This window comes from Porticoccus hydrocarbonoclasticus MCTG13d (assembly GCF_000744735.1).
In the GTDB taxonomy this organism is placed as follows: Bacteria; Pseudomonadota; Gammaproteobacteria; order Pseudomonadales; family Porticoccaceae; genus Porticoccus; species Porticoccus hydrocarbonoclasticus.
In genome coordinates, this window is the sequence record NZ_JQMM01000001.1 from 1,038,088 (window position 1) to 1,499,460 (window position 461,373).

Genomic DNA, 461,373 nt, shown 5'->3' on the forward strand with positions numbered 1-461,373 from the left:
GCGACGCTGCATCAGGACAACATCTACACCAGATAGCCAGCATTCAATCATTGCAGGAATCAGTTCAGGCGGATCTTGCAGATCAGCATCTAGCACAATTGCCGCATCGCCCTTAGCATAGTCTAGGCCCGCTGTCATTGCGGCTTCCTTTCCAAAATTTCTGCTTAGTTTGATAAGTCGGATGCTGGGCGTTCGGTTCATAACACTCCGGATATACTGAGCACTGCCATCGTCACTGCCGTCATCTATCAAGACGATTTCCCAATAGATGCTTAACTTGGCAAGCACCGGCAAGAGCCGCTCAAAAAAGAGCGGTAGCATCGGACGCTCATTGAACAGCGGTACCACCACTGATAACAGTGGTTTATCAAACAGCAGAATGGGAGATTCAATGTGTTTATTCATGAAAAACGAACCTCTGATAGATGATGTAATTCATTGCAGCGACAAGACCTGTGGTGGCGACTTGTGAAAGAGTAACGTGAATTGTCAGGACACTATGGAACAGAAAGAAAAAAACGAGATTGCATAGCCAAGCGACAAAACAAGAGCTGACATAGCGCCATATTGTGCGCCTGTGAGAGCCGCTAATACGGAACGTTAGACGTCGTTGGAGGACGTAGTTGAATGCCGCTCCAGTCACGCTCCCACCTGCAGTTGCTCTCATTGGCTCAAGCCCGAGGGTGATTAGCGCCGTCATAACAAACCAGTGAAACAGCGTGGCAAGGCCACCTGCAGCTATAAATCTCTGCAATTGGAGCGGTAAGAAGAACTTGTTCATAAGGGAAACAACCACTTTGGTGACTGACAGAGACTGCAAGATATTGTGTCGGTACCTTAGCCTACCCAGTGTCACGGCTTTGTGAGGGTTTCATCAGGAAAATATCAAAATGTGAAATGATTGAAGTCCGAAAGTTTCTTTAGGTAGTTGATTGCCAAATGCTGCGGCGGAGCTGTTTGGGGATTTGAATATCCCCAAGAGTCTAGATACTCCGCATGGTAAAAATGAACCATCGGAAGAAGCATGAACAAACTTCGTCAATTTAGGGAAGGATTCAAAAAAGTATCAACAAGAGGCTGTTACGGAAAATTTACCGGCTTGCACTCCTGAATTTTCGCAGAGCGTCGCAGTTAGGCATCATCCCAGTTCAGCCAGTGCAGTATGGGCATTGCGTCAACTAGTTGAATTTTTGTTCGCTTGTATCCTTGGGGGACTGAGTGGCATGATCGTACGCTAATATTTCAGAACGTCCGGGATGATACCGTCTTGGCAGGGATTCACAAACAGGGATGGCGCAAGTCAGGCAGAGATTGAGGCCGGGTTTCTGGATGATATATGTTCTTTCCTGTGAAGGCGGTGTGGTGCTGGTGTCAACGATTCCAACGACCCCGCTGCCGAAACGATGAATAAACCCAACTACCCGTTGGAGTAGTTATGGGAGAGATTGCCGTTAGCTTGGAAACGAACAAGACTGTGGTAGATTCGCCCACTTTCTAAATATAACAGGAAGTTAACTTCTATGAATTCTGGTTATGACTCTAAAAGTTGTAATGCGTTAGAGAAGCCGTTTTATAAACCTATTGAAGCGGCGTTGCGTTGGTGCAATCTCATTGCTCAAGAGGAAGTGATTCTTCGTGCTGTGGGAGAGGCAGTTATACCTACACCTAGTATGTTCCCCCAATGGCCCTGCTTGCGTGCTAATGCGGAACGCATTTTAGATGCGGTATTGAATGGCGGATTAACTTATGGTCGCGACGGTCGATCTGTTGTGGCGGGTGAACAGGTGGCTAAAGCACGTTTGACCATTCGCCATGCAGACTTAAAAGAGTGGATGCAAAAGTACTATCCTGACCAAAAGCCCGCATTTTTGTTTGATGAAATTGAGAAAGCTACCCACACCGCCATAAATGCAGATACGTTTCGGGCTCTACAGGCAGATCGTGATGCACTAAAAGCTCGTCTTGAAAAAGCTACTGAAGTGTACCGCGAGTTAAAACAAGATAATGATATTATCACTGCCGAACGTGATTCGCTCCGCGCGATAGTTGAAAAAATGTCGGCTCCGAGTGAGCGAGCAGAGACAACATATCTCAATGTTATTGGTGGGTTAGTAGAGTTAATGCTCAGCCAATCACCAGGTGGAAAAGCTCATTCGATATTTAATTCTCAGGGGGCCATTATCGCCGCGTTGCTTGGATACTATGAAGGAAAACCGGGCATTGCAGCTCGAACCTTGGAAGAGAAGTTTGCGGCAGGGAAAAGGAGTCTCAAATCTAGCTGATTTATTACCGCAACTGCGGCTGAGATTGCCGCACCTGCGATGACCGGCGCAAGTTAAAATCATCACTATGAAGTCATGTTCAGCAACACCCAAGAGGGTACTAACATGCTTCAAACCATCCTGCGGCTCCCTGCCGTCAAACAACAAAGCGGCCTTTCTCGCTCTACTCTTTACCTGCGAATTAGCAAAGGGCTATGGACTAAACCCATCTCATTAGGTGGTCGATCTGTTGGTTGGCCTGCCTCGGAAATTGAAACCCTTAATGCCGCTCGGATCGCCGGTAAAACGGATGATGAGATACGTAAGTTGGTTCTTGCCTTGCAGAAAGAAAGGGAAGAATCCTATCGGCTGTTGCTTTCAGGGGTATCTTCCAGTGGGGTTCTCTGATGGCCAACTACAACCCCAATCTGGCAAAAATTCATCGCAATTACACGGTGGAAGAAGTGGCTTCTCTGTTTGGTATCCACAAAAACACGGTGCGGGGGTGGATCAAGACGGGGATGCCTGTTTGTGATGACAGGCGGCCAACGCTGATTCTTGGGTATGAAATACGTCGTTACCTGCAGCGTACACGTACAGCAGGAAAACAACGTTGCAAACCCTTTGAACTCTATTGCATGCGGTGCCGATCACCCAGGAAGCCTGCTGAGAATATGGTTGATTTCACCCCTATAAATGAGACTACAGGTCGGTTAGTGGGGATTTGTCCCGACTGTGAAACGCTGATGAACCGCTACGCGAACAAGTCCAGTTTGGCCCAGATTCGGCAGCATCTGGAGGTGTGCTTCCCGATAGGTCAAAAACACATAAGCAAGACCAGTTAGTTCCCCGTAAACAGTGACTATGTGTGGAGGTATCAGATGACTAGAAAATATCACCCGGATAATGAGCGGATGAAGCGTAAGTATTTCATCTTTTTGAAAGAGGCGAAGCGTCAGGATGACTCATCGGTTGATGCCGTTGCCAAGGCGATAAGTCGTTTTGAAGCCTATACCAAGTGGCGTGATTTTAAGGCGTTTCACTTTGAGCAGGCGGTTGGATTCAAGGCGCACTTAAACAAGTATCGGAATGAACAGACGGGTTCCAGCTTGAGCAAGGCAACCATGAATTCCGCGTTACGCAGCTTGAAGACCTTTTTTCAATGGCTGGCAATGCAGGCGGGGTATAAGTCCCGTATCAATTACACCGACACGGAGTATTTCAATCTGTCAGATAAGGATACAAGGGTTGCCACGGCAAAACGGAATCGGCCTGTACCAACGCTTGAACAGATTCAGCGGGTAATTGCAGTCATGCCTTCTAATACCGTGCTGGAAAAGCGCAGCAGGGCTTTGGTGGCCTTTACGCTGTTGACGGGTGCCAGGGATAGCGCCATTGCTTCATTTAAGCTGAAGCATGTGGATTTGGCTGCCGGGAGCGTTTTTCAGGATGCTCGGGAGGTTAACACCAAGGCCAGCAAGACCTTCACTACGTACTTTTTCCCGGTTGGTGACGATATTCGGCAGATTGTGGAAGATTGGGTTCACTACCTGAAAAATGAGCTGTTATTCGGTAACGATGACCCGTTATTTCCTAAAACCGAGGTAAAGCCAGGTGCACGGCGTGTCTTTGAGTCGGTTGGTGTTCTGAAAGAGCACTGGAGCAATGCCACCCCCATTCGAAAGGTGTTTAAGGAAGCATTCGAGCAAGCGGGACTGCCTTATTTCAATCCCCACAGCTTTCGCAAGACCTTGGTGCAGTTAGGTGAAAAAACCTGCCGTGGCCCTGAAGAGTTCAAGGCGTGGAGTCAGAATCTTGGCCATGATGGTGTGCTGACGACGTTCTATAGTTATGGCGAAGTGCAGCAATCCCGGCAGTATGAAATATTAAAGGCGCTACGGGAGCCGCGTGCTGATGTTCAGTCTAGTCAGGTTGATGAAATTGCCAGGGCTGTGGCACGCGAAATGAGAGCGCATTCTCTCGCCGAGCTATAGTGCTGGGAGGCTGTAAAAAAGAGGAGGGATTCATTGAAAAAGCCAGCAAGGAAAAATAAGGATAAATTGCCTCCAGCGCCGGAGTTGGCTCCGGAACTGGCTGAGTCACCACCGATTAGTGATGTGTATTTTGCGGAAGAGCATATGCATGAGGTGCTGACCGAGTATTACGGCAAGGAAGAGACTGATAGGGTGAGAAAGCGTATTTATGGGGATAGCAAAAAGCCATGTTCGCAAACTCACATTATTTCCCCTCTCATTTGCTCAATAACTATCTGATGAATGAAGTCGCTCTACCATACGGACTCAAAAACAATGAGCTGGTGCACATCTCTGAGGTAGAAGCAGGGTTGGGATGTGATTGTTTTTGTCCATGTTGCCAGTCCAGGCTTGTTGCAAGGAAAGGCAACGAGAAGAGACATCACTTTGCGCATTATTCGAATGAAGCATGCTCTGGAGGGCTTGAAACGGCTGCTCATCTATTGGCCAAGGATATCTTGAGTAAGGCAGCATACATAGCGCTACCTCCGGTAGAACTATACTTTGAGACTGGTCGGAGGTTGTTGCGTTTATCTGACGCTAGAAAATATAAGATCGACCGCGTGAGGGTGGAGAGTAGCATCGAAAATATAAGGCCTGACCTTATTCTTACGATTGGTGGGCGTGATCTGATTGTTGAAGTGTTTGTAACTCATAAGGTGGATGATGAGAAAGTCAGTCGCATTAAACGACTGGGGGTGTCTGCTATCGAAATAGATTTGAGCCACTCTATTTGGGATGGAACCAGAGAAGATATGTCCTCCTTAGTCGTAGATGAATGGTTTTTTAAGAACTGGATTTTTAATGCTCGAGCTGTTCAGGAGTTCGATCGGTTGATGGGTCTAGCTCTCAAGAAACCCACTATAGTTCGAGGGTTTTCAACGCATGTGGACTTGTGTCCTCTAAAAAAAAGAACATACAAAGGGAGGCCTTATGCGAGCTTTAATGATGACTGTGTAGGCTGCGAGTATCTTTTAGAGGGTATGACTGAAAGAGGCTATATATGCTGTATCGGCCATTTGCCGGATGAGATTTAAGTATTTCTTGATAGGAATAATCACGTCTGAGTGTCTTGTATACGCGAGCTTGGCGCATCTCAGTCCAGAGGTGCTAGATCAAGGTCGGTGCTGAAATTACCCATTGACGACGGAGAGGGCTGCTGTACCGGTGAGGCTCATATTTCCGGTGGCGGCCTTTTCGATATGTTCGCTCCACCAAGTCATGACGGGAATACGACGTTCAATGTATTGGGCGCGGTTATAGGCGTTTCGCACTTCATTTTTTCCGGTATGGGCCAGTGCTGCTTCAATGACTTCTGGGTCAAAGCCCTGTTCATTGAGCGTGGTGCTGGCTAAAGCTCTCATGCCATGTGCTACCAGTTGCTTGTCGAAGCCCATGCGCTTTAGCGCCATATTAGCGGTTTGCGGGTGTGTGTGGGTTCGGAGATTTCTGTCAGAGGGGAATACAAACTCACTGCAGCCACTGATGGGTTTCATCAATTCCAGTAAGCCGACGGTTTGCCGCGTCAACGGGACAGTGTGAGCTTTCTTCTTTTTCATTCGTTCAGCAGGGATATGCCAAAGCTGGTTCTCCAGGTCAATTTCATCCCAGCGAGTACCGGCAGCTTCGCCAGGGCGCATCATCGTATGTAGTTGCCATTCGATCAAACAGCGAGTGGTTAGTTTGATGCTGGCCAAGGATAGGGCCTTCATCAATTCTGGGAGCTGGCTGGGGGCGAGTGTGGGCTGGTGTTGTTTGTCAGGTGTTTGAAAGGCTTTGCTAATACCGGAAAGGGGATTGTTTGGGATCACACCCGTGTTGACTGCAAAGGTCATTATTTCATTCAGGCGTTGGCAGAGCCGTTTAACTGTTTCAAGGCTGCCTTTGGCTGCAATGGGCTTGATGGTGGCAATGGCTTTGACGGCAGTTACCTTGTGAATCGGCATTTTTCCCAATGTAGGGAAGATATGCAGCTCCAGTGAACGCCAGGAGTCATTGGCGTGCTCGGGGGTGACGGTGGTTTTTTTGATCTCCAGCCAGTCACTCGCAATTTTCATCAACGTATTGTTGTGGGCCTCTTCATTGGCTTTGGCCAGTTCATCCCGGTGTTCTTTGGGGTCAATGTCCTTTGCCAGTAGCTTTCTGGCCTCTTCTCGTTTGGCGCGTGCGCCCGCTAATGACAGTGTAGGGTATGCCCCAAGGCTGAGACTGGTACGAACCTTGGTGAAGGGTCGGTGGTAATCCAGCAGCCAAATTTTGGAGCCGTTGGGCTTTACGCGAAGCTGTAAGCCACCCCCATCGGAAAGAGAGTAAACCTTGGCCTTAGGCTTTGCCTGACTGACTTCGGTATTGGTGAGGGGCTTGGTTGTACGGGCCATTTTAGTAGTACCGCTTTGGTTGATAAATTGATGGTACTACAATGGGTACTACTAAAAAAGCTGGATTAGATAGGGTTTGTTAGGATGCTATAGGCGTAAAAAAACCCGTAATTCGTTAAAATTACAGGCTTTTTCGGTCTTCTTGGTAAGGTATAAAACCTTGAATTGGTGGAGGCGGCGGGAATTGAACCCGCGTCCGTCAGTCCTCTGCCGAGAGATCTACATGCTTAGTGCAGTCTATTAAATTTAGCGGGTTGCAACCCGACAGACAGGGCGCGCAAACCGCGATTCCGGTGAGTTTTTAACGAATCCACCCCGGACGAGCTTCATCGCGATCATGTGAGATATGACACCTGATAGCCCCGAAAGGCTCCGGACGCACAAGCACGGCTCCGGTCAGATGGCACCCTACCGGGTATTAAGCGGCGAGTGCGTAGTTGTCGTCGTTGGCAACTATAATTTGCGACTTTGGATTTACGAGATTGGTCGCCATCTCGGCATGCACCCAGGGTTTTGTAACCGGCGTCGAATCCAAATCGCCCCCTGAAACTGCTTTGAGTGTTTCTGTTAAAAAACATTGTCTCAATGGAGATCTTACCACAGAGACCATTGGTTCATTAGACTTATTCTGTGGATGAAGTTCACTGACAGGGCGTTAATGATCACCGGGCGCGGCGGACCAGGCGTTGTTTCTGTCGTGCCCAATCACGATTTTTTTCAGTTTCGCGTTTATCGTGTTCTTTTTTGCCCTTGGCGAGAGCGATTTCACACTTCACCAGGTGGTTTTTCCAATACAGTGCGGTGGCTACACAGGTGTAGCCTTTCTGATTGACACCGTTGAACAATTTACCGAGTTCACGCTGATTGAGCAGCAACTTGCGGGTGCGGCCGGGGTCGGTGACGTAGTGGGTGGACACGGTGCCCAATGGGGTGATGTGTGAACCAATCAGATAAGCCTCACCGTCTTTCAGTAATACATAGCTGTCAGTGAGCTGGGCTTTGCCGGCGCGCAGGCTTTTTACTTCCCAGCCCTGCAGAACGAGACCCGCTTCGAATTTTTCCTCGAGCTGGTATTCGTGACGGGCCCGCTTGTTGAGTGCAATGGTGGGGTTTTTTTGAGGGTGTTGGGATTTGTTAGCCATGGGTCGGCATTATAAGGATTGCGCTGGGGTGCGCCTATGGTTTTGTGGCGTTATGCGTGATTGCCTTGGTTTTGTATATCTTGGATTGCCGGTACAATCCGGTCAGTTTTGACAAGGAAATCGCCGATGGCGGAACAACAGCAGCAATCCCCTGCAGAGGTTGATGGGTCTGGATCAGTTCCCGGGGGACACCCTGTCTGGTCCAGCCGCTGGACCTTTGTGCTGGCGGCAACCGGTTCGGCGGTGGGTCTGGGGAATATCTGGAAGTTTCCCTATATTGCCGGTGAAAATGGCGGCGGCGCTTTTGTGCTGGTGTATCTGCTGTGTATTTTACTGGTAGGAATTCCCGTCATGGTGGCGGAGGTCATGCTGGGTCGGCGTGGTCGGCAGAGTCCGATCAATACGATGCGCCGCCTGACCACAGAGGCGGGCCTGGAGCGACACTGGCATGCGATAGGCTGGTTGGGTGTCATAGCCGGATTGATGATTCTTTCCTATTACGCGGTAATTGCCGGGTGGGCGCTCAATTACATTGGGAAGATGGCCAGCGGTGCATTCCAGGGCGCCAGTGCCGACCAGGTTGCCATTATTTTTGCAGACCTGTTGTCCGACCCGAAAGCACTGATTCTGTGGCAGACAGTCTTCATGATTCTGACCCTGTTAGTGGTTATTGGCGGGGTAACCCGCGGGCTTGGTGTTGCGGTAAGGATATTGATGCCGGTGCTGTTTGTACTGCTGCTGATCCTGCTGGTGTTTGGCATTCAGCGAGGGGATTTTGCCCAGGCTGTGAATTTTCTGTTCAGTTTCAACTATGAGGCATTGACCTGGGCGGGGGTTCTGGAGGCCATGGGGCATGCGTTTTTTACCCTCAGTCTGGGGATGGGTGCCATTATGGCCTATGGTGCCTACATGCCTGAGCATGCCCGGATTGGCCGCACCGTGCTTGCCGTCGGTTTTCTGGATACGGTGGTGGCGCTGGTTGCCGGGCTGGCCATATTCCCCATTGTGTTTGCAAATCCGTCGATTGCACCCGGGGCGGGTCCGGGGTTGCTGTTTGTCAGCCTGCCAATCGCATTTGGCAATATGACGGGAGGATTATTATTTGGCAGCCTGTTCTTTGTGCTGGTGACTTTGGCCGCCTGGAGCTCGGCGATCTCGCTGATCGAACCCGCCGTTGCCTATCTCATCGAATCGAAAAAATTTACCCGTATTACCGCGAATCTGCTGCTCGGTGGTATTGCCTGGATTGTTGGGCTGGGGAGTGTTTTATCCTTTAATATCTGGGCAGAAAAGCAGGTTGCGGGGTTTAATTTCTTTGAGTTTATGGATTTTCTGACCTCCAGTGTCATGTTGCCGCTCACCGGTCTATTTATCGCTTTGTTTGCGGGCTGGTTGATGAGACCGGAAACCGTGCGGAGTGAGCTCGCGGATGAGTCGGGTCGGGTCTTCGCGAGCTGGTACTGGATATTGCGATATGTTTCGCCAATAGCCGTGGGGATCATTTTTGTGATGGGCCTCTACAAGACATTTTCCTGATGCTGACAACCATAAAACGCAGTGCGCTGGTGATGTTCTCCGCTGAGCAAATGTATGATCTGGTCAATGATGTGAACAGTTACCCACGCTATATGGAGGGCTGTGTCGGAGCCGATATATTAGAGCTGTCGGAGGACGGTATGGTGGCCAGACTAGACTTGAAAAAAGGGGGCATCGGTTACAGTTTTACCACTCGAAATACTCTGAAAAAACCCGAGCAGATTACCATGAGCCTTGAGCAGGGGCCTTTTAAAAAGTTGTCCGGTGAGTGGCACTTCAAACCATTGACGGCAAATGCCTGCAAAGTGATGCTCGACCTGGAATTTGAATTTAATAGTCTGTCGGTAGGACTTGCCTCCACCAGCCTGTTTACCTCTGTGGCGAACAATCTGGTAGATTCGTTGGCAAGGCGTGCTCAGGAGGTCTACGGTCCGTGAAAGATATTGAGTTGATTACCGTGGAGGTGGCCTATGCGTTGCCTCATCGTCAGCAACTGCTGGCGCTTAAGGTTGCACCCGGAACCACTGCGTATGAGGCGGTTCGACAGTCCGGAATTGTGCAGCAGTTCCCCGAGATTGATCTGGAAAATGTAAAAATGGGCATCTTTGGGCAGGCCCTGGGCACCAAAGGCCTCAATCCGCCAAAGACCTATGTGTTGGAAGCGGGTGATCGGGTGGAAATTTATCGGCCTCTGACCGTGGATCCCAAAGAGATTCGCAAACGGCGTGCGGCGAAGGCCGGGCAGAGTAATTGATCACTCGGTGCTTTCTATATTCACCGTAGTGGGAATAAAGTCACCTCTGAATCCCACCAGTTGGTCGTTTTCAAAGAAAATCGCCATCCGCTCCCTGACTTCTTCACCGTTACTGGGCGACAGGCTGTAATAATAGTCCCAGCGGTCTTCATTGAAGGTATCTGAAACCAGGGGTGTCCCCATCACAAAACGCACCTGGGACTTGGTCATGCCCGGACGAAGCTGGTCAATCATGTCCTGGGTGATAACATTTCCCTGTTGGATATCGAATTTATGCACATTGGGTAGTTTGGGCATACTGAAATCCGGCATTGAGACACCTGAGCACCCGGCGAGTAACGCGGTCACTGCCAGATAGCAGGTAATTCTTGCAGTAAAATGCATTGGGGGTTCCAGAGTTTTCAGTGAACGGCGATAATACAGAATCAATTGAGTGTATTAAAGAGGCGGTAGCAGAATGAAGGATGAAAACCGGGACTTACGGAAGGCGGGGCTCAAGGTCACCGTACCCCGTCTGAAGATCCTGCAGATTCTTGAGGAAATCAATGAAAGTCATATGAGTGCCGAGGATGTGTACCGCAAATTACTCGAAGCCGGTGACGATGTCAGTATTGCCACGGTATATCGGGTGTTGACTCAGTTCGAGAGTGCCGGCCTGATTACACGCCATAATTTTGACAGCGGTCCGGCAGTTTATGAAATTGATCGGGGTATTCATCACGATCATATGGTGAATGTAGATAGTGGCGATGTGATTGAATTTCAAAGCAGTGAAATTGAAGCGTTGCAGAAAGCGATCGCTACCAAGCATGGGTTCGATCTGGTGGGCCACAATCTGGTGCTCTACGTCAAAGAGGCTAAAAGATAATTGAGGGTTGATTACGCGATTTTGGTCTGATTTCTGCCAGCTTCTTTGGCACGATACATGGCGCTGTCGGCAGCTTTCATGACGCCATCAAAATGCAGGGCGTCCTGTGCATCGGCAACGCCTATACTGACGGTCACCCGGATATTGCCGCGGCGTCGTGAAGCGCCACGTTTCTTTTCGCCGCTGGACTGATAGCGTGGTCGATTTTTGTTGTCCCGGGTGGCCATGTCGTAATTTGCAATATTCTTGCGCAGTTGTTCCAGGTAATCGACGACCTGCTCCCGTGTTTTGCCGCGAAACAGCAGGCAAAACTCCTCTCCCCCAAAGCGGTAGGCTCGTCCGCCCCCACTGACCCGGCGCAGTTGCGCGGCAATGGCACGAAGTACTTGGTCACCCAGGTCGTGACCATATTGATCATTGATGGATTTGAAATGGTCCACATCCACCATCGCCAACGCATAGTGGTTTCCCATGGTGCGTACATCGCGGAGCAGTGCCCGCCGGTTGGGGATCTGGGTCAGTTCGTCCCGGTACACCATGTTGAGCAGGGCCTGGGTCTGGTTGATAATCAACAGTAATCCGGCGGCAGAAAACATGATTGAGGAAATATGCGGTAACTGAAACCATCCCACGGTGATAAAGCTGAAGAACACGCAGCCTGGCAGGCTGCTGTCCAGATACTCCCGGCGAAGCAATGGCAGGATGATGCTGAAGGTATAGACCAGTAGAAACAGTAATCCCGCTGTGGCGGATATCTTCAGGCCGAAAAAAGTACTTTCGTTGATGCCGGGCAGGAGGTGGGAAAACCAGAGGGGTTGCCACTGAAACAGGCTGATGATGATCAGTGCAAAGATTGAGATGAAGGCCGTCAATACCAGAAAAGCCGGGTGTCGCCAGCCGGTGTCGGGGAGAATAATGAACACGCCCAGTATCAGTGGCAGACAAAGTGAGATGAGGCTGAAGATCTGGTTGGCCGGCTCAGCATTCAATGGCGCCTGCAGGAAATGCCGAATCAGCCAGTAGCTGATCAGCATTGTCATGGCCGTACCCAGATTTTTGGATTGGTTTGCCAGTAAAGCCATGAAAGCGGCGAGCCCGCAGACGATGAAGGGCAACTGCTCCAGCAGAGCCCGTTGATCGTTGTTCAATGCGGGGTATTGCCAATAGGTGAAGACTGCCAGCATCAGGCAGAACATCGGGGCGAGCAGGCGAATAATAATTTGTGACATAACTGGCGAGTTGCGTTCGCCTTCCCTGTTCAAAAGATAATCAGTCTAAAAGGTTACGGCTGTTGCGTAAATATCCGGGCGCGAAGGCTATCTAATCATTTGTGGGCCATATGGCTGTGTTCCAGACCCTATAAGAGCAGTGTGTACATGTGGAAATGGTTGAGATTAACAACAGTGTATTTGCTGCTCTTGTCCCCGGTTCCTGCAGTAGCAGACCGTTTTTGTTGGTTGCTGGCTGAAACCTATTACGAGCAACTCTACTGTGAAGTGCAGGCTGCGGGTCAGGGGGCTGACTTACCTTCATTGCTGGACTTCCGGCGTAACAACGACAAAATTCAGGCTCTGTTGCTCAGGCGGCCTGCAGCCAGAGCCGGTATTGACGTTGCCGTGCCAGCCGATACCCGACTGCCTGTGCCGGAGATCGTTGAGGCAGCAGAGCCCCTCAAGATCGACAACGGACTGGATGGCTGTCAACTCGATCATCAGTGGTTGACTTGCGAGGGAGTTCGCTACGTGCTGGTGAGCAATCTGGCCAATAGCAGGCTGGCGGGAGGTGTGCTCAAACCATCGAATAAAATGCGCATACCGGCATTTCGCGGGGCAATGGATGATGGGATCGCCCGAGCTGACTACTTGGCGGCGGCCTATCGACAATATTTGGAGAAAATGATGGAAATCGGCCTTGGCGGGTCGACGTTTTCCTATGCGAAATTTGTCTATCTGTTTGATGATGTAATAGCAAAGGGTGTGGATTTTGCGCAGCGCTTTGAAACGATGTTTGGTTTTCTGAAGGAGGATAAGCAGCGTCTGGCTGTTAACGAGTCGCAGCCAGACTCACTGGCGCTGCAGCCAGGACAGTGTGATCGGTTTGGGCGTCAGCTGGTGGTGTGCAATAACGGCAGAAAGAATTATCTGTTTCGCCGACAGGATTAGTCGATCCGCTCTGCGCGTCCGTGTTCGATCACCCGCGAAGGTTTGGCAGACAATACCCGGTATGCCTTAAGCATATTAAATACGGCGTGGCCAAGGTGCTGTTCTGCCATGGCCAGTTCGCGGGCGGTGATCATCTCGCGCTCGTGATTGCTCAGGTTGGCGGGGTCGCCGCCGAGTTCTGTATCAATGCGTTGCATTAGCTGATCGATAAACAGTTGGCTGTCTCCGCAGGACTGGTGTAAGCCGTCGGCATATTGTTTCACTGTTCCGGGGAGGTCGCGCATTGCCTGAAAAGAGGCTTTTGTATTTCGTATAGCCAGTCTGGCCGGCAACATGCTCAGGTTAAAGCTCGCTGATAAAAACTGGTGGATCATAACTGGCTCCTTCCGGGTTTCTTTGCGGAAATGTCAGTATAGCAGAGGTCTGCGGTCGACAATCCGCGGGTCTACCTCAAAAGGAATTACACGTGATTGGTTCATGCGGCGATACGTTGGAGCGGCCAGCTTGTCACTTGAATGTTTTGCGAGGTCATTAATCGGGTTAGCCGATCATCGAAGCGGCGGCAATGAGCAATAGCATGACGCCAACGCCTATCAGTACCAATTTTCCGACTCTGGCCAGTGTTTCTGTATCTTCTCTCTGCACGGTAACGCCCTCTTATTATGGAGAAAGGGCCCAGCATAGCGGTTTGAATGCTTGAATTTATTGATCTGTATCAAGCAGTTTGTTCACCCAATTGTAGCATTTCCCTGGCATGACTGAGGCTGGTATCAGTCGTTCTTGCACCTCCGAGCATGCGTGCGATTTCATTGGTGCGGTCAGCACCTGAAAGCGACCGGATACCGCTGTTGGCAGAATGTTCGCCGGTGGTTTTTGTTACCAGCAGGTGGTGGTGAGCGCAGGCGGCAACCTGTGGCAGATGCGTTACGCAAATAACCTGTCCCTGCCCTCCGAGCTGGCGTAACAGTTTGCCTACCACATCTGCGGTGGCGCCACCAATGCCCACATCCACCTCGTCGAAAACCAGGGTGGGGACCGCCGAATGGTTTGCAGCGATAACCTGGATAGCCAAACTGATTCGTGAAAGCTCGCCACCAGATGCGACTTTGGCAAGGGGTCTTGGCGGTTCACCGGGATTGGTGGTGATCAGAAATTCGATGGTCTCCATGCCGTTGGCTGTTAATTGCCCCGATTTGACCGGGGTAAGTTGAGGTATGAATTTTGTGCCATCCATCGAAAGTGCCGAAAACTGCTGTTCAACCAGTGCAGAAAATACAGTTGCCGCGGCTGTTCGGCGGGCCGTGAGATTTTCTGCCAGCGAGAGGTACTGGTCGGAGAGGGTGGCGGCCTGTTGTCGAAGTTTTTCAATACTACCCTCGCCACCGGCAAGATTGTCCAGTTCTTCCTGTAGCGCCAGACGTTTGGCCGTTAGCTCTGGTGGGTCGATGCGGTGTTTGCGCGCCAACTGATAGATGGCGCTCAAGCGTGTTTCCAGTTGCAGTAGCCGCTCCGGGTCCAGTTCGAATTTGTCCAGATGTTGCTGGATTTCACGGCTGGCTTCCGCCACTTCAATGGCCGCACTGTTCAGCAGATTTTCTGCCTCAATCAGCTCAGCAGGTTTGCCGGGCATGTTGGCCAGCAACTGTAAGGCCTTGCCTAGGCTGTCTTGCAAGTTGAAGTCTTCTGCTTCACAGCAGAGCTGTAACAACGACCCGCTGTCCCTGAGTATGGCCTCTGCATTTCCCAATTGCTGTTGCTGGTGTTCCAGCTGTTCCAGCTCACCTTCTGCCAGGGACAGTTCATCCAGTTCCGATAACTGAAATGTGAGCAGTTCCCGTCTGGCATTCAGTTCGTCTGAGGCGTTCTCCAGCTTATCCAGCAGCTGTGTTGTGGTCGCCCACTGTTGATAAATCTGTCGCAACTCGCCAGCCAGCTCCGAACATCCGGCAAAGCTGTCCAGTATTTTGTGATGGGTCTCCCTGCGCAACAGGGACTGGTGTTCATGCTGGCTGTGAATGTCGATCAGCATCTCGCCAAGCTCACGCAGCTGCTGCATGGTGGCGGCCTGGCCATTGATGTAGCCCCGGGATCGGCCTTCGCGGGTCAACAGCCTCCGCAATAATACTTCGTCACCGTTTTCGGCAAAATCGTTATCGATCAACCACTGTCGGGCCGCTACAATCTCTGTCAGATCAAATAATGCTGAGACCTCGGCGCGTTCCTGGCCCTGGCGAATCCGATCTGTATCGGCGCGATCTCCCAGCGCCATTGCCAGGGCGTCGAGCACCAGGGACTTGCCTGCGCCGGTTTCGCCGGTCAATGCTGTCATGCCGACACCGAAATCCACTTCGAGGGATTCCACCAGCGTGAAATGTTTGACTGTCAGGGTAGTAAGCACCAGTAATGCCTGTTTGTGTGAAGTGACATCAGAAGAACAATGTTATACACAATTTTTAAGCGCGTCTGCCCTTGAAACATGGGGCAATGGCCCAATATAGCGGGTTGAAGCAAAGTCCTGAAGCAGCGTATTCAATAGAAGAAGGGAGATGTTGCGTGTCAACAGAACAAAATCATCAGGAGCCGGATCCACAGGATCCCGGTTCAGAGGGCGCCGCTGAGTCGCGGCCTGAAGTAGAGCAGTCAGAGGCGCAATCAGCAACCGGCGAGGTTGAACAGTTGACGACCGATCTGGCCAACGCCAAGGACCAGGTGCTGAGAACCCATGCGGAAATGCAGAACCTGCGACGGCGTATGGAGCGCGATGTGGAAAACGCACACAAGTATGCTCTCGAAAAGTTTGTCGGTGAGCTGTTGCCAGTGGTCGATAATCTTGAGCGTTCCATTCAGGCAATGACCGATGTCGGCGATGAGTTCAAAGCGGTCAGTGACGGCATTGAGCTCACCCTAAAGAGCTTCCAGGATGTGCTGGCTCGCTTCAAGGTGGAAGCCATTGATCCCGGTGGTGAGGCGTTTAATCCCGACCTTCATCAGGCGATGAGTATGCTTGAAGTGCCTGATGTAACCCCCAACACCGTCATTGATGTGTTCCAGAAGGGTTACACACTCAATGGTCGGCTGATTCGTCCTGCGATGGTGGTAGTCGCCAAGTTGGCAGCGAATAACACCGGCGAGCCTTGAAATTCCGCAATGCGGGCCAATATACAGACTCAGAAACCAATTTTTACCAGTTTAAGCAAACCCGGAGAAACAGATAATGGGCAAAATAATCGGAATTGACCTCGGCACCACTAATTCCTGTGTGGCTGTACTTGAGGGCGACAAGCCGAAAGTGATCGAAAATGCCGAGGGCACGCGCACCACGCCGTCTATCGTCGCATTTGCCGAAGACAATGAAATTCTGGTGGGCCAGTCAGCCAAACGCCAGGCTGTGACCAATCCCAGCAATACCCTGTTTGCCGTCAAGCGGCTGATTGGTCGTCGTTTTGATGACGATGTAGTGCAGAAAGACATCAAGATGGTGCCCTACAAAATCGTCAAGGCGGACAATGGCGATGCCTGGGTGGAAGTCAAAGGTGACAAAAAAGCGCCGCCGCAGATTTCGGCCGAAGTGCTGAAGAAAATGAAGAAGACGGCAGAAGACTATCTGGGTGAGAAAGTCACCGAGGCCGTCATTACGGTGCCAGCCTATTTTAATGACTCCCAGCGGCAGGCTACCAAGGATGCCGGTCGGATTGCGGGCCTCGATGTCAAGCGCATTATCAATGAGCCAACGGCTGCTGCGCTGGCCTATGGTATGGATCGTGATCCCGGCGACCGCGTTGTGGCTGTCTTCGATCTGGGTGGCGGTACTTTTGATATCTCAATCATTGAGATTGCCGATGTGGATGGTGAACACCAGTTTGAAGTGCTGTCCACAAATGGTGACACATTCCTCGGGGGTGAAGATTTCGACCTGCGATTGATCGAGTACCTGGCCGCCGAGTTCAAAAAGGACAGCGGCATAGACCTGCACAGCGATCCGCTTGCGCTACAACGTCTCAAAGAGGCTGCGGAGAAAGCCAAGATTGAGCTGTCATCCAGTCAGCAAACTGAAGTGAATTTACCCTACATTACTGCCGATGCCACCGGTCCGAAACACCTGGTGGTCAAGCTGACTCGCTCCAAACTCGAGTCTCTGGTGGAAGAGCTGGTTGCCCGTTCCATGGAGCCGGTGAAAATGGCTCTGAAAGACGCCGGAAAATCTGCTTCAGAAATTGATGATGTCATTCTGGTAGGTGGTCAGACCCGGATGCCCATGGTGCAAAAATACGTCACCGATTTCTTCGGCAAAGAACCGCGCAAGGATGTCAACCCCGATGAGGCTGTTGCCGTTGGTGCCGCGATTCAGGCAGCGGTGATGTCCGGTGAAGTAAAAGACGTGCTTCTGCTGGATGTGACACCCCTGACCCTGGGTATTGAAACCATGGGTGGTGTGGCGACACCTCTGATTGAGAAAAACACCACGATCCCGACGAAAAAATCGCAAATTTTCTCAACGGCAGATGATAATCAGCAAGCAGTAACGGTTCACGTAGTTCAGGGTGAGCGCAAGCAGGCAGCCGGCAATAAGTCATTGGGCCGTTTTGATCTGGCTGATATTCCCCCGGCACCTCGCGGCATGCCTCAGATTGAGGTGACTTTTGACATTGATGCAAATGGCATTCTCAATGTTAGTGCCAAAGACAAGGCTACTGGAAAAGAGCAGTCCATTATCATCAAGGCTTGCTCTGGCCTCTCAGATGACGAAATCGACAAAATGGTCAAGGATGCCGAGGCAAATGCCGCCGAGGACAAGAGATTTGAAGAGCTGGTGAGTTCCCGCAATGCTGCGGACGGCCTCGCCCATGCCGCCAGGAAAACGCTGGAAGAAGCGGGCGACAAGGCCAGTGCTGAAGAGAAAGAGGCGATTGAGTCTGCTATCAAGGGCGTGGAAGATGCCGTCAAAAGTGATGACAAGGAGGGAATCGATGCCGCCGCGAACACGCTTTCCGAGGCCTCTGCTGCGCTGGCACAGAAACTTTACGCCGAACAGGCTGAGGCTCAACCTGAGGGGGCAGAGTCGTCCGAGGGCAGCACGTCTGATGACGCAGTGGATGCTGAATTCGAAGAAGTGAAAGACGACAAAAACAAGTAGGGCTTGTCCTACTTGGAATGCCCGGCATGCCAGTGCCGAAAGCAGGCGCGGTTTCCAGTCCGCGCCTTGCCGTGTCCGGTGTGCTGCCAAGGCGGTGCGCAGGACAACATGATAATTACTGCCTCTGGCAGTGAACCCAACCAGAGAAGTTGAAACGCAATGGCCAAACGCGATTATTACGAAATTCTCGGTGTTGCCAAAAACGCCTCCGCTGACGAAGTTAAAAAAGCCTACCGCCGGATTGCGATGAAAAATCACCCGGACCGGAATCCGGACAACAAGGCGGCGGAAGATGTATTCAAGGAGGCCACCGAGGCCTATGAGGTGCTTTCCGATAAAGAGAAGAAAGCGGCCTATGATCAATACGGTCATGCCGGGGTGGATCCCAATGCCGGATTTGGCGGTGGTCAGGGCGGCCCCGGGTTCGGAGGTTTCAGTGATATTTTCGGGGATGTTTTCGGCGATATTTTTGGCGGCGCTGGTCGCGGCAGGGGTGGCCCTATGCGGGGTTCAGACCTGCGCTATGATATGCAGCTCGACCTTGAGGATGCAGTAAAAGGTAAAACGGTTCAGATCAGGGTGCCGACCCTGGTCAATTGCAAAACCTGCGACGGCTCCGGTGCCAAAAAAGGTAGTACGCCAACTACTTGTGGTACTTGTGGCGGTCATGGTCAGGTGCGTATGTCGCAGGGTTTCATTGCTGTTCAGCAGACCTGCCCGACCTGTCGCGGTCGGGGCCAGGTTATTTCGGATCCCTGTGGGGTTTGCCATGGCCAGGGTCGCGTACAGGAAAGCAAGACATTGTCTGTCAAGGTTCCTGCCGGTGTTGATACCGGTGACCGCATTCGTCTGGCGGGGGAAGGCGAGGCCGGGCCGGAAGGTGGTCCTCCGGGCGACCTCTATGTTCAGATCCACGTTCGCGAGCACTCGCTATTCAAGCGCGAGGGTAGAAACCTGTATTGCGAAGTGCCGATCAGTATTGTGGATGCCATTCTGGGTGGAGAAATTGAGGTGCCGACGCTGGATGGTCGGGTGAAATTGAAGATTCCCCCCGAAACCCAGACCGATCGGGTCTTTCGCCTGCGGGGCAAGGGTGTGGCCAGTGTGCGCGGCGGTGGGCCCGGCGACCTCCTGTGCCGGGTTGTTCTTGAGACGCCTGTGAACCTGAATTCCGAACAGAAGGATTTGTTGCGTCAGCTCCAGGAAAGCCTCGAAAAAGGCAAACACTCCCCCAAAAGAGCGTCCTGGTTTGAGGGTGTGAAAAAATTCTTTGATGGCTTTACGATATAGTGAGCATCTGTGCATGTGACCTCCTTCTGGTTTCCTGTGCCATCACCACGAGATATATCAATGACGCGAATAGCAGTTACCGGCGCTGCCGGGCGTATGGGTAAGGCGCTGATTGAAGCGATTGACCTGAATCCCTCCGTGCACCTCACGGTCGCTCTGGAGCGACCTGGCAGTTCCCTGATAGGCGTTGATGCCGGAGAGCTGGCGGGTATTGGTTCCAATGGCGTTAAGGTGATCGGCGATATCCGTCAGGCACTGGAACAATTTGATGTGCTTATTGATTTCACCTCCCCCGATGCCACACTTGCGAATGCTGACGCCTGTGCCTTCAGTGGTCGTAAAATGGTTATAGGTACCACCGGTTTTACTCCGGAGCAGCGTACTCAGCTGGTTTCTATGGCGGATCGCACTGCCCTGTGTATGGCATCCAACTTCAGTACCGGGGTAAATTTGTGTTTCAAATTGCTGGATATGGCGGCCAGTGTGCTGGGTGATGAAGTCGATATTGAGATTTACGAAGCCCATCATCGCCATAAGGTTGATGCCCCCTCAGGCACTGCATTGAGCATGGGGCAGGTGGTCGCCAGCGCGCTGGGTCGTGATCTGAGCGAAGTCGCTGTTTACGGTCGCGAGGGGCAGACGGGCGCGCGTGATCGACAAACCATCGGTTTTGCCACTGTCCGGGCCGGTGATATTGTCGGCGACCATACGGTGATGTTTGCGGCTGAAGGGGAGCGAGTGGAAATTACCCACAAAGCCTCGAGTCGCATGTCGTTTGCCCGTGGTGCCGTTCGCGCAGCTGGCTGGTTACAGAAAAAAGAGACCGGCCTGTTTGATATGCAGGATGTACTGGGGCTGAAATAGTAGTACGACAACTCAATCGGGGGGCTTTACAGCACAGTCTGTGCCCCGCTTATAGCAACTGTGCAGTTGCGGCGCTGGAAAAAATCTCCTGTCGCGTAAACACTGTCTAATAACCGTCAGCTGTCGAGGTGCAGACAGCACCATTGAGCAGAGGGTGGCGACCACAACGCCGTTGAGGCGGTTTTGATACACAAGGCAACAGAAATCGCCGTTTTTTTGCCCCCGGCCACAAGCCTGGAAACGGATTAGCACTGGACATAAGCATGCCTCTTGCCTAGAATATCCAGTTAGTTTCTGCTGACGTGAAACGCCCTGCAAAGACACAGGTGAAAAGCGCGATTGAATGATTTGAAAGCGAGGTGAGACGCACGGTTTCATCTCGCTTTTTTGCAGCCTGATATCATGAAATCAATGAGTTAGTTTTTGATACGGGCGATTCTCGCAGTTCTGGATTCCCGGTTATTTGAGGAGGTTGCTTTGAATACCGATAGCCATCGGTCCGCCATTCTTGCACTTGAAGATGGTACTGTTTTCGAAGGCATCGCCATTGGTGCGGAGGGTGTTTCCAGTGGTGAGGTGGTATTCAATACAGCATTGACGGGATACCAGGAAATTCTCACTGATCCCTCCTATGCCCGCCAGATCGTGACATTGACCTACCCCCACATTGGTAATACCGGTGTCAATGATGAAGACAACGAGTCTGACCGGATCTGGGCCGCGGGTCTGGTGATCCGGGATTTGCCGTTGATGGCAAGCAATTTCCGGTCTTGCCAATCGCTCGACGCCTATCTGAAGGCAAATAACATTCTTGGTATTGCCAACATAGATACCCGTAAGCTCACGCGTATTCTGCGGGAGAAGGGTGCCCAGAATGGCTGTCTGATGGCGGGTTCTGTCGATCAGGCAAAGGCCTTGTCTTCAGCAAGAAGCTTTGCCGGCCTAAAGGGCATGGATCTGGCCCGGGAAGTGACGACCGCAAAATCCTACCCCTGGCGGGAGGGGACCTGGCGACTCGGGCAGGGTTATTCAGTCCCTTCGGAAAATCCTTACAATATTGTTGCCTATGATTTTGGTACGAAGCGGAATATTCTGCGTATGCTGGTGGATCGGGGAGCCAATTTGACGGTGGTCCCTGCAGAAACCCCCGCCAGCGAGGTGCTGGCCCTGAACCCGGACGGCGTGTTTCTCTCCAACGGCCCCGGCGACCCGGAACCCTGCGATTATGCCATCCGGGCCATTCGCGACATTCTCGACCACGACATCCCGGTGTTTGGTATTTGTCTGGGCCATCAGCTGTTGGCTCTGGCCAGCGGAGCCAGAACAGAAAAAATGAAATTTGGGCACCACGGTGCCAATCATCCGGTAAGAAGCCTTGATGACGGGTTGGTGTTGATTACCAGTCAGAACCACGGCTTCGCTGTGGATGAACAGACATTACCCGACAATCTGCGCGCAACCCACCGATCATTGTTCGACGGATCATTGCAGGGCTTGCACCGCACTGACAGGTCGGCCTTCAGTTTTCAGGGGCACCCGGAAGCCAGTCCCGGCCCCCACGATGCCGCGCCACTGTTCGATCATTTTTTTGAGCTGATTCGGGCCAGTCAGGCCGGGGACTAGTGGGTGAATCCAGGTAAGTGGAGAGCGACAGTCGCCCCGGTTGCTGCTAAGTGGTTGTGACCTGCATTGCGTCCACAGGTAGTCCAAGCTAACGACAATTGCCATACTGACGATAATTTATGCCAAAAAGAACCGATCTTAAAAGTATCCTGATCCTCGGCGCCGGCCCCATTGTTATCGGGCAGGCCTGCGAGTTTGATTACTCGGGGGCACAGGCCTGTAAAGCCCTGCGGGAAGAGGGTTACCGGGTGATTCTGGTGAACTCGAATCCGGCGACGATCATGACGGATCCGTCCATGGCGGATGCGACCTATATCGAGCCTGTAGAATGGCGGACTGTGGCCAAAATTATTGAGCGGGAGCGTCCCGATGCCCTGCTGCCAACAATGGGCGGACAGACTGCACTCAATTGTGCCCTGGATCTGGCTCGTGAAGGTGTGCTCGAGGAATTCGGTGTCGATATGATCGGGGCTGATCGGGATGCCATCGATAAAGCCGAGGATCGCAACCGTTTTGACAAAGCCATGAAGGCAATCGGACTGGAAACACCCAAGGCCGTTATCGTGCACAGCCTTGAGGAGGCGTTGCAGGTGCCGGACCAGTTCGGTTATCCCTGTATTATTCGCCCGTCCTTCACTATGGGTGGTTCGGGTGGTGGTATTGCCTATAACCGCGAAGAATTTGAAGAGATCTGTCGCCGGGGGCTGGACCTCTCACCCACCAAAGAGCTCCTGATTGATGAGTCCCTGATTGGCTGGAAAGAATACGAAATGGAAGTGGTGCGGGACAGGAATGACAACTGCATTATCATCTGTTCCATCGAAAACCTGGACCCCATGGGTGTACATACCGGTGATTCGATTACCGTGGCCCCGGCCCAGACCCTCACCGATAAGGAATACCAGATCATGCGCAACGCCTCCATAGCGGTGTTGCGGGAAATTGGCGTGGAGACCGGTGGCTCCAACGTACAGTTTGCCGTGAACCCGGTGGACGGTCGGTTGGTGGTGATTGAAATGAACCCCAGGGTGTCGCGTTCCTCTGCCCTGGCCTCCAAGGCGACGGGCTTCCCGATTGCCAAGGTGGCGGCGAAACTGGCGGTGGGATATACCCTGGATGAGTTGCAGAACGATATTACGGGGGGTGCCACCCCGGCTTCCTTTGAGCCCAGTATCGACTATGTGGTCACCAAGATTCCCCGTTTTGCCTTTGAGAAATTCAGTGCAGCCAATGCCAAACTGACCACGCAGATGAAGTCGGTGGGCGAGGTCATGGCGATTGGTCGTACTTTTCAGGAATCTCTCCAAAAAGCACTCCGTGGTCTGGAGGTGGGGTCTGCCGGATTTGAACCCCAGGTGGATGTAAATACTGACGAAGGTCTGAATGAGTTGCGGGAGCAGCTCAGTGATCCGGGCGCAGAGCGTATCTGGTTTGTGGGCGACGCATTTCGCGCCGGCATGTCCGTGGATGAGGTGTTTGATCTCTGCGCTATTGACCCCTGGTTTCTGGCGCAGATTGAAGATCTGATCCGGGAAGAGCAAAAGTTGCGGGGCCGGACACTGGAAAGTCTGGATGCCGGTCAGTTGTACGCCCTTAAACGCAAAGGCTTTTCCGATATTCGGTTGGCGAGCCTGCTCAACAGTTCAGAGACCGCCGTGCGCGAGAGTCGTAGGGCCCTGAATATTCACCCGGTTTATAAGCGGGTAGATACCTGTGCTGCAGAGTTTGCTACGGCTACGGCATATATGTACTCCAGCTATGAAGAGGAGTGTGAATCACAGCCTTCAGACCGCAATAAAATTCTGGTTCTGGGTGGCGGTCCCAACCGCATCGGCCAAGGTATTGAGTTTGATTACTGTTGTGTGCACGCGGCGTTGGCCATGCGTGAGGACGGTTACGAAACTATCATGGTCAACTGTAATCCCGAGACGGTATCAACGGACTACGACACCTCGGACCGTCTCTATTTCGAGCCGGTCACCCTCGAGGATGTGCTCGAAATAGTGCGGATTGAAAAGCCGGTCGGCGTGATCGTGCAGTTTGGAGGGCAGACGCCGCTGAAACTGGCCCGTGCACTGGAGGCGCAGGGCGTGCCCATTATTGGCACCACCCCGGATGCCATTGACCGGGCCGAAGATCGTGAGCGATTCCAGCAGATGATCCACAAGTTGGGATTATTGCAGCCAGCCAACGCCATTGTCCGCTCTGCTGAAGAAGCGATTGCCGCAGCAGCCGGGATCGGTTATCCGCTGGTCGTCAGGCCGTCCTATGTGCTCGGCGGGCGCGCTATGGAAATTGTCTATCGGGAGGAAGAGCTGCAACGCTATATGAGTCAGGCGGTGCGGGTCTCTGAAGACGCCCCGGTACTGCTTGATTACTTCCTTTCTTCGGCGGTAGAAGTGGACATCGATGCTGTCTCGGATGGTGAGCACGTGGTGATTGGTGCCATCATGCAGCATATTGAGCAGGCGGGTATTCACTCGGGTGACTCCGCCTGTGCGCTGCCGCCCTACAGTTTGCCCGAAGATGTGCAAGATGAAATGCGCGAAACGGTCAAGGCGATGGCCGTTGAGCTCAATGTCAAAGGGCTTATGAACGTCCAGCTGGCGTGGCAGGATGGCAAGGTCTACGTGATTGAAGTCAATCCGCGGGCCTCCCGCACCGTACCGTTTGTCTCAAAATGTATCGGCACATCGCTGGCAAAAGTGGCAGCACGTTGTATGGTGGGTGTATCACTGGCGGAGCAAAATTTTACTACTGAGATTATTCCCGATTATTTCAGTGTCAAAGAGGCGGTGTTACCGTTCAATAAATTTCCCGGTATTGATCCCATTCTTGGGCCGGAGATGAAGTCCACCGGAGAGGTGATGGGCGTAGGCGATACGTTTGCCGAAGCCTATGCCAAGGCGGAGCTGGGTGCCAGCGATCCGATTCCCACTTCGGGAACTGCCTTCCTCAGTGTTCGGGAGCCAGACAAGGCCGGGATTGCGGCGGTGGCTCGCAGTCTGATCAATAGTGGGTTCAATCTGGTGGCCACCAGTGGAACTGCCCAGGTGATTGAAGATGCAGGGTTGTCGGTTGAACGGGTCAATAAAGTGAAACAGGGGCGTCCTCATATCGTGGACATGATCAAAAATGATCAAATCAGTCTGATCGTCAATACCACAGAGGGTCGCCAGGCGATTGCCGACTCTTCTACCATACGGTCCAGCGCGGAACAGCGGGGGGTGTATTACACAACAACACTCGCTGGTGGTCAGGCGGTCTGTATGGCCCTTGAGCAGAGTGGAGAAATTAAAGTCCGTCGGTTGCAGGAATTGCACGAGAGGAATCAGTAATGCAAAAGATACCCATGACAGTTGAAGGCGCGGCAAAACTTCGCCAGGAACTGGATAACCTGAAAAAAGTAGAGCGTCCCCGGATTGTTGCGGCCATCGCGGAGGCCCGTGCACACGGTGATTTGAAGGAAAATGCAGAATATCATGCCGCCCGTGAACAGCAGAGTTTTGCCGAGGGGCGTATACAGGAAATAGAGAGCAAGCTGAGCAACGCCCAGATTATTGATATCAAGAAGATTCCGCAGGGCGATAAAGTGATTTTTGGCTGCACTGTGGATCTGATCAACCTGGATACCGAGGAGCGCGTGACCTACAAGATTGTTGGTGATGACGAATCGGACGTAAAATTGAACATGATTTCCTACCAGTCACCGATCGTCCGCGCCATGATAGGCAAGGAAGTTGGTGACATTGTCGTCGTTAAAACACCGGCCGGTGATGTGGAATATGAGCTTGACGATGTTCGGCATACCTGATGCCGAACGCCGCAATGCTCACTACCGGGCCGAAGGCGATCGCAACAGATTGGATAAATGCCGATTGGGTTGTTCTGCTCTTCTCAGCAGGAGCACAATATGTCCAATGGTTTGAACCACCTCTGCCCCCAGCGTATCCGTTAGGGTTTCAATGATCGTCTGCTTTACCTCGCGGTCGTCTACAGAAAGTTTCACTTTGATGAGCTCATGGTCATTGAGTGCGCGGTCAATTTCTGCGATAACTGATTCGGTGAGGCCTTTTGCGGCAACGGTGACCACCGGGTTGAGTTTGTGGCCCAGGCGTCGCAGATGCTTTTTATCCTCATTGGAAATTGTCATAGAATGGTTGTCCTCTAAAACGGCGCGTATTCTAGCCGAACTGATAACAGGTTGATATGGGCCGGTCAAAAAGCAGCCAGCGCTGGTTACAGGAACACAATAGCGATCACTATGTAAAACGTGCTCAGCAAGATGGCTATCGTTCCCGTGCCAGCTATAAGCTGTTGGAGTTACACAAAAAAGATCGTTTGTTTAAACCCGGGATGACCGTGGTTGATCTGGGTGCTGCTCCCGGTGGTTGGTCTCAGGTGGCTGTGACGCTGGTCGGCGACAAGGGTCGTGTTGTTGCCTCGGATATTCTGCCTATGGACAGTATAGCTGGCGTCGACTTCGTCGAGGGGGATTTTACCGAAGAGTCCGTACTCGATGAAATTCTGGAGTTGCTTGAGGGTCAACAGGCCGACCTTGTAATTTCAGATATGGCCCCCAATATGAGTGGTATGAAGGCTGTTGATCAACCCAAGGCCATGTATCTGATAGAGTTGGCGCTTGAATTGGCCTGCCAAATATTGAAACCTGAAGGGGTTTTTGTTGCCAAAGTATTTCATGGCGAAGGTTTCGATGACTTTTTGCGCGATACAAAACGGCGTTTCCAGCAGGTCGTTACACGAAAACCCGATGCGTCCCGCTCCCGATCCCGTGAAGTTTATCTGGTTGCCCGCGGGCTTAAGGTCTCGGACTAAATAATATCAGCCGGTATGGGCTCCTCCCATCCCGGTTACCACTGCGCTCAAATGGCCGTTAGAATAGAACGCGGTGGCGCTAAAATGAGGAAGTTCAGTTGAACGACATGGCAAAGAATCTTGTATTGTGGTTAATCATTGCGGCAGTGTTATTGTCGGTGTTCCAGAATTTCAACCCACCCCCTAAAGAGGACAGCATTAGTTACTCTGCATTTATCGAGGAGGTGCAATCCGGTCGTGTCAGCAGTGTCGTCATTGAGGGTCTGACGGTCGAGGGCAAACGTGCTGATGGCAGCGCCTTCAAAACGATACGTCCCAACGTTCCCGACTCGGGTTTGATGAGTGACCTGCTCAATAACAATGTCAGTGTCGAGGGTCGCGAGCCCGAAAAACAGAGCCTCTGGGTGCAGTTGCTGGTAGCGTCCTTTCCGATTCTTTTGATTCTCGCTATTTTCATGTTTTTCATGCGCCAGATGCAGGGCGGTGCTGCTGGTCGCGGTGGCCCGATGGCTTTCGGCAAGAGTAAAGCACGTCTGCTGGGTGAGGATCAGATTAAAACCACATTTGCCGATGTGGCCGGTGTGGATGAAGCCAAAGAAGATGTGCACGAACTGGTGGACTTTCTCCGTGATCCGTCCCGTTTCCAGCGTCTTGGTGGCCGTATTCCTCAGGGTGTTTTGATGGTGGGCCCGCCGGGGACGGGTAAGACATTGCTGGCCAAGGCGATTGCCGGTGAAGCGAAGGTGCCGTTCTTTTCCATCTCGGGCTCTGATTTTGTCGAAATGTTTGTCGGGGTGGGTGCTTCGCGGGTGCGTGATATGTTCGAGCAGGCCAAGAAGCAGTCGCCCTGTATTATTTTTATTGATGAGATTGATGCCGTTGGTCGTCACCGCGGTGGTGGTTATGGCGGTGGTAACGATGAGCGTGAACAGACTCTCAACCAACTGCTGGTTGAAATGGATGGCTTTGAAGGCAATGAGGGCGTTATCGTCATAGCCGCCACTAACCGGCCCGATGTGCTGGATAAGGCGCTGTTGCGTCCCGGTCGTTTTGACCGCCAAGTCTACGTAAGCCTACCCGATATCCGTGGCCGCGAGCAGATTCTCAAGGTGCATGGCCGCAAAGTTCCCCTGGACGAGCGCGCTGATCTGGGCATTGTGGCCAGAGGCACTCCCGGTTTCTCGGGGGCCGATCTCGCTAATCTTGTCAACGAGGCATCATTGTTTGCAGCACGCGCCAACAAGCGCACAGTGACCATGGAAGAGTTCGAGAAAGCCCGTGACAAGATCATGATGGGTGCCGAGCGGCGTTCCATGGTGATGTCTGAGAAAGAGAAAGAAAATACGGCTTATCATGAGGCGGGTCATGCCATTGTCGGGCGTATGATGCCCGAACACGATCCGATCCATAAGGTCAGTATTATCCCCCGCGGTCGCGCGCTCGGTGTCACCCAGTTTCTTCCGGAAGAAGATAAATACAGCATGAGTCGCCGTCAGTTGGAAAGTCAGCTTTGCAGTCTCTTTGGTGGCCGTATCGCTGAACAGCTTGTCCACGGGGCTGACGGTGTGACTACCGGTGCATCGAACGATATCGAACGGGCTACCCAGATGGCCCGTAATATGGTGGTACGCTGGGGTTTGTCCGACAAGATGGGGCCGGTTTTGTATGGCACGGAGGAGTCACAGATTCCGGGTGCCGGCAATACAACCTACTCGGAAGAGACTGCCCGTGAGATCGATGTTGAAGTGCGTCACGTACTCGATAATTGCTATGAACGTGCGAAAAAAATTCTCGAAGACAACATCGATGTGCTGCATGCCATGAAAGATGCCTTGATGGAATATGAAACGATTGACGTGGAGCAGGTCGATGACCTCATGGCTCGCAAACCGGTTCGCCCACCTCATGACTGGCGTGACGACGACTTTGGTGGCAAACCTGCTCCCGGTGATACGCCGCCCGCGGATGATTCCGGTAAACCCGGAGTCGTCGGAGGTCCCGCCGAAGAACATTGATGGTCCGACAGCCCCGTCCTTAATGGGCCGGGGGCTGTACAGTCACATTTTTTGAGTCGGTGGCAAGGTATCCTGATTCTTTCCTTTCCTCTGTTGATGAGTAAGGTTGAATGACAGATCTCACTCATTCGTTCATGGATTTTTCTCTACCGAAAATCATGGCGGTATTGAATATCACACCGGATTCGTTTTCCGATGGCGGTGCGTTTTATGCTGGCAATAGCCAGCCCGATCTCTCCCGGGTTCTCAACCGTGTTGATTTAATGCTTTCAGAAGGGGCTCACCTGATTGACGTAGGGGGGGAATCCACTCGACCCGGCGCCGAACCGGTTTCACCTGAAGAAGAGTTGGCGCGTGTTCTGCCAGTGGTTGAAGCGATAGTCAGTCGGTTCGATGTGCCTGTTTCAGTCGACACCAGTACGCCCACTGTCATTAGTGAAGCGGCTCGTGCTGGCGCCTCAATGATCAATGATGTTCGCGCACTTCGGCGCCCCGGAGCGTTGACTGCTGCCGCCGCCAGTGGGCTGCCAGTCTGTCTGATGCATATGCTGGGGGAGCCACAACATATGCAGCTGAATCCCGGATATGTGGACATAGCCGCCGACGTAAAGACGTTTTTGCTGGAGAGGATTGCTGCCTGTGAGGCGGCAGGTATTCCTCGAAGCAGGATTCTGATTGACCCGGGTTTTGGTTTCGGTAAAACCCTGCAACACAATTTAATATTGTTCAGATCTTTGCCGGAGTTGGTGGATCTGGGATTTCCGGTGATCGTGGGGGTGTCGCGAAAATCTTTGGTCGGGGCTATTCTGGACAAGCCGGTAGAAGAGCGCATGGTGGGTAGTATTGCGCTCGGCATGTTGGCAATCCAGCGAGGTGTAAAAGTACTGCGGGTACATGATATATCGGCGACCGCCGACGCACTTAAAATATTGCAAGCTGTTGAGGGATAAAACATGGCAAGAATGTATTTTGGTACAGATGGTATTCGCGGGCGCGTTGGTGTGCATCCGATCACTGCAGATTTTGTGCTCAAACTGGGTTGGGCTGCAGGCAAAGTTTTCAGTTCACAGGCTGGTGGACGAAAACTGATTGTTATGGGCAAGGATACTAGGGTGTCGGGCTATATGTTTGAGTCCGCACTGCAGGCAGGGCTGATTGCTGCCGGCGTCGATGTGGCCCTGTTAGGTCCGATGCCGACCCCCGCTATTGCCTATTTGACCCGGACTTTTCGGGCCCAGGCGGGCATTGTCATCAGCGCCTCCCACAATCCTTACTACGATAACGGAATAAAATTTTTTGGCGGTGATGGTTTCAAGTTGCCCGATGAGGTGGAGCTGGCTATTGAAAGCTATATGGACAAGCCACTGGTGACCGAGGACTCTCTTAAATTAGGCAAGGCGCACCGGGTTCCCGATGCGGTGGGTCGCTATATTGAGTTCTGCAAAGGTACCCTGCCATCAGGCAGCGACTTCCAGGGTTTGAAAATTGTTGTGGACTGCGCGAATGGAGCCACCTACCACACCGGGCCCAGTGTGTTCAGGGAGCTGGGCGCAGAAGTTGTAGAAATGGCGGTGGATCCGGATGGTTTTAATATCAATGAGGATTGTGGCTCCACTCGTCCCGCCTTGCTACAGGATGCTGTTATCAGCGAGAAGGCCGATATGGGCATCGCGTTTGATGGCGATGGCGATCGGGTGATGTTTGTAGATCACAAGGGGCATATGGTGGATGGTGATGAATTGCTTTTTGTGATTGCAAAACACCGTCACCAGCGCGGTGAATGCAGTGGTGTTGCCGGAACCTTGATGAGTAACCTGGGCATGGAGCTTTCTCTCAAGGAACTCGGTATTCCATTTTATCGCGCCAACGTGGGTGATCGTTATGTCATCGAAGCAATGCGTGAGCGCAAATGGCAGTTGGGGGGTGAGAGTTCGGGTCACATTATCTGCAGTGATCTCACCACTACCGGCGATGGGGTAGTGGCGGCCCTGCAGGTATTGCATGCAATGCGCGATACAGATACGCCCCTCAATGCACTCAAAAAAGGCATGCAAAAGTACCCCCAGAAAATGATCAATGTGCGAATCAAGAAGAAATTTAATCTGGAGGATTTTCCAGCAATTCAGCAAGCTGTTGTGGCTGCGGAGTCAGAGTTGGCAGAACGAGGCCGTGTATTGCTTCGGCCCTCGGGCACCGAGCCTTTGGTGAGGGTGATGGTCGAGGGAGAGGACGATCAGCAGGTAAATACACTGGTAAAACAAATTGCCGCCGTGGTTGAAAAAGAGATTGGCTAGTTTGCTGCGCAAAAGAGTGATCGATCCACTGCGACCCCTGATGAGATACCCGGTGCGGCCCATGCGTATCCAGGGCCAGTATTTAGCCGTGCTGACTGGTTGTATGTTTTCTGCAACTCCGCTAAGATTGCGCCCCTTTTCAGGGTCGGGAAAACCCTAACATGCGACGTCCATTGGTGGCAGGCAACTGGAAAATGAATGGCAGTCGTGAAGCGATTGACCTTCTTTTGGACGGGTTGTCGGGGATTAGCACAACAGCTGAAGTAGCCGTTTTCCCACCTTATGTTTATCTCCCGCAAGTGGTATCTACACTCTGTGGTTCCGGTATTGACGTGGGCGCCCAGAATGTTTCCGAGTATCAGGCTGGCGCCTATACCGGTGAAGTCGCGGCAGACATGTTGTTGGATATCGGGTGTCGCTATGTGCTCGTGGGTCACTCTGAACGTCGCAGTCTGTTCGGAGAGAAGGACAGGCAGGTAGCGGAAAAATTTGTTGCCAGCCAGCGCAGCGGTCTGATTCCCGTGCTCTGTGTCGGCGAAACCCTTGAGCAGAGGGCGTCCGGAAAAACCCTGGCCGTGATTGGAGCACAATTAGACGCAGTATTGGAGCGAGCGGGTCTGGAATCCGTGTGCAATGGAGTGATAGCCTACGAGCCAGTCTGGGCGATAGGTACAGGCAAAACTGCTACCGCGGAACAGGCACAAGAAATACATCGGGAAATCCGTCAGCAATTGGGCGAACCCGGGATGAAAACAAGAATACTTTACGGTGGCAGTGTCAAAGCTGCCAATGCTGCAGAGCTGTTTGCACAACAAGATGTTGATGGCGCTCTGGTCGGCGGGGCCTCTCTGGATTCAGGCGAATTCAGGGAGATTTGTAAAAAAGCATACGTTGCGAATTGACTGAATTGAGTAAATGGAAAAAATTATACTGATCGTTCATTTGTTAACGGCGCTTGCCATTATTGGCATGATTCTGCTGCAACAGGGAAAAGGCGCAGAGGCAGGTGCATCATTTGGTGCCGGTGCCTCACAAACCATCCTGGGCAGTGCCGGGGGCTGGAATTTCTTCAGCAAAGTAACCGCAATACTGGCAACCCTGTTTTTTGTTACCAGTGTATCTCTGGCGGTGATCGCCAAAGATAAGGTGGCGGTGGGTGATAAGATTCTGCCAGAGCTGGAAGCTATTCAGCAGATGATGGAGTCAGATGTTCCCAGCGTGGAAGATGGTGAAGAGATTCCTGTTGCTCCGGGCGGTGATACCGGTTCCGCATCGGATATTCCCGTGCCTGATACGGCGCAATAGGAAGCATGAAGCAATGTTTTGCCCAAGTGGTGGAATTGGTAGACACGCTATCTTGAGGGGGTAGTGGCGAAAGCCGTGCCGGTTCAAGTCCGGCCTTGGGCACCATTTCAACATCCATAGAAGTCCAAGGATGTACATAAAACCCCGGTTTTCCGGGGTTTTTTGTGTCTGGCGTGTCCGTTGAGGTTCATTGCGATGCATTGCCATCCAGTGTTTTTGACGGTATCTTTGACGGTATCGTGGTTCAATTTTGGTTTGATACCGTCAAATGGCTACTCAACAGCTTACCGATGCCGCAGTAAAGCAAGCCGCTATCAAGGAGAAGCAATACAAGCTCTCTGACGGGGGTGGCCTGTATCTCCTGATAAAGCCTAACGGCTCCAAGTGCTGGCGATTTGACTACCGATTTGCCGGAAAAAGAAAAACCCTATCATTGGGGACATACCCCCTGATAAGCCTCAAATCAGTCAGGCTAAAACTGCTTGAGGCGAAGACCCTGTTATCTGATAACAAAGATCCTGCCAGTGAGAAACAGCGTGAGAAGCGTCAGGCGGATCTTGATCAAGGAAGTTTGTTCTCACCATTGGCTGAGGAATGGTGGAGTCATCAGAAGGGTACATGGAAGGATTTCCATGCTGACCGTGTTTGGGGGCGCATTAGGGATGATGTCTTGCCTTATATTGGTCATATGAGCATCACTGACATACAACCTCCGGACATCATTTCAGTCATTCGAAAGATTGAAAGCAGAGATGCGCTGGATGTGGCTTCCAGGGTGCTACAGGATATTGGGCGAATCTGTCGCTATGCCGTTCAGACTGGGCGTCTAATGCACAACCCGGCAGCAGACTTGAAAGGAATCCTGAAAGGGCGAAAAACCAAGCATAGAGATTCTCTTCCAAGAGAAGAGTTACCGGGATTTCTTGACGCGCTGAGTGGGTATGAGAACCAAGGGAGGCTTCTCACCAAATTAGCAATACAGTTGTTGTTGCTTACATTTGTTCGCTCAGGAGAGTTAAGGGGGGCAAAATGGGAAGAGTTCGACCTTGATCAACAGCTTTGGCGCATACCTGGTGATCGGATGAAAATGAAGACAGATCACTTGGTTCCGCTATCTGACCAAGCATTGGCTGTTATAAAACAGATCAAGGAAATTAGTGGCCAGTACGAGCTCGTTTTCCCATCTGAGCGCAACCGCTTTGAGGTAATGAGCGATAACACGATGCGTCGAGCTATCTTCAAACTAGGGTATGACGGGACTACACCAGGTAAGAGTAAAGCGGTTCCGCATGGCTTTCGAGCAACCGCGTCATCTATCCTGAATGAAGAGGGGTTCAACCCTGATGCCATAGAGAGGCAGTTGGCTCACCAAGAAAGAAATGGCGTAAGGGCGGCCTACACCCACCATGCGCGGTATTTAGATGATCGAAAAGAGATGATGCAGTGGTGGGCGGATTATTTGGAATCATTGAAGGTGCGCGACGGGATTTAATCGTGGTCAGTCTCCGAAATCCAAGGCACGCTTTGGTCGCTCGACTACCCTGCGGATTCTGATTTTCACCTAGTGTATCCCTTGGGCCGTCGCCGGATCCTATGGATACCTATCATTGGGTGGTTTTTGAGGGGTTATCTAGCGCACTACATCGATGACAGTTCTGGCCTGCCTTTAGGCTTGAAGGTAGTTTCTCTATTAAGACGTTCATAGGCGGCGAGGATTACCGAGGCATCAATCGAACGAAGCGAGTTCGCTGGGGAGCTTGCAGGCATCATGCTCTCCAACAAAATCCATTAAAACCAGCTCAAATCGACTGAAAGCGGTTGACGATAGTGCCTCTACTTTATACTGTCGTGTCACTTCGTCCCGAGGTTTGGCTAGCAATCTCAGGATCTAATAACCTATTTGAGTTGCCAGGAATGACCGAAACCGATGATCGCTGGTTATCCATCAGTGAAATCTGCCTTCACCTGGGAGTCAGCAAGGACACCGTCTACAAGTGGATAGACAGGCAAGATATGCCCGCTCACCGCATGGGCAGACTGTGGAAGTTCAAGAAAGACGAAGTCGATCAGTGGATTAAGGATGGTGGCGCTGCCGATACTTCCGCCTCCGGGGCAGATGATTGATGGTTGCTGTCCGCTATCAAATGTCCTTCACCTCGGGGGGACTGCTTCACCGCGAGTCGATCCGACTTGCTGAGCTGTATTTGGAGCTTGGCGACTGGGAAGCGGTAAAGGAAACTGCGCTAGCTGGCAACCTCCTTCAAGTGCGGGCGCAGAGCACGGCCCGACGCCAAATCCGGGAAATTCTGTCGCGGCTCAAGCTCTTGAGTAGCGAGGAGCTGAGGTGTTTGGTACAGGGCACTTATCAGGAGCAGGCCAGCCTTCTCTGGGTGGTTATCTGCCGACGTTACCAGTTTATCCAGGATTTTACTCTAGAGGTATTGCGCGAGCACTTTGCGAACTTGAAGACCCACTTGAATCCAGATGATTACGAAGCTTTCTATAACAAGAAGGCTGAGTGGCATCCGGAGCTGGACGCCATCAGCAATTCGACTCGCCTGAAGCTCAAGCAGGTTATCTTTCGCATGCTGCGCGAAGCCAACCTATTGACTGCTGATTACAGCATTCACCCGGTGCTTCTCTCTCCGAGCCTGGTGGCAATCATTCAACGCAGCAATGCAGAATCTCTTCGTTATCTTCCCGGCGTCGCTGCAACCAAGACAGGAGTCAGAGCGTGAACAGGGATATTGAAAAGCAGCCATTACCGGTTCGTTACCAGCACCTATACGACGTCATCTCTGGCGAGCGCTTCCTCAAGAAACAGGGACTGAACAGTGAAGTGCCTTTCTTTATCTGTCCGTTCAAGCCAGAAGAAGCGGTGGAAATGTCCCGCCTGAGCCGACAGCTGGTCAACCGGCTCGAACAGACTGGCGTCCGAGTGTTGGAAATCAATCTCTACGATTTGTCTGTTGAGATCCTCAAGGGGGAAAATATCTGGGACCGCGCCCTCGAAATTGAGCCGACGGTTTCCAAGCACGAGTTCCTGGAGTTTATGCAGAGCGTGCTGGATCCGGAGAACAACTTGATTCCGGCCATTGCAGCCCGACTGTCCCTTCAAGAGTTTGATGTGCTGTTCCTTGCCGGCGTGGGGGAGGTTTTCCCCTACATCCGCTCACACAACGTGTTGAACAACCTGCAGAGCACCGCCAAGGATCGGCCGACTGTCATGTTCTTCCCCGGCGAGTACACACACTCGGTAGAAAAGGGGGCATCCCTGGACCTCTTTGGCCGCCTCCACGACGACAAGTACTACCGAGCCTTCAATATATTTCACTGCGAGCCTTGATGGCCGATGATCCTGCGAGGAAAAAGTGATGCAGCTCAAGCGCATATTTGAGAAACCGGTAGATCGCACTATAGAGGGCGTGATCAAGGCTGACGATGACGCCAGTCTGCGCCTCGAAATTGAGGAGTACGTGCTGACCAAGGAGGTCGAGGCTCGACTGGAGAGCTTCCTGGATGCCTACAATAACTTCGAGGGCGCCAACGGCGTATGGGTATCAGGCTTCTTTGGCTCAGGTAAATCCCACCTGCTCAAGATGTTGGCCCTTTTGCTGGAAAATCGGCTCATCGACGGTGCGGCAACCCTCGACCTGTTCCTGCCCAAGTGCAACGACAACGAGATCCTGCGCGGCGATCTCAAGCGCTCGGCTGCCATTCCCTCCCGGAGCATTCTGTTCAATATCGATCAGAAAGCCGATGTCATCAGCAAAACCCAGATCGATGCATTGCTGGCAGTGTTCGTGAAAGTCTTCGACGAAATGTGTGGCTACTATGGCAAGCATGGTCACATCGCTCAGTTTGAGCGAGACCTGGACAGCCGAAATCTGTATCAGCAGTTCCAGGACACCTATGAAAGCATCGCCGGCCGATCCTGGCAAAAAGGCCGGGAACAGGCGCTGCTTGAGGGCGCCAACATCGCTCGCGCCTATGCCCAGGTGACTGGAACCGATGAGGAGAACACCAAAGGCATTCTCGACAAGTATCGCGCCCAGTATCGGGTGTCCATTGAAGACTTTGCCGATCAGGTCAAAGCCTACATAGACCAGCAGGAGAGCGGATTCCGGCTCAACTTCTTCATCGATGAGGTGGGTCAGTACGTTGCCGACAACGTCAAACTGATGACCAACCTGCAAACCATTGCCGAGAGCCTGGCCACAAAGTGCCGAGGACAGGCGTGGATCATCGTCACCGCTCAGGAGGATATGAGCAACGTCGTCGGGGAGATGAATCGTCAGCAGAGTAATGATTTCACCAAGATCCAGGCTCGTTTTGCCAATCGGATGAAGCTGACCAGCACCAACGTGGCGGAGGTAATCCAGAAGCGCCTGCTGCTCAAGAACGAAGAAGGCGTGGCCGTGCTGTCGGACATCTACCACCGCGAGATGAACAACTTCAAAACCCTGTTCGATTTCGCCGACGGGTCGGTGACCTTCAAAAACTACCGTGACCGGGAGCACTTCATCCACAGCTACCCGTTTATCCCCTATCAGTTCGATCTGTTTCAGTCAGCGATCCAGAATCTGTCCCAGCACAATGCATTTGAGGGCCAACACAGCTCCGTAGGCGAGCGATCCATGCTGGGCGTCTTCCAACAGGTGGCCGTACATATTGGGGGCCACTCTATCGGCCAACTGGCTACCTTTGACCTCATGTTCGAGGGAATTCGCACCGCACTCAAATCCCATATTCAGAGTGCGATCCAGCAGGCTGAGCGTAACCTCGAAGATCCACTGGCTCTGCGCCTGCTCAAGGCTTTGTTCCTCGTCAAATATATCCGGGAGTTCAAGGCCAGCCACCACAACTTGTCCATCCTGGTGATGAACTGTTTCCAGTGCGATTTACCCAAATTGCGCAAGGAAGTAGAACAGGCTCTGAGCCTGCTCGAGCAGCAAACCTACATTCAGCGCAACGGCGGGCTTTACGAATACCTCACCGATCAGGAAAAGGACGTCGAGCAGGAGATCAAGAACACCTCGGTCGAGAACAGTGATGTCACCGCTGAACTTGAGAAAATCGTGTTCGACCAGATTATTCGGACACGCAAGATTCGCTACGAAGACAACGGCCAAGACTACATCTTCACCCGCAAACTCGACGACAAACATTTGGGGCGGGAATATGAGCTGGCCATCAACGTCATCACCCCTTTTCATGAGCACGCCGACAACGACGATATGCTCAGAACCCGCTCAACCTACGAGCGCAACGAACTGATGGTGGTCATGCCCAGTGATGACCGCATCATGCGCGACCTGCTGATGTACAAGCGCACAGAGAAGTACGTCGCCCAAAACACCTCCATGAATCAGCAGGAATCGATGCAGCGCATCCTGTCCGACAAGAGTGCCCAAAACCGTCAGCGTTATGCAGAACTGCAACAGCGTCTTCAAGTCCTTCTAGGCAAGGCCCGCCTGCTGGTCGGTGGCACCGAGCTGGATACCGGACGAGAAGACGCTCAGAATCGTATCACCAAGGGATTTTATGAACTGATAGCCCTCGCTTATCCCAATCTGCGCATGCTGCGCAATGTGGTGTACATCGAAGCGGACGTGGTGAAGTGCCTGAAGGAGTCTGCCAAGGGACTGATAGGCGCCGATACCACAACCCTGTCCGAAGCTGAGCAGGAAATGTTGGCCTTCATCCAGAGCAATCAGCGGGGCGGCGTCAGAACCACCATCAAGAGCCTGCTGGAGAAGTTCGAACGCGGCCCCTACGGCTGGTACTACGCCGCCATTCTCTACACCCTGGCGAGTCTGTGTGCCCGGGGCAAACTCGAAGCCCGCGCCGATGGCAACCTGTTGGAGGAGGATACCCTCGAAAGAGCCCTCCTCAACACCCATGGTCAGGGCAACGTGGTGCTGGAGCCCCAGGTGGAATTCAGTGCTTCACAGATTCGTGCCCTTAAGGAGTTTTACGAGGACTTCTTTGCCAGCCCAGTCAAGGCCAACGAGGCCAAGGCACTGGGGAGGGAAGTAAGCGAGGCTTTCAAGGCACTGATCAGCGACCAGCTCACACCACTGCAGGCCCAGGTTGACCAATATCCGTTACTTCAGGCGCTGCAACCGGTGGTTGAGCGACTGCGAGAGTTGGCTAGCAAACCCTACACCTGGTATCTCACTGAGCTGGTTCGGCAAGAGGGTGAGTTACTGGATTTGAAGGAAAGTGTCCTCGACCCGATCCAAAAATTTATGAGCGGCCCGCAAAAGCAAATCTACGAAAACACTCAGCGGCTGCTGCAGGAGCACGAGAGCAATCTGATGTATCTCGGCGGTGACACCGGCGCCACTTTACGCGCAGCTCTGGCCGATCCTGAGTGCTTCAAGGGCAACCGCATGCAGCAGGTAAAGGCGGATCTTGACAGCCTACAGGTTGAACTGGATCGCACCATTGATGCCGAGCTGATTCAGGCGAAAGATGCCTTTGCCTCCTTGCGCGGGCGCCTGAGTGGTATGTCCGAATTCTCTGCCCTGTCCCCAGATCAACAGTCCCTGCTCACCCGCACATTTGACGAGGCGGAGCAACGTATCGCCAGCCGCCGGCTAATTGCAGAGATTCGCGACGGCCTGCGCAATTTTGAAGACAACGACTATCCCCGGCTGTTGTCGCAGCTCGCTAATTGGGGCCAGCCACCCATGTCGGATCAATCGGAGCCGCCATTTGATGAACCCCGGCAGCAGAATATCGGTGAGCCAACCGCTACGCCGCCCATCCCGACCAAAGCGCCGCAAACTGTGGAGTACGTCAATCGCAAGCGCATCGATGTCCCCTTCGATAAGGCCTGGCTAGCCGATGAGGGCGATGTAGAGCGCTATTTAGAGGCGGTCAGAGAAGCACTGCTGACAGAAATCCGTTTGGGTAAAAGGATCCAGATATGAGCCGAATGGAGGCTGAGGCGCTTTTGCGCACCGCGCTCGGCAACCCCCATGCGGAATTCCGCGATGGCCAGTGGGAGGCCATCGATGCTCTAGTTACCCAACGCAAGAAGCTGCTGGTGGTCCAGCGCACCGGCTGGGGTAAAAGCTCGGTGTACTTTGTCGCCACTCGGCTGCAGCGAGACCGGGGATTCGGCCCCACCATTATCGTGTCGCCGCTGCTGGCCCTGATGCGCAACCAGATCGAAGCAGCGGATCGGCTAGGGATTCGCGCCATCACCATGAACTCGACCAACCGGGAGCAGAATGGGGAGCTTACCCGACGGGTGCTCAACAACGAGGTGGATTGCCTGCTGATCTCACCCGAGCGGCTTGCTAACGATGAGTTCGCCGAAACGGTACTGCAGCCTATTGCCGACAATATAGGCCTGTTGGTGGTGGACGAAGCCCACTGTATCTCCGACTGGGGCCACGATTTCAGGCCCGATTACCGACGTCTGCTCAATGTTCTGCGCCAGTTACCGCTCAATATGCCGGTTCTGGCCACCACTGCCACTGCTAATGATCGCGTCATCAACGACGTGGTGCAGCAGCTGGGCAATATCGAGGTCATGCGCGGATCGCTGGTGCGCGAAAGTCTTGCACTGCAAAACATCACCTTGCCGGATCAGGCCAGTCGTCTTGCTTGGCTGACAGACGCAATTCCCACTATTGAAGGCGCCGGCATCGTTTATGTGCTCACCAAGCGGGATGCGGAACAGGTCAGGAATTGGCTGGTCAGCCAAGGCATTGACGCCCAAGCCTACTACAGTGGCATAGAGCACCCTGACTTCCCCACATCCAATACCTATCGCGAGCATCTTGAAGACCTGCTGCTCAGCAACCGCCTAAAGGTACTGGTGGCCACCACCGCGCTGGGCATGGGTTACGACAAGCCGGACCTCAGCTTTGTTATCCACTATCAAGCGCCAGGCTCTATAGTAGGCTACTACCAGCAAGTGGGCCGTGCCGGACGCGGCATCGATGACTCTTTTGGTATCTTGCTGTCCGGAGAAGAGGACGAGCGCATCCACGACTACTTCCGCCGCTCCGCCTTTCCCGACGAGACGGAGGTGAATCAAATTTTGGCTCTACTGGAAGACCACGATGGTCTCTCGGTCCCAAATATTCAGCAATATCTCAATCTCCGCCAAGGCCAAATCGAGAAGGTACTGAAGTACCTCAGTGTAGAAAGTCCCTCCCCTGTCATTAAGGATCGTTCTCGGTGGCTGCGGACACCTGTGTCCTTCCAGCTGGATCGCGAGCGCATCGCCCGCCTAACCGCCCAGCGAGAAGTGGAATGGCAGGAGGTGCAGGGCTACATCAATGCCGATGGCTGCCTGATGGAATACCTCCGCCAGTCGCTCGACGACCCTGAAGCCGAACCCTGCGGTCAGTGCGCCAATTGTCTGGAAAAACCCATTTTTTCCACCGCGGTCGATCGCCAGAAGGTCGTCGAGGCAGCTCGTTTTCTCAGGCACTCTGAACTGGTCATCAGCCCCAAAAAACAGGTGGCGGCCAATGCCTTCCCGGTGTATGGCTTTCGCGGCAATCTTCTTCCCGAGTTGCTCGCTGCCGAAGGGCGTATCCTCAGTCGCTGGGGCGATGGCGGCTGGGGAGGTCTGGTAGAAGACGACAAGCACGGGGGCCATTTCCGCGATGAGCTGGTGGATGCTGTCATCGAGATGATCCGACAGCGGTGGCAGCCTGCACCAGCCCCGGAGTGGGTCACCTGCGTACCTTCCTTGAACCACACGAACCTGGTTCCTGACTTTGCCCAGCGCCTTGCCGCCAGGTTGGGTCTGCCCTTTGTACCAGCAGCCATTGCCAAAGTCCGCGCCAATCAGCCACAGAAATTGCAAAATAATCGGTATCACCAATGCAGCAATCTGGACGGTGTGTTTGCAGTGGACCACTCGATTCCCTCCGGCCCCGTTTTACTGGTGGACGACGTGGTGGACTCCGGCTGGACCATGACCGTCCTCGCGGCGTTACTGCGTCGCAACGGATGTGGCAATGTCTATCCCGTGGCTCTAGCTTCATCCAGTACGAGCGATTGACCAATGCTTTCACCCAATACTCAGGCGATACTCCTGCTCACTGGCCACTTTTCCAAAGCTGGCAACGAGGATGTACGACCACTGACAAATAGGGAGTGGGGCCAATTCGCCCTCTGGCTCAAGGAGCAAGGGCTAACCCCGGAAAAGTTACTGGACAGCAATCCGGAAGCACTGCTGGCGCACTGGCCGGATAGTAAAATCACCACCGGCCGGTTGCTGCAGCTGCTCAATCGCGGTTCCGCCCTCGCCCTCGCAGTAGAGAAATGGCTGCGTTCAGGCCTCTGGATTATCACCCGCTCCGATGGGGACTACCCTCAGCGGCTCAAGATGCACCTGAAAACCGATTCGCCGCCCGTCCTCTTTGGCTGCGGCAACCGTAGCCTGCTCAACCGGGGAGGTATCGCCGTGGTGGGCTCCCGCAAGGCCAATGATGACGACCTCGCCTACAGCCGTCAGCTGGGCCAGTTAGTGGCGGCCCAAGGCTATTCCATCGTGTCGGGGGGCGCCCGCGGTATCGATGAATTCGCTATGCTTGGATCGCTAGAGGCCGAGGGCACAGTGATCGGCGTCATGGCCGACAGCCTCTTGCGGGCAGCGTCTTCCTCCAAATATCGCCGCCACCTCGTCAACAACAATCTGGTATTGATTTCGCCCTTTTACCCGGAAGCAGGGTTCAACCCCGGCAACGCCATGCAGCGCAACAAGTACATTTATTGCCTGGCCGATGTTGCCGTAGCCGTCCATTCAGGCACCTCCGGTGGTACCTGGAACGGCGTAGTGGAAAACCTCAAAAAGGGCTGGGTGCCCATGTGGGTAAAGCCCAGCGATGACGCCACTGCCGGTAACAGCCTGCTGGTCAAACAGGGGGCTCGCTACCTTTCGGAACCACTTGACCAGCTCGATTTAAATGTCTTTATCACTTCCACATCAACCCCAGTAGCTGAGCCTAAGGGCGACCTGTTTGGCCAGTCGGCTACCAACATCAGCGAGCCTCAGGTATCACCATTCACCCCCGAGCCTGGACGCGAGCAAAAAGATACCGAGCAAGAACAGCCGCCTGCCTGGACTGAGACATCAGAACTTGAACCAAAGCCAACATCTGACGAACCGCAATCGGTACCTGAGCCTGAACTGGGCTCAACAGCTGAGTCAGAGCCTCAATTGACGCCGGTTGTAAGGCCCGAGGAGAAAACCAACCCCAATCTATCCGACTTGGGATTCTACGACCTATTTCTGGCAAAACTGGCAAGCTGGTGTACCAGTAAAGCGTTGAGTGTGGAACAACTCCAGGAATTGTCTGGCCTGCACAAAAGCCAGCTCACTGGCTGGTTGAAACAGGCAGTGGACGAAGGCCATATCACCAAACTCAGCCGTCCGGTGCGCTATCGTTGCCAGACCGCACAACAAAATGACATGTTCAAGGACAAGTAACACCCCATGGAAACCGCCAAGCTCAAGAAATTTGCCCAGTACGCCCGCCGCAACCTGATCGAGCAGGTATCGATCCGACTCAAACAGGTGACTGCACACGAAAGCAGCGCCAGCCGGGAGCACCCCGCTGCTCTCAAGAAACTGCACGAGGCTATCAAAGAGATTGGTGAGGACGAGGTCATCGAACAGGTGGCCTACATCTGGTTCAACCGCTTCTGCGCCCTGCGCTTCATGGATGTGAACCGCTACACCCGCATCGGCGTGGTGTCGCCCGCCGAAGGACAGTTCCAGCCCGAGATTTTGGCCGAGGCCAAGATGGGGCACATTGACGACAAGATGGTGCCCGACAGCTCTTCATCTCAAAGTAAGCGGCAGCAGATCTTCGCTCTGCTCGACGGCAAAGCACCCAGCCGCGACCCGCAGGGCGAGGCGTACCGCCTGCTGGTGGTGGCCGCCTGCAACTTCTGGAACAAGGCGATGCCGTTCCTGTTTCAGCGCATCGATGACTACACCGAGCTGCTGATGCCCGATGACCTGCTCTCGGGCAACTCCATCCTCGCCTATACCCGCGAAGCAATGACGCCGGATGCCTGCGAGGATGTCGAGGTAATTGGCTGGCTCTACCAGTTCTACATCTCCGAGAAGAAGGACGAGGTGTTCGACGGCCTGAAGAAGAACAAGAAAATCACGCCCGAGAACATCCCAGCCGCCACCCAGCTTTTTACCCCGCATTGGATCGTGCGCTACCTGGTGGAAAACTCCCTCGGCCGCCTGTGGCTGCTCAACCGTCCCGGCTCGAAGCTGGCCCTACAGATGGATTACTATATCAAGCCAGCGCCTGCGGCGGATGGTAAAGAGCAGGCCGAAACGGACTTCCTGCGCATCGCCAAGCCGGAAGAGATCAAGATCTGCGACCCGGCATGTGGCTCCGGCCACATGCTCACCTATGCCTTTGACCTGCTCTACGCCATCTACGAGGAGGAAGGCTACGAGCCCGCCGAGATTCCGGAGAAAATCCTCACGAATAACCTCTACGGCATCGAGATCGACGAACGTGCCGGGGAGCTGGCCGCCTTTGCCCTGACCATGAAGGCCCGCGCCAAACAGCGCCGGTTCTTCAACAAGGGCGTCAAGCCGAACATCTGCGTGCTGGAGAATGTCCACTTCGACGAGGGCGAGATGAAGAACTACATGGACTTTGTCGGGCGCGACCTGTTCACCGTGCCGCTGCAAACCACCCTGCGACAGTTCGAAGAGGCCGACAACTTCGGTTCACTGATCCGCCCGGATGTCACCGACGTGGACGGCATGCTCAGGATTCTGGAGTCAAAGAACGTCTCCGGGCAGTTGTTTATCAGCATGACTCACCAGAAGGTGCTGCAAGCCCTGCGGCAGGCCGATTACCTGAGTCCCCAATACCATGTGGTGATTGCCAATCCGCCGTATATGGGTGGCAAAGGGATGAATGGGCGGTTGGCGGCGTGGCTTAAGGACAACTACGAGGATGTAAAGTCAGATTTATTCTCTGCCTTTATCGTTCGCAACACTGAGATGACGCTGCCAAGTGGCCAGCTCGGGTTCATGTCACCCTTTGTGTGGATGTTTATCTCCTCCTACGAAAAGCTTCGCAGCTTTTTGATTAACCAGAAGACCATTACGTCACTGGTTCAGTTAGAGTATTCAGGTTTCGATGGTGCTACCGTGCCGATTTGCACATTCACTGTTGAGAATGCTCATCGCCCGGATTTCAAAGGTGGCTATGTCAGACTTTCCGATTTTCGTGGCTCAGAAAACCAAGGCCCGAAAACGCTGGAGGCTATTAAGAATTCTGATTGCGGCTGGTTCTATCGTGCATCGGCGTCGGATTTTAGAAAAATCCCCGGAAGTCCTATTGCGTACAATTTGGGGCGAGCAACTTACGAGGCATATTCGTTACATCCCAAAATAGATGAGTTTGGAGAAACAGGATCAGGACTTCAAACAAGCGATAACAATCGATTTCTGCGGCAATGGTTTGAAGTGGATTACCCAAACATTGAATTTAGAGCGCATGATCCTTCCACTGCAAAAAACAGCTTATGCAAATGGTTTCCACACAAAAAAGGCGGCCCCTATCGTAAATGGTACGGAAATAATGATTTTGTGTTGAATTGGGGTAATGGCGGCTCAGAATTGTATGAATTCGCTAGCAACTTGTATGGCTCACCTACGAGGATCATAAAAAATACTCACAGGTACTATCAAAGAGCAATTACGTGGTCACATACGACCAGCTCTCATTTCAGTGCTAGGGTACTTGAAGAAGGATTTATTTTTAACGTCGAAGCGCCATCCTTGTTTGGTGTCGAAGAAGAGCTATTTTTACCATACCTATGTTCTGTTGTCGGAATTCGCTTTATAGAACTCGCGAATCCTACATTGCACTTTGTATCGAATAGTGTTGGCGAACTTCCTTTCGCTTACGACACCGTAAAGACTCAGCGGGAAGCGTTAAAAACAATCTGCGATGATTCTGTAAAGCATTCTAAGTCCGATTGGAGTGCCTACGAAACATCCTGGGACTTCACCGGCACGCCATTGCTTAACCCTGACCATCGCCAGCCAACCCTAAAAGCCACCTATCAGAAGCTCCGCGCCAACTGGCGTGAGATGACGATAGAGATGCAGCGGCTGGAGCAAGAAAACAACCGCATCTTTATTGACGCCTACGGTCTGGAGGATGAGCTGGATGAAAAGGTTGACCTCAACGAAATCACCCTGACCTGCAACCCGCACTACCGCTACGGCAACGACAAGAGCGAGGACGAGCTGGAGGCGCTGCTGCTGGCCGACACCATGCGCGAGCTGATTTCCTATGCGGTGGGCTGCATGTTCGGCCGCTATGCGTTGGACAAGCCAGGGCTGATTCTGGCCAACCAGGGCGAGACCATAGAGGACTACCTGAAGCGGGTTCCGGAGCCGAGCTTCTCGGCCGATGACGACAACGTTATCCCCATGCTCGATGGGGACTGGTTCACGGACGACATCGCCGAGCGCTTCCGCAAGTTCCTGCGCGTGGCTTTTGGCGATGAGCACTACGAGGCCAACCTCAAGTTCGTCGAAAAGGCGCTGGGCAAGAATGGCAAGGCCCGCGACATCCGCGATTACTTCCTCAAGGATTTCTATAGCGACCATGTGAAGCGCTACAAGAAGCGCCCCATCTATTGGTTGTTCAGCAGCCCCAAGGGCAGCTTCAACGCTTTGATCTACATGCACCGCTACCGGCCCGATACGGTCAGCGTGGTGCTCAATGACTACCTGCGCGAGTTCCGCACCAAGCTCACCTCCCACAAGAACCATCTTGAGGCGGTCAGCATCAGCGCCAGCAGCAACCAGGGCGAGAAGACCAAGGCACTAAAGGAGATTGAGCAGATCAGAAAAATGCTTGTTGAAATGGAGGAGTATGAGCGCGAAGTACTCTACCCATTGGCAACTAAACAGGTGGAGATCGACCTCGATGACGGCGTGAAGGTCAACTACCCCAAACTCGGCGCGGCCTTGAAGAAGATCCCCGGCCTGGATGCGAAAGGGGATTAGGCATGGCAGGAGAATACGAGAAGGCGATTACTATTCAGGAGGCTATCGCCGCGATTAATGCTGGCGATTATCTACTGCCCGCGATCCAGCGCAAATTCGTCTGGAGCAGTCACCAGATCTGCGTTTTGTTCGATTCCATCATGAGGGATTACCCAATTAACTCTTTCATGATGTGGGAAGTTAAGAGTGACAAAATCAAAAACGACTACAAATTTTATGAGTTCCTGAAATCCTATTGCCAGCGTTTCAGCGAGGAAAACCCGCACAAGCCGACCCATGCCAGCTATAAAAACTTCAAGGCAATCATCGACGGGCAGCAGCGCCTGACCTCCTTGTATATTGGCTTGTGTGGGACTTATGCGTATAAGCAGCCTCGCGTGTGGTGGCCGGAAACCCGGGATGACAAGGTGCTGCCGCCACGCAAATTGTACCTTGATCTTGCGCAGCCTGTGGACTCGCAAGACAACGAGTCCCTGATGCTTTACAACTTCAGATTCCTGACTGACGCCCAGTACCAGAGCGCCTCGGCTGCTGATGATGCAAAGCATCATTGGTTTTGTCCGCATGATGTCCTTAAGATGCCACAGGTTGAGGGTTGTAATCATGTTTGGAGCAAGGTCGTAAAACCTTATCTAGAAACCAATGATCTGCTGGATAACGAGTATGCCGGAGATACACTCGGGCAGTTGTATGACGTAATCCGCTCCCAGCGCATCATTCATTATTTCAATGAAACCAGCCAGGAGATTGATCATGTGCTGGATGTATTTATTCGTACGAACAGTGGCGGCACCAAGCTCGACTTTTCAGACTTGTTGATGTCGATTGCCGTAGCAAACTGGGATGGAGACTTCCGCCAGGATTTGGATGGGCTGATTCGCCAGATTCACCAGAGTGCTGATATGGGCTTTTACATGGAGCGTGATTGGGTGCTGAAAACCTGTCTGGTGCTCACTGGTGCAGACGTTCGCTTTAAGGTAAAAAACTTCAGTGCCGAGCAGGTGCGTCAGATACAGTCCTCCTGGGCTTTAATCAAAGACTGCATTTTGGAGACCCTGCGGCTGATCCGTCGGTTCGGTATTAACGCTCAGTCGCTGACATCCAAAAATGCTGCGATCCCGATTTGTTATTACCTGTACAACAAGCAAGTAGGTGATGAGCCGCTATTTAAGAGCATAAACAACCTTGCTCGGCATAATGAGCAGCGGGATTTGCTCAGCCGCTGGTTTTATATGGCGTTGCTAAAAGGGGTATTTGGCGGACAGGCGGATACCATACTGAAATCCATGCGAGATGTTCTTGATCAGCATCTTGAACAAACGTATTTCCCGTTGCAGGAGGTGGTAGATCGATACACCGCAACCAACAAGGATCTTCGATTTGATGACGAGTACATGGAGAACTTGTTGAATATTGAGCATGGGGAAGGACGCTGCCGTGCCCTGTTGCATTTGCTGTTCCCGGAAATGAATGTAACGGAAGTTTTCCATATCGATCATCTGCACCCACGCAACCACTTTGACAAGAAATGCCTGAGTAAGGTGGATTATCTTGTCAACGACCCGGACAAGATGGCGTTTTATGCCGAATCCCGTCATTGGAACAGCATTGCCAACCTTCATCTGCTCAATGATTCCCAGAATATAAGCAAATCGGATCGGCCTCTGAAGGACTGGCTGATGGATTCATCTGTCCACATAACTGCGGGAAGCTTGTTGGTCGAGGGCGTCGATCTTGGCTTTGAGGCTTTTCCGGAATTTTTTGCCGCCCGCAGAGCAGCACTCAAAGAGCGCTTGAAAAGCCGCGTGTTTATTTCCCATTCCATTCCGGCAGATCCCGAGCCTGACGATATGGATGAAGAGGTGGTCGAGGATGTTTTGGAATGAGTAATCAGATTGAGCGTGCACTGCTAAAACTCTTCGACCGGCACCGTATCGTCTTCTGGTACGACACAAAGGAGGAGTTGCGCTGCGATTTCGATTCTCTTTCGCTGGATGGAGTGGTAAAGCTGGAAATTGCCAATAACGAGTATGGAGTCAAGCACCGCATAGTGCGGGAGCAGCCTGAGCAGCTCTTTTTGCTTTACCACGAGGGGCCCCAGCCGGCGGATCTCGATAACTGGCTGCTGGATGTTCAGCTGGCTCATGGCGAGTTTCGCACCGACCAGTCCGCGTTGTGGCTGGCGGAGCTGGATCTCGGCTTTGAGTTTTCTGTCCTGGCAGAGGGCCACGCCGAGTTCTTCCAAGCCGTTAAAAGGCGTGAGGCCCTCAAGAAATTGTTAACCGCTGACGACAGCGCCCAGACAATCCGCCTCAAGATGCTCGCTGTGTGCGCCAGCGCTGAGGCACGGCTGGATGTGATCGCCGAGAATCTGTTGCAGGAACTGGCAGAAGGCCGGGATGAGCGCATACTCCTGATTGGCCGCTGCCAGCTTGAGGGTTTTCTCTGGGAGCAAATTACACGCATCTATGGCTACCGCTCAAGCGAGCCGGGTATTCGCGACTTTGTGATTGAGCTGTTCAAAAGCTGCTATGCGATGGGTACGGATGGCGAAGTTCAGCTCCATGGTGATGCGCTGGTGTTTCTCAAGCGCTGGAAGGACAGTCGCACTCTGGAGGTCAGTTTTGAGACCCTGTCCGCCGACTGTGCTGATGTACTCAGTATTGAGCAGGATCTGGCTCAGCGCGATTTTCGGAACTTGATGGAGATGGATTACTTCCGCCTCATAGACCAACAGATTATCGCCGGGTTGGTACATGCGGTAGCTACCCGTACCGCGACCAGTGCTGATGTTGCCCTGTGGGTGCGCCAGCGCCGCCAAAGCCATTGGTATCGTGAATTTAGCCATCTCTATGAGGCGATTGATCAGGCTGCACAGTTCATTCAGGTGCTGGGCGAAGTGCAGCTGACCATGGACAGTCTTGCCGAAGGGGTGGAACGCTACAGCCGCACCTGGTTCCGACTCGATCAGCTTTATCGGCGCTTTATCTATAATGTCCGCCGCTCCGGCGAGGCCACCCTGATGGGCGAGTTGGCCGATCAGGTGGAGAATCTTTACACCAACAACTTCCTGCTCAAGGTCAACGACCGCTGGCAAGCCTGTGTGGATCGCGCCGACCGCTGGGATGCCGCACCGGTGCCTTCCCAGCACCAGTTCTACAACCGCTGGGTGAAGCCATTCCTGGACCGCGATACACGAGTGTGCGTGATCATCTCCGACGCCATGCGCTACGAGATCGGTGAGGAACTGCTAAGCCGTATCCGCCAGGAAGATCGCTATGGCGCCGAGCTGGAGCCAGCCCTGTCGGTACTGCCCAGCTACACCCAATTAGGCATGGCGGCACTGTTGCCCCACCGGGAGATGAGCATTGCCGAGGGTGACAGTGGCAGCGTACTGGTGGATGGCCTGAGCTCTCAGGGTACAGCCAACCGCGACAGGATTCTCAAGGCAGCCAATGAGGGTCGTGCCGAGGCCATCACCTTTGAGACGCTGATAGGTTTGAATCGGGACATCAGTCGCGACCTTCTCAAGGGCAATGATGTCCTGTACATCTACCACAACCGTATTGATCATACCGGTGACAAGATGCACTCCGAGGGCCAGGCCTTCGAAGCCACGGAAGTGGCACTCGACGAGTTGGTGCGGGCGGTAAAGAAGCTCACCGCGGCCAATGCCAACAACATCCTGATCACCGCCGATCACGGTTTTATCTATCAACACCGCGCCATTGATGAGAGCGATTTCGCGGTAGTAGAGCCGTCGGGAGAGTCGGTGCTGTATCGCGACCGCCGCTTTGTGTTGGGCAAGGGGCTGAAAGCGCAGGACAGCCTGCGTACCTTCTCGGCCGCCCAGTTGGGACTGGTGGGCGACATGGAGGTACAGATTCCCAAGTCCATTAACCGCCTGCGCCTGAAAGGCTCGGGTAGTCGTTTTGTACACGGCGGCGCCTCCTTGCAGGAAGTGGTGGTCCCGGTGCTGCGCATCAACAAGCGGCGGCAGAGTGATACTGCGCTGGTGGATGTTGAGATCCTGCGTGGCGCCAGCTCAGTCATCACGTCCGGCCAGCTGGCCGTGGTCTTCTATCAGGCTCAGGCGGTGACCGACAAGATTCAGCTACGAAACCTCCGCGCTGGCATCTACACTCAGGCCGGCGAGCTGATCTCGGATCGCCACGAAATGGTCTTTGATTTGACCGCTGAAAACCCTCGCGACCGAGAGCAGTCGTTACGTTTTGTGTTAACCCGTGAGGCGGATCAGGCCAATGGGCAGGAAGTGGTACTGCGGTTGGAAGAGAAGCTCGCCGGCACTTCACATTACAAGGAGTACAAGTCGCTGCGCTATACCATGCGCCGGTCCTTTACCAGCGACTTTGATTTTTAGGAGAACTGAGCCATGAGCGCGCTTGATAACAAGATCAACCATCTATTCCCGGGACTGGTGGTACGCAAGGACCTGGTCAAGATGGTGAAGGGCAATGCCATCGTCCCCTCCTACGTACTTGAGTACCTGTTGGGTCAATACTGCGCTACCAGCGATGAGGCGACTATCCAGACCGGTATCGAGACAGTCAAGGAAATCCTGCGCAAGCACTATGTCCACCGCAACGAAGCTGGGCTGGTGCGCTCCAACATCAAGGAACGAGGTCGCTACAAAGTCATCGACAAAATTAGCGTGGCGCTGAACGATAAGAGCGATGCCTACGAGGCTGAGTTCTCCAGCTTGGGGATCAAGAAGGTACTGGTGGATTCCGGCACGGTGAAGTCGCACCCCAAGCTGCTGGTGAGCGGGGTATGGTGTATTGCCGACCTGGAGTACGAGTTCACTGAAGACAAGAATGCTTCCCCCTGGATTCTGTCGACCTTGAAACCCATCCAGCTGTCTCACTTCGATTACGAGAGCTATTTGGACGCGCGCAAGCAATTCACCACGGATGAGTGGATTGACATGCTGATCCAGAGCATCGGTTTCAATCCCGAAATGTTTGGCAAGCGCAGCAAGCTGCTTCAGCTGGTACGGCTGATTCCCTTCTGTGAGCGCAACTACAACCTGATTGAACTTGGCCCCAAGGGGACTGGCAAATCCCACGTGTACTCAGAGTTTTCACCCCACGGTATTTTGATCTCCGGCGGCGAAGTGACAGTACCGAAGCTCTTCGTGAACAACTCCAACGGCAAGATTGGCCTGGTGGGATATTGGGACTGCGTGGCCTTCGATGAATTCGCCGGCAAGCAGAAGCGGGTCGACAAGGCATTGGTCGACATCATGAAAAACTTCATGGCCAACAAGTCCTTCTCCAGGGGGGTAGAAACTCTGGGCGCCGAGGCCTCGATGGTCTTTGTGGGCAACACGAGACATACCGTGCCCTATATGCTCAAGCACTCCGATCTGTTCGATGAGTTACCGGGCAAGTTCTACGATTCAGCGTTTTTGGATCGGCTGCACTTCTATATCCCTGGCTGGGAGGTCGACATCATTCGCGGCGAAATGTTCTCCAGCGGCTACGGCTTTGTGGTGGACTACCTGGCTGAGATCCTGCGCTCACTACGCAACCACGATTACTCGGACCGCTACCAGGATCGATTCACATTGTCATCAGAGATTTCCACCCGCGACCGCGACGGAATCAACAAGACTTTCTCGGGCCTGATGAAGATCCTGTTCCCCCACGATGGTGCTACCGACGAGGAGATTGAGGAGATACTGACCTTCGCTATCGAGGGCCGCAAGCGAGTTAAGGATCAGCTGCAACGTATTGATGACACCTATGGCACGGTGAACTTTACCTTCCAGACCCCAGCGGGCGACTGGAAACCGGTCACGACTCTGGAGGAGCGAGAGTACCCCACCTATTACCACCGCACCGTGGGCGATGGAGAGGAAGACGACGAAATGACTGCGGAGCAGACCTTGTCGCCGGCCGATGGTGTCGCAATAACGACTGGCGCCTTACCTGTCATGAAAGAGCAGCATCTGACATTCAACGAAAACCAGAAGGGTGTTTCCTACGACAAGTTGTTTGGCCCCTGGCTGGAGGGTGCTCGTAGCATTACTGTCACTGACCCCTATATTCGGTTGTTCTACCAGACGCGCAACCTGATGGAATTCGTAGAGACCGTTGCCCGCTTCAAACCAGAAGGTGAAGAGGTGAAGGTTCACTTGGTAACCGTCGAGGACGAGTTCAAGAGCGATCAGCAGCGGGAAAACTTCCAGAAGATTGAAGAAGCCTGCGCTGCCGTGGGAATCGAGTTTACCTGGGCGCTTGATCAGGGAGGGTCAATTCATGCACGGCATATTGTCACTGATCATGGCTGGAAGATCTCGCTGGATCGCGGCCTCGATGTGTTCCAGCACTATGAGATGAACGAGGCTTTCAGCTTTGCCAATCGGATGCAGCCCTTTCGGGCCTGCAAGGCGTTTGAGATTACTTATATCAAAATTTGAAAACAACCACAGGACGAGGAGGTTGGTGATGCCGGGTGTAAATCTGCTCAAAGACTGGATGCGTCTGACCGAGGCTGCCGAGTACCTCTCTGGCGTACTGAAAGACAAGCTTGAACCCAAGGATCTACTCCAATTTGCCATTGACGGACAGCTACGGTTATCGGTCAACTTCCTTCTGACACAGGCATATGGCAATCAAGCAGTCATATGTCGACGACCGCCAAAGAAAAACCAGGGACAGGTGTACGAGCTAAGGAGTCGGCGCTATGTGCATGTTACCCCTCACACTGTGTCGCTGGATGGTATTTTTGAGCTCCCAATGATTGGAGGAGAGGCCACCAACATTAAACAGGGCTATCTGAAGCAAACTGGCGTTAGCAGCCCACTTATCTCACAGCCTGAAGGGGTGTATGTTCAAAGCCTTGATGGCATCTTTTACCAGCTGCAAGACTGTCTTGAGGATGCTAAAGAAGATAAGAGCTCTGAGCAGACAGGCGAAACTGATCTGCCATCCCCGAGTGATCAAGGCGAAAACGTCATTTTAACCGCTGAAGCTGAAAGCGACGAAGATAAAGTTTGGAATAACGTTGCCATGTTTAGACGTGGAGACGTGGAAAAATATCGTCCTTCTGCAACACTTCCGCGAGGCTCAATGGTGGTGGTCAGAAAAGACAACCTTGTGGAGTTCGCCCGCAACTGCAAAGCCCAGTCGTCTAACCCAACGGCGATACCAGACCTGGAGCGCACGAGTCTGTTGAAGATGGTGTACGGGATGGCGGTAACAGCCTACAACTATCGCGCAAAGGCCACCAGAAACCGCGCAACGGGAGAGAATTTAGGCTCCATTCACGCGGACCTCGATCGGCTGGGGCTAAATCTTGATGTTGATACGATCCGGAAGTACGTCAAGGAAGCTGAAGTGCGGTTCACCGAGCAGGAGTAGCTTCGGTTAGTGCCCAATCACATCGACAAACCAGTTAACCGAATTCGGCCTAAGCCATTCTAGGTCTTGTCAGAATTGCTCTGTCTTTTACCGAACGGAGTAAACCCCTGATGAACAACCTTCCTGCTACCGGCTTTCTTCGCCTCCACCAAATCATCGGTGACAAGCGAGTCGAGCCGCCAACTACTGCCATTATTCCCGTCTCGAAATCCACCTGGTGGGCCGGTGTTGCCAGTGGAAGATACCCTCAGCCAGTTAAGATTGGTTCTCGCTGCACGGCTTGGCGGGTTGAGGATATACGCTCTTTCATTGAGAAGGGAGGGGTGGCATGAAAGCAGAACACAATCCCATTAAGCGTTTACAACAAAGGCCTACCCGATCAAATGCCATCAAGGCTATGTGCGCCTACTGTATGGGCTGTAACGCAGATTATATTGAACCTGGTTTTCGTGCATCTATTCAAGGGTGCACAGCTCCACAATGCCCTCTTTACACCTTCAGGCCGTATCAGGACAAAAAACAGGGGGCGAGCATTCTAAAAACCAATTTAGACCCTCAACCATCCCAAGGCATAGGTGCCCCAGCTAAACCCTCTGAAAAAATACTCGCGGTGGGGAAAAGGGGGGCGCAAATATGAAAGCGCGCTATCTGGTCGAAGTAGAAACGGTAATTGTCACACCATCGATTATTGAAGCCACCTGTGATGACGAAGCTATCAAACATGTAATGCAAGACGATGGTCAACCTTGGTATGGGCAGGCTGGAAACCCCAGAGTAAAAGCATTGGGGGAGATCAGCCATGAGTGATTTGAAACTCAGAATGCCGAAATCCCACCCCTGTTTCTGCAAGCTCCATTTCTCTGCACCCCGCAAGGGGTGCTGGTATCTGGATGTTTATGCCGAGCGGATCAAGTCGGTATTTCATAATATCTATATGTGCCTTGTAAGCACCCTTCCCTATGAAACGGGAAACATTCGCTGATGTGGTCGAGTTGGACGGGATGCCCTTCAGGGTCAACAACGGCGGCGGCAAACATTCGTGCTACGTTGAGATACTGAGTGTTATCCACGACCAGCTTGAGGCCATGCTCAGTTATCACAGCAAGGTATTAATGTTGCGACTTGATCTGCACCTTGATGGTTTCAGCCCTGATAACCATGAACTATCTAGGTTCATCGAAAAGATTAAGCGACGCTACCAGGAGCACTATCGTGGTAAGCGAATGGGGTATGTCTGGGTGCGTGAACTGGAACGAGCCAAACAGCAACACTATCACTTAGCCTTATACCTGGATGCCAATAAGATACAGCACCCAGCTAGGTTGATTAACTGGATTGAACAACGCTGGCAGAGTCGTGGACACCCGAAGCCCTTTACCCCTAAAAACTGCTTTTCTGTGATTAACCGAAAGAATGATTCCTGCAAGCAAGCGGTATTTGAACGACTTTCATACCTGGCAAAAACACGGGGCAAGGGTTATAGGTGCAAGGACACGAATGATTATTCCGGCAGCCGTATCAAACTCAAAAAAGACTCTGCAGGCGACGTGACGTCTCAGGCTTCATCACACCCAAGAGCAGAGAGTAACGATGGAAAATCTGATCAACCAATACACAAACATCTCACGGTCAGCAGGCGGCTTCTACGAGAAAGTCCACAGCCTTAACACTACTAACACGTTAGCAACCCGGACTTCAGCGACCACGCAATTGACACAGTCATTTCTGGTGACTAGTCTTCGACCTGTAGCCTCGCAATTCTCGAACACCCCTGGGCAATTGGAGCCCAGACCGTTCGCTGAATGCGGGGCTTTTTTTGTTAATGTGTTGGTATAAGCTAACAGCAAAAAAAAGGCGCAGCGGTTTGCTTATGAAGCCAAAAAATGAAGTCTGAAACGATATTCTCTAATGCATCAAGACGACTGAAAAATGACAAGGCAGAGGCAAGGGTCGAAGAGCTTGAAAAGCAGGCCAAGAAAATGAAGTCTGAGACGGTATTCTCTACCGCATCAAGATTGCTAAAGGACCGCAAGGTTGCCGCAAGGGTCAAGAGGCCCAAGATAAAGCTTCGGAATTACTAAAAAACACAAGGTCGCACTAAGGGTTGAAAAGATTCAGATTCAGGTCACACAGGCTTCGGAATTAATAAAAAACGGTAAGGTTATGGTAAGGGTTCAAGAGGCCCAGGGTAAGGCTTCGGAATTGCTAGAAATAGTAACACTACTCTAAGAAATCCCCTCAGATCTTGATTGGGGGTGAGGGTAAAATCTGGTGACTTCAGATCAGAAGATGAGAGAAGATGATTATGGTGGCTTCCGTGGGTCTCGCTCTGATTTTGATTGCTGTCGTCGCTCTTGCGGGCTTCCGGCTCAAAGTCCGTCTACGGCGCAGGTGCGTCAAGGCTTGTGCAACACACCTCAACCCAGGGGAGCCGGAAGACTTGGCCAGCCTTCCTCGAAGTCTGATTCACCCGCATTAAATGGAGTTTGTTAATGGAATATGCCATTTACTTTCTCGTCGCCACCGCCGTCGCGGGCTGTCTTTTGTACGTCCGTAGGAAGCTTCGCAAACGTCGCAACAACATGCGTACTGCGGTCAGCGAATACCGTCCATTCAGAGGTTATGCTTCTGACCTTCCGAATTGCGTCCTGCAACCTAACTCCACCACGGGTGTCCGGCCCGACTCGAAGGGACGTGCCTGACTTTGCCATCCCGGTCAGTCGCTAGGGCGCACAAAAAAGTAGACATATAGTAGACGGCTAGAGGTCTTTCTTCCTCCTGACACTAACGGATGTCTTAAAGCATCAAATTTGGCTTAACGTCCTTAGAACAACAACCTCCGTGCCGGTTCGACCCCGGCTTCGGCACCATCTAAATTAAATAGGTATACACGCTCGATATGCTGTTTTTATATTCAGCCTATCGAGGTGTTGTTAAATCCTTTGCTCGCTTTATACTCAGTCAATGCGCGTTATCATGAAAACCGTAAAAAATAATCTAAATAAAACCAGGTGTTGCAGGTTATCGGGAAAAGATAAAGAGATCCTATTATTTTAGATAATAGGAAAAACTCGCTTTATTCAGAAGGGAATCGGATATGTCTCAATTTTCTATTCTGTATCAATCCCTTATCAAAAGGTGCCAAATATCAGCTTTGTCAAAGTGCTAGTGCGCCATATACAAATCTTATAAATACTGGGCATTGTACCGAGCATGTGAAATGAAAAAGTACTGTTTATATATTCTATTGGTGGCGTTCGTATCTGCGTGCGCATCACCTGGACGGGAAGCTTACATAAAAGATGACCAGTCAAAGCATAAAAGCCAAGGCGAAATTATTCAATCCGATAAAATTTGGCAGTGCAAAGATTATGTATATGACGACCACATTGCGCTTGAGCTTACCAAAACCAGCGTCACAGTAGATGATGTGATGGAAAAAGCGCTGGATGAAACCTTAAGAGAAAATGATGCCTCAATTGAGGATCTGAACAAAGATGAAGGTGCTATAGATGCTTTAAATAAACTTAAAGAGTTTTATGCAGGGTCAATTCGGCTAAGTGGCGAAGAGCCTGAAGGCGCCATCTACAACCGGCAAGGTCTGAATCATCGCTGGGAGTGGGGAGATGGGTATGTATTTATTCTGGAGCCTAGTGGTAGAGGCTATTACTATGATTTCACGCAAGCTGAAAAAGGTGAATCTGTTAGGCCAAGCGACAGTTTTAAGTGCAAGAGAAAATAAATTTATAACAAGCTGCTCAAAGGCCGCTTGCGCGGCAAGGACCTCCGTTCCGGCGCTTCTCGCCTCCACTGCGGCCCTTTAGCACAGCGTTAAGTTTCAAAGGATAGATCATTGAAAGCAGCAACGATAAAATTATTTCTTGTTCACGGAAGTCCAAATGGCTTGCGAACTGCTGAGCTCTCCAATTGGTCTGGAAAGGCTATCGCAGCTCCACGAACAGAAGTGTCTGAGTTGTTGAAACGAGAAGAGCTTACAAGCCCAGGTTTTTATTTGCTAACTGGCGTTGACCCAGAATCAGGCGATAGAACTATCTATATAGGCGAAGCTGAAAATGTAGCTAATCGACTAAAAGGACATGCAGCAAAAGATTTTTGGAATGCTGTCACAGTCTTTGTTTCAAAAGACGAAAATATGACCAAAGCACATATACGTTACTTGGAGGGGATATTAATTGAAAATGCCAATAACAATGGCAACTCCATAGTAATGAACTCAGCCAGTAGTGGCGCGAGGCTACCTGAATCTGACGCAGCGGAGATGGATGTATTTTTAGAAAAGTGCCTCCAGTTACTCCCTGTCCTTGGTATATCTGACTTTAATAAAAAAGTAGACCAAGCAAGTGAATCTAAGGATCTTCTCTATTGCAAAATCAAAGGATTAATTGCATCGGGCAAAAGAACTGCGAATGGGTTTGTTGTTTTTGCAGGTTCTCAAGCGGTTATTGATCATAGACCTTCCGCCAAACGTATGAAGGCGAAGCGAGAGCAACTTATTGAGAAAGGTATGCTAAAGGAAAATGGGGACCATCTTGTATTCACAAAAGATATTGAGTTTGGCTCACCTAGTACAGCTGGTAGCGTTATAAGGGGCGGTGCGACTAATGGTCTCACTGCTTGGAAAAGCTCAAGTGGAAAACAATTAAAAGAAATCGAAGAAAATGAAACTTAATGAAGCCAAGCACAATCGTGCAATGCAAAAAACCGCATTGCACTGGCCATCGCTACGCTCGGCCAGTGTTGGAGGCGTTATGTGCACGCGAATTTAACCTGAGTCACTAAAGATGAAGAATAGAAAAGTGAGGCGAGACGATCTCAAAACAGATCCAAATAATAAGAATAAGACTATTCCTCCCTCTTGGGGGGTCTGGGAAACTCCAGGGCAGTATCATGAAGGCAACTACCCGGTAAGAGAGAGGGAGCTTGTTCGAGATTACGGATCGGCTACGCTAATTGAGTTGCACTTGGATAAAGCTAGTGCGCAAGAACAGAAGAAGTTACTTAATGGGTGATAAGACGCATAACGAAGCCGGGCACAATCGCGCAATAAGTTACGCTGGACTCGCTACACAATGTTCCGCTCGCCCGTGTTGGCGGCGTTATGCACCTAAAAAGTAAGACATGAACACACTACTTCTTGCTGTTATCGTTATCGTTGGGATCGCGCTCTTTGTGGCGCTAGCAAAGAGTAAGGGTGGTCCCAGCGAATTTCCGTATCAGTTGTCAAAAGACTTATTGTCAAAGGCAGAACGTTCATTCTATGGAGTGCTTGTTCAAGCCATTGGTAACACTGGCCTAGTCTTTTCCAAGGTTCGGGTAGCTGACGTAATCACTCCCCAAAAGGGGTTGAATCGGTCTGATTGGCAACGTGCATTTAATGCCGTTTCATCAAAGCATTTCGATTTTCTTGTATGCGATCCCACTGATTGCTCAATCAAGCTTGCAATAGAACTTGATGATGCGAGCCACAGTACAGCTAAGTCTCAGAAAAGGGACAGCCTTCTGAATGGAGCGTGTGAATCAGCTGGCTTGCCTTTGCTTCGTATCAAGGCGGCAAAGGGGTATGTGGTCGCTGAGATTCAGCGTCAAGTTGAGGAAGCAATTTCACCTTGGCAAGATGTTCCGGCACCAAGTACGGTTGTCCAGGCTTTGGAGTCTGAGACCATGATGTCAGAGGCAATATCGGCAGACGAACCAACCCCAAAGTTAAGTTTGAAACAAGGTTCTGGCCCGGTTGAAAAGCCAATACCTGCAGTCGCTCGGGAAGATGAACCAATATCGCCCACTTGCCCAAAGTGCGGAGAACCAATGCTTCGTAGGAAGGCAAAGTCCGGCAGCAATGCTGGTCAAGAGTTCTGGGGTTGTAGTGCTTTTCCAAAGTGTCGTGCCGTGGTGAAAGTCGATGCATGACAAATCGTTGCAAGGAGGGCAGCCCTCATGTGTTTCTTAGCGTTGAACTCCGCCCCATCTGAATTTCCACATCCACGTTTCAACATTTATGGGTTGGCAATACAATCGAACAATGGCGTGGCTTATAGGTGAAATTGAGCAAAGTTGATATGGTGCCAATGTCTTCATAATTAGCCGTTAGGTTGAAATAGAAAAGTAGTTTGTATGCGCTTAAAGGGAAAAATTACTCGCTGGGATGATGAGAAAGGCTTTGGCTTCATCTCAGGGTATGGAGATGGGAATTCAGTTTTTGTTCACATTAAGGCCTTCTCTCGAAGGTCACCTCGGCCGGAAGTAGGAGATATTGTTTCTTACGAAATGGCCAAAGGGAAAAACGGCAAATCAAGAGCCGAAAAAGTCCGCTTTTCAGCCAAAACTACACTAAAAAAGCAGTCTATTGGTAACCGCCGAAGCAGCTCATTCCCTGTTCTCTTTACAGCAGTTTTTGTTTGTTTCCTGTTTGTCGTGGTGTACTTCAACCGAGTATCCTGGATGGTCCTAGCCGCTTACTTTGCGGCGAGCCTCGTTACATTTTTCGCCTACGGTTGGGATAAATCAGCGGCACGGTTGGGACGCTGGCGTACAGCAGAGTCCAGCTTGCATTTTATGGCGCTGGCTGGAGGTTGGCCTGGTGCGCTGGCGGCGCAACGTCTTTTGCGCCATAAATCTAGCAAGCAGGAATTCCTAGTTGTGTTTTGGATTACGGTATTTCTGAACGTGGCGGCAGTTGGTTACCTGGTCTGGAATGGTGATGCAACTTTCATCCAGAGACTGATAGATGGGGTTTGGCAGATGTAGTGGGTAGGGAAGGGTAATCCTCCAGACGAAAAGCAACGATGACCGCCGCCTCCTGCTTCCTTTGCCAAACTATAACAATTTTTATTAAGGCCAGATTGCTTATAGTTTCAGATAATACAAGGAAGTGTTTCTATGTAATCCATATTAATGCAGAGTATAGAAAGTACCCCTCCGTCATCAATCCCTTAAAAGGTCGGCCAATGGTTCGCCAAAGTTACGTGCACTTTTGCGATCTGGCTCAGGGTTTAATTCAACAATGACAGGACCATTAGGTCCAATAGCCATATCAAGACCAACAAATTTAATGCCTGGAAAAGCCATTAAAACTCGCTTAGACAAATCGAGACACGCCTCCCAATGAGGCAAACGAACCCCCTTTATAAGGCAATTCGTATTCGGGTGAACTTGATAACAAGTACGATTAACACCTGTATCCATCAAATCCTCAAGCTCTGCTGTGCTAAGGCAAACATTAGCTGTAAGCCCGCCCTGTATTGAGTTATCGATCACCTGATTATCACGTCCTATCTTAAGAACAGCTCCAAGCACCTCGGCACCAGCTCCTCTTTGTATAACCCAAATCCGAAGGGTATTTAAGCTACTCGGATGAAAGTTGGCCAACACTTCATGCTGGTAAATATATTCCTCAATCAGTAATCCATCGCATGTATTTTCCTGAAGATACTTATAGAAAAAATCGACAAAAGGTAACGAAGGTCCGTTACCTGCCAAATTTTTTAACTCTAGCTGAGATGGTTTTTGTATAAGCTTTGCCGCAACAAATCCCATACCTCCCCACCCCTCAGCCATTTTGAAACAAACCACCGATGACCGACAACTTATAAGGAGGTTTTCTAAACAGGTCAAATTATTTAGTGCCTCTCCATTAGAGTCACTACCACCCCCTTCGTGATAAAAACCAATAAATGTCGCCGTAGGAAACCCCATAAGAGTGAGAAGTGATTTTTCTGCCAACTTATGCTGTGCAAACTTTCGATATTCTTTTGGATTCAACTGATCAATGCGTGCATTGTATTGTGAAGCATTCATAAAACGTTTTTTAGCTGACAAAGGAATATCCCTACGCCAAAGAGATGCTTCAAAATACAACAACGGGCCCAGGCCTCTACAAACATAAAGATAAATAATTTCAGAAAATTGAGTGAAGAATCCTATTCCTTGTTCAGACTTTATTTTCCTAGCCAAGCATATAGTCTCAATCAACTTACTCATTGAATTGAACCTGCTTTTCAGGTTGCAAACAAAGATACCTCAACCCCCAGTTAATACTCACTAGACTTGCCCCATCACCAAACCCTAAATATTCCTCTATCCCTGAAAAAATTTCCTTATCAGTGGCGAGGTCTAAGCCAAATAAATCACGAAAAAAATGTATGGCCTTTTGTATAGAATCAAACTCCCAAAAAAAAGGCTTATACTCATTTGACACCACTTCAAGACTTATATCTTTTAGGCTAGCTTCTATATTTTTGGTGAAAAAAAGACCCTCATGCCCCATGGAATTATATTTATTTACAAAAATATTAAGAAACTCTGCCATTTTAGATTCTTCATCTACATCGCCAACGACTAAAAAACCATCAGTCTTTAACAAGTCCAAACATTGCCGAAAAAACTTCTGTTTATTTTCTACATGATGAAGTGCCGCCAAGGAAAGAATCCTATCAGCAGAGTGAGATGCAAAAGGCAGCTCAGTTAGGCCAGATAATAATGTACAGCTATGGTCATTAACCGGGCAATGACTAGCAAAATCATCAGAGGACTCAACAAAGATATAATTTACTTTTTCAACAGGTACAAACTTCTTTAGATACCCTCCCCCAGAAGGAATATCAAATAGAGTCATATTAGATTTAATATTTAAATACTGTACAGCCAAGGAAAATTCAGTAGCCCGAGCCAGAGGGCATAATTCCATTGCCTGATGGTAGCGTCTGGCCCTCTTTTTAAATATATCCTCGTAGGAATCAAACATTTATGTTTTTTAATCCCCTTACCTAGATAATTCAGTGAATGTTGACTCTCATAATACATAGTCTTAGCTCAACATTTAATAGTAGAGGTAATGGGACATAACAGTAGGCGTTGATAGCCTTCTAGGGCTGCTGATTTGCGATAACCGTTAGCCGCGGTGGGTGTGTTAGTTTACGCTTTTTACTTTCTTTCTGACTTTGTCACCCAGCACCAGCATGGCGGGGGTCAGTAGAAGTGTCAGTACGGTGGCAAAGGCCAGGCCTCCGGCAATGGCACTGGAAAGCTGTGTCCACCACTGTGTTGATGGCGCGCCTAGCCCGAGTGATGGTGTTAGCAGGTCGACGTTGATACCCAGCACCATGGGCATCAGTCCCAGCACAGTGGTAATAGCTGTCAGCAGAACAGGGCGTAAGCGCAAACAACTGGTCTCCAGTGCTGCTTCGTAGGCCGCCATGCCATCTCTTTTCATCTGGTTGTAGGTATCAATCAGAATAATGTTGTTGTTCACCACAATCCCCGCCAGTGCAATAATGCCCATACCCACCATGACAATGCCAAACGGTTGGCTGTTCAGCAGTAATCCCAGTAGAACACCCGCCGTGGAGAGAACAATCGCTGAAAGAACTAGAAAGCTCTGGTACAACGAGTTGAACTGGGTTAACAGAATAAGCAACATCATGGCAATTGCCACCAGAAACGCAATTGACAGAAAATTGGAAGCCTGCTGTTGATCTTCGTTTTCACCGGCAAACTTCACTGACACACCATCGGGCGTTTCAGGCAGCTCTACCTGCAGAGCTTTTAGTAAGCTGTCCGCCTGTTCGCCAGGCAGAGTATCGGATTTGATGGTTACCGTTCTTTGTCCATCTACCCGGGCAATGCTGCCGGTCTTGTTTCCCGGTTGCAGGTCAAGAAACTGAGAAAGCGGGACCTGCCCCCGCATTGTATTAATAGTCTGGCGTTGTAGATGATCCAGTTCGCGCCAGTTGTTCGGAACCCGCACCGCAATATCCACCTCGTCACGCACGTCTTCAGGCCGGTAGGTTGCCAGGACAAGGCCATTGGTCACTAGGCGAACTGCACTGCCAATGCTGAGCACATCAGTTCCGAAACGTGCAGCTGCTTCACGATCAACTTCCAGACGCCATTCAATGCCTGGTAGGCTGCGATCATCTTCAATATCCAGAAAGCCGCCTTGTGCGCGCATCTGGTTCTCGATCTGATCCACATAACCGTTAAGTTTGTTGCTGTCGCGGCTGCTGATCTGCAGCTCGATCGGCTTGCCGCCTGCAGGACCGTTTTCTTGCTTGCGGAACTCCAGCTCTATGCCCGGAATGTCCTCAGTACGGGTCTGAAAGTCACCAAGAATGGAGCTGGCCGAGCGTCGGGTAAACCAGTCGGTAAATTGGAACTGAAGTACTCCGATCACATCCGGTGCCAGCTGTGAGTTGACGTTCAACATTGACCGTGCATAAAGGGCTTTAACTTCCGGCATTCCCTGCAAGCGATCCTCTACCTGCCGCACAATGGCATCCCGTTCCAGCACCGAAAGATCCCCGCGTGCACGAATCTGCACCTGAGCAGAGTCCGGCTCCACACTGGGGAAGAACTCAATCCCATAGTTGAACTTGCCATAGGCGGTATAGACCAAGACAATCACCACCAGCACGCCCAACAGGGTGAAGCCAGGATAGGATAGAAGTGTGGAGAGCAGCCTGCGATAGCCTCGCATCATTCGCCCACTTTGGTTGACCCTACGGGCACGATGACCGCCGCTGTTTCCACCCAAAACCGGCAAAAATATCAAGGCCATCGCAAGAGCTGCAATCAGGCAGATAATGACAGTGATGGGCAGGAATTTCATGAATTGGCCTGCCACGCCTGGCCAAAACAGAAGGGGCACGAACACCGATAGGGTGGTAGCTGTAGAGGCAATGATCGGCCAGGCCATGCGGCAGGCCGCCTCCGCCCAAGCCTCTTGCACCTTATACCCATCAGACAGGTTACGGTCTGCCAATTCTGATACCACAATGGCCCCGTCTACCAGCATCCCCGCAACTAAAATGAGACTGAACAACACAACGATATTCAGGGTGAGGCCCATCATCCAGATCACCAGAATGGCGGTGAGGAAAGCTCCGGGAATAGTAAGTCCCACCAGCACCGCCGATCGCGGCCCCATGGTGGCAATAATGACTATGATGACCAGAACAATGGCGGTCAGTACATTGTTAAGCAGATCGCTCAGCAGGTTTTGGACTTCGTCGGACTGATCCATGATGTAGCGTATATCCAGAGAGTCCGGTAGTTGCGGCTGTGCCCGGGCAATCAATTCTCGCACCTGCCCTACGGTTTCGATAATGTTGGCGCCGCTGCGCTTGGACACTTCTAGGACAATAGCCGGCTCGCCGTTGATACGGGCGAACCCCGTCGGGTCTTTGAAGGCGCGCTGTAGCATGGCGACGTCTCCGAAGGTGACCACGGTGTCGCCATCAACCTTGATCGGCATGGACATGACATCTTCTATATTCTCGATAACGCCGGGTACTTTGAGCGTCATACGGCCATTGCCAGTATCCAGCGACCCGGCTGCTACCAGCTGGTTATTGCGAGTTACCAGAGAGCTGAGCTGGTTGAAGTCTATACCGTAGCTTTCCAACACCTGTGGATCGACAATAATCTCCAGCATATCTTCCCGGTCGCCGCCGATCTCGACTTCCAGGACCTCGGGAATCGCTTCAATGGCATCCTGAAACCCACGAGCAATGGTTATAAGCTCGCGTTCAGACAGAGGCCCGGAAAGACCAATGGAAAGCACCGGGAACAGTGAAACGTTGATCTCATTAACTCGCGGCTCGTCGGCTTGCTGGGGGAGTTCGCTGCGGGCAGTATCTACTTTTTCCCGAACGTCCTGCAGGGCTGTATCCGGATCAAAACCCGCATCAAACTCCAGCATAACTGAGGCATGTCCCTCTGAGGCTGTGCTGCGCATTTCCTTGATCCCCTCGAGTGATCGCAGTTCCTGCTCCATAGGTCGCACCAGCAGCCGTTCCCCATCTTCCGGGCTTATACCTTCCAATGTCATGGAGATATAAATCATGGGAATGGTAACGTCGGGGTTTGCCTCCCGGGGGATGGCTTGAAATGCGGCAATACCGCCCACAATCAAAAACAACAGGGTTAGTAGTGTGGTGCGGCTACGATCTATTGCGGCGAAAATGAGTGCGCGCATATTACTCAGCCGCGATCTTCGGAGACATCAACAGGCTCGACGTCCTCGCCCTCACTGACAAATCCAGCACCGCGGGTAATCAGGCGAACCTCATCGGGCAAGCCAGTGACCCAAGCGCCTTCGGTGGAAACACTGAGTAACTTCACCGTGCGAAAAATAACCTGATTCTGTTCATCTACATACTTCACACCGGGGCGACCATCGTCTCCCAGAGATAGATAAGCCGGGGAAATGAATATCGCCTGGACATCAGCCAGAGCAACACGAAGGTTGGCACTGCCTCCAGCTATGCGTTTCTCCTGTGGGTTTTCAACGGCAATTTCCACCGCAAAACTCCGTGTCTCCGGGTTTGCGGCACTCGCTACAAAGGTAACCACTCCATCAAGCGCATCTCCGTCCAGAGGGCGTATCCGCACTTTCTGGCCCGGCGCAACCAGCGCAACGGATTGTTGAGGTATCTGCCCTTTAGCTTTCAGGCGATCTATTCGAACAAGTTCATATAAAGGCGAGCCAACCTGAACCAGGCTGCCGGCCTCGACATTTTTGCTGTTAATCACACCATCAAACGGAGCCGTTGGCCTGAGATGAGAAACTTCAAGCTGAGCATTCTTCAACTCCGCGCGTGCTGTGGCCAGTTCGCTTTCGATGCCGAGTATCTCTGACTGCGATGCAAGATTCCTGGAGCGCAATTTGCGCGCGGCAGCCAGATCTGCGTCAAGTTTTCTGGTCCGTGCCTGCCAACGCTCAATTTCTGCTTTGCGGCCGTCTTCTGAAAGCGTTAAAAGCACCTCCCCTGCTTTTACCGAATCGCCGAGATCTACCTCAATGGTCTCTACCGTGCCTGCAACCCGGGCACTCACGTTTACAGCGCTCCAGGGTTCAATCTGGCCCTGGAGCAGAAGGTCCGGCTCATACCGCTGCGCATTGAGAGTTGTAACCTGAACCAGAGTCCGTTCCTGCGCCGCAACCTCCTGCTTTGCGGGCGGCTTGGTACTTGCAACCTTAATGTCGCCCGTTGCCATCCAGATCACTAGAGCAATCACAACCACCACGGACAGCCCTAGCGAACTCCATTTTACTTTGCTCATGAAATACCTACACAGTGTGAAATCAGTGAGTGACGATCAATATAAGGATGTTATCTGAAAAAACAGGATTAAACGGTTGCAACTGTAATCCCCCCTCATTTATAACCGCTGTTTTGGGTAGAGGGTAAAGCCGCCTTCATTAGTTGCCTTGGTGGTGCGCCGCCAATGGTGGTGTTCGGCCTTTCGTTATTGAGTACTGACAAGTTAACTTATTTTTCTTGGAGAAGTAGTGTATGAGTAAGCTTTATACTAATAGTTCGCCACAGAAGCGATGCATGAACCGTTAGAGTAAATCGTTGCAGAATAACATTTGACGGTATAATTGACGGTATAAAAATATTTGAACTAGTAAAATGCTTTAAAAAACATCTTATTAGATGACATATTCAAGTCCGGCCTTGGCACCATTTCAACATCCATAGAAGTCCAAGGATGTACATAACACCCCGGTTTTCCGGGGTTTTTTGTGTCTGATGCCAAGTGCAGGTCCGGTAGCGATTTGCTATGACCCCGGATTGTCATGGGGACTCATCAATCCCGGTATAGCCTGGTCAGTTGGTCGTAGTGATCAATGCGGCGATCCCTCAGGTAGGGCCATATTCTGCGTACAGTCTCACTGCGGCTCAGGTCGATCTGTGCCACAGAGAACGCTTCTCTGTCACTCTCTGCCTGCCAGATAATCTCTCCCTGTGGCCCCGCGACGAAGCTGGATCCCCAAAACAGTGCCCCGGGCCCGCCTTTTGGATCAGCTTCATGGCCAATGCGATTGACGCTAATCACTGGCAGGCCATTGGCGACGGCGTGAGAGCGCTGAATGGTTATCCAGGCATCGCGCTGACGTTGCTGTTCCGCATGATCATCCTCCGGACTCCAGCCGATTGCCGTGGGGTAGATCAGCAGATCTGCGCCAGCCATTGCCATCAGCCGGGCGGCTTCCGGAAACCATTGGTCCCAGCAAACCAGTACGCCCAGTTTGCCAAGTGACGTCTGAATCGGATTGAAGCCCAGATCGCCGGGGGTGAAATAGAATTTTTCATAGTAACCGGGGTCATCGGGAATGTGCATTTTGCGATACATTCCGGCGATGCTGCCGTCATTGTCCAGCACGACTGCTGTGTTGTGGTAGAGGCCCGGCGCGCGTCGCTCAAACAACGATGCGACAATGACAACACCCAGCTCCCTGGCCAGCGCGCCCAGCCGGTCGGTAGTGGGGCCGGGGATGGTTTCCGCCAGGTCGAATATGGTCGTATCTTCCTGCTGACAAAAATACAGGCTGCGATGCAACTCCTGCAATACCACCAGTTGGGCCCCATTGGCAGCTGTCTCGCGAATGCCGGTCATGGTCTTTTCCAGATTTTCGGTCACGTCTTCACTGCAAGCGTGCTGGACAATGCCAATCGTTAGTTCAGCCATTCAAGCGTTACCTCGGGTCATGGATTAATGAGCATTCAGTATGCCCTTGGGCAATTGCATGGTAATACAGTGAAGGCTGCCATGCTGTTGGATAACCGGCAGGCAATCAACCCCCTCGACCTGATATCCCGGGAACGCCTTTGCCAGTTGCGCCAATGCTTCGCCGTCTTGTGTGTCCCGGTAAGTGGGTACAACGACCAGGTGATTGAAAACCAGAAAGTTGGCATAGGTAGCAGGTAGTCGCTGGCCCGTTTGATCGTATTTTGCAGAGGGCCAGGGCAGTGGAATCAGGCGGTAGCTGCTGCCGTCGGCACTGGTCATGCCCTGTAATTCGTTCGCCATAAGCTGTAATTCCGAAAAATGACTGTCGGTTTTGTCATCGCAGGCCTGATAGGCAATCACGTCATTGGGGCAGAGTCTTGCCAGGGTGTCGACATGACTGTCAGTGTCGTCCCCTTGCAGAGCGCCGTGCTGTAGCCAGTTGATTTTTTTCACACCCAAATCTTTGCATAGCTGTTGTTCTATTTCTGTCTGATCAAGTGAGGGATTGCGGTTTGGGTTCAGCAGACACTGGGCTGTTGTCAGCAGGGTGCCATTGCCATCGGTTTCAATTGATCCGCCTTCCAGAACTAACGTGCGCTTCTGAATACTCGCTCCCGGATAGGCCCCCAGCTCGACAAGCGTTGAAGTGAGAGCGTTATCCAGCTGACAGGGGTGTTTGTTCCCCCAGGCATTGAACTGATAATCCAGCAGGCAGAGTCCGTGGTCTGTCTCGACCGTGACAGGACCGTAGTCGCGCACCCAGGTGTCATTGGTCTCAACCGGGAATATCTGCAATTTGTCCGCGGAGATACCGAGTTGCGACATCCGTTTTGAAAGCGAGTTAAGTTCTGTTGGCGAAACTGTGATGATTACTTCGCCAGCACCTGTGAGGAGCCTGACCAGTGTCTCATACACCGGAATAATTTCATTCAGGATCGGCTTCCAGTCTGTTCCGGCATGGGGCCAGGTTAGCTGAATGGCATCCTGAGGTTCCCATTCAGCGGGAAGCCGCACTCGGTAGTTGGTCATTGTGGATGGCCCTGTACTTTAAATCTTGGGTGTTGTTTAACATCATTTTCCGGGCTTTTAGAAACCTATCAAAGCTTTCAGGGGCAACCATAGGCGATGTAGGTGCCTTTGCCATTGACAATTGATTGGCGAACAATGGTGTTGGCTCCCATCTGGAGGGCCTGCTGGCGGGCGAGGTTGTCCAGTTCGTTGCGCACCTTGTCGGTGTTGCGGGCAATGGAGCCTATTAAATTTGCTCTCACGCTGCTGTTGATCTGGCCAACACGGTGGCACTGGTTGACCCGATCCGCTGGCAATAGCACCACCTGAGCTGCCTCAGGGGGTATTTTTACCCAGGTACAGGCGTTCGTTAGTGTGAAGGAAGCCGAAATGATCAGGGCAATGGCCAGGGGTTTTGTGGCGGGTATCAAGCGGTTCTCCGTCTGTAATTAGGCTGGGGTATAAATATTAAGCCTTTCATCACTTTTTTGGCAGCGGTATGTTGATGCAACAGCGGAATGAAAAACGAGTATTGTTCTGACTGGGTTAGTCTCGATGATGGAGGTCAGAAAATGAACTGGGCAGTCAGACTCTCAGCGCTGCTATAACGCTCTTTTTATATCTTTTGAAACCCTGCCGGCCGTTTGTGTGGGTGATTTTTCATCCATTATGACATCGTTGTAATGCTTGAGTGACTGGGCATTTAGTGGGTCACCTATCCAGCGGGGCAGCTGCTGAAAGTTCTGGGAAATCAAACTTTCCCTGTCATCCATTTCCGCAAAGTTCAGCCCGACCATGTCGGCAAAGGTGTGGATGAAATGGGCAGTAGAGTAGGGCCGATCTGTGGCGCTGCGCCATTGGCCGATGTCTCGAGTTTGCCTGAATTTCGGGGATGTCCAGACCACGAATGGTACCGTGTACATGGCTGATGTGGGGTCGGCTTCACTGCGTCCCGCAAACAGATTATCCGGGTAGTCGTATACTTCCTCGCCGTGATCAGCGAAGTACACCAATAGACTATTGTCGTGCTTGCCGTCTATCGACTTAATCAGGGATGACACGATTTCGTCATTGTAGAGTATGGCGTTGTCGTAGTTGTTGTAATCTTCAATAAGATTTGGTGTTACCCACTCCGGGACACCGCTGCTGTCAGTAAAGTGATTGTAAGTCTCGGGAAAGCGGTGTTCGTAGGCACGGTGTGTGCCCAGCAAATGAACAATAATCAATTTCTTTACCGCATTTGACTCCAGGGCCTCTGCAAAGGGTGAGAGTACAACTTCGTCGTACTGATTGGCGTTCTGTTCCCGATTATTGTTCAGGTAGACCTGATGGTCAGCCAGCTGTGAGAACGTGGTTAGCATGGTATTGCGGCGAGTCTGGGTTTGCTGGTTGGTGATCCAGGTAATCTCATAACCTGCCTGCTGCATCATGTTTAGCAGGTTTGGCCTGGTAAAAAACAGACCCGGATTTTTAGCGTCGGCAAATGACAGTATCTGTTGGAGTGCTTCTATGGTATAGGGCCGGGGTGTTATTACATCAGTGAAAACCATAAGCTCATTGTTTGCCTGCAAAGTATCCAACTGGGGCGTGGTTGGCCTGTGATAACCATACAGGCTCATGCGCTGACGATTGGTCGATTCACCGAGCACCAGGATTACTGTATCGGGCAAGGTGGCAACTTTCGGCTTCAGGTTTTTGAGGGGTTGTACCTGACGATTTTTTTCCAGCAGGGCCGTCATGCTTGCCATCTGCTGCTGATATTTTGCGTACCCGACAATCAGGTTCCAGGGTGCTGCGGGTTCCATCCGCTTCATTTGGTGGTGAACCGCGTCGCTGAGGGTGGTATTTTCCTCTGTCAGCGCTGTGCTGATAAATGGAAAGAAGGGAATGAGTATAAAAAGAGCGGCATAAGCTAAACGTTTGCGATGTCCCAAGGCCACGGGTCGAGCTTGTCGCCATATCCATATTGGTACAGCCGCGAACAGTATCAGCACGGGTATAAACCACCATTGCCAATAAGAGGCAACAAACTCACTACCCTCGGCAGCATTCGATTCAAAAACGATAAAAATCGCGCTTTGGGAAAATTCCTGCCCATAGATAATGAAATAGAATACCGAGATGACAGCTGCCGGCAACATGATCAGACCGCTGAGCGCCAATAATAGCCGAGTATATCTGGGTGCCAATAGTATTGGGATCAGCCACATCAGACTCATCAAAATGGTTTCGCGCAATCCAATGAAACCAGCCATACCCGTCACATAAATGGGAATGTGGTAACTGAGGGAAAAGTAAGCCGCAAAAAGATAGGCCCAGAGAAGCGGATGTTTTTTCGGAAAGTCAGTCATTTGGCGGCAATTTTTTGGACGTGGAAGTGTAACTGTACGACCCTATTATTAAGTGGGGCTTAATTGATGTGGTCTGCTACGGAGCCCCTCCAGCTGTTGAGCGTTTTTTCCTGGGCAAGAGCTTCTGTGGTTGCTGACCGATGTCGCTGCCAAGGAATTCAGCCATACCTGGAGTGTGTTGCCTTGACGTGAAAGCTCCTTGCGGGGAAATCAGTAGGGAGCACAACAAAGCCGTGTTTCCCCCTTGACCCTATGGTGTGCCACCCCTATAATCCACGGCCCTTGAAGCAGTCACTTGACAGCTTGGGGGCTTGCCAGAGGTTATGAGCTGGCAAGGTGAAAGAGACATGCTCAGTCTCTTGGCCGTTAAGGCCAGCGTTTTTTGATGCGGGGTGGAGCAGCCTGGTAGCTCGTCGGGCTCATAACCCGAAGGTCGTAGGTTCAAATCCTGCCCCCGCTACCAAATTCTGGTATCGGTACTGCTGGTACCATGCGTCAGGACAAGGCGCAGCCGAAGGGCCCCTTTTTAGGGGCTTTTTGCTAAGTGGTTTTGATGAAGTGGGCTTTGTGCCCATTTTTTGATTGGGAAACCGAGAGATTACAGTGGCGACAAAAGAGGAAACCCTCCGCGCGATGATTACGCCCATAGTGGATGCAATGGGTTGTGAGCTTTGGGGGTTGGAGTATTTGTCATCAGGTCGCAATGCGATGCTTCGTATTTACATTGAGCGTGAGAGTGACGGTGTGACAGTGGAGGACTGTGAAAAAGTCAGCCGCCAGGTCAGCAGTCAGTTGGATGTAGAGGATCCGATTACCGGGGAGTACACTTTGGAGGTTTCCTCCCCGGGCATGGATCGGCCTTTATATACGCTGGATCAGTTTGAAAAGTATATTGGGGAAGATGTGGCTTTGCGGCTGAGATTTCCCCATGAAGGGAGGCGGAATTTCAAGGGCCGTCTGAATGGCGTGGAGGGTGAGGATGTTCTGTTGATTGTTGATGATCATGAATATCTCTTTCCCCTGGATAGCATTGAAAAGGCGAATGTCGTTCCCCGGTTTTGAGGGCGATTGCGAGGCTGAATGAATGAATAAAGAAATCTTGATGGTGGTGGAAGCCGTTTCTAATGAAAAAGGTGTGTCCAAAGAGGTTATTTTTGAGGCCATTGAGCAGGCCCTGGCCACGGCGACCAAGAAACGCTATGACGAGGATTCCAACATTCGGGTAACCATTGATCGCGCCACCGGTGACTATGAAACGTTCCGCTGGTGGGAGGTGGTCGCTGATGATGTGCTGGCGGAGCTCGGCACTCAGTTCACGCTCGAAGAAGCCCATGAGAAAGACACGGGTCTTAAAGCTGGCGATACCTTTGAAGAGCAGGTGGAAAATATCGGTTTTGGCCGTATTGCTGCCCAAACGGCCAAGCAGGTTATTGTCCAGAAAGTACGCGATGCTGAACGCGCGTTGGTGGTGGAGCAATACCGTGATCAGCTCGGTGAGCTGGTAAGTGGCAGCGTAAAAAAAGTGACCCGTGAAAGTATTATCGTTGATTTGGGTAATAATGCTGAAGCCGTTATGCCGAGAGAAGAACTGGTAGGGCGGGAAGTTTTTCGAATCAATGATCGGGTGCGTGCCATTCTTCAGGAAATTAATTCTGAGAGCCGTGGTCCCCAGCTTTTTCTAAGCCGTAAATGCAATGAGATGCTGGTTGAGCTGTTCCGTATTGAAGTACCGGAGATTGCCGAGGAAGTCATTGAAATCCGCGGCGCAGCCAGAGACCCCGGGTCGCGTGCGAAAATTGCTGTAAAGACCAACGACGGTCGAATCGATCCGATTGGTGCTTGTGTCGGTATGCGTGGTGCGCGCGTTCAGGCAGTATCCAATGAGCTGGATGGCGAGCGTATCGATATCGTATTGTGGGACGACAATCCCGCCCAGCTGGCGATAAATGCCATGGCGCCTGCAGAAGTGGAGTCGATCATCGTTGATGAGGAGACGCACTCAATGGATGTGGCGGTGGCCGGAGAGACTCTGGCGATGGCCATTGGTCGTAACGGGCAGAATGTCCGTCTTGCCTCTGAACTGACTGGCTGGAAAATCAATGTAATGTCTGTCGAAGAGGCGGAGGTTAAGCAGCAGGAAGAGTCCAGCTCACTGGTGGAAACCTTTATGAACCGCCTGGATATTGATGAAGATGTCGCCATGGTGTTGGTCGCTGAAGGGTTCACCTCCATCGAAGAAGTTGCCTATGTTCCTCTGGATGAGATGGCTGGCATCGATGGGTTTGATGAAGAGGTGGCTGAAGAACTGCGTGCCCGTGCCAAGGACGCGTTGCTGACGATGGCACTGGCCTCGGAGGAAGGGATGTCAGGTCCCGCAGCTGATTTGCTGGAAATGGAAGGTATGGACGATCAGTTGGCGCATACATTGGCCAAGCATGGCATTGCCAGCATGGAGGATCTCGCTGAGCAGGCCGTGGAAGACTTGCTGGATATTGAGAACATGGACGCAGAACGGGCAGCCAAGCTGATTATGACTGCACGTGCCCCCTGGTTCGCCGATGAGAGCGACAGTTAAACGAACAGGCGATGAATTGAGGAATACTGATGGCTGAAGTCACTGTTAGCGAACTTGCCAAGGTTGTCGGAGCATCCGTCGACCGCCTGCTGAGCCAAATGCAGGAGGCCGGTTTGCCTCACAACTCTGCTGACGCAAGTGTCAGTGATGAGGAAAAGCAGACGCTGCTGGCCTATTTAAAAGGCTTGCACGGTGAGCAGTCCCGCGACCCCAAAAAAATCACATTGAAACGCAAGACGGTCAGTACACTCAAAACGGGTGCCGGCCGTAAAACAGTTAATGTGGAGGTTCGCAAAACCCGAACCTATGTCAAGCGGGCAAATGAAGAAGAGGCTGCCGCTTCATCTGAGCAGGAAGAGTCGGTTGTTGCAGAGTCCGTCGTTGAGCCGGTTTCTCCCGTTGTTGATGATCCGGAAGTGAAGCGGCAGGCTGCCATTGAGACACGCCGCAAGGCGGAAGAGGAAGCTCGCCTTGAGCAGGAAAATCAGCGCAAGGCTGAAGAAGAACGCAAGTCTGCGCCCTCAACAGTCGAGCCGTTACCTCCTGAGCTGGTCGATCAGCCTGTAGACGCCCCCAAGCATGTGAAAAAACATGTCAGGGATGATGACGAAGCCGATGATTCTGAAGAGGCACCGAAAAAAGCGAAAAAACGGGGTGCCATCAAAGATCCGAAGCGCAAGAAAGAAGATTTGCTGAAAGCTGTCGTTGAGGAAGTTGAGGAAGTCGCCGGAGAGAAAAAACCCCGGTTGCGTTCGGGTATATCGGTTCCCATCAAGGTTGAGAACAAGCACAAATTTAAAAAGCCTACCAATAAGATTATCCATGATGTGGAGATTCCTGAACAAATCACAGTCAGTGATCTGGCCCAGGCAATGTCAGTAAAGGCTGCAGTCGTGATCAAGGAGTTGATGAAAATGGGGACCATGGCCTCCATCAATCAACCCATCGATCAGGATACTGCCACATTGGTGGTGGAGGAACTTGGGCACAACCCGGTGCCGGTTTCAGACGATGAGATAGAACAAAAGTTGATCCAGGCGCTGCAGGCCGATGTGTCAGAGGAGCTGGAACCCCGTGCGCCGGTTGTCACGGTGATGGGCCATGTCGACCACGGCAAAACCTCGCTGCTGGACCATATCCGAAAAACCCGTGTCGCTTCCGGCGAAGCTGGGGGAATTACCCAGCATATCGGCGCCTATCATGTCGATACACCCAAGGGCATGATCACCTTTCTGGATACACCTGGTCACGCAGCCTTCACGGCAATGCGCGCCCGTGGTGCACACAGTACCGATGTGGTGATTCTGGTGGTAGCTGCGGACGATGGCGTGATGCCGCAGACCGTGGAAGCCATTCAGCATGCCCGTGCTGCGGGCGTACCTATAGTGGTTGCCATTAACAAGATGGACAAGGAAGGCGCGGACCCTGACAGAGTCACGAATGAACTGTCTGCCAAGGATGTCATTCCGGAAGAGTGGGGTGGTGATACGCAATTTGTGAAAGTCTCGGCTCACACCGGCGATGGCATCGATGATTTGCTGGACGCCGTGTTACTGCAGGCTGAACTGTTGGAGTTACAGGCATCCCGGAATGCCCCGGCCAAAGGTGTCATCGTTGAATCGCGACTGGAAAAAGGTCGAGGTGTGGTGGCGACGGCATTGGTGCAGTCGGGTACCTTGCGCAAGGGCGATTTGCTGCTGGCCGGTGAAAGTGTCGGCAAAATCCGTGCGATGGTCGATGAGGCAGGTAAGCCGATTGTCGAAGCAGGGCCATCGATACCGGTAGAAATTCTCGGTCTTGATATGCCACCGGCGGCCGGTGAAGAGTTTCTGGTGGTAGAAGATGAACGCAAGGCCCGCGAATTGGCGGAAATGCGTCAAGATAAAACCCGTCAGGATCGTGTGAACCGCCAACAGGCCGCCAAACTGGAAAATATGTTTGCGACATTTGAGTCACAGGACAAAAAGGGTGTTCTCCCTGTGATGGTGAAGGCCGACGTCCGTGGTTCGCTGGAAGCAATTCTTTCCGCCATGGCGGATATTGGCACTGACGAGGTCGAAGTGAATGTTGTGGCTTCCGGTGTCGGTGGCATCAACGAATCCGATATTAACCTGGCCATTACCACCGGTGCCGTGGTGTTTGGTTTTAACGTTCGTGCCGATACGGCCGCCCGTCAACTGGTGGAGCAGGAACAGGTCGATCTGCGTTACTACAGCATCATTTACAACCTGCTGGATGATGTGAAACAGGCCTTGAGTGGTTTGTTGACACCGGAGCGCAGTGAAGTCATCACCGGTATTGCTGAAGTGCGCGATGTTTTCCGTTCTCCCAAGTTTGGCGCGGTAGCGGGTTGTATGGTGATTGAAGGTACAGTCCATCGCAACAAGCGTATTCGGGTGTTGCGTGACAATATCGTCATTTATGAGGGTGAGCTGGAATCGCTGAGACGTTTCAAGGATGACGTCAACGAAGTACGCAACGGTGTTGAGTGTGGTATCGGGGTGAAAGACTATAACGATATCAAACCCGGCGATCAGATTGAGGTGTACGAGATCAGGGAAGTCGCGCGCCAGCTCTGATTGTGCTGATGCCAAACCGATATGCCTAGAGAATTTACCCGCAATGACCGAGTCGCAGATGCGTTGCAACGCGAGCTGGCACAACTGATTCGCGACGAGGTCAGGGACCCGCGTTTGGGGCTGGTCAATATTACTGCCGTAGAGGTTTCCCGCGATCTCTCCAGTGCCAAGGTGTTCGTTAACCTGGTTGGGGCCGAGTCTGCTGAGGAGAGTCGTGAAGCTGCCGAGGTTCTGAATGGTGCGGCCGGATTTTTGCGGACGCTACTGGCCAAACGCATGTTGCTGCGTATTGTGCCAAAATTGCGTTTTATTTTTGATCTCACTGGCAGGCGTGCCCAGGAGCTGTCTTCGCTCATTGATTACGCGGTCAACCGGGACAAGGCGCGGCATACGGATACAGACTCCTCCGGGGAGGACTGAGCTTGGCGCGTCGTCGCAAGGGCAGGTCGGTCAACGGCATACTGCTGCTCGATAAACCGCTGGGGATATCCTCAAACGGCGCTTTACAGAAGGTGAAACACCTTTTTGAGGCCGCCAAGGCCGGGCACACGGGCAGTCTGGACCCCCTTGCGGCGGGCGTATTGCCGGTATGCCTTGGCGAGGCAACCAAGTTTACCCAGTTTTTGTTGGATGCGGATAAATGCTACTGCGCCACTTTCCGCTTTGGTATGGCGACTGTCAGTGGTGATGCCGATGGAGAGGTTACCCATGACGGCGGTGCCCCTGAGCTAACTGAAGCTCAGGTGCTTGAAGTTCTGGACGGGTTCAGGGGTGATATCGATCAGGTGCCCCCGATGTTTTCGGCATTGAAGCACCAGGGTCAACCGCTCTACAAGCTGGCTCGTGAAGGGTTGGAAATTGAACGAAAAGCCCGGCCGGTCACAATTCACTCGCTGGCATTGGTTGAGTTTCGCTGTGGTGAGTTCCCGGAGGTTGATCTGATCGTCCACTGTAGTAAGGGAACCTACATTCGCACGCTGGCGGAAGACATTGGTGAGCGGCTTGGTTGTGGCGCTTATCTATCAGCTTTGCGCCGCACCGCTGCTGGGCCTTTTAAAGAAGATCAGTCGGTGACGTTGGGTGAGTTGCAATCACTCAGGGAAAAAGGTGGTCTGGATCAGCTCGACCAACTTTTGTTACCGATGGATGCCGGGATGACACATCTGGCGGCACTGCAGTTAGAGGAAGACTTGGCCTTCTATTTTTGCCGGGGACAGGCGGTGATGGTGCCGCAGGTCTATCGTCAAAGTGAAGAAGGCGATATAGTGCGTGTCTTTGAAATGAGCCAGCCCCTGCCGCAGTTGCTTGGGGTTGGCGAAGTCACAGAAGATGGACGGGTAGCCCCGAAACGTCTTGTTGTGAGATAGGGAGTCCTGTCCTGTGTGACAGAATCCCGGATTGGACCCGCCAAGTGGTGCCGGTCGAATTCACTGTTAGGGTTCCTGTAAATATGCGCGGGCGCCCCGAATCTAACCCGCATATTGGAGAAATAACCATGTTAAATGTAACTGAAAAAGAAGCTATTGTTAAAGAGTACGCGCAGTCCGTGGGTGATACCGGTTCGCCGGAAGTGCAGGTAGCCCTGCTCACCGCCAACATCAATAAACTGCAGGGTCATTTCAGTGACCACAACAAGGATCACCATTCAAGACGTGGTTTGATCCGCATGGTAAACCAGCGACGCAAATTGCTGGACTACCTAAAAGCTAAAGACGCGAAGCGCTATATGACGCTGATTGGACAGCTTGGCCTGCGTCGCTAATAGAATTGCTGACGGCTCCCCTGGGAGCCGTTCACGCTTATGGAGAGGTAATATAATTGTGAATCCTGTAATAAAATCATTTAAATATGGCAATCATACCGTCACGTTGGAGACCGGTCGCATTGCTCGTCAGGCGACCGGTGCCGTGATGTGTACCATGGATAAAACGGCAGTACTGTGTACGGTCGTCGCGGCAAAAAACGTGAAAGAAGGTATGGATTTTTTCCCCCTCGGTGTCCACTACCAGGAAAAGGCATACGCTGCTGGCAAGATCCCCGGTGGATTTTTCAAGCGTGAAGGCCGTCCCAGTGAAAAAGAAACACTGACATCCCGCCTGATTGACCGGCCCATCCGTCCGCTGTTTCCCAATGGCTTCAAAAATGAAGTGCAAGTGGTCTGTACGGTAATGTCCTCTGAAAAAAATGTGGATCCCGATATCGCTGCACTGATTGGGACTTCTGCCGCACTGGCGATTTCCGGTGTCCCTTTTAATGGCCCAATTGGTGGCGCCCGAGTGGGTTATCACCGCGAAAAAGGCTATCTATTAAACCCAACCTATTCGGAACTGGCGGAGTCGGAACTGGATATGGTTGTTGCTGGGACGCGTGATGCTGTCCTGATGGTTGAGTCAGAGGCGAAAGAATTACCGGAAGACATCATGCTCGGCGCGGTACTGTTTGGTCACCAGGAAATGCAGGGGGCTATTCAGGTGATCGAGGAGCTGGCCAAGGAAACCGGTAAGCCGCGCTGGGACTGGCAAGCGCCTCCCGTCAACGAAACCCTGACTGACAGCCTCAAAGCCTTGGTGGGTGAGGGTCTGGATGCGGCATACCGTACCACTGACAAGCAGCAGCGTGTTGTCGAAATTGACGGCCTGCGCAATCAGGCGGTCGCAGCTCTGTCGAATGCTGAGGCGGGTATTGCGGAAGAGGATATTCGTGATGCCTTTAAAAAGCTGGAGAAGAAAATTGTCCGTGGTCGTATCATTCGCGGCGAGCCCCGCATTGATGGCCGCGACAGCAAGACAGTTCGCGCTATCGATGTGGAAGTGGGTGTGCTGGCCAAGGCCCATGGTACGGCGCTGTTTACCCGTGGCGAAACTCAGGCATTGGTGGTAGCCACGCTGGGTTCCATGCGCGATGTTCAGTATATCGATGCGCTGGAAGGCCGCCGCGAAGATCCCTTCATGTTGCATTACAACTTCCCCCCTTATTCCGTGGGTGAGTGTGGCCGTATTGGTTTTACCGGTCGTCGTGAAATTGGTCATGGCCGGTTGGCTCGGCGCGGTATTGCTGCGGTATTGCCGTCTGCTGAAGAGTTTCCCTACACCATGCGGGTTGTCTCTGAAATCACTGAATCCAATGGTTCAAGTTCCATGGCCTCGGTTTGTGGTTCAAGCCTCGCGTTAATGGATGCGGGTGTGCCGCTTAAAGCACCTGTGGCTGGTATCGCGATGGGTCTTGTCAAAGAGGATGATGGTTTTGCTGTGCTGACTGATATTCTGGGCGATGAAGATCACCTGGGCGATATGGACTTTAAAGTGGCCGGCACGGCTCAGGGTGTTACTGCCCTGCAAATGGATATCAAGATCGAAGGGATTACCGAAGAGATTATGGATATCGCACTGGGTCAGGCATTACAGGCGCGACTCCACATTCTTGGTGAAATGAACAAAGTGATCGACAAGAGCCGCAGTGAAGTGGCTGAGTCAGCACCCCGCTACCATATTCTGAAAATCGATCCCGACAAGATTCGCGATGTGATCGGTAAAGGTGGTGCCACAATTCGTGCACTGACGGAAGAGACCGGTGCCAGCATTGACATTGATGATAGCGGAACCATCAGAATCTACAGTGATGATGCCGATGGCTTGAAAAATGCTATTTACCGTATCGAGGAAATCACCGCTGAAGCTGAGATAGGTCGCATTTATGAGGGTACAGTCGCCCGTATTGTAGACTTTGGTGCCTTTGTTACGATCATGCCGGGCACGGATGGCCTGTTACACATCTCGCAAATTGCCAAGGAACGTGTGGAAAAAGTGTCTGATTACCTCAAGGAGGGTCAGCAGGTACGGGTCAAGGTGCTTGATGTGGATGCCCGTGGCCGTATCAAGCTGTCTATGAAAGAGACATCAGAGGACGAAGGCCAGGCAACTGAGGAAACAGCCCCGGCGGAAGAAACCCAGGTTGCCCAGGAGTCTACGGAGCAATAATATACTGGCTGTCACTTCAGAGAAGCGGGGCTGAGACCCCGCTTTTTTTATGGCAGGTTTTCGTTCACGTCCAATCGTGTGAACTATTCAGTAAATCCGGTGATCAGCCAGCGACATGCAGTTACAATGATTTTCCATGAATCAAGATGACCGCGCACTAAAAAACCCATTGATGGATTACCGGCTCTATGTCGGCCGTCTGCTGTTTACCATGGTTGTGGTGCTATTGTTGTCTGGTGGGCTGCTCTGGCGCTATTACCATCTCCAGGTCGAGCGACATGACGCATTCGTAACGCTTTCTGACCGCAACCGGGTATTGGTTGAACCGGTGCCGCCGCCCCGTGGGCTTATTTTCGACCGCAATGGGGTGTTGCTCGCTGATAACCGCCCCAGCTTTAATCTCTCCATAGTTGTGGAACGCGTTGAAAACCTTGCCGTCCTGCTTGATGAGCTGGAAGAACTGGTGGGAATTACCAGTGCTGACAGAGAGCGCTTTCACAAATTGCTCGAGCGTCGCCAGCGACCCTATGAGCCTGTTCCTTTGAGATTGAACTTGAGTGAGCGGGAGCAGGGAGTCCTCGCTGTCAATGAATACCGGTTGGAGGGCGTTGAAGTCACTGTCCAGTTGTTGCGCCATTATCCTTTTGGTGCCGAGCTTTCTCATGTGCTGGGTTATGTGGGGCGTATCAATGACCGCGAAATACAGCAGCTCGATCCGGTTCGTTATAGTGGCACCTTGGTGGTGGGTAAAACCGGACTGGAAAATTTCTACGAAGATGAACTGCTTGGTGAGGTAGGCTACCAGACGGTTGAAACCAATGCCCGGGGACGGGTGATGCGCCAATTGGAGCGAGTCGAGCCCAAGCCGGGTAAGGATTTGTACCTGCATTTGGACAGTCGTTTGCAGCGGGTCGCCTACGAGAGCATGGGAGATCAAAGAGGTGCTGTGGTGGCTATTGATGTGGCCACGGGAGGTGTGCTTGCCATGGCCAGTACTCCCGGGTTTGATCCCAATGAATTTGTGACCGGGATCAGCTTTGAAAATTACAATGCACTGCTCAGCTCCATTGATCGGCCTTTGTTTGATCGGGTTCTTCAGGGGCAGTACCCCCCAGGATCCATTGTCAAGCCAATCTACGGTCTTGCGGCACTGGAAAGTGGCACAATTACACCCGCCTACCGCATCTATGATCCGGGTTTTTACCAATTGAAAAATTATGAGCGGAAGTACCGGGACTGGAAGAAGGGGGGACACGGCAACAACATTGATTTGAGTGATGCCATCATTCAGTCCTGCGATACCTTTTTTTACGATGTGGGCGTCAAAATGACCGTTGATGTGATGTCGCTCTATGGTAACCGGTTTGGTTTCGGCCATAAAACCGGACTGGATATGCCCTCTGAGAGGTCGGGGATCATGCCTTCACGGGCCTGGAAACGGGACGCAAAAGGGCTGGCATGGTATCCCGGGGATACGGTCAATACCTCCATCGGTCAGGGTTTTACACTGGTCACACCAATGCAGATGGCTGTGGCCGCCGCCAGGTTGGCCAGCCGGGGTGAGATAAGGCCCCCGCAATTGGTGCGCAAGAACGGGGAGAATCCACTGCCGGCCGGTATGATCAGAGCGTCAGATAGCAACTGGGATTATATACATGGGGCAATGCAGGAGGTTGTGCACGGTCAGCGTGGTACGGCCAAGGTGATCAACAAGGATCTCGATTATCATATTGCTGGCAAAACCGGTACTGCTCAGGTGGTCGGTATCAAACAGGACGAGGAGTATGATCGGGAGCTGGTCGCTGAGAGAAACCGGGATCATGCGCTGTTCATCGCTTTTGCGCCTGTGGAACATCCGCAGATCGCCGTATCGGTGCTTGTCGAAAATGGTGAACACGGCAGCTCGACGGCTGCACCACTCGCACGCCAGATAATCGACGCTTACATGGCACTGTATCCGCAAAATCCGTCAGAGGGGTTCGATGAGTCAAAGTGATTTTGTTCGACGGATGGGGTCTGGCGGGTCCGCAATATATTGTGGACCCAGTCAATGGCGGCGCCTCCATGTAGATATCCCCCTCTTGTCCCTGCTATTGGTGTTGGCCGCGGCTGGCCTGTTTGTTCTCTACAGTGCCAGCGGACAAAATATTGCTTATGTGCATCGCCAGTTAGTCCATTATGGTATCGGATTGTTGGTAATGCTGACTGTGGCCCAGATTCCACTTCGGTTGCTGGATCGGTGGGCGATATTTCCTTATTTTTTGGGTGTTTTGTTGTTGATAGCCGTATTGTTTTTTGGCGTTGGGGCGAAGGGTGCCCAGCGTTGGCTGGAGATTGGAGGATTTCGATTTCAGCCATCGGAAATTCTCAAAATTGCGGTTCCGTTGATGTTGGCGAGTTATCTGGGCAAGCGTGCAGTGCCGCCGCAATTCAAGCATGTATTTTTCGCCCTGGTATTTATTCTGGTTCCGCTGGTGCTGGTCGGGATGCAACCTGATCTCGGTACAGCCATTCTGATTGGTGCCGCTGGTTTTTTCGCCCTTTTTCTGGCCGGCTTGCCGAGACGTTATCTAATGGTTGCCTTGTTGCTGGCGGCTTGCCTCTTGCCATTAATGTGGTTTCACCTTTTATACGATTATCAGCGGCAACGGATTTTGACGCTGTTTAACCCCGAGGCGGATCGGCTCGGTGCGGGGTGGAATATCATCCAGTCCACAATTGCTATTGGATCGGGTGGCGTTGACGGTAAAGGCTGGACGCTGGGCACCCAGTCCCAGCTTGATTTTCTTCCGGAGGGGCACACCGACTTTATTATTGCGGTGTTGGCAGAAGAGTTTGGACTGTTCGGAGTGATGTTGCTGTTGGCGCTCTATCTGCTGATTATAAGCCGCTGCGCTTTTATCGGCCTGAGGGCACAAAGTATGTTCGGCCGTTTGCTGGCGGGGAGTATTGCATTAACTTTCTTTGTCTATATTTTTGTCAACATGGGTATGGTCTCGGGTATTCTGCCGGTGGTGGGCGTACCATTGCCACTGGTGAGTTACGGCGGCACCTCTATTGTGACCCTGATGCTGGGATTTGGTATGCTGATGGCGGTCAGTACGGAAAGAAAAAGGTCGGTCTAACAGGGTTTATGGGCAACCTGCCCGGAGTGAAAATGTTATGAACATATTGTTCTCGGTTGCACTAGGCATGCTGTTGTCCCTATCGGTTCAGGCCAGCTATTTACATCACCCTGACGCCAGAGCTTTTGCCGAGAGGATGGTGTCTGAACACGGCTTTGAAAGATCCGTTGTGGACTCTTTGCTGAGTGCCGCGGAAAAAAAACAGACCATTATTGATGCCATGGAACGACCGGCCGAAAAAGTCAAACCCTGGAAGGATTACCGCAAAATTTTTATCACTGAAAAGCGTATCACAGAGGGTGTTGATTTTTGGCGAAAGAACAGGGCTGTGCTGAGTGAGGCGTCAAGGCAATACCAGGTTGCACCGGAAGTGATTGTTGCCATTATCGGCGTGGAAACCTTCTACGGCCGGATCAAGGGAAGTTTTCGGGTCATTGATGCGTTGGCAACACTGTCTTTTGACTACCCTCCCCGCAGTTCTTTCTTTACCAAACAGCTGGAGCAATTCCTATTGTTGGCACGAGAGCAGGACCAGGACCCCCTGACGCTCACGGGCTCCTATGCCGGTGCGATGGGTTATGGCCAGTTTATCCCGAGCAGTTACCGCAGTTTTGCTGTGGATTTTGACGGTGATGGTTTTGCCGATATCTGGGAAAACAAGGCGGATGCTATCGGCAGTGTTGCTAATTACTTTGCCGAGCATGGCTGGAAGATGGGTGAAACGGTGGTCGTTCCCGCCTCGATCAAGGGAAGTTTTGATGAGACGCTGTTGAACCAGCCCGGTCTCGACAAAACGGTCGATGAGCTGGCTGAAATGGGTTTTTCCAGTGAGTTGCCGCTGAATAGTGGTGCCAAGGCCATCCCGGTTCGGCTCGATGGTGATAACGGGCTGGAGTACTGGCTCGGCCTGAATAATTTCTATGTAATTACCCGCTATAATCGCAGTCTACTCTATGCCATGGCCGTGCATGAACTGAGCCAACAAATACTGGAGCGGGTCGGTGAAGATACGCTTTAAGAGTCTTTTATTTGTAAACTTGTTGGGCACTATATTGCTGCTTCAGGGCTGTGGTGGTTCTGGTGCCAGCTCCGGTGGCGGTTATGGTTATGGTGATGGGCCGCCACCAAAAGATATTGATGTCGACAATCTACCGGATGCTATACCCCGGCATGAACCAATTACTCTGGCCGGCAACAAAAGTCCCTACACCGTACTGGGTAAAACCTACCAGGTGATGCCTTCCAGCAGGGGGTTTCGCCAGCGCGGTCTGGCCTCATGGTACGGCAACAAGTTTCATGGTCGTCATACATCGAATGGTGAGGTTTACAGCATGTATGAAATGACGGCTGCCCATAAAACCCTGCCGATTCCCTGCTACGTCAAAGTGACCAACCTGGAGAATGGACGCAGTGTGGTTGTGCGGGTCAATGATCGGGGACCTTTCCATGGGGATAGAATCATTGACCTGTCCTATGCGGCAGCCAAAAAACTGGGCTATTCAGATCAGGGTACGGCTAAGGTGGAGGTCTCCGTGATTGATCCTGCGGACTATCAAAACAACACAGTAGCCTCTCCACAACTGGCTCCTGGACCAGCCATGTTGCCGGTAGCCAAAGCTGTAGCTGTTGAACAGGACAGCAATACCTACCTTCAGGTGGGAGCCTTCAGTAATCAGCTCGCGGCCACTCACTTGTCGCAACGGTTGGCGGGTGTTGTCACCGAGTATCCGGTTGTCGTGCGCCAGGAGTCATCACCGCAACCGTTGTTCAAAGTGTTGGTGGGTCCGGTAACAGATCAGTTGAAATTAGTTGATCTGAAGGCTGCATTGGGACAGATAGATAATATCCGTCCTTTTATTGTTTATGACTGATTCTGTCACAGCGACACAAACCACTGCATGATAGACTTTCGTCTTGTTCTTCGTGAAATCCACCCATCAAAAATGTTGAAAACCGGTTCCACTATGCTGAAAAAAAGTTTTTTTGTCGGATTGTTGTTTCTTGTTATGGGCAGTATTGCCCAGGCCAAAGTACTGATTCCTGCTCCCCCCGATCTCGCGGCATCTGCCTGGATTTTGCTGGATGCCAATACCGGGAAGGTACTTGTTGAGCATAATGCCGATGAGCAGGTGCCGCCTGCGAGCCTGACCAAGATGATGACCAGTTATATCGTCTCCGCAGATATTCACAATGGCAAGGTTAAAGAAACGGACATGGTGCCCATCAGCGTCGCTGCCTGGCAGATGGGCGGTTCGAAAATGTTTGTCAAGGAGGGCACTCAGGTGCCACTGATCGATTTGCTGCGGGGTGTCATTATTCAGTCAGGAAACGATGCCTCGGTGGCACTGGCGGAGTATCTGGCGGGCAGTGAAAGCGCTTTTGCTGATGTAATGAACCAGCAGGCAGAGTTACTTGGCATGAAAAATTCCCATTTTCGCAATGCCACTGGTTGGCCCGCCGAAGGCCACCTCACCACCGCCCGGGACATGTCGCTATTGGCGAGGGCATTGGTCCAGGATTATCCGGAACATTACAGTATCTACAGTGAAAAATATTTCGAGTACAACGGTATCAAACAGCCCAACCGCAACCGGTTGCTTTGGCGGGATACGACAGTAGACGGCCTGAAAACAGGCCATACTGAAGCGGCAGGTTACTGCCTGGTGGCTTCTGCGGTCCGGAATGGCATGCGGCTGGTCTCTGTGGTTATGGGCACCAGTAGTGAAGAAATTCGTGCCCGGGAATCACAAAAGCTGTTGGCTTACGGGTTTCGTTATTATGAGACGGGTCAGCTTTATTCCAAGGGCGATGTCGTCCGGGAAAATGTGCCCGTCTGGTACGGTGAGGAAAACAGCATCAACCTGGTTGTGCCGGAAGATGTTTATCTGACGATTCCGCGCGGCTCTAGGGATGACCTGGAAGCCGAGATTCTTGTGGATCAAACTATCAAGGCACCTTTCAGTGAGACTCAGGAGCTGGGACGGCTGAGTGTCAGCTATGAAGGTGAGACGTTACTGGATATGCCTGTTGTGGCTGAACACCCCGTTGACAGGGCAGGTCTGTTTTCGCGGCTATGGGATGCCATTACGCTGTTTTTTGTGGGGCTGTTCTCCTGATGCCCGAGCAGTCAGCCCCGAAAATTGAATTTCCCTGTGATTACCCTATAAAGGTTATGGGCAAGGCTGCTCCCGGTTTGCATAGCCTCGTCATGGAGGTTATGGAGCGTCACGCCCCGGGTTTTGATGAAACGGCTGTTTCCATTCGAGACAGCCGACATGGCAACTTTCAGGCGATTACGGTCATCATCACTGCAACCGGAGAAGCGCAATTGACGGCCATTTTTGAGGACCTCAAGCACAACCCTCTGGTGCAAATGGTGCTGTGAATACGGATCTGCCCGAAGTGATCGACACACCAACGAACCTGCCGCCAGTCCTGCCACTTATCGTCCGCTATCTCGGGCGGCGTGATTATGCCCAGACATTTGATGCCATGAAGCTAATCACTACGGAGCGCAATGATCAGACTCCTGATGAAATCTGGCTGCTGGAACACGAACCGGTATTCACCCAGGGCCAGGCGGGCAAGCAGGAATATATTTTGATGCCCGGGGATATTCCGGTTGTGCAGAGTGACCGTGGGGGACATGTAACCTACCATGGCCCGGGCCAGATCACCGGTTATTTGCTAATAGACCTCCGTCGGCTCGGTATTGGGGTTCGCGATTTGGTCACATTGATTGAGGCCGCCCTGGTGGAAACCCTTGCCCACTGGGGAATTGCCGCTGCGCCCCGGCCGGATGCGCCGGGTGTTTATCTGGCTGACGGCGCTAAAATCGGCTCCCTGGGTTTGCGGGTGCGCCGCGGTTGCAGTTACCACGGTCTCAATTTTAATGTGGATATGGATCTGGCACCCTGGGGGCGCATTAATCCCTGCGGACTCGGCGTTGTTATGACCCAGATGAATGATTTGCTGGCAGAGCCCGTCACCGTTCAGGAGGTGGCTGAGCGACTGGCAGATATTTTGACGGTCAAGCTGGGTTACAATGGTCATCTTGTAGAAGGGCAGCACCCATTATTGATTGGTCGTTAATTGTTTTCCGGTACTGCCCGCCAGGTACATCAAATGTTTGTGAGTAATTCCATATGACTGACGTCAAGGTGATTCCGCCACAGCGCACTCGCCGTATTGCCCAGGGGGAAAAGCTGCGCAGTGCCGATAAGGTGGAGCGGATACCCGTAAAGGTAATCCCGACAGAAACCTACCAGCGCAAACCGGACTGGATGCGAATCAGGGTGTCATCATCGCCGCGTGTCCAGGAAATCAAGGATATTCTGCGCAAGCACACACTGGCGACGGTCTGTGAAGAGGCCGCCTGTCCGAATCTCAGTGAGTGCTTCAGCCACGGCACGGCCACCTTTATGATCATGGGTGAAATCTGTACCCGTCGCTGTCCGTTCTGTGATGTCGGCCACGGCAAGCCCAACCCCCTGGATGCCGCCGAGCCGGTTAATCTGGCCCGCGCCATTCAGGAAATGCAGTTGCGCTATGTAGTGATTACATCGGTGGATCGGGACGATCTCCGCGATGGCGGTGCGCAACATTTTGCGGACTGTATCCGTGAATCCCGGTTGCTCAGCCCCGATCTCAAAGTGGAAGTGCTGGTGCCGGATTTTCGCGGTCGCATGGAGCCGGCCCTGGAGATTCTCTCCGACACCCCCCCCGATGTATTCAATCACAACATGGAAACGATTCCCCGCCTCTATCGTGAAGCGAGACCCGGTGCTAATTATCAGTGGTCGCTCAAACTGCTACAGGAATATAAGCGGCTCAACCCCAGTATCCCCACCAAATCCGGTCTGATGGTGGGGCTCGGTGAAACACGGGAGGAACTGCTGAGTACCTTGGACGATCTCCGTGCCCACGATGTGGATATGCTGACGGTGGGACAGTACTTGCAGCCCTCCAAAAACCATCTGCCGGTAGACCGTTTTGTGCACCCGGATGAGTTTGCCGAGTATGCCGAGTACGCTCGCCTGATTGGTTTCAGCCAGGTAGCCTCCGGTCCGTTGGTGCGCTCTTCCTATCATGCGGATAAACAGGCCAGAGGCGAAGCCGTCAAATAACCTCCGGCCTTAAAAGTGGATATAACCCATGCAACACCCCCAGCTGCTTGATATCCGCAATGCCACGGTATTTCGGGATAATAAAAAAGTTTTCGATCGTTTTTCACTGGCGGTTGAGCAGGGTCAGAGTACGGCGATTATCGGTCCCAACGGTGCCGGCAAAAGTACACTGTTAAAGCTGCTGACCCGGGAACTCTATCCGGTAGTGAAAGAGGATTCCTGGGTCCGGATACTCGGTCAGGATCGGCCGGTGCTTTGGGAATTGAGGGAAAAAATCGGCCTTGTTTCTGCCGATCTGCAACAGGGATTTGTCCCGGAAGTCAGCGGTCTGGGCGTTGTGGTATCCGGACTGCACAACTCCATTGGTCTATTCCACTATCAACAAGTCACGGAGGCGCAACTGGAACAGGGCCGGACTGTGCTACAGGAGCTGGGGGTAGCCGAACTGGTCAATCGCCCCTACCGACAGATGTCGACCGGGCAGCAGCGTCGTTGCCTGTTGGGCCGGGCCCTGATTCATCGTCCGGATCATCTGATTCTCGACGAACCCACCAGCGGCCTCGACCTGAATGCAACCTATCATTATCTGGACGTCATCAGGCAGTTGGCCCAACAGGGCAAAACCATTCTGTTGGCCACCCATCACATTCATGAAATTCCGCCGGAAATCAAGAGGGTGGTTTTCATGACCAACGGTGAAATCGTGGCAGACGGAGCCAAAGAACAACTGCTCACTGATGCGCGCCTCTCTGAATTATTTGCCATGCCTTTAAAGGTGAGTTTTTCCCAGGGGTATTATCAGGTCTTGCCAGCCCGTGCGTAGCCCACCATAATTCCGCCTTTTCGAAAATCAGGGGTAATCCAACCATGAAAATAAATGATAATTGCGTGGTGACGTTCCACTATTCCATGACCGATGAAGCCGGCGATTTAGTAGAGACGTCGAGAGAGGGTGAGCCAACAGCTTACCTGCACGGCCACCGCAACATGATCGAGACCCTTGAGGCTGCGATGCTCGGCAAAGAGGCCGGTGAAACATTCACTGTGACGCTACCTCCGGAACTGGCTTATGGTCGGCTGCGCTCTGAGAGTGTTATGCGAGTATCCGCCAAGAATCTGAAGTTTGAGGGAAAGCTTGAACCCGGTATGACTGTACCGTTGATGACCAACGAGGGGCTGCGCCCGATTACCGTGGTTAAAGTCGGCAAATTTAATGTGGACATTGACACCAATCACCCGTTGGCGGGTAAAACCCTGACCTTTGATGTCGAGATTGTTGAGGTCCGCGAAGCAACCCAGGATGAACTTGGTCACGGACATGCCCACGGTGCCGGTGGCCACCATCACTGAGCGGGTATCCCCCTGACACCGGATATAACCAATACTTCCGACGGTCCCGGGCATTACCTCCAGTAATGCCCGGTTTCTGCGGATCAGAGGTTGCTTCGAGCTGCAACAGCCTGTGGCAGCTATTTTGAATTATTCGTCTCGTGATCAAACTCTGATATCAGTAGTATTGCAAGATCAATCCCAGTGAAACAATATCGGCATCCATGCCGGCGTAACCGCTGGCATTGGCGTCACCTGTAACATAGTGAAGGTTGACGGTTGCCTTGTAGCCGTTGATGACGTAATTCAGACCCCATTCGGTAGTGTCGCTGGTGTCGGCATCATCCGGGTCATTTTTCATGTAGCGAACATAGGGCTGAAACTGCCCAAAGCCGATTTTTTGCGGGAATAAATAACCCGTCGTGGCAAAGTAGGAGTCACCTTTGAAAAGGCAGAAACATTCATCCAGTCCATCAGTGGGTGGTGATGCGAGTGTGAAATCCCCGTCCATATTCTTGTAGCCTGCCTCAAAAGTCACTACCCCCCGGTTGTCCAGCACGGTTTCAGAAAAGATATCAAAGGCAAAGCCTGTAAAGTCGCCTGGATCCTGCCTGCTGCCCGTGCTGTCTTTCTGGCTTTGAAAAGTCAGCGCTGCCGTCAGCAGGTCCCCCGCTTTGCCATAGTGTGTGGCTGCGGTGTAGTAGCCCACCAATGGCTCCACATTGAGAAAATTGTAGGCAATTCGGCCTGCATAAAGCAGATGATCGTCGGTATTGCCGTGGTCGTCGGTGCCCTCAAAAATACCCGCCAGGTACTGTACTTTGTCAATGGCACCAAAGACGACGGCACCTTCGCTACGGCCGAGCCGTCCGGCCGGACCATCGTAATCTGACGGGAACAGCGGTTGACGATACTGGTTCCAGCTCATGCCGGTGTAGGGGCCGTTCAGCCCCGGCCGGTCGGTGGGAACCAGTGTGCGGCCAACCCAGAGGTTAAACTTCGGGTCGAGATCAAATTGCAGGATCGCATCAATGATCATGACGGAGTCGCCTTCATACTTCTCTGTGTTGATGCTGAATTTCAAGTGTTCGCTGAGCTGTCCGGCGATGTACAGCCGCATACTGTCCATCGTGAATTCATTGCTGCCGTCAGTGGCACTGTTCCTAGTGGTGTGCTGCATGCGTATACCACCCCCGAGACTGACCCAGAGCGTATCGCTGTGTGCCGCTTTTAGCCCGGCATAGGCGGGCAGCGTGGTAAAGCTGGCCAGCAGAGAGAGCACTGCAAAGGATGCGTAACTTTTGTGTCTTACACGATTTTGGCGTGCGCAACGCCACCAGGCATTTTTGATTGCCATGTCTTCTCCCCATTTTTATTGCTGTTATTCTGATCTTGGGATTATATAGGCCGGGTTGCAGCAAAGGCTAATTTACACCCCAGGCTTTTTTGGCTTGCCGACTGAGCGGCAACTTTGTCGCCGGCACTATGAAGCCGTGCTCTCATCTGACTGTGTTTATACGGTTATTCGAGGAACACCCTGTCATCACCCAGAAATTCTGGTGCCTGCACCGAAAGTGCCTTGAGCGGCACTGATGACGTCGTTTTTACCCCGTGGGCTGTCCCTTCCGGTACCTTGATAAAATCCCCGGGGCCCACTGTAAACTCTTCTTCCCCCAGTCGCATCAAGCCTGTTCCCTCAAGGATATAAATCGTTTCTGTGTGGGCGAGGTGTTTGTGTAAAGGTACAAACTGTTTCACAAACACGATGAAATCCGAAGCATGTCGGTCACTGCTCAGGTTTTCCACGTGGATATTGACCAGATTTTCTGGTGGCTGGATATCGGCAATCGACAGTTTGCCAGCATTTGCCTGCATGAAACCCAGCAGTGTTAGTGTCAGTACAAAGGGAAATTTCATGACGAATACCCTGTTTCCAATGGGCCATTTTTTGCGGTAACTGAATCCGAGCAGGTCGATGATTGCCCGGTCCGCTGTCTGTTACTTGTCCTGCCAGATCCGTCTGATGGGTTCACCGAAGTCATCATAAATAATGGTTTCTTTTGGTCGGTCCCTGGTGGTTCTGTTAGGTGACGGCTTCTTGGGACGACGGGAGTCCAACGCGGCCAGCACTTCAGGCACGGGCGTGCGTTCGGCCTTTGGCTGATTGAAGAAAACGGTCGGCAAACTCTCACACGCGTTCTCCCGACCGCTAATACCGCGGGGGATCTGTTGTATTTCGCCGCCCTGTTTGAGGTAGCTGTCTACCTGTTGCTGCAGTTGGCGACGAAGTTGCGATTTGGTGGGTAATTTATTCACGGATCTCGCTTTGTTACAAATAGATGCGCTCATGTTACCAGTGTTGCCAGACCGGTTGACACTGTTCGGGCAGGGCTGGAAAGCGACCCAGCTCCGCCCAGGGTTGTCCCGGTTGATGGAAGTCCGAGCCGCAGGACGCGAGAAGTTGTTTTTGCTGGCAGATAATGGCCAAGTCTCTGGTAGTGTTTGGCATCTGTTTGCCGGACACCACTTCCATACCCTGGCCACCTGCAGCGATAAAATCGTCTACCAATGCGACCAGTTTGGTGCGGGTGAGGTCATACTTAACCGGATGTGCGAGCACTGCTGTTCCGCCTGCATCCCGGATCCATGCCACTATTTGCGGTATATCGGCCCAGCATTGCTTTATATCGCCCGGCTTGCCGGCTCCGAGATATTTTTTGAAGGCTTGCTTGAAGTTGTTAACCGCACCGATATTTACCAGATACTGGGCAAAATGGGGGCGGCCCAAGTTATCGTTGTCGGCGACGGCCGTGGCTCCCGCTAATGCATCGTGAAATCCTGCCTGTTGCAGTTTCTCGGCAATACGTTCGGCCCTGAGTCGGCGGGCATGTTGCTGAAATCGGACACCGGCTTGCAGGGCTTCACTATGGATGTCGACATTGAGGCCCAGAATATGTACACCGGTCTTGCGCCATTGGGTGGAAAATTCCAAAGCTGGAATTACCTGGAGAGGCTGAGCTTTGCATAGCTCCAGTTGTTGCCAGGCGGTGATACTGTCGTGATCGGTAATCGCCAGAACATCGACGCCGGCCTCCGCTGCCAGGTTCACCAGTTCGGTGGGCGAGAGGGTGCCATCGGAGCAGGTGGTGTGGCTGTGCAGGTCAAAAATCATTGTGCGATTATAGCCCGAGACGGTTTGCGGCTATACTGTGCGGATGAAATATATTATCCCGATCAGTGAGCGACAGCGTCTTCAGGTTGTGGCGAGGACGGCTGGTTTCATCCAGCACGGCAGCAAACTGTTTGGCCGGAAATTTGCTGAGATACCGGTAGTTTTCGATCTGAGTGGCGGTACGGCGGGGATGTATCGGGTCAGGGATACCCAGCGGGTTATTCGGTACAACCCGTGGATTTTTGCCAAGTATTTTGATGACAGTATGGCGGTGACTGTGCCCCACGAGGTGGCCCACTATCTGGTGGACTGCCTGCACGGTCTCGGCAAGGTGCGGCCCCATGGCGTTCAGTGGCGCGGGATCATGAACGCGTTCGGCGTCGAACCCCGTGCCACCGGGAGCTTTGATCTGGCCGGTATCCCGATGCGCCGCCAGCGGCGCTTTACCTATCACTGTGAGTGTTCCACCCACCATCTGGCCACCCGTCGACACAACAGCGTCCAGCGAGGTGAGGCGCGCTATCGCTGCCGTGACTGCGGTGAGACACTGACTGCCGCTTCATGACCCGGGACTGGGTTGTCTACATGATAGAAGCTAGCGATGGCTCGCTCTATACCGGTATTACCACCGATATCACTCGACGTTTTCGTGCGCACCTGGCGGGCAAGAGTGGGGCACGTTATTTTCATCGGGGGCGGCAGCCGGTCAGGGTGGTCTATACGGAGGGCGCCGGTAATCGCAGTGCTGCATCGAAGCGGGAAGCGGCCATCAAAAAACTGTCCCGTTCACAGAAATTACGACTGATCTCTGATCTGCAGATGAGCTCGCGCTGAGATTACTATCCACTGCTGCCCGGTCGTCTTACTCGTAGGTGCACAGGTAAGCAGTATCCACGGCTACCTGCAACTGGAAAGCCTTGTTTGGTGATACCTCGAAGCTCTCTCCGGGTTTAAAGGTCTGCCAGTCATCCTGACCCGGCAGTTTTACTGTCAGTGCGCCGCTGACTACCGTCAGGGTTTCCTTTTTATTAGGACAGAATTCGTGCTCACCGGGGGCCATGACACCCACCGTGGCAGGCAGGGTTTCGGTCTGGAAGCCAATGGAGACTACCTTACCACCAAAATATTCATTAACTTTAAACATGGGCTTGCACTCAACAGGTTGGCTGGATAACTGCGTTGTTCGCAACGGGCGGCTTTAGTGGCCGCTATAGTACCTGCAGTCGACGACCGATAGAATGCGTGCTTTATGGATTTTTACAGGCACAACTTTGAACCAGTGGGATGTGATTATTATTGGTGCCGGTGCTGCTGGGCTGATGGCAGCTGTGGTTGCGGGTCAGCGTGGGCGCAGTGTCCTATTGCTGGAGCGGGCCAACAAGGCGGGCAAGAAAATCCTGATGTCGGGTGGCGGCCGTTGTAATTTCACGAATCTGTATGTGGAGCCGGAGCACTTTCTCTCTGCTAACCCACATTTCTGCAAATCGGCGTTGAGTTGTTATAGCCAGTGGGATTTTATCGAGCTGGTGAACAGGCACGGGATTCCCTATCACGAGAAATCCCTCGGCCAGTTGTTTTGTGATAACAGCTCCCGGGATATTCTCGACATGTTGCTGGCGGAAGCCGAACAGGTCGGGGTGGTGTTGAAAACCGGCAGCGATATTCGCGAGGTGACGTCTGACGAGAAGTTTCGAATTGCAACAACTCAGGGGGAATTGCAGGCTGACTCACTGATAGTGGCCTGTGGCGGCCTGTCGGTGCTTACCCTGGGGGGGTCCGACTTCGGCTACCGGCTGGCGAGGCAATTCGGCCATAGTGTCGTCCCGTTGCGGCCAGCACTGGTGCCCTTCACCTTTACCGACGGCTTTAAACTGCTGTCGGAGAAACTCTCCGGTTTGTCAGTGCCCGTCCGTGTGTCGACGGGTGGAAAGTCGTTTCTGGAAAATATGCTCTTTACCCATCGAGGCCTCAGCGGTCCGGCGGTGCTGCAGATTTCCAGTTACTGGCGGGAGGAACAAATGGTGAAGGTCGACTTATTGCCAAATATCGATGCCCGGCAGTGGCTGCTCGAATTGAAAACAGAACAGCCGAAAGCGCTGTTGCGCACGCTGTTGTCCCAGCTGCTGCCACGCAAGCTGGTGCGGGAGCTGGAAGGACTTTGGTGGCGGGAACATGCTGACAGGCCATTGGCAGAGTGGCCAGATCACTTGTTGGTATTGGTTGCTGGAAACCTGCAAGGCTGGTCTTTGAAACCTGCGGGTACGGAGGGCTACCGGACTGCGGAAGTGACCCTGGGGGGCGTGGATACGCGCGAGATTTCTTCTAAAACCATGGAAAGTCAGCGTCAGCCGGGTCTGTTTTTTGTTGGAGAGGTACTTGATGTGACCGGTCATCTGGGTGGGTTCAATTTCCAATGGGCCTGGGCATCGGGTGCCGCTGCTGGTCGAGTTGTTTGATGTGTTAAAGGTATTTGAGTGATGATAGAGCGTGAAGAGCTGATGCAGGAGACGGCAAAAATCCCTTGGCAGGAGTTGCAGCGTTTTTTTGCCAACGGTTCCACCATCTATGTGTCACCGGAGCTGGATCTGATTGAGGTTGCTTGGGCGATTTGCCAGGATAATAAAACCTGTGTTCAGGACTGGCTGGCGGTCGGCCAGGTGGGGCAGGTGACCGATCAGCAGGCAATGAAGTGGCTCGAAAGTGATGCCCGGGTCTGGTCGGTGGTGGTAAAGCCCTGGGTGCTGGTGCAGCCGGTTTCGGCGGATTGACCTGTCTGACTAGCTGCTCAATCGGGCGCGTTGCCAGTATTCAGGGGTAATAGTCAGAGTCTGTTCGCTGTCGCCAATCCAGATGAGTCCATCCTGGATAGTTGCCTGGAGGGTCATGTTGCGGTTCGCCAGCCCGGCCAATGCCGCGGTATTGGCCGGTGAAAGGTAACTGATTGTCAGATTGTCAAAGCGCGCCAGGTCACGCTGGATACCTTCCCACCACACGGGAGCTGTCCTGGCACCATAGGCATAAATGATGACCTGTTCTGCCCGGTTTGAACCTTTGCGAATTCGTTTTGCGTCGGGTACCCCGACTTCGATCCACAGACCGATTTCACCATGCAGATTTTTCTGCCAGAGATCGGGTTCTGCCTCCGTGGACAATCCTTTGGTGAACTGCAGGTGGTCGCTGGCATTCAATGCAAATGCCAGCAGCCGGATCATCATTCGTTCGTCCGTTTCTGACGGATGTCTGGCGAGGGTGAGCGAGTGTGTTTGATAATAGTTGCGGTCCAGATCCGATACCTGTAACTCAACTTTGAAAACGGTTGCTTTCAGTGCCATTGGACGGTGCCCAATAAGAGGTCAGACGGTGGGCTGTCGTCCAGCCCGACACCCTTCAGTTCAGAATCTTGCAGTTCAGCACTTTGTAGTTTGGCGCCCCGTGGGCTCAAGTAATAATACCCGAGCTGCCCAGCCCCCCTCCCATACCTCCACCGAGGTTGCCGGTGGGGCCGCCGCCTCCCTGACCGGGCACAACAATTTTGGAGGCCTGGTCGCGACGCATTTCCTCAAGCTCGCGAGCGGTGCGCTCAACGGCTACCTCGGCTTCCGCACCGAATTTTTCGGCGGCTTCGCCGATACTGTTGGCATGCAACTCGAAATTGATTGGCAGGGCACCCATGGGTGTCATTACCTGGGTAGAACCCATATAGAGTACTTCGCGGCTTGCATCGGCGTCACCGTTTCGGGTGACCGGACTGAGCCGACGTATGCTGCCGATTTTCTGGTCAGTGAAAATTTCCTCAAGATAGAGTTCATCGGGGTTCATGTCTGCGTCGAATTCTTTTTGCTTGTTCATAGTGATTAATTTGGGTAGTGAAAAGAAGATAGACACCCTAACAGATATTGTCCGGAGCGTCAGGTATCAGGCCCCTGTATGAGGAGTCTCAGGGTGCCGTAATTTGTGATTTCAGGGTCTCCACCAGAGCCATGGCGGCAGAGGACAGCGGGTAACGACGCCTTGTCAGAATGCCGATTTGGCGGGTGACGACGGGGCTGGTGAGTGGACGACACTCCGCGCCGAGTGCACGCATCTGTTGTATGGCCAGAGATGGCACGACACTGATGCCCAGATTATTGGCGACCATGGAGCCAATGGAGGCGAGCTGGTGTGCTTCAAATTCCACCGTCAGGGTTATGCCGCAGCTGGCGGTAATCTCATCAATCATCTGACGCATGGCCGAGGGGCGTTGCAGTGCCACAAAAGGAAACTCCTGGAGTTGTGTCCAGGTGATTTCGTCATTCGCCAGCAGGGCATGTTGTTCCGGCATCACCACGTAAAAACTGTCTTCAAAGAGCGGCTCAAAGTGGAGATCTTCGGATTCTTCCATATCAAAAGTAACACCGACCTCCACGCGGCCTGTGCGCACCATATCCACCACCTCTTCTGCCACTACATCCTGTACCGTGATATTGATATCCGGGAACTTGCTGCGGTAGTAGTGAAGAGCTTTTGGCAGCTTGCTAATCGAAAAAGAGGCCATGCTGGCGATGCTCAGTTTGCCCCGTCGCATGGCGAACAGGTTGTGCAGGTCGGTCAGCGCATTGTCCCAGTCGGCCAGCAGGCGCTGTGCCACCGGCAGAAAGGCCTCGCCCTCCGGAGTCAGCGAAAGGGTACGAGTGGTGCGAGCCAGCAGTTTTCCGCCCACCACTTCTTCCAGATTTTTCAGGGAGATACTGAGTGCAGGCTGAGAGAGATGCAATCGTTCGCCGGCTTCAGCGAAGTTGCGAGTCTGGGCAACGGTGACAAACGCCTTGAGCTGTTTTATGGTGATATCCATGGCACTCTTATATAAATTCCTTTAATCAGTTGATTAAAATTTTACGCTTGATAAATATATTTCGCTATAGGATGCTAGGAGCCGTTTTGCGCACCTCAAATTGAGGTCGCCACGGTAAATAATAATCATTGAGGAGTTTTGTTCATGGCGGGTTTCGATAAGGTGGTAAACACCTACGAAGAAGCGATGGCGGGTCTGGAGGATGGCATGACCGTGATTGCAGGCGGTTTTGGCATTTGTGGTATCCCCGAAAACCTGATCAATCAAATCAAGAAAATGGGTACCAAAGAGCTCACCATTATTTCCAACAACTGTGGCATCGACGGTTTTGGTCTGGGTGTTCTGCTGGAAGATCGTCAGATCAAGAAAATGGTGTCGTCCTATGTAGGGGAAAACAAGCTGTTCGAAGAGCAGTTGCTCTCCGGTCAGCTGGAAGTGGAGCTGACCCCCCAGGGAACCCTGGCGGAAAAAATGCGTGCTGCCGGTGCGGGTATCCCGGCCTTTTACACTGCTACCGGCTACGGCACGGATATTGGCGAAGGTAAGGATGTACGCGAGTTCAATGGTCGCAAGTACATTCTTGAAGAGTCCATCCAGGGTGACTTCTCGATTGTCAAAGCGTGGAAAGCGGACCGTTATGGCAACGCGATCTATCGCAACACCGCCATGAACTTCAATCCCATGGCGGCCACCGCGGGCAAGATCTGCGTGATGGAAGTGGAAGAGATTGTCGAACCGGGCGAACTGGATCCGATGTACATACATACCCCGGGTATCTATGTGGATCGTTTGATTCAGGGCACGTTCGAGAAACGTATCGAAAAGCGCACCGTTCGCGAAGGCTAAAAAGGAGAGACAATCATGGCACTTTCTCGTGATCAAATGGCTATCCGTGTTGCCCGCGAGCTGCAGGACGGATACTACGTAAACCTCGGCATAGGTATTCCCACCCTAGTGGCCAACCACGTGCCGGAAGGTATGGACGTAATGTTGCAGTCCGAAAACGGCCTACTCGGCATGGGTCCATTCCCCACCGAAGACCAGGTCGACCCGGATCTGATCAACGCTGGTAAACAACTGGTGACCACAGCCAAGGGCGCCTCTATTTTCTCATCGGCAGAGTCCTTCGCCATGATCCGTGGCGGCCATGTGGATCTGACCGTGCTGGGTGCCTTTGAGGTGGATGTCAATGGCAGCATTGCCTCCTGGATGATCCCCGGCAAGTTGATCAAAGGCATGGGTGGCGCGATGGATCTGGTGGCCGGCGCCGACAACATCGTGGTGATGATGACCCACGCCGATAAATACGGTAATTCGAAGTTGCTGCCCCAGTGTACCTTGCCCCTAACCGGTGCCGGTTGTATAACCCAGGTATTGACCGACCTGGCCTACGTGGAAATTCGCGATGGCAAGTTCCACCTGGTGGAGCGCGCCCCGGGTGTTTCCGTGGAGGAAATCGTGGAGAAGACTGCCGGCGAAATGGTGGTTCCCGACCACGTGCCGGAAATACAGTTCTGATTATCCCGGTATGATCGAAAAAGGCTCCCGTCCGGGAGCCTTTTTTATGCCCGGATACTTGTCAGGTCTGTCATTTCCTTTTAAGGCTAGGGACAACTCTTCAGGAGTATACTGTCTAATCAATCGAGTACATCAATAAGGAGTGCAAGGTAATGAAAAATCTCTTGTGTACAACGGTACTGATACTGGTTGCCAGTGGCCTCAATGCATTGGAAATGGATGGCAGCCGTTCGACACTGAATATCACCAGTGTAAAAAATGACCGTCTTGCCGAGTTGTTTACATTTAAAAAAGTGAGTGGAACTATCGATGATGCCAGCGGAAAGGCGAGTATTGAGGTCGCATTGGACAGTATTGACAGCGGCATAGAGGTGCGCGATGAGCGCATGCGAAAATATCTGTTCAATACGGAAGAGTTCAGTACGGCCAGCTTTACAGCAGATGTCGATCTCAAGGCGTTGAACTCCCTGAAATCTGGTGAGCAGCGTGAGGTTGAACTGAAGGGTGAGCTGGTGCTGAATGGATACACGGTGCCCCTAAGCTTCCAGACACAGGTAATGCGACTGAATAGCGGAGCGCTGAGTGTTGCCACGGTGTCCCCGGGATTTATAGATGTGACTCGCCACAAAATGGCGCCGGGGATTGAAAAGCTACGTAGTCTGGCGGGTCTGGATAATATCTCTCTGGCCGTACCGGTGACTTTTTCAGTGGTGTTTAAATAGTGGCTGAATGGCCAGGCAATAAAAAAGCCCGCAACTGCGGGTTTTTTTATGTGCACACTTTCCAGACGACATTTTTGTATTGGTCGGGAATAACTTAGACTGCGTGTTCCCATAGTTGGCAGAAATGCCCAATCCCGTTGCCAGTCCGCTTTCTACCCCGTCGGCCTGGCATCCATCCATCGTTTGCGAGGTGACTGTATGTTGAAAGGAAAAACCGCGCTGGTGACCGGTTCCACCACTGGCATCGGCTATGCCATGGCCGACCGACTGGCCAACGCCGGCGCCAATATCGTGCTGCACGGTCTGATGGACCCCGCCCAGGGCCAATCCTTGGCGGAAGAATTCGAATCCCGCTACGGCATCCAGTGCCTGTTCAGCGATGCGGACATTTCCAGCGCGGAGGGTAACGAGGCGCTGGTGGCAGCCACCCTGGAGAAGTTTGGTCAGGTGGATATTCTCGTCAACAACGCCGGGATTCAGCACACCGCCTCGGTGGAAGAGTTCCCGGTGGCCAAATGGGACGCTATTATCGCCATTAACCTGAGTTCCGCGTTTCACACCACCCGACTGCTGGTGCCTGGCATGCAGGAGCGCGGTTGGGGGCGCATTATCAATATCGCCTCGGTCCACGGTCTGGTGGCTTCCCTGCAAAAGGCCGCCTATGTGGCCGCCAAGCACGGTATTGTCGGCCTCACCAAGGTGGTGGCGCTGGAGAATGCAGACAAGGGTGTCACCGCGAATGCCATTTGCCCGGGTTGGGTGGATACCGAACTGGTGGCGGCGCAGTTCCAGGCCACGGCAGATCGCGACGGTGTGAGCTTTGAGGAGGGCAAGCGCCGCACCATTGTCGCCAAGCAACCGGTGCCCAAGGCGACTCAGCCTTCAGCCTTGGGGGACTTGGCGGTTTTCCTCTGCTCAGATGCCGCGGCCACCATTACCGGTGCCAGCCTGCCGGTGGACGGGGGCTGGACTGCTCAATAAGGGGCGGTTGCTGTTTTCGGAGGCGGGTTGTTTGTTGGGCAGCGGCCCCGGATATGCTGTAAAATCCGCGCCTTTCTTCTGCCCGGCCATCTCTTCTTGAGTTGGTTGGGCCAATCAGCGGGTCAGGTATTGTGTCAGGCAAAGTTGGATTTATTTCGTTAGGTTGTCCCAAGGCGCTGGTGGATTCCGAGCGTATCCTCACCCAGCTGCGACTGGAGGGCTACCAGGTCTCTGCCAGTTACCAGAATGCCGATGTGGTGGTAGTCAATACCTGTGGGTTTCTCGATAGCGCCAAGCAGGAGTCGCTGGATGCTATCGGCGAGGCTATGGCGGAAAATGGCAGGGTTATCGTCACCGGTTGCATGGGCGGCGACGAGCAGGCCATCCGCAAAGTGCATCCGGACGTGCTGGCCGTATCGGGTCCCCATCAATACGAAGCGGTGGTGGGGGCTGTCCACCAGCATGTGCCACCCCCTGCGGATCACAATCCCTATGTGGATCTGGTGCCGAAGCAGGGTATTAAACTGACGCCGCGCCACTATTCCTACCTGAAAATCTCCGAAGGCTGTAATCATCGTTGCAGTTTCTGCATTATTCCCTCGCTGCGGGGGGACCTGGTGAGCCGTCCGGTTGGCGAGGTGATGGATGAAGCAGAACGGTTGGTGAATGCTGGCACCAAAGAGTTACTGGTGATTTCGCAGGATACCAGTGCCTACGGGGTGGACATAAAATTTCGCACCGGGTTCTGGCAGGGCAAGCCGATCAAAACCCATATGCAACAGCTCTGTGAGGCATTGGGTGAACTGGGCGTCTGGGTTCGTCTGCATTATGTGTACCCCTACCCCCATGTGGATAACCTGATTCCGCTGATGTCCGAGGGACGGATTCTGCCCTATCTGGACATTCCTTTTCAGCACGCCCACCCCGATGTACTGAAGGCGATGAAGCGGCCGGCCAACGAGGAGAAGGTGCTGGAGCGTATCCACCGCTGGCGGGATCAGTGTCCGGATCTGTCTCTGCGAAGTACCTTTATCGTGGGTTTTCCCGGTGAAACCGAGCAGCAGTTTGCCTACCTGCTGGATTGGTTGAAAGAAGCCCAACTGGATCGGGTCGGCTGCTTCAAATACGAAGCGGTGGACGGGGCGCCCGCCAATGCCTTGCCCGGTGCTGTACCGGAAGCGATCAAACAGCATCGCTGGGAGCGTTTTATGGAGGCGCAGCAGGCAATCAGTACGGCGCGGCTGCAGAACAAGGTTGGCAGGACGCTGCCCGTTTTGATTGATGAGGTCGATGAGGAAGGTGCTATTGGCCGCTCCACCGCGGATGCTCCGGAAATTGACGGCAACGTGTTTCTCAATGGCGAGCAGACCTTGCAGCCCGGCGATCTGGTCAATGCCACCATTGAACAGTCGGATGAGTACGATCTCTGGGGTGAACTGGCCGATTGAGCGGTCCGGCCGCCGTCAGGCTCGATCAGGAGAATGGTAGTAAAAGAATAAAAAAGGCCAGCCTGTTCCGGCTGGCCTTTTTTGATGTAACACATGGCTAGTGCACGACGGTCATACTCAGTGTTGGTGGCCCTCAGGCCCATGCACATGGCCGTGGGCTAGTTCTTCTTCGGTGGCTTCCCGGACGGTCTGGATATTCACATCAAAGGTCAGATCCTTGCCTGCCAAGGGGTGGTTACCGTCAACCGTCACGGTTTCATCGGTGAAATCCCTGACCACGACCGAGACCTTGCCCGATTCAGTTTGTGCCTCGAAACGCATCCCGGTCTGCATGTCTTCGACTCCCTGGAATGCCTTGCGGGGAACTTCCTGTACCAGGTGATCCTGGTATTCGCCATAAGCGTCGGCAGCGGGAACGGTGACTTTCATGGTATCGCCTTCGGTTTTACCTTCCATCGCCTTCTCGAGACCGGGAATGATATTTTTATGGCCGTGCACGTAAGCCAGGGGTGCTGTATCGGTGGACGAATCAAGCTGAACGCCGTTCTCGTCAGTGAGGATGTAGTGAAAAAGCACGACGGCGTTCTCTGAAATATTCATGAGGATTCCTTTTGATGGGAATGAATTTTTGGATGAGGGACACATTATGGGTGAACAGGTTTGCTTTGCCAAGAAACGGCAGTGTGATGACAGTTTCGACTTTTTTCGACCGGATGACAGGTATCTGGTCATGAGACTAGCTGTCGACCTGTCCGGCAACCCTGTTTTTTGATAAGAGCCGTTTTGCGGCAGCCTTTGTCTGTTGGGGCGCAGGGGGGAAGTAACCGCTCTCAGGGCCGACTCATTGAGGCGGCTTTTGTGACGAAATACTATCTGTAGTGTTAGATCTGGAAACAGCCACTAGATATTGTATACTCACCGACAGACAAGGATTATCGCTGGTCACCTGGATGGTATGCCCCAACTGCCATTCTGCCAGCAAAATCAGGGGAATTTCTTCGTAGTGCCCCGCACGAAAAGACGGTTAAAAAGCCGCTCACAGCCACATTTGTAACAAGGAAACAGCATTCTCATGTCAATAGAAGCGCTTAAAACTGCAGATGAGCCCCACGCCATCGAAATCAGACTCCAGACTGCCTCCCAGGATATTTGGGATAAGAAATATCGCCTCAAGGACAAGAGTGGCAATCCGGTAGATGCGACGATTGATGCCACCTACAGTCGAGTCGCCAAAGCGCTGTCCGAGGTGGAGGAGCCGGGTAAGCAGGAGCACTGGTACGAACGCTTTCTGTGGGCGTTGCGCAATGGTGCGATACCCGCTGGCCGGATTATTTCCAATGCGGGCGCGCTGGCCCATAAACCTGCAACTTCCACAATTAACTGTACGGTCTCCGGTACCGTGCAGGATTCCATGCAGGGCATTCTGGAGAAAAATCTGGAGGCGGGTCTGACACTGAAAGCCGGTTGTGGTATCGGTTATGAATTCTCCACATTGCGTCCCAGGGGAGCCTATGTGTCAGGTGCGGGTGCCTACACCTCCGGGCCACTGTCCTTTATGGATATCTTTGACAAAATGTGTTTCACCGTGTCCTCTGCCGGTGGTCGTCGCGGTGCACAAATGGCCACCTTCGATGTAAGCCACCCGGATGTGGTGGATTTCATTCGTGCCAAGCGGGAGGATGGCCGTTTGCGGCAGTTCAACCTGTCATTGCTGATCACCGAAGAATTTATGGAGGCGGTCAAAAGTGATGGCGACTGGTCCCTGAGCTTCCCGGTGTCCCATAAAGAGGTTGAGCAGGGCACGGTCGATCTCGCCGATGATACTTTGCTGTGGAAGGAGTTTCCCACCACAGAAGGTTACATCGTCAATGAGGAAGGGTTGGTGGCCTGTCGCATTTATCGCACGGTCAAGGCCCGGCATATGTGGAACGTGATTATGAGTTCCACATACGATTATGCGGAGCCCGGCTTTATCCTTATCGACAAGGTGAATCGACAGAACAATAACTGGTACTGTGAAAATATCCGGGCGACCAATCCCTGTGGCGAGCAGCCTCTGCCCCCCTATGGCAGCTGCCTGCTGGGGTCGATCAACCTGACCCGGTTTGTCCTGGATCCGTTCACTGACAAAGCCCGCTTCGACTGGGAGAATTACCGTGAAGTGGTCTCCGTATTTACCCGGATGCTCGATAATGTGGTGGAAATCAATGGGCTGCCATTGGAAGGGCAGCGCAATGAAATTGTTCGCAAGCGTCGCCACGGCATGGGCTTCCTCGGTCTCGGTTCCACCATGACCATGCTGCGGGTGCCCTATGGCAGTGAAGCTTCTCTGGCGCTGACTGAGCAGGTCTCCCGCGAGATGGCAATGGCGGGCTGGCGTACCGGTCTCGAGCTGGCCAAGGAAAAAGGTCCGGCTCCGATTATGGATGAAGAGTTTGAGGTGACCGCTGAGATGCTGCGCCTGCGCCCCGATATGGTGCAGGATGGCATTGTCATCGGCGACAAGCTCAAGGGTAAGGTATTGCAGGCCCGTTACAGTCGCTATATGCAGAAAGTGGCGGAGGTTGACCCCGGCCTGGTGGAAGAAATTGCCACAGTCGGTTGCCGTTTTACTCACCACTCATCCATTGCGCCCACCGGGACTATTTCACTGTCATTGGCCAATAATGCCAGCAACGGTATCGAGCCCAGCTTTGCTCACCACTACTCCCGCAATGTGATTCGCGAGGGTAAAAAATCCAAGGAAAAAGTGGATGTCTTTTCCTACGAGTTACTGGCCTACCGGGAATTGATCAACGCCAACGCCCTGCCTTTCAGCGACAAGGAGGGAGAGAAACTGCCCGATTATTTTATCTCCAGCGAAGATGTCAAACCCCGTCAGCATGTGGATGTGCAGGCGGCCGCCCAGAAGTGGGTGGACTCCTCCATTTCCAAAACCATCAACGTGCCCACGGATTGTGACTTTGAGGATTTCAAGGATATCTATCTGTACGCCTACGAAAACGGCCTCAAAGGCTGTACCACGTTCCGCTTTAATCCCGAAGCTTTCCAGGGCGTGCTGGTAAAAGAGAAAGATCTGGAAAACACCACTTACCGCTTTACGCTGGAGGATGGTTCCACGGTGGAGTTGAAGGGCAATGAGGAAGTGGAGTACGACGGTGAAACCCACAGTGCCGCCAACCTCTTCGATGCCTTGAAAGAAGGCTATTACGGCAAATTCTGATCGGAAGCATAGACATGAGTGTAAAAATTGATAAAAAAATCGTTGACTACAAGGTGGTGACACCTTCCAACGATGAGGTCATTCCCGAAGCAAAGACTGCGGCTGCAGAACTGGAGCGGGCTATTGTGCAGATGCACGAAAACCTCAGTCGACCCGAAGAGCTGCACGGGAGTACCTACAAGGTAAAGACACCGCTGTCTGACCATGCGCTCTATATCACCATCAATGACATCATCTTGAATCAGGGCACTGATCATGAGCAGCGCCGTCCCTTCGAGATTTTCATCAACTCAAAAAATATGGATCAGTTCCAGTGGGTGGTGGCACTGACCCGGGTAATTTCTGCAGTATTTCGCAAGGGGGGGGACTGCACTTTTCTGGCCGAGGAGTTGAAAGCGGTATTTGATCCACAGGGCGGCTACTTCAAGCGCGGTGGAAAATTCATGCCATCACTGGTGGCTGAGATAGGCGAAGCGATTGAGTCCCATCTGACCAAAATCGGCATGATGCAGGCGCCCAATCTGGGAGAGCATCAGATGGCGATTCTGGCAGAGAAGCGTGCCGAATACGACGCGGCCAGTAGTTACACTGCCCCCGAAGGGAAGCAGAGCAATCCCTTTCCCGAAAGTGCCCAGCTCTGTCATAAGTGTATGACCAAAGCGGTCATCCTGATGGATGGTTGTATGACCTGTCTGAATTGCGGTGATTCAAAATGTGGTTAGCCAGTATTATTGATGATTGAAAGTGCCGAAACGGGAACGGCCATTGCCGGGGTTATCCCCGGCTTTTTTTGCCCAGCGCTTTACCGGGGGGCTCTGGACAGGCCGGTGACAGCGGAACAAACCATGCTGACAACCTGTTCAGCGCTCGCGTCCGCACAGTGAATGGTGGCATCTGCGTATTCGCGATAGAGTGTGTCCCGCTCCGTGTAAAGTGCAGCAAAGCTTTGCTCAGGGCGGCGTGCAATGCCCCGCATTTCATAGTCGTGGATGCGCTGGCGCAGTGTCTGCAGGGGTGTTTCAAGATAGACAATGATACCGTTCTGTTGCAGGTGTGACATGCCTGCCTTGCTATAGACGGCGCTGCCCCCGGTGGCGACCACCAGATTGTGCCCATCAATTGTCTGTAACGCTGAGGCCTCGCAGTCTCTCAGGTACAGATAGCCTTTCTCGTCCATCAGTTGTTGCAGTGTTTTGCCCTCACGAATCTGCAGTAAAATATCGGTATCGACAAAGTTTTTGCCCAGTTTCTTGGCCAGAAGCAGACCGACAGTGCTTTTTCCGGCCCCGGGCATCCCGATCAAAACGATATTGTTTTTCATGGTGGTATTCCTTATCTAGGCAGCCTGGTGCGGCCTGGTTTAAAGCGAGGCTTTGACGAAATCCATCAGCCGGGTGATCGCCTCACCGGATTCACTGCTTTGTTCAATCAGACTGATGCCCACTTTGCCCAGTCTGGGCAGTTTTTCTGTGGGCTTCAGAACCCGGAGGTTCTCCGGCACCGTGCTCCTCGCCAATACTGTAACCCCCAGCCCCTCGTTGATAGCAGACTGGATGCCAGTTAAATCGGGAATCGTGTAAACCACACGCCAGTCGCGATGATTTTCCCGAAGTCGCTCAATGCCACGTTTGCGATAAATACAACCTTCTGGTGCCACAATTAACGGCAGTGGTATTTGTAGGTGGGCATCGTGGTCGGTGCCGGTGACCCAGACCAGTTCGTCCTCCTTGACCAAGTTGTGGCCGGCCATCACCGGATCGTCGTGCAGGGCCAGAATCAGGTCGTAGCGGCGACGCTCCGGTTCGGAGAGCAACTGTTTGCTGAGTGCGCAGGTGACCTCCAGCGTGACATTCGGGTAGGCCTGGGTAAAGCGTCCGACAATTTTTGGTAACAGTGTGGTGGCGAACTCACTGGGGATGCCGAAGTGAATCTTGCCACTCACGGAATGCTTGGTGAACTGGGCGACCGCCTCGTCATTCAGTGTCAGTATCTGTCGTGCGTAGCGAAACATCAGCTGGCCGGCCCGGCTTAATTCCAGCTGGTGTCCGCTGCGGACCAGCAGGGTCTGCCCCAGTAACTGCTCCAGCCGCTTAATCTGAAGGCTGACAGCGGGCTGGGAGCGCCCGAGCCAGTCTGCCGCAGCAGTAAAGCCACCCAGTTCTGTAACGGTGACAAAGGTGCGGAGCAGGTCTGTTGGCAGGTTTTTCATCGCGCCTACATTAACAAATGAAATGAAACAATTTTAACTATTAATTTTACCAATTTTTTGCAGGCCGATAACATGGCTTTTTTGAAACGCTCCATTTACCGGTGGAATCTATGACGACTGAACAAAGCCCAGACTTGAAAGCGACACCGCTTAAAACCCTGCACCAGGAATTGGGTGCGCGGATGGTACCCTTTGCCGGTTATGACATGCCGGTTCAGTACCCGGCGGGCATTATGGCTGAACATCTCCATACCCGCGCCCAGGCCGGCCTTTTTGATGTCTCCCATATGGGGCAGGTGGTGATCAGCGGCGCCGGCGTGGCCGCTGCACTGGAAAAGCTGGTGCCTGTAGACCTGGAGCAACTGGCTATCAACCGGCAAACCTATGCGCTATTTACCAATGCGCAGGGCGGTATCCTCGATGACCTGATGATCGCCCGCTGGGCGGAGGATTGTTTCTTTCTGGTGGTGAATGCCGCCTGTAAGGAACAGGATCTCGCCTATCTGGAAGGCGCCCTGTCCGGTTTTGAGATTGAATATCTGGAAGACCGTGCACTATTGGCCCTGCAGGGACCGGCTGCCGTCGATGTGATGGCAAAGCTGGCTCCGGAAGTGTGTGGCCTGGTGTTTATGAGTGGTTGCCGGGCCACCCTCGCCGGGGCCGATTGCTTTGTTACCCGTTCCGGTTATACCGGCGAGGACGGTTTTGAAATTTCTGTCCCTGCGGACGCTGCGGACGCACTGGCCAGAATGCTGCTGTCGTTTGAAGAGGTCGAGCCAGTCGGGTTGGGTGCCCGCGATTCGCTGCGGCTGGAGGCCGGACTGTGCCTCTATGGTCATGACCTGGATACCACGACCACGCCGGTACAGGCTGGACTGCTATGGAGTATCAGCAAGTCCCGTCGTCCGGATGGTCAAAAGGCGGGCGGGTTCCCCGGTGCCGAGGTGATTTTTAACGAAATACAGCAGGGGGCCTCCCGGCGCCGAGTAGGTTTACAGATCGATGGCCGCGCCCCGGTGCGGGAAGGGGCTGTGCTAGTTGACGAGGCGGGGGAACAGGTCGGCGTGGTCACCAGTGGTGGCTTCGGGCCGACCCTGGAGGCGCCGCTGGCGATGGGGTATGTTTCATCGGATTTTGCAGCTGCAGGTACCCCGTTGCGCGCACTGGTCCGAGATAAACCCCGCCCGGTCAGCGTGACAAAAATGCCGTTTGTTCCCCAGCGGTACTATCGTGGCCAGTAAGCGTGGCCAGTAAGCGTGGCCAGTAAGCGTGGCCAGTAGCGCAGTCAGTCACGTGGAACGAGCCGCAGGCTGGCGGCGCAAGCAGTAGCACCGAATATCGGGATGCTCGTCAATACGCTGAAGACATCCCATTCAACTTGCCTATCAACGTCCGAACAGAGAAAGAATCCCATGAAGTCATTGGCAGAGCTTGCTAGCAATAATGAATTTATCCGTCGACACATTGGCCCTTCCGGCGAAGATCAGCAGGCCATGCTGAAAGCCCTCGGTTATACCGATATGGCCTCCTTCATCGCGGCGGTGATACCGGAAAAAATTCGCTCTACAGAGTCGCTGGCACTCGCTGACGCCTGCACGGAACAACAGGCCCTGACTGAGCTGCGCGCCATTGCTGACGAAAACCGGGTTTTCCGGTCATTTATTGGCCAGGGTTACTACGGTTGTCTCACCCCCAATGTGATTTTGCGCAATGTGCTGGAAAATCCCGCCTGGTATACCGCCTATACCCCCTACCAGCCGGAAATTTCCCAGGGACGTCTGGAAGCCATGCTGAACTTCCAGACGCTGATTACGGATCTGACGGGTATGGATCTGGCGAGCGCTTCGCTGCTGGACGAAGGAACGGCCGCCGCCGAGGCGATGACCCTGTGTCAGCGCATGGCCAAATCGAAAAGTCGGGTGTTTTTCGTGGATCGCCAGTGTCTGCCGCAGACGATTGAAGTGGTGCGCACGCGCGCTGAACCCCTGGATATCGATGTGGTGATTGGCAATCCTCAGGAGATTGCCAACCAGGAATGTTTTGGTGTGCTACTGCAATATCCCGGTGCTGATGGCAGTGTTGAGGATTTTTCCGGTGTGATTGAAACCGCCCACCAAAACAGGGCGCTGGTGGTGATGGCGGCAGATATCCTCAGCTTGATGCTGTTGCAAAGCCCGGCCCAGTTGGGTGCTGATGTGGCGATTGGTTCCACCCAGCGTTTCGGTGTGCCGCTCGGCTTTGGTGGTCCCCATGCCGCGTACATGGCCACCCGTGACACCTTCAAACGCTCTCTGCCGGGCCGTTTGGTTGGTGTGTCAGTGGACAGTCGCGGCAAGCCCGCTTTCCGGCTGGCACTGCAAACCCGCGAGCAGCATATTCGACGCGAGAAAGCCACCAGCAACATTTGTACGGCCCAGGTACTGTTGGCCGTGATGGCCAGTATGTATGCGGTTTACCATGGCCCGGAGGGGTTGCGGCGCATCGCGGAACGGGTTCATTGCCTGACATCGATTCTGGCAGCCGGCCTGACCCGATTGAATTTCACCATCACCAATCACAGCTTTTTCGACACGCTCACGATTGCCAGTGGGTCACAGACCGCCGACATTCATCGCAAAGCGCTGGCGCAGGGAATCAACCTGCGGGTAATCGATCAGCAACAGCTGGGTATCTCCCTGGACGAGACCACCACGGCGGCTGATGTGGAAACCCTCTGGCAGTTGTTTGATGCCCACAGTGAGCTCACAGTGGTTGAGCTGGAAGCTACCGCAGACAGCGGCTTGCCGCAGGGGTTGCTGCGAACGGGGCCGGTTCTCACCCAGCTGGTTTTCAACCGCTACCACTCGGAAACGGAAATGCTCCGTTATCTACGCAAGCTGGCCGACAGGGATATTGCGCTCGACCGGGCGATGATTCCATTGGGCTCCTGTACCATGAAATTGAATGCCACCGCCGAGATGATTCCGGTCAGCTGGCCGGAATTTGCCGGGATTCACCCTTTTGCGCCGGCGGATCAGACCGTTGGTTATCGTAAAATGATTGGCGAAGTGGAGGCCATGCTCTGTGCCGCCACCGGCTATGATGCCGTGTCACTTCAGCCCAATGCCGGTTCACAGGGCGAGTACGCCGGCTTGCTGGCGATTCGCGCCTATCACCATAGCCGGGGCGACAGTCATCGCAATATCTGTCTGATTCCCAGCTCCGCCCACGGTACCAATCCGGCCTCTGCACAGATGTGTGGTATGCGCGTGGTAGTGGTGGGTTGTGACGAACGGGGCAATGTGGATCTCGACGAGTTGCGTGATAAAGCCGCCCAATACAGCAATCAGCTGGCGGCTATTATGGTGACGTACCCCTCGACCCACGGGGTGTTCGAGGAGGGAATCACCGATATCTGCGGGATTGTTCACCAGCATGGCGGGCAGGTATATATCGACGGCGCCAACCTCAACGCCATGGTCGGGCTGTGTCAGCCCGGTCAGTTCGGGGGGGATGTCTCACACCTAAATCTGCATAAAACTTTCTGCATTCCCCACGGCGGTGGTGGACCCGGTGTGGGCCCGGTGGCGGTCAAGCAACACCTCGCGGCATTTCTACCGGGCCATGATGCTTTTGAGCATCGTCCGGAAGTGGGTGCTGTGTCCTCTGCGCCATGGGGGAGTGCCAGTATCCTGCCGATTACCTGGATGTATATCAAAATGATGGGAGCTGCGGGTTTGAAGCAGGCCACGGAGGTGGCGATCCTCAATGCCAACTATGTGGCCGGGCGCCTGCAAGACGGTTACCCGATCCTCTATACCGGCAGCAATGGTAGGGTAGCTCACGAATGTATTATCGACTTAAGGGGTATCAAGGAGACCTCCGGGATTACGGTTGATGATGTCGCCAAGCGGTTGATTGACTACGGCTTTCATGCGCCGACCATGTCCTTCCCGGTGCCGGGCACCCTGATGATTGAGCCAACAGAGAGTGAATCCAGGGAAGAGCTGGACCGGCTTTGTGATGCACTGTTGCAGATTCGCGAGGAGATCGCCGCAGTGGAGCGGGGCGAATACCCGGTAGATGACAACCCGCTGTGCGGTGCGCCTCATACGGCGGATGAACTGGTTGTAGACCGGTGGGTCAAAAGTTACTCTCGTGAACAGGCGGCCTATCCGCTGGCCGTTCTCAGGGAAAGTAAATACTGGTCGCCGGTAGGCAGAATTGATAATGTCTACGGGGACCGGAATCTGGTTTGTGCCTGCCTGCCCGTATCGGAGTACATTTAATTGCAAAAAACCAGCTCGCAGAAAAAGAAAAAAGCGATGTCAAAGAGCGCCGGGTGGATACTGCTCACTCTGGTGATGATGCCCTGCTTTGCCAGTGCCATCGATTTGAAGTTGTCGATAGTTGCACCGGATGCGTTGGCGGTGGAAGATGCTGTTGTGGAATTGTTGCCTCTGAATGCTGATGCGGCAGTATCCAGTAGCGGTCAGAAGGAAATGAGTCAACAGGATCGCACGTTTATTCCTTTTGTGCTGACGGTGCCCAAGGGGACGCGCGTGAATTTCCCCAATCTTGATCGCACCCGCCACCACGTCTATTCGTTTTCTGAACCGAAACCCTTTGAATTGAAGCTGTATGTGGGAACACCTCAGGAGCCGGTATTGTTCGACAAGCCCGGAATAGTCGCGCTGGGTTGTAATATTCACGATTATATGCAGGCTTTTATTTACGTTTCCGACAGCTCCCATGCCAGGGTAACGGACTCGGAAGGTCAGGCCTCGTTCACTGGTCTGCCTGCAGGCAACTACCGCCTCAGAGTCTGGCATCCCTGGCAAAACGGTGAATTGCTCGAAACGGCGTTGACATTGCCTGCAGAAAACCGTCTCCTCAAGTATCAGATAGATATTGATCGCCAGCAAAAACCCTCGGCACCTCCGGCCGGTTTTGGCGGGCTCTAGACAAAGGTTGGCAAGCAAATGCTCAACAGTTACCGAATCCGGTTGGTAGTTGCATTTGTGCTGGTGCTGATGCTGGTGCAGCTGGCCACCGCAGTGTTTGTATTGGATGCCGCTCACCGGCAGCAAATGTTGCAGCAGCAGAGAACGCTGGATGTCGGTATCAATGTCTTTCGTGAGGTGCTCGCCAATCGTTCTCTGCAACTGAACAACTCCCTGTCAGTGCTCAGCGCCGATTTTGGTTTCAAACGTGCGATTGCCACGGGAGAAAGCGACACCATTTTGTCCGTACTGGAGAATCATGGCAGCCGTATTGGTGCAGATGCGGCGATACTGCTGTCTCCCGACGGCAAGCTGATCAGTTCCAGTATTGCCGGTTTGGACAAAGCCGATATCGACGCTCTATCGGAATTGACTGACAGCATGAATGATGGCGGTGCGGCCAGAATTCTCAGCTTTGACAATGCCAGTTATCAATTTGTGATGCAGCCCGTTAAAGCGCCAACCCTGATCGCATGGGTAGGCATGGGCTTTGTGATGGATAGACAGGTGGCGCAGCAGGCCAAGGCCATTACCGGTGTCGAAGTCAGCTTTATCAACAAGGACAGCGATGGCCGATTTGCGCTCCAGTCCACCCTTGATGCAACCTCTCAATCCGCTCTTCTCTCGCAGTTAAATAGACTACCTGAGTTATCGCGGGAAGCGGCCGAAGGTTTTCCGGCCCATTATCTGTCTTATGCCCTAGAGCTGGATGGCAAGTCTGCCGACCAGTGGGTGGTATTGCATCTTTCAAACCTGAAGTGGGAACAAAATTACGAACACTTGCGTAACAGCATGCTGTCGATTTTCGCCGGCACACTGGCACTGTCATTGCTGGTCGCGGCCTGGTTGTCCGGCAGTCTAACCCGCCCGGTCCATACCCTGGTGGAATTTGCCCGCTTGATTGGCCAGGGTCAAAATCCCCCGCCAATTAAAGGTGCTCCTGCGGAACTCGCCGTGTTGGCAGATACCCTGACAGTGATGCGCGATAACATCGAGGCTCGTGAGCGGGACCTGATCTATCAATCCACCCATGACAGCCTGACCGGGCTTGCCAACCGCTTTGCCGCCAAGCGCACTCTCCAGGATGCCGGTGACAGCCTGTCCGGTACGCTGGTGTTACTGGATCTCAAACACTTCCGACATATCAATGACATGATCGGTTTTGCCAACGCAGACTCCCTGCTGGTGATGTTTGCGCGGCGACTGGAGACAATAACACCGGTCCCGGATTTCCTAGCGAGACTGGATGGCGATGCCTTCCTGTTACTGTATAACAATGGCATAACTGAAACAGTTCTCTCCGACGCCATTGATCAACTGGAGGCACCCTTCAGTATTCAGGATTCCAATATTTCGATAAAAATCCGCGCCGGTATGTTATCCCTGACGGAACATGGGGGTAAGGTCGGTGTTTTGTTGCGGCGCATTGAAATTGCCCTGATGCAGGCCTGTTTGAGCGATACCCGAATTGTCGCTTATCGCACCGGAGAGGATGAAAAATACCAGCGTGAACTGACTATTATCAATCAGTTGGAGCGCGGGCTGGAGCAGGGGCAGTTTCATCTGGTTTTCCAGCCGAAAGTCGACATTCAGAACAACCTCTGTAGTGGCGCGGAAGCACTCATTCGCTGGGATCACCCCGAGCTTGGCCCGATTCGCCCCGATGAGTTTATTATGCTGGCAGAGCATACGGGCAATATTGATCTGATCAGCCAATGGGTTTTGCGCCAGGCTATGGACCAGCTGGTGCTCTGGGAGGACGAGGGATTGGTAGGATTAAAGCTGGCGGTGAACCTGTCTGCTCATGATCTGGTCAATGAGTCCTTGCCGGGCCAGATTGCTGAGATGTTAGAGGCGAGAGAGTTGGCACCCGACCTGCTGGCTATTGAGGTCACCGAGGGTGCGGTGATGAAAGATCCGATGACCGCGGTGAGTGTGCTGCAGAAATTCCGGGATCTCGGTTTATCCATTGCCATCGATGATTTTGGTACCGGACATTCCTCGCTGGCCTATCTGAAAATGTTGCCGGTGAATGAAGTCAAGATAGACCGCAGTTTTATCAAGGACATGCTGACCAACACCCATGATGCGATGATTGTTGAAACCAGTATCGCCCTGACCCACAGCCTGGGCTTCAGTGTGACGGCGGAAGGGGTGGAAGAGCGACAGACCATTGACGTTCTCCGGCAACAGGGGTGTGATTTGGTGCAGGGTTATGTGTACTCTAGGCCACTGGCAGCCAGAGATTTTTACCACTGGTATGTAGAATTCAATCAACAGGGTGGCGTGTCCTCGCTAACTTAAAATAATGATAAATAGCATCGTTGGTCCCTTCATCCGAGCCATTTTCTTTCCCTTGTTCCTGACCGTGGCCTGTGGTTTAGCTCACGCGGACAGTCGCATAGTGGCAACCGGAGGCGCATCGAACATAGAGGGCAGCGCCGGCGGTGGCGTCGTGCCATGGGCGGTTATCAACGGTTATGGCAGCAGTGACGAATGGGCGGTTACCGGGATGGCCACCGGTGTATTTGTGGATGACTTTACGCTCAAGGTGATCGGCGCATCCGTAAGTTATGACAATCGGGTAGAGCTATCTTTTGCCCGCCAGCGCCTCAAACTGGACAGCCTCGGTGGGGATCTTCAACAGGATATTATCGGCCTTAAATACAAGGTTGCCGGAGAGTTGCTTTACACCACCATGCCTCAGATCAGCGTGGGGGTTCAGTACAAGGATGTCGATGACTTCTCATTGCCCTCCGCGGTAGGCGCCAGAGACGACAGCGGTGTTGATTACTACGTCGCCGCTACCAAGGTCTTTTTTGATGCACTTTGGGGGCGCAACGTGCTGGTCAACGGCACAGTGCGTGCTACCAAGGCCAACCAGAGTGGGTTGCTGGGATTCGGTAGCGAGCGCAACAATCGGTATCGCTATATGAAGGAAGCCTCCGTCGCGGTGCTGTTAACCGATAATCTGGCCGTGGGCATGGATTATCGCGAGAAACCCGATGAGCTCGATTTTGCCGGTGAAGACGACTGGCAGGATTTTTTTGTCGGCTGGTTTGTTAATAAAAATCTCTCTGTCGTGCTGGCCTATGCCGATCTTGGCAGCATTGCGGGATTTGACGATCAAAAGGGCTGGTACCTGTCCATTGAGGGAGCTCTATGACCTGCGTTTTGAGAAGACGGGTGTGGTCACTTGTTTCGGTCATCCTTTTATTATCACTGCTCAGTGCCTGTAGCAGTCAGCCCGCTACCGTTTATGAGGGACTGGGGGGTGAGCCCGGCCTGGCAGCCGTCGTGGATAACCTGCTGGAGCGGATGGCAAAGGACGAACAAATTGTCAGGTACTTCCAGGATACCGATATCGCATTGTTCCGTGAGGGTTTGACCGAGCATCTCTGTGATGTGGCTGATGGCCCCTGCGAGTACGGTGGTGACGACATGAAGGCTACCCACAGAGGGCTGAATATCACACAGGCCGATTTTGATCGTTTGGTGCAATTGTTGATCTACGCGATGCAGGAGGAGGGTATACCCATTGCGGTCCGCAATGATTTGCTCAAGCGTTTGGCGCCGATGTACGGGGACGTGGTTTACCAGTGACGCCTGAAGGTTCCGGATATACCGGGGTTTTTCGACCTCTGCCGTATTTTCGGGCATTAAAAGGAGGTTGCTCTCGTCAATCAGATGGCACATGCTGTGAAAAGAGTCCTAGGCGGGGTCTAGAGTCGTACTCCAGGCTTTGTTGGACAGATTGCAAAGGCTGGTGAGGGTGGCCCCAAATTAAACAAACAGGTTGCCCGGGAGGACAGCTGTCTATGCAAAAGGTTTACTCCAGGAAATAACGACCCATGCGTCGATTCAGAATTACCCACAACACCTACTATAACTTTTCCGGATCGGTGATCCTCGGTACACACTACTTGCGATTGCGGCCCAGAGAAGGGCACACACTGCATATCGAATCCTCCACCCTGACGATTACCCCTCAGCCCACCCTGCGCTGGCGACACGATGTCGAGGGAAATTCGGTGGCGATAGCCAGTTTCAGCCAACCGACCAGTCAACTGTCGATTCTCAGTGACATCATTATTCAACAATACAATGAGGATCCGCTGGATTTTGTGGTGGAGCAACAGGCGGTGGATTACCCGTTTTTGTACGAAGAGGATGACCGGGTATTGTTGCAGCCGTATATGACTGACCCGCCCATCGAGTCAGACAAGTGGCTGACTGACTGGATTGGCGCTATCTGGCAACCGGGAGAAGCCATTCAAACCTATACCCTGATGCAGCGAATTTGCTCTCATATTTATCAGACCTTCGCATACCGGATACGGGAGGAGCCGGGGGTGCAATCCGCCGAGCAAACCATCGCCCTTAAAGCCGGTTCCTGCCGTGATTTTGCACAATTGTTCATGTCAGCAGCCCGTCATCTTGGGCTCGCAGCCCGTTTTGTCAGTGGTTACCTGCATGCCCCGCCGACCATCGATAATTTCGGCGCCACTCACGCCTGGGCGGAAATCTACGTACCGGGCGCTGGCTGGGTAGGATTTGATCCGACCATTGGTCAGCTGGTCGGCGCCGATCACATCGCAGTTGCTGTGGCCCGGCTGCCAGAATCTGTACCACCTGTTTCCGGTACATTCTCCGGGGCGGCATCTTCTGTGCTGGATGTGGGTGTCTGGATCAACGAGTGCCATGACTGAGTCGGTGGCTATATACCAGGTGGTTAGGAAGTGATGAAAATACTCCGCACATTCACTTGTTTTATGTTTCTTCCCTTTATGCTGGCGGGGTGCCTCGGCACGCCTGATGGCGTGAAGCCGGTCAGCAATTTTGACGCCGATGCGTATCTCGGCACCTGGTACGAAATTGCACGGTTGGATCACTCGTTTGAGCGAGGCTTAAGCCGGGTGACCGCAGAATACAGCCGGCGTGAGGATGGTGGTATACGCGTGATCAACCAGGGTTTTTCCGAGCAGAAGGCAGAGTGGAAATCTGCCGAAGGGCGTGCCTATTTCATCGAAAATGACAATATCGGTCACCTCAAGGTTTCCTTTTTTGGCCCCTTTTTTAGCTCCTATGTGGTATTCGGGCTGGATCATGAAAACTATCAATACGCTTTTGTGTCGGGTTTCAACCATTCCTATTTATGGTTGCTGGCCCGTACGCCTACGGTGGATGAAAAGCTAATTCAGCGGTTTGAAGAACGAGCTGGAGAACTGGGTTTTGATACTGACCAGTTGATATATGTGTCCCAGCAACCCATGCCGGCATCGCGGTGAGTGGGCGGTTGATTGTGTAAGGCGGTTTTTCTGCCGGGGTGGGCGAAAAGCGACACGATTTCTAAATTTGCAGGGGCTGTTTCTCTGTCCCGATTGATGGGGTTGCAGGTCAAAAAGACTGTTATGAAGAACCAACTCGAATCTTATATCAGCCGGTTTTTCAGGCTCGAGTCGGCGGGCGGCATTGTGATGATGCTGGCTGCCATCGCTGCGCTGATCTGTGCCAACTCACCAGTGCGGGCCTACTATGGACTGCTGCTGGATACCCCGGTAGCGGTGATGATCGGCGAATTCGTGGTGGCCAAGCCACTGCTGATGTGGATCAACGACGGGTTAATGGCCGTGTTCTTTTTCCTTGTAGGGCTCGAACTAAAACGCGAGCTGATTGAGGGAGAGTTGTCTGAGAAGCGAAAAATCATTTTGCCCGGAGTGGGTGCTCTGGGCGGCATGCTGGTTCCGGCGATGATTTATCTGAGCTTCAATAGTGGTGACGGTCTTGCCAGTCAGGGGTGGGCCATTCCGGCCGCCACCGATATTGCCTTTGCGCTGGGTGTTCTATCGTTGTTGGGTTCCAGGGTGCCGGTCTCTCTTAAGATTTTCCTTACCTCTCTGGCAGTTTTTGATGATATCGGGGCAATTATCATTATCGCCATCTTTTACACATCGAATATTTCCCCTGCGGCTTTGCTGCTGGTCTGCAGCTGTTTGCCGGTACTGGCGCTATTGAATCGCTACAACGTCGAGTCCAAAAGTCTCTATATCGCAGTGGGTACGATTATGTGGCTTGCCATGCTGAAGTCCGGTGTCCACGCCACCCTGGCTGGGGTGATCATGGCCATGTTCATTCCCCTCCGCACCGACAATCCGGGTGTTTCTCCGCTTAAAATAATGGAGCATGACCTGCAGGCACTGGTGGCTTTCTTTGTGTTGCCGGTATTTGCGTTTGCCAACGCCGGCATCAGTTTTTCCGGTCTCGGTGCGGCGCAGTTTTTCCACCCGGTTCCGATGGGCATTGCTCTGGGGTTATTCATCGGCAAACAGGTCGGCGTGTTCGGCAGTTGCTGGATTGCTGTCAGGCTGGGTGCGGCCAAGCTGCCAAAGGACATGTCCTGGGGCGGTCTTTACGGCGTGGCGGCACTCTGTGGCATTGGTTTTACCATGAGTCTGTTTATCAGTTCTCTCGCTTTCGAGGGCACCGATATCAAACTGATTTTTGATGAGCGTCTGGGCATACTTGCCGGATCGATCATGTCCGGTGTCATTGGCTATCTGGTGTTGCGACGCTGTCTCGGTCGTGGCGGTGCAGCATCCTCCCCAGCCAATACTTCAAGTCGATAAACGCCGGTTTCTGGCGCCAGCTTTTCCGCCAGTTTTGGCAGCAATGGTTGCATCTTGTTGAACAGTGTCCAGGGGGGGTTGATAACAATCATGCCCGCCGATGTCATGCCCCGCTCTGTGGTATCGGATTGCAGGCCCAGCTCAAAAAGCTGCATTCGCCTGATTCCGGCGCCGATCAGCTGGCGCTCCAGGCGGTTGATTCGCTCCCGGTCTACCACCGGGTACCAGAGCGCATAAATGCCAGTGGCGAATTTATGGTAGGCCCTGATCAGTTGTTCCGTAACCCGTTGATAATCCGATTTGATTTCGTAGGAGGGATCAATCAGCACCAGTCCGCGTTTCGAGGGGGGCGGTAGCCGCCCCATCATTCCCTGTAGTCCGTCCTCTCCAAAAGTCCGCATTTGCGTGTCCCCGGCCATCAGTTTATGCAGTGCCGCATAATCTGTCGGATGAATTTCGAACAACCAGCCCCGGTCCCGATGGCGCAGGTAGTGTTTTGCAATAGCGGGTGAACCGGGGTAGCGGGAGAGCTTCTGTACTTTGCCGGTCGTCTTTCTGTCCGGATAGAGCAGGGAGAAATATTGCTCAAGTTCAGGAAAGTCATCTGCGTCCAGACGACCTATGCCGGTGGCATATTCCGATGTTTTATTGGCCTGTTCAGAATTGAGTTTATGCCAGCCAGCCCCGGCGTGACTGTCGATATAGTCAAAAGGTTTTTCCTTGAGGGTCAGATAGTCGAGCAGCTCAACCAGGATGATGTGTTTCAGCACATCGGCAAAATTTCCGGCATGATAGCCGTGTCGGTAGCTCAACATGGTTTTTCCGGGAGCGAATTACAAGTGTTGGTTGGCCAATAGGCTGCTGGCTGGCAGTACAGCTGGCCTGTTGGGTCAGTTCCCGGTTTCTTCAGCCAGAAAGTCCATCACGATTTTATTAAAGGTGGCGGGTTTTTCGGCGTGCAACCAGTGACCGCTATTATCCACCACCTTGAGCTGGGCGTGGGGAAATAATCGCAGGATTTCAGCCCTGTGTTTTTCCTGAATGTACGCGGAATTGGCTCCCTTGATGAACAGTGCTGGCCCCGCAAAGGGTGCTCCGGTGGGAGCCAGGGTCAGGGTTTCGTGATAGTTGGCGAGAATGCCATCCAGGTACAGCAGCAGATCAAAGCGTCCATCGCCAGCCCGGTGCAAATTTTTTAGCAGAAAAGCGCGAACTCCCGGATCACTGACGTGCCGGGCCAGTAGCTGATCGGCCTGCTGGCGACTGCCTGGTCTCGCTTCGGCCAGCGCGCTGAGCCCGGACAGCACCCCGCCGTGGCGGTCGGGTTGGTAAGTTACCGGTGCGATATCTGCAGCTATCAGACTGGCAACGCGGTCCGGCTGGTTCAGTGCCACTTGCATGGCCACTTTACCGCCCATTGAGTGGCCCAGCAAATGCGCTTCGGAGAGCGCCAGATCATCCAGCAGCTCCACAATATCTGCTGCCATGACGGGATAATTCATGGTCATGCTGTGGGGTGACTCGCCGTGGTTGCGCATATCGACGGCAATCACCTGATACCGATCCGCCAAAGCCCTGCCGACCCCCCCGAGGTTGCTCAGCGAACCGAACATTCCATGCATCAGTACTACCGGTTGCCCGCTGCCCTGACTGACATAGTTCAGTTTCATGATGCGGGGCTCCCGGTCATGCGCATCGGTCTGCAGGTGACTGCCGAGCCATATGGCGAGCCCGTATTAAGCATCGATACCACCCAGACAGAGGTACTTCAGCTCAAGGTAGTCATCGAGGCCGTAGCGGGATCCCTCCCGTCCCTGGCCGGAGTATTTGATGCCACCAAAAGGTGCCATTTCGTTTGAGACAAGACCTTCGTTAACTCCCACAATGCCGTATTCCAGCTGTTCTGCCACTCGCCAGATACGGCTAAGATCCCGGGAGTAGAAATAGGCGGCAAGACCAAATTCTGTATCATTGGCCAACTGAATCGCCTCGGCTTCGGTCTCGAACCTGAACAGTGGTGCGACCGGTCCGAAAATTTCTTCCGCGAACACTCGCATATCAGTCGTGGCGTTGCTCAATACCGTGGGTTGAATGAAACTTCCGGTTCCCCGGCTACCGCCGGTCAGTACTTTGGCACCTTTATGCGTGGCATCCTCGATCAGGTCATATACGTCATCAGCGGCTTGGCTGCTGATCAGCGGACCGATATCGACACCGTCTTTCGTGCCGCAGCCCATATTCAGCTGAGTCACAGCACGGGTAAATTTTTCTGCAAAACGATCGTAAATGCCTGCCTGAACCAGCAACCGGTTGGCACAGATACAGGTTTGTCCGGCATTGCGATACTTGGCGGCCAGGGCACCGGCCACGGCTGCATCCAGATCGGCATCTTCAAACACAATGAACGGGGCGTTGCCGCCCAGTTCCATGGAAGTGCGTTTGACAGTATCGGTACAGGCAGCCATTAACTGTTTGCCCACCGCCGTAGACCCGGTGAAGGTGAGTTTTCGAACCAGTGGGTTGCGGGTGAGTTCTGCGCCGATGGTTTTACTATTGCCTGCAGCGATATTTATCAGTCCTGCCGGAGCCCCGGCCCGTTCGGCCAGTGCCACCAGTGCCAGTGCCGATAACGGGGTTGCACTGGCGGGTTTGCATACCACGGCGCAGCCAGCCGCTATGGCCGGCGCAATTTTGCGAGCCAGCATGGCACAGGGGAAGTTCCATGGGGTAATACAGGCCACCACGCCGACAGGCTGCTTTAATACCATTAGCCGCTTGTCGCTGGCGGGTGCCGGAATCAGATCGCCGTAGAGGCGTTTCGCCTCTTCAGCAAACCACTCGAGATAGCTGGCGCCATAGAGAATTTCGCCGCGGGCCTCGCTGAGGGGTTTGCCCTGCTCGGCGGTAAGAATTCTGGCCAGATCTTCCTGGTGCTCAATGATCAGGTTGTACCAGTCGCGCAAAAGGGTCGCACGCTGTTTGGCTGTCGTCGCCGCCCAACCTGGCTGGACGCGGTTGGCGGCCTCGATCATCCGGCGGGTTTCCTCGGTGCCGCAGCTGGCCACCTCGGCCAGTGGGGAATCGTCGACGGGATTGGTCACAGTCAGGGTCTTGCCGTTGTCAGCAGACACCCAGTGCCCGTCGATATAGGCCTGGTATTTCAGCAGCGAAGCATCATTGAGTTGTAGTGTCATAGACGAAACCTGTTTGGATCAGCGGTGCCGGTGTGGTCTGAGTTGTAGTGCGCAGGGTGAATCGCTATGCTTTTTCCGGCAAATCATTGGACAGTGTAGACGTCTGCTCAGAGTACTGTGTAACGCCAGTGCTCGTAAAGAGAGAGGGCGGTACACTGTCACGGGTCAGCTGGTTTATTTGATCAGCGTTGAAGTGGAAGTAAGGCGATGAAAAAGTTGGCGGGAAAAGTGGCGCTGGTGACCGGTGCCGGTCGCGGCATAGGTCGTGAAATAGCAATGAAATTGGCCAGTGAGGGCGCCCGGCTGGTGATCAATGATCTGGATGCCGAACCGCTTGAAAAGTTGGTCAGTGACATTCAGGGGTTGGGCTCCGAAGTGGTGGTTTGTCCCGGCAGTGTCACTGCAGAAGATTTTGGTGTGCGGTTTGTGAAAGCAGCGGTGGATGCGTTTGATGACCTGGACATCATCATCAACAATGCCGGGTACACTTGGGATAATGTGATTCAGAAAATTGACGACGAGCAGTGGTATGCCATGCTGGATGTGCATATGACGGCCCCCTACCGTATCCTCAAGGCAGCCCAGCCCTTCATCAAAGCCTTTCATACGCTGGAGGTGGAGGGGGGCGAGCAGGTTCATCGCAAGATTGTCAATGTGTCTTCGATCTCCGGGCTGGGCGGCAATGCCGGGCAGCTGGCCTACTCGGCGGCCAAGGCGGGCGTGGTCGGTATGACCAAAACCCTGTGCAAGGAGTGGGGGCGCTACAATGTGAATGTCAATGCGGTGGCTTTCGGATTTATCGAGACCCGGCTCACCAGTCCCGCCAGCGAGAATCCGACCATTAACATAGCGGGTAAAGACATTCGGGTCGGTGTCAGTGAACAGATGACTTCGCTGCTCAAGTCGCTGGTTCCATTGGGTCGCACCGGTACTGCAAAAGAGGCCGCCGATGCGGTATACCTGCTCTGCATACCGGAATCCAATTACATCAGTGGTCAAACACTGGTGGTGGGTGGCGGGCTGGAAATTTAATCCGGTGGACTACCCCGGTGGTATTTACAGTAATTTCTCGGACTCAGGCCGGTCCACTGCTTGAAGGCGCGTGTGAAAGAGCGCGGTTCCTCAAAGCCGACCAGCTCCGATACCTCGTCCACAGACAATTGCTTATTCACCAGTTTGTCGATCGCCATTTCCCGGCGAATATTGTCCTTGATTTTCTGATAACTGGTGCCCTCCTGCAGCAGCCTTCGATAGAGGGTGAGCGGGCTTATGCGCAGCTGTTTGGCCAGGGCTTCTGCTTTCGGAAAAGAGGGGCGCCCGTGACTGTTTTTGAGGAAAATCCGTTCTATCTGTGCCTCAAGGCTGTTGTCTTCGCCCGGAATCGTCATGATATCGGCGGGGTGAACGGCAAGAAACGCATCCAGTTCTCGGCTGGTTCGAACCAGGGGCTTGTCCAGATATTGCGCATCGAAATAAAGGCTGTTGCTGGACTGCTCAAACAATAGCGTACCCGGAAACATCACACGCAGCTCGTTTTTGTGATCAGGTGCGGGGTGAATGAAATGCGTTGCCCTGAGACGGATGGCCTCGCCGATAAACCAACTCGGAAAACGGTGCCAGATCACCATCTGGAACTCGGTGATGAAATGCCCGACATCCAACTCTGGCTGTTGCAGGGCGACACTGAAACGCGCCGAGCTGTCCTGAATGTCCAGTGTCATGACCATCGCGTCGGTGATCAGATTATAAAATGCGACCACTTTTTCCAGCAGCTCCCCCAGAGTGCGGCAGTGCCTGACCAGATCGCAGGCGGTGGCAAAGATGCCATATTTGCAAGCTTGTGAGGTGAAGCCCATGAACTCGTCGTCAAGTGCCTGCTGCACCAGTCGAAACAGGCGGGCCACCTGGTCGGTGTGTACCCGGTCTCTTGAATTTTGCACACTGGCAGGGTTAATCCCGGCCCTTGCCAGCAATACCTGCTCATTTTGCTGGCGTTCAAGAATGCCGTGCAGGCAGGTCACAACATGGTGGTGCGAGATGGTGGCGATAAGGGCGGCCTGCTATGAAATGTGAGTTTATGTACTATTGTAGCTATGAAATGGTTTCAAAGCACAATTATCTGAAATAATCAGTGAGTTTTGGCGAATAAATTTGCCCTTGTTTCAACTGGGCTGCTCCGCCATAGTGCGCCCACATTGGAAATCCCGTTATTGCCTGCAGCTGATGGTGACCACAAGGGTAACGCCAACGCTATATACCCGCTATATTGAAAGTACAGATAACAGCAGAGCGCAATTTGCGCGGGATTGAGTTGATTAGAGGTAGTGTTCGATGACCGATAGCGCCAAACCTTCATACCGTGAATGGGCTGCCCTTGCGGCCAAGGAGACCAAGGGTAAAACACCCGAGGATCTTGTCTGGAATACCCCGGAAGGTATTGCGGTAAAACCGCTCTACACTGCCGAGGACTTGGCGGGCCTGGCGCATTTGGACAACCTGCCCGGATTCTCACCGTTCAAACGGGGTCCCAAGGCCACCATGTATGCAGGACGTCCATGGACCGTCCGGCAGTACGCCGGGTTCTCCACCGCCGAGGCGTCCAATGCCTTTTATCGCCGTAATCTGGCGGCCGGACAACAGGGCCTCTCAGTAGCGTTCGACCTGCCCACTCACCGTGGTTACGACTCGGACCATGAGCGAGTCGTGGGGGATGTGGGCAAGGCCGGGGTCGCCATCGATTCGGTTGAGGATATGAAGGTGCTGTTCGACAGCATTCCCCTCGATCAGGTTTCGGTGTCCATGACCATGAACGGTGCCGTGCTGCCAGTCATGGCCAATTACATTGTTGCTGCCGAAGAGCAGGGTGTGACCCCGGACAAGCTGGCGGGAACCCTGCAAAATGACATTCTCAAGGAATTTATGGTGCGCAATACCTATATCTATCCCCCAGCGCCCTCGATGCGAATCGTTTCCGACATTATTGGCTATACAGCCCAGCACATGCCCAAATTCAACTCCATTTCCATTTCCGGTTATCATATGCAGGAAGCCGGTGCCACCAATGTGCAGGAGCTGGCCTATACCATTGCCGATGGTATCGAGTACGTGCGCACTGCGATTGCCAGCGGTCTGGACGTGGATAAATTTGCGCCACGCCTGTCATTTTTCTTCGCCATCGGCATGAATTTCTTTATGGAAATTGCCAAGCTGCGGGCCGCGCGGATTCTCTGGGCGACGCTGATGAAGGAGAAATTCGACCCCCGGGACAACAAATCGCTGATGCTGCGCACCCACTGCCAGACATCCGGTGTCAGCCTGACCAGCAAGGACCCATATAACAACGTTATTCGAACCACGATCGAAGCCATGTCCGCTGTACTGGGTGGCACCCAATCCCTCCACACCAACGCACTGGATGAGGCGTTGGCCCTGCCAACCGAGTTCTCCGCTCGAATTGCCCGTAATACGCAATTGGTCATTCAGGAAGAAACCGGCATCACTAACGTGGTGGACCCGCTGGCCGGTTCCTACTATGTGGAAAGCCTCACTGACCAGCTCGTCAAGGAAGCCCGCATCCTGATTGAGGAAGTCGAGGAAATGGGTGGGATGACCAAGGCGGTGGAGTCCGGTATGCCGAAACTCCGCATTGAGCAGGCGGCGGCAGAACGACAGGCCAGAATTGACCGAGGGGAAGAAGTCATTGTCGGTGTCAATAAGTACCAGCAGGCTGAGGAATCCCCGGTGGATATCCTCAATATTGATAACAGTGCCGTACGCGAATCACAGGTAGAGAGATTGCAGGCTCTGCGTGACAACCGCGACAACAATGCCTGCCAGCAGGCGCTGGATGCACTCACCGCGGCGGCGGAATCGGGGGAGGGCAACCTGCTGGAATTGGCGGTAGATGCCGCTCGGGCCCGCGCCACAGTGGGGGAAATCTCATTTGCACTGGAAAAAATCTGGGGTCGTCACAAGGCGATAACCCGTACCATCAGTGGAGTTTACGGTTCAGCTTATGAAGGTGATGAGGCCTTTGCTGCCATTCAGGCGAGCGTCTCGGCCTTTGCCGAACGGGCCGGTCGCCGTCCCAGGATGCTGGTGGCAAAAATGGGGCAAGATGGTCACGATCGTGGTGCCAAGGTCATTGCCACGGCTTTTGCCGACATCGGTTTTGATGTGGATATCAGCCCGATGTTTCAAACCCCGGAAGAGGCGGCCCGCATGGCGATCGAAAATGACGTCCATGTGGTGGGAGTGTCTTCCCAGGCCGCTGGTCATAAAACGCTGGTGCCCCAGTTGATTGCCGCACTGCGCAAAGAGGGTGGCAGTGATATCAAGGTGGTTTGTGGCGGTGTTATTCCGCCTCAGGATTACCAGGAGCTCTTTGATGCGGGAGTGGCCGCTATCTATGGGCCGGGTACCAATATTCCTCAGGCGGCTGCCGAGGTGATTGCGCTGCTGAGTGAACAATAAGCTCCGCTTTTTGAAAGGGGCACCGGCAAGCCAGTCTCTGGCGGGCGTGTGTACATTATTAGAACAACAGAATGAGGTGTTGCCGGGTTTTGATTCGGTAGCCAGGATTGGGAGAACCCTATGTACGAAATTATGGAACAGTTGGAAGCCATGCGTGAAAAAGCCCGTATGGGCGGTGGGCAGAAGCGTATCGATGCCCAGCATAGCAAAGGCAAACTGACCGCTCGTGAGCGTATTGATTTGCTGTTGGATCCCGGCTCATTTGAGGAGTGGGATATGTTTGTCGAGCATCGCTGTACCGATTTTGGCATGGAACAGGAGCATATTCCCGGCGATGGTGTGGTCATTGGCTACGGTACCGTCAATGGTCGGCTGGTGTTTGTATTTAGCCAGGACTTCACGGTTTTTGGTGGTTCCCTGTCGGAAACCCATGCAGAAAAAATCTGTAAGCTGATGGATCACGCCATGAAAGTGGGTGCCCCGGTAATCGGGCTGAATGATTCCGGTGGTGCACGGATTCAGGAGGGTGTGGCCTCCCTGGGTGGCTATGCCGACGTGTTTCAACGCAATGTCATGGCGTCCGGTGTCATTCCACAAATTTCCATGATCATGGGTCCCTGTGCGGGTGGGGCGGTGTATTCTCCCGCCATCACAGACTTTATTTTTATGGTCAAAGACAGCTCCTATATGTTTGTGACCGGTCCCGAGGTAGTGAAAACCGTGACCCACGAGACGGTCACCGCGGAGCAGCTCGGAGGGGCCGTTACCCATTCGTCCAAATCCGGCGTGGCGGACCTGGCGTTTGAAAATGATGTGGAGGCCCTTGTCAAGTTGCGCCGTTTTATCACATTCCTGCCAGCCAACAATCAGGAGAAACCACCTGTCTGGCCAACGGAAGACCCGGCAGATCGAGCCGAAGCATCTCTGGATACGCTGATTCCCGATGACCCGAATCAGCCCTACGACATGAAAGAGCTGATTGTAAAAGTGGCGGACGAGGGTGACTTTTTTGAGTTGCAGCCCGACTATGCAGCCAACCTGGTGATTGGTTTTATCCGCATCGAAGGGTCTACCGTGGGTGTGGTTGCCAACCAGCCGATGGTGCTGGCCGGTTGTCTGGATATTGATGCATCGAAAAAGGGAGCCCGCTTTATCCGTTTCTGTGATGCCTTCAATATCCCGGTGCTGACGTTTGTCGATGTGCCCGGCTTCATGCCCGGCACGACACAGGAGTATGGTGGCATCATCAAGCACGGTGCCAAGTTGTTGTACGCCTATGCGGAATGTACCGTCCCCAAAGTGACCGTGATCACTCGCAAGGCCTACGGTGGTGCCTACGATGTGATGTCGTCGAAACACCTGCGTGGTGATGTCAATCTCGCCTGGCCAACGGCGGAAATCGCAGTGATGGGGCCGAAAGGCGCCGTGGAGATTATTTTCCGCAAGGATATCGGCAATCAGGAAAAAATTGCTGCCCGCGAGCAGGAATACCGGGAGAAATTTGCCAACCCTTTTATTGCCGGTAAACGCGGGTTTATCGATGATGTGATTTTGCCCAGCCTGACCCGCAAGCGGGTGGCGAGATCGCTTTCCATGTTGCGCGACAAGCAACTGGAGAATCCCTGGCGGAAGCACGGCAATATTCCGTTGTAAGTGGGGGATTGCGCCAGGGCCTGTATTTACAAAACCAGGAAAACGCCTGCAACCTGTAGGCAGACAATAAAGAAGAGACAGTAATGTTTAAAAAAATTCTTGTTGCTAATAGAGGTGAAATCGCCTGTCGAGTGTTCCGTACGGCCAAGGCAATGGGCATCGGAACGGTTGCAGTCTACTCCGATGCAGACCGGGATGCCCTGCATGTGGCTCTGGCGGATGAAGCCGTTCACATCGGCCCCTCAGCCTCCGCTGAAAGCTATCTGGTAATCGACAAAATTATAGCTGCCTGTCAGCAGACCGGTGCTGATGCGGTGCACCCCGGTTACGGTTTTCTCTCGGAAAACAAGCTGTTTTGTCAGGCGCTGGATGCCGCGGGTATTGCCTTTATCGGGCCCGGGGTCAGGGCGATTGAGTCCATGGGTGACAAGATCACTTCCAAGCGGATTGCCGCTGAAGCGGGTGTCAGCACCATTCCCGGTTATACCGATGTGGTGAAGGATGCCGAGCAGGCTGTGGAGATTTCCAATGACATTGGATACCCGGTGATGCTCAAGGCCTCTGCCGGTGGTGGCGGCAAAGGCATGCGTGTGGCCTGGAACGATGAAGAATGTCGCGACGGTTTTGAGCGCGCCACCAACGAAGCCCGATCCAGCTTTGGCGACGACCGTGTTTTTATTGAAAAGTTTATTCAGGAGCCACGGCACATCGAAATCCAGGTGATGGCCGACAGCTACGGCAACACCATCTACCTGGGCGAGCGTGAATGCTCCATCCAGCGCCGCCACCAGAAAGTAATTGAAGAGGCCCCATCGCCCTTCCTGACCCCGGAAGTGCGGCGAAAAATGGGTGAACAGGCCATAGCGTTGGCCAAAGCGGTGGATTACAAGTCGGCCGGTACGGTGGAGTTTATCGCCGATGCCGAGATGAATTTTTACTTCCTGGAAATGAATACCCGCCTGCAGGTGGAACACCCGGTGACAGAGCTGGTCACCGGTCAGGATCTGGTGGAGCTGATGATCCGCGTTGCCGCCGGTGAAAAACTGCCGCTGGCTCAGGAGGATGTAACACTGACGGGCTGGGCGATTGAAACCCGTGTGTATGCCGAGGACCCATTCCGTAATTTTATGCCCTCTGTGGGTAGGCTGATTCGCTACCGTCCGCCAACGGGAGAGGGTGTCCGGGTGGATACCGGTGTTTTCGAAGGCGGCGAAGTCTCGATGTTTTACGATCCGATGATCGCCAAACTAATTACTTATGGTAAAGATCGTAAGGAGGCCACTCAGCGGATGGTGGGAGCGCTGGACGCCTACTATATCCGGGGCGTCAATCACAATATCAGTTTCCTCAATGCACTGATGGTTCACCCACGCTTTGTGGCCGGTAAGTTGACTACCAATTTTATTGCCGAGGAATATCCTGAGGGCTTCAGCCCCGATCTGGTACCCCAGGAGGATCCCGCGCTCTGCGTGGTGGCCGCCGCCGTGATCAATAAGAAATTCCGCGATCGCAGTGCCCTGATTACCGGCCAGTTACCCAGCCTGGAATACTGTCCCTCCAACGATTGGGTAGTGATGATGGAGGGCGATGATACTCGCTATCCCATTTCGGTGGATACTTCTGTGGAACCGGTCGTGGCGACCATGGGTGGCGATGAATATCGGGTGGAGACAGACTGGAAACTCGGTGAGCCGCTGTTCAAGGCGGTTATCAACGGGCAGGCCGTTTGCATTCAGGTGGATCGCGATGGCTGGCTGTTCAGGATGTTTCATCGCGGTGCAGAAAAACACGCCTATGTGGTGACTCCTCGCACTGCAGAGTTAAGTCAGCATATGCTGGTCAAGGAGCCCGCTGACCTGTCCAAATTCCTGTTGTCCCCCATGCCTGGTTTGCTGGTGAAACTGAATGTGAAGGAAGGTGATCAGGTGAAGGCCGGTGAGGAAGTGGCTGTTGTTGAGGCCATGAAGATGGAAAACAGCCTGAGAGCGATATCCGACGGCGTGGTGAAAACTGTTTCTGCAGCGGCCGGTGACAGCCTCAAGGTAGACCAGCCGATCATTGAATTTGAGTAATCGCCGGCCTCTCTGCCCGCAATCGGGTTGGCAGCCTGCATTGGCCGGGTAAAATGGACGCTGGTACGAGCTTGGAGATGGTCATTGCAGATTAATCCACAGGAGCTTGCCGAGGGTATCCGCAGCGGCGACCGTCGTGCCCTTGCCAAGGGAATTACACTGGTCGAATCGACCCGTGCAGATCACCGGGAGGCGGCTGCCCGTTTGCTCGAACTGATTATGCCCTACACAGGCAACTCGATTCGGCTTGGTATTTCCGGTGTGCCCGGCGTGGGCAAATCGACGTTTATCGAGTCCTTTGGCAACCATGTGATCAGCCAGGGGCATCGGTTGGCCGTGCTGGCTGTAGATCCCACCTCGGCACTCAGTGGTGGCTCGATTCTGGGCGACAAAACCCGTATGGAAACACTCGCCCGCCACCCCGATGCTTATATACGACCCTCCCCGGCCGGACAAACTCTGGGCGGGGTAACCCGCCGCACCCGTGAAACCCTGCTGCTCTGTGAAGCGGCGGGATTTGATGTGATCATTGTGGAAACTGTGGGTGTCGGTCAGTCGGAAACCGCCGTGGCACAGATGACCGATATGTTTTTGTTGTTGCTGTTGCCCGGTGGCGGTGATGAGCTGCAGGGTATCAAGCGCGGTATTATGGAGCTGGCAGATTTGATTCTGGTGAACAAGGCGGATGGCGACCAGCAGGCGGCCGCCAACCGGACTGTAGCGGACTATCGCATGGCAGTTCACTTCCTGCACCCCCGCAGTCGACATTGGCAGGTTCAGGTTGAACCGCTTTCGGCGCTGCAGGGAGAAGGTGTGCAGAAAATATGGCAGACCGTTGAAGAATATCGGCAGGTGCTTGGCGATGCGGGCGAAATCGAGTCCCGCCGCGCTGCGCAGGCTCGGGCCTGGATGTGGAGCGAAACAGCTGACAGTCTGCTGGGCGAACTGAAAGAAAATGAGGCGGTAAAAGCCCTAGTGGATCAGCTGGAAGCTGATGTGACAGCTGGCCGAATCCCGGCTACCGTGGCGGCAAAACAACTGGTGGAAGCCTTTCTTGGCTAGCTTTTTGGGTGTTGCTCAAACGCCTTTGGCTGTATTGAATTTAACCGGATATCAAAAGGTAATCCTATGATAGGCAAACTGAATCATGTCGCTATTGTGGTCCCTGATCTCGACAGGGCGATGACCACCTATCGGGATGCGTTGGGCGCAACCGTCTCCGAACCCATTGATCTGCCCGAACACGGTGTCCGGGTCGCCTTTGTTGAATTACCGAATACCAAGATCGAATTATTGTTACCCCTCGGGGAGAATTCGCCCGTGGCGAAATTCCTTGAGCGCAATGTGGATGGTGGTATGCACCACCTGTGTTACGAGGTGGATGATATTATTACTGCCCGCGACAAACTGGTCGCTGCGGGTGCCCGGGTGCTGGGCAATGGCGAGCCGAAAATCGGTGCCCATGGCAAGCCGGTGCTGTTTCTCCATCCCAAGGATTTCTGCGGTACGCTGGTGGAAATTGAACAGGTCTGCCTGTAAAAAATACTCTCCGGGGCTAGATGACCTTGCCGCAGTTAAGCAGGCAATGGGGATCGAATAACTGTTTCAACTGACGCATTACCTGAATTTCCGTTTCATTCCGACTGATCTGCAGATAGCCTTTTTTCTCCAGGCCGATACCATGTTCTCCGGAAATCGAAGCCCCCCGCTCCTGCAATGGTCGATAGATCGCCTTTTCCACTGCTGTACGCCGGGCTTTAGTGTCGTTGCCGAGCTGGACTGCCAGATGTAGGTTCCCATCCCCCAGGTGACCGAGGGTGGCTATAAAAAGTGAGCGGTCGATGGCCTTCAGATTTTTTTCCACGGCCAGTAGATAGTTTTCCATGGTGCTGACAGGCAGACTGACATCAAACAGAATCATCGGTTGATAGGGTAGTAATGACGGGATGTTGTCGCGAATGGCCCACATGGCCTGCTGTTGCTGGCTACTTTCAGCCAGTACGGCATCGGCCAGCAATCCCGATGCAAGCGCTTCATTGAGTGCCTGCAGGAATTCTTCCCGGTCAGCGTCTCGATTAGCACCACTGGCCTCGATTAATACATAAAACGGATAATCGGGCGGCAGTGGAGGGGCGCCCATGCCATCGCCCCGGCAGGCAATCTGATAATAGCTTTGCCAGAGTGCCTCAAAAGCACTGAGTTTACCGCCGAGCGCGCCAGCCATATGCCGCAGCAGTCGGGACATCTGGTCGAACCGGGTCGTTGCCACCATGGCGGTATGACACACCGGCAACAGGGGGCGCAGCCTTAGCACGGCTCGAGTGATGATACCCAGCGTTCCCTCACTGCCGATAAACAGGTGCTTCAGGTCGTAACCGGCGTTGTTTTTCAGCATCTGATTCATGCTGCTGAGAATGCGCCCGTCGGCCAGCACCACCTCCAGTCCCAGCACCTGCTCGCGCGCCATACCATAGCGGATAACCTGGTTGCCACCGGCGTTGGTGGCGATATTGCCACCGATAGTGGCGCTGCCCCGTGCACCGAGATCAAGCGCGAACATCAGGCCTGCCGTTTCGGCCCGTTGTTGTACCAGCTGCAGAGGGGCCCCAGCCTGAACAGTCATGGTGCCATTTATGAGGTCGACAGACTCAAGGGCGGTCATGCGCTCCAGTGAAATGACCAGCTCATCACTGCTGCTCACGCAACCTCGGGTCATGTTGGTACAACCGCCGTGAGTGACCACTTTTTGCCCTGCGGCGAAACAGTGTTTCATCACTTCACTGAGTTGACTGGTATTGGTGGGTCGAATAATCGCGGGTGCGCGGCATTCGGATGCTCCCCAGCCATCGGTAACCCGTTCAGAAATACCGTTTTCGATAATACCCTGAGGATCCAAAATTTTCCGTAATCTTGCGAGCAGCTCATTCATTGCCCAGTGGTCCTGTTTGTGCGTGGCAGGTATGCGGGGTTTTGCCGCTTATGGCCCGGTTAAAATTGCCATAGCCACCATCAACCATTTTGCAGCATACATACAGTCATAATATCTAGGACGGTAACTTCATACCAACTACCGTGATCTCGCGATTATCGAGTTGTCGCACCACAAAGATAGCTGTGCCAATGTTCACCTTGTCGCCGATAATGGGTGGTCGGCGCAATTGTCCGGCAATCCAGCTGCCAAGATTCTGGTCGGCATCCGGGGGTTCCGGCAAGTCATAGAACTGGCAGATTTCCCCCAGGGGAATTCTGCCATCCAGCACAAAATCCCCGAACACCCTGCGGAAGTTTTTCCTGTCATCCTTTTCCGGTAGTACCAGTCCCAGTCGTCGTGCCACCCAGGCGAGGCTGCCCCCCTGCAACAGCAATGAGGTTGCTACGACCACAAAAGCAACATTGAAAAGGGTTTTTGCTCCCTCCAGATCCACCATCATGGGAAAAATAGCAAGCACGACCGGCACTGCACCGCGAAGGCCTACCCAGGCGATAAAAAATGTTTCCCTGCGTGTGAAGTGAAATGGCAGCAGGCACAGCGACACAGCTAGTGGGCGCGCAACCAGAATCAGTAACAGCGCGATACCCAGTGCCGGAAGCAGACCGTCTGCCACCTCGCTGGGGGTGACCAGCAAGCCCAGCAGCAGGAACATCAGGGCCTGGGACAGCCAGGCAAAGCCATCCATTGCTGACAGGGCCTGGCGAACGCTCCGGCGAGCCCGGTTGCCCACCATCAGGCCGAACAGGTAGATCGCGAGAAATCCCGAACCGCCCACCCAGGTGGCAAAGGCAAATACGCCAATACCGGCTGACATCAATAGCAGGGCGAGTATTCCGGCACCGCTGTCCAGCATACCCCGAATACGGTTGACGGCGCTGGCCATGGCGATGCCGGCCAGGTAGCCGATCAGCCCGCCTATACCAAACTGCGTGGTCAGGCTGAGCAGGGTGGTCCAGCCATTGAAAGCCAGCGTCTCGCCAGCGTTATAAATCAGGGCGATACTGATAAACGTCAGGGTGAGGTAGACCGCCATTGGGTCGTTCATGCCGGACTCGATTTCCAGCGTGGCGGCGACCCGCTCGTTGAGTCGCACGCCGCAGGATTTGAGCAGGGAAAACACGGCGGCGGCATCGGTGGAGCCGACGATCGCGCCCAGCAACATGGCCATTGGCCAGCTGAGCCCCAGCAGCCACATGGCGGCGAGGCCCGTGAGGCCCGCGGACAGTAATACGCCGAGTGTCGCCAGTATCAGTGACGGTTTGAGTCCGGTGCGAAAAGTGGCAAAGTCGGTGCGCAGTCCACCATCCACCAGAATGACGGCAAGGGCGATGTTACCCACCCAGAAGCTCAGTGCAAAATTGTCAAAACTGATACCACCTATGCCGTCCTCGCCACTTAGCATACCGACAATGAGAAAAACCAGCAGAAAAGGAAAACCGACCCGCGATGAAATGATGCCGGCAAATACTGCCACAAAAATCAGTGCTGCTGCGGCCATTAAGGGTAGGGCAAGGAAGTCGAGTGATAGCATGTTCTTCCTCAGGGGTTAGTCGGTATTTTCATGGTCGCCGCGTGACAATCAATAACAGTTTAATCTGTGAGGACAATTGGATGCTAGCGGGACAGCACGCGGCTCCAATCGAATAGGAGTGGGGTCAGGTATAACTGGCTTCGAACGCATCGATAAAATCAGCCAGCATTCTGGCGGGCAGGTTGTTGATGCCTGCCGCCGCCGCACGGCCGCCGCCGGTGGGGAAACGGCGGCATAAATCCGCGGCGCCCTGGCGGTTATTCAGTGGCGCTCGTACGCTTACCAGATACTCGCCCTGGGATGTTTCCGTGAGAACGGCATGGGCCCGGTCGGGATGACCATTGGTCAGTTGATTGCTGAAGACACCGCTGACCCGTCTGGCCCAGGCTTCGTTCGGCAGAATGAATACCGCTGTGGTGTCCGACGTTTTCTCGGCTGCAATGTCTGCGGCCGCCGCCATATCGCTGTGGTAGCCATTTTCCAGTTTATCGAAGTATTCATTGTCGAGGTGGATGAACTCCAGAGGGTCTGTATAAAGACTGGTCCGCCGAAAGAGCTCGGCAGGAGGGATGTATAAATCATCTACGGAAGCACCGTAACCGTTATAGTTGATATAAATGCCAAGCTTTTGCAGCTGTCTGAGGTCGGTATCGCTGTACTGTAATACCACGTCGGCCAGCGTCTCTGCCTGTTGATTGAGGTTGTCGCCAAATGCACCGACCACCGCCCAGGCGGCGAAAGCATTCCTTAGGTGCTGGTTAACCAGCAAGCTGGTACAGGTATCCGGTGCCTCGTTAATCAGGGCAGTGAGCTTTCCTGTCTCCGGAATAGCGCCGGAAAAGTGATGATCCACGTAAAATACCTTTGCGCCATCCCTCAGTAACCGCTCCAGATCGGGACGGTTCTTGTCCATGGAGATATCCAGTACGGTGATTCGGTCACCGGGCTGGGCCGCGACAGTTTTCAGAAGGCTGATATTGCGTTTTACCCCAGTAATCAGGCTGCTCTGGCGGGGTTCTGCCAACCGCAGTTGTGTCAGCGCACAGATACCATCGGCATCACCGTTGAATACATCAAAATCGGCCATGAAAAATCCTTGTCTGGAGGATGGCGTATAGCGGGGTAGACATGTCCCGCTATTCACTAACAGGTATTATTTATTGGTGCTCGGACTGGTAGTAATCCATCAGTATTTTGGCGACTTCAGGGCGGGAAAACTCGGGTGGTGGCGCGATGCCGTCTCCCAGCATTTGGCGCACTTTGGTGCCGGACAGCAGGATAAAGTCCTCTTTCTGGTGATCTTCCGCCTCATTCATCATCACCACCCGGCCGAGCTTGGTGGAGAAGGCGGTGTGATCGGCCCGGAAGATCTCGATGTCCAGCGCATCGTCCGGTACTTTTTCGTCGAAGATGGTTTGTGCATCGAAGGCTCCGTAGTAATCGCCGACACCTGCATGGTCGCGTCCCACAATCAGGTGAGTGGCCCCCATGTTCTGGCGGAACAGGGCATGCAGCACGGCCTCGCGGGGCCCGGCATAGAGCATGTCGAAGCCATAGCCGGTGACCATGACGGTATTTTTCGGAAAGTAGTGCTCTACCATGGTACGGATACAGGCATCGCGAACCGGTGCAGGAATATCCCCTTTTTTCAGTCGTCCCAACAGCATATGGATAACCACGCCGTCGGCATCAAGGCGTTCCATCGCCATGCGACAGAGTTCTTCGTGAGCACGGTGCATCGGATTGCGGGTCTGGAAAGCGATTACTTTTTCCCAGCCACGCTCGGTGATCTCATTGCGTATTTCCACGGCGGTGCGGAAGGTGTCGGGAAAATCACTCTGAAAGTAACTGAAGCTCAATACCTGCAGTTTTCCTGAGATCAAATAGTTTCCCAAATGGGTGAAAGTGGCTACCCCGGGGTGCTCCGGATCCAGATTGCCAAAAATCTGTTCGGCCATGGTTTCAATGTCTTCGTCCGAGACAGTTTCGATATGGTCGACCTCCATAATCGCCATTACCGGATTGCCCTCGGTGTTCGGGTCCCGCAGGGCGATACGTTTGGCGCCTCTGATCGCGCTGACATCCTTTGCTAGGTTAATGACCGGTACTGGCCAGAACAACCCGTCAGTGGTGTGCATTTTTTCCGCCACGCTCATGGCATCAGCCAGGCCCATGTAACCCTCCAGCGGATTGAAATATCCCGCCCCGAGCATGACGGCGTTGGCTGCTGCCGCGGAGTTCAACAGCAGTGAAGGCAGCTCTTCAGCTTCTTTCAGCAGTTGATGGTGTTGCTCTGTATCGTAAACAAAGAGGGGGTTCAATGTGTCTGAGCCGTGGGGCCTGATCAAAATACTATCTCCTGTTGATGAGCGAATGGGCAAGTGGTTTGTTGTGGGTTTTGCCGCAGCCTATATGCCTGCAAGGAACCGGTGTGATTTCAGGTAGTTGATAATCGTATCAACTTCCTCTGCCAGGGTCGTCTGGTCGGTCTGCAAATGGATTTCGGGATTTTCCGGGGCTTCATAGGGGTCGTCAATACCCGTGAAGTTTTTAATCTCACCGGCACGAGCCTTTTTGTAAAGACCTTTAGGGTCGCGTTTTTCCGCTTCCTGCAGCGGGCAGTCGACAAAAACCTCGATAAAGTCTAATCCGGCTGCTTTGTGTAGCTGTCGCACGGCATCCCGATCGGCCCGGTAGGGACTGATAAAACTGGATAGGGAGATAATACCGGCATCGGCAAATAGTTTGGCAATTTCACCGATGCGGCGGATATTTTCGGTGCGGTCCGCCGCACTGAAGCCGAGATTCTTGTTGATGCCCAATCGGACATTGTCGCCATCCAGTCGGTAGGCCAGTTTGCCGAACTCGTAGAGTCGGCTCTCGAGGGCGACGGCCACGGTGCTTTTGCCACTGCCGGACAACCCGGTAAACCAGAGTGTGGTGCCGCGCTGTCCCATCAGTTGAAAACGATCATCGCGAGTAACCTCGCCATGGTGCCATTGCACATTGGTTGCTTTTTGCTGAGTCATGGTGGGTGTCCTAATTGATCTGGGTATCAGTTTGCGTATCAGTGTCAGGAATTCCGGTTTTCATGGCGAGGCAGCCATGCAGCATAATATCGACACATTTTACTGTAACGTCCTCAGTCTTTAGCGGGGCATTTCTCAGTAATTGTATGCCCCAATAATTGCACAGACCGATCAGTGAAAGCGCTGTGAAATGGCAGTCAATATCCTCCCGCAACTGACCACTCGAGACCCCTTCGCAGAAAATGCCCTCGAGTTGTTGACGATAGCGTGAACCCAGCGCATTCAGCTGTTTTCGGCGCTCTCTGGGCAAGTACAGACGCTGTTCATTGTGTACTTTCATGGCTTCATTGTTGTGTTTGTAGGTCGCCAGGTGAGCGGCGATGGCGGCTTGTAGCTTGACTTCGAGCTTGTGGGGTTGGCTCGCAATCGACTCGATATGTGAAACGTAGTCCCTCAGGGCCGTCAGGCAGACTTCTTCCAGCGCCGCTTCCTTCGACTTGAAGTAGTAGTAGAGGCTACCCTGCTGAATGCCGAGTTTTTCGGCTATATCCCGGGTGCTGGCACCATGAAAACCCTTGTCGGCAAATACTGCCGCCGCTGCCGCCACCGCACGTTGATGTCGGTGAGCATAGCGGGTTGAATTTTTGTCCTGTGTTGGCATTGAGTATCCGAAGATATTTCTATAACGCTATAGAATCTATAGGTTTATAGAAAAAAGCAAGCGGAGTTTCATTTTTAGGGTATGAATAGGACTTCGTGTGGTGAGGGAAAGAGTAAATGCCCATCGGCGCCATCATATATAGGTGTCACAGACATTCGATGTGTGAGGGTTGCCTTGCGGTCAGGGGGGGTAAAGGTTAAAGGGGTGTGGTTGGTCTTATTGAACCGTCTGAATACCTTAAAACCCCCGAGATTAAGTTAAAAGCTTGGGGGAGATGGCGCACCCGAGAGGATTGACTCAAAACGGCTGGTGGCCGTTTTGCTCCCTGCGGGACTGCGCCGCACTGCGGCTTGGTCCAACTTCCTGACGGAAGTTGTCGAACCTCTTATCGGTTCGAACACTTACCGGTGTGCCAAACAAAAATCCCGGCACAGGGCCGGGATGTTCGTATGGATGGCGCACCCGAGAGGATTCGAACCTCTGACCTCTGCCTCCGGAGGGCAGCGCTCTATCCAGCTGAGCTACGGGTGCGTTACTGACTATCTGAATTGTAGACCCATTACGCTTCTGGGTTAGTCGATACGATACCGCTATACTGTACGACCATTTTGATATGGATAAGGTTATCTGAGCGGGCGCAATCATATAGCGTCACTGTCCGTTAGTCTATTTTTCTGGCAGTCATCGCTCATCTGTAAAAAAGAATGATATCTGGGAAATGATTTCTGAAGGGTATCGTTTATCGGTTTGTCTGTTCAAGGAGTGTTGTATCCGTGAGAGTTGGGTTACTTGTCAGTATTGTTGGATTGCTTGTGCTTGCAGGCTGCGCCCAGGTACAACCGCAGAGTGAGTCATCGACGAGTGTGGTGGACGAACAGTCCAAAGTGGATGCGACCCCTGTGGAGCCGTTGTGCCCCGCCCCACCCCCCTGTCCGGTTTGCAAGATGCCAGCGGTGATGTGTCCAGAACCCAAAGTCGTTGAAAAAGTTGTGGTCAAAACGGTGCCTGCCACAGCCGGAGAGTTGAACCTGCCAATTATTGGGGAAATCGAATATGTCTTTGTTGACCCACCCGGCATCAAGATGGAGGCCAGGGTTGATAGTGGGGCTGAAACATCTTCCATCCACGCGGAAAATATCCAGATGATAGAGCGGGATGGTATTCGATTTGTCCGATTTGTCATCCCCGATCCCAACACAGGTAAAGCTATTAGTCTCGAGCAAAAACTGGCCCGTACGGTATTGATCAAACGAAAAGTCGGTGAACCCGAACGTCGCTATGTGGTGAAGCTCTGGATAACCATGGGTGAGATTAAAGAAAATATCGAAGTGACCCTTTCTGATCGTGAAGACTTTGAGTTTTCTTTTCTGATTGGCCGTAACCTGCTGACAGATACTGCTATTATCGACGTCAGTCGCAAACATACACTGAAGTAATTAGCCATGATGTCTTCCAAGCTGCAAATTTTACTGGTGGCCGGTTTATTGATCGCTGTCGGTCTGGGATTAACGTTGTATAAAACGATTGAGCTGGACTTCCCACTGTTGCCGGGTGAAAAGCAGGATGTCTGGACACTGGAGTCCAAGATCACTTTCAATCCGGGTGATGGTCCGGTGGAAATTGCACTGGCACTGCCGGAAACCCAGGCGGGCTGGGTGATGCTCGACGAATATTTTGCATCCTCCGGATTCGGTTTTTCGGTAGAAGATGATGCGGGAAAGCGGCAGGCAAAGTGGACGCGTCAGTCCCAGGAACACCCCACGACGCTCTACTACAAGTTGCAGGTTTATCGTGCGGACATCTCAGGGCTGGGAGCCAGCAGGGTGCCCTCAGTGGTATCTCCCGAGCTCAGCAATGATCGGCGGACTGCCATGGAGCGTGTGGTATCCAGCTTGCGGGAACGCTCCTCCGGTCCGGTCAGTTTTACGGCACTACTGCTACAGCAGCTGGCCCAGGGCGGGATGGATCAGGATGCAGCGTTTTTGTTTGGAACCCGTGAGGCAACAGATCTGACCGTGGCCATGGACGTGCTCTCTTTTGCCGGGATCCCCTCCCAGCGAGTGCGAGGGGTGTATCTGGAAGACGGTCGCCGTCGCCAGCAAATGTCGACGTTGTTGGAGGTGTTTGATAACGGTAGTTGGTATCTGTTCGATCCCACTACAGCAAAGCCCGGTTTGCCAGAAAACTTTTTTGTCTGGCAGCGGGGTGAGCGGTTCGTGCTCGATGTAATCGGCGGCACCAGCTCGCAGCTGGAATTTGCCATCGTTAAAAATACCCTGCCTGTTAAAACCGTGTTGTCCATGGAGCAGCAGGCAGGGGACAAGCTGATGCTGGATTTCTCGATTTATGCCTTACCGGTGGAGCAGCAGGGCATGTTCAAAGGCTTGTTACTGCTGCCCGTGGGCGCACTGGTGGTGGTGTTACTCAGGGTGATGGTGGGAATTCGCACATCGGGTACCTTCATGCCGATTCTTATTGCACTGGCATTTATTCAGACTTCGCTAATTACCGGATTGGTGATCTTTCTGACTGTTGTGAGTGCCGGGTTGTGGATTCGATCCTACCTCTCCCATCTCAACCTACTGTTGGTGGCCAGGATCACGGCTGTGGTCATACTGGTAATCCTGATCATGGCAACCCTGAGTATCGTTACCTACAAAATGGGTTTCGAACAGGCGCTCACTGTGACGTTCCTACCGACAATAATCCTGTCCTGGACTATTGAGCGGATGTCGATTCTATGGGAAGAGGAGGGTGCACACGAAGTGTTGATTCAGGGGGGTGGCAGTCTGCTGGCGGCGATTCTCGCCTATCTGTTGATGACCATGGAGTTGGTGGCACACCTGACGTTTAATTTCCCCGAGTTGATGATCAGTCTGCTGGGTGTGGTGTTGTTGTTGGGTAAATACACGGGTTACCGACTGTCAGAGTTGTATCGTTTCCGTTATCTGAGAAAGGACTGGCAGTGAAATTCATTTCTCCGGGTGAATTGCGTCGGTTGGGTGTGCTGGGCATGAACAGCCGTAACGTGAATTACATTGCTGCCACCAATGAACGCCACCGGTTTCCATTGGTGGATGACAAGCTGAAAACCAAACGCCTGGCACAGGACCATGGTATGCGTGTCCCGAAACTGTTCGGGGTCCTCAGTATTCAGCACGAAATACAGAGTTTGGAAAAGACCCTTGAAGGGTTGGAACGTTTCGTAATCAAACCTGCCCATGGCAGTGGTGGCAAGGGGATATTGGTGGTTTGTGAACGCCGAGCTCAGGAGTTCGTCAAGTCCTCCGGTACGGTGATTAATCTGCGCGATGTAAAGCGCCATACCTCCAATATTCTCAGTGGTCTCTACAGTCTTGGTGGGCGAACGGATGTGGCAATGATTGAAGATATGATTATCTTTGATCCCTTGCTCAGTGATTTCAGCTACGAGGGGGTCCCGGATATCCGGGTGATCGTGTATCGGGGGTTCCCAGTGATGGCGATGATGCGCTGTGCAACCCATGCTTCGGATGGTAAAGCCAACCTCCACCAGGGTGCCGTGGGCGTTGGGCTGGACATCGAAACCGGTTTTAGTGTCTGTGCGGTTCAGAACAACGTCAGAGTCGACAAGCACCCTGATACAGGCATTGGCTTTAAAGCCCTTCAATTGCCCCATTGGCAGGAGATCCTCGATTTGGCCTGCGGTTGTTACGAAATGACTGGCCTGGGTTATTTCGGTGCGGATATTGTGCTCGACAAGTACCGGGGGCCGATGATTCTTGAGCTCAACGCCAGGCCGGGTCTGGCCATACAGATTGCCAATCAGGCCGGGTTGGAAAAACGATTGCAAGCCATAGATCGGCTTGAGGCTGTTGATCGGTCCATCGCCGAGCGGACGGAACTGGCGAGAACAATGTTCGCTCAGAAACCGGATCATGTATAACCCTTTCCGGCTTTGAACTTTAACCCCAAACAACATTCACCCCGGGAGTTTATGCGTTATAATGAGGCGCTGAATCTGGTCGTTAATACGCAAAAATGGAGACGAAAATGAACCAATTGAAAAAGCTGAGTGTGTTTGGCGCTGCTTTGCTACTGGTCGCAGGTATGGCCGGTTGCGGTTCTGAAGAGCAGGAAGTGAAGCTGACTGCCCAGCAAGAGAAGGACATGTCCGAGCGTCTCGCACCTGCCGGTGAAGTGGTTTTGGCGGGTAACGTACCTGAACCGACCAAAGTCGCTTCAGCTGGGCCTCGCTCCGGCGAAGACATTTACAACAGCAAGTGTGTTGCCTGTCACTCCAGTGGAGCAGGTGGTGCGCCAAAAACCGGTGTGGCCAGTGACTGGTCCCCCCGTATTGATCAGGGCATGGATGTACTCTATGCCAATGCCATCAACGGGATTCGCGGTATGCCGGCGAAAGGCCTGTGTATGGATTGCTCCGAGGACGAGGTTAAAGCAGCTGTGGACTATATCCTAGAGAAGAGTAAATAAAATCGGCTCTTTTATGAAAAAAACCGCGCTATTGGCGCGGTTTTTTTATGGCTGCGGGCTTTGTGGTCGAATGCTAGTATCTAAAAGAACCTGTTTTGGTTCATTTTCATAACCTGAATATTGAGCGCCATGTCTAATTGTAGGGGTTTGATTCTGGCCGGGGGGTTGTCAACGCGAATGGGTTCAGACAAGGCCGCCTTGCGACGCAACCACCAGACGATGAAAGATTTTAGCCGGGCGTTACTCTCTGCGCTTGGTCTTGATGTGGTCGTGGCGGGTGGAGCTTCAGGCATTCCCGACCTGATTCCCGGGGTCGGCCCACTGGCAGCTATCTATTCTGTCCTGCACACTATAAAACCCTCTGCGCTTCTGGTCCTTCCTGTGGATATGCCCCTGTTGACCACAACAGTGTTGGGAGTATTGTTGGAGGAGGGTGAGAAAGCTGGTGTGCCTGTCTGTTATGAGGGCTGTTATCTGCCACTATACCTGCCAGTTACACAATCCCTGCGAGACTATCTCGATATGGCTTTTACGGAAGGCAGCGATCAACCGCGTTCCTTGAAGCGTATGCTTGCCGCACTGAACGGTCGACAATTGCCCATCACAGATACCGATGCGCTGCTTAATGCCAATACGCCCGAAGAGTGGCAACGAGTGGTAAGGATGCTGGATGACGTTGATTGAGGACTAAGAAGCTAGGTCGATGTGACTGGGCAGGCCGGTCGGTAACTGAGTGTCTTCCGAAGAGCCGTGCGTTTTAGTGACAGAAAAATAATCGATCATCCGATAAGCTAGCCAGGCCAACGGCCTGGTAAAGGTATTCCGGGCTTGACCTGATGCCTTGATCGGGTACGCTCGAGACTACACCCTTTTTGGCTGTGTTTATGCCACCTATGCCTGACAGCAAATCGACTGTATTGACCGACCGCTTTGGCCGGGTCGTCAACTATCTGCGCCTGTCGGTGACAGATCGCTGTGATTTTCGCTGCGTCTACTGCATGGCGGAGGACATGGTCTTCGTGCCGCGTCAGCAGTTGCTGACCCTGGAAGAGCTGGCATTTGTTGGTCAGGCGTTTGTCGAGCTGGGTGTGAGTCGTATCCGTCTCACCGGGGGAGAACCGCTGGTGCGGCGCAATCTGATGTCGCTGGTACATAGTCTGGGTAAATTGGCGGGGCTGGATGAATTGCTGCTGACCACTAACGGCGCAAGGCTTGAGTCGGTTGCCGGGGAGTTAGTTAATGCCGGCATCAAACGCATCAATATCAGCCTCGATTCCCTGCAACCGCTGCGCTTTGCGACGATTACCCGCACAGGTGAGTTGCATCGGGTCCTGAGTGGCATCGCGGCTGCCAAGCGGGCCGGTATCGAGCGGGTTAAGATCAATGCGGTAATCATGCGTGGTCAGAACGATGACGAAATCATAGCACTGCTGGATTTTGCTCTGGAGCACGGCCTCGATATCAGCTTTATCGAGGAAATGCCTCTCGGGGTGACAAGTCGGTCTGATCGTCAGAGGGAGCTCGTCAGCAGTCAGGAAATTCGGGCCAGGATCAGCAGCTTCTACCCCTTAATGGCCAGTGCGGAAACATCCCCCGGGCCGTCACGGTATTACCGGATACCTGGCAGCAGCAGCCGGATCGGTTTTATTTCCGCTAACACCCATAATTTCTGTGAGAGTTGCAACCGTGTACGGGTGACTTGTGAGGGGCAATTGTTGCTGTGCCTGGGCAATGAGCACTCGGTAGACCTGCGGGCCGTGATTCGTGCTCACCCCGGTGATATGGACGTGCTCAAAACCGCCATTGTCGCGGCCATGGCCATCAAGCCAGAGCGACACCATTTTTATGATCCGGATCGGCCACAGGTAGTACGTTTCATGAATGCCACCGGTGGCTGAGAATTTTGGTGTACCTCAATAATCACTGACTGTTGACAACAGAACCGATTGGTCCATAATTCATTTATGAATCTGGGCAGACCAAGAGAATTCGATATCGACCGCGCGCTGGAATCCGCTACCCGGCAGTTCTGGGTGGCTGGTTATGAGGCAACCTCCATGGCGGAGCTGTTGGCGGTGATGAACCTGTCCAAGAGCAGCCTCTATCAGACCTTTGGCAGCAAGGAGGCGCTGTTTATTCGCTGCCTGGATTACTTCCAGACCTCCATGGCCGCCAACCTGTCGAGTCAATTGCAGAGCTCCGACTCTCCAATGCAGTTTCTCGCCGATTACCTGGAGAGCGTGATTGATGAAGCCTCCGCAAAGTCCGCGCGCAAGGGCTGTCTGCTGGTCAATACTGCCAATGAGCTCGCCCAGCGTAACCCCGCGGTCAGGGAGGCTGTGGCAAGGGGTGGAGAGAAGATGATCAGAGTCTTTGTCGAAGCGCTGGAACAGGCCCTGGCTCGGGGAGAAATTCATTCCCCCCAGTCCTTGGAAGAACTGGCTCGCTACTATTTTTCCTCGGTGAGCGGTTTGCGCACCATGGTCAAGGCAGGCGCCAGCAGAGAAGAGCTCGAACCCATTGCCAGACTCGTCATGAAGACCCTGCAATAATTTTTTTGGCCACTTATGGACCGAATGGTCCCTAATGGTTTTTGTTTAAACCAGCAAATGTAAAACAGGAGACCTACCCATGAAATCCGAATACAAGATCAGCCTACCGCCCTTGGAACTTTCGACCGCCCCTGAAACGGTCAAGCCGGTGCTGCAGGAACAGAAAAACAACTTTGGCTTTCTGCCCAATATGTATACCCATATGGCCAACGCGCCAGCGGTACTGAAGATGTACTTGCAGGGATACCAGTTATTTCGTGAGGAGTCATCGTTTTCCCCGGTGGAGCAGGAAGTGCTGTTTCTCACTATCAGCCGCTACCACGGCTGCGATTATTGCGTCGGCGCCCACAGCATGATCGCCGACAAGATGTCCGGGGTGCCAGGCCATGTGACTGATGCCATTCGTGACGGCGAGACCATTGATGACCCGAAGCTGCAGGCCCTGCAGGACTTTGCCGTGGCCATGCTGGAAAGTCGCGGCGCGCCCAGCCGCACGGAAGTCGAGGACTTTCTAGGCGCCGGCTTCAGCGAACAGCAGTTGCTGGAGGTGATTGTCGCCATTGCGGTGAAAACCCTCAGCAACTACAGCAATCACCTGACACATACCGAGCTGGATACTGTGTTTGAGGACTACCGCTGGGAGAAGTGATGCCCCGATGGGTCGCGTTGATGGCGGAGCGGGACAAGTGCCTGCGCCGCCATCAATGGCTCAGTCGCCCTGGTTTTTTCGATGGTCTTCCAGGGTGTCCACTCCATCCCTGAGCCAGGCCAGCAAACCGCCGCCGAGGCTGCGCGCCTGGAACCCTTGCTGTCGCAGCAATTCCACGGCCTTGCCGCTGCGGACACCACTTTGACAGTAACAGAGCACAGTGCCCCCATTCTCCAGCTCCTCTAGGCGCTGGGGTAATTCATCGACGGGAATATGCCGGCCACCGATATGGAATGCCCGCCGTTCTTCGGAACCACGCACATCCAGCAGCACACAGTCGCCCTGATGGAAGCGCTGGCGAAAGGCTTCGGGGTGCAACACATCAGCAGATTGAGCGTCGGCGGCACACTGGGGTTCAGACCGCTTTGGCAGCTCGGGCGCGGTGGCGGGATCGCGGCAGGCGGGGCAGTCGTCGCTGTGGGACAGTTGAATGGAGCGAAATTCCAGATTGAGGGCGTCTACCAGCAACAGGTGATTTTTCAAGGGTGTCGGCAGCCCCAGTAGGTATTTGATGGCCTCGTTGGCCTGTAATACACCGAGCAGCCCTGGTAGTACGCCGATCACCCCGGCACTGTTGCAGTCCTCCACATTGACGGGAGGCTTCGGAAACAGACAGCGGAAACAGGCATTGCCAGGGGTAAACAGAGCGCATTGGCCAAAGAATTTCTGGATGCTGGCAAATACCCAGGGTTTGTTCAGGGCACAGCAGTGGTCGTTGATCAGATAGCGGGCGCTGAAATTGTCGGTACAGTCCACCACCAGGTCGGCGGTGGCCACCAGCTCGGGGGCATTATCGGTGCTGAGAAACGCCTCGATGGCGTCGACGCGGATATCCGGGTTGAGACGCCGCAGTCGCTCCCCGGCGGCGGCGGCCTTGGGCTGTCCCACCTGTCTGTGCTCGAAGATGATCTGCCGCTGCAGGTTGCTGGTGTCCACGACATCACCGTCTACCAGCGTAAGGTGACCGATTCCGGCGGCGGCCAGATAAAGCGCCACCGGCGAACCCAGTCCACCGGCACCAATCACCAGAATATGGGACTGTTTTAATTTCAGTTGTCCAGCGGCGCCCACTTCCGGAAGCTGGATGTGCCGGGTATAGCGCAGCCATTCGCTGGCACTGAAGCTGGTTGTATTTTCATTCATGGGTCACTCTACTCCGGTTTAATGGTGGCTGCCAATCGGCACCGGCAAGTTGCACAGGATGTAAGTTAGGGGTGGCATGGATGTACTTTCCAGTGGGCAATTCTATTACCGTGTCGCACTCCGGCGAGTCGACCACGCCAATTTCTCCATCTCCTTCTCGATATTTAAGGTGAGGGCGGAGTTGCTGATATTGGCGTAGATCTTTATAAGAAAGTTACGGCTGGTAATCATCGGCTTCAAGCACGTCCATACCCAGTCTGGCGGTCAGCAGTTTGGTGGTCTCCAGGTTGTAGTAATCAGCGTCATAGCTGGCCGGGTTGTCCTTGTAGTCGGATTGCCATGCGTATTCTGCTGTGTAGAGCCATTTGGTGTCATTGCCCTGTGTACCGGACAACCGGACACCTTAGGTTTTACTGGATGCGGAGGGTGCATCTTCCAGATCCAGCAGGTAGGCGTAGGCAGTCAGAATACCTACACTAAGGCCCTGGTAATTGATATTGATGATATCGGCGCTGCTGTTCCAAGCGACATCTGCGTGCGGTGACGCGCCCTTATGCTCAAGACATGCCCGGTTTACAGAATGCTGTTGTCAATGCAATGGCACTGAAGCCGGAACCATACTATTTTTACCACGATGACAAACCGCAAGTATTGCGCTTTATGAATGCCACCGGTGGTTAACGGGAATCAGGATGATCGAAATACAAGAGCCTCAATCAAGTAATTCGCCGGCATGGCTTAATCTGGGCTTCCGGCCTTTCTTTATAGGTGCGGCCCTGTTTGCTGTGCTGTCCATGTCGATCTGGGCGGCGATTTTTCCGCTGCAAATACTATCGCCCTTGAATCAATTGGCCCCGACCGTCTGGCACGCTCACGAAATGATCTACGGCTACGCAGTGGCGGTGATTGCCGGGTTCCTGCTGGCTGCGGTGAAAAACTGGACAGGTCTGCAGACACCCAGGGGCGCATTATTGTTTCTGTTATTCTTTTTGTGGCTGGCCGCGCGGTTGTCGCCCCTTTCCGGATTGTTTTCAGAAGAAGGGCTGCCATTGCAGTGGACCGCTTTCGCCGATCTGTTGTTCATGGTCATGCTGATCCCGGCGGTGGCAATGCCGATCATTCGCGCCAAATCCCAGCGCAATCTGGTGGTGATTGCCATACTGGCGCTGCTGCTGACTGGCAACGGTCTCTTCTATCTCGGGGTTTTCGGCATACTGGCTGACGGTATCCGGCTGGGGCTGTACCTGGGTTTTTACAGCATCATCGCTCTGGTATTGATGATCGGAAGGCGGGTGATCCCCTTTTTCACCGAGCGTGGTGTCGGCTATTCGGTCACCCTGACCAACTATCTCTGGCTGGACAAGGCCGTGCCGTTCCTGATGGTCGCCTTTATTGCCGCTGAGCTGCTCGCACCGGGAAACCTGCCGACAATAGTAGTGGCCGCCGTTCTGACCGTGCTACTGGGACTTCGCCTGTTCGGTTGGCACACCAAAGGTATCTGGCGCAAGCCATTACTGTGGGTGCTGCATGTGGCCTACGGCCTGGTGGTGGTGGGCTTTGCCCTGAACGTGGCGGCAGCTCTGACTGGCATTTCCCCATTCCTGGCGGTGCACGCCTTTGCCCTAGGGGGGATCGGCCTGATGACCCTCGGCATGATGGCCCGGGTGTCCCTGGGGCACACCGGGCGCAATATCCTTGCACCGCCCTCGGCAGTAATCTGGATGTTTCTGCTGTTGTGTGGCGCTGCACTGTTGCGGGTGTTTGTGCCGTTGCTGGCCCCCGCTTATTACGCTCTTTGGGTCGGTCTGTCCCAGCTGAGCTGGATCTTGGCGTTTGTGCTGTTCTCGCTGATCTATATCCCGATGCTGGTGACGCCTCGGGTGGATGGTCAGCTGGGGTAGTTGTATAGGTATAAGTGGGGTCATATAAGTGTATAAGTGACGTCTGATCTGTCGCCATGCCCCAACTTATTCTTATTTAACTTATTTGAGGTTTTTACCTGGCTCAATGCAGTAGTCTGGCAGTGGTAAATGTTCTTGAAAGGTGGAGGTCCCCGCCCTGGGAGTAGGGTTGGTGGGATTGCCAGATAGGTGCTAGTGTGAATAGAACGGTGTGTAACATCATTTGAAAAACTAAAATAATAACTGTGCATGGGAAGGTGTTTATGACAGAAAAACTGACTCGTTCCGGAGCCCGAAATATCTTCTTTGGCGGTTCGCTATTCTTTTTTATTGTCTTCGCTGCTCTGACTGTCCACAGCCATTTTTACATGGTGAACACTTCTACCGATAAGGAGGGGTTGACGGAGTCTGTCAAGCTGGGCAAACACGTATGGGAGAAGAACAGTTGTATCAACTGCCATACCATCTTGGGGGAGGGCGCATACTTCGGTCCCGAACTGGGTAATGTCTGGCATCGTTATGGAGGCAGGGAAAATCCGGAGGCGGCCCGGGCCGGCATTAAGGGCTGGATCAAAGCACAGCCTCTGAATATCGAGGGACGACGAAAAATGCCCGCCTTCGACCTTAGCGAGCCAGAACTTGATGCTCTGGTGGATTTTTTCCGCTGGACAGACGATATCGACACCCAGGGTTGGCCACCTCATCCCTCCGGTTGATGTGTTCATCGGGGTCACAAATGGGGTCGCCCCAATATCCAGAAGTCTGTCGAAAACCCCGAGATAATAATTAAAAGGAGATAATTGACGATGAAATACGAAACTCAGAAGGTGGCCCTCCCGTTTTTCATGGTCGCGATGGCGCTGTTTGTGCTGCAGGTGGTGTTTGGCCTGCTAGCGGCTACTGTCTATGTTTTGCCTGAGTTCATGACTGAGGCCATGCCGTTCCACATCATGCGCATGAGTCACACCAATCTGTTGATCGTATGGCTGTTGATGGGTTTTATGGGGTGCACCTATTACCTGATGCCGGAGGAGGCGGAAACGGATATTCACAGCCCCAAGCTGGCCTACCTGCAGCTTGCCCTGTTTGCTGTGGCCGGTGCCGGTTCTCTCGTTAGTTATCAGTTCGGTATCCATGAGGGGCGGGAGTTTCTGGAGCAACCCCTCTGGGCAAAAATCCTGATTACCGTCTCCTTTTTGATCTTTCTCTACAACACCAGCATCACTCTCTACAAGGGCCGCCGAACGGCAATCAACATGGTGTTGATGCTGGGACTGTGGCTGGCAGCGATATTTTGGCTGTTCGCCTTTTACAATCCGGCCAACTTGGCCGTGGACAAGCTCTACTGGTGGTGGGTCGTCCATGTCTGGGTCGAGGGTGTCTGGGAGTTGATCATGGGATCACTGCTGGCTTATCTGTTGATCAAAATGACCGGTGTCGACCGCGAAATCATTGAGAAGTGGCTGTACGTCATTATCGGACTGGCCCTCTTTTCCGGTCTCCTGGGGACGGGTCACCATTACTACTGGATCGGCGCCCCCTGGTACTGGCAGCCCATCGGCAGTATTTTCTCCACCCTTGAAGTGCTGCCTTTCTTTGCCATGGTGCTGTTTGCCTTCTACATGTTCTGGAAGGGACGTCGCAATCATCCCAATAAGGCCGCCATGCTCTGGACCCTGGGCAGTGCCGCCGTAGCGTTCTTCGGGGCAGGTGTCTGGGGTTTCATGCACACCCTGTCCTTCGTCAATTACTACACCCACGGCACCCAGGTTACGGCTGCCCACGGTCACCTGGCTTTCTATGGTGCCTATGTGATGATGGTGCTGGCGGTCATCACCTACGCCATGCCTCAGTTGCGCCGGATGCAGCCCTATAACCAGATCCTCAATATGTGGAGCTTCTGGATAATGACCTCAGCCATGTGCTTTATGACATTTACTCTGACGTTTGCCGGCGTGGTACAGACCCACCTGCAAAGGGTCATGGGAATGAACTACATGGAGGTGCAGTCCCAGCTGGGGCTGTTCTACGCCATGCGTCTGGGGGCGGGCGTGGTAGTGGCCGTGGCCGCACTGTTGTTCCTTTATGCCACCTTCGGCCCGGCCCGGGAGCAGGTTGCCGACACGCCGACAGAACCCGTCTGAATAGAATAGCAGCGCCTGAAAGGCGCTATTGCCTGTCGGTGGTGGCGCCGGTATCAACTGGGAAAAAATCATGTCCGACTCTGCTGAATCTATTTCCCATTCCGATGGGAATCTACCCTTCTATCGTCCCGTTGGAGACGAGTGTGAGTTGTTTCGTCACGCCTGGGAACACCGGTTGCCGCTGTTACTGAAGGGGCCCACGGGTTGCGGCAAGACCCGGTTCGTCCACCATATGGCGGCCAAACTAAGCAGGCCCTTGTTTACAGTGTCCTGTCACGACGATCTGACTGCGGCAGATCTCACCGGTCGCTATCTGCTGCGTGGTGGCGAGACCCAGTGGGTGGATGGCCCCCTGACCCGGGCCGTCCGTGAAGGTGGTATCTGCTATCTGGATGAAGTAGTGGAGGCGCGCAAGGATGTTACCGTGGTTCTGCATCCGCTTACTGACGACCGGCGTGTGCTGCCTCTGGAACGCACCGGTGAACTGTTGCAGGCGCCTCCGGATTTTATGCTGGTGGTGTCCTATAATCCCGGCTATCAGCATATTCTCAAATCCCTCAAGCCCAGTACCCGTCAGCGCTTTGTCGCACTCAGTTTTGATTTTCCACCACCGGCCCTGGAGCGGGATATCGTCGCCCGTGAGAGTGGTTTGGCGGCCGATCAGTGCACGGCACTGGTGAATCTGGCGGTCCGCCTGCGGACGCTGAAGGGGCAGGATCTGGACGAGACTGTTTCCACCCGCCTGCTGATCTACTGTGCCACCCTGATGGCCGCCGGAGTGTCGACACTGCAGGCGGCCCGTGCCACGCTGGTGGAACCGCTGAGCGATGACATCGATATTCAGGAAGGGTTGCTGGAGGCCATCCGCGCCACCTTCGGCGATGAATGATGAGCCGTCGGGGTCTGCTGGAGTTTCTGGAGCTGGAAGAGTGGGTAGGGCAGCGTTGGCATCGCTGGGCTTCCCGGGCTGCCAGTTATCCCCATTATCCCGAGGCAATGGTCAGGTTCCGGGCGCTGGAGAAAAGTCTGGCGGTCTTTTTTCGCCTTAGCGGTGGAGACCCGGGTCTTGAGCTCGGTGCCATATCCGCCCGGGCGTCCGGACATCGGCTCCGCTGGCGGCAGCGCCTGGGGTTCGACGAAGAGCTCCTGGATCTGGCCCGGGTGGACGAGCAACATCTGCTGTTGCCGCCGCACATTGACCTGCTTCCCGACCGGAACCTCAATCGTGATTTGTATTTCTGGCTGGCTGCTTACCTGGCCTGTGCCCAGTCACTGCCGTCTGAGCCGGACTCACTGCGCCGGGATATCCTCACCCTCCGGGAAGTGCGGCGCACCAGTGGTATGGTGCTGGCTGCTTACCCGGGCCTCGGTGCACGCCATGACCGATTGTGCTCAGCTCTACTGGCGCGCCGCCCCAAGCGGCAACTACCGCGTCTGGAGGCAGCACTAGAGGCAGTGATCCGTCGATTGCTTGGCGACTCGATGCCCCTGGTCGGGGTTGCCAGAGATCTTTATTCTGCTGTTCTCGACGATAGAACACTGTATGAGTGGCTTGCACCGAAAGGCTATCGACCACCGCTGCCGGTACCCCTTTGGGGAGAAGCAGTAATGTTGGGAACGGTGCCCCGTACACCGGATGAACAGGAAGATGTTACCGACGACAGTGAGGCGCAGATGGGGCCAGAGGGGCGACGCAAGGCCAGCCGTCGCCGCCAAACTGAGAGTGAACGGGACGATCCTCTGGTGTTCAACCGCTTCGAGAAAATGCTTTCCATTGCCGAGATGGTAAATCTGAACCGTCTGGTGGACGATGAGGAGGACGAAGATGCTCACAAGTCCGCCGAACAGCTGGATGAGATCACCGTCAGTCCCCACCATAAAAAAGCCGCCGCAAAAATCAGGCTGGATCTGGACTTGCCTCCAGATGTTGCCGCCGGTGCTCCGCTGTCGGGAAAATACCGATACCCGGAGTGGGATTACCGCAAAGGTCGTTATCTACCGGAGCACTGTCAGGTTCTTGTTGAGCCCTACAGCGAGGCAGAGCAGACCATGCCACAGGACGAAGCGGCCCGGCGCAGGATTCTGAGTGTGCGGCGCCAGTTTGAGGCGCTGCGCCCGGGCCGCGAGGTGCTGCGAGGCCAACTGGAGGGGACGGAGCTGGATATGGATGCCGTCGTCCGTGCCCACTGCGACTTGGCCGCCACTGGCACAGCCAGTGACGGTCTTTACCTCGCCTCACTGCCACGTACCCGGGATCTGGCGGTGGATATTCTGGTGGATGTCTCCCTGTCGACGGATGCCTGGCTGGAGGATCGGCGGGTGATCGATGTGGCCCGGGAGGCGCTGTTGGCTCTAGCCCACGGCCTGTCCCTGTCCGGCGACGACTACGCCATCCACTGTTTTACCTCCCGACGGAGAGAACAGGTTTGGGTGAGTACCCTGAAGTCCTTTGATGAGGTTATGGGGGAACGGGTAGAGCGACGAATTCAGGCTCTGCAGCCGGGCCACTATACCCGTATGGGGCCGGCCATTCGTCATTGCACAGAACTTCTGGCACAGCGCCACCAGCGCCACCGTCTGCTGCTGATGCTCAGCGACGGCAAACCCAACGACACTGACTATTACGAAGGCCGTTACGCTATCGAGGATACCCGCAGGGCAATTCTCGATGCCCGGCAGCAGGAGGTACAGGTATTCGCTGTCACTGTGGACAGAGAGGCGGAAGCCTATCTGCCCCGCCTGTTTGGCCGAGGAGGTTGGGCTATGGTGAGTAGGCCGGAGCATCTGCCCCAGGCTTTGCCTGCTATCTATCGGCGGGTTACGTCGCGCTGATCACTTCTTGGATGAGTGCCGACCAAAGAGCAGGCTTTTGGGGTTATCTATTGGGAGATTGGCGGTTAGCCGGTGAATACCGATGGCGCAGCGCCCCACCAGCCAGATCAACAGGGCAGTGAAGAATAGATACCCGAAAATCCAGGCAGTAACCGGGGATGCACCCAAGTAGCCAAGCCCCTGCCAGGAAGCGAAGGCCAGCGCACAGGCCATCAGGCCGATCCAAAACGTACGCGCCTGAAAACGGAGATGGCTAGCCACCCAGGGGGCACTGCCGGGGCATCGCCAATGGGCCAGAATTGCGGCTAGCGGAGCCGTCACCACTGTCATGATACTGCCCAGCAGCAGCCCATATATAACTATTGCCCAGCCCCGGCCGGTGGCGTCCTTGGTCTGTGATACGTTAATTGTCATGGGTTGGTTTTAACATACTGGAAGCTTACACCGCTACTACCTCAATCTTACGGATACTTTAAAGAAGTCTCATAAATGGATAAAAGGGGTGTTTATGTAGAAGAGAAAAAAATACAACCCCGAGTTCAAGCGGGATGTAACCTCGACACTAGTTGGGGTAATTTATATTACTGGATGGGGTCGCGCAGGTTTCTCTACTACCTGATGGAGCTGGTGCCGGGTTTGCCCCTGGATCAATGGCTGGAACAGCACCAGGAGCGCCGACCGAGGGACCTGATCGCACTGATGGAGCAAATCGCTGCCGGTCTTGAGACGCTGCACGAGAAGGAAACGGTGCACCAGGATTTGAAGCCCGGCAATATCATGGTGACCCCGGGCATGGAGGTACGCATTGTTGATTTTGGCTCGGTATATGTTCCCGGCATACATGAAATTTTTACGCCGATGACCCGCGAGGTGGCACTGGGCACCCTGGGCTACGCTGACCCCGCCTACCGCTTCCGTATCAACACCGGTATCCGTGGCGATATCTATTCCCTGGGTGTGATTGTCTACGAAATGTTTACCGGCTTTTTGCCCTATGGCCACCGTATGGAAAAATGCCGTTCCCGCGAAGACTTCCTGCGGTTGCGCTACATTCCGAGTTACCATCACCGGGATCTGATTCCGTTTTGGTTTGACCGGGCGCTGAAAAAGGCTGTTTCCATTGAACCGGAACTGCGTTACGAAACCCTGCAGGGTTTCCTTCGGGATCTGAAACGACCCAACCCGGAATTTCTCAAGGAAGACCCGCAGCGTCCGGTGGAGAAGGATATGCTGCTATTCTGGAAAATGCTTTCCTTTGTATTATTCGGGTTGCTGATAATTTCGCTGCTGGTGTCCGCATCTCGCTGATGGTCTCGACAGCCCACGCGGATCTGACCCGAATCAACCGAACTGAAGACAAGAGAGAATTTATGTCCCACGCCGCCAAAGAATTTGTCCCCCTGCACATCGCCGTCCTCACGGTTTCCGACACCCGCACGCTGGAGCAGGACAGCTCCGGTCAGTTGCTGGTGGACCGTCTTTCCGAAGCTGGCCACGTGCTGGCGGATCGGGCGTTGATCCCCGACGATATCTACCGTTTGCGTGCTGAGGTGTCCCGTTGGATTGCCGACCCGCAACTCCAGGTAGTGCTCGTGACCGGCGGCACTGGCTTCACTGATCGGGATTCCACCCCGGAGGCGCTGTTGCCACTGTTCGACAAACAGGTGGAAGGCTTTGGCGAGCTTTTCCGGCAAATTTCCTTTACCGAGATCGGCACTTCTACCGTGCAGTCCCGTGCGGTGGCGGGCCTGGCCAACCGCACGCTGGTGTTTTGCATGCCCGGTTCCACCAATGCCTGCCGGACCGCCTGGGACAGGATCCTCGGCGAGCAACTGGATGCCCGCACCCGCCCCTGCAATTTCATTCCTCATGTGGCGCGGGTTGCTGAATGCGAGGGCCGCTCATGAACGGTTGTGACCGATCTGGATTGATGACCGTCGAAGAGGCGCTGGAGAAACTTTTGGCGGCGGCACAACCACTGTCGGATACCGAAACCGTATCCTTGATGCAGGCCCTTGGTCGAGTGTTGGCTGCTGACCAGCAATCGCCGGTAGATGTGCCGCCGGCGGACAACAGTGCCATGGACGGTTTCGCCCTGCGCTTTGCCGACTGTCATGCTGGTGAAGAAACCACCTTGCCGATCAGTCAGCGCATTCCGGCCGGTGCCGTGCCAGAGCCGCTACAGCCGGGAAGTGCCGCTCGTATCTTCACGGGTGCGGAAGTGCCTCCTGGTGCCGATACGGTGGTGATGCAGGAGCAGTGTCGTTGGGACGATGCCCAGGTGACCCTGGCTGCCAATATCAAGCCCGGCACCAACATACGCCCCATCGGACAGGATATTCACCGCGGCGCCACGGTGTTGGTCCGGGGGCACCGCCTCAAACCTCAGGACCTCGGTCTGCTGGCCTCGGTCGGTATTGCTGAGGTACCAGTATACCGGCGCCTCAAGGTCGCTTTGTTGTGTACCGGCGATGAACTGGTGGAACCCGGCGAGCCGTTGCCGCCGGGACATATTTACAACTCCAACCGCTTTACCCTGATGGGGCAGTTGCAGGCATTGGGTTTCGATTATGTCGATCTGGGCAGGGTGGCGGATACGCCAGAGGCTACCGAGCAGGTGCTGCGCAGGGCCGCTGCCGAGGCCGACTGTATCATCAGCAGCGGCGGAGTCTCTGTGGGTGATGAGGACCACGTCAAGGGCTGTGTCGAGAAGCTGGGCAGCCTGGACCTTTGGCGCATGGCGATCAAACCCGGCAAGCCGCTGGCGTTTGGCCAAGTGCAAGGCACACCCTTTATCGGCCTGCCCGGTAATCCCGCCTCGGTATTTGTCACCTTCGCCATTGCTGCACGTCCCTATTTGTTGAAAAGCCAGGGGGCCAGTGATTACCTGCCCACGCCAATTCCCGTGATTGCCGGGTTCAGTCGACCGCATGCGGCGAAACGTCAGGAATACCTGCGCGCACGGCTGGTTCAGGATACGCAGGGGAATGTGCGTGCCCAACTGGCGGGCAGCCAGAGCAGCGGCGTGCTTTCCAGTGTTTCACAGGGCAATGGCTTTGTGGTGCACCGTCTCGGGGAAAGCATTGATGAGGGCAACGCCGTACCATACCTATCGTTTTCCGATCTGCTTTTCTAGTCACCCCTCTCCAGCCATTCCCGGCTGACTTGATCTGAATTCTATGAAGCCGGGGAGGCGGCTTCTATAATCAAAAGTAAAGCAGTCCCGGCGAAGTGCCGGGGCATAACTATAAGGACATGGCACTATGGGCAATCGGGTGACTCTGGCGTTTCTGGGCGCTGCCAATACCGTAACGGGTTCCCGTTATCTGATCGAGGTAGATGATCGGCGGGTGCTGGTGGACTGTGGATTGTTTCAGGGCTACAAGCATCTGCGGGAGCGCAACTGGAAACCCTTTCCGGTTGACCCCGGCACAATTGAGGCGGTGTTCCTTACCCATGCCCATCTGGATCACAGCGGCTACCTGCCGAGATTGGTTAAAGACGGTTTTAATGGGCCAATCTATTGTACCCAGGCAACCCGTGATCTCTGTAAGATCCTGTTGGCCGATTCTGCACATCTGCAGGAGGAGGAGGCGGAATACCGCAATCGCCATCAATACAGCAAGCACCAGCCAGCCCTGCCGCTCTATACCCGGCAGGATGCGGAAAAGGCGATGAAACAATTTGAAGTGGTGGGATTCAGTTCCGTGGCAGATGCGCGTGCAGGCGAGTCGACTGCGACGGTGACCATGGGTGATATCGAGGCCAGTTTTTATGCCAATGGCCATATTCTCGGCTCCGCCTTTCTGGATGTGCATGCGGGCGGCCGGCATATTCTTTTCAGCGGCGATATGGGTCGCAGCAATGACCTGGTAATGCGGGCTCCGGAACTGCCGGTATCCTGTGATTACCTGGTGATTGAATCCACCTATGGCAATCGTCTCCATGACAATCGCGATGTCTGGGACGTGGTATCTGAAATCATTAATGACACGGTGTCTGCGGGTGGCTCCGTACTGATCCCGACCTTTGCGGTAGGGCGTGCCCAGGCCATGCTTTATCTGATTACCGAGCTGCGGCAACAGGGGAGAATTCCCTATTTACCGGTTTTTCTGGACAGCCCCATGGCGATCAGTGCCACGGAGGTCATGCTTCGGCACCATCGTTATCACCGCCTGAACAAGGCTTCCTGCCAGCAGCTGTCACGGGATGTCACCTTTGCCCGAACGGTGGAGGATTCGATTGCCATCAACCGGGTACATGTGCCGGCCATTATTCTCTCGGCCAGCGGTATGGCAACGGGTGGACGGGTGTTGCATCACCTGCAGCGAATGCTCGGTGACCATCGCAATACCGTAATGTTTGCCGGTTATCAGGCACCGGGTACCCGGGGGGCCCGCCTGGTGGGTGGCGAGAAAAAAATCAAGATATTCAATCGCTACCATGAGGTGAAAGCGCGGGTGGAATGTCTGGATTTTCTCTCTGCCCATGCCGACCGGCTGGAGTTGTTGCATTGGTTGCAGCAAATGCCCGCCGCGCCAAAACGTTGTTTTGTCACCCACGGTGATGAAGAGGCAGCCGACCAGTTTCGTATCAGTCTCGGCGAAGAGCTGGGTTGGGATGCCTGTGTCCCGGACATGGGCGACAAGGTGAAATTGTAATCAGGCCTGACTGACCTGCACGTCCGCAGTGAATTGCTTCTCGCTTGACAGGGAGTTGCTGACAAAGCAGTTTTCCTCTGCCTTGCGCAACAATTTTTCGGCTTTTTCCCGATCTTCCCCGGCAGCAACCGTCAATTGGGCGAGGGTGCTGATCCGGGTAAACAGGACCCTCTTATCCACCTTGTCCAGAACACCTTCACTGGTGCATTGAATTTCCAGCCAGTCCAGACCGGCTGCACGGGCGATGGATCTGAAGGTCAGTGCCAGGCAGTTGGCCACGGCACCCAGCAGCATTTCTTCCGGGGTCCAGGTGTTGCCGGGACCATCAAAATTCAATGGCGCAGCGACCTCCAGTGTGCAGTCATTTCTCAGCGTGGTAGCAAAGTTGCCCCGGGCTGTGCCGTAGGTCGTTGCCTGGTATTGATGGGGTAGTGGTTGCATAAACGGTCTCTGATTCAGTTGTGCTGGTGCCAGCGCGCATAGCGCTGTTGGTCAGTCTGTTTTGCATCAACCCACTTCGTGCTGCCATCCCGGTAGTATTCTTTCTTCCAGAACGGCGCGTGGGTTTTCAGGTGATCCATAATAAATTCACAGGCATTGAAAGCCGCTTCGCGATGGATGCTACTGACACCCACGAAAACAATCTGATCACCGGGCAACAGGTCGCCGATACGGTGCACAATGCGGATATCGATCAATGCCCAGCGTTGTTCGGCCTGTTCGGCCGTCTGTTGCAGGGAGGCCTCAGTCATACCGGGATAATGCTCCAGGTGCATGAAGCCCAGCGGCTTATCGCCGGTGTCGCGCACCTGACCGGTAAATATTGCGATACCGCCCACGTCAGTTCTGTCGGCCTGTAACTGACGAATTTCCTGGCCGGTATCAAAGTCTGCGGCCTGTACCGCAACGGTTATCATCCGCCGGTTACCGGGGGGAACAGCGCCACTTCGTCGCTGTCCTGCAGCAATGTGTCTTGAGAGGCCATGGTCTGGTTGACGGCGTATAGCAATGTCCCTGTGCCGAGTGCCTGCTGCCATTCTGATCCGCGTTGTTTGAGGGCTGCCAGTAAGTCAGCAATATTATTTGTCCCGGGGGCCAACGGCACCACAATTTCGCCAGTACCTAATTGCTCCCGCAGGTTGCCAAAAAAAAGAATTTTCATGGGTTTACTTTCCAGTGGCCGGATTTGCCGCCGGCCTTTTCCAGCAGACGGGTGGACTCAATCACCATACCGCGATCCACCGCCTTACACATATCGTAGACGGTCAGTGCCGCCACCGAGGCAGCGGTGAGCGCCTCCATTTCCACCCCGGTTTTGCCGTCGAGGCCGCAACTGGCGGTGATGCGCAGTTGGTTGCTGTCCTGCAGCAGCTCGAATTCCACCTTGATGGAGGTGAGCATCAGGGGGTGGCAGAGGGGAATTAGATCGGCACATTTCTTGGCGGCCTGAATGCCGGCGATACGCGCTACCGCCAGAACATCGCCTTTTTTGTGGCCGCCACTGCTGATCAGTACTAGAGTTTCCGGCTGCATCCGTACCAGTGCTTCAGCAGTGGCCTCCCGGTGGCTAACGGCCTTGCCGGCGACGTCGACAATGTGGGCATTGCCCTGATCGTCCAGGTGGGTCAGTTTCCGCATGTCGCTCAAGGGTGCACTCCGCGATAATGGTTCAGTTGATCAATGAGTTAACGTGATCATAGTCTAGCTCAACTCGAGCGAGAAACGCATTGCACCAGATCAATTCGTCGTCTGGGGGAGTATCAGTATGGCCCGGAAGTCATTGACATTGGTGCGGGTGGGCCCTGTGATCAGCAGGTCTTTCAGATCCCTGAACAGGGGGTAACAGTTGTTGTTTTCCAGTTCTTTGAGGATGTCCCAGCCCCTTTCCCGGGCGCGCTGCCAGGTTTCCGGGCTGAGGACGGCTCCGGCATTGTCGCCGGCACCGTCGATGCCATCGGTATCCGCCGCCAGAGCGTAAATGCCGGGGGCGCCCCGCAGTGAATTTGCCAGTGCCAGCAGGTATTCGCCATTGCGGCCGCCCTTCCCGTCACCCCGAACAGTGACGACCGTCTCGCCGCCGGAAAGTATCACGCAAGGCGGTGAAATCGGGCCGTTTCCTTTTGCTATAGTCAGCGCCAGCAGCGCATGCTCACGGGCGACATCGCGGGATTCACCGGTGACGTCATCTCCCAGCAGCAGGGTGTTGAACCCGGCCTGTTGTGCCTGTCTGGCGGCAGCTTCTAGTGATTGCCTGGCACTGGCTATCACTCGGTAGTCGTGGTTACACAACCTTGAATCACCGGGCTTTGGGGTTTCCGAGTCACGATTTTTCAGCCAAGTGGCAATTGCTGCGGGTATCTGAATCCGATATTTGTGCAGTATCGACAGCGCCTCTGAAGAAGTGGATGGATCCGCTGCGGTGGGGCCGGAAGCGATGGTGGCCGGATCGTCTCCGGGCACATCGGACACGGCCAGAGTCAGCAATCGGGCTGGTGTGCAGGCCAGGGCAAGGCGACCGCCCTTGATGGCGGAAAGGTGCTTGCGGACGCAGTTGATTTCATCGATGGTTGCACCGCATTTCAACAATGCCCGATTGATGTCCTGCTTATTGGCCAAGCTGATTCCCGGGGCGGGTAGGGCCAGCAGGGATGAACCGCCACCGGAGATCAGGCAGATGACCAGATCATCTGCGTGGAGATTCCCAACCAGTGCCAGTATCCGTTTGGCCGCCCGCTCACTCAGGGTATCCGGTACCGGGTGGCTGGCTTCGATCACCTCAATCCGTTGGAGTGGTTGGCTGTGACCGTAGGCCGTCACCACGAGTCCGCGCAACGGGCCGGACCAGTGTTGTTCAAGACAACTGGCCATCGAGCAGGCGGCCTTGCCCGCGCCTATCACCAGTGCAGACCGGGCTTTGTTCTCCGGTAAAAAATCAGCCAATACCCGAGCCGGCTGGGCGGTTGCTACCGCAACATAAAACAGTTCGGTCAGCAGGGTGCGGGGATCCGGATCAACAATATTCATGCTCGGGCCAGAGAGGGATGGATTGGACATACACTCATCATCCCACTGGTGTCAGGTCCGTGAAAGTGGATAATCAGGCGTAGTTTCATGGCCTGGGGAAATAATGTGTCAGCCAAACAGTACATCGCCGCCCAGCAATTGCTCGACGATTCTTTCAGGTTGGGTTTGCAGGTGCTGGAAAGTGGTTTTCGCCCACACTTTATCATTGGCGTCTGGCGGGGAGGGGCCCCGGTGGGTATCGCAGTTCAGGAGCTGCTGGCCTATTTCGGTGTGGAGACGGATCACATCGCCATACGCACGTCTTTTTACACAGCGCCCGGCGAACGGTCCAAGGCGGTGCGGGTGCATGGCCTGGGCTATGTGATCGACCATATCCGCAAGGCCGATTCACTGCTGATTGTGGATGATGTTTACGATACCGGACTGAGCCTGCAACAGATTGTGGCGGATATTCGGCAGGACTGCGACGAGAGCCCGCCAGAAATTCGTCTGGCGACCCCCTATTTCAAACCGGCAAATAACCGCACTGATCGGGTGCCGGACTATTACCTGCACGAGACGGATCGATGGCTGGTGTTCCCCCACGAACTGGCGGGGCTGTCAGCGCAGGAGTTGCTGAAACACAAACCCGGTATAGACGCGTTGCGGGAAAAACTCTCGGCGCCTGGCACATAGCCGGGTCAGCTTCTGGGCAATCTGGCCCTTGCCACGTTGGAATCGGTTTCCCGGCCCAGTTGTTCTGTGATATAGGTTCCTGCGGCGATGATTTTATCCAGGTCGATACCGTGTTCAATGCCGAGGCCGTTGAGCATATAGACCAGATCTTCCGTGGCCACATTTCCAGATGCCCCTCTGGCGTAAGGACAGCCTCCCAGTCCGGCCACGGAGCTGTCTACCACCGCCACACCCAGCTGTAATGCCGAGTAGATATTGACCAGAGCCTGACCGTAGGTGTCATGGCAATGCACGGCCAACTGCGGGATCGGCACAACCCTGCTGACCGCTTCAATCACCCGGCTGATACTGCCGGGGGTGCCGACACCGGTAGTATCCCCGAGGGAGATCTCGTAACAACCCATCTGTAACAGCCTCCCCGCAACCTGCATCACCCTCTCTGCGGACACATTTCCTTCGTATGGACAGCCTGCGACACAGGAGATATAGCCGCGCACTCGCAGATTGGCCGCTCTGGCAGCCTCCATCACCGGGGCGAATCGCTCCAGGCTCTCGTCAATCGAGCAGTTGATGTTCTTTTGGCTGAAGGTTTCCGAAGCGGCGGCAAAGATGGCCACTTCGCAAACCCCTGCCGCCAGAGCGCGCTCGAAGCCGGTCAGATTGGGGGTCAAGGCTGCGTAGATGGTGTCAGGTTGACGTTCGATTCCCTGAAATACCTGCGCACTGTCAGCCATCTGTGGTACCCGGCTCGGATTGACGAAGCTGCCGGCTTCAATGTAGCGGAGTCCTGCTTCGTTGAGCCGCCGGATCAGTTCAATCTTGACGGCCGGGCTTACCGGTTGGGATTCATTCTGCAGGCCATCTCGCGGGCCGACCTCGACAATACTGACCTGTTTCGGCAGGGTCATGGGTTGTCTGTGTCCTCTGTCTCATTGGTTGTCGTATCTGCCAGTGTCTGCACTTGTCAACGGGGGAGGGAGACATTTTGGCGGCATAGGGGGTCATTGTACGGCAAGCGCTGAATTCTTTGGTATGACGAATTGGCGCTCTGTATCGTCGGCACAAATGATTTGACGTCAGCGTTTATGACCAAGGTCATACTGGGGAAGAGCGGTCGGCACGGAAAACCTGACTTGATTTATTTGAGATTGCGAATCGTTATCATTACCAGTACTATTCCCATTTTGATATTTCTGCTTATCAAGGTAGAACAATTTGGGGGGAATTATGCGTACCACACTGAACAGAGGCTGGCAGCCATGTGTGCTTGCCGCCGCCATCGCTTTTGTCAATGGCGCTTATGGAGAAGGCGTCACGGAGAATCAAGAGGACGAAGGGGAATCCCCCACCATTGAGTTGGTAGAGGTGAGAGCGGTGCAGTCCAGTAGTGACTACAGCGTACCCACCATGAATACCGCCACCAAGTTCGGTCTGTCCGCCTTCGAAACCCCACAATCGGTGTCAGTGATCACCCGTGCCCAGATTGATGATTTCGAGCTGGATAACATGAATAACGTGTTGTCGCTCACGACCGGTGTCAATGTGGAGTCAGTGGAAACTGACCGCACGTACTTCACTGCACGGGGTTTTGATATTACCAATTTCCAATACGATGGTATGGGGCTGCAGGTGCCCGATGGCAATATCAGTGGGGATATCGATACTTATGCTTTTGAGCGGGTGGAAGTGGTGCGCGGTCCCAATGGTCTGATGACCGGTGCCGGCAATCCCTCGGCCACGGTTAACATGGTACGAAAACGCCCCACAGACGATTTCCAGATCCAGACATCCGCGAGCGCTGGTTCCTATGACCACACCCGTGTTGAGAGCGATATTTCCGGACGCCTGGGCGAGCGAGTGAGGGGTCGGTTCGTCACTGCCTGGCAGGATAATGAGTATCATCTGGATCGTTACGCTCACGAGAAATCCCTGGTCTATGGTGTGGTGGATGTGGAAATTACCGATGCCACCCTGCTGACTCTTGGCTACACCTGGCAGAGAAACAAGTCGGACAGCCCCTTGTGGGGTGCGCTGCCACTATTGTACAGCGATGGCTCGGAGGTCAGTGTCGACCGCAGCACCAGTACTGCCTCGGACTGGGCGGGCTGGATTTCCAAAGAGGCGCAGGCCTTTGCTGAAGTAGTCCACGACCTGGGCAATGGTTGGCAGGTTAAAGGCACTTATACCTACATCAAGCACAACGAAGATGCCGACCTCTTCTATGCCTTTGGCACACCGGACCGGGAGACCGGGCTCGGCTTGTATGGCTACGGCAGCGATTACACCGAACATAACACCATGGACCTGTTCGATGTCTATGTCAGTGGTCAGTACCAGTTGGCCGGACGCGAACACGACCTGGTGCTTGGATATAGTTGGTCCGAAAGTGTGGTGGACAACTTTTCCTATATGGACGATGACTTTCCCGCCATGCCGGATTTCCGCACCTGGAACGGCTCCGGTATCGAGATGAACCTGCGCGATATAGTGCGCGGTGGCGGCGATTACAAGGACCGGCAGCGATCCATCTACGGCGCTACCCGCTTGTCGATTACCGACAAGCTGAAAGTCTTACTGGGTGCGCGGGTCAGCGATTGGGACACCTCCGGAGAGTCGTATGGACTCTCTCAGGACTCGAAATATTCCGGCGTTACCACACCTTATGCCGGCGTGGTCTACCAGCTTCTGGACAATGTGGCTCTCTATGCCAGTTACACCGACATTTTTACTCAGCAGACCGAGGAGGATATCAACGGCAGTCGACTTGATCCGCTGGAGGGCCGCAGTTACGAAGTGGGTGTGAAGAGCGAGTTACTTGCCGGCCGCCTGCTTCTATCGGTGGCGGCATTCGATATCGAACAGGAAAATCTGGCTGTATCCGCCGGATTCAACCCGATGACCGGCGATGAATACTATGAAAGCTCAGATGGTATTTCCAGCCAGGGTTTCGAAGTTGAACTGGTCGGCGAAATAAGCAGGGGTTGGGATGTCATGGCCGGCTATACCAACTTCGATATGGATGCCAATCAGCAAACTGACGAGAACGTCATTCGCTTTACTCCGGACAAGACTTTCAAACTGGCCAGCAGTTATCGCCTGCCCTGGTTGCCCGCGCTAAAAATGGGGGTGAGTGTCAAATGGCAGGATGAGACATCGCGGATAGACAGTGGCGCCGAAGTGGTTCAGGACAGTTACAAGCTGGTGGACCTGTTTGCCAATTACGACCTGAGCGACAATCTGAGGCTGAGCCTCAACGTCAAAAATGTTACCGATGAAAAATATTTCACCAGCTTGTATTGGGCACAAAGTTATTACGGTGCACCGACCACGGCCACAGCCTCCATTAACTGGCGTTACTGAGTCCGGGGGTAGTTTGTGGATTCCTGGTTTGTAGCCTCTATATCGCCGGTGGCACTGCTACTGGCGGGACTGCTATCCACAGCGGGGATGGTTCTGTTGTATCTCTGTTGGCGTCGCAAAAATGGTCCGGTGTGGCTCTGGTTTGCCTGGGGAATCATTGCGGTTTCCATTTGGCCCTGGCAGCGGGCGCTCGGTTTTGATCGTGGTATTGCGGTGGCCCCTCTATGGTTGGCACTGGTGGCGTTCCTTCTCATTGCCGGCGGTGCGAATTGGCGCGCGGCGCTGCGACCGTTCGTTATTCACACGGGGAGATCCCGTCCGGCCGAACAGATACCCTGGGGCCGTCGGTCACTGCGCTGGTTGCTGGCGGGTCCCTTGTACCTACTGGCGACAACCGGGCTGGTGATGGGCTGGTTTGCCCAGTCGCAATGGAGTGACGCCAACCGGCTGGTGGGCGCAGCGTTATTTCTGGTGATACTGTGGCCGTTGGCTATTGTGTGGAGCAGTGCCGACCCGCGACTGTGGCGTCCCTTGTTGGCCTGTGTCACGTTGATATTGGGTGGCTGTGCCTTAATCTACAGGGTGGGTGGCTGATTATGGCAAGGGGGAATGGTGCCCGATCGGCATTTGTGAGGCTCGCTCTAAACGGTCATTCGGGGTTGGGCCTGGCACTGTCGGCACTGCTGTATATTGTGGTGTTCAGTGGTTCTGTCGCGGTGTTTTATCCGGAGTTTGAGCGTTGGGAACAGCCCGCTGTGCCCGAATTTACCGAGTGGCAGCCGGGTGCCATCAGCCGTGCAGCCAGCGCCATAATGGCGCTGGAGGCGAAACGAACGGACGAGCCACCGGACCACCTGTTTATTGCCTTGCCCTACACCGATATGCCCCGCTTTGTGGTGCATGCCGGTGAAAGTGGGGCTTTTGCCGATCCCGTCGGGCGACTGGGTGCGCCGGTTAATCATGAATGGACGCATTTTCTCACCGACCTGCATTTGCGTCTGTCCCTGCCCTCTGTGTGGGGTTTAACCCTGGTTGGCATACTCGGCGTGGGACTGGTGGCTCTGGTGATCGGCGGCATCCTGGCTCACCCCAATCTACTGAAAGATGCCTTTTCCCTGCGCTGGTCGGGATCAGCCCGATTGCGGTTGGCAGATGTCCACAATCGCCTGGGGGTGTGGAGCAGCCCATTTGCATTAGCTCTCGCCATTACCGGTGCTGTGATCGGCTTGTCACAGGTGCTAGGTTTTGTCGTGGCGACCCTGTTTTTTGAGGGCAATACCGAAGCAGCCACAGAATCACTGTTTCTCTCCGATCCAAAACCTACGGGGGAAGCCGCGCCACTGGCCAACGTGTCGGCTGCTCTGGAGACAGTCCGCTCCCTCAGTCCCGAAATGCAGCCCAATATGATCATTGTCCACGAGCCGGGCACAACCGCCCAACGGGTAGAAGTCGGTGCTCTGGTGCCGGGCCGCCTCGTCTGGAGTGAGTTTTACGCACTGGATGCCGAGGGTGGGCTACTGGAAAGCGCCGGGTGGTCCGACGGGGAGCCAGGTGTTCAGGTATATGCATCGATGTTTCGACTGCATTTTGGACATTTTGGTGGGTTGTCAGTGCAATTGCTCTACCTGTTGCTGGGCGCAGGACTCTGTACCTGTGTTGCTGCTGGCGGCAGTATCTGGCTGGTGCGACGGCGGCAGAGAGGTATGCCATACCCCCGTCTGGAACGAGCCTGGGTGGGTATTGTGTGGGGAGCACCACTGGTGTTGATTCTGTCGGCTATCGGCTGGTTCGGCTGGGCCTGGCAGCCACTTTATACTTTCTGGATTGGGCTGCTTCTGAGCGTGGTTATTGCCGTAGCGATTGGAGACAGAGTCTATCTTGCTGTCGGTTTGAAGCTATTACTGGTGATGGCCATATTGGTGCTGTTGTGCCTGCACCTTGCGCTGTTTGGCCTTGATGCCGTTGGTCCGGCCGCACGGTTGATCAATGGGTTATTGGTGGTTTCAGTGTTGTTGGTATCCCTGCGAGTGTGGCTGGAACTGCGATGGATTATCCGCGATGCGTCAAAAACATTGTCGCTGAGAAGCAGTGGGCAGGCAGCCGATTCATAAGCTGATTACTCCCTTCTGACGGCGGGATTTTTGACAGTTTACCCACTGCCAATGAAAACACACAGTGAATCCAATCATTTTGTGCGGGTCGCTGCAGGTAATAGTAGAAGTAGCCAACTATTGGAGAAGAGAACAGAACAGGGACACGCGACAGCCTCTCACCGTCAGACCAACCTCGACAATACGGACTTTTTTGGGCAGGATCATGGTGTTTCAGCCCAGCTGTGTGGATAACCAGCCCCAACGTTACTGACTTCGCTGGTGCCGGGGAAGCTGCTCAAGCGGGTGATGGGTAACGGTGCGGGAGAAAATCATGTCATCGGACAAGCTTGACAAGGCCGTGGCCGACGCCCGGATGGCACGTGACCAGCGGGAGAAGGGTTACCGTGAACAGACACTGAAAATGTATCCCTGGGTGTGCGGGCGCTGTGCCCGGGAATTCAACCGGCAGAATCTGCAACAACTGACAGTTCATCACCGGGATCACAACCACGACAACAACCCGTCCGACGGCAGCAACTGGGAATTGCTATGCATCTACTGTCACGACAACGAGCATTCCCGTTATGAGGATGCCGGTTATGGCGATGTACTGCCACAAACGCAAAAGACGGCTGCGACGCACAACCCCTTCGGTAATCTGGGGGAGTTGATGAAACAGAAAAATAACCCGGATGGATAGCCATCGGTAGCTTGCAAAGCTTTATCGGCAACGTACGTTAACAATCGTTTTTATGGCAAAGGTCTTGTCTTCGGCTATTCATCGGATTCCCGGGGTGATGTCAGAGGTCTTTGTAAAGGAGCTGATTGGAACGGCGTGGCGCTGTACCAGCCGGGTGAATCCGGTCTCAAAAAACAGGGGATCCCTTGAAAAAAATCGTACTGCTGGTGGATGTACAGAACATTTATTACACCACCAGAGATGCCTACGGGCAACATTTCGATTACAACCGTTTCTGGGAAAGGGCCACCGCAAACCGGCAGGTTGTCAAAGCCATTGCCTACGCCGTTGACCGCGGTGATGAGAAGCAGCGGCAGTTTCAGACTATCCTCAGAGCCATTGGTTTTGAGGTGAAGTTAAAACCCTTTATCAAACGGGCCGACGGTTCTGCCAAGGGGGACTGGGATGTCGGTATTACCCTTGATGCCATGGAATACGCGAAACATGCGGACCTGCTGGTGCTGGTTTCCGGCGATGGTGATTTTGCCCTGCTGGTCGACAGGGTGCGCCATGACTTTGGTATTCCGGTGGAGGTTTACGGTGTGCCCGGGTTTACTGCCTTCGCTTTGATCAATGCGGCTACCGAATACGTACCGGTGGAGAGCGATTTACTGCTGGGCTCACCGGGCAGAACATGAGTCATATCAGAGGTTCTCGCCCGCTGGTGTGCATTGGCTCCCGATCCGGTTTTGGGAGGCTACCGGTGTTGCTGATTCTGTTTCCGTGTAGGCTGATCCATAGGTCCGGCATCGACGTAATGTTGAATAGTCACGTTACAATTTTCTCACCGGGCTTTCAGCCCGCTCATCCTAGCTTCTGGTAACTGCCGATGGTCTTTCGGAAATTCCCGTTCGTTATGCTGATGGCTGTTTTGTTGTTCTTTGGCAGCCCCATCCAGGTCCTTGCCGATGAGGATAGTGTGCCTGTTTCCGTCACTCGTCCCTACCTGGCGAAACTGGGTGAAACATTGAAGTTGTCCGGGTCTGTCAATGCCCTGCAGCGGGCCAGCCTCTCCACCCGGGTCGACGGTCTGATAGCTGATCTCCAGGTGGATGTGGGCAGTCAAGTCAAACAAGGTGATCCGTTATTGCAGCTGGACGCTGCGCTGATCACCCTTGAGTATCAGCGGGCCAGGGCGGCTACTGCAGAGCAGCGGGCTGCGCTCGATGAGGCCCAAAGACTGCTGGATGATGCGCTGCGTCTACGCGAGAACAACCACGTATCCGCAAATGAAGTAAATACCCGTCGTGCAAGTCTCAACCTGGCGCAGGCATCACTTGAAGCGGCGATAGCCGATCAGCGCTCAGTGGCAGAAATGGTCGAGAGGCATGTTTTGCCGGCACCCTTTGATGGGGTTATCGCAGCCCGTCATGTTGACCGGGGAGAGTGGATAAGTCGGGGTGACCCGGTGTTTGAGCTGGTCTCCCTGGATCGGGTACGCCTGGATGTCAGGATGCCCCAGGAACGCTTTTCGGAAATCAGTGGCAAGACGCCGGTCAATATCTGTCCCGACAGCAATCCGGTGAAATGTTTCTCTGGCACGGTAGCCGCGCTGGTGCCCGTCAGCGACTCTTCAACCCGGACATTTCTGGTTCGAATCCGCCCCGAGGGGAATTCGGGGCAGCTGTTGCCCGGAACGTCTGCCAGTGCCGTTTTTGAACTGGGAGACGGGCGTTCACGGGATATGCTGCTGCCCCGTGATGCACTGCTGCGCCATCCGGATGGAAGCTACAGTGTGTTTGTGGCCAGAGAGGGTATTGCTCGGCGTCAGCTGGTAGAGGTAGGCCACGAAGCGCGGGACAACGTGGTCATTACCGGTGGATTGGCAATTACCGATGACGTGGTGGTCAGGGGCAACGAGGTATTGAGAGATGGGCAGGTGCTTCGTCTTGTCGAGTCCCCCAACCCTTAAGGAGCGTTTCTGAATGCTTGATGCGGGCGTGAAGAATGGCAAATTGCTCGCCGTTATCGTGCTGATCATTTGCGTGCTGGGAATTGCCGCGGCATTTCGTATTCCGGTGCAGATGATTCCTGACCTCAGTGTGCGTACGATCAGCGTTGTTACCGGTTGGGCCGGTGCGACACCGCAGGATATTGAAAAAGAGATTCTGATTGAGCAGGAGCGCTATCTGCGCTCCCTGCCCAATCTGCAGCGCATGGAATCTGTCGCGGAAACCGGTCGGGCCACTATTGAGCTGGAGTTTCCCTTCGGGGTCGATGTCAACGAGGCCCTGATCCGGGTGGCCAATGCCCTCAGTCAAGTGCCCAGTTACCCGGAAAATGTCGATCAGCCACAACTGATCAGTACGTCATTTTCAGAAAATGCTTTCATGTATTTCGCCCTTCGCCCGAAATCTGGCAATCCGCTGGGTCTCGATATCGATATGATCGGCGATTTTGTCGAGGACGAGGTGCGACCGCGCCTGGAACGGGTTAGCGGCGTCTCGCAGGTAGAGGTTCGGGGTGCCGCAGAGCGGCAGGTGCAGGTCCATGTGGACCCCGCCCGCCTGGCCCAGCGGGGACTCAGTCTGGTGGATGTGCGGGATGCGATCCGCAGCCGCAACCGGGATATTTCAGCCGGGGATATCGACGATGGCAAGCGCCGCTATCTGATGCGGGTGGTGGGCCGGTTCAGGGATCTGGAGACCCTGGATAATTTGATTCTGGCTCACCGCAACGGCAGCGATATTCTGCTGAAAGACGTGGCCGATGTCAGAATGGATCACTTTGAGGTGCGCGATCTGAGCTATGTGGACGGTGAGCGTAGCATCAGTATGGCGGTGCGGCGGGAGTCGGGTTCCAATGTTATTCAGATCAAGCACGATATGCTGCAAGCCGTTGCCGAGGTAAGGCGCGAACTGCTGGAACCCAATGGCCTGGAAATAACCCTGATTGGCGACGATGTGCGCTACGTCCAGTCTTCAGTGCGGGGTGTCGTTCAGAATCTGGCGATTGGCGCGCTGCTGGCCACCCTTATCATGTACCTGTTCTTGCGTTCTCCCCGGGCGACCTTCATTGGATTGATGGGCATTCCTGTCTGCACCATAGCCGCTTTTCTGGGGCTACTGGTATTCGGTCGGACCATCAATGTGATCTCTCTGGCGGGGATTGCCTTCGCCATCGGCATGACCCTGGACAATACCATCGTTGTGCTGGAAAGCATTGAGCAGGCCCGACGCCGCGGACTGGACCGAATCGAGGCCGCCATTGCCGGGGTTCGGGAAGTCTGGCCGGCGGTGTTGGCATCCAGCATGACGACAGTGTTGGTGTTCGCACCGGTCCTGTTGGTGCAGGAGGAGGCGGGGCAGATTTATTCGGACATTGCCATTGCCATCTCCAGTGCGATTATCGCTTCGATGCTGTTGGCAGTATTTGTGGTTCCCGCCGCCTGTGCCCGGTTGGGTTTTGGCAACGGTTACGGACTTACCGGTGAGACGGCTGAACGGGGTTCGATTCTCCGGGCGGTGTACTGGGTAACCGGTAGCCCTCTGCGTCGCAGAACCTGTCTGATGGTGACAATGCTCTCGACAGTCGGCGCCGCCTGGTGGCTGATGCCCCCGGCAGAATACCTGCCCGAAGGTGAGGAGCCCAAGGCGTTCAGTTCGATGTTTGCGCCACCTGGCTACAACCTCCAGGAAATCATGGTCATCGGTAAAGAGGTACAGGCCATTCTCGACGCGTCAGTAAACGCCGATCCGCACCTGTTCGACCGGGGTGAAGCACGGATTCCCTCGCTCAAGTACTATTCCCTGAGGGTGTCAGCGGGTGGCCTTAGAGTTATCAGTGAACCGACCCGCGATGTTGATATTCAGCCAATGATGGATGCCCTGACGGATCTTTTTACCAGTTATCCCGGGATGCGTGGATTTTCCGGTCGAGGTTCAATTATCTCCAGTAACCAGGGTGGTACCCGGGCAGTGAACCTGGATATCTCCGGTCCAGAACTGGACAACCTCTATCAAACGGCCGCCAATGCGTTTCGGCGGGCGGGTGATCTGTTTGAGCGGCCGCAACTGGATTCGGAGCCATCGTCCCTGACGCTCGATCAGCCGCTGGTGGAAATCCGTCCCCGCTGGAATCGCATGGCAGAAGTGGGTTTTACGGCTGACAACTTTGGTTTTACCATCGCGGCGCTGAGTGATGGGGCTTTCACCGATGAGTTTTTTGTGGAGGATGATAAAGTCGATATTTTCCTGTTCAGTGATGCCGTGCGTGACCAGAAACTGGATCAGTTGGCTGCCCAGCCCATTCTGACCCCCAGCGGCGAGGTACTGCCGCTGGGGGCGCTGGCAGAACTGGTTCAGACAGTGGATAGCGATAGTCTGCGGCGGGTAGATGGTCGCCGCACCGTCACGTTGCTGATTATCCCGCCTCGGGATGTGGCTCTGGAAACCGCTGTGGCACGCGTCAGGGATGTGATGGTGCCGGCGATGCAGGCGTCCGGCGAGGTTCATAAGGGGGTCAGTATGTCGATCTCCGGCGCCGCAGACCAACTGGATGCCACTCGGGAGTCCCTGAGCAGCAATTTACTGGTGTCGGTGGTGCTGATCTACCTGCTGCTGGTGGCCATTTTTTCTCACTGGGGGTTTCCCCTGCTGATTCTGGCCACTGTGCCGCTGGGTATCGCCGGTGGCATCGTCGGACTGGTGGCCATCAATGGTGTCGGCTCGTTGATGGGAATCCTGGGTTTTACTTCTTTTCACCAACCATTCGATATGATTACCATGCTGGGTTTTGTGATACTGCTGGGTACGGTGGTCAACAACCCGATACTGATTGTCGATCATGCCCGGCACAATCTGCGACAGGGTGCGGAGAGTATCCTGGCGGCGGTGAGAGGAGCCGTGGAAGCGCGCCTTCGGCCAATTCTGATGTCGACTGCCACGACAATTTTTGGACTCGCACCGCTGGTATTTATTCCGGGTGCCGGCACGGAACTCTATCGCGGAGTGGGGATTGTGGTGCTGGCGGGGATACTGATTTCCACCCTGATTACCCTCAGTTTTCTGCCGTGCTTACTGATCACTGCATTGCAATGGCGCGATCGCCACAAGCCATTGCAGCATCCCTCCGCTGGTCAATGAGGCCGACTGCTCTACAAAAACAGGTAGTGCCGGCCTGCCGGTAACCCGCTTCGGTTGGAATCTCGGAGATGCTGTTTCGGGTCCTCCTACTCTTCGTCGGGTATCTCCGTTTCTGCACCGATGTGATACGCAGCAAACCCGGCCATGACCACCTGATCCACGGCCATACCGATAATCCGTCCCGTATCACGTGCATGAATGGCGTGGCTGGCATTAGTGATCGGGTCGGTGACGACGCCCAACACCTGCCCTTTGATGACGCGGTCACCCAATTTTTTCTTGCTGAACAAAATGCCGGCGTGTTCGGCCCGGATCCAGTAGGAGTCATAGTGGATCGGTTCCGGTTTACCCCAGACAAACAGCCTCGAAATCATGTTCTGTTTTTCCATCAGGCTGTTGAGGCTGTTCACCCCGGCCTTGATCTGTTTTTCCTGGATGCGCAGGGATTCCCCAGACTCCATGGACACGGCAACGATACCCGCATCCAGTGCTGCAGTGCGTAGCATGCCTGTTGTCCCGCTGCTGTGAACCACTGCCATACGGTCGAACCCTTTGACGAATGTACGCACTTCAGCAATGTTCATATCGGCACGCAACTGTGGCAGGTTGGTGCGTTTTAGTGAGCCGGTATGGATATCCACCAGCATTGTGCAGTGGCTGATGATTTCGTTGAACAGTGAGTAAGCGATCCGGTCTGCCAGATTGCCGGTGGGATTGCCGGGAAAATGGCGATTGAGATCGCGCCTGTCGGATAAGTAGCGACTACCCTGCTGGAAACCCTGTAGATTGACAATGGGCACACCGATCACCCGTCCGGCCAGCATTTCCGGATCCAGGTCGTAGAGAGTGCGGCGAACAATTTCGATGCCGTTCAGTTCATCGCCATGGACAGCCCCGGTCAGGCACAGGGTTGGCCCGGGTTTTGAACCATTCACTACCAGTACGGGTGTGGATTGAGACAGCCCGGCAATCTGCATGCCCGAAGACCAAGACAGCCGGGTCGAGGTGCCTGGCATGATTTCCGTGCCGAGCAAGGTAATAGCTCTCGCCACCTCTTTTGTGGGATCGGTATCAGACGCATTGGTGGATTCTGGGTTGGACGCCTGATCATTGGATACAGTTGGCGTAACCTCGTGGGGGTCTTTGGGTGTTGTTTCCGTTGCGGTTTTTGGCTCTGGCTCTGGTTCTGGCTCTACAGTCTCGCTGGCTCCCGTCTCCGGGAAAAAGGATTGAACCCCAGGTGGTGGGGCCAGCTCTTTCAGGTTAATGTGCGGGGCAATTTTCTTTTTTTTGGGGGAGGATTCGGGGTCTTCTGAGGCTCCAGCTTGATCCGGGTGCGATATTTTTCTGGCGTGGTCGATATTTTTTCGAAGGGGTTTGGACGATTCAATATCCTCGACATTTTCATCATCGGCGGCTTCAGTTTCGGCCTCCTCAAATTCCAGTTGGCTCTCCGCCAGAGCGGGTATGCAGGGCAGGCAATACAGCAGGCTGGCCAGCAGGATGCGGGGTGCCAGTGTGGACAACGGGTGGTTCATTGACATGACGTCTCCGGTTTGGTCGGTGCCCGGCCGGATCGTGTCTGCAGGAAAGATTCATTCAATCTCGGTACAGCATCCAGCAGGGTTTTTGTATGAAGATTTTGCGGATCTGCCATAACGGCTGCGGTGCGCCCTGTCTCGACAAGACGCGCTTTATGCATCACCGCCATCCGGTCTGCCAGATAATCCACTACGCCCATATTGTGGGTGATAAATAACATACCGATGCCCTCTTCGTCGACCAGCTCCCGGAGCAGACGGAGTATGCCGGCCTGAACGGAGACATCCAGAGCCGAGGTGATTTCATCACACAGAATAAAACGGGGCTCCAGCACCAGTGCTCTGGCAATGGCCAGCCGCTGCCGCTGCCCGCCGGAAAATTCATGAGGGTAGCGCCACAGGCTGTCGGCGGGCATCTCCACGCGTTCTAGAAACCGCACGGCCCGTCGGGTTCGTGCGTTGTCATCTTCGCCAATGCCGTGCACCCGCATCGGTTCTATCAGCGACGTATGAATGGGTAGTCTGGGGTTGAGGCTGGAGCCGGGGTCCTGGAAGACCACTTGCATGCGACGTCGTAAGGGGCGCATTTCAGCGCGGCTCAGGTGGGTAATATCCCGTCCTTCCAGGTGAATGCTACCCGTGGTTGCTGTCTGCAAACGGAGTAATGCCCGCCCCAGTGTGGTTTTCCCGCATCCGGATTCGCCCACCAGTGCCACGACCTCTCCGGCATTGACCTGCAGTGAGACCCCGTCAACCGCATGAAATTGATCGACGATACGCCGCATCAGGCCCTGGCGTATTGGAAAGTAAACCGAGAGATTATCCACCGCCAGTAAAGTCTGTGTTGAGGCTGGCGGTCGGGGCGAGCGGGCCAGCCGCTCCGGCAGTGCCGCAATCAGGCTGCGGGTATAGGCATGTTGCGGATTGCTCAGCACGTCAAAGGTTTTGCCGCTCTCGACCAGTTCGCCATGTCGCATGACACCTACCGTATCAGCTATCTGGGCCACCACACCGAAGTCATGGGTGATAAATAACATGCCCATGCCATAGCGGGCCTGTAACTCGCGCATCAGTTTGAGGATTTCTGCCTGCACCGTGACATCCAGGGCTGTGGTGGGCTCATCGGCGATTAACAGCGCGGGTTCACAGATCAGTGCCATGGCAATCATCACCCTCTGCCGCTGGCCACCGGACAGGCGATGGGGATACTCGAGGATGCGGTTGGCAGGGTCAGAGATCAACACTTCTTCCAGTGCTGTCAGAATACGCCCACGTCTGGCCTCGGCATTCAGGCCAGGCCGGTGTATCCGGAGGACTTCATCCAGTTGCTCGCCGATGGTCAGCACCGGGTTCAGTGAGGTCATGGGTTCCTGGAAAATCATGCCGATGCGCCGGCCGCGGACACTGCGTAGTTGTTCATCAGTGGCGCTGAGTAATTCGAGGACTTCGCCATCCGGCTCATGCAGCCATACCCGGCCGTCGGGGTGACGGAACCGGTCGGCGGGTAATAACCCCATGATCGAGAGTGCTGTCACGGATTTTCCACTGCCGGATTCGCCTACCAAACAATAGGTCTCACCGGCATTCACCGTCAGGCTGATGCCATTCACTGCTCGCAGCCAGTTGTCGGTTTCGCCCAGTTCCGTGACCAGTGATTCCACCTCAAGCAACTTCACGCGCGTTTGCTCCGATTGGTGTGGGGATCCACCGCATCCCGCAGCGACTCACCGAGCAGGTTGTAGGAAAACACCGTCAGAAAAATCGCTCCGCCGGGAAAAACCGCCAGCCACCAGTTGAAGGTGGAGGATTGCACCGCCTGATTAAGCAGCTGTCCCCAGGAGGGGTCATCAATCAGTCCCAGCCCGAGAAAGCTCAATGTCGCCTCTGCCAGAATGGCGGAAGCAACCCCGAAACTGGTGGCGACCAGCAGCGGCGCCAGCCCGTTTGGCAGCATGTGACGAAACAGTATGGAGCGCAGTGGTAGCCCACAGGCGACGGCGGCCTGCACAAAATCCTGCTGCCGCAGTTTCAGGAATTCTGCACGAACGTAGCGGGCATAACCCGACCAGGCCGTGATGCCGATGATGACCATCATCATGTAGATGGAGCGACCAAAAAAAGCCACAAAAGACAGCAACAGAAAGAGGGTCGGGATGGCTTCAAAAATTTCCACCAGCCGCATGCCGATAATATCCACGATGCCGGAAAAATAGCCCATCAGACCACCGATGATGGTGCCGATCACCAGGGCAATACCGGTGGCGATAAAACCGATGCCCAGGGCGATACGGGAAGCGTGAATCATTCGTGAGGCGACATCGGCACCGTTTTCATCTGTCCCCATCCAGTGAGTGCGCTGTTCCGAGGTGAGCAGTGGCGATTCGATACCGGTGTCCGCATAGTCGCGCAGGTAATCCTTCGCCGAGTAGGGGATGGGCGCGAGGATAATTGTTTCAACCTTGCCGGTAGACTCCAGCTCGCGATATTGCTCATAGATCACCAGGGCCGGTGGCGATACCACGGTATAGGCAATCATTGCGGTGAGTCCCAGCCCAACCATTGCCGAGAGAAACTTTTTCCACAAAGGAAGGGGCAACAGCGCAATCACCAGAATCATGGGGAGGCCGGTCAACCAGACCCAGTCGAGTGCGGTCATATGTTGCAGCAGCGGGCTGCTGGCCTGTCCGTCCACCACTAGGTAAAGGGGGTGACTGCTGGCCAGAAAAGGGGAAAATGTGGCAATAATCACCAGCAGGCCAATCCAGCTGAGGCCAATGCGAGCACTGGTGCGTCCCAGCAATGAAACAGCTACTTGCGTTGTCCAGGGCTGGGAGGGCTGTTTCATATCAGTGTCAGCGGATAACTCAGTCATAACTGACCCTCGGATCGACAATGGCATAGGCAATATCTGCCAGCAGGTAGCCAAACAGTGTCAGCAGACCGGATATCAGTGTGACGGATAGCACCAGCTCCCGATCCCTGGTCTGCACAGCTTCCACCGCCAGTTTTCCCATCCCGTCGATACTGAAGATACTTTCCACAATCACCGAACCTGCCAACAGACTGGGCAGCAGGGTGGCCGATACCGTAATCAGTGGCAGAAGGGAGTTGCGAAATACATGCCGCCACAGAACAGTTTCTTCGTCCACCCCTTTGGCCCGGGCAGTGCGCGCATAGTCAGCGGCCAGATTTTCCAGCAGTGACGAGCGTGTCAGCTTGGCAAGAAAGGCCAATCCGCCGTAGGACAGTGCAATGATCGGCAGCACCAGATGCCAGAGCCGATCGAGCAGGTAGCCGCCCTGCATCACCTCGACGCCCAGATATCGGGACAATGTCAATCCCCCGCCCAGACCGATTGCGCCCGCCAAAGCAATACGGAAACCGGGGTGTTGCATCCCGGCCAACAGGCTGGTCAGCAGCCCCAGTGAAGCCGCCAGCAATACATGCAAACCGCCCAGCCAATGGCCCCCGAGATCCCATGCCATGGTATAACCGAGCAGTGCCCCAATGGTGAACCCACCGCACTGGCGGGCAATTTTGGGTGCGGAGGTCGCCGCGCCAATCAGCAGCACTGTGACGGTCACAACGCAAGCCACTGCAATCAGCAAATCGCTGCCATTGGCAAACAGGGGCAGAAAGGTCTGATCGACGGTTTCTCGCTGCATCAGACCGCCGGTGGGAAACCAGCGCCAGTATTGTTCGGAGGCAAAGAAACCGATAAACAGCACTCCGGCCAGCATGCTGGGCACTGACCACAGCCCCAGCAGAAAGATATTCGAGGCCACATCGAAGCGCCCGCCCCGCTGCCGCGCTGCCTGTACACCGATGCTGATGGCAATTGCATAAATGAGGGGGATGGAAATCAGGTTAAGCAGCAGGGTGATGGGCAGGCGTTCCGCCAGCAAATCCATCACCGGACGGCCGTAGCGAAAGCTGGTGCCCAGGTCCGCACCTTTCCACAGGGAGAATGTACCGAGCGTGCCATCCGGCTCCCGTTCGAAACCGATCGGCGAAATATTGTTCAGCCAACGCAGGTATTGCACCGGTGCCGGTTGATCCAGCCCATAGAGCTTGTTGTAGTAGTCCTCCAAAGCCCGGCGACTCTCCGGCTCCAGTTCCATGCCGTCTACCAGCGACTGGGCTGTAATGCCGCCCGGGGCCGCGGCCATGACAATAAAGACCACCAGTGTGATACCGAGCAGGGTCGGTATCATCAGCAAGGTGCGACGTATTAAATAATTCAGCATCGGCAGTTCAGCGATTGCGCTGGCGATCGGCCGGAACGTAGATCTCCACCGGCACACTCATGAGGTTTAGGCCCAGCCCGGTTTTTTCCAGGTTGCTGATTCGATCATCCACAAAAGCCAGGGTGTTGCGGCGGAACAGGAACGTGTAAGGCTGGTCTTCCACCAGAATGCGTTCTGCCTTGTGCCAAAGCTTCATGCGCTTTTCTTCATCGACTTCGCCGCGCGCCGCATCAATGGTGGCATCCAGTTCCGGGTTGCTGTAGTTAATGAAATTGTCACCGTTTTCCATGGACTGGCTGGAGTGGAACATCTGGTAAATATCGATTTCGATACCGGAAGTCCAGCCGAGGGTGATGGCATCAAAATTCTTTTGCCGCAGGTCCTCTACCATCACCGACCACTCGGTGGGTTTCGGTTTCATCAGAATGCCTGCGCGGGCATAGAGATCCCTGAGGAACAGCACCATCCGCCGGGTATCATCGTTATCCTGGAAGAAGGTCAGCTCAAACTCAAAGTTTGTGCCATCCTCTGCCTGCAGAATGCCGTCACCGTTGCGATCGACAAAGCCCGCCTCGGCAAGTAACCGTTTGGCTTTTTCCATATCACGGGGGAAGGGCTGGTTTTCGGGGTTGTGCTGCGACGATCCCGGCATAAACGGGCTCACTGCCGGTTGACCGTAGCCGAGAAAAATTTCCTCGAGCATGCGCTCCACGTCAGTCAGCAGCGACATGGCCATGCGTACCCGGGTATCGCTGAAAAGGCTGTTTTTGCCGCCGCGTTGCTGGTTCCAGGCAATGAAGCTGTAGCCGGCTGTAGGGCTCATGTACTCAAAATGCTTGCTGCGTTCGCTGATACCCGGGTCGTCAAGCAGGCGCTGATATTCCCGTGGGCGAGCTCCGTAAACATCGATATCCCCGTTGCGGAAGGTGGTGAGGCGGGCGCTGTCATTTTCAATAATACGCCACACAATCCGGTCGAAAGATCCATCCACCGGCCCCCAGTAGCGGGGGTTGCGCTCCAGCTCAACCCGGCCCTGGTCGGGGGTCCAGTTTTCCGGATCCTTGAGTCGATACGGGCCTGAACCCAGCAACAGTCCACGGCTCTCATTAAAGGTGCGAGGTTCATCCAGGAAGCGCTTATAGAAATGTTCCGGGAGGATCGTCAAGCCACCCGCCAGTTGCAGGCTGTTAAAGTAGGGTTCCTTGAAAACAAATTCCACGTGGTAATTGTCCAGCGCGGTGACCCGCTCAATCCGTGACAGATAGGCACGGCTTCGCGGTGCGGCTATGGCCTCGTTCATGATGAATTCAAACGTGAACTGCACATCCTTGGCGGTCATGGCTATCCCGTCGGAGAAGCTGATATCGCGGCGCAGGGTAAAGTTGATAGTGAGTCCGTCATCGGATATCTGCCAGTCTTCTGCCAGCAGCCCGCTCCACTCCAGTGTGTCCGGATCCCGAACCAGCAGGGATTCGAGAACATATTGCTGTACTTCCGAGGAGTAGGCGTCGCCCGAGACCAGCGGTGTCAGGGTGGTTAGGCCGCTGCCGAATGCCAGTATCAGCCAGTCCCCCTGGGCATAATTGGCCTGTTGTGTGGCCAGTCTTGCCCGCTCAAAGGCATCTGTCCGGTCAGCGGTGTCAGTCGAGCGGCCATCCACCTCGGACGTATCGATACGTGCAGTGCGGACGGTCTGTTCCAGGTTGCGTAAAACGCCCCGGGTAGAGCGAATATCCTGAGCCTGCTCCTGCATCAGCCGGGTGATATCGTTCATGCGGGTCCACTGCCGGTCTATCTGGATCATCAGTAGCAGCATCAGCAGACCAAGTGCGCCGATGCCGAGCCAGAATGCAATCCGGCTGATACCCATGTTGCCATTTTTCATGCTGATCCGCCCATGTCTGCTGTGCTATCCGATAACCGTTCTGTTGTATGAGTACTTCCAGTGCAGTGCGTTCAACCGCAGCGGGGTATATTACCGAACTTGTTGAATGAAGGGTGGCTCGTCACAGCCGTTAACCACCGTTATCCTGACAGGTTTTCCAGCGCATCACGAAGATGGGCGACCGTGCGCTCGATGTTGTGCAGCTTATCGAGACCGAATAGCCCAATTCTGAAGGTTCTGAAGCCGGCTGGCTCGTCACATTGCAAGGGTACGCCCGCGGCAATTTGCAGCCCCTGTTCCATAAATTTCCTGCCATTGTGGATATCCGGGTCATCCGTATAGCAGACCACGACGCCGGGTGCCTGAAAGCCCTCGGCGGCAACACTCTTGAAACCCCGGTCAGTGAGAAGCTGGCGAACCTTCTGTCCCAATTCGAGCTGTTCCTGTTTCACTTTGTCAAAACCATAGCTTTCGGTTTCCTGCATGGTGTCGCGGAATTTCAGCAGGGCGTCGGTGGGCATGGTGGCGTGGTAGGCGTGGCCACCATTCTCATAGGCTTCCATGATCTGTAGCCATTTGCGCAGGTCGCAGGCAAAGCTGCTGCTGGTCGTGTGATCAATACGCTGTCGCGCTTCTTTGCCCAGCATGACCAGCGCACTGCAGGGAGATGCGCTCCAGCCTTTTTGCGGTGCACTGATCAGGATATCGACGCCACAGGCCTGCATATCCACCCAGAGCGTGCCCGACGCAATGCAGTCGAGCACAAACAGGCCTCCCACCGCGTGAACGGCATCCGCCACCGCTCGAATATAGTGGTCGGGCAGGAGCATGCCAGCGGCGGTTTCCACGTGGGGTGCAAAAACCATTGCCGGTTTTTCTGCGTGAATCCAGGCGGTGACTTCATCAATGGGAGCGGGCGCCAGTGACGGTTGTTCGGGATCATCGTCCACTGGCCGTGCTTTCATCACGGTAATATCGTCGCTGATTTTTCCCATTTCCAGGATCTGGCTCCAGCGATAGCTGAACCAGCCGTTGCGAATCACCAGACATTTCTTGTCCGTGGCGAACTGACGCGCTACCGCTTCCATACCGTAGGTGCCGCCACCGGGGACCACCACAACGGCCTCGGCGTGGTAAACCTGCTTTAATGTGCTGGATATGTCATTCATCACCGTCTGAAAACGTTTGGACATGTGATTCAGTGAGCGGTCGGTGAAGACCACGGAATATTCCAGTAAACCGCTGGGATCGGTATCGGACAGTAGGCCTGGCATGGGGGCTCCTTCTTCTCAGTGCGCCATTCTTGTGTAAGGCCGGTCAGTATATTTTAAGCCGGTGAAGATTCCCAAAGCTTGTCGCCGAGTCGGCGTAAAATATTTGCTGTACAAACGGTTCATTATGAATGTGCCTTGCAGAGAAAAATCCAGTTCGGGTTATCCAAAATCCGGCGGACAAGTCAAATTTTTGTCGTCCAAAAAACTGATTTCTGGCCAGAAAAATGTCATTGAGCGGCGCGATTAATTTATTGATAACTTATTAAAAAATCGATAGTTTTAATAGTTCCGCAGTTGATTTCAGCTTCTGTTTCATATGCGGCTAATGCTGTATTAACCACATGTTAATGCAGTGGGTATTGGCTAACAATAAAATGATGAAGGGTTCTATGGCTAGATATATTGTGACGAAAAAACCACAGGAAAATGGCAATCATATTGTCCACAATCTGGGCACCTGGTGTCCGGATTTGCCGGACTCTGTGGATCAGAAATCCCTGGGTAATTTCCCCACCTGCCAGGCGGCAATGAGGGAGGCGAAAAAACATTTTCAGGAGGTCAATGGCTGCTTTAAATGTTCACGAGCCTGCTTTGTAGGATAAACTCCTCAAAGCAGTACAGCAGGGCCATTGAAAAGTGGCCCTTTTTTTCTGGCCTGCCATTGGTGTTAATGGCAGGAAAACGGGGCGCTGGTCAATCGCGGGCCGACCCCAGCCGAGCATCCTGTCAGTGGATGGACCGCCTTGCTAGTCGTTTTTACATAGAGAGTTGGAATGGAAAAGATATTTGAGAACACCATGTATGCCGCCCGCTGGTTGCTGGCGCCTATTTATTTTGGGTTGAGTTTTGCGTTGTTGGCCCTCGGCATAAAGTTTTTTGTCGAAGTGGCGCACACCTTGCCCATGATTCTGACCATGTCTGAAATGGACCTGATTCTGGTGGTGCTTTCGCTGGTGGATATTGCCCTGGTGGGTGGTCTGATTGTCATGGTGATGTTTGCCGGCTACGAGAATTTTGTCTCGCAACTGGATCTGAATGAATCCACCGACAAACTGGTCTGGCTGGGTAAGCTTGATACCAGCTCACTGAAAAACAAGGTGGCTGCATCCATTGTAGCCATTTCGTCGATTCACCTGCTGAAAGTTTTTATGAATGCGCCGGAAATAGCGAATGACAAGATACTCTGGTATGTCGTGTTACATATGACCTTTGTGGTTTCTGCCTTTGCCATGGGCTTGCTGGACAGAATTATGACCCGTCACTAGCCCGATTCTGGGTGACAGAACTCTCGATGATAGCCGTGGTGGGCAGGAGATGTCCTCCGTGATTTCCTGCATTGTGAATATTGCGTGATCCACTAACATAAACGCGGCATAGCAGCGTTTGGTTTGGTTGAAACGGTGTAGAGCCGCCAGTACCGGAAATGCCCACGTGGCCTTTCCGGTACTGTGTGAATCATCGCAATCTAGCTAGCGCAATGGTTCATTGACGAATTCCAGCGCTGGTGGATAGCCCTTATCGGCTGATTTTTTGAACCATACCATACCCTTGTCTTCACTTTTTGTCGTGCCAAGACCGTTATAGTACAAGCCGCCCAATGCGTACATTGCGACAGGATGACCCTCGTTGGCTGCCTTCTCGTACCATTTTATGGCCTCGGCATAGTCCTGAGTCACGTTTTCACCAGCCTGATAAAACCAGCCCATTTCGAACAGTGCTCCCGGGTGGTTTTGGAGGGCGGCTTTTTGATAGTAGTCAAAGGCTGTTTTGATGTCTTTGTCCGTCCCCCAGCCCTCTTTGTAGAGAATCGCAACACCATATTGTGCGTCGGCATTACCTGTGGCAGCCAGTTCGGAGAGAATGGCATAGCCTTCATCCAGCTTGCCACTGCGGACAGCTTCATAACCCTCTTCGAGGGTTTCTGCCCATGCCGAGATCGAAAAGATAATACCTATTAATAAGCTGATATATTTCACGGACACTCCAGAGTTAGTCATTCTGTTATTTTGTCGTCGGCATAGGAATTACCTGAACGACATCCTGTGGAAGAGAGCGATATTATCGTATGCAAATCTTCCGGTTGAGACGTTTGATTGTCTCAAGGGTTACGAGTTCACTTTGCCTGACGGATCATATTCAGAAATACCCATTGGGGGATGGCTGAAACAGGCGAGATAATTGTCATTGCAATAACCGGTGCCCGGCAGGTAATTGCCGCGCCATCCACAGTGCCAGTTTATGCTTCATGTGGACGATATCATGCTGTTCATTGGCCAGTGGCTGAATCAGTTTGTCGTGCACCAGAAGTTTATAAATGTATTCAATTTTTTCGTTGGCTGAGTCGCTGGCTTCAAATTTTGCCGCACCACGTTTTTCCGCATAGATCATTCCTATCCGCAGTGCTTCCTTGAGGAGTTCGGTCTCGTGTTTCAATTTGGACATGAATAGTTTCCTGGGGTCAGTCGCAGCAGCCGGTAAGCCCCTGATCCATCAGTTCGGCAGGGGAGTCAGTATCAATCGTGCCCACAACGGTTGCCGGAACACCTGCAACCACAGAGTGGGGGGGGACATCGTTCAATACCACGCTGGCGGCGGTTATTTTGGAACCGGCACCAATTTCGATGTTGCCGAGAATTTTTGCACCGGGCCCAATCATCACGCCGCGCCGCACTTTGGGATGACGGTCACCGGACTCTTTCCCGGTGCCGCCGAGGGTCACTGACTGCAGGATAGACACGCAGTCCTCTATGATGGCCGTTTCACCAATGACGATACCGGTGGCATGGTCAAACATGATGCCGCGACCGATACTGGCGGCGGGGTGAATGTCCACGCCAAAGGTCACTGATATCCGGTTTTGCAGGATTAGCGCCAAGGATTTTCTGTCCCGTTGCCAGAGCCAGTGAGCGGCACGCCACGCCTGCAAGGCGTGAAATCCTTTGTAGTAGAGAAACGTGGAGAAGAGGTTCTGGCAAGCCGAATCACGCTGATAGATGGCGAGAATATCGCAATTGACGCAATCTTCGATATCCGGGTCTGCGGCAAAAGCCTCCTCGAACACCTCGTGCAGCGTAAGTGCTGACATGGCGCTACAGCCCAGTTTCTCCGCCAGCAGGAAACCCAGGGCTGCCAGCATTGAATCGTGTTTCAGAAGGGTGACTTGCAGAAAACTGGCCAGTACCGGTTCTTCTCCGGCAACCACGGTGGCTTCCTGCTGAATTTTTTGCCAAAGACTTGTGCTCATAAGCGGAAATCTTGATGTTTAACAGTGGGTGCCATTATCAAGGTCAGCCGGTTAATTTTCCAGCGGCGTTCGTGCCAGACACCAAACATCGACCCTGACCGCCCCCGCGCTCATCAGCAAATCACTCAGTTCCCCGACGGTGGTGCCTGTGGTCATCACATCATCCACCAGGCCAATGTGTTTCCCGTCCACTGGTGCATTGAGCTGAAAAGCACCCCTGATATTGGTCAGCCGCTCTTTGCGGGATTTCCCCTGCTGGTGTGGCGTGTGTCGGTGGCGACTCAGTAGCTGTTGATCAACCGGGATGGCAAGTTGCCTGCTCAAAAAGCGGGACAGCCAGTCCGCCTGGTTGAAGCCCCGTGTAAATTGCCGTCGCCAGTGCAGTGGCACCGGTGCAAGTAAGTCCGGGAAAGCGGACTTCGGGTTGTTTTGGGACGTCAATATCGTGGACACCAGTAACTCGGCCAGCAGTGTGCCGCGATTGAATTGACCCCGGTGTTTGAAACTGTTGACCAGTCGATCCACCGGATACGCATAACGCAGGGGGGCAATGCAGTGATGAAAAGCGGGTGGGCTGACCAGGCATCGGCCACAAGTCCCCGATGTGGATAGGGGCAGGGCACACCGGGAGCAGGCTGGCCGATTAAACGGCAGTGCTGCTTGGCAATCGGTGCACAGATCCCGGCTCCGCCCGGAGGCAATACCACACAGCAGACATTGTCCCGGTAGCAGTCTATAGCTGGCCCGGTGCAGTAGTCGGGTCCATCGAACACGGTCAAATAATGCTTTTGCCGATGGGAACATCGCTTGTTAACCTAAAATCCATTTATGGTTGACAGTGGTGTTGGCTCACCTATCATAGCGAGCTGTTACTGCACTATATGAGAGATAGCCGATGTCCGCCAGCCACACCACAGATATCCGCCATGACTGGAGCCGTAAGGAGGTCTTGGCGCTGTTCAATCAGCCCTTTAATGACCTGATGTTTCAGGCGCAGGTGGTGCACCGTCAGCATTTCAATCCCAACGAAGTGCAACTCAGCACATTGCTCTCAATCAAAACGGGTGCCTGCCCGGAAGACTGTAAATATTGTCCGCAAAGTGCCCGCTACGATACAGGCCTCGAGAAAGAGAAGCTGCTGGCTGTGGAGCAGGTGATCGAGGAGGCAAAAGCCGCCCGGGCGAGCGGTGCCACCCGTTTCTGTATGGGCGCTGCCTGGCGGTCGCCAAAAGACAAGGATATGCCCGTGGTGGCCGAGATGGTTCGTCAGGTCAAGGCGCTCGGCCTGGAAACCTGCATGACCCTGGGTATGCTGGAGGCAGAGCAGGCCCGGCTACTGGCCGACGCAGGTCTGGATTATTACAACCACAACCTTGATACGTCTCCGGAGTATTACGGCGAAATCATCACCACGCGCACCTATGAAGATCGTCTGAACACCCTGGATAATGTGCGCCAGGCAGGTTTGAAAGTCTGTGCGGGGGGTATCGTCGGTATGGGTGAGGGGGAAAAAGACCGGGCGGGACTGTTGATGCAGTTGGCCAATCTTCCCCACCATCCGGAGTCGGTACCGATCAATATGCTGGTGAAAGTGGCGGGCACTCCCCTGGATGGCCAGGAGGACCTCGACCCCTTCGATTTTCTTCGCACGATTGCGGTAGCCCGTATCCTGATGCCCAAATCCCACGTGCGGCTGTCCGCTGGCCGCGAGGAGATGAATGACCAGATGCAGGCGCTCGCCTTTATGGCGGGTGCGAACTCCATTTTCTACTGCGAAAAGTTGCTGACCACCCCCAACCCCAAAACCAACAGTGACATGGAGTTGCTCGGTCGTCTCGGTATCCAGCCTGAAACACATCGGGTTGAGCAGGACAGCCTCGAGGAAGCGCGGGCTTTACAGCGGGCAGTGGCCGAGATGGAAACAGACCACCTGTTTTACAACGCCGTGAATTAGCAGCGCGTTACCGACACCCTCCGTATTCGCAGTATTTTTATCACAGATCATCGCCGGGGCAGTGGATTCGCTTACCCGGGGGGAAGGGTCAGATGACATCATCCATGGATCAGGTGTTACAGGCGCGACTGGATCAGCGTCAGATTGACAACCTGTATCGCCGTCGACACCTGTTGCAGTCGGCTCAAAACAGTATTGTGCAAGTGGACGGCAAAACCTGCGTGGCCTTTTGCAGCAATGATTATCTGGGGCTGGCCAGTCACCCGGCTGTGATCGACAGTATGCGCCGTGGTGTTGAAACCTATGGGGTCGGCAGTGGTGCCTCCCATCTGGTCTATGGCCATTCTCAGGAGCATCATGCCCTGGAGGAAGAACTGGCCGCGCTGACCGGCCGTCCCCGTGCGCTGTTGTTTTCCACCGGTTACATGGCCAATCTGGGTGCCATCCGGGCTCTTGTAGACAAGGGCGATCACGTCTATCAGGATCGTCTTAACCACGCGTCCCTGCTGGATGGCGGATTGGCCAGCAATGCCTCCTGCCAGCGCTATCGGCATGCCGATGTCGGCGACCTTACCCGGCGACTGGGCAAGGCAGAACATGGCCGAAAACTGGTTGTCACTGATGGTGTGTTCAGCATGGATGGGGATCTGGCACCGCTGCCAGCGTTGGCCCGGGCCTGCGCCGAACAGGGTGGCTGGTTGATGGTGGACGATGCTCACGGTTTTGGTGTGCTGGGAAAAAACGGCGGTGGTCTGACAGAGCACTATGGGCTTGATGTCACCGATGTGCCGGTGCTCATGGGAACGCTGGGCAAGGCATTTGGTACCTTCGGTGCTTTTGTGGCCGGTTCCGATGCCCTGATCGAAACCCTGATCCAGTATGCCCGCACCTACATTTATACCACCGCATTGCCTCCCTCCGTGGCAGCGGCCACTCGCATCAGTCTGAAAATACTGCGCCGAGAAACTTGGCGCCGTGAAAAACTGCTCAGCCTGATCGAACGGTTCAGGACGGGGATCGACGAACTCGGGCTGGAGTTGTTGAATTCACCGACGCCCATCCAGCCGGTCATGTTGCATGATGACGCGCTCTGTTACCGGGTGGGCGAGGGTCTGCGTGCCAGGGGATTTCTGGTGGGTGCGATCCGTTCTCCCACTATTCCTGTGGGCAGTGCAAGATTGCGCATAACCCTCTGTGCCGAGCACACCGACGACCAGGTGGATGCGCTGGTCGAGGCGATTGGTAAGACTGTGGCGGAAGTCGGGAAAATTCACAGTGAATAACCCGTACTTCCTCACGGCCTGTAAAAAAATCTGTGATGGACCGGGTCAATGGCCTGCAATCCGGGAGATCATTTAGGGTGGTAACGTGCAATGGCTAAACGTTTTTTTGTGACAGGCACTAATACCGGTGTTGGCAAAACCCTGATCAGTACCGCGTTGCTGGCCACGGCCCGCGATAGCGGATTGACTACTGTCGGGTTGAAACCGGTGGCTGCCGGGTGTGAGGTCACGGATGAGGGGCTCCGCAATGCCGACGCCCTTTCGTTGCTGGCCCAGTCGAGTCTGCCGTTGTCCTATGATGAAGTGAATCCGGTAGCGCTGGCACCGGCGACCGCCCCGCATATTGCCGCTGCAGAGGCGGGTCGGCGGCTGAGTGCCGAGCGACTGGCAGGATTCTGCCGGGGCATTATGCTGCAACCGATGGACCTTTTGCTGATTGAGGGGGCGGGCGGTTGGCGAGTGCCCCTGAACGAGCGGGAAACGTTCGCTGATCTGGCCAAAATTCTGCAATTGCCGGTAATTCTGGTGGTGGCGATGGAGCTTGGTTGTATCAATCACGCGTTGCTTTCGGCAGAGGCGATCCAGCGGGACGGGCTGAAGATGGCAGGCTGGGTTGCCAACCAGGTTTGCCCCGAGAAAATGGACCGCTACCATGAGACCCTGGCAAGCTTGCAAGCCCGATTGCCATGCCCCATGATCGGTGCAGTACCATGGTTGCCGGACCCGACCCCGGAACAGGCAAAGCCATTCCTGAAGCCGGATTTTTTGACGGCAAAAAACCAATTAACCAGTGGTGAATAATTTATGGGTATGAGAAGCGAAGAAGAGTATTCAGAGGAAGATCTGGAGCGAATCCGCCAGGTGGTCAACTCGGGCATTCATTCCGTGGAGCGAAAACCATTTCGCTTCAGTCTGTTGTTCCTGTGGTGGATTGTGGTGGCGGCCATGGGTGGCGTCGCCTGGTTTTTCGCCAGAATGATCGGTGCGGTTTAACCGGCCAGATGCAAAATCGCCTGCCATTCCTTGTCAGTGACAGGGACGATGGATAACCTCCCCTGTCTGAAAAGCACCATATCCTGCAGGGGCCCCTGTTGTTTCAACTCCGACAGTGGTATCAACCGCGCGAATTTCCTGACCAGTTTTACATCCACACAGAACCAGCGCGGTTTGTCGGCCGTGCTGTCCGGGTCATAGCCGTCGCTCGCCGCATCAAACTGGTCGGGTTCAGGATAACCTGCGCTGGTGATGACCATGATCCCTGCAATTCCCACCGCCTTGCAGCTCGAATGATAGAACAGCGCCTGATCTCCCGGTTTGACCCGGTCGCGCAGATGATTGCGCGCCTGATAGTTGCGAATGCCATCCCACCGGCATTGCTGGTCCGGTTCGGCAGCCAGGTGACCGATGCTGAAAACGTCGGGTTCGGATTTGAACAGCCAGCAGGACATGATGGCATCTCTGGATAATCAGTCGAGGAAAATCAATCAAACTGTCCGGGAATGCCGGGCCGCCTCAACAGCAGCCCCGCTTGTTTGCCCAGGAAGGTGAACGGCCGGTCAGGCGTCTTTGACCCGGACCATCAGTTTGCCGGTATTTTCACCGGTATACAGTTTCTTGACGGCCTGCAGGGCAGTTTCCAGACCCTCTGACACATCCAGACGAGCCTTCAGTCTGCCTTCCTTCATCCAGCCAATAAGTGCTTCGGTCGCTTCTGGGTAGCGATCCATGTAGTCCAGGATGATGAAGCCCTGAATTTTCAGGCGGTGCATCAGAATCAGGTCATAGTTGTAGGGACCGGGTACTGGTTCAGTGGCATTGTACTGGGAGATCAGCCCGCAGGTGGGGATACGGCCATGCAGGTTCATCTGCTTGAGACATTCGTCCAGAATCTTTCCACCGACGTTGTCAAAGTAGACGTCGATGCCGTTTGGGCAAGTCTTGGCGAGCGCCTCTGCGACATTTTCGGTTTTGTAGTTAATGGCCGCATCAAAGCCGAGCTCTCGGGTAATCCACTGACATTTCTCATCTGAGCCGGTCAGTCCAACCACATGGCATCCCTTGATCTTGGCGATCTGACCAACGAGGCATCCCACAGCGCCTGCTGCCGTGGAAACGACCACGGTTTCACCGGGTTGTGGGTCACCGATCTCCAGCAGACAGAAATAGGCGGTGGGGCCAACCAGGGCCAGTGTGCCAAATGCATCGATGACAGGCACATCGCCAACTTCACCCAGCAGGCCAACGGTGGCAGGTGAGCCGATCTGGTAATCTGCCCAACTGCCGATACCGCTGACAATATCACCGGCCTTGAATTCGGGGGTGTTACTTTTGATCACGGTGCCGCAGACGACGCCACGCATCGGGGCATTGATCGCCACCGGTTCCATGTACTGCTCCATGTCGCTCATCCAGATCCGATTGGTGGGATCCAGTGACAGGTAATTGAGACGAAACAGGCACTCGCCCTCACCGGGCTCCGGAATGGCTTCCTGCTCAAGGCTCAATACATCATCGGTAATCTCTCCGACAGGACGCTTGCGCAAACGCCATACTCGATTGGTGTCTGACATGGTGTTGTTCTCCTTATTTGTCATCGTGAAGTGGATCGGCTCTGCGTTTCTTGCTATGGATTTTTAGGCCCGGCCTGCTGGTTGTAGGCAGCCCCAAGGTTAGCTGATAAAAAAAACATCGTACTTGACGTACCCTTCGGGTCCAAACTGGATTTCCGTCATCTTGTTTATGCACTGAATATCGTTGAGCCAGGCGTATTTCTCCGCCGAGGTCTGAAAGGTGGGCGCGGCGATAAAGTAGGGGATATCCTTATCAGTCAGCAACTCGCCATTGCTGAGCCGCTCTGCACTCTCGGAGGAGTTTTTGATAATACCGTTGTAGCTCATATAAATATGGGCACCATCATCTGTTTCGATCAGTCCCCTCACATCCAGCCGGAAAGTACCACTTGGCATAATGCGCAGCCAGTCGGCACCCGGCGCAATGAACTGGCCATTGATGTCAGGACCCCTGACCCAGCCACCGGGACGCACATTGACAATCATCAGCCCCGAATCAATTGAGACAGGCGGATCCAGCGGTGCCAGATAGGTCATGATGTATTGGGTGGTCAGGTGCGTGCTGGGTTGCGGATTGTTGTGCAGGGCCATCAGTAAACTCTCTCTCTGACAATGCAGTTTATTGGTATCAGTCACCGCCGTGATATTGCTTCAGGCCACTTTTTCTGTCGATAGGCGGTCGAGGTAAACGCACGGATAGCCATTTAATGCTTTCGCGGGACGGTGCCTGAGCATTAAGCATCCTAGCGGTTTTTGAATGCTCAGTACAGTAAGCCGCCATGCCAGTTGCGCAGTGCTGTGGAGCGGCGACAGAGACGGACCCGGAAAAAAAGACGGGCCTAGAAAAAATCGAGATCACTGTTCAAGACAATTTGCTCCAGACAAACAGTCTGGTCATCAGTCTCCCGGTGATCTGTCTGCCATTGGCGGGGGAGAGGTTTGTAATGAATCACTTCCTGTGACGCAGTATGTTGGGGAATCGTCGGTTTTGGCAATATTCTGTCAGGTTCTCTGTGGTTCAGGTTCATGGCTACCTCCTTGATGACCAGTCCAGTGTGATGGCTCAGCATGAAAGTGTGATGGCAATACCATGACAACGAGCCAGTTCTAACGAATGATTTTGATCCACTCGCCGGGCTTCGGTTCCCCAACCGGGTAATAATTATTGATGATGCGCAATTCATCCTCCCCGTACTGACCCAATTTCAGGTGTTGTGCCAACAGAGCAAACGTGCTGTTTTTGGTGGCTTTTACGTAGTGAATATTCTTTGTTTCAGCGGACTGGAGGCTGTGTTTTGATACGGGTCGAAAGCTGCCAATAATGTCCATGAGTTGCCGGTTGCCCAGTGACTGATCGGCACTGCGCTCCAGTGTTCCCCGGAAAACAAAGGCGCGGTAGCCGTAGTAGATCAGGGCCAGCCTTTGGTCCGACTGTCCCTGTGTGCCGGGTATCAGACCGGTATGACCCTGAAGACGGAACTGGGCGAGGGGTTCAGACTGTTTGAGCAGGGGAATCCCCAGCTGTTGTTTGATGAACTGGTCGGGGCTGACTCTGGTGCGATTCATCGCCGTGACCGAGATCTTGACATCGCCGGTGTCGTTGTGGGCGTTGACCAGTGGCGGCTGTTCACTGAATTGCCAGCCTTTGGGAAAAGTTATCATAAAGGCCAGTTCTTCGTTCAGGTAGACATTCTCCGGCAGTCGTCGCGTTGCAACATTTTCACCCCAGACCATGCCATCAGTGGCAATACGAAAGGGCGTGACATTGTGTTCAACCTTCATGTCATTCGGGGTCGATCCTGCGTTGCTGACCACTTCCCGCAGTCTCTGATCATTCCGTGGGTGGGTGGCAAACAGGCCGTGGTAGGTCTGTGGTTCCCGACCGGACTCTAGGGCCCGTTTTTTTTCCAGCCGTTCGTGATCTTTCAGCATGGTGATCACCTCAATCATGGCTTGGGGGTCATAACCGGACTTGTACAGGTAGCGGCTACCGATTTCATCGGCTTCAAGCTCCATATCCCGTCCGTAGCCACTGACCATGGATGCGCCCCACAGTGCACTGGCCTGACCCACCTCCATACTACGGGTGAGAATGGCGAGCAGTCCCGCAACGAATTTTGATCCGGTCTGGGCCCGCTTCTGGCGGGCGTGATGCCCCGCCGTGACGTGGCCGACTTCATGGGCCAGCACGGCTGCCAGCTGGGCTTCGGAGTTGAGATAGCCAATCAGACCGCGGTGGATGTAAACATAGCCGTCCGGCAGGGCGAAGGCATTGATATCGGGGTTGTCGATGACCGTGAACGTAAATGAATCCCCGGCCTGATCCGAGTGGCGGACAATGCGCTGACCAACCTGGTCGACATAGTCAGCCAGTTTGCCCTCCACCAGTGGCATATTGGCGATAATTTCGCGGTGCATTTCCTCTGGCGTTTCCGGGGGCTTGCCCGCAGCCATCGCAGCGCAACAGCAACCCAGCAGCGCTATCAACAGGAGCACGCGGTATTGCGATAAACCCAGTTGCATGGCAAACATCACGGGCTGCCGGGGCCCGCCGGGGCAAAAAAGCTCTGTAGTCGGGTGCCGATCCCTTCGCAGGCTTCACCCTGAACCCTGGCGATAAAGGGGATTGGTGCACCCACCGCCAGCAAATACGATGATCCCTTGCTGTCTACCTGCACCCGCCCCTTTTCGCCCAATTTGTCGAGGTCCCAGATAATCGCTTCATAATTGGCGGCCTTGTCCCAGGAAGAAAAACCAAAGCAACCACCGCCCCCGGGGGCGACAGCACAGCTGATGGCACCGCTTTTTTCTGTGGTCTCGGTATTGCCGTCCACCCAGATCATGTAGCGAATACCCAGTTCACGGACCCGCTTGCCGATCAGTGGATCCTCCAGCATGCCTCCCATGCGCTTGAGCCCGAGCGGTGCCATGCGCGGTTCAAACCATGGGTAGAAACTGTCGAGAAACTGTTGCTCGGGCATGACTGACAGCTGCCCCCGATTGGCGAGTCTGGTGCCGATACAATTGATGAAGTCCGGGTCGGTTTCGTAGGCGCCGCTGTGCCGCCGCCCGACCACCACCACTTTCTCGTTGTCGTTCAACGGCAACAGGGTGCTGGATGGACGAAATTCGTCGACTTGGGTGGACGTGCCACAGGCACTGGTCGCGAGCACGGACAACAGGATCCAGGGGAGGGCACCTCTCACCGCTCTGTCCTCTGGCTCAATTTGGCGGGCGCTTCACGGTTGGCCAGCCACTGGCGAATTTCCGGTATTTGCTGAAAGCCGGTCAGCAGCCGTGCCCCCGCATCTCTCAGGGCCATCACGGTGGCCTGATTCAGTGCCTCTTCATCCGACTTGAGGAAGCGGCTCTGGGTTTTACCATAGGCGCTCATCATCCAGTCTGCGACAGGCTGGCCATTGCCGTCGTAGACTTTCAGATTGTATTTCAGCCACACCTCGTAGACGTTCAACTGGGTCTCCATGGGTGTGGCCAGCTGTACTTCTGTAATTTCGGGCACGATCATCAAATCCAGGGTGTTCTGGCCGGTGGGCAGGGTTTTCAGGGTCGCGCTGCTCTGAAACATATCGGTGAACACCCGATTGAAGAGTTGTACCTGGGATTCCCCTAATGCCATGGTGACCGGTTGACGGTTATCTTTCTCACTGGTAAATCGATAACTGCTGAAGCTGTTATCGAGAACCAGGCCCACGCTGAGGGGCTGTCGGGCAACCAGCGCGGAGGGGTAATCACCATTGACCGTGACATTGGTGCTGCAACCGATCAGCAGGGTCAGTGCCACGACAATTGGCAGTAGACGCAAAGAGGTCAGTAACCGCAAAGTCCGGCAGTACACATTCATTGACGCTTGGGGTTGTGTCATAGATCACTCAGGTTTGAGGCCGTTCAGCCCGACAAAAGTTCCTCCGTTACGATAGCTCAGGTCGCGCATCAGCGCAGCAAATCTTGACGCCGTTTGCAGATTGCCGCCCTTGACCATGAAATGTACCGGGAAACCGATCGTATGGATACGAACCAGTTGCTGTCCACTGCGCCCCTCCCGGTTGATTTTCTCGACACTGCTCAGGACCTCCGCTATGGACTGCCCGGTGAAATCGTCACCCAGCACATAGAGGCTGATCTTCCGGTCCGGCGCATAGAACCGGCGAATCGCATGCTGTACACCCTCCACCGGACTGGAGTTGCTGAAGGGTGTCCAGCTGGCCAGCCGGTCGATAATCGCCTTGCGCCGGGCCGGTGTATCGGGAATCCATTTATCGCGATAGGTGGAGAACATATAGCCCCCCATGTCGTTCATCACCTGGATACCTTTTACCTTGGGATAGATATTGAGAATATTGATCATTTCCTGGCGCAGTCGTGGCCAGGCAAAATTGAACATGCTGCCAGAGGTGTCGATGATGAAAACGATGTATTCGCTGTCCACCGGTATGCCGCCAATCAATGATCGTTTGTCGGGCCTCTGCCGAGCTTTCAGGCGTGCCATTTCCTCAGTGAGCACCTGCAGGGCCAGTGTCAGCTTATCCCGTTCGGTGGTATCCGATTGCGCCACGGCGTCCCGCTGTCGGCGAACGCTGGCCAGCTCGGATTGCAGCCGGGCGATGCGTTGGCGAATATCGGAGAGTTGTTCCTCCTTGGATAGCAGATCGCGATTCAAAATGCGGGCTTCCCCTCGTATCTCGAAGACCTGCTGCTGTAATTCGGCCACGCTGCCCTCCGCCGGTTGCACCGAGTCCTCAAAAGCCGTCGAGTCGACGGTTTTGGCGATCAGCAATAACAGCACGATCGCGCCGAACCCGCAGCTGATGACATCCAGGAAGGAAATGCTGATCTCGGCTGTATTACTCCGCTCTTTGCGCCGGCGGATACTCATGGCCAGTCCCTCGAAGGGCTCATGAAAGAGCCCTGGCTGGACAGGGCCAGTTGCCAGAAACTGGCCGCTGCCATGGGGTCACCTTCCATCGGAAACAGTAGAATGTTGACCGGCAGGCGACGGGGCAACATCTGTGTGGCCTCGGCAAACAGCTTCAGGCGATCCCGCCCGGTGATGGTTTTGAACCCCGAGGGTTTTCTGCCCTGGGTGGGCAAGCCATCGGTGATTAAAAACAGGTTGTCCGGTGGTGTATCGAAACTGTTAATGGCCAGAAACGCATTGATCAGGCTGCTGCCCCCGGCGGGCACCACCTGTGTCAGTTTTTTGATGGCACTATCGAGACCCTGGCGGTCGGCGGTATCCCGCCAGCGCCGGTCGTCGCCCGCAACCGCCTCGGCTGCGGTGTTGAATACATAGATCTGGTAGCGGCTGTCCTGGGGTAATTGCGCTACCAGCCATTCGGTGGTGCGGATGGCCCGCTGCCATTTCTCGGAGTTTCGCTTGACGGAATCGCTCATGTTGCGACGTCGGATCACGTTGACAATAGAGTCCGACAGCATGCTGGCTGACGCATCCACCAGGATCAGGATTTGCTTCCCGCCCAGTTTCAAACCGGTCAGATACTGCCGTTCACCATCACCGATAAACTGCCGCACATTGTCGGCATTCCCCTGCTCCTGAAGATTGGCAGTTTCCCGTTCCAGGGTTTCGACCTGCTTGCGCAGGATTTCGATTTGCTGTTCCGGGTCCGCCTGGGCGCTGAGTTCGCGGCGGGTTTTTTCGATATCGGCGACCACCCTCGCCGATAACCCCTGTGCTTCCACCAGTGATTCATCGACGCGTGCCAGGCTGTTGCGCAGCTCCACCAGCGCTTCCTCGCCGACCCGCAAATCCTCTTGGAGCAGATTCACTTCCGCATTCAGCAGGGGATCAGCGGATTCCAGGGATGTTACGTCATGTTTGAGAATCAGGAAAAGCAGGGTAACCGCGCCAAAACCACAGGCCATGATATCGAGGAACGACAGGCTGAAGGCGCTTATCCTGTGTTTCGAGCGGCGCAAATCAGGTCACCTCGATCAGGTCCAGCTGATCGCCGCCTATCTGGAGACTGTCGCCGGCCCGCAGGTCCGCGGGGTCACCTTCGACCGCGACAGCAGAGCTTTCGGCCCTGAGCTGCACACTGCCCTGTTCGCGAACCAGGCAGCAGTCGCCCCCGGCGCCTTGTGTAAAACGCAATTGATCGCCATCCCGCGTAATCGCCAGACGATTGCCGATGGCATAGGCCCGGTGTCGATAAAGTAGGTGGGTCGCAGCGGCGGAGGCTTTTGACAGGGTTACGTCCGGCTGGGGCTCCGGCTCAGACGTCTGTTCGGACGCCGCCGCTGTTGCCGTGCTCGTGGCAGCTGATCTGCAGGGAAGCCGGGTAATAAAGTGGAGATTTTCGGGGTCACCGGTGATGACCTCCAGGTGATTTCGACAACCGGTAATGGCGGCGTTCTCATCCAGCGTGGCAGACGGGGCGAGATGCTCCCGGATGCCCGGCAATTGCGCGGCGCGATGACTGAGTAGCAGGGTCTCGCCATTGGTTTTCAGGTCCGACAGTTTGCCCTGCAACAGCTGGAATCGCGATGCGCTGCTGGCCAGCAGCTCGGTGCGACTGAGTACCAGCCGGTAATGTCCCTGTGGGCTGTCAAGTTCGGCAGTGATTTCCGCCTGGCCCTGCAGTGCCGATAACCAGACTGGCAAACGGTTGTACAGCTGTTGCTCTCCCGCAGCGGTGTGCAGGGGGTCATAGCGGTACTGGCGGATAAACTGGTTGGCAATGTGTTGTGCCCAGAGGTCATGGAAAGTTTTCAGGCCAACGTTGCTGATGATTTCCACGCCGGTGCGCTCAATCTGCTGCGCCACATTAAGCCGGGTAATCACGGTCTGGTGGAGCTGAATATCCAAATGAACCAGGGTCCCGATTGCGTCAGCGTGACTGGCGGCCGCCACGGCGGCGTCCACCAGCCCGGTTGCCTCAAATGGCGAGGCTTTCGCCAGGCCCAGCAGAATGGATAACTGGCCCCGGTCAAAACTTCCGGGAACGGCAAAGACCACCTGATCCGGGTGACCGCTGTCGCGGTGCAGTGCCAGAAGTTGCGCGTAGGCCATATCGGCGTAGTGACGCGCGTGCTTGCTGGTGACGGGCAGGGGGGAGAGATTGAGTTGCCACCAGTACTGGTTGAAACTCTGTTGTGGTTCGAGGTAGGCGCGCTGCAGGGCGGCCTCGCCGGTGGTAATACCCTCCGGGGTGAGCAGTGCATAGCCGGGACTGACGGTCAAATCACCCCGATCGTTTACGCAGCAAATACCTGCGTCATTCAATTCGATGATGGCAACACTCATGATGTGGTCTGTCCCGCTGTTCAGTCGGTTTTCAGGTGACGCAGCAAATTGCTGTCACAGTAGCTGTGGGTGTCCAGCACCAGCCGTTCCTGGAGCAGCTGCAGTTGATGCAGCATGAACATCACTACAATACTGATAACCAGAGCAATAAATGTGGAGTTGAATGCTACCCCAAGACTGGCCGTGACACCGGCAATATCGCCTTCCACCGCCTTGTGTGCCTGACTGAGGGCCTCTCCGATACCGCGAACCGTGCCGATAAAACCGATGGATGGAATCGCCCAGGCGATATAGCGAACCATGGATAATTCCGAGTCGAGTCGGTCGGATTCGGTGTCCAGTACGTCGCCCACAGCGCTGGAAACGTCCTGGATATTGCGCGTGGAACCGAAGCGCTGTAGTGCCGCCAGCAGTGTTCGGGGCACCAGATAGCCCTGTTGTGCCTCGGGCAATGCCTGAACAGGACGGGACATTTGTCGCGCATCCTCCGGCAGCACACGGCTGCCCTCGCTGACACCGAGCAGTGGTAGGGACAGCAGCTTTCGTTCATTGACAGTGCGCCGCGCTTTGTAACCCATGATGGCAAAGGCCCACAGCATCAGGATAAAGCAGGCTTCCTGTTCGTAATCCTTCACCACAATGTAAAAAGAGCGTTCTGCCACATAGGCTTCGCCGGCAGCCTCCCGGGCCAACTGCTCCTGTAAAATGGCATTGGCGTTGGGGCGGATCAGCGTCACGTAGAAACTGTGCACCAGAATCAGGGCCAGAATCAGGGCGAACAGCTGGTAGAGAAACTCCGAGGAGGTGTTATTCCGCATAGGTGGCTACTCCGCAAATATCCGGGCCGGTTTGATGATAACTGGCAGGGTTGTGATGGCTGTGTGAGGATGTCATATATCCACCGGGAAGGGGATGGCAATATCCTCGGAAATTTCTTCCGTCGGGGAAAAGTCCGGGCTTGTCCGCCGCGACGTGCTTGACGGGGCCGGTTTGGCTGGTGGTGAGCTGGCGGCATCGTCGCTTGATTGCTTGCCGGACGCGCCTGTCACCTGTTTTGTGTCTGGCTCTTTGCCTTGCTCCGGTTCATTAGCATTAGGATTGGCGATCAGGCAGATCGGGAGTCCGCCTATCAGCAGCGCCGCGAGGCAGGTCTTGAGAGTCTTTAGCGCCATAGGATATCACTCCACATTGCGCGCCACCCTGAAGCCCAGGTCGTCCCGGCCATCGAGACCGTAATCGCGGTAGGACAGCCGCAATTGAATGATATTGCCGTGGCGCCAGCTGGCTCCCCGAATCACGCGAAATTCACCGGAAGCCGGGCCGGTGGGGTCTTTTTCGGCACTGCTACCAAGACTGAATTCAATACCATAATAATCATTGACCCACTCTGCCACATTGCCCTCCAGGTCGTGGAGCCCCCGGTGATTGGCGGAGAAACTGCCCACTGGGGCGGAGACGGCAAAACCGTCGTTGTAACCGGTCAGGACTTGGTCAACCATTCTCGAAGCGCTGCTGTCGGCAAAATTTCCGGCACCGTCGGCCGGTGGAAATTGCTGTCCCCAGCCAAAGCGTTTTGCGTCGCCGGAGGTGGCCCGTGCCGCCCATGCCCATTCCGCTTCAGTGGGCAGGCGGTAGCCGTTTGCAGCGGGGTTGGTGCCGGTGATCTTGCCGCCGGACTCTCTGTAGAAAGGCGGCAGATTTTCTCTGGCGCTCAGCCAGTTACAATAACGGGCAGCCTGATCCCAGCTGACATTGACCACCGGTTGTTCTGGTTGATCCAGCGTTGTGCCGCGCACATGTGATGAGCTGTGCTGACGGGCAAACTGCTTGAATTGCCGATTGGTCACTTCTTTGGTGGCGAGGTAAAATGGACGTGTCAGTTGCACATCGCGCAACACCTCATTGGCCCGCCGACCGCTTTCACGGCGCGGTGCGCCCATCTTGAAAGCGCCCTCGGGTCGGAAAAGTGTCAATGCCTGCCCCGCTTTGCTGGTAATGCTGGTGGGTGTGTTGGCCCACCTGGCCGCCTGCTCAGTGAGCAGCTTTACCTGTACCAGTTGATCGAGTCCGGGTTTTGGTGTGATGGTGCGTGTTTCAGTGGCGTAGCCGGGCTTGCGAATTTCTATCCGGTGGGGGCGGGCGGGCAGGCTGAAGGTCTGCCCCGGTTTGCCCCTTGCTACCCCGTCGATCCAGACAGTCGCATCTGCCGGACTGGCGGACACCCGGATTTTCCCCATGCTCGCATTGAGGGTGATCGACAGTTGCCTTTTCTCACCAGCAGACAGCGTCAGGGCCTGTTTACTGGTGACATAGCCGTTGGCAAAAAAGGACAGCTGGTGTGACTGGTCTGGCGGCAATTCGAGATCCAGTGGTGTGACGCCCCGATAGGCACCGTTTACCGTTACGGTGGCACCGTTCGGTGAACTGGTCACTGAGAGGGTCGCATCGGCGGGCTCGAAAATGATCTCTGGCAGTGTCAGGGTTTCACCCACGTCGACGCGCAGTTTTTGCTGCCAGGTCTTGAACCCCTCTAGCTGCACACGGACATTCTCACCCTTGGCAAGGAGTTCTGTGATCAGGGGGGTGCGGCCTCGCGACTCGCCCTCGATAATGACCTCCGCGCCGCTGGGTTTGGAGCTTAACTGAACCTGACCCCAGGCCTGTGCGAGGGTCACGGCCAGTGATTGGGTGCGATCCAGTCCGACGATGGTCACGGTGTCTTTTGCGGGGGAATAGCGCGGGGCCTGGACGACCAGTTGGTGATCGCCCGGTGGCAGGTCACGAACCGTCAGGGGTGTTGTTCCCGCATGTTCGCCGTTTACCAGTACCTCTGCACCGGCGGGGGTGCTGGAAAGCTCCAGATGGCCCGGTTTTTTAGCCATCGCCAGTTCCAGCAACTGATGCTTGTCGGGACCGACTGAAAAGGCCTGTTGCAAGGGGAGGTAGCCCTCAGCCATGGCACTTATCCGATAATCTCCCGGACGAATCAGATAGTGGTCAGCCAGCTTGAACGTGATGCCACCGCTGATCGAGAGGTCGGCGCTGGCGGGGCTGACTTGTACGACCACCGATTTGGCAGTGAACAAAAATCCCAGAACCAGGCCGCTCACCAGCAGTGCCGCGGCGATAATGCCCGTCAGGGGTTTGACAGTGAAACGTCTGCTGGCAACGGTCTCGCCCAGGGGGACAAAGGTTGCCGGCTCGATAGTCTGAGGCTGTTGTCGATGTTCGGTCACGAAATCGGGTCCTTGCAGATCACTACCACCGGTTGACTGAGCCCTTCCGGGCCAAGCTGGAACTCCACCCGTACATCCCGATAGCCGCGACGGGTTCCCACTGCGACGTATTTTCCGGGAATCAGTGAGATCTGCTTGCGTTGAAATTTACCCAGTTCGCCCTGTCGGTAGAGTGTGACCAGGGTGTCCTGGTCGGACACCAGCTCCACCTGAACCGGGGTGGTCGCTGTTTTCATTGTTTGATCCAGGCGGCTGATCTGTTCCTTTAATTTGGCGCCGGGAGACTTGATGGCTCGTGCGTCTGCCAGAATCCGTTGAGCCTCTTGTCGTACGTTATCTGATGACAGACGCAGCGGCTGATCGAGTATGCCGCGAATCTGGTCGTCCAGTTGTGCGCGGGCATTGCTTCGAATCTGTCCCAGCCGGGCTTCCATCACGGAACTGTCGATCGCCATAATTTTGGCGTAGGTATCCCGGGCCTGATGCCACTGTTCGCGGCTTTCCAGTGCTGTGGCCTGGCTCAGCAGGGATTGAAGGGTTTGCTTGGTGGCGGCACTGGATGCCTGGGTAAGTCCGCTGCGGGCCGCCGGATCATCTGGCTTGAGTTGCAGGGCCTGTTTGAACGCGGTTTTTGCGCTGTCCAGCTGGTTGCGTTCCAGTGCGGTGTAACCACGGCTCATGGCCTCATTAAACCGATTGTCCAGGATTTTGGCATTGACGGCTTCCAGTCCGGCAGCGGCGGGCGTGTGGTCAGCGTCCAGCTCCAGGGCTTTCCGGTAGAGGGTTCTGGCCTGGGGCAGGTCGTTGTTTTGCCGGGCAATGGTAGCCTCTGTCACCAGCTCGGTGACCTGGTCCAGTACCTCGGCTCTGGACAAGCCGCGGGCCGCCTCGGCATTATCCGACGCGATGGCCTGCACCTGTTCAAACTGCCGGGTTGCTTCTTCGGCATCACCGTTATTGAGTGCGGTTTGTCCCGCCGTCAGTGCGTCGCTGACTCGTTGAGGGATAGACGTTTCCAGTGTGGTGAGTTGATTCAGGGCTGACTGGTAGGCGTCCTGTGCCTGATCAAAGGCGCGCTGGCGATAGTGGGTATCGCCGGTTGCAGCAACCGCAAGTGCCCTGTCAAAGGCTTCCCTGTCCCAGAGTTCTACATTTTTGCTCTCAAGAAAGGCCTGCTTTTCAAGAATCTTGCTCAATACATCCTGTGCCGCACGTCTCGCTGTGGCTAACTGTGCGTCTCGGAACGGTGATTCTGCCGTCGGGGCCGCCGTGCGGTCAGATACAATTGGCACGGGGGGGGTGTCCGGCGGTTGAATCAGTGCCGGGAGTACAAAGATCACCACCAACGCCAGCAGCACACAGAGAGCCAGTGCTACCCAGCTGGCGGGTCGTTGTTGCCAGGGCAGGTTATCCGCTTTGCGGCTGTCTTCGGGGGTGACAGGAGTAAATGCTATGTCGCTCGGCCTGATCGGGTCCTGGTCGTTACTTCCGCTCATGGGGCTTAAATTCCACCGCGTTCGGCCTGATAAATCTCCCGCAGCAGGGTTTTCCACTGTGCATATTGGGCGGCAGCATTGCCGGTCAGAGTGATTGTGCGATCTTCCAGCTCAATGACTCTCGGTTCTATCTCGGCTTCAAGTGATTGGGCGAGCTCGGCGAGTGTGTCCTCATGAATCTGCAGTTCGGCTCTTTTTGACAGACCGCTTTTTACCAGCAGGGCCCCGCTACCGATAGCCACTGCCCCGGCAGCGCGTCCGGAACCGCTGTTGCTGCCGGAGGCCAGAATGCCACCAATAATCGCGGCTACTCCACCGATGGTGCGATTGCGGGACTGGCGTTTCAGTTCTCTGAGGGCCACGAGCTCGTTGTAACTGGCGGCTCGCCATTCCTGATAGGGGCTGTCCATGCGGCGGGTAAAGGCGTCGTAATGTTCCTGCATGGTATCAATGAAAAGGTAGTCGCGCTGGCGAATCTGCCGGATGCGTTGCAGGATAGGGTCATTCTCTGCCGGCAAACGGCTGATTTCCAGCTGGCCACCCGGTGTCTCCCTGATATGGTCGCTGAACGCCTCCGGGGAAAAGTCCCGCGCAAATCGCAGTTCCGCTATGGTGCGCAGTTTATTGACATTTTCTGCACTCATCTGCTGACGGTATTCCAGGAGGTCGTTGGCAATCCGGTTATAAAGGCCCTGAAACGGATCTCGCTGTAGCTGGTTTTGCCGGTTGTAGGCATAGTTGCCCACCGTTTCGGTGTAGGACTTGGTATACCAGTGGCGATTGCTGGAATCGGTGACGGTGATATCCAGTGCCAGTGTTTCGCCGTTGGAGGCGACGATTTTCCCGGCCACATAGACCTCTGTGACCGTTTCCCTACCGGGTACCAGTCGCACTGCGCCCCAGGCGCCGGTTTTCTGAATGGTCGCGGCCAGCTGGTTTGGCAGGTACTGTGCTTCGGCTGTGCGCACGGTTGGCGAGACACTGGTATCGTCCGATTCGATGTTTTCCAGACCGGGCTCGAAAGGCAGCACTGCCAAGTCGAGTAGCTGTGACTCAACCACTGGCGCAGTCTGCTGCTCCAGCGGTGTCACGACTGTACTGGTGACCCGGTTGGTGCTGCAGGCCGCCAATAACAGCAGCGCAGACAATACGAATACCCGTTGTAGTAGATACTTCCAGTTGACCAACCTGTTATCGCCCCTCTTTATATTTGCGGTACTCGTCCCAGAGTTTTTCTCTCAATACCGGGTCCTGTTCTTTCATGGCTGCCTCACGGATCTGGCGAGCCACAATATCGTCATCGTGGCCATCGGGAATATTTGCTGGAACCGTACTGCCTCCACTGCGACCGATGATTGCACCGTCTCCACCGTAGGTGGTGGCTTGTCCCGATGGTGGTTCGCTGGCGCCGTCCGGGCCGCTGGCTTCTTCATCGCCGGGTCTTCCTGATGGACCGCCCCCGAGTTCCTCGGTGATATCTGCCTCTTCAAACAGGGGGCCTCCCGTGTCGGCGGGTGCCCCTTCACCGTCGCTGTCCTGTTCCCTCTCGGTAGCGGCGGCCCGTGCATCCATAATCATACCGTCAAATTCGGCCATGGAGGCATCCAGCCGTTGATCGAGAACCGCAATTTCCTCATCTGCGCTGAGTGCGCCACCCGGTGGGGGCGATGGCTGGTTTGCCGGACTACCCTGATCCGGGTTGGCTTCAGGCATTTCGCTGGGCTCACTGACGTCACTGGACTGGCTCTCGCCTGTCGTCGAAGCCGTTTCCGGAGGACTGTCCTGCTCGTTGGCCTCCTCTGTTGCCGGTGACTGGGCTTGCGGTTGTGGAGGCTGCTGGGACTGCGCCGTGGGGGACTGGGTCGGACTCTGACATCCCGGCGCACTGAGCAGGCCAACACTGAGTAACATTATGAGAAATGATCGATTCATCATTGGGAGACTACTGTATCAGGACCTTGACCGGCAATGCTTCGGTTGGCACAGGCTGGCCATTGTCAAAGCGCGGTCTGAATTTGGTATCAATAATGGTTTTCCTTGCCCGGCGTTCCAGCCCATCGCCCCCTTCCGGGGAAACACTCAATGTTGTGATTTTGCGGGGTTGCCCTTTTTCGGAGATATTAACGGCAAGCATCACATAGGCCGCGGGTATTGACGGGCTGGTCACAATTTCTGTGATGTCGGGCATTGGGGTTTCCTGTTGTTCTGATGAGCGTTCGGTGGAGGTGGTTTGGGCCGTGAGCACGGATTCGGTCTCCATAATGGCCGAATCGATCGGCCTGGGCAGCATTTTCGGCTCACCCAGCAACGCGGCAATCAGTGCTGTGTCATTCGTCTGTTGCAAGACGCGGTAGGCTTTTTGATAGTTGTCAATGGCCGGGCCGGTTAGATTGAATAGCATAAACCAATCACCGGTTTTGATATAACCGGTAGCTTTGTCGGCCGCGGATGCCGAGGGGTCCTGTTCCAGAATATCAATCATCCTGGCATTAGCCCGGCGACCGTTCTGAAAATAGTTTTTGCTGAGGAATGGGTCGTCGGCCACCCAGCGCGCCTGCTGAAATCGCTCAGACAGGAGGTCTGTATTCTCCCAACTGTTGGCGTATTTTTTCTGATGCCTGTCGAGGTAGTAGTCTGTCATTGCCGAGTTGTACAACAGCCCGGTCATGCTGCGATGATCCTCGCCATGTTGCTGCGCGGTGATGGCCAGTGCCCGATTGTAGACGCCATGGGCAACATTCAGATGGTAAATATCATCTCTGTGTCCCCGGGCATTGTAGGCCCGCAGGTGCCATTGACCGATTTCGTCCAGTAGCGGGAGTATGCGGGGATCATCGGTACCATAGGTTTTGCGGTGCAGCCAGAGTAGTTTCTGGTAGGCTTCGGCGGCCTCACTGATGAGTCCGAGCTGGATGTGGGTGTTGATAATACCGCGCAACATCGGTTCCTGGGACAGGCTGTAAACGCCGTTGTTAACACGATTCACGTACATGGCATGACGGAAGGCCTGAATAGCCTCTTTCAGGCGGTTCTGGCGCTGCAGGGTTTTGCCCAGCGCAAAGGTCAACTCGGATAACTCCGGATCAAAAGGACCGGCTAGTGCTTCGCGCCGGTCAATAGCCGACTGGTAATCGGCAATAATCTTCGCGGCTTCGGCGGCTTCGGCGGCTTCGGCGGCTTCGGCGGCTTCGGCGGCTTCGGCGGCTTCGGCGGCTTCGGCGGCTTGGAGGTCGGACTTTTCTGCCTGAGCAGTGGTTTCGCCGTGAGCCGGGTCACTCTCGATAGTTTGGCGGGCGGATTCGTGTTGCCCGGAGCCCTGTTCAACCGTGCCCGTTTCCGGTAGGTCAGCCGGGGTGTCAGCTTGAGCAGCGGGCAGACTGCCAAAGGTAAGCAGTAGCATCAACGCGCCGGTAGTATATTTTAGTGAATACCCCATAGTGAAAGCCCAGTAATGCTAGCGGTCTTAGAGATGGCTGGCAGGTGAAAGTTCCTTGCGGTATGTTGCACTTTCACGCGCTGCACAGGTGCAGTATAACGCCGCGAACAGATGAATTATCGGGGTTCAACAAATAATGTTTCTGGCTCTCTGGAATGTGATGGCGCCGGTATTGATCGCCATCACCATTGGTTATTGCTGGGGCCGCTCCCGGGTGCCCTACACCGCGGAATTCGTCACCCGTGCCGTGATGAATATCGGTGCACCCTGTCTGGTGGTCTCCGCGATCAGTCGATCGGAGATTTCAGGGTCGGAGTTTGCCGAGGTTGCCGGTGCCGCTGCGTTTGTTCTGGCCGGCTCAGCACTGCTGGGCTGGGGGGGCATTCGTGCCTCCGGCGGCGATCTCCGGGCGCTGCTGCCATCGGTGACGTTTCCCAACAATGGCAATATGGGGTTGCCGCTTTGCCTGTTTGCCTTTGGCCAGGAAGGGTTGGCCCTGGCGGTGGGCTTTTTCATCGTACAGATGACTGCCATGATGGTATTTGGCATCCCGCTACTCGACAGGCAATCCGGCAATATCTGGTCAATATTGAAAGGCTTTGCCTTTCAACCGTTAATACTTGCGGTCATTATTGGACTCGTTCTTCTGGTGGGGAATATCGACCTGCCGCAATGGCTTGACCGGTCTGTTGAACTGCTGGCCGGGTTCACCATTCCACTGATGCTGATCACGCTGGGTGTTTCCCTCTCCACGCTGAGTACGTCGGGATGGTGGCGGAGTCTGGGTTACTCGGTGCTGCGAATTGGCGGTGGCCTGGTGATGGCCTGGTTGGTGGTTGAGTGTCTGGAGATTACCGGCACTGCCCGGGGTGTGGTGCTGCTGCAGGCCATTATGCCTGCGGCAGTATTCAATTATCTACTGGCTCTGAAGTATGACCAGGAGCCGACCGCAGTGGCGGGTATTGTGGTGGCCTCCACCGTCATGGCGCTGGTTGCCGTACCAGTATTGTTGGCCGTGTTGTTATAACCGGGAGAAAGTTGTGACAGAAATGAAGCCCTTGTCGGGATACCGGGTGATCGAACTCGGCCAATTATTGGCCGGCCCCTTCGCCGGGGCACTGCTGGCCTATTTCGGGGCTGAAGTGATCAAGATTGAACCGCCTGGGAAAGGCGATCCGCTGCGCAACTGGCGGGTGGTCAGGGACGGCACATCACTGTGGTGGCGAAGTCTAGGACGCAACAAGAAATGCATTACCCTGGACTTGAAGACGGCGCGGGGGCGGCAGTTGGCAAAGCAGCTGATCGACGGGGCCGACGTGGTGATCGAGAATTTCCGGCCTGGGGTCATGGAAGCTTGGGAGCTGGGGCCAGAGCAATTCAAACAGTCCAATCCCGGCTTGGTCTACACCCGTATTTCCGGCTACGGCCAGACCGGTCCCTATGCAAACAGACCCGGTTTTGCCTCGGTGTGTGAAGGGATCAGTGGCTTTCGTTATTTGAATGGGTTTCCCGGCGAGGCCCCGGTGCGACCCAATCTCAGCATTGGCGACAGTATTGCCGGGTTGCATGCAGCATTCGGTGTGGCGCTGGCGCTGCTGTCCAGACAGTCCAGCGGCGTGGGGCAGGTGGTGGATGTGGCGCTCTACGAGGCGATGTTCAATCTGCTGGAGGCGGTGGTGCCGGAATACGATGGCGCTGGTATTATCCGTGAACCCTCCGGTACCACAGTGACCGGTATCGTACCTACCAACACCTATCGCTGCGCCGATGGAAAGTACGTGGTGATCGGCGGCAATGGCGACTCCATCTTCAAACGCTTGATGTTGGCGGCGGGCAGGCCGGATCTGGCAGAGGACCCCCGCTGTGCCGATAATGCCGGCAGGGTGCAGTGCGAGCAGGAGATCGATAGCGCCTTGTCGGCCTGGTGCAGCGAACTTCCCAGTGCAGAACTGTTGACGTTGCTGGCCGAGCAGCGGGTACCCGCAGGACCGATTTATCACGCGGGCGATATGCTGACGGACCCTCACTTCAATGCACGGGGCCTGTTCGAGCAGGTGGAGATCAATGGTGAACCGCTGAAAATTCCGGCGATGATCCCCCGACTCAGCGAGACCCCCGGTAACACCAGTTGGCCCGGCTCCGAGGTGGGCAGTCACAATGCCGAGGTGTTGGGCGGGCTGTTGGGACTGGATGAAGCTGCCCTGCAGCAGCTAAAGGCAGAGGGTGTTATTTGACAGTGCAAACAGGAGATCTAAAAAGGAATACAAACCAGAAGTGCAAACCCGGTGTGGTGGGTTGTCCACACGCAATTCAGGAGTAGGTGAGCATGGCTGGACACTGGCCGGTGGTGGGCATTCCCTGTGATGTGGTGACGCAGGGACTGCATCCCTTTCATGGCAGCGGTGAAAAATATATCAACGCACTGGCCCATGGTGCCGGTGTTAGACCGGTTATGCTACCTGCGGTGGGTACCGGCCGGGATCTGCATTCCCTTGCGGACATCTGTTCCCCGGATGAGGTGCTGGACTCGCTGGATGGACTGTTTCTAACGGGCAATATTTCTAACGTTAACCCGCAGTACTATGGTCAGCCAAGTCGTTCCGGTAACCTGCTGGACCCCCAGCGCGACACCACCGTCCTGCCGTTGATTCGCCGCGCCATCGAACGAAACATCCCGTTCTTTGCGGTCTGTCGCGGCATGCAGGAACTGAATGTGGCTCTTGGCGGTTCGCTCTATCAGTATGTGCATGAAGTGCCGGGGATGCTCGATCACCGGGAAGACCGGAGCCTCCCCAGAGAAGGCCAGTACGATTATGCCCACAACATTACCCTGACGCCGGGCGGGTTGTTGGCCACCCTCGCCGGATCCCGGCAAGTGCGGGTCAACTCTGTTCACGGCCAGGGTGTTCATCGGTTGGCGGCGAGCCTGCAAGTAGAAGCTGTCGCTCCCGATGGGCTGGTGGAAGCTGTGCGGCTGGCCGATTACAGCCGCTACGCCGTCGGTGTGCAATTCCATCCCGAGTGGCAATATCCTGAGGATATTTTCTATGCAGCGTTGTTCAGGGCCTTTGGCGATGCAATCCGCGAGAGACGGGCTGTTTGTAAATAGCCGAAGGGTTGAAAGGTCATGGCTGCCTGAACCTTCTGAAATATCGATTGCCGGGTTGGTTTCTCGGTGGACTGACCGGGGTTTTGTATGCCTCGCTGACTATTCTGAGACGGTTTCCTTCAACGGTGACCGTGGCTTCAGATACCTGGATCTCTGAGAGTGGTTTTAGTCTCTGCCTCTTTAGGTTAGAGGATTTACAGTAACCGCCGCTGTTCAAATACCGCTTGCCAGTGCGCCCCTTCCTTGACGGCCACTTCGGATTCAAAATAGTGTTTCATGCGCCGCCGGTCGTCTTTGTTATCTTTCAGGGCCGCTCCGATCAGGAAATGCACCAGGTCGCCCATCTCCATCTTGCCGTTGCGATAGTAGTAGGCGTGCACGCCCATGGCGTGGGCCACAGACACGGCCTCTGCGGTGGACATCACGGTGGCTGCAAGTCGGTCGGTACTGCGTCCATCCAGCGTCTGCCCGTTGCGCAGCTCGTGGAAAATCGTTGTCAGTACCTCGATGATCTGGGCATCGGGCTTCACATCGACACCGGACAGACGAATCAGTTTTTCCGATTCGCTGGCGACCACCTCGATTTCGTCCTGCAGTTCCCGAATCGGCGGTATGGTTTCGAAGTTCATGCGACGTTTGAGGGCTGCACTCATGGCATTGACGCCCTGGTCCAGGGAGTTGGACGTGGCAATGATATTGAAGCCCTCTCGGGCGAAGAGAACGCCGTTTTCGCGGCCTAGCTCAGGCACCAGGATCTGCCTCTCTGACATGATCGACAGCATGGCATCCTGAATGTGCTGGGGGCAGCGGGCAATTTCTTCGAAACGCACCAGCTGGCCCTCCATCATGCCCTGATAAACCGGGCTTGGAATCAGCGCCTCGGGCGTTGGCCCCGCACTCTTCAATAAGGCTTCGTTCCAGCTGTAGAGCAGTTGGCTGACATTGGTGATGGCTCCGCCCTGAATGGTGAGGGTGGATTGGCCGGAGATAGCGCTGGCCAATAATTCCGACAACCAGGATTTGGCCGTACCCGGTTCGCCGATCAGCATGGCTCCCCGGTTGGTGGCGAGACTGATGATAATCCGGGTAACCAGCTCCCTTTGGGCGACAAATTTTCGCTGAATGCCCAGCTCGTCATCACCGAGGATGAATTTTTCCACGGCGAATGGAGACATCTTCCAGCCCGGTGGTGCCGGGCCTGGGTCCCAGTCAATCAGTCGTTCCAGCTCGTCCCGGTAGAGGTTCTCGGCGCTGGGTCTCTGTATGGCTTTGTCATTCATGATCAATGTCTCAGGAGGGTTTTTCCCACTGCCAGCGGGCTTCGGGTGCCATCCGCTCGGCCGGGAGAATACGGGGCAATTCGGAGAGAGGAATGTTGCCCTGGATAACGTGGTCCAGAGCGCTGTCGCGCATGGTTATCAGTCCGCAGTCCAGTGCCAGTTTGCGCAGCTCTCCCACCGGAATCTGGCGGGCGATGGCATTGCGCAACTCCGGGTCGATGTGCAGGTATTCCACAACCCCCATGCGGCCGTGGGTGCCGCTGTCATTACACTGCTCACAACCCTTGCCGATAAAGGAGCGGAAACTGTGGGGGGTGCCATCGGGAAACACCTCCCGAAGAATGGCCTCATCCGGCTCTGCCGGAACCCGGCAGTTGAGGCAAATACGTTTTGCCAGCCGCTGGGCGATTACCGCCAGCAGTTCACTGGCCAGTGAGTTCGGGTGAACACCCAGGTCATAGAGCCGTTGCATGGCGTCGACAGCATCGTTGCAGTGGAGCGTGGAGAGCACCACATGACCGGTCTGAGAGGCCCGCATGGCTTCGACAGCGGTTTCGTTGTCACGGATTTCACCCACCAGGATCACATCCGGATCCTGACGGACAAAGGAGCGCATGGCATCAGCAAAGCTGAAGCCGATCTCCGGCCTGACCCGGGTTTGCTGGATGTTGGTAATGGAGTATTCGATCGGGTCTTCCACGGTAATCACTTTTCGGGCGCCATCATCGGCCAGTAACTGCAGGCCGGCATACAGTGTGGTGCTTTTGCCCGATCCGGTGGGGCCAACCACCAGTACCAGACCCGCAGGGTTGCGCAGTAGCCGCCGGTAGTTGTCGGCAATGGCACTGGACAGCCCTAGCTTGTCAATGCTGATCAGCTCCGAATTCTGCGGTAACAGGCGGATCACCACATGCTCGGCGTGCAATGAGGGCTGTACCTGAATCCGCAAATCGAACAGCGCGTCTCCCACCCGCAGTCGCGAACGGCCACCCTGGGGCAAACGGCGTTCGGCGATATTCAGGTCGGCGCGGAGTTTGATCACGTTGATCAGACCGCGCAGTTCGCCGGGAGTGATCTCGTAGTGCGGCAGGTCACGCAGTTCACCATCCACCCGCAGGCGGATTCGCACGGTGCGATGATACTGCTCAATGTGCAGGTCGCTGGCGCGCTCGGCCACGGCATCGAGCAACATGGCTTCAAACAGCGAAATCAGGTGGGCACCCACTTCCGGCCTGGCCTTGCCCAGCAGGTCCTGATCTTTTTCTGCAAGGACCTTTTCCTCATAGTCGGGCAGGGGGGTGGTGTGAGCCTGAACCGATAGGTCGGTGGCGGACCAGAGGCGTCTGAAATCCGTTGGTGTGACCAGAATTTTTACTAGCCTGTGCCGGGGGAAAACCTGCTGGATTTCATCCATCGACGCATCCGGATCACTGGTGGCAACCCGGAGGGTGTCGTGATCAGTGAACAGAGGGATCAGGCGGTGATGATCGAGAAAGGCCTGGGAAAACCGGTTGAAAATGGCGGGGTCCAGTCGCCTGAGCAAAATATCGACATTACCCAGCTCCAGGTTGTAGCGCTTGGCCAGGGAGCGGTATAACGCCAGATCATCCACATTTATCAGTTGTCGGACTTCATCGATAATCAGAGTGTTGTTGGTTTTTGCGCGGATTTTCGCCTCGTTGAGAATTTCCCGGTTGACGATGCCGAGTTCAATCAGGGTCTGGTCACTTTTGTTGTCGAAGCTCACCAGCCCCTGTTCAATGCGATGGATTTTCTGCTGTTCGTCCTGAACGTACTTGACCAGTTTCAACAGTGTCGATTCCGTTCGTTCAACAGATACCAGCTGACCACCCGGGGCCAATTGGTGGAGCAGGGTCGAGAGCGTCTTGAGGCCGGGCGTGGTGACCATGATGATGTCAAAGGGCGAAAACTGTGCCGAGCCCTCTTCGCCTTCGCCGTGCAGTACAATGACATTTTTCAGTTGCAGCTGGCTGAGCTTGTCCATTGCGGCATCGGCCAGGGTGGCGACCTTTTCGATACCGACGACCTTGCTGGCGATTTTGGCCAGCACCGCACAGGGGTAGCCCAGCCCTGCACCCACATGCAGGACCCTGGGGTAGTTCGGCAAAGTCAACACACTGAATATCTGTTTCAGTACTTCTGTGGTGGGAATACTTTCCCCCGCCACCAGCGATCCATTTTCGCAATTGATAAAGTGCTGTCGGTCAATTGTCTCTAGGGCCGCCTCGAAACGTGGATCAATTTTGCGATTGGCAGGATTGCCCTGTTGGGTGGTGGATATTTTCATAATGTCTGCTCTAACCACGACAGTGACAGAACCGGAGGGCTTTCCCGGTGAATTATTATTCGGCTATTAAACGTAGCACTTTGCAGCGGTTGATAACAGTGCCTGGCACTTCGTGAATCGAAAGGTTTACCGGTGATCGGGTCTGGTTTAGTCTGCTGTTCATGCGTTTCGACAAGAAGTATAAAATTCAGCTGACCGACAGCACTTTCCGGCGCATGGACGAGGCCCCGGATGACCAGTTCTACCGGATTCCGCGCTTTGTCAGCCATATTGATCCCGATGCGATTGACCGGGTGACTGAACTGTACCGCGAATACCTGTCTGCCGACACGGCGGTGCTGGATTTGATGAGCAGCTGGCTCAGCCATCTGCCCGAGGAGCTGGCGCTTGGTCGCGTGGTCGGTCTGGGCATGAATGACCGGGAGATGGCGCGGAATCCACAGCTCGACCAGTGGGTGGTGCATGATCTGAACCGTGAACCTTCACTGCCGTTTATTGACGGGGAATTTGATGCCGTATTGATCTGTGTCTCGATTGATTATCTGACGGATCCTGTCGCGGTGCTGCGGGATGCGGGTCGGGTGCTCAAGCCAGATGCCCCGTTGATTATCACCTATTCAAATCGCTACTTTGAGTCGAAGGCGACTGCTGCCTGGTTGTATCTTAATGATGAGCAGCGCGCCTATCTGATCAAGACCTTTCTTGAGGAGGCCGGTTGCTACCGGCAGATTGAGCTGATGGACCGGAGTCCTCCGTGCGGCGACCCGTTGTTTGCCGTTGTTGCCAGGGTGGCCTGAACCCTTTACCTGTTGCCAGAACCCTGATTGCCCCCGATTCCCGAGCATCGCTGAATGGCGGGAACCAGCAGGGGAGTCACATCAATACAGTTGGTGGCATGGGGGATGGTGTTGCAGGTGGCCAGTTCCGTCAGGCCGGACTGCAACAGCAGCTCATCGACACGGTCGGCAAAAATACCGTGGATCGCCGCGCATTTAACCCGGCTTATACCCTGTTGCCGGACTGCCTGTAGACACTTCAGGATGGTTTGGCCACTGGAGATGACATCATCGATGATTACTGCTGTTCGATCCTGATAGCCTGCAAGGTCGGGAAGTGTGACTACCACATCCCGGTCGCCGTGCCGCTGCTTTTCGCCGATCACATAGGGATGGCCACTGGCCAGGGCAACCCGCGAGACCCACTGTTCACTCTCGCTGTCCGGCCCGATCAGTAACAGGGAGGATTGATTGGTCAGCCAGTCAGTGAGAGCTGTTGTGCCTTCAACCCTGACACTGGGTACGGTGTAGATATCGGCCAGTGAATGGTAGCGATGAAGGTGTGGGTCCACTGTCACCAGCCAGTCGATATGGGTCGACAGCAGGCGGGCAAACAATCGTGAGGTGACTGCCTCGCCATTATGAAAACGGCAGTCCTGACGCATGTAACACAGGTAGGGGGCGACCAGGCCCACCGAACTTGCTCCCAATTCCCGCAGGGTTTCCAACAGAAATATCAGCGGAAGCAATTTATCATTCGGGTTGGCCAGGTTTGCCACCACAATGCAGTGGTGGCCGGCCACCGGTATGGCAACCTTGAGATAGGTTTCCCCATCCGGAAACAGGCGGGTCTCGAGCGTTCCCAAGGTCGCTGCCAGTTCGCGGCAGAGGGGTACCAGCAGGGGATGGTCATCAAGGGAGAACAACAGGGGTGGATGTTGGTCGGCAGGGTTCATGACGACTCCCCAATCGTAAACACAGGGCCATTATCCCGGTAAAAAGCCAGCGCATAATCCTGTTCTCCCTGACTCTCTGAAAAGAGGGTAAAGAGTGCCTGTCCTTTTGTGACAGGCTCCCCCAGTGAGGCCGCCAGACGAAGCCCCGCTGCCGGATCGGTCGGCGCTCCAGCCAGTTTCGCCACTCTGGCGAGCCTGCGATTGTCGATTGCCGTGACCACGCCGTCCCGATCGGCCACCTCAATATGCCGGAAACGGGCCGTGGGCAGGGTTTTCAGCCCGCCCTGGGCCTTGGCGATACGTTGAAACTGTCGCCATGCCTGCCCGCTGTCCAGTATTTCCGTGGCCTGATCGATGCAGGTTGCAACGCCGTTAGCCTGGGCCATATCCAGCAGGTTGGCGGCAAGAAACAGCGAACGTTGCCGCAAATCCTGAGGTGCGTCGGTCTGGCATTGCAGTACGGATAAAATATCCCGGGCCTCCTCAACCGGGCCGATGCCATAGCCGATTGGTGCACTGCCATCCGTAATCAAACAGCGCAGCTGAATGCCACAGGCCGCGCCCACCAGGGTGAACATGGATGCCAGCTTTTCGGCTTCGTCCTGGGTTCTGATTTTTGCTGTTGCGCCAACGGGGATATCGATTACCGCGTGGGTTGAGCCAGCCGCTATTTTTTTGGATAACACTGACGCGATCATCTGGCCTTCGCCATCCAGGTCCAGTGCCCGCTCTACCCGGATCAGCAGATCATCAACCGGACTCAGGCTAACTCCGCCGCCCCACACCAGACAGGCATCGGTGGCACCGACCACATGGCGGATTTCCTCCAGCTTGAGGTTGACGTTGGTCAGAGTATCCATGGTGTCTGCGGTGCCCGATGGCGAGGTGATCGCCCGCGAGGACGTCTTCGGGATAATCAATCCCGCTGAACTGACAATGGAAACAAGGATCGGTGTGGTGCGATTGCCCGGTAAGCCACCGATGCAATGCTTGTCGAAAATACGAAGGTGGCCCGGCCACTCGAGCCGTTTGCCGCATTCCACCATCGCCTTGGTGAGGCTGATAATTTCGTCTACGTCCAGCCTGTTGCCTGCACAGGCGCTGAGAAAACTGGCGATGGCAACGTCGGTGTAGTGGTGGCCGCTGATGTCCGTGATGATACTTTTGATTTCGGATTCGCTGAGCTTGTGACCGTAAATTTTCTTGCGGACCAGACTCAGTGAGTTCAGCAATGGCGCGTTATGTATCTTCACCGTGTCGCCACTTTTGATCTGTAAGTCATGCATGGCGACCTTTGACAGGCCTGCATAACCCTCAGGAAGAATGTGATTGTCCACCACATTCAAGGTGGCAATCAGCGAATGACCATTGCTTTTCAGTGTCAGGCGACTGCTCGCAGAGAACCCTTCCGACTGACAAACCGGCGAATCCTTGCGCATGTACACCACGGATTCCTGGTGGGTATCGATACCCATATCGACCACTTTGACAACATGGTCCACCTCCATACACGACTTCTCCTGAACAGCGATCATCAACGTCTGATACCGGCACTATTCTAGGGTAATTTTATCGCCAATCGGATATTTTCCTGTTTCGGAGTGGTGAGGGAGGCTGTGCTGGCCAACCATTGAGCAGCATAAGGGGTAAACGCCGGTCGTCAGTCCCTGTTATTGAGCCACCGGCGACCTATCCAGTAGTCTGCACTGCAGTAGCGGCCGCCGCCCGTAAAAAACAGTGACAGCAGCATGATAAAGTAGGTGGCTGCGAATTCGATGCCATTGTTCAGAATGACAATGTTGCCCTTGCCTGTAAGCCATGAGTAATTGCCGTGTTCCCGAAGAATCTGTCGGGCAGCTGATAATCGTTCACCCACTGCCTCGCTGTTTTCGAGACTCTGTTCCGCCGTCGGAATGCCGATGGCGGCCAGGGGGCGGGCCATACTGGTTGACGGGTCCGAGGGGGCAATCGCGAACCAGCCGTTGTGCCAGTGAACCGCAAAGGCGGCCACCAGCATGGTTGCCATCAGCGGGATGGCAATTAGCCGTGTCCCCAACCCGAACAACAGCAGCCATCCGCCAACCAGCTCTGTGGCGGTAGCCAGAACCGCCATCAGCCAGGGAAGAGGCAATCCCAGCCCCCAATCCGGGTTGCCCATCCAGCTGACTGTGCTCTCGAAGGCGAGCAGTTTGGTCAGGCCCGCCGTGATGAAAACCGGTGCCAGAAAAAGTCGCAGCAGCAGTGGGGCGAGAAAGTCTGCATGTCGCGCGACATTGAGTCCCCTGTTAAGCCGTTGAGTAATTGCCATTGTGGTCATGATGGTTTACCGGATTGATTGAATATCAGGAATTAAGGATGAAGGGCGACCACTTGGCCGCCCCCCCTGAAGCGTGAAATCAGCAGTAACCGGAAAAATTACTGTCCGCCACATTTTCCTTCACCACACTTTCCTTCACCGCGTTTGCCTTCTTCGGATTTCGGTGCAGGTTTTTCTTCACCGCACTTGCCTTCTCCACATTTGCCCTCTTCAGACTTTGGGGCAGCGTTTGCTTCACCGCATTTGCCCTCGCCGCATTTGCCTTCCCCGGGCTTGTCAGCGGCATGTTTGCCGGCGAGCTGATAGCCATTGCCGAGATCGGTCGCAGCGAAGGGATTGTCGGCCATACTGGCCATGGGGAGTATCAGGCTGGTGGAAATAAAGGCCATACCAATGGTTGATTTGAAGGTGTTTTTTGTTGGTTGTTTCATAGTCAGTTCCTTGTTTCGTTAATGTAAGGTGTCCGCAATGAGATGCCGTCGGATGTTTTTTGTTACAGCGCATAACGGGTTTTGATGACATTTCTTTAACCGTTAATAGGATGTGATTGCCGGCTGCGTCTGCTCCGGCAACGTTTTCACGGTGAGGAAACACACAACAAATATTGTCGGCAATCTGCCTAACTGATGCCGTTAAAAGGAATTTGTTACGGCTGCAGGCAGCGTTTGTGTTTCTTTTGCCGGAGCAGGGGGCTTTTGTTGCGGGGACTACAGGTTGTTGTGGGAATGAATACAGTCCATTACTTTGTGCACTTCCTCTTCCGTGGCTTTGTTGTGCATAAAAGGGATGGCTTCGACAAGTCTGTGCAGCTGTTTGAGATAGCGGCGACAGTGCCGACAGAGCAACAGGTGAATCTGCAGGGAGATACGTGTGGAAACACGCAAATCGCGATTCAGTAATTGATCCGCATTGTTCACAAAGTCGCGGCAGCTCAGCACTCGCCAGTCTCCTCATAATGGTCAACAAGTTTGAACAATTGAGTTCTCGCACGGTGCAGGAGCACTCGCGCATTGGATGCAGAAACCGTCAGTGCGTTACAGATTTCCTCAAAAGACAGTCCGCTGGCATCCCGCATTTCGAGAATACAACGCTGGTTGTCTGGCATGGCAGCTAGCAGTCGTTCCAGACATTCGGCCAGCTGCTCACCGGTCAGCAGGCTCTCGGGAGAATCTATATGCCAATGGGCCGGAGGGTGTTGCCAGTGGCCGCGCTCGGTAAACCTTTGTGTCAGGCAATCTTCTGTATTCTGGTTCTCGTCGCCGTGATCGCTGAACAACAATTCCCGTTTCCTTTGGCGCCGCTGCATTTTTGCTTCATTGATGGCGATACTACCCAGCCAGGTGCGAATCGCCGATTTCCCTGCAAAGCTGCCAATGGCCTGGTAGGCCTTGAGCCAGGCATTTTGCACCACTTCTTCGGCTTCACTGATACCGACAATGGGAACTGTAAGGGCGATGAGGGCGCGGTGGTGGTCGCGAACCAGTTCTGCAAAAAGTACCGGGTCGCCGGATCTCAATTGTGCCAGTTTGTCTGTTTCCACGCGTTCAAAAAGCCTCGCCGATTGTTCCCCTCTGGCGCAATATGACCAGACAGGTTATTACCCCCGTCAAGCCTAAGCCATAGACAGTGACAAAAACCATGGCTTCACGATAAAAAATTCACCCCCCGACGGTGTATCGGGTCAGGCTGAACCGATCGGGACATCTCAGCGTACACTCACCCATTAACCAAGGACCAACCGATGTCTTTACCTACTGAACAAACCGTTGAAAGGTTGCCCTGCCGGGGCTGCATGCGGAATTGCCCGTATTTTTACGTATGTGATGGCAAGCTCTGGCGAATGCCGGTTGATCGACAGGGAGCCCAGGCGGGCGATGAGGAAGATGTCCAGCCGGGTAGTTGATGACCGGTCATGTCGGTCACGGGGGTCGCAGCAATGAGTTCAAAAGCCTTGGTGATCGGTGCCTCCAGTGGCATTGCCCGGCATTTGATTTGTCGACTAAGCGCTGATCAGCGCATTGAGGGGATTTATGCTGTCAGTCGCAGTCCCGCCGAGGTTGATTTGCCGGCGGGGGTGAGCTGGCTGACGTGCGATTATTCAGAGGTGGGTATCGCTGAAACTGTTGCACTGCTCAATGAAGAACCCGGTGAGTTTTCACGGGTGTTTATCTGTAACGGTATGCTCCATGAGGGGAACAGGGTTCTTCCCGAAAAGCGGCTTGAAGAGATAGATTTGACCAGTATTGAAACGGTGTTCAGGGCCAATACGTTCACACCCCTGTTGTGGTTGAAGCATCTCGTGGGCTCCCTGCGCGGTGAACAGGTCTGTACCCTGACACTGTTCAGTGCCCGGGTTGGCAGTATCAGCGACAATAAGCTGGGTGGCTGGTACAGCTATCGCGCCTCCAAGGCGGCCCTGAATATGCTGGTTCAGACTGCTTCAGTCGAATACGCCAGGCGGGCAAAAAATGTGCAGTTGATGGCCTTTCATCCAGGCACCACCGACACAGCACTGTCCAGACCGTTCCAGGGGAACGTACCGGAAGGCAAACTGTTTTCTGCCGATTTTGTGGCGGAACGGTTACTGTCCATTGTTGAAGATATGACACCGGTCGGCCACGCGCTATACCTTGATTGGCAGGGCAGGGAAATCCCCTGGTGATTGGAATGGCGAGGCAAACGGGTTGGCAGCGTGCCGGAAAAAGCTGATCTGCCCGGCAAAATCTGTGTGGTCTGTCGTCGGCCTTTCCATTGGCGGAAAAGTGGCGGCGCGTCTGGCAGGATGTGAAATATTGTTCCGAAAGATGCCGGCGCAGCCGGGGCAACATCTTTGGTGAATAATCCGCAGCGACAAAATTATCAGAGAGAGCATCCTTGAACAGTAGCACGACAAGTAAGCGGACCCTGGCCAGCCTATTCACCTACAGTGGTATATTGCCATTCCTGTTTTCCCCCTGTTTTCCCCCTGTTACCGGCTGTTCACAGGGAGCAGCACATTTCTCGCCTTTGATATCCAAACCCTGCTGATGGCCTACAGTGCGGTGATTGTTTCGTTTGTTGCCGGTATTCATTGGGGCGTTTTTTTGTTCAGGCAATGCTCGCTGAACCTGTTCCTGCACAGCAATATGATTGCCCTGCTGTCCTGGGTGTCTCTCCTGTCGACCCTGTTATGGGGTGTAGCGATATTGCTGTTTTGCTTCGTCTATCTGTTGTGGATTGATACGGTTCTGGTCAGGCAGCAACTGCTCGAACCCTGGTTTTACCGGCTCAGAGTTCACGCCAGTGTGATGGCCCTGTTATCCCTGGTCAGCTATGCAGTGATTGCACTGTGAGGCGGGGAGAAGCCTCGAGATGATACCTCCTGTAACCGGACTCCCCCGTCTGGCGATTATCGGGGCCGGCCTGTCCGGGTTGACCTTGGCGGGTGAGCTGGATGGTTTTGCCGAAGTGACGGTTTTCGATAAGTCTCCGCGCGTCGGTGGGCGTATCACCACACGTACCGGGGAGGACTTCCAGTTTGATTACGGTGCGCAATTCTTCACTGCCCGCTCAGTTGCCTTTCAGAACTACCTGAAACCACTGATTGCCATAGGCCGGGTGGCCGAATGGCACCCGCGGGTCATCACATTGGGAGATGACCGAAAATCCTACCGGCGCGACTGGTTTGAACCCCACTATGTGGCGGTTCCCGGCATGAATACCCTGTGCCAGCTCGCTGCCGAGGGCAAAAATCTGATATTGGATACTGCGATTGAGTCACTTGAAAAAACCATCGCCGGTTGGTTGTTACGGGATCGCAATGATACCTGCCACGGTCCTTTTGACTGGGTCGTCTGTAGCATGCCGGCGCCACAGTCTGCGGCACTGCTGCCGTCATCCTTTACCGGTTACGAGCAGGTGTGCGGTACTACAATGCTCGGCTGTTACAGTCTGTTGCTGGGCTTTGCCGAACCGCTTCAGAGTCTGTGGCAGGCGGCGGTGGTGAAGCATTCTCCCATTGGCTGGCTGGCGTTTGAGTCATCCCGCCCCGGTCGCGCTGGTGGTTGTGGACTCCTGGTTCAGTCAACCAATGCCTGGGCCGAACAGCATCTGGATGACGATTCCCGGCAGGTTCAGCGGGCCCTGTGGCACGAACTGGAACGGCTCATGGCTAAAACGCTGCCGAAGCCAAAGTACTCTCGACTGCATCGCTGGCGCTACGCCAATACCGTGCCAACACCCAAAGCAACAGACAGAGCAACACCTGAAGTATCGCCGGAAGCGGAGTGTCTAATGGATGAACAGTTGCAGTTGGGCGTCTGTGGTGACTGGCTGTTGGGTGGCAGGGTAGAGTCAGCTTACCTGAGCGGATTAGCGCTGGCGACAGAGCTGAAACAACGTTTTTAATCCCCGCCCATGTTTGAGATCCTTTCTCGGCTGCAGTTGTCAACGTCAAGCAGCCAGGCAGGGCAGGCATACGGTTACCAGCAGCCCTCCCATGGGAGACGGTTTTAATTGCAATTGCCCGTCATACAGTTGGATCAACTCGCTGACAATGGCGAGCCCAAGGCCCGAGCCAGAGCGCTGCTCATCCAGCCGGCCACCGCGTTGCAACGCTTCATCCCGGCTCTGGGACGACATCCCCGGCCCGTCGTCCATAATGCTGAGGTGCAGGTTGTCGGCTTCACTGTAGATTGCCATCACCACTTTCGATGTGGCCCAGCGCAATGCGTTTTCCAGTAGATTGCCGACAATTTCCTGTAGGTCCTGGGCATCGATTTGCAACTGCAGTGGTGGTACTTCGGGTTTTTGAAAGGTGATATTCTTTCGTTCGGCCAACCGTGAAATACCGTTGAAGACAGGCTCAAGTGCCACCGATAGGGTCACTCTAGGCCGCAGCACCACTGGGCCAGCGGCGGAAGCCCGGGCCAGGTGGTGTCGTACAGCCTCGTTCAGTCGTTTCAGTTCGGATGCCATGGTCTCGCGCTGACTGGCAGGCAATTGCTCTGTTGTCGTCATCATTACACTGACAGGCGTTTTGATGGCATGGGCCAGGTTGCCCGCCGCGGTACGGGCGCGGGACATCAACTGCCGGTCGCGCTCCAGTACAGTATTGATGGCAGTTGCCAGATTGTTCAACTCTTCGGGGAGGTCGGTGTCGAGCCGCTCACAGTCACCTCTTTCCACTGCCTGCAGATTGCTTCGGATGCGTCTTAACGGTTCAAGTCCCCAGTGCAACTGACACCAGATGCCCAGCAGCAGCAAGATTCCCAGGGACACTAACGAGAGCCAGAGCAGCTGCTCAAAGCGGGCCAGTGCGGCATCCACTTCGCTGAGATCAGCAGCCACCGCAACGTGCAGAGTGACCGGGAGCCTTGGCAGTCGCACATCCCGCTCCAGCTTGCGCAGGGTTTCTCCGTTTGGGCCGGAAATTGTGCTGTATTGCAGTTGCGGGCCTGCTGTCAGAGGTAAGCGCTGATCCCATAGGGAACGGGAGGTCAGAACCCGGGAGGCATTGTCGGAAATCTGCCAATACCAGCCGGAGAATACCTGATCGAAGCGGGCATCGCCGAGTCGCTGGTTGAGCGCCAGTGTGTCTGTTTGCCGGTCATATTCAATGCCGGCCAAAACCACGTTGAGCAGGGACTCCAGACGTTCATCGAATGCAGTATTGACGGCTTCGCGAAGATTGTAGGAGAGCAACAGACCGGCAACCGGGATAACGAGTACCACTAAAATCAGCGAGGTGGCCAGCATGCGGGAAGCAATTGGCAGTGTGCGCAGGAAGTGTCGGTTCATGGGGCGGTCGGATGGCCCGGTAAACAGTAGCCCTGTCCCCGCACTGTACGGATTGAGTCACTGTCCAGTTTTTTCCGCAACCGGCTTATCTGCACATCAATGACGTTCGAGTCCGGTTCCTGATCCTGGTCATAAACATGTTCTGAAAGCTCGGTTCGACTCACGATCCGGGGCGCTGCGTGTATCAGATAGGAGAGCAGGCGGAATTCCTGTGCGGATAACGACACGGGCATACCCAGATAGGTGAATCGGCCCGTGTGGGTGTCCAGTGTCAGGTCGCCCACTGTAATGACCGGGTGGGCATGCCCGTGGCTACGGCGAACCAGTGCCCGCAGACGGAGTAATACCTCGGCCGTTTCAAATGGCTTGGTCACATAATCATCGGCTCCTGCCGAAAACCCGGCGGCTTTGTCTGACCAGCGCTCTCTGGCCGTGAGGATGAGGACAGGCAGATCCATACCGCGGGCGCGCCACCCCGAGAGCCACTGCACACCGTTGCCGTCCGGCAGGCCGAGATCAAGGATGATGGCATCGTAACACTCGACACTCACCTGAAAGTCAGCCGTTTTGCCGTCCGGAGCTATCTCAACCAGTACACCCACATTCCGCAGGGCTTCGGCGAGCGCCTCCGCAAGAGGCCGGTCATCTTCAACCAGGAGGACTTTCACTGGCGTGTCATCCCGCGAATATTGGTGCCTTCAATACCAATCAGTTCACCCGTGGCGGCATTCACGTCAAACTCGACTACCTGCCCCTGTGGGCCGAGCAGCTCTATTTCGTAGATTATCACGCCGTTCTCATCCTCCAGATCCACATCGATAACCTGTCCATCATAGTGCGTGTTCAGGCTTGCCAGAATCTCATTGAGGGGTTTTATTTTACCGGCTTGCACGTCTTCGTGGAGCCGTCGCCAATCATCATCGTCACTCCAGCCGGGACTGATAAAGCCCAATGTCAGAATGGCTGCCAGTAAATGGTTTCTACTTGGCAGCGACAACTGCCGGCAGTGATCGGCGAAGGGCAGGCAATGTTGGCGGTAAAAAAGTTGGGTGAAAAGATTTTTCATGGAGGGCATTCTGCCAAAGAGAACATGAATGAACTATGAACAGATTGCTCAGGGTGCTGTAAGGATGGCTTTGTTACTGTGCCTATCAAGCGGGTCAGCTCATGTTCGGGATTTCCCCGGTGCTTTATCTGGCCCTGTTTTGATCAATCAATCCGGAGATTTATATGAAACTGTTACTTACAACACTGACGATTGCGACACTGGCTGTGACCCCTTTTGCCTATACAGCTGACCCTGCGGGCAATATCAGTGAGGCGATTAAAGTCGGCTCGGATTATGGCATCACACATTTCACCAGTATTGAGTTTGAAGGCTCCGGACGTATGGAAATTGAGGGCTGGATAGATCAGGACTGGCATGTGGAACTTGAAACCCGTGCCGGTAGTCCAGACCTCGTTCATGAAGAACGTGAAAAACGTCTCAATGGTGCCTGGGGTATGACAGCTGACGATGTGTTGCTGTATACAAAAGCAGCTGCTGAGGCCGGTATTGTTGACATCGAAGAAGTTAAAATCAATCGAAGAGATAGGATCGAGGTTGAAGGTGACGATGTGCGCGGTCGCGATCTCGAGGTCTATTTTGAAAGAGGCAACCAGGAGCCCATGAAAGTTAGTCGTGACGACTGATCTGGATTGGGGCTTCCGTCTGAAATGACGAGAGCCTGAGCCGTGCCCGCCATGCCAGTGGCGGGCCTTTTTTATTTCTCGCGGACAGTTTTTTGCTCGGAGGACTTGCTGGAAAAGTCGTTGTTGGTGAACACCTCCGAAAGAATGAGTTGTTCAAGATAGCTTCGTTGACCGGCTTTCGTCGGGATTCGGATCACCAGATGGATCTCTTCGGCTGCCGGCACCTGAATCGTGACCCGAGGATCCACCGACGGCATTTCCAGTCCCCGTCGTTCGCCAATTTTGTTCATGTGGCGGCGCACGGATTCCAGGTAGGGCTGGCAATGTCGGTTGGCCGCTGCGAGAAAGGCTTCCTGTGCAGCACGCCAGTTATCCTCGCGCATGAAAGGCACGGTAAACACATGGAAGTCGTAGCGCTCGGAAAAGGTTTCGTTGACTACCGGCTCAGAGAGAAATATCGCGTTGGGTATCACAATCACGTGGCCGGTGCGTTGGTGGACGCCGGATCCGGGGCCCACTTCAAGAATGGTCGTGGTCAACAGGCTCTGGTCGATGACATCTCCGCGAAAATCCTTGATCTGAATCCGGTCGCCAATGTTAAAGGACCCCGAGCCACCTTTCAGTAGAGAGCCGGTGATACACGAGATCAGCTCTTTGGTGGCGACTACAAAGGCCACAGCAATAGCCAGAATCGATAATGCCAGAGTGCGCAGCTGGTCCCCCCAGATAATTGCCAGCCCCAGCAGTATCAACAACAGAAAGCCGTTGCGCGTATTGGCCAGCAGGCGACCTTTCAGCTCCGGAGCCTTCACTTTGTGCCGAATAAAGCGCGCGGTGAGCGTCCTGAGAATAATGATTGCCGCCAGCAAAAAACCGGTATTCACCAGCAGACCCGTCACCGAGTCTGAAAGGGTAAAGTTTTCGGCTAGAAGTGTTAGCTGATCGAACATACTTTTGCCCAATGGGTTCGAGCCTCCTTGCAAAAAAGGGGCTGATTAAAATAAAAATGGATGATGATTCGTCGCCGATAACCGGGGGCTTTCTGCCCGGCTGTTACCGGTCCAATGTCAGCCAGAATATAGTATGAATCCCTGTGTGTATGCCAGATTCTGATACCCTGGGCCAATGTTGAAGGGCGTTATGGTGGGGAAGATCAGGTTGCTTGCCAATTGCTATTTTCCGATGTTGGAACAATCCCTCTGGATAGAGTAACTGTGGATAATCGAGCCTGAACAAATGTCACCGTCTTGATGTCCTTTTAACCACTCTTTCAGAAACTCAACGCGGGCCAGTACAAGCCTCGATTCAAACCCGCTGGCACACATTGGGTAAACACTGCCGTATTGTAGGCGTTTATCCTCGAGCGGATATTTCATCTCCATATCTGCTTCTAGACTTTCTTCCCATGCCTTTTGGGAAACATCGAGCTTTGTCAAAAATTCAGGACTTGCTGATTTGTAAGCGTGCCTGATTTTTTCAAGCACGTTCACAAGCTTGCGTTTCGCCGCTAGCAAATTGATGCCTGCACACTGATTTATTTCTAGCTGCGTTTGCGCGTTTTCCATGCATGAAGGTAGCTCATCACTGTAAGTGTGAAATGCTATTAACAAAGCGGTAAGGCTAAATAAGAACCTCATGGCCCGGTTCTTCTCCTGAATATCATGTCGCCAAGCAGCCATACATATAGCGGGGGAACTACAATTTGTTTTGTTAGGGGTGGCTCACCTGAAACTGTTTGGGTCAACATCCTGTTGGTGAAGTTCTATTTCTTTAGGTAAGAAATCATTGTGTCAACATCACTACACTCGAATGGGTCATCCGGGCAATCATCCATCATCCCGGTTTCAGCAAAGAGTTGTTTTATTTCCCCATCAATTACGTGAGCGGAATAACGCCATGACACTTCACCCGGCCCTTTTTTAACCAGCATCCCCATCAGGCGAGTAAAATTTCCATGTGAATCAGGCAGCATTTTTACATGTTTAAGACCTAAATTTTTCGCCCACTGAAGCATGGTAAAGGGCGCACTAATGCTCAAGCAGTAGACTTCATCAATACCCAGTGATTTCAGTTCCTCATACTTGGCATCATAGTCAGGCAGGTGAGTTCTAGAGCTCGTCTCGGTAAATACAGCCGCCAGTGAAAATATAACGACATTTTTACCCGAAAATACCTCTTCTGTTGAAATATCCTTCCAGATAAATGGACTTCTCCCGCCAACGCTTTCACCACGGACACGCGTTTTAAATATCACACTGGGTACTTTATTGCTCATGATTTGCTACTTTTCCTAGGATTTACGATTGGAATAGGAAAGTCATTATCACGCTTACCGTGAGTTGTTTCCACCAATCTGAAAAAGTCACCCGAATGAAGGTTTAGTCGCACTCCGTGGAAATCAAGTGAGAGTGATCCTCGGTTGTCACCGGCCCCTTTAATTCTCCGGACGCTACGATTGCACTACAAGCGCTCCTCAGCTTAGGTGTGGGGTGCCGAGGCTTTAATCGGGATGGACGTAATGTCAGGATATTTTAAATTATGAAAAGTCGCACGTGGGTAGCACAAGAAAGCTAATCGGCAATTTACAGAACATTCTAGTTTTGACCGATAGCTCTGCTAGTTTGATGTGAGGGTTTCTGAAAAGAAAATAGAAGATTGACAAGGGTTATATAATATTGCCAAAAGAATGATAATCTTTGCTGCGAGTGATGTTAGCCTGCCTGTCTGTAAAAGCAGTTTGAGGCAAGTTTTTCAATAATCAAACCACTATTTGCCTGATGATATAAGATGCTTTCTGACTTCAATCATATTAAATCTCCCGCAGCTTTCGAGGTCGACATATGCATCTTAGGTGGTGGTGCAGCTGGAATTACCATAGCTCTAGAACTTATTGACTCAGGGCTCAGCATATTGCTAGTGGAAAGTGGTGGGCTCGAATACGACCAAGCGACCCAGGATCTGTATAAGGGGGAGAATGTCAGTTTCAAGGATTTCCCACTTGAAACAACACGGCTGAGGTTTTTAGGAGGAACTACAAATCATTGGGGCGGTATGTCCCGTCCCCTAGACTCTTATGATTTCCATAGAGAATATGACTCAAACCACTCTAGCTGGCCATTAACAAAAGCCGACCTTGCCCCGTATTACGTTAAGGCCCATAAACTTTGTGAGCTTGGCAGTTACATTTACGATGATTACCTTTCTGAGCTAAATTTGGCGGACGATTTCCCATTACTTGATAAAGAACAATTGCTACGCCCGGTTTTTTTCCAAAGAAGTCCGCCAACCCGTTTTGGAGCCACTTACTTAGATAAACTAAAAAAAGCTCAAAATGTAGATGTTCTATTAAATGCCAATGTAAAAGAACTTGTAGACTCAGCTGACCGAAAAAAAATCATTTCTGCATCACTCGTAGCGCTATCTGGAACCCGAGCCTCAGTGAAAGCCAAGCAATTTGTATTAGCTGCTGGCGGGCTAGAAAATCCACGTATACTGCTTTTATCCAGAACAAACAGTGAAAAAGGGATCGGCAACTCACATGACTTGGTGGGGCGCACTTACATGGATCACTTTGGGGCATATATTGGAAAAGCTCTTTTTCATAAGCCTATTAATGCAGACTCAATTTTTTTTAGGGAAAAGAAATTTATGGGCGCTCAGCTAGGGGCATGCCTGGCGCCATCCCCAAAGCGTGCAGAGAAACAAGGAGTAGGTAACTATATTTTGTTATTCAGCCCTGGTACTGAATCAGATTTGTCAATTGAAATGCTAAAGAGCATTAAAAATGATATTGCTAATTTAAAGTGGCCAGAAAATGCAATCTCCAAATTATCGAAAATAATTGCCAATGCTGATACGTTTGCCAACCTCAGTTATAAAAATGTATTCGATACTAACGATTCATTATTTGATGTAAGCACCAAGAGTTCCGGTCAGTTGTGTAATGTTGCAATAAATATGGAACAGACACCAAATGACGACAGTAGAGTTACCCTTTCCGCCGAAACTGACAGTCTTGGGTTACAAAAAATCAAGCTTGACTGGCAACTAAATGACAAAGACAGACAAACCTTAAGGACAGCGGTAAAGGAACTTGCATCGATGTTAGGTCGATCAGGGACAGGCAGGCTGAGAACTACTTCGAACTTAGAAAGCAATGAGTCAAACTACACCATAAGTTGCCACCATTCAGGTACGACTAGGATGGCATCGGACAGGACAAAAGGCGTCGTAAACAGTGATTGTAGAGTTCACGGCATTGCGAACCTTTATATTGCCGGAAGCTCGGTTTTTCCCTCGATTGGTTGGGCCAACCCTACACTCACTATTGTTGCACTGTCTGTTAGACTGGCTGAAACCCTAAAGCTCACTTTTACAGCAAATGAAAATGCATAATTCATCTTTAAGTAGGCGAACATTCTTTCGAGGTATGGCCACATTAATGGCCGGATTCTTTGGATATGGATATTCCTTTGGAAGTGCAGGAGATCCCATTGCACAACAGGAATTTGCCAAGAACTTAAGGCATACATTAAACAAAAATGGGTATGTCTTCTCGCCTATTTCTAAATGTTTTTTAGACCTGCATAGTAGCGTTTTTGAATTACAGGAAAAATTATGGCTAACAATACATTCAGATCAGGGCTGTAGCCATAGTAAGGAAAACAAAGAAACCAATCTAACCGTCGATCAGGATAAATTATTCTCTGTCATTTCATCTGATTTTAGAGATGGGCAGATAGTTAACATAAACGGCTGGTATATATCTAACACCGAATATTTAATGCTGTCTTATCTATCCAGAGTGGCATAGCAAATAGTCGCGACTAGAGCAGTGATGAGCGCTACAAAGCCCAAATCTGGTTAGTAGAGAACATATAAGTCTGAATAAGTGGTTCAGGTGGGCTAAGTGCTTGTTTCTTTCGGTATTGATTGCGCCATTTAAGTGGCTGCAAGCAATATGTAAGTATATTAAATCGCTGTGGATATCTAGAGCTGAGCTTTGCACGCTATTACTCTAGTTCTTATGAGTCTCTTAAATTTACGCGCAAATAGCTTATCATTCTAAAAGTTATGGCTTTATGCCATAAGGAACTCTTGTAAAGCTCTTTTGGCGCCTTCAGTTGTTTTTCGAGCTTCTTCTTCTTGTTTATCGATTGTGTTCGTTTTCGCACAAGTCTTTTTAGGGAAGAACTCTTTTTCAAAGTTCATTACTTTGATCTTCGACTTAGTGACCGTTTTGCCTTTGCTTTGTATGTTATTTGTATTCATGTCAGGATCTCACTTTTTGCCGTTATAGTAGTTAGCAAAGAAATGCTGGTTATACTTCGGTTCAAAATAGTGCTTCCGCTTAAACCATACAAACCCGTCGCCTTTGGATAGTATAGCTACATCTATGGGGCCGCCCACTGATTCGGGCGAATTAGACATCTTTCTTTTGAATGCCGTTAAGTTTACAAGAGTTTCCGCCATCTCTGCTAGCTCATCTTTCGGTAAATATTCGAGCATTTCAAGAATCGGTTTCAAAACTGTGGTCTTTTTAATATTATCAAGACTTTCATTAAGGTCATTCATGAAGCTATCAATATGTGTCTTCACTGCACTCCTAGCGTCTTCCTGTGACATGCTTTCATTAAATAAGTTGTCTGGAAGATGATCTGCAATGTACGAAGATAGTCCATTCTTTAGCATTTCAAAGATGTTATTGAATGCAGGATCCATGCCTGTTAGAAAGGTTCTTACAACTTCATCTTGGGCAAAGGGTATAATGGAGGGAGTAAAACTTTCTGTCTGGGTGGTGCTGGATCCAGGTTGGAACATGCTTCTTGGTTTTCCGTTGAGTATAATTCCTACTTGGTATGAGGCTATTCTGGGGTATATCTCATTGCACCCATATCCGGCAAAAACTATACCGCTCGACTGATCAAAATCTCTTTTTACTAGAGATAATGCAAGAACTTTATGTATTTTATCTTTTAGATTCTCGTCAATTGACTGGTAGAAGTTTTCGAAAATGCTCTGTAGCTCGGTGTCAATTTGAAGTGAATAATCAGAAATGAATTTTGATTCGTCATGCCCGTCAAAGTTATCTAGATTTTCTAGTGTCTCTAAATGCTTCTTCTCGGATTCAAGGATCTCTTCTAGAGAGCTAATGTAGGAGTCCGAAAAATCTTCTTCGGTAATATTGTCTTTAACATCAGCATACTTAGCTCGCACTGACTCGAGGCACCTCTCTCTTATATTGACCAGTCTTGTTACGATCTTTTCTTGGACGTGTTTTTGTTCTTCGTGAATGGAGAATATGTTTCTGTTGTTTGTGGTGAACCTCCAGAAGTCTTCGGCGTACTCTAACAGAGTGCCGAATGAGCTATCTCCAAGTTGCGCCCGATATTCCTTAAGTAGTATTTCCCATGGGACACCTACGAAGCTTCCTCCGCCATAAACCATAAATGCTACTGGTTGATATTTAGAGAGCATGAAAAGCTTGTTGACAGAGTTGTATATTTTTCGAGTGTCTTGAGGTGAGCCAATGGAGACAGCACTATCCGCCGCTAAAGCAATACCGTTTTTATTGAGGATAGCAATCTCGGCTGTCATAGGGCTGTCCGTATTGTTTATATCGGTGAGCAGCCTCGCTAGAGGAGCTGTAAATGGTGGGCCTTGCTGGACTTGAACCAGCGACCAATCGATTATGAGTCGACTGCTCTAACCAACTGAGCTAAAGGCCCTTTGAGAGGCAAGGATAGCAGTATATATGTCATTGCTGTCCAGGGTATTCGTTCGCGTCTTGCCTTGCGCTGCCGGAGCGGGGGGTTCTGTAACCGTCCCGGCAGGGGTTATATCAGCAACGGGTTATTCGTCCAGGAAGCTGCGCAAGTGATCAGAGCGGGTGGGGTGCCGCAGTTTTCGCAGCGCTTTGGCTTCGATCTGTCGGATCCGCTCACGGGTCACATCAAATTGTTTGCCCACTTCTTCGAGGGTGTGGTCGGTATTCATGTCGATACCAAACCGCATCCGCAAGACTTTGGCTTCCCGGGCTGTCAGATTGTTGAGGACGTCACGGGTGGATTCGGTGAGACTTTCCGTGGTGGCGGAATCCACCGGGGACATGATGTTGGTGTCCTCGATAAAGTCGCCCAGGTGGGAGTCTTCGTCGTCGCCAATGGGTGTCTCCATGGAGATCGGTTCTTTGGCGATTTTCAGTACCTTGCGGATTTTGTCCTCGGGCATTTCCATTCTTTCGCCGAGTTCTTCCGGCGTGGGTTCGCGGCCCATTTCCTGCAGCATCTGCCGGGAGATACGATTGAGTTTGTTGATGGTTTCAATCATATGCACCGGAATACGGATGGTGCGCGCCTGGTCGGCGATGGATCGGGTGATGGCCTGACGGATCCACCAGGTGGCATAGGTCGAGAATTTGTAGCCGCGGCGGTATTCAAACTTGTCCACCGCCTTCATCAGGCCGATGTTGCCTTCCTGAATCAGGTCGAGGAATTGCAGGCCGCGGTTGGTGTATTTCTTGGCAATCGAAATTACCAGACGCAGGTTGGCTTCCACCATTTCTTTTTTGGCGCGACGAGCCTTGGCCTCGCCGATTGACATGCGGCGATTGATATCCTTGATCTGGCTGATGGTCAGGCCGGTTTTTTCTTCCAGCTGCATCAGTCGGCGCTGGGACCGCTGAATGTCCGGTTCTACCACGGCGATTGCAGCGGCATAGGGTTCCTTGCCTTTGGCCAGTCCAGTGGCCCAGCTTTCATCGGTTTCGTGGCCGGGAAACAGGCCGATAAAGTCGGTGCGCGGCATTTTTGCCTGGCGAATACAGAGCGCCATAACGGTGCGCTCTTCCGCACGAATAAGACTCAGGGCTTCGCGAACTGCCTCTGCCATGGGTTCGAACTGGCGGGGTGCCAGTTTCAGGAACTTAAAGTGCTCGCCCAGTGCAGACAGGTGCTGCTGGGTGCTTTTATGGGCCACACCATAACGACTGATGGCCTTTTTGGCCTTGTTGTTCAACTGCCGCAGGGTGTCAAAACGCTCTTTGGCTTCGATGGGGTCGAGACCCGTGTCTTCTGCCTCGTCTTCGTCTTCGTCTTCCTCTTCCTTGTTTTTGGCCGCTTCGGCCTGGGCGAGGGCGGAGGGAACGTGGTCCATCGGGTTCAGATAACCGATTAACACATCGCTGAGTTTGCGTTCCTCGGTTTCAATCAGGTCGTATTCAGCGAGGAGGTGATCCACAGCGGCGGGCCATTCGGCAAGGGCTGCCATGAGTTCCCGGACGCCTTCCTCGATGCGCTTGGCGATTTCTATTTCGCCTTCGCGAGTGAGCAGCTCCACCGAACCCATTTCACGCATGTACATACGAACCGGGTCAGTAGTGCGGTGTTGTTCTGTCTCGACAGCCGCCAGCGCTGCTGCGGCTTCAGCAGCAGCGATTTCATCGGTGGTGGAGTCGCCGGAGGCGATCAGGAGCTGTTCGGCATCGGGGGCGGTTTCGTAAACGCTGATCCCCATGTCGTTGATCATCTGAATGATATCTTCTACCTGATCTGGATCAGAAATATCCTCAGGTAAATGGTCGTTGACTTCGGCATAGGTCAAATAACCCTGTTCGCGTCCGCGGGCAATTAGTTCCTTGATCCGGGATTGATGCTGTGCGTTACCACTCATATACGATCTGCTGTCACGTTGGGGCAAAATAGGACGCCGGATTATACGGCAATAATCCGGCGCTGTCTTACCTGATTTTCGGTATAGCTGCAATTAGCCAGCTGTCGGTTATCTTGGCTTCGATTTTGCAAGGACTTGATTAAAAAGCGCTTTTACCTCGTCTGTCCGTTGATCCGATGGCAGTTTCGACCAGGCATTATTCAGCTGCTTGAGGTCGTGGTCATCGACGGTTTCTCTGGTCGCCAGGAACTGAATCACCTGCAGTGGTTCAAGTTTCAGAATCGACTGGCGAAGTAGCTGATTCTGAATCTCCTGAAACTCTTTTTCATTGTCCCTGAGGCTGTTTGCCACGGGCCTGAGCAGATCGGTGGCGGCAATTTTGGCCAGTCGATCCGCTTGGGTGGGGTCATGCATTCCCCGCCAGTAACCCAGTATATGATTGAGGCTGTATCCCGGGTTTTCAAGGATGAGTTCGACCAGTGGCACTAAAATATCCAATCCTTCGATATCAAGTTTGCGCAGCGTGTCCAGTTCTGTGACCAATTTCGCCAATTCCGGATGGTTGGCCAGCAGGGCGATCAGCGTGTGCACAGGCGGCATTTTGATTCGTTTCTGGTGGCCGGCCTGAACCGGCTGGTCGCAATCGCCCCGGGATACAGGTTCTTCCTCGGGGTAAACGGGGTAGTCCCAATCCGGTTGTGGCGGCTGGTACACCGGTTTGCCTTGGGGTTCATCCGGCTCCATGTAATCGCCCAGTGTGGTGATATCCAGACCAATTTTGTCGGCGACTGCTCTCAGCATCAGTTCGCGGAAAACGCCGCGCGGCATGCGTTTGATCATCGGTGCGGCCTGTTTCCACATCCTTGCCCGATTATCGGGGCTATCGGTGTTGAGGCCCAGCGCCATGGTCTCCATAAGGAACTCGGAGATAGGGGTGGCCGACTGCACGGTTTCAAGGAATTTATCCGGACCAATCTTTCGCACCGTAGAATCGGGGTCTTCGCCACTCTCCAGGAACATGAACCGTGCCGAGCGCCCGTCGATCATCAATGGCAGGCAGGTATCCAGTGCCCGGCTGGCCGCACCGTTGCCAGCCGCGTCACCGTCAAAACAGAACACCACTTCGGGTGTGTAGCGGAACAATTTTTCCAGGTGGTCGGTGGACGCTGAAGTGCCGAGTGTGGCGACCACATTGAAGATGCCGTGCTCAAAAAGCATGACCACGTCCATATACCCTTCTACCACGAGCATAAAGGGGATCTCACGCAGTTCCTTATTCGCCTCGTAGAGACCGTAAAGCTCCCGGCCCTTGTGAAACAATGGTGTTTCGGGTGTGTTCAAATACTTGGGTTTTTCTTCTGTCAGGACGCGGCCACCAAAACCGATAGTACGACCGCGGATATCCCGGATAGGAAACATGATGCGGTGGCGGAAACGGTCGTAAACCTTGTGCTTCTCTATCTGATCGATGACCATACCGCTCTCTTTCAGCAGTTTGATATCGTGATCAGTGTGACCCATGTGGTTGAGCATGTTGTCCCAGCCGGGCGGCGCAAAGCCGATGCCGAACTTGCGGGCGGTCTCTCCGGAAACGCCGCGGGTCTTCAGATAATAAACGGCTTCAAAAGCGAAGTGATGGTGTCGCAGGGCGTTGCGGAAAAAGCGGTCAGCCTGCTCAAGGGTCTGATAGAGCGCCTTGCGTCGTTCGGTCGCCGCATCGCTGGGCCCGGCTTCGCGGGGAACGTCCAGACCAGTCTGTTTGGCGAGGGTTTCAACGGCTTCCGGAAATGTAACTCTGTCAAAATCCATGACAAAGCCAATGGCATTGCCACCGGCGCCACAACCAAAACAGTAATAGAACTGTTTGTCCTGGCTTACAGTAAACGAAGGGGTTTTTTCATCGTGAAATGGGCAGCGGGCTGAGTGGTTTTTTCCGGATTTTCGCAGGTCAACCCGACTGCCGACGACATCTACAATATCGACGCGATCGAGCAGGTCGTCGATAAAGGTTTGTGGAATCTTGCCGGCCATAGAAAAATATCAGTGGTCAGTTAATAAACACTGGCCTGGCCGAAATACATGCATTTTTATCCGTTGGCCGACCAGAATGAGCTTTACAGCTTAGCGGCAATATTGATCCCTATCTAGCCTAATTTTGCCTTTACCAGGCTGCTTACGGCACCGACATCCGCTCTGCCCTGGATCTGGGGTTTGAGTATGGCCATGACTTTTCCCATATCACGCATGGACTCAGCTCCGCTTTCTGCAATCGCGGCAGTGACCATGTCGGCCAGCTCTGCGTCGCTGAGCGGGGCGGGAAGAAATGCCTGAATGACCTCAATTTCTGCCTGTTCCTTTTCGGCCAGTTCAGGACGGTCGGCGTTTTCATACTGGGCGATGGAATCGCGGCGCTGTTTTACCATTTTGTCGAGTACCGCCAAAACTCTGGCGTCGTCCAGCTCGATACGTTCGTCCACTTCAATGCGTTTCAGCTCCGACAGAATCAACCGGATTGCGCCCAGCCTTTCCTTGGCCTTGGCGCGCATGGCCTCTTTCATTGCCTCGGTTATCTGCTTTTTCAGGGTATGGCTCATGATCTGTTCCTCAAACGCAAAAAGCGCCGACATTGCGGCGCTTGATGGATAGCTATTCAGTTCTGACTAATCGGAATCAGATCAGTACAGACGCTGGAATTTCTTTGTTTCGCGAGACTGCTTCTTGGCGTGGCGTTTTACTGCGGCAGCTGCCTTGCGCTTGCGCTCCCAAGTGGGCTTTTCAAAAAATTCACGGCGGCGCACTTCTGCCAGCACACCGGCTTTTTCACATGAGCGTTTGAAACGGCGCAGAGCCACATCAAAGGGTTCGTTTTCTTTAATTCGAACGAAGGGCATGTAACCTCTATCCTGTTCTGTTCATTGGTCGTGTTGTACCCGATAAAAAGGTGCAACGTTCAAGGGCGCGTATTCTATACACTTCCAGCAATGGTTGCAAAACTTTATCTGGCCGCTGGTCGGATGGGCTAACTGCATGAATTGGCAAATTTTTTGGCGTATGATTGCGCGTTTCCGAACAGGGGATAAGCGGCGGTGCGAGTACTGGGAATAGAAACATCCTGTGATGAGACCGGTGTGGCTGTTTACGACAGTGAACGCGGCCTGCTGACCCACGTTCTATACAGTCAGGTGGCCGTTCACGCAGAGTATGGCGGTGTCGTTCCCGAACTGGCTTCTCGAGACCATGTGCGAAAGCTGTTGCCGTTGATCAGACAGGTGATGGCTGAATCCAACCTGTCGGCCAACGACATCGACGGTGTAGCCTACACGGCTGGCCCCGGACTGATCGGCGCACTGATGGTGGGTGCCAGTCTGGGACGCGCGCTGGCGTATGCCTGGCAGATACCAGCCATCGGTGTGCATCACATGGAAGGCCATTTGCTGGCCCCGATGCTGGAAGCAGATCCTCCCGACTTTCCTTTTGTAGCACTGCTGGTGTCCGGTGGCCATACTCAATTGATTGAGGTGCAGGCTATTGGCCAATACCGGATTCTCGGCGAGTCTGTGGATGATGCGGCAGGCGAGGCCTTTGACAAGGCGGCCAAAATGCTCGACCTGGATTACCCGGGTGGACCTGAAATCGCCAGGCTTGCCCTGGAGGGTGATGTGACACGGTTTCACTTTCCCCGCCCTATGACGGATCGCCCCGGGCTGGACTTCAGTTTCTCCGGACTGAAAACCTATACCCTGAACACCATTGCCGAACATAGAGGTGAGGATGTGCTGCCGGATCAGCAGACCATGGCTGATATCGCCTGTGCTTTTCAGGAGGCGGTGGTGGATACACTGGCGATCAAATGCCGCAGGGCGCTGGAGCAGACCGGTTTGACTACATTGGTGATAGCCGGGGGTGTCTCGGCCAATAGCCGTTTGCGTGAAAAACTGGGTGCAAGCCTTGCCAGGGTCAATGGCCGGGTTTTCTACGCCCGCCACGAATTTTGCACCGATAACGGTGCCATGATTGCCTATGCCGGGTGTTGCCGGCTGATGGCGGGGCAACAGGAGGACCTGGCTATTCGCGCGTTGCCGCGCTGGCCAATGGATACCCTGCCCGCGCTGGCTGTGGAGTGATATTGATGGACATTGTCTATATCCGGAACCTGCGCGTTGCCACCATTATCGGTGTTTATGACTGGGAGCGGCAGGTGCGCCAGATCGTCAGTCTCGATCTGGAAATGGGTGCGGATATCAGCAGGGCGGCGGATACTGACGATATACAGCATACCCTCGATTACAAGGCCGTGGCAGACCGGTTGGCTGCGTTTATCGGCGGCAGTGAATTTCTGCTGCTGGAAACCATGGCAGAGCAAGTGGCGACGATTGTGCTGACGGAGTTTTCGGTGCCCTGGCTGCGTTTGCGTATCGGCAAGCCAGACGCCATTGCCGAGGCAGACGACGTGGGCATTTTGATTGAGCGGGGTGTACGCTGCTGATGCAGGCACAGGTCTATCTCAGTCTTGGCAGCAATATCGACCGGGATCACTACATTGTGGCGGCGCTGGATGCCCTGGCGGACCAGTTTGGTGAGCTGAAGATCTCATCTGTCTACGAAAGTGAGTCCGTGGGCTTTGTCGGCGATAATTTTTACAATCTGGTGGTGGGGCTTTGCACGGAACTGTCTGTCGGTGAGCTGTCCGGGTATCTGAAAGCGCTGGAGTATCGCCACGGACGTCAACCCCATTGTGCCCGCTTCAGCAGCCGAACGCTGGATATCGATATCCTGACCTATGCAGATCTCACCGGCAGTGTGGACGGGGTCACACTGCCACGCGGTGAAATTCTGGAAAACGCTTTTGTCCTCTGGCCATTGGCAGAATTGGCCCCGGGTGCCCAGCATCCGTTGCTGGGTACCTGTTATGAAACGCTTTGGCGGGACTATTCTGACCAGTATGACCAGTGTCGTCAGTCACTCTGGCCGGTATCCTTTTGCTGGCGGGGCGATGAGTTGTCGCGGTTGATGGGTGACGGCGCCGGAGTCTCCTGATTGGCGCCGCCGATTTGCCGGTTCAGGTGGCACAGGCGATGCAGAGATTGGTATAGGGAACCGCCCGGAGTCGTTCCAGTGCGATTTCCCCACCGCACTGGCTGCAAAGGTTATAGGTGCCGGATTGGATGCGTTCAAGCGCCCGGTTGACCAGGGAAAGTTCCTGCCGTGCTTCATTGCCGAGGGCTTCAACGACTTCATCGTTCTCGCGCTCCTGAGCCTGTTCTTCCCAATCCCTGGAGTGAGCCTGGGAAATATCGGCTTTGAGGTTGGATAAGCGGTCTGTGAGCTCGGTCTGACGGGTGTGCAATCGTTGCTTGATGGCTTGAAGTTCAGGGGTCATGGATGGCCTTGTCATAAAAAGTGACCGAACCTTGATTCTCATTAATTGAGGGTTCGGCCACAGGGTTGAAAGTAAGACAGTATGTTCTATTTGATCTTGATGCGCTTTTGCTCCGGTTCTGCCTTGGCAACTTTCGGTGCCGTCAGTTTCAGTACCCCGTCCTTGAAGGAGGCCTTGATATCTTCCTCGTGGACCTCGCCGCCCAGATCAAAGCTTCGCACATACCTGCCATAGCGGCGTTCCTGGCGAATGACCTTGCCCTCTTTTTCTTCCTTTTGTTCCTGAGTGGTTTCTGCCTCCAGACGTAGCACACCGTTTTCCAGGGTGATCTTGATATCCTCTTTCTTGATACCGGGCATTTCTGCCGTGATTTCGTAGTGATCGCTCTTGTCCAGGATATCTACCCGGGGTGAAAAGAATGAGCCGGGTGTATCCACTTCACTGCTGCGTGCCGGTGCCCAGAAGTCGTCAAAAAAACGATCCATGTCGAAGAAACTCCCTCTCGTTCTTGGTATTAGTGACATGATGCACCTCCATTAATGATGCGTTTTTTAAGGTTCGAACAGCGCCCGGAAAGCATAGTTCATATTTGTGCTTTCAAGCATCTGTTAGACAAGTTGGGATCTGTATTCAGCGTTTTCAAGACGTAAAAGGGCTATGGGTTGATGTTTGTTTGATCTGTATCAAGGGTTAGATGTTGAGGTGGCTACCGCCGTCTACTGCAATAATCTGTCCGGTGATATAGCTGGCGCCAGTGGCCAGAAAGAGGGCCATGTCTGCAATATCACGGGGGTGGCCAATCCGTTGTAAAGGCACACTCTGGGTGACCTGCTGTTTGACTGTTTCGCTCATCTGTTCATCGTGGTTTGGCCAGAGAATGACTCCGGGGGCAATCCCGTTGACACGCATCTCGGGTGCCAAATCCCGGGCCAATGCCTTGGTCATCATGGCGTTGCCGGCCTTGGCAATGCAGTAGATGCTATAACCCGCCAGCGGGCTGCGAGCATAAATATCGGCAATATTGATAATGCTGCCGCGCTGTTTACGAAGTGACTTGACGAGGCTTTGGCAGAGGAAAAAAGCCCCCTTCAGGTTGCTGTCCATCAACTGGTGCCACTGCTGTTCAGACGCCTCTTCAAATGGTGTCGGAAAAAACCCGGAGGCATTATTCACCAGCACATCGACGCGATCCTGCCAGGCCATCACCTCGGCTGCCAGTTTGTGAATGGCATTGCTGTCACCCAGGGCCGCCGAAAAAACGGCGGCCGAGTTCCTGCGCTGGGCGTTTAACCTGTCGGCCAGAGTCTGGGCCTCCCCGGTTGAGCGGTGGCAGTGAAGCGCCACGTCAAATCCTGCACGGTGAAAAGTGCATGCGATTTCAGCACCAATGCGCCGTGCTGCGCCGGTTACCAGAACAACCCGGTTCATCTGTGACAGGGCTCCCGCAGGTTGTTGAGAATAGCCAGTCTACGCTTCTCAATAGCCTGACCGAGCTGTTTGCCGCTCAATCCCTGCTGCAGAAATTCACCGGCACTGACCTCCCGAACCGCATCGCAGGCACGGCGCAACCACTCGCCGGGTGTGTAGGGCTGTTGTTCAAATCCCAGGCGGCCCCTGGCGTCGGCTTCACAGCATTGAACGAAGCAGCTCAGCTTGACAGGATCGCGCAAAGCGCCAATTTCTTGCAGTAGTCGCAGGGTGGTGGCAGCTTTCAGGTGAGGTGCCTTGTGGCAGTTGAGGTGATGCCGCGTCACGGCCACTGCCAGCTCGCGGAACCGGTTGGGAACCCGCATTCGATCGCAAAGTTGATTGACCAGTTTGACACCGCTGGCTTCGTGACCAATATGGCGGGGCAGCACCTCTGCCGGGGTTATGGCTTTGCCGAGATCATGTACCAGTACGGCGAAGTGGACAACCGGGTCGTTGCTCAATATGGCTGCCTGATCCAGTGCCATCAGGACATGCAGCCCTGTATCAATTTCGGGGTGATAATCCGCCCGCTGCGGTACACCGAACAGGGCGTCAACTTCCGGAAACAGCGCCTTGAGCGCACCGCACTGACGGAGCACGTCAATGTAGGTTCGAGACGATCGCTCAGCCAGTGCGCGCTCCGTTTCCATCCAGACCCGCTCGGCGGAGAGATACTGCAATTCGCCGCTGTGGGTGATGTTCGTCATCAATGTCAGGGTTTCCGGAGCAACGGTAAAACCAAGGTGTGCGTACCGTGCGGCAAAACGCGCTACCCGCAGGACGCGCAGGGGATCTTCCGCAAAGGCTGGCGAGACATGCCGCAACACCCGTTGCTGCAAATCCCGCTGGCCGCCATAGGGGTCAATCAGATTGTCATTGCCATCCATCGCCATGGCATTGATGGTGAGATCCCGGCGGCTGAGGTCTTCTTCCAGAGTAATATCGGGGTCTGTGCAGAACTGAAATCCCTGATAGCCCCTGCCGGATTTTCGCTCGGTGCGGGCGAGGGCGTATTCCTCGTTGCTCTGCGGGTGCAGGAATACCGGGAAATCCTTGCCCACCGGGCGGTAGCCCTGGGCCGTCAGTATTTCCGGTGTACCACCGACCACGACCCAGTCCCGTTCATGAACCGGGTAGTCGAGCAGTTTGTCGCGGACGGCACCGCCGACCAGATAGACTTCCATAGGTGATTTCCAGTGTGAATGGCTATGTTAACAGTCGCGCCACCTGGCAGGTATCATTGACCAATAATTTTCAGGTTAAAGAATACCTGTCATATACTCGAAAAAATCAAGCGGGAGCGGGATATGTTGCGTACCACATTGCTGGATGACAGTGGCCAGCTGCAACAGGGTGGTGTCGAACTGATTGATCAGTGGCGTCAGTCCGACAAAAGTTTTTTATGGCTGGACCTGTACGGTGAAGCCGAGAGCGAAGAAGCAGCCCTGTTTGGCCAGTTTGGCATTCATCCCCTGGCGATTGCGGACGCGAGAAGGCAACGCCATCCGCCCAAGCTGGAGGTGTTTGACGATCACCTGTTCATTATCTTGCAGGGGCTTGATGCGGAGAGTCAGACCCTAGATTTTGGCAGGATACAGATAGCGATGTTTGCCGGGGAGCGGTTCCTGGTGACCCGGCGGGATGGTCTGTCGGTCAGTATCAATCACTGGTGGGGGGCAGACCAGTTGTCCAGAACCATGGCAGCTGGCGGTATCCATCTGGCGCTGGCCGTTTCCAAAACCGTGGCCCAGCGCTATCTCGACCTGCTGTTGGCGTTTGAACCGACCCTGTCGGAGCTCGAGGATGGTCTGCAGGAGCATCCCGACGACCAGACCATGCGTGAGCTGACCACCCATCGCACTCGGCTGCGCAAACTGCGCCGGGTGTTCAGGTATCTGGCGGGCGTCTTTGAGGCGTTGCGCGAGGTGGATACTCCACTGTTCGACGCTGAGTCCCGGGAGTACCGCCATCAGTTGCTGGATGTCTACGAGAAATACGAACGTTTGTTCTCGCTGTCCACCATGTATTACGAGGTGGCCAGTGATCTGGTGGATGGCTACATTTCCCTGACGTCTCACAATCTCAACAGCACAGTACAGATTCTCACGGTGCTCACCGCGATTTTTGTACCGTTGACTTTCCTGGCAGGTATTTACGGTATGAATTTTGAGAACATGCCGGAGCTGGGCACCGAAAATGGTTATTTTGTGTTGCTCGGGGCAATGGCCCTGATCGCCATCGTTCTGCTGGTAGTATTCAAACGCAAACACTGGCTATAGGGGCTGTGATGAAGGCATTAAACGAATGGCTGCAATTCAGGCTGCTGGAAATCGGCGACTACGTGCTCACACTGGCCGATGTGGTTCAGTTTGTCCTTATTATGACCGTGACCCTGGTGATGGCACGTCGTATCAGCCGTGTTCTCACCCGTCTGGTGGGTGCCCGCAGTCGCATTTCTCCCAGCCAGCTGTACACCTTTACCCAGTTGCTCAGCTACATCATCCTGCTGGTAGGTTTTCTGGTGGGCCTGTCCAGCCTCGGTTTCAGTCTTGACAAGATGTTGCTGGTGGCTGGTGCTCTGGGCGTGGGGATTGGTTTTGGCTTGCAGAACATTGCCAACAATTTTATTTCCGGGATCATCATTCTGTTCGAAAAATCCCTGCGGGTCGGTGACTTTGTGGAACTGGAAGCCGACCTCTTCGGCGAAGTCAGACAGATCAATATCCGCAGCACACTGATCCGCACTCTGGACAATGCCGATATTCTGGTGCCGAACTCGGAGTTTATTAATGGACGGGTGAATAACTGGACACTGGAGGACGACGAGCGCCGTTTTAGTATTCCCTTTGGTGTGGCCTACGGCTCAGATACCGACAAGGTTCTGGCGGTGGTGCTGGCGGCCGCAAAGGCTGTGCCACTGACTTACGAAGGTAATAATCGTCAAACTTTTGTAATTATGAAGGGCTTTGGCGACAGCAGTCTGGATTTTTCTCTGTCGGTCTGGGTGAGAGGGGAGATGATCAAGCGGGCCGGGTTTGTCAGGTCAGAATACCTGCTGGCAATTCACCGGGCGCTGGTTGACAACCACATCGAGATACCCTTCCCGCAACGGGACTTGCACCTGCGTTCCTCCTCGGTGCCGCTGGCGGCCAGTGTTCCTGACACTGAGGAGGAATCTCTGCCGACTAACCTGCGCGACAGCGAGTCATCCGCTTAGCGGCACTGCTGTCGTTCATTGTTGGCGACAAAGGCAAAAAAGCGACTCAGCTGCTCTGGCCCCAGGGTGACCGGATGGGCATCACAGCCAAACAGCTTGCGGTTTTTTTGATAGTGACTGGCATACTTTGCCAGTCGAATCCGTGAGCGGAATTGGTAGACAAGTCTTGATGAAAACATGGGTATTCTTCCAGGCTGTATATTTATACAGTATCTTAGCGATGTTCGCTGAAATAACAATACCCCAACAGAAAAAAATGACTGCTAGTGGTGCCTGCACGGGGTTGCCCGATGACAGAAAGCCTAACTGTCCAACAGTTTGCGCAGGAATTGCCCGGTGTGGGATCGATCGATAGTGGCCACCTGTTCCGGTGTACCGGTGGCGATAATCTGGCCGCCTCCCGAGCCACCTTCCGGCCCTAAGTCTACTACCCAATCGGCGGTTTTGATCACATCGAGGTTGTGCTCGATCACCACCACGGTATTGCCGTGGTCCCGCAGCCGGTGCAGTACGGCCAGCAATTGCTGAATATCGTGAAAATGCAGCCCAGTGGTGGGCTCGTCGAGAATATAGAGGGTGTTGCCGGTGTCCCGCTTGGACAGCTCGCGCGATAACTTCACCCGCTGGGCTTCGCCGCCGGACAGGGTGGTGGCTGCCTGTCCCAGCCGGATGTAGGACAGTCCCACGTCGATCAGGGTTTGCAGTTTGCGGGCAATCGCGGGCAGTGCCTCGAAGAAATCCCAGGCATCCTCCACGGTCATGTCCAGCACTTCGTGGATATTTTTGCCTTTGTAGCGAATTTCCAGCGTCTCCCGGTTATAGCGCTGCCCTTTGCAGACATCGCAGGGCACATAGATATCTGGCAGGAAATGCATTTCCACTTTGGTGACACCATCGCCCTGGCAGGCCTCGCAACGACCGCCCTTGACATTGAAACTGAAACGGCCCGGTTTGTAGCCCCGTGAGCGGGCTTCCTGAGTGCCGGCAAACAGCTCCCGGATGGGGGTGAAAATGCCGGTGTAGGTGGCGGGATTGGAGCGAGGGGTGCGGCCAATGGGGCTCTGGTCGATATCCACGCATTTGTCCAGCAGGTCCAGTCCCTCCACGTCCCGATGGGCGGCGGCCTTGAGTGTGGTGGCTTTATTGAGCACCGTGGCGGCGAGGGGGTAGAGGGTGCCGTTGATCAGTGTTGATTTGCCAGAACCAGACACCCCGGTAATGCAGGTAAACAGGCCCAATGGCAGGGACAGATCGACCTGTTGCAGGTTGTTACCGCTCGCTCCCAGCAATCGCAGCTGCTGCCTGCCGGCTTTGGTGCGGTTGGCCGGAACCGCAATCATCTTGCGCCCGGACAGGTAGTCTCCGGTCAGGGAGTTCGGTGCATTGATAATGTCCTCGTAGGTGCCGCGGGCGACAATCTCGCCGCCGTGCACCCCGGCGCCGGGACCGATATCGACAATATAGTCGGCCGCCCGAATCGCCTCTTCGTCGTGTTCGACCACGATCACCGTGTTGCCCAGATCCCGCAGACGGGTAAGTGTGGCCAACAGCCGCTCGTTATCCCGCTGGTGCAGACCGATGGACGGTTCATCGAGAATGTACATGACGCCCACCAGACCGGCACCGATCTGGCTGGCCAGGCGAATCCGTTGTGCTTCCCCGCCGGATAGCGTCTCGGCGCTGCGGTTCAGATTCAGATAATTCAGGCCGACATCCACCAGAAAGCGCAGGCGGTCACGGATTTCCTTGAGAATTTTTTCGGCGATCTGACCACGGCTGCCGGACAGGCTGAGCTGCTCGTAGTAGTCCGTCAGTTCACCCACCGGTATGTTGCCCACTTCCGGCAAGGTCTTCTCGTCGATAAACACATGTCTTGCCGACTTGCGCAAACGGGCACCCTTGCATTCGGGGCAGCCTTGAGTGCTCAGGTATTTTGCCAGGTCTTCCCGCACCATCTGCGACTCGGTTTCCCGGTAGCGGCGCTCCATGTTGGGGACAATGCCCTCAAAATGATGGGCGCGCTTGAAGACGGTGCCTTTATCATTCACGTAGTTGAATGTGACAACCTCCTCTCCGCTGCCAAATAGTACCACTTGCTGCTGTTGTGGGCTGAGCTGCTCAAAGGGCGTGTTGATATCGAAACCGTAATGGTCGGCCAGCGAGGTCAGCATGTTGAAATAAAACAGGTTCTTGCGGTCCCAGCTGCGAATCGCGCCCTCGGCAATGGACACCTCCGGGTGTTGCACCACCCGGTCGATATCGAAGAATTGCTTGACGCCAAGGCCGTCGCAACCGGGGCAGGCCCCAGCTGGATTGTTGAAGGAAAACATCCGCGGTTCCAGCTCGTCGATGCTGTAATTGCAGACGGGGCAGGCAAAGCGGGAGGAAAATACCTGCTCCTTGAGCTGCTCACCCTCCATCCCGGTGATGATGGCCAGGCCTTCCGAGAGATTCAGTGCCGTTTCAAATGATTCCGCCAGCCGCAGCTGCAGATCGGGTTTGACCTTGAAGCGGTCAACCACCACCTCGATATCGTGTTTCTTGTTCTTTTCCAGAACCGGCACATCATCGAGATCCACCACCAGGCCGTCCACCCGTACCCGGATAAACCCCTGGGCCCTGAGGGTTTGAAACACATGAATGTGCTCCCCCTTGCGACCGCGAATAATCGGGGCCAACAGCATCAGGCGGCTCTCGTCGGGCAGGGCGAGCACCTGATCCACCATTTGGCTGATAGTCTGCGCTGCCAGCGGTTCGCCGTGCTCGGGGCAGCGGGGTTCTCCAACCCGTGCAAAGAGCAGGCGCAGGTAATCGTGGATTTCGGTGATCGTGCCCACGGTGGAGCGGGGATTGTGTGAAGTGGACTTCTGTTCGATGGAGATAGCGGGGGACAGCCCCTCAATGTGCTCTACATCCGGCTTTTCCATCATCGAGAGGAACTGTCGTGCATACGCCGACAGGGATTCCACATAGCGACGCTGACCTTCTGCATAGAGAGTGTCAAAGGCCAGAGAGGATTTGCCGGATCCTGAAAGGCCGGTCACCACGATCAGCTTGTCGCGGGGCAGATCGAGATCAACGGCCTTGAGATTGTGGGTGCGGGCGCCACGGATCGAGATGTTTTGCATTCAACAGATATCCAGATAGAAAACCGGAAATCATGGTGAACTCGGAGTGGGAAAGCAAGCATGCAGCGTGTTTATATCGGGGTCGATAGGCTGGCAGGGTCGGATAGTGGGTTTGGTAGCAGGAAATGTTCCCGAACAGATAGGTGAACGGGGTCTCAACCTGCTGCCTTTTTATAGAAACCGGTGCATATGCCGCCAAAAGTCTGTTTAAGCTTGCTACAATCCAGACCAACGACCAATCAACTGAGAAAAGGGCAGATGGACGAGGACAAATCAGCGGTGAGTCGACAGCGCAATCCCGAGGGTGGTTCTGAAGAAATTGATCTGCTTGAACTTTGTGCGGGCATCTGGCGGCGACGACTTTTAATCGTGCTTTGTGCTTTCATCGGGCTCGCTTTTGGGGTGGCTTACGCATTTTTGGCTCCCCAAGTCTATCGCGCAGAAATACGCCTCTATCCACCTTCAGCATCATCATTGGCCGAATTGACATCGTTTTCTTCTGTTACCTCTGAACGGGCGTTTGCACTGACCAATCAGTATCTCAGGTCAACTACGGTCAAACGGAGACTCCTGAATCATCCTGAAGTCGGAGAACTTATTGATGCGCGTTATCCAGACGCCAGCGAGAATACGCGACTTGAACATCTGAGGGAGGCAATGAAAGCTGTTTTGCCCGATGCGAGAAAGGGCGTGGAATTTACCAATGTGGTGTTTGAATGGTCGGATGGTGATCACGCGGCACAGCTGGCCAACACATGGGTGGCACTTGCGCTGAGTCTGTCGCAGGCAGAATTACTGGAGGATGTTCTAGTAGAGCAATCCCGGCAAATTGATAGCATCGACAACCGGATTGCAGCCAAAAAATCATTGGCACTGTACCAGATAGGCAATGAGCTTCTGCAGTTGCAGGATGCCTTTATCATCGCTAAAAAAAATAATTTTATTGAACCAGTGAACCTGACGACGGAAAATCTGGTTGCACATAACGGTACACTTTCTAATGTCATGGTGCTCAGGTCCTTGTACCTGCTTGGAAGTCGGGCGCTGTCGGCGGAGATCGAGGTGCTGGAGCGGCGAAAGCGAGACCCCGAAGCCTATATTGCAGAACTCGTCTTACTAAAGGAAGAGAAAACAGCGCTGGAAGGAATCGTTCCCAATCCGGACAAGGTTGTTGCGGCAAATGTGGATGTGGCTGCGACGCCTCCAGAGGAAGCCTTTCGCCCAAGAAAAATGCTTGTGATGGCTGCATCGCTGATTTTTGGTGGCCTAGCGGGATTACTGTTTGTCATGGTTGGTGCGTTGATCCGGGTCTGTCCGGCCAAACAATAAAGTCCACTAATTATTATTTCCTTCTGTTCCCAGTAGTATTAAGTAAGTCGTGTCGAGAAAAGAATGACGTTTGAGAAAAGCAAGTTTCTGATTATATGTGGACAGGAAAAAGCGGGGACGACCTCGCTTTTTACTTGGTTGTCGGCACACCCGGATGTATGTCCCTCAATGTATAAAGAGGCTCGGTTCTTTCTTGACCAGAATTATCCGCTAGCCAGTGCCCTGCGTTATAACGGAGACAATCTATCTGATTACCAGAAACTCTTCAATTGCAAGAATGACCGGGTTTTTTTGGAAGCTTCTCCTGCCTATCTATACAACGAGACGGCATTAAAAATAGCCAACTTGCTGCCCAATGCCAAGGTGGTCGTCGTTTTGCGGGAACCGATTGAGCGCCTGTTCTCAGCTTACCGGTATTTCAAGCAGATTGGTGAAATACCCGTATCGTTGTCTTTTTATGATTACATCAGCAAACAGATCGACAAAAAAGTGACACCGGAAACACCTGTGTTTTATAGGGTGCTTCATCAGTGCTTGGTGGATGAATATTTGGTGAAATTTGAAAAGGTGTTCGGTGATCGTTTCAAGGTTATCGACTTTAACGACTTAAAAGACAACCCAATGGCTGTGGTAAAAGAAATTTGTAACTTTTCGGGGTTGCGCAGTAACTTTTATGAGGACTTTGAGTTTTCGGCCAACAACAAAACGGCCATTGCCAGATTTCCTGTGGTCGCCAGGATTTATTATCGGACAAGACGCAGAGTGGCTTTTTGGTTGGTCAACTATCCAAAGCTAAAGACGTGTTTTCGGCCATTGAGTCGATTCTTGCGGCGCAGTCTGTTGACAGAGACTTCAGGTGCATCGATGCGACCGGATCAGGCCAGTATAGAACTGGCAACGGCGTACCTTTCCCGGCATAGGAAAAGTGTTTACCCCACTGTTGCTGTCATGTCAGTAAGCCGACCGTTCAAATGAGCACGTTAAAAAATGTATTTGTGGTGGGGTTTCCCCGCTCGGGAACCACATTGCTGGCCCGGCTTTTACAGGATGCAACCGGCTACCCTGCAACACCGGAAACCCGCTTTTATCAGGAATATGAACCGTTATTATGGGAGCGTACACCTGACAATCTGGTGGCGTATCTGCAGCGTAAAATCCGGTTGATGGATATGGGGCTTCACTACGAGGTATTGTCGTTTCAGGACAGCTCCAGAAAAGCGGTTTTTTCGGCTATTCTGGAGGCGTACGCCACTGCTTCTGCTGGCACAAATGTGCGCGGGGTAATAGAGAAAAGCCCTGTGCACCTTTATCATTGCCGACAAATCAGGAAGGACTTTCCCGATGCCCGCATTGTCCTGATCGTCAGACATCCCGCCAAATGTGTCTCTTCGCTATTGTCAATGCCCTGGAACTTAAAATCCGGTAGACGACTGTTGCACGAATGGCGAATACTGGCCACGAAGTCCATTGGTTTCCGTGAAGAAGGGCTGGTTGACTACGTTATCCGGTATGAGGATCTGGTGGCCGATCCATCGGAGCAACTGGAGAAAATGGTGTCGACACTGAACCTGGATCGTTGGGGAAAAAACGCAAGACGGCCATCTAGCGATGTTGTTCCTGAGTGGGAGATGGTCTGGAAGGCGAGGTCGCTCCACAAGGTTGATAGCAATCTGGCTGCTTGTCGGGTTATCGATCCCCTTATTGCTGAGATGGCCAAGACGGTTTGTGGCCGCCAGATGGCCCTGTTCGGCTATCAATCCTCGTCAGCTACCAGGCATTTTTATCCGTTAATCACCGCAAAAATCATGGCCGAACAGCTGGCTAGATCAGTGTTCTATCGAGCGGGGATCAACCGGTTGCTGAGGTTGTCGAACCGCGGAGAAACTTATCCCAGGCTGAAGAAACATGGGTATCAATAATCAAACCCTGTGTGCAGGGTTTATCTTTCTGTTGATTATCCGGCTGTTCACCGAGTACATCGACAGGACTTTTCAGCTTGCATTGACACCGGTTATCAGCGCGTTGTTTTTACCGCTAGGGTTATTAATTGTATTAGCAGGCAGGGTATTTGACAGGCAGGTATTGGTTCTGGGCATTCTTTGGCTGTGTATTTCAGTCTCTGCCATCTGCTCGGCGGTTTTTTCCCCATCCCCCTTTGCCTCATCCAGTTGGTCCCAAGTCTATAAATATATGACTTATGCGATTATTCCGTTGGTGGGCTATGTGATCGGTGGCCATCAGGCTAGTAAACAAAAGTTGGCTTGGGCGTTGATCTGCTATGCGGTACTGGCCTACGGCTTTGCCATTTACGAGGGAGTGTTTGAACTGGGAATGACGGCCATTGTCGATGAGACGCTGGTGCGCTCTTTGGCATTTTCCTCCCACCCGGTACTTTTTGGTTTGCAGATATATTTTACTTTGGGGCTACTTCTTTATCTTGCTTTGGAGCAGACAGGCTTGACGAAAAAACAGGCGAATTTTTTTCTCCTGATGGCGCTCGGTGCGCTGTTCTTTACCTATGCCAGAACAGCCTGGTTAATGGTTATGCTGGTGCTAACAGCCTACTTCAAAGAAAAACTGTTACGCCTGAAAGTGATTGCACCGTTATTGCTGATCCTGTGCGCTGTGTTTGTTGGTGGTCTTGGACAGCCGGTCATTGATCGGTTTCAGGATCTGAAATCATTGTATTCGTTTGTTCATGATCGGCAGTATGCCCAACAACATGCCACTTCGTTTGTCGACAGTTCCATGCACTGGCGAGTCTTGCAATGGTATGGGCTGATTCAGGTGGCGAAAGAGCATCTGGTCACAGGTGTGGGGCCGGGACAGGTAAAATCCTATAATGTATCCAGCCGGTCAGCTCACAGCTCTTTGGTGGAGATGTTTGTTGAACAGGGCTTGCTGGGGTTTCTCCTGATACTGCTGTTTTATATGCTTTGTCTCAGAATTGCGTTCAAGCCAGCTAACCGGCATCAACGATTCTTGTCTGTGACTGTGGTTCTTGGGTTTATAGCCGCCTCCCTGTTCAGTGTGTCACTCCACAATCAAACCACCAACATGATGTTGTTTCTTTTGTTTCTCGGTTTGGTAGCAGCTGGGCATTCAGATGCCAAGAAATCCGGTGTTGTAACGAACGAGGATTTGCAGTGAGTGTGGAGATAAAGCCGGTGTTTGTCTGTGGTAATTCGAGAAGTGGAACGACGGTCCTGGCCAAGTCGCTATCTATGCTGGATGGCACGTTCATGTTTGATGAGCTGCATTATTACGATGAGCTGGCTTCGAAAAAAAAGCGGTATGACAAACGAAGCATCATGGATTGTCTTTATAGTCGGTATAAGTCCGGTTATTTTGGATCGAGAACACAGCCTGTTACCTGCCCTTGGGTTGGACTGAACGGTGGTGAAAATCCGCTCAAAGTGATGTTTGATCAAGTTTCGGCTGAGTTGAATTGCCCTATATTGATCGAGCAAACACCTGCGAATGTCAGGTTCATCCCGGAAATACTAGCGACGTTTCCCGATGCCAGAATCATTGTGCTGGTACGCGATTACAGAGATGTTCTTTTATCACAAAAATCAAAATGGAAAAGAAAATTCAGGGGCGGTGCGAAAACGCCCTGGCTCGAGACAATACGAGCGTTCGTGAATTATAACCCGATATTGATTGCGCTAATCTGGAAAAAAAACTACCAGAAAATTCCCAGTTCAGAGAGTGTTTTATGTCTGAGATATGAGGACTTGATAACAGATCCGAAGAAACAATTGTCATTGGTTTGTACGTTTCTTAATGAGCCATTTGACCCGGTAATACTCGATGTAGCTTTTGTCGGTTCCTCGTTATCAAATGATAGTTCAAGTCGCGGTTTTAGTTCGACAAATACAGGAAACTGGAAAAAGTCGTTACCCTATCTGGATTGCGTTATTGCCGATACACTTTGTGGAAATATTGCAGCTGACTTTGGTTATGATCGTCAAAATCATAGTTTTTTCAGTTGCTTGGTTGCGTTTGTAAGTCGGGCGCTTGGGGTCCTTCTGAGGTTGCCTTTCCTGGTGTTTTTAAATAGACACAGGTTACGTGCGCAGTTGCGCTATTTACGATGAAGGTATTACTGGTTCATAAATTTCACCGTCTGACCGGAGGTGCCGAAGTCTTTTACTTTGAGGTTGCCCGTATCCTCAAGGAAAACGGGCATGAAGTGGCGTTCTTTTCCACGGGGGATCCAGACAATATTATATCCAGTGATGCTCTGTACACTGTTCCTCCTCCAGGGTATGACGCCAATAATATTTTTTCAAAAATCACGTCTGCCAAAGATATTTTTTATTCCGGTCGAAACCGCAAAGTCATGGAGAAGGCACTCAATGAGTTCAAGCCTGACATTGTTCATGTGTTTGCCATTCATGTGCATTTGTCACCATCGATTCTGGAGGCAGTAAAGGCGCGGGATATTCCAGTGGTCATGTCCTGCAATGACTACAAGCACATCTGTCCAAATTACAAACTTTATGATGGCAAGGCACTTTGTGAGGCCTGTAAAGGCGGCGCATTCTACCAGGCAGTTCTTAAGAAATGTTGTCAAAACTCATACAGTTACAGTATTGCCTCTGCGATTGAGGCTTATGTGCATCAATATAAAAATGTCTACAGACGGCTGATTGATCTGTACCTTTTTTCCAGCCATTTCATGCTCGATAAAACCCAGGAATTCTGGCAAGGAAGGGGCATAAAAACAGGCTTATTGCGCAATCCCTTTGATGTGGGTGCATATGAGCCAAAATACAGTGGCGATTATGCGCTCTACTTTGGTCGACTTGTGAACGAGAAGGGTGTTCAACTATTGCTGGATGCAGCCAACCATGTCGAGATGCCAATCAAAATTATCGGAGATGGTCCGGACTTAAAATACGTCAGCGCGCAATTGCAGGAAAATAGGTTAGGCAATGTGGAGCTCCTTGGGCCCCTATGGGGTGATGAGCTAACCCGTGTTTTATACGATGCAGCTTTCGTTGTTGTTCCCTCATTGTGGCATGAGAATTTCCCCTACGTGATTCTCCAGTCCTTTGCTGCCGGCAAGCCTGTGATCGGCTCAATGCGTGGTGGTATTCCCGAAATGCTCGGTGACAACGGGGAAAGAGGCCTGCTTTTTGAGCCTGATGATGTGACAGATCTCCCAAAAAAAATGCGGGCTCTCTGGGATGACAGTCGTCTCGTATACAGGATGGGCCAATCTGCACGATTATATGTGGAACGTGAGTTTTCAGACGCACGTTTTTATCAATCCATCATGGACAACTATGGGAGAGTGTTAACTTGAGGGTTTTGGTTCTCGGTGGTTGTGGTTTTATTGGTTCCCATATTGTCGATGCTTTGGTGGCAAGTGGCCATCAGGTGTGCGTGTACACAAGAAGTGGCCGAAACACTGATGAGTTTCTGTCCTCTGTGATGTATTTTCAGGGGGATTTTTGCCGGGCAGAGGGACTGGATGAGGCGTTGCAGGGGGTTGATGTGGTCATTCACTGCTTAAGCGCGACGACACCTTCGCGGGGTGATGCTGACTATCTTGTTGATATTAATAGTAATCTGGTTTCAACCCTCCATCTCCTCGCAAAAATGGAAGCGCTGAATGTTAAAAAGCTGATATATATTTCATCGGGTGGAACTGTCTATGGCAATCCGCTTACTAACCCGGTCACAGAAGAAACGCCAGCCTCACCCATATGCAGTTACGGCATCATAAAGTTTGCGATTGAAAATTATCTTGGACTTGCATCCAGAAAGTGGGGTCTGAAAGCGACCATACTTCGCCCTTCCAATGTCTATGGGGAGAGACAGCAGCTAAATACCGGCCAGGGTTTGATTTCGACCGTGATCTATAACGCTCTGTGTGATAAACCGCTGGAGATTTACGGGGAGGGTAATGCCATTCGCGACTTTGTGTATGTCAGGGATGTCGCAAACCTGGTTGTAAAGACAGTCGGTTCTGATGAAACCGGTGTCTACAATGTTGGATCAGGGCGTGGAATGAAAGTTATTGAAACGGTTAACCTCATCGAGAAACACCTCAGTTTCAATGTTGAAAAAATCTATTGTCCAATGAGATTGTTTGATGTGAAAGCGATAGTTCTTGGCTCAAAAAAAGCGGAAAATATTTTCGGCTGGTCCGCATCAACGGATATTAATGTCGGAATTGAAAATCAAATTATCTGGGTTAAAGAACAGTTGGGTTGTTTCCGGAAAAATTAATTTTTCATGGATATTTGATTAACTTATTATGCTAATAAACTGGAGATTCTCATTTTACCGGATAATACCTCTGACCATATTGCCGTAGCAATGCTTGAGCCAGTTGGTGGTCACGGTGGTATGGATTATTACGACTTTGGCCTGTGTCAGGGGCTGTCCGAAGCGGGTATGGATGTTGTGCTTCATACTTGTGATGAGACAGCTTCTCCAAAGGATGCCGGGTTTTCATGCCGTTTCGATTATCGAAATATCTATGGCAAGGCCCCTGTCTGGGGGCGTGGTCTTTGTTATCTGAAGGGTACGGTAAAATCAATATTGTCTGCGCTACATGAGAAACGTTTGGTTTGCCATTTTCATCTCTTTCATGTGGGAATTCTTCAGTTACTAGATGTTCTGCTTGCCCGATTAGCGGGACGTAAAGTCGTTATTACCGTTCATGATGTAGAGTCGTTTGTGCTGAAGTCTAGCTCAGTAAAACTGAGTTATTGGGTCTATCGCCGTGCACATGGGTTGATCGTTCATAACATTTACTCTAAAGAGGCACTTCTTCAGTATGCGGACTTAAATCCGGATGTTGTTGATGTGATTCCCCACGGGCATTATTTGCATGCCATTACATCGTTGCCCGAGAAATCCCTGTCTCGATCAAGCCTGGGTTTGCTCGCCGGCTCAAAAGTAATTCTGTTCTTTGGTCAGATCAAAGAGGTGAAAGGGCTGGATCTGTTGCTCGACGCCATGCCTGCGGTACTTGCTAATGTTCCTGAGGCCATCTTATTGGTTGCAGGGCGACCCTGGAAGTGTGAATTCTCGCGTTATCAGCAACAGATCGACAGGTTGGGTATTGAGGCAAACTGTGTCACACATATTCGTTTTATTCCCGACAATGAGGTTGCGAATTACTATGCGGCAGCGGATATTGTGGTGCTGCCTTACCGGTGTATTTATCAAAGTGGTGTGCTGCTGATGGCGATGAGTTATCAAAAGCCTGTTCTGGTGTCAGACCTGCCGGGTATGCTTGATATTGTTCAGGACGGCGTGACGGGCTTTGTGTTCAAAAAAAATGATAAAGATAGCCTGGCTGAAAAATTGTCGACGGTACTTGTTGAAGATGGTACGCGTCACTGTGTGTCTGAGAATGGCTATGAATATGTCGTCAATCATCATGACTGGAATGCCATTGGCCATCAAACAGCTGCGCTTTACAAAATCCTTCTCGGCCGGTAACGGTCTGTGCCAGCGAGATGTCTCAATTTAAGTAAATTATTGGTTTGTGTGGGAATCATCCCCATGGTTTAAGGGAGTAACCCTTGTGGTTGCACAGGTTGATTCAAACTTTGTAAAACTCAGCTGTAAGAAAACTTACACTCGTTTTCTCAGTTATCTGTTTTTTGAGGGACGTCCATTGACGACCAGAGGGCGGTGGATAAATCCGTTGGTCTTCTTTCTCTACAGGTTGCACCGGTATTTGCCATTTGCCCGGCAAGTAAAGGCGCCGATTTTTATACTGGGTATTGGTCGAAGTGGTACCACGATACTTGGTGTGACACTGGCTATGCACGATGCGGTTGGCTTCCTCAACGAGCCAAAAGCCCTCTGGAGTTATCTTTATCCAGAGGAGGATATTATTGGCAATTACAATTTGAATGATGCGCGCTACAGGCTGAGTGATACCGAGGTCAATCTGGAAATGATTCGTAAGGCCCATCGAATTTTGGGAAATTACCTGACTCTTTCGTGTAGTTATCGCGTTGTGGACAAATACCCTGAATTGGTCTTCCGGTTAGACTTTGTTCGTGCCATTTTTCCAGATGCAAAATTCCTGTTTCTATACAGGAATGGTATCGATACTTGTTGCTCGATCAAAGCATGGTCGCATCGGCTTGGTGTTAACGTCGATGAAACAAGTCACGATTGGTGGGGGCTAAATGATAGAAAGTGGACACTTCTCTGTGATCAGATCGTAGCCACTGACCTGGTTCTGGGGCCACATATCGACAAAATCAGGCTGTTCTCTGCCCATGAGCACAGGGCAGCGGTTGAATGGATTGTTACGATGAAGGAAGGAATGCGTCTGGCTACTGAATATCCTGATAAGGTTCTTCCCGTTAAATATGAAAACTATACGATGTCGCTGAATGCACGCAAAAAAGTGCTGGATTTCTGCGACTTGCCACCGGACAAACGATATGACGAATACTGCTCAAAGGTCTTAAAAAAACCTGTGGAGATGGAATCAAAAATTGCCTTGCCTGAAGAGATAGAGTCTGAGTTCATACGGGTCATGGGTATGTTGGGCTATGAATAAACGCTTATTCATACTGGGTATCAGAGGACTGCCTGCCCGGCACGGTGGTTTTGAAACCTTTGCAGAGCGGCTGTGTCAGTATCTGGTCAATAAAGGTTGGGATGTGACGGTGTATTGCCAGGAGTTGGGCCGTGGACCGGTCTACAGCTCAGTCTGGCACGGTGTGAACCGGGTTCATATTCCGATCAATCGGGAGGGGCCGTTGAGCACGGTGCTGTTTGATCTGAGAGCTGTTTGGCACGCACTGGGTCAGGATGGACTGTTTCTGACGCTTGGTTACAACACCGCAGTATTTAATACCCTGCAACGTCTGAAGAGACAGGTGAATATCATCAATATGGATGGTATTGAATGGCGCCGGAGCAAGTGGGGACCGTTTGCCAGGGCATGGTTCTGGTTGAATGAGCGTATTGGCTGTTGGGTCGGCAATCATCTGATTGCCGATCATCCTAAAATCAAAGAACACCTCGCCACCCGTGTTGGCGCCGATAAAATTACAATGATTCCCTACGGCGGCGATGAAGTGCTCGAAGCAAATGTTAGCGTCCTGGCCACTTACGGTCTGGAGCCAGGGAAATTTTCGGTCATCATTGCCCGCCCGGAGCCGGAGAACTCGTTCCTAGAAGTGGTGCGGGCATTTAGTTGTAAGCACCGCCATCACAGATTGGTGGTGCTCGGAAATTTTGACCCGGAGAAGAATCGCTATCACCGTCAGGTAATAGAGGCTGCGAGTGCTGAAGTCCTGTTTCCAGGGGCCATTTATGATGCCCCGGTGGTGCAGGCCTTGAGGTATTTTAGTCGCTTTTATTTGCACGGCCACCGTGTTGGCGGTACCAACCCCTCGCTGGTTGAAGCGCTGGGTGCAGGCTGTGCAGTGATTGCTCAGGATAATCCTTACAACCGATGGGTTGCGAGAGAGGGGGCCGTCTATTTTACAGGTGAGCAGGATCTTACTCATCTGCTGGATGATCTGCTCAGTGACGATAGCAAGGTAGAGGCGATGAAATTATTCAGTAGGGAGTGTTTCAGGACGCGCTTTACCTGGGGGATGGTATTGCAGGAATACGAAGAATTGCTGGTTCATTGGCTCCCCGATGTACGACGTCATGACTTACCCTGAATCCGGTCCTCTCCAATAAATCCAGTGCCTGCGAAGCAAGCTATACAACCTTTGGATGTACAATGAAAAAAATGTTGAAAGACTTGGCAAAGCAATTCAGTGGATCAATTGATATTGTGTTGTCCGTTTTGATTGTTCCGATTGCCTACCTGCTTTTGGCGTATCGGCGTCTGGGCTCGGCCAAATTGCCACGGACCACAGGGCGTCTCAAGCGCATAGGTTTGTTTCCCCTGCGCAACCATTACTATGAACCCCTGTTCGACGACCGGCTGCTCTCCACGCCATTGGATAAGCCACGCTCCCTGCCCGGCATTGATCTAAATGAAGCGGGTCAGTTGGCGTTTATCAGGGAACTCGCCTTTTCCCATGAATTGATCACCTTCAATTTGACCGCCAATAACGAATCAGTCGATAATTTTTGTATTGAAAATGGCGCATTTGGTAGGGGTGATGCCGATCTTTTGTATCAGATGCTGCGCTTCCTAAAACCCGGAAAACTGGTGGAAATCGGCAGCGGCAATTCAACAAAAATTGCCCGGTTGGCGATGATCAAAAACCGTGCTGACACAGCGGGGGATTACAGACATATTTGTATCGAACCCTACGAGCAAACCTGGCTGGAGTCACTTGGCGACATTGAAGTGATTCGCCAGCGGGTAGAAGATATCGGGTTGGATCTGGCGGCAGAGTTGCAAGCAGGAGATTTATTATTTATTGATTCCTCTCATGTCATAAGACCTCAGGGGGATGTGTTAAAACTCTATCTGGATATTCTTCCCCGGTTAAAGTCCGGCGTCTATGTCCATGTTCATGATATTTTCACACCGCGGGATTACCTGAAATCCTGGGTGGTGGATGATGTTCGGTTCTGGAATGAGCAATATCTGCTGGAAGCGCTACTGTCCAACAGCCGTCGCTATGAGGTAGTGGCCGCACTGAATTTTTTAAAGTATGACCACTATAAAGCACTGGCACAGGTCTGCCCGTATTTAAAGCCGGATTCAGAACCGGCTTCCTTCTACTTCAGGATCACATAATGAGCAACGACAGCTTCTGTGATCAACAGCTAAAAAAGACCGGGGTGTAATGAGCGTGAGAGTTATTGTCACCGGCGGCGCCGGCTTTATTGGTTCAGCCGTGATACGTGAGCTGTTGACCCAAACATCCTGTGTTGTGGCGAACGTGGACAAGCTGACCTACGCTGGCAATCTGGAGTCGTTGGCCTCAGTGTCTGATTCGCCCCGCTACCATTTCTATCAAGTGGATATTTGCGATGCTGCTGCACTGGATTCGGTGTTTGCCGAGTTCAAGCCGACGGCGGTGATGCATTTGGCCGCTGAATCCCACGTCGACCGTTCCATCGACGGTGCTGCCGATTTCATTCAGACCAATATTGTCGGTACCTATAGTCTGCTGGAAACCTCCCGCCTTTATTGGAGCGGGCTACCGGAAGAGAAGATGGCGGCTTTCCGTTTCCACCATATCTCCACCGATGAGGTGTATGGTGATCTTGATGGTGCGGAAGACCTGTTCACCGAAACCACATCTTATTCCCCGAGTTCACCGTATTCCGCATCCAAGGCGAGTGCAGATCACCTGGTTCGGGCATGGTCCCGGACCTACGGTTTGCCCATTCTGGTGACCAATTGCTCCAATAATTATGGCCCGTACCACTTCCCGGAAAAACTGATTCCCCATGTGATTCTCAACGCCTTGTCAGGTAAACCGCTGCCAGTCTATGGTGACGGTTCGCAGGTTCGGGACTGGCTCTATGTGGAAGACCACGCGCGAGCTCTGCTTGAAGTTTTAAACCGCGGCACTGTCGGTGAAACCTATAATATTGGCGGTCACAATGAGCAACGGAATATTGAGGTCGTGAAAGCAATCTGTGATCTTCTGGAGGAACTGGCACCCGACAGACCCGAAGGGGTTGATGCCTATGAGGATTTAATAACCTATGTGAAAGATCGGCCGGGCCATGACCGGCGTTATGCTATCGATGCGTCAAAAATTCAGCGAGAATTGGGTTGGGTTCCGGTCGAAACGTTCGAGAGTGGTTTGCGCAAGACAGTTCAATGGTATATCGATCATCCGGAGTGGTGGCAACGGACCCTCTCCGGTGCCTATAAGCTTGACCGTGCCGGCACGGTCAAATCGCAATAATTATCAAACTGGTTTGTCGCCTGTGGTGATATTGGTTTTGGAAAAGCTATGAACAACTATAAAGGCATTATTCTGGCGGGTGGCTCGGGTACACGGTTGCATCCCATTACAATAGGGGTCTCCAAACAACTGCTGCCCGTCTACGATAAGCCCATGATCTATTACCCGCTGTCGGTATTGATGTTGGCAGGTATCCGTGAGGTTTTGATCATTTCAACCCCGGAGGATTTGCCGGCCTTTCGGCGCTTGTTCGGCAACGGCGAGTCGTTCGGGCTCGAAATCAGCTATGCAGAGCAACCCTCGCCCGACGGGTTGGCGCAGGCCTTTCTGATCGGTGAAGACTTTATTGGTGACAGCAATGTTTGCCTGATTCTCGGGGACAATGTGTTTCACGGTTTTGGCTTCAGCGCCATGCTGCGCGAAGCCGTTCAACGTGAGGAAGGTGCGACTATTTTTGGTTACCACGTCAATGAGCCCGAACGTTTTGGTGTTGTCTCGTTTGACACTGACGGCAAGGCTGTTTGCATTGAAGAAAAGCCGTCAGAGCCCAAATCAAACCATGCCGTGACAGGTCTGTATTTTTACGACAACAGTGTGGTGGATATCGCCAGAAAAATAACCCCGTCAGAACGCGGCGAACTGGAAATCACGGCCGTCAATAATGCGTATCTGCAACGCGGCGACTTGCATGTCAGTTTGCTGGGTCGGGGCTTTGCTTGGTTGGATACAGGTACCCACGATTCGTTAATGGAAGCCAGCCATTTTGTTCAGACAATTGAGGCGAGGCAGGGGCTGAAGGTGGCCTGTCTGGAGGAAATTGCCTATCACCAGGGTTGGATCAATGCCGACCAGCTCCGCAATCTGGGTGAGGCACTGGAAAAGACGAACTACGGGCGGTATCTGGTACGAGTAGCCGAGGGTTACCAATGAAGGTCATAGCGACGCCCCTCAATGATTGTGTGATTATCGAGCCCCGGGTTTTCGGGGATGATCGCGGGTTTTTTCTGGAAACCTTTCACGTGGCGCGCTACGCAGAATTGGCGAATATAACGCAGCCCTTTGTTCAGGATAATCACTCCCGCTCCGAGAGGGGCGTCCTGCGCGGCCTGCATTTCCAGATCAACAGGCCGCAGGGGAAGCTGGTCAGGGTCGTTCGGGGTGAGGTATTTGATGTGGCCGTGGATTTGCGCCGGGACTCGCCCAGTTTCAGTCAGTGGCACGGCGTTGTGTTGAATGAAAATAACAAGCGTCAGTTGTGGGTGCCGCCGGGGTTCGCCCACGGTTTTCTCGTGTTGAGTGATGTGGCTGATTTTGAGTATAAATGTACGGATTACTACGATCCGGATGACGAGGGCGCCATTCTCTGGAATGATCCCGAACTGGCGATTGAGTGGCCCGAAGCATCGGCTATCAGGCTGTCGGACAAAGATGCCGGTGCCCCCACCTTTGCGGCTTATTGCCAGTCATGAAAATTCTGGTGACCGGGGCAGATGGGCAGCTAGGCCGTTGTTTACAAGACAGGCTCCGCATGACGGCACACGATGGGCTGGCTTTGAACCGGAGTCAGCTGGATATTACCGACCGACAGTCTGTAGAGGCTGCAGTAGTCAGGTTTCGGCCCGACGTCATTGTCAATGCCGCGGCGTATACGGCAGTTGACCGCGCTGAGAGTGAGCCCGAGGTTGTCCGACGGATCAATGCGGAGGCCGTGGGCTATCTGGCTGAAGCGGCCAACAAAGTTGGTGCTCTGCTGGTACAGGTGTCGACAGATTATGTATTTGATGGCAGAACCATCAGGCCGTATCGCGAGTCTGATCCGGTAAATCCCCTCAATGTCTACGGCGCCAGCAAGCTGGCGGGGGAGGAGTGTGCTGCCGGGGCAAACCGCTATTTTGTTGTTCGCGCAGCCTGGCTGTTCAGCGAGTACGGCAATAATTTCCTCAAATCGATGCTGAAGCTGGCGGATGGCCGCGAGACCTTGCAGGTGGTTGTAGATCAGATCGGAACGCCCACCTATGCGGGTGATCTGGCTGTCTCGATAATCAGGTTGGCAGAAGCGGAAGCTGCCTCGGGCATTTACAATTATTCCGGCGGGCGTGCCTGTAGCTGGTTTGAGTTCAGCCAGGCTATCTTTGCTTGTCTGGGTAAACTCAGACCAGAATGGCGGCTGCCCGAAGTCCTGCCCGTGACGGCCGCTGAATATTCCAGTGTGGCCAGTCGCCCAGCTTATACTGTACTGGATGATGCGAAACTGCGGGCCTGCCTTCCCCAGTCAACCGGTGATTGGGAGCTGGCCATTGAGTCACTGATGCCGGTGTTGGCAGAATGAGTCCACAGCAACTCCGCACCTACGTTGCTTCAGGTGTCCCATGGTAAATCGGTTTGGGTGTCTGAAACGATGGATTGAGGATAACCCTCACTTCCGTGAGGTGTTGTTCGGCAGCTCGCTTGGCCTGTTTGTCAAGGTGCTGACAGCCATTCTCGCTTTCTTGATGAATATCGTGATTGCCCGAAAACTTGGCCCCGCCGAGGCGGGGCTGTTCTTTCTCGGCTTTACGCTGGTTGTTCTGCTGGCCTCCGTGGGCCGTATGGGGCTGGACAACAGTGTGATGCGGTTTGTGGCCCGCGCCCGCGTGGCCGGGGATACCGTAAAACTTCATGGACTCTACCGGAAGGCACTCTTGTGGGGTGGTGGTCTCTGCCTGCTTTTTATGCTGGTATTGTTGGCATCCAATCAGTTGCTGGTCAATTTTGTATTCGAGCAGCCGGGATTTGGCGCTGTATTGCCGATCATGGTTATGGCCTTGCCTTTGGTGGGACTATATACCCTGCACGTTTTTGCCCTGTTGGGGCTGAAAAAAATCATTGCCGGTGTGATGGTTTTAACCGGTATTGTGCCTTTGACCATGTTGGCTGGCCTGCTCATTTTTCCCGTTACCCGGGCGCAGGAGGTAGCATGGGTCTACCTGGTTGGCTGTGCGCTGGCATTGGTCATCGGGGTGTTTTTTTGGCACAGGGCGGTGCCCGGTAAAGAACAGGGAGTAAAGCTGCCGGCCTTTCCCAGTGACCTGTTGTACGCTAGTTGTATGCCCTTGTGGGGCGTTGTAATTCTCGGGCAGGTTATTCAGTGGTCATCCCAACTTCTGATGGGTGTATGGGGTTCGGTCGAGGATGTGGCGCTGTTTGCTGTTGCCCAACGGACCGCCATGTTGATTGGTTTTGCCCTGTTTGCGGTCAATGCCAGCGCCGGACCGAAATTTGCCGCCCTGTACAGTCAGGGTAATATGGTGGGTCTGGAGCGAATAGCTCTGTGGTCAGTGCGGTTGATTTTGCTGGTGGCGGTACCGTCGCTGATCTTTATGATGGTTTTCCCTCAGTGGCTTATGGGGCTGTTCGGGCCGCAGTTCCGAGCAGCGTCTACGGCATTGATGATTCTGGCGGTTGGCCAGTTTATTGGCACTGCTGTGGGTTCTGTGGGTTCTTTGTTGAGTATGACCGGCCACGAGCGCCAGCTGCGTTGGAATGTCTTTATCGGTGCCGTGCTAGGCGTTGGCCTGGGGGTCTTGTTGATTCCCGGTTATGGGCTGATCGGTGCAGCGATTGCGACTTCGGTTGCCGTCGCATCAAAAAACCTGCTGTGTGTTTATCAGGTCAACCAGTTGCTGGGTTTTAACACACTGGCCATCTGGCGAAAAATCTAGCATGGCCCGAGTTTCTTGTTTGAAGGGAGTATAAAGTGATGTCTCTTGTCCCCGTTGTGATGGCTGGTGGTTCAGGAACCCGGTTGTGGCCTCTGTCCCGGCAGTTGTATCCAAAACAGTTCCTGCCACTGTTGGGGGATGACACTATGCTGCAGGAAACCTACGGTCGTTTGCGAGCGTTAGACACACAACCTGCTTTGTTTGTTTGTGGTGAAAGCCACCGGTTTATTGTGGCAGAACAGCTCAGGTCGACAGGTTGTGATCCGGCCATGATTCTGCTTGAGCCAGAGGGCAGGAACACGGCACCTGCGGTGGCGCTGGCAGCTTGTTATGCTCTGGAGCATGCCGGGGAGGGTGATGACCCGGTGTTGCTGGTATTGGCGGCAGATCATGCAATACAGGATGTCGATGCATTTCAGGCGGCGGTGATCGCTGCCTTGCCCTTTGCCGAGCAAGGTAAGCTGGTGACTTTTGGTATCGTGCCGAGCACACCTGAAACAGGTTATGGCTATATAAAGTGTGGTGATTTGGTTGGTAACGGTCCTGCAAAAATAGTATCGAGGTTTGTAGAAAAACCGGCCAAAGTACTCGCCGAGCAATATCTGACCGAGGGCGGCTATCTCTGGAACAGTGGGATGTTTCTGTTCAGCGCGCGTCGTTATCTGGACGAGCTGCAAGCGCACAGTCCTGAAATTCTGTCGGTTTGCCAAAAAGCCATGTCATTGGCTTCGATAGACAGCGACTTTCTCAGACCCGATAAAGATATTTTTCTCGATTGCCCCGCGGATTCCATCGACTATGCCGTCATGGAAAAAACCCCCGATGCCGTGGTGGTGCCAATGAATTGTGGCTGGAGTGATGTGGGCTCTTGGTCGGCGCTTTGGGCTGAATCTGAAAAAGATCTGTGCGGTAACACCCTGAAGGGTGATGTGATGGCGCTGGATACCCATGATTCGTTTATCCAGGCTGATCGAAAATTGATTGCGACGGTGGGCCTGCGGGACGTAGTGATCATCGAAAGTGACGATGCCATTCTGGTCGCCGATAAAAATCGCGTGCAAGAGGTCAAGAATATTGTTGACCAATTGCGAGAGGAAAAGCGTTCCGAAGCAGAGGCTCATCGCAAGGTTTTTCGACCCTGGGGGTATTACGACGCCATTGAAAATGGTGAACGTTTCCAGGTAAAGCGGATTTTGGTCAAACCAGGTGGGCGGCTTTCCTTACAGATGCATCACCACCGGGCGGAACACTGGGTTGTGGTGAGTGGCACCGCGCTGGTGACAAAGGGCGAAGCGACCTTTCTGCTGTCGGAGAATGAATCGACATTTATTTCTATTGGCGAAACCCATCGCCTGGAAAACCCGGGGTCTATCCCTTTGGAGATCATCGAAGTACAGTCCGGGGGCTATCTCGGCGAGGACGATATCATCAGGTTTGAAGATATCTACAAGCGAAACTGAGGTGGTTTTTAAAGTGACGAAGCGGATTCAAACAAGGTTAATGACGCGTGAATATTTTTATATGATCGGGGATGTTCTCATCAACGTGTAATTCAAAATTCTGCTGAAAGTATTCATACACCCGGGGATGCGTGCGGGAAAAACGCAAATCATCTCGGCCATCCAGCAAAACATCGAAGATAATCGCCAGCTTTGCCCTGTTCGCAATCAGCTCCTGCATCATTTTTTCCTGCTTTTCTGGCGTGGCAGGGTAGACACAGTAGGTATCGTAGGCAGCGGGCTCTCTGTTGTAGAGTGCATAGAATCCCGGTATTGAGGGTGCAAAAAAACATTTTTCATCACTCCCCGAACGGCTATTGATAATGCTGTTCAGCTGTTCAAGCATGTCCGCCTGGGGTTGAGGCAGCAGAAAAAATTCGTTGTTCAGAACAAGTTTTACATTGGTTTTTGGCTTGATCAGGCGCCGTGCGCTATTTTGTAGATTTTTATTATTCAGCAGAATTGAGCTGGCGGTCAGAAGCGCGAGAACAGACAGAACCACAGCCGGGGGAAATAACAGTGTGTTGAGGGCGACAATGACGATCAGGCATGGATGTATGCTCAGGCACAGGTGGTCAAAGTCACAGCGTGAATAGAGGTGATGGAAATACGTCATCCCCACAGTACTGCTACTGATGATGAGTGCAGGCGAATTTGGAGTCCTGTCGATCTGTAATAGCCCGATGACCACGCCCGCCAGATAAATAAGAGGCAGGGTATTGAACAGCGCCTTGAACAGAATACGTTTGGCTGGAGGTTGATTTTTCCAATGGGGCGTTGGTCTCCCCAAAAAGGGCAGTGGTAGTGACAGATTGGTTGTCCCACGTTTAAAAATGGTCAGGACTTTTTCCCTCCAGTAGGCTTTGGCAAAGCCTGGATGTCGAACGGCAATGTAAAGTAATGGTATCAGGCCAATCATTGTTCCGACTGAAAATACACTGCCTGTGACGAGGAAATCCAACTGCCCCGATATCAGGCATATAAGACAGAGGATGAGGAAGGCGGCACTGGCATAGATGCCCAGATTGAGACCAAGAAAATAGGCCAGGCCGTGGATGATGCCTGCGTAAAGCAGCGTTTTTCCACCCGGATCGCTGAGTAGCAGGTAGCCACTGGCAATTGTCAGCAGGCAGGTCAATACCTCGAAACTCTTGTAGTAGGGCTGTAGCCAGAGATAAAGCAGTACTTGAGATAGCGCCGTTGCATACCAGCTATTGCTGATCTGGAAGATGAGCCAGCCGCCAACTGATAGCGTGGCAATCATGACAAGTGACATGGCCAGCCGTTGTGCGTGGAAGGTTTGGCCGAACCGTTTCATAAACAGCCCAACCCATAGATACCTGCCCGGGTCATAGGCCCGAAAGTCCCGGATGGGAACCTTGCCTCGTGCATATTGCTGTGCCCCAAAGCAGAGGTAGCCCTCGTCGGCAGTCTCCAGTTCGACGCGAATTCCCGGGAGCCATAGCAACAGAATAATGACCGCCGCAATGAACATGCAGTAGAGAATACTTGCCTCATACATGGTGTGGCTTTCCGGTCCTGGTGTCGATTCCGTTCATACTATGAATCTTTCCGGTTGCTCAAGCGGCTTTGGCTGAAATGAATTTGAACGCAGCTACGGGTTTCAGGAAGCCGATGCGATCAAATTGTTTTTCAAACCAGTTTCCCGGTCGCAGGTTTTTAAGGGGCGGAGGCAGAATCCCGTAGTTATAAATAGCAATGTCCTGAAAGCCTGCCGCAGTTAATGCCGCTGTGAGTTTGGCATCTGTCAGATTGAGAATGCCTTTTTCGGCTTTCCAGCGCATGGTGGGAGACAGGAATATCTGCAGGTAATAGAAGGGACAAAAGGGGTTAACATCAACAAAAAGTATTCGTCCGTCCGGTTTAAGCAGTTGTTTCATGCCGACAAATGCATTTTTGATATCAATAAGATGATGGAGCATAAAAAAGCCGGTAATGGCATCAAACTGGCCGTGCAGTGATGCCGGTGGTATCAGAACGTCCCCGCAATGGGTGGCGACATCAATACCTTCCGGACAGGCGGATACCAGCTTTTCCAGCAGAAAGGGGGAAAGATCGAAACCCTCGATATCGACCCCCTCACGGCGCAGCGGGATCGTGAATTTACCCATGCCGCAGCCGACGTCCAGCACCTTGTCGCCCTGTTGGAGCAGGTCGCTGTCGAGCACTCGCCTGACATGGGCCGCAATGTAGTTGGAGCTGCCCGGTAGCATACGCCAGTTCTGTTGCTGTGTTCGCGATTCATAGTAATCGCGCTGAACCAGGTTGTGCGTTTGCTGATAACTGTCGTCATTATTCATAGTTGTTCACTCAAGTAGGCATTTGATATTTGAGAGGGCAGTTTTGAGGCGCATTGCCGATGTGTATGAAGAGGTGCCATGTGTTCGTTGTTCACGTTCAAACGGCAGTGTGCTGATAGCAAGCCTTGCCTTGCAGATGAGGCCTGGCAGGTAAAAACGTTTTGTCTCGAAGCCGAGTACGCTACGGACCATGGCGCAATCCATCAGCACAAAACAACCTGCACCCTTGGGCAGATTGACCATCCGGCGGACCAGCCATTTGAAGACTCTGGATGTGTTCATCCTCCCAGCACTCTGATAGGGGTTGGAGCGGACTGCAAAAACGGCATTGATTTGCTGGGCAATAATTTTCTCATATAGATTGGGAATGATTTCGGGGGGATCTTGCAAGTCCGCATCCATAACGGCCACATAATCGCTGTTGCTATTTTTTAGTCCGGTGCGAATGGCCTCCTGTTGCCCCCGGTTGTGGTCATGTCGAATGATCCTGATGGTAGGGTGATGGCTTTTCAGGTTTTGAATAATCTCGTGGGAGTTATCCGGGCTGGCATCATCAATAAATAGCAGCTGTAGCTCGATCTCCAGAGGGATACAGGCCCGCTCCAGTCGTGTTACCAGTTCGGGAATACTGGCTTCGTTGCGGTAGATGGGAAGGACAATCGCGAGCGAAGTCTTATGCGCAACGTGGCAGGGGTCAAGTTCCATGGCTTTTCATCCAGTCTATGGTCTGCGACAGTCCTTCTTGAAAGTCCATGGATACTTTCCACCCGAGTACATTGCGCATCTTGTCGACATTGGCAAACCAGTTGTCGCGATCCCACTCTCTTTTAGCGAAGGCACCCGATTGTATGGAGGGCTTTTTCCCAAGAATCGAGGCAATGGTGTTGACGATGTCTTCGTTGCTGATTTTACAACCGCTGGCGATATTGAAAATATCCCCATAGCCGCACGACTGGGCCGCCAGTAGGCAGGCATTCACTACATCATCGATGTGGACGGGATCGTGTGTGCACCCCGGATCGGTAAGCTTTACCGGTTTGTCATTGAGGATATTGTGGATAGCAGTGGGAATCAGTCGACTGTCTGATTCCAAAGGCCCGTAGACGTGGAACAGTCGCAATATGGCGATCGGAATTTTTCGTGATTTTGACAGGCTTTGTAATAACTGGCTCCCGGCGAGTTTGGCGCCCCCGTACAGGGTACAGGGTTCGGGTAAGTCCGTTTCAGTAATGGGGCCGGGCAGATTGCCATATTCAGTAGAACTGCCACAGTGTACAAACGCTTTTAAATGTGACCCCTGAACAGACTCTAGCAAATTAACCAGCGCCAGGGTATTGAGTTGAATCGTTGCTGTCACATCGTTGTAGTTGCGGTTAACGGCTGTGTTGAAGACGTAGTGGGGGCGTATTGCCTGGAGCTGTTGCTGGACAGTGGTCAGTTCACACAAGTCCATTTCAATCGGCGTGGGTCTGGTTTTCAAGTGATCGAACCGGTAAGTATCAGAACTCTGGCGTACCTGTGCAAAAACCTCTGCGCCCTGTTTTTCAAGGGCCTTGACCAGGTGGGCGCCGACAAAACCATTGGCGCCGGTAACCAGTACAGTTTTGTTGGTAAAGGTATCCTTCATGTGAGTGTCTTGACCAATTCTGAAAGCTGTAGCTGGTCAGCCAGATGATCGCTGGCTATCTGCGAGGCATTCCGCTGCCTGGTTTTGTGCATTTCCACCTGAATAGCCGGTATGGCTTTCGAGGCGGGGACCTTCTGGCTGTCGGAGAAAAACGAGCGTCGCAGGAACGAGAACTGGCAGTCCAGCCGTGCCAGCTCATGAAAAAAGTAATCGACGGGGAGTGGGTGCCCGAGGCCCGGGAGAGTCAGTCCGCCGAATCCGAATGCTGCATGCCGAATTTGCTGACGAATTGTGTCGACGGTGCCGTCGGCAAGCACATGGAACAGCGTTGGCTTTCCCTGCGTAATATGCAGGTCATTCAGCCCGACAAATACTCTCCGGACATCGTGATTATTGACTACAGGCGCGAGGTCCAGGGCTTCGGTGGTTTCAATCATCAAGCCGATGGCGAGTCGCCCATCAACCTGGCTGAATACCTGTTCGATTTCCTGGCGGGTTCTTATCATTGGCACCAGTATTTCATCGGCACCGGCATCAATCACACGGTCAATTTCATTTGCAGAACCCGGATCAATGGCATTTATACGGCAAATAACGTTAATGCCCATTGCCTTCAGATTGTTAATGTCTTCCAGTGTGTGTTGATTGATCTGTGTGTTGTAACTGGCCTGTCGCTCATGCTTCCCTTTGACTTCAAGGTCAACAACCACACCGCGACATCCTGCTTCGATGCAGTCCATATCTGACGTTGCGTCCCTGTGAAAGACGAACAGATCGAAGTCTTTTCCCATCTCACTTTCTCTTAACACTTTTGTGCTACAACCACCAGGCTGGATCCCCAGGGAAACTTGGCCCCTCTCTTTGCCAGCCAATTTTCGATCATCGAAATTTTTAGTAAAACGTGATTGGTGATTTTGCCGGGGTTTTCTTCATATGCCTGAAATTGCCTTTTCTTCCATAAAAATCTGGAAATCACGACGAGGGGGAATAATAAAAACTGGTAGTAATTGACATATCTGATGGTGAATCCAGCCTGTTCGAGGATCTGGGTGAGGGTCGTTTTGGTGTAGCGCCTTTTATGGCCGGCCTGGATGTCCCGATTGCTCCAGAGCCAGGGTTGTGCCGGGACAGTGATAATTAATATTGAGTTGGATTTGAGTGTGCGAGAGAGTTCTCGCAGCATTTTGTGATCGTCAACATGCTCGAGCACATCAAGCGATGTCATCATGTCCACTGATTTATTTCCCAGCGGTAACTCCTGAACATCTCCGGCTATGAGCTGTGTGTCAGGTGCCAGGGTTTTCATCTGGGGAGAGAGCAGTACCAGACGATCAATGCCGACCAGGTGTTCACCGTAGGTTTGCAAATGTGTCAGGTTATAGCCGGAGCCGCAACCAATATCAGCGAGGGTTTCAACCGGCTTTGGGCAGAATCTCCGGATCAGCTCCAGTACCATTGAGCGTCGGGCGCAGAACCAGAAGTGCGTCTGTTCCGTTCGCACTAGCATTTCATAGCGATCTGGCGTGAATTCCATTATTAGCTTATTTTTATCGGCGATTGCCCCATTCTATCTGTATGCCATCAGAGTGCATAGATATGCCTTTGGGTGGTGCCATGTTATATAGCCCGGGCACCTAGAGGGTATTTAGCCTGGATTGTCCAAGTTGGGGCCTCGTGCATGGCCAAATATTAATTTGGTTGATCGCAAACACGCCCTGGCTACCCTACTTATTCCTTTGTCAGCCCTTTATAATATCCGCCTCTGATATCAACGCTGTCATTCCCATGAATCCACTGGAACGCAAAAGCCTGTTTGGTTTGGCCTCTCTCTATGCTTTTCGCATGGTGGGGTTGTTCATGTTGCTGCCAGTGCTGGCCCTCTACGCTGGCGACTACAGTGGCAGCTCGGCCTTGCTTGTAGGCTTGGCCCTGGGTATCTACGGTCTCACCCAGGGGCTATTCCAGATTCCACTGGGGTTTCTTTCCGATCGGATTGGCCGAAAGCCGGTGATCGCTGGTGGGTTGTTGTTGTTTCTTGTGGGGAGTGTTATCGCTGCGCTATCGGATTCCATGTGGGGCCTGATTGCAGGGCGCGCCATGCAGGGCGCGGGTGCAGTGGCCAGTACGATCATGGCGTTATTGTCTGATTTGACGACTGAGCAGAATCGTACCAAAGCCATGGCGTTGGTTGGGGGCAGTATCGGGATTTCGTTTGCTCTTTCAATGGTGCTCGGGCCGGTGTTGGCGAATCAATGGGGGCTGTCCGGCTTATTTTGGCTGGCGGCCGGGATGTCGGTAGTGAGCCTTGGGGTGTTGGCCCTGGTGATTCCAACGCCGGTGACCTTGCTTCACAACGCGGAAGCAGAAGCGATACCGGCAATGTTTGGCCGTTTGTTAAAAGACGCTGAGCTGTTGCGGCTCAATCTGGGGATTGGCACCCTGCATTTCGCCCAGATGGCCAGCTGGGTTGCAGTTCCGGTGATTCTGGAGCAGAGCCTGGATCTGGCCCGCGGCGATCACTGGATGATTTATCTCGGCACCATGGGCTTGTCGTTTCTCTGCATGTTACCTTTTATTATCATTGCAGAGACCCGCCGCAAAATGAAACCGGTCTTTATTGGTGCGGTTGTTTTACTGGCGTTAGCCGAGATCGTCCTGGCCGGTAATATCGATTACCGCTATGGATTTATCGCCGGTTTGTTTCTGTTTTTTATGGCATTCAACTTGCTGGAGGCCTCGTTGCCGTCGCTGGTCAGTAAGCTGGCGCCGGCCGGCGGTCGTGGAACCGCCATGGGGATTTATTCCACCAGCCAGTTTCTGGGTGCTTTTCTCGGTGGTGTGGTCGGCGGCTATGTGGCCTGGCGGTTTGGTTATGCCGAGGTTTTCTGGATGGTGGCTGTATCGATTCTGGTCTGGCTGGTTGCTGCAGTGACCATGAAGAAGCCGGCGCACCTGAAGAGTCTGGTGGTTACTTTGATGCCGGGGGAGGTGATCGCTGCGGAACACTTTGTCGGGGCGGTGCCGGGTGTTCAGGACGTGGTGATTATGCCGGATCACCGGCTGGCATACTTTAAAGTTGACAAGGATTTTTTCTGTCAGACAGACATGGAGTCAGCGCTGGGACGTCCGCTGGAGACACCGATTTAGCGGCACAAAAAAACCCGCGTGAAAGCGGGCTTTTTATCGGATTCAGTTTGTCAGAACGGGATGTCATCGTCAAAACTGTCGAATCCGGGATCTGTGTTATTGCTGTTGGACGCCGATGGCTGCTGTTGCTGGGGTTTGCTGTAGCCCCCCTGGCCGCCTGAAGGGCCTTGTTGCTGCATGCTATCGTCGTAGCCTGATGAGCCCGAGCCTGCCCCGCCACGGCTATCCAGCATCTGCATTTCATTCGCCACGATTTCAGTGGTGTATTTGTCCTGACCGCTCTGGTCCTGCCACTTGCGGGTTCTGAGAGAGCCCTCAATATATACCTTGCTGCCTTTTTTCAGGTATTCCGCAGCGATTTCTGCGAGACGATTGAAAAACACGACTCTGTGCCATTCAGTGCGTTCCTGCGGTTGGCCGGTCTGTTTGTCTTTCCAGGTTTCACTGGTGGCCAGAGTCAGATTGGTTACTGCGCCACCGCTGGGCATATACCGTGTTTCCGGGTCTTTGCCGAGATTGCCGATCAGAATTACTTTGTTGATACCCCGGGCCATGTGTTGCTCCACTTGCCAAAATTAAGAGCGGAGTTTACCTCGGAAACGCTGCCCTGTCATTGGCTCAGGTTGTGCTTGGGTCCTGTTAACAGGACCTAACTGTTGGCCACGACACTGGGGCGCTCGGATATCTGCTGGTGCCAGCGGCGGAGATGCTCGTGCCCGTCGGGCATGGCTACCCCGGCCCATTCGGCAAAGTCGATGGTTACCAGTGCGGTGATATCAGCCATCGAGAAATTGTTCCCGGCAAGGTATGACCTGTTGGCCAGATGTTGGTTGAGGTCACCGTAGAAATTCATGATGCGCTGCCGACCACGTTCCACCAGGGCCGGGATTTTGTCGTAATTGTGTGGGCCCACCAGTGCCCTTCCGTCAAGCCAGTCAGGTCCGTTTCTGAACAGATCTGCCACTGCCTGAAAGCCGTTGGTAAAACAGATCTGGTTCCACATTTCTACCAGCCCGATTTCCTGGGCAGTAGCGCCAAACAGGGGTGGCTCCGGATGGCGGGCTTCCAGATAGCGGGCAATGGCGTTGGTCTGGGAGATACAGGTGCCATCATCAAGCTCCAGCACCGGCACATCGCAGTTGGGACTCTTCTCTCGGAAATCTTCTGTGAGTTGCTCGCCTTTCAGCAGGTCCACTTCGATACGCGGAAAATCGATCCCCTTTTCGGCCATGAAGATATTCAGCCGTCGGGGATTGGGCACGCCGGGATAGTCATAGAGTTTCATGGCATTTCCTTATTCTGGTTATTAACGATGATCGTGCATGACCTACGGGTTCGTCTGTCGATGCTAACGGTTGTCATCGCGGAAGGAAAGCCTGGCGGCGAGGTGGCGGGTTAGAACGCATTTCGGTTGTGAAAGATACTAAACACCGTGAGGGTAATGATTTTCAGGTCGAGCCACAGCGACCAGTTGTTGATGTATTCAAGATCGCATTCTACCCGCCGCTCCATCTTTTCCAGTGTATCGGTCAGCCCCCGATAACCGCGGATCTGGGCGAGCCCGGTAATCCCCGGCTTGACCTTGTGGCGCCACATATAGGATTCGATCAGATCCATGTAATACTCATTGTGGATCAGGGCGTGGGGTCTGGGACCAACGATGGACATGCGGCCCTGTACGACATTAAAAAACTGCGGTAATTCATCGAGACTGGTACGTCGCAGAAAAGCCCCCAGTCTGGTGAGCCTCGGGTCATCGGGTTTCGCCTGGGTTACCGTACCATTGGCTTCCTGGTGAACGGTCATGGATCTGAACTTGTAAACCTTGAAGCGTCTGCCATCCTGACCATTACGATACTGCTTGAACAATACGGGGCCGGGCGAACTGAATTTGATCAGTAGCGCAATTGCCAGGCAGACAGGTGTAACCAGTGCGCAGATCAGTATGCCCAGCACCAGGTCTTCACAGCGCTTGAGGGTACGATTAAAGCCTCGCATTGGAGAGCAGCTGATATCTATGGCGTAGTGACCGAGGATGCTCGATACCTTGTGGTTGAGGAGCTGGATATCTTCAAAGTCGGGGAAAAAGCGGATGTCCACCGTTACATGGCGGAGGGCATAGACAATGTCCTTAATAAACCTTCCCATGCTCAGCGGCAGGTCGAGCCACACTTCATCGACCGAATATTTACTGAGTTCCTCTATCACCTGACCGGAGTGAGCCCAGCGCTCTATTTCACTGGCATGCACATGATGTACCAGTCGGTAACCGGACTGCTGCATTTCCCGCTCGTCAAAGAGTACCTTGGCGTGGTGGTGATCGCTGGTAATGACCAGTACCGACCGCAGGTTCTTACCGGCACTTCGCAGGCGTTTCAGATAAAAGTGGTACCCGCAACGGTAGAGCGTGCCTCCCAACCAGGTTAATGCCACCAGGTAAATTAACCAGAGCCTGGAAAACTCGATTGCAGTCTTGGTAAAAACCAGAAAGGCCATGAGCACTGCCACAGTCAGCAGTAGCGAGAAAGTATAGCGTTTGAGGAGGGGAGGAAGTCGTCTGCCTCGCCATGAGTCGTAGACGCCGGTAATGGTGAGGACAAAAACCAGCAGGAGTGCTGTGCCACCGGTCAATACTTCAAATTTGGCGGACATGTCTGCGAAGCCAAAGCGGAGCCAGTGAGCCACTAAACTGGCTAAGATGACATTGAGGGCATCAACAATGGCAATGAGTGGCGCAAAGCTGGAAGTGGATGAGGGCTGTGAGCTGGTTGCCATCAATTGATCGTCTGGGTCGTATAACGGAAGAGCCAAACCAGCTCTCCCGTGAAGAATAATTTCAATAGCAAATTAGGCGTTGTAGCGCTGAAAAACCAGCGTTGCATTGGTGCCACCAAAACCAAAGCTGTTGGACATGACACGCTGCAGGTTGGCCTTGTCTACCCGTTTGGTGACAATGGGTAGGTCTGCCGCTTCCGGATCCAGGTTGTCGATGTTGGCGGAGGCGCAGATAAAGTTGTGTTCCATCATCAACAGACTGAAAATCGCTTCCTGAACACCAGCGGCGCCGAGTCCGTGCCCGGATAGCGATTTGGTCGAGCTGATGGGTGGTACTTTTTCGCCAAAAGTCTCCCTGATGGCCTTCAGCTCCTGCAAATCACCGACGGGTGTGCTGGTGCCATGGGTGTTGATGTAGTCGATATCCCCCTGGGTGGTTTGCATCGCCATTTTCATGCAGCGCGCGGCACCCTCTCCGGACGGCGCCACCATGTCATAGCCATCGGAGGTGGAGCCATAGCCCACCAGCTCGGCATAGATTGTGGCGCCCCGCGCCAGGGCGTGTTCCAGTTCTTCCACGACCAGACAGCCTGCACCGACTCCCGGTACAAAACCGTCCCTGTCAGCGTCATAAGCCCTGGAGGCCAGTTGAGGAGTATCGTTATATTTGGTCGACAGTGCTCCCATGGCATCGAACATGCCCGCCATTGACCAGTGCATATCCTCGGCGCCACCGGCAAAGACAATGTCCTGTTTGTTCATCTGAATCAGTTCCATTGCGTGACCAATGCTGTGGGCACTGGTGGCACAGGCGGAGGCGATGGAATAGTTGGTGCCCTTGATTTTGAATGGTGTCGCCAGGCAAGCGGAAACGGTGCTGGCCATGATCTGGGTTACCCGGTAGGGACCCGCTTTTTTGATGCCCTTGGCGCGCATGACATCAATGGTTTCGGTGAACATTTCACCGGATACGCCGCCGGACCCCATCACTAGGCCGGTGCGGATATTGGAGACCTGATCCTCGCTGAGGCCGGCATCGGCAATGGCACGCTCGGTGGCGATATAGCCGTATGCCGCAGAGGGGCCCATAAAACGGAGAATCTTGCGGTCAATCAGCTCCGCGAGATCAAGGTCGACCCGGGCAGCCACGTTGCAACGCAGGCCCATTTCTTCAAAATCTTCCCGGAATACGATGCCGGATTTCCCTTCCTTTAGCGCTGTGGTGACGGTTTCTCTGTCATTACCCAGGCAGGAAACTATCCCCATTCCGGTAATTACTACACGTTTCATCGTTTATACCTATGCCGACTGTCAGGTTCGGCTATTGTAGTAGAAAAAATCAGAAGTTGTCAGTTGACTCGAACAGTCCAACACGCAGATCCTTCGCCGTATAAATCTCGCGGCCGTCCACAAAAACACTGCCATCGGCGATAGCCATTTTCAGTTTTCTTTCGACAATTCTCGAAATATCAATCTGGTAGGTCACGGTGCTTGCTTCTGGTAGTACCTGGCCGAAAAACTTCACTTCGCCCGAGCCCAGCGCCCGTCCCTTGCCGGGATTGCCTTTCCAGGCCAGGAAAAAGCCGGTCAGCTGCCACATGGCATCAAGGCCAAGGCAGCCGGGCATAACCGGGTCGCCATGAAAGTGGCAACCAAAAAACCACAGGTCTTTATGGATATCCAGTTCTGCAGTTATCAAGCCCTTGCCAAATCGGCCTTCTTCGGCATGAATGCGGGTGATTCTATCCACCATCAGCATGTTGTCAGCGGGGAGTTTGGCGTTGCCTTCACCGAACAGGTCGCCGTGACTACAGGCGACGATTTCCTCGCGGGTATACGCGTTCTGTGATTGTGGAACGAATTTCGTCATTGAGTGGACTGTCCTGGTTGGTCGGTTTTACCCGGTGCTGGTTTGTCATCGAAGCGGTGAATTTTAGCGGATTTGCTCATTAAGTCCAGAAAAGAAGGGGGGAGCGTAGAGGGCATTATTGCCCTATGAATCCTCATCCATCAGATCAGAGCACACACTATATTGTATTGATGCTCGTGGCAGATATCCCTGTGCTGGATGTCAGCATTTTCGTTGGAGGGCAAACTCTGTGAGTTCTGCCAATGCCCGGTGTTCCGGTGAGTCTGTAAAATCTGCCAGGCAGGCTCTCGCCTGTTCTGCATGATGAGCTGCACAAGTGAGTGTATAGTCGAGTGCGCCAGTCGAATGGATGGCATCACTAATCTGGTCGAGCTGTTCCAGGGCACCTTTCTCAATGGCTGACCGAATCATCGCGGCCTGCGCTGGCGTCCCCCTCTGCATAGCGCAAATCAGAGGCAGTGTCGGTTTGCCCTCCGCGAGGTCATCACCGATATTTTTGCCAAGTTCGTCCGCCTGACCACTGTAGTCGAGCACGTCATCTACCAGCTGAAATGCCATTCCAAGATGATAACCGTAATGTTTTGCTGCTTCTTCCTGGGTGGCCGACGCCCCTGCCAGGATGGCGCCAGTTTGCGCCGCCGCCTCGAAGAGTTGAGCTGTTTTCTTGTGAATGACATTGAGGTAGGCCGCTTCGGATGTATCGGGGTTGCCAGCATTGATTAGTTGCTGCACTTCACCTTCGGAGATGATATTGGTGGTATCGGCGATGATTCGCATGATCGCCATGCTATCGATGGCAACCAGCATCTGGAACGCCCGGGAATAGAGGAAGTCTCCGACAAGCACACTGGGAGCATTGCCGAACCGCGCATTGGCTGTGGCTCTTCCACGTCGCAGGCTGGAGGTGTCCACCACATCGTCGTGCAGTAGCGTGGCGGTGTGAATGAACTCGATAATGGCGGCCAGTGAGATGTGTTGTGTCCCCCGGTAGCCAAAGCTCTTCGCAATGAGTAACACCAGTAGTGGGCGAAGTCGTTTGCCGCCGGCGTCGACGATGTATTGGCCAATATTTTCCACTAACCCGACGTCAGAGTGCAGCTGGCGAATGATCAGCTCATTCACCTGTTCAAATTCGGATTTAACTACCTTATGGAATGGCAACATGCCGTAACCCTGGCCAGCAACGATAGGTGTAAACAGCCAATGCACGCGGGACTTGTACGATAGGCGCGACGCATCCTAGAGAGGGCCTCTGTCACTGTCAAGTTTCCGGTGCTGACATCACCTGTACAATGGAATATTTCCTTGCGGTAACAGGGTCTTTCCCTTAAAATCCTGCCCCTCGCAAAACCGGCCTTGAGGAAATCGTTCCTGCAGGCTTCGAACTGGCATGAGCGAATACGGAGCATATTATGTACGCAGTTATAAAGAGTGGTGGCAAACAGCACCGGGTGAAGGAAGGCGAATACCTGCGCCTCGAAAAGCTGGAAGTCCCCACCGGTGGCAATATTGACTTCAATGAAGTGCTGATGGTTGCCGATGGTGAAAATTTCAAGATTGGTGCGCCGTTGCTTGAAGGTGCCAAGGTGACCGGTGAAGTGCTTAGTCATGGTCGTGCGGACAAGGTGCAAATCATCAAGTTCCGCCGCCGCAAGCATCACCGGAAGCAAATGGGCCACCGTCAGTGGTACACCGAAGTGAAAATCACGGGCATCAGTGCCGGTTAAGATCAGATAGGAGAACGTCATGGCTCACAAAAAAGCTGGTGGTAGTACCCGTAACGGGCGCGATTCCGAAAGTAAACGACTGGGTGTCAAGCGTTTCGGTGGTGAACAGGTCACAGCGGGCAATATTATTATTCGTCAGCGCGGTACCCGGTTCCATGCGGGCAACAATGTTGGCATTGGTCGCGACCACACCATTTTTGCTACAGCAGACGGTGAAGTACAGTTCACAGTGAAAGGTCCCAATAATCGCAAGTATGTGAATATTCTAACCGCCTGAGGCTGGCTTTATCGCAAAGCCCCGCCCAGGCGGGGCTTTTTTGTGTTTGAATATTTGAATATCGAGTGGATTGTATGTGTTCGTGCTGCCGGTGGCGTACGATTTAATCCCAACCCCTCAGAGCGCGGTATACTCCCGTCATGAAATTTGTCGATGAAACAACGATTCACGTACATGCCGGTCGCGGTGGTAACGGTTGCCTGAGTTTTCGCCGTGAGAAATTCGTGGCCAAAGGTGGGCCCGATGGTGGCGATGGTGGTGACGGTGGCTCGGTTTATCTGGAAGGGGATATCAACCTCAACACCCTGGTGGATTATCGCTTTCAGCGGGATTATCGTGCCCAGAGTGGTCAATCTGGCAGCAGTCGCAACTGTACCGGTCGGGGTGGTGATGACCTGGTTCTCAAGGTGCCGGTGGGCACTACGGTAATTGATGAAGATACTGAGGAAGTGCTCGGCGATATCACCGATGATGGCCAGCGCCTGATGGTGGCTCATGGAGGCTTTCACGGCCTGGGAAATACCCGGTTCAAGTCGAGTGTCAATCGTGCGCCGCGCCAGACATCACCCGGCAAAGAGGGTGAGGAACGCAACCTGCGTTTGGAGCTGAAAGTACTGGCGGATGTGGGCCTGGTTGGTTTGCCCAATGCCGGTAAGTCGACATTTATTCGCGCTGTCTCGGCTGCGCGCCCCAAGGTTGCCGATTATCCTTTTACAACACTTGTTCCCAATCTCGGTGTCGTCAATCCCCACAAGTATCGCAGTTTTGTGATTGCTGATGTGCCCGGCCTGGTGGAGGGTGCTGCCGAAGGTGCCGGTCTTGGCATTCGTTTTCTGAAACACTTGACGCGAACCCGCTTGCTGTTACATCTGGTGGATATGATGCCGCCCGATGGAAAAAATCCAGCGGATAATATCGCCATTATTGAAGATGAACTGGATCAGTTCAGCCCGACTCTGTGGAGCAGGGATCGTTGGTTGGTGCTCAATAAAGTGGATTTATTGCCCGAGGCGGAGCGCCAGCAATATTGCAGCGACGTGGTCGCCCAACTGGGCTGGGAAGGGCCGGTGTATCAGGTGTCTGCCTTGTCCGCGGAAGGTACGGCCGAGCTGTGTGATGACATTCTCGAGTATCTGGAAGCCTGTTGGGAGGCCGAACGCAGTGACCCGGAGGTAGCCCGTCGGGAACTGGATGTTCAACACCAGATGCAGTATGAGGCACGTGACCGAATTGAATCCCTGCGCCGCAGTCGTAAATCTGATGACCAGGAAGAGGACGATGACTTTGACGATGATGATTATGACGTGGAAGTCGTTTATAGCCCCTGAATCGTTGTCGATTCAGTCCCGGAAATCAGCCACTCTCAACCAGGATTCGGACCACCAGACAGCAGACCAGCCATGAACGATAGAACAATTGTCCGCAATGCCCGCCGCTGGGTCGTAAAAATAGGCAGTGCCCTGTTGACTGCCGATGGTCGTGGTCTGGATCGGGAATCTATCGGTGCCTGGGTGGCCCAGGTGGCAGAATTACTCGAGCAGGACATTGAAGTGGTGATGGTCTCTTCCGGGGCTGTTGCCGAGGGTATGTCTCGACTTGGCTGGCGGAAGCGGCCATCGGCTGTTCACGAGTTGCAGGCAGCGGCAGCCGTAGGCCAGATGGGCCTGGTGCAGGCCTATGAATTCCAGTTTCAACAATTCAACCGCCACACTGCACAGGTGCTGCTCGATCACGATGATTTGTCGAACCGCGAGCGGTACCTCAATGCCCGCAATACATTACAGACATTGATCGGATTGGGGGTGGTGCCGATCATTAACGAAAACGATACGGTGGTTACCGATGAAATTCGTTTTGGTGACAATGACACGCTGGCGGCGGTGGTGGCCAACCTCATCGATGCGGATTTGCTGGTGATTCTCACTGATCAGCATGGACTTTATGATGCCGACCCGAGAACCTCTCCAAAGGCCCGGCTGGTTTCCTCGGGCCGGGCAGGTGATCCCGCACTGGACAAACTGGCCAGCGAAGGCGGTGCGTTGGGCCGGGGGGGCATGATTACCAAATTGCGTGCCGCCCGTCTGGCCGCCCGTTCGGGAGCGAGCACAGTGATTGTTGGTGGTCGCAACGAGCAGGTGCTCACCAGACTGGCAAAGGCGGAAGATCTTGGAACGCTGCTGTTGGCAGAACAGATGCCGATAGCTGCCCGCAAGCAGTGGTTGGCCGGCCGGCTGCAAGTGCGTGGGTCACTGACGCTGGACGAGGGTGCCTGCCGGGCGCTGCGCGAGCAGGGTAAGAGTCTATTGCCGGTCGGAGTGAAAGCGGTCGTTGGGGATTTCCATCGAGGTGATCTGGTACGCTGTGTTGACTTGGCCGGGAATGAGGTTGCCCGCGGTCTGGTCAACTACAGTGCTGCCGAGAGTCGTCTGATTATTGGCAAGAGCAGTGACAGAATTCTCGATATCCTCGGTTATTGTGATGATAAAGAAGTGATTCACCGGGACAATCTGGTTTTGATCTAGTCCGCCTTTCCCGTAGGGTTAGGCCGGGGGGGCGAGCCGATCATTGACAGATCCGTTGACCCTAAACCAACCAGCGATGCTGTAGCGGTGTCGGTTGGTGGGCAAAACTTCGTGGGGAAATACTTCACTCAGGAAGATGGCCAGCGTGCCGTAAGCCGGGGTTACCCGGAGGATTTCCGGTTCACCCATTTCACCGAACAGAATCAGTTCACCTCCATCGTCTGGCATCCAGCCGGGATTCAGGTAAGCCACGGTAGAGAGTCGACGATTGGTCTGACCCCGAAAGGCATCCAGATGTTTGCGATAAAAATCCCCTGGACGGTAATGTGAAAAATGGCTCTCGTAAGAGAATAAGCCAAGAAAAAGGTGCCGATTGAGATAAATCTGTAGTCGACCGCTCCACTCCAGCCAACGCTGCTCCGGTAGGGTTGCCCCTGCAATCCAGCGGATGGCATCCCGTCGGACAAATCGGTTCAGGGTTTGATCACAATTTCGGCCCACGCCTGCTTCGCTGAAGTCATCGCTGTGAAGCGATTGTATCTGGCCAAAGAGTTCTTCCGACAATAGTCCGGGCAGTGCGTTGGGAATAACCGCGTAGCCTTTCCCTGTGAGATCACTGGCAATCTGTGAAAACAGAAGATTTTCGACTTCCTGTTCGTCAGAGGTGTCGAAAGAGATGGATGTCATGTTGGTGCTAACCGGATTGAGGTGTGCGATTATCGGATCTAAGGTGGATTGCTGTAAATGGGTTCGAGGTTTTCTTCACGCTGATTTTGCAGATATTGTGGCACTTGTGGGCAGGCAGTCGTGATAAATACCCCTTGTGGTTTTTTTGCAATCCTCTTAAATAGCGAAGTGAGTGTTGTTGGATAGAACGGTAGTCTGAAAGGTTTTTTCCATTGGATGTTGATGGTTAACAATTATTGCTATGAAAAGTGTTGTTCATGAGTTAGCTCGTATTGTCCAGACCGTGGCGACGGCTGATACACCTATTGATCAGGTTAACCTGATCGTTGAGTCTATCAGTCAGACCATGGCGGTGGATGTGTGCAGCCTCTACCTGGCGAATGATCAGCGAGAAATGCTGTTACTGGCGTCCCACGGTCTGGCCGCAAAAGCTGTACGCAACGTCAAGTTGCCGCCTGGCACAGGGCTGGTGGGGCTGGTCGCCACCAGTCGTCATCCGGTCAATCTGGCCGATGGCACAGTACACCCCTCATATTGTTATGTCGCAGAGACACGGGAAGAGCAGTTCCACAGTTTTTGTGGTGTGCCTATCGTGCATGCTGGCAAAGTCATTGGTGTTCTGGTGGTTCAGGGGCGTGAAATTCGCGAGCTATCTGAGGAAGAGCAGGGCTTTTTAGTGACGTTGGCAGCCCATTTGGCATTGTTGCTGGGTACCAGTCCGCTTGCTCAGGGCGATATGATTGGCCTCAACGAGCGGGTGTCTGGTGTCAAGGGTGCACCCGGTATCGGTATCGGTCATATCAAAATAAGCGATCACGGCGAACTGTACTCTGTGCTCGATGCGCCCTGTGAAGATATTCCCGGTGCCGTGGAGGACTGGCAGAAACTGCTTGCCGTGGTGCGGGCACAAATTGATCACGAGCAGACGTCCCTCGGCAAAGAGATATCCGGCAGTGTCGCCGGTATTTTCAGCGCCTACAACATGCTGCTGGAGGATCCGGCATTCTGCTCTTATGTAGAGAAGGGCATTCGTGGCGGCAACTGGTTGCCGGGATCGCTACGTAAGGCAGTGCAGCATTTTGCCGAATTGTTTCTGGAGATGGATGACCCTTATCTGAAAGCCCGTCACGAAGATATTCACCATCTGGGTAACAAGTTGTTCAACGCCTGGCGGGGGATCAAGCCTGTGGCCATTCCCCCCGATACGAACATCGTATTGGTGGGTTTTCAGGTAAGTGTTTCCGATATTGCCCTGATCCCCAGTGACAAATTGGTGGGGCTGGTCTGTTTTGACGGCTCAGGTCTGTCACATACAGCCGTGCTTGCCAATGCGCTCGGTATTCCTGCTGTCATGGGCACCGGCCGGTTGCGTCGGCTGGTTGATGACGCCCAAATTATTGTTGACGGGAACAATGGTCAGGTACTGCTCAATCCCGGTGATGCGGTTCTGGCAGAGTATCAGCGCTTGGTGAATGATCGCCGCGCCCTGATGAAACAGTTGGAAAAAATGCGCGATTTGCCCGCTGTGAGTCCGGATGGTATCGCCGTGACCCTTTATACCAATACCGGGCTGTTGGCAGATATCTCTCCGGGACTCTTGAGTGGCGCCCAGGGTGTGGGCCTGTACCGCACAGAAATCCCTTTCATGGTGCACGATAGCTTCCCCTCCGAGGAAGAGCAGATCGGAGTCTATCGGCAGGTCCTGGAAGCTTACAAAGGCAAACCGGTTCATATGCGGACCCTGGATGTTGGTGGCGACAAGCAATTGCCCTATTTCCCGGTCGACAACGAAAAAAATCCGGCTCTGGGCTGGCGTGGAGTACGCTTTACCCTGGATAACAGCCAGTTACTGATGACTCAGGTGCGTGCCATGATGCGCGCAGCAGAGGGCATGGACAATCTGCGAATTCTGTTGCCAATGGTCAGCTCCACCAGTGAACTCGACGACTTTTCCGAGATTTTTCTTGATGCCATAGAACAGCTGACAGCGGAGGGTTACGCTGTTACCAGGCCCGATTTGGGCGTTATGGTGGAGGTCCCGGCGGCTATTTCCCAAATCCCGTTCTGGGCCGGAAAGATCGATTTTATTTCCATCGGTTCCAATGACCTCAGCCAGTATCTGCTGGCGCTGGATCGTGACAACCCCCGGGTGTCAGCCCGTTATGACCATGTGCACCCCGCTGTGCTGCTCGAGATTCAGCGCATTCTCAAGCTGGCCAAAGATGCTGGGATCCCGGTCAGTCTCTGTGGTGAGATGGCTTCGGATCCGGTGGCAGTGGTCCTGTTGCTCGGCCTCGGCATGCGTACGCTCAGTATGAGTGCCGCTAAATTACCCCAGATGAAGTGGTTGATTCGTACGCTGCCTATTGCTACCGCCGAGCGTCTGGCGCACGATTCGCTGATATGCCACTATCCCGCTGATATACGGAAATTGGTGCGCCTCGAACTCGATAACCTCGGTCTTGATGAGCTGTTTAAATAGCGGCGTGACAGTGGGTTTCTTCAGTTGGTTAACAGGGTAGATCTGATGAACCGGCAGGTTGCCGGGATCCGGTAGCCTGGGAGCGTCTCTCTATATTTGCTGACAATACAGACAGAGTAAACAATTTATGTCCAATCTTTTGCTGGTGGTGGACGATCTCGAGGACATCAACGGCTTTGGCTTCGATGACCGGGCCATCAGTTTTGCACAATATCTGGAGGATCACCCGAAAAAAGGCGAGAAAAAGCTCAGCCTGATCAACCTGTGTGACAGTGGAAAGTATTTGAGTAGGGGATACTATTGTTCCCTGCTGGCGGAGGCCCGGGGGCATCGGGTGATGCCTTCTGTGAACACAATCAACGATCTGCGCAGTAAGTTGTTGTACATGTCGCGTATCACGGGTGAGCTGCTGTTATCCGGTTCCAATACGGGAGGAGAAGGGGAGAAAAAAACGTTTTATGTGAATTTTGGGGTTGCATCAGACCCCGGTTTTTCCCGCTTCGGACAGCGACTGTTTTCTGTGTATCCGGCCCCCATGCTGAAAGTTGTGTTGTTCTGGTCTGGTGGCTGGCAAGTAAAAAGTATTGTTGCCATCTCCTTGGGTAAATTGCCAAAAGCGGAGCGTCCGAAATTTTTGGAAGCGATGCTCAAATTTAACGAAAAACGCTGGCAGAGCCCGAAAAAGAAGAAATCCTATCGCTGGGAGCTGGGTGTGCTGGTGGATCCCAAGGAGATCATGCCTCCCAGTAACAAGGAAGCCCTGAGCCGTTTTATCAAGGCTGCCGCCAAGTGTAATATCAATGCGGAGTTGATCACTGCCAGGGATTACCCGCGCCTCGGCGAATATGACGGCCTGTTTATTCGTGAGACCACCGCTATCGACCATCATACCTTCCGCTTTGCCAGGAAGGCGGAGATAGAGGGGATGGTAGTAATTGATGATCCCACCTCCATTTTGCGTTGTTGTAACAAGGTTTTTTTACAGGATGCCTTTACCTACAACGGTGTCCCAGCGCTCAAAACCCAAGTGTTTTCCACGCACACCCCAGACGACCTGGATGCCATTGAAAAGGAGTTTGGCTACCCCGTGGTGTTAAAGATACCCGAGGGTTCGTTTTCCAAAGGCGTATTCAAAGCTGCTAACAGGGAGGAGTTGTTGGCACATCTGGCTGAGCTGTTGAAAACCACTGCGTTGGTATTGGTGCAGGAGTATCTCTATACCGATTTTGACTGGCGCATCGGGGTATTCAACAATCGGCCTTTGTATGCTTGCCGTTACTACATGGCGCGCAATCACTGGCAAATCTACAATCATGGAAGCAAACGGTTTAACTCGGGTGGTTTTGAAACCCTGCCAACCTACGAAGTGCCGAGAGAAGTGCTGGATGCCGCATTGCGTGCAGCCAGGGTGATCGGTAGTGGTTTATACGGTGTAGATATCAAACATCAGGGCAAGCAGGCCTACGTAATTGAAATCAACGATAACCCCAATATTGACTACAAAGTGGAGGACGTCTATCTCGGGGATGAGCTTTATATGCTGGTGATGGCGGAAATGGCTCGACGTCTGGAGCTGAAAGGTCGCTAGAAAATGACTATTGATCGCCGATTAATGGTCGGGCATAAAAAAACCGGCCATCGGCCGGTTTTTTTGATTGCAATGACAAACCCTTAGCTGGCTGCCATTGCCTTCAATTGGGCGTTCAGTCTGCTCTTGTGACGGGCAGCCTTGTTTTTGTGAATAATACCTTTGTCGGCCATCCGGTCAATGACAGGCACTGCTGAATTGTAAGCGGCAGTCGCCGTGGTCACTTCGCCGGTTGCAATGGCGGCGTAGGTTTTCTTGATATAGGTGCGTACCATAGAACGCAGGCCGGCATTGTGCTGGCGACGCTGTTCATTCTGACGTGCGCGTTTGCGTGCTTGGGGTGTATTGGCCACCTGGGTGCTCCTCTCAATCGTGAGTCTTGATTCAAGGCGCGGAAATATACAGGTTTTGGGGCGGCTTATCAACAGGCCGAAGGCCACAAAGTCCGCAAATTGCATTTGGCTTGATAGCTGGGCGATTGGCGACGTGTCCAGGCGCGATACCCAGCAGTCGATCCCGGTTGTTGAAGCCGGTTGTCCGGGCCTTGCCAATCAGCAATGCCGCTATCATCCCGTCACCAAAATCACTATGATTTGCCCCTTGCGTTTAGCTATTGTCGGGACAATGCCGGTTTGCAACCACAGAATTCAGACGATTCAAATCCTTCCGAGCACAAAGCCGCCGAACCCCCCGTAGCGCCTGGCCTGCTGCGCTCCAGTAGTGTGGTCGGCAGTATGACGATGCTCTCCCGGGTGCTTGGCTTGCTGCGGGATATGGTGTTTGCCAGGGTCATCGGTGCCGATGCGCTGGCGGATGCCTTCTTTGTCGCCTTTAAAATTCCGAATTTCTTTCGACGACTGTTTGCCGAGGGAGCATTTGCCCAGGCATTTGTGCCAGTACTGGGTGAGTATCGCGAAAAAGGCACCCCGGCAGCGGTCAAGGCTTTACTGGATAGCGTGGCTGGCGTGCTGGGTTCATCGCTGATTGTGCTCACCATTCTGGTGGTCATTGCTTCGCCGTTAGTCACTGCACTGTTCGCCTTTGGTTTCTGGCTCGATTACCCGGACAAGTTTGACGCTGCCAGCAGTATGCTGCGGATCACTTTCCCCTACTTGATGTTGATATCCCTGACAGGCCTGGCCGGGGCAATTCTCAACAGTTACGACCGTTTTGCCGTGCCCGCTTTCACGCCGGTACTGTTAAATCTCACCCTGATAGCCGCGGCACTGGTGGCCGCCCCCTGGTTTGATGCGCCCGTCTATGCACTGGCCTGGGGCGTGCTGGTGGCCGGGGTTGTGCAACTGCTGTTTCAGTTACCATTTCTTGCTCAGATTCACCGGCTCCCGAACCCTAAAGTGGATTGGCGGGATGAAGGTGTGCGCAGAGTGCTTCGACTGATGGTGCCGGCAATCTTTGGCGTTTCTGTCAGCCAGATCAACCTGTTGCTGGATACTGTGATTGCCTCGTTTCTACCAACGGGCAGTATTTCCTGGCTGTATTACTCCGACCGGCTGTCTGAACTTCCGTTGGGTGTGTTTGGCATTGCGATCGCCACCGTGATTTTGCCCAGCCTGTCCCGGCAACATGCTGCCCGTACCGGGGAAGTATTCAGCCGCACCCTCGACTGGGCTCTGCGTATGGTGCTGCTGGTTGCCATTCCAGCGGCGGTGGCATTGATGATACTGGCCGAGCCGATTCTCACGACCCTGTTTTATTATGGTGATGTGATGACGCCGCGGGATATCGGAATGGCGGTCCTCAGCCTCCAGGCGTACGCGATTGGCCTGATTGCTTTCATGCTAATCAAGGTATTGGCTCCCGGTTATTTTGCCCGGCAGGATATGAAAACCCCAGTGCGTATTGGGGTGATTGCCCTGGTAACCAATATGGTGCTCAATTTGGCGTTTGCCCTGCCGCTGGACCACTATTTTGGCATCGGGCATGTCGGGTTGGCGCTGGCAACATCGTTGGCGGCCATGCTGAATGCCGGACTGCTGTTTAGGGGCCTGTATCGCTTCGGTATTTATCATCCTTCTCCCGGCTGGCGCCGCTTTTTGCTGACCTTGCTGGGTGCGAATCTGGTCATGGCGACGGTGCTGTTGGGGTTCACGGCTCACCTGAATCAGTGGCTCTTCTGGGGCGGTTGGCAGCGTGCTGGCTGGATGCTCTTGATTTGTCTCAGTGGCATGCTGGTATACACACTGTTTTTGCTGGTGGGTGGCATGCGACCTTCTCACCTCCGCCATCGCTAGGGCACTGTCACAAAAGTGTTGCCGTGGCGGCGCCGCGCCTGTTTTTCCCCCATTGGGCTGGGTTATACTGCTGCCTTTGTTTCGCGATGAAAGCCGCCAGTGACTCCAAACCAGTGACCGGAAACCAGTGACCGGAAAAAAGCATCAGTTTATCCGTGGGTTGCATAATCTGCGTCCGGGACATCGAGGTTGTGTCGCGACGATCGGTTCATTTGACGGCGTTCATCTCGGCCATCGGGCAATACTGCAACAGTTGCGTGAAAAGTCCGCAATATACGGGCTGCCTTCTGTGGTGATTATTTTTGAACCCCAGCCTCAGGAGTTTTTCTCGGGAGAGCAGGCTCCGGCCCGGCTGATGCGTTTACGCGAAAAGGTGGAAGCGCTGGTCAGCGAAGGTATAGATCGGGTGCTCTGCCTTCAGTTCAATCCTTCGTTGCGCAGTTTGTCTGCCCGACAATTTATTGACAGAGTATTAATAGAAGGACTGGATGTTCGCTGTCTGGTGGTCGGTGACGACTTCCACTTTGGCCATGATCGCAGTGGCAATGACCGGCTGCTCAGGCAAGTGGGAGAGCAGCAGGGTTTTGATGTGATCGACACGCATACCCTGCAGTATGGCAGCGAGCGGATCAGCAGTACGCGCATTCGCCGGGCTTTGGAGGTTGGTGATTTTGATCTGGCGGAAACGTTGTTGGGGCGACCCTATCAGATTACCGGCAGGGTGGTTTACGGACAGCAGTTGGGCCAACAGTTGGGTATCCCCACTGCCAATGTGCATCTCTATCGCTATCGCGCACCATTGAGCGGTGTGTATGTGGTGGAGGCGTTACTGGATGGCAGTCGCTTGCCCGGTGTTGCGAATGTGGGCGTGCGGCCAACCGTAGGTGACCTGATAAAACCGGTGCTCGAAGTGCACCTGCTGGATTTTGATCAGTTAATCTACGGTCAACGAATTCATGTGGAGTTCAAAAAGAAAATACGGGAGGAGCAGACGTTTGCTTCTCTCGATGCCATGGTAACGAAAATTCACAGTGATATTGCACTGGCCCGGCAGTACTTTGCCGAGGTGTAACCCCGATGTTGGAAAACGATGACTGATTACAAAGCTACCCTCAATTTGCCGTTTACCGAGTTTCCCATGAAGGCCAATCTGGCCCAGCGGGAACCGAACATGCTGAAATCCTGGCAGAGCGACGGGCTTTACGAAAAAATTCGTGAGCAGCGTCACGGCAGAAAAAAATTCATTTTGCACGACGGCCCTCCCTACGCAAATGGCGATATTCATATCGGTCACTCGGTCAATAAAATCTTGAAGGATATCGTCGTCAAGTCCCGTACGCTGAGCGGTTATGACGCGCCCTATGTGCCCGGCTGGGATTGTCACGGACTGCCCATCGAACACCAGGTTGAAAAGAAAATCGGCAAAGCCGGCGTCAAGGTGGACACCAAGACATTTCGTCAGAAATGTCGGGAGTATGCGCGCCGTCAGGTGGATGGCCAGAAAAAGGATTTTATGCGTCTCGGCGTGCTGGGCGACTGGGAAAATCCTTATCTGACGATGGATTACCAGTTTGAGGCAAATATTATTCGGGCACTGGGCAAGATCATAGAAAATGGTCATCTGGTGCGTGGTTTCAAGCCGGTTTACTGGAGTGTGGTCGGTGCCTCAGCCCTGGCGGAAGCCGAGGTTGAATATCAGGACAAAATGTCTTTTTCCATCGATGTGGCGTTCCCGGTTGTGGATACCGAAGCCTTTTTGGCCCTCGTGGATAATGTGACCGGCGAAGGGCCGGTCGCAGTGGCCATCTGGACCACCACGCCCTGGACGCTGCCTTCCAACCAGGCGGTCAGTCTCAATCCTGAATTGAATTATGTGCTGCTGCAGTGTGATGCCGGTGAGGGTGTCAGTCGCTTTCTGTTGGCCGAAGAGCTAGTGCCTGCCGTGATGAAGCGCTGGGGTGTGGAAGACTACCAGGTTGTTGGCCGTGTCAAAGGACAGCGGCTCGAGAATCAGCTGCTACAGCACCCATTTTATGATCGCCAGGTGCCGATATTACTGGGTGAACATGTCACCACTGAGACCGGTACGGGCTGCGTCCATACAGCGCCGGATCACGGCATGGAAGACTTCGTGGTGGCCAATAAATACGGTATTGGCACACTCAATTATATTGATGATCATGGCCTTTTCCGCGATAGCGTGCCGCTGTTTGCTGGCGAGCATGTCTACAAGGCGGATGAAGCCGTTCTGGCGCAGCTGGAGCGGCGGGGCGTGCTGTTGGCCACCCATAAAATTACCCATAGCTACGCGCACTGCTGGCGGACCAAAACCCCGCTGATCTACCGCGCCACACCGCAATGGTTTATCGGCATGCAGCAGAACGGCCTGCTGGATAAAGCCCTCAAGGCGGTGAAGGACGTCACCTGGTATCCTTCCTGGGGGCAGGCCCGCATTGAGGGGATGCTGGAGAACAGCCCCGACTGGTGTATTTCACGTCAGCGCACCTGGGGTGTGCCGATAACCCTGTTTATTCACCGGGAAACCGGCGATTGGCACCCGCGCACTGCCGAGTTGATTGAGGTGGTTGCCCAGCGTGTTGAGCAGGCGGGCATTGATGCCTGGTTTGATCTCGATGCTACAGAGTTGCTGGGTGACGAAGCTGCAGACTATACCAAGGTTACGGATACTCTGGATGTCTGGTTCGACTCGGGGGTTACCCATGCCGCTGTACTGGATGCCCGCGACCAGCTCGCCTATCCGGCGGATCTCTACCTGGAGGGATCCGATCAGCACCGCGGCTGGTTCCAGTCTTCCCTGAAGACGGCCATTGCCATCAAGGGCAGTGCCCCATACCGGGCTGTTTTGACACACGGTTTCACGGTGGATGCCGATGGCCGAAAGATGTCCAAATCCCTGGGCAATGTGATGTCGCCCCAGCAGGTAGTCAACGATTTGGGAGCGGATGTCCTGCGCCTGTGGGTCGCAGCGACGGATTTCAGCGCGGAAATGAGCGTTTCCGAGGAGATTCTAAAGCGCACTGCGGACTCCTACCGGCGCATCCGCAATACGGCCCGATTCCTGCTTTCAAATCTCAACGGTTTCGATCCGGCTCGGGATTTGTTGCCGGTCGAGGATATGCTGGAGCTGGATCGCTGGGCTGTGGGGCGAGCTGCCAGTGCCCAGCGGGATATCCTCGCCGCCTATGACAGCTACCATTTTCATCCCATCTACCAGAAACTGCACAATTTTTGTGTCACCGATATGGGTGGTTTCTACCTGAATATCATCAAGGATCGGCAATATACCTGTCAGGAGAACTCTAGGGCCAGACGATCTGCGCAGTCGGCAATTTACCATATCGCCGAGGCTCTGGTTCGGTGGGTTGCCCCAGTGCTCAGTTTTACTGCGGATGAAATCTGGCGTGTCATGCCCGGAGTGCGTGGAGAGTCGGTATTTATGGCGGAGTGGTGGTCGCTGCCACCCGCTGCCCCAGATGCGATTCCCGACAGCGATTGGGTGCTGATTGCCAGGGCTCGAAATGCGGTCAACAAAGTCCTGGAAGGCAAAAAAGAGACGGGTATCCAGAAGTCTCTGGAAGCGGAAGTAGTGCTGTACGCGGACGATGCGCTGGCCAGTGCGTTGGGTAAACTGAAAGATGAATTGCGTTTTGTGTTGATTACCTCTGAGGCCCGGCTGGCACCACTCAGTGATGCAAACGGTGCCGAACCTACAGAGCTTGAGGGTTTGTTTTTGCGTGTTGATCGCACGTCCCATGACAAATGTGTCCGCTGTTGGCATCACCGTGCCGATGTGGGTGCGGTGGCTGAACATCCGGAATTGTGTGGTCGCTGTGTGGAAAATGTCACAGGTGCCGGCGAACGGCGTCTGTTTGCGTGACCAGATGCCAATGGTAAATACCATGCAATCCCGTGCTGGCTGGTATCTCCTGTCCGTACTGGTCATTCTGATCGACCAGTCCACCAAATACTGGGCCTCGGCGTCACTGGTCTATGGCCGGGCGGTGGAGTTGCTGCCTATGCTGAACCTGACGCTGCTCCACAACCGGGGTGCAGCCTTCAGCTTTCTCAGTGATGCAGGCGGGTGGCAGCGCTGGTTTTTTACCGGTATTGCGCTGGCGGTGAGTATTTTCATTGTGCTTTGGATGGCGCGTCTGACCACTGGGAAAACCCTGCTGGGTATTGCACTGGCGTTGGTGCTCGGTGGCGCGCTTGGTAATTTACTGGATCGGGTGTTTCTCGGTTATGTGGTTGATTTTATCGATGTCTATTATTTGAATTATCACTGGCCCGCGTTCAATGTGGCGGATTCTGCGATTACAGTGGGTGCTATCCTGTTAATCATTGAAAGTCTATGCCATCGCGACCAGTCACATGAGAGGAAAAATTGATGGTTGATACCCATGAAACGGCACCTGTCACCATTGGGCCGGATACGAAGGTGACGCTGCATTTTTCGCTGGCGCTGGAAGATGGTTCGGTGGTGGACTCCAACTTTTCAGGTAAACCGGCAACCTTTGTGGTGGGTGACGGAAGTCTGCTGAATGGTTTTGAGTCTGCATTGTTTGGTCTGAGTACCGGTGATGAGGCCGTACTGGAGATTGATCCTGAGCAGGGCTTTGGCCCTCACAATCCCAACAACATCCAGCGTTTTTCAAAAGGGGACTTTACCGATGATGTTCAGCTGGAGCCGGGGCTGATGCTGTCATTTGCAGATGCCAGCCAGGCCGAGTTGCCCGGAGTCGTGGTTGAAGTGGATGATGAGCATGTCATGGTGGATTTCAATCATCCTCTCGCAGGCCATCAAATTACCTTCGCCGTAAAAATTCTTGATGTCATACCGGCGGTGACCCACTAATGGAGGTCAAACTTGCCAATCCGCGTGGGTTTTGCGCTGGCGTTGATCGGGCCATTGATATTGTCAATCGCGCCCTGGATATCTTTGGTGCCCCTATCTATGTCCGTCATGAAGTGGTACATAACAAGTTCGTGGTGGATGCTCTCCGTGAGCGCGGTGCCATCTTTGTCGAGGAGCTCCACGAAGTACCCGATAATGTGATTGTGGTTTTCAGTGCCCACGGTGTACCCCAGTCTGTCAGGCAGGAGGCTGAGCAGCGGCAGTTGCGGGTCTTTGATGCGACCTGTCCGCTGGTGACAAAAGTGCATATGGAGGTGGTGCGTTACAGTCGTGAGGGCCGGGAGTGCGTCCTGATTGGTCATCAGGGTCACCCTGAAGTGGAGGGGACCATGGGGCAATATGATGACGCCAATGGTGGGCATATCTACCTGGTGGAAAATGAGACAGATGTCAGTCAACTTGACGTCAAGGTACCGGGTAATCTGGCCTACGTTACCCAAACAACGCTGTCGGTTGATGATACCGCCAAGGTGATTGATGCGCTACGGAAGCGATTTCCCACCATTTCCGGTCCCAAAAAAGACGATATTTGCTATGCCACCCAGAACCGCCAGGATGCCGTAAAGCAGTTGGCGCTGGAGTGTGATCTGGTGCTGGTTGTCGGTTCGCCAAACAGTTCAAACTCCAATCGATTGCGAGAGCTTGCCGATCGATGTGGTGCCGATGCCTATTTGATTGATAGCGCGCTGGATATCAGGCCAAGCTGGCTGGTTGGCAAAAAAGCCATTGGTGTTACTGCCGGTGCTTCAGCTCCGGAAGTGCTGGTTCGCGATGTTGTGCACAAACTTGAAACATTGGGTGCGCGTCCACCGGAAGAGCTTCCCGGGGCCACTGAAAATATCAGTTTCTCGATGCCAAGAGAACTTCGCTAGTGAAATAGATAAGTTATGAGCTAAGAAAAAAACCGGACATTGTCCGGTTTTTTGTTTTGGAAAGGCTGTTTCAAGAACACAAAACCAGAGCTAGTCCTCCCAGTTGCCGGTTTTTTCCCCTCGGCTACTGAGTCCCAGGTTACCCTCCACAGCCTGGCCTCCCTGTGCCGTTGCCACGATGTTAATGCACTCATCCGTTGGCACGCCTGCGCAAGCTGCCGCACTGATCTGATAGTGTCCGTTTTCAGAAGGCAGGTTGGCGGCTACCGCGAAGCCCAGATCAGTCAGATCCGTCGTATAGGTCAGGTTGTTGATAAAATGGCGTTCCTGGGCCTGCATCACTTTATTCATCAGGGCAACGCCCTCGGTGCGGCGAGTCTCCCTGACAGTATCCATGTAAGACGGGTACGCAATCATCGCAAGTAATGCGATGATTGCCACCACAATCATTAGCTCAATCAGACTGAATCCTTCTATACGCTGTTTCACTATTGATTTTCCCGCCAATAGGTTCTGTAGATCTTGACTGTTGTCGGCAGTCCTTCGGGGCAGTTTTCACCCTCACATTCTGTATCAGTAACTTTTTCAGTTCCCACATAGAATTCTATCGAGGTTTTACCATCTTCATCCGGCACAAACAGTGCGACGACTTCCGGTGGGTTACCCGGTTGCTTCAGGTTGATGTACTGGCTGGACAGTACGGTTTTGCCCGTGACAAAGTTCATGGCATAGAGTCGTCCACCTCCGAGATAACCGGCACCACAGGTGGTGTCAACCTCTCCGGTGCCTTCCGGGAGATAAGAGGTGTAAATGGATGTGCCGTCGATGGTCAGTGCGGGCCGCATGAATTTTTCACCCAGGTCGATAGCATCCTTGTAGAACCCGTTGGGTGCATTTGTCTGAGGATCGGCAGGGTCACTGTCGGGGCTGGTCATATCCAACAAATCATCGTTATCTATGCTGTTGTATACAACGTCGCCATCTTCGTCTTTGGGTGGACCGTACACACTGTATTCAAAGATTGAGTACAGTCTATCGTCTATTGCAGTATTTTTTGGATGGGCCATATAGCCACTGCCAAAAGTCAGCACAAAGAAGGGTGCACGGCCTTTTTTCTGTGACAGGGATACAGTGGGTCCGACGTAAAAACGGCGGAATTCTCCAGCTTCGGCAAGGTTCGCAATCTTTCCACCCTGGGCGAGGTTGTTTGCCGAAGTCGTGGCACTATTAATATCAATGCGCCATACACTGCCTTGTATATCAACGCCAAAGATGATGTCGTCAATGCCGTCGCCATTCATGTCAGCTATGGTCAGATCGCCGGGGATGCTGTTGCTCATTGGCAGATCCAGATTGTGAATATCCTCGCTGGTGTCGTTATTACCGGCGGACCAGAGTTTCTGGCCTGTAAGGGCATCTACCATATAAATGGCAGCGCCCGTATCACCCGTTGTCGGGGTATCCGCCGCATCGTGTGCTGTGTCATAGCCGCCACCGAAAATCAGCACATCTCTGGTAGTACAGTCTTCACCATCCCCGTCACAGCTCCAGTTTATGCGGCCACGCACCGGTTTTGACCAGGTTTGCCCCAGATCACGAAAACCTGGACTGCCACCAAAAATGGTCCACAGAAGCTTTGGATTGTTAGTGTTGGTAATGTCCATGGCGTAGTAGTTATCACCGCCACGACGCATGCCAAAGTAGCTGTAAACATGGTCGCCATCTGAAGCATCAATAGTGATGTCATCGTCATCAGGGTTTTCTTCGCGCCAGATTGTCATGGGGCCATCGAGGCCATAGATTTTCGAGGCGTCGGGATCGTTAATGTAAGTGGCATGCTGTGTTTGCAGCTGATCCTGTGGAATGAAAGCGAACAGCTCTTCACCATTGCCGGTGTCAACGGCACGGAATGCGCCGTCATTGGAGGTGAAAAACAGCACATCTTCTGTGGTGTTTTCTTCAGAATCCCCGGAATAGGTAACCACGACCGGGCGGTTGTGGAGGGCATCAGCCATGAAACGTGATGCGTCTATAGTGCTGCCGTTACCATTTTCATCGTTGACATCGACACCGAGTATCCATTTTATGAACTTGTCGCGCTCAGCCTCACTGGCATCATCACTCAGACCATAAAACTCATTGGTAATGGTATCGTTGTCGAGCGCGATAATATTTTCTGTGCTGTTAAGCACAATATTGTTCGTGCTGGCGTCTCCCGAGACGGTGTAAACCAGCCGGCTGTTGGTGAGTTCATTGGCAGCCCCACCTTTTTTTACAGCATTGCCGTCGGTATTCTGGCTCCAGTAGCTGATCGCGTTGGAATGAAAATAGCCAGTGTCCGGATTGATGGCAATGGCGTCGTCAGAGCCGACAATGTCGCCGTCTGTATTGATTTTGTACTTCTTGATGTTGCCGTGCCAGCGAGGATAAATATTCGGCTCAAAAATGGCAAAATAGAGTGAATCCTGGTGCTGCAGGCGATTGAAGGCATTCACAGACACTGCCGGCGCGGTGAATGTCGTGGACGTTGACAGAATATCCAGAATAATTTGGTTAAAGGCCGTTTTTAGCTGTTGGGAGGAGCTGGCCGTCAGATACTGTCCCTGTCCTTTATCCGCCGTTGTTTTGAGCAACTCCATCTCGTAGCCAAAATCGAAGGCTATGGTGTAGGTTCTGACGCTCTGGGTGCCGTCCAGCGTATCGTTGTAGTCATAGTTGGCCATATATTCAGCCATTTCATCGAGACAGGTGCGGTTCGACGTCTGGGCATCGTCAGAGTGGGAGCAACTGTTACCCGTCAGGTTCGAGACAGTGTTGTCCCGGCCGTTATCTCGAAATGGGGTGCCATCGGTGAGCAGCACCACATAGTTGCTCTGGCAGGAGCTTTCGCCGATGGGTGAATTGTAGTAGTCGGTGCCGTTTCTTCGGGTCACTGCAGCGGGATCGCGGTTCCAGCCAGACCCGTAATCGACCGAATCGCCCTTGAAGTACCGGTGAGCTTCCCACAGGGTTTCATTCAGTGGGGTCCAGTCGTCCGCGGGAATATCGTCGATTTTGTCAATAATGGCGTCGCGGTCATCTTCAATATCTGAAAAATGATGCAGCACATAGCCACCATTGCTGTAATTAAAGCGCATCAGGCCGAAATTCAGACCGGTAAAATTGCTGACAAGATCGGTGCCCGCTTCCTTCATGATATCGAGTTTTCTGCGATATTCAGAAGGGTTGGCTTGCAGGTATTCGTGATAATTGGCTGAAACGTAGAGTCTGTTATCGGTAATGCCGTTCTGGTTCCAGTTGATCTGGTTGCTGGTGGAGTAGGGGCCGTTATTACCGTCTCTGGCATAGCGATCAGAGGAGCTGTCGTCGATACCATGTACCCCGGCATCATCCCGGCACTCTACGGTTTTGTTCGAATTGCTGACATCACGCCAGTAGTTCACCGAAATGGTTTCACAGACCCTCCACCACCACCACCCCGTACACTGTTCTACAGTGCTCTCGTGCCATTCGGCAACCCGTTTTCCCGCATAAACGGGGAGGTCGGGTGAGTCCGCCATGTGGTCTGTCATTGCTTTACAGCTGTTTCTACCGGGGTCTATGCTGACGTTGCGGTAGCTGTAGTCTTCGTTGTGCACGTATATCGTGCCGTCACCCAGACCGCCGTAGTCGTAGTCGGGGTCGTAGGGTGGCTGGGTGAGAATTTCGTCATCCATACTGCCGGAGGAGTCAAAAATAAACAGCACGTTGGGCTGGAATTCCTCGGTTTCGGATAGGACCTCTTCGCTGAAGAAGATCTCTATATCGTCAGCCAGCAGTTGGTTGGAAACAGAGATGCCGGCAAGTAGCGGCAGGCCAAAGAGAATAAATCTGGTAAGTTTCATTCTGCAATCCTCTCTCTGGGAATAATTTTGATTTTTACCACATGGTCGTCTTCCTTGCGGTAGGTAAAGCTGGCGTAGTAGCCGCTCCAGGTCTGTAGTTCGGTAATGGGGCGCTCTGCACCAAACGCGTTAATGAAGGTCGTTGTGCCGTCGAATGTGTAATGTTGCGGCTCACAATCGATTGAGCATTGGTCTGGTGAAGCTATCACTGTGCCCATCCCCTGAACGCCGTCAGTGGTTTTGATCTCAATTTTGGCTATCTCGATAGTACGAACGAGCTCCACCATGATTGGCCCGAAAGCCAGTGCCGTGTTGGCGGTGAGCAGCATGCCAAAGACCGCACCAATCAAGGGTAAAAAATAGTTTTTAATGTCCATAGCGATAGACCTTTTTCGGGTTATTCGGTTGGTGCAAGTCGAACGATACCGCTCGTCTGACTTGAGCCAACGCCGGTGTTATCAAGTTCGACGATGCTGTTAAGTTCAAAATAATAGGCACTATTGGCAGTGGCGGAACCGATGGTGGAGCCGGTAACTTGTCCCAACCCCTCTTCCAGATAAACAACGGATGCTGATTGAGCAAAAGGATTGTCGGCCGATGTCTGGGTTAAATCGCCCTCAGGAATCGTTGCCTCTCCTAAGTTCAACGCATCAGTGAGCAAGTCCTCACTGTTTTCATCAACCATTTTCCGATATTGACCATTCAGTTCACTCAATGCTGTGTTGAAGGCATTTAAACGTATCTGGCTATTGCGAACCATATTTGACTGAAAGCTGATATCGGTGGTGGTCCCTATACCAATAATCGTCAATATGGTGAGCATCACCAGACAGACGATCAGCACAGCACCGTCCTGTTTGCGATCTGGAGCAGGTGTACCGCTCCGTATAGTCATTACCCTATTTTTCTGCATTGTTGTAGATCACGTTGTTTAGAGTGATGGTGGTACTGTATACCTGCCGTTCGTGTTTGTCGGTCAGGGAGAAAGGGCCGGCATCCAGCAGTGTAAAGGTGCGTGTTTCGACATTTCCGGAACCGATTTCCTGACCATTGTTAACCAGCACTGCAACTCGAATAGCGCTCACGGCTGCCCAGTCATCGACATCGTCAGCGGAAACGTAGGAAAAACCGCCGCCGGCTAATTCCACGCGGTAGAGAATATGCAAACTCTCTACGCCATCGACCAGCGGTTGGCCAACGCCAATCCAGCTGTTGCTCTCGAGGCTGAATCCGCGGCAGTTGAGGGCACTGATGCCATCGACTGTGTTCAGGTAAAAGACGTTGGCGATAATGTCCTCCGGACCGACAGTGTTGTCAGCGCAGTCACGGTCATTTTCCGGGTTGAAAACAGCCGCTATCTGATCGCCGGCAATCCCGGTGGTATCTTCGGTACAGGCGTTGTTGCCCGCGCAGCTTTCAGTGAGAAATGTCCGGTTTTCCACGGTTCCTATATCGGTAGTCTGATAATAGGCCTTGCTGAGTTCGCGACTCAGGAAATCCAGGGCAAACCGACCATTTTCCTGAATTCTGGACTGGCTATCGGTGGTGTCGTAGAGTTGCTGGGATGCGAGCATCATCTGCAATGCCCCGACTGTAAGCAGCAGGCCCAGCGCCATTGCTACCAGTAGTTCTACCATGGAAAGGCCGTATTGTCGGGCTCTATCAGCGCTCATGGTCTGAATACCTGAATAAATTGCTGCTGGATTAAAGCCTCTCTTTCATCCTCATCATCGGTCATATCCTGCGTGTCATCCGCCACGGCTTTTGAGCTCCATTGCAGTATTAATTGATAGTCGGATTCTGCGGGACAACCGGCATCTACACATGATATGGACGCAGTAAGATTCAATGGCGAACTGCCACTGCTGCAAAAAGTTTCCCATACATCAAATGTGGCCATTTCGCTGGCGTCACAGCTTTCGGCATCCGAGTCGGTATCGGCACAATAGGGGGCTGGCTCACTGTCGCAGTCGGCAGTGAAGTCAGTGATCGAGTAAGCGCCGGCTTCCCTGCCTGCTTCATTGGCTTGAATGCGGGCGACAAGTTCCTGTGCGGCCCATACGGCCTGGCTGCGTTGTGAGGAGTCAAAATTTTCTTTAATTGCCTGATATTGTAACGATGCAATACCCTGCAGGCCGATACTGAATACCAGCAATGCTATCAGCACCTCGATGAGGGAAGCGCCTGAGTGGAATTTATTGTAATTAGGCCTTTTTTTCATAATGTGCACGATGCTAACGGGTTGGTTTTGGTTCCCTTCACAATACTGGTTCTTCCTACCGGGTTGACAGTAATAGAGCTGCCTCCTTCCTCCTCCGTGCTGTCACAGAGGACTATCTCCACAGAGTTGTTGCCTTCATTGAGCAGCCCGCCACTGGTAAAACTGATGTAGGCTGCAGCATTGGCGCTGGTGCTGGCCGATATCCCACCCATGGAGAATTCCAGGTCCTTGATCAGGGTGTCATTTGCTGCGGCGTAAGCTGTGTTGCCGCCAGCGTCGGTATCGGTATACATCGTCAATCCTTCAGTCCAGCCGCCGGCTTTAGGCGCGAGAGTAATGACGCTCTGGCGACTGACTGCTTCACTCCGAGCCTGTTTCAGTATCCCCGCCAAATTCATGGTGGCAGTGTCCATACGTGTACTGACCACCCAATTGTTAAAACTGGGGATGCCTACCCCAAGAAGAACAACCAGAACCACCAATGTGACCATTAGCTCAATCAGCGTAAATCCTCTTTGGTCCCGAGCATTTTTCACGTACACGTCGCCTTTTTCGTTTGCCGTACGGCTGTTATAGAAAACACCGATACCTATTATCAATATGATTGTGTTGTTGGCAGTAGGTCAATGCCTTGCTGACAAGCGGCTTTATCGGTTAGATCGACGGTTGAAGGGGTTGGGTTTCAGTAATAACCAATGATTCAGCAATCGGGTTGTCTTATTCGGACTCTACCTGTTTTCGCTACAGAGGCTGCAAATTTATAGGGATTTTCTATCTTATCCGGACAGTAATGGAATGTACCGTTCAGCGAGTTAGTTAGCCCCAAAGGGCTAAACTGGAGATACGGTTTTTTTCTGAACGAGCGCCAGCTTAAGAATCGGGCAGCGTCATCCAGCTCAATGTATTTCACGATTTGGTCATCACTGTTAACAGAGCCATTGCCATTATTATCGACAAAAACCAACAAGTTCTGACCCCACTCTGTTGTGCAGTTGTCGAGACCCGGGCAGAGCGTGATGGTTTTCTGCATACTGACTGATTGAGCGCGAGAAAACTGAATGCTATGAATAAGTGTGTACTGCAGGGCAGTTGACTTCTGATACTGTATCCAGAGGGACATCGCCGGGATGCCTGCTATCAGTAATACACTTAATAAAGCGGAGATGATCAATAACTCCAATAGAGTAAATCCATTTACCCGTGACATTTGAAAATCCTTTTCCTGTGTCGTCTTCACTCATTCCTTTGAGTGCCAAAACTTACACTGGACTATAGTAGCAAAATGGATTTTTTTGCAATGCTCTCCTCTGCTTGAAATTGAATCCTTTTTGATATTGCTTTGTGCGGTTTTAGTCGAGGTCAAATTTCTGCAACTTATAGCGCATCTGGCGGAAACTGATACCCAGCTCACGAGCGGTAGCAGTCTTGTTCCAGCGATTTTTTTCGAGGGCTTTCAGTAGCAGTTCTTTCTCAATGGAGCCCAGGTAGTCATCGATTGAACCAAAATTGCTGACATTTGACTCGGAGTCGTTTCCGGGAGCGAAAGCAACGGTTGAAGGGTTGGGGAGCTGCAGGTCTCTGGCGGTAATTGTTGAACCATTGCAGAGCGTGAATGCTCTTTCGAGGATATTTTCCAGTTCCCTTACATTGCCTGGAAACGTATGTTGTCTGATTGCCGCCATAGCATCGTCTGACAGGGCTGGAAGTTTTGTCCCGGCTTCCCGGGAAAAGCATTGAAGGAAGTGCTCTGACAGTTGCGGAATATCTTCCGGGCGATCCCGTAGAGGTGGGACCTGCAGCTCAATAACATTGATGCGGTAAAATAGATCCTGTCGAAAGCGGTTGTTCTGTACCTCCCGCCCCAGATCTTTGTGAGTGGCGCTGAGTACGCGGACATCCACGGTTACTTCCTCTTCTGCCCCTACCGGGCGAATACTTTTTTCCTGGAGTGCCCTCAGCAGCTTGACCTGCATTGACAGTGGCAGATCAGCCACTTCATCCAGTAACAACGTGCCGCCATTGGCGGCTTGAAACAACCCCTGTTTGTCCTGGTGAGCACCAGTGAAACTGCCTTTTTTATGGCCGAAGAATTCACTCTCCATCAATTCAGAAGGAATGGCGCCGCAGTTCACCGGAATAAACGGGCCATTGGCCCTTGCCCCGAGAAAATGGATTGCCCTGGCCACCAATTCTTTTCCGCTGCCGGATTCACCACTGATAAAGATGGGAGCCTGGCTGCGTGCTACACGTCGAATCTGCTGTTTGAGTGTTTCTATAGCGGACGATTCACCGAGCAATACGGTTTCCGGTATGGCTGGATTTGCAGTTTCCTTTTTTAGTTGCAGTGCAGATTGGACAAGGTTGCGCAACCGCATCAGTTGCAACGGCTTGGAAATAAAATCAAAGGCTCCTTTTTTCAGGGCATCCACAGCGATCTCCATATTGCCGTGGGCGGTAATCATGGCGACTGGCAAATGTGGCACTGTGGCCTGTATATGGTCGACAAGTTCGAGTCCGTTGCCATCGGGCATTTTCATGTCTGTGAGGCAGAGGTCGAACTCCTCGCTTTCGAGCAATTTTCTGGCTTTAGTCAGCTTGGCAGCAGTGACGACTTCCAGACCCATTTGCTCAAGTGTAATGGTCAGAAGCTCTCTGATGTCAGGTTCGTCATCTACCACCAGTACGCGTTTTTTCATCATGATTGAGGCCTCGGTAATACCCGGTCGGGATGCGAAAACCCAATTCGGAAGTGTCTGTTTTCTGGCTCCTCTCCAAAATAATTGAGTGAAGCATAATTGACGCCGCAAAGCTCCTTGGCCAGATAGAGCCCCAAGCCTGAACCTTCATGGGATGTCGTGAAAAATGGTTCAAAAATGGAATTTTGATCTTCGAAGGGAACGCCTGGGCCGCGATCAAATACGTCCAGAAAGGGCAACTCTGAAGCCGTATCCCTGCAAACCACGAGTCTGACCCAGCGCTCCCCTGTGGCCTGTTCACTAAAACGCAGGCCGTTATCCACCAGATTGGTCAGTATTTGAGACAGGTGGCCCGGATCAAAGAAAATCTGTATATCCTTGTTCAGAGTCTCGATTTCTATGATGCAGGGGGTTTTCTGGGTGTCCATGTAATCGTTACGGAATTTTTTTAGCCATTGCCGGAGCCAGATTTTTTGAAATGCCGGGATCTTTTGCCGCGACAGTTGCAGTACGTTTTCAACAATCTGGTTTACCCGGAGACAATGGCGCTGAACGATATCCAGTAGTTTGGCCTGGCTGTTGTCGGTGGCCTGTTCTGCGAGCAGTTGCGACGCGTGGCTGATGGCCCCGAGCGGGTTACGAATTTCGTGAGCAATACTGCCGGTCAATCGACCGAGGGAAGCGAGTTTCAATTGCTGGGCATGTTGTGAGAGGGAGCGTGTATCCTCGAGAAAAATAAGGGTTTGCTTATCTTCCCCCTGGTGGAGAGAGGTGAAGTTAGCCTGGATTTCTATCGACGAGGTAGGTGTTTTAAAGGTGGGGGTTCTAAGCCAGCGATAGGTCTTCCAACGATCAAGCTGTTGGTAGAGAGGCATGATCAGACTGAGTGGCTGGCCAGCTCCCAGTGGTTTTCCTGGCTGTTGTCCTCCAAGCAGCTGAATGGCAGCGCTGTTGATGAGTGTGATGTTGTCCTGTCTGTCGACCACTACAATACCGGTACGCATCCGTTTGACAATGGATTCATTGAGTTGCTGCAGCTGTTCGCTTTCAATAGCTTTCTCCGCCGCAATCGTTTGGGCGAGGCGGATTCTCTGGGTTAATACCTGGAACAGCAGGGCTGTGGCAAATAACAGTATGCCGAGAATGCCTGCGGGAAAAATGGATTCCTTACTTTGCCCGAGAATCATGCTCGTAGACAGTGTTTCCAGCATCACACAGATGCTGGCCGTTGCCGCCAGTAACAATGCCAGCTGGCCGGCCACCAGAATACTGCCTGCCGCAACGGTGGCGAGCATCAGAAACCCCAGACCGCTTTCCAGTCCACCACTGGCGTGCATCATCAGTGTGATTGCCACCATGTCGGTCAACAGCATGAAAAACAACATCTGGATGCCGGGTGTGGCTCGATAGATTTTCAGCGAAATCAGTGACAGCAGGCACAGCACGGTATAGATGCCGACTGTTCCCAAAAAGAGCTGTGGCATCTCTGCGCCCAGGATTCGGGTCGCGACGCCTGTCAGGTACATCGTGAGTAAGGCGCTGGACAAAATGACCCGGTAATAACCGTATACCTTGAGCAGGCTGTCCGGTGCCGGTGGGGCAGTCACTTTGCCGATATTGAGTTGCATAAGGATCGGGGGCCTGGTCGGATTGAGTCAGAGTCTATCTGAAAAAGGGGTATCGATTCATGAACAGTACCGCTATTTTCCAATCAGGTGGTTGTGTTGTCAGGACCGTGCGGGCAAAAGCTACTGGTCGTAGATAGTTGGAATGGGATCTCGCTTGTGCCGGGTATTGTGATAGATCTCGATAATGCAGTTGGCCACCTCGTCGCTGACAGGCTTGGCTTCCAGAAAATCATCCAGCTCATCGTAGCTAATGCCGAGTGCGTGCTCGTCGGCTCTCTGTGGAGCGAGGCATTCCAGATCAGCTGTGGGTGTTTTTTCAATGAGGCGTTCAGGCGCGCCGAGAAAAGCAGCGATTTGTTTGACCTGCCGTTTGCTTAGGCCGAACAGTGGTGCCAGGTCACAGGCACCATCCCCCCATTTGGTATAAAAGCCTGTGACGTTCTCGGCCGAGTGGTCTGTGCCGAGCACCAGCCCACCCAGCAAGCCTGCGACCTGATATTGGACGATCATACGTGTGCGAGCTTTGGTGTTGCCTTTGGTAAAGTCGGTCTGGCCCGGAGAGGCGGTCAGAAGCTGCCCGTTGTTCAGCGCAGCAAGCACTGCTTCATGGATGGCTTCCACGCCGGGCTTGATATTGACGACCAGGCACTCACTGGGCTGAATGAACTCAATAGCCTGTTGGGCCTCATGTTCATCAGCCTGAATGCCGAAGGGCAATCGAACAGCAACAAAGCGATAAAGCGGCTCGCCCTGTTCCTGATTCAGTTGTTCAACGGCCAGCTGTGCCAGCCGCCCGCAGGTTGTTGAATCAATGCCACCACTGATGCCCAGCACCAGGTTGTGCAAGTTGGCACTGGTCAGGATCGACTTGATAAAATCAACACGCCTGGTGATCTCGTAGGCCGGATCAATGCTGGGCAGGACTTTCATTTCCTGCAAAATATGTTTTGCGTCTGGTGTTTGCATCGTTATTTTCTCCGAATAAGGTTGGCTATTTCTGAGCGAACTCTACAAGCATAGACGGGTAATAAAGAATAACGGATTTTCGAAACAGGTTGGAATACGATATTTTGATTATCCTGGTTGAAAAGCCTGTCGGTAAAAAACAGATATAGGAGCTGTTGCTCCTTATCCGGTTGAAATTTTCTTATCGCTGGTTGCTATCAGTCGAGTACACCGAGTGTCAGCCAACTGAGCCAGGATCGCTTCTCTTCGCCGCGATTGTTGCCCCCCGACACATTGCGATAACGCTCATTGAAAACATGGCGGGAGTCAAACCTGGGGGGATCCGGGTGGTCATAAAGACCAAGGGTCATTCTATTCAGCCAGGTTGGCTCCATAAAATGGGGATCGTCCTGGTACTGGAACTGACCGCTGGCGTCCAGAGCCGGGTGCTGGGGGTAGTTGGTTGCCAGTAGGGCCGCCGAATCTGCTGCCAGATCCTGCATCTGCATGAAATGATAGGCTTGCGCCATCACTGCCAGTCCGTCCGGCACTGCGGGCGTTTTCTGGAAGTTTTCAACCACATAACGGCCGCGGTTGGCTGCAGCCAGATAGGCGCCCCGCAGAAAATAGTAGTTGGCAACATGAATTTCATGTCGGGCAAGGATGTTGCGCAGATAGACCATCCGCTTGCGGGCATCGGGCGCGTAGGCACTTTCCGGAAAGCGGTTGAGCAATTCATTGAACGTGACAAACGAGTTGCGTGCCGAACCCGGATCACGCTTGGTTTCATCGGTGGGCAAAAACTGTTCAAAGAATCCCTTGCTCTGAACAAAGGAGGCCAAACCTTTCAGGTAGTAGGCATAATCCACGTTGGGGTGTTGAGGGTGCAGGCGGATAAAGCGGTCAGCGGAGGCGATAGTCGCCTCATAATCCTGAGACCTGAAGTAGGCATAAATCAGTTCCAGCTGGGCCTGTTCAGCGTAATCACCAAATGGATACTGGGCTTCCAGGGCCTCCAGATTATCGATCGCCTGAAACCAGTAGCCTGACGCCAGTTCTTTCTGGATTTTTTCAAAGAAATCTGCCTCGGTGTAACCGGAAGTATCTGTTTTATTGGCATCCTTGTCATCATCGCCCCCAAGCCAGGCACAGCCACTGGTCAAAAATATTGAGCAAACAAGCAATAGAGCGGGAAATCGCATGGAATGATTGAATCCTGGTGGGTCAACAGTGAAAGTGTTTTTATCGGCTGAAGTAAAGCCTGTAAGATGGGCTATTTAACCACAGCCCCGGGCGGATTCAAAACTTCAATGACTGAACCTGTTGTTCTTAATGCGATTGTTCCGGAGACCGTTGGCGGCGCCCGGCTCGACCAGGTAGCTGCCGAATTGTTCAAGGGTTTTTCCCGTTCCCGTTTACAGCGATGGATCAAGGAGGGCGATCTACTGGTTGATGGCAAGTCCTGCCGCTCTCGGGACAAGCTGTTTGGCGGCGAGCAGCTGACAGTCAAGGCAACATTGGAGCCGGAGGGTGAGTGGTCGGCGGAGCCGATGAGCCTGGACATCATTTATGAGGATGAACACCTGCTGGTCATTAATAAACCGGCCGGGTTGGTCGTGCATCCCGCCGCTGGCAATTATCAGGGCACCCTGCTGAACGGGCTGATTCACCATCTGCCAGGCAATGAGAATATTCCCAGAGCCGGTATCGTGCACCGATTGGATAAGGACACCACCGGTCTTATGGTCGTCGCAAAAACGCTTGCTGCACATCAATCGCTGATTCGACAGCTGCAGGATAGATCGGTGAGTCGTGAGTATGAGGCAGTTGTGCCGGGTGTCATGACGGGTGGCGGAATGGTCAGCAAGCCATTGGGTCGGCATCCACAGGTGAGAACCAGAATGGCAGTACTGGATCATGGTGGCAAAGAGGCCATTACCCATTACCGGGTGATTGAGCGCTTTGCTGGCCATACCCACATTCGGTTAAAGCTGGAAACCGGACGGACGCATCAAATTCGGGTGCACATGGCTTCGATTGGTTACCCCCTGGTCGGTGATGCCACTTACGGGGGGCGTCTAAAGCTGCCGAAAGGGGCCTCCGACGAACTTCAGGATACCTTGCGGGCCTTCAAGCGTCAGGCATTACATGCGGCCAGGTTGGCCCTGATTCATCCGCAGACGGAAGCGTTGGTCGAATGGCAGGTAGAGGCTCCGCAAGACTTTATGCATCTGCTGGATGCACTTCGCTCCGATCATGAATCAGCCTGATTGATGCAATGTCCATCATCCTCCCCGATTGGCCCGCGCCCAACACTGTCAAGGCCGCTGTCAGCACGCGTCGAGGCGGTCTGTCTGCAGCTGCTTGGCGAAGTCTGAATCTGGCCTACCATGTGGGAGACAACGCTCAGTCTGTGGAGAAAAACTGGCAATTGTTGGGCTCGTTACTAAGGCTTCCTGCCGCGCCGCAGTTGCTGGAACAGGTTCATGGTGTCGATGTGGTCCATGCTCAGAGTGACGGCATTATTCGGTGCGCAGATGCCTGCTACAGCGATCAGCGGGCTGTGGTTTGTACCGTGATGACGGCCGATTGCCTGCCAATCCTGATCTGTGGCAGGGCCGGTGGCGAGGTGGCCGCTGTTCATGCGGGTTGGCGCGGGCTGGCTGGCGGTGTGGTAGCCAATGCGATTAGTCAATTTAAAAACCGTCCAGACCAGTTGCTGGCCTGGTTGGGTCCGGCCATCAGTCAACCCCACTTTGAAGTGGGCGAAGATGTCTATCGGGCTTTTCTGGCCAATACGCCAGGATGGGGTTCCAGGCAACAGGTTGATGCCTGCTTTCTCCGAACCAGGACTGACCGCTGGCAGGCGGACATTTTTTCACTTGCCCGACTGGCGCTGTCGGCATCCGGTATCACGGCCATTTTTGGCGGCGGGCAATGCACCTTTGCCGACCCCGAGTCGTTCTATTCCTATCGCCGCGATGGGCAGACCGGACGAATGGCCAGCCTGATCTGGATCAGTTAAACGCCAACCTCTTCTTGAATTCATCCACCCAGCCCCAATTATATGTTCTGACAAACATTATTGAGGTTGATTATGCGATTTGACCGTTTTACCAGTCATTTGCAAAGTGCGATATCCGATGCGCAATCGATGGCCGTTGGTCGCGACAATACGGCGCTTGAGCCTGTTCATCTGGTGCTGGCGATGTTGAGCCAGCAGGGTGGTGCCATCGGGCCCATGCTCAGTCAGGCGGGCTTTGATCTCGCCGGGTTGAAAGCTGCGCTCACGCATCAACTGGATCAGTTGCCCCGGGTCCAGACTCCGACGGGCGATATCGCTATTTCTCCCGAGCTGGGACGATTGTTCAATCTGGCAGACAAGCAGGCCCAGCAACAGGGGGATCAATATATTACCAGTGAGGCAGTGCTGTTGGCGGCCTTCGAGGATAAAGGAGACCTGGGCAAGTCTCTGGCCAAATTTGGCGACAAGAACAAACTGAAAGCGGTGGTGGAAAAAATTCGTGGAGGTGAAGCAGTGACAGACCCGGAAGCTGAAGGCAGTCGGCAGGCATTGGAAAAATATACCATTGATCTCACTGCCCGTGCCGAGCAGGGCAAACTGGACCCGGTCATTGGCCGGGATGACGAAATTCGCCGCACCATTCAGGTATTGCAGCGCCGTACCAAGAACAATCCGGTGCTGATCGGTGAGCCCGGTGTGGGTAAAACCGCCATTATTGAGGGTCTGGCGCAGCGGGTCGTGAATGGTGAGGTCCCTGAAGGGTTGAAGGACAAGCGCGTGCTATCACTCGATCTGGGTGCACTACTGGCTGGTGCCAAATTTCGCGGAGATTTTGAAGAGCGTCTCAAGGCGGTACTCAATGAGCTTGGCAAGCAGGAAGGCCGGATCATCCTGTTTATCGATGAGTTGCACACCATGGTGGGTGCGGGTAAAGCAGAGGGAGCCATGGATGCCGGTAATATGCTCAAGCCCGCCTTGGCGCGTGGCGAACTGCACTGCGTCGGTGCCACCACGCTGGATGAATATCGCAAGTACATCGAAAAAGATGCGGCGCTTGAACGGCGTTTTCAGAAAGTTCAGGTGGATGAGCCCAACGAAGAGGACACCATCGCCATTCTCCGTGGCTTGAAAGAGCGCTATGAAGTCCACCACGGGGTGGATATCACCGACTCTGCGATTGTCGCCGCTGCCAAATTGTCGCAACGCTACATCACTGATCGCCAGCTGCCGGACAAGGCCATCGACCTAGTTGATGAAGCCGCCAGCCGAATTCGCATGGAGATTGACTCCAAGCCAGAGGAAATGGATCGTCTTGAGCGCCGCCTGATTCAACTGAAAATGGAGCGCGAGGCAGTCAAAAAAGAAGAGGATGAAGCGTCCCGCAAGCGGCTGGAAAAAATCCAGAAGGATATTGAGTCAATCGGTAAGGAATATGCTGATCTAGACGAGATCTGGAAGGCCGAAAAAGCGGCTGTGCAGGGTTCCGCACAGATCAAGAGCGATCTCGAGCAGGCCCGCATTAATATGGATGCCGCCCGTCGTGCCGGTGACCTGACCAAAATGTCAGAGCTGCAATATGGCCGGATTCCAGAACTGGAAAAGCAGTTGGCTGCGGCCAGTGAAGCGGAGACCCGCGAGACGCATTTATTGCGCAACAAGGTGACCGAGGAAGAGATTGCCGAGGTGGTTTCCAAATGGACCGGCATCCCGGTTTCTAAAATGCTGGAGGGGGAGCGAGACAAGCTGTTGCGTATGGAAGATGCTCTGCACAAACGGGTGATCGGTCAGCAGGAAGCCGTGGTGGCGGTGTCCAATGCAGTACGCCGCAGTCGGGCCGGGTTGTCAGACCCCAACCGACCCAACGGTTCGTTCCTGTTTCTTGGCCCCACCGGGGTGGGCAAAACCGAGCTTTGCAAGGCGTTGGCCGAATTCCTGTTCGACAGTGTCGATGCCATGGTGCGCATTGATATGTCGGAGTTTATGGAGAAGCATTCGGTAGCAAGACTGGTGGGTGCTCCCCCCGGTTATGTGGGTTACGAAGAAGGTGGTTACCTGACCGAGGCGGTCAGGCGTCGTCCCTATTCGGTGCTGCTACTGGATGAGGTTGAAAAAGCACACCCCGACGTATTCAATATTTTGTTACAGGTGTTGGATGACGGTCGACTGACCGATGGTCAGGGACGCACGGTGGATTTTCGCAACACCGTGATTGTAATGACTTCCAACCTGGGGTCTGACCGGATTCAGGCGGTGGTGGAAGATCGCTCTTTCGATACCATCAGCTTTGATGAAGGTGCTGGCACGGATCTGTCGGACGACTCCACCACCAATGAAAACCGCTATCAGGCGATGAAAAATGCAGTGATGGATGTGGTGGAAGGCCATTTTAGGCCAGAATTTATCAACCGGATTGATGAAGTGGTGGTGTTTCACCCGCTGGGCAAAGGGCAGATTCGGGGTATTGCCGAAATTCAGCTCGGCCTCCTTAGAAAACGCCTACAGGATCGTGAGCTGTCGCTGGTTTTGTCGGATGAGGTGATGGACAAGATCTGTGAGGCGGGTTTTGACCCGGTCTACGGGGCCAGACCATTGAAAAGGGCGATACAACAATTACTGGAAAATCCTTTGGCGCAATCAGTACTGAGTGGCCAGTTTTCACCAGGGGATGAGATTACTGGGGACCTTGATGGGAGCGATGTCAGGTTTCACCGGACTCAGGGCCGTTCATCCGACTGAGGGTTTCCTGTTGTCTACAGGTCATCATGGATAATCTGCAACCAGCCCGAATCCGGGCTGGTTGCCACACCCAAACTCAAATCGGTTACTGGCAGTTATCCTGAATCATTGTTCGGGACTTTTCTATCCATTCATTTTGCTCTTCTGTACTGAGATAACGAACTTGATCAGTGTCCGGGTCTTTTACTCTCAGCCTGCTGCCCCTTTGCAGGTTTTCAAGGTTTTCTCTGGCTTTAATACAGTTTTCTCTGGCAAGGGCCACATCTTCGGCGGTTACCTCTTCAGATTTTTTGGTTTTCAGATCCGGGCTCTTCTCTGATCCGTTGCTTTCAGGTATTTGGTCAGGAGTTGTTGCAGTAACTTCTTTACCTTTGCCGGGTGTGGGTATTTTTATTATTTCAGCAGGTTGCTCTACGGGCGGTTTTTCAGAAAAGTGCCATGCTCCATCGGCATCCTGCCACTTGTAAACTTTTGCCGCGTGCAAAGGAAGACACAACGCCATTGTCAGCAGAGTGAGTACGAGGTTGTTGATACCTATCATGTCCGTGAACCTTTCATAAACCGTTTGAATCGGATAAACCCGTATTGATTTTTGTTTATCATAGCGGATTTGGCGGTCGCGTGTTGAGTACAAGCTAGCAGAACGGGGGCTATTTATGGGCGCGGATCACAACAACTGCTTGACGGGCTGGATCGGAGTAAATAAAGTACCGCTTCTGCGGGCATGCTAATTGTCCGCCAACTGGTTCCATACCAATCTGCCAAGTGAGCGTAAACAGCGTTCGCCAGGCGTCCAGACAGGTTTGTTTACCCACAGGCCTGACGCATCGAGTATCACGACCTTAGTCGTCGTCGGTAGCGTAATTGCACTTGCAGATCTGTGATGTCACAGCGTTTTGTTTGTTTCACCCTGGCGGAGGAACCGACTTTGTGGCTTGTTGATTTTGAGGATTTGCACAGTGGAACTACTGTCTGGCGGTGAAATAGTCATCCGCGCACTGAAAGATGCCGGCGTTAAATACATCTGGGGTTACCCCGGCGGCGCTGCGCTCCATATCTACGACGCCCTGTTCCAACAAACGGATGTACAGCATATCCTGGTTCGCCATGAGCAGGCCGCTGTTCATGCGGCGGACGGTCACTCCCGTTCTACCGGGGAGGTAGGTGCCGTGCTGGTCACCTCCGGTCCGGGTGCTACCAATGCCATTACCGGGATCGCTACCGCCTACATGGATTCCATACCTCTGGTGGTTATCTCCGGTCAGGTCCCGAGAGAGAAAATAGGTGAAGATGCCTTCCAGGAAACGGATATGGTGGGGATTTCCCGCCCTATCGTAAAGCACAGCTTTTTGGTCAAGGATGCCACCGAGATTGCCGGTGTCATTGCCAAGGCCTTCTATATCGCTGGCTCGGGCCGACCGGGCCCGGTTGTTGTCGATATCCCGAAGGATGTGACAGACCCCAATCACCGGGTGCCTTACGAATACCCTGAAAAAGTCAAAATCCGCTCTTACCAGCCCACCAGTAAGGGGCACTCCGGTCAGATCAAGCGGGCCATTAAAACACTGCTGGGGGCCAAGCGTCCGATTATCTACAGCGGTGGCGGGGTGATTCTGGGCGAGGCCTCCTCCCAATTAACGGAATTGGCACGGCTGATCAATGCGCCGGTTACCAATACTCTGATGGGCCTGGGTGCTTTCCCGGGCTCAGATCCCCAGTTTGTTGGCATGCTCGGTATGCACGGCACTTTTGAAGCCAATACGGCAATGCATCACGCCGATGTGATTCTGGCCGTCGGTGCTCGTTTTGATGATCGGGTAACCAACACAACCGGCAAGTTCTGCCCCTCTGCAACAATCATCCATATCGATGTGGATCCAACATCGATCGCCAAAACCATCAAGGCGGATATTCCGATTGTCGGTGCCTGCGATGTGGTGCTGCGGGAAATGGTTGATCAGCTGCAGGACAGTGGCAAGCGGCTGGATGATGAAGCGATGGCAGACTGGTGGAAGCAGATCAATGAATGGCGCGACCGTCACGGTATTTATACCCAGTCCCGCTATGAAGCCAGTGGCGGCAATATTATCAAGCCGCAGGACGTTATCAAGTCGTTGTATCGGGCCACCGGCGGCGACGCCTTTGTCACATCCGATGTGGGACAACACCAGATGTTCGCAGCCCAGTATTACCTGTTCGACCAGCCGCGCCGCTGGATCAACTCCGGTGGGCTTGGCACCATGGGTTTCGGCTTGCCTGCTGCCATGGGAGTGCAGCTGGCTCACCCCGATGCCATGGTGGCCTGTGTCACTGGAGAGGGTAGCATCCAGATGTGCATTCAGGAGTTGTCCACCTGTACCCAGTACGGGTTGCCGATCAAGATTATCAATCTGAATAACCAGGCGCTGGGCATGGTGCGTCAATGGCAGGATATGCAGTACAGCAGTCGTTACTCCTCCAGCCTCTACGAAGATTCACTGCCGGATTTCATCAAACTGGCTGAAGCCTATGGCCACGTGGGTATCAAGGTTACCCGGTTCGATGAGCTGGACCAGAAAATGGAAGAGTGTTTCAGTCTCAAGGATCGTGTTGTGTTTATGGACATTTACGTCGACCGTTCTGAGCATGTGTATCCCATGCTGGTAGCACCGAACGGTTCCATGCGTGATATGTGGTTGAGTAAGACGGAGCGCACCTGATGAGACGCATAATTTCAGTTTTGATGGAAAACGAACCGGGAGCGCTGTCGCGGGTGGTGGGTCTTTTTTCCCAGCGCGGTTATAACATTGATACATTGACAGTGGCCCCCACTGATGATCAGACGTTGTCGCGACTGACGTTGACGACCCACGGCAACGATCAGGTAATTGAACAGATTACCAAGCATCTCCACAAATTGATTGATGTGGTCAAGGTGGTGGATCTTACCGAAGGCCCGCATATTGAACGCGAGTTGATGCTTCTCAAGGTGAAGGCTTCCGGTCCGCAACGCGCCGAAATCAAGCGCTGCGTGGACATTTTTCGCGGGCAGATTATCGATGTGAGTGCCAATGCTTATACGGTACAGATTGTCGGTAACAGTGATAAACTCGACGCCTTCATTCAGGCGGTTGCAGGTGCGGAGATACTTGAGGTCGTGCGCTCCGGCGTATCCGGGTTGGCCCGGGGGGAAAAAGCACTGCGACTTTAAGCTCTTTTACGCAGAATGTCAGGGTGGCTAAAAATGACCATTCCGAGTTCCGTATTCTTTCAGATTAATAAATAAGACAGGTGAAAAAATGCAAGTTTATTACGATAAAGACTGTGATTTATCCATTATTCAGGGCATGAAAGTGGCCGTGATCGGTTATGGCTCCCAGGGGCACGCCCACGCTTTGAATCTGAAGGACTCAGGTGTGGATGTCACGGTGGGTCTGCGTCCCGGTTCACCCACTGCGGCGAAAGCGGAAAACGCCGGCCTGGCCGTCAAGAGTGTCCCCGATGCTGTTGCAGCGGCTGATCTGGTGATGATCCTGACACCCGACGAATTCCAGTCCCAGCTTTACAAAAATGAGATCGAACCCAATTTGAAGAAAGGCAGTACGCTGGCATTTGCGCACGGTTTCGCTATTCATTACAACCAGGTAGTACCTCGTGCGGATCTGGACGTGATCATGATCGCGCCCAAGGCGCCCGGCCACACTGTACGCAACGAGTTCACCAAGGGTGGTGGTATCCCCGATCTGGTGGCAATTTTCCAGGATGCGTCCGGTAAGGCCAAATCCGTGGCATTGTCCTATGCCTGCGGGGTTGGTGGTGGGCGCACCGGTATTATTGAAACAACGTTCAAGGACGAAACCGAAACAGACCTGTTCGGTGAGCAGGCAGTCCTCTGTGGAGGTTGCGTCGAACTGGTCAAGGCAGGCTTTGAAACACTGGTGGAAGCCGGGTATGAGCCTGAGATGGCCTATTTCGAATGTCTGCATGAGCTGAAGCTGATTGTCGATCTCATGTACGAAGGCGGTATTGCCAATATGAACTACTCGATTTCCAACAACGCTGAATACGGTGAGTACGTGACCGGCCCGGAAATTATCAATGAGCAGTCCCGTGCGGCCATGCGCAACGCCCTGAAGCGTATCCAGAATGGTGAATATGCCAAGATGTTTGTTGCGGAGGGCGCTACCAATTATCCTTCCATGACGGCCTACCGTCGCAATAATGCAGCCCATCAGATTGAGCAGGTTGGTGCCGGTCTGCGTGCGATGATGCCCTGGATTGCCGCCAACAAGCTGGTGGACAAAGAGAAAAACTAACGGGTCTGTTTCAGCCGAGAAAACCGCGCCCTGGCGCGGTTTTTTTGTTGCAGCCGTCGATTTTTAATAAGATGGTTTTTTCCGTAAAAACAACACACCATATACCACTGACAGTCAATGCTGAGGCGAAAAGATGACGGACAACGAAAAACAGGAAACGGTCCCTGAGAACACCGGTTCCGGGCAGGAAATGCCGGTCGGGAGCCCAGAGCCCGCACGCCATAGAGGCATCTATTTGCTTCCAAACCTGTTTACTACCGGCGCGCTTTTTAGTGGCTTCTATGCGATTCTGGCAGGGATGGACGGCAAGTTTCAGGCGGCCGCCATAGCCATTTTCGTTGCCATGATTTTTGATGGTCTGGACGGGCTTATCGCCAGAATGACCAATACGTCCAGCGAATTTGGGGTTCAGTACGATAGTCTTTCTGACATGGTGTCTTTTGGTGTGGCTCCCGCCATTGTCGTGTTTAGCTGGATGCTCGATGAAGTGGGCAGAATCGGCTGGGCCGCCGCCTTTATTTATGCATCCTGTGCGGCGTTTCGTCTGGCGCGCTTCAATACCCAGGTAGACCTGGTAGACAAGCGTTATTTTATTGGGATTGCCAGCCCGACAGGGGCAGCTCTGGTGGCAGCCATGGTGTGGAGCGGCTTTGATGCCGAGCCATCCACCGAGTTGGCACTGTTGGCCGCGTTGGTCACCGCTGTGGCGGGCCTGCTGATGGTATCAAATCTTCGTTACCGCAGTCTCAAAGGCCTGGACCTGAAGGGCAAAGTACCCTTTGTGGTGATTTTTGGCATCGCCATGGCGCTGGTCATTATTTTGATTGATCCACCTCGAATCCTGTTCCTGCTTGCTGTGGCGTATTCGTTGTCCGGGCCACTCGAGTGGCTGTGGCATAAAAAAAGCGAGCGGGGATAGGATAAGGGTGTCTCTGGTTCAGGGGCTGGGGGAAAGCAGTGGTTGGCAAAAAATGGAAAACCTGATTGAATAAACAGAGGGTTTCCAGGTCGGTCTTTAATGTGACCAAGAACGTGTATCACACAAGAACAGTGCAGCGACAGCAGGGTATCTTGCCCCACTGTGCCGTTACGCATGTGCTGCTCCTGCCCTGAGGGGCAACGATTCTTTTTCCGGTTTTACTAATTCCTGTTTGCAAATATCTCCCTCCGTGCGGAGAATTCGCGTAATTATTTTGTCCTGTCCCGAGGGATGGGGCGGATTATCTGGAGCAGCAAGTCATGGATAAACAACAGTTGGTAATTTTTGATACGACCTTGCGCGATGGTGAGCAAAGTCCGGGCGCTTCCATGACCAGGGAGGAGAAACTCCGAGTCGCCAAGGCGCTGGAGAAACTTCGAGTGGATGTTATTGAGGCGGGTTTTGCGGTATCGAGTCAGGGAGATTTTGAAGCCGTCAAATCCATAGCCGACACCATCAAAGATTCGACGGTATGCAGCTTGGCGCGGACTACCCACGTGGATATTGAGCGCGCGGCAGAGGCGTTGAAAAATGCCCGCTCGGCACGCATTCACACCTTTATCGCCACGTCCCCGATCCATATGAAATATAAATTGCAGATGACCCCTGATCAGGTGGTTGAGCAGGCAGTCTCCGCTGTGAAACTCGCCCGCAACAAGGTCGGTGATGTGGAATTTTCACTGGAGGATGCCAGTCGTTCTGAATTTGATTTTATGTGTCGTATCATCGAACAGGTGATCAATGCCGGTGCCCGCACGATCAACCTCCCCGATACGGTGGGTTACGGTTTTCCTGCGGAATATGCCGATACTATTGGCCGCCTGATTGCCGCAGTGCCGAATGCAGATAAGGCAATTTTTTCTGTACATTGCCACAATGACCTCGGTCTGGCGGTTGCCAACTCCCTCGCTGCCGTCATGCAAGGCGCAAGGCAGATCGAGTGCACCATTAATGGTTTGGGTGAGCGCGCCGGCAACGCTGCGCTGGAAGAAATTGTCATGGCAGTGCGCACCCGCAAGGATATCTTTCCGGTGGAGACTCACATTGATACTACGCAGATCGTCGCTACCTCACGCCTGGTATCTAGTATCACCGGATTCCCTGTTCAGCCGAACAAAGCCATCGTTGGTGCGAATGCATTTGCACACGAGTCGGGCATTCATCAGGACGGTGTGCTGAAATACCGTGAAACCTACGAAATTATGAAGGCACAGGATGTGGGCTGGAGTACCAACAAGATTGTACTGGGCAAGTTGTCCGGGCGAGCTGCGTTCTCTTCAAGGCTTGACGCGCTCGGTATTCAGTTCGACAGCAAGACAGTGATGAATGAAGCCTTTCTGCGATTTAAGGAATTGGCGGACAAGAAGCGTGAAATTTACGACGAGGATCTGCAGGCACTGGTTTCCGAAATACAGGTCAAGGAAGATGGTATTGAGCATATTATCCTGGGTGATCTGGCGGTAACGACCAAGACCGGGCAGCTGCCCAACGCGGCGTTAAGTCTGACCTACAAGGGTGAGCATTATCGCACGTCAGCGGATGGCGATGGCCCGGTGGATGCCGTGTTCAAGGCGATCGAAAAGCTGATCAATAGCCAGGCCGAACTCAAATTGTATCTGGTGAACGCTGTTACCGAGGGAACCGACTCTCAGGGCGAAGTCACTGTGAGGCTCGAAAAGGGGGGGCGTATCGTCAATGGACAGGGGGCCGATACCGATATTCTGGTGGCCAGTGCCAGAGCTTACCTGAATGCACTAAGTGTGCTGGAGAATCCCGACCGACTGCACCCGCAGTTGGGCGGGGTATAGCGTTGATGCCTGTATCCCGGGAGCTGCGTGACTGGTATCTCAGTACCCTGGGTGTTGTACAGTATCGGCCCAGAGATACTGAGCCCGTTGCGCTGGATCTTCATTTGGAAACCGTCACAGAAGTGGCAAATACCGTCCCGCCTGAAGTTATCGTTGCCCTGCCAGAGAACCCCGAATTGCCGGGGGCCGAAAACGAACTGACGGATTTGCAAGAGGAGCAGATCGGCAGTTTCCGGCTGGCTTGCTGGCAACCCAGCGATGACTTACTGGTTATCAACGGGTTGGCGCCGGGCAGCGTACCCCTTCAGGAGGAATCCGGTCTGCTTGCCAATATAATCCGGGCAATTGGTCGTCTCGGTGATGTACTTACATCGCCCCAATTGATTGACTGGCCCCCTTCTACGGCAGATCAAACCGACAGATCAGGCGCAGAGGAGATGCTGTCAGTGTTCGTGGAAGCCCGTGTCAAAAAGCAGGGTGTGCTTTGGGTTTTGTTGATGGGTGAATTGCCTTCAGCGCTGCTGCTGCCCTCAAGGTCAGTCTGCTCACTATCTGTGGGTCAGATGGAAGAATTACCCGGAGGTGCCCGGGCTATCGTCACCCCAAGTCTACAGGAGTTACTAAATACTCCCGAGCTTAAAAGCGAAACCTGGCGAGCCATTCGGGTGATGAGCCATCAACCATGATCCCTCTGATTCGCAACATGCTGGCCGCTGACCTGCCGTTGATCGCAGCCATTGAGCAACAGGTGACGCCCCATCCCTGGCGTGAATCCCAGTTCAGGGAGAGCCTCGATAAACACCAGTGCCTGACCATGGTCCTGCAGAACCAGTTGGTGGGTTATGCCGTTTATACGATTGTGCTCGGCGAAGCAGAGATTCTGAATATTGCGATAGGGCGGGATTACCAGGGGCGGGGTTACGGCCGACGATTTCTCAATCACCTGATTGACCTGATGACTGACCGGGCTGAACGATTGTTTCTCGAGGTTCGTGTCACGAATGAGCCGGCTGTGGCGCTGTATCAGGACGTGGGTCTGGTGGAAATCTGCCTGCGCAAAAACTATTACCAGAACGATACCGGACAGGAAGATGCCATTGTTATGGCAATGGATTTCACTGGTTTTCAGTGAGTGCCAGTCTCGTTGAATGTCTAATCTGTTACTTGGTTCCCTTTAAAAATGTGAACTGGTTCACATAATCGGTATTATCAGTGCCGTTTTATGCCCGTTCGTCGCCAATTTTCATACTTGCGACCCTCTCTCAGCTGCAGACTCCATAAAATAATCATGTCGATTGATAAGGAAGTAGCCTGTTATGGAAACGATGCCAGATGAGGCGGTACAAGCTGCCAAATTTGAAGTGGCAAAGCTGCTGTTGGAAAGACTCCCATTCTTTCTGGTAGTCACCTCTGGATTTTGTCTGATACAGATTTTTACCTGGGGCGGGATTTCAACCTATTGGCCGGCCGGATTGTGGATCCTTTACAGTCTGGGAGTCATTGTGCCCGGTTGGCTGCTCATCCGAAGATTGTCTGTGACGTATGCGGTAGTTGGGATTAACCAGAAACTGGTTGAAGACATTAATAATCTGGCTATTGTCCTGGCTTTCATGACGGGACTGATATGGGCCTTCGACAGTTTTGTTCAGTTTTATCTCAGGGAACCAAATCAATGGCTTTATGTGTCCGCGTTAGCGGCTATTGCCGTGATCAGCGCAGGACTGCTCAGCTATAACCTCAAAGCTGCCCTGCTCGGGGCGGTGGTTATATTGCTGCCCTTGCTGATCGAGGTCTCAATCGCGGGCAGTGGGGCCAATCTGTACTTTATGTGTTTTGTAGCAGGTACCGTTGCCGTATTGTACTTCGGTTTGCGCCAACAACAGCGGACCCTGGAAAAAAACATCGCGCTTCGAAGCGAGGCTGAGGCGCTGCTTAAACAGCAGGAAGCGACCAGCTACCTGCTTGAGCAGCACTGGCAAAATGCCCCGCTACCGGCCATTCAGTGGGATCGTCAGCAGCGGATAACTGGCTGGAATATCAGTGCTGAAGAGCTGTTCGGTTATCCTGTAGCAGAGGTGTCGGGTCGTCAGGGAGATTTTCTGGTACCACCGGGATCGCGGGAATCGTTTCGCGATATGTGGCAGGCCCTGATACAAAAGGAAGAGCAGGGTTATTACGCTGTGCGGGAAGTTGTCGACAGGAACGGACAGATAAAAATATGCGAGTGGCATAACACGCCGCTGACAAAAGACGGCAAGCTTATCGGTGTTGCCTCCTTCATCAAGGACGTGACCTCCCAGATTGAGGACCGGGAGACCATCAAACGGCAGGCGAACTACGATAACCTGACCGCGCTGCCGAACCGCAGCTGCATGATGAGTGAACTGGATGCTGCAATCTCACGGTCTAAGCGAAACAATCAATTCGGCGCTGTTATTTTCCTCGATCTCGATAATTTTAAAGATATCAATGACACCCAGGGGCATCATGTGGGTGACATGGTGTTGCAGTTTTTTGCCGAGTTATTGCGGCAGGCCGTTCGTAAGGAAGACGTGGTCGCCCGCTTTGGTGGTGATGAGTTTGTAGTGCTGATACAGGATCTTGGCACAAAGGCGACCAAAGCACGGGCCAGAGTGCTTTCTATTGCAGATAAAATCATGGAGCTGGGTAAAACAGTCTGCAAGCAGCGGGGGCTGGAATACGAGATTGACGTCAGTGGCGGTATCGTGCTGTTTCAGGGTGATCGCTATTCACCAAATGACCTTTTAAAGCAGGCCGATCTGGCAATGTATCGGGTGAAAAACTTTGGGCGAAAAGGGTTCAGTTTCTATGATGAATCTCTCGCGGTCGAGGCGGAATACCGGGTTAGCCTGATTCGCGAGCTGCGTCAGGGTGTCGAAAACAAGGAATTTGATTTGCACTTTCAGCCTATCGTCAACACCGGTGGCGATATTGTATGTGCTGAATCACTGCTTCGCTGGAACCGCCCCTCAGAGCGTATTGTGGCAGCCAGCGAATTTATCGAGTTCATGGCAACGTTGCCGATGATGAACGAAGTAGGCCTGTGGATTTTCGAAAGTGCATGCGCCAATCTTCGCCAATGGATTGATGAAGAGCTTTGGTCAAAAGACGGGGTACTATTCGTGAACATCAGTCCGAAGCAGTTGGAAAATGAGCATTTCGCAGCCGATATACGGAAGCTGATCAGTCGATATGCCATTGACCCCCATCAACTGGTGCTGGAGATTACCGAGGAAAGCCTGATTCATAATCTTGATGAGGTCGAGGGCCAGCTCCAGGATTTACTGGACCTTGGTCTGCGGATTGCACTGGATGATTTTGGCACCGGCTATTCCTCGCTGGCGATGTTACAGAAGTTGCCAGTGCACTTTGTCAAACTGGACCGGAGCTTTATTAACGATCTGGCTTCCTCGGAGAACACCTATTCCATTGTTAAAGCGGTTATCAAACTCTGTCAGATCATGTCCCTCGATGTGATCGCCGAAGGGGTTGAGACAGAAGAGCAATACCGTATTCTCGCCGATCTGGGCTGTGAGTACTTCCAAGGTTACTATTTCAGCAAACCTGTTGATTCCGGGCAATTCAGGTCGTTGGTCCGGTCTGCATCTGAGGATGCCCTGTTGCGTCTGGTTAACTAGATTGACTGGCGCATCAACTGTAGCGGTAAAGCGTGCACTGAATGACCGGGAACCGGTATAGTCATGGAGCATTTTTTACGAGGTGAACTGTGGACAAAATTCCGGTGGGGATCAGTGCCTGCCTGATGGGTGATGAGGTGCGCTATAACGGTGGTCACAAACGGGATGCCTATATCAATGGGACTCTGGCGGGCCACTTCAGTTTTCATCGATTCTGTCCGGAAGTCGGTATTGGTCTTGGAGTACCCAGGCCCACACTCAGGCTGATTGCCACAGATGATGATGCCAGGGCTGTGCGCACAGAGGACCAGGCGTTTGATGTCACCGAGCAGCTGGTGGGCTACAGTCGGGAACAGTTTGCCGAGATCAGTCAGTTATCCGGGCTCATCCTAAAGCGGGATTCACCCAGTTGTGGCATGGCGAGAGTCAAGGTGTATGGCGCAAACGGGGCCAGGCCAGAAGGTCGCGGAGTATTTGCCCGCACGGTGATGGATAAGTTTCCCTGTCTGCCGGTTGAGGAAGAAGGCCGGCTGGGGGACCCGAGGTTGCGGGAGAACTTTATTCAGCGGGTGTTTATTTATCATCGCTGGCGATCTGACTACTACCCGGTGCCCAGTGTACAGAAACTCACAGATTTTCATGCCCGACACAAGCTGATATTCATGAGTCACGACCAGAATCAGTGTCGGGAACTGGGCCGTCTCGCGGCGCTTGCCCGCCCTGATACCCTGAACGCAGTTGCTGCGGATTACCTGTCACTGGCCATGGACAATCTGAAAAAAATCGCCACGCGTAAAAATCATTTGAATGTCCTGCAGCATATTCAGGGATATCTGAAAAAGCAGCTCGATACCGCAGACAAACAGGAACTGATTGAAATATTCGAACGCTTCGAACAAGGTGAGTTGCCATTGATCGTGCCTGTCACACTCCTGCAACACCACTTTCGAAAAGCTCCGGACGAGTATATCAATCGGTCCTGGTACCTGAACCCCTACCCGGCAGAATTGCGCTTGATGAATCTGCTATAAAATCGGGAAGTATGATCATGAGCAACAGTAAACCATTGAAAATTCCCTATCGCCTGATCCTGCTGGATCTGGTGGGTGCCGTGCTGGCGGCAATAGGTATCCTGCAGCTGATTGGCGGTGGCGGTGTTGCTGCCTGGGTCATGACAGTTGTGGGTTTTTTGTTGATGATGCCTCTGGTACTGGCGATTTTTCGTTTACTGGCATCCCCGGGGTCCAAACAGAATGACCATCGAGGAGATCGTTAATGGAAGTTGTCTACTGGCACTGGCTGGTGTTGGGTATTCTGCTGGTGATACTGGAGATCGTAGTACCCAGTTTCACTATCCTCTGGTTTGGTCTCGGCGCGGTTGTGGTGGGTGTGCTGTTGTGGCTGGTGCCGCAATTGCCGATCGTTGGCCAGCTATTGGTCTGGATTCTCGCTTCCGGCGGTTTCGCGCTGTTCTGGTTTAAATACCTGAAACCGCGAATGGTGGATAAAACCCTGGCCGGACTCTCCAGAGAGGCTGCCATTGGTGAGTCGGGCCGTGTCATAAAACTGCCGGTTGAAGACGGCCGCGGGGTGGTGCGTTTTACCACGCCGCTGCTCGGTGCCGATGAATGGGAGTTCATCTGCGACCAGACGTTATCACTGGGTGACCGGGTGTTCGTCAAGGAGTTTTCCGGTAATACCCTGGTGGTGGTGAAACTCGATTGAGTAACTGACCGGAATCGACCGGTTTTTGGAATGTTAACTTTTTTTGGAGTGAGTGGCATGGGCGGCACAGTTGTTGTTTTGGCAGTTTTGGTACTGCTGGTTATTACCGTTGGACTGGGTGTCCGGATTGTGCCCCAGGGGAGCAAACATGTGGTTCAACGGCTGGGCAAGTTTCACAAAATACTGCCGCCGGGGCTGAATATCATTATTCCCTATATCGATACCGTGGCCCACCGGGTTTCCACCAAAGATATCGTACTGGATATTCCCTCGCAGGAGGTTATCACCAAGGATAATGTGGTTATCGTTGCCAATGCCGTGGCCTATATCAATATCGTGGCACCGGAAAAGGCCGTCTACGGGGTCGAGGACTATGAACTGGCGATTCGCAACCTGGTTCAGACATCACTGCGTTCCATTGTCGGCGAGATGGATCTGGATGATGCTCTCTCCTCCAGAGACCAGATCAAGGCCAAGTTGAAAACCTCCATATCCGACGATATTTCCGACTGGGGTATTGTAATGAAAACGGTGGAAATTCAGGATATCAATCCCTCCGGAACCATGCAGCAGGCCATGGAAGAGCAGGCAGCCGCCGAGCGCCAGCGCCGTGCCACAGTGACCCGCGCCGACGGCGAGAAAACCGCGGCCATTCTCGAAGCCGAGGGCCGGCTGGAGGCGTCTCGACGGGATGCCGAGGCCAAGGTCGTACTGGCAACAGCCACACAGGAAGCGATCGAGAAAGTGACCGCAGGTATTCAGGACAAGGAGCTACCAGCGGTTTATTTGCTGGGCGAAAAATACGTTGAGGCGATGCGTGAGCTGGCCGTCTCAGAGAATGCCAAGCTGGTATTGTTGCCGGGTGATATTCCCGCTGCGGTCAGAGGACTGATGAGTACGACGAAATAGTCCCGTTGAGTTAATGGGAAACGGGTTTCTGTCAACCGATTCGGCGCAAAAACGTTTTGTACGGGTAAGGTTCAAACCTCTGCCATAGGCGCTGACGGGAGAAATGACTTTGGATAACAGGACATTGATGTTGCGACTACCACTCATTTTACTGTTGTCCATCATGGCAGCGGGTTGTAGCAGTCAGCGCCAATCCGGTTACGGTGCAACGGACGGTATTATTATCGATACTCAGGGCGTAGACATGTCCTATTACCACGCGGACCTTGCCGATTGCCAGCGCTATGCTGCCGAGGTGCCTGTGGCGGAGCGAACGGCAACCTCCGCAGCAGGTGGCGCGGTGGTTGGCGGTGTTGTCGGGGCCATCGTTGGTGATTCCGGCACAGCCAAGAAAGGGGCCGGTGTCGGGGCTGTCACCGGTGCTATCAAGGGTGTGTCATCCGGTAGCGCTGAACGCAAACGCGTGGTCAAGAACTGTCTGCGGGGCCGTGGTTACCGGGTACTGAATTAGCTGCCAGGAATTATTGATGTGGCGAATCCATCAGGCAATCAGCATCAAGGGGTAAGGCAGTAAATCGGGTAGGTCGGCCAACTCCGTGGCCGACAGCTGTTCGAAGTTCATTTTTGACATCATGATCAGTGATCCTGCCGGTAGCCGCAGGCACGGTAAATCTCCAGGATGAATGGATTCGACCCGTTGAAAGTGCACTCTAACGCCATCAACCGGCAGCTGGTCAGCAATCTCAGGTGGCAGTGCTGTTTCGCTCAACAGGGTGACATCCGATACCATTCCGTTGACTGCTAACCGTCTCACCACCTCCAACGCCCGATGAAACTGTGGGGACGCGTCGTAAACCAGTACCAGTGGTTGGCTGGGTCGCGAGGATAGCCCTGGTGGGTGATGTCTGGTCGAAGTGCGGATTCGTCCCGGAAAATAAATATCGTACCCCTCGTGGGATAATGCACACGGCGCCAGCATCCCGCTCTCAATATGGAAGGTGCAGGCCACTTTCTGCTGTGAAGACAACTGCTCCAGTAGCTGCTGTGCTCTGGATGACGCCATTCGGCTGGATCTGATCATGGCCTCTCGCCCCAACAGCCGCTCTTCGCCCGAAAGGCTGGAAATTTCTCGGGCAAAGGGCAACCCCGCCACGGCCAGCAATCGACTGTCCTCTATATACAGGCCGGCAAGTGATGCGTTTAGCCATCTCGCCATGGTCACCAGTGACAACAGGCTGGCCTCGGTGATGCTCAGCGCATCCAGCGCGATTAAAATTCTGCGCTCAGCTTGCACTGTCATCCCCTTGCGTATGATCGACCGAAAATTTTCGGGCGACTTGTATCCAAGCTTCAATCTTTGCCATCACCTTGCCGTTTACGGAGTCAGTCGGGTACTCATCCTTATCATCGAGTTCACCCGCAGGCAGTCCCATGAGTAGCGTGAGGGCCTCATCAATCGTGGAAATGGCATAGATCTGAAACGCGCCCCGTTTGACGGCATCGATCACGCGCTCTTCCAGCATCAGGTGCTGGGTATTGGCGGCGGGCATCACCACCCCCTGGTCACCGGTCAGCCCGCGGGCATTGCAAATATCGTAAAAGCCCTCGATTTTCTGGTTGATACCGCCAATTGCCTGAACCTGTCCATGTTGGTTAATCGACCCGGTCACCGCGAGGGATTGTTTGATCGGGATGTCGGCTATTGCCGAGAGCAATACAGTGATTTCCGCCACAGAGGCGCTGTCGCCTTCAATCCCGCCATAGGATTGTTCAAAGACCAGACTGGCGGAGACCGGTAGCGGTCGGTCTCTGGCATAGCGATTGGCGATAAAGGCAGAGAGAATTAACACGGCTTTCGAGTGAATATTGCCGCCCAGTTTTACCTCGCGCTCGATATCCAGTACTTTGCCGTGTCCGAGCCGCGCCTGGGCAGTAATGCGGGTGGGACGGCCAAATGCGTACTCACCGAGCTGGTAGACAGAGAGCCCGTTGATCTGGGCCACGTGCTCGCCGCGGGTGTCCACTAACTGTATTTCCCTGAGGATGCTCTCGTGGACCCGCTCTCTGAATTGGTCCATCCGTCTGGAGGCTGCCTCTATGGCAGCCTGAACGTGCACGATGCCAATCTTTTCTGCATTCGACTGACCGGCAAAATAGTCACTTTCACAGAGCAGGTCCGTGAGGAGGTTGAGATGCAGGGGTAGTTTCTGGGCGTCTTCAAGCAGACGGGAGCCCTGCTCAATTACCCGCGCCACGGCACTCTGATCGAGTGGCCGAATTCCCTTGCGATGTTGCAGTGAGGCGATCAATCGGGCGTAACCCAGCGTATTGGTATCGGTGCGGGGTAACTCCTCGGACAGGTCGGCTGGAACTTTAAAGAGCAGGTTGAAATCCGGATCGTAGGCCTGCAGCAGGTAGTACACGGTTCTGTCACCCAGCAGGATAACCTTGATGTCCAGCGGTACCGGTTCCGGCTCGAGTGATTTGGTGCTCACCAGGCTGAGCAACTGGTCAATCGACTCGATCCGCGCTTCCCGGGACTGTAGTGCGCGTTTGAGCGCATCCCAGGCAAAGGGGTTGGTGAGGACCTTAACGGCATCCAGTAGTAGATAGCCCCCGTTGGCGCGGTGTAGTGCACCGCCTTTTATCAGGGTGAAGTCGGTGGTCAGAGTGCCGTATTGCGCTTCGTGTTCGACCCGGCCCAGCAGGTTGCTCAGGGACGGGTTGTTTTCATAGACGATGGGCGCCGTGCAGGCCCCACCGTTATCCACCAATACATTGACTCTGTACATCGGGAATTCGTGTATCCGGTTTTTCAGGTTTTCGGGGACGCTGGACCGTTCTTCCTCTTCACGGAATGCATCCACATTTTCAATCACATCCTGTTTCACCAGAGCGAGGAACTCGACCACATCGGGGTAATCGGCGTAGCGGTTTTGCAGTTCTCTGAATATCTGTCCCACCGCATTCTGGACGATGGACTGATTCAGTTTTTTGAATTGCTCCCGGCTTGCCTTCACCCACATAGGCATTTTTTGCACAAGCCCTTTCAGTTCTTCCTTAAGCTCGTTAATTTTCTGCTCGATGGCAGTTTTTTCATCGTCGCTCAGGGCTTCAAATTCTTCCGAGGTAATGATTTTGTCATTGACCAGCGGTGCGAGTGTGTAGCCAGAAGGTGTTTCGAGCATTGAGATATTTCTTGCTTTCGCTTTTTCTTTTAACTCTGAAAATGCCTGTCGTTCCTGATCGTTGAAGGCATCGCTAATGTCGTTAAGCCTTGCTTTGTATTCCGCACTTTGAAATACGCCGGGTATGGTGACCAGCAAATCTTCAATGCATTGCTCCATATCCTTGCGTAACTGTCGTGCCAGGCCACAGGGCAGCCTTAACACTTTTGGTTGATGGGGTGCACTAAAGTTATTGACGTAGCACCAGTCGCTCGGCTTCGGCCGGTCAAATGTCTGTTGGTGCAGAAAATCCTGCAACATCTCGTGTTTACCCATGCCGGAAGAGCCCAGCACGTAGATGTTGTAACCTTCGTGGCGGATTCCCAGCCCGAAGCGCAGGGCGTCAAGGGCGCGATCCTGTCCATAGTAATTGTCGAGGTGCTCGAGTTCAGTCGTATCACCGAAGGGCAGGGTGGCTGGATCACAATGCCGATAGAGACTATCGGCGGGTAAAGGCAGAGGCTGTTTGTTATTCACTGATTACTCTCTGTTGCGTCAAATCAAATGTGAAAAAAGGTGGCTTCACCCTGGACGAGCCGGTTTTATTATCAGTTTAGTGTCCGAATAGACAGTTGACCATATTGCGGAGGCCTCGGCAGTGAAAACAGCTTTTACGGGCTATATTGGTTCAGGATTATGGATTGTGCCCAGATAGTCAAAGGCAGACGATAGAGAGTGGCTATTGTTTTACAGGCCGTTTTTGCAGTTTGCGCTGCAGGGTTCGACGGTGCATGCCCAGACGGCGAGCAGTGGCGGAAATATTGCCGTCATTTTCTGCCAGAACCCGCTGGATATGTTCCCACTCAAGACGCTCCACCGAGGGCGGACCTTCGCTGATCCCGGTTGTCTCGGGGGTGGCATCGGTATCGAACGTCGCGAGGATATCCTCCACGGAGGCGGGTTTGCAAAGATAGTTCAGGGCTCCCAGTTTGATGGCCTCCACCGCCGTGGAGATACTGGAATAGCCGGTGAGGATCAGCACCTCGAGTTTGGGGTTGATCCGGATCAGCTGTGGTAGCAGATGAAGTCCTGACTCGGATTCCAGTTTAAGGTCCACCACAGCCCGGCGGGGATTATGTTGCCGGCACAAGTCCAAGGCCTCGGAGGCATTGCCTGCGGTGAGTACCTGATAGCCGCGGCGGGTCATGGCACGCCCGAGAATGCGGGTGAACGTGGCATCATCATCCACAATAAGCAGATAGTGGTTATCAGGCATGGACATCCTGTATTGGCAGAATCACTTTGGCTTCACTGCCGGATTCCCGGCCGGGTTTGATGTCGACGGTGCCGCCGTAGCGTTGCAGTGTGGCCTGGGTCAGAAACAGCCCAAGCCCCATTCCCTCCGGTTTGCTGGAGGTAAAGGCGGTACCGAGTCTGCCCCGCAATTGTGGCACAACACCGTCACCATAATCCTTGATACAGAGTTCAATGTGTTGCCGATCCCAGCGTACCTGTATATCAACCCGATTCGGGCTGGCATCGGCCGCATTATTGAGCAGGCTGGTCAGTGACTGGGCGATGGTCGGGTGCAGGCGAGTGTGAATATCCGGCAGGTTATCCGGATAACGGATGCTGGCCTGTACGCCGGGACGCATCAGCTGCCAGCGTTCGAATAACCTGTCAAAGTAATGGCGCAGGGCAATGTCTTCGCCGCCGTCGGCACTGCCTTCCGCAGTGGCCACCAGCTGTTTCAGGGTAAGCCGACATTGTTCAATCTGTTGCTGCAAGATATTCAGATCGTCGTTTGAACCGGACTGGTCTGCCACCATTTCGTCCACCAGAATTTTCATGGTGTTGAGTGGGGTCCCCAGTTCATGGGCAGTACCCGCAGCCAGTGAACCGATGGCCAGCAGCTGTTCATCCCGCAGCTGATTTTCCCGTTGTATGGTCAGCTGTTCCTCCTGCTGTTTCAGGGTGCGGGCCATACGGGTCACAAAATAGGTAATCAGCCCCGCACTGACTGCGAAGTTAAGCCACATGCCAAGAATATGCAGATTGCTGACGCCGTCGTGATGATGGCCCGGTGCCAGGGCAGGAATGGGTAGGTAAAAGTTCAGCAGCCAGCTGTAGGCCGCCAGTGAAAGTATCGTGATGGCCCAAGTATAGCGCAGTGGCAATGTGGTTGCCGCAATGCTGATGGGCACCAGATAGTAGGAAATAAACGGGTTTGATGCGCCGCCGCTGAAAAACAGCAGAGCAGTAAAAAACAGGATATCCACCAGCAGATGGCAGAAAAATTCCAGTTCGGTAATGACCGGGTAACGGAAGGTGCGCCACCAGGTAGTGGTAATGACAATGGCGTAGAGGGCGAGAATGGCTCCCAGCACCAGTATAGGTAAACCGATATCCCGTATCTGGCTGAAAAAAAGGAGGGCCAGAATCTGGCCCCCAAGAGCGATGTTGCGGATGACGCTCAGCTGGCGCAGGTTTTGCCGCGCTGCCGAGTTTATGAATGAATCAAGGGTGGGAGCCATTACCGGATATTACCAGAATGGTCAGGTTACCAGTGCAGAGTTGCTGCCAGATAAATATTCCGGCCTGCCCCCGGTAACCGCTCTCCCAAAGCTATATCGCTGTCGCCATTGCGGTTGTAGCCGGCGAGGTGATCCTCGTAGCGATTGTCGAACAGGTTTTCCACGCCGCCGGACAGAGTCAGTTGCGGTGTCAGCCGGTAGCTGCCGGACAGATTGAGGATCCCGTAGCCGGCGGTTTTTTCCTCCTGATTAAAGTCGGATACCTTGTTCTGGCTGGCGTAGAGGACCGATTCCAGAGCCAGCATGAGGGCGCGCTGTTCGTAAATCAGAGACAGGCGGTTGTTGAGAGGGGCCACCCGGTAGAGGTTGTCGTCCTCATCCCGGCGTTTGCCGCGGACGTAGCTGAGGTTGCCCTCCAGGCGCAGGGTGGCGGAGATCATATAGCCGTAGCCCATATCAGCGCCGTACATTTTGGCGTCCACATTGTCGAACATCAGTGCCGTGTCACCGCTCATCATGGTACTGAGCATATTGGCGGTGGCATTGTCGGACGGCACGCCCTGGATATAGTCATCAATGCGGCGGTAGAACAGTTGTGGTGTTGCCCAGGCTTTGCCGGTTTGCCAGTCGATACCGACGGTGACCTCGTGGGCGGTTTCCTCGTCCAAGTCCAGATTGCCAATATAGTTGCGACCATCCGCCAGGCCGCCGGTAGCCGCCAGGGGCAACCAGAGGTAGCGTTCCTGATAAGAGGGCGCGCGGTTTTTACGCCCCAATCCCAGGTTCAGGGTGGTACTGTCGGTGAGCGGGCGACTCAGGTTCAGGGCCAGGTCCAGGTAGGTGAAGTCCTCGTCGCGATCACCGTTGTTGAAGGCGCTCGCCAGCATATCGGCGTTCATGGCCATCATGCCCATCATACCGCTGGCGCCGACGGACTCACTGTCCATTTTTACGCGGTTGACCCGCGCCCCGGTCTGTACATGCCATTCGCCGATCTCGCCCTCCCACTCGGTGAAAACACCGTAGGTGTCCCGTTCCGCATCGTTAAAATTGGCCACCTCGAACAGGGCACTGTTGGGGTTAGTGATGGTGGCGGTGTGGACCGTCTCATTGCCGTCAGTACCGACACTCAGGTAGCCACTCGCCACCGGCCAGCGTGCCTGCAGGGACCAGGCGGTGTTGTGGGCCGTGGCGTTGTTGATACGGTACCTGGCCAGCGAGTCGGGGGCGGTTCGCTGAGAATAATTGTCCATTTTGTGATCGACGTGGTTGTAGGAGAGATGTCCGCTGAGGATAACCTCCCCGAGGGTGGTGCTGACATTGGTGCCCACGGTATCGCCGTCGATGTAGTTGATGTCCATGGGCAACGCGGGGGTGCCCGTGTCCCGGGTGTCGAGTTCTCCGGTATAGATTTCGATGCTGCTGTTGTCGTTGCGCCAGCCGTAGCTGAGGTCGTAACGACCGCGGCGGTATTGACTGCCGCCGATCTCGTCATCGTCGCCGACGCGGGTATCATCGCCTTCGTCATGGCTGAACAGTGCCGACAGTTTGTGCTGGTTGTTGGCCAGTGTGGACTTCAGGGCACTACTGGAGCCGTCGCTGACACCGTTGAAACGGCTGGAGAGGGAGCCGGATACATCGAAGTCCTCATCATCGCCGAACTCACCCCGGTCGAGGCTGGCGGTCATGTGTCCACCCAGACTTTCCTGGGCGGCGCTGACCGGCGCGATGCCGCGAATCACCACAAGGGACTTCAACAGCAGTGGCGGCGTGTAGGTGAGCGGCGCGTCCATGGCGTTGGGGCCGCCAGTGAGGGCTGGGGCATGGTCGATGTGGATACTAACCCGGTCACCGAAGAGGCCCCGGTATTGAGCAATTCCCGTCACCGGGCCGTTACTGTTGACGTTGGCCCCGGGGAGCCGTTTCAGCAATGCCGAGGTGTCCACCAGCGGCAGCTCTCCGGGTTCGGTGTCCAGTGTCAGCCGGGTCGTGGGCTGTATACCGGTCACTTCGATTTCTTCGGGGGTGGCGTGATCCGCCAGCGTCGGGGCGGTTAGGGTGCTCAGCAATAGCGTGGCTACAACGGAAATGTCGCGCTTCACGGGGCCGTTCTCCTAGGTTATATCGAGTGGCCAGCATCTTACTGTGGAAGCAACCCTTTGGGGATGTGACAAATTGTCGCACTTGCTGGCCCGTAGCCTTCAATGGCAGGGGTATTGAACCGGAAGTAATGGTCGATTGGAAATTCGCCATTACAGGTGACCGCTGCAGGCCACAGGAAGCTGCCAGTAATGAATGCCTTTGCCGACTTCTTCGGCCAGCCCGGCTATCAGGGCATCCACATACTCTTCCGGCAACAGGATTTCAAACTGCACCCGCTTCCGGCGTCCTCTCACCTGCTCGGCAATGGAGAGACGGCCCTGTTCGCCGTGGCCGTGTACCGGGTAGGAAGTAAAGCCGCCCACTTCTTCCAGCGAAATCAGGTAGTCCACTAGTTCCTCTTCCAGTTCGGGGGTGATATTGAGTACCAGCAGGACGTTCATACAATGTCTCCTGACAGATTGTGGTCAGTGCTGTGAAAATAGCGATAGATCACCGGTAGCAGGAACAGGGTCAACAGGGTGGAGCTGATCAAACCACCGATCACCACAATGGCCAGGGGTTTCTGCAACTCAGAGCCGGGGCCGCTGGCTGCCAATAGAGGCAACAGGCCAAAAGCGCAGGTGCTGGCGGTCATCATGACCGGACGCAGGCGCCGCAGTGCGCCCTGTTTCACCACATCGGCCATGGGCAGCCCCTTCGCTTGCAGGTAATTAAAGTGAGACATCATCACCACGCCGTTCATCACCGCGATACCGAGCAGGGCAATAAAACCCACCGAGGCGGGAACCGACAGGAATTCGCCGGTGAGCCACAGAGCCAACAGGCCGCCGGTGAGGGCGAAGGGGATGTTGGAGAGGATGATGGCGGTTTGTTTCAGGGAACCGAAAGTGATGAACAGCAGCAGGGCGATCAGGCCCAGTGCGACCGGCACCACCAGCGTCAGCCGGGCAGCGGCTCGCTGCTGGTTCTCGAACTGGCCGCCCCAGGCCAGGGAGTAGCTCTGGGGCAGGTCGATATCTGCGGCGATGGCGGCCTTGGCCTCATGGACGAAGCCCACCAGATCGCGACCCTCCACATTGGTGCGCACCACTGCAAAGCGCTGACCGGACTCGCGGGAAACCCCAACCGGTCCTTCGATACGGCGGATATCTGCCAGCTCTGCAAGGGGAATGGTGCCGCCGTCAACCAGGTTGATGCGGCTCCGTTGAAGTTGCATCACGCCGTCCCCTTGGGGTTTGTGATAGCGCAGCATCAATGGCACCCGGGCGGTGTGTTCAATAATGTTGCCCAGGGGCAGTCCCTCTATTTCCGCCCGCAGGCGATTCTGCAGGGCTTCCACGTCAATGCCCAGCATGCCGGCCCGCTGGCGGTTCACGCTCACCTGCAGGTACTGGGCTCCCTCGTTAATGGTGGCAGTGGTATCCACGGCGCCGTCGATGGTCTCTACCCGCGCGGAAATAGCCTGGGTCAATTGGTTTAAAGTGGCCAGATCCGGGCCGAACACCTTGATGGCGATGTCGCCCCGGGAGCCGGTGAGCATCTCCGATACGCGCATGTCGATGGGCTGGGTGAAGCCGTAGTTGATGCCGGGAAAACGATCCAGTACGGTGCGCAGTTTCTGCTCGATTTCCGCCTTGCTGTCGGCCTGCCATTCCGCCACTGGTTTCAGTTGCAGGAACACGTCGGTCTCGTTGAGGCCCATGGGGTCCATGCCAATTTCATCGGAGCCGCTGCGGGAGACGATGCGCTGAATTTCCGGCACATTACTCAGCAGTTCCTTTTCCACCTGTTTGACGATGCGGGTACTGTTTTCCAGGTTGATGGAGGGAATCGATTCCAACTGCACGATGATGTCGCCCTCGTCCATGGTGGGCATGAAGGTTTTGCCCACCAGTGGAAACACCAGCACCGAGATCACCAGCAGTGCCGCGGAACCGCCCACCAGCCAGCGCGGTTTGGCCAGGCTCTTGTCCAGCAGCGGTTCATAGGCGCGCAGCAACTGGCGGCTGAGCCAGGGTTCGCGTTCACCGCCCTTGTTGATCATGAAGGATGCCAGCACCGGGATGGCGGTGAGAGACAGCGCCAGGGATCCCACCAGAGCGAATACGATGGTCAGGGTCACCGGGCCGAACAGTTTGCCCTCCAGCCCCTGCAGGGTCAGCAGTGGCAGAAACACGATGACGATGATGGCGACACCGGAGGTGACCGGCACCGCCACGTCCTTTACTGCCCGGAAAATGATGTGCAGGCGGGGCAGGGGCGTGCCGCCGTTTTTCTGTCGCGCCTGCTGTTGGCCCTCTTGTCGGGATAGTGCCGAGACAATGTTCTCGACAATAACGATGGCGGCGTCCACCAGCATGCCGATGGCAATCACCAGGCCGCCGAGGCTCATCAGGTTGGCGGACATGCCCATGCGGTCCATCATGAAAAAGGTGAACAGCGCTGACAGGGGCAGGATCATCGAGACGGTCACCGCGGCGCGCCAGTTGCCGAGGAACAGCACCAACAGAATCACCACCAGCACCACCGCTTCCAGCAGCGCCAGGCTCACTGTGCCCACCGCTCGCTCAATCAACACGCTGCGGTCGTAGAACACATTGATGGCAGTGCCTTCCGGCAGGCTGGCTTGCAGTTCTGCCAGTTTGTCCTGTACGCCGTCCACTACGTTTCTGGCGTTGGCCCCACTCAGGCCGATTACGAGCCCCTGTACCACTTCTTCCTCGCCATTGGCGGTGACCGAGCCGTAGCGCTCCAGGCTGCCGAGGGAAATGTCGGCAATCTGGCTGAGGGGAATGGACTGGCCGAGGGCGTTGTCGAGGCGAATGGCGGCCAGATCGTCCAGGGACGTGAGGGCGCCTGCTACCCGCACCAGGATGGCCTCCTCTCCCTGATCCAGTCGGCCAGCCCCGTCGTTGCGGTTGTTGGCCCGCAGGGCGGCGACGATATCGGCGTTGGTTACCTGCATTTGAGCCATCGCTGCCCGGCGCGGCGCCACCTCATAGGTTTTGACAAAACCACCCAGCGCGTTCACATCCGCCACGCCGGGCACCGTGCGCAGAGCGGGGCGGATAGTCCAGTCCAGCAGGTAGCGACGCTGTTGCAGGGAGAGATTGTCGTTGTCCACGGTGAACATGAACATGTCACTGAGCGGTGTGCTCATGGGGGCCAGTCCCCCGCTGATATTGCCGGGCAGATCGCTCCAGATATTGTTCAACCGCTCGGTAACCTGCTGGCGGGCCCAGTAGATGTCGGTTCCCTCGGCGAAGTCCAGGGTGATGGCGCTGAGGGCGTATTTGGAAATGGAGCGCAGCACTGTCTGGTCGGGGATGCCGAGCAGTTCCACTTCGATGGGCTGGGTGATCAGTGATTCCACTTCTTCCGGGGTCATGCCCGGCGATTTGATAATCAGTTTTACCTGGGTGGGAGAGATATCCGGAAAAGCATCGATGGGCAGGTTCAGCATGGCTCTGCTGCCGAAACCGATCAGCAACAGGGACAGCAGACTGATCAGCAGCCGCTGGCTGAGGGAAAACTGAATCAGGTGACTCAACATTATTCGGTGCCCCCGAGTCCCAGTTGGATACCTTTCAGCAGGGCGGCGCCCTCTACCACCAGTTCTTCGCCGGGGGAAATGCCTCCAGTGGCCAGGTAGTTATTGCCCATGGGTAACAGAGCGACAGCTCGGGCTTCAATGCCATTTTCACTGCGCACATAAATAGTGGTGGCATTGCCTGAATGGGTTACCGCTGCTGCGGGGACCAACACACCCCGGGCCAGGGGCGGCAGGGTCAGCATCAGGGTCTGGCCCGGCAGTGCGGTCTGTGATTGCTCCAGGGCCGCCATGATATCTACCATCTGGGTGGTGGGGTTTACGGCGGCATTCTTGTATTTGAGGATCGCTGTTCCGTCTGTGTCAGTCAGTTGCAGACGGTCACCTATTTCCAGGCTTGCTGCCAGCACTGCGGGTACAGCGGCTTCGAGCCATAGCTCGGAGTCCGCCCGCAGAGTGGCGACAGGGGTGTCGGCAGGCACCGCCTGTCCGACGTTTAACAGGCGTTCAGTGAGTTTTCCTGCAGCCGGAGACTTGATCGGGTATTCACCGGGTTGCCGTTTGCCGCTGGTCAGTTGGGCCAGTTCTGTGTCAGTAAAACCGGCCCTGGTGAGTTGTTGCAGGTGGGACGCCAGGGTGAATTCCACCTGCTGTAGACGGCGTCGGGTCTGTTGTAGCCGCTGCCTGGCGATGATGCCCTCCTTGAACAGTTCGTTATCACGGTCGAATTCATAGCGAGCCTGTTCCAGGTCGTGGTGGGCTTTTAGCCAGGATTCCTCCACGGCCATCAGGCCCGGACTGCTCAGGGTGGCGATGGGTTGTCCGGCGCTGACAGCATCCCCCGGAACCCGGTGCCAGCGAGTCAGGGTCCCGCTGTAGAGGGCAATGGCCTGGGCGCTGTGCTCGGGAGAATTGATGACCGTGGCGGGTACGCTGTTGCCGTCGCGTAGGTCGGCGCTACGGGCGGGTTGGAATACCAGCTTCATACGGATCACTTCATCCCGGCTCAGGGGGATGGCCTCTGCTTCCTCTGCGTTCATCTTGCCGCCGGTCATCAGTGCCAGGGACAGGGCCAGTGGCAGGGCGAAAGAGAACCGATTGGTGGTCAGTTCCGACGGTTCCTTGGGGGATTTCATGGCAGTACTCCAACGGTTTGGTTGAATTCGGAGACCAGTCGCTGCTGATCCAGCTCGGTCAGTTGGTATCGCAGGCGACTCTCCCGGTACCGCTGCAGGGCTTGAATGGCGGGCAAAATGTCGGTTTCGCCCAGGGAGAAGGCTTTTTTTGCCATCTGCCAGTGCTGGCGATGCAGTGCCTGCTGCTCCCTGCCCAGCTCAAGGGAACGGCGGGTGGATTCCAGCTGGTGCTCTACTTCGTGCAGTTGTTGTTGCAACTGTCGGTGGGCCTGTATGACACGGACTTCCGCTTCCGTGGCGGCAAGGCGCGCGGCACTGCTTTTTGCGGAAATATAGTTGCCACCGCCGAAAGGCATGGTGATGGCGATGCCGAGACTATCGATATCCTCCTCGCCACTGCTACCGCGCTCCCGGCGCATGCCCATGAACAGGGTGGGGTTGCCGGCGCTATCGTGTCGCGCCAGTTGCGCCTGCAGTTGTCGGCTTTTCGCCTGATCCTGCAGGAAGCCCAGCAGAGGGTGCCCGGAGTCGATGGCCTGTCGTTGACTGCGTTCTTCCGAGAAAGCCACTGACGGGCGCCGATGTAGGCCGGTGACTATCTGGTAATTGCGTTGGGCATCCACCAGCGCCGCCTCACTGTCCAGCAACCGCTGCTCAGCCTCCAGCACCAGTCCCCGGCTTTGCATCAGCGCGGATCTGGCGATGCTGCCAGTGTTGTGGAGAGTTTCGCTGATCCTGAGCAGTTCGCGGGTGTCATCCAGTGCCCGGTGAGCCTGGGCAAAGGCGATATCGGTACGACTGAGTTCGTGCAGGCTCTGGCGCACCAGTCCGGCGATTTTCAGCGCCAGGTAATTTCCCCAACTCTTGCTGGCCTGCCGGTACTGGTCTCCCAGGCTGGCATTGTCCCGGCGCTGTCCCCAGCGCCATAGATCCACTTCCACACCGGCCTCCATTTCCCGCATGCCCTGGTTGTCCGCCTGCTGGTCATCCCAGTAACTGGCGGTTGCCCTGGGGCGACTGGCTAGCCAATCGCCGGCAAAATTCTGTTGGGCAGCTGCCTGATCTCGGTAGGCGTCACCCAAGGGTAGTTCCGGAGTCCGCGCCATGGCGGCCCGAAACACCTCGCTGTAGTTGAGGGAGTCGCTGCTTTGCAGGATCGCGTGATCCGGCGATTCTGCTATCAGTCCGATGGGTAAGAGCAACACCGTCAGGCCGAGGTTCAGAGCCAGTTTGTTGCGGAAGGGATGTTGTTTGGAGCGTTTCACGGCCTTGTTATTCCTGTCAGTGAATCTGCCGGGAATGTTAGAGGGACGCTTGTCAAAATTATGTCTATATGAGACCCGATTTTGACAACTTTTTGGCAAAGGGTGGTGGATACTGGCGAGGATAGCCAAACCCGCTATGATGGCGGGAATCGACCTGGGCTGGAGGAACGATGAACATACTGGTGGTAGAAGACAACAGGGATATTGCAGAGAACATTGCCGATTACCTCGAACCCCGGGGGCACAGTCTGGACTTCGCCGCCGACGGCAGACTCGGGCTGCAACTGGCCCTCGACCACGACTTCGATGTGATCGTGCTGGACCTGATGCTGCCGCGCATGGACGGAATGACCGTTTGCCAGAAATTACGTGAGGCGCACCGGGCAACCCCGGTGCTGATGCTGACCGCCCGGGACCAACTCGATGACAAACTGGCGGGGTTTCAATCCGGTGCCGACGACTATCTGGTGAAACCCTTTTCCGTCAAGGAGTTGGAAGCACGGCTCCACGCGCTGATCAAGCGTGTTCACCACTTCGGTGATGGAGCGGTTCTGCAGGTGGCCGATCTGTCCTTCAATCAGCAGACTCTGCAGGCGAGTCGTGCCGGTATGCCGTTGGAGCTCAACCCCACCCAGCGCAAACTGCTGGAACTGCTGATGAAAAGCAGCCCGGCGGTGGTCAAGCGGGACCGGTTGGAGGAATTGATCTGGGGCGATCTGCCCCCAGACAACGACGTGTTGCGTACCCATATCTACAGTCTGCGCAACATCATCGACAGGTCGTTCGAAAAAAAGCTGCTGCACACGGTCCACGGGGTCGGCTACCGCCTGTCGGACACCTGACCGCTTCGCTTTTAATTTCACTCTTGTCGAGCAGGGTATCGTCACATGTACAGGAAAAGCCTCAAGCGCCGTATTATTTTTACCACCGTCATTATCGTCACGGTGGTCAGTACCCTGTTTGCCGGATGCCTGCTGTTGATCAAGCAACGACTTGAGGAAACCACCTTTGGGCGGCTGGTGCACGAGCATCTGGAAATTCTGATCAACGAACCGGCGTCGGCAGAAATATTGTCCCATGCACTGTTCAATGAATGGCGTTTCTACCGGGGTGAGGGTGTGGCCAGGTTACCGGAGTCCATACAGCAACTGCCCCCGGGTTCCTATCACAGCATTAATATTGATGACCGTTTCTACCATCTGCAAATTGAGCAGATTCCCGAGGGGAAGGTCTACCTGACTTACGATGTCACCGAATGGGAGCAGCAAGAGCATGCGTTACTGGCAACCCTGTTTTACGGCCTGGTGGTGGTATTGATCGTGGCTGTGCTGATGGCCAATCGTTCCTCACGGATTATTTTGTCGCCGGTGAAGGCACTGACCGCCCGCCTGACCAATATCGAACCGGGGGACCGAGGGGTGCGCATTGCCGGGGAGTTTCGGGGCAGCGAAATCGGCCAGATCGCCTCGGCATTTGACAACTATTCCGCACGTCTGGATCAGTTTGTGGAGCGGGAGCGATCTTTTACCGCTTCGGCCAGCCACGAACTGCGCACGCCTCTGTCGGTGATGCTGGGGGCGGTGGACGTGCTCGACGCCAATGTGGATTCGCCGGTGGCGGAGCGCGCTCTGGGGCGTATCAGGCGCGCCTGCGGTGAGATGCAGGCCTTTATTGAAGCCACCCTGTTCCTGTCCCGGGAGGGGGGCAGCGGCATCAATCGGGGCGAGCCGGTCAACCTTCCGAGCCTGCTGCAGGAGGTTGTCGAGGACTACCGGGACAGAATTGCCGCAGCGACTATTGAGGTGCAGATCGAGGCACTTTCGCCGATGTTACTGGATGTGCCGGCAGGCATCGTCAAGATTACCCTCAATAATATCCTGCTCAATGCCATTGAGCACAGTGAAGGGGGACGCATTCAGGTGGCGCTGGAGGACAGCCGCCTGACTATCGCCGATACCGGGGCGGGAATACCCGGCGATCAACTGCCCCACGTATTCGATCGCAGCTACACCACCAAGCCTTCGGGCACCGGTATGGGGCTGAATCTGGTAAAGCGCATCTGCGATCGCTTTAACTGGCGGATCGAGATCGACAGCGAGCCGGGAAGGGGGACTACTGTTGTCGTGATTTTCCCCGATAACGACGGTACCGACAGCAGCGTGGCTTGATCAATGGCTCAACGCAGCAACAACAGCGGAATTTTTGAATTGATCAACATCCGCTGGGTCACACTGCCAAACAGCAGTTCACGTATACGGCTCTGGCCGAAGGCGCCCATGACAATCAATTCGATGTTATTTTCCCGACAATATTGTTCGAGTTGTGGCTGAACATTGCCTTGCAGGCTAGTGGAAACCACGTCCAGTCCAGCATTTTTCAAGGTGGCTGCAGCTTCTTCCAATTGTGCCGAGGGAATATCTGCTGAATCGCTGACATGTACGATATGGCAGGTCAGTTCCCGGTAAAGGGGACTGAGGCTCACCATATCCAGTGCCCTGCGGGAGGCCTCGTTGCCGTTATAGGCGATCATGATGCGCTGTGGTGGCTGCTCGAACGGCCGGTTAACCACCAGTACGGGGCGGTGCATGGCTCGAATCAGGCTTTCCAGGTGCGCACCCAATTGTTTCTCCTGATGTTCGTGCTCCTCGCCGCGAACGCCAACCACCAGTACCCGGATTTCCTCTTCCATTTCCACCAAGGTTTCTTCCAGACTGCCGTGGCGCTGCAGGGTCTCCGGCGTGTTGCTGCTCATCGCCATTGCACGTTGGTGGGCACCTTGCAACATCAGCTTGCCCTGCTCCAGCAAAATCTTGCTGCGGCGTTCTTCCATGCTGGTGAGTTCTTCCAGCAATTCTTCTCGGCTGCCGAGACCTATACTTCCGCTGAGATCCATCAGAGGCGGGGTTTCACGGTGCTCGATATTGTGCAATAGCTTCAGTGGTGCGCAGAGCTTTTGGGCTACCCAGGTGGCGTAATCCGTGACAGATTCCTGATAAATGGAGCCATCGATACAGGCCAGAATGGTGCTTCTGTGATTATTGTTATTCATTAATGTCCCCCGAGTACCTTGTCGATTTCTTCAGGCTTGTCAAACACACCAAAGCGGTCGACGATAGTGGATGTAGCGTCATTGAGGCCAATTAACTGCACATCGGCACCATCGCGGCGAAACTTGATCACCACCTTGTCCAGTGCGGATACCGCTGAAATATCCCAGAAGTGGGCGCGGCTCAGGTCAATGATGACCTTGTCCAGCGCTTCCCTGAAATCGAAACAGGCATTGAATTTATCGGCCGAATTGAAAAATACCTGACCCACCACCCGGTAGGTGCGAGTGCCGGTCTGGTCATCCGGTGCCGAGGTCACATACATAAAATGGCTGACTTTGTTGGCGAAAAATAGCGCTGCCAGCAATACCCCGACCAGCACACCATAGGCGAGATTATGGGTGGCCACAACCACCACGACAGTAGCCACCATCACGATATTGGTGGAGATCGGATGTTTCTTCAGGTCGGTAATTGACTGCCAACTGAAAGTGCCGATAGACACCATAATCATCACGGCTACCAGTGCTGCCATGGGAATAAGGGACAGCCATGGGCCGAGAAATACCACCATGATAATCAGAAGCACCCCCGCAGTGAGTGTGGACAAACGGCCACGCCCGCCGGATTTTATATTGATTACCGACTGGCCAATCATTGCGCAGCCCGCCATGCCCCCCATCAGGCCCGCACCGATATTGGCGATGCCCTGGCCCTTGCACTCGCGGTTTTTGTCGCTCGGGGTATCAGTGAGGTCGTCCACAATGGTGGCAGTCATCATCGATTCCAGCAGACCTACCACCGCCAGCGAAACAGCGTAGGGCAGGACGATCATCAGGGTGTCGAGATTGAGAGGGACATCCGGCCAGAGAAAGATCGGCAGCGTATCGGGTAGTTGGCCCATATCACCCACCGTGCGGATATCCAGACCAATCAGCAGGGCGACTCCCGTCAGCACCACAATGCAGATCAGGGGTGAGGGGATCGTCTTGCCGATCACCGGCAGCAGCGGGAACAGGTAGATAATACCGAGACCGGCAGCGGTCATTGCATAAACGTGCCAGGTGACGTTGGTCAGCTCTGGTAATTGCGCCATAAAAATCAAAATAGCCAGCGCATTCACGAATCCCGTCACTACCGAACGCGAGACAAAGCTCATCAGGTTGCCGAGTTTCAGGTAACCGGCTGCAATTTGCAGCACCCCGGTCAACAGCGTTGCCGCCAAAAGATATTGCAGGCCGTGTTCCTTCACCAGTGTCACCATCAGCAGCGCCATGGCCCCGGTGGCGGCTGAGATCATACCGGGCCGACCGCCGACAATCGATATGATCACGGCGATACAGAACGAGGCGTAGAGACCCACCTTGGGATCAACCCCGGCAATAATGGAAAAGGCAATGGCTTCTGGAATCAGAGCCAGGGCAACAACAATCCCGGCCAGCAGATCAGCGCGGATGTTGCCCAGCCATTGTTGGCGGGTGGAATGAAATAACATAACAATAATTCCTGGTGTTTTGTTCGGGGTAGCTCTTTTTCGGGGATAGCTTTTTCCCGAGAGAGGCAAAATGGCTCTACCCACTATCCGGGATGAAAGTTTTCAATAAACAGAGGGGCGATAGTGGTTTACCAACCGCTTGAAAAGCGGAGTGCTCGTATTTCTCTGAGTGAAGTGGGCTAATGTCGCCCCGGGTATAGCGTGTATGGATGACTGATAAGCGCGTAATGTCAGGGTGGCGTGGGTATCTGATTAAAACGCATTGGCTGGCCTGGTTCGAAGCGGGCGCGCATTATAGCTTTCTGTCAGGTATTGGCAATGTTTGTGTTACCTGCTTGCCAGACAGAAAGACGTTAACGGGATCGCCCGGTTTCACCCGGGACCTTGTCAGACAGTACCGGAAGCAGTGGGTCTTTAGGGCCGGAGGGTATGGTAGACCCTTCTTCGCGAAAGCCAATCATTCGCCAATTCAGGAAGGCGGTTGTCCACCATAGCCCCCGGCAGGTTTGTCATCCCATCACATGAAAGCTGGCGGCATTCAGCCACATGTGGGTGGCAATGCTGGCAAAGTAGCCGAGCAGAATCACCGGTGCCCATTTCAGGTGGCCCATGAACGTATAGTAGCCTCTGGCCTGACCCATTAACGCCACTCCGGCTGCCGAGCCAATCGACAGAACACTGCCCCCGACGCCCGCGGTGAGCGTGATCAGCAGCCAGTGCCCATGACTCATTTCAGGTTCCATGGTCAGTACGGCAAACATCACTGGAATGTTGTCGATGACGGAGGAAGCTAGCCCGAGAAAGATGTTTGCATAGGTTGCACCCAAATCGGTATACAGGGTTGTGGATAGCATATGCAGGTAACCCATATAGCCGAGTCCACCGACACAGACCACGACGCCATAGAAAAACAGCAGTGTGTCCCACTCTGCACGGGCGACCCGGTTGAATACGTCAAACGGAACGATGCCGCCGAGGCGATTGAGTGCCTCCTCATCGCCTTTCTGCAGGGCTATTGCTCTCTTGCGTTCCAGGGACTTGGGCAGTGTGCGGCGCAGAAAATAACCAAAAAATTGTAGATAGCCCAAGCCGGTCATCATGCCCAGTACCGGCGGCAAATGCAGCAAACTGTGGCAGGCCACGGCGGAGGCTATGGTGAGGAGGAACAAAACGATAATGCGGCGTGCACCGCGCTTCATCTCCACTGCTTCATAGGCGGTCTCGGGTTTGTGCTGTTGCACAAAAAAACTCATGATGATTGCGGGAATCAGATAGTTCACCAAGGATGGGATTAGCAGGGTAAAGAACTCATTGAATTTGACAATGCCCGCCTGCCAGACCATCAGGGTGGTAATGTCCCCAAAGGGGCTAAAAGCTCCGCCGGCGTTGGCGGCAATCACGATATTGATGCAGCACAAATTGATGAAGCGGCCGTGACCCTCGGCGACTTTCATGACCACCGCACACATCAGCAGGGCCGTTGTGAGGTTGTCGGCAATTGGAGAAATGACAAAAGCGAGGCCGCCGGTTATCCAGAACAGTGACCTGTAACTGAAGCCTTTGCGTACCAACCAGGCACGCAGTGCATCAAAGACGCGACGCTCCTCCAGGGCATTGATATAGGTCATCGCAACCAGCAGGAACAGCATCAGTTCACTGAATTCCAGCAGGGTATGACGAAATGCACCCTCGGCCTCATCTGGCATGCCGTTGGCAACATAGCTGATACCGATCAATACCCAGATAATGCCCGCGGCAACCAACACGGGTTTCGACTTGCGCAAATGCAGTTTTTCTTCACCCATCACCAGAATGTAAGCCAGCGTAAACACCACCAGAGCCACCAGGCCGGTTGTTGTGCTGGTTAGGTCGATAGGGCCCGCGGCCGCAAAGGCGGCGGTGGGAAGGAAGAAGAGCAACAGGCTGAATAGCAGTGATTTGACGCAAGCGGTCCGTGTCATGTTCAGGAGTACCTCGGCATGTGTGGCAGTAATGGTTGGGGTCGTGAGGAGCTCTTCCAGGGTACGCCGCTGGCGCGTGCGATCCGGCGGGAAGGTGGGCGACTTTACCAGAAATGATCGATTGATTCATCGTCCGAAGCGGCGTTTTTTTTGCCAGCGGACCGACATCCGGCTTATTGACTGTGGTTGTTTAACAAACTTTTGATGCAGATCAGCCTGGTGCTGGATCTACTGGTAAAAAGTTGATGTCTTTTGTTGGTGTTTTGAGTTGTTCCGTGAATAGCAGGGTGCGAAGTGTTGATGTTGTTGTCTGAAAACCCTGTTATTCCGCTGCTCAATTTATCATCCCATTCGTTTATAGCGGAGGGGCATTCAGATACAATAGGGGGCTTTTTATTGTTTAGAAAACCTTTTAATTAACCGGTCACAGGCAGGAATCAAGCAGTATGGGTGATAGCAGTTTATCCAATGAAATCAATAAGAGGCGCACGTTTGCTATCATATCGCACCCTGATGCCGGCAAAACTACTATCACCGAGAAGCTGCTTTTATTCGGCAACCTGATTCAGGTGGCGGGTACCGTGAAAGGTAAAAAAGGCGATCGCCAGGCGACTTCCGACTGGATGCAGATGGAGAAGGAGCGGGGGATTTCTGTCACTTCATCGGTGATGCAGTTTCCCTATCGGGATGCCATGGTCAATCTGCTGGATACCCCCGGCCACGAAGACTTCTCCGAGGATACCTATCGCACGCTCACGGCGGTGGATTCGGCACTGATGGTGATTGACGGGGCCAAGGGTGTTGAAGCCCGCACCATCAAATTGATGGATGTCTGCCGACTGCGGGACACGCCCATCATTTCTTTTGTCAACAAAATGGACCGCGACATTCGCGACCCTGTCGATTTGCTGGATGAAATTGAAGCGGTCTTGAAAATTACCGGCGCACCGATTAACTGGCCCATTGGTATGGGACCGGATTTCAAGGGGGTGTATAACCTCTATACCGACACGATCCACGTGTTTAGACCGGGGCAGGGGCATACCATTCCGGAGGACATTCAGATTGTCGGAATTGATTCCGATGAAGCCACAGAATTGTTGGGTTATTACGTGGATGATATCCGCGAGCAAATCGAGTTGGTGCGCGGTGCGACTCATCAGTTCGATCTCGATATGTTTCTCGCCGGGCAAATGACGCCGGTGTTCTTCGGTACCGCCCTGTCCAACTTCGGTGTCCGGGAAATGCTGGACCATTTCGTGCAGTGGGCGCCACCGCCGCAACCCCGCGGTGCGGTGGAGCGGGTGGTGGAACCCGATGAGCAGCAGTTCTCTGGCTTCGTGTTCAAAATTCAGGCGAACATGGACCCGAGGCACCGGGATCGCATCGCTTTCATGCGGCTCTGTTCCGGTAAATATACCCAGGGCATGAAGATGCGCCACGTGCGGCTGGGCAAGGAAGTCCGCATTGCCGACGCGGTGGGCTTCAAGGCTGGCGAGCGAATTGCCGTGGAGGAGGCGGTGGCCGGGGATATTATCGGTCTGCACAATCACGGCACCATCCAGATCGGTGATACTTTCACCGCGGGCGAAGATCTTAAATTTACCGGCATCCCCCATTTTGCACCGGAACTGTTCCGGCGTATCCGCCTGCGCGATCCGATGAAGATGAAGCAGCTTCAGAAAGGCCTGCAACAGTTGTCGGAAGAGGGCAGCACCCAGGTATTCTTCCCGATCCAGAGTAACGATATCGTGGTTGGCGCGGTGGGCCAGTTACAGTTCGATGTGGTGACCTACCGTCTCAAGGACGAATACGGGGTGGAAGCGGTCTATGAACCGGTCAATGTATATACGGCGCGCTGGATTGAATCCGACGACAAGAAAAAAATTGACGAGCTGAAGCGCAAGGTGCCGGAGGGCATTGCAGTGGATGGTGGAGGCCATCTCACCTATCTGGCTTCCACCCGGGTCAATCTTTCACTGACCGTCGAGCGCTATCCCGAGATTGACTTCAGGGCAACCCGGGAGCTCTGACAGAGAGGCGTGATTTGGCGTCTTCGAGTGCCCGGGCGTCATTTTTGATCAACCCTTAGTCATTGCCCGCCATCACCGGTTGTAATAGTCTGAGTGCCATCGAACGGATGGGGAAATGCCATGGATAACCGCCGCAAAACGGTCGTCATCAATAGCCGGTTTCAGTACCAGTATGCGCTGCTCGCAGCCGCAGTTGCCGTCCTGTTGGTCAACCTGACCATTATCGCCCATGCCCTGCTTGCCGGCCCCCCGGGCCTGCTGCTCGGGGGTTGGAATATTCTGTTGGTGGCGGCGCTGGAAGTGCTGCTGATCGGCGGTGTCTGGTGGGGCAGTCTGGTGTCGAGTAATCGTATTGCCGGCCCCGTCTTTGTCCTGGTTCGGCAGGCAGAAGCACTGGCAAGCGGCGATTTTACTGCCAGAATTCGTTTGCGTAAGCGGGATGTTTTTCAGCCCGAGGCAGAAGCAATCAACCGGAGCTTTGATATCCTGCAATTGCGCCTGCAAAGACTGAAACACCTGGTCGGTGAGTTGGAAAAACTGCCTGCCGGTGAGTCGGTTGGCCCGGAAAAAATTGCCCAGCTAAAAGCTGAACTCGATCAATTCAAGACAACCTGATGCCATTATCCGCACGAATGCCAGTATCAATAACCCGAGGGCTTGCCGATTCCGATCCGGCAGGTAACTACCGCGTTGCCTGACCCGTCTGTTTTTCTATTGCTGACTGCCATCGCCTTTGCGGCCGGTTTTATTTCCTCCATGGCCGGTGCGGGTGGCATGCTGACTTTGCCGGCCCTGCTCTGGGCAGGGCTGCCGCCCATTGCTGCCCTGGCAACCAACAAGGTTCAGAGTACGCTGGGTACACTCTCCTCGGCCTGGAATTTTTTTCGCAAGGGGCATCTGGAACTGAAACCACTGTTGCCATCCTTTGTGACAGCGCTGCTGGGTGCCTGCCTGGGAACCTGGACAGCACTCAGTGTGGGCAACGAATTGCTGGCACTGTTACTGCCGGTATTGTTGATTGCCATTGGCCTGTATTTCCTGCTGGCACCGAAAATGACCGACGAAAACCGTCAGTCTCGCCTGTCCCCGGCACAGTTTGCCTGTACTGCTGCACCCTTAATGGGGTTCTATGGTGGTTTTTTTGGACCGGGGATGGGGTCAGTTTTCCCGTTTCTACTGGTTTGGCTGCTGGGTTATGGTTTGCGTAAAGCGACGGCTCAGACCAAGGCCATGGTCCTTTCGGTGAACGGTGTGTCGGCCGCGATCTTTATAGTCGGTGGCCATGTGGTCTGGTCCCTGGCGATTGCCATGTCCCTGGCACAGGTGGTTGGCGCGCGGCTGGGTTCCAATCTGGTGATCAGCCGGGGGGCAGCCCTGGTTCAGCCGGTGATTATCACGGTAACTCTGCTGGTGGCGTTCAAGCTGTTGGTGCTACCGTGAGCCTGTTACTAACAACATTGCTGACGTTTGCCGTAGTGCTGGTAGCCCTGTTGGTTTTTGTGCGCTTTGGTACACCTTATTATCTCCTGAAAAAGGAAAATCTGGAAACCCTGCTCACTCTGATGGTGGAGGGGCGAGCCACCGATTCCGATTGGCAGGTATTTCTGGGCGTACCGATCCGACATAATGAGCGTCTCGAAATGATTCGTCAGCAATGTGTCGACATTGATCAGCGCGAGTATGTCGGCGGCACGGGATTTTTGTTGACCAGACAGGGTATTGACGAAGTGAAGCAGTTGCTTGATGAACTCAAGGGAGAGCAATGATGAGTGGAGAATTATCACCCATGGCCAAGGGACTACTGATCGCTGCTGCCTTCGTGGTGGTCGTTGCCGGTCTCAAGGCAGCGGAAACCGTGTTGGTGCCGTTTCTGTTGTCGGTATTCATTGCACTGATTTTTTCGCCGCTGCTGGCCTGGCTCAAAGCGTGCCGGGTGCCCAATGTGGTGGCTATCTGCCTGATCATTGCCCTGGTGGTATTGATTGGCTGGCTGATTGGTATTCTGGTGGGTTCGTCCATCAGTGATTTCCGCAAAAATCTGCCAGCCTACCAGGCGGGACTGCAACAGCTGAGCGGTGGCGTTCTGACCTGGCTGGGGGAGCACGGGGTCAAGCTGGACATGGAACAGATGCGCAACAGCTTCGATCCCGGCAAGATCATGCAGTTGGCTGGCAACACCCTGAGTTCGCTCGGCAATGCCATGACCAATGCCTTTCTGATTCTGCTGACAGTGATTTTTATCCTCGCGGAACAGGTGGGCTTCAGTGAAAAACTGCAGCTGGCCAGAAAGGACAACGGTGCCAGTCGTGACACCATGCAAAAGTTTACCGACAGCGTTAACAGCTATCTGGGTATCAAGTCGCTGTTGAGCCTGCTCACAGGGATACTGGTTATGATCTGGTTGTGGATTCTCGGTCTGGATTACCCGGTGATGTGGGGATTGTTGGCATTTTTGCTCAACTTTGTGCCGAATATCGGCTCCATTATCGCGGCGGTACCACCGGTGCTGCTGGCACTGGTTCAACTGAATCCGCTGTTTGCGGGACTCACTGCCCTCGGCTTTCTCGTGGTGAATGTACTGGTGGGCAATTTTCTCGAGCCGAGAATCATGGGCCGGGGGCTTAATCTGTCGCCCCTGGTGGTATTTCTTTCATTGGTCTTCTGGGGCTGGGTACTCGGCCCGGTGGGTATGTTGCTGTCCATTCCGCTGACCATCATGGTCAAGATTGCCCTGGAAAATGACCCCGATACCTACTGGATGGGCGTGATGCTCGGTTCCGGTGAGGGTGCCCCGGTATTGACGAAAGCGGAAGCGCAGCTATCGAAGGAAACAGATAACAAGGTGACGGATACGGAAGATAAGCAGGACTGAGTATCCCGTTCCGGAAAAACGTTTCTTGCAATAAGGGGAGAGAGCGACGATGTCCAATCAAACCATCAGTCTCACAGACGCACTTCATCAATACCTGCTGGATGCCTCCCTGCGGGAGTCAGATGTGCTGAAGGCACTGCGCGAGGAAACGGCGACACTTTCAACCGCCAACATGCAGATTGCGCCGGAACAGGGACAGTTCATGGCGCTGCTGGTGCATCTCTGCGGTGCCCGAAACATCATTGAAGTGGGGGTCTACACCGGTTACAGCTCCCTGGCAATGGCGTTGGCTTTGCCCGAGAATGGCCGTTTGCTGGCCTGTGATGTCAGTGAAGAATATACCAATATTGCCCAGCGTTACTGGAGCGAGGCCGGTGTGAGCAGCAAAATAGACCTGCATCTGGCCCCGGCAATCGAGACCCTGCAAACCCTGCGCAAGGACGGTGCCGCCGGGCGTTTTGACATGGCGTTTATCGATGCCGATAAAGCGGGTTATGACGCCTATTACGAACACTGCCTGGCGCTGCTGCGCCAGGGCGGCCTGATTGCCGTGGACAATGTGCTGTGGGGCGGCTCGGTGATCGATCCCGACAAACAGGATGAGGATACTCTGGCCATTCGCGCCTTTAACCAGAAACTGCTCACCGATCAGCGGGTGGACATCAGCCTGGTACCGATTGGCGACGGACTGACATTGGCGAGAAAAAGATAACGTCCGGCGGATTTGATTGTGCAGCTTCTCGATCTGTCTCAGAGGATCGGCAGGCTCGCCGACAGGAGTGAAGCATGACAACCATTGGTACACCGCTCGCACCCCATGCCACTCGGGTGATGTTTCTCGGCAGTGGTGAGCTCGGCAAAGAGGTGGCGATAGAGTTGATGCGCTACGGTTGCGAGGTGATTGCCGTGGATCGCTATGCCAATGCGCCGGCCATGCAGGTGGCCCATCGCAGTCATGTGATCAATATGCTGGATGGCGAGGCGTTGCGCTGGTTGGTGGAGAATGAAAAGCCGCACCTGATTGTGCCGGAAATTGAGGCGATAGCCACTGCCGAGCTGGTCGCGCTCGAACAGGAGGGTTGGCTGGTGGTGCCCTCGGCGAGGGCGGTTCATCTGACCATGAACCGCGAGGGCATCCGCCGACTTGCCGCCGAGGAACTGAGACTGGCTACCTCGCCTTACCGTTTTGCTGAAACCAGGGCTGAATATGATGCGGCTATCAGGACGGTCGGCCTGCCCTGTGTGGTGAAACCGATTATGTCTTCTTCGGGCAAAGGCCAGAGTACTGTCAAAACCGAAGAGCAGATTGATGCCGCCTGGGAGTACGCCCAATCCGGTGGTCGCAGCGGTCAGGGTAAGGTGATTGTCGAGGGGTTCGTGGAGTTTGATGAGGAAATCACCCTGCTTACGGTGCGTCATCGGGATGGCACCAGTTTCTGCGCGCCCATCGGCCATCGTCAGGAAAAAGGTGATTATCGCGAGTCCTGGCAGCCCCAGTTTATGGATGCCACTGTTCTCGAGGAAGCGCAACGGGTTGCCGCCGTCGTTACCGGTGCGCTGGGTGGTTATGGCCTGTTTGGTGTCGAGCTGTTTATCAAAGGCGATACCGTCTATTTCAGTGAGGTGTCGCCCCGGCCCCACGATACCGGTCTGGTGACGTTGATGTCGCAGAATCTGTCCGAATTTGCCCTGCACGCCCGGGCCATTCTCGGCTTGCCGATTCCAGTGATCCGACAGCTTGGGCCCTGCGCTTCAGCCGTGCTGTTGGTAGCTGGCGAATCCAGTGACATGCGCTACGGCAATTTGTCTGCGGCGCTAGCCGAGCCGGACACGGAATTGCGTCTGTTCGGTAAACCGACGGTGCAGGGTGAACGCCGCCTCGGGGTTGCGCTGGCCCGTGGAGGCAGCACTGCGGTGGCTGTTGCCAAGGCGCTACGGGTGATTGAGCAGATCGAGGTAACCCTGTAGTGAATATTGTACAGGTCAGCGGTTGGGCTTGCCTCTGGCAAACCCGGTTTGTTGTGTTTATTCAGCCCATCAAATGTTGATCTGGAGTATCCCTGTGAGTGGTGTAAACAGTGATCAATTAATTGTCTTTGCGGTGCTGGCCGCTACTTTGGGTATGTTCGTCTGGAATCGCTGGCGCTACGATATCGTGGCACTGATGGCCCTGTTGGTCGTGGCGCTGGTGGGCATTGTACCGCCGGATCAGGTTTTTATGGGGCTTGGTCACCCCGCAGTGATTACGGTGGCGGCTGTGCTGGTGTTGAGTCGCGGGCTGCTCAATGCCGGGGTGGTGGACACCCTCTCAAAGCACCTGATGCGGGCGGGCAATGCACCCTGGATTCAGGTGGCGGTGCTGACCGGTATCGTGGCCATCTGCTCCGGCTTTATGAACAATGTCGGTGCGCTGGCGCTGTTTATGCCAGTGGCGGTGTGGATGTCCCGCCAGAGCGGTTTTTCACCGTCGCTGCTGCTGATGCCCCTGGCGTTTGGTTCTCTGCTCGGGGGCATGCTGACCATGATCGGCACCCCACCCAATATTATCATTGCGTCCTATCGGGCAGAGGCCAGTGGCACACCTTTTGGCATGTTTGATTTCATGCCGGTGGGGGCGCTGGTGACACTGATAGGGGTGGCCTTTATCGCGCTGGTCGGCTGGCGATTAACGCCCCGGCGTGAAGATCAGGATGACTCGGAGTCGCTGTTTGAAATCAGCGCCTATCTGACGGAACTGCGGATTCCGGAAGGCTGCAAATACGCGGGACAAACCCTTCACGACCTGTTGTCCGTCGTGCAGGACGATTCCGATGTGATGGTGGTGGGCCTCTACCGTGGCGAGCAGCGTCAGGAAATGCCGTCCATCTACAAGGTATTGCGGGAGCAGGATATTCTGCTGGTGGAGGCGGACTCGGACAGCCTCAAGTCACTGATTGACGAGACCGGCCTCGAATTGGCAGAGGGGAGCAGCAAAGAAGAGAATCTGGCAAATTCATCCAAAAATGAAGATGATGAATTGCAGGTTTCTGTAGAACATGCGCAGGTCGGCAGGAACAGCGATGCCCCTGCCGAAGAAAAGACCGATGAGAAACCAAAGACCAAACCGGGCAAGCTGACGCTGGTGGAGGCCATTGTTACGCCTGGTTCGGTATTGGTGGGAACAACTGCCACCGGTGTCGATTTGCGCAAGCGTTTCAGCGTGAATGTGCTCGCTGTGGCCCGGCAGGGCCATCGGCTGCGACAACGGATTGGCAAAATCCGCTTTGTGGCGGGTGATATTTTGTTGCTCCAGGCCCACGAGGAAAACCTGTCGGCATCGCTTGCCAGTCTGGGTTGTCTGCCGCTGGCCTCCCGGGGGCTGGAGATGGCCCGGCCGCGCAAGGTATTTCTGGCCATTGCAATTTTTGCCCTGTCGTTGGTGGTGATAGCCCTGAATCTGGTATCTGCCGCCACTGCGCTGGTGGGTGGTGCATTGGTGATGGTGCTGGTGAATCTGGTGCCGCCGGGTGAAATCTACAAAAGTATCGATATGCCGGTGATTGTGTTGCTGGCAGCCATGCTGCCGGTTGGTAATGCACTGGAAACGACCGGTGGCTCCCAATTGATTGCCGACGGACTATTGAATATTGCCGGCGCTGTGCCGCCGATGGCGACCCTGGCGATACTGATGACAGCGGTCATGCTGCTGTCCAATGTGGTCAACAATGCCGCCGCTGCGATTCTGGCTGCACCAGTAGCGATCAACCTTGCTCAGGGTATGCAGGTCTCGGCGGATCCCTTGCTGATGGCAGTGGCGATTGGTGCCTCCAGTGCCTTCCTGACACCTATCGGACATCAATCCAATACCCTGGTGATGGAGCCGGGTGGTTACCAGTTCAGTGACTATTGGCGAATGGGTCTGCCCTTATCCATACTGATTGTTGCCTGTGCCACGCCCATGATCCTCTGGGTCTGGCCACTGTAAAACAAGGACAGGAATATCATGGCGCTTACCGAGATTATTTCCCTGGCGGGATACGCCATCGAAGCTGCCGGTGTGTTAGTGGTGATGATCGGCTCTGTTCTCTCCACTATCAATTTCCTGCGGGGTTATCGACATCAGTCGGAGGGCATTGCTTACCGGGTGTATCGCAGGCAGCTGGGACGCTCGATAATCCTGGGGCTGGAGTTCCTGATTGCCGGGGACATTATCCGCACAGTGATTGTAGAGACGTCGCTGGAGAATGTCGCCGTACTTGGCCTGATTATTCTGATCCGAACCTTCCTCAGTCTGACCCTGCACCTTGAAATAGAGGGTCGGTGGCCCTGGCAGCCGGAGGACAAGGGGTCGGCAAAATAGGTCGATTAAACAAAATCTTGTTGAGTCATTGAGCGTTCGGATGGTTGGTTAAAAAAACCTGTCAGGAGGAACAGCTCACGCTCAGCTGTTGGCTCCAGGCCGGCGGGTGCCTGGCGTATTCCTCGCAGTCAGGGTGTTCATCAAAAGGCGTTTGTAGCAGCTTGAGCAATCGGTCAATTTCACGATAATCCCCATCATCTTCAGCCTTGCGAATGGCGATTTCTGCCATGTAGTTGCGCAGAACATACTTTGGATTGGTTTTCAACATGGCCTGACGGCGTTCCGCTGCTGAGTGCTGCTCAGATTCCCGGAGGAGTCGCTGGCGATAGCGTTTTGCCCAGCCATCAAAAGCTGCCGGATCCAGAAACAGGTCACGGAGCGGGTCATTGGCCCTTTTTTCCTGAAAGGCGCAGAGCTTGCGAAAGAAGATAGTGTAGTCAACATTGTTGGCGGTCATGGCCGTCAGCAGATCGTCGATGAGTGACTGATCGTCCTTCTCTGCCGTGACCAGACCGAGCTTCTGCCGGTGCAGTTGAAGCAGGTTGTCAAAAAACAGCGGCTCGTACTCCTCCAGTACCTCGGTCAACGCTTCCACGCTGAGCAGGCTGGTCAGTGCATTGGCCAGGGCATTGCAGTTCCACAGGCCGATAATGGGCTGGCGTTTGAAGGCATAGCGCCCCCCATGATCGGAATGATTGCAGATAAACTCCGGGTTGTAGCCGTCGAGAAAGCCGAACGGGCCGTAATCGAGAGTGTCGCCAATAATCGACATATTGTCGGTGTTCATCACGCCGTGGGCAAAGCCCACTGCCTGCCACTGGGCAATCAGCCGTGCCGTACTGTGAACAGCATGCCGGAACATACCCAGATAGCAGTCATTACAGCCAGCCAGTTCAGGCAGATGTTGTTCGATCACATGGTCAGCCAGGATCTGAACTTGTTCGGTTTCACCCCGGTGATGAAAATATTCAAAGGAGCCGAAGCGGACATGGCTGCGGGCCAGTCGAATCAGCATGGCGGCCTGCTCGGTGGTTTCCCGGTAGACCGGTTCGTTGCTGGCGGCGATGCTCAGTGCCCGGGTGGTGGCAATGCCCAGCCCGTGCAGGGTTTCACTGCACAGGTATTCACGGATGGAGGAGCGCAGTACGGCGCGACCATCACCGAAGCGGGAGTATGGCGTTTGTCCGGCCCCCTTGAGGTGGACGTCCCATTTGCCCCGTGGTCCATCCACTTCACCCAGTAACAGTCCGCGCCCGTCGCCCAATCGGGGTACGTAGGAACCGAACTGGTGACCGCTGTAGACCATCGCCCGGGGGGCACTGCCCGGCAGGGTGATATTGCCGCTACACCACCGCAAAAACCAGTCCTGTTGCAATTCTGCCGTATCGATACCCAGCAGTTCGGCAGCATCCTCGTTGACGCTGACCAGCCAGGGGTTTTCAATGCCACTGGGTGTAACCGGGGTGGAGAAGTCCCCACCCAATGCGGCAAAACTGTTCTTGAAGTGCAGTGTACTGATAATCTGTTCGTCCATTGCAGGTTAATAAAGTGTCTTGGCAAAAAGTGACGGGGCAGGTTTTGAGGCCGCTGCTTTACGGTGTTTTCGTTGCCGGTTTGTCCCGGTTACTGTAACAGCTGTCTGCCGGTTGTATCACCCCGGTGACCTGTTACTGCGTTAAATACGCTTAAAAACTGGCTATCCGCCGCAAGGGGTATGATAATTTGCCCAGCAAACAGGGGAGCTCTATAGATGCCTATGAACCCGGCATTGCAACTGACAGCAGAAGAGCTGGAAAAAAAGGTCGCTTCACTGCATTTTTTCAAGGAAGTCGGCCGTCACGATCCGGAGCAGCTGCAGATACTGATTCAGCAGTCCCACCTCTATTCGGTAGCACCTGGCGAGACGTTCCTCAAGGCCGGTGAGCAGGGCAGCTGGATGTACTTCCTGATGCGGGGAAAATTGCTGGTGTGCGATCCGCTTGATCACAGCAAAGTGATCGGGGTTTTGATTCCGGGGGATGTGTTTGGCGAAATTGCCGTGATTACCGGTCATAAAAGAACACAGGATATCGTTGCTCCGGGCCTGATTCGTGAAGCCGTTGTGTTCGCAACGGACTTTGCCTGCCTGCATGCCAAGCCTGAGCACAATCCGTTGACGCTGCCGACGAAACTGATTGTCTATCGGCAGATTGTACATATCCTCCGCTGGCGTATAGAGCTCTATCGCTCACGGTTTCCCGATCACCCGATGGTACGGGTACCGTTTAACCTTATCCACCGTTCTCCCGCTGGTGATACAGAAGAGGAATTGCAGGAGCAGCGAGACTACGCCCTGTTTCTGGCTGACCGCCTTCAGCAGCTCAATACAAAACTCGGGCCGATCAACAATGATGTTGGAGATGTCTTGAGTTGAAGCTCCCCGTGATTCGCGTTTCATCCTTTTACTCGCTCGGCTACCATGGCTGTTGCGGTGCAGAATGGTCTGCATGCGATTTGTGCTGCTCTGTGGGAGAACATAATTGAATGCCAATGTGAAAATCGCACTGGTGATCCTGGTGTTAATCATCGTCTGGTTTGTCAGTGGATTGGTGACGGGTAATAGCGAGTCCACACCAGCGGACGATCCGGTGGTTACTAGTGAGCTGACCAAGGTCAGGGTTCGCTGGGTAGAGGCAGAGGACTATTCTCGCCAGATTTCCGCTCGGGGCAGAACGGTGCCCAATCGCCATGTGATTCTGCGGGCCGAGGTCAGCGGCAGGGTGGTAGCGGTTCCCGCTGATAAAGGGCAAGTAGTTCATGAAGGGGATACTATCTGTGAGCTCGCCAAGGAAGACCGCGAACAGCGGGTTCTGGAAGCCCAGGCAATGGTCGCTCAGGCGGAAATCGACTATCGCGGTGCCTTGAAGCTGAAAGAAAAGGGCTATCAGTCTGATTCGGCCATTGCCCAGGCCAATGCGCGTCTGGAAAGCGCCAGAGCAGCACTTCGTCTGACGGAAATTCATTTAGCCAATACCCGTATTGCGGCCCCTTTTGCCGGTTTTGTCGACGACCGGCCCGTAGAGGTGGGCGACTACATGGACCGCAACCATATCTGTGCCGAGATAGTGGAAATGAACCCGCTGAAAGTGGTTGCGCGCCTTTCGGAACGCGAAGTCGTTCGTGCGGAGGTCGGTGGTAAGGCCTCGGTCCGGCTGGCTACGGGGCAGTTGGTGACTGGTGAGGTGACCTATCTCAGCCATCTGGCCGAACCGCAAACCCGCACCTATGAAATGGAGATCACCCTGCCGAACCCTTCCTTTCAGCTTCGCGCCGGTGTGGCCAGTCAGGTGATGGTGGCTACTCAAGTATTTCAGGCCCACCGTGTGCCGGCATCTCTGCTGGCCCTGGGTGATGGTGGTGAACTTGGCTTGAAAGTCATTGATCGGGATGATCGGGTGGATTTTGTCCTGATTGATCTGATCGGTGATGACGGTGAGGGCGTGTGGGTTGCCGGGCTACCGGAGCGCACCCGTGTCATTACCGTCGGGCAGGAATATGTCTCTGCGGGTGAACAGGTGGTGGCAGAAGAGGAAGAAGCACATCCTGTTGCAGAGGTTCAGTCTATCCAATGAAGCTTCTCGAGCAGGCTATCAGTCGCGCCAGAGCCACCGTATCCATTCTGCTGTTTGTATTGATTGCCGGCGTGGTCGCCCGTTACCTGATCAGTGTTGACCTGAATCCCGATGTGACCGTGCCGGTGGTGATGGTGACGGTGACGCATCAGGGTATTTCGCCAGAAGACGCCAATCGCTTGCTGGTCAAGCCGATGGAAATCGAATTGAAATCACTGGACGGGGTGGAAGAGCTCACTACCCGTGCCCAGGAAGGCTCGGCTTTTGCAGTTGTGGAATTTGAGATCGATATTGATATCAGTGCCGCACTGGCGGATGTGCGTGAGGCGGTGAACCGGGCCAAGGCGGAATTCCCCAATGATACGGATGAGCCGATCGTCAACGAGCTGTCGGCATCCCCCGAGCCGACCCTGGTGATTGCCTTTTCCGGCGAACAGCTCACCGAGCGCGAGTTGTTTCACATTGTCCGCAATTTGCGGCTGGAGATAGAATCCCTGCCAGAAATTCTGCAGGCGAATCTGTCGGGTGATCGTGAGGAGGTGGTTGAAGTCCTGCTGAAACCCTCTGCACTTGAACACTACAACATCACGGCTGATGAACTGTTGAAAACCGTGGCGGCCAATAACCTGCTGGTTCCGAGTGGTGAGTACGACACGGCCAGCGGTCGTTTTGGGGTCAAGGTGCCGGGTCTTATCGAGGGGAGAGAAGACCTGATGGGTCTGCCGGTGAAGTCCAACTCAGAGGGGGTCGTCACACTGGCAGATGTGGCTGATGTTCGCCGTACCTTTAAGGATCCCACCACCTTTAGTCATATCAATGGTCGGCAGGCCATGGCCATTGAGGTGTTTAAACGCAACCAGGCCAATGCCATCAAGTCTGTCGCCTCGGTCAAGGCTCTGGTAGAAGGTTCTGCCGACACCCTGCCCCGGGGCGTCCAGATCGACTATATTTTTGACGCGTCTGATTTCGCTCTGCAAATGGTCAATGAGTTGCAGGGCAACATTCTCACTGCTGTTGCTCTGGTGATGGTAGTGGTGGTGGCCGCACTGGGTTTGCGCTCCGGGTTGCTGGTGAGTCTCGGTATTCCCTTTTCACTGTTTGGTGCAACGATTGTTGTCTACCTGCTCGGTTACAGTTTTAATTTCATGGTGATTTTCGGACTGTTGCTGGCGCTGGGGATGCTGATTGATGGGGCCATTGTGGTGGTGGAATACGCTGATCAGAAAACCCTCTCGGGTATGTCGCTGCGTGATGCCTATGTGACAGCAGTGCGCCGTATGTTTATGCCGGTGGTTGCTTCGACTGCAACGACGCTGGCCGTTTTTTTACCGCTTATGCTCTGGCCGGGGGTCGTAGGAGAATTCATGTCCTACCTGCCAGTGACGGTTTTTGCGGTGCTCAGTTGGTCTCTGTTGTACGCACTGTTATTTGTGCCGGTACTGGGGGTGCTGTTTGGCCGAAAAAAAGCTCAGCTGGCCCCGACAACCGACGCCCCGATCAGGGGCAAGGCTTATCTTGGTAAGCTTGGCACTGCCTACGGCAAGTTTATTGGCTGGGCTCTGGCGCAGCCAGTATTGACGATAGTTTCGGTGCTGCTGCTGTTGGTGACGATTTTTGTGCTCTACGGCACGTTTGGTCGTGGGGTGGACTTTTTTGTGGAGACCGAAGACCGCTACGGGATTGTGTCTGTGCAGGCACAGGGCAATTTGACCATAGCCGATATGGCGCGATTGTCCCGGGAAGTCGAACTTCGGGTAATGGCGGTACCCCATGTAAAAACCGTGTACGCGGCAAGCCGGGGCAGCAGCATTGGTGGCAACCTTGAGCGAGCCAAAGATCAGATCAGTAATATCCTGGTAGAGTTGGGGCGGGCCAGTGATCGCGACCGCACCAGCCGCGAAGTCTATGCTGATGTTCGTCGTGCTGTGGCTGGTATGGCGGGTATTGATGTGACGGTTAATCCGGTTCAGGGTGGTCCGCCGGTGGGTAAGGACATCCAGTTGCAGCTTTCTTCCTCCAATCGGGGAATTATGCGGGAGGAAGCCCGCCGGATTCGCTATTACCTGGAAAATCAGATGACCGGTTTGCGGGATGTCGAGGACACCCTGCCTTTGCCTGGCATTGAGTGGGAGCTGGTGGTCGATCGCGCCGAAGCAGCTATGTTGGGCGTCGATACCCTGCAGGTGGGCAACATGGTGCAGTTGGTGACCAATGGCATCAAGATTGGTGAATTCCGGCCCGATGATGCGGAAGAGGAGGTGGAAATCCGGGTGCGGTATCCGGCGGCGGACCGCGGTCTGTTTGCTCTGGATGAACTGCGGGTTACAACGCCTTCCGGAGCCGTGCCAGTCAGTACTTTTGTTGAACGCAAACCCCGGCCACGGCTGGACAGCATCCAGCGGATCGACCGGAGTGATGTGTTGTTTGTGAAGGCCAATGCCGAAGATGGCGTGTTGCCGGATGACAAAGTGAAGGAAATCGCCGCCTGGCTGAAAACCGCTGACATTAATCCTGCGGTGAAAATTGCTTTTCGGGGCGCCAACGAGGAGCAGGAAGACTCTATTGCATTTCTCGGTGTGGCCTTTCTGATGGCGCTGTTTTTGATGCTGATCCTGATGGTCATGCAATTCAACAGCTTCTACCAGGCGTTCCTGATTCTGTCGGCCGTGGTGATGTCCACGGCTGGTGTATTATTAGGTTTGCTGGTGATGCAACAACCGCTGAGTGTCTTGATGTCGGGTATCGGCATCGTGGCGCTTGCCGGTATCGTGGTGAACAATAATATTGTGCTGATTGATACCTACAATCATCTGCGCCGGGAGGATAGTCGTCTGAGCGCATTGGATGCTGCTGTCTCGTCCGCGATTACCCGGCTTCGTCCGGTATTGTTGACCACGGTCACAACAGCGGTGGGATTGCTGCCATTGGCCTGTAGTGTCAGTCTGGACTTTATTCACCGACAGATCGAGGTAAACGGCGAACTTGCTTCATGGTGGCAGCAATTGGCCGCCGCGATCGTCAATGGCCTGCTGTTCTCGACGATTTTGACACTGGTGTTCACTCCGGCCATGCTGGTACTGCCCGAGTTTGTGCGTGCGCGTGTTATGCCCCGGCTGTCTGGTGTGCCAACTCAGCAGTCTGATTGATGGTGGTCGGTCCTATGAAAAAACTTTTTTCCCTGTTTTTTTACAGTTGGAGCACGGTGGCTTTTCTGGTCTCTCTGGGGGCTCTTCCCGTCTACCGGGACCTCGTCTGGCTGGGGGTTTTACTGTCATCCGGGGCGCCTCTCCTGAATCGTATTCGCCCCTACGATGACGGCTATTCGATCAACCGAAAATTGCGCCAGCCTCTGGTATCCCTGTTCGTTATGTCGGGGGTGGCCTGGGTATTATTGACTGTTGCCGGGGGTGCATGGCCACTGTGGCTGGTGCTGGGCGTTTTGGGCGGTTTTCTGCTCAATACCTACTGGGCCAGTGTCGACGACCATGATCTTCGGGATTGATCCGTGAGTCATATCGCCGGAGACGATACTGCCTTGATGCTTCGCAATCTGCTGGCCGAGGTGCGGTCCTGTACCCTGTGCAGGGATTTGCCGCTGGGGCCGAGGCCAGTGTTGCGTGCGGAGCCGACGGCTCAGGTTCTGGTGATTGGCCAGGCGCCGGGGACCCGGGTGCATGCCAGTGGTATTCCCTGGGGTGATCCCAGTGGCGACCGGTTGCGCCAGTGGCTCGGGGTCAGCAAAACACAGTTTTACAACGCGGGCTTTTTTGCGATTATGCCGATGGGCTTTTGCTATCCGGGACGGGGAAAATCCGGTGATTTGCCACCCAGAGCAGAATGTGCGCCCACCTGGCACGAGGCGATACTGGCCCGGTTGCCGAGGATATCCCTGACCCTGTTGATCGGCCAATATGCCCAGCACTATTATCTCAAGGAGACACAACACCGGACGCTTACTGCACGGGTCCACCACTGGCGTGATTACTTACCTGATACTATGCCTCTGGTCCATCCATCGCCTCGCAACCGATATTGGTTGGCCAAAAACCCGTGGTTTGAGGCTGAACTGGTACCCCGCTTGAAACAAGAGATTGCAGTGAGACTTCAACATACGTAAAACGCTGTTTGCCGATTGAGCCATTTTTTAGTGGTTTGTTGAGCTACACCGATATCAGGGAATAGACATGAGTAACCAGTTTCTCGATCGATCAAATTTTATTCGTGTGCCGGTGAGCGGGTTGAAACTGGGCATGCTGGTGACTGAGTTGGATCGCCCGTGGCTGGAAACACCGTTTTTGTTACAGGGTTTTGTGATACGTCACCCCTCTGAAATTCGCAAACTGCAGGAATACTGTGATTACGTGTTTGTGGAAAAGGAGGGTCGCCTTTGGGGCGAAAAGAAAGATCCGTTCAGAGCCAGTTTCGGTCGTTCAAAGCGAAGCGCTGCCAGTCCAGGTGGTAATGCTCTGCACAAAAGAGCCCGCGTTGATAATGATAGCGGTTCGCTGATTCAGGCAATGAATACCCGGCCGGAATACCCGGCGCAGAACACGGTGGAGAATGAGCACCCCGTGGCACGCAGAGCCTATGAGGCGGCTCACAGCCAGGTGGAAGATCTGCTGGAGCAGGCCAGGCTCGGCAATGTTCTGGATACGCAGGGTGCCAAGGATGTGGTAGGCAATTGCATTGACAGTATCCTGCGCAATCCCAGTGCGTTGTTATGGATGGTAAAAATCAAGCACATGGATTACTACACCATGGAGCATTGCCTGAATGTCTGTATCCTTGCCATCGCGTTTGGTCGTCATCTCCGGCTACCGGAAAATGAGTTGATTAATCTTGGGGTTGGTGGTCTGTTGCACGATGTGGGCAAGATGCAGATACCGGACAAGATTCTCAATAAGCCAGGCAAGCTGACTGAAGAGGAGTTTGTCATAATGAAGGCTCACCCCGAGGAAGGACGGAAACTGTTAATGAAGTCTCAGGGTAGTCTCAGTTCTGCTATTGATGTAGCCATCAATCACCACGAGCGAATGGATGGCAAGGGCTACCCTCGCGGACTGTTTGCCCACGAGTTGTCCAGTTATGCCCGTATCATTGCCATTGTGGATGCTTTTGATGCCATGACAAGTGAGCGCTGTTATGACAAAGCCAGGTCTACTCTGGAGTCGCTGAAGGAAATTTATCGGCATCGAGGAACTCATTTTGATGAGGCCCTGGCGCTGGAATTTATTCAGCTGATGGGGCCCTACCCACCGGGCACGATTGTGGAATTAGGCAATGGCTATGTCGGCATTGTGCTCTCTTCACAAATCAAAAAACGCCACTTGCCCAACGTCAAGCTGGTACTCGACAATAATAAACAGCCTGTTTTTGAGGAATTTATAGATCTGCTGGATGTGGAGCGCGGTACGGTGCCCCGTGAATGGCTGATTCACCGGGTGTTAAAAGACGGTGAACATGGGGTATTCCTGAAAGATTATCCAGTAAAAACGGCTGAAGCCAGTCACGCTTCGGAAAATCCTGGGTTCCAGGGCGATCGGGATTGATCGCAACAGTTGGCGGATCAGGGAAATATTTCCAGAGGTATGGCCTGTGCCAATCAATCCGCAGCCGGATTTTCCCGGTTGCTGGCGCGGGGTGTGTAACAGATTTCACTGATCAGCCACTGAGCCGTAGTGCCCTTGATGGCCAGAGATATCTCATCATCTAGGCGCTTGCCCAGGAGTTGTCGTCCCAGTGGTGAATCAATGCTGATTTTATGTTGTGCGGGATCGATTTCATCGGCGCCCACCAGTCTGAAGCAATGTTGGTTCCCATGCACATCTTCGAGGGTGACCCAGGCGCCGAAGTAAATCCTGTCACGGTCTTCGGGTTGTCGGTCCACGACGGTGATTTCATCGAGCCGTTTGCTCAGATAGCGTACCCGACGATCAATTTCCCGAAGTCGTTTTTTGCCGTAAATGTAATCACCATTCTCCGAGCGGTCGCCATTTTTGGCGGCCTCATGGACTACGGCCGTGACCACAGGACGCTCGACTTTCCAAAGTTTGTGCAGCTCTTCCCGCAATGCCCGAGCGCCTTCCGGTGTGATATAGGGTGCGCTTCTGGTGACGGGTGGCCGGTATCTGCCCATGGGTTAGCGGTCTATTCCTGAAGGTTGTCTATGGAAATGGCCGGCAGTTTATCCGCGGGGTTAAAGCCGAAAACTTTGCCGTAAAAATACAGCTCTGCCTCAAGTGCCTGGTGGATTGTCTCCGCCTTTCTGAAACCGTGGCCCTCTTCGGCAAAGGGCAGATAGGCCACGGGCAGGTGTTTTTCTTTCAGTGCGTTGACCATGGTCAACGCTTGCTCCGGTGGTACTACCCGGTCGTCCATCCCCTGGAAAAATATCACCGGGCAATGAAACTTCTCCGCGTGGTAAAGCGGGGAGCGGTCACGATAGACCGACTGTTTTTCCGGATAGGGACCCACCAGACGGTTGAGGTAGCGGGACTCGAATTTATGGGTATCGCGAGCCAGTGTTTCGAGGTCGCCAATACCGTACAGGCAGGCTCCCGCCTTGAACATATCCCGGAAACACAGTGCGGCCAGTACCGTATAGCCACCGGCACTGCTGCCCCGGATAGCAATTTTCTGTGGATCGACTTTCTGTTGTTCGATCAGATGGCGGGCACCTGCCGTCACATCTTCCACATCGACGATGCCCCATTGGCCATGGAGTTGTTGGCGGTATTGACGTCCATAGCCAGTGCTGCCCCGGTAGTTCACATCCAGTACGGCAAAGCCCCGGCTGGTCCAGTACTGGATTTTCAGGTTGAGGGCGGAACTGGTTGCCCCGGTTGGACCGCCATGGCAGACGACGATGAGCGGTGGCAGGCTGTTTGCCGGACCATTGAATCCGGGGTTGGCCGGTGGGTAAAAGAATCCGTGGGCGATATTTCCCCCACCGGTTGGAAAGCTGACCGATTGAGGGTTGGACAGATAACCCGATTGAATAGCCGGTGAACAGCTGCTGGCCAATACACGGAGAGTATCCCTCTCGCCGATATCCAATTGTGCCAGTTCTGCTCCCCGGGTGGCGGATGCCCCCACCAGCCATACGCGATTGTCCTCACAATAGAGGTCAGAGATCTGGGTGTAGTCGGTTGAAACCGGTTGCAAGGCCTGGCCGGGCGCCAACATGGCCAGTTGCCAACTCCCCTGCTGTGTATAACTGCAGACCAGTGTCCCGTCGTCGCAGAAACCATAGTTGGACATGCCCAATACCCAGAGAGGGGTGGCAAACTCAGCCTTCATCGGCAACAGGGCCGAGATCTGATCACTGCCGGGGTCCCAGCGGTACAGGTTCCACCAGTTGTTGCGGTCCGAAATAAAACACAGTTGGTTATCCGGTGACCAGCAGGGCTGCACAATCGATTCATGGCCACTACCGGCAAGCAGGCGTGGTGCCCCGGGGTTACCGTCGGTGTCCAGTTCTGCCAGCCAGAGCTGGGTGTTGTCCCAGGGTAAATCCGGATGATCCCAGCTGACCCAGCACAGCTGCTCATTGTGCTTGTCGAGCCGTGGATAAGCGTAAAAGTCCGCGCCTTCACAGAGCCGTTGAATGGCCATTGACTGATCCAGTGGTACCGAAACCAGAAGATTTTCTGGCTCCCCCGGTTGTGTATGGTTTTCTGCCACGCAAATCAGCCGCTGGCGTTTGCGATCCAGACAGAAATCGGCAAACCGGTAGTCACTTTCGGGGGTGAGTGGGCGCGGGATCGCATCGAGTACACTCAGGTCCTGAGCGTAGAGACGCTGATCGTCCTGAAGGCAGAAGTAAAGCGTATCGTCAGCTACCAGATAGGGAGTGCCACCGTATTCGTGTACCTTACTGCGGGCACTGAGGGGTGCCTTCAGGACGTCCCTGACATTACCCTGCGGGTCTTTTTGTACAATGACTGATCGACCGTTTTCCCACGGGCGGGACTCCAGCCAATAAAGATTGCCGCGATCCACACGAGGCCAGGCGTACCCGGGCACAGCGCTGGTGAGCAACGTGGGGACGATGGGAGATGTCCAACTGCCGTATGGTGCGGTTACCGACATCGGTCAGCCCCCGGCAAACTTGACGGCATGGCCCTGGCTGATCAGCGTGTCGCGAATCTTTTCCCGGTGGTCACCCTGAATTTCGATAATGCCGTTTTTGACACAACCCCCGGTACCGCAAAGTTCCTTGAGTTTTTTTGCCAAGGACTTCAGTTCGCTGTCGCTCATTTCGAGACCACTGATCGTGGTTACACCCTTGCCCTTTCGGCCACTGGTTTCACGGCGGATCCGCACAATGCCATCACCGGCAGGTCTGGCCGGGGCAGCATTGCCGGATTTGATGCGCCCGCTCTCCGTGGAATATACAAGACGGGATTCTTTACTCATGATGGCAGGTTTTTCCTGGGTTTAGGACGGTTAGTCCAGTGTGAGTACAATTTTGCCAATATGCTCGCTACTTTCCATCAATTGATGGGCTTTGGCGGCCTGGGCCAGTGGGAAAGTCTCATTGATAACCGGTGCAATGGCACCATTTTCCAGCAATGGCCAGACCTTATCCAGCACAGACCTCGCTATCGCGGCTTTTTCCGATACAGGACGGGCCCGCAGCGTGGAGCCGGTCAGTACCAGTTGTTTCAGCATGACTGGCATTAGGTCCACTTCCACTCTGGAACCCTTGAGGAACGCGATTGACAGGATGCGTGCTCGAAATGCCGCAGCATGGATATTTCTGCCGACATAGTCTCCGCCCACCATATCGAGTATCACGTTTGCACCCACGCCATCCGTGAGCACTTTCACTTCCTCGACAAAATCCTGTTTCCGGTAGTTGATCGCGGCCTCGGCACCGAGTTGCAGGCAATAGGCACATTTTTCGTCACTGCCCGCTGTGGTGAATACGCGATGATTCAGCATATTCGCCAGCTGGATTGCAGTGGTTCCAACACCACTGCTACCGCCATGAACCAGAAGGGTTTCCCCTGGCTGCAGAGTATTTTGCTGGAACAGATTGCTCCAGACCGTAAAGAATGTCTCCGGAATGGCTGCGGCCTGAATCAGGTTGAAGGGCGATGGTATCGGCAGGCAAAGGGTTTCATGGGCAATGGCATACTCGCTGTAACCACCGCCATTGAGGAGTGCACACACCGATTGTCCCACTTGCCAGTTCGCTTCATTCCTGCCGACGGAAACAATTTCCCCGGCGACTTCCAGACCCGGAATATCCGAGGCTCCCTTTGGCGGTGGGTACCGCCCCTGGCGTTGCAGTACATCAGGCCGGTTGACACCGGCAGCCCGCACACGAATCAGCACCTCATTATCACTAGGTATTGGCACAGGACGATGGGTTGCAGTGAGTACCTCTGCCGAACCGGGTTTACCGATTTCAATACATGCCATTTCCCGGGGTAATGTCATGACCAGCTCCAGATTTGAATAACAAGAAAGCCAATACAGAGTAATGTGCCAGTCGCCGGCAAACCCAGCTGTAACGGACCCCGTTGTCGCTCTCGATAATGTAAGGATAACAGGGATAGATTGACGAAGGTAAACACGAGCAGTATCAGGCAGCTGGTGGCTCTGGCGAGGGTGGTGACGGGTAGCCAGATGGCAAAGGCGAGCACCAGGCTGCCAGCCAGCAGTGTTGCGGGGATAGGGGTTCTTGTTGCGGTGCACACTGAACTGAGCAGGGCCGGAGCCAGTTGTCGTTTCGCCATACCGTAAAGTACCCGGGAAACCATGATGATTTGCAAAAGTATGCCATTAACCATGGCGACGACCCCGATTGCTCCCATCAGTTGCAACGGGAGGTCACTGTTTCGTTCGACCAGAAGCACCATTGGTGCGGGCGAGCTGGCCAGACTCTCTAGCGGCACCGTTTGCAGAGCGACGATCGCAATGGTGGCATAGAGAAGTGTTGTCACCGTTACGGCGATGGCAATCCCGAGAGGGAGGTTCGTCTGTGGGTTTTTGACCTCTTCTGCCATATGGACCATATCTTCAAAGCCGATAAATGCGAAAAATGCCAAAAAAGCCCCGCTGGTGATGGCTGTAAATTCTGTCGTGCTGAACTCGGGAATTAGTGATGACCAGTCAATTCCACGTTGTTTGATGTCATCGCCGCTGATGACGATGATCAATAGCAAACCGGCGAGTTCCAGCACGGTTGTCAGGATGGCGATAGTGACAGATTGTTTGACTCCCCAAAGAGCAATAGCGGTGAGAATGATGATCAGTGTTGTCATCATCGACCAATCGGGTAGATGGGAAAAAACGCCCATATAACCGGTAAAGCCCCGGGTGATTGTGGCTGCGGAAATAATGGCCCCCAATACCAGTGCATACCCCACGAGGGCACCCAAGTGTCTGGATCTGAGCGATTCCACGATATACACAGGCTCCCCTGCACTGTGGGGAAACCGTCGGGAGAGTTCCGCGTATGAGGCGGCACTGAAACAGACAACCACCGCTGCCAGAAGGAAAGCCCATGGTGCCATCATGCCGCTTTCGCTGACAACCTTGCCCAGCAGCACGTAAATTCCTGCACCAACAATAGTCCCTATGCCATAAAAACTGATTTCCAGGAGTGAAAGGGAGCGAAGAAGCGGGGTTGGCTGATCCATGAGTCAAGTATAGGCCTTGATGGTGTGGACAGTAGTCTGATGGCCGGGTTTTCAGTGACGTGATTAACTACCCAAACCGGGCTGCAACCTTTAGGATTGGTCAAGCTGTCGGTATGGCGGTCAATCATCAAATAATAAAGGGGCGTCGTTGACACACCATGGACAAACAGCAATTGCGCGAACAACTTTACCGGATCATTTTTGGTACAGACACCAAAGCGGGGCAACGCTTTGATATATTTCTGATCTATGCCATTTTGATCAGTGTGCTGGCTGTCATACTAACCACGGTTGAATCTCTCAGTAGCCGTTACGCACTGTTGTTTTTTTCAGTGGAATGGTTTTTTACAGCGCTGTTTACCGTGGAATACGGCCTGCGTATTTTCTGCTCCCCCAATCGCCGCAAATACCTGTTCAGCTTTTATGGTCTGATCGATCTGGTTTCGATTATCCCCTCCTATCTGGCCCTGTTTTTTACCGGTGCCCATTATTTGCTCATTATCCGCCTGTTGCGGGTATTGCGTGTCTTTCGGGTATTGAGGCTGGTTCGCTATCTATCTGAAGCCGATGTGCTGATGCGTTCCATCAATCAGGCCCGGCGGAAAATTTTTATCTTCTTTTTCTGTGTGTTGGTGTTGAGCACACTATTCGGTTGCCTGATGTACGTCGTGGAAGGCCCCGCAAATGGCTTTACCAGTATTCCCAAGAGTATTTATTGGACCATCGTGACCCTGACCACCGTGGGTTTTGGCGATATCACGCCCCACACGGTATCAGGGCAAATTATTGCCACGCTGGCGATGCTGACCGGTTATTCCATTATTGCCATTCCCACGGGTATTATCACGGCTGAACTGGCCGGTGAAATGCAGCGGGAAAAATCCCTGTATCCCTGCCCCAACTGCGTCAAGGCCGGTCATGATCGGGATGCCAGTTTTTGCAAATGGTGTGGCGCGGGCCTCGCCACCAGTGATTCCAATCCCGATAGTTCACCTTCGACCAGCGGGGGAGGCTAACCAGTGGGTCATTGGCTCTGGCCACCCCTGGTGCTGATTGGTCAGGGGTGGCAGTGGATCGGTGAGTTCTGGCTGCCGGTCTATATTCTGACTGTGATATTGGGTACTGCGCTGGCAATCGAAGCCATTTTCAAAGCTCGTACGACCCAGGGGGCCATAGCCTGGTCGCTGGGGTTGATTTTTTTACCGCCGTTGGTGGTACCTGTTTATCTCCTGTTTGGACAGCGGCGGTTCTACGGCTACGTGGAGGCGCGTCGCAAGGGCGATTTGGAAATACAGCGGATCGCCCAGAAGTTGTTGTCGGAAATGGCCCAGGACTTCAGTCTGCCCGGCGATGCTCCCGCCGCTGTTCAGCTGCTTGAACAGTTGGCTCTGATGCCGTTCACACGTGGCAACCAGGTGTCATTGCTGATCAATGGGGAGCAGATTTTCGAGCGTATCTTTGCGGCAATAGACCGTGCCGAAAACTACATACTGGTGCAGTTCTATATCGTTCGAGACGACCGTTTGGGCAACGAACTCTTACAGCGGCTGGCGGCAAAAGCCCGTCAGGGTGTCAGGGTTTATTTTCTCTTCGATGCCATTGGCAGTTTCAAATTGACGCGTCGTTATTTGCGGGCCTGCCGGGAAGCAGGGATAGCCATTGAGCCCTTTCGTACCTGGCGCTGGCGTAAGCGCCGGCGTTTTCAGATCAATTTCCGCAATCATCGCAAGGTGGTTGTCGTGGATGGACGGTGTGCTTTTGTTGGCGGGGCCAATCTGGGTGATGAGTATCGCCACCGCCATCCTCGTCTCAAACCCTGGCGGGATACCCATGTCCAACTGGAAGGCCCAGCAGTGAAGGGGACACAGGTTTCCTTCCTGGAAGACTGGTATTGGGCGACAGGTGAGGTCCCCGCCATGAACTGGCATCCGGAGACTATGCCGAATGATCAGCAGGTGCTGGTGCTGCCGAGCGGCCCGGCTGATCTGCTGGACTCCTGTCAGTTGATGTTCTTACATGCCATCAACAGTGCCAGGGAGCGCATCTGGATTGTCAGCCCCTATTTTGTTCCCGATGAGTCGATTAGTAATGCCCTGAAGCTGGCGGCTCTGCGTGGTGTTGAGGTACGACTTATGTTACCGGGTATCACTGATAACCGGCTTGTTCAGTTATCTTCCTTTGCTGCGCTGATGGATATGCAGTATGCCGGTATTCAGGCTTTTCAGTATCAGCGCGGTTTTTTGCATCAGAAAGTTGTACTGGTGGACAACGACCGTGCATATGTGGGAACTGCCAATTTCGATAACCGCTCGTTTCACCTTAACTTCGAAATTACTGTGATGGTCAGAGATTGGGCGTTTGCCCAAGAAGTGGAAGCGATGCTGCTGGATGATTTCAATGGCTGCCGGCCATTGACGGTTGAATCACTGGAAAAACGCAGTCTGATATTCCTTTCGCTGACGAAATTGGCAAGATTGTTCTCGCCAATCCAATAGATCGTTACAAAATAGGGTACGATAGCCCCCCATACATCGCTGTTGAGAAACATTATGACGCTGACTGCCGAACTCCTGGGCGAAACGTCCCCCTATATCTATAACCTGGTTTACGATGTCGATGTGCGCCTGCTCTTTATTGAGTGTCTCAACGACCCCTCAGATGAGGAACCGTCCCTGCGTATCGTCTTCCCCGAAGTTATCAGTTATGCCGAGAGCAATCAGCCAGATGCGCTGGATGATGAGCTCATGGATGACCTGGTCAGTATGGACTGGAGCAATGAAAATCAGGTGACAATTCTGACCTGTAAAAAAGAGATTATTCTGGAGTTGACAGGCAAGCCGTTTACCGAACAAATCGGCTGATGAAGGCATCGTTTTCTGCTCGGGGGTGAGGGCCTGCAGAGCTGTTAGCCAGTTTTTTCTTCATCGCCAAAGACCTCATTTCGCCAGTCAGGCCCCAGGTTGTCTTCGACATATTCCCTGATAAATTGGCGAATCTTTTGGGAAGGGGTGACATCTTCGTTGGCACACAGCCTTTCAAAGATGGCTTTCTTCTTTGGATCAATCAGTAGTGTCAATCTGGCAGTTCGATTTTCCATCTGGTGATTCTCGCTAGAGCGGTTTTCAGTTATTATGTTAATTGAATGTTAATTTGTCTGATCCGTAAACTCAATAGTTTCTGCCGCTTCAGGTTTTCTCTATGGCCCATCGCGCGCACCTTTTTTCACTAAAAATTGCTCATGGCTTGCGTACGTCTCTGAGTGATACCCCCTACAACTCAAAGGTTTTTTTCAAGGATGCCATGGCTGGTATTGCCATTGGCATTATCGCCATTCCTCTTGCCATGGCGTTGGCAATCGCCAGTGGTGTTGCGCCACAGTATGGGCTTTACACCGCCATTATTGCCGGTTTTGTCATTCCGTTGACCGGCGGGTCGCGTTTCAGTGTTTCCGGCCCTACTGCTGCATTCGTCGTTATTCTCTACCCGGTTGTTCAGCAATATGGGCTGCCCGGGCTGCTGGTGGCGAGCATCCTGGCCGGTATCATACTGGTAGTGATGGCACTGTTGCGACTCGGACGTTATATCGAATACATCCCGGAGCCGGTTACCCTCGGCTTTACCGGGGGAATTGCCGTTGTGATTGCCGTTCTCCAGCTCAAAGACTTTCTGGGCCTGCATATTGCGGATATGCCCATTCATTTTACCGATAAGGTATTGGCACTGATCAGCGCTCTGCCCGATTTCTCAGTGTGGAGTCTGATCACAGGGCTGGCCACATTGTTGGTGATGCTGCTCTGGCCTCTGCTGAAAACCCCTGTTCCCGGACACCTGCCGGCGGTCATTGTCGGTAGTCTGGTGGCAGTAACTCTGAATCAACAGGGTGCGGGCATTGCCACAGTTGGATCCACCTTCAGTTTCGTCCTCCCCGATGGAACGGTCGGGGCGGGTATTTCATCAGTATTACCGGATATTCAATGGCCCTGGCAAAGAACTCAGTCGGGCGAAGCACCGTTGGTATTCAGTTGGTCCGTCACTCAGGATCTGCTGTCGGCGGCTTTTGCCATCGCGATGCTCGCGGCCATTGAGTCGCTGTTGTGTGCCGTGGTACTGGATCGCGCATCCGGTACCAAACACAGCGCCAACAGTGAATTGCTGGGGCAGGGTATTGGCAATATTATTGCGCCCTTTTTCGGTGGTATTACAGCCACAGCTGCGATTGCCCGTTCGGCTGCCAATCTCAAGGCTGGTGCAGTGACACCCATCGCGCCAATGATTCACGCCCTGGTGGTGCTGGCTGCCGTGGTATGGCTTTCCTCGCTTTTATCATTTATGCCGATGGCCAGCATGGCGGCGCTATTGGTGGTCGTTGCCTGGAAAATGAGCGAGACATCCCGGATCGCGCACCTGCTGAAAACCGCTCCGCCGAGCGATGTGCTGGTGTTTGCGGTCTGCTTTTCCCTGACAATATTGTTTGACATGGTGATTGCGATTACTGCAGGTCTTGTTCTGGCATCTTTGCTGTTCATGAAAGAGATTGCCGAAATGACAAAAATCAGCGATATCTCCCGCAATAAAAAAATGATCGATGGTGAAATTCCCGACGGCTGGCGTGTATTGAAAATAAATGGCCCATTATTCTTTGCGGCGGCAGACCGTGTCTTTGGTGAGCTGGCGCAGTTAGGCAAAGGTCAAAAGGGGCTAGTGCTGTATCTGGATGGTGTATCAATTCTCGATTCTGGCGGCGTGGCGGCGCTTTATAAGTTGCTTGATACTTGCCGAGCATCCGGTACGCGCCTGCTCCTGGCAGATTTTCAGTTCCAGCCACTGAAAACACTATCGCGGGCCGGCTTTCGCCCGGATGGGACCAACTGCAAAATATTTTCCGAGCTATCCGGCGCTCTGGCCGCATTGAGGGATGAAGAAAAATCTGCTGCTGTCAGTCGGCCGTATGATGCGCCTGCCAATCCTGAGTTGCGGTCAGGTCAGAGCGAATAGAAGGCAATGATCATCCCGTCTGTTGGTCGGATTTCTGTCTGGTCTAAGGCGGTATCTGCCAGTCAGGCATAGCCGGTGGGCTGTCTGCCCAGACTTTTCTGCATTGCAAAATATTGTGTGCAAAAGTGATGCTTATTTGACATACTTTTTGACACTTTTAGCAAAGCTTTTTTTGGAAGAAGTGAGCAAGTACTCGGCAAATTACTATAACAATTAGGGACCTTATGGTTACCGTGCTGAAACGAATGTCGAGACCGATTTTTGTCTCCATAATGTTATGGGGTCCGGTGGTGGCGAATGCTTGTGCTCTGGCCAAAATGGCGGGGCGGCAATTTCTTTCTTCCTGTCAATTCTGCGCAAACCCGATACACTTTTCTTCCCGGCCTGCTGATGTTGCAAGTGGTCTTGTGTTTGCTCAGGGGGAGCTTCCCATCAAATGACACTTGACGATCTCGCCACAAAAATTAATAGTGAGGCGGCTTTGGATAACAAAAAAATGCTTCAGCCCATGTGCGGTGTTGATAACGGCAGATCAGAATGACAAATATATTCTTGCCGTAGTGCTCGACAAGTCCTTCTCCAATAAATAGAGTATTGTCGGCATTTTAAAAAATTTATAAATATAACGAGGTATTAATACCCATCTCATGCGGATCATCGACGGACTATCATGAAACACTGCCTGAGCCTTGCTTTTGTACTGATGGTGTTGTGGCTTGGAAATTCTGGCCACTATTCGCCGCTGTTATTGTCGCTCGGCGCTTTTTCCGTGGTATTTGCCGTCTGGGTTTCCCATCGTATGGATGTGGTCGACCATGAATCCCAGCCCCTTCATCTGAGCGGGCATATCTCATTTTTCTACTGTTGGCTGGTGGGTAAGATTATTCTCAGCAATATTGATGTGGTGAAGCGCATCTGGTTGGGCAATAAATCGATCAGTCCCTGTGTCGCCAGGCTGCCGTTGAGTCAGAAGACGGATATGGGAAAAGTCATCTACGCCAATTCGATAACCCTGACGCCGGGCACTGTGTCGATGGATATCGAAGGCACTACAGTGTTGGTACACGCTCTGACGGCAGAGAATATAGCCGAACTGAAGGATGGTGAAATGAATCGGCGCGTTGCAGATCTGGAGCTTTAGATGCTGATTGCAAGTGCAGTGGCAATTCTGGTTGTGATGGTGATGGCGATTGTCCGTGCGTTGCTCGGACCCACAATTTATGACCGCATTCTGGCTGTTAATCTGTTTGGCACAAAAACCGTATTGCTGATCGCAGTAATAGGTTTTTTGTTCGGCCGGCCAGACTTTCTGGATATTGCACTGGTGTATGCATTAATCAACTTCATCAGTATTGTTGGCGTGCTCAGGTATTTTGAATACAGCCGCAATGAAGAAGAGGGAGGATCCCTCTGATGCTTGCCGGCATGGTGGCTATGTTGAGTTCTGCCTGTCTTTTACTGGGCGCTTTTCTGATTATTTCTGGTGCTGTCGGTGTACTGAGATTCCCCGATTTTTTCACCCGGATGCATGCTGCAGGTGTTACTGAAACGCTGGCTACTACACTGATCCTGCTCGGTCTTATACTGCTTGCGGGTTGGAGTATTTTGTCTTTCAAGTTGCTGTTGATTTTACTGTTTATTCTGATCACGAGCCCGGTTGCTAGTCACGCACTGACAAAAGCGGCGCTCCATGGAAACCTTCAGCCGCTGGTCAATGAAAATAATGAACAATAGCTTTGGTACTCCAAACTGGGGGCGGGCGCAGAGCATTTCTCCCGTCAGATCCCTTGGTGGTATGCATGAAGAAATGATGTTGATGACGAAGGGAGTGCCCCCATCGAACTAGTCCTGGATATTACGCTGTTGCTACTTCTGGTAGTCACCGCGCTGGCCATTGCCCGGCAGAGAGATCTGTTTGCCTGCGTGATGTTGGCGGGGATCTATGGTCTGTTGTCAGCGAGTTTCTTTGTCTCCATGGATGCTGTGGATGTGGCCTTTACCGAGGCGGCTGTGGGCGCAGGGGTTTTCCCCTTGCTGATGCTGACCGCACTGACCGTGGCCGGCCGTTATGAACAGACAGCCCACAGGCGACCGCGGGCAGCTTTTTTCCTGGTACTGGTGACCGGTGCTCTGCTGATATTGGGCACCTTGGACATGCCACCCTTCGGCTCGCCAGATGCCCCCGCACACACTCATGTCGCTGCGCGATATATTCAGGCATCTCCCACTGAAATCGGTATTCCCAACATGGTGACATCGGTGTTGGCAGACTACCGTGCCTTTGACACCTTGGGGGAGGTGGTGGTGGTTTTCACGGCGGTGGTGGGTGTGCTGATTCTGCTGACGTCGGGGGGGAAGCGCCAACAGTCTTCCCCGGCAAATGCTGTTGAAACAATGCGCAGTCACATGATTCTGCGGGTGGTGAGCAAGATGCTGATTCCCCTTATGTTGCTGTTTGCTCTCTATGTCCAGTTTCATGGTGAATATGGCCCCGGTGGTGGTTTCCAGGCCGGAGTCATTTTTGCGGCAGCGATTATTCTGTATGCAATGTTGTTTGGTCTGGTCAAGGCCCAGGCTGCGATCAAGCCGTCAATCCTGCGATGGTTGGCGGCATTCGGGGTTCTACTCTACGGTGGCGTGGGGGTTGTCAGTTTTTTGACAGGAGTGAATTACCTGGACTACAGCCGTCTTGCCGCCGATCCTGTTGCTGGCCGACACATCGGTATCCTCGTTATTGAGTTGGGAGTGGGCATCACAGTGGCCGCTGCGATGATTCTGATTTTTTACGCGTTTGCCGGTTATGCCACCGGTCGAGTTGAGGCCGAATAATGTTGCCGGAGCTATATAACTACTGGGTGGTAATCGTACTGATGATGATCGGTTTTTATATCGTCATCGTGCAGGGCAATCTGATCAAGAAACTGATTGGGCTGAATATTTTCCAGACCTCTGTTTTTATCTTTTATATCAGTGTCGGAAAGGTGGCGGGGGGCAGTGCTCCGATCCTTGCCGAGGGCGTGAGTGTCTATTCCAATCCGTTACCCCATGTGCTGATTCTCACCGCCATTGTGGTGGGTATCGCCACTATGGCGTTGGCGTTGGCACTGGTGGTTCGCATCAAGAATGCCTATGGCACGGTTGAGGAAGAAGAGTTACAGGAAAGAGATTTGCGGTGCTGAGCCATCTCCCTATTTTACAAGTGATTGTGCCCCTGCTGGCAGCACCAGCCTGTTTGTTGCTGGATAGGGCCCGTGCGGCCTGGCTGTTGGCCTGTATGGCCAGTCTCGTCTCAGTGGTAATCAGTGGCCTGCTGGTGTTCCAGGTTCATCAGTTCGGTACGTTGAGCTATAGCCTGGGGGGGTGGGATGCACCCTGGGGTATCGAATATCGCATCGATTTGTTGTCGGCCTACGTGCTACTGATCGTCAGTGGTATTGGCGCATTGATGATGCTGGCTGCGAATACAGCTATCAGAATAGAAATTCCATCAGAAAGGCAGCCGCTGTTTTATGTGCTCTATATGCTCTGCCTGGCGGGTCTGCTCGGCATTGTCGCCACAGGCGACATCTTCAATGTGTTTGTGTTTCTGGAAATCTCTTCACTGGCAACCTATGCCCTGATTGCCCAGGGGCGGGACCGGCGTGCATTATGGGCCGCCTACCAGTATCTGATTGTCGGCACGATTGGCGCCACGTTCATCCTGATTGGTATCGGTTTTCTCTACAGTCTCACCGGCACCCTGAATATGCAGGATCTCGCGAACCGGTTGCCGGCGCTGGAAAACTCTGCCACAGCCTTTACAGCATTTGCCTTTCTGATGGTGGGTGTCTGCCTGAAACTGGCACTGTTCCCACTGCATTTGTGGTTACCCAATGCCTATGCCTACGCGCCGTCAATCGTGACCGCATTTTTGGCGGCTACGGCAACGAAAGTCGCGGTTTATCTGCTGATTCGTTTTCACTTTTCCGTGTTTGGGGTCGGTTTTGCCGCGTCCGTATTGCCGTTGCATAGCATATTTCTGGTGCTAGGCCTGGCGGGGGTGTTCGTGGCGTCTCTGGTGGCGATTCAGCAGCCCAATGTGAAACGTTTGTTCGCCTATTCCAGTGTGGCGCAGATCGGTTACATGATTATTGGTATCGGCATTGGTTCTGCTACCGGATTACAGGCAACCTTGCTTCACCTTTTCAATCATGCACTGATGAAGGGAGCGCTTTTTCTAGCATTGGCAGCAGTTGTGTTCCGTTTTGGCAGTGCCGATATACGACATTTCGAAGGGCTGGGCCAGCGCATGCCCTGGACCATGGCAATTATCGTGATTGGCGGTCTGAGTTTAATTGGTGTGCCCGGCACGGTTGGTTTCATCAGCAAGTGGTATCTGGTTCTGGCGGCCCTCGAACGCGACTGGTGGCCACTGGTTATTGCCGTGCTACTGGGTTCCCTGCTCGCTGTTATTTATATATGGCGACTGGTGGAAGTGGCTTACTTCAGGAAAGGTGAGAATGAAGTCTGCAGAGAGGCGCCGCTGTCGCTATTGATACCAACTGCCATATTGGCACTGGCGAATATCTACTTTGGGATCGACACGCGCCTGCCGGTCTATCTATCGGATAGTGCGGCACAAATGCTGTTCGGAGGTGGCCCGTGACAGCACTTCTGGCCCTGCAACTTACTCTGGTCGTGCCACTTTGCGGGGCATTGCTGATCGCCCTGTGTGGCCGTTGGCCTAATTTCAGGGAAGCGATAACTCTGTCTACGGCGGGCCTGCTCTTCTATCTGGTGATACAGGTATTCGGTGCCGTTGAACGCGGTGGAGATGAGGCTACTGCACTTTATGTAGAGTTGTGGCAGATTTTGCCCGGCCTGCACATTGCCCTTCACTCGGAACCCCTGTCGATTCTTTTTGCGCTGGTGGCCAGTGGGCTGTGGATTGTCACTTCGGTTTATTCGATCGGCTATATGCGCGCCAATCAGGAAAAGCGCCAAACCCAGTTTTATGTGTGTTTTGCCGTCGCAATTTTTGGGGCTATGGGTGTGGCGTTTGCAGCCAACCTGCTGACCCTGTTTCTGTTCTATGAAATATTGACCCTGTCCACTTATCCGCTGGTTGCCCACAAGGGCGATGACAAGGCTCGCGCCGGAGCAAGAACGTATCTCGGTATTCTGCTGGCGACCTCCATTGGGTTGTTTTTACCGGCCATGATGTGGACCTATTTTGTTGCCGGCACCCTGGATTTTCGTCCCGGCGGTATACTTGAGGGCAATATCGGCGGCATCGGCGCCACAATCTTGCTGCTGATGTTCATGTTCGGGATCGGCAAGGCTGCGCTGATTCCGGTGCATCGCTGGCTGCCAGCTGCGATGGTAGCGCCGACGCCCGTGTCTGCCTTGCTTCATGCTGTGGCTGTGGTGAAAGCCGGTGTGTTCACCATCGCTAAAGTGGTGATCTACATTTTCGGGCTCGACTTCCTGGTGGATGTGCCACACGAAGTGATTGCCGTCTATATCGCAGGGTTTACCATTGTGGTGGCCTCCATACTGGCCCTCCGGCAAACCAATATAAAACGTATGCTGGCCTATTCGACGGTCTCGCAGTTGTCTTACATCGTGCTGGCGGTTCTGGTGCTCACCCCCCTCTCTGAAATCGGAGCTATCGTGCATATCGTCGCCCACGCGGTGGCCAAGATCACACTGTTTTTTGCGGCGGGTGCGATCTATATCGCCAGCAAAAAAACTGAGATTAACCAACTGGATGGCATCGGGTTTCGGATGCCGATTACCATGGGTGCGTTTGCGATAGCGGCATTCAGTATGATCGGTGTGCCGCCTACCGGTGGCTTTGTCTCGAAGTGGTACATGATTGCCGGCGCGTTTCAGATTGACAGTTATTTTGTGCTAATTGTGCTAACGCTTTCTACAGGTCTCAATGCGGCCTATTTTCTGCCGATTATTTTCAGGGCTTACTTTCGCAAGGAGTCAGTTGCGCCACCGAAACCCCATGGCGAGGCGCCCCTGCCCATGGTGGGGGCCATCTGTGTCACGGCATTGCTGACGCTGTTGGTATTCTTTCTGAATGGTCCGTTGGTTGCCTTTGAAATGGCAGTGCTGGGGGTGCCCCGATGACCAACCGTAAGAACGCACCAAATGACGTTCAAAAAAGCTGGCTCTACCGGCCGGAAAATCATAAGAAACTCTGGTGGGGTTTTGGCCTGATACTGGCTGCGACGGTTGTCGTCCAGTTGTTTGCTTCGGTACACGGCCACTTCGGTTTTGACGGGTGGTTCGGTTTCAACGCCGCTTTTGGTTTTGTTTCATGTGCCCTGATGGTGGTATTCGCGAAACTGCTCGGATACCTTTTGAAACGGCCCGATAATTATTACGATGACGATGCTTGAATTAATTTTTCCGCCTGCATTCATTCTCATTCTCGGCGCTTTTCTGATCGGGCCGATAAGGGCTCCGTTGCGGCCGTTGGTTGTGCTGGGCGCACCGCTGTTGACACTCTATGCTATCTGGCAGATGGGCGACGGCATTCAACTGACCGCACAGTTTCTCAATTACGAGATTCAGCTGATTGAGTCGAGCCCTCTGCGCCGCCTGTTTGCAACTATCTTTGCCATCATGGCGTTTGTCGGCGGGCTGTTTGCTTTTCGCCAGGCGAAGTGGTGGGAACTCGCCGCCGCCCAGGCCTACGCGGCGGGTGCTATCGGCGTTTCCTTTGCCGGGGATCTGATTACCATGTTCCTGTTCTGGGAACTGATGGCCATTTTTTCGACCGTCGTGGTGTGGTGTGGTGGCACCGAGGGAGCGCGGAAAGCGGGAATACGCTACGCCATCATGCACTTGGTGGGTGGTGTACTGTTGAAAATCGGTATTGAGGGGGTGATGGTCCACACCGGATCCATCGAGATTCAGCCGATCCCGCTGACCAATATTGATGGCTGGCTGATCCTGATAGGTGTGCTGATTAACGCTGCGGCACCGCCATTATCCGCCTGGCTGGCGGATGCATACCCGGAATCCAGCCCCAGTGGCTCGGTTTTTTTGTCGGCCTTCACCACCAAAACCGCTGTGTTGGCACTGATACTGTTATTCCCGGGTCAGCAAATCCTGATCTGGATTGGTCTCTACATGATTTTCTACGGGATCATCTATGCCCTGCTGGAAAACGATATGCGACGAATCCTGGCCTATTCCATCGTCAACCAGGTGGGATTCATGGTCTGTGGTATCGGCATCGGTACCGAAATGGCCATCAATGGTGCGTCGGCCCATGCCTTTGCCCATATTATCTACAAGGCACTGCTGCTGATGTCCGCGGGGTCTGTGTTGTATATGACCGGGCGTCGCAAGTGCAGTGAATTGGGCGGGCTCTACCATTCGATGCCGCTCACTGCACTGTGTGGCATTATCGGTGCCCTGGCGATATCGGCATTTCCGTTTACCTCGGGCTTTATCTCCAAGTCGATGATATCCCAATCCGCCGCTGACCAGCATATGATGATGGTCTGGCTATTGTTGCTGGCCGCATCCGCAGGTGTTTTTCTACACGCCGGTATCAAGTTTCCCTGGTTCGTGTTTTTTCAGAAGGACTCGGGGCTACGGCCCAAGGACCCGCCCTGGAATATGCGCGCAGCCATGGTTCTCTTGGCCGTCGCCTGTATTTTTCTGGGTGTTTTCCCGGAGTGGCTCTACCGCCTGCTTCCCTATCCCGTGGATTATGTGCCATATACCGCATCGCATCTGGTGACCCAGCTGCAATTACTGCTGTTTTCCGGGCTGGCTTTCTTTGCCTTGTTGCCGTTGATGAAGCGCACCCTGACTATCAGTCTCGACTTTGACTGGGTGTATCGTCGGCTTATCCTGTCTCTGATGAACCGATTAATCTGTCTGCTCAGCTGCCTCGATACGGCTTTGCGAAGCGCTTTTAGCCGGATATTCTCCATCATCTGGACCTATATAGGCCGACACCATGGCCCCGAAGGGATGTTGGCACGCACCTGGCCAACAGGCAGTGTCGTGACCTGGGTCGTGGTACTGCTTACTGTCTTCCTGCTGTTCAGTATCTATTGAGTCCAACGGATAAAATTTTCCCTGTTTCCCGCGGGTTTTACATCCTTGAAACCAACTTATCTACTGGCAAATGTGCTATAAGGCACCATGAAAATTCCGAAACGTTTACAGCCTCTGGTTGACGATGGTCTGGTAGATGAAGTTGTCCGTCAGATGATGAGTGGCAAAGAGGCAACCGTCTACATGGTGCGCAGTGGCGGGGAGCTCCGCTGCGCGAAAGTCTATAAGGAAGCGGATAAACGCAGCTTCAAAAAAGCAGTGCAGTATCAGGAAGGCCGGAAAGTGCGCAGTGGACGCCGTGCCAGAGCCATGGAAAAGGGCACTCGCTACGGTCGCGAGCAGCAGGAGGAGACCTGGCAGAATGCCGAGGTATCAGCCTTGTATCGGCTGGCTGCTGCCGGGGTACGGGTACCGGAACCTTTCGGCTGTGTCGACGGTGTGTTGCTGATGGAGTTGGTCACTGACGCTGACGGCGATGTGGCGCCGCGACTCAGTGAAATTACCATGCCCAGCCATCAGGCTATCACCGACCATGGTTTGCTGATGCGGGAGGTGGTGCGCATGCTCTGTGCCGGTCTGGTACACGGTGACCTCTCCGAGTTTAATGTGCTGCAGGATGCGTCTGGCCCTGTAATCATTGATTTGCCTCAGGCAGTCGATGCCTCTGCCAATAATCACGCTGAGTTTATGCTGGAGCGCGATGTTCAGAAAATTACCGAGTATTACGCGCAATTCGCTCCCGAATTGCTGGAGACCCGGTTTGGCAAGGAAATCTGGGCGCTATACGAGGCCGGTGACTTGCATCCCGATGTGCCGCTGTCCGGTTATTTTGCAGAAGATCTGCAAAAGGCCGATGTGGCAGAGGTTCTGGATGTGATCAGCTATGCCCTCAGTGAAGAGGAGGAGCGGCAACAGCGTCGTCGTGATGCAGAAGATAGTGATTAACCCCGATTTACGGTAAGTTTGTTAGCAGTGTCTGTTCAGCCCGTTTGAGATGGCAGAGAACCATTAAACCTCATTGTTTTTTATAAATATTTTTGGCTACCCCTCGACGCATTGCCGACAACTGCGTATAGTCCGCAGCCTTCGTTAGACCACCTTTTTCGTTTTATCGCGCCCAGGATATTCCCTTGATCTCGACCGCAAACATCACCATGCAGTTTGGTGCCAAGCCGCTGTTTGAAAACATCTCCGTTAAATTTGGTGAAGGTAATCGCTATGGCCTGATCGGTGCCAATGGCTGTGGTAAATCCACCTTCATGAAGATTCTGGACGGCACTCTTACGCCCACCGCCGGCAACGTGTCCATCACACCGAATGAGCGGGTTGGTACGCTGCACCAGGATCAGTTTGCCTTCGAAAAATACCGGGTAATCGACACGGTCATCATGGGTCACGCGGAACTTTGGGAAGTGAAGCAGGAGCGCGACCGCATCTACGGCCTGACAGAAATGACCGATGCCGATGGCATGAGGGTGGCGGAACTGGAAGCGCGATTTGCCGAAATGGATGGTTATACCGCCGAGAGCAGAGCCGGCGATTTTCTGCTGGGCGCGGGTATTGCCGAGGCCCTGCATGAGGGTCCGATGAGTGATGTGCCCCCCGGCCTGAAGTTGCGGGTCCTGTTGGCCCAGGCATTATTTTCCGATCCGGATATCCTGTTGCTGGATGAGCCCACCAACAACCTCGATATCAACACCATTCGCTGGTTGGAAGGTGTGCTCAACGAGCGCAAGAGCACCATGGTGATCATTTCCCACGACCGCCATTTTCTGAACGCCATTTGTACGCATATGGCCGATATTGATTATGGCGAACTGCGTCTCTATCCCGGCAACTACGATGATTTCATGACGGCGTCGACCATGGCCAGAGAGCGCCTGCACTCTGAAAATGCCAAAAAATCTGCCCAGATTGCCGATTTGCAGCAATTCGTCAGCCGCTTCTCGGCTAACGCATCAAAGGCCAAGCAGGCGACATCCAGAGCCAAGCAGATCGAAAAAATCAAACTCGATGAAGTGAAGGCCTCCAGTCGGATGAGCCCCTATATTCGCTTCAAACAGGAGAAAAAGCTCCATCGCCAGTCACTGATTCTGGAGAATCTCGGTCATGGCTTCGATGGCGGACCGCTGTTTAGCAAGGGCAACCTGATTCTGGAGGCCGGCTCCAGACTGGCGATTATTGGTGAAAACGGTGCCGGTAAAACCACATTGTTGCGATGCCTGATGAACGAGCTGACTCCTGATCATGGCAAAATCAAGTGGTCCGAAAACGCAGCGCTCGGTTATTGTCCCCAGGACAGCACGGCGGATTTTGATTCTGATCTGACACTGTTTGACTGGATGAGCCAGTGGCGGAAACCCCGCCACGATGATCAGATTGTCCGCGCCACGCTGGGCCGCCTGTTGTTCAGCGCCGATGATTTCAACAAGAAAGCCCGAGTCTGCTCCGGTGGAGAAAAAAACCGCCTGTTGTTCGGCAAGCTGATGATGACCGATGCCAATGTGCTGCTTCTTGATGAGCCCACCAACCACCTCGATATCGAGGCGATTGAAGCGCTCAATATGGCGCTGGAGCACTATGACGGCACGCTGATTTTTGTCAGCCACGACCGCGAGTTCGTCTCGTCCCTCGCGACCCGGGTGATTGAAATCAAGGACCATCGGCTGATCGATTTTCAGGGCACCTATGAGGAATACCTGGCCAGTCAGCAAGCTATGGATAAAGCGGTGGGCGCCCGCTGATTTGGGATCAAACTTCCTCTTATGGGTTTTCTGCGTCCTGTTCGACCATAGGTGACGGCCTCTGATAGGTTTTTAGCTCGGCGCTTCTGACTCTGTTGTTTCCCGGCAGGTGCCTTTATTCAAAGCGTTTCATGGCAGTGAGAAGGTGTTTGGCAGAGGTGTTGTAATCGCTTGCTGAAACCAGCAGGCTTTGAATACGTTTCTTGAGTGAGGCAAAGCACTCGGTAAAAGCGCGTCTCGCGGCCACCGGATCATTGTGAATTGCCGCCGGGTCGGGTAGCCCCCAATGCACGTGTTCAATGGTGCCGTCAAGCAGTGGACAGTCTTCCGCTGCCGCGTTATTGCATACTGTCAATATCACATCAAAAGCCGGTGCCCCAGCGCCGATAAATTCATGCCAGCTCTTGCTGCGGTATGTCTTTGTGGCACTATCTGCCAGTGTCTGGATCTGCTCCAACGCCAGCGGGTTTACCCGCCCGGTGGGCTTGCTGCCTGCACTGTATGCCTGGAAAAGCGGGGAGCCGATCGTATTAAACAGTGCTTCGGCCATGATACTCCGGGCGGAATTGCCGGTGCACAGCACCAGTATTCGCAACGGAGAAAGCAGGAGACTGCCGCTGTCAGCGCGTTGATTCAGACTATCTGTTGTCATTACACGTTGCCTCATTGCCGAAAAATCTGAGCTGTTGATTCCGATGCCTAGCGTTGACAGCGGTGGTAACGCTCCACCAGTTTTAACAATCCCTGCGGTGCATGGGCTTTTTTCCACTCACCGGCTGCAAACTTGTTGGCTTCCACCAGGGTGGGATAGATATGGATGGTGCCCAGAATTTTATTGAGTCCGAGTCCGTGTTTCATCGCCAGTACATACTCGGCGATCAGATCCCCCGCATGATTGCCGACAATTGTCACTCCCAGTATCCGGTCTGAGCCGGGTCGGGTCAGCACCTTGACGAAACCCTCGGCACAGCCGTCGGTAATGGCCCGATCCAGATCGTCGATGCTGTAGCGGGTCACCTCGAATTCCACGCCCTGTTCAGTAGCATCCTGCTCGTTCAGTCCCACCCGTGCCACTTCCGGGCTGGTAAAGGTGGCCCAGGGAATCACCGAGTAATCCACTCTGAATTTTTTAAAGCGGGAGAACAGTGCATTAACGGCAGCATACCAGGCCTGGTGGGCGGCGGTGTGGGTGAACTGGAAGGGTCCGGCCACATCGCCGACGGCATAAATGTTGGGAAAGCGGGTCTGTAGAAAGTCGTTGAGGGCAATGGTGCCGTTTTTATGGATCGTTATGCCCAGTGCTTTCAGCCCAAGTCCGTCGGTATTGGCTCTGCGGCCGATGGCGATCAGAATCTGGTCAAACACCAGGCGCACACTTTCACCCTGGTGTTGGGTATAGAGTATTTTGTCGCCACCTTCTACCGCGAAGCAATCCGCCTTGTGGCCTAGCAACAGTTCGACACCATCCTGGCGCAGAGCATCGGCCACCAGCTTGGCGGCATCGTCATCTTCCCGGGGTAAAATACGCGGCAGCATTTCCACTTGGGTGACAGAGGTGCCGAGGCGGGCAAAGGCTTGGGCCAGTTCACAGCCGATGGGGCCGCCACCGAGAATCAACAGGCGGCCCGGGTTGTCGCGGATTTTCCACAGGGTCTCGGTGGTCAGGTAATCAATCTGTTCCAGCCCTGGAAAGGGCGGCACCAATGGGGCAGCACCGGAGGCGATAATAATATTGCGCGCGGTCAGGGTTTGTTTTCCTTCGTTGCTGGTAATTTCCACCGCCCAGGGGGAAACCAGTCGCGCGCTGCCCTCGCGGCAATCTACCCCCAGCAGGCGGTAACGTTCAATCGAATCGTGGGGTTCGATGGCCTTGATCACCCTCTGAATACGATCCATTACCGCGCTGAAATCGGCTTCCGGTTGCAGCGGCATAAGGCCGTAGTCCCGGCTGTGGCTGGCTATTGAGGCCACCTGGGCACTTTTGATCAGGGCTTTGGACGGCACACAGCCGGTGTTAAGGCAGTCGCCGCCCATGCGATCTTTTTCCACCAGGGTGACGCTAGCCTTGACGGTGGCGGCGATATAAGCGCTCACAAGTCCACCGGAGCCGGCGCCGATAATAATGAGATTGCGGTCAAAATGTTTTGGCTTTTTCCAGCCGCGATAGACCTTCGTGCGCTGTAGGGGTGCGAGTAGGGCGCGGGCAATCCAGGGGAACAGTCCAAGCAGAACAAAGGCACCGATCAGCCCGGGGGAGAGAATATCCCCGGCGCTTTGCAGTTGTGCCACCTGGGTGCCGGCGTTGATATAGACGGCGGTGCCCGCCAGCATTCCCACCTGACTGACCCAGTAGAATGTCCAGGTTTTCAGAGGCGTCAGCGCCATCACCAGGTTGATCAGAAAGAATGGAAAGACCGGCACCAGCCGCAGGGTAAACAAATAAAAGGCACCGTCTTTTTCTATGCCCTGGTTGATGGTTTTCAGGCGGTCGCCAAAACGCTGCTGCACCCAATCCCGCAACAGGTAACGGGCCACCAGAAAGGCCAGGGTGGCACCCATGGCCGAAGCGAAGGAGACAAGCAACAACCCGGTGACAAACCCGAAAATAGCACCGCCCGCCAACGTCATGACGGCAGCGCCGGGGATCGACAGCGCAGTCACGACCACATACACCACCAGAAAAATCAGCCAGCTCAACAGCCGGTTTTCCGCATAGAAGCTGTGAATGATGTCCAGTTGTTGTTGCAAGTAAGCCAGACTCAGATATCGCCCGAGATCGAGGAAGAAATACGCTGCCATCGCGATAACCACAGCGGCGACAATCATCAGCTTCTTGGTGGTTCTATACACAGGGCATTCCTTTCAGTGTTTGAGTTCAGGCTAGTTTGAGGCCAGTCGCTGGACTGCCACAAACTTGTGATTCAGCAATATCAATAAGATGGGCAATGAAGGGTTTTGTTACAAGCAATTTTGACGATTGCTGTTAACTTTGGAAAATAACAAGGGAGTATTACAGACACTTTTTTGGCTGAGACAGGAAAAAGGTAGAGCAGGGGTGCCTGGCACCCCTGCTCGCTACCAGTTAAATACTTGAGATGGTTTTCTTTTCTTTACGTTTTTCTTTAATCGTTTTTAGGGGCGGTTTTTTGCTGCCCGCTTGAATTTTGCTCTTACTCACTTTGTTCTTACTCATGTCAGTCTCCATTGTTCTGTTGATCGAATATAAGCAAAAAGTGACTGCCGCATAGGGCGATAGAGGAAAATAAAAACTTAGCTTGGCTGTTTATTCTCAACTATGAGCGGCATGTAAAAGACTGCATGATTATTTCCCTCCAGATCTGTGAAAATTTTTACGCTACAGCCAAAATTTGAAAACGATTCATACGGTTTCCGACGAAGAAGGTTATGGTTTCGCCGTGTTTTTTACCTAGTAGGGCAGAGCCCAAAGGGGAAAGAACGGAGATTTTTCCTTGCGATGGATCGCTATCACCAGGCAGCACAACGGTGATAGTCGTTTTACTGCCATCGAGCATATCGATGAGGTTGATGCTTGATTCTATTGCGATGATGTTGCCATCGCGGGGTGTGTTGGGAGGTGAGTCATAGATGCCCTCCAATTTATCAATCACGTTGGCAATTTCAACCGGACTTAGCGTCAAGGGGTAGAATGTTTTATTCCTCTCCACTGGGTCTATCAGTTTTCCGATAAAATTACGGATGTCTGACAAGTACTTAATATTCATTTTGCACACCAATAGCTTAGGTGCCCTGGGTTTTTGACCAGGGCATAACGGTTAGATTTTTGGATAGAACAGGGGGCCGAGCGTGACTAATCAATCACGCTCGGTTAGGAGGGAAAGGCTACGTGGTGTGTTCTGGGAGAGAAATGCATTTTCTTCACAGCTTCCTGTTAAAAGCAGTCTGTGCAATCAACTCGATTATAGCTTTGCCATATTTATAATCAAGCGTATGGAAGTCGAGGGGGGATTCAAGGGATGGTTTGCAGGCAGTATGTTGCTGCTGGTATCTGGAAATGGGATTGGTTGACAAAAAAATCATTTAAGAATCAATCCCTTAAATGGTCTCTTGTGGTCTTTCGACGTTTTTTGAAATGGTGCCCAGGAGAGGACTTGAACCTCCACGACCTTGCGGTCACTAGCACCTGAAGCTAGCGCGTCTACCAGTTCCGCCACCTGGGCATGATGGGAAGCAGAAGCTGCTTCACCAGCGGTGCGAGACTATAGAGACGGTATCCACTGTTGTCAATTATGTACGGTAAAAAAATGCATTGAAAAGCAGTAATGATTGTTCTGGTCAGCACCGAGCTACGCTTAAAGCCGGTTGCTGAAAAAAGCCGTGGAGAGTTCCGGACAAGTATGTTCTGATATTTATATACTTTTGCCGATTTCCTCTGTGGCGTCGGTAGTACACTTCTTACGTTTGGACTTCCAATGAAAAAAACTGTGAACAAAGATCCCTTTGCTGACCGTGAAGCGGCTAAATACGACAAGCCGGTGCCCAGCCGGGAGTTTATTCTCGATTTCCTCGAAAACAGTGTTGGGCCTCTGACCTATGAAGAGCTTCTCGATGCATTTGGCCTGAGCGATGAGGATGGCAAGGAGGCGCTGCGCCGCCGTTTGATCGCCATGGAGCGGGATGGTCAGGCCGTTCGCAATCGCCGCAACGCCTATGGCCCGTTGAACAAGATGAATCTCATCAAGGGCCGTGTTATTGGTCACCCGGAGGGGTTTGGCTTTGTTAAACCCGCCGAGGGCGGTGACGATCTGTTTCTATCTAGCCGCCAGATGCGCCGTGTCATGGATGGTGATGAGGTGCTGGTGCGTGTGGCGGGGGTGGATCGCCGGGGCCGCTCGGAAGGGTCCATCGTCGAGGTGGTAGAGCACCGTACCAGTACACTGGTGGGTCGTTATTTTGTGGAGAGCGGTATCCATTTTGTTCGCCCGGACAACCCCCGTGTCTCCCAAGACATCATGATTCCCCCCGACCAACGCAGCGATATTGAGCCAGGCCAGATTGTGGTGGTGGAAATCACGACCCATCCGAGCCGCCACAATCTGCCAGCCGGGCGGGTTATTCAGGTGCTGGGTGAGCATCTGGCGCCCGGGATGGAGATTGATATTTCCATTCATAATTACGGTATTCCCAATCAATGGCCGCAAGCAGTGATCGATCAGGCCGAGGCCATCCCGGCTGAGGTCCGGGAAGAGGACAAACAGTTCCGGGTGGATTTGCGCCACCTGCCCTTTGTCACGATCGACGGCGAGGATGCCAGGGACTTTGATGATGCCGTGTACTGCGAACCGCTCAGTCGCGGCGGCTGGCGGCTCTATGTGGCGATTGCCGATGTCTCACATTATGTGGCTGTGGGCAGCCCGCTGGACGAGGAGGCCTACTTGCGGGGCAATTCCGTGTATTTTCCCCAGCATGTGGTACCGATGTTACCGGAAAAGCTCTCCAACGGCCTCTGTTCACTGAATCCCCAGGTGGATCGACTCACCATGGTTTGTGAAATGACCATGGATGCCGACGGTCAGATCACTAAATTCCAGTTTTATGAAGGGGTCATTTATTCCCACAGCCGGCTGACCTATACCCAGGTTGCTGCCATGATTGCCCAGCACGGCGACCAGAATAGTGGTATTCGCAAGCAGTTTAACGCAGTGGTGGAGCACGTTGATCACCTCTATGACCTGTTTCTCGCTCTGTTGGGTCGTCGGGAGATCCGTGGCGCTATCGACTTTGATAGTCAGGAAACCCGCATTCTGTTTGATGCCGAGCGCAAAATTCAGCAGATCATCCCCTCTGAGCGCACCGAGGCACACCGGCTGATTGAGGAGTGTATGCTCTGTGCCAACGTCTGCACGGCGACACTGCTTGAGAAAAGCAAACTGCCGGCACTTTACCGGGTTCACCAGCGGCCCCGGCAAGAGAAGCTGGCTAACCTCCGTGAGTTTCTGGGTGAGATCGGCCTCGGTTTACCGGGTGGTGACGAGCCTTCGCCAAAGGATTTCCAGCAGGTACTGTTAAAAATTGCCGGTCGCCCCGATGCCGGCGTGATTCAGACAGTTATTCTGCGCACTATGAATCAGGCCGTTTATGATCCCGAGAATGACGGTCACTTCGGTTTGAATTATTCTGCTTATGCCCACTTTACCTCCCCAATCCGGCGCTATCCCGACCTGCTGGTGCATCGGGCGCTTCGCTATCTCATTCGCAAAAAAGGTAAAGTGAGCCACACCAGGCAAGTGGAAGGGGCTCCTGTCCTGAATGCTCAATCGATTTATCCCTATGATGAGCAGTGGATGATCAACAGCGGTGAACACTGCTCCATGACGGAGCGTCGCGCCGATGAAGCGACCCGCGATGTGGTGAATTGGCTGAAGTGCGAATACCTGTTGTCCAGGGTCGGTGATGAATACGAAGGCGTTGTGGTTTCGGTGACCGGTTTCGGTTTGTTTGTACAGCTGACCGAGCTGTTTATTGAAGGCCTTGTTCATATCACCGGGTTGCCAAAGGATTACTACTACCACGAAGCCGCCCACCACCGCCTGGTGGGGGAGCGAACCAAGCGGGTGTTCCGGCTGGGTGACAAATTGCGGGTCAGGGTCAGTCGGGTGGCACTGGATGAACGCAAGATCGATTTTGATCTGGTGGAAGAAGGTAAAAAAGGCAGGAAAGCGACCTCCGCAGGCCCTAAAGCTGCAGCGCTGGCAGCAGAACACGAACAGTCCGCAAGAAAGCGCGGAAAAACCGGGAAATCCAGGTCGGGCAAGTCCGCTACAAAAACGGATAAAACCGGTAAGCAGCAGAAACCCCGGCGACGCAAGGCACCAGCTGCAAAACGCTGATGCAGCTTGTGTAGCCTCTGATGAGTACTGATCATGACAGATAAGCTGGCGGACCATGCCAAGGGGCAGGGTCAGTGGATCTTTGGATTACATGCGGTCCAGGCCGTGTTGAAAACCTCTGCCAACAAGGTGCGGCAGTTAAAAGTGTTGCGCGGCCGCGAAGACCAGCGCCTGCAAAAAATACTGGCCATGGCCGAGCGCCAGGGACTCAGTGTGGAGCGGGTGATGCGCTCGGATCTGGATGACCTGGCAGACGGCTCGCATCAGGGTGTTGCAGCACTCTGTGATGATGCTGAAGTTCAGGATGAACATTTCCTCTATGAACTACTTGATCAGTCAGAGGAAACGCCTTTCTTGCTGATTCTGGACGGTATCACCGATCCCCACAATCTGGGTGCCTGTCTCCGTTCTGCTGATGCCGCTGGGGTTCAGGCTGTGATCGTGCCAAAGGACAACTCGGTGGGCCTCACCCCGGTTGTGCAAAAAGTCGCCTCCGGTGCCGCTGAAAACGTGCCACTGGTGGTAGTGACCAACCTGGCACGGACCCTGAGGAAGTTGCAGGCGAGGGGATTGTGGATTATCGGTGCGGCGGGAGAAGCCGAACAGCTGGTTTACAATACTGACCTGAAAGGGCCTGTCGCGTTGGTCATGGGTGCCGAGGAAAAAGGCCTGCGACGACTGACCCGGGAATATTGCGACCTGTTGGTAAAACTGCCCATGGCGGGTGTGGTCAGCAGTCTGAATGTGTCTGTTGCGACGGGCATTTGCCTGTTTGAGGCCGTCAGGCAACGCCGATGACACCTTGCCAGCACTGCCTGACGGCCCCCGTGTATTTATTTGATAATACAGTGTTTTGCGAAGTCGGCGGCTTCGTTGGCCGTCCAGTCACCTTTGGGCGTATCTTTCATTTTGGTACACCAGGCTTCACTACCCACCTTGGTGCAGCCAACACTGGACAGTGTAAACAGTACAATGGCTAACAGGCCTATCGTTTTCATGTTTTTTCCTCGGTAAATGGGGAAGGTGAGCTGTCAATCATAACGGCTAAAATGGACAGTTCCAACCCTGTAACTCCCTGAAATGTCGCTTGAAATAGCAGTGGCATACCCGTAGAATGCCCGCCCTTGGCCTGTATCTGGCCAATACTCCTTGCTGCACCGCACTGGGTGGGCAGCTATAACCCGTAGGGAGAGACAATGCGTCACTACGAAATCGTATTTATGGTTCACCCGGACCAGAGCGAACAGGTTCCCGGGATGATCGAGCGTTACAACAGCACCATTGCCGCCGGCAACGGAACGGTACATCGACTCGAGGACTGGGGCCGCCGCCAACTGGCCTATCCAATAAACAAGATCCACAAAGCTCACTATGTCCTGATGAATATTGAATGTGGTCAGGATGTTCTGGATGAGCTGAGTTCTGCATTCCGTTACAACGATGCTGTTATCCGCAGCGCAATCTTCAGCTGCAATGAAGCTGTGACGGGTGACTCGCCGATCATGAAAGCGGAGAAGTCAGATCACCGCAGCGATCGTCGCGATACCCGTACCGAAGAAGCGGCATCTGACAGTCAGCGCACTGATGAGGGACAACGTTCCCCATCCGCTGATAGTTCAGACAACGATGATGACACGTCTTTTGTCGATGATGCAGACGATGCGCCGTCAGAAGAAGTAGTGGAAGAGGAGAAGTAAAGATGGCCCGTTTCAATCGTCGTCGTAAATTCTGCCGTTTCAGTGCCGAAGGTGCTCCAGAAATCGATTATAAAGATCTGGAAACACTGAAGCAGTATGTCTCTGAAACTGGAAAAATTGTGCCTAGTCGTATTACCGGTACCAAGGCCAAGTATCAGCGTCAGCTGTCCACTGCTATCAAGCGCGCGCGCTTACTGGCATTACTGCCTTACACGGACAGCCACCAGTAATTCGTAGCTCCAGCTGATGCGGGCACTGGCTCAGTACATCATGCGCGGTCGGATACAGGCGTCGGTGGTGGCCTTTTTTGGCAGCCTGTTGCCGCTGCTCAGTCCGGCTGCGGTGAGCCTTGTTACCCTGAGTAAAGGGTTCGCTGAGGGTGCTCTGATTTTGTTGTGGGGCTGCCTGCCACTGCTGATTGCATTTTACGTCAGTGGCGTCAGTCCCATGATAACCCTGGCCACTTCGGCAGGCATGGTGGCGGTTTTGGTATCATCGGCGGTGTTGAGACAGACACAGTCCTGGTCGCGAACGCTCTTGGTTTTGGTGTTTGTAAGTGCAGTTGGCAGTGTGGTTCTCAATCTGCTTTTTAGCGATTCGGCCCGTGAGTTGGAAACGCTTGTGGCCGGCATGTTCAGTCAACTGCAGGAGCAAAGTGAAACCGGTGCTGCACCATTTCAGCCGGGACGTACTTTTTTGCTCGGTGTCATTGCTTATGTGGTAGCGCTGACATCAGTAGCCTGCCTAGTGCTGGCACGTTGGTGGCAGGCCTCGCTGTATAACCAGGGAGGTTTCCAGCGGGAGTTTCATCAATTGCGCTTTTCTCCCGCGGTGGCGCTGTCACTGGTTGTGGGTGTGACAGCCTGTTACCTGGCTCCTCAGGAGTATGGCAGCTGGGCGGGATTGCTGGGATTGCCTTTGTTTCTTGGGGGCATTGGTCTGGTTCACTTTACTGTGGCGTATTACCAGATCGGCGTGCACTGGCTGGCAGTTTTTTACGTGGGGCTGGTGATTATCGGTCCACTGAGTTTGGTACTTGTCGGGTTGGGTTTGCTGGACAGTATCTTGAACATACGCACCAGACTGGTGAAGGGTAAAAATTAGTTTCCCAACCGGTGGTGTCTACAGATTAATAGTGAGAGGGTATTCGAGATGGAAGTGATTCTTCTGGAAAAAGTCGGCAAGCTTGGCAGCATTGGTGACAAAGTAAATGTTAAGGCCGGTTATGGCCGCAACTATCTTATTCCAAAAAATAAAGCCGTGTTTGCCACTAGCGCCAATATGGCAGAGTTCGAGGCCAAGCGTGCCGAGCTGGAAGCTGCCGCGCTGGAACAGCGCACGGCTGCTGAAGCCCGTGGCCAACAACTGGCTGCATTGCCAGCCATTGTTATTGCCGCCAATTCAGGTGATGAAGGCAAATTGTTTGGCTCCATCGGTACGCGCGACATTGCGGATGCAGTGACTGCCGCCGGTGTCGAGGTGAGCAAAAGCGAAGTGAAGCTGCCTGAAGGGGCCCTGCGTGAAATTGGTGAATATGAAATTGATATTCAACTGCATGCTGAGGTAACCCAGCCGATTAAATTGTCTGTTGTCGCTGAGTAAATCGGCAGTTTCAGGCGATAGCATAATTGGTAACAACACGGCACTCCATTTCTCGTGGCAGTGCCGTTTCCGTGTTGGCGGGTGATGGGTCAGATGGTTGAAGACAGAGAAGCACTGGAGCAACAGCTGCCGCATTCAATTGAAGCGGAACAGGCGGTTCTTGGTGGCCTGATGCTCAGCAATAGTGGCTTTGATGCCGTTGCTTCTCTGATATCCGACAAAGACTTTTTTGCCAGCGATCACCAACTGATTTTTCAGACCATGCGACAGCTCAATGCCGAGCAGAAGCCGCTGGATATCATTACTCTCTCCGAAGCCCTGCAGAATAACCGACAGCTGGATCAGATAGGCGGTTCCTCCTATCTGGTTGAGTTGTCGAACAATACCCCCAGTTCTGCAAATATCAATGCTTACGCACAAATCGTGCTGGAGCGCTCCATTATCCGGCAGCTGATTACTGCTGCCAGTGATATCGTCAAAAAAGGCTACAACCCGCTGGGTTGGGACAGCAACAAGCTGCTGGCCGAGGCAGAAAAAAGACTGGTTGCGATTATCGAAAGTCGGCCCAACCAGGGCGGATTTTTATCGGTTAATGAGCTGCTCAAAGAAGTGGTTGAACGTATTGACCAGCTTTTCAACAGCGATGCTGACATTACCGGGTTGAGCACCGGGTTTGCCGATCTTGATGAGAAAACATCGGGCTGGCAGCCATCGGATTTGGTGATTGTTGCAGGTCGACCTTCAATGGGTAAGACTTCGTTTGCCATGAACATGGCAGAGCACGCGGTGTTGCATCAGGAAAAGCCGGTGCTGGTCTTTAGCATGGAGATGCCAGCCAGCCAGCTGATTATGCGAATGATGTCCTCCCTCGGCAAGATTGATCAAACAAAATTGCGGGCCGGTAACCTGTCAGAAGATGATTGGCCACGATTATCCAGTGCGGCCTCCCGCCTGAAGGATCGACCGCTGTTCATCGACGACACACCGGGTATCACTCCCATGGAGCTGCGTAATCGGGTCAGACAGGTGACCCGTGAACACGGTCAGCCCGGCATGATATTGGTGGATTATCTGCAGTTGATGAGTGGTAGTATCGCCACCGAAAATCGGACCAATGAGATCTCGCAGATATCCCGGGAACTGAAAAATATTGCCCGGGAATTCAACTGTCCGGTGATTGCCCTGTCCCAGCTCAGCCGTAACCTTGAGAACCGCCCCAACAAGCGCCCGATCAATTCGGACCTGCGTGAATCCGGTGCCATTGAGCAGGATGCCGATGTGGTCGTCTTTATCTACCGCGACGAAGTCTACAATGAAGAGAGTCCCGACAAGGGCGTGGCTGAAATCATCATTGGCAAGCAGAGGAATGGCCCTATAGGCACCTGTAAACTGACCTTTCTTGGCAAATACACCCGCTTTGAAAATCTTGCCAGAGATTATTTTGCTCAGGACTGAGCGGTTTTGTTTCTACATACTTTTTCCGGATAGATTATGCAGATTTTTCATACGGTAAATGGCCTTCGCCAGTCACTGGTAGCGGCGAGGAGCACAGGAAAGCGAATCGGCTTTGTACCGACTATGGGGAATTTGCATGATGCACATATTGCATTGATCAAACAGGCACAGCAGACCAATGATGTTGTGGTCTGTTCCATCTTCGTCAACGGGCTGCAGTTCGGTCTCAACGAGGATTGGGATAAATACCCCCGTACGCTTGAAGCTGACTCTGGTCGTTTGCGCGACGCCGGTTGTGATTTTCTATTTCATCCCAATGATCAGGAAATGTATCCCAATGGACTTGATACTCAAACCCGGGTGATTTGTCCGACCATGACAGATGTTCTCTGTGGTGCCAGTCGTCCGGGGCACTTTGAGGGCGTCACCACCGTGGTGACCAAGCTGTTCAACATCGTACAACCGGATGAGGCCGTTTTCGGGATGAAGGATTTCCAGCAGCTGGCCGTGATCCGTCGTATGACAGAAGATCTCTGTGTCCCTGTTGTGATTACCGGGGCACCGATTCACCGTGAACCGGATGGCCTGGCAATGAGCTCCCGGAACAGTTTTTTGACGCCTGAGGAGCGGCCCAAAGCCAATCAGCTGTATCTCAGCCTCAACTGGATTGTGAGCCAGATAAACGCGGGTAATCGCGATTACAAGACTCTTGAAAAACAGGCCAGCGAACAGATTGAGGACGTTGGTTTCAGAGCTGACTACATCAGTGTCTGCAATAGCAAGACACTGCAAATGGCGGCAGATGACGATCGGGACATTACTGTTCTTGGCGCCATGTACACGTCCGGCGCCCGCTTAATTGATAATATTTCCCTGAACTAGAGGAATCGCTTTATGCTGAACACCATGCTTAAAGGCAAACTTCATATGGCCAGCGTTACCCATGCGGAGCTCTGGTACGACGGTTCTTGTGCTATTGATGCCAACCTGCTGGAGATGGCGGGGCTGAGAGAGTTTGAACAGATCGATATCTACAATGTGAACAACGGTGAACGGTTCACTACCTACATTATTTGTGCAGAACATGGCTCCGGTATTATTTCTGTGAATGGTGCCGCAGCTCGCAAGTGTCAGGTCGGTGATCGTTTGATTATCGCCACCTATGCCCAATATACCGAAGAAGAGTTGATTCGGCACAAGCCTAAACTGGTTTATCTGGACGAATGCAACAAAATTGTTCGGGCGTCAAATACTATTCCGGTCCAGGTTGCCTGATCTGAGACCTTCCTCACTACTATCGCCATTTCTCTTATCATAAGGTCCCCGGGGTAGGGGTTTGGAGAGGTGTTGGCTTGTAACGTCTGAACAGAATGGGGTGGGCCGCCAATAGTGATTAGAACCATGTCACACCAGCCAAGATATCGGGCTAGGTTGGCTTAATGGCATTTTCGGAGGGAAGTGCTGCTTCTTCGTCACCCTCAATTAAGGGGAGACGATTGATGAGGCTGCTGAGCTCATCGAGGTGCTCTTCTGAAATATCTACAAAGCGGACAACTATGCCCGCTCTTTTTTTACCCCGCCGGATTCTGAGAAAAGCAGCTTTGATGTTTTTGATGATAATTACGTCATTCAAACCGGAAAATAGTCTGATTTCCTTAAACACAGTGTTCTTGCCATCGGGAAACATTTTCTCCAGAACTTTTTCCGTTGCCCCTTCATTCAGATAGAGGCAACCACCCCTGATGTTTAACACCATATGGCCAGACTTGGTGGCCTCATGAAAAGCGAATGGGTCCAGATTCTTGAGGGTTATCTCACATCTGGCAATGACCCGGTTTCCGCTAAATTTCCTTTTGTCCAGGTTTTCCCCTTTCACAATATTTCTTTGCCTTCTAACTTTATGGGGGCAGTGGGTAGACGTTTGCTCCCTATGAGATGCCAGTGTGATCTCATTGAGTGCTAAAGAGGTAATTAAAACAGTTTGGCAGGGTACACATGGTAACACATGCTGACAATGTGTGGTTTACATTGCTTTATCAGAGTGGATGAGAAAAACACTTCCTGAATCTGATCAGCTACTGGTATCGTTAATTTATAATTAACGAAGGAAGAATCAACAAATGCAATTCCGGCCGTTCTTTTTTGCATCGTATAGTGCCTGATCAGATCGTCTTATGAGCTCTTCGTGATGCTCTCCATGACGATATGAGGCCAAACCAATACTGACTCTCGGCGTAATGCTGTGGTTGTTTATTTCAACAGCCGTGTTGCCTAGGGATGACATGATCTGTTTTGCGGCACTGCGGGCACCAACAAGGTCTGTGTTAGGTAATATCAGCACAAATTCATCTCCCCCAAAACGAAAGGGGAGATCCGAAATACGCAGTACCTGCCTGATGGCCTTTGATGCGTGTTTTAATATCTGGTCGCCGCCGATATGACCGACCTGATCGTTGATTATTTTGAAATTATCAATATCAATCATCATGACTGACAGGTCGTAACCATGCCGCTCGGCTCGTTTGGTTTCTTTGGGTAGTAGTTCGTCAAGTGATTTTCTGTTCATGACACCAGTCAATGCATCATAGAAGGCCATTTTTTCCATTGCCCGGAAATCGAGGGCATTTTTCAGATAGTGAGCAAGGCAACCAATACTTTGTTCATGAACAAACAGATCCTGTTCAGAGAAGCGTTTTTGGCTACTGATGGCCAATTCCCCCAGATAACGTTTTTGTAGTCGCAAAGTGTAGTGGGCTTGGTGAACCCGCAGTGACCCCGATAAAAGAGAGATATCCTCATCAGGATAAACGTATTCAACGCTACCCAAGGGTTGTTGCTCACTTAACCAAACGAAAAAGTGATTGATCAGGGAGCCGAGATCAAGTGAACCCTGAAGCTTTTGGTGAAGCCTCAACTGGTTTTTGTCGGAGATCAATTGATTAGATAGTTGGTTTTTGGGCGGGCGATCCGCCGCAGATTTCACTGCGTTTTGCGAGGTGTTTATCGGTATTACTTTTTCCATAAAACATGTGTGTCCATGTCTTTATAAGCCGAATGAAGAGTGGCTCAAATTCTGATGGATAGTGCGTATGAGACAACCAAAAAAGCATTATGATGCATCATATATTTTTTGACAAATAAATGGCGAGTTTATTTATTTGCCTTTTTTGGTTGTCACGTAGACGGAAAATTGACGGTTTTCAGGCCGGCAGACCAGTGCGGATATGATGCCGCTGCAATTTCATCAACCATTGGCTGAGTTGTTTGCGAGTCAAACTGGATAGTGAGCTGAACTCCATACCAATTCTGCTGGCTGGTACCTGCGGGGCGGCTTTATTGTGCCTGACCTGAGCGTCGAGTGATAAGGGTTCGAAGTCAGTAAAGTTGATTTCGCAATGAACGAGTTGTGTATCGCTGATCGTTTGAGGCACATGCAATCTGATGCAGAGACCGTTATCTGAAATGTTTTCGAGCTGCGCACAAAGCCTTTGTCCGTCGTGGGTCAATATGTTAACCGAGGGTGCCTGGTCCCTTCGTATCGGCACCCTGAAGCTGGTGCGTTGCTCTGAAAAATCAAGCTGTTGGGGGAAGGCGATCTTGTGACAGGGAAAGCCGTCTTCCTCAATGGTCGGGGACAGATGTCTGGATTTGAATTGGTAAAGGGTGCCGCCATGGCTCACCCGTATCGTCAGGTCGTCGCCAGGTTTGAGTTGTTTGTTGCCTTCCCTGGGGATCAGCTGGTCTATATGCAACCAGTTGTCTGCCATGCTGACCAGATAGGAGGTGTGAGTAACATTCTTTTTGCCGAATCCCACCTGTAGTGGCAGCCGGGCCTGCTTAAAATTTTTCAGCAGAGCGGTAATTGAATCCGCTGAAAAAACGGTGTCAGTCATTGTCCGGGTGTCCATTAGCTCAGGCTTTTCCGAATGAGCGTGTGCTGGTGGCCGAAACCTTATCCCCCTGGTTGGAGTAGGTGGGTGTGGTATTTTCCTGACGCAGAATGTTGAGTGCGCTGGTGGCATAACGCTGTTGTTTTAGAATGAGCTTGCCGTTGTGGCGGTTTATCTCCTGGCAGCGTGTTGCCAGGTCGTTTAGATCGTTAATGGTGGCCATTAAGGGTTTTGGGTTGATGCTATCCGAGGCCAATTTTTCCATACCCTCCCGGCCCTTGCTTCCAGTCATTTTCTGCATGAATTGTTCCCGGGCATGGGTTGCATGGCGCTGGGAGTCCAACAACCGGTTTTTCTCCCCGGTAAGAGCCTCGATCTCACTAATATCGGTTGAGAGGAGCGCTTCGGTTTCTCTTGTCAGAACATCAAGCAATAAAGACAATTGGTTTAGCTCTGAAACCAGCAAGTTGGCGAAATTCTTTTCCGGCTCGTGATCCATAAGCTATAACCCGTGATCCATAAGTTATAAAAGGTCCCGCTCGGTTTGCAGCAGCTTTTTGACAATTTTGTCAGTATCAATCTGATACTGGCCATCGGCTATCGCCGTTTTAATCGCATTGACCTGCTGGCTGTCAATGTCAGGGATTTGGGACAGGCTTGCTTCCAGCTTTAGCATTTCCGTTGCTGCAGAGGTCAGTGTGACGCTATCGTTTTGCCCTGTGGACGATGCGCCGTCCCGGGAATCGGTGCGTGATTTTTCGGATGTGCTGCCAGCTCGCTGCGAACCCTGGTTCAGGTCAGCTCTGGTGGGTTTGATGTTCATGTCACTCTCTATAGGTTTCATAGCTGGTAGGCCATCTCTCCTGAATCATAGCGGCAAAAAATAGAAAAACTTTAGTGCACATACTGGGTGCTATTATGGCACGCTTACAGTCCCGTCGGAATTGGCAATACCTTCCACCTGCTGGTTACTGCTCAGGTTTGTTACACGTACACGTTCGCCAGCTGTGGCGTCTCCCAAGGCTTTGCCCTGCATTCGCACCTGCAGATTACCGGCCCCGGCGACCAGTGTGACCTGTTGACCCCGTTTGATCACTTTCGGGGGTCTGAGTTGATTGACTCCTATTGTGGAGCCAGCGTCGAGTGATCTCGTTAGCTCCATCCCGATAATCTGCTCCACTTCGTAGACAACGCCACTGATGGCCGTATCGATGGGCTGGTCAATAACAGTGAGATCGGCCTCACTGATTATAGTGTTGCGTGCCAACGGTCTTGCCAGCACCGGTACTGCCCGTTGGGCAGAGATATGTGCGCGCACATAAATTGTCCAGGGTTGGCTGGACGCACAGCGCACACCAACATTAACGGCACCGAGGGAAGGGGCTCCCGGTGGCATAAAGGTATCCAGAGGTTGTTCGCAGTCGGGCAACCTTAGTCGTTCATCCAGAGGGCGAACCTGGACCTTCACATTGTCATAGCCGAGAGCCTGGGCTCTTCTTTTACCGGCAAGAACAACGGTATCCGTGATGCTTTGCAAAGATTGATTACCCTGATTTGAAAAAACTCCCTGGCAGATAGCTGACAGTAGCAGGCAGGGTAACAACTGGAAGCGCCAAATTTTTGTCATTTGCTCTGGAAAATAATGAGTTCCCCCTCGTTTAAGCATTAACCGTGCCAGTTGTCATGGGCGGCAAACTTTGCCGCCGGGGTGAAGGGTTGCCGATGGATCGGCTGTCAGTGTTGCCGTTATTTTATTTAAGTCGTTGAAATAAAAGAATTAAATATGTTGGCACGCAATCTGTATAGGAAAAGGGTAGAGGTTTGAATAAATGAATGTAATTGACAAAGTTTTTGGTATCTCTCCGTCGGTCCTGGCGCTGCGTTCGCAGCGTACAGAAATGATCTCCGCGAATCTGGCCAATGCGGATACTCCTGGGTACAAGGCAAAAGACATTGATTTTCAGGCTGCGCTTGGTCGGGCCACAGGGGACTACGAATTGTTGCAAACCAATAAAGCCCACATGACCGTGAACGGTATCGATAAGGAAGAGGGGATGTACCGGGTTCCTGTTCAGCCGTCACTGGACGGGAATACGGTTGAAACAGATCGTGAGCATGGGGCATTTATGGAGAACGCGATTCGCTATCAGGCCAGTCTTGATTTCCTTGGTGCCCGAATCAAATCCACATTGCAGACACTGCGTGGAGAGTGACTATGAGTCTGTTTAATGTCTTTGATATTTCCGGTACGGCCCTCTCCGCACAGAGTGTCAGGTTAAACGCCATTTCGAGCAATATGGCAAATGCCGACGTGGTGAGTGGCAGTGCAGAGACTGCATACCGGGCAAGATACCCGGTTTTTACTTCTGCTTACGATGCGGTAAGTGGCAGTAGTGACGCAGTTGGTGTACGGGTTTCCGGAATGGTGGAATCCAAGCTTGCGGCCCGTCAGGAATACATGCCGTCGCATCCGATGGCGGACGAAAATGGTTTTATCTACATGCCTAATGTGAACATCGTAGAAGAGATGGCAAATATGATTTCTGCCTCCCGCTCCTATCAAAGCAGTGTCGAGGCAATGAATACAACCAAACAGCTCATCCTCAGGACCTTGAGTCTGGGTCGTTAAGCGATAAGCATCAGGAAGGAATGATTATGAGTAGCGTAGCCAGTCTGTCAGAGCTTTTCCCCAGCACAGTGCAAGGGGAAACCATTAAGAATAATCCCAATGAACTGGGACAGGAAGATTTTATGACGCTGCTGGTTACGCAGCTTGAGAATCAGGACCCAACCAAGCCCATGGATAATCTGGAATTTATCAGTCAGCTTGCCCAGTTTGGCACTGTGTCGGGTATTCAGGACCTGCAGGGCGGGTTTAGCGGCCTGTCGTCAGTGTTGTATGCCAATCAGGCCCTGCAGGCAGCGGGCCTGGTAGGACAGGAAGTATCCACCAGCTCAAATATGGGTTACTTGGCGGAAGAGGGGGGTGAGCTCAACGCAACGGTTGCGCTGCCTGGGGACGCCACCAGTTTGAAGCTCTATGTCCAGGATCAGAGTGGCGAGCTCATTTATAGCGGATCTTTCGGTGCGACTGAGCAGGGTAACCTGAACGTCAGCTGGGATGGAACCGATGCTGAGGGGAATACCGTTGCGCCCGGCCGCTATCGTTTGAGCGCGGAGGCATGGATAGATGGTCAGAACGAAGCCGTGTCGGTTTATCCCCGCCAGCGGGTCGAGTCAGTCAGTGTGGCCGGCGACGGTAGTGGCGTATTGCTAAACCTGGCGGATGGTAGCCAGGTCTCGACATCATCCGTAAAAAGCTTTCATTAAATAAATCTGGAAATTCAGTGACGCAAGGTCAGGAGATAAAACATGGCATTTGATACAGCAGTATCGGGCATCAAGGCGGCAAGCGCGGATTTGGGGGTGGTCGGTAACAATATTGCAAACAGTTCCACTACCGGGTTCAAGTTATCACGGGCGGAATTTTCTGATGTGTATGCCACCAGCCTGTTGGGTGCTGGTGGTAATGCCATTGGTAAAGGCGTCAGTCTGGCCGGAGTAACCCAGGAATTTACCCAGGGGAATATCAGCTTCACCAATAATGCGCTTGATCTGGCCATTAACGGTAGCGGGTTCTTTTTGCTGAGCGATGAGGGCGCATCGACTTATACCCGTGCGGGCAACTTTCAGGTGAACCGTGAAGGTCTTATCGTGACGAGCGAAGGCCAGAGGCTCCAGGCTTTTCAAGCCGATAACCTGGGAAATATCAACGGGCAGTTGGGTGATTTGCAGTTGGACACCTCCCTGATTGAGCCCAACCCCACTGGTTCAGTAGACATTACGCTAAATCTTGACTCGCGAGAGACTGCACCGCTGGTTCCTTTTGGCGGGCCCTTCGATGCTTTTGCTGTGCCCCCCACCAGTCCTGACAGTAATTCTTTCAATGCCACCAGCTCTACAACGATTTACGACGAACTGGGCAACCCTCACGTGTTAAGTACGTTTTTTGTGAAAACATCAACGGCTAACCAGTGGGAAGTTCATACGCTGGTTGATGGTGTGACAACGTCTGGACCAGATACGCTGACGTTCCAGTCAAACGGTCAATTTGATCCTGCCACCTTGCCGGTAGAGGTCAATATTGCTGGTTGGACACCCCTTAACTCCGCAGGCGCACCCACAGGTGCCAGTGCTCAGAGCTTTACTGTTTCCTTATCCAAGGGTACTCAGTTCGGGTCTGATTTTGCAGTCAGTACGATTGTTCAGGATGGCTTTACTACGGGCCAGCTGCGTGGGCTGGAAATTGATAATACCGGGGTTGCCTTTGCGCGTTACACCAATGGCCAGGCTCGCGCACTGGGACAGGTGGCTATTGCAGGGTTTGCCAACCCAAATGGTCTCCAACCTCTCGGCGGTACCAGTTGGGCGGAGACTTTCTCATCTGGTGCGGCAACCCTGGGTGAACCTGGCAGCTCCGGGTTGGGGGTGATTCAGTCCGGGGCGCTGGAAGATTCCAATGTGGAAATTACCGAGCAGTTAGTGAATATGATTATTGCCCAGCGCAATTTTCAGGCAAATGCCCAGGTGATTCAGACAGAAGATGCGATTACACAAACCGTTATTAATCTCCGCTAGCAGGTAGTGATTGAGCCATGGATCATTTCGTCTATATAGCCGCTTCCGGTGCCAGGGAAACCATGCTGGCTCAGGCAGCGAATAGCCATAACCTGTCCAACGCGTCGACCACCGGTTTTCGTGCTGATCTGGTTGCGGCACGCAGCGCTTATCTTTCGGGTGCCGGTCATGAGAGTCGCGCTTATGCAGGAATCAGGAGCCAGGGAGTCGATTTTCGTGAAGGCGTGATTACCGCTACCGGCCGTGATCTGGATGTGGCGATCAATGGAGAAGGCTGGATGGCGGTGCAGGCCCCGGATGGTTCAGAAGCGCTGACTCGACGTGGCGACCTGCGTATCGATTCGTTCGGCCAGTTAACCAACGGTGCCGGGCAATCCGTTCTCGGTAAGGCGGGCCCTATTGCTTTGCCACCTTATTCGCAACTGGGCATTGGTACCGATGGCACTATCTCTATCGTTCCCCTCGGAGAAGATCCCAATACTCTGGTGGAATTTGATCGCATCAGAGTAGTAAATCCCGACCCGTCTCTGCTCACGAAAGGTGAAGACGGTCTGGTTCGCCTTCAGGGGGAAGAGCCTGCAGTTGAAGACGCGAACATAAGGCTGATCCCGGGGTCGCTGGAGAGCAGCAATGTGAATACCGTGGAATCCATGGTGAGAATGATCGAGTTGGCACGTCAGTTCGAGAGTCACGTAAAAATGATCAAAACTGCCGAGGAGCTGGATAGCTCTTCTGCGGCATTGATGAGAATAAGCTAGGGAGTTGACCAATGAATCAAGCACTGTGGATTGCAAAAACCGGGCTGGATGCCCAGCAGACCAAGATGTCAAATATTGCCAACAACCTGGCCAACGCCGGCACAACCGGTTACAAGCGAAGCCGGGCTATTTTCGAAGATCTGTTGTATCAGAATGTTCGTCAGGTGGGCGCTCAGTCCTCCCAGGATACCCAGTTGCCCTCGGGCTTGATGATAGGTACGGGTGTCCGTGTAGTGGCTACAGAAAAACTGTTTACCCAGGGGAACCTGGCACAAACCGAAAATATGCTGGATATGGCCATTCAGGGACGCGGCTTTTTCCAGATTCTGCTTCCCGATGGTACTCAGGCCTATACCCGGGACGGTTCCTTCCAGGTTGACAATCAAGGGCAGATGGTGACGTCTGCCGGCTATATTCTCCAGCCTTCGGTGACGCTGCCGGAGAATGCACTTTCGGTGAATATTGGCTCCGACGGTACGGTATCGGTCAGGCAGCCGGGTTCCTCCGCTGTCAGCCAGGTAGGGACAATCCAGTTGGCGGATTTTGTGAATCCCGCGGGGTTGCAGCCCATTGGAGAAAATCTTTTTCTCGAGTCCAATGCCAGCGGTTCACCGCAGACCGGTAACCCCGGTCTGAATGGCCTTGGAACAGTGTTTCAGGGGTATGTGGAGAGCTCGAATGTCAATGTGGTAGAAGAGCTGGTCAACATGATCGAGACGCAGCGAACCTATGAAATGAACTCCAAGGCAATATCTACCACGGATCAGATGCTCCAGTATGTGGCCAGTAACCTCTAGATATGGTGAAGCAAATGAGGTTCGCATCATTCAGTTTGCTGTTTATGCTGCTCGGCTCGTTGCTGGCAGGCTGCAGTGGCATGCCCAGGGAGAGTCATCCGGACTATGCCCCGGTGGAATTGCCTGAAATGGACAGCGCCGACAGGCAGTTGCCCACGGGTGCCATTTATCAGGCTGAGCAGAATGTCAGCCTGTTCGAGGACGCCAAAGCCCGGCAGGTAGGCGATGTGGTTACGGTGATTCTGGCAGAGGCCACCAATGCTGCAAAGAGTAGCGACACCACCCTCGACAAAAGCAGTAATACGTCGATTGCAGACCCTATTATCGGCAACCGTTCCAACTTTGACCTGGGGGTTGACCTTTCCTCCGCCAGTGGTTTTGAGGGAGAAAGTGCCAGTAATCAGCGCAATAGTCTGACGGGTAGCATCGCTGTCACCGTCGCCCGGGTGCTGCCCAATGGTTACCTTTATGTACAGGGTGAAAAGTGGATACAGATCAATCAGGGGCACGAGTACATCCGCCTGAAAGGAATCGTTCGCCCGGTGGATATCTCCTCCAGTAATACGGTTCTTTCGACCATGGTAGCCGATGCCCGTATTTCCTACGGCGGCACCGGGGCACCGGCGGAAGTGAATATGGTGGGGTGGTTGTCGCGTTTCTTTATGAGTCCACTGTGGCCATTTTAGGAGAATTTCATGGGTACTAGCGCCAGAGTCTGTACGGTTGCTCTATGCCTGCTTTCTATTTTTTCTGCCCCCTGGGCATTTGCAGAGCGCATCAAGGACATCGCTTCCATCAATGGTGTGCGCAGTAACCAGTTGGTTGGTTATGGCCTGGTGGTTGGTCTGGATGGCAGCGGCGACCAGACCACCCAGACACCGTTTACCGTGCAAAGTGTCAAGAGCATGCTTGCCAAGCTGGGTGTATCGCTGCCGGCCAATGTCAATCTCCAGTTGAAGAATGTTGCGGCTGTGATGGTTCATGCGGAGCTGCCCCCTTTCGCGAAACCCGGCCAGACCATTGATGTCACGGTTTCCTCACTCGGCAATGCAAAAAGTCTGCGCGGGGGGTCACTGCTGATGATGCCGTTAAAGGGTGCTGATGGACAGACCTATGCGGTTGCCCAGGGCAACCTGTTAGTCAGCGGCTTTGGTGCAGATGGTGCCGATGGCTCCAGTGTGACAGTCAATGTGCCCAGTGCCGGCCGCATCCCCAACGGGGCAACGGTGGAACGGGGTGTGGTCAGCCCATTCAATCACGATGCTTCACTGGTGATGAATCTTCATGCTGCGGATTTCACCACAGCTTTTCGTGTGGCGACCAGTATTAATGAGTCTCTGGGAGAGGGGGTGGCCCGGCCTCTCGATGGTGGCTCTGTGGAAATCCGTGCACCACTGGACCCGGCAGAAAAAGTGGCTTTTGTTTCAATGCTGGAAAATCTGCAGGTAAAGCCAGCCAGTGCCCCGGCCCGGGTTATTGTGAACTCGCGGACTGGCACGGTGGTGATTGGCCGGGAAGTTCGGCTTGAACCCGCCGCCGTGGCTCATGGCAGCCTGATTGTGACGATCAACGAAAACATCAACGTCAGCCAGCCGGAGCCTTTCGCCCGAAGAGGCAATACGGTGGTGACGCCCGAATCCGAAGTGTCGGTGGAGCAAGAGGGTACCCGCATGTTCCTGCTGGATGCGGGCGTGACACTCAATGACCTGGTGGAAGCTGTCAACAAAGTCGGTGCCGCCCCCGGTGATCTGGTGGCGATTCTGGAGGCATTGGAGCGTGTGGGTGCGCTGCGTGCCCGCTTGATCGTGATCTAGCCATGGCAGAGGCAATGACGTCGACATTCATGGATATCCAGGGGTTGGCCTCGTTGCGCAGCCATGCTCGCGAGGCTCCAGGGACGGCTATTTCCGAAGTGGCCGGACAGTTTGAGTCTCTTTTTGTGCAGATGATGCTCAAGTCCATGCGCGATGCCACCGTAGATGGCGGCCTTTTCGACAGCAGTCAGCTGGATACCTATCAGCAGATGTTTGACCAGCAGATTTCGCTTGAGCTCTCACAGCAGGGTGGTATTGGTCTGGCAGAGATTCTTGTCACTCAATTGGGCGGTGGGGCGCAGACTGAACCGGTAATTGATGAGGTGGGGGGCGTGCAGCCGTTGGTCTCCCTTGAGCGACCTCCATTGAGGGTGCAGCGGGACGTGCCCGGGTTAATTCCCCCGGCGGCAGAGAGGCAGTCAGTTGTGCGAGCCGTCAGCGCCACAGGGCAGGATGGCCTGGCAACTTCGCCGGAAGAGTTTATACAGGCAGTCTGGGATGATGCGGTGGTCGCCGCCGGTGAACTCGGTCTGGACCCTGCCGTTCTGGTGGCTCAGTCAGCGCTGGAGACGGGTTGGGGCAAGAAAGTTATTCAGGCCGCAGACGGCAGCAGCAGCTTTAATCTGTTTGGTATCAAGGTAGGGAATGGATGGCGAGGCGATTCCTCTATTGTCAATACCATGGAGTTCAGGGATGGGCTGGCAGCCCTGGAAAAAGCAGCCTTCAGGGTATATGACTCACTGTCCACCGCGTTCAAGGACTATGTGAGTTTTCTGAAAAACAATCCGCGCTATCAGGGTGCGCTGGAGAAAGTATCCGACAGCAAAGCATTTCTGACAGAGTTGCAGCAGGCGGGCTATGCCACCGATCCAAAATATGCCGAAAAAATTCTGGGTATTCTGGAAAGGGGTAACTACAGCAATCTGGTTAACCAATTAAAGAATTCCGGAAAAGAGTCGCTAACTGGTACCTAGGGTTAGCCCATCAGTGCGTCCATTCACTGGACTGCCAGGCAGGATAAGGCATCGTGGCAAATATTTTTAACATCGGCACATCGGCACTGCTTTCCTTGCAGCAATCGATCAATACCACCGGGCACAATATCGCGAATGTGAATACGGATGGATACAGTCGCCAGCGGGCTGACTTTGATACCTTGCCGCCCCAGCTGAGTGGAGGCAATTATATTGGCTCAGGGGTGACAGTGGACTCCATAGAGCGCATTTACGATCAGTTTCTGGTTTCGGAAGTCCGTACCCGTACATCTTCCCACAGCGGTTTCGATACGCTTTATCAGTTGTCTTCCCGGCTGGATGGCATGCTCGGTAACGATAATGCCGGTCTGGCGCCTGTGCTCGGGGAGTTTTTCAGTGCCGTACAGGATGTTGCCAACAATCCCGGATCATTGCCTGAGCGCCAGGTACTGCTCGGACAGGCAGAAGCGCTGGCAGACCGTTTTCACTACCTGGACAGCAATCTGCGCAGCCTCAATAGCGAAGTCAATGCCAGGATAGAGGGTACCGTAGGTGAGATTAATTCACTGGCGGCCAGTATCGCCAGCCTGAACAAGCAGATTGTCAGCGCCACGGGTCAATCCGGTGGAACTGTGCCGAACGATTTGCTGGACAAGCGTGACCAACAGCTCAGCCAGCTGGCAAAGTATGTTGGAGTCACCACCGTGACCCAATCCGATGGTGCCATTAACGTGATGATTGGCAAAGGGCAGGCGTTGGTGGTTGGCGGTAATGCCGAGTCGTTTCAAACCGTTAGTAATCCATTCGATAGTACCCAGACCATGATTGGCATTTCCGGCGCAGGAGGCAATGTCTCGGATATCACCCGTTTTCTCAGTGGTGGATCGCTGGGTGCCGTCCTGGATTTCCGGGAGGGTGTACTGAATCCTGCGGCCAATCAACTCGGACTGATTGCCGTTGGACTGACATCCACTTTCAATGAGCAACATCAGCTCGGGATTGATCTGGACGGTAATTCCGGCGGAGATTTTTTTCAGCCGCTGACAGCAACGTCGACAGAGCATCCTGCCAACACCGGGTCGGCATCAGTGTCAGCCACCATTACTGACGCCACCGCGCTGACCGGTGATGACTACAATCTTCGTTTTGACGGTAGCCAGTGGGTCTTGACCAACCTTACCAATAACAGCAGTCAAAGCGGTACAGGTCCATTTTCAGTGGGCGGGTTGACGATTGGTGCTGCCGGCATTCCCGCCAGTGGTGACAGCTTTCTGATTCAGCCCACCCGTTTGGCCGTCGGGCAATTTGCCGTGGCGCTGAGTCGGCCGGAAGATTTTGCCGCCGCATCGCCCCTCCGCGCTCAGCAGGTTTTGTCAAATCAGGGTTCAGCCGATATTGCCGGCTTCAGTGTCAGTGATACATCAGGGTTGCCGCTGGCCGGTACAGTGACATTGACGTTTAACCCCGATGCACTCGGAGCGGGGGTGCCCGGTTTCGATATGTCCGGTATGGCCGGCGGTCCTTTGGCCTATAACCCTGCCACAGAGAGTGCTGGCAAATCGTTCAGTCTTGCCGGCTTCGGGTTCAGTATCGATGGCGTGCCGCAGGCTGGTGATGAGCTGGTCATAGAAAATAATACCAACGGTACCGGTGACAATGGCAATGTATTGAATCTGGCCTCGCTGCAAATATCCAGGGAGCTGATGAATGGTACGGTCAGTTATCAGGAGGCCTATGCAAGCACGGTCGCCGATGTTGCGGTTAAAACCCGCCAGGCAGAAAAAGCACTTGGCACCGAACAGGTGCTGCTGGATCAGTCGGTTGCAGCGCGAGAGAGTGTATCGGGTGTGAATCTGGACGAGGAGGCGGCAAACCTTATCCGCTACCAGCAGGCCTATCAGGCTGCTGCGCAGATAATTGCGGTGGCCGATGAGTTGTTCCAGACCTTGCTCAGCTCTGTCCGTCGATAGGTGGGTGCCAATATGCGTTTATCCAGTGTACAAATCTTTCAGCAGGGAATTTCGGGAATACTTGATCAGCAGAGCAAGTTGGCCAAAACGGAACAACAGCTGGCTACTGGCAAGCGTATCCAGGTTCCCTCAGATGATCCGGTAGCGGCTGTGCAGATTTTGAATCTCAATGAAGATATGGCGTTGCTGGATCAGTATCAGCGCAATGGTAATTTGGCCGAGGGGCAGCTGGCACTGGAAGATACGGTGCTTGCCAATGTAGGCAATGTGCTGCAACGGGTCAGGGAGTTGGTGGTTCAGGCCAACAATGCCTCCCAGTCCGTTGAAACCCGCCGCAGTGCGAGTGTGGAAATAGAAGGGTTGCTTGAACAGCTCCAGTCGCTGGCCAATACCCGAGACTCGGAAGGTGAATATATTTTTGCCGGGTTTCAGGCCGACGCAGTGCCGTTTACACGGCAAAACGGTCAGTACGCCTACCAGGGTGATGATGGTCAACGATTCCTGCAGTTGGGCAAGTCATCCCAGGTGGCGGTAAGGGATTCCGGGTTTAATGTCTTTATGGCTGTGCCCACCGGTAATGGCCGCTTTGATGTGAAGCCTGACGCCGCCAATGCCGGCACAGGAGTAATTGGCAGTGCCACGGTTGACGGCAATTTTATTCGGGATACTTATTCAATCACTTTCAGTCAGGCGCTTCCCGGTGATCCGGTGACATATGAAGTGCGGGATTCCTCCAATGCCCTGTTGACCAGCGGTAACTATCAGGAGGGTGACGAAATCAATTTTGCCGGAGCCAGCATTCAGGTTGGCGGCCTCCCTGTCGATGGTGATCGTTTTGAGGTCTTTCCCTCTGCCCGTGAAGGCATGTTTGCCAGCATTCAGGCTATTGCAGATTCCCTGGCCAGTGCGGTTGATTCCCCCGCCGGAGTGGCTTCGGTCAACAATGCCATGGGACGTGGATTGAATAATCTCGATCAGGCCATTGGACACATGCTTGCAGTTAGAGCTGACGTGGGAGTTCGCCAGAATCAGGTGGAAAATCAGCAGTCGCTGAATGAGGACTTTAATCTGCAATTGGAGCAGACACTTTCCAGTGTGCAGGACCTCGATTATGCGCAGGCCATCAGTGAACTTAACCTGCAGTTAACCGCATTGCAGGCCGCCCAGCAGGCTTATGTGAAAGTCCAGGGATTATCCCTGTTTAATTATCTGTAATAGCCCCATCCTGTTTGCTTTCCTTTCAGGCCAGGTAGTTGCTGTGTCGGCAATACTGGTTTGTCCGCCTTCTTTTGTGATAGGCATCGCATTTTGTTGTTTGAACTGTAGAGACCGTCACACTTTCTTCTTTAAATCAATGGATTGAAAAAAAATTCTAAAAAAAAGCTAAAGAACTTTCCTCGTCGGTCGATATACAGGTTATCGATCGCAACGTATCCGTCGTCGATGAGAGATTCCAGCGTCGAAGAAACAGCCGTCTGAAAGGCCTTGATCTGCCAGACGGAAAGGAAAACAAAGAGGAAAATAGTTATGGCACAGGTAATCAATACCAATATTGCTTCGCTCACAGCGCAGCGCAACCTGAATTCATCCCAGGGTGATTTGAGCACAGCACTGCAACGCCTCTCTTCAGGCTTGCGTATTAACAGCGCAAAAGATGATGCTGCGGGTTTGGCAATTTCTGAGCGTTTTACTACCCAGATCCGGGGCCTGAACCAGGCTGCCCGCAATGCCAACGATGGGATATCTCTCTCACAGACGGCTGAGGGTGATTTGTCGCAGATCACCAATAACCTGCAACGTATTCGCGAATTGTCAGTGCAATCTGCCAACGCCACTAACAGCTCAAGCGACCGCGCTGCCCTTCAAGCCGAAGTTGCCGAGCTGGTCGCTGAAATTGACCGGGTGGCATCAACCAGTTCTTTTAATGGCGTCAAGCTGCTGAATGGATCTTTTGCTTCACAGGTTTTTCAGGTGGGTGCCAATGCCGGGGAGACTGTCAGTATTTCCAGCATCACCAGTGCACGAACCTCATCGCTTGGTCAATCGACTGGTGCCAATATGGCGGCACCTGGAACAGCGGTACAGGCAGGCTTTACTGATGGTGATCTGACTGTCAATGGCTTTGCGATCTCCGCTACGGCAGATGCAAAAGCGATTGCCGATGCGATAACCGCTGCAGATATTGGCCTGAGTGCCACAGCTACCAATGCCCAGACAGGTATCGCCTTTGCCGATGTGGTGGGCACGGCCGGTTCACTCGCTTCGCCGACTGAAAATACGGTTACCGGGATTGCCGGTACAGCCGATGCCAACGGTCAACAGTTTATTCTGACCATTGATGGTGTAGAGGCTGTCAATGTGACCTTGGCAGACACCGAGACTGTCGCCACTGGTGCAATTGCAACAGAGATCGATTCAGATTTTGCAGCCTTTATCGCAGCCAGTTCAGGGGCATACAGCATCACCTCCGGCACCTTGGCCGGTGGTGACCTGGTTCTTTCCAAAGCGGATGGTACTGCCATTACCTTTGATACCAGCACCAGCACATTAGGGGGTGTGGCTGCCAGTGTGACTGAGTCCGAGACTACCGGTGGCACCCCGGCGGTGACAGCGGTTGCTCCCGATTATACATTGTCGGTTGATGGTACTGCCCTGGATCTTTCTGCAGTGGGCGCAGACGGGACAATTACAGCCACTGAAATTGCGGGATTGATTAACGGACTCGCTGGTTACACGGCCTCTGCACCTACGGCCACAACCCTGGATATCACCAAGGACGATGGCAGCAATATTGTTCTGGCTGAAGGTGGCACAGAAGGTGCGGCTGAAGGTCTGGCCGCCACTGGCGATACCTATCGCGGTCTTGTCAGCAGCATTACTTCAGCTGACGGGGATCTGGTTATCGGCGGGGCTACACCTGCTAATGCCGGGTTGACTGCGGGCACCACTACTGCAGACACGCTGGTGGGAACGACTCTGGCGAATACGGATATCTCCAGTGTCGCTGGTGCAAATGCTGCCATCCAGTCGGTGGATAGTGCTCTGACAGCGATTAACAGCTCGCGAGCCTCTCTGGGTGCGATCCAGAACCGCTTTGAATCGGTCATTGCCAGTATACAAACGACCTCCGAAAACCTGAGTGCTTCCAGGTCGCGGATTCAGGATGCCGATTTTGCCTCAGAAACTGCAGCGTTGACCCGTGCTCAAATTCTGCAGCAGGCGGGTACGGCAATGCTGGCTCAGGCTAACGCACTGCCACAGAATGTTTTGGCCCTGTTGCAGTAATGATCTTTTCAATCTGAAAAGATCAAACAGGTAGAGGGGTGGCTATGCCACCCCTTTCTGCCCGGCCATAGCACCTTATATTGATGGAGTGCCGCCATGCCAGAATCTATAACTATTCCCGGACCTGCCCTGAAAGCTATTGCCAACAGCCAACCTGTCAAAGCGATGGAATTGACTGTAGACCGGCAAGAATTGCCCGTCGGCGGCAATGTTTCTCCGGAGAAAAGCGATGAACAAAACAGAGAGTCGTCCACTGTAGAGCTTGCGGCAGCGGTAAGTCATATATCTGATTATGTGCAACAGATTTCCCGTGATCTGCAATTCAAGGTAGATGAGACAACCGGTAGTACGGTTGTCACCGTAATCGATAGTGAATCCAAGGAAATTATCCGCCAGATCCCCCGGGAAGAAGCCGTTGCACTTGCCCATTATCTGGCGGAAATCGGTGCCGGAAACAGTAAGGGATTGTTTGTCAGGGGCGAGGGTTAATTTTTTCTTTTATTGAGTCTGGTTGGCACCCTGTTTGCTTGTTTATCTGCGGGTTTAACTTTTAAAGGCGTGCGTATGAACCGGACATTCAGTTTAACCGTGGTAGGAAGTGTCAGATGTTAACGGCGACGGGAATAGGGTCGGGACTGGACATTGAGTCGCTGGTTACCCAGTTGATTTCAGCCGAACGCTCACCGGTAGAAACCAGACTGGTGGCCCGTGAGTCCGCTCTAACCGCAGAACTGTCGGGTTTTGGCAGCCTCAAAAGTGCTCTCTCTACATTCCAGGACAGTATTTCCAGCCTGAATAAACTCTCCAGCTTTGGCCAGCGCACAACGACCTCCAGTAATACGGATGCGGTTGTGGCGTCTGCGAACAGTACTGCAGCTTCGGGCAGTTATAGCCTGTCTGTCAGTCAGCTGGCATCGTCACACTCACTGGCCAGTACCGGTTATGCCAGTACTTCAGACCTGGTCGGCACGGGAACACTGACCATTCGTTTTGGCAGCACCGACTATACCTCTCCGGACCCCGGTCCCGAGAGTTACGATGGCTTTACGGTCAACCCTGAAAAGGGCACGGCGACGATAACCATCGATTCCGAGAACAACACTTTGACTGGTGTCCGGGATGCAATTAACGGCGCAAAAATCGGCGTTACGGCAGTGATCGTCAACGATGAGTCTGGCTATCGTTTGTTGATTGGATCCGATGATGGCGGCGAGAAAAACAGTCTCGAAATAAGCGTTACTGATACTGGTGATAGTAACGACCTGGATAGTGCTGGCCTGTCTGCATTGTCCTTTAATGGCAGTGCAACCAATCTTGCCCAGACAGTCGCTGCCCGCGACGCCCTGTTCACGGTCAATGGGTTGTCCATACGCAGTAGTGAGAATAGAGCCAGCGGCGTTATTGAGGGGCTGGATATTACCCTCAAAGATGTCACTGGAACTTCCCCGGTGACCGTTACCGTTGCGCAAGACCGCGAGGCGGTCAAGTCCGCCATCCAGAGTTTTGTCAGCGGTTATAACAACTATATTTCTACCGTTAACAGTCTCACCGCCTATGATCCTGAGACCGGTGTTGCCGGGCCACTGCAGGGAGATTTTTCAGCCCGTTCGATTGCCAGTCAGGTGCGTCGGGCCATCACTGATTCCGCCGAGGGTTTTGGTGGTTCCTTCAGCAGCCTGAGTGAGCTGGGTATCACCACCGATGGCGATGGCAAGCTGGCCATTAATAGCAGTCGTTTTGATGCTGCGCTGGAAAATGCTTTTGATGATATCGTCGGAGTTTTTGCCGCAGTAGGCCGGCCATCGGACGGGACCATAAAATATATTACATCGACGGCGGCGACAGCAGTCGCCAGCCATGATATCGATATTACCCAGATGGCGACCCGTGGTCAGCTAACCGCTTCGCCAAGTTTTTTTCCGCTCAACATTGATAGTGAAAATAATAGCCTGGTGCTGAGTGTTAATGGTGTGACATCCAGCGAGATTTTGTTAACCCAGGGCAATTACGCATCGGGCGCTGAACTTGCCGACGAGTTACAGGCAAGGATTAACGGTGACACTGCGCTGGTCAATGCCGGCGCCCTGGTGTCCGTGCAATTCGTCAATGACCATTTTGAAATCACATCCAATAATTATGGGTCTTTCTCGACAATAGAAGTTCTCTCTGTCGATACCAATACTACTGCGCAACTGGGATTTTCAACCGGAGCAGGTGTTGCCGGTATTGATGTGGCGGGCACCATCGGCGGTGTGGCGGCCTCCGGCAGTGGGCAAACACTAAAAGGGGCTGTGGGCAGCAAAGCTGAAGGGCTGCAACTCCTGATTGCAGACGGTTCTACGGGACCACGCGGCGCAGTTGATTTTTCACGTGGCATTGCATACCAGCTGAATACCCTGATTACGTCTTTTCTGGCGACCGATGGCCTACTGGATTCGCGCACAGAGGGGATTCAGTCGCGCATAGAGGGTATTGGTGATCAAAAGGAAGTGCTTGATCGCAAGATGGAAGCTCTGGAAATTCGTTATAGAAACCAATTCAATGCACTGGATTCTCTGCTTGCCCAACTGCAGACGACCAGTGATTTTCTGACGCAGCAGTTGGCCTCCTTGCCGGGCTCCGGTCAGCTGCTCAACAAAAACAACTAGTATCAGTCAAGAGGTAGTCAATGAACTATGCATCAGCGTTAAACCAGTATAAAAGTGTCGGGTTGCAGACCGGAATCGTGGATGCAACGCCTCACCACTTAATCGCCAAGTTACTGGAAGGTGCACTGGACAGGTTGGCTTCGGCAAAGGGTGCAATCAACCGAAATGAGATTGCCCGCAAGGGTGAATTGCTCAGCAGTGTTATTGCCATTGTGGATGGGATGCGTGCCAGCCTGGATTATCAGCGGGGAGGTGAGATCGCCGCAAATCTAGGTTCGCTTTACGATTATATTGAAAGGCGACTTGTGGAAGCAGGTGTTTCGTCGGATACAGCGGTATTGGATGAAGTCAGTGCGCTGTTAAAAGAAGTCAAGGCCGGCTGGGAATCTGTTCCTGCTGAGGCGAGGAGCATGCAATCATGACTGCAGCAGTCGTCCACGAATCTCTTTCCCAGGCTCATCAGTGTCGCCTCCTGGCTGAGGTGTTGACTATTACCAAGCAGATGCTGAGCTGCGCGGAGAACAACGAGTGGTCAGAGGTGACGAAACTGGAACAGCGGCGGCGGGATGGACTCGCCGTCTGTTTCTCACAAACTTCCGGACTGCCGGACTCGGTTCTGGTCGCCGAAGCGGTCGCGGCTCTTTTGCACCTGAATGAAGAGTTGATGTCCCGGTTAAAAGTGGCAAGGGAGCAGGTTATGGTCCAGGGATTGGAATACACGCGGAACCGTAAAGCCATGGGCAGTTACCATGAGGTGGGCAATAATCGTTAATTACACAAAAAGCCTCTCGATCTGTTAGTTCCGTGCCGGAGCACGTCTTTTCCCATACGTTTCGCATTGTCGTCTGAGCTGCTTTTTCCCTCAGTGCCTTAAGATTGATCTATACTCAAAAGGGTTTAAACTCGTGTTTCCCGTTTGGTTCCATGCATTTCAGAGCCGAAATATATAAGAGGATGCCTTTATTTTGGACGTGGACAAATCCGAGGAGTCAGCAAGCGCCCTTTCCTTTACCGACAATATCTCCATTGCCTGGTCAAAAATCGATTATCAGCCCGATGAAGCACACCTTGCGTTGGTCAATGAATCCAACGAATCCTTTCTGCGGGCCGTATCTGCCATCAGCGAATTTTCCAAAGAGACATCAGACAGCAGCAACCCTGCGCTTTCCCAAGAGCTGGCCCGCCTGGATCTGAAGCTAAACCTGCTGTTGGATCTGGTTGGTCAGTTGATATACAGCCAGCTGGATATCCCCGATATTTCCCGGGTGACTGTCTCTTCTGCGCAGGTCGATTGGCAGGATGGGAGTGTTCCCGAGCCCGGTTCAATCGTATTTGTACAGGTTTATATTCAGCGCGGTACACCAAAGCCCCTGTGTTTTTATGGCGAAGTGGTCAGCAGCCCAGATGATTATCGTAGAGGGTGGGCAAGAGTGCGTTACCTGGGGCTCAGTGAGTCGGTCCAGGTGTGGCTGGATAAATTGATTTTCCGACACCACAGGCGCGAGGTTGCCTACAGAAAATCCTCTAGTCCCTAGATTGATTTGCAGCAGTTCATTCGTAAAAACCCTCGTCAAAATATTGACAATGCACGACCCTCCTTTAGAATCGCTTGCGCTTTCCAATAAGACTATTGAATTACTACTTTGGAGTGATGGCTCGATGATAGACCCCCATTCAGTTGGTGCGTTCGATGTAAGCCAGTTCTCCAATCGGACTTTAAATCCTGCAATAACAAAAGTTCACTACTGATGCCAGCCCTTAAAAAACAAGTGCTGGTATTTGACCAAGACCTTGCAGAAGGGCATAAAACAGGGGCACTGGTTCGGTTTCTGGAGTACCCGGTTAAGGTTTTTGATGACAGGCAGAGTCTCAACAACTTTCTGACCGAATCCTCGGGCGATGACCTTTTAGCACTGCTGATTCGGGATAAAACCGGATTTCCCGTGCTGAAGAGTGTGGCTGATAGCCTGAACCAGAAAAACCTTTCCTGCCCCTGCTACCTTGTAAAATGGGAAGCGGAGTCGCTGTCGGTGCCAACCTCCATTTCCCGGCACATTGCGGGGACGATTCCTTTTCCTGCCAGTTACCAGTTGTTGCTTGGTGTCCTTCAGGAAGCTGAATTATTTTCAGCTTCTTCAAAAAATAGCAGGGTTGAGCAATTTGGCCAGCTGTATCGTAATCTGGTGGGAAGCAGTGAAGGGATCAATCAGATACGGGACATGATCAAGCAGGTGGCTGATAGCGAAGCGTCTGTGCTGGTCCTCGGTGAATCCGGTACTGGCAAGGAAGTGGTGGCCCGCAATATCCACTATTACTCGAATCGCCGGGAACAACCCTTTGTGCCGGTAAACTGCGGTGCGATTCCGGCTGATTTACTGGAGTCGGAATTGTTTGGTCATGAAAAAGGCTCTTTTACTGGTGCGATCAGTTCCCGTCAGGGACGTTTCGAAATAGCGGATGGTGGCACGCTGTTCCTGGATGAAATCGGCGATATGCCGATGAATATGCAGGTCAAACTGTTGCGGGTGCTTCAGGAACGAACGTTTGAACGTGTTGGCAGTAATAAGTCACTCACTGCAGATGTCAGAATTATTGCTGCCACACATCAGAATCTTGATCACCTGGTGGCAGAGGGGCGATTCCGTATGGATCTGTACTATCGGCTCAATGTGTTTCCTATCGATATGCCGCCATTGCGGGACAGGAGAGAAGATATCCCGTTATTGATCCGTGAATTGATCAATCGTTTCGATCGGGAAAAACGGGGTTCAGTCCAGTTGAGTGACTGTGCCATTGCGGCCCTTGGTAATTACAGCTGGCCGGGCAATGTCCGCGAGCTCTCCAATCTTATCGAACGACTGATCATTCTGTATCCAAAGAAACTGGTCAAATGGTCAGATTTGCCGGAGAAATTTCGCCCGAACCAGGACTGGATTGCAGAGCAGCAGGAAATCAGTGCCAGTCCACAGACGACTTCAATCAATGTGTCTGTCCCGGACATTGTCTATTTGCCCCCTCAGGGTATTGATTTGAAAGACTATCTGTTCGAACTGGAACGTATGTTGCTGAATCAGGCACTGGAGCAGTCCGGCTGGGTAGTAGCGCGCAGTGCAAAATTACTCAAATTGCAGAGAACGACCCTGGTGGAAAAAATGCGCAAGTTTGGACTCAGCCGCCAGGAAGATCCGACAAACTTTTGACTCTTTTCCTTGAGTGAAGTCTAACTTACTAATAAACAATATATTTTTCTTTAGGCATGATTATTGCTGATCTACCTGAGTGGACACAGGTCCCTCCATTTTAGGCAAGTAGCGCAGGTAACGATCATGAACCAGACAGAAGCCCTGTCAGCCAGTCAGCTTGAACAGGCTTTCAAGGTGTTTAATCAGCTGTCCCATCAGTTGGATACCTCTTACCGCGATCTTGAAGGCAAGGTGACCGGTTTGACCGAAGAGCTTGCCAGAGCGCGTTCAGCCAGGCTGAGCGAATTGGCTGAAAAAGAACGCCTTGCCCATCGTCTCTCTTCCCTGTTGTCCGTTTTGCCGGGCGGTGTCCTCATTCTGGACAGTGGGTACATTATTCGCGATGCCAACCCCGAAGCCCTTGAACTGTTGGGTGAGCCCCTGATTGGCAAATACTGGGAAGCTGTGCTGGCCAGAGCTGCCCCCTCCCAACAGCTGAGCGGTCGTGAGCTGGAGTTGCACAGCGGTAAAAAAATCTCAGTGGTCAGCCGGCTTCTCGATGGCTCCAGCGACCATGTGGTGCTCATCACGGATGTGTCTGAAATCCACCAGTTACAGGAGCAACTGGGCAGGAAGAAGCGTCTCACCGCACTGGGGGAAATGGCTGCCCGCCTCGCCCATCAGATTCGGACCCCCCTCAGTGCCACCACACTTTACCTGGCGCAACTGGCCAGAGCTGACCTGAAAGCAGAGCAGCGGCAGAAAATAGTGGACAAAGTTAACGAGCGTCTTGGTCATATGGGTAATCTGCTCCACAGCATGCTCAGTTTTGTGCGCGGCGAAACGCCTGTGACCGAAACTATTTTGCTCAATCAGGTGTTGCAGCAATTTGAAGAGACGGTTCGCCCCACCCTTGAACAACACCATGCTGTGATGTCGATACCCTATGTCGATAACAGTCTGGAATTGGTTGGTGATCTGGACGAACTGGTCGGGGTGCTGGGAAATCTGGCGATGAATGCCATTGAAGCTGCGAAAGGCCCTGTGGTTATTGATTTGTGGGTGGGGGCCCTCAATCCCGATTGGCTGCAGATCCGTTTTCGCGATGACGGCCCGGGTATTCCGGAAGAATTGCTGGAACGCATCTTTGATCCCTTTTTTACTACCAGAGCACAGGGTACCGGGTTGGGGCTGGCCGTAGTGGCAATGGCCGTCAGTAAGCATGGTGGTGAAATTTCTGCCACTAACCGCTCCACGGGTGGGCTCGAATTTGTCATCAATCTACCCATTAGCAAACCGGCTTCGGGTACAGAAGTTATTGTTGATGGGCATAACCAGGGAGACGTCGTCTATGAGTAATTCAACGAGGGTGTTGGTGGTTGAAGACGATGCAGCACTCCGCGATGCCATGTGTGACACTATTCAATACGGTGGTTACCAGGTACTGTCGGCCAGTAATGGTGAAGAAGCCCTGTGGTGTCTGAAAAGGGAAAGGGTCGACCTGATTGTCAGCGATGTACAAATGGATGTGATGGATGGCAATACGCTCCTCAGGGAAGCGAAAGCACTCAGGCCGGAACTGCCTTTTGTGCTCGTTACAGCCTATGGCAGTATTGAGAATGCGGTAAAAGCCATGCAGGAAGGCGCTGCGGATTATCTGTTAAAGCCTTTTGAGGCTGAAGTCCTGCTGGAAATGGTGAGTAGACTGGCTCGTCCGCCGGAAGTCGCTTCAGATGGGATGGTCGCCGAAGACCCCAAAACCCGACAGTTGTGTGAGCTCGCCAGACGGGTTGCCGCCACCCAGGCGACGGTACTTATCAGTGGTGAGTCGGGTACCGGTAAAGAGGTGATTGCGCGTTACATTCACCGTCATTCTCCTCGCGCAGAGAAGCCTTTTCTCGCGATTAACTGTGCCGCCATTCCAGAGACAATGCTGGAGTCCATGTTGTTCGGCTACGAAAAAGGTGCCTACACCGGTGCACATCAATCCCGTGCCGGCAAGTTCGAACAGGCCAATGGCGGGACGTTGTTGCTGGACGAAGTTTCCGAGATGGATTTGGGGCTGCAGGCCAAATTATTGCGGGTGCTGCAGGAAAAGGAAGTGGAGCGATTGGGTGGCAATACACTCATATCACTGGATGTCAGGGTGCTGGCAACGACCAACCGCAATCTCCGCGAAGAGGTCGCTTCAGGACGCTTTCGGGAGGATCTCTTTTACCGTCTGAATGTTTTTCCCATCCATCTGCTGCCGTTGCGCAAGCGGCCGGGCGATATTTTGCGGCTCGCCAAAACGATGTTGCGGCGCTATAGCCCGGACCAGCCGATCAGTTTTACGGCCAGCGCCGAACAGCGGTTGCTGAAGCATCGCTGGAACGGCAATGTCCGTGAGCTGGAAAACTGTGTGCAACGGGCCGCCATCATGGCCAGTGGTTGCCAGATTGCCGAGGCAGATATCTGCTTTGAGGATGTGCTTCCAGAGGACCTGTGCCAGAAGGCAGCAGGCAGCAACAGTGCACAATTATTGGACGGCGATCTCAAGGCACGGGAAAAGCAGTTGATAGTTGATGCGCTTAACGCCGTCAATGGGTGTCGCAAGGATGCAGCAGAGCGGCTTGGGATCAGTCCCCGGACGTTGAGGTACAAGCTGGCCAGACTGAAAGAGCAGGGCGTGGCTATTCCGGCCACCGGTTAATACACCGTCGGAGAAACTGTTTATGAGTGAGATGGAGATAAACCAGGTATTGGCCCAAATGCGGTTAATGGCTGCTGCTGCGGGCAAAGGGCCGAGCGAGGGCCCGGCTGAGGGTGGAGAAAAGGTTGATTTCGGCGCTTTGATGAAGGACTCGATCGATCAGGTCAATGCTGCCCAGAAGCAGGCGCGCCAGTTGTCGGATGCCTTTGAAGCGGGCAGCCCGGATGTGGCACTGCCTGAAGTGATGGTGGCTCTGCAAAAGGCAAGCCTGTCATTTCAGGCAGTTAATCAGGTCAGGAACAAACTTCTGAATGCTTATCAGGAAGTGATGAACATGCAGGTGTGAATTCCTTTTTTCATACTAACGCAACCAACGTGAATTAAAGATTATGGCATTGAATACTTCCACCTTGCTCAGTCGCTTCAATAGTCTCAGCAGTCAACCGGTCACCCGTCAGCTGGGTCTGCTGCTCGGCCTGGCGGCCAGTATTGCCCTGGGAATCGGCTTGGTACAGTGGTCCATGGCGCCGGATTATGTGGCGTTGTTTGGCGAGATGACGCCTTCCTCGACCAATGAAGTGGTTCGTTCTCTCGAGGAGAATGGTACCCGTTACAAGGTGGATCACCGGACTGGGCTGGTCAGTGTGCCCGCTGAAAAACTTCATGAAATCAGGCTCAAACTGGCCAGTGACGGATTGCCTAAAAGCGATGGCAGCGGTTTCGATATGCTCTACAAAGAACAGAAAATAGGCGTTAGCGGTTTTATTGAAAAAGCCCGCTACGACCGTGCTCTGGAGCAGGAGCTTGCCCGGTCCATCGCCTCATTGGACAGTGTCAGGTCAGCGCGGATACACCTGGCACTGCCCAAACAGTCAGCTTTCGTGCGCAAGCGTGACAAGCCCGCAGCATCGGTGTTACTGAGCCTTTACCCCGGGCGTGAATTGACCGAGCGGCAGCTGGCCGGGGTGGTGCATCTGGTGGCTTCCAGTGTGCCGGGCCTGGAGGCCGAACAGGTGTCAGTGGTCGATAACCAGGGCAAGCTACTCTCGGCCCAGGGCAGGGAGGAGGGTTTCGCCCAGACGTCGGAGCAGTTCCGGTTTACACAGCAGCTGGAACAAAGCTATGTGGATCGAATTACAGAGATTCTGTCACCCATTCTAGGGGTTGGCGCAGTGAGAGCACAGGTGGTGGCAGACGTGGATTTCACCAGGGTGGAAAAGACCAGTGAAAGCTATGCCCCCGAAACCAGTATTCGCAGTGAACAGCTGGTTGAGGAAAATTCCCGGGGTGAGTTTGTCGGTGGTGTCCCCGGCACGCTGGCCAACCAACCTCCTGAGGAAACCAGAATTACAGCGGTACCTGAGGAGACTGAAGAGCAGCTCTCCAGTGGCCGGTTCAGCAAGCGTCAGGTCAGGAATTATGAGATTGATAAAACCATCAGTCATATCCGGGAAGTGCCGGGCACGCTGCAGAAGCTATCGGTGGCCGTTGTGGTGGACTATCAGGATACGGTCAATGGTGATGGCAATGTGGAGCGCGCGGCAATTGCCGAAGCCCGGCTGGCAGAGATCACCGCATTGGTGAAAGATGCCATTGGCTTCAGTGCAGAGCGGGGTGACAGTGTCAATGTGATGAATGCCATGTTCGTGGTTCCCCCGGAGCTTGAGCAGTTGTCGGAACCTTCATTGATGGAGCAGGAGTGGATCTGGCGGGCAGCTAAATTTTTATTGGCGGGTATCGCCATTCTCCTGATCATTTTTACTGTCCTGCGGCCATTGATGCAGGCTTCAGCTGCGCCGCCACCCGGTACGGCTCTGGCAGCACCGGCGCAGGGCGGGGCGGGAGCTGCTCACGCCACTCAGGGGGGGATGGCTCTGAGCGAAGATCATGTCACTTTGGGTGGGCAGCCCCAGCTTGGCTTGCCGGGAGCCTCCTCGTACCAGAATCAATTACAGATGGCCCGTTCCATGGCGGAGGGTGAACCGCAGCGGGTAGCCCACGTGGTAAAAAACTGGGTGTCTGCCGATGGCTAATACTGAAATGACCGGTGCCCAGCGAGCCGCTGTGTTTTTGTTGGGTCTGGGAGAAGAGGGTGCCGCGGCCATCATGCGGCAAATGTCACCAAAAGAAGTTCAGGCAGTGGGCGAGGCCATGGCGTCTCTTTCCGATGTCTCTGACCAGCAAGTGGCTCAGGTCGTGAATGAATTTACCGAACGGGTTTCTTCAGTGAGCCCGCTGGGAATTGGCAGTGGTGATTTTGCCCGCCGGGTGATGGTACAGGCACTGGGTGAAACCCGGGCCCGCAGTATGATCAGCCGGATACACAGCAATACGGACAGCAAGGGCATGGAATCCCTGAAATGGATGGATGCGCAATCTGTGGCGGCACTGATCCGTCAGGAGCACCCGCAGATCATCGCCATCGTTCTCAGTTCCCTGGAAGGTGAGCACGCGGCTCAGGTGTTGTCCCTGTTGCCGAGCGAGATTCACACCGATGCCATGATACGTGTTGCACGGTTGAACACCATTGACCCTGCGGCTCTCCAGGAGCTGGATCAGGTGCTTGAGAACCAGCTGGGCGGCAACTCCAAAGCACCACCGACCTCGGTAAATGGTATGAGTGCGGCGGCTGCCATTCTGAATCATTTGAACACGGATCTCGAAACACAACTGATGGATTCCATTCGGGAAATTGATGGTGATCTGAGTGAAAAAATTCATGATCTCCTGTTTGTTTTCGACAATTTGCTGGAGGTGGATGACCGGGGAATGCAACGTCTGATTCGTGAGATTTCAGTGGACAGCCTCGTTATAGCCCTCAAAGGGGTCGATGACAGGGTCAAGGAGAAGTTTTTCAAAAACATGTCCTCGCGTGCTGCCGAAATGTTGAAAGAAGACCTGGATGCCAAAGGCCCGGTTAAATTGGCTGATGTGGAAGCTGCCCAGAAAGAAATTCTGACGATTGTTTCCAGGCTGGCCGATGAAGGCGAGATTTTCCTCGGCAAAGGAGGCGGTGACTTTGTCTGATACAGAGCCGGGTGTGAAGCGATGGCAGGTTCCTTTTTTCGAACAATCCGCCCCCGTCAAAAAAGTTGTTGATCCGGTTGAAGTCGAGGCTCTTGCCCAGTCCCGTGGTTTTCAGATTGGTAAATGGGAAGGCCTGGAAATGGGCAAAGCCGAGGCAGAGCAACTGGTCAAACACCTGTCCGGTTTGCTGGATGAAATGGCCCATCCCTTTCAGAGTCTGGATCAGGTGGTGATCCGTGAGCTGGCCAATATGGCTATGTTGATTGCGCGTCAGATTGTTCGCCGGGAACTGACCGTTAATTCAGATGTGGTAACGGATATTGCGGCAGAGGCACTGTCGACGCTGTCTTCATTGCAGGGCGAAATTGAAGTATTTCTCAATCCGGGTGACCGAAAACTGGTACAGGAGATGGCCCCGGCGTTGTTTGAGGGGAAACCCTACAAGCTGGTTGATGATCCCGACATCCTGCCCGGTGGCTGCCGTATGAAAACCCCTGTTTCCTATGTTGATGCGTCCGTCGAACGACAGATGGAAATGGTTTTTGGCACCCTGATTGAGTCCTGCGAAGAGCGTGTGCAGTATTGAGTGATACCTTGAACCGGATGAACAGCCTCGAAAAATTGAAGGCGGAACGCTGTCAGAGGATAGGCCAGACCCTGTCTTCGGTAACTGCTGCTGTTGAACCGGTTCCCCTCGAAGAGGAGGGCACACTGGTTCGCATGATTGGCATCAAACTGGAGGCGGTGGGTTGTCGGGCACCCATTGGGGGGCGTTGCCGCATCATTACCGATGAGGGCAATACCATCGAGGCGGAGGTGGTGGGGTTTTCTGATGGCAGCCTGTTGTTGATGCCCGAAGGGCCACTGAGTGGTATCAAGTTGGGTTCCCGGGTACTGCCGGTGAAGACAGGGGGCTCGGTCGCCGTCGACGAGCAGCTATTGGGTCGGGTGATTGATGGTGCGGGCAATCCGATTGATGGAGGACGTCCGCTCAAATGTATGCATCATGTGCCCCTGCGAGGATCATCCATCAACCCGCTTGATAGAACCCCCATACGTGAGCCGCTGGATGTGGGTGTGAGAGCAGTCAACGCACTTATGACAATGGGAAAGGGTCAACGCCTGGGGCTGTTTGCCGGCAGCGGTGTGGGCAAGAGTACTCTGCTGGGCATGATGACCAGACACACGGAAGCAGACGTGATTGTGGTCGCGTTGGTGGGTGAGCGCGGTCGGGAAGTGCGTGAATTTGTCGAGGATATACTGGGAAAAGACGGACTGGCCAGGGCTATTGTCGTGGCAACCCCGGCCGATGACGCCCCATTGACCCGTATTCATGGTGCATGGCGGGCCACAGCCATCGCAGAGTATTTTCGCAGTCGTGGTAAAAATGTACTGCTGTTGATGGACTCCCTGACGCGTTTTGCCCAGGCCCAGCGGGAAATAGGTCTCGCGATTGGCGAGCCGCCGGTGACCAAGGGTTACCCACCCTCGGTTTTTTCCCTGTTGCCAATGTTGGTTGAGCGTGCCGGCAACAACGCTCAGGGTTCTATCACTGCGGTTTACACGGTACTGGTCGAGGGCGACGATCATAACGATCCGGTGGCCGACGCTGCTCGTGCCATTCTTGATGGGCATATTGTGCTGTCGCGGGAAGTGGCGGATTCCGGTCTGTTTCCGGCCATTGATATCGATCGTTCTATCAGTCGGGCTATGGCGAATATTGTGAATGAAGAACAGTTGCTGGCCGCCAGGGAAATCAAGAGTCTCTATGCGACTTACCAGAGCAACCGCGATCTGATAAATATTGGTGCCTATCAGCAGGGCAGTGATGAGTCCATTGATCGGGCAGTGTTTGCGGCTCCACATATTCGCCGTTTTATCCTGCAGAGAGAATCGCAGAAGCTGTCGATGGAGCAAAGCCAGTCAGACCTGTCGGCAATTTTGGATATGTGTCAACCAGTTGGAAAAGAAGGCGATCATGGCAACCGATAAAATAAACAAGGTGGCGACCCTGGCCGAATCCCGGGAACGCAACTCGGCAGGCGTTTTCAAACAGAGCCGACAGAGCCATGAACAGCAGCGACAGCAATTCGACCAGCTTATCCAGTTCAAGCAGGAGTACGAAACCAGGCTGGGGCAGGTGGGTGAGCAGGGCATTCCCGCCAGGCAACTGCAGGATTATCGATTGTTTCTGAATAAGCTCAATCAGGCCATTGAGCAACAGCGTGCGGCGGTCAGTGATTCAGCTCAACAGCTGGAAGGGGATCGCGAGCAATGGATGACGGAGGCCCGCCACAAGACAGCGATAAACAAGTTGGTGGATCAGCGGCACAGCAAAGCCCTGCGCAATCAGGAGCGAGCTGAGCAGCGTGATGCCGATGAGAAAAGCCTCGCCAGGAAATCTCTGGAGTATCCCCCAAGGTAGACTGGCACTTATCTTGCTTTATATGAGGTCAACGCGCTAAAAGGATCATCCAAAGTGACACTGGCCATTCAAATACAGCAGGGTTCAGGTAATAAGGTTACGTCGGAATCGCCTCTCTCCGTCAGTTCCGAATCAGACTCAAAAGGCAGTGATTCCGCCTCTTTCGGGCAGATCATGGGGGAGCAAAATGCTGTCACTGCCGGTGAGGAGGAGGCCCCAGAGCAATCCCTGTTGGCTCAAAATCCGGCGGGGATGGCGGCTGAGGCTGGCAATATCGGGTTCCCGGGTGGCAAGGACTTGCCGCTCGAAGAGGGGGTGGCGACTGCCGCCATGCTCGTTGCGGCTGAACAATGGCCCCAGACCGGGGCGAGTAAAGTGATGGGTGAACTGCCTGTTAATAACAGCCTGGTCCGATATACCACCCCCGTCACGACCAATACAGATTCCGCCTGGTCCGATGCGGTTGCTCGCGTTGGCGCCAGTCTTGAGGACAGTCCTGAGAGCTCCATGCCGATAAAACAAACACCTGATAGCAGCGCATTGTTCTCAGCGGCCATTCAGCTGGGTAAGACAGTAGCCTCGCAAACAATTGAAAATAGTACTGCTGCATTGCAGGTGTCCCCTGGTGGGCTACAGGCGACTGCCACTGACGGAAATGGCACCGCTCTTCTCAAGGTTCCGGTATCTATAGCCGCTCCGGTGGGTACTTCATCCTGGAGTCAGGATATGGCTGGCCGTTTGTCCACGATGATCAACGGTAATGTACAGAATGCCACGCTCCAGCTGAATCCACCCGAGTTGGGAAAACTGAATATCAAAATCTCTGTAGACGGTGATAATGCCAGCGTATTTTTTTCTGTTGATAACAGTGCAGCCAAAGATGCGATTGAATCTGCGATGCCCCGCCTTCGGCATTTGATGGAGCAGGGCGGTATGTTATTGACCCAGACTCAGGTGTCCCAGCATGCCGGGAGTCAATCACAATCCAACGCCCAGTCCCAGACGCAACAACAGGGCGCAGGCGATAACAACGGCAATGGTTCGGGGGGTGTGAATCTTGATGGTGACGCGGTCGACGAGTCACTGTCCTCCCGGATGATTCTGGACGCCTCTGTGCTGGAAGGCCGGGTGGATTACTACATCTGACAGTCGTCTTTGCTTCTCTTTCCTGCTGTTGTTCCCTGTCGATTTTTTGATGGGTGTATAACCCCTCTGCCCTCAGACACCCACCATGCCGTTTGTGTGAATTCGTCAAAAAAATGACATTGCGCATCTTATAATTTTTAACTCATTGATAAGAAAAGAAAAAACATATTGGCCTGTTTTTTGCTTTGACTCTATTCGCGTGGATGTCAGTTTTGTAAAAGCCCCTGTCCCGAGGCTGGGGCTGGTTGAGTTGGAACGTGATTATGGCAACAAAAAATGATGGGTTGAATCTGGGTAAGGACAAACAGCCGGGGTCACCGGCTGGAAAAAAGGGAAAAGGTGGCATGAAGAAAATAGTCATTATTGTATTGGTCGTTGTGATGTTCCTGGCGGTCGGCGGCGGTGCAGCATTTTTTATGATGGGTGATAGCGATAACCCCGGCTCTGGCGAGCAAGTCGACGAGGTTGTGGAACAACAGGCGGTTGAAGAACGCGAGCCGATTTATTTGCCTTTGGATCCCGCCTTTGTGGTCAATTTCGAGCACAAGGGCACGATTCGTTACCTCCAGTTAAGTCTGCAGGTGATGGCTTATGATCAAAAGGTGGTGGACAAGATCCAGGCCAACATGCCGGCAGTGCGCAATAGTCTGATCCTGCTATTCAGTGGGCAGGACTATGATGCGCTCAACACTCTTGAAGGTAAGGAACAGTTACGCAAAACAGTGCGCCAGTCCATCCAGGATGTGATTCGCCTAAAGGGCGAACAAAAAGTGGATGATGTGTTTTTTACCGGATTTGTCATGCAGTAACGCCAATAGTGAATTCTGATGGTCGATAAAGAGGTTTTATCCGAAGGGGAGCTTGAAGCGCTGATGGGCAGTGTTTCTGACGAAGCCGCGGCCGGGAAAAATGCGGCTGCTACCCGACATTGTGCCTCATTTGATTTCAGCACAAGGGAACAAACCCTGCTGGTGCAGATGCCGGTGTTGAAAACTCTCACCGAGAAACAGGCCATGTCTTTCGCACAGGGGCTGCAAAGTCTTTTCAAGGCGCCGGTTGAGGTTCAGGTGGCGGATATTCGCCCGATGAAACAGGAAGAAGCGCTATTGAGCATGCCGGAGCTGGCAGGGATCTCTCAACTAAAAACAGCGCCGCTGAATGGGACATCTATGGTGGTTGTGTCCGGTGATGCGCTGTCATTTTTTGTCAATCAGTATTTTGGCGGATGGACAGGTGGTGGCGGGCACAAATCAAACCGTACCAATCTGACGCCCACCGAGCGCCGGATCAACGATCTGGTCGTTGGCCGCTTTCTCAGCGCCCTGACCGAGGGCTGGCAGGAAAAAATTTCCCTGTCTGGTGAGGTTTGTGGGTTTGAGACCAACCCGGACTTTATTCAACCTCTCGCAGCTGGCGAGTTGTTGTTGAAATTTCCCTTTGTGATAAAGCTGTTTGACTGGGAGGGGATCATCGACTGGTTCATTCCCTACGCCGCGATCGAGCCACTTAAAAACCGTCTCGGTAATCCTGCGGCAGGGCAGACCTCGAAAACAGATGTCCCCGGCTGGGAGGACTTTTTCCGTCGGGAGTTGTTGTCGGTGGAGCTGGAGGTCAGCGGGGTCTTTACCAGTAAAAATATGAGCCTGTCTGACGTTATGCGCCTTCGCAAGGGTGCAGTGATTCCACTGGCGGCGCCCACTGCAGTAACCCTGTGTATTGAAGGAGCACCATTCTGTGTTGGTGAACATGGTGCATTGAGCGGCAGGAAGTCGATCAAAATTAAACAGGTTCTCAAACATGACAGTTAATGACGAGCAATTTTTAGATAGAGGTGGCCGATGAACGACCAGGTGGATGAAACTAAACCACAGTCTCCACAGCCGAGTTCAGGGACAGAAGAATCTGTGCCACTCAAAGAGCTGGAGGCAGAGGATTCCCGGGCCGTTCCCGATGGTGGTGGAGAAATCAACCTCGATGCCCTTCTCGATGTACAGGTCACGCTATCAGTGGAAATCGGCAGGAGCAGATTGCCCATCAAGGACCTGATTGCGCTCAATCAGGGTTCTGTGGTTGAACTGGACCGCGAGATGGATGAACCGTTGGACTTGATGGTCAACGGTACCCTGATTGCAAGGGGTGAGGTGGTTGTAGTCGATGGGCAATTTGGCCTGCGACTGGTTGACATCGTCAGTCCATCCGAACGGTTGAAAAAACTCAAGTGAAGATTGCCATTATGCCGCTGCGGTCTCTGCTGCTTTCCGCGGTTACCGTGGTTGTTCCTGTCCACTCCCTGGCAGCAGCCTCATCGACGAATTCGAGCGGGCTTTTCAGTGGTGGCTACCTGTTGCAAGTGATCGGTTCACTGCTGCTGGTCTTCGGGTGTATTTTCGGACTGCTTTTCCTTTTGAAAAAACTGAACGGTGTGTCCATGGGCCACCATACGCCAGTCAGGGTGATCGGTTCCACGCGGGTGGGTACCAGAGAAAAAGTGCTGCTGTTGCAGGCAGGTGAACAGCAGTTGTTGATCGGTGTGGCACCGGGTGGTGTGAGTACGCTGCATGTCTTTGAGGAACCGGTGGTTTCAGCGGACCAGTCAAAAAACCGGGATTTTGGTGCACTTCTCGGTCGAGTGTTGCCCACGGAGAACCATCGATGAAACCCTGTCTGAGATGGCTGTTACTGGGACTGCTATGTGTCCCTGGTCTGGCCCTGGCGGATGCGACCATTCCTTTGCTGTCCGTAGAACCAGCTGCTGGTGGCGGCAGCAATTACTCGGTCAGCCTGCAAATCCTGTTGTTGATGACGCTGCTGAGTCTATTGCCGGCAGCGTTGATTACCATGACGTCTTTTACCCGTGTGCTCGTGGTGCTGGCCATCCTGCGCCAGGCACTCGGTACTGCCCAGACCCCTTCCAATCAGATTTTGCTGGGGCTCGCACTGTTTCTCAGCCTGTTCATCATGTCACCCGTACTTGAGCGGGCATACGACACCGGGCTAAAGCCCTACATGGAGGAGAGTATTGGCTTTGAGGAAGCGCTCGAAAATGCCAAACAACCTTTTCGTGAGTTTATGCTCAACCAGACCCGCGAAGCGGATCTGGTGATGTTTGCCGAGCTGGGTGGCTATGGGGGCTTTATTGATGAGGATGATATCCCGATGAAAGTCCTGCTGCCGTCGTTTCTTACCAGCGAGCTGAAGACCGCTTTTCAAATAGGCTTTCTGATTTTTATACCCTTTCTTGTGATCGATCTGGTGGTGGCCAGTGTACTGATGTCGTTGGGGATGATGATGTTGTCCCCCATGCTGATTTCACTGCCCTTCAAAATAATGCTGTTTGTCCTGATTGACGGCTGGTCTCTTATTGTCGGGACCCTCGCCGCCAGTTTTGTTACCTGACGGAGAAATGTTCACATGACACCTGAAGCTGTGCTGGATGTTGGCCAGAGCGCCCTGATCGTGACCATGCTGCTGGCCGCACCGTTATTGTTGTCGGCCCTGGCTGTGGGCCTGCTGATCGGGGTGTTTCAGGCGGCCACCCAAATTCAGGAAATGACACTGAGCTTTATTCCGAAGCTGATTGTGGTGGCAGTAGCTCTGTTTGTTGGCGGACCCTGGATGCTGCGTATATTGACGGAGTTTTCCCTGCGTCTGTTTCAAGACATACCCGGCATGGTGGGTTAGTCGCCTTGCTGTTTTCTGCAGACCAACTGATGGCGTGGACGCAGTCCTATTGCTGGCCATTTTTGCGAATCACTGCGTTACTGCTGGCTGCGCCAATTTTCGGGGCTTCTACATTTCCTGTCAGAGCCAGAATTCTGTTGGCTGTGCTGGTGACAGCGCTGTTGGCGCCGTCGTTGCCGGCGCTGCCGACAATCGATCCTTTGAGTCCTGCCGGTTTGATTGTGGCATCGCAACAACTGGTGGTGGGTCTCGCCATGGGCTTTCTGATTCAGATGCTTTTTGCCGCGGTGGTGATTGCCGGTCAGACGCTGGCGGTCACCATGGGACTGGGTTTCGCCATGGCTGTCGATCCGCAGAATGGTGTCCAGGTACCGGTGTTGAGCCAGCTCTACCTGATTTTTGCAACGCTGATTTTTCTTGCGATCGACGGTCACCTGATTTTGCTGGCCGTTCTGGCAGACAGTTTCGTCCTTTTGCCGGTGGGCTGGTCCGGGTGGGATTCTGAAATTGCCATGAATCTGGTTCTTTGGGCCAGCCAGATGTTTATGAGTTCACTGCTGTTGGCGTTGCCAACCCTGATAGCCTTGCTGCTGATTAATCTGGCCTTTGGTGTGATTACGCGCGCTGCCCCACAATTAAATATTTTTGCAGTCGGTTTTCCCGTCACCATTATGGCGGGGTTCGTATTTATTCTGCTGTCGATGCCGGCAATATTTTCACTGTTGATCGACATGTTTGATAGCGGACTTGCCCACGCTTTCGAATTGTTTCGCTAGGTAGGTATGGCAGAAGATCAACAGGCATCACAGGAGCGCACCGAACAGCCGACGGAACGGCGCAAGCAGGAGTCTCGAAAAAAAGGCCAGGTTCCCCGATCCCGCGAATTGAATACCATGCTGTCGCTGTTGGTGGGTGCCATCGCCATGTTAATAATGGGGTCTACATTGACGAGCGAGTTTGCATTGTTAGTCGAGCAGTCGCTCAGTTTTGATCGCGCAACTGCCTTTAACACGTCGATGATCACAGTGCGTTTTGGCGAGCTGATGATGTCTTCACTAATGGTTTTGGTGCCTTTTTTCGGCGTGACGGTGATCGGCGCTTTTGCCGGTCCTTTATTGATGGGTGGCTGGTCGTTCAGTGTTTCGGCAATGGCTTTCAAGTTTGAAAAACTGGATCCTGTCAAAGGTATTGGACGGCTGTTTTCCGCGAAAGGTTTGATGGAGCTGGTGAAGACGCTGTTTAAGTTTTTCCTGGTGATTGGTGCGACTGTTTTTCTCTTTTATCAGTACAGTGAAGAAATTCTGTTATTAGCCAGCCGTCCTCCAGCTCTGGCGATGAGTGAAAGTATATCGTTGCTGTTATGGAGTCTGATTTTACTCAGCTTCAGTCTGATTTTTATAGTGATTCTCGACGTGCCATTTTCCCTGTGGGACCACAACAGGCAACTGAAAATGACGCGCCAGGAAGTGCGTGATGAGATGAAGGAAACCGAGGGTAAACCCGAGGTGAAAAGTCGTATCCGTTCCCTGCAGCGTGAAATTTCCCAGGGGCGGATGATGCAGGATGTGCCCAAAGCCGATGTGGTGATTACCAACCCGACCCATTTCTCTGTGGCTCTGAAATACGATAGTCGGCCGGGAGCGGCGCCAATGGTGGTGGCAAAAGGTCGGGACCTGGTGGCTTTCAGGATCCGCACCCTGGCAGAAGAGGTTGATGTGCCTATCTTCTCTGCGCCCCCGTTGGCACGTGCCCTCTATGCCAGCACCGATATCGGTCAGGAGATTCCACAGAATCTGTACCTCGCCGTGGCCAGGGTGCTGGCCTATGTCTATCAACTGAAACGGGCGCCCAGCACCGAGTATGTGGCCCCGCCGGAAGACTTGTGGGTCCCGGATGAATACCGGGACCAAATCAGCGAGGATCAGGTAGACGATCATGAATAAAATGACCAATACCACTGCGTCCGATAGCGGCTTCAATTTTTCATCCCTGGCCGGTCTGGGGACCCCCGTGCTGCTGTTCATGATGCTGGTGATGATGGTATTACCGCTGCCAGCGTTTGTGCTGGATCTGCTGTTTACCTTCAACATCGCGCTGGCCATCATTGTCCTGCTGGCCTCGGTTTACTCCCGACGGCCTCTCGACTTTGCTGTCTTTCCCACGGTTCTATTGATTGCCACATTATTGCGACTGGCGTTGAACGTCGCTTCAACCCGGGTTGTTCTACTGGAAGGCCACGAGGGTACGGGTGCTGCCGGCAAAGTGATTCAGGCCTTTGGGGAGTTTGTGGTTGGCGGTAGCTATGCCGTAGGCCTGGTTGTCTTTGCCATTCTGGTCATTATCAATTTTGTGGTGGTTACCAAGGGCGCCGGTCGAATCTCGGAAGTGACCGCCAGGTTTACCCTGGATGCCATGCCCGGCAAGCAGATGGCCATTGATGCAGACCTGAATGCCGGGCTGATCACCCAGGACGAGGCATTACTCCGTCGTCAGGAGGTCTCTCAGGAGTCGGATTTTTATGGTGCCATGGACGGTGCCAGCAAGTTCGTGCGCGGGGATGCAGTGGCGGGCATTCTGATTCTGTTTATCAATATTATTGGCGGCTTTTCCGTGGGGGTGTTGCAACACGACCTCAGCGCCGGTGAGGCCGCCCACAATTATGTTCTGCTCACCATAGGTGATGGCTTGGTAGCACAGATCCCGTCACTGCTGCTGTCCACTGCTGCGGCCATTATTGTCACCCGTGTGTCCAGCTCACAGGATATGGGCGAGGAAGTATTAACCCAGTTATTCAGTAACACCCGAGTGCTGTTTGTGACGGCTGCACTGATCGGCACCATGGGGCTGGTGCCGGGGATGCCCAACCTGGTCTTTCTGGGTTTGGCCGGTTTGCTTGGCGCACTGGCTTATATGCAATTACAGCGGCAGAAAGTTGAGTTGCTTCCTGATGAGCCCGCTCCTGCTGAAAAGCCTGCCGAGTCACGGGACCTCAGTTGGGACGATGTGGAAATGGTCGATGAAATAGGCCTCGAGGTGGGTTACCGACTGATTTCACTGGTGGACAAAAAACAGGGTGGTGAATTGCTGACCCGCATCAAGGGTGTTCGTAAAAAGCTGTCCCAGGAGCTCGGTTTTCTGGTGCACTCAGTGCATATTCGCGACAACCTGGACCTTTCTCCCAACGAATACCGCCTTGGTTTTCACGACGTGATAGTCGGGCAGGGCGAGGTGTTTCCCGGTAAGGAGCTGGCGATTAACCCCGGCCAGGTTTACGGGGAATTGGAGGGGGCGGCGACCAAAGACCCCACTTTTGGACTCGATGCCGTCTGGATCGACAGTTCCCAACGGGATGATGCCCAGGCGATGGGTTTTACCGTGGTGGATTGCAGCACAGTGATCGCCACGCACCTGAGTCAACTGATCAAGAACAATGCCCAGGAGTTGTTGGGGCAGGATGGTGTTCAACAGTTGCTGGACAAATTGTCCCGGACTTCGCCAAAACTGGTGGAAAACCTGGTGCCCAAGCCATTGGGGCTGGGTGTGGTGACCAAGGTGATGCAGAACCTGCTGGAGGAAGGCCTCCCGATCAGGGATGTGAAGACAATCGCCGAAGCTTTGGCAGAACACGGTGCAAAGAGTCAGGATCCTGACGCTTTAACCAGTCAGGTTCGCATTGCACTGGGCAAGACAATCTTCCAGACCGCTAATGGTGTAGGGGATGAGATGGCTGTAATGGTGTTTGATTCACAGCTGGAACAGATATTGCAAGGTGCAGTACAGGGGAATGCCGGCGGGCTTGAACCTGCACTGGTTGAAAATGTTATCGGGCAAATTGTTGCCGCTTCCGGAAAAATTGAAGCCCAGGGTAAAAACCCGGTATTGCTGGTGGCCAGTCAGGTGAGATTATTCCTGTCGCGTTTGCTGCGGGGTCGAATAGGTAATTTTTATATCCTCGCCTATGAAGAAATCCCCGCCAGTAAAAATATTAAAGTGGTGGCCACGATTGGCAATAACCAGCTCAATGGTTGATTAACCGGATCGGCTTTTGGCCCTGATGCCGTTTCAGAAGATTAGTGATTAGTGAGGAAGTAGCAGCATGAAGATCAAGCGTTTTGTCGATAAGGATAGCCGCAGTGCCATGGCCAGAATTCGCGCCGAGATGGGTGCGGATGCGGTCATTCTGTCCAGCAAAAACGTTGGCGATCAAATCGAACTGGTGGCAGCAGTGGACTTTGACGAGCGCGATCTCAATCCTCAGGAGTCCCCAAAGCCCCGGTTTACTGAACCGGAAACAGGCTCCGTACCCGACACCCCAACACTGGGAGATTTGCAGCGGGAACTGGGAAACCTCCGTGGCCTGCTTGAAGGCGAGCTGGCTCAATTGGCTTGGCGAGAAATGGCTGAAAAGCCCTCGGTAAAGGCGGCACTGTTTAGCCGTTTGACGAAGCTCGGCCTGTCCCGCTGGCTCAGCGGTGCCGTCGTCGATCGGCTGCCGGCCAAAGGTGATCTTGAAGACATCTGGAAAAAATCTCTGACCATGCTTTCCAGGAAAATTCGGGTGACCGGTGACAGCCTGCTCAACGATGGTGGTGTGGTCGCGTTGGTTGGTTCAACCGGTGTGGGTAAAACCACCACCATTGCTAAACTGGCTGCCAGATTTGTGATGCGTCACGGTGCCAAACAGGTCGGACTGATTACTACTGACTGTTACCGGATTGGCGGGCAGGAACAGCTCGAAACGTTTGCCGGTTACCTGGGTATTCCGATGATTGTGGCAACAGACGGCTTCCAGCTGAAGGCGGCACTCGACCAACTCTCCTCCCGAAAACTGGTGCTGATCGACACTGCGGGCATGAGTCAACGGGATATCCGTCTTTATGAGCAATTCAATACGCTGAAATCTGTAGGTTATGACATCGATGCGTATTTGGTACTTTCTGCCACGGCGCAATCCGGTTCTTTGAAAGAGTTGATCCAGGTATTTGGTCGTCAGGCACTGGCTGGCGCCATGGTGACCAAAGTAGATGAATCCTCCAGTCTCGGTGGACTACTTGATCTGGTTATCAAGAACAATCTGCCGTTGGCCTATGTCAGTGCAGGCCAGAAAGTCCCTGAAGATATCGCTCCTGCCCGGGTGGAATATCTGATGGGCAAGGCAGCGGATCTAATGGAAGCAGAAGAACGATCAATTGATCGGAAACTGGATAAAACCCCCATGACCAGTTCGGTCGCAGTTTAGGTATCCCATGTTCAATCAAGCTGAAGGCCTGCAAAAGATGGCTTCGCCGTCCCCTGTTAACGTCATTGCCGTCACCAGTGGCAAAGGTGGGGTGGGGAAAACCAATATCGCGATCAATCTTGCGGTGAGCCTGGCGGCTCTGGATCGTTCGGTTCTGTTGTTTGATGCCGACCTGGGTTTGGCGAATGTCGATATTGCGTTGGGGCTTAAGCCAAAGTACGACATTCAGCACGTTTTTTCCGGTGAACGCACGCTGGAGGAGATTCTGGTGGACGGCCCCAGGGGCGTTCGTGTTGTACCGGCCTCATCCGGGGTGGCCGAGATGGCTTCCCTGTTACCCCAGCAGCAGGCGGGTTTGATCCGTGCTTTCAGTGAGTTGACGATTCCCGTGGATACTTTAATTGTCGATACTGCGGCGGGAATCGACAGTGGTGTGCTGAACTTTACCCGTGCCTGCCAGGAAATCTTAGTGGTGATTTGTGATGAGCTTACATCGATCACAGATGCCTATGCCCTGATTAAAGTATTGAATCGTGAATGCGGTGTTAAACGCTTTCAGGTAGTCGCCAGCATGGTTGACCGGGCCGTGCAGGGGCGCCAGCTCTATGAAAAAATATTGCGAGCCACCGACCGCTTTCTGGATGTGCATCTGGGCTACTTGGGTGCTGTGCCTCGAGACGATTACCTGCGAAAGGCCGTCCAACAGCAGGCAGCTGTTGTACAGGCATATCCCCGCAGTCAGTCTGCGGTTGCGCTGAACAGGCTGGCAGTCACAATTGATGACCGCTTTAAAACGGGTTCGGACACAGGGGGCCTGGGTTTTTTTGTTGAGCGCCTGATCAGTTGCGGCAATCTGGCGCTGGATGCTTGATCATGCCTGATGCGATGGTTTATGCCCAGGAACAGCGGTCGAGTATGGAGGATGTTCTTCAGTCGCATTTGCCGTTGGTCAGGAAAATCGGTTTGCATCTGATTGCCCGACTGCCGAACACAGTCGAGTTGGACGACCTGCTCCAGGTTGGCTTGATCGCGCTATTACAGGCAAAGGAAAGCTACGATGTCTCACTGGGTGCCAGTTTTTCTACCTACGCAGCCATTCGTATTAAGGGTGCCATGGTGGACGAGGTGCGACGAAACGACTGGGTGCCGCGCTCGGTGCAGCAAAAAATGAAGCGGGTTTCCTCAGCTATTCGGTCTGCAGAGGCGCGTCTGACTGGCCCGGCTTCAGATTTGGACATTGCCCGGGAACTACAGATGGAGTTGTCTGATTATCAGGAAATGGCAGGGGAGCTCGCTACATGCCGGATGATGTCCCTGGAGGATATCGAGCAGGAGGGGGCGGCATCCGGGGACAGTGATCCTTTTACCAGAATGGCTGATGCGGGATTTCGGACTGCATTGGCCGAGGCGATTACCGAGTTGCCAAACAAAGAGCAAATGGTGATGTCTCTCTACTATGGCGATGAGTTGAACCTGAAAGAGATCGGGGCGGTTCTTGGCATTTCGGAGTCGCGGGTGTGCCAGATTCACGGACAGGCACTGGCCCGGATCAGAGGTCAGTTGTGCGAGTGGACAGGGTAGGGGCGCGCTGAATGGCTGCTGGGCGTCGATCCGTAGATTTCCTCACCATGGCCGGAGTCATACTGTCTCTGGCTGCAGTGATCGGCGGCAATATGCTGGAGGGTGGGCATACTGACTCGCTGGTTCAGTTAACGGCTTTTATTATTGTTTTCGGCGGTACACTCGGTGCCACTCTGGTCCAGACTCCCCTGCATATATTCCTGCATGCTTTAAAGCGCTTTCGATGGATTTTTTTTCCACCACCCATGGCACGCTCCGACATCATGAAGAAGATGGTGGATTGGAGCAAAATTTCTCGCAAAGAAGGATTGCTGGGATTACAGGCGGTGGCAGACAGGGAAAAAGACAAGTTCACCAGGAAGGGACTTCAGCTGCTGGTTGATGGTAATGAGCCCGATGACATTCGAAAAATCCTTGAAGTCGAGATCGATAGCTTTGCCGCACATGAGATGAACAGCGCCAAAGTTTATGAAGCGATGGGCGGATATTCTCCCACCATTGGCATTATTGGGGCCGTGATGGGGTTGATTCACGTGATGAACAACCTGTCTGATCCGGCTGCACTCGGACCCGGTATTGCGGTTGCATTTGTGGCCACAATCTACGGGGTGGGGTTGGCAAATTTCTTTTTTTTACCCATGTCGAACAAGCTCAAAATGTTGGTGAATGACCAGGTCCAATATCGGGATATGCTGGTGGATGGGATGGTAGCCATAGCCGAGGGAGAGAATCCCCGGTCCATCGAGAGCAAGCTCGAAGGGTATCTGACCTAGGCCATGGCCAGAAAAAGACTGCATCAAGAGAATGAAAATCACGAGCGGTGGTTGGTTTCCTATGCTGACTTTATCACCCTGTTATTCGCTTTTTTTGTGGTCATGTATTCCATCTCGTCCGTTAATGAAGGTAAATACCGGGTTCTTTCCAGCTCAATGGTGTCGGCTTTCCGCCAACCGAAGTCATCTCTTGAACCGGTTCAAATTGGGCAATTGGTGCGATCACCACTGATGATGCCCGATCAGGTTATGGATGTTTCAGCCAATCCCGCGCCAATTATTACACCCATGTTGCCCCAGGATCAGGACTCGCCAGCCGACGATAGTGACCCGTTGGCGATGGAGTTCTCCCCTGAAGATATCATCATGCAAAAAGCTTTTAATGCCGCGGAAAAAGAAGTGGATGAGATGGCTGGTCATGTGGAGGAGCAACTCGATTCGCTGATAGATGAGGAAATTGTCAACATCAAGCGCAATAAATTCTGGCTGGAGGTAGAGATAAAGTCGAGTCTATTGTTTCCCAGTGGCGGCAGTGATCTGGTTCCCGCTTCAATACCTGTGCTTCAAAAACTGTCAAAAATTTTCAGAGAGTTACCCAATCGGATTCATGTGGAGGGTTTTACAGATAATCAGCCCATCAATACGGTGATTTTTCCTTCGAACTGGGAGCTTTCCACCGCCCGTGCGGCAGCAGTTGTCAGGCTTTTTGAAAGCAATGGCATTGCCGCCTCCAGAATGGCTGCTATCGGTTATGGTGAATTTCGCCCAATTGCTGAGAACACCACTGAAACAGGACGAGCCAAGAATCGTCGTGTGGTTATAGTAGTGGTGGCTTCAATGGCAAACCGCCAGGATCAAAGAATTTACGAGTTTGAGATGTTAAAGGATCAAGCGGGAACCTGAGGTATCTTGACAGGTACCTGTATTATCCATAACTATCGGGAAGGTATAAGGCGCTGCTGGACAAAAAAGGAAAATTATAGCGATAGATAATGCGATAAGCCCTGTGGGAGAATCGATATGATCGATTCAGTGAGATTGAATAAAATAAGCTCTGTATCAAAAAGCCGACCTGTAGTGGGAAAGGAAGAGAGTGAGCAAAAGCCAAAAGATGACCAGATTTTTTCCGAAAAACAGGCCGCAAAAAAGAAGAAGCAGTCCAGACTGGGAGGTAACGTGGACGAGCGCTGTTAGTGGCTGTCGGATGTGTTGTGAAGGCCACGTACTGACTGGTTTCAGGATTCTCTCGGTGTTGACCATTGGCGCTGTACAATATGCTGGATCAACTCTTCCTGGGCTGTACCATTTCCCAGAAACTGTACTCTAATCCGGTGGGTGTCCTCGCCAGTCTGATTGATCGGAGTACAATCCACCACGGTCGCCAGCATTTCAAGGCGACTGTTGGCAGGTTTCAGAACAATTGTCAGTGCGAGTTGTGTGGATGGTTGAATTGCTGACGGGCTATCAAACGCCATGCCACAGCCGCTGATATTAACCATAATATTTTCATAGGAATCGATGCTTGTCGAATTTTCGCTCAGGTTGAGTGCGGCGACCATCGACAATTTTTTATTCAGCAATCCCAGCGCCTGGGCAACGAGCGGATTTTCCTGCCACAGAAGATTGGTTGTCTGGTTGAATTCCCTGTCAATTTCGGCGAGCAAAGCTGTCAGTGGCATCTCTTTGTGACTGGGGTTGACGCTTGAATGGCTGTCAGCTGTATTGAGCTGTCTGTAACTCAGGCCTATTGTGTCGTCAATGCGATAATAATTTCTGCGCTCGGTTCCCTGTTTCATGAGTGGTTTTCTCGAGTTTTTTCTATTGCGGGCTTTGCACAGCTGCATCGCCAAGGTTTAGTGTATTTAGAAGGTCAGGGTTGGCTTTTTGAATATCGTTGATGCTGGTAGCGGTAGCCTTATCCAGCCCCTGCCTGATGACTATTTCAACCCGCCGGTTCTGGGCGCGATTCTGTGGAGAGGTGTTGCCCTGAAATGGCTGGGTGTCCGCGCGGCCAATGACCATAAACCGGTCGTCATCAAGCTCATCACCTTCGATCAGTTCATGGGTGACAGACAGAGCGCGGGATGAAGAGAGATCCCAGTTGGAACGGAACCGGCTGCCAGTTATAGGTACATCATCGGTATGTCCTTCGACAGCAATTTTCCCCGCAATATCTTTCAGTGCCTTGCGGAGAGTAACCATGACCGGAATAAAATCCGGATGCAAGGTTGCAGACCCAGATGGAAAAGAGCCCTTTTCACGAATTCGGATGGTAATAGCCCGCCCCTCGTTATCAATATCAATTTTTCCTTCGTCGATTTCCTTTTTTAGAACTTCTCTCAGTTTGTCTGCATCGGCTTTGGTATCGGCAATCAGGTTTTTGAGTTTCTCTTCGAGCAGGGCTTTGGTCTGTTCCTCGCTCAGCTTTTTGGCATCCAGCTCAGGGGCTTCAGGATTACCCACTCTGAGTGACTGTTTGGTGGTGTCGGCGGTTATCTGATTGATGGTTTTTGCGGGGGTTGGCCGGGTTTCGCCTGGGCTGAATTCCTGTGCGATGATGCTGGTTCCCTTGGGAATATCCATTACTTTAACTTGATTCTGCACGCCAAAAGCATTCTTCATGGAGCCTGCAATCTGTTTGTACTTTTGAACATCCAGTTCAGAGAAAGACAACAGTAGTACAAAAAAGCACATTAACAGGGACATCAGATCGGCGAAAGTGGCCATCCACGCGGGTGCTCCCGGCGCACCCTCGTCTTCATCTTCGTATTCGATCATTTATGCCGCCTCGGCAGCCGCACTTTCCGAAGGCTCTTCCTTACGTTTCTTCGGTTCCAGATAGGCTTTGAGCATGGCCTCGATAATACGGGGATTTTGACCTTCCTGGATGGCCAGAACGCCGTCTATGCATATGGCTTTTATCAGACCTTCTTCTGATTTGCGCAAGTTGAGTTTGTCTGCGATTGGGAGCGCCACCATGTTGGCGAACATGGCGCCATAAAGTGTGGTCAGCAGAGCAATGGCCATTGCGGGACCAATGGCTTTTGGGTCATCCATTGCCGAGAGCATTTGTACAAGCCCAATCAGCGTCCCGATCATTCCCATGGCGGGCGCCACATCACCACTGGCACTAAAGACTTTGGCGCCCCATTTATGCCGGTCAATGGTCTGAATCATATCTTGCTTCATGACAGTGCTAATCACTGCCCGGTCATTGCCATCAATCAGCATCTGAATTCCCTGATTCAGAAATTCATTTTCAATTTCCTGATTTTCAAGTGCCAGTGTCCCTTCCTTGCGAGCTATATTCGCGAGTTCAACGACCTGTGCAATGATATCTTCGGGTTTATCCGTCTTGGCAAAAAAAGCCCTGGTGGCGACTTTGAAAGCACCGAAAAACTGTTTTAGGGAGAACTTGATCATCACCACCATAAAGGTGCCGCCAAGTACGATGAGTATGGCTGGCAGGTTGAAAAAGACCAGTGCGGAGCCACCCGACAAAATTGCCACTGTGACAATCGCGATAGCGCCGACCAGCCCTAGCAGTGTTGCCAAATCCATAGTCATACCTCTTGAAATAACGTTATCTTGGCCAATCTAAAAACTGGCATCATTCTCGTGTGCGCATTGGTAACTGTAAAGAGTAAAACTCATATCTTTGATCAGCTGGAGAATTTTCCCGAATTAATTTCAATTTTTGTAGGTCTGTTCAGAATAAATCAGCACAGGTTACTTTCCCTCCCATGCCCACAATCCGTTTAAACTGGTTTTATCCATGATTTCTCGGGCCGCATTTTCTGCGGTTTCCCGGTCCTTGTAGCCGGGCAATTGCACCCGATAAACAATTTTATCGTCCAGTGAGACATGGTTGATTTCGGCTTGATAGCCGATAGCGTCGATCTGTTTTTTCAGTTGTGTAGCAGCTTCATTGTTAGAGAAGGTGCCTACATTGACATGCCAGTGGGCGCTGGTTGTTGTCTCGGTGCTCTCTTTTTTGAGATCGCCGATTTTTTGCTCGATGTTTTCGCTGAGGTCGAGTAGTGCCGAGGTTTGCTGTCGTTGCTGGTCCAGCAGTGAGACCTGAAATTGTTCAAGTTGCTGGTTCAGCTGACCAATTGACTGTTCAAACTGTCGGTTCATTTGATCCATTTTGCTTTCCAGTGACAACCTGTTGTCATTCTCTGTCGGTGCGAGCTTATCCGCTGGGTTGTTTGTGTCCGGCTGTTGGGTGAGTAGAAAAATAATGGTGATAACCAGCAACAGATTGCTGGCCAGAACTGCGATCAACAACCACTCCGTTTGTTGAGGTCGTTCTGTTTTTGGCTGTTTGAGACCGGGGTGATCTTCTGTCAAGTCAGTTTCTGGCGACGTCTGTGCCGTGTCAGTAGGTGTGTCCCGCTGATCGGTTTCTCTCCGAGGCTTTAACAGGCTTTGATCCAGCGAAAGATTAAGGTCTTTGTCGGTCATCTTTTGAGCTCAACAGTGCTATGCTTAGGCAAATATTCTATGCATGAAGCGTGCCGGTAATGGTCGCCAATGGATGAACTACAGTTAGCTCTTACCGCTGCCAGGGTAGACCAGAAAAATTTTGGGCTCTGGTTGAAGTCGTGGCAGGTTGGTCAGGTACTTCAGGCCCTGGTCACGGACAAAACTCCTTCGGGTGATCTGATACTCCGAATTGCTGGCCATCAAGTGACTGCAACAGCTGATATCCCTGTCCAGAAAGGGGCACAGCTGTTGCTGGAGATCAATCGTCTTGACCCCGTGCCCACCCTTAAAATTATCAATACGCCCGTTCCTCTCTCAACCCATTCGAATTCCGCAATGGCTGGTCAGCTTCAACTTCTCGTGCCTCGCCAGGGCGATGTAGTAGACCCTTTCCGGCTGCTGTTCAATACCACACAGGGTGTCAATATTCTGTCGCTGCTGGGGTTTCGTCCCGCTGAGCAGACTCAAATCCAGCGCCTTGCCGTTGATGCCAGGCAGCTCGCTGACCCAAAGTTCCTGAAACAAGCGCTTAATCAGTCCGGGTTATTTCTGGAGGCTCATTTAAAGCAGTTGCTGTTGATGGGTGGCGTCTTGCCTCAAGGTGATCTCAAAGCCGAATTATTGCGCATTCTTGCCAGGGTCAAGCTTCAGCAGGACACTGCGGGATCCAGTTCAGGAGGTATGGATTCAGATGGCCTGTTTGAACTACAGCAAAAATTAGAAGGCGCACTGGCACGGATTACACTTGCCCAGATGCAGGCTGGTGACGCTCGGGAAACCGGAGGTTATCGCTGGGCTTTCGAATTGCCAGTGAAAATAAACGATGGTTATCAGACATTGTTTATTTCAATAGGCAGTGACGAAAGTCGATCATCAGAAGAGGAACAATCTCGGGGCTGGAGAGTGCGGCTGGGAATGGAATTTCCAAAACTTGGCCATGTGGAGGCCGAACTCTTTTTTTCTGGTAAGAAACTGTCGGTTGTGACCTATGCAGCATCTCCCGATACGTTCAAGTTGATGAATGATCAGATCGAGTTATTGCGTTCATCCCTTGAAAGTCGTGGCCTCGAAACAGGCACGATATTGTGTCGGCGGGGTTCAACCGAAGAGACTTCAGACAGTACGATACACACTAACTGTGTGGATGAGCAGATATGACCATTTCAAAAAAAACCGATCGAAGTATTTCGAAGGCTGCAGCTTTAACCTATAGCGGTACTGGAGCACCGACGGTGGTTGCCAAGGGCGAGGGGTTTATCGCAAAGCAAATTATTGAGGTTGCCGAGAAGCATGAGGTGCCACTGATCTCGAATGGCCAACTGGTCAGTATGTTGGTCAATGTGCCCTTGGGGGATGAAATTCCAGAAAATCTCTACCTAGCAATAGCAGAAGTTCTTGCTCACGTCTATCGTCTTAACGGATTAATAGATACCTACGATTAAATTTTTATAATATTATAGGGTGCCCTTCACAGTTAAATTGATGTCACCGTCAGGTTTTTTGCGTGCAATACTGATTTTAAATAATTATTAGCACAGGATTGTTCAATGGATCGCGAGTCCTCCCTAAGCAGACTGAGTATCAGATTAACCCATCTGGCTGATTCCCAGGACCCCGACTTGACGAGGTTGCTAAAAAAACTTCGCCATGCGATCAAAGATGGCGATGAGGGGGCTGAACTCGATCGCCTATCGGACCAGTTGGCCCGGCATATGATTACTCTTGAACAGAACCCCCCAGCTGATTTGCACGTACCCTTGACCAGTCATTACGCGACGGATTTTGCTGAAAGCATAAAGTCTCTCAATGTCGATCAGTCCTACCGAAACAAACTCGACTATCTCGCCAGCCAGATGGCCAAAGCTCCCCAGGTTGATCAGCAACTCCAGTATCTGCGGGATGTGTTTCGTTTACTTCGTACCGCTACTTCTCACAAGGCTCAGGAAAAGAGTTCCTATGGCGGTGTTCTCAACTGGTTCGACAAGAAAGATGGAAAGAAAGGTGACAAAACAAATGGGCAACTTAATGGCTTTTTATTGAAGGCCACTGATCTTTTGAATCAGATTATTTCCCACATGGACGTCTTGAATGGTAGTCCTTCAGAAACCAAGTGGCTGAAAGAACAGTTGTCCGAGTCTGAATCTGTTGAATCACTGGGATCAGTGCTTGACGAAGTGATCGATCTGTTATCTGAACTCACTGGCAAGGTTAATGAGGAACGCCTTACAACACAGAGTTTCCTGGGAAATTTACACACTAAATTGCAAAGTGTTGAAGAAGTAATTTCTTCGGTAATTACTGATGGTGAGGAATCGTTTGAGCGAGCGGCTACGTTGGAAAAAGCGGTCAATGATGATGTGCAGGTGATTGGTAAAGCCGTTGATGAAAATGACCTTGATGTGTTGAAAAAAACGGTGGAAAGTGGATTGGTCAATCTTTCTGCAAAAGTGGCCAGCTACCTTGAAACAGAGCGCAAACAACACCAGGAAAGCAAGCAGAAGATCAAGGGGCTTACCAGGCAGGTCAGGAGCATGGAGTCGGAAACCACCAAGCTCCGTAGCGAAGTGAGGAATAGCCTGGATCTGGTGATGAAAGATCCGCTGACCGGCGTGTACAACCGGGGTGGTTATGAGGCACGGGTGGTTGAGGAGTTTTCTCGAAAGCAGCGGATAAATGCACCTTTATCGTTGGTATTTGTGGACTGTAACAAGTTCAAACAGATTAATGACACCTTTGGTCATAACGCCGGCGATACGGTGTTGGTCAAGGTAGCGGAAACACTGAAAGTCCGGGCCAGAACCTCAGACGTTGTTGCCCGTTATGGGGGTGATGAGTTTGTGGTGCTGCTGACGGATACAGATATAACAGGGGCAGAGGTGTTTGCCAAAGATGCATGCGACAAAATTCGCAAGGCAGGTTTTAATAATAACGGCAAGCCACTGGATGTTTCCATTTCCTGTGGGGTCACAGAGGTGCGGGATGACGATACACCAGTGACCGCATTGCACCGGGCCGATCAGGCAATGTATAAGGCAAAAAATGACACCGAGGATAAAGTCTTTGTTGTTTAATGCAAATTCACGATGCCGTTCAGCATAAACGATAAAAATAAATAGCTGGCCAGTTTTTTTATGCTGCGACAAAGTAACGAATAAACACTTCGGGCTTAATTTTCTCTGTCATCAGGCGTGTCCCTTGGCCGTGTGTCACTTCTGGCGTTGGTGGCACTTTGGTCAGAGCGCCACCCTGGTTGGCACAACCGACCACAATACTTTGGCCTATCTGCCCATTTATCTCGGACACATGCTGATATTTGTTCTCGGCATGCCCACCTGCGAAAATTGGTCAAGGCCGGGGGCAGGCAGAAGACGACTTCTCTGGTGGATTTTATCGGTGCCTGCTACGGTAAACGGTAGCTTTTGATTGCATTGATGACGTCACTATTGGGTTATCGACCGAACGTATATGTTGCCATACAGGAAAGCCATGCGACTTTTCTCCAGCGGTGAGTGCCGCTAGACTGGCTACTCAAAATATCAGCCAACAGGATTTATTATGCCCTCCTTCGATATTGTCTCAGAAGTGGATCAGGTAGATATTCGCCACGCTACTGAAAATACGCAACGTGAGTTGGCCACTCGCTTTGATTTTCGTGGGGTTGAGGCCAGTGTCACGATAAAGGATGAGGTGGTGACACTGACCGCCGAATCAGATTTCCAGTGTCGACAGCTGCTGGACATGCTGAGCAAAAATCTGGTCAAACGCAATGTAGACCCCTATGTCATCGATGTGGACGAGGAGGCGGTTCACAGCGGCAAAACGTTCTCGTTGCAGGTGCGATTCAAACAAGGCATAGACCAACCGATGGCGAAGAAGATTATTAAGTTGGTGAAAGAGGCCAAAGTAAAGGCACAGACGGCGATTCAGGGCGACAAATTGCGTGTTACCGGTAAAAAACGCGATGATTTGCAGGAAACCATTGCCTTGGTCAAAGGGGCTGATCTTGGCCAGCCATTCCAGTTCGAGAATTTCAGAGATTGAGTCTGGGTGTAAACTGGCCTAGTGGGCTGGAAAGAAGACAAAATGACGATGGGCAGATGTTATATATGGGCGATGAACGCAGCGAAATGTTCATCGACCGCAACATTCTCGTCATGCCGAATTTCTAAATTGCCAACCTGCCCCAGTTTGGGTGGTTGTGTCAGTTGGTTTGGCTGTGGCTTTGTAGACACCGGTGGTCTTGCTGCAGATAACAGATAATTAATTTTCACTTCAATCTCGCATAACTTGCTGCAATGAAACCTGATCAATATCAGTGAAAGAAAGTGCCGAAGTATACCAAGGAGCTGGTAGAAAGCCTGCGTTATCCCAAGGGCGCCGGGCAGGCACAGGATCACTAGATATTATTTCCCCCTTTGGGGCCGCTCTATGAGCGGCCTTTTTTATCTTATCGTCGAAAAAAACCCACCGGGTTGTCCCGGTGGGTAATTGCAGAACTGGTCAGACCGTTATTTCTTGACGCGATCCAGCAGTGACTGAACTTCTCTGCCAGCGATCTCCTTACTGCCCAAGCCAATCGCAATGGCTGCGCCGACAGCAACCGCACCAAGCATCAGGCCAAAGGCAATATTGATGATGTCCTGCGCAAGGCCGATCTGACGCAGCGCCATGGCAATGGTCAGAAACATGATGGCAAGGCTGGCAAGGTTGCCTGCTGCAGAGGGCATTCCCGCCTCGATAATCAACAGCCGTACTTTTCTGGCAATGAAAATACCGATAGCCAGAATCAGTGCACCCAACAGTACCTGAACGGCGAAACTGATCATGACGGTCACAATCTGGCTGAGGGGTTCAAAGCTCAGTAACTCAGTGGCACCCAGAATCGCGAACAGGATAATACCCAGCAGCACCAGGCTGCCTGCATACTGACTCGGGGTACGCTCCAGTCCCATCTTGAAGCCGAGCTTTTCAATTAATTGATTGAACCCGGCTGCTGTCAGTAGATCCGTCACCAGACTGGCAATCAGCTTGCCCACATAGTAAGAGATGGCGAGCACCAGCAAGGCCGCAAGGATGCCAGGCACGGCAGCAAAAATCATATCAATCATGTTTTGCGCGGGCGTGGAAATAGCTGCGATCTTCAGGGCTTCCAGCGATTGCACAATCACCAGCAGCAAAATGAAAGTGTAAATCAGTGTGCCAACCAGTGTGGAACATTTCTGCTGAATACCGGACTTCTCGCTTAGTCGGTCGATGCCAGAGGCGGCCAGCAGGCTACTGACAATCTGTCTTACCAGCTTGGCTACGAAATAACCAATGGCGAAGATCAGCAGTGCCGAGAGGATATTGGGCAGGTAGCTGAACAGCTTGTCGAACATGCTTTGCAGAGGGGCGACCAGACTTTCCATCTGCAAGGCGCTCAGCACCATTGGCAGGAAGAGCAGAAATACCAGCCAGTAACCGGCGGTAGCCAGAGATTGACTCACGGTTACCTTGTCTTCCTCATCGTGCTCAAGCTTGTTGAGGCGCTCGTCCAGTTTGCCCAGTGTGGCGCCTTTCTCAATGGCTTTTTTCACGAGCGCTGCCAGGACCCAGGCGAGCAGCAGCAGACCGAGTGCTGCAGCAAATTTTGGTAGGTAGGTAAAAATCTCGGTCAGTAACACATTTAATGGCTGTGTCACTGATTGAAGATCGAGCTTTTCAAAGAAGGAGATAAAGCCAAAGATCATGATGATCCAGAAGGCCGTCGTGGAGATGACCTTTTCCACGGGGAAGTCATCATTTAGCCCGACCGTGCGGGTGAACCGGTTATCCAGATCGGTTTTCAGCAGTAGCCGATGTGACAAGCTTTTGACAATCCGTGCTGCGATATAAAAGACGAGCAGGTATAAAACGGCCACCAGGAAGAGCAAAACAGGGCCTTCGTACTGGTTCCAGAAGCTGGTAATTTCACTCATAGCGGGATCCTTCTGTTTTTCTATTGAAAGACAAGCATAGGTGTCTTGGCCGTGAATGTCCAAAAACGGGCCTTTGGCGAGGTCAGGGATTTTTTGAATAGGACGGCAGGTATTTTTGAATGGAGCGAGGTCGGGACAACTGTATAAATTAAATAATCTGATTGTTTCTAATCGATGACTTTGCCGCGCAGGGCCTTCGTCTTACCGCGCTGGGTTTTGTTATCCACTCGCCGGGTTTTGGAGGCTTTTGTCGCACGGGTGGGTATGCGTGTTTTCTTGACTGCAGTGGCAGATAGAATAACGGCTTTGAGGCGTTCCAGTGCATCCAGCCGGTTTTTTTCCTGGGTACGGAATTGCTGCGCCTTGATCACAATCACACCCTCTTTATTAATCCGGCGGTCCTTCGTGACCAGCAGCTGTTGCTTGCAGTCATCGGGCAGGGACGATGCGTTGATGTCAAAGCGCAGGTGTATCGCCGATGAGACCTTGTTGACGTTCTGTCCCCCGGCTCCCTGGGAGCGAATGGCTGTCAGTTCAATTTCTTCGTCGGGAATAGCAATTTTTTTCGTGATGTCCAGCAACGTCCAATACTCCAATGTTTGCTTCAGGTTGAATTATAGGGAGGCAAGAGTCGTCAGCAAGTATGCAGGCGAGATGAGTTATCGGCGATTACAAGTCTCATGACAGCCAATAGATCAACGTTGTCCCGTCTAGCCGTCTCCTTGATAAATGTTTGGCAGCAAGCCATAGTATTCCCATGTCTGTTACCAAAACACACTGGGTTCTCTGGATCATCACCGCCTTTCTTTTGTCGGTGCTGGTGAATACCGCCCACGCCAGTTTGAACAGTCGTCATGACATATCTCAAAGGGCGGAGTTATCCCATAGTGCAGCGATGCCCTGCGAGTCCGAATCCGCCCATCCTGCAGGGGTGCAGCACGCAAATGGAAATAACCACAGCTGTATGTCCGATATATGCCATTGCGTGACCCAGGGTTGCCATTTGACGCCGATAGGCATTAATCCTCAGCTTGCCTGGGTGTTCCTGCCTCATCATCCCGCTCAGACACCGCTTCGGCAGAACCTGCTGAATGCCGGTCCCCACCGACTTGATCGTCCTCCCCGAAGCTGATTGTCCGTTGTTATCAACACCTCGCCGAGGTGCTGCAGGATAATTCATCTGAGGATTGAACAAATGTCATTATTTTCAAGGCTGTTGACGGCTTTCTGGATATCCATGATCGCCATAAATGCCGTCGCCAATATCACTGAGTATCACCTGGATATTGACCGCCAGACAGTCAATATCACAGGCAAGCCGTTACAGCGTATTACTGTTAACGGCAGTATCCCCGGGCCTGTGCTGGAATTCACTGAAGGTGATACAGCCGTGATTCATGTTACCAATAAAATGAAGGTGCCGAGCTCAGTCCACTGGCACGGATTGCTGTTGCCACCGGCAATGGATGGTGTGCCGGGCTTCAGCGGTTATCCCGGTATTGCACCGGGGGAAACTTTTACCTATCGATTTGAGCTTCGGCAAAACGGTACCTACTGGTATCACGCCCACAGTGGCACCCAGGAACAGGACGGCCACTACGGTGCACTGATTGTGCATCCCGAAAATCGCAGTCTGATTCAGGCGGATCGGGATTACGTGGTGGTGTTGTCTGATTTCAGTGAAGAAGCCAGTTCGCAAATCATGGCGAATTTGAAAAAAGATCCCCACTATTACAACTACTCCCAACGCACCCTCGGTGATTTTCTGGATGATGTGCGCAACCGCGGTCTGGCCGAGGCCTGGCAATGGGCTACCGAGTGGGGTGAGATGCGGATGTCGCCTACCGATATCGCGGATGTCAGTGGCTACACCTTTCTCATCAATGGCCGGACACCGGCGCAAAACTGGACCGGTTTATTCAACCCCGGCGAAACTGTCCGACTGCGTTTTATCAATGCTTCTGCCATGAGCATGTATGACGTTCGTATCCCCGGCCTGACAATGGATGTGGTGCAGGCGGATGGCCAATATGTTGAGCCTGTCACCGTAGATGAATTCCGCTTTGCTGTGGCAGAGACCTATGACGTGCTTGTCAGACCGACCACCGACACCGCCTTTACTATTGCCGCAGAAGCCATTGATCGCACCGGTTTTGCCATGGGCACTCTGGCGCCCCGTAGCGGGATGCGAGGCCCCGAACCGGAATCCCGGTCGCGTGCATTGCTGACCATGGGTGACATGGGTATGGGGCACAGTGAGGTTCAAGGCGCAGACGTTACCGGCAAGACCGCCATGACAGGCCATGCTGGCCACGGTATGGCGCAGCAGGACAATACCGTTTCGGCGAGCAGTGGCTGGGCCGATGCCGGTACGCCGCCCGGCCACAAGGCCCTGAGTTACGCCGATCTGCGGTCTTTGCGGCAGCAGACGGATACCCGTCCACCAGAGCGGGAAATTGTGGTTAGCTTGGGCGGTTCCATGACGCGCTTTATCTGGACCATCAATGGCCATAAGTTTGGTGACGAGGGCTTTAAACCACTGCAATTGCGTTATGGCGAGCGCGTCAAGCTGAGGTTTGAAAACACCTCCATGATGGCGCACCCGATGCACCTGCACGGCATGTTTGTCCAGCTGGATAACGGTCAGCCCGCCGAGCGATTGCCCAATAAACATACCGTGAATGTGCCACCGGGAAAATCCTATTCTGTATTGCTGACAGCAGATGAGCCGGGCGAATGGGCATTCCATTGTCACCTTCTGTTCCATATGGCGGCTGGCATGATGACCAAACTGGTAGTGGCGGAATACGATGTTGAGGTTGGGGAGAAAGCCACTGCAATATCCGATCCAGGCCCCGGGTCACCCTCATCCATGGACCACGAAGTTCAACAGCGTGGAGGGGAGCATCATGGGCATTAGTCAACGGTATTGTTCTGCGTTGGGGTTTTTTCTGCTGATATCCGTTGGTGCGTGGGCCGAGAATCCTCACCATCCCAGTCCCGTATTCCATGCTTTTTGGTTCGAGGCACAGCACGGCGGTGGAAGTGAAGGTGGTATTACCGATATTGAGCTGGATGGCTGGATCGGTGGCGATACGCACAAACTTTGGTTGAAAACGGATATCAAACAGCACAAGGGCGCTCTGCAGGAGAGTGAGTTCTGGGCGATGTACAGCCGAAATGTCAGCGAATTCTGGGATTTTCAGACCGGGATTCGCCTTGATACCCAGCCCGACTCCACGGGGTATTACACCCTGGGGGTCAGTGGCCTGGCACCTTACTTTCTGAAAACCCAGGCCCACCTGTTTGTCAGCGACTACGGCCATATCACGGCCCGGTTGAAACAGAGCACCCATCTGCTGGTAACCCAACGGGTTGGGATTGAACCGTACTACCGGTTGGAAATGGCGGCCCAGCGGGTGGCGCGACAGGCGCTGGGCCGGGGCCTGACCAATGGACGACTGGGTGTGCGTTTCAATTATGAAATTACCCGGGAACTGTCGCCCTATGTAGACATTCGCTATGACTGGAAATTTGGCGGCACATCGTCTATCGCCAACAACAACGATGAGCGTCGTGATCATTTTACCCTGTCATTGGGCGTGGCCCTGATGTTCTAGCCTGTGGATCATGCCCTGTCAGCTGAGCTTGACGGCTCTCAGGCGCAGGGCATTGCCAATCACGCTGACCGATGACAGGGACATCGCCGCTGCAGCAATGATCGGTGATAACAGTAATCCGGTGAACGGGTAGAGGATGCCCGCGGCAATCGGCACGCCGGCGGCGTTATAGGCAAAGGCAAAAAACAGGTTCTGGCGGATGTTGCGCATGGTGGCGCGAGACAGTCTGCAGGCATCGACAATACCCATCAGATCACCTCTCAGCAGTGTTACCCCAGCGCTTTCGATGGCGACATCGGTGCCGGTGCCCATCGCGATTCCCACATCAGCGCTGGCCAGAGCCGGTGCGTCGTTCACGCCATCACCGACCATGACTACAATGCGCTTCTGGTCCTGCAGACGGCGTACAGCGAGGCTTTTATCCTCGGGTAGAACCTCGGCCTCTACCTCATCGATATTCAATTGGCGGGCGATGGCCTCCGCTGATGTACGGCTGTCACCCGTCAGCATGACCACGCGAAGGCCGTCATGTTGTAAGGCACGAATGGCGGCTGCAGTGGTTTCCTTGATGGGATCTGCTATCGCAAACAAGCCTGCATATTGACCATTGACGGCGATGAAAATGACGGTTGCGCCGTCATGGCGAAGTGCCTCGGCACTGTCGGCGCAGGCTGACAGATCGATAGCTTCGCCTTCCATCAAAAGACGATTGCCCAGGATAACCTGTGTGCCCTCAATACTGCCGGTGACACCCTTGCCATTGAGGGCCTGAAAATCCTCGGGTTCGGACAGGGTCAATTCCAGCTCACCGGCTTTTGCCAGCATGGCCTCTGCCAGGGGGTGTTCGCTTGATCGCTCCAGGCTGGCACCAAGTCGCAGTAAGGTATCTTGATCAAAGCCCGAAGCAGGATGGATGCCGGTTACCTGAGGTCTGCCTTCCGTCAGCGTGCCGGTTTTGTCGATCACCACGGTATCCACTTTTTCCAGTCGCTCCAGTGCTTCGGCATTGCGAATCAGGACGCCCGCCTGTGCTCCGCGCCCGACGCCCACCATGATTGACATCGGTGTGGCCAGCCCCAATGCGCAGGGGCAGGCAATAATCAGTACGCTGACGGCTGCAATCAGGGCAAATGCCATCGGTGGGGTGGGGCCCCAGATCGACCAGACAATGAATGCGATGATGGCAATGAGTATCACGACCGGCACAAAAATTCCGGCGACCTTGTCCGCCAGACCCTGAATGGGCGCGCGCGTTCGCTGGGCGCTGGCTACCATCTGGACGATCTGCGACAGCATGGTGTCCCGGCCAACTTTATCGGCACGCATGATGAACGAACCCTGGCCATTGATACTGCCGCCGATAACCGTGTCGCCCGACTGTTTTTTGACGGCCAGTGGTTCGCCGGTCACCATCGATTCGTCGATATTGGAGCGGCCCTCAAGCACCTCACCATCCAGCGGCACTTTGTCGCCGGGGCGAACCCTGAGACGGTCGCCCACCTTGACCTGGTCGAGCGGGATAGTCGCTTCATCGCCCTGGCTATCCAGCCGCCGTGCCGTGGTCGGCGCCAGATTTAAGAGTGCCCGAATGGCCCCGGAGGTTTTTTCCCGGGCGCGCAATTCGAGTACCTGGCCCAGCAACACCAGCACGATAATCACCGCGGCGGCTTCAAAATAGACGGCGACCGAACCGTCCTGTTGGCGGAATGCCGGAGGAAAAAGATCCGGTGCCAGTGTGGCAAACAGGCTGTATAGCCAGGCGGCCCCGGTGCCGATGGCAATCAGGGTAAACATGTTCAGGTTGCGACGTAAAATGGAATTCCAGCCACGCTGGAAGAATGGCCATCCCGCCCACAGCACCACAGGAGTAGCGAGTAGCAATTGCACCCAGTTGGAAACCTGCGGTGATATCAGACTGTCGGTGTGAAGGAAGTGGCTGCTCATTTCGAGGATAAAGACCGGTAGCGCCAACATCAGCCCAAGCCAGAAGCGCCGGTTCATATCGAGTAGTTCTGCCGAGGGTTCGCTGTCGGCAGTGATTTCTTCCGGCTCTAGCGCCATCCCGCAGATCGGGCAATCGCCGGGTCCCTGCTGTTGAATCTCAGGGTGCATTGGGCAGGTAAAGAGTGCCCCCGGCAGGGTCTTTTGTTCTGCGGGCAGGCCGTCCAGATAGTGTGCGGGGTCGTTTTCAAACTTTTCCCGGCAGTGTGCGCCGCAGAAATACCAGGTTTCGCCGGCATGCTGGGAAAAATGCCTGGTCTCCCGTGGATTGACGGTCATGCCGCAGACGGGATCCTTAGCTTCAGTGCTTTCGGTTATATCAGAGATCACTCATTCTCCCTGTCTGGGTAGCCAGCCGCATCACTTCGTGTTCCTCCATTTCGAGTAACGATTCCAGCAGGCCTCTGGCTTCGGGAATTTCCGCTTTACTGGATAGCGTCCGGTAAAGGTCAATCATCTGCTCGTGCAAACTGAAAACCTCCTGACAGATATCATCAAAACCCAGCTTGCCAAAAGGGATTTCGCAGGGCTGGGAGATCTTGATCGGTTGGTGTGAGAGATAGTCGTATACATAGGTCTGCATCGCTTTCTGGTCTGCCTGCAGTTCAAACTGGGCGACCATTCGCTCCATCTCTGCCTCGTGATTCGACAGATAGGCAAGCAATAATTTGGCACGTTCTTCCTGATTCTCGCCGATACCCTTATCGAGACAATGTGCCAGATGCGCATGCAGCTGGCGGGTCCAGTCGATCAGTTCGGCAAAGGTTTTGATGTCCATCCTTACTCCCGTTATTTTATTGTTCAGTCTTGATGATTGATTTAAGTGTTCAATAAATACTTTTATACAGCGCTAAACGATTCACCGCCAACACAACTTTTACTCTACGCTGTCGGACTGGTATTTTGTGGTGATGTCTTGCCAAGTGAAACAGGTTGTCACGACGTTGTCTCTGCTCCTGTCCATCGCCAGTTGAGCACCTCTGGCATATCCTGCCCGTATTCATTGATATAGGCCTTGTGCGAGATCAATTTCTCATGGAGCTGCCGCTTCAAATCGACGCCCTGTTGACCAGTCTGGGGCAGGTAGTCGATGGCGGCCATGGCCAGATGAAAGCGATCCAACCTGTTTCGAACCGTCATATCAAATGGTGTGGTGGTGGAACCCTCTTCCTGGAACCCGTGTACATGCAGGTTCTGGTGATTATGGCGCCGATAGGTGAGCCGGTGAATCAGCAGCGGATAGCCGTGGTAGGCAAAAATAACCGGTTTGTCTGCCGTAAACAGGGCATCGAAGTTGGTATCGCACAAGCCGTGAGGATGTTTGCTGTCGGGCAGTAGGCGCATCAGATCCACCACATTGACGACCCGGATTTTCACCGCCGGCAATGCTTCGCGCAGGATAGCTACGGCTGCCATGGTTTCCAGGGTAGGCACATCACCGCAGCAGGCCATCACCACATCCGGTTCTTCTTCCCCCTCATTGCCGGCCCAGGACCAGATGCCGATACCGGCGGAGCAGTGTTTGACCGCCTGATCCATGGTCAGCCACTGGGGTGCAGACTGCTTGCCGGCTACGATGACATTCACGTAGTTGCGGCTGCGCAGGCAGTGATCGGTAACCGACAGCAGGGTATTGGCATCCGGCGGCAGATAAACGCGGATGATTTTGGCCTGTTTGTTGGCAACCACGTCAATGAACCCCGGATCCTGATGGCTGAAGCCATTGTGGTCCTGACGCCAGACATGGGATGACAGCAGGTAATTCAGGGACGCTATCGGTGGTCGCCAGGCAATATCGCCGGCCACATCCAGCCATTTGGCATGCTGGTTGAACATGGAATCTACAATGTGAATGAAGGCCTCATAGCAGGAAAAAAAGCCGTGTCGACCCGTCAGCAGGTAGCCTTCCAGCCAACCTTCACACTGGTGCTCACTGAGCATTTCCATCACTCGACCATCGGCTGCTACATGCTCGTCACCGGGTAGGATTTCGGCAGTGGAGCATCGGTTGGTCACCTCGAATACCGCATTCCAGCGGTTTGAATTCGTTTCATCCGGGCTGAATACCCGAAAGTTTTGCGGGTTGTGGGTGATGACATCGCGGATAAACTGTCCCTGCACCCGAGTGGATTCACAGTCCGCTCCACCGGGTATTTGCACCGCAACGGCATAGTCTCTGAAATCCGGCAGGTTCAGATCCTTTAGCAGCAGCCCACCATTGCTGTGTGGGTTGGCACCCATACGGCGTTCACCCTTGGGTGCCAGCGCCGCCAGTTCATTAATGAGTTTGCCCTGTTGGTCGAACAGTTCCTCGGGGCGGTAACTCCGCAACCAGGATTCCAGTATTTCCAGGTGCCCGGGGTGACGCATATCCCCCATCGGCACTTGGTGGGCGCGGAAAGTGCCCTCGGCAGGTTTGTCATCGACAGTTTTTGGACCCGTCCATCCTTTTGGGGAACGGAGAATAATCATTGGCCAACGGGGTCGCACTTTAAAGCCGTTATTCCGGGCTTCTGTCTGAATCTGATTGATCTCGATGATGGCGCTATCGAGTGTTGCCGCCATCTGTTGATGCATCGCCTCCGGGGAGTCGCCTTCCACAAAGTAGGGTTTGTAACCGTAGCCGGTAAACAATGCTTCCAGTTCATTGTGGGGAATCCTGGCCAGTACGGTAGGTCCGGCAATCTTATAACCGTTCAGGTGCAGGATAGGTAGAACCGCGCCGTCGTGCACGGGATTGAGAAACTTGTTGGAGTGCCAGCTGGTGGCCAGGGGGCCGGTTTCTGCTTCGCCATCGCCCACTACACAGGCCACGATCAGGTCCGGATTGTCAAACGCAGCGCCGAATGCGTGGGAGAGCGCATAGCCCAGCTCG

Annotated in this window: 435 protein-coding genes, 5 tRNA genes, 1 other RNA gene and 1 pseudogene (2 of these 442 cut by a window edge); 272 read left to right on the forward strand and 170 right to left on the reverse strand. The window is 53.5% G+C overall.

Annotation, left to right across the window (positions count from 1 at the left end; translation table 11 throughout):
• Window positions 1-405: the 5' portion of a glycosyltransferase family 2 protein gene (locus U740_RS04945; protein ID WP_036859411.1), read on the reverse strand. 624 nt of this gene lie to the left of the window's left edge; 405 of the gene's 1,029 nt are visible here — the first part of the coding sequence; its start codon is at window positions 403-405; its stop codon lies off the left edge, out of view.
• Window positions 398-781 (reverse strand): GtrA family protein, encoded by a 384-nt coding sequence (locus tag U740_RS04950; RefSeq protein WP_036859414.1) that lies wholly within the window; start codon window positions 779-781, stop codon window positions 398-400. Before U740_RS04950 ends, U740_RS04945 begins: the two co-directional genes overlap by 8 nt.
• Before the next feature lie 739 nt (window positions 782-1,520).
• Between U740_RS04950 and U740_RS04955 the strand changes: the two genes are divergently transcribed.
• The 6 genes from U740_RS04955 (at window position 1,521) to U740_RS04980 (ending at window position 5,331) form a co-directional block, all read left to right on the forward strand.
• Window positions 1,521-2,282 (forward strand): cell division protein ZapB, encoded by a 762-nt coding sequence (locus tag U740_RS04955; RefSeq protein ID WP_036859415.1) that lies wholly within the window; start codon window positions 1,521-1,523, stop codon window positions 2,280-2,282.
• A 105-nt stretch (window positions 2,283-2,387) separates the two neighbouring features.
• The gene (locus tag U740_RS04960; protein ID WP_036861321.1) at window positions 2,388-2,669 is read left to right on the forward strand and encodes a helix-turn-helix transcriptional regulator; all 282 of its coding nucleotides are present in this window, start codon (window positions 2,388-2,390) and stop codon (window positions 2,667-2,669) included.
• Window positions 2,669-3,106 carry a helix-turn-helix domain-containing protein gene (locus U740_RS04965; protein WP_036859416.1) on the forward strand — a complete coding sequence of 146 codons (438 nt, stop codon included), beginning with the start codon at window positions 2,669-2,671 and terminating at the stop codon, window positions 3,104-3,106. Before U740_RS04960 ends, U740_RS04965 begins: the two co-directional genes overlap by 1 nt.
• Window positions 3,107-3,142: 36 nt before the next feature.
• Window positions 3,143-4,255 (forward strand): tyrosine-type recombinase/integrase, encoded by a 1,113-nt coding sequence (locus U740_RS04970; RefSeq protein WP_036859419.1) that lies wholly within the window; start codon window positions 3,143-3,145, stop codon window positions 4,253-4,255.
• Window positions 4,256-4,288: 33 nt separating this feature from the next.
• The gene (locus U740_RS04975) at window positions 4,289-4,534 is read left to right on the forward strand and encodes a hypothetical protein (protein ID WP_036859421.1); all 246 of its coding nucleotides are present in this window, start codon (window positions 4,289-4,291) and stop codon (window positions 4,532-4,534) included.
• Window positions 4,534-5,331 (forward strand): competence protein CoiA family protein, encoded by a 798-nt coding sequence (locus tag U740_RS04980; RefSeq protein WP_160172048.1) that lies wholly within the window; start codon window positions 4,534-4,536, stop codon window positions 5,329-5,331. Before U740_RS04975 ends, U740_RS04980 begins: the two co-directional genes overlap by 1 nt.
• 96 nt (window positions 5,332-5,427) lie before the next feature.
• On the opposite strand, the gene U740_RS04985 is transcribed toward U740_RS04980, so the two are convergent.
• The 3 genes from U740_RS04985 to smpB form a co-directional block, all read right to left on the reverse strand.
• Window positions 5,428-6,672, reverse strand: coding sequence for an integrase domain-containing protein (locus U740_RS04985; protein WP_036859426.1), 1,245 nt, complete (start codon window positions 6,670-6,672; stop codon window positions 5,428-5,430).
• A 166-nt stretch (window positions 6,673-6,838) separates the two neighbouring features.
• Window positions 6,839-7,216: a transfer-messenger RNA gene (gene ssrA, locus U740_RS11995) on the reverse strand.
• A gap of 118 nt (window positions 7,217-7,334) precedes the next feature.
• The gene (gene smpB / locus U740_RS04990) at window positions 7,335-7,814 is read right to left on the reverse strand and encodes an SsrA-binding protein SmpB (RefSeq protein ID WP_036859428.1); all 480 of its coding nucleotides are present in this window, start codon (window positions 7,812-7,814) and stop codon (window positions 7,335-7,337) included.
• A gap of 126 nt (window positions 7,815-7,940) precedes the next feature.
• On the opposite strand from smpB, the gene U740_RS04995 reads away from it, so the two are divergent.
• The 3 genes from U740_RS04995 to U740_RS05005 are packed head-to-tail and all read left to right on the forward strand — an operon-like array spanning window position 7,941 to window position 10,104.
• Entirely contained in the window at window positions 7,941-9,350 is a 1,410-nt protein-coding gene (locus tag U740_RS04995) for a sodium-dependent transporter (RefSeq protein WP_081890848.1), read from the forward strand.
• Window positions 9,350-9,787, forward strand: coding sequence for a type II toxin-antitoxin system RatA family toxin (locus U740_RS05000; RefSeq protein WP_036859429.1), 438 nt, complete (start codon window positions 9,350-9,352; stop codon window positions 9,785-9,787). Before U740_RS04995 ends, U740_RS05000 begins: the two co-directional genes overlap by 1 nt.
• Entirely contained in the window at window positions 9,784-10,104 is a 321-nt protein-coding gene (locus U740_RS05005; RefSeq protein WP_036859432.1) for an RnfH family protein, read from the forward strand. The genes U740_RS05000 and U740_RS05005 overlap by 4 nt, the downstream gene beginning before the upstream one ends.
• On the opposite strand, the gene U740_RS05010 is transcribed toward U740_RS05005, so the two are convergent.
• Window positions 10,105-10,488 (reverse strand): outer membrane protein assembly factor BamE, encoded by a 384-nt coding sequence (locus U740_RS05010; RefSeq protein ID WP_200877047.1) that lies wholly within the window; start codon window positions 10,486-10,488, stop codon window positions 10,105-10,107.
• A gap of 73 nt (window positions 10,489-10,561) precedes the next feature.
• Here U740_RS05010 and fur point away from each other — a divergent pair, with 73 nt between their 5' ends.
• Window positions 10,562-10,972 (forward strand): ferric iron uptake transcriptional regulator, encoded by a 411-nt coding sequence (fur, locus tag U740_RS05015; protein ID WP_036859434.1) that lies wholly within the window; start codon window positions 10,562-10,564, stop codon window positions 10,970-10,972.
• Between the two features lie 11 nt (window positions 10,973-10,983).
• Here fur and U740_RS05020 read toward each other — a convergent pair whose 3' ends face one another.
• A complete protein-coding gene (locus U740_RS05020; protein WP_036859437.1) occupies window positions 10,984-12,201 on the reverse strand; it encodes a GGDEF domain-containing protein in 1,218 nt (405 codons plus the stop codon).
• Between the two features lie 159 nt (window positions 12,202-12,360).
• On the opposite strand from U740_RS05020, the gene U740_RS05025 reads away from it, so the two are divergent.
• On the forward strand, window positions 12,361-13,134 hold the full coding sequence (locus U740_RS05025; protein ID WP_152556788.1) for a hypothetical protein: 774 nt from the start codon (window positions 12,361-12,363) through the stop codon (window positions 13,132-13,134).
• On the opposite strand, the gene U740_RS05030 is transcribed toward U740_RS05025, so the two are convergent.
• Window positions 13,131-13,508 carry a hypothetical protein gene (locus U740_RS05030; RefSeq protein WP_036859439.1) on the reverse strand — a complete coding sequence of 126 codons (378 nt, stop codon included), beginning with the start codon at window positions 13,506-13,508 and terminating at the stop codon, window positions 13,131-13,133. The genes U740_RS05025 and U740_RS05030 overlap by 4 nt on opposite strands.
• A gap of 341 nt (window positions 13,509-13,849) precedes the next feature.
• Complete coding sequence (recN, locus tag U740_RS05035; protein ID WP_036859440.1) at window positions 13,850-15,532, reverse strand: DNA repair protein RecN; 1,683 nt, start codon at window positions 15,530-15,532, stop codon at window positions 13,850-13,852.
• Window positions 15,533-15,687: 155 nt separating this feature from the next.
• Between recN and grpE the strand changes: the two genes are divergently transcribed.
• From grpE to greA, 7 genes are all read left to right on the forward strand, one after another.
• Complete coding sequence (grpE, locus tag U740_RS05040) at window positions 15,688-16,272, forward strand: nucleotide exchange factor GrpE (protein WP_036859442.1); 585 nt, start codon at window positions 15,688-15,690, stop codon at window positions 16,270-16,272.
• Window positions 16,273-16,348: 76 nt separating this feature from the next.
• Entirely contained in the window at window positions 16,349-18,268 is a 1,920-nt protein-coding gene (gene dnaK / locus U740_RS05045; protein WP_036859444.1) for a molecular chaperone DnaK, read from the forward strand.
• Window positions 18,269-18,427: 159 nt separating this feature from the next.
• Entirely contained in the window at window positions 18,428-19,558 is a 1,131-nt protein-coding gene (gene dnaJ, locus U740_RS05050) for a molecular chaperone DnaJ (protein ID WP_036859446.1), read from the forward strand.
• A gap of 60 nt (window positions 19,559-19,618) precedes the next feature.
• The gene (gene dapB / locus U740_RS05055) at window positions 19,619-20,422 is read left to right on the forward strand and encodes a 4-hydroxy-tetrahydrodipicolinate reductase (protein ID WP_036859448.1); all 804 of its coding nucleotides are present in this window, start codon (window positions 19,619-19,621) and stop codon (window positions 20,420-20,422) included.
• Between the two features lie 477 nt (window positions 20,423-20,899).
• On the forward strand, window positions 20,900-22,045 hold the full coding sequence (carA, locus tag U740_RS05060; protein WP_036861331.1) for a glutamine-hydrolyzing carbamoyl-phosphate synthase small subunit: 1,146 nt from the start codon (window positions 20,900-20,902) through the stop codon (window positions 22,043-22,045).
• Window positions 22,046-22,164: 119 nt separating this feature from the next.
• The gene (carB, locus tag U740_RS05065) at window positions 22,165-25,383 is read left to right on the forward strand and encodes a carbamoyl-phosphate synthase large subunit (RefSeq protein ID WP_036859451.1); all 3,219 of its coding nucleotides are present in this window, start codon (window positions 22,165-22,167) and stop codon (window positions 25,381-25,383) included.
• Window positions 25,383-25,859: a transcription elongation factor GreA gene (gene greA / locus U740_RS05070; RefSeq protein ID WP_036859453.1), complete on the forward strand. Its 477-nt coding sequence runs from the start codon at window positions 25,383-25,385 to the stop codon at window positions 25,857-25,859. Before carB ends, greA begins: the two co-directional genes overlap by 1 nt.
• Before the next feature lie 21 nt (window positions 25,860-25,880).
• Here greA and yhbY read toward each other — a convergent pair whose 3' ends face one another.
• A complete protein-coding gene (yhbY, locus tag U740_RS05075) occupies window positions 25,881-26,198 on the reverse strand; it encodes a ribosome assembly RNA-binding protein YhbY (RefSeq protein ID WP_036859456.1) in 318 nt (105 codons plus the stop codon).
• Window positions 26,199-26,254: 56 nt separating this feature from the next.
• Here yhbY and rlmE point away from each other — a divergent pair, with 56 nt between their 5' ends.
• The 27 genes from rlmE (at window position 26,255) to U740_RS05215 (ending at window position 60,686) form a co-directional block, all read left to right on the forward strand.
• Window positions 26,255-26,881 carry a 23S rRNA (uridine(2552)-2'-O)-methyltransferase RlmE gene (gene rlmE, locus U740_RS05080; RefSeq protein ID WP_036859457.1) on the forward strand — a complete coding sequence of 209 codons (627 nt, stop codon included), beginning with the start codon at window positions 26,255-26,257 and terminating at the stop codon, window positions 26,879-26,881.
• Window positions 26,882-26,988: 107 nt separating this feature from the next.
• On the forward strand, window positions 26,989-28,896 hold the full coding sequence (gene ftsH, locus U740_RS05085) for an ATP-dependent zinc metalloprotease FtsH (protein ID WP_051921214.1): 1,908 nt from the start codon (window positions 26,989-26,991) through the stop codon (window positions 28,894-28,896).
• 110 nt (window positions 28,897-29,006) lie between these two features.
• Entirely contained in the window at window positions 29,007-29,846 is an 840-nt protein-coding gene (gene folP, locus U740_RS05090) for a dihydropteroate synthase (RefSeq protein ID WP_036859460.1), read from the forward strand.
• Between the two features lie 3 nt (window positions 29,847-29,849).
• The gene (gene glmM, locus U740_RS05095) at window positions 29,850-31,190 is read left to right on the forward strand and encodes a phosphoglucosamine mutase (protein WP_036859462.1); all 1,341 of its coding nucleotides are present in this window, start codon (window positions 29,850-29,852) and stop codon (window positions 31,188-31,190) included.
• A gap of 161 nt (window positions 31,191-31,351) precedes the next feature.
• The gene (gene tpiA, locus U740_RS05100) at window positions 31,352-32,092 is read left to right on the forward strand and encodes a triose-phosphate isomerase (RefSeq protein ID WP_036859463.1); all 741 of its coding nucleotides are present in this window, start codon (window positions 31,352-31,354) and stop codon (window positions 32,090-32,092) included.
• Between the two features lie 13 nt (window positions 32,093-32,105).
• Window positions 32,106-32,495 carry a preprotein translocase subunit SecG gene (gene secG / locus U740_RS05105; protein WP_036859465.1) on the forward strand — a complete coding sequence of 130 codons (390 nt, stop codon included), beginning with the start codon at window positions 32,106-32,108 and terminating at the stop codon, window positions 32,493-32,495.
• 20 nt (window positions 32,496-32,515) lie between these two features.
• Window positions 32,516-32,600, forward strand: a tRNA-Leu gene (locus U740_RS05110).
• 163 nt (window positions 32,601-32,763) lie between these two features.
• Window positions 32,764-33,987, forward strand: a complete 1,224-nt coding sequence (locus tag U740_RS05115) for a tyrosine-type recombinase/integrase (RefSeq protein WP_036859467.1) — start codon at window positions 32,764-32,766, stop codon at window positions 33,985-33,987.
• A 422-nt stretch (window positions 33,988-34,409) separates the two neighbouring features.
• Window positions 34,410-34,619 carry a helix-turn-helix domain-containing protein gene (locus U740_RS05120; RefSeq protein ID WP_036859470.1) on the forward strand — a complete coding sequence of 70 codons (210 nt, stop codon included), beginning with the start codon at window positions 34,410-34,412 and terminating at the stop codon, window positions 34,617-34,619.
• The gene (locus U740_RS05125; protein ID WP_051921215.1) at window positions 34,619-35,233 is read left to right on the forward strand and encodes a DUF1819 family protein; all 615 of its coding nucleotides are present in this window, start codon (window positions 34,619-34,621) and stop codon (window positions 35,231-35,233) included. Before U740_RS05120 ends, U740_RS05125 begins: the two co-directional genes overlap by 1 nt.
• Window positions 35,230-35,841, forward strand: a complete 612-nt coding sequence (locus U740_RS05130; protein ID WP_036859472.1) for a DUF1788 domain-containing protein — start codon at window positions 35,230-35,232, stop codon at window positions 35,839-35,841. The genes U740_RS05125 and U740_RS05130 overlap by 4 nt, the downstream gene beginning before the upstream one ends.
• A gap of 28 nt (window positions 35,842-35,869) precedes the next feature.
• A complete protein-coding gene (gene brxC / locus U740_RS05135) occupies window positions 35,870-39,433 on the forward strand; it encodes a BREX system P-loop protein BrxC (protein WP_036859475.1) in 3,564 nt (1,187 codons plus the stop codon).
• Window positions 39,430-41,529 (forward strand): RecQ family ATP-dependent DNA helicase, encoded by a 2,100-nt coding sequence (locus U740_RS05140; protein WP_036859478.1) that lies wholly within the window; start codon window positions 39,430-39,432, stop codon window positions 41,527-41,529. Before brxC ends, U740_RS05140 begins: the two co-directional genes overlap by 4 nt.
• Before the next feature lie 3 nt (window positions 41,530-41,532).
• A complete protein-coding gene (locus U740_RS05145; protein ID WP_036859479.1) occupies window positions 41,533-42,960 on the forward strand; it encodes a DNA-processing protein DprA in 1,428 nt (475 codons plus the stop codon).
• 6 nt (window positions 42,961-42,966) lie between these two features.
• Window positions 42,967-46,536: a BREX-1 system adenine-specific DNA-methyltransferase PglX gene (pglX, locus tag U740_RS05150; RefSeq protein ID WP_036859481.1), complete on the forward strand. Its 3,570-nt coding sequence runs from the start codon at window positions 42,967-42,969 to the stop codon at window positions 46,534-46,536.
• A 2-nt stretch (window positions 46,537-46,538) separates the two neighbouring features.
• Window positions 46,539-48,422, forward strand: a complete 1,884-nt coding sequence (locus U740_RS05155) for a DUF262 domain-containing protein (RefSeq protein WP_036859483.1) — start codon at window positions 46,539-46,541, stop codon at window positions 48,420-48,422.
• Complete coding sequence (gene pglZ, locus U740_RS05160; protein ID WP_036859486.1) at window positions 48,419-50,917, forward strand: BREX-1 system phosphatase PglZ type A; 2,499 nt, start codon at window positions 48,419-48,421, stop codon at window positions 50,915-50,917. The genes U740_RS05155 and pglZ overlap by 4 nt, the downstream gene beginning before the upstream one ends.
• A 12-nt stretch (window positions 50,918-50,929) precedes the next feature.
• Window positions 50,930-52,978 (forward strand): BREX system Lon protease-like protein BrxL, encoded by a 2,049-nt coding sequence (brxL, locus tag U740_RS05165; protein WP_036859488.1) that lies wholly within the window; start codon window positions 50,930-50,932, stop codon window positions 52,976-52,978.
• A 28-nt stretch (window positions 52,979-53,006) separates the two neighbouring features.
• Window positions 53,007-53,921 carry a hypothetical protein gene (locus U740_RS05170; RefSeq protein WP_036859490.1) on the forward strand — a complete coding sequence of 305 codons (915 nt, stop codon included), beginning with the start codon at window positions 53,007-53,009 and terminating at the stop codon, window positions 53,919-53,921.
• A 110-nt stretch (window positions 53,922-54,031) separates the two neighbouring features.
• A complete protein-coding gene (locus U740_RS05175) occupies window positions 54,032-54,253 on the forward strand; it encodes a helix-turn-helix transcriptional regulator (RefSeq protein WP_036859492.1) in 222 nt (73 codons plus the stop codon).
• Between the two features lie 301 nt (window positions 54,254-54,554).
• On the forward strand, window positions 54,555-54,728 hold the full coding sequence (locus U740_RS12190) for a hypothetical protein (RefSeq protein ID WP_160172049.1): 174 nt from the start codon (window positions 54,555-54,557) through the stop codon (window positions 54,726-54,728).
• Entirely contained in the window at window positions 54,721-54,903 is a 183-nt protein-coding gene (locus tag U740_RS12105) for a hypothetical protein (protein ID WP_152556789.1), read from the forward strand. Before U740_RS12190 ends, U740_RS12105 begins: the two co-directional genes overlap by 8 nt.
• Entirely contained in the window at window positions 54,881-55,588 is a 708-nt protein-coding gene (locus U740_RS05185; protein WP_051921216.1) for a YagK/YfjJ domain-containing protein, read from the forward strand. Before U740_RS12105 ends, U740_RS05185 begins: the two co-directional genes overlap by 23 nt.
• Window positions 55,589-57,141: 1,553 nt before the next feature.
• A complete protein-coding gene (locus tag U740_RS05195; protein ID WP_036859498.1) occupies window positions 57,142-57,663 on the forward strand; it encodes a hypothetical protein in 522 nt (173 codons plus the stop codon).
• Window positions 57,664-57,774: 111 nt separating this feature from the next.
• On the forward strand, window positions 57,775-58,611 hold the full coding sequence (locus U740_RS05200) for a GIY-YIG nuclease family protein (protein ID WP_036859500.1): 837 nt from the start codon (window positions 57,775-57,777) through the stop codon (window positions 58,609-58,611).
• Window positions 58,612-59,060: 449 nt separating this feature from the next.
• A complete protein-coding gene (locus U740_RS05210; RefSeq protein ID WP_036859504.1) occupies window positions 59,061-59,849 on the forward strand; it encodes a DUF2726 domain-containing protein in 789 nt (262 codons plus the stop codon).
• Window positions 59,850-60,053: 204 nt separating this feature from the next.
• A complete protein-coding gene (locus U740_RS05215; RefSeq protein WP_036859506.1) occupies window positions 60,054-60,686 on the forward strand; it encodes a DUF1294 domain-containing protein in 633 nt (210 codons plus the stop codon).
• Between the two features lie 177 nt (window positions 60,687-60,863).
• On the opposite strand, the gene U740_RS05220 is transcribed toward U740_RS05215, so the two are convergent.
• From U740_RS05220 to cptA, 8 genes are all read right to left on the reverse strand, one after another.
• Window positions 60,864-61,919, reverse strand: a complete 1,056-nt coding sequence (locus U740_RS05220) for a sugar-transfer associated ATP-grasp domain-containing protein (RefSeq protein ID WP_036859509.1) — start codon at window positions 61,917-61,919, stop codon at window positions 60,864-60,866.
• Window positions 61,912-62,682, reverse strand: coding sequence for a class I SAM-dependent methyltransferase (locus tag U740_RS05225; RefSeq protein ID WP_051921217.1), 771 nt, complete (start codon window positions 62,680-62,682; stop codon window positions 61,912-61,914). The genes U740_RS05220 and U740_RS05225 overlap by 8 nt, the downstream gene beginning before the upstream one ends.
• A gap of 165 nt (window positions 62,683-62,847) precedes the next feature.
• Window positions 62,848-65,913, reverse strand: coding sequence for an efflux RND transporter permease subunit (locus tag U740_RS05230; protein ID WP_036859511.1), 3,066 nt, complete (start codon window positions 65,911-65,913; stop codon window positions 62,848-62,850).
• Between the two features lie 5 nt (window positions 65,914-65,918).
• Entirely contained in the window at window positions 65,919-67,001 is a 1,083-nt protein-coding gene (locus U740_RS05235) for an efflux RND transporter periplasmic adaptor subunit (RefSeq protein WP_036859513.1), read from the reverse strand.
• Window positions 67,002-67,532: 531 nt separating this feature from the next.
• Window positions 67,533-68,414, reverse strand: a complete 882-nt coding sequence (locus tag U740_RS05240; RefSeq protein ID WP_036859516.1) for a carbon-nitrogen hydrolase — start codon at window positions 68,412-68,414, stop codon at window positions 67,533-67,535.
• A 24-nt stretch (window positions 68,415-68,438) separates the two neighbouring features.
• A complete protein-coding gene (locus tag U740_RS05245) occupies window positions 68,439-69,485 on the reverse strand; it encodes an agmatine deiminase family protein (protein ID WP_036859518.1) in 1,047 nt (348 codons plus the stop codon).
• A 77-nt stretch (window positions 69,486-69,562) separates the two neighbouring features.
• Window positions 69,563-69,895, reverse strand: a complete 333-nt coding sequence (locus U740_RS05250; RefSeq protein WP_051921218.1) for a DUF4156 domain-containing protein — start codon at window positions 69,893-69,895, stop codon at window positions 69,563-69,565.
• Between the two features lie 171 nt (window positions 69,896-70,066).
• Window positions 70,067-71,815 carry a phosphoethanolamine transferase CptA gene (gene cptA, locus U740_RS05255; protein WP_051921219.1) on the reverse strand — a complete coding sequence of 583 codons (1,749 nt, stop codon included), beginning with the start codon at window positions 71,813-71,815 and terminating at the stop codon, window positions 70,067-70,069.
• A 386-nt stretch (window positions 71,816-72,201) separates the two neighbouring features.
• Here cptA and U740_RS05260 point away from each other — a divergent pair.
• From U740_RS05260 to U740_RS05345, 18 genes are all read left to right on the forward strand, one after another.
• Window positions 72,202-72,278, forward strand: a tRNA-Met gene (locus tag U740_RS05260).
• Between the two features lie 140 nt (window positions 72,279-72,418).
• Entirely contained in the window at window positions 72,419-72,877 is a 459-nt protein-coding gene (gene rimP, locus U740_RS05265; RefSeq protein ID WP_036859520.1) for a ribosome maturation factor RimP, read from the forward strand.
• A gap of 22 nt (window positions 72,878-72,899) precedes the next feature.
• Window positions 72,900-74,390, forward strand: a complete 1,491-nt coding sequence (gene nusA, locus U740_RS05270) for a transcription termination factor NusA (RefSeq protein ID WP_036859522.1) — start codon at window positions 72,900-72,902, stop codon at window positions 74,388-74,390.
• Window positions 74,391-74,419: 29 nt separating this feature from the next.
• Complete coding sequence (infB, locus tag U740_RS05275; RefSeq protein WP_036859524.1) at window positions 74,420-76,969, forward strand: translation initiation factor IF-2; 2,550 nt, start codon at window positions 74,420-74,422, stop codon at window positions 76,967-76,969.
• A 21-nt stretch (window positions 76,970-76,990) separates the two neighbouring features.
• Entirely contained in the window at window positions 76,991-77,389 is a 399-nt protein-coding gene (gene rbfA, locus U740_RS05280) for a 30S ribosome-binding factor RbfA (protein WP_036859527.1), read from the forward strand.
• 2 nt (window positions 77,390-77,391) lie between these two features.
• Window positions 77,392-78,336: a tRNA pseudouridine(55) synthase TruB gene (gene truB / locus U740_RS05285; protein ID WP_036859529.1), complete on the forward strand. Its 945-nt coding sequence runs from the start codon at window positions 77,392-77,394 to the stop codon at window positions 78,334-78,336.
• A 128-nt stretch (window positions 78,337-78,464) separates the two neighbouring features.
• Window positions 78,465-78,731 carry a 30S ribosomal protein S15 gene (rpsO, locus tag U740_RS05290; RefSeq protein WP_036859532.1) on the forward strand — a complete coding sequence of 89 codons (267 nt, stop codon included), beginning with the start codon at window positions 78,465-78,467 and terminating at the stop codon, window positions 78,729-78,731.
• Between the two features lie 58 nt (window positions 78,732-78,789).
• Window positions 78,790-80,946: a polyribonucleotide nucleotidyltransferase gene (pnp, locus tag U740_RS05295; RefSeq protein WP_036859535.1), complete on the forward strand. Its 2,157-nt coding sequence runs from the start codon at window positions 78,790-78,792 to the stop codon at window positions 80,944-80,946.
• A gap of 136 nt (window positions 80,947-81,082) precedes the next feature.
• A complete protein-coding gene (gene mrdA / locus U740_RS05300) occupies window positions 81,083-82,942 on the forward strand; it encodes a penicillin-binding protein 2 (protein ID WP_036859537.1) in 1,860 nt (619 codons plus the stop codon).
• Entirely contained in the window at window positions 82,929-84,071 is a 1,143-nt protein-coding gene (rodA, locus tag U740_RS05305) for a rod shape-determining protein RodA (RefSeq protein WP_036859539.1), read from the forward strand. Before mrdA ends, rodA begins: the two co-directional genes overlap by 14 nt.
• A gap of 37 nt (window positions 84,072-84,108) precedes the next feature.
• Entirely contained in the window at window positions 84,109-85,089 is a 981-nt protein-coding gene (gene mltB, locus U740_RS05310) for a lytic murein transglycosylase B (RefSeq protein ID WP_036859541.1), read from the forward strand.
• Complete coding sequence (locus U740_RS05315; protein WP_051921220.1) at window positions 85,073-85,942, forward strand: septal ring lytic transglycosylase RlpA family protein; 870 nt, start codon at window positions 85,073-85,075, stop codon at window positions 85,940-85,942. The genes mltB and U740_RS05315 overlap by 17 nt, the downstream gene beginning before the upstream one ends.
• 93 nt (window positions 85,943-86,035) lie before the next feature.
• Window positions 86,036-87,187, forward strand: a complete 1,152-nt coding sequence (locus tag U740_RS05320) for a D-alanyl-D-alanine carboxypeptidase family protein (protein WP_036859543.1) — start codon at window positions 86,036-86,038, stop codon at window positions 87,185-87,187.
• Window positions 87,187-87,456 carry an HP0495 family protein gene (locus U740_RS05325; RefSeq protein ID WP_036859545.1) on the forward strand — a complete coding sequence of 90 codons (270 nt, stop codon included), beginning with the start codon at window positions 87,187-87,189 and terminating at the stop codon, window positions 87,454-87,456. Before U740_RS05320 ends, U740_RS05325 begins: the two co-directional genes overlap by 1 nt.
• A complete protein-coding gene (lipB, locus tag U740_RS05330; protein ID WP_268745562.1) occupies window positions 87,453-88,163 on the forward strand; it encodes a lipoyl(octanoyl) transferase LipB in 711 nt (236 codons plus the stop codon). The genes U740_RS05325 and lipB overlap by 4 nt, the downstream gene beginning before the upstream one ends.
• Window positions 88,164-88,216: 53 nt before the next feature.
• Window positions 88,217-89,197 carry a lipoyl synthase gene (lipA, locus tag U740_RS05335; protein ID WP_036859547.1) on the forward strand — a complete coding sequence of 327 codons (981 nt, stop codon included), beginning with the start codon at window positions 88,217-88,219 and terminating at the stop codon, window positions 89,195-89,197.
• A 28-nt stretch (window positions 89,198-89,225) separates the two neighbouring features.
• The gene (locus U740_RS05340; RefSeq protein WP_036859549.1) at window positions 89,226-90,020 is read left to right on the forward strand and encodes an ABC transporter ATP-binding protein; all 795 of its coding nucleotides are present in this window, start codon (window positions 89,226-89,228) and stop codon (window positions 90,018-90,020) included.
• Window positions 90,021-90,064: 44 nt separating this feature from the next.
• Window positions 90,065-90,547 carry an FKBP-type peptidyl-prolyl cis-trans isomerase gene (locus U740_RS05345; protein WP_036859551.1) on the forward strand — a complete coding sequence of 161 codons (483 nt, stop codon included), beginning with the start codon at window positions 90,065-90,067 and terminating at the stop codon, window positions 90,545-90,547.
• A gap of 157 nt (window positions 90,548-90,704) precedes the next feature.
• On the opposite strand, the gene U740_RS05350 is transcribed toward U740_RS05345, so the two are convergent.
• From U740_RS05350 to U740_RS05365, 4 genes are all read right to left on the reverse strand, one after another.
• Window positions 90,705-91,883 (reverse strand): hypothetical protein, encoded by a 1,179-nt coding sequence (locus U740_RS05350; RefSeq protein ID WP_051921221.1) that lies wholly within the window; start codon window positions 91,881-91,883, stop codon window positions 90,705-90,707.
• Between the two features lie 164 nt (window positions 91,884-92,047).
• A complete protein-coding gene (locus tag U740_RS05355) occupies window positions 92,048-92,443 on the reverse strand; it encodes a cupin domain-containing protein (protein ID WP_036859553.1) in 396 nt (131 codons plus the stop codon).
• A gap of 81 nt (window positions 92,444-92,524) precedes the next feature.
• The gene (locus U740_RS05360; protein ID WP_036861353.1) at window positions 92,525-92,842 is read right to left on the reverse strand and encodes a hypothetical protein; all 318 of its coding nucleotides are present in this window, start codon (window positions 92,840-92,842) and stop codon (window positions 92,525-92,527) included.
• Window positions 92,843-92,876: 34 nt separating this feature from the next.
• A complete protein-coding gene (locus U740_RS05365; protein WP_036859555.1) occupies window positions 92,877-93,698 on the reverse strand; it encodes a PHP domain-containing protein in 822 nt (273 codons plus the stop codon).
• A gap of 43 nt (window positions 93,699-93,741) precedes the next feature.
• Here U740_RS05365 and U740_RS05370 point away from each other — a divergent pair, with 43 nt between their 5' ends.
• Window positions 93,742-94,263 carry a SprT family zinc-dependent metalloprotease gene (locus tag U740_RS05370; protein WP_051921223.1) on the forward strand — a complete coding sequence of 174 codons (522 nt, stop codon included), beginning with the start codon at window positions 93,742-93,744 and terminating at the stop codon, window positions 94,261-94,263.
• Between the two features lie 20 nt (window positions 94,264-94,283).
• Window positions 94,284-94,532, forward strand: coding sequence for a GIY-YIG nuclease family protein (locus tag U740_RS05375; RefSeq protein WP_235189814.1), 249 nt, complete (start codon window positions 94,284-94,286; stop codon window positions 94,530-94,532).
• Window positions 94,533-94,560: 28 nt separating this feature from the next.
• Here U740_RS05375 and ppnP read toward each other — a convergent pair whose 3' ends face one another.
• Window positions 94,561-94,842, reverse strand: a complete 282-nt coding sequence (gene ppnP / locus U740_RS05380; RefSeq protein ID WP_036859557.1) for a pyrimidine/purine nucleoside phosphorylase — start codon at window positions 94,840-94,842, stop codon at window positions 94,561-94,563.
• A 127-nt stretch (window positions 94,843-94,969) separates the two neighbouring features.
• Between ppnP and U740_RS05385 the strand changes: the two genes are divergently transcribed.
• Together U740_RS05385 and U740_RS05390 are read left to right on the forward strand one after the other, a co-directional pair.
• Window positions 94,970-96,154, forward strand: coding sequence for a BaiN/RdsA family NAD(P)/FAD-dependent oxidoreductase (locus tag U740_RS05385; protein WP_036859560.1), 1,185 nt, complete (start codon window positions 94,970-94,972; stop codon window positions 96,152-96,154).
• A 21-nt stretch (window positions 96,155-96,175) separates the two neighbouring features.
• Window positions 96,176-96,466, forward strand: coding sequence for a DUF2288 domain-containing protein (locus tag U740_RS05390; RefSeq protein WP_036859562.1), 291 nt, complete (start codon window positions 96,176-96,178; stop codon window positions 96,464-96,466).
• A gap of 9 nt (window positions 96,467-96,475) precedes the next feature.
• Here U740_RS05390 and U740_RS05395 read toward each other — a convergent pair whose 3' ends face one another.
• The 3 genes from U740_RS05395 to U740_RS05405 all read right to left on the reverse strand — a co-directional run bounded on the left by U740_RS05395 (window position 96,476) and on the right by U740_RS05405 (window position 98,529).
• Window positions 96,476-97,030 (reverse strand): YaeQ family protein, encoded by a 555-nt coding sequence (locus tag U740_RS05395; protein ID WP_036859567.1) that lies wholly within the window; start codon window positions 97,028-97,030, stop codon window positions 96,476-96,478.
• 106 nt (window positions 97,031-97,136) lie between these two features.
• Window positions 97,137-97,547 (reverse strand): hypothetical protein, encoded by a 411-nt coding sequence (locus U740_RS05400; protein ID WP_036859568.1) that lies wholly within the window; start codon window positions 97,545-97,547, stop codon window positions 97,137-97,139.
• Window positions 97,548-97,635: 88 nt separating this feature from the next.
• The gene (locus U740_RS05405) at window positions 97,636-98,529 is read right to left on the reverse strand and encodes a LysR family transcriptional regulator (protein WP_036859569.1); all 894 of its coding nucleotides are present in this window, start codon (window positions 98,527-98,529) and stop codon (window positions 97,636-97,638) included.
• A 144-nt stretch (window positions 98,530-98,673) separates the two neighbouring features.
• Between U740_RS05405 and U740_RS05410 the strand changes: the two genes are divergently transcribed.
• The 5 genes from U740_RS05410 (at window position 98,674) to rimO (ending at window position 103,198) form a co-directional block, all read left to right on the forward strand.
• Entirely contained in the window at window positions 98,674-99,375 is a 702-nt protein-coding gene (locus U740_RS05410; protein WP_036859572.1) for a CoA transferase subunit A, read from the forward strand.
• Between the two features lie 15 nt (window positions 99,376-99,390).
• A complete protein-coding gene (locus U740_RS05415) occupies window positions 99,391-100,047 on the forward strand; it encodes a CoA transferase subunit B (protein ID WP_036859574.1) in 657 nt (218 codons plus the stop codon).
• Between the two features lie 152 nt (window positions 100,048-100,199).
• Window positions 100,200-100,769: a YceI family protein gene (locus tag U740_RS05420; RefSeq protein WP_051921225.1), complete on the forward strand. Its 570-nt coding sequence runs from the start codon at window positions 100,200-100,202 to the stop codon at window positions 100,767-100,769.
• Between the two features lie 198 nt (window positions 100,770-100,967).
• Window positions 100,968-101,750, forward strand: a complete 783-nt coding sequence (locus U740_RS05425; protein ID WP_036859578.1) for a 3-hydroxybutyrate dehydrogenase — start codon at window positions 100,968-100,970, stop codon at window positions 101,748-101,750.
• A 131-nt stretch (window positions 101,751-101,881) separates the two neighbouring features.
• The gene (gene rimO / locus U740_RS05430; RefSeq protein ID WP_200877049.1) at window positions 101,882-103,198 is read left to right on the forward strand and encodes a 30S ribosomal protein S12 methylthiotransferase RimO; all 1,317 of its coding nucleotides are present in this window, start codon (window positions 101,882-101,884) and stop codon (window positions 103,196-103,198) included.
• Window positions 103,199-103,315: 117 nt separating this feature from the next.
• On the opposite strand, the gene slyD is transcribed toward rimO, so the two are convergent.
• Complete coding sequence (slyD, locus tag U740_RS05435) at window positions 103,316-103,798, reverse strand: peptidylprolyl isomerase (protein WP_036859579.1); 483 nt, start codon at window positions 103,796-103,798, stop codon at window positions 103,316-103,318.
• Between the two features lie 472 nt (window positions 103,799-104,270).
• Here slyD and U740_RS05440 point away from each other — a divergent pair, with 472 nt between their 5' ends.
• A complete protein-coding gene (locus U740_RS05440; RefSeq protein WP_036859580.1) occupies window positions 104,271-106,421 on the forward strand; it encodes an adenosylcobalamin-dependent ribonucleoside-diphosphate reductase in 2,151 nt (716 codons plus the stop codon).
• Window positions 106,422-106,435: 14 nt separating this feature from the next.
• Window positions 106,436-107,143 (forward strand): TSCPD domain-containing protein, encoded by a 708-nt coding sequence (locus U740_RS05445; RefSeq protein WP_036859582.1) that lies wholly within the window; start codon window positions 106,436-106,438, stop codon window positions 107,141-107,143.
• Window positions 107,144-107,223: 80 nt separating this feature from the next.
• Here U740_RS05445 and U740_RS05450 read toward each other — a convergent pair whose 3' ends face one another.
• Window positions 107,224-107,742 (reverse strand): shikimate kinase, encoded by a 519-nt coding sequence (locus U740_RS05450; RefSeq protein WP_036859583.1) that lies wholly within the window; start codon window positions 107,740-107,742, stop codon window positions 107,224-107,226.
• 39 nt (window positions 107,743-107,781) lie between these two features.
• Window positions 107,782-108,630, reverse strand: coding sequence for a LysR substrate-binding domain-containing protein (locus U740_RS05455; protein WP_036859584.1), 849 nt, complete (start codon window positions 108,628-108,630; stop codon window positions 107,782-107,784).
• Between the two features lie 110 nt (window positions 108,631-108,740).
• Here U740_RS05455 and gcvT point away from each other — a divergent pair, with 110 nt between their 5' ends.
• The 9 genes from gcvT (at window position 108,741) to nhaA (ending at window position 120,238) form a co-directional block, all read left to right on the forward strand.
• Window positions 108,741-109,871, forward strand: coding sequence for a glycine cleavage system aminomethyltransferase GcvT (gene gcvT, locus U740_RS05460; protein ID WP_036859585.1), 1,131 nt, complete (start codon window positions 108,741-108,743; stop codon window positions 109,869-109,871).
• A 171-nt stretch (window positions 109,872-110,042) separates the two neighbouring features.
• A complete protein-coding gene (gcvP, locus tag U740_RS05465; protein ID WP_036859587.1) occupies window positions 110,043-112,898 on the forward strand; it encodes an aminomethyl-transferring glycine dehydrogenase in 2,856 nt (951 codons plus the stop codon).
• 36 nt (window positions 112,899-112,934) lie between these two features.
• A complete protein-coding gene (locus U740_RS05470; RefSeq protein ID WP_036861364.1) occupies window positions 112,935-113,573 on the forward strand; it encodes a hypothetical protein in 639 nt (212 codons plus the stop codon).
• An 18-nt stretch (window positions 113,574-113,591) separates the two neighbouring features.
• Complete coding sequence (locus tag U740_RS05475; protein WP_036859589.1) at window positions 113,592-115,916, forward strand: putative bifunctional diguanylate cyclase/phosphodiesterase; 2,325 nt, start codon at window positions 113,592-113,594, stop codon at window positions 115,914-115,916.
• A gap of 4 nt (window positions 115,917-115,920) precedes the next feature.
• Window positions 115,921-116,778, forward strand: a complete 858-nt coding sequence (locus tag U740_RS05480; protein WP_036859590.1) for a DUF3034 family protein — start codon at window positions 115,921-115,923, stop codon at window positions 116,776-116,778.
• Window positions 116,779-116,798: 20 nt separating this feature from the next.
• The gene (locus tag U740_RS05485) at window positions 116,799-117,215 is read left to right on the forward strand and encodes a group I truncated hemoglobin (RefSeq protein ID WP_200877050.1); all 417 of its coding nucleotides are present in this window, start codon (window positions 116,799-116,801) and stop codon (window positions 117,213-117,215) included.
• A gap of 248 nt (window positions 117,216-117,463) precedes the next feature.
• Window positions 117,464-118,321, forward strand: a complete 858-nt coding sequence (locus U740_RS05490) for a transglutaminase family protein (RefSeq protein ID WP_036859592.1) — start codon at window positions 117,464-117,466, stop codon at window positions 118,319-118,321.
• Between the two features lie 33 nt (window positions 118,322-118,354).
• Window positions 118,355-118,900 carry a lipocalin family protein gene (locus U740_RS05495; protein ID WP_051921226.1) on the forward strand — a complete coding sequence of 182 codons (546 nt, stop codon included), beginning with the start codon at window positions 118,355-118,357 and terminating at the stop codon, window positions 118,898-118,900.
• A 123-nt stretch (window positions 118,901-119,023) separates the two neighbouring features.
• Entirely contained in the window at window positions 119,024-120,238 is a 1,215-nt protein-coding gene (gene nhaA, locus U740_RS05500; RefSeq protein ID WP_036861369.1) for a Na+/H+ antiporter NhaA, read from the forward strand.
• On the opposite strand, the gene U740_RS05505 is transcribed toward nhaA, so the two are convergent.
• The 3 genes from U740_RS05505 to U740_RS05515 form a co-directional block, all read right to left on the reverse strand.
• Window positions 120,166-121,053: a 23S rRNA (adenine(2030)-N(6))-methyltransferase RlmJ gene (locus tag U740_RS05505; RefSeq protein ID WP_051921227.1), complete on the reverse strand. Its 888-nt coding sequence runs from the start codon at window positions 121,051-121,053 to the stop codon at window positions 120,166-120,168. The two genes, nhaA and U740_RS05505, sit on opposite strands and share 73 nt — an antisense overlap.
• Window positions 121,054-121,128: 75 nt before the next feature.
• Entirely contained in the window at window positions 121,129-121,908 is a 780-nt protein-coding gene (locus U740_RS05510) for an alpha/beta fold hydrolase (protein WP_036859594.1), read from the reverse strand.
• Window positions 121,909-121,974: 66 nt separating this feature from the next.
• Window positions 121,975-123,432, reverse strand: coding sequence for an NAD-dependent succinate-semialdehyde dehydrogenase (locus U740_RS05515; protein WP_036859595.1), 1,458 nt, complete (start codon window positions 123,430-123,432; stop codon window positions 121,975-121,977).
• A 207-nt stretch (window positions 123,433-123,639) separates the two neighbouring features.
• Here U740_RS05515 and U740_RS05520 point away from each other — a divergent pair, with 207 nt between their 5' ends.
• Window positions 123,640-124,464: an SDR family NAD(P)-dependent oxidoreductase gene (locus tag U740_RS05520; RefSeq protein ID WP_036859596.1), complete on the forward strand. Its 825-nt coding sequence runs from the start codon at window positions 123,640-123,642 to the stop codon at window positions 124,462-124,464.
• On the opposite strand, the gene U740_RS05525 is transcribed toward U740_RS05520, so the two are convergent.
• Window positions 124,461-125,453, reverse strand: coding sequence for an AraC family transcriptional regulator (locus tag U740_RS05525; protein WP_235189815.1), 993 nt, complete (start codon window positions 125,451-125,453; stop codon window positions 124,461-124,463). The genes U740_RS05520 and U740_RS05525 overlap by 4 nt on opposite strands.
• A 310-nt stretch (window positions 125,454-125,763) precedes the next feature.
• Here U740_RS05525 and scpA point away from each other — a divergent pair, with 310 nt between their 5' ends.
• The 5 genes from scpA (at window position 125,764) to mce (ending at window position 133,169) form a co-directional block, all read left to right on the forward strand.
• Complete coding sequence (scpA, locus tag U740_RS05530; protein ID WP_036859598.1) at window positions 125,764-127,905, forward strand: methylmalonyl-CoA mutase; 2,142 nt, start codon at window positions 125,764-125,766, stop codon at window positions 127,903-127,905.
• Between the two features lie 120 nt (window positions 127,906-128,025).
• The gene (locus U740_RS05535) at window positions 128,026-129,558 is read left to right on the forward strand and encodes an acyl-CoA carboxylase subunit beta (RefSeq protein ID WP_036859600.1); all 1,533 of its coding nucleotides are present in this window, start codon (window positions 128,026-128,028) and stop codon (window positions 129,556-129,558) included.
• A gap of 83 nt (window positions 129,559-129,641) precedes the next feature.
• On the forward strand, window positions 129,642-131,630 hold the full coding sequence (locus U740_RS05540) for an acetyl-CoA carboxylase biotin carboxylase subunit (RefSeq protein ID WP_036859602.1): 1,989 nt from the start codon (window positions 129,642-129,644) through the stop codon (window positions 131,628-131,630).
• Window positions 131,631-131,714: 84 nt separating this feature from the next.
• Complete coding sequence (gene meaB / locus U740_RS05545; protein WP_036859603.1) at window positions 131,715-132,692, forward strand: methylmalonyl Co-A mutase-associated GTPase MeaB; 978 nt, start codon at window positions 131,715-131,717, stop codon at window positions 132,690-132,692.
• Window positions 132,693-132,758: 66 nt separating this feature from the next.
• Window positions 132,759-133,169, forward strand: a complete 411-nt coding sequence (gene mce / locus U740_RS05550; RefSeq protein ID WP_036859604.1) for a methylmalonyl-CoA epimerase — start codon at window positions 132,759-132,761, stop codon at window positions 133,167-133,169.
• A gap of 16 nt (window positions 133,170-133,185) precedes the next feature.
• Here the strand turns inward: mce and U740_RS05555 are convergent, their stop codons facing one another.
• The 7 genes from U740_RS05555 to U740_RS05585 form a co-directional block, all read right to left on the reverse strand.
• Entirely contained in the window at window positions 133,186-134,559 is a 1,374-nt protein-coding gene (locus U740_RS05555; protein ID WP_036859606.1) for an FAD-binding oxidoreductase, read from the reverse strand.
• 115 nt (window positions 134,560-134,674) lie between these two features.
• Window positions 134,675-136,153: a potassium/proton antiporter gene (locus tag U740_RS05560; protein ID WP_036859607.1), complete on the reverse strand. Its 1,479-nt coding sequence runs from the start codon at window positions 136,151-136,153 to the stop codon at window positions 134,675-134,677.
• A 124-nt stretch (window positions 136,154-136,277) separates the two neighbouring features.
• Window positions 136,278-137,240: a hypothetical protein gene (locus tag U740_RS05565; RefSeq protein ID WP_036859608.1), complete on the reverse strand. Its 963-nt coding sequence runs from the start codon at window positions 137,238-137,240 to the stop codon at window positions 136,278-136,280.
• Window positions 137,241-137,310: 70 nt separating this feature from the next.
• Complete coding sequence (gene sat, locus U740_RS05570) at window positions 137,311-138,501, reverse strand: sulfate adenylyltransferase (RefSeq protein ID WP_036859609.1); 1,191 nt, start codon at window positions 138,499-138,501, stop codon at window positions 137,311-137,313.
• Between the two features lie 60 nt (window positions 138,502-138,561).
• Window positions 138,562-139,182, reverse strand: coding sequence for an adenylyl-sulfate kinase (cysC, locus tag U740_RS05575; protein ID WP_036859610.1), 621 nt, complete (start codon window positions 139,180-139,182; stop codon window positions 138,562-138,564).
• A gap of 10 nt (window positions 139,183-139,192) precedes the next feature.
• A complete protein-coding gene (locus U740_RS05580; RefSeq protein ID WP_036859611.1) occupies window positions 139,193-139,843 on the reverse strand; it encodes a TetR/AcrR family transcriptional regulator in 651 nt (216 codons plus the stop codon).
• A gap of 454 nt (window positions 139,844-140,297) precedes the next feature.
• Window positions 140,298-140,374 (reverse strand) — tRNA-Arg (locus tag U740_RS05585).
• Between the two features lie 242 nt (window positions 140,375-140,616).
• Here U740_RS05585 and U740_RS05590 point away from each other — a divergent pair.
• The 8 genes from U740_RS05590 to U740_RS05625 all read left to right on the forward strand — a co-directional run bounded on the left by U740_RS05590 (window position 140,617) and on the right by U740_RS05625 (window position 147,517).
• Window positions 140,617-141,279 (forward strand): ATP-dependent zinc protease family protein, encoded by a 663-nt coding sequence (locus U740_RS05590; RefSeq protein ID WP_152556790.1) that lies wholly within the window; start codon window positions 140,617-140,619, stop codon window positions 141,277-141,279.
• A 6-nt stretch (window positions 141,280-141,285) separates the two neighbouring features.
• Window positions 141,286-142,812, forward strand: coding sequence for an inactive transglutaminase family protein (locus tag U740_RS05595; RefSeq protein ID WP_235189816.1), 1,527 nt, complete (start codon window positions 141,286-141,288; stop codon window positions 142,810-142,812).
• Window positions 142,809-143,768 (forward strand): alpha-L-glutamate ligase-like protein, encoded by a 960-nt coding sequence (locus tag U740_RS05600; RefSeq protein ID WP_036859612.1) that lies wholly within the window; start codon window positions 142,809-142,811, stop codon window positions 143,766-143,768. The genes U740_RS05595 and U740_RS05600 overlap by 4 nt, the downstream gene beginning before the upstream one ends.
• A gap of 107 nt (window positions 143,769-143,875) precedes the next feature.
• Window positions 143,876-144,316 carry a c-type cytochrome gene (locus tag U740_RS05605; protein ID WP_036859613.1) on the forward strand — a complete coding sequence of 147 codons (441 nt, stop codon included), beginning with the start codon at window positions 143,876-143,878 and terminating at the stop codon, window positions 144,314-144,316.
• Between the two features lie 129 nt (window positions 144,317-144,445).
• On the forward strand, window positions 144,446-145,000 hold the full coding sequence (locus U740_RS11815; protein WP_081890850.1) for a molybdenum cofactor guanylyltransferase: 555 nt from the start codon (window positions 144,446-144,448) through the stop codon (window positions 144,998-145,000).
• Window positions 145,001-145,200: 200 nt separating this feature from the next.
• On the forward strand, window positions 145,201-146,214 hold the full coding sequence (gene moaA / locus U740_RS05615; protein ID WP_036859615.1) for a GTP 3',8-cyclase MoaA: 1,014 nt from the start codon (window positions 145,201-145,203) through the stop codon (window positions 146,212-146,214).
• Between the two features lie 66 nt (window positions 146,215-146,280).
• Window positions 146,281-146,868: a TetR/AcrR family transcriptional regulator gene (locus tag U740_RS05620; RefSeq protein WP_036859617.1), complete on the forward strand. Its 588-nt coding sequence runs from the start codon at window positions 146,281-146,283 to the stop codon at window positions 146,866-146,868.
• A 79-nt stretch (window positions 146,869-146,947) separates the two neighbouring features.
• Complete coding sequence (locus tag U740_RS05625) at window positions 146,948-147,517, forward strand: carboxymuconolactone decarboxylase family protein (RefSeq protein WP_036859618.1); 570 nt, start codon at window positions 146,948-146,950, stop codon at window positions 147,515-147,517.
• Between the two features lie 60 nt (window positions 147,518-147,577).
• Here the strand turns inward: U740_RS05625 and moeB are convergent, their stop codons facing one another.
• Window positions 147,578-148,720 carry a HesA/MoeB/ThiF family protein gene (gene moeB, locus U740_RS05630; RefSeq protein WP_051921230.1) on the reverse strand — a complete coding sequence of 381 codons (1,143 nt, stop codon included), beginning with the start codon at window positions 148,718-148,720 and terminating at the stop codon, window positions 147,578-147,580.
• Between the two features lie 214 nt (window positions 148,721-148,934).
• Window positions 148,935-149,114 (reverse strand): hypothetical protein, encoded by a 180-nt coding sequence (locus U740_RS05635; RefSeq protein WP_036859619.1) that lies wholly within the window; start codon window positions 149,112-149,114, stop codon window positions 148,935-148,937.
• A gap of 298 nt (window positions 149,115-149,412) precedes the next feature.
• On the opposite strand from U740_RS05635, the gene U740_RS05640 reads away from it, so the two are divergent.
• The 5 genes from U740_RS05640 to U740_RS05660 all read left to right on the forward strand — a co-directional run bounded on the left by U740_RS05640 (window position 149,413) and on the right by U740_RS05660 (window position 155,597).
• Window positions 149,413-150,621 carry an NnrS family protein gene (locus U740_RS05640; RefSeq protein WP_036859620.1) on the forward strand — a complete coding sequence of 403 codons (1,209 nt, stop codon included), beginning with the start codon at window positions 149,413-149,415 and terminating at the stop codon, window positions 150,619-150,621.
• A gap of 263 nt (window positions 150,622-150,884) precedes the next feature.
• Entirely contained in the window at window positions 150,885-151,337 is a 453-nt protein-coding gene (locus tag U740_RS05645; RefSeq protein ID WP_036859622.1) for a c-type cytochrome, read from the forward strand.
• Window positions 151,338-151,427: 90 nt separating this feature from the next.
• Window positions 151,428-152,765: a cbb3-type cytochrome c oxidase subunit I gene (locus U740_RS05650; protein ID WP_036859623.1), complete on the forward strand. Its 1,338-nt coding sequence runs from the start codon at window positions 151,428-151,430 to the stop codon at window positions 152,763-152,765.
• 70 nt (window positions 152,766-152,835) lie between these two features.
• A complete protein-coding gene (locus tag U740_RS05655) occupies window positions 152,836-153,654 on the forward strand; it encodes a CbbQ/NirQ/NorQ/GpvN family protein (RefSeq protein WP_036861383.1) in 819 nt (272 codons plus the stop codon).
• A complete protein-coding gene (locus U740_RS05660) occupies window positions 153,651-155,597 on the forward strand; it encodes a nitric oxide reductase activation protein NorD (protein WP_200877051.1) in 1,947 nt (648 codons plus the stop codon). The genes U740_RS05655 and U740_RS05660 overlap by 4 nt, the downstream gene beginning before the upstream one ends.
• Here U740_RS05660 and U740_RS05665 read toward each other — a convergent pair whose 3' ends face one another.
• Complete coding sequence (locus U740_RS05665; protein WP_051921231.1) at window positions 155,598-156,011, reverse strand: DUF4870 family protein; 414 nt, start codon at window positions 156,009-156,011, stop codon at window positions 155,598-155,600.
• Window positions 156,012-156,185: 174 nt separating this feature from the next.
• Here U740_RS05665 and U740_RS05670 point away from each other — a divergent pair, with 174 nt between their 5' ends.
• The 4 genes from U740_RS05670 to U740_RS05685 all read left to right on the forward strand — a co-directional run bounded on the left by U740_RS05670 (window position 156,186) and on the right by U740_RS05685 (window position 160,258).
• Window positions 156,186-156,905, forward strand: coding sequence for a serine/threonine protein kinase (locus tag U740_RS05670; RefSeq protein WP_160172050.1), 720 nt, complete (start codon window positions 156,186-156,188; stop codon window positions 156,903-156,905).
• Window positions 156,906-156,967: 62 nt separating this feature from the next.
• The gene (moaB, locus tag U740_RS05675; RefSeq protein ID WP_036861392.1) at window positions 156,968-157,504 is read left to right on the forward strand and encodes a molybdenum cofactor biosynthesis protein B; all 537 of its coding nucleotides are present in this window, start codon (window positions 156,968-156,970) and stop codon (window positions 157,502-157,504) included.
• Complete coding sequence (locus U740_RS05680) at window positions 157,501-158,733, forward strand: molybdopterin molybdotransferase MoeA (RefSeq protein WP_036859624.1); 1,233 nt, start codon at window positions 157,501-157,503, stop codon at window positions 158,731-158,733. The genes moaB and U740_RS05680 overlap by 4 nt, the downstream gene beginning before the upstream one ends.
• Window positions 158,734-158,860: 127 nt before the next feature.
• Window positions 158,861-160,258, forward strand: a complete 1,398-nt coding sequence (locus tag U740_RS05685) for an MBL fold metallo-hydrolase RNA specificity domain-containing protein (protein ID WP_235189817.1) — start codon at window positions 158,861-158,863, stop codon at window positions 160,256-160,258.
• Here U740_RS05685 and U740_RS05690 read toward each other — a convergent pair whose 3' ends face one another.
• The 5 genes from U740_RS05690 to U740_RS05710 all read right to left on the reverse strand — a co-directional run bounded on the left by U740_RS05690 (window position 160,259) and on the right by U740_RS05710 (window position 163,312).
• Window positions 160,259-160,699, reverse strand: a complete 441-nt coding sequence (locus U740_RS05690; protein ID WP_036859626.1) for an OsmC family protein — start codon at window positions 160,697-160,699, stop codon at window positions 160,259-160,261.
• A 14-nt stretch (window positions 160,700-160,713) separates the two neighbouring features.
• Window positions 160,714-161,175, reverse strand: coding sequence for a molybdenum cofactor biosynthesis protein MoaE (locus tag U740_RS05695; RefSeq protein WP_200877052.1), 462 nt, complete (start codon window positions 161,173-161,175; stop codon window positions 160,714-160,716).
• Entirely contained in the window at window positions 161,172-161,420 is a 249-nt protein-coding gene (locus U740_RS05700) for a MoaD/ThiS family protein (RefSeq protein ID WP_036859628.1), read from the reverse strand. The genes U740_RS05695 and U740_RS05700 overlap by 4 nt, the downstream gene beginning before the upstream one ends.
• Window positions 161,417-161,896, reverse strand: a complete 480-nt coding sequence (moaC, locus tag U740_RS05705) for a cyclic pyranopterin monophosphate synthase MoaC (RefSeq protein ID WP_036859629.1) — start codon at window positions 161,894-161,896, stop codon at window positions 161,417-161,419. Before moaC ends, U740_RS05700 begins: the two co-directional genes overlap by 4 nt.
• A gap of 99 nt (window positions 161,897-161,995) precedes the next feature.
• Window positions 161,996-163,312 carry a glycerate kinase type-2 family protein gene (locus tag U740_RS05710; protein WP_200877053.1) on the reverse strand — a complete coding sequence of 439 codons (1,317 nt, stop codon included), beginning with the start codon at window positions 163,310-163,312 and terminating at the stop codon, window positions 161,996-161,998.
• 57 nt (window positions 163,313-163,369) lie between these two features.
• Between U740_RS05710 and U740_RS05715 the strand changes: the two genes are divergently transcribed.
• The gene (locus U740_RS05715) at window positions 163,370-163,957 is read left to right on the forward strand and encodes a phosphoribosyltransferase (RefSeq protein WP_036859631.1); all 588 of its coding nucleotides are present in this window, start codon (window positions 163,370-163,372) and stop codon (window positions 163,955-163,957) included.
• Between the two features lie 5 nt (window positions 163,958-163,962).
• On the opposite strand, the gene U740_RS05720 is transcribed toward U740_RS05715, so the two are convergent.
• Window positions 163,963-164,865: a hydroxymethylglutaryl-CoA lyase gene (locus U740_RS05720; RefSeq protein WP_036859632.1), complete on the reverse strand. Its 903-nt coding sequence runs from the start codon at window positions 164,863-164,865 to the stop codon at window positions 163,963-163,965.
• 319 nt (window positions 164,866-165,184) lie between these two features.
• Here U740_RS05720 and U740_RS05725 point away from each other — a divergent pair, with 319 nt between their 5' ends.
• The 7 genes from U740_RS05725 to U740_RS05755 all read left to right on the forward strand — a co-directional run bounded on the left by U740_RS05725 (window position 165,185) and on the right by U740_RS05755 (window position 175,233).
• A complete protein-coding gene (locus tag U740_RS05725) occupies window positions 165,185-167,317 on the forward strand; it encodes a TonB-dependent siderophore receptor (protein WP_051921233.1) in 2,133 nt (710 codons plus the stop codon).
• Window positions 167,318-167,332: 15 nt separating this feature from the next.
• Window positions 167,333-167,911, forward strand: a complete 579-nt coding sequence (locus U740_RS05730; RefSeq protein ID WP_036859634.1) for a hypothetical protein — start codon at window positions 167,333-167,335, stop codon at window positions 167,909-167,911.
• 2 nt (window positions 167,912-167,913) lie between these two features.
• On the forward strand, window positions 167,914-169,428 hold the full coding sequence (locus U740_RS05735) for a PepSY-associated TM helix domain-containing protein (protein WP_051921234.1): 1,515 nt from the start codon (window positions 167,914-167,916) through the stop codon (window positions 169,426-169,428).
• 313 nt (window positions 169,429-169,741) lie between these two features.
• Window positions 169,742-170,110, forward strand: coding sequence for a YajD family HNH nuclease (locus tag U740_RS05740; RefSeq protein WP_036859636.1), 369 nt, complete (start codon window positions 169,742-169,744; stop codon window positions 170,108-170,110).
• A 185-nt stretch (window positions 170,111-170,295) separates the two neighbouring features.
• Complete coding sequence (locus U740_RS05745) at window positions 170,296-170,787, forward strand: LabA-like NYN domain-containing protein (RefSeq protein WP_036859639.1); 492 nt, start codon at window positions 170,296-170,298, stop codon at window positions 170,785-170,787.
• A 218-nt stretch (window positions 170,788-171,005) separates the two neighbouring features.
• Window positions 171,006-172,061, forward strand: coding sequence for an efflux RND transporter periplasmic adaptor subunit (locus tag U740_RS05750; protein ID WP_160172051.1), 1,056 nt, complete (start codon window positions 171,006-171,008; stop codon window positions 172,059-172,061).
• A 13-nt stretch (window positions 172,062-172,074) separates the two neighbouring features.
• Window positions 172,075-175,233 carry an efflux RND transporter permease subunit gene (locus tag U740_RS05755; RefSeq protein WP_036859641.1) on the forward strand — a complete coding sequence of 1,053 codons (3,159 nt, stop codon included), beginning with the start codon at window positions 172,075-172,077 and terminating at the stop codon, window positions 175,231-175,233.
• Between the two features lie 86 nt (window positions 175,234-175,319).
• On the opposite strand, the gene U740_RS05760 is transcribed toward U740_RS05755, so the two are convergent.
• The 6 genes from U740_RS05760 to U740_RS05785 form a co-directional block, all read right to left on the reverse strand.
• The gene (locus U740_RS05760; protein ID WP_200877054.1) at window positions 175,320-176,777 is read right to left on the reverse strand and encodes a succinylglutamate desuccinylase/aspartoacylase family protein; all 1,458 of its coding nucleotides are present in this window, start codon (window positions 176,775-176,777) and stop codon (window positions 175,320-175,322) included.
• Window positions 176,768-178,450 carry an ABC transporter ATP-binding protein gene (locus U740_RS05765; RefSeq protein ID WP_036859642.1) on the reverse strand — a complete coding sequence of 561 codons (1,683 nt, stop codon included), beginning with the start codon at window positions 178,448-178,450 and terminating at the stop codon, window positions 176,768-176,770. The genes U740_RS05760 and U740_RS05765 overlap by 10 nt, the downstream gene beginning before the upstream one ends.
• Window positions 178,447-179,646, reverse strand: a complete 1,200-nt coding sequence (locus U740_RS05770; protein ID WP_036859643.1) for an ABC transporter permease — start codon at window positions 179,644-179,646, stop codon at window positions 178,447-178,449. Before U740_RS05770 ends, U740_RS05765 begins: the two co-directional genes overlap by 4 nt.
• Window positions 179,639-181,021 carry an ABC transporter permease gene (locus tag U740_RS05775; RefSeq protein WP_036859644.1) on the reverse strand — a complete coding sequence of 461 codons (1,383 nt, stop codon included), beginning with the start codon at window positions 181,019-181,021 and terminating at the stop codon, window positions 179,639-179,641. The genes U740_RS05770 and U740_RS05775 overlap by 8 nt, the downstream gene beginning before the upstream one ends.
• 7 nt (window positions 181,022-181,028) lie before the next feature.
• Complete coding sequence (locus U740_RS05780; RefSeq protein WP_152556792.1) at window positions 181,029-182,906, reverse strand: peptide-binding protein; 1,878 nt, start codon at window positions 182,904-182,906, stop codon at window positions 181,029-181,031.
• Between the two features lie 140 nt (window positions 182,907-183,046).
• Entirely contained in the window at window positions 183,047-184,180 is a 1,134-nt protein-coding gene (locus U740_RS05785; RefSeq protein ID WP_036859645.1) for an aminotransferase class V-fold PLP-dependent enzyme, read from the reverse strand.
• A gap of 389 nt (window positions 184,181-184,569) precedes the next feature.
• Between U740_RS05785 and U740_RS05790 the strand changes: the two genes are divergently transcribed.
• Together U740_RS05790 and U740_RS05795 are read left to right on the forward strand one after the other, a co-directional pair.
• Entirely contained in the window at window positions 184,570-184,782 is a 213-nt protein-coding gene (locus tag U740_RS05790) for a hypothetical protein (RefSeq protein WP_036861416.1), read from the forward strand.
• Window positions 184,783-184,953: 171 nt separating this feature from the next.
• The gene (locus tag U740_RS05795) at window positions 184,954-185,445 is read left to right on the forward strand and encodes a TIGR00645 family protein (RefSeq protein WP_036859647.1); all 492 of its coding nucleotides are present in this window, start codon (window positions 184,954-184,956) and stop codon (window positions 185,443-185,445) included.
• Between the two features lie 204 nt (window positions 185,446-185,649).
• Here U740_RS05795 and U740_RS05800 read toward each other — a convergent pair whose 3' ends face one another.
• From U740_RS05800 to U740_RS05815, 4 genes are all read right to left on the reverse strand, one after another.
• Window positions 185,650-186,156, reverse strand: a complete 507-nt coding sequence (locus tag U740_RS05800) for a tetratricopeptide repeat protein (RefSeq protein ID WP_051921238.1) — start codon at window positions 186,154-186,156, stop codon at window positions 185,650-185,652.
• Window positions 186,157-186,361: 205 nt separating this feature from the next.
• Entirely contained in the window at window positions 186,362-186,622 is a 261-nt protein-coding gene (locus U740_RS05805; protein WP_036859650.1) for a DUF5062 family protein, read from the reverse strand.
• Between the two features lie 16 nt (window positions 186,623-186,638).
• A complete protein-coding gene (gene cysE / locus U740_RS05810; protein WP_036859651.1) occupies window positions 186,639-187,424 on the reverse strand; it encodes a serine O-acetyltransferase in 786 nt (261 codons plus the stop codon).
• 51 nt (window positions 187,425-187,475) lie between these two features.
• Window positions 187,476-188,228, reverse strand: a complete 753-nt coding sequence (locus tag U740_RS05815) for a ComF family protein (protein ID WP_051921239.1) — start codon at window positions 188,226-188,228, stop codon at window positions 187,476-187,478.
• 91 nt (window positions 188,229-188,319) lie between these two features.
• Between U740_RS05815 and bioB the strand changes: the two genes are divergently transcribed.
• From bioB to U740_RS05835, 4 genes are all read left to right on the forward strand, one after another.
• Window positions 188,320-189,378, forward strand: a complete 1,059-nt coding sequence (gene bioB / locus U740_RS05820) for a biotin synthase BioB (RefSeq protein ID WP_036859653.1) — start codon at window positions 188,320-188,322, stop codon at window positions 189,376-189,378.
• A 92-nt stretch (window positions 189,379-189,470) separates the two neighbouring features.
• Complete coding sequence (gene bioF / locus U740_RS05825; RefSeq protein ID WP_349677632.1) at window positions 189,471-190,661, forward strand: 8-amino-7-oxononanoate synthase; 1,191 nt, start codon at window positions 189,471-189,473, stop codon at window positions 190,659-190,661.
• Between the two features lie 90 nt (window positions 190,662-190,751).
• Window positions 190,752-191,462 carry a dethiobiotin synthase gene (gene bioD, locus U740_RS05830; protein WP_036859656.1) on the forward strand — a complete coding sequence of 237 codons (711 nt, stop codon included), beginning with the start codon at window positions 190,752-190,754 and terminating at the stop codon, window positions 191,460-191,462.
• Window positions 191,463-191,465: 3 nt separating this feature from the next.
• Complete coding sequence (locus tag U740_RS05835) at window positions 191,466-191,654, forward strand: DUF3094 domain-containing protein (RefSeq protein WP_235189818.1); 189 nt, start codon at window positions 191,466-191,468, stop codon at window positions 191,652-191,654.
• Here the strand turns inward: U740_RS05835 and U740_RS05840 are convergent.
• The 17 genes from U740_RS05840 to U740_RS12110 form a co-directional block, all read right to left on the reverse strand.
• Window positions 191,651-192,109, reverse strand: a complete 459-nt coding sequence (locus U740_RS05840; RefSeq protein WP_036859658.1) for an EVE domain-containing protein — start codon at window positions 192,107-192,109, stop codon at window positions 191,651-191,653. The genes U740_RS05835 and U740_RS05840 overlap by 4 nt on opposite strands.
• Before the next feature lie 108 nt (window positions 192,110-192,217).
• The gene (locus tag U740_RS05845) at window positions 192,218-193,231 is read right to left on the reverse strand and encodes an NADP-dependent oxidoreductase (protein WP_036859660.1); all 1,014 of its coding nucleotides are present in this window, start codon (window positions 193,229-193,231) and stop codon (window positions 192,218-192,220) included.
• 99 nt (window positions 193,232-193,330) lie between these two features.
• Window positions 193,331-193,867, reverse strand: a complete 537-nt coding sequence (locus U740_RS05850) for a DUF3237 domain-containing protein (RefSeq protein ID WP_051921240.1) — start codon at window positions 193,865-193,867, stop codon at window positions 193,331-193,333.
• A 203-nt stretch (window positions 193,868-194,070) separates the two neighbouring features.
• The gene (locus U740_RS05855) at window positions 194,071-194,259 is read right to left on the reverse strand and encodes a hypothetical protein (RefSeq protein ID WP_152556793.1); all 189 of its coding nucleotides are present in this window, start codon (window positions 194,257-194,259) and stop codon (window positions 194,071-194,073) included.
• Window positions 194,260-194,338: 79 nt separating this feature from the next.
• Complete coding sequence (locus U740_RS05860) at window positions 194,339-195,754, reverse strand: M48 family metalloprotease (RefSeq protein ID WP_160172052.1); 1,416 nt, start codon at window positions 195,752-195,754, stop codon at window positions 194,339-194,341.
• An 8-nt stretch (window positions 195,755-195,762) separates the two neighbouring features.
• The gene (locus U740_RS05865; protein WP_235189819.1) at window positions 195,763-196,437 is read right to left on the reverse strand and encodes a hypothetical protein; all 675 of its coding nucleotides are present in this window, start codon (window positions 196,435-196,437) and stop codon (window positions 195,763-195,765) included.
• A complete protein-coding gene (locus U740_RS05870; protein ID WP_152556794.1) occupies window positions 196,434-197,114 on the reverse strand; it encodes a hypothetical protein in 681 nt (226 codons plus the stop codon). Before U740_RS05870 ends, U740_RS05865 begins: the two co-directional genes overlap by 4 nt.
• Window positions 197,115-197,117: 3 nt before the next feature.
• Window positions 197,118-198,125, reverse strand: a complete 1,008-nt coding sequence (locus U740_RS05875) for a VWA domain-containing protein (RefSeq protein WP_200877055.1) — start codon at window positions 198,123-198,125, stop codon at window positions 197,118-197,120.
• Window positions 198,122-199,186, reverse strand: a complete 1,065-nt coding sequence (locus tag U740_RS05880; protein WP_036859664.1) for a vWA domain-containing protein — start codon at window positions 199,184-199,186, stop codon at window positions 198,122-198,124. Before U740_RS05880 ends, U740_RS05875 begins: the two co-directional genes overlap by 4 nt.
• Before the next feature lies 1 nt (window position 199,187).
• Window positions 199,188-200,513, reverse strand: coding sequence for a hypothetical protein (locus U740_RS05885; protein WP_036859665.1), 1,326 nt, complete (start codon window positions 200,511-200,513; stop codon window positions 199,188-199,190).
• A 20-nt stretch (window positions 200,514-200,533) separates the two neighbouring features.
• Entirely contained in the window at window positions 200,534-201,331 is a 798-nt protein-coding gene (locus tag U740_RS05890) for a MotA/TolQ/ExbB proton channel family protein (RefSeq protein ID WP_036859667.1), read from the reverse strand.
• Between the two features lie 72 nt (window positions 201,332-201,403).
• On the reverse strand, window positions 201,404-201,685 hold the full coding sequence (locus tag U740_RS05895; protein ID WP_036859669.1) for a hypothetical protein: 282 nt from the start codon (window positions 201,683-201,685) through the stop codon (window positions 201,404-201,406).
• 6 nt (window positions 201,686-201,691) lie between these two features.
• Window positions 201,692-203,749 (reverse strand): PEGA domain-containing protein, encoded by a 2,058-nt coding sequence (locus U740_RS05900; protein ID WP_036859671.1) that lies wholly within the window; start codon window positions 203,747-203,749, stop codon window positions 201,692-201,694.
• Entirely contained in the window at window positions 203,746-205,245 is a 1,500-nt protein-coding gene (locus U740_RS05905; RefSeq protein WP_036859674.1) for a tetratricopeptide repeat protein, read from the reverse strand. Before U740_RS05905 ends, U740_RS05900 begins: the two co-directional genes overlap by 4 nt.
• Before the next feature lie 5 nt (window positions 205,246-205,250).
• Entirely contained in the window at window positions 205,251-206,393 is a 1,143-nt protein-coding gene (locus tag U740_RS05910) for a hypothetical protein (RefSeq protein WP_235189820.1), read from the reverse strand.
• 43 nt (window positions 206,394-206,436) lie between these two features.
• Window positions 206,437-207,180: a hypothetical protein gene (locus U740_RS05915; RefSeq protein WP_036859677.1), complete on the reverse strand. Its 744-nt coding sequence runs from the start codon at window positions 207,178-207,180 to the stop codon at window positions 206,437-206,439.
• 7 nt (window positions 207,181-207,187) lie between these two features.
• On the reverse strand, window positions 207,188-208,645 hold the full coding sequence (locus tag U740_RS12110) for a tetratricopeptide repeat protein (RefSeq protein ID WP_051921243.1): 1,458 nt from the start codon (window positions 208,643-208,645) through the stop codon (window positions 207,188-207,190).
• A 172-nt stretch (window positions 208,646-208,817) separates the two neighbouring features.
• On the opposite strand from U740_RS12110, the gene U740_RS05930 reads away from it, so the two are divergent.
• The 3 genes from U740_RS05930 (at window position 208,818) to U740_RS05940 (ending at window position 211,790) form a co-directional block, all read left to right on the forward strand.
• On the forward strand, window positions 208,818-209,708 hold the full coding sequence (locus U740_RS05930; protein WP_036859684.1) for an AEC family transporter: 891 nt from the start codon (window positions 208,818-208,820) through the stop codon (window positions 209,706-209,708).
• 22 nt (window positions 209,709-209,730) lie between these two features.
• The gene (locus U740_RS05935; RefSeq protein ID WP_036861438.1) at window positions 209,731-210,915 is read left to right on the forward strand and encodes a CaiB/BaiF CoA transferase family protein; all 1,185 of its coding nucleotides are present in this window, start codon (window positions 209,731-209,733) and stop codon (window positions 210,913-210,915) included.
• 92 nt (window positions 210,916-211,007) lie between these two features.
• Window positions 211,008-211,790: a gamma-glutamyl-gamma-aminobutyrate hydrolase family protein gene (locus U740_RS05940; RefSeq protein ID WP_036859685.1), complete on the forward strand. Its 783-nt coding sequence runs from the start codon at window positions 211,008-211,010 to the stop codon at window positions 211,788-211,790.
• Between the two features lie 194 nt (window positions 211,791-211,984).
• Here U740_RS05940 and U740_RS05945 read toward each other — a convergent pair whose 3' ends face one another.
• On the reverse strand, window positions 211,985-213,070 hold the full coding sequence (locus U740_RS05945; RefSeq protein WP_036859687.1) for an ATP-binding protein: 1,086 nt from the start codon (window positions 213,068-213,070) through the stop codon (window positions 211,985-211,987).
• Window positions 213,071-213,080: 10 nt separating this feature from the next.
• The gene (locus U740_RS05950; RefSeq protein WP_051921244.1) at window positions 213,081-215,378 is read right to left on the reverse strand and encodes an ATPase, T2SS/T4P/T4SS family; all 2,298 of its coding nucleotides are present in this window, start codon (window positions 215,376-215,378) and stop codon (window positions 213,081-213,083) included.
• 161 nt (window positions 215,379-215,539) lie between these two features.
• Between U740_RS05950 and U740_RS05955 the strand changes: the two genes are divergently transcribed.
• The gene (locus U740_RS05955) at window positions 215,540-216,175 is read left to right on the forward strand and encodes a class I SAM-dependent methyltransferase (protein WP_051921245.1); all 636 of its coding nucleotides are present in this window, start codon (window positions 215,540-215,542) and stop codon (window positions 216,173-216,175) included.
• Window positions 216,176-216,180: 5 nt separating this feature from the next.
• Here the strand turns inward: U740_RS05955 and U740_RS05960 are convergent, their stop codons facing one another.
• The 6 genes from U740_RS05960 to U740_RS05985 form a co-directional block, all read right to left on the reverse strand.
• Entirely contained in the window at window positions 216,181-217,110 is a 930-nt protein-coding gene (locus tag U740_RS05960; RefSeq protein ID WP_036859688.1) for a ribose-phosphate diphosphokinase, read from the reverse strand.
• Window positions 217,107-218,618, reverse strand: coding sequence for a thymidine phosphorylase family protein (locus U740_RS05965; RefSeq protein WP_036859690.1), 1,512 nt, complete (start codon window positions 218,616-218,618; stop codon window positions 217,107-217,109). The genes U740_RS05960 and U740_RS05965 overlap by 4 nt, the downstream gene beginning before the upstream one ends.
• 152 nt (window positions 218,619-218,770) lie before the next feature.
• On the reverse strand, window positions 218,771-219,427 hold the full coding sequence (locus U740_RS05970; protein WP_036859692.1) for an HvfX family Cu-binding RiPP maturation protein: 657 nt from the start codon (window positions 219,425-219,427) through the stop codon (window positions 218,771-218,773).
• Window positions 219,428-219,525: 98 nt separating this feature from the next.
• A complete protein-coding gene (locus U740_RS05975) occupies window positions 219,526-219,858 on the reverse strand; it encodes an HvfA family oxazolone/thioamide-modified RiPP metallophore (RefSeq protein WP_036859694.1) in 333 nt (110 codons plus the stop codon).
• 276 nt (window positions 219,859-220,134) lie between these two features.
• Complete coding sequence (locus U740_RS05980) at window positions 220,135-220,365, reverse strand: hypothetical protein (RefSeq protein ID WP_036859696.1); 231 nt, start codon at window positions 220,363-220,365, stop codon at window positions 220,135-220,137.
• Window positions 220,359-220,967 (reverse strand): sigma-70 family RNA polymerase sigma factor, encoded by a 609-nt coding sequence (locus tag U740_RS05985; protein WP_036859697.1) that lies wholly within the window; start codon window positions 220,965-220,967, stop codon window positions 220,359-220,361. Before U740_RS05985 ends, U740_RS05980 begins: the two co-directional genes overlap by 7 nt.
• A 201-nt stretch (window positions 220,968-221,168) precedes the next feature.
• Here U740_RS05985 and U740_RS12195 point away from each other — a divergent pair, with 201 nt between their 5' ends.
• The 5 genes and pseudogenes from U740_RS12195 (at window position 221,169) to U740_RS06005 (ending at window position 223,813) form a co-directional block, all read left to right on the forward strand.
• Window positions 221,169-221,330 carry a hypothetical protein gene (locus tag U740_RS12195; RefSeq protein ID WP_160172053.1) on the forward strand — a complete coding sequence of 54 codons (162 nt, stop codon included), beginning with the start codon at window positions 221,169-221,171 and terminating at the stop codon, window positions 221,328-221,330.
• Window positions 221,331-221,363: 33 nt separating this feature from the next.
• Window positions 221,364-222,089: an SDR family NAD(P)-dependent oxidoreductase gene (locus U740_RS05990; protein WP_036861444.1), complete on the forward strand. Its 726-nt coding sequence runs from the start codon at window positions 221,364-221,366 to the stop codon at window positions 222,087-222,089.
• 30 nt (window positions 222,090-222,119) lie between these two features.
• Window positions 222,120-222,268, forward strand: a pseudogene (locus tag U740_RS12270) (DUF2256 domain-containing protein).
• Window positions 222,269-222,402: 134 nt separating this feature from the next.
• Window positions 222,403-222,759 (forward strand): DUF3429 domain-containing protein, encoded by a 357-nt coding sequence (locus U740_RS12010; protein WP_268745574.1) that lies wholly within the window; start codon window positions 222,403-222,405, stop codon window positions 222,757-222,759.
• Between the two features lie 19 nt (window positions 222,760-222,778).
• A complete protein-coding gene (locus U740_RS06005; protein WP_036859704.1) occupies window positions 222,779-223,813 on the forward strand; it encodes an NAD(P)/FAD-dependent oxidoreductase in 1,035 nt (344 codons plus the stop codon).
• 45 nt (window positions 223,814-223,858) lie between these two features.
• Here the strand turns inward: U740_RS06005 and U740_RS06010 are convergent, their stop codons facing one another.
• The 3 genes from U740_RS06010 to U740_RS06020 are packed head-to-tail and all read right to left on the reverse strand — an operon-like array spanning window position 223,859 to window position 226,271.
• Window positions 223,859-225,205 carry a sensor histidine kinase gene (locus U740_RS06010; protein ID WP_036859706.1) on the reverse strand — a complete coding sequence of 449 codons (1,347 nt, stop codon included), beginning with the start codon at window positions 225,203-225,205 and terminating at the stop codon, window positions 223,859-223,861.
• Window positions 225,202-225,873 (reverse strand): response regulator transcription factor, encoded by a 672-nt coding sequence (locus U740_RS06015; RefSeq protein ID WP_036859708.1) that lies wholly within the window; start codon window positions 225,871-225,873, stop codon window positions 225,202-225,204. The genes U740_RS06010 and U740_RS06015 overlap by 4 nt, the downstream gene beginning before the upstream one ends.
• Entirely contained in the window at window positions 225,870-226,271 is a 402-nt protein-coding gene (locus tag U740_RS06020) for a PepSY domain-containing protein (RefSeq protein ID WP_081890854.1), read from the reverse strand. Before U740_RS06020 ends, U740_RS06015 begins: the two co-directional genes overlap by 4 nt.
• Window positions 226,272-226,435: 164 nt before the next feature.
• On the opposite strand from U740_RS06020, the gene U740_RS06025 reads away from it, so the two are divergent.
• On the forward strand, window positions 226,436-226,897 hold the full coding sequence (locus tag U740_RS06025; RefSeq protein ID WP_036859710.1) for a hypothetical protein: 462 nt from the start codon (window positions 226,436-226,438) through the stop codon (window positions 226,895-226,897).
• A 71-nt stretch (window positions 226,898-226,968) separates the two neighbouring features.
• On the opposite strand, the gene U740_RS06030 is transcribed toward U740_RS06025, so the two are convergent.
• The 3 genes from U740_RS06030 to U740_RS06040 all read right to left on the reverse strand — a co-directional run bounded on the left by U740_RS06030 (window position 226,969) and on the right by U740_RS06040 (window position 229,172).
• Complete coding sequence (locus tag U740_RS06030; RefSeq protein WP_036859713.1) at window positions 226,969-227,847, reverse strand: mechanosensitive ion channel domain-containing protein; 879 nt, start codon at window positions 227,845-227,847, stop codon at window positions 226,969-226,971.
• 222 nt (window positions 227,848-228,069) lie between these two features.
• Window positions 228,070-228,576 carry a lysozyme inhibitor LprI family protein gene (locus tag U740_RS06035; protein ID WP_051921246.1) on the reverse strand — a complete coding sequence of 169 codons (507 nt, stop codon included), beginning with the start codon at window positions 228,574-228,576 and terminating at the stop codon, window positions 228,070-228,072.
• Window positions 228,577-228,659: 83 nt separating this feature from the next.
• Window positions 228,660-229,172 carry a redoxin family protein gene (locus U740_RS06040; protein WP_036859715.1) on the reverse strand — a complete coding sequence of 171 codons (513 nt, stop codon included), beginning with the start codon at window positions 229,170-229,172 and terminating at the stop codon, window positions 228,660-228,662.
• Between the two features lie 512 nt (window positions 229,173-229,684).
• Here U740_RS06040 and U740_RS06045 point away from each other — a divergent pair.
• Both U740_RS06045 and U740_RS06050 read left to right on the forward strand, forming a co-directional pair.
• Window positions 229,685-231,292, forward strand: a complete 1,608-nt coding sequence (locus U740_RS06045) for a GMC oxidoreductase (RefSeq protein WP_036859717.1) — start codon at window positions 229,685-229,687, stop codon at window positions 231,290-231,292.
• Window positions 231,285-231,710 carry a hypothetical protein gene (locus U740_RS06050; RefSeq protein ID WP_152556795.1) on the forward strand — a complete coding sequence of 142 codons (426 nt, stop codon included), beginning with the start codon at window positions 231,285-231,287 and terminating at the stop codon, window positions 231,708-231,710. Before U740_RS06045 ends, U740_RS06050 begins: the two co-directional genes overlap by 8 nt.
• A 266-nt stretch (window positions 231,711-231,976) precedes the next feature.
• On the opposite strand, the gene U740_RS06055 is transcribed toward U740_RS06050, so the two are convergent.
• The 7 genes from U740_RS06055 to rpsU all read right to left on the reverse strand — a co-directional run bounded on the left by U740_RS06055 (window position 231,977) and on the right by rpsU (window position 238,458).
• Window positions 231,977-232,168 carry a hypothetical protein gene (locus U740_RS06055; protein WP_036859721.1) on the reverse strand — a complete coding sequence of 64 codons (192 nt, stop codon included), beginning with the start codon at window positions 232,166-232,168 and terminating at the stop codon, window positions 231,977-231,979.
• A gap of 9 nt (window positions 232,169-232,177) precedes the next feature.
• The gene (locus U740_RS12015) at window positions 232,178-233,494 is read right to left on the reverse strand and encodes a hypothetical protein (RefSeq protein WP_081890855.1); all 1,317 of its coding nucleotides are present in this window, start codon (window positions 233,492-233,494) and stop codon (window positions 232,178-232,180) included.
• A 54-nt stretch (window positions 233,495-233,548) separates the two neighbouring features.
• Window positions 233,549-233,625: transfer RNA gene (locus tag U740_RS06065), tRNA-Ile, on the reverse strand.
• Between the two features lie 124 nt (window positions 233,626-233,749).
• Window positions 233,750-235,567, reverse strand: coding sequence for an RNA polymerase sigma factor RpoD (rpoD, locus tag U740_RS06070; protein ID WP_036859724.1), 1,818 nt, complete (start codon window positions 235,565-235,567; stop codon window positions 233,750-233,752).
• 108 nt (window positions 235,568-235,675) lie between these two features.
• Window positions 235,676-237,598 (reverse strand): DNA primase, encoded by a 1,923-nt coding sequence (gene dnaG, locus U740_RS06075; protein WP_051921247.1) that lies wholly within the window; start codon window positions 237,596-237,598, stop codon window positions 235,676-235,678.
• Between the two features lie 113 nt (window positions 237,599-237,711).
• Window positions 237,712-238,161, reverse strand: coding sequence for a GatB/YqeY domain-containing protein (locus tag U740_RS06080; RefSeq protein WP_036861453.1), 450 nt, complete (start codon window positions 238,159-238,161; stop codon window positions 237,712-237,714).
• A gap of 81 nt (window positions 238,162-238,242) precedes the next feature.
• Window positions 238,243-238,458: a 30S ribosomal protein S21 gene (rpsU, locus tag U740_RS06085; RefSeq protein ID WP_036859726.1), complete on the reverse strand. Its 216-nt coding sequence runs from the start codon at window positions 238,456-238,458 to the stop codon at window positions 238,243-238,245.
• Window positions 238,459-238,653: 195 nt separating this feature from the next.
• Here rpsU and tsaD point away from each other — a divergent pair, with 195 nt between their 5' ends.
• The 3 genes from tsaD to folK are packed head-to-tail and all read left to right on the forward strand — an operon-like array spanning window position 238,654 to window position 240,604.
• Window positions 238,654-239,691 carry a tRNA (adenosine(37)-N6)-threonylcarbamoyltransferase complex transferase subunit TsaD gene (gene tsaD, locus U740_RS06090; protein ID WP_036859729.1) on the forward strand — a complete coding sequence of 346 codons (1,038 nt, stop codon included), beginning with the start codon at window positions 238,654-238,656 and terminating at the stop codon, window positions 239,689-239,691.
• Window positions 239,692-239,696: 5 nt separating this feature from the next.
• Window positions 239,697-240,053 carry a dihydroneopterin aldolase gene (gene folB, locus U740_RS06095; RefSeq protein ID WP_036859731.1) on the forward strand — a complete coding sequence of 119 codons (357 nt, stop codon included), beginning with the start codon at window positions 239,697-239,699 and terminating at the stop codon, window positions 240,051-240,053.
• A complete protein-coding gene (gene folK, locus U740_RS06100) occupies window positions 240,053-240,604 on the forward strand; it encodes a 2-amino-4-hydroxy-6-hydroxymethyldihydropteridine diphosphokinase (protein WP_036859733.1) in 552 nt (183 codons plus the stop codon). Before folB ends, folK begins: the two co-directional genes overlap by 1 nt.
• Window positions 240,605-240,626: 22 nt before the next feature.
• Here the strand turns inward: folK and U740_RS06105 are convergent, their stop codons facing one another.
• The 4 genes from U740_RS06105 to U740_RS06120 all read right to left on the reverse strand — a co-directional run bounded on the left by U740_RS06105 (window position 240,627) and on the right by U740_RS06120 (window position 243,601).
• On the reverse strand, window positions 240,627-240,962 hold the full coding sequence (locus tag U740_RS06105; RefSeq protein WP_235189822.1) for a TraR/DksA family transcriptional regulator: 336 nt from the start codon (window positions 240,960-240,962) through the stop codon (window positions 240,627-240,629).
• 71 nt (window positions 240,963-241,033) lie between these two features.
• Window positions 241,034-241,432: an Hsp20/alpha crystallin family protein gene (locus tag U740_RS06110; RefSeq protein ID WP_235189823.1), complete on the reverse strand. Its 399-nt coding sequence runs from the start codon at window positions 241,430-241,432 to the stop codon at window positions 241,034-241,036.
• A 205-nt stretch (window positions 241,433-241,637) separates the two neighbouring features.
• Window positions 241,638-242,375: a pteridine reductase gene (locus U740_RS06115; protein ID WP_036859739.1), complete on the reverse strand. Its 738-nt coding sequence runs from the start codon at window positions 242,373-242,375 to the stop codon at window positions 241,638-241,640.
• On the reverse strand, window positions 242,372-243,601 hold the full coding sequence (locus U740_RS06120) for a multifunctional CCA addition/repair protein (protein ID WP_036859741.1): 1,230 nt from the start codon (window positions 243,599-243,601) through the stop codon (window positions 242,372-242,374). The genes U740_RS06115 and U740_RS06120 overlap by 4 nt, the downstream gene beginning before the upstream one ends.
• Before the next feature lie 123 nt (window positions 243,602-243,724).
• On the opposite strand from U740_RS06120, the gene U740_RS06125 reads away from it, so the two are divergent.
• Together U740_RS06125 and U740_RS06130 are read left to right on the forward strand one after the other, a co-directional pair.
• Window positions 243,725-244,696, forward strand: a complete 972-nt coding sequence (locus tag U740_RS06125; protein WP_036859743.1) for a magnesium transporter CorA family protein — start codon at window positions 243,725-243,727, stop codon at window positions 244,694-244,696.
• An 8-nt stretch (window positions 244,697-244,704) separates the two neighbouring features.
• A complete protein-coding gene (locus U740_RS06130; RefSeq protein ID WP_081890856.1) occupies window positions 244,705-245,634 on the forward strand; it encodes a mechanosensitive ion channel family protein in 930 nt (309 codons plus the stop codon).
• Here U740_RS06130 and U740_RS06135 read toward each other — a convergent pair.
• On the reverse strand, window positions 245,631-245,813 hold the full coding sequence (locus U740_RS06135) for a hypothetical protein (protein WP_036859744.1): 183 nt from the start codon (window positions 245,811-245,813) through the stop codon (window positions 245,631-245,633). The genes U740_RS06130 and U740_RS06135 overlap by 4 nt on opposite strands.
• Before the next feature lie 123 nt (window positions 245,814-245,936).
• Complete coding sequence (gene uvrA, locus U740_RS06140) at window positions 245,937-248,762, reverse strand: excinuclease ABC subunit UvrA (RefSeq protein WP_036859745.1); 2,826 nt, start codon at window positions 248,760-248,762, stop codon at window positions 245,937-245,939.
• A gap of 258 nt (window positions 248,763-249,020) precedes the next feature.
• On the opposite strand from uvrA, the gene U740_RS06145 reads away from it, so the two are divergent.
• The 17 genes from U740_RS06145 (at window position 249,021) to U740_RS06225 (ending at window position 267,083) form a co-directional block, all read left to right on the forward strand.
• Window positions 249,021-250,091, forward strand: coding sequence for a Wzz/FepE/Etk N-terminal domain-containing protein (locus U740_RS06145; RefSeq protein ID WP_036859746.1), 1,071 nt, complete (start codon window positions 249,021-249,023; stop codon window positions 250,089-250,091).
• A gap of 63 nt (window positions 250,092-250,154) precedes the next feature.
• The gene (locus U740_RS11820) at window positions 250,155-251,066 is read left to right on the forward strand and encodes a sulfotransferase family protein (RefSeq protein ID WP_081890858.1); all 912 of its coding nucleotides are present in this window, start codon (window positions 250,155-250,157) and stop codon (window positions 251,064-251,066) included.
• Complete coding sequence (locus tag U740_RS06155) at window positions 251,063-252,010, forward strand: sulfotransferase (RefSeq protein ID WP_036859747.1); 948 nt, start codon at window positions 251,063-251,065, stop codon at window positions 252,008-252,010. Before U740_RS11820 ends, U740_RS06155 begins: the two co-directional genes overlap by 4 nt.
• Window positions 251,997-253,241, forward strand: a complete 1,245-nt coding sequence (locus U740_RS06160) for an O-antigen ligase family protein (RefSeq protein ID WP_036859749.1) — start codon at window positions 251,997-251,999, stop codon at window positions 253,239-253,241. Before U740_RS06155 ends, U740_RS06160 begins: the two co-directional genes overlap by 14 nt.
• Window positions 253,238-254,191, forward strand: coding sequence for a sulfotransferase family protein (locus U740_RS06165; RefSeq protein ID WP_036859750.1), 954 nt, complete (start codon window positions 253,238-253,240; stop codon window positions 254,189-254,191). The genes U740_RS06160 and U740_RS06165 overlap by 4 nt, the downstream gene beginning before the upstream one ends.
• Window positions 254,188-255,405, forward strand: a complete 1,218-nt coding sequence (locus U740_RS06170) for a glycosyltransferase (RefSeq protein ID WP_036859751.1) — start codon at window positions 254,188-254,190, stop codon at window positions 255,403-255,405. Before U740_RS06165 ends, U740_RS06170 begins: the two co-directional genes overlap by 4 nt.
• Window positions 255,406-255,410: 5 nt before the next feature.
• A complete protein-coding gene (locus U740_RS06175) occupies window positions 255,411-256,334 on the forward strand; it encodes an NAD-dependent epimerase/dehydratase family protein (protein ID WP_160172054.1) in 924 nt (307 codons plus the stop codon).
• Window positions 256,335-256,454: 120 nt separating this feature from the next.
• Window positions 256,455-257,558 (forward strand): glycosyltransferase family 4 protein, encoded by a 1,104-nt coding sequence (locus U740_RS06180; RefSeq protein WP_268745575.1) that lies wholly within the window; start codon window positions 256,455-256,457, stop codon window positions 257,556-257,558.
• Window positions 257,559-257,643: 85 nt separating this feature from the next.
• On the forward strand, window positions 257,644-258,639 hold the full coding sequence (locus U740_RS06185; protein ID WP_081890861.1) for a sulfotransferase family protein: 996 nt from the start codon (window positions 257,644-257,646) through the stop codon (window positions 258,637-258,639).
• Window positions 258,632-259,759: a DUF1972 domain-containing protein gene (locus U740_RS06190; protein ID WP_036859753.1), complete on the forward strand. Its 1,128-nt coding sequence runs from the start codon at window positions 258,632-258,634 to the stop codon at window positions 259,757-259,759. Before U740_RS06185 ends, U740_RS06190 begins: the two co-directional genes overlap by 8 nt.
• A 62-nt stretch (window positions 259,760-259,821) precedes the next feature.
• Entirely contained in the window at window positions 259,822-260,796 is a 975-nt protein-coding gene (locus U740_RS06195; protein ID WP_051921250.1) for a class I SAM-dependent methyltransferase, read from the forward strand.
• 55 nt (window positions 260,797-260,851) lie between these two features.
• Window positions 260,852-261,922: a dTDP-glucose 4,6-dehydratase gene (gene rfbB / locus U740_RS06200; protein ID WP_036861467.1), complete on the forward strand. Its 1,071-nt coding sequence runs from the start codon at window positions 260,852-260,854 to the stop codon at window positions 261,920-261,922.
• Window positions 261,923-261,970: 48 nt separating this feature from the next.
• Window positions 261,971-262,852 carry a glucose-1-phosphate thymidylyltransferase RfbA gene (rfbA, locus tag U740_RS06205; RefSeq protein WP_036859755.1) on the forward strand — a complete coding sequence of 294 codons (882 nt, stop codon included), beginning with the start codon at window positions 261,971-261,973 and terminating at the stop codon, window positions 262,850-262,852.
• Window positions 262,849-263,391, forward strand: coding sequence for a dTDP-4-dehydrorhamnose 3,5-epimerase (gene rfbC / locus U740_RS06210; protein WP_036859756.1), 543 nt, complete (start codon window positions 262,849-262,851; stop codon window positions 263,389-263,391). The genes rfbA and rfbC overlap by 4 nt, the downstream gene beginning before the upstream one ends.
• A complete protein-coding gene (gene rfbD / locus U740_RS06215; RefSeq protein WP_036859758.1) occupies window positions 263,388-264,251 on the forward strand; it encodes a dTDP-4-dehydrorhamnose reductase in 864 nt (287 codons plus the stop codon). Before rfbC ends, rfbD begins: the two co-directional genes overlap by 4 nt.
• 40 nt (window positions 264,252-264,291) lie before the next feature.
• A complete protein-coding gene (locus tag U740_RS06220) occupies window positions 264,292-265,623 on the forward strand; it encodes an oligosaccharide flippase family protein (RefSeq protein ID WP_036859759.1) in 1,332 nt (443 codons plus the stop codon).
• Between the two features lie 38 nt (window positions 265,624-265,661).
• Window positions 265,662-267,083, forward strand: coding sequence for a mannose-1-phosphate guanylyltransferase/mannose-6-phosphate isomerase (locus tag U740_RS06225; RefSeq protein ID WP_036859760.1), 1,422 nt, complete (start codon window positions 265,662-265,664; stop codon window positions 267,081-267,083).
• 37 nt (window positions 267,084-267,120) lie between these two features.
• Here the strand turns inward: U740_RS06225 and U740_RS06230 are convergent, their stop codons facing one another.
• Genes U740_RS06230 through U740_RS06255 form a run of 6 tightly spaced genes read right to left on the reverse strand, consistent with a single transcriptional unit; the run spans window position 267,121 to window position 272,604 of the window.
• Window positions 267,121-268,644 carry a hypothetical protein gene (locus tag U740_RS06230; protein ID WP_036859761.1) on the reverse strand — a complete coding sequence of 508 codons (1,524 nt, stop codon included), beginning with the start codon at window positions 268,642-268,644 and terminating at the stop codon, window positions 267,121-267,123.
• A 58-nt stretch (window positions 268,645-268,702) separates the two neighbouring features.
• The gene (locus U740_RS06235; protein ID WP_051921251.1) at window positions 268,703-269,443 is read right to left on the reverse strand and encodes a class I SAM-dependent methyltransferase; all 741 of its coding nucleotides are present in this window, start codon (window positions 269,441-269,443) and stop codon (window positions 268,703-268,705) included.
• A 6-nt stretch (window positions 269,444-269,449) separates the two neighbouring features.
• Complete coding sequence (locus U740_RS06240) at window positions 269,450-270,148, reverse strand: glycosyltransferase family 2 protein (protein WP_036859762.1); 699 nt, start codon at window positions 270,146-270,148, stop codon at window positions 269,450-269,452.
• Window positions 270,138-271,070 (reverse strand): NAD-dependent epimerase/dehydratase family protein, encoded by a 933-nt coding sequence (locus U740_RS06245; RefSeq protein WP_036859764.1) that lies wholly within the window; start codon window positions 271,068-271,070, stop codon window positions 270,138-270,140. Before U740_RS06245 ends, U740_RS06240 begins: the two co-directional genes overlap by 11 nt.
• Entirely contained in the window at window positions 271,067-271,861 is a 795-nt protein-coding gene (locus U740_RS06250; protein ID WP_051921252.1) for an aldolase/citrate lyase family protein, read from the reverse strand. The genes U740_RS06245 and U740_RS06250 overlap by 4 nt, the downstream gene beginning before the upstream one ends.
• Before the next feature lie 11 nt (window positions 271,862-271,872).
• The gene (locus U740_RS06255) at window positions 271,873-272,604 is read right to left on the reverse strand and encodes a class I SAM-dependent methyltransferase (protein WP_081890862.1); all 732 of its coding nucleotides are present in this window, start codon (window positions 272,602-272,604) and stop codon (window positions 271,873-271,875) included.
• Between the two features lie 251 nt (window positions 272,605-272,855).
• Between U740_RS06255 and U740_RS06260 the strand changes: the two genes are divergently transcribed.
• Window positions 272,856-274,217 carry an MFS transporter gene (locus U740_RS06260; RefSeq protein WP_036859767.1) on the forward strand — a complete coding sequence of 454 codons (1,362 nt, stop codon included), beginning with the start codon at window positions 272,856-272,858 and terminating at the stop codon, window positions 274,215-274,217.
• 50 nt (window positions 274,218-274,267) lie between these two features.
• Here U740_RS06260 and ssb read toward each other — a convergent pair whose 3' ends face one another.
• The 6 genes from ssb to U740_RS06290 form a co-directional block, all read right to left on the reverse strand.
• Window positions 274,268-274,771, reverse strand: a complete 504-nt coding sequence (gene ssb, locus U740_RS06265) for a single-stranded DNA-binding protein (protein WP_036859768.1) — start codon at window positions 274,769-274,771, stop codon at window positions 274,268-274,270.
• Between the two features lie 95 nt (window positions 274,772-274,866).
• Complete coding sequence (locus tag U740_RS06270; RefSeq protein WP_036859769.1) at window positions 274,867-275,502, reverse strand: glutathione S-transferase family protein; 636 nt, start codon at window positions 275,500-275,502, stop codon at window positions 274,867-274,869.
• A 110-nt stretch (window positions 275,503-275,612) separates the two neighbouring features.
• Window positions 275,613-277,028 carry an undecaprenyl-phosphate glucose phosphotransferase gene (locus tag U740_RS06275; RefSeq protein WP_200877057.1) on the reverse strand — a complete coding sequence of 472 codons (1,416 nt, stop codon included), beginning with the start codon at window positions 277,026-277,028 and terminating at the stop codon, window positions 275,613-275,615.
• A 36-nt stretch (window positions 277,029-277,064) separates the two neighbouring features.
• Window positions 277,065-278,282: a beta-ketoacyl-ACP synthase I gene (gene fabB / locus U740_RS06280; RefSeq protein ID WP_036859772.1), complete on the reverse strand. Its 1,218-nt coding sequence runs from the start codon at window positions 278,280-278,282 to the stop codon at window positions 277,065-277,067.
• Between the two features lie 49 nt (window positions 278,283-278,331).
• Window positions 278,332-278,862: a 3-hydroxyacyl-[acyl-carrier-protein] dehydratase FabA gene (gene fabA, locus U740_RS06285; protein WP_036859774.1), complete on the reverse strand. Its 531-nt coding sequence runs from the start codon at window positions 278,860-278,862 to the stop codon at window positions 278,332-278,334.
• A gap of 201 nt (window positions 278,863-279,063) precedes the next feature.
• Window positions 279,064-280,026, reverse strand: coding sequence for a polyprenyl synthetase family protein (locus U740_RS06290; protein WP_036859776.1), 963 nt, complete (start codon window positions 280,024-280,026; stop codon window positions 279,064-279,066).
• Between the two features lie 248 nt (window positions 280,027-280,274).
• On the opposite strand from U740_RS06290, the gene rplU reads away from it, so the two are divergent.
• The 4 genes from rplU to proB all read left to right on the forward strand — a co-directional run bounded on the left by rplU (window position 280,275) and on the right by proB (window position 283,388).
• Window positions 280,275-280,589, forward strand: a complete 315-nt coding sequence (gene rplU / locus U740_RS06295) for a 50S ribosomal protein L21 (protein ID WP_036859778.1) — start codon at window positions 280,275-280,277, stop codon at window positions 280,587-280,589.
• Window positions 280,590-280,608: 19 nt separating this feature from the next.
• The gene (rpmA, locus tag U740_RS06300; protein ID WP_036859781.1) at window positions 280,609-280,866 is read left to right on the forward strand and encodes a 50S ribosomal protein L27; all 258 of its coding nucleotides are present in this window, start codon (window positions 280,609-280,611) and stop codon (window positions 280,864-280,866) included.
• 140 nt (window positions 280,867-281,006) lie between these two features.
• Window positions 281,007-282,194, forward strand: coding sequence for an Obg family GTPase CgtA (cgtA, locus tag U740_RS06305; protein ID WP_036859783.1), 1,188 nt, complete (start codon window positions 281,007-281,009; stop codon window positions 282,192-282,194).
• 72 nt (window positions 282,195-282,266) lie between these two features.
• The gene (proB, locus tag U740_RS06310) at window positions 282,267-283,388 is read left to right on the forward strand and encodes a glutamate 5-kinase (RefSeq protein WP_036859784.1); all 1,122 of its coding nucleotides are present in this window, start codon (window positions 282,267-282,269) and stop codon (window positions 283,386-283,388) included.
• Between the two features lie 18 nt (window positions 283,389-283,406).
• On the opposite strand, the gene U740_RS06315 is transcribed toward proB, so the two are convergent.
• Window positions 283,407-284,075, reverse strand: a complete 669-nt coding sequence (locus U740_RS06315) for a 2OG-Fe(II) oxygenase (protein ID WP_036859785.1) — start codon at window positions 284,073-284,075, stop codon at window positions 283,407-283,409.
• 241 nt (window positions 284,076-284,316) lie between these two features.
• Here U740_RS06315 and ptsP point away from each other — a divergent pair, with 241 nt between their 5' ends.
• Entirely contained in the window at window positions 284,317-286,557 is a 2,241-nt protein-coding gene (gene ptsP, locus U740_RS06320) for a phosphoenolpyruvate--protein phosphotransferase (protein WP_036859787.1), read from the forward strand.
• Window positions 286,558-286,684: 127 nt separating this feature from the next.
• Window positions 286,685-288,145: a RimK family ATP-grasp domain-containing protein gene (locus tag U740_RS06325; RefSeq protein WP_036859789.1), complete on the forward strand. Its 1,461-nt coding sequence runs from the start codon at window positions 286,685-286,687 to the stop codon at window positions 288,143-288,145.
• 83 nt (window positions 288,146-288,228) lie between these two features.
• Here U740_RS06325 and rpsT read toward each other — a convergent pair whose 3' ends face one another.
• On the reverse strand, window positions 288,229-288,498 hold the full coding sequence (rpsT, locus tag U740_RS06330; protein ID WP_036861474.1) for a 30S ribosomal protein S20: 270 nt from the start codon (window positions 288,496-288,498) through the stop codon (window positions 288,229-288,231).
• Between the two features lie 204 nt (window positions 288,499-288,702).
• On the opposite strand from rpsT, the gene murJ reads away from it, so the two are divergent.
• The 6 genes from murJ (at window position 288,703) to ispH (ending at window position 296,205) form a co-directional block, all read left to right on the forward strand.
• Window positions 288,703-290,397: a murein biosynthesis integral membrane protein MurJ gene (gene murJ / locus U740_RS06335; protein WP_081890863.1), complete on the forward strand. Its 1,695-nt coding sequence runs from the start codon at window positions 288,703-288,705 to the stop codon at window positions 290,395-290,397.
• Window positions 290,398-290,524: 127 nt separating this feature from the next.
• Window positions 290,525-291,469 carry a bifunctional riboflavin kinase/FAD synthetase gene (gene ribF, locus U740_RS06340; RefSeq protein WP_036859790.1) on the forward strand — a complete coding sequence of 315 codons (945 nt, stop codon included), beginning with the start codon at window positions 290,525-290,527 and terminating at the stop codon, window positions 291,467-291,469.
• Window positions 291,470-291,487: 18 nt separating this feature from the next.
• Window positions 291,488-294,295 carry an isoleucine--tRNA ligase gene (gene ileS, locus U740_RS06345; protein WP_036859791.1) on the forward strand — a complete coding sequence of 936 codons (2,808 nt, stop codon included), beginning with the start codon at window positions 291,488-291,490 and terminating at the stop codon, window positions 294,293-294,295.
• A 22-nt stretch (window positions 294,296-294,317) separates the two neighbouring features.
• On the forward strand, window positions 294,318-294,806 hold the full coding sequence (gene lspA, locus U740_RS06350) for a signal peptidase II (protein ID WP_036861479.1): 489 nt from the start codon (window positions 294,318-294,320) through the stop codon (window positions 294,804-294,806).
• Window positions 294,806-295,273, forward strand: a complete 468-nt coding sequence (gene fkpB, locus U740_RS06355; RefSeq protein WP_036859793.1) for an FKBP-type peptidyl-prolyl cis-trans isomerase — start codon at window positions 294,806-294,808, stop codon at window positions 295,271-295,273. The genes lspA and fkpB overlap by 1 nt, the downstream gene beginning before the upstream one ends.
• On the forward strand, window positions 295,273-296,205 hold the full coding sequence (ispH, locus tag U740_RS06360; RefSeq protein ID WP_036859794.1) for a 4-hydroxy-3-methylbut-2-enyl diphosphate reductase: 933 nt from the start codon (window positions 295,273-295,275) through the stop codon (window positions 296,203-296,205). Before fkpB ends, ispH begins: the two co-directional genes overlap by 1 nt.
• 90 nt (window positions 296,206-296,295) lie before the next feature.
• Here the strand turns inward: ispH and U740_RS06365 are convergent, their stop codons facing one another.
• The 12 genes from U740_RS06365 to U740_RS06420 all read right to left on the reverse strand — a co-directional run bounded on the left by U740_RS06365 (window position 296,296) and on the right by U740_RS06420 (window position 308,781).
• Window positions 296,296-296,694: a type IV pilin protein gene (locus U740_RS06365; protein ID WP_051921253.1), complete on the reverse strand. Its 399-nt coding sequence runs from the start codon at window positions 296,692-296,694 to the stop codon at window positions 296,296-296,298.
• Window positions 296,694-300,089 carry a pilus assembly protein gene (locus U740_RS06370; protein WP_036859796.1) on the reverse strand — a complete coding sequence of 1,132 codons (3,396 nt, stop codon included), beginning with the start codon at window positions 300,087-300,089 and terminating at the stop codon, window positions 296,694-296,696. Before U740_RS06370 ends, U740_RS06365 begins: the two co-directional genes overlap by 1 nt.
• Window positions 300,086-300,466: a hypothetical protein gene (locus U740_RS06375; RefSeq protein ID WP_036859798.1), complete on the reverse strand. Its 381-nt coding sequence runs from the start codon at window positions 300,464-300,466 to the stop codon at window positions 300,086-300,088. The genes U740_RS06370 and U740_RS06375 overlap by 4 nt, the downstream gene beginning before the upstream one ends.
• A 20-nt stretch (window positions 300,467-300,486) precedes the next feature.
• Window positions 300,487-300,933 carry a hypothetical protein gene (locus tag U740_RS06380; protein WP_152556796.1) on the reverse strand — a complete coding sequence of 149 codons (447 nt, stop codon included), beginning with the start codon at window positions 300,931-300,933 and terminating at the stop codon, window positions 300,487-300,489.
• A 55-nt stretch (window positions 300,934-300,988) separates the two neighbouring features.
• On the reverse strand, window positions 300,989-301,762 hold the full coding sequence (locus tag U740_RS06385; RefSeq protein WP_036859800.1) for a PilW family protein: 774 nt from the start codon (window positions 301,760-301,762) through the stop codon (window positions 300,989-300,991).
• A complete protein-coding gene (gene pilV, locus U740_RS06390; protein WP_051921254.1) occupies window positions 301,759-302,310 on the reverse strand; it encodes a type IV pilus modification protein PilV in 552 nt (183 codons plus the stop codon). The genes U740_RS06385 and pilV overlap by 4 nt, the downstream gene beginning before the upstream one ends.
• A complete protein-coding gene (locus U740_RS11825; protein ID WP_152556797.1) occupies window positions 302,307-302,846 on the reverse strand; it encodes a GspH/FimT family pseudopilin in 540 nt (179 codons plus the stop codon). The genes pilV and U740_RS11825 overlap by 4 nt, the downstream gene beginning before the upstream one ends.
• Before the next feature lie 164 nt (window positions 302,847-303,010).
• Complete coding sequence (locus U740_RS06400; protein WP_160172073.1) at window positions 303,011-303,517, reverse strand: GspH/FimT family pseudopilin; 507 nt, start codon at window positions 303,515-303,517, stop codon at window positions 303,011-303,013.
• A gap of 142 nt (window positions 303,518-303,659) precedes the next feature.
• Entirely contained in the window at window positions 303,660-305,009 is a 1,350-nt protein-coding gene (locus U740_RS06405) for a sigma-54-dependent transcriptional regulator (RefSeq protein ID WP_036859805.1), read from the reverse strand.
• Complete coding sequence (locus U740_RS06410) at window positions 305,006-306,634, reverse strand: sensor histidine kinase (RefSeq protein ID WP_051921256.1); 1,629 nt, start codon at window positions 306,632-306,634, stop codon at window positions 305,006-305,008. The genes U740_RS06405 and U740_RS06410 overlap by 4 nt, the downstream gene beginning before the upstream one ends.
• A 120-nt stretch (window positions 306,635-306,754) precedes the next feature.
• The gene (gene nadE, locus U740_RS06415; RefSeq protein ID WP_036859806.1) at window positions 306,755-307,600 is read right to left on the reverse strand and encodes an NAD(+) synthase; all 846 of its coding nucleotides are present in this window, start codon (window positions 307,598-307,600) and stop codon (window positions 306,755-306,757) included.
• A gap of 197 nt (window positions 307,601-307,797) precedes the next feature.
• A complete protein-coding gene (locus tag U740_RS06420; protein ID WP_036859808.1) occupies window positions 307,798-308,781 on the reverse strand; it encodes an outer membrane protein assembly factor BamD in 984 nt (327 codons plus the stop codon).
• A 108-nt stretch (window positions 308,782-308,889) separates the two neighbouring features.
• On the opposite strand from U740_RS06420, the gene rluD reads away from it, so the two are divergent.
• The 3 genes from rluD to clpB all read left to right on the forward strand — a co-directional run bounded on the left by rluD (window position 308,890) and on the right by clpB (window position 313,340).
• Window positions 308,890-309,849, forward strand: a complete 960-nt coding sequence (gene rluD, locus U740_RS06425; protein WP_036861489.1) for a 23S rRNA pseudouridine(1911/1915/1917) synthase RluD — start codon at window positions 308,890-308,892, stop codon at window positions 309,847-309,849.
• A gap of 8 nt (window positions 309,850-309,857) precedes the next feature.
• On the forward strand, window positions 309,858-310,604 hold the full coding sequence (gene pgeF / locus U740_RS06430) for a peptidoglycan editing factor PgeF (RefSeq protein WP_036859810.1): 747 nt from the start codon (window positions 309,858-309,860) through the stop codon (window positions 310,602-310,604).
• A 72-nt stretch (window positions 310,605-310,676) separates the two neighbouring features.
• Window positions 310,677-313,340 (forward strand): ATP-dependent chaperone ClpB, encoded by a 2,664-nt coding sequence (clpB, locus tag U740_RS06435; protein WP_036859812.1) that lies wholly within the window; start codon window positions 310,677-310,679, stop codon window positions 313,338-313,340.
• A gap of 85 nt (window positions 313,341-313,425) precedes the next feature.
• Here clpB and U740_RS06440 read toward each other — a convergent pair whose 3' ends face one another.
• Window positions 313,426-313,881 carry a DUF4124 domain-containing protein gene (locus U740_RS06440; RefSeq protein WP_036859814.1) on the reverse strand — a complete coding sequence of 152 codons (456 nt, stop codon included), beginning with the start codon at window positions 313,879-313,881 and terminating at the stop codon, window positions 313,426-313,428.
• 418 nt (window positions 313,882-314,299) lie between these two features.
• On the opposite strand from U740_RS06440, the gene U740_RS06445 reads away from it, so the two are divergent.
• From U740_RS06445 to U740_RS06505, 13 genes are all read left to right on the forward strand, one after another.
• Entirely contained in the window at window positions 314,300-316,039 is a 1,740-nt protein-coding gene (locus tag U740_RS06445) for an acetolactate synthase 3 large subunit (RefSeq protein ID WP_036859815.1), read from the forward strand.
• Window positions 316,039-316,530 (forward strand): acetolactate synthase small subunit, encoded by a 492-nt coding sequence (gene ilvN / locus U740_RS06450; protein WP_036859816.1) that lies wholly within the window; start codon window positions 316,039-316,041, stop codon window positions 316,528-316,530. The genes U740_RS06445 and ilvN overlap by 1 nt, the downstream gene beginning before the upstream one ends.
• A gap of 88 nt (window positions 316,531-316,618) precedes the next feature.
• Entirely contained in the window at window positions 316,619-317,635 is a 1,017-nt protein-coding gene (gene ilvC, locus U740_RS06455; protein ID WP_036859817.1) for a ketol-acid reductoisomerase, read from the forward strand.
• A 133-nt stretch (window positions 317,636-317,768) separates the two neighbouring features.
• Window positions 317,769-318,554, forward strand: coding sequence for a CDP-diacylglycerol--serine O-phosphatidyltransferase (gene pssA, locus U740_RS06460; RefSeq protein WP_081890864.1), 786 nt, complete (start codon window positions 317,769-317,771; stop codon window positions 318,552-318,554).
• 320 nt (window positions 318,555-318,874) lie between these two features.
• On the forward strand, window positions 318,875-320,422 hold the full coding sequence (locus U740_RS06465; protein ID WP_036859819.1) for a 2-isopropylmalate synthase: 1,548 nt from the start codon (window positions 318,875-318,877) through the stop codon (window positions 320,420-320,422).
• A 5-nt stretch (window positions 320,423-320,427) separates the two neighbouring features.
• Window positions 320,428-321,108, forward strand: coding sequence for a hypothetical protein (locus tag U740_RS06470; RefSeq protein WP_036859821.1), 681 nt, complete (start codon window positions 320,428-320,430; stop codon window positions 321,106-321,108).
• Entirely contained in the window at window positions 321,105-321,554 is a 450-nt protein-coding gene (gene rimI, locus U740_RS06475) for a ribosomal protein S18-alanine N-acetyltransferase (protein ID WP_051921257.1), read from the forward strand. Before U740_RS06470 ends, rimI begins: the two co-directional genes overlap by 4 nt.
• A 184-nt stretch (window positions 321,555-321,738) precedes the next feature.
• Window positions 321,739-324,081: a putative bifunctional diguanylate cyclase/phosphodiesterase gene (locus tag U740_RS06480; RefSeq protein WP_036859823.1), complete on the forward strand. Its 2,343-nt coding sequence runs from the start codon at window positions 321,739-321,741 to the stop codon at window positions 324,079-324,081.
• Window positions 324,082-324,170: 89 nt separating this feature from the next.
• Window positions 324,171-325,112 carry a YbgA family protein gene (locus U740_RS06485; protein ID WP_036859826.1) on the forward strand — a complete coding sequence of 314 codons (942 nt, stop codon included), beginning with the start codon at window positions 324,171-324,173 and terminating at the stop codon, window positions 325,110-325,112.
• 17 nt (window positions 325,113-325,129) lie between these two features.
• Window positions 325,130-325,357 carry a hypothetical protein gene (locus U740_RS06490; RefSeq protein ID WP_152556798.1) on the forward strand — a complete coding sequence of 76 codons (228 nt, stop codon included), beginning with the start codon at window positions 325,130-325,132 and terminating at the stop codon, window positions 325,355-325,357.
• The gene (locus U740_RS06495; RefSeq protein ID WP_036859829.1) at window positions 325,357-325,806 is read left to right on the forward strand and encodes an NfeD family protein; all 450 of its coding nucleotides are present in this window, start codon (window positions 325,357-325,359) and stop codon (window positions 325,804-325,806) included. Before U740_RS06490 ends, U740_RS06495 begins: the two co-directional genes overlap by 1 nt.
• 30 nt (window positions 325,807-325,836) lie before the next feature.
• Entirely contained in the window at window positions 325,837-326,715 is an 879-nt protein-coding gene (locus U740_RS06500) for an SPFH domain-containing protein (RefSeq protein WP_235189825.1), read from the forward strand.
• Window positions 326,716-326,824: 109 nt separating this feature from the next.
• Window positions 326,825-327,226, forward strand: coding sequence for a YMGG-like glycine zipper-containing protein (locus U740_RS06505; RefSeq protein ID WP_272980860.1), 402 nt, complete (start codon window positions 326,825-326,827; stop codon window positions 327,224-327,226).
• A gap of 30 nt (window positions 327,227-327,256) precedes the next feature.
• On the opposite strand, the gene U740_RS06510 is transcribed toward U740_RS06505, so the two are convergent.
• The 9 genes from U740_RS06510 to U740_RS06550 form a co-directional block, all read right to left on the reverse strand.
• Complete coding sequence (locus tag U740_RS06510) at window positions 327,257-328,009, reverse strand: hypothetical protein (RefSeq protein ID WP_036859834.1); 753 nt, start codon at window positions 328,007-328,009, stop codon at window positions 327,257-327,259.
• Window positions 327,999-330,419, reverse strand: a complete 2,421-nt coding sequence (locus U740_RS06515; RefSeq protein WP_081890865.1) for a Lon protease family protein — start codon at window positions 330,417-330,419, stop codon at window positions 327,999-328,001. Before U740_RS06515 ends, U740_RS06510 begins: the two co-directional genes overlap by 11 nt.
• A gap of 202 nt (window positions 330,420-330,621) precedes the next feature.
• The gene (locus U740_RS06520; RefSeq protein WP_200877058.1) at window positions 330,622-331,158 is read right to left on the reverse strand and encodes a response regulator transcription factor; all 537 of its coding nucleotides are present in this window, start codon (window positions 331,156-331,158) and stop codon (window positions 330,622-330,624) included.
• Complete coding sequence (locus tag U740_RS06525) at window positions 331,151-332,416, reverse strand: ATP-binding protein (protein ID WP_051921258.1); 1,266 nt, start codon at window positions 332,414-332,416, stop codon at window positions 331,151-331,153. The genes U740_RS06520 and U740_RS06525 overlap by 8 nt, the downstream gene beginning before the upstream one ends.
• Before the next feature lie 26 nt (window positions 332,417-332,442).
• Window positions 332,443-334,518 (reverse strand): TonB-dependent receptor plug domain-containing protein, encoded by a 2,076-nt coding sequence (locus U740_RS06530; RefSeq protein ID WP_051921259.1) that lies wholly within the window; start codon window positions 334,516-334,518, stop codon window positions 332,443-332,445.
• A 150-nt stretch (window positions 334,519-334,668) separates the two neighbouring features.
• Window positions 334,669-334,959: a DUF3240 family protein gene (locus U740_RS06535; protein WP_036859839.1), complete on the reverse strand. Its 291-nt coding sequence runs from the start codon at window positions 334,957-334,959 to the stop codon at window positions 334,669-334,671.
• A complete protein-coding gene (locus U740_RS06540; RefSeq protein ID WP_036859841.1) occupies window positions 334,956-338,072 on the reverse strand; it encodes an efflux RND transporter permease subunit in 3,117 nt (1,038 codons plus the stop codon). Before U740_RS06540 ends, U740_RS06535 begins: the two co-directional genes overlap by 4 nt.
• The gene (locus tag U740_RS06545) at window positions 338,072-339,205 is read right to left on the reverse strand and encodes an efflux RND transporter periplasmic adaptor subunit (RefSeq protein WP_036859842.1); all 1,134 of its coding nucleotides are present in this window, start codon (window positions 339,203-339,205) and stop codon (window positions 338,072-338,074) included. The genes U740_RS06540 and U740_RS06545 overlap by 1 nt, the downstream gene beginning before the upstream one ends.
• The gene (locus tag U740_RS06550) at window positions 339,202-340,470 is read right to left on the reverse strand and encodes a TolC family protein (protein WP_036859843.1); all 1,269 of its coding nucleotides are present in this window, start codon (window positions 340,468-340,470) and stop codon (window positions 339,202-339,204) included. The genes U740_RS06545 and U740_RS06550 overlap by 4 nt, the downstream gene beginning before the upstream one ends.
• A 170-nt stretch (window positions 340,471-340,640) precedes the next feature.
• Between U740_RS06550 and U740_RS06555 the strand changes: the two genes are divergently transcribed.
• Together U740_RS06555 and U740_RS06560 are read left to right on the forward strand one after the other, a co-directional pair.
• Entirely contained in the window at window positions 340,641-341,312 is a 672-nt protein-coding gene (locus U740_RS06555) for a response regulator transcription factor (RefSeq protein WP_036859844.1), read from the forward strand.
• 45 nt (window positions 341,313-341,357) lie between these two features.
• On the forward strand, window positions 341,358-342,638 hold the full coding sequence (locus U740_RS06560; RefSeq protein WP_036859845.1) for a sensor histidine kinase: 1,281 nt from the start codon (window positions 341,358-341,360) through the stop codon (window positions 342,636-342,638).
• An 8-nt stretch (window positions 342,639-342,646) separates the two neighbouring features.
• On the opposite strand, the gene U740_RS06565 is transcribed toward U740_RS06560, so the two are convergent.
• The 3 genes from U740_RS06565 to nhaD all read right to left on the reverse strand — a co-directional run bounded on the left by U740_RS06565 (window position 342,647) and on the right by nhaD (window position 346,973).
• Window positions 342,647-343,519: a universal stress protein gene (locus U740_RS06565; RefSeq protein WP_036859846.1), complete on the reverse strand. Its 873-nt coding sequence runs from the start codon at window positions 343,517-343,519 to the stop codon at window positions 342,647-342,649.
• On the reverse strand, window positions 343,519-345,012 hold the full coding sequence (locus U740_RS06570; protein WP_036859847.1) for a SulP family inorganic anion transporter: 1,494 nt from the start codon (window positions 345,010-345,012) through the stop codon (window positions 343,519-343,521). Before U740_RS06570 ends, U740_RS06565 begins: the two co-directional genes overlap by 1 nt.
• 509 nt (window positions 345,013-345,521) lie before the next feature.
• Window positions 345,522-346,973 carry a sodium:proton antiporter NhaD gene (gene nhaD, locus U740_RS06575; protein ID WP_051921260.1) on the reverse strand — a complete coding sequence of 484 codons (1,452 nt, stop codon included), beginning with the start codon at window positions 346,971-346,973 and terminating at the stop codon, window positions 345,522-345,524.
• A gap of 446 nt (window positions 346,974-347,419) precedes the next feature.
• Here nhaD and U740_RS06580 point away from each other — a divergent pair, with 446 nt between their 5' ends.
• The 9 genes from U740_RS06580 to U740_RS06620 all read left to right on the forward strand — a co-directional run bounded on the left by U740_RS06580 (window position 347,420) and on the right by U740_RS06620 (window position 356,217).
• Window positions 347,420-349,006, forward strand: a complete 1,587-nt coding sequence (locus U740_RS06580; RefSeq protein WP_036859848.1) for a peptide chain release factor 3 — start codon at window positions 347,420-347,422, stop codon at window positions 349,004-349,006.
• A gap of 120 nt (window positions 349,007-349,126) precedes the next feature.
• Window positions 349,127-349,621, forward strand: a complete 495-nt coding sequence (locus U740_RS06585) for a hypothetical protein (protein ID WP_036859850.1) — start codon at window positions 349,127-349,129, stop codon at window positions 349,619-349,621.
• 75 nt (window positions 349,622-349,696) lie between these two features.
• On the forward strand, window positions 349,697-350,446 hold the full coding sequence (locus U740_RS06590; RefSeq protein WP_036859851.1) for a TSUP family transporter: 750 nt from the start codon (window positions 349,697-349,699) through the stop codon (window positions 350,444-350,446).
• Complete coding sequence (locus U740_RS06595; protein WP_036859853.1) at window positions 350,443-350,772, forward strand: hypothetical protein; 330 nt, start codon at window positions 350,443-350,445, stop codon at window positions 350,770-350,772. Before U740_RS06590 ends, U740_RS06595 begins: the two co-directional genes overlap by 4 nt.
• Window positions 350,772-351,878, forward strand: a complete 1,107-nt coding sequence (locus tag U740_RS06600) for an AI-2E family transporter (protein ID WP_036859854.1) — start codon at window positions 350,772-350,774, stop codon at window positions 351,876-351,878. Before U740_RS06595 ends, U740_RS06600 begins: the two co-directional genes overlap by 1 nt.
• A gap of 49 nt (window positions 351,879-351,927) precedes the next feature.
• Window positions 351,928-352,590: a class I SAM-dependent methyltransferase gene (locus U740_RS06605; protein ID WP_036859855.1), complete on the forward strand. Its 663-nt coding sequence runs from the start codon at window positions 351,928-351,930 to the stop codon at window positions 352,588-352,590.
• Window positions 352,591-352,664: 74 nt separating this feature from the next.
• Window positions 352,665-353,846 carry a formate-dependent phosphoribosylglycinamide formyltransferase gene (purT, locus tag U740_RS06610; protein WP_036859856.1) on the forward strand — a complete coding sequence of 394 codons (1,182 nt, stop codon included), beginning with the start codon at window positions 352,665-352,667 and terminating at the stop codon, window positions 353,844-353,846.
• Between the two features lie 94 nt (window positions 353,847-353,940).
• The gene (locus U740_RS06615; protein WP_200877059.1) at window positions 353,941-355,842 is read left to right on the forward strand and encodes an SLC13 family permease; all 1,902 of its coding nucleotides are present in this window, start codon (window positions 353,941-353,943) and stop codon (window positions 355,840-355,842) included.
• Window positions 355,843-355,860: 18 nt separating this feature from the next.
• A complete protein-coding gene (locus U740_RS06620; RefSeq protein ID WP_036859858.1) occupies window positions 355,861-356,217 on the forward strand; it encodes a DUF1622 domain-containing protein in 357 nt (118 codons plus the stop codon).
• A gap of 61 nt (window positions 356,218-356,278) precedes the next feature.
• On the opposite strand, the gene U740_RS06625 is transcribed toward U740_RS06620, so the two are convergent.
• Window positions 356,279-357,751: a protein adenylyltransferase SelO gene (locus U740_RS06625; protein ID WP_036859859.1), complete on the reverse strand. Its 1,473-nt coding sequence runs from the start codon at window positions 357,749-357,751 to the stop codon at window positions 356,279-356,281.
• 216 nt (window positions 357,752-357,967) lie between these two features.
• Here U740_RS06625 and U740_RS06630 point away from each other — a divergent pair, with 216 nt between their 5' ends.
• The 6 genes from U740_RS06630 (at window position 357,968) to U740_RS06655 (ending at window position 365,377) form a co-directional block, all read left to right on the forward strand.
• A complete protein-coding gene (locus tag U740_RS06630) occupies window positions 357,968-358,630 on the forward strand; it encodes a cyclic nucleotide-binding domain-containing protein (protein WP_081890867.1) in 663 nt (220 codons plus the stop codon).
• 106 nt (window positions 358,631-358,736) lie between these two features.
• On the forward strand, window positions 358,737-359,828 hold the full coding sequence (locus tag U740_RS06635) for an efflux RND transporter periplasmic adaptor subunit (protein WP_051921261.1): 1,092 nt from the start codon (window positions 358,737-358,739) through the stop codon (window positions 359,826-359,828).
• A complete protein-coding gene (locus tag U740_RS06640; protein WP_036859861.1) occupies window positions 359,825-362,974 on the forward strand; it encodes an efflux RND transporter permease subunit in 3,150 nt (1,049 codons plus the stop codon). Before U740_RS06635 ends, U740_RS06640 begins: the two co-directional genes overlap by 4 nt.
• Window positions 362,975-362,988: 14 nt before the next feature.
• Window positions 362,989-363,330, forward strand: coding sequence for a hypothetical protein (locus U740_RS06645; protein ID WP_152556799.1), 342 nt, complete (start codon window positions 362,989-362,991; stop codon window positions 363,328-363,330).
• 3 nt (window positions 363,331-363,333) lie between these two features.
• Complete coding sequence (locus tag U740_RS06650) at window positions 363,334-363,945, forward strand: uracil-DNA glycosylase family protein (RefSeq protein WP_235189827.1); 612 nt, start codon at window positions 363,334-363,336, stop codon at window positions 363,943-363,945.
• Between the two features lie 67 nt (window positions 363,946-364,012).
• On the forward strand, window positions 364,013-365,377 hold the full coding sequence (locus U740_RS06655; RefSeq protein WP_051921262.1) for a cyclic di-GMP phosphodiesterase: 1,365 nt from the start codon (window positions 364,013-364,015) through the stop codon (window positions 365,375-365,377).
• A 53-nt stretch (window positions 365,378-365,430) separates the two neighbouring features.
• Here U740_RS06655 and greB read toward each other — a convergent pair whose 3' ends face one another.
• The 5 genes from greB to U740_RS06680 are packed head-to-tail and all read right to left on the reverse strand — an operon-like array spanning window position 365,431 to window position 370,480.
• Window positions 365,431-365,964, reverse strand: a complete 534-nt coding sequence (greB, locus tag U740_RS06660) for a transcription elongation factor GreB (RefSeq protein ID WP_051921263.1) — start codon at window positions 365,962-365,964, stop codon at window positions 365,431-365,433.
• An 11-nt stretch (window positions 365,965-365,975) separates the two neighbouring features.
• Window positions 365,976-367,919 carry a S9 family peptidase gene (locus U740_RS06665; protein ID WP_036859866.1) on the reverse strand — a complete coding sequence of 648 codons (1,944 nt, stop codon included), beginning with the start codon at window positions 367,917-367,919 and terminating at the stop codon, window positions 365,976-365,978.
• A gap of 3 nt (window positions 367,920-367,922) precedes the next feature.
• Complete coding sequence (gene yciH, locus U740_RS06670) at window positions 367,923-368,246, reverse strand: stress response translation initiation inhibitor YciH (protein ID WP_036859868.1); 324 nt, start codon at window positions 368,244-368,246, stop codon at window positions 367,923-367,925.
• A gap of 30 nt (window positions 368,247-368,276) precedes the next feature.
• Complete coding sequence (locus U740_RS06675) at window positions 368,277-369,275, reverse strand: NAD(P)H-quinone oxidoreductase (RefSeq protein WP_036859869.1); 999 nt, start codon at window positions 369,273-369,275, stop codon at window positions 368,277-368,279.
• Window positions 369,272-370,480, reverse strand: a complete 1,209-nt coding sequence (locus U740_RS06680) for an APC family permease (RefSeq protein WP_036859871.1) — start codon at window positions 370,478-370,480, stop codon at window positions 369,272-369,274. The genes U740_RS06675 and U740_RS06680 overlap by 4 nt, the downstream gene beginning before the upstream one ends.
• Window positions 370,481-370,638: 158 nt before the next feature.
• Between U740_RS06680 and U740_RS06685 the strand changes: the two genes are divergently transcribed.
• The 3 genes from U740_RS06685 to U740_RS06695 are packed head-to-tail and all read left to right on the forward strand — an operon-like array spanning window position 370,639 to window position 373,341.
• A complete protein-coding gene (locus tag U740_RS06685) occupies window positions 370,639-371,496 on the forward strand; it encodes an ion transporter (RefSeq protein ID WP_036859872.1) in 858 nt (285 codons plus the stop codon).
• 3 nt (window positions 371,497-371,499) lie between these two features.
• Window positions 371,500-372,975: a cardiolipin synthase gene (cls, locus tag U740_RS06690; RefSeq protein ID WP_200877060.1), complete on the forward strand. Its 1,476-nt coding sequence runs from the start codon at window positions 371,500-371,502 to the stop codon at window positions 372,973-372,975.
• Between the two features lie 54 nt (window positions 372,976-373,029).
• A complete protein-coding gene (locus U740_RS06695) occupies window positions 373,030-373,341 on the forward strand; it encodes a hypothetical protein (RefSeq protein ID WP_036859873.1) in 312 nt (103 codons plus the stop codon).
• A 44-nt stretch (window positions 373,342-373,385) separates the two neighbouring features.
• Here the strand turns inward: U740_RS06695 and U740_RS06700 are convergent, their stop codons facing one another.
• Window positions 373,386-373,577 carry a hypothetical protein gene (locus tag U740_RS06700; RefSeq protein ID WP_036859875.1) on the reverse strand — a complete coding sequence of 64 codons (192 nt, stop codon included), beginning with the start codon at window positions 373,575-373,577 and terminating at the stop codon, window positions 373,386-373,388.
• A 101-nt stretch (window positions 373,578-373,678) separates the two neighbouring features.
• Here U740_RS06700 and dauA point away from each other — a divergent pair, with 101 nt between their 5' ends.
• The 12 genes from dauA (at window position 373,679) to U740_RS06760 (ending at window position 386,289) form a co-directional block, all read left to right on the forward strand.
• Window positions 373,679-375,475 carry a C4-dicarboxylic acid transporter DauA gene (gene dauA / locus U740_RS06705; protein ID WP_051921264.1) on the forward strand — a complete coding sequence of 599 codons (1,797 nt, stop codon included), beginning with the start codon at window positions 373,679-373,681 and terminating at the stop codon, window positions 375,473-375,475.
• 670 nt (window positions 375,476-376,145) lie between these two features.
• Window positions 376,146-376,616, forward strand: a complete 471-nt coding sequence (locus U740_RS06710; RefSeq protein ID WP_036859876.1) for a Na+/H+ antiporter subunit E — start codon at window positions 376,146-376,148, stop codon at window positions 376,614-376,616.
• A complete protein-coding gene (locus U740_RS06715) occupies window positions 376,617-376,889 on the forward strand; it encodes an MrpF/PhaF family protein (protein WP_036859877.1) in 273 nt (90 codons plus the stop codon).
• Entirely contained in the window at window positions 376,889-377,209 is a 321-nt protein-coding gene (mnhG, locus tag U740_RS06720) for a monovalent cation/H(+) antiporter subunit G (protein ID WP_235189828.1), read from the forward strand. The genes U740_RS06715 and mnhG overlap by 1 nt, the downstream gene beginning before the upstream one ends.
• A gap of 129 nt (window positions 377,210-377,338) precedes the next feature.
• Entirely contained in the window at window positions 377,339-378,304 is a 966-nt protein-coding gene (locus U740_RS06725) for a Na(+)/H(+) antiporter subunit B (protein WP_235189829.1), read from the forward strand.
• Window positions 378,304-378,654 (forward strand): cation:proton antiporter subunit C, encoded by a 351-nt coding sequence (locus U740_RS06730; protein WP_036859880.1) that lies wholly within the window; start codon window positions 378,304-378,306, stop codon window positions 378,652-378,654. Before U740_RS06725 ends, U740_RS06730 begins: the two co-directional genes overlap by 1 nt.
• Entirely contained in the window at window positions 378,648-380,120 is a 1,473-nt protein-coding gene (locus U740_RS06735; protein WP_036859882.1) for a monovalent cation/H+ antiporter subunit D family protein, read from the forward strand. The genes U740_RS06730 and U740_RS06735 overlap by 7 nt, the downstream gene beginning before the upstream one ends.
• Complete coding sequence (locus U740_RS06740) at window positions 380,117-381,595, forward strand: monovalent cation/H+ antiporter subunit D family protein (protein WP_036859884.1); 1,479 nt, start codon at window positions 380,117-380,119, stop codon at window positions 381,593-381,595. The genes U740_RS06735 and U740_RS06740 overlap by 4 nt, the downstream gene beginning before the upstream one ends.
• Complete coding sequence (locus U740_RS06745; protein WP_036859885.1) at window positions 381,592-381,867, forward strand: hypothetical protein; 276 nt, start codon at window positions 381,592-381,594, stop codon at window positions 381,865-381,867. The genes U740_RS06740 and U740_RS06745 overlap by 4 nt, the downstream gene beginning before the upstream one ends.
• Window positions 381,854-383,545 carry a Na(+)/H(+) antiporter subunit D gene (locus tag U740_RS06750; RefSeq protein ID WP_235189830.1) on the forward strand — a complete coding sequence of 564 codons (1,692 nt, stop codon included), beginning with the start codon at window positions 381,854-381,856 and terminating at the stop codon, window positions 383,543-383,545. Before U740_RS06745 ends, U740_RS06750 begins: the two co-directional genes overlap by 14 nt.
• Before the next feature lie 87 nt (window positions 383,546-383,632).
• On the forward strand, window positions 383,633-384,490 hold the full coding sequence (locus U740_RS06755) for a PA4780 family RIO1-like protein kinase (protein ID WP_036859888.1): 858 nt from the start codon (window positions 383,633-383,635) through the stop codon (window positions 384,488-384,490).
• A 185-nt stretch (window positions 384,491-384,675) separates the two neighbouring features.
• Entirely contained in the window at window positions 384,676-386,289 is a 1,614-nt protein-coding gene (locus U740_RS06760; RefSeq protein WP_036859889.1) for an ABC-F family ATPase, read from the forward strand.
• A gap of 115 nt (window positions 386,290-386,404) precedes the next feature.
• Here the strand turns inward: U740_RS06760 and U740_RS06765 are convergent, their stop codons facing one another.
• From U740_RS06765 to U740_RS06780, 4 genes are all read right to left on the reverse strand, one after another.
• Window positions 386,405-386,941, reverse strand: coding sequence for an arsenate reductase ArsC (locus U740_RS06765; protein WP_081890869.1), 537 nt, complete (start codon window positions 386,939-386,941; stop codon window positions 386,405-386,407).
• Between the two features lie 47 nt (window positions 386,942-386,988).
• Complete coding sequence (locus U740_RS06770) at window positions 386,989-389,139, reverse strand: dihydrolipoyl dehydrogenase family protein (protein WP_327078587.1); 2,151 nt, start codon at window positions 389,137-389,139, stop codon at window positions 386,989-386,991.
• A 500-nt stretch (window positions 389,140-389,639) separates the two neighbouring features.
• The gene (locus U740_RS11830; RefSeq protein ID WP_051921265.1) at window positions 389,640-390,032 is read right to left on the reverse strand and encodes a GreA/GreB family elongation factor; all 393 of its coding nucleotides are present in this window, start codon (window positions 390,030-390,032) and stop codon (window positions 389,640-389,642) included.
• Between the two features lie 369 nt (window positions 390,033-390,401).
• Window positions 390,402-390,488, reverse strand: a tRNA-Leu gene (locus U740_RS06780).
• 264 nt (window positions 390,489-390,752) lie between these two features.
• Between U740_RS06780 and rnr the strand changes: the two genes are divergently transcribed.
• Both rnr and rlmB read left to right on the forward strand, forming a co-directional pair.
• The gene (gene rnr / locus U740_RS06785) at window positions 390,753-393,158 is read left to right on the forward strand and encodes a ribonuclease R (protein WP_327078588.1); all 2,406 of its coding nucleotides are present in this window, start codon (window positions 390,753-390,755) and stop codon (window positions 393,156-393,158) included.
• A 33-nt stretch (window positions 393,159-393,191) separates the two neighbouring features.
• Window positions 393,192-393,956 (forward strand): 23S rRNA (guanosine(2251)-2'-O)-methyltransferase RlmB, encoded by a 765-nt coding sequence (rlmB, locus tag U740_RS06790; protein WP_051921267.1) that lies wholly within the window; start codon window positions 393,192-393,194, stop codon window positions 393,954-393,956.
• A gap of 35 nt (window positions 393,957-393,991) precedes the next feature.
• Here rlmB and U740_RS12020 read toward each other — a convergent pair whose 3' ends face one another.
• Complete coding sequence (locus tag U740_RS12020; RefSeq protein WP_081890870.1) at window positions 393,992-394,156, reverse strand: DUF3012 domain-containing protein; 165 nt, start codon at window positions 394,154-394,156, stop codon at window positions 393,992-393,994.
• Window positions 394,157-394,354: 198 nt separating this feature from the next.
• Here U740_RS12020 and rpsF point away from each other — a divergent pair, with 198 nt between their 5' ends.
• From rpsF to panD, 7 genes are all read left to right on the forward strand, one after another.
• The gene (gene rpsF, locus U740_RS06795) at window positions 394,355-394,855 is read left to right on the forward strand and encodes a 30S ribosomal protein S6 (protein WP_036859890.1); all 501 of its coding nucleotides are present in this window, start codon (window positions 394,355-394,357) and stop codon (window positions 394,853-394,855) included.
• A gap of 2 nt (window positions 394,856-394,857) precedes the next feature.
• Window positions 394,858-395,085, forward strand: coding sequence for a 30S ribosomal protein S18 (gene rpsR, locus U740_RS06800; RefSeq protein ID WP_036859891.1), 228 nt, complete (start codon window positions 394,858-394,860; stop codon window positions 395,083-395,085).
• 16 nt (window positions 395,086-395,101) lie between these two features.
• Window positions 395,102-395,959: a hypothetical protein gene (locus tag U740_RS06805; protein WP_036859892.1), complete on the forward strand. Its 858-nt coding sequence runs from the start codon at window positions 395,102-395,104 to the stop codon at window positions 395,957-395,959.
• Window positions 395,960-396,007: 48 nt separating this feature from the next.
• Complete coding sequence (rplI, locus tag U740_RS06810; protein WP_036859893.1) at window positions 396,008-396,457, forward strand: 50S ribosomal protein L9; 450 nt, start codon at window positions 396,008-396,010, stop codon at window positions 396,455-396,457.
• 84 nt (window positions 396,458-396,541) lie between these two features.
• A complete protein-coding gene (dnaB, locus tag U740_RS06815; RefSeq protein WP_036859894.1) occupies window positions 396,542-397,912 on the forward strand; it encodes a replicative DNA helicase in 1,371 nt (456 codons plus the stop codon).
• 36 nt (window positions 397,913-397,948) lie between these two features.
• A complete protein-coding gene (panC, locus tag U740_RS06820) occupies window positions 397,949-398,794 on the forward strand; it encodes a pantoate--beta-alanine ligase (RefSeq protein WP_036859895.1) in 846 nt (281 codons plus the stop codon).
• A gap of 12 nt (window positions 398,795-398,806) precedes the next feature.
• The gene (panD, locus tag U740_RS06825) at window positions 398,807-399,187 is read left to right on the forward strand and encodes an aspartate 1-decarboxylase (RefSeq protein WP_036859896.1); all 381 of its coding nucleotides are present in this window, start codon (window positions 398,807-398,809) and stop codon (window positions 399,185-399,187) included.
• Window positions 399,188-399,338: 151 nt separating this feature from the next.
• Here panD and U740_RS06830 read toward each other — a convergent pair whose 3' ends face one another.
• From U740_RS06830 to flgA, 6 genes are all read right to left on the reverse strand, one after another.
• Window positions 399,339-399,788, reverse strand: coding sequence for a hypothetical protein (locus U740_RS06830; RefSeq protein WP_036859897.1), 450 nt, complete (start codon window positions 399,786-399,788; stop codon window positions 399,339-399,341).
• A gap of 237 nt (window positions 399,789-400,025) precedes the next feature.
• Complete coding sequence (locus U740_RS06835; protein ID WP_051921268.1) at window positions 400,026-400,934, reverse strand: GGDEF domain-containing protein; 909 nt, start codon at window positions 400,932-400,934, stop codon at window positions 400,026-400,028.
• A gap of 178 nt (window positions 400,935-401,112) precedes the next feature.
• Window positions 401,113-401,805 carry a flagellar brake protein gene (locus U740_RS06840; protein ID WP_036859898.1) on the reverse strand — a complete coding sequence of 231 codons (693 nt, stop codon included), beginning with the start codon at window positions 401,803-401,805 and terminating at the stop codon, window positions 401,113-401,115.
• A 19-nt stretch (window positions 401,806-401,824) separates the two neighbouring features.
• Window positions 401,825-402,301: a flagella synthesis protein FlgN gene (locus U740_RS11835; protein WP_051921269.1), complete on the reverse strand. Its 477-nt coding sequence runs from the start codon at window positions 402,299-402,301 to the stop codon at window positions 401,825-401,827.
• 24 nt (window positions 402,302-402,325) lie between these two features.
• Entirely contained in the window at window positions 402,326-402,625 is a 300-nt protein-coding gene (gene flgM, locus U740_RS06850) for a flagellar biosynthesis anti-sigma factor FlgM (RefSeq protein WP_160172055.1), read from the reverse strand.
• Between the two features lie 93 nt (window positions 402,626-402,718).
• Window positions 402,719-403,429 (reverse strand): flagellar basal body P-ring formation chaperone FlgA, encoded by a 711-nt coding sequence (flgA, locus tag U740_RS06855; protein WP_051921270.1) that lies wholly within the window; start codon window positions 403,427-403,429, stop codon window positions 402,719-402,721.
• Window positions 403,430-403,631: 202 nt separating this feature from the next.
• Between flgA and flgB the strand changes: the two genes are divergently transcribed.
• The 41 genes from flgB to motD all read left to right on the forward strand — a co-directional run bounded on the left by flgB (window position 403,632) and on the right by motD (window position 443,335).
• Window positions 403,632-404,015 carry a flagellar basal body rod protein FlgB gene (flgB, locus tag U740_RS06860; RefSeq protein WP_036859902.1) on the forward strand — a complete coding sequence of 128 codons (384 nt, stop codon included), beginning with the start codon at window positions 403,632-403,634 and terminating at the stop codon, window positions 404,013-404,015.
• A gap of 2 nt (window positions 404,016-404,017) precedes the next feature.
• Window positions 404,018-404,431, forward strand: coding sequence for a flagellar basal body rod protein FlgC (flgC, locus tag U740_RS06865; RefSeq protein WP_036859904.1), 414 nt, complete (start codon window positions 404,018-404,020; stop codon window positions 404,429-404,431).
• Between the two features lie 26 nt (window positions 404,432-404,457).
• Window positions 404,458-405,132, forward strand: coding sequence for a flagellar hook assembly protein FlgD (locus U740_RS06870; protein ID WP_051921271.1), 675 nt, complete (start codon window positions 404,458-404,460; stop codon window positions 405,130-405,132).
• A 42-nt stretch (window positions 405,133-405,174) separates the two neighbouring features.
• Window positions 405,175-406,440, forward strand: a complete 1,266-nt coding sequence (flgE, locus tag U740_RS06875; RefSeq protein WP_036859906.1) for a flagellar hook protein FlgE — start codon at window positions 405,175-405,177, stop codon at window positions 406,438-406,440.
• Window positions 406,441-406,457: 17 nt separating this feature from the next.
• The gene (flgF, locus tag U740_RS06880; protein WP_036859908.1) at window positions 406,458-407,198 is read left to right on the forward strand and encodes a flagellar basal-body rod protein FlgF; all 741 of its coding nucleotides are present in this window, start codon (window positions 406,458-406,460) and stop codon (window positions 407,196-407,198) included.
• Window positions 407,199-407,209: 11 nt separating this feature from the next.
• A complete protein-coding gene (gene flgG, locus U740_RS06885) occupies window positions 407,210-407,995 on the forward strand; it encodes a flagellar basal-body rod protein FlgG (protein ID WP_036859910.1) in 786 nt (261 codons plus the stop codon).
• Between the two features lie 14 nt (window positions 407,996-408,009).
• Window positions 408,010-408,681, forward strand: a complete 672-nt coding sequence (locus tag U740_RS06890; RefSeq protein WP_036861548.1) for a flagellar basal body L-ring protein FlgH — start codon at window positions 408,010-408,012, stop codon at window positions 408,679-408,681.
• A gap of 9 nt (window positions 408,682-408,690) precedes the next feature.
• Window positions 408,691-409,809: a flagellar basal body P-ring protein FlgI gene (locus tag U740_RS06895; protein WP_051921272.1), complete on the forward strand. Its 1,119-nt coding sequence runs from the start codon at window positions 408,691-408,693 to the stop codon at window positions 409,807-409,809.
• 14 nt (window positions 409,810-409,823) lie between these two features.
• Window positions 409,824-410,783, forward strand: coding sequence for a flagellar assembly peptidoglycan hydrolase FlgJ (gene flgJ, locus U740_RS06900; RefSeq protein WP_036861553.1), 960 nt, complete (start codon window positions 409,824-409,826; stop codon window positions 410,781-410,783).
• 53 nt (window positions 410,784-410,836) lie between these two features.
• The gene (gene flgK, locus U740_RS06905; protein ID WP_051921274.1) at window positions 410,837-412,753 is read left to right on the forward strand and encodes a flagellar hook-associated protein FlgK; all 1,917 of its coding nucleotides are present in this window, start codon (window positions 410,837-410,839) and stop codon (window positions 412,751-412,753) included.
• 12 nt (window positions 412,754-412,765) lie between these two features.
• Window positions 412,766-413,968, forward strand: coding sequence for a flagellar hook-associated protein FlgL (flgL, locus tag U740_RS06910; RefSeq protein ID WP_036859913.1), 1,203 nt, complete (start codon window positions 412,766-412,768; stop codon window positions 413,966-413,968).
• Between the two features lie 312 nt (window positions 413,969-414,280).
• Window positions 414,281-416,038: a flagellin N-terminal helical domain-containing protein gene (locus tag U740_RS06920; RefSeq protein WP_036859917.1), complete on the forward strand. Its 1,758-nt coding sequence runs from the start codon at window positions 414,281-414,283 to the stop codon at window positions 416,036-416,038.
• A gap of 96 nt (window positions 416,039-416,134) precedes the next feature.
• Window positions 416,135-416,527, forward strand: coding sequence for a flagellar protein FlaG (locus U740_RS11840; RefSeq protein WP_051921275.1), 393 nt, complete (start codon window positions 416,135-416,137; stop codon window positions 416,525-416,527).
• A gap of 116 nt (window positions 416,528-416,643) precedes the next feature.
• Window positions 416,644-418,686 carry a flagellar filament capping protein FliD gene (fliD, locus tag U740_RS06930; RefSeq protein WP_036859919.1) on the forward strand — a complete coding sequence of 681 codons (2,043 nt, stop codon included), beginning with the start codon at window positions 416,644-416,646 and terminating at the stop codon, window positions 418,684-418,686.
• A 20-nt stretch (window positions 418,687-418,706) separates the two neighbouring features.
• Window positions 418,707-419,108 (forward strand): flagellar export chaperone FliS, encoded by a 402-nt coding sequence (gene fliS / locus U740_RS06935; RefSeq protein ID WP_036859921.1) that lies wholly within the window; start codon window positions 418,707-418,709, stop codon window positions 419,106-419,108.
• Window positions 419,105-419,458, forward strand: coding sequence for a flagellar protein FliT (locus U740_RS06940; RefSeq protein ID WP_036859923.1), 354 nt, complete (start codon window positions 419,105-419,107; stop codon window positions 419,456-419,458). Before fliS ends, U740_RS06940 begins: the two co-directional genes overlap by 4 nt.
• A gap of 199 nt (window positions 419,459-419,657) precedes the next feature.
• Entirely contained in the window at window positions 419,658-420,221 is a 564-nt protein-coding gene (locus tag U740_RS06945) for a PilZ domain-containing protein (RefSeq protein ID WP_036861558.1), read from the forward strand.
• A gap of 213 nt (window positions 420,222-420,434) precedes the next feature.
• A complete protein-coding gene (locus U740_RS06950; protein WP_036859925.1) occupies window positions 420,435-421,886 on the forward strand; it encodes a sigma-54 interaction domain-containing protein in 1,452 nt (483 codons plus the stop codon).
• Between the two features lie 126 nt (window positions 421,887-422,012).
• Window positions 422,013-423,227 carry a sensor histidine kinase gene (locus tag U740_RS06955; RefSeq protein ID WP_051921276.1) on the forward strand — a complete coding sequence of 405 codons (1,215 nt, stop codon included), beginning with the start codon at window positions 422,013-422,015 and terminating at the stop codon, window positions 423,225-423,227.
• Window positions 423,220-424,560 carry a sigma-54-dependent transcriptional regulator gene (locus U740_RS06960; protein ID WP_036859927.1) on the forward strand — a complete coding sequence of 447 codons (1,341 nt, stop codon included), beginning with the start codon at window positions 423,220-423,222 and terminating at the stop codon, window positions 424,558-424,560. The genes U740_RS06955 and U740_RS06960 overlap by 8 nt, the downstream gene beginning before the upstream one ends.
• A gap of 22 nt (window positions 424,561-424,582) precedes the next feature.
• A complete protein-coding gene (gene fliE, locus U740_RS06965; protein WP_036859929.1) occupies window positions 424,583-424,906 on the forward strand; it encodes a flagellar hook-basal body complex protein FliE in 324 nt (107 codons plus the stop codon).
• Window positions 424,907-424,949: 43 nt separating this feature from the next.
• Window positions 424,950-426,593: a flagellar basal-body MS-ring/collar protein FliF gene (fliF, locus tag U740_RS06970; protein WP_036859931.1), complete on the forward strand. Its 1,644-nt coding sequence runs from the start codon at window positions 424,950-424,952 to the stop codon at window positions 426,591-426,593.
• The gene (fliG, locus tag U740_RS06975) at window positions 426,586-427,587 is read left to right on the forward strand and encodes a flagellar motor switch protein FliG (protein ID WP_036859932.1); all 1,002 of its coding nucleotides are present in this window, start codon (window positions 426,586-426,588) and stop codon (window positions 427,585-427,587) included. Before fliF ends, fliG begins: the two co-directional genes overlap by 8 nt.
• Window positions 427,580-428,173 carry a FliH/SctL family protein gene (locus U740_RS06980; RefSeq protein WP_036859933.1) on the forward strand — a complete coding sequence of 198 codons (594 nt, stop codon included), beginning with the start codon at window positions 427,580-427,582 and terminating at the stop codon, window positions 428,171-428,173. The genes fliG and U740_RS06980 overlap by 8 nt, the downstream gene beginning before the upstream one ends.
• Window positions 428,170-429,579, forward strand: a complete 1,410-nt coding sequence (gene fliI, locus U740_RS06985) for a flagellar protein export ATPase FliI (protein WP_235189832.1) — start codon at window positions 428,170-428,172, stop codon at window positions 429,577-429,579. The genes U740_RS06980 and fliI overlap by 4 nt, the downstream gene beginning before the upstream one ends.
• Entirely contained in the window at window positions 429,566-430,012 is a 447-nt protein-coding gene (gene fliJ / locus U740_RS06990) for a flagellar export protein FliJ (RefSeq protein WP_036859934.1), read from the forward strand. Before fliI ends, fliJ begins: the two co-directional genes overlap by 14 nt.
• 54 nt (window positions 430,013-430,066) lie before the next feature.
• Window positions 430,067-431,158: a flagellar hook-length control protein FliK gene (locus tag U740_RS06995; protein ID WP_036859935.1), complete on the forward strand. Its 1,092-nt coding sequence runs from the start codon at window positions 430,067-430,069 to the stop codon at window positions 431,156-431,158.
• Between the two features lie 263 nt (window positions 431,159-431,421).
• The gene (locus tag U740_RS07000; RefSeq protein ID WP_036859936.1) at window positions 431,422-431,967 is read left to right on the forward strand and encodes a flagellar basal body-associated FliL family protein; all 546 of its coding nucleotides are present in this window, start codon (window positions 431,422-431,424) and stop codon (window positions 431,965-431,967) included.
• Between the two features lie 18 nt (window positions 431,968-431,985).
• On the forward strand, window positions 431,986-432,966 hold the full coding sequence (locus U740_RS07005; protein ID WP_036859937.1) for a flagellar motor switch protein FliM: 981 nt from the start codon (window positions 431,986-431,988) through the stop codon (window positions 432,964-432,966).
• A gap of 96 nt (window positions 432,967-433,062) precedes the next feature.
• Window positions 433,063-433,380 (forward strand): flagellar motor switch protein FliN, encoded by a 318-nt coding sequence (fliN, locus tag U740_RS07010; protein WP_235189833.1) that lies wholly within the window; start codon window positions 433,063-433,065, stop codon window positions 433,378-433,380.
• A gap of 11 nt (window positions 433,381-433,391) precedes the next feature.
• Entirely contained in the window at window positions 433,392-433,814 is a 423-nt protein-coding gene (fliO, locus tag U740_RS07015; RefSeq protein ID WP_152556802.1) for a flagellar biosynthetic protein FliO, read from the forward strand.
• Window positions 433,811-434,554 carry a flagellar type III secretion system pore protein FliP gene (gene fliP / locus U740_RS07020; protein WP_036859939.1) on the forward strand — a complete coding sequence of 248 codons (744 nt, stop codon included), beginning with the start codon at window positions 433,811-433,813 and terminating at the stop codon, window positions 434,552-434,554. Before fliO ends, fliP begins: the two co-directional genes overlap by 4 nt.
• A 15-nt stretch (window positions 434,555-434,569) precedes the next feature.
• Window positions 434,570-434,839 (forward strand): flagellar biosynthesis protein FliQ, encoded by a 270-nt coding sequence (gene fliQ / locus U740_RS07025; protein WP_036859940.1) that lies wholly within the window; start codon window positions 434,570-434,572, stop codon window positions 434,837-434,839.
• 29 nt (window positions 434,840-434,868) lie between these two features.
• Window positions 434,869-435,615, forward strand: coding sequence for a flagellar biosynthetic protein FliR (gene fliR / locus U740_RS07030; protein WP_200877061.1), 747 nt, complete (start codon window positions 434,869-434,871; stop codon window positions 435,613-435,615).
• Window positions 435,616-435,621: 6 nt separating this feature from the next.
• On the forward strand, window positions 435,622-436,782 hold the full coding sequence (gene flhB, locus U740_RS07035) for a flagellar biosynthesis protein FlhB (RefSeq protein WP_036859942.1): 1,161 nt from the start codon (window positions 435,622-435,624) through the stop codon (window positions 436,780-436,782).
• On the forward strand, window positions 436,775-438,868 hold the full coding sequence (gene flhA, locus U740_RS07040) for a flagellar biosynthesis protein FlhA (RefSeq protein WP_407674708.1): 2,094 nt from the start codon (window positions 436,775-436,777) through the stop codon (window positions 438,866-438,868). Before flhB ends, flhA begins: the two co-directional genes overlap by 8 nt.
• A gap of 67 nt (window positions 438,869-438,935) precedes the next feature.
• Complete coding sequence (gene flhF / locus U740_RS07045; protein WP_036859943.1) at window positions 438,936-440,078, forward strand: flagellar biosynthesis GTPase FlhF; 1,143 nt, start codon at window positions 438,936-438,938, stop codon at window positions 440,076-440,078.
• Window positions 440,079-440,085: 7 nt separating this feature from the next.
• On the forward strand, window positions 440,086-440,949 hold the full coding sequence (locus U740_RS07050) for a MinD/ParA family protein (protein ID WP_036859944.1): 864 nt from the start codon (window positions 440,086-440,088) through the stop codon (window positions 440,947-440,949).
• Window positions 440,950-440,951: 2 nt separating this feature from the next.
• Window positions 440,952-441,659, forward strand: a complete 708-nt coding sequence (locus U740_RS07055) for an RNA polymerase sigma factor FliA (protein ID WP_051921279.1) — start codon at window positions 440,952-440,954, stop codon at window positions 441,657-441,659.
• An 11-nt stretch (window positions 441,660-441,670) separates the two neighbouring features.
• Window positions 441,671-442,432, forward strand: coding sequence for a flagellar motor protein (locus U740_RS07060; protein WP_036859945.1), 762 nt, complete (start codon window positions 441,671-441,673; stop codon window positions 442,430-442,432).
• Window positions 442,433-442,435: 3 nt separating this feature from the next.
• On the forward strand, window positions 442,436-443,335 hold the full coding sequence (gene motD, locus U740_RS07065) for a flagellar motor protein MotD (RefSeq protein ID WP_036859946.1): 900 nt from the start codon (window positions 442,436-442,438) through the stop codon (window positions 443,333-443,335).
• Between the two features lie 332 nt (window positions 443,336-443,667).
• On the opposite strand, the gene U740_RS07070 is transcribed toward motD, so the two are convergent.
• The 4 genes from U740_RS07070 to U740_RS07085 form a co-directional block, all read right to left on the reverse strand.
• Window positions 443,668-444,228 carry a PilZ domain-containing protein gene (locus U740_RS07070; protein ID WP_036859947.1) on the reverse strand — a complete coding sequence of 187 codons (561 nt, stop codon included), beginning with the start codon at window positions 444,226-444,228 and terminating at the stop codon, window positions 443,668-443,670.
• 22 nt (window positions 444,229-444,250) lie between these two features.
• Entirely contained in the window at window positions 444,251-445,210 is a 960-nt protein-coding gene (locus U740_RS07075; RefSeq protein WP_081890875.1) for a flagellar motor protein MotB, read from the reverse strand.
• Window positions 445,211-445,993: a flagellar motor protein PomA gene (gene pomA, locus U740_RS07080; protein ID WP_036859948.1), complete on the reverse strand. Its 783-nt coding sequence runs from the start codon at window positions 445,991-445,993 to the stop codon at window positions 445,211-445,213.
• 168 nt (window positions 445,994-446,161) lie between these two features.
• Window positions 446,162-446,899, reverse strand: coding sequence for an SPOR domain-containing protein (locus U740_RS07085; RefSeq protein WP_036859949.1), 738 nt, complete (start codon window positions 446,897-446,899; stop codon window positions 446,162-446,164).
• Between the two features lie 69 nt (window positions 446,900-446,968).
• On the opposite strand from U740_RS07085, the gene fliK reads away from it, so the two are divergent.
• The 3 genes from fliK to U740_RS07100 all read left to right on the forward strand — a co-directional run bounded on the left by fliK (window position 446,969) and on the right by U740_RS07100 (window position 449,991).
• Window positions 446,969-448,078, forward strand: coding sequence for a flagellar hook-length control protein FliK (gene fliK / locus U740_RS07090; RefSeq protein ID WP_036859950.1), 1,110 nt, complete (start codon window positions 446,969-446,971; stop codon window positions 448,076-448,078).
• Entirely contained in the window at window positions 448,075-448,362 is a 288-nt protein-coding gene (locus tag U740_RS07095) for an EscU/YscU/HrcU family type III secretion system export apparatus switch protein (RefSeq protein ID WP_036859951.1), read from the forward strand. The genes fliK and U740_RS07095 overlap by 4 nt, the downstream gene beginning before the upstream one ends.
• Window positions 448,363-448,467: 105 nt before the next feature.
• Window positions 448,468-449,991 (forward strand): diguanylate cyclase, encoded by a 1,524-nt coding sequence (locus U740_RS07100; RefSeq protein ID WP_036859953.1) that lies wholly within the window; start codon window positions 448,468-448,470, stop codon window positions 449,989-449,991.
• A gap of 58 nt (window positions 449,992-450,049) precedes the next feature.
• Here U740_RS07100 and U740_RS12200 read toward each other — a convergent pair whose 3' ends face one another.
• A complete protein-coding gene (locus U740_RS12200; RefSeq protein WP_160172057.1) occupies window positions 450,050-450,223 on the reverse strand; it encodes a hypothetical protein in 174 nt (57 codons plus the stop codon).
• Between the two features lie 252 nt (window positions 450,224-450,475).
• Between U740_RS12200 and U740_RS07105 the strand changes: the two genes are divergently transcribed.
• Window positions 450,476-450,961 (forward strand): YajQ family cyclic di-GMP-binding protein, encoded by a 486-nt coding sequence (locus U740_RS07105; protein WP_036859954.1) that lies wholly within the window; start codon window positions 450,476-450,478, stop codon window positions 450,959-450,961.
• A 467-nt stretch (window positions 450,962-451,428) separates the two neighbouring features.
• Here U740_RS07105 and U740_RS07115 read toward each other — a convergent pair whose 3' ends face one another.
• Together U740_RS07115 and arfB are read right to left on the reverse strand one after the other, a co-directional pair.
• Complete coding sequence (locus U740_RS07115; protein WP_051921280.1) at window positions 451,429-452,877, reverse strand: mechanosensitive ion channel; 1,449 nt, start codon at window positions 452,875-452,877, stop codon at window positions 451,429-451,431.
• Window positions 452,878-453,044: 167 nt separating this feature from the next.
• Entirely contained in the window at window positions 453,045-453,473 is a 429-nt protein-coding gene (gene arfB, locus U740_RS07120; protein ID WP_456107054.1) for an alternative ribosome rescue aminoacyl-tRNA hydrolase ArfB, read from the reverse strand.
• 161 nt (window positions 453,474-453,634) lie between these two features.
• On the opposite strand from arfB, the gene U740_RS12115 reads away from it, so the two are divergent.
• From U740_RS12115 to U740_RS07130, 3 genes are all read left to right on the forward strand, one after another.
• Entirely contained in the window at window positions 453,635-454,009 is a 375-nt protein-coding gene (locus U740_RS12115) for a hypothetical protein (protein WP_152556803.1), read from the forward strand.
• 63 nt (window positions 454,010-454,072) lie between these two features.
• Window positions 454,073-455,797 carry a copper resistance system multicopper oxidase gene (locus U740_RS07125; RefSeq protein WP_081890876.1) on the forward strand — a complete coding sequence of 575 codons (1,725 nt, stop codon included), beginning with the start codon at window positions 454,073-454,075 and terminating at the stop codon, window positions 455,795-455,797.
• On the forward strand, window positions 455,787-456,497 hold the full coding sequence (locus U740_RS07130; RefSeq protein ID WP_036859958.1) for a copper resistance protein B: 711 nt from the start codon (window positions 455,787-455,789) through the stop codon (window positions 456,495-456,497). The genes U740_RS07125 and U740_RS07130 overlap by 11 nt, the downstream gene beginning before the upstream one ends.
• Before the next feature lie 18 nt (window positions 456,498-456,515).
• Here the strand turns inward: U740_RS07130 and U740_RS07135 are convergent, their stop codons facing one another.
• The 3 genes from U740_RS07135 to U740_RS07145 form a co-directional block, all read right to left on the reverse strand.
• Window positions 456,516-458,828, reverse strand: a complete 2,313-nt coding sequence (locus U740_RS07135) for a heavy metal translocating P-type ATPase (RefSeq protein WP_268745565.1) — start codon at window positions 458,826-458,828, stop codon at window positions 456,516-456,518.
• Entirely contained in the window at window positions 458,818-459,276 is a 459-nt protein-coding gene (locus tag U740_RS07140) for a hypothetical protein (protein WP_036859960.1), read from the reverse strand. The genes U740_RS07135 and U740_RS07140 overlap by 11 nt, the downstream gene beginning before the upstream one ends.
• Window positions 459,277-459,434: 158 nt before the next feature.
• Window positions 459,435-461,373: the 3' portion of a phosphoketolase family protein gene (locus U740_RS07145; RefSeq protein ID WP_235189834.1), read on the reverse strand. The gene runs 467 nt beyond the window's last position; only the last 1,939 of its 2,406 coding nucleotides appear in the window; its start codon lies beyond the right edge, outside the window; the stop codon is at window positions 459,435-459,437.

Coding starts and splice junctions, on each gene's coding strand:
- U740_RS04950 (WP_036859414.1), bottom strand. CDS start 781: ATGAACAAGTTCTTCTTACCGCTCCAATTGCAGAGATTTATAGCTGCA.
- U740_RS04955 (WP_036859415.1), top strand. CDS start 1,521: ATGAATTCTGGTTATGACTCTAAAAGTTGTAATGCGTTAGAGAAGCCG.
- U740_RS04960 (WP_036861321.1), top strand. CDS start 2,388: ATGCTTCAAACCATCCTGCGGCTCCCTGCCGTCAAACAACAAAGCGGC.
- U740_RS04965 (WP_036859416.1), top strand. CDS start 2,669: ATGGCCAACTACAACCCCAATCTGGCAAAAATTCATCGCAATTACACG.
- U740_RS04970 (WP_036859419.1), top strand. CDS start 3,143: ATGACTAGAAAATATCACCCGGATAATGAGCGGATGAAGCGTAAGTAT.
- U740_RS04980 (WP_160172048.1), top strand. CDS start 4,534: ATGAATGAAGTCGCTCTACCATACGGACTCAAAAACAATGAGCTGGTG.
- U740_RS04985 (WP_036859426.1), bottom strand. CDS start 6,672: ATGGCCCGTACAACCAAGCCCCTCACCAATACCGAAGTCAGTCAGGCA.
- smpB (WP_036859428.1), bottom strand. CDS start 7,814: ATGGCTAACAAATCCCAACACCCTCAAAAAAACCCCACCATTGCACTC.
- U740_RS04995 (WP_081890848.1), top strand. CDS start 7,941: ATGGCGGAACAACAGCAGCAATCCCCTGCAGAGGTTGATGGGTCTGGA.
- U740_RS05000 (WP_036859429.1), top strand. CDS start 9,350: ATGCTGACAACCATAAAACGCAGTGCGCTGGTGATGTTCTCCGCTGAG.
- U740_RS05010 (WP_200877047.1), bottom strand. CDS start 10,488: ATGCATTTTACTGCAAGAATTACCTGCTATCTGGCAGTGACCGCGTTA.
- fur (WP_036859434.1), top strand. CDS start 10,562: ATGAAGGATGAAAACCGGGACTTACGGAAGGCGGGGCTCAAGGTCACC.
- U740_RS05020 (WP_036859437.1), bottom strand. CDS start 12,201: ATGTCACAAATTATTATTCGCCTGCTCGCCCCGATGTTCTGCCTGATG.
- U740_RS05030 (WP_036859439.1), bottom strand. CDS start 13,508: ATGATCCACCAGTTTTTATCAGCGAGCTTTAACCTGAGCATGTTGCCG.
- dnaK (WP_036859444.1), top strand. CDS start 16,349: ATGGGCAAAATAATCGGAATTGACCTCGGCACCACTAATTCCTGTGTG.
- dnaJ (WP_036859446.1), top strand. CDS start 18,428: ATGGCCAAACGCGATTATTACGAAATTCTCGGTGTTGCCAAAAACGCC.
- dapB (WP_036859448.1), top strand. CDS start 19,619: ATGACGCGAATAGCAGTTACCGGCGCTGCCGGGCGTATGGGTAAGGCG.
- carB (WP_036859451.1), top strand. CDS start 22,165: ATGCCAAAAAGAACCGATCTTAAAAGTATCCTGATCCTCGGCGCCGGC.
- greA (WP_036859453.1), top strand. CDS start 25,383: ATGCAAAAGATACCCATGACAGTTGAAGGCGCGGCAAAACTTCGCCAG.
- yhbY (WP_036859456.1), bottom strand. CDS start 26,198: ATGACAATTTCCAATGAGGATAAAAAGCATCTGCGACGCCTGGGCCAC.
- rlmE (WP_036859457.1), top strand. CDS start 26,255: ATGGGCCGGTCAAAAAGCAGCCAGCGCTGGTTACAGGAACACAATAGC.
- ftsH (WP_051921214.1), top strand. CDS start 26,989: ATGGCAAAGAATCTTGTATTGTGGTTAATCATTGCGGCAGTGTTATTG.
- folP (WP_036859460.1), top strand. CDS start 29,007: ATGACAGATCTCACTCATTCGTTCATGGATTTTTCTCTACCGAAAATC.
- glmM (WP_036859462.1), top strand. CDS start 29,850: ATGGCAAGAATGTATTTTGGTACAGATGGTATTCGCGGGCGCGTTGGT.
- tpiA (WP_036859463.1), top strand. CDS start 31,352: ATGCGACGTCCATTGGTGGCAGGCAACTGGAAAATGAATGGCAGTCGT.
- secG (WP_036859465.1), top strand. CDS start 32,106: ATGGAAAAAATTATACTGATCGTTCATTTGTTAACGGCGCTTGCCATT.
- U740_RS05115 (WP_036859467.1), top strand. CDS start 32,764: ATGGCTACTCAACAGCTTACCGATGCCGCAGTAAAGCAAGCCGCTATC.
- U740_RS05120 (WP_036859470.1), top strand. CDS start 34,410: ATGACCGAAACCGATGATCGCTGGTTATCCATCAGTGAAATCTGCCTT.
- U740_RS05125 (WP_051921215.1), top strand. CDS start 34,619: ATGGTTGCTGTCCGCTATCAAATGTCCTTCACCTCGGGGGGACTGCTT.
- brxC (WP_036859475.1), top strand. CDS start 35,870: ATGCAGCTCAAGCGCATATTTGAGAAACCGGTAGATCGCACTATAGAG.
- U740_RS05140 (WP_036859478.1), top strand. CDS start 39,430: ATGAGCCGAATGGAGGCTGAGGCGCTTTTGCGCACCGCGCTCGGCAAC.
- U740_RS05145 (WP_036859479.1), top strand. CDS start 41,533: ATGCTTTCACCCAATACTCAGGCGATACTCCTGCTCACTGGCCACTTT.
- pglX (WP_036859481.1), top strand. CDS start 42,967: ATGGAAACCGCCAAGCTCAAGAAATTTGCCCAGTACGCCCGCCGCAAC.
- U740_RS05155 (WP_036859483.1), top strand. CDS start 46,539: ATGGCAGGAGAATACGAGAAGGCGATTACTATTCAGGAGGCTATCGCC.
- pglZ (WP_036859486.1), top strand. CDS start 48,419: ATGAGTAATCAGATTGAGCGTGCACTGCTAAAACTCTTCGACCGGCAC.
- brxL (WP_036859488.1), top strand. CDS start 50,930: ATGAGCGCGCTTGATAACAAGATCAACCATCTATTCCCGGGACTGGTG.
- U740_RS05170 (WP_036859490.1), top strand. CDS start 53,007: ATGCCGGGTGTAAATCTGCTCAAAGACTGGATGCGTCTGACCGAGGCT.
- U740_RS05175 (WP_036859492.1), top strand. CDS start 54,032: ATGAACAACCTTCCTGCTACCGGCTTTCTTCGCCTCCACCAAATCATC.
- U740_RS12190 (WP_160172049.1), top strand. CDS start 54,555: ATGAAAGCGCGCTATCTGGTCGAAGTAGAAACGGTAATTGTCACACCA.
- U740_RS12105 (WP_152556789.1), top strand. CDS start 54,721: ATGAGTGATTTGAAACTCAGAATGCCGAAATCCCACCCCTGTTTCTGC.
- U740_RS05185 (WP_051921216.1), top strand. CDS start 54,881: ATGAAACGGGAAACATTCGCTGATGTGGTCGAGTTGGACGGGATGCCC.
- U740_RS05195 (WP_036859498.1), top strand. CDS start 57,142: ATGAAAAAGTACTGTTTATATATTCTATTGGTGGCGTTCGTATCTGCG.
- U740_RS05210 (WP_036859504.1), top strand. CDS start 59,061: ATGAACACACTACTTCTTGCTGTTATCGTTATCGTTGGGATCGCGCTC.
- U740_RS05215 (WP_036859506.1), top strand. CDS start 60,054: ATGCGCTTAAAGGGAAAAATTACTCGCTGGGATGATGAGAAAGGCTTT.
- U740_RS05220 (WP_036859509.1), bottom strand. CDS start 61,919: ATGAGTAAGTTGATTGAGACTATATGCTTGGCTAGGAAAATAAAGTCT.
- U740_RS05225 (WP_051921217.1), bottom strand. CDS start 62,682: ATGTTTGATTCCTACGAGGATATATTTAAAAAGAGGGCCAGACGCTAC.
- U740_RS05230 (WP_036859511.1), bottom strand. CDS start 65,913: ATGCGCGCACTCATTTTCGCCGCAATAGATCGTAGCCGCACCACACTA.
- U740_RS05235 (WP_036859513.1), bottom strand. CDS start 67,001: ATGAGCAAAGTAAAATGGAGTTCGCTAGGGCTGTCCGTGGTGGTTGTG.
- U740_RS05240 (WP_036859516.1), bottom strand. CDS start 68,414: ATGGCTGAACTAACGATTGGCATTGTCCAGCACGCTTGCAGTGAAGAC.
- U740_RS05245 (WP_036859518.1), bottom strand. CDS start 69,485: ATGACCAACTACCGAGTGCGGCTTCCCGCTGAATGGGAACCTCAGGAT.
- cptA (WP_051921219.1), bottom strand. CDS start 71,815: ATGACTGACTTTCCGAAAAAACATCCGCTTCTCTGGGCCTATCTTTTT.
- nusA (WP_036859522.1), top strand. CDS start 72,900: ATGAATAAAGAAATCTTGATGGTGGTGGAAGCCGTTTCTAATGAAAAA.
- infB (WP_036859524.1), top strand. CDS start 74,420: ATGGCTGAAGTCACTGTTAGCGAACTTGCCAAGGTTGTCGGAGCATCC.
- rbfA (WP_036859527.1), top strand. CDS start 76,991: ATGCCTAGAGAATTTACCCGCAATGACCGAGTCGCAGATGCGTTGCAA.
- rpsO (WP_036859532.1), top strand. CDS start 78,465: ATGTTAAATGTAACTGAAAAAGAAGCTATTGTTAAAGAGTACGCGCAG.
- mrdA (WP_036859537.1), top strand. CDS start 81,083: ATGAATCAAGATGACCGCGCACTAAAAAACCCATTGATGGATTACCGG.
- rodA (WP_036859539.1), top strand. CDS start 82,929: ATGAGTCAAAGTGATTTTGTTCGACGGATGGGGTCTGGCGGGTCCGCA.
- mltB (WP_036859541.1), top strand. CDS start 84,109: ATGAACATATTGTTCTCGGTTGCACTAGGCATGCTGTTGTCCCTATCG.
- U740_RS05320 (WP_036859543.1), top strand. CDS start 86,036: ATGCTGAAAAAAAGTTTTTTTGTCGGATTGTTGTTTCTTGTTATGGGC.
- U740_RS05325 (WP_036859545.1), top strand. CDS start 87,187: ATGCCCGAGCAGTCAGCCCCGAAAATTGAATTTCCCTGTGATTACCCT.
- lipA (WP_036859547.1), top strand. CDS start 88,217: ATGACTGACGTCAAGGTGATTCCGCCACAGCGCACTCGCCGTATTGCC.
- U740_RS05340 (WP_036859549.1), top strand. CDS start 89,226: ATGCAACACCCCCAGCTGCTTGATATCCGCAATGCCACGGTATTTCGG.
- U740_RS05345 (WP_036859551.1), top strand. CDS start 90,065: ATGAAAATAAATGATAATTGCGTGGTGACGTTCCACTATTCCATGACC.
- U740_RS05350 (WP_051921221.1), bottom strand. CDS start 91,883: ATGGCAATCAAAAATGCCTGGTGGCGTTGCGCACGCCAAAATCGTGTA.
- U740_RS05355 (WP_036859553.1), bottom strand. CDS start 92,443: ATGAAATTTCCCTTTGTACTGACACTAACACTGCTGGGTTTCATGCAG.
- U740_RS05365 (WP_036859555.1), bottom strand. CDS start 93,698: ATGATTTTTGACCTGCACAGCCACACCACCTGCTCCGATGGCACCCTC.
- U740_RS05370 (WP_051921223.1), top strand. CDS start 93,742: ATGAAATATATTATCCCGATCAGTGAGCGACAGCGTCTTCAGGTTGTG.
- U740_RS05375 (WP_235189814.1), top strand. CDS start 94,284: ATGATAGAAGCTAGCGATGGCTCGCTCTATACCGGTATTACCACCGAT.
- ppnP (WP_036859557.1), bottom strand. CDS start 94,842: ATGTTTAAAGTTAATGAATATTTTGGTGGTAAGGTAGTCTCCATTGGC.
- U740_RS05390 (WP_036859562.1), top strand. CDS start 96,176: ATGATAGAGCGTGAAGAGCTGATGCAGGAGACGGCAAAAATCCCTTGG.
- U740_RS05395 (WP_036859567.1), bottom strand. CDS start 97,030: ATGGCACTGAAAGCAACCGTTTTCAAAGTTGAGTTACAGGTATCGGAT.
- U740_RS05400 (WP_036859568.1), bottom strand. CDS start 97,547: ATGAACAAGCAAAAAGAATTCGACGCAGACATGAACCCCGATGAACTC.
- U740_RS05405 (WP_036859569.1), bottom strand. CDS start 98,529: ATGGATATCACCATAAAACAGCTCAAGGCGTTTGTCACCGTTGCCCAG.
- U740_RS05410 (WP_036859572.1), top strand. CDS start 98,674: ATGGCGGGTTTCGATAAGGTGGTAAACACCTACGAAGAAGCGATGGCG.
- U740_RS05415 (WP_036859574.1), top strand. CDS start 99,391: ATGGCACTTTCTCGTGATCAAATGGCTATCCGTGTTGCCCGCGAGCTG.
- U740_RS05420 (WP_051921225.1), top strand. CDS start 100,200: ATGAAAAATCTCTTGTGTACAACGGTACTGATACTGGTTGCCAGTGGC.
- U740_RS05425 (WP_036859578.1), top strand. CDS start 100,968: ATGTTGAAAGGAAAAACCGCGCTGGTGACCGGTTCCACCACTGGCATC.
- slyD (WP_036859579.1), bottom strand. CDS start 103,798: ATGAATATTTCAGAGAACGCCGTCGTGCTTTTTCACTACATCCTCACT.
- U740_RS05440 (WP_036859580.1), top strand. CDS start 104,271: ATGTCAATAGAAGCGCTTAAAACTGCAGATGAGCCCCACGCCATCGAA.
- U740_RS05445 (WP_036859582.1), top strand. CDS start 106,436: ATGAGTGTAAAAATTGATAAAAAAATCGTTGACTACAAGGTGGTGACA.
- U740_RS05450 (WP_036859583.1), bottom strand. CDS start 107,742: ATGAAAAACAATATCGTTTTGATCGGGATGCCCGGGGCCGGAAAAAGC.
- U740_RS05455 (WP_036859584.1), bottom strand. CDS start 108,630: ATGAAAAACCTGCCAACAGACCTGCTCCGCACCTTTGTCACCGTTACA.
- gcvT (WP_036859585.1), top strand. CDS start 108,741: ATGACGACTGAACAAAGCCCAGACTTGAAAGCGACACCGCTTAAAACC.
- gcvP (WP_036859587.1), top strand. CDS start 110,043: ATGAAGTCATTGGCAGAGCTTGCTAGCAATAATGAATTTATCCGTCGA.
- U740_RS05470 (WP_036861364.1), top strand. CDS start 112,935: ATGTCAAAGAGCGCCGGGTGGATACTGCTCACTCTGGTGATGATGCCC.
- U740_RS05475 (WP_036859589.1), top strand. CDS start 113,592: ATGCTCAACAGTTACCGAATCCGGTTGGTAGTTGCATTTGTGCTGGTG.
- U740_RS05480 (WP_036859590.1), top strand. CDS start 115,921: ATGATAAATAGCATCGTTGGTCCCTTCATCCGAGCCATTTTCTTTCCC.
- U740_RS05490 (WP_036859592.1), top strand. CDS start 117,464: ATGCGTCGATTCAGAATTACCCACAACACCTACTATAACTTTTCCGGA.
- U740_RS05495 (WP_051921226.1), top strand. CDS start 118,355: ATGAAAATACTCCGCACATTCACTTGTTTTATGTTTCTTCCCTTTATG.
- nhaA (WP_036861369.1), top strand. CDS start 119,024: ATGAAGAACCAACTCGAATCTTATATCAGCCGGTTTTTCAGGCTCGAG.
- U740_RS05505 (WP_051921227.1), bottom strand. CDS start 121,053: ATGTTGAGCTACCGACACGGCTATCATGCCGGAAATTTTGCCGATGTG.
- U740_RS05510 (WP_036859594.1), bottom strand. CDS start 121,908: ATGAAACTGAACTATGTCAGTCAGGGCAGCGGGCAACCGGTAGTACTG.
- U740_RS05515 (WP_036859595.1), bottom strand. CDS start 123,432: ATGACACTACAACTCAATGATGCTTCGCTGCTGAAATACCAGGCCTAT.
- U740_RS05520 (WP_036859596.1), top strand. CDS start 123,640: ATGAAAAAGTTGGCGGGAAAAGTGGCGCTGGTGACCGGTGCCGGTCGC.
- scpA (WP_036859598.1), top strand. CDS start 125,764: ATGACCGATAGCGCCAAACCTTCATACCGTGAATGGGCTGCCCTTGCG.
- U740_RS05535 (WP_036859600.1), top strand. CDS start 128,026: ATGTACGAAATTATGGAACAGTTGGAAGCCATGCGTGAAAAAGCCCGT.
- U740_RS05540 (WP_036859602.1), top strand. CDS start 129,642: ATGTTTAAAAAAATTCTTGTTGCTAATAGAGGTGAAATCGCCTGTCGA.
- mce (WP_036859604.1), top strand. CDS start 132,759: ATGATAGGCAAACTGAATCATGTCGCTATTGTGGTCCCTGATCTCGAC.
- U740_RS05555 (WP_036859606.1), bottom strand. CDS start 134,559: ATGAATGAGCTGCTCGCAAGATTACGGAAAATTTTGGATCCTCAGGGT.
- U740_RS05560 (WP_036859607.1), bottom strand. CDS start 136,153: ATGCTATCACTCGACTTCCTTGCCCTACCCTTAATGGCCGCAGCAGCA.
- U740_RS05565 (WP_036859608.1), bottom strand. CDS start 137,240: ATGGCCGATTTTGATGTATTCAACGGTGATGCCGATGGTATCTGTGCG.
- cysC (WP_036859610.1), bottom strand. CDS start 139,182: ATGACTCAGCAAAAAGCAACCAATGTGCAATGGCACCATGGCGAGGTT.
- U740_RS05580 (WP_036859611.1), bottom strand. CDS start 139,843: ATGCCAACACAGGACAAAAATTCAACCCGCTATGCTCACCGACATCAA.
- U740_RS05595 (WP_235189816.1), top strand. CDS start 141,286: ATGATGTCTTCCAAGCTGCAAATTTTACTGGTGGCCGGTTTATTGATC.
- U740_RS05605 (WP_036859613.1), top strand. CDS start 143,876: ATGAACCAATTGAAAAAGCTGAGTGTGTTTGGCGCTGCTTTGCTACTG.
- U740_RS11815 (WP_081890850.1), top strand. CDS start 144,446: ATGTCTAATTGTAGGGGTTTGATTCTGGCCGGGGGGTTGTCAACGCGA.
- moaA (WP_036859615.1), top strand. CDS start 145,201: ATGCCACCTATGCCTGACAGCAAATCGACTGTATTGACCGACCGCTTT.
- U740_RS05620 (WP_036859617.1), top strand. CDS start 146,281: ATGAATCTGGGCAGACCAAGAGAATTCGATATCGACCGCGCGCTGGAA.
- U740_RS05625 (WP_036859618.1), top strand. CDS start 146,948: ATGAAATCCGAATACAAGATCAGCCTACCGCCCTTGGAACTTTCGACC.
- moeB (WP_051921230.1), bottom strand. CDS start 148,720: ATGAATGAAAATACAACCAGCTTCAGTGCCAGCGAATGGCTGCGCTAT.
- U740_RS05640 (WP_036859620.1), top strand. CDS start 149,413: ATGATCGAAATACAAGAGCCTCAATCAAGTAATTCGCCGGCATGGCTT.
- U740_RS05645 (WP_036859622.1), top strand. CDS start 150,885: ATGACAGAAAAACTGACTCGTTCCGGAGCCCGAAATATCTTCTTTGGC.
- U740_RS05650 (WP_036859623.1), top strand. CDS start 151,428: ATGAAATACGAAACTCAGAAGGTGGCCCTCCCGTTTTTCATGGTCGCG.
- U740_RS05655 (WP_036861383.1), top strand. CDS start 152,836: ATGTCCGACTCTGCTGAATCTATTTCCCATTCCGATGGGAATCTACCC.
- U740_RS05660 (WP_200877051.1), top strand. CDS start 153,651: ATGATGAGCCGTCGGGGTCTGCTGGAGTTTCTGGAGCTGGAAGAGTGG.
- U740_RS05665 (WP_051921231.1), bottom strand. CDS start 156,011: ATGACAATTAACGTATCACAGACCAAGGACGCCACCGGCCGGGGCTGG.
- U740_RS05670 (WP_160172050.1), top strand. CDS start 156,186: ATGGGGTCGCGCAGGTTTCTCTACTACCTGATGGAGCTGGTGCCGGGT.
- moaB (WP_036861392.1), top strand. CDS start 156,968: ATGTCCCACGCCGCCAAAGAATTTGTCCCCCTGCACATCGCCGTCCTC.
- U740_RS05680 (WP_036859624.1), top strand. CDS start 157,501: ATGAACGGTTGTGACCGATCTGGATTGATGACCGTCGAAGAGGCGCTG.
- U740_RS05685 (WP_235189817.1), top strand. CDS start 158,861: ATGGGCAATCGGGTGACTCTGGCGTTTCTGGGCGCTGCCAATACCGTA.
- U740_RS05690 (WP_036859626.1), bottom strand. CDS start 160,699: ATGCAACCACTACCCCATCAATACCAGGCAACGACCTACGGCACAGCC.
- U740_RS05695 (WP_200877052.1), bottom strand. CDS start 161,175: ATGATAACCGTTGCGGTACAGGCCGCAGACTTTGATACCGGCCAGGAA.
- U740_RS05700 (WP_036859628.1), bottom strand. CDS start 161,420: ATGAAAATTCTTTTTTTTGGCAACCTGCGGGAGCAATTAGGTACTGGC.
- moaC (WP_036859629.1), bottom strand. CDS start 161,896: ATGCGGAAACTGACCCACCTGGACGATCAGGGCAATGCCCACATTGTC.
- U740_RS05710 (WP_200877053.1), bottom strand. CDS start 163,312: ATGTCCAATCCATCCCTCTCTGGCCCGAGCATGAATATTGTTGATCCG.
- U740_RS05715 (WP_036859631.1), top strand. CDS start 163,370: ATGGCCTGGGGAAATAATGTGTCAGCCAAACAGTACATCGCCGCCCAG.
- U740_RS05720 (WP_036859632.1), bottom strand. CDS start 164,865: ATGACCCTGCCGAAACAGGTCAGTATTGTCGAGGTCGGCCCGCGAGAT.
- U740_RS05725 (WP_051921233.1), top strand. CDS start 165,185: ATGCGTACCACACTGAACAGAGGCTGGCAGCCATGTGTGCTTGCCGCC.
- U740_RS05735 (WP_051921234.1), top strand. CDS start 167,914: ATGGCAAGGGGGAATGGTGCCCGATCGGCATTTGTGAGGCTCGCTCTA.
- U740_RS05740 (WP_036859636.1), top strand. CDS start 169,742: ATGTCATCGGACAAGCTTGACAAGGCCGTGGCCGACGCCCGGATGGCA.
- U740_RS05750 (WP_160172051.1), top strand. CDS start 171,006: ATGCTGATGGCTGTTTTGTTGTTCTTTGGCAGCCCCATCCAGGTCCTT.
- U740_RS05755 (WP_036859641.1), top strand. CDS start 172,075: ATGCTTGATGCGGGCGTGAAGAATGGCAAATTGCTCGCCGTTATCGTG.
- U740_RS05760 (WP_200877054.1), bottom strand. CDS start 176,777: ATGTCAATGAACCACCCGTTGTCCACACTGGCACCCCGCATCCTGCTG.
- U740_RS05770 (WP_036859643.1), bottom strand. CDS start 179,646: ATGACTGAGTTATCCGCTGACACTGATATGAAACAGCCCTCCCAGCCC.
- U740_RS05775 (WP_036859644.1), bottom strand. CDS start 181,021: ATGCTGAATTATTTAATACGTCGCACCTTGCTGATGATACCGACCCTG.
- U740_RS05780 (WP_152556792.1), bottom strand. CDS start 182,906: ATGAAAAATGGCAACATGGGTATCAGCCGGATTGCATTCTGGCTCGGC.
- U740_RS05785 (WP_036859645.1), bottom strand. CDS start 184,180: ATGCCAGGCCTACTGTCCGATACCGATCCCAGCGGTTTACTGGAATAT.
- U740_RS05790 (WP_036861416.1), top strand. CDS start 184,570: ATGGCTAGATATATTGTGACGAAAAAACCACAGGAAAATGGCAATCAT.
- U740_RS05795 (WP_036859647.1), top strand. CDS start 184,954: ATGGAAAAGATATTTGAGAACACCATGTATGCCGCCCGCTGGTTGCTG.
- U740_RS05805 (WP_036859650.1), bottom strand. CDS start 186,622: ATGTCCAAATTGAAACACGAGACCGAACTCCTCAAGGAAGCACTGCGG.
- cysE (WP_036859651.1), bottom strand. CDS start 187,424: ATGAGCACAAGTCTTTGGCAAAAAATTCAGCAGGAAGCCACCGTGGTT.
- U740_RS05815 (WP_051921239.1), bottom strand. CDS start 188,228: ATGTTCCCATCGGCAAAAGCATTATTTGACCGTGTTCGATGGACCCGA.
- bioB (WP_036859653.1), top strand. CDS start 188,320: ATGTCCGCCAGCCACACCACAGATATCCGCCATGACTGGAGCCGTAAG.
- bioF (WP_349677632.1), top strand. CDS start 189,471: ATGACATCATCCATGGATCAGGTGTTACAGGCGCGACTGGATCAGCGT.
- bioD (WP_036859656.1), top strand. CDS start 190,752: ATGGCTAAACGTTTTTTTGTGACAGGCACTAATACCGGTGTTGGCAAA.
- U740_RS05835 (WP_235189818.1), top strand. CDS start 191,466: ATGGGTATGAGAAGCGAAGAAGAGTATTCAGAGGAAGATCTGGAGCGA.
- U740_RS05840 (WP_036859658.1), bottom strand. CDS start 192,109: ATGTCCTGCTGGCTGTTCAAATCCGAACCCGACGTTTTCAGCATCGGT.
- U740_RS05845 (WP_036859660.1), bottom strand. CDS start 193,231: ATGTCAGACACCAATCGAGTATGGCGTTTGCGCAAGCGTCCTGTCGGA.
- U740_RS05855 (WP_152556793.1), bottom strand. CDS start 194,259: ATGAACCTGAACCACAGAGAACCTGACAGAATATTGCCAAAACCGACG.
- U740_RS05860 (WP_160172052.1), bottom strand. CDS start 195,754: ATGCAACTGGGTTTATCGCAATACCGCGTGCTCCTGTTGATAGCGCTG.
- U740_RS05870 (WP_152556794.1), bottom strand. CDS start 197,114: ATGACACAACCCCAAGCGTCAATGAATGTGTACTGCCGGACTTTGCGG.
- U740_RS05875 (WP_200877055.1), bottom strand. CDS start 198,125: ATGAGTATCCGCCGGCGCAAAGAGCGGAGTAATACAGCCGAGATCAGC.
- U740_RS05885 (WP_036859665.1), bottom strand. CDS start 200,513: ATGAGTGTTGCCATCATCGAATTGAATGACGCAGGTATTTGCTGCGTA.
- U740_RS05890 (WP_036859667.1), bottom strand. CDS start 201,331: ATGCGGAATAACACCTCCTCGGAGTTTCTCTACCAGCTGTTCGCCCTG.
- U740_RS05895 (WP_036859669.1), bottom strand. CDS start 201,685: ATGGCGCTAAAGACTCTCAAGACCTGCCTCGCGGCGCTGCTGATAGGC.
- U740_RS05905 (WP_036859674.1), bottom strand. CDS start 205,245: ATGAGCGGAAGTAACGACCAGGACCCGATCAGGCCGAGCGACATAGCA.
- U740_RS05915 (WP_036859677.1), bottom strand. CDS start 207,180: ATGATGAATCGATCATTTCTCATAATGTTACTCAGTGTTGGCCTGCTC.
- U740_RS12110 (WP_051921243.1), bottom strand. CDS start 208,645: ATGCTACTGCTTACCTTTGGCAGTCTGCCCGCTGCTCAAGCTGACACC.
- U740_RS05930 (WP_036859684.1), top strand. CDS start 208,818: ATGTTTCTGGCTCTCTGGAATGTGATGGCGCCGGTATTGATCGCCATC.
- U740_RS05935 (WP_036861438.1), top strand. CDS start 209,731: ATGAAGCCCTTGTCGGGATACCGGGTGATCGAACTCGGCCAATTATTG.
- U740_RS05940 (WP_036859685.1), top strand. CDS start 211,008: ATGGCTGGACACTGGCCGGTGGTGGGCATTCCCTGTGATGTGGTGACG.
- U740_RS05945 (WP_036859687.1), bottom strand. CDS start 213,070: ATGAATGACAAAGCCATACAGAGACCCAGCGCCGAGAACCTCTACCGG.
- U740_RS05950 (WP_051921244.1), bottom strand. CDS start 215,378: ATGAAAATATCCACCACCCAACAGGGCAATCCTGCCAATCGCAAAATT.
- U740_RS05955 (WP_051921245.1), top strand. CDS start 215,540: ATGCGTTTCGACAAGAAGTATAAAATTCAGCTGACCGACAGCACTTTC.
- U740_RS05960 (WP_036859688.1), bottom strand. CDS start 217,110: ATGAACCCTGCCGACCAACATCCACCCCTGTTGTTCTCCCTTGATGAC.
- U740_RS05965 (WP_036859690.1), bottom strand. CDS start 218,618: ATGGAGGTGGACCATGTTGTCAAAGTGGTCGATATGGGTATCGATACC.
- U740_RS05970 (WP_036859692.1), bottom strand. CDS start 219,427: ATGACCACAATGGCAATTACTCAACGGCTTAACAGGGGACTCAATGTC.
- U740_RS05975 (WP_036859694.1), bottom strand. CDS start 219,858: ATGAAACAACCAACAAAAAACACCTTCAAATCAACCATTGGTATGGCC.
- U740_RS12195 (WP_160172053.1), top strand. CDS start 221,169: ATGTCTTTACCTACTGAACAAACCGTTGAAAGGTTGCCCTGCCGGGGC.
- U740_RS05990 (WP_036861444.1), top strand. CDS start 221,364: ATGAGTTCAAAAGCCTTGGTGATCGGTGCCTCCAGTGGCATTGCCCGG.
- U740_RS06005 (WP_036859704.1), top strand. CDS start 222,779: ATGATACCTCCTGTAACCGGACTCCCCCGTCTGGCGATTATCGGGGCC.
- U740_RS06010 (WP_036859706.1), bottom strand. CDS start 225,205: ATGAACCGACACTTCCTGCGCACACTGCCAATTGCTTCCCGCATGCTG.
- U740_RS06020 (WP_081890854.1), bottom strand. CDS start 226,271: ATGAAAAATCTTTTCACCCAACTTTTTTACCGCCAACATTGCCTGCCC.
- U740_RS06025 (WP_036859710.1), top strand. CDS start 226,436: ATGAAACTGTTACTTACAACACTGACGATTGCGACACTGGCTGTGACC.
- U740_RS06030 (WP_036859713.1), bottom strand. CDS start 227,847: ATGTTCGATCAGCTAACACTTCTAGCCGAAAACTTTACCCTTTCAGAC.
- U740_RS06035 (WP_051921246.1), bottom strand. CDS start 228,576: ATGGCTGCTTGGCGACATGATATTCAGGAGAAGAACCGGGCCATGAGG.
- U740_RS06040 (WP_036859715.1), bottom strand. CDS start 229,172: ATGAGCAATAAAGTACCCAGTGTGATATTTAAAACGCGTGTCCGTGGT.
- U740_RS06045 (WP_036859717.1), top strand. CDS start 229,685: ATGCTTTCTGACTTCAATCATATTAAATCTCCCGCAGCTTTCGAGGTC.
- U740_RS06050 (WP_152556795.1), top strand. CDS start 231,285: ATGCATAATTCATCTTTAAGTAGGCGAACATTCTTTCGAGGTATGGCC.
- U740_RS06055 (WP_036859721.1), bottom strand. CDS start 232,168: ATGAATACAAATAACATACAAAGCAAAGGCAAAACGGTCACTAAGTCG.
- U740_RS12015 (WP_081890855.1), bottom strand. CDS start 233,494: ATGACAGCCGAGATTGCTATCCTCAATAAAAACGGTATTGCTTTAGCG.
- rpoD (WP_036859724.1), bottom strand. CDS start 235,567: ATGAGTGGTAACGCACAGCATCAATCCCGGATCAAGGAACTAATTGCC.
- dnaG (WP_051921247.1), bottom strand. CDS start 237,598: ATGGCCGGCAAGATTCCACAAACCTTTATCGACGACCTGCTCGATCGC.
- U740_RS06080 (WP_036861453.1), bottom strand. CDS start 238,161: ATGAGCCATACCCTGAAAAAGCAGATAACCGAGGCAATGAAAGAGGCC.
- rpsU (WP_036859726.1), bottom strand. CDS start 238,458: ATGCCCTTCGTTCGAATTAAAGAAAACGAACCCTTTGATGTGGCTCTG.
- folB (WP_036859731.1), top strand. CDS start 239,697: ATGGACATTGTCTATATCCGGAACCTGCGCGTTGCCACCATTATCGGT.
- folK (WP_036859733.1), top strand. CDS start 240,053: ATGCAGGCACAGGTCTATCTCAGTCTTGGCAGCAATATCGACCGGGAT.
- U740_RS06105 (WP_235189822.1), bottom strand. CDS start 240,962: ATGACAAGGCCATCCATGACCCCTGAACTTCAAGCCATCAAGCAACGA.
- U740_RS06110 (WP_235189823.1), bottom strand. CDS start 241,432: ATGGATCGTTTTTTTGACGACTTCTGGGCACCGGCACGCAGCAGTGAA.
- U740_RS06115 (WP_036859739.1), bottom strand. CDS start 242,375: ATGAACCGGGTTGTTCTGGTAACCGGCGCAGCACGGCGCATTGGTGCT.
- U740_RS06120 (WP_036859741.1), bottom strand. CDS start 243,601: ATGGAAGTCTATCTGGTCGGCGGTGCCGTCCGCGACAAACTGCTCGAC.
- U740_RS06125 (WP_036859743.1), top strand. CDS start 243,725: ATGTTGCGTACCACATTGCTGGATGACAGTGGCCAGCTGCAACAGGGT.
- U740_RS06130 (WP_081890856.1), top strand. CDS start 244,705: ATGAAGGCATTAAACGAATGGCTGCAATTCAGGCTGCTGGAAATCGGC.
- U740_RS06135 (WP_036859744.1), bottom strand. CDS start 245,813: ATGTTTTCATCAAGACTTGTCTACCAATTCCGCTCACGGATTCGACTG.
- uvrA (WP_036859745.1), bottom strand. CDS start 248,762: ATGCAAAACATCTCGATCCGTGGCGCCCGCACCCACAATCTCAAGGCC.
- U740_RS06145 (WP_036859746.1), top strand. CDS start 249,021: ATGGACGAGGACAAATCAGCGGTGAGTCGACAGCGCAATCCCGAGGGT.
- U740_RS11820 (WP_081890858.1), top strand. CDS start 250,155: ATGACGTTTGAGAAAAGCAAGTTTCTGATTATATGTGGACAGGAAAAA.
- U740_RS06155 (WP_036859747.1), top strand. CDS start 251,063: ATGAGCACGTTAAAAAATGTATTTGTGGTGGGGTTTCCCCGCTCGGGA.
- U740_RS06160 (WP_036859749.1), top strand. CDS start 251,997: ATGGGTATCAATAATCAAACCCTGTGTGCAGGGTTTATCTTTCTGTTG.
- U740_RS06170 (WP_036859751.1), top strand. CDS start 254,188: ATGAAGGTATTACTGGTTCATAAATTTCACCGTCTGACCGGAGGTGCC.
- U740_RS06180 (WP_268745575.1), top strand. CDS start 256,455: ATGGATTATTACGACTTTGGCCTGTGTCAGGGGCTGTCCGAAGCGGGT.
- U740_RS06190 (WP_036859753.1), top strand. CDS start 258,632: ATGAATAAACGCTTATTCATACTGGGTATCAGAGGACTGCCTGCCCGG.
- U740_RS06195 (WP_051921250.1), top strand. CDS start 259,822: ATGAAAAAAATGTTGAAAGACTTGGCAAAGCAATTCAGTGGATCAATT.
- rfbA (WP_036859755.1), top strand. CDS start 261,971: ATGAACAACTATAAAGGCATTATTCTGGCGGGTGGCTCGGGTACACGG.
- rfbC (WP_036859756.1), top strand. CDS start 262,849: ATGAAGGTCATAGCGACGCCCCTCAATGATTGTGTGATTATCGAGCCC.
- rfbD (WP_036859758.1), top strand. CDS start 263,388: ATGAAAATTCTGGTGACCGGGGCAGATGGGCAGCTAGGCCGTTGTTTA.
- U740_RS06220 (WP_036859759.1), top strand. CDS start 264,292: ATGGTAAATCGGTTTGGGTGTCTGAAACGATGGATTGAGGATAACCCT.
- U740_RS06225 (WP_036859760.1), top strand. CDS start 265,662: ATGTCTCTTGTCCCCGTTGTGATGGCTGGTGGTTCAGGAACCCGGTTG.
- U740_RS06230 (WP_036859761.1), bottom strand. CDS start 268,644: ATGTATGAGGCAAGTATTCTCTACTGCATGTTCATTGCGGCGGTCATT.
- U740_RS06235 (WP_051921251.1), bottom strand. CDS start 269,443: ATGAATAATGACGACAGTTATCAGCAAACGCACAACCTGGTTCAGCGC.
- U740_RS06240 (WP_036859762.1), bottom strand. CDS start 270,148: ATGGAACTTGACCCCTGCCACGTTGCGCATAAGACTTCGCTCGCGATT.
- U740_RS06245 (WP_036859764.1), bottom strand. CDS start 271,070: ATGAAGGATACCTTTACCAACAAAACTGTACTGGTTACCGGCGCCAAT.
- U740_RS06250 (WP_051921252.1), bottom strand. CDS start 271,861: ATGGGAAAAGACTTCGATCTGTTCGTCTTTCACAGGGACGCAACGTCA.
- U740_RS06255 (WP_081890862.1), bottom strand. CDS start 272,604: ATGGAATTCACGCCAGATCGCTATGAAATGCTAGTGCGAACGGAACAG.
- U740_RS06260 (WP_036859767.1), top strand. CDS start 272,856: ATGAATCCACTGGAACGCAAAAGCCTGTTTGGTTTGGCCTCTCTCTAT.
- ssb (WP_036859768.1), bottom strand. CDS start 274,771: ATGGCCCGGGGTATCAACAAAGTAATTCTGATCGGCAATCTCGGCAAA.
- U740_RS06270 (WP_036859769.1), bottom strand. CDS start 275,502: ATGAAACTCTATGACTATCCCGGCGTGCCCAATCCCCGACGGCTGAAT.
- fabB (WP_036859772.1), bottom strand. CDS start 278,282: ATGAAACGTGTAGTAATTACCGGAATGGGGATAGTTTCCTGCCTGGGT.
- fabA (WP_036859774.1), bottom strand. CDS start 278,862: ATGACGAAATTCGTTCCACAATCACAGAACGCGTATACCCGCGAGGAA.
- U740_RS06290 (WP_036859776.1), bottom strand. CDS start 280,026: ATGTTGCCATTCCATAAGGTAGTTAAATCCGAATTTGAACAGGTGAAT.
- rplU (WP_036859778.1), top strand. CDS start 280,275: ATGTACGCAGTTATAAAGAGTGGTGGCAAACAGCACCGGGTGAAGGAA.
- rpmA (WP_036859781.1), top strand. CDS start 280,609: ATGGCTCACAAAAAAGCTGGTGGTAGTACCCGTAACGGGCGCGATTCC.
- cgtA (WP_036859783.1), top strand. CDS start 281,007: ATGAAATTTGTCGATGAAACAACGATTCACGTACATGCCGGTCGCGGT.
- proB (WP_036859784.1), top strand. CDS start 282,267: ATGAACGATAGAACAATTGTCCGCAATGCCCGCCGCTGGGTCGTAAAA.
- U740_RS06315 (WP_036859785.1), bottom strand. CDS start 284,075: ATGACATCCATCTCTTTCGACACCTCTGACGAACAGGAAGTCGAAAAT.
- ptsP (WP_036859787.1), top strand. CDS start 284,317: ATGAAAAGTGTTGTTCATGAGTTAGCTCGTATTGTCCAGACCGTGGCG.
- U740_RS06325 (WP_036859789.1), top strand. CDS start 286,685: ATGTCCAATCTTTTGCTGGTGGTGGACGATCTCGAGGACATCAACGGC.
- murJ (WP_081890863.1), top strand. CDS start 288,703: ATGCCGCTATCATCCCGTCACCAAAATCACTATGATTTGCCCCTTGCG.
- ileS (WP_036859791.1), top strand. CDS start 291,488: ATGACTGATTACAAAGCTACCCTCAATTTGCCGTTTACCGAGTTTCCC.
- lspA (WP_036861479.1), top strand. CDS start 294,318: ATGCAATCCCGTGCTGGCTGGTATCTCCTGTCCGTACTGGTCATTCTG.
- fkpB (WP_036859793.1), top strand. CDS start 294,806: ATGGTTGATACCCATGAAACGGCACCTGTCACCATTGGGCCGGATACG.
- ispH (WP_036859794.1), top strand. CDS start 295,273: ATGGAGGTCAAACTTGCCAATCCGCGTGGGTTTTGCGCTGGCGTTGAT.
- U740_RS06370 (WP_036859796.1), bottom strand. CDS start 300,089: ATGAAACTTACCAGATTTATTCTCTTTGGCCTGCCGCTACTTGCCGGC.
- U740_RS06375 (WP_036859798.1), bottom strand. CDS start 300,466: ATGGACATTAAAAACTATTTTTTACCCTTGATTGGTGCGGTCTTTGGC.
- U740_RS06385 (WP_036859800.1), bottom strand. CDS start 301,762: ATGAGCGCTGATAGAGCCCGACAATACGGCCTTTCCATGGTAGAACTA.
- pilV (WP_051921254.1), bottom strand. CDS start 302,310: ATGAAAAAAAGGCCTAATTACAATAAATTCCACTCAGGCGCTTCCCTC.
- U740_RS06400 (WP_160172073.1), bottom strand. CDS start 303,517: ATGTCACGGGTAAATGGATTTACTCTATTGGAGTTATTGATCATCTCC.
- U740_RS06405 (WP_036859805.1), bottom strand. CDS start 305,009: ATGATGAAAAAACGCGTACTGGTGGTAGATGACGAACCTGACATCAGA.
- U740_RS06410 (WP_051921256.1), bottom strand. CDS start 306,634: ATGCAACTCAATATCGGCAAAGTGACTGCCCCACCGGCACCGGACAGC.
- nadE (WP_036859806.1), bottom strand. CDS start 307,600: ATGCAAACACCAGACGCAAAACATATTTTGCAGGAAATGAAAGTCCTG.
- U740_RS06420 (WP_036859808.1), bottom strand. CDS start 308,781: ATGCGATTTCCCGCTCTATTGCTTGTTTGCTCAATATTTTTGACCAGT.
- rluD (WP_036861489.1), top strand. CDS start 308,890: ATGACTGAACCTGTTGTTCTTAATGCGATTGTTCCGGAGACCGTTGGC.
- pgeF (WP_036859810.1), top strand. CDS start 309,858: ATGTCCATCATCCTCCCCGATTGGCCCGCGCCCAACACTGTCAAGGCC.
- clpB (WP_036859812.1), top strand. CDS start 310,677: ATGCGATTTGACCGTTTTACCAGTCATTTGCAAAGTGCGATATCCGAT.
- U740_RS06440 (WP_036859814.1), bottom strand. CDS start 313,881: ATGATAGGTATCAACAACCTCGTACTCACTCTGCTGACAATGGCGTTG.
- ilvN (WP_036859816.1), top strand. CDS start 316,039: ATGAGACGCATAATTTCAGTTTTGATGGAAAACGAACCGGGAGCGCTG.
- ilvC (WP_036859817.1), top strand. CDS start 316,619: ATGCAAGTTTATTACGATAAAGACTGTGATTTATCCATTATTCAGGGC.
- pssA (WP_081890864.1), top strand. CDS start 317,769: ATGACGGACAACGAAAAACAGGAAACGGTCCCTGAGAACACCGGTTCC.
- U740_RS06465 (WP_036859819.1), top strand. CDS start 318,875: ATGGATAAACAACAGTTGGTAATTTTTGATACGACCTTGCGCGATGGT.
- U740_RS06470 (WP_036859821.1), top strand. CDS start 320,428: ATGCCTGTATCCCGGGAGCTGCGTGACTGGTATCTCAGTACCCTGGGT.
- rimI (WP_051921257.1), top strand. CDS start 321,105: ATGATCCCTCTGATTCGCAACATGCTGGCCGCTGACCTGCCGTTGATC.
- U740_RS06480 (WP_036859823.1), top strand. CDS start 321,739: ATGGAAACGATGCCAGATGAGGCGGTACAAGCTGCCAAATTTGAAGTG.
- U740_RS06490 (WP_152556798.1), top strand. CDS start 325,130: ATGAGCAACAGTAAACCATTGAAAATTCCCTATCGCCTGATCCTGCTG.
- U740_RS06495 (WP_036859829.1), top strand. CDS start 325,357: ATGGAAGTTGTCTACTGGCACTGGCTGGTGTTGGGTATTCTGCTGGTG.
- U740_RS06500 (WP_235189825.1), top strand. CDS start 325,837: ATGTTAACTTTTTTTGGAGTGAGTGGCATGGGCGGCACAGTTGTTGTT.
- U740_RS06520 (WP_200877058.1), bottom strand. CDS start 331,158: ATGCCTGATAACCACTATCTGCTTATTGTGGATGATGATGCCACGTTC.
- U740_RS06525 (WP_051921258.1), bottom strand. CDS start 332,416: ATGGCTCCCACCCTTGATTCATTCATAAACTCGGCAGCGCGGCAAAAC.
- U740_RS06535 (WP_036859839.1), bottom strand. CDS start 334,959: ATGAACGTCCTGCTGGTACTCAATATCACCCCCGAACTGGAAGAGGAA.
- U740_RS06540 (WP_036859841.1), bottom strand. CDS start 338,072: ATGTTGAGTCACCTGATTCAGTTTTCCCTCAGCCAGCGGCTGCTGATC.
- U740_RS06545 (WP_036859842.1), bottom strand. CDS start 339,205: ATGAAATCCCCCAAGGAACCGTCGGAACTGACCACCAATCGGTTCTCT.
- U740_RS06555 (WP_036859844.1), top strand. CDS start 340,641: ATGAACATACTGGTGGTAGAAGACAACAGGGATATTGCAGAGAACATT.
- U740_RS06560 (WP_036859845.1), top strand. CDS start 341,358: ATGTACAGGAAAAGCCTCAAGCGCCGTATTATTTTTACCACCGTCATT.
- U740_RS06565 (WP_036859846.1), bottom strand. CDS start 343,519: ATGAATAACAATAATCACAGAAGCACCATTCTGGCCTGTATCGATGGC.
- U740_RS06570 (WP_036859847.1), bottom strand. CDS start 345,012: ATGTTATTTCATTCCACCCGCCAACAATGGCTGGGCAACATCCGCGCT.
- nhaD (WP_051921260.1), bottom strand. CDS start 346,973: ATGACACGGACCGCTTGCGTCAAATCACTGCTATTCAGCCTGTTGCTC.
- U740_RS06580 (WP_036859848.1), top strand. CDS start 347,420: ATGGGTGATAGCAGTTTATCCAATGAAATCAATAAGAGGCGCACGTTT.
- U740_RS06585 (WP_036859850.1), top strand. CDS start 349,127: ATGGATAACCGCCGCAAAACGGTCGTCATCAATAGCCGGTTTCAGTAC.
- U740_RS06600 (WP_036859854.1), top strand. CDS start 350,772: ATGAGTGGAGAATTATCACCCATGGCCAAGGGACTACTGATCGCTGCT.
- U740_RS06605 (WP_036859855.1), top strand. CDS start 351,928: ATGTCCAATCAAACCATCAGTCTCACAGACGCACTTCATCAATACCTG.
- purT (WP_036859856.1), top strand. CDS start 352,665: ATGACAACCATTGGTACACCGCTCGCACCCCATGCCACTCGGGTGATG.
- U740_RS06620 (WP_036859858.1), top strand. CDS start 355,861: ATGGCGCTTACCGAGATTATTTCCCTGGCGGGATACGCCATCGAAGCT.
- U740_RS06625 (WP_036859859.1), bottom strand. CDS start 357,751: ATGGACGAACAGATTATCAGTACACTGCACTTCAAGAACAGTTTTGCC.
- U740_RS06630 (WP_081890867.1), top strand. CDS start 357,968: ATGCCTATGAACCCGGCATTGCAACTGACAGCAGAAGAGCTGGAAAAA.
- U740_RS06640 (WP_036859861.1), top strand. CDS start 359,825: ATGAAGCTTCTCGAGCAGGCTATCAGTCGCGCCAGAGCCACCGTATCC.
- U740_RS06645 (WP_152556799.1), top strand. CDS start 362,989: ATGAAAAAACTTTTTTCCCTGTTTTTTTACAGTTGGAGCACGGTGGCT.
- U740_RS06655 (WP_051921262.1), top strand. CDS start 364,013: ATGAGTAACCAGTTTCTCGATCGATCAAATTTTATTCGTGTGCCGGTG.
- greB (WP_051921263.1), bottom strand. CDS start 365,964: ATGGGCAGATACCGGCCACCCGTCACCAGAAGCGCACCCTATATCACA.
- U740_RS06665 (WP_036859866.1), bottom strand. CDS start 367,919: ATGTCGGTAACCGCACCATACGGCAGTTGGACATCTCCCATCGTCCCC.
- yciH (WP_036859868.1), bottom strand. CDS start 368,246: ATGAGTAAAGAATCCCGTCTTGTATATTCCACGGAGAGCGGGCGCATC.
- U740_RS06675 (WP_036859869.1), bottom strand. CDS start 369,275: ATGACATTACCCCGGGAAATGGCATGTATTGAAATCGGTAAACCCGGT.
- U740_RS06680 (WP_036859871.1), bottom strand. CDS start 370,480: ATGGATCAGCCAACCCCGCTTCTTCGCTCCCTTTCACTCCTGGAAATC.
- U740_RS06685 (WP_036859872.1), top strand. CDS start 370,639: ATGGACAAACAGCAATTGCGCGAACAACTTTACCGGATCATTTTTGGT.
- U740_RS06695 (WP_036859873.1), top strand. CDS start 373,030: ATGACGCTGACTGCCGAACTCCTGGGCGAAACGTCCCCCTATATCTAT.
- U740_RS06700 (WP_036859875.1), bottom strand. CDS start 373,577: ATGGAAAATCGAACTGCCAGATTGACACTACTGATTGATCCAAAGAAG.
- dauA (WP_051921264.1), top strand. CDS start 373,679: ATGGCCCATCGCGCGCACCTTTTTTCACTAAAAATTGCTCATGGCTTG.
- U740_RS06710 (WP_036859876.1), top strand. CDS start 376,146: ATGAAACACTGCCTGAGCCTTGCTTTTGTACTGATGGTGTTGTGGCTT.
- U740_RS06715 (WP_036859877.1), top strand. CDS start 376,617: ATGCTGATTGCAAGTGCAGTGGCAATTCTGGTTGTGATGGTGATGGCG.
- mnhG (WP_235189828.1), top strand. CDS start 376,889: ATGCTTGCCGGCATGGTGGCTATGTTGAGTTCTGCCTGTCTTTTACTG.
- U740_RS06730 (WP_036859880.1), top strand. CDS start 378,304: ATGTTGCCGGAGCTATATAACTACTGGGTGGTAATCGTACTGATGATG.
- U740_RS06745 (WP_036859885.1), top strand. CDS start 381,592: ATGACCAACCGTAAGAACGCACCAAATGACGTTCAAAAAAGCTGGCTC.
- U740_RS06750 (WP_235189830.1), top strand. CDS start 381,854: ATGACGATGCTTGAATTAATTTTTCCGCCTGCATTCATTCTCATTCTC.
- U740_RS06755 (WP_036859888.1), top strand. CDS start 383,633: ATGAAAATTCCGAAACGTTTACAGCCTCTGGTTGACGATGGTCTGGTA.
- U740_RS06765 (WP_081890869.1), bottom strand. CDS start 386,941: ATGACAACAGATAGTCTGAATCAACGCGCTGACAGCGGCAGTCTCCTG.
- U740_RS11830 (WP_051921265.1), bottom strand. CDS start 390,032: ATGAATATTAAGTACTTGTCAGACATCCGTAATTTTATCGGAAAACTG.
- rlmB (WP_051921267.1), top strand. CDS start 393,192: ATGACAGATAAGCTGGCGGACCATGCCAAGGGGCAGGGTCAGTGGATC.
- U740_RS12020 (WP_081890870.1), bottom strand. CDS start 394,156: ATGAAAACGATAGGCCTGTTAGCCATTGTACTGTTTACACTGTCCAGT.
- rpsF (WP_036859890.1), top strand. CDS start 394,355: ATGCGTCACTACGAAATCGTATTTATGGTTCACCCGGACCAGAGCGAA.
- rpsR (WP_036859891.1), top strand. CDS start 394,858: ATGGCCCGTTTCAATCGTCGTCGTAAATTCTGCCGTTTCAGTGCCGAA.
- U740_RS06805 (WP_036859892.1), top strand. CDS start 395,102: ATGCGGGCACTGGCTCAGTACATCATGCGCGGTCGGATACAGGCGTCG.
- rplI (WP_036859893.1), top strand. CDS start 396,008: ATGGAAGTGATTCTTCTGGAAAAAGTCGGCAAGCTTGGCAGCATTGGT.
- dnaB (WP_036859894.1), top strand. CDS start 396,542: ATGGGTCAGATGGTTGAAGACAGAGAAGCACTGGAGCAACAGCTGCCG.
- panC (WP_036859895.1), top strand. CDS start 397,949: ATGCAGATTTTTCATACGGTAAATGGCCTTCGCCAGTCACTGGTAGCG.
- panD (WP_036859896.1), top strand. CDS start 398,807: ATGCTGAACACCATGCTTAAAGGCAAACTTCATATGGCCAGCGTTACC.
- U740_RS06835 (WP_051921268.1), bottom strand. CDS start 400,934: ATGGAAAAAGTAATACCGATAAACACCTCGCAAAACGCAGTGAAATCT.
- U740_RS06840 (WP_036859898.1), bottom strand. CDS start 401,805: ATGACTGACACCGTTTTTTCAGCGGATTCAATTACCGCTCTGCTGAAA.
- U740_RS11835 (WP_051921269.1), bottom strand. CDS start 402,301: ATGGATCACGAGCCGGAAAAGAATTTCGCCAACTTGCTGGTTTCAGAG.
- flgM (WP_160172055.1), bottom strand. CDS start 402,625: ATGAACATCAAACCCACCAGAGCTGACCTGAACCAGGGTTCGCAGCGA.
- flgA (WP_051921270.1), bottom strand. CDS start 403,429: ATGACAAAAATTTGGCGCTTCCAGTTGTTACCCTGCCTGCTACTGTCA.
- flgB (WP_036859902.1), top strand. CDS start 403,632: ATGAATGTAATTGACAAAGTTTTTGGTATCTCTCCGTCGGTCCTGGCG.
- flgC (WP_036859904.1), top strand. CDS start 404,018: ATGAGTCTGTTTAATGTCTTTGATATTTCCGGTACGGCCCTCTCCGCA.
- U740_RS06870 (WP_051921271.1), top strand. CDS start 404,458: ATGAGTAGCGTAGCCAGTCTGTCAGAGCTTTTCCCCAGCACAGTGCAA.
- flgE (WP_036859906.1), top strand. CDS start 405,175: ATGGCATTTGATACAGCAGTATCGGGCATCAAGGCGGCAAGCGCGGAT.
- flgF (WP_036859908.1), top strand. CDS start 406,458: ATGGATCATTTCGTCTATATAGCCGCTTCCGGTGCCAGGGAAACCATG.
- flgG (WP_036859910.1), top strand. CDS start 407,210: ATGAATCAAGCACTGTGGATTGCAAAAACCGGGCTGGATGCCCAGCAG.
- U740_RS06890 (WP_036861548.1), top strand. CDS start 408,010: ATGAGGTTCGCATCATTCAGTTTGCTGTTTATGCTGCTCGGCTCGTTG.
- U740_RS06895 (WP_051921272.1), top strand. CDS start 408,691: ATGGGTACTAGCGCCAGAGTCTGTACGGTTGCTCTATGCCTGCTTTCT.
- flgJ (WP_036861553.1), top strand. CDS start 409,824: ATGACGTCGACATTCATGGATATCCAGGGGTTGGCCTCGTTGCGCAGC.
- flgL (WP_036859913.1), top strand. CDS start 412,766: ATGCGTTTATCCAGTGTACAAATCTTTCAGCAGGGAATTTCGGGAATA.
- U740_RS06920 (WP_036859917.1), top strand. CDS start 414,281: ATGGCACAGGTAATCAATACCAATATTGCTTCGCTCACAGCGCAGCGC.
- U740_RS11840 (WP_051921275.1), top strand. CDS start 416,135: ATGCCAGAATCTATAACTATTCCCGGACCTGCCCTGAAAGCTATTGCC.
- fliD (WP_036859919.1), top strand. CDS start 416,644: ATGTTAACGGCGACGGGAATAGGGTCGGGACTGGACATTGAGTCGCTG.
- fliS (WP_036859921.1), top strand. CDS start 418,707: ATGAACTATGCATCAGCGTTAAACCAGTATAAAAGTGTCGGGTTGCAG.
- U740_RS06940 (WP_036859923.1), top strand. CDS start 419,105: ATGACTGCAGCAGTCGTCCACGAATCTCTTTCCCAGGCTCATCAGTGT.
- U740_RS06950 (WP_036859925.1), top strand. CDS start 420,435: ATGCCAGCCCTTAAAAAACAAGTGCTGGTATTTGACCAAGACCTTGCA.
- U740_RS06955 (WP_051921276.1), top strand. CDS start 422,013: ATGAACCAGACAGAAGCCCTGTCAGCCAGTCAGCTTGAACAGGCTTTC.
- U740_RS06960 (WP_036859927.1), top strand. CDS start 423,220: ATGAGTAATTCAACGAGGGTGTTGGTGGTTGAAGACGATGCAGCACTC.
- fliE (WP_036859929.1), top strand. CDS start 424,583: ATGAGTGAGATGGAGATAAACCAGGTATTGGCCCAAATGCGGTTAATG.
- fliF (WP_036859931.1), top strand. CDS start 424,950: ATGGCATTGAATACTTCCACCTTGCTCAGTCGCTTCAATAGTCTCAGC.
- fliG (WP_036859932.1), top strand. CDS start 426,586: ATGGCTAATACTGAAATGACCGGTGCCCAGCGAGCCGCTGTGTTTTTG.
- fliJ (WP_036859934.1), top strand. CDS start 429,566: ATGGCAACCGATAAAATAAACAAGGTGGCGACCCTGGCCGAATCCCGG.
- U740_RS07000 (WP_036859936.1), top strand. CDS start 431,422: ATGGCAACAAAAAATGATGGGTTGAATCTGGGTAAGGACAAACAGCCG.
- U740_RS07005 (WP_036859937.1), top strand. CDS start 431,986: ATGGTCGATAAAGAGGTTTTATCCGAAGGGGAGCTTGAAGCGCTGATG.
- fliO (WP_152556802.1), top strand. CDS start 433,392: ATGCCGCTGCGGTCTCTGCTGCTTTCCGCGGTTACCGTGGTTGTTCCT.
- fliP (WP_036859939.1), top strand. CDS start 433,811: ATGAAACCCTGTCTGAGATGGCTGTTACTGGGACTGCTATGTGTCCCT.
- fliQ (WP_036859940.1), top strand. CDS start 434,570: ATGACACCTGAAGCTGTGCTGGATGTTGGCCAGAGCGCCCTGATCGTG.
- fliR (WP_200877061.1), top strand. CDS start 434,869: ATGGCGTGGACGCAGTCCTATTGCTGGCCATTTTTGCGAATCACTGCG.
- flhB (WP_036859942.1), top strand. CDS start 435,622: ATGGCAGAAGATCAACAGGCATCACAGGAGCGCACCGAACAGCCGACG.
- flhA (WP_407674708.1), top strand. CDS start 436,775: ATGAATAAAATGACCAATACCACTGCGTCCGATAGCGGCTTCAATTTT.
- flhF (WP_036859943.1), top strand. CDS start 438,936: ATGAAGATCAAGCGTTTTGTCGATAAGGATAGCCGCAGTGCCATGGCC.
- U740_RS07050 (WP_036859944.1), top strand. CDS start 440,086: ATGTTCAATCAAGCTGAAGGCCTGCAAAAGATGGCTTCGCCGTCCCCT.
- U740_RS07055 (WP_051921279.1), top strand. CDS start 440,952: ATGCCTGATGCGATGGTTTATGCCCAGGAACAGCGGTCGAGTATGGAG.
- U740_RS07060 (WP_036859945.1), top strand. CDS start 441,671: ATGGCTGCTGGGCGTCGATCCGTAGATTTCCTCACCATGGCCGGAGTC.
- motD (WP_036859946.1), top strand. CDS start 442,436: ATGGCCAGAAAAAGACTGCATCAAGAGAATGAAAATCACGAGCGGTGG.
- U740_RS07070 (WP_036859947.1), bottom strand. CDS start 444,228: ATGAAACAGGGAACCGAGCGCAGAAATTATTATCGCATTGACGACACA.
- U740_RS07075 (WP_081890875.1), bottom strand. CDS start 445,210: ATGATCGAATACGAAGATGAAGACGAGGGTGCGCCGGGAGCACCCGCG.
- pomA (WP_036859948.1), bottom strand. CDS start 445,993: ATGGATTTGGCAACACTGCTAGGGCTGGTCGGCGCTATCGCGATTGTC.
- U740_RS07085 (WP_036859949.1), bottom strand. CDS start 446,899: ATGACCGACAAAGACCTTAATCTTTCGCTGGATCAAAGCCTGTTAAAG.
- fliK (WP_036859950.1), top strand. CDS start 446,969: ATGGATGAACTACAGTTAGCTCTTACCGCTGCCAGGGTAGACCAGAAA.
- U740_RS07095 (WP_036859951.1), top strand. CDS start 448,075: ATGACCATTTCAAAAAAAACCGATCGAAGTATTTCGAAGGCTGCAGCT.
- U740_RS07100 (WP_036859953.1), top strand. CDS start 448,468: ATGGATCGCGAGTCCTCCCTAAGCAGACTGAGTATCAGATTAACCCAT.
- U740_RS07105 (WP_036859954.1), top strand. CDS start 450,476: ATGCCCTCCTTCGATATTGTCTCAGAAGTGGATCAGGTAGATATTCGC.
- U740_RS07115 (WP_051921280.1), bottom strand. CDS start 452,877: ATGAGTGAAATTACCAGCTTCTGGAACCAGTACGAAGGCCCTGTTTTG.
- U740_RS12115 (WP_152556803.1), top strand. CDS start 453,635: ATGTCTGTTACCAAAACACACTGGGTTCTCTGGATCATCACCGCCTTT.
- U740_RS07125 (WP_081890876.1), top strand. CDS start 454,073: ATGTCATTATTTTCAAGGCTGTTGACGGCTTTCTGGATATCCATGATC.
- U740_RS07130 (WP_036859958.1), top strand. CDS start 455,787: ATGGGCATTAGTCAACGGTATTGTTCTGCGTTGGGGTTTTTTCTGCTG.
- U740_RS07140 (WP_036859960.1), bottom strand. CDS start 459,276: ATGGACATCAAAACCTTTGCCGAACTGATCGACTGGACCCGCCAGCTG.